The sequence below is a fragment of the Mesorhizobium sp. RCAM 05104 genome (assembly GCF_059683645.1).
Genome location: NZ_CM185033.1, coordinates 1,111,278 through 1,568,894 on the forward strand (window position 1 = coordinate 1,111,278; position 457,617 = coordinate 1,568,894).

At 63.3% G+C, this 457,617-nt stretch carries 412 protein-coding genes, 2 tRNA genes, 10 pseudogenes and 2 riboswitches (2 of these 426 running past the window's edge); of the genes and pseudogenes, 199 read left to right on the top strand and 225 right to left on the bottom strand.

Annotated elements, in window-relative coordinates; genetic code table 11:
- A protein-coding gene (locus AC56QP_RS05900) for a uracil-DNA glycosylase (protein WP_489860539.1) crosses the window boundary here: on the top strand, positions 1-71 show its final stretch. 808 nt of this gene lie to the left of the window's left edge; only the last 71 of its 879 coding nucleotides appear in the window; the start codon falls outside the window, past its left edge; it ends in the stop codon at positions 69-71.
- Between the two features lie 66 nt (positions 72-137).
- Entirely contained in the window at positions 138-947 is an 810-nt protein-coding gene (locus AC56QP_RS05905) for a helix-turn-helix domain-containing protein (protein ID WP_489860538.1), read from the top strand.
- Between the two features lie 539 nt (positions 948-1,486).
- On the opposite strand, the gene AC56QP_RS05910 is transcribed toward AC56QP_RS05905, so the two are convergent.
- Together AC56QP_RS05910 and AC56QP_RS05915 are read right to left on the bottom strand one after the other, a co-directional pair.
- Positions 1,487-2,389 (bottom strand): DMT family transporter, encoded by a 903-nt coding sequence (locus tag AC56QP_RS05910; RefSeq protein WP_489863675.1) that lies wholly within the window; start codon positions 2,387-2,389, stop codon positions 1,487-1,489.
- 71 nt (positions 2,390-2,460) lie between these two features.
- Positions 2,461-4,767 carry a xanthine dehydrogenase family protein molybdopterin-binding subunit gene (locus tag AC56QP_RS05915; protein WP_489860537.1) on the bottom strand — a complete coding sequence of 769 codons (2,307 nt, stop codon included), beginning with the start codon at positions 4,765-4,767 and terminating at the stop codon, positions 2,461-2,463.
- 157 nt (positions 4,768-4,924) lie between these two features.
- On the opposite strand from AC56QP_RS05915, the gene pepN reads away from it, so the two are divergent.
- A complete protein-coding gene (gene pepN / locus AC56QP_RS05920) occupies positions 4,925-7,570 on the top strand; it encodes an aminopeptidase N (RefSeq protein ID WP_489860536.1) in 2,646 nt (881 codons plus the stop codon).
- 192 nt (positions 7,571-7,762) lie between these two features.
- Positions 7,763-10,084, top strand: a complete 2,322-nt coding sequence (locus AC56QP_RS05925) for a PAS domain-containing sensor histidine kinase (RefSeq protein ID WP_489860535.1) — start codon at positions 7,763-7,765, stop codon at positions 10,082-10,084.
- 111 nt (positions 10,085-10,195) lie between these two features.
- On the opposite strand, the gene AC56QP_RS05930 is transcribed toward AC56QP_RS05925, so the two are convergent.
- The 14 genes and pseudogenes from AC56QP_RS05930 to AC56QP_RS05995 form a co-directional block, all read right to left on the bottom strand.
- On the bottom strand, positions 10,196-10,675 hold the full coding sequence (locus AC56QP_RS05930; RefSeq protein ID WP_489860534.1) for an EF-hand domain-containing protein: 480 nt from the start codon (positions 10,673-10,675) through the stop codon (positions 10,196-10,198).
- Positions 10,676-10,813: 138 nt separating this feature from the next.
- On the bottom strand, positions 10,814-13,774 hold the full coding sequence (locus AC56QP_RS05935; protein ID WP_489860533.1) for a bifunctional [glutamine synthetase] adenylyltransferase/[glutamine synthetase]-adenylyl-L-tyrosine phosphorylase: 2,961 nt from the start codon (positions 13,772-13,774) through the stop codon (positions 10,814-10,816).
- Positions 13,774-15,252 (bottom strand): sensor histidine kinase, encoded by a 1,479-nt coding sequence (locus AC56QP_RS05940; RefSeq protein WP_489860532.1) that lies wholly within the window; start codon positions 15,250-15,252, stop codon positions 13,774-13,776. The genes AC56QP_RS05935 and AC56QP_RS05940 overlap by 1 nt, the downstream gene beginning before the upstream one ends.
- Before the next feature lie 7 nt (positions 15,253-15,259).
- Complete coding sequence (locus AC56QP_RS05945) at positions 15,260-15,934, bottom strand: response regulator transcription factor (RefSeq protein WP_167365012.1); 675 nt, start codon at positions 15,932-15,934, stop codon at positions 15,260-15,262.
- Positions 15,935-16,269: 335 nt separating this feature from the next.
- Positions 16,270-17,830, bottom strand: a pseudogene (locus AC56QP_RS05950) (Do family serine endopeptidase).
- A 130-nt stretch (positions 17,831-17,960) separates the two neighbouring features.
- Positions 17,961-18,428 carry a cytochrome c-type biogenesis protein gene (locus AC56QP_RS05955; RefSeq protein ID WP_489860530.1) on the bottom strand — a complete coding sequence of 156 codons (468 nt, stop codon included), beginning with the start codon at positions 18,426-18,428 and terminating at the stop codon, positions 17,961-17,963.
- A complete protein-coding gene (locus AC56QP_RS05960) occupies positions 18,425-20,416 on the bottom strand; it encodes a heme lyase CcmF/NrfE family subunit (RefSeq protein WP_489860529.1) in 1,992 nt (663 codons plus the stop codon). The genes AC56QP_RS05955 and AC56QP_RS05960 overlap by 4 nt, the downstream gene beginning before the upstream one ends.
- Before the next feature lie 75 nt (positions 20,417-20,491).
- Entirely contained in the window at positions 20,492-20,932 is a 441-nt protein-coding gene (ccmE, locus tag AC56QP_RS05965; RefSeq protein WP_489860528.1) for a cytochrome c maturation protein CcmE, read from the bottom strand.
- Positions 20,933-20,937: 5 nt separating this feature from the next.
- A pseudogene (ccmI, locus tag AC56QP_RS05970) lies at positions 20,938-22,076 on the bottom strand (c-type cytochrome biogenesis protein CcmI).
- Positions 22,077-22,203: 127 nt separating this feature from the next.
- Positions 22,204-22,614, bottom strand: coding sequence for an RT0821/Lpp0805 family surface protein (locus AC56QP_RS05975; RefSeq protein ID WP_497109026.1), 411 nt, complete (start codon positions 22,612-22,614; stop codon positions 22,204-22,206).
- Between the two features lie 218 nt (positions 22,615-22,832).
- Entirely contained in the window at positions 22,833-24,266 is a 1,434-nt protein-coding gene (locus tag AC56QP_RS05980; protein ID WP_489860525.1) for an ATP-binding protein, read from the bottom strand.
- A complete protein-coding gene (locus AC56QP_RS05985; protein WP_023812809.1) occupies positions 24,250-24,915 on the bottom strand; it encodes a response regulator transcription factor in 666 nt (221 codons plus the stop codon). The genes AC56QP_RS05980 and AC56QP_RS05985 overlap by 17 nt, the downstream gene beginning before the upstream one ends.
- A gap of 108 nt (positions 24,916-25,023) precedes the next feature.
- Positions 25,024-25,323, bottom strand: a complete 300-nt coding sequence (locus tag AC56QP_RS05990; protein ID WP_269903793.1) for a hypothetical protein — start codon at positions 25,321-25,323, stop codon at positions 25,024-25,026.
- Positions 25,324-25,492: 169 nt separating this feature from the next.
- Positions 25,493-25,900, bottom strand: coding sequence for a DUF3168 domain-containing protein (locus AC56QP_RS05995; RefSeq protein WP_420107491.1), 408 nt, complete (start codon positions 25,898-25,900; stop codon positions 25,493-25,495).
- Positions 25,901-26,200: 300 nt separating this feature from the next.
- On the opposite strand from AC56QP_RS05995, the gene AC56QP_RS06000 reads away from it, so the two are divergent.
- The gene (locus tag AC56QP_RS06000; RefSeq protein ID WP_489860524.1) at positions 26,201-26,989 is read left to right on the top strand and encodes a 2-keto-4-pentenoate hydratase; all 789 of its coding nucleotides are present in this window, start codon (positions 26,201-26,203) and stop codon (positions 26,987-26,989) included.
- A 31-nt stretch (positions 26,990-27,020) separates the two neighbouring features.
- On the opposite strand, the gene AC56QP_RS06005 is transcribed toward AC56QP_RS06000, so the two are convergent.
- From AC56QP_RS06005 to AC56QP_RS06030, 6 genes are all read right to left on the bottom strand, one after another.
- Positions 27,021-27,656 (bottom strand): LysE family translocator, encoded by a 636-nt coding sequence (locus tag AC56QP_RS06005; RefSeq protein WP_489860523.1) that lies wholly within the window; start codon positions 27,654-27,656, stop codon positions 27,021-27,023.
- A 213-nt stretch (positions 27,657-27,869) separates the two neighbouring features.
- A complete protein-coding gene (locus AC56QP_RS06010) occupies positions 27,870-28,676 on the bottom strand; it encodes an ABC transporter permease (RefSeq protein WP_489860522.1) in 807 nt (268 codons plus the stop codon).
- Positions 28,676-29,509, bottom strand: coding sequence for an ABC transporter permease (locus AC56QP_RS06015; protein ID WP_489860521.1), 834 nt, complete (start codon positions 29,507-29,509; stop codon positions 28,676-28,678). The genes AC56QP_RS06010 and AC56QP_RS06015 overlap by 1 nt, the downstream gene beginning before the upstream one ends.
- A gap of 26 nt (positions 29,510-29,535) precedes the next feature.
- Complete coding sequence (locus tag AC56QP_RS06020; protein ID WP_489860520.1) at positions 29,536-30,651, bottom strand: ABC transporter substrate-binding protein; 1,116 nt, start codon at positions 30,649-30,651, stop codon at positions 29,536-29,538.
- A gap of 66 nt (positions 30,652-30,717) precedes the next feature.
- Positions 30,718-31,812, bottom strand: coding sequence for an ABC transporter ATP-binding protein (locus tag AC56QP_RS06025; protein ID WP_489860519.1), 1,095 nt, complete (start codon positions 31,810-31,812; stop codon positions 30,718-30,720).
- Between the two features lie 178 nt (positions 31,813-31,990).
- Complete coding sequence (locus AC56QP_RS06030; protein WP_489860518.1) at positions 31,991-32,887, bottom strand: LysR substrate-binding domain-containing protein; 897 nt, start codon at positions 32,885-32,887, stop codon at positions 31,991-31,993.
- A gap of 75 nt (positions 32,888-32,962) precedes the next feature.
- Here AC56QP_RS06030 and AC56QP_RS06035 point away from each other — a divergent pair, with 75 nt between their 5' ends.
- The 14 genes and pseudogenes from AC56QP_RS06035 (at position 32,963) to AC56QP_RS06100 (ending at position 47,838) form a co-directional block, all read left to right on the top strand.
- Positions 32,963-34,609 (top strand): zinc-binding metallopeptidase family protein, encoded by a 1,647-nt coding sequence (locus tag AC56QP_RS06035; protein ID WP_489860517.1) that lies wholly within the window; start codon positions 32,963-32,965, stop codon positions 34,607-34,609.
- Entirely contained in the window at positions 34,596-35,528 is a 933-nt protein-coding gene (locus AC56QP_RS06040; RefSeq protein WP_292158070.1) for a dimethylarginine dimethylaminohydrolase family protein, read from the top strand. The genes AC56QP_RS06035 and AC56QP_RS06040 overlap by 14 nt, the downstream gene beginning before the upstream one ends.
- A 161-nt stretch (positions 35,529-35,689) precedes the next feature.
- Positions 35,690-36,304, top strand: a complete 615-nt coding sequence (locus AC56QP_RS06045; protein ID WP_091577017.1) for a cupin domain-containing protein — start codon at positions 35,690-35,692, stop codon at positions 36,302-36,304.
- A 141-nt stretch (positions 36,305-36,445) separates the two neighbouring features.
- Positions 36,446-37,387: an ABC transporter substrate-binding protein gene (locus AC56QP_RS06050; protein ID WP_091577015.1), complete on the top strand. Its 942-nt coding sequence runs from the start codon at positions 36,446-36,448 to the stop codon at positions 37,385-37,387.
- Between the two features lie 93 nt (positions 37,388-37,480).
- A pseudogene (locus tag AC56QP_RS06055) lies at positions 37,481-38,274 on the top strand (ATP-binding cassette domain-containing protein).
- Entirely contained in the window at positions 38,271-39,290 is a 1,020-nt protein-coding gene (locus AC56QP_RS06060; protein WP_489860516.1) for an ABC transporter permease, read from the top strand. The pseudogene AC56QP_RS06055 and the gene AC56QP_RS06060 overlap by 4 nt, the downstream one beginning before the upstream one ends.
- Before the next feature lies 1 nt (position 39,291).
- Positions 39,292-40,380: a phosphotriesterase family protein gene (locus AC56QP_RS06065; RefSeq protein WP_489860515.1), complete on the top strand. Its 1,089-nt coding sequence runs from the start codon at positions 39,292-39,294 to the stop codon at positions 40,378-40,380.
- Positions 40,381-40,406: 26 nt separating this feature from the next.
- Positions 40,407-41,177 carry a glutamine amidotransferase gene (locus AC56QP_RS06070; RefSeq protein ID WP_489860514.1) on the top strand — a complete coding sequence of 257 codons (771 nt, stop codon included), beginning with the start codon at positions 40,407-40,409 and terminating at the stop codon, positions 41,175-41,177.
- A 2-nt stretch (positions 41,178-41,179) separates the two neighbouring features.
- Positions 41,180-42,091: a ribokinase gene (locus AC56QP_RS06075; protein ID WP_489860513.1), complete on the top strand. Its 912-nt coding sequence runs from the start codon at positions 41,180-41,182 to the stop codon at positions 42,089-42,091.
- A complete protein-coding gene (locus AC56QP_RS06080; protein WP_489860512.1) occupies positions 42,088-42,936 on the top strand; it encodes a BtpA/SgcQ family protein in 849 nt (282 codons plus the stop codon). The genes AC56QP_RS06075 and AC56QP_RS06080 overlap by 4 nt, the downstream gene beginning before the upstream one ends.
- Positions 42,933-44,177 (top strand): Zn-dependent hydrolase, encoded by a 1,245-nt coding sequence (locus tag AC56QP_RS06085; protein ID WP_489860511.1) that lies wholly within the window; start codon positions 42,933-42,935, stop codon positions 44,175-44,177. The genes AC56QP_RS06080 and AC56QP_RS06085 overlap by 4 nt, the downstream gene beginning before the upstream one ends.
- 251 nt (positions 44,178-44,428) lie before the next feature.
- The gene (locus AC56QP_RS06090; protein WP_489860510.1) at positions 44,429-46,582 is read left to right on the top strand and encodes a transglycosylase domain-containing protein; all 2,154 of its coding nucleotides are present in this window, start codon (positions 44,429-44,431) and stop codon (positions 46,580-46,582) included.
- Positions 46,583-46,691: 109 nt separating this feature from the next.
- Positions 46,692-47,276, top strand: a complete 585-nt coding sequence (locus AC56QP_RS06095) for a DUF1214 domain-containing protein (RefSeq protein ID WP_489860509.1) — start codon at positions 46,692-46,694, stop codon at positions 47,274-47,276.
- Positions 47,269-47,838, top strand: a complete 570-nt coding sequence (locus tag AC56QP_RS06100) for a DUF1254 domain-containing protein (protein ID WP_489860508.1) — start codon at positions 47,269-47,271, stop codon at positions 47,836-47,838. The genes AC56QP_RS06095 and AC56QP_RS06100 overlap by 8 nt, the downstream gene beginning before the upstream one ends.
- A gap of 97 nt (positions 47,839-47,935) precedes the next feature.
- Here AC56QP_RS06100 and AC56QP_RS06105 read toward each other — a convergent pair whose 3' ends face one another.
- Positions 47,936-48,124, bottom strand: coding sequence for a hypothetical protein (locus AC56QP_RS06105; RefSeq protein ID WP_091577000.1), 189 nt, complete (start codon positions 48,122-48,124; stop codon positions 47,936-47,938).
- Between the two features lie 189 nt (positions 48,125-48,313).
- On the opposite strand from AC56QP_RS06105, the gene AC56QP_RS06110 reads away from it, so the two are divergent.
- Positions 48,314-49,339: a hypothetical protein gene (locus AC56QP_RS06110; RefSeq protein WP_489860507.1), complete on the top strand. Its 1,026-nt coding sequence runs from the start codon at positions 48,314-48,316 to the stop codon at positions 49,337-49,339.
- Here the strand turns inward: AC56QP_RS06110 and AC56QP_RS06115 are convergent.
- From AC56QP_RS06115 to AC56QP_RS06125, 3 genes are all read right to left on the bottom strand, one after another.
- Positions 49,317-49,664 (bottom strand): DUF1491 family protein, encoded by a 348-nt coding sequence (locus tag AC56QP_RS06115; RefSeq protein ID WP_489860506.1) that lies wholly within the window; start codon positions 49,662-49,664, stop codon positions 49,317-49,319. The two genes, AC56QP_RS06110 and AC56QP_RS06115, sit on opposite strands and share 23 nt — an antisense overlap.
- A gap of 71 nt (positions 49,665-49,735) precedes the next feature.
- Entirely contained in the window at positions 49,736-50,542 is an 807-nt protein-coding gene (locus tag AC56QP_RS06120; protein ID WP_489860505.1) for a peptidoglycan-binding domain-containing protein, read from the bottom strand.
- A complete protein-coding gene (locus AC56QP_RS06125) occupies positions 50,517-52,250 on the bottom strand; it encodes a PAS domain-containing sensor histidine kinase (protein WP_489860504.1) in 1,734 nt (577 codons plus the stop codon). Before AC56QP_RS06125 ends, AC56QP_RS06120 begins: the two co-directional genes overlap by 26 nt.
- Before the next feature lie 532 nt (positions 52,251-52,782).
- Between AC56QP_RS06125 and AC56QP_RS06130 the strand changes: the two genes are divergently transcribed.
- Both AC56QP_RS06130 and AC56QP_RS06135 read left to right on the top strand, forming a co-directional pair.
- The gene (locus AC56QP_RS06130; RefSeq protein WP_489860503.1) at positions 52,783-53,136 is read left to right on the top strand and encodes a DUF5330 domain-containing protein; all 354 of its coding nucleotides are present in this window, start codon (positions 52,783-52,785) and stop codon (positions 53,134-53,136) included.
- A gap of 100 nt (positions 53,137-53,236) precedes the next feature.
- Entirely contained in the window at positions 53,237-53,665 is a 429-nt protein-coding gene (locus tag AC56QP_RS06135; RefSeq protein WP_489860502.1) for a SufE family protein, read from the top strand.
- Between the two features lie 106 nt (positions 53,666-53,771).
- Here AC56QP_RS06135 and AC56QP_RS06140 read toward each other — a convergent pair whose 3' ends face one another.
- On the bottom strand, positions 53,772-54,197 hold the full coding sequence (locus AC56QP_RS06140; RefSeq protein WP_091576990.1) for a Ros/MucR family transcriptional regulator: 426 nt from the start codon (positions 54,195-54,197) through the stop codon (positions 53,772-53,774).
- Between the two features lie 429 nt (positions 54,198-54,626).
- On the bottom strand, positions 54,627-54,995 hold the full coding sequence (locus tag AC56QP_RS06145; protein ID WP_489863674.1) for an SH3 domain-containing protein: 369 nt from the start codon (positions 54,993-54,995) through the stop codon (positions 54,627-54,629).
- Positions 54,996-55,111: 116 nt separating this feature from the next.
- Between AC56QP_RS06145 and AC56QP_RS06150 the strand changes: the two genes are divergently transcribed.
- Both AC56QP_RS06150 and AC56QP_RS06155 read left to right on the top strand, forming a co-directional pair.
- Positions 55,112-57,238, top strand: coding sequence for a S9 family peptidase (locus tag AC56QP_RS06150; RefSeq protein WP_489860501.1), 2,127 nt, complete (start codon positions 55,112-55,114; stop codon positions 57,236-57,238).
- Between the two features lie 94 nt (positions 57,239-57,332).
- On the top strand, positions 57,333-57,722 hold the full coding sequence (locus AC56QP_RS06155; RefSeq protein WP_091576987.1) for an SET domain-containing protein: 390 nt from the start codon (positions 57,333-57,335) through the stop codon (positions 57,720-57,722).
- Between the two features lie 7 nt (positions 57,723-57,729).
- Here AC56QP_RS06155 and AC56QP_RS06160 read toward each other — a convergent pair whose 3' ends face one another.
- From AC56QP_RS06160 to AC56QP_RS06175, 4 genes are all read right to left on the bottom strand, one after another.
- Positions 57,730-58,680 carry a cytochrome c gene (locus AC56QP_RS06160; RefSeq protein ID WP_489860500.1) on the bottom strand — a complete coding sequence of 317 codons (951 nt, stop codon included), beginning with the start codon at positions 58,678-58,680 and terminating at the stop codon, positions 57,730-57,732.
- A 9-nt stretch (positions 58,681-58,689) separates the two neighbouring features.
- Entirely contained in the window at positions 58,690-59,127 is a 438-nt protein-coding gene (locus AC56QP_RS06165) for a c-type cytochrome (protein ID WP_489860499.1), read from the bottom strand.
- Between the two features lie 158 nt (positions 59,128-59,285).
- Positions 59,286-59,888, bottom strand: coding sequence for a superoxide dismutase (locus tag AC56QP_RS06170; RefSeq protein ID WP_091576982.1), 603 nt, complete (start codon positions 59,886-59,888; stop codon positions 59,286-59,288).
- 175 nt (positions 59,889-60,063) lie between these two features.
- Positions 60,064-60,942 (bottom strand): branched-chain amino acid aminotransferase, encoded by an 879-nt coding sequence (locus tag AC56QP_RS06175; RefSeq protein WP_489860498.1) that lies wholly within the window; start codon positions 60,940-60,942, stop codon positions 60,064-60,066.
- Positions 60,943-61,098: 156 nt separating this feature from the next.
- Here AC56QP_RS06175 and AC56QP_RS06180 point away from each other — a divergent pair, with 156 nt between their 5' ends.
- The 4 genes from AC56QP_RS06180 (at position 61,099) to AC56QP_RS06195 (ending at position 65,300) form a co-directional block, all read left to right on the top strand.
- A complete protein-coding gene (locus AC56QP_RS06180) occupies positions 61,099-61,761 on the top strand; it encodes a haloacid dehalogenase type II (RefSeq protein ID WP_489860497.1) in 663 nt (220 codons plus the stop codon).
- A 174-nt stretch (positions 61,762-61,935) separates the two neighbouring features.
- Complete coding sequence (locus AC56QP_RS06185; protein WP_489860496.1) at positions 61,936-62,760, top strand: L,D-transpeptidase; 825 nt, start codon at positions 61,936-61,938, stop codon at positions 62,758-62,760.
- A 252-nt stretch (positions 62,761-63,012) separates the two neighbouring features.
- Positions 63,013-64,095 carry an alpha/beta fold hydrolase gene (locus AC56QP_RS06190; RefSeq protein WP_489860495.1) on the top strand — a complete coding sequence of 361 codons (1,083 nt, stop codon included), beginning with the start codon at positions 63,013-63,015 and terminating at the stop codon, positions 64,093-64,095.
- A 155-nt stretch (positions 64,096-64,250) separates the two neighbouring features.
- Positions 64,251-65,300: a class I SAM-dependent methyltransferase gene (locus tag AC56QP_RS06195; protein WP_489860494.1), complete on the top strand. Its 1,050-nt coding sequence runs from the start codon at positions 64,251-64,253 to the stop codon at positions 65,298-65,300.
- Between the two features lie 184 nt (positions 65,301-65,484).
- Here AC56QP_RS06195 and AC56QP_RS06200 read toward each other — a convergent pair whose 3' ends face one another.
- Positions 65,485-67,032: a helicase HerA-like C-terminal domain-containing protein gene (locus AC56QP_RS06200; RefSeq protein ID WP_489860493.1), complete on the bottom strand. Its 1,548-nt coding sequence runs from the start codon at positions 67,030-67,032 to the stop codon at positions 65,485-65,487.
- A gap of 319 nt (positions 67,033-67,351) precedes the next feature.
- Between AC56QP_RS06200 and AC56QP_RS06205 the strand changes: the two genes are divergently transcribed.
- From AC56QP_RS06205 to AC56QP_RS06215, 3 genes are all read left to right on the top strand, one after another.
- Positions 67,352-68,794, top strand: coding sequence for a methylmalonyl-CoA mutase family protein (locus tag AC56QP_RS06205; RefSeq protein WP_489860492.1), 1,443 nt, complete (start codon positions 67,352-67,354; stop codon positions 68,792-68,794).
- Positions 68,791-70,911 (top strand): methylmalonyl-CoA mutase, encoded by a 2,121-nt coding sequence (gene scpA / locus AC56QP_RS06210; RefSeq protein WP_489860491.1) that lies wholly within the window; start codon positions 68,791-68,793, stop codon positions 70,909-70,911. The genes AC56QP_RS06205 and scpA overlap by 4 nt, the downstream gene beginning before the upstream one ends.
- A gap of 66 nt (positions 70,912-70,977) precedes the next feature.
- Positions 70,978-71,190, top strand: coding sequence for an AbrB/MazE/SpoVT family DNA-binding domain-containing protein (locus tag AC56QP_RS06215; protein WP_489860490.1), 213 nt, complete (start codon positions 70,978-70,980; stop codon positions 71,188-71,190).
- Positions 71,191-71,204: 14 nt separating this feature from the next.
- Here the strand turns inward: AC56QP_RS06215 and greA are convergent, their stop codons facing one another.
- The gene (gene greA / locus AC56QP_RS06220; RefSeq protein ID WP_091576966.1) at positions 71,205-71,678 is read right to left on the bottom strand and encodes a transcription elongation factor GreA; all 474 of its coding nucleotides are present in this window, start codon (positions 71,676-71,678) and stop codon (positions 71,205-71,207) included.
- Positions 71,679-71,799: 121 nt separating this feature from the next.
- Here greA and AC56QP_RS06225 point away from each other — a divergent pair, with 121 nt between their 5' ends.
- Entirely contained in the window at positions 71,800-73,176 is a 1,377-nt protein-coding gene (locus tag AC56QP_RS06225) for a TIGR03808 family TAT-translocated repetitive protein (protein WP_489860489.1), read from the top strand.
- Positions 73,177-73,188: 12 nt separating this feature from the next.
- Here the strand turns inward: AC56QP_RS06225 and AC56QP_RS06230 are convergent, their stop codons facing one another.
- Both AC56QP_RS06230 and AC56QP_RS06235 read right to left on the bottom strand, forming a co-directional pair.
- Positions 73,189-74,193, bottom strand: coding sequence for an asparaginase (locus tag AC56QP_RS06230; RefSeq protein WP_497100636.1), 1,005 nt, complete (start codon positions 74,191-74,193; stop codon positions 73,189-73,191).
- Positions 74,194-74,218: 25 nt separating this feature from the next.
- Entirely contained in the window at positions 74,219-75,385 is a 1,167-nt protein-coding gene (locus AC56QP_RS06235; protein WP_489860488.1) for an acetyl-CoA acetyltransferase, read from the bottom strand.
- A gap of 199 nt (positions 75,386-75,584) precedes the next feature.
- On the opposite strand from AC56QP_RS06235, the gene betI reads away from it, so the two are divergent.
- The 5 genes and pseudogenes from betI (at position 75,585) to betB (ending at position 81,862) form a co-directional block, all read left to right on the top strand.
- The gene (gene betI, locus AC56QP_RS06240; RefSeq protein ID WP_489860487.1) at positions 75,585-76,175 is read left to right on the top strand and encodes a choline-binding transcriptional repressor BetI; all 591 of its coding nucleotides are present in this window, start codon (positions 75,585-75,587) and stop codon (positions 76,173-76,175) included.
- Positions 76,172-77,700: pseudogene (gene betC, locus AC56QP_RS06245) on the top strand (choline-sulfatase). Before betI ends, betC begins: the two are co-directional and overlap by 4 nt.
- Positions 77,700-78,701 carry a threonine/serine dehydratase family protein gene (locus tag AC56QP_RS06250; RefSeq protein WP_489860486.1) on the top strand — a complete coding sequence of 334 codons (1,002 nt, stop codon included), beginning with the start codon at positions 77,700-77,702 and terminating at the stop codon, positions 78,699-78,701. The pseudogene betC and the gene AC56QP_RS06250 overlap by 1 nt, the downstream one beginning before the upstream one ends.
- The gene (gene betA / locus AC56QP_RS06255; protein ID WP_489860485.1) at positions 78,694-80,346 is read left to right on the top strand and encodes a choline dehydrogenase; all 1,653 of its coding nucleotides are present in this window, start codon (positions 78,694-78,696) and stop codon (positions 80,344-80,346) included. The genes AC56QP_RS06250 and betA overlap by 8 nt, the downstream gene beginning before the upstream one ends.
- A gap of 52 nt (positions 80,347-80,398) precedes the next feature.
- Positions 80,399-81,862, top strand: coding sequence for a betaine-aldehyde dehydrogenase (gene betB, locus AC56QP_RS06260; protein WP_489860484.1), 1,464 nt, complete (start codon positions 80,399-80,401; stop codon positions 81,860-81,862).
- Here the strand turns inward: betB and AC56QP_RS06265 are convergent.
- Together AC56QP_RS06265 and AC56QP_RS06270 are read right to left on the bottom strand one after the other, a co-directional pair.
- Entirely contained in the window at positions 81,856-84,108 is a 2,253-nt protein-coding gene (locus AC56QP_RS06265) for a mannose-1-phosphate guanylyltransferase/mannose-6-phosphate isomerase (protein WP_489860483.1), read from the bottom strand. The genes betB and AC56QP_RS06265 overlap by 7 nt on opposite strands.
- A 53-nt stretch (positions 84,109-84,161) precedes the next feature.
- The gene (locus tag AC56QP_RS06270) at positions 84,162-85,061 is read right to left on the bottom strand and encodes a LysR family transcriptional regulator (RefSeq protein WP_489860482.1); all 900 of its coding nucleotides are present in this window, start codon (positions 85,059-85,061) and stop codon (positions 84,162-84,164) included.
- A gap of 101 nt (positions 85,062-85,162) precedes the next feature.
- Here AC56QP_RS06270 and AC56QP_RS06275 point away from each other — a divergent pair, with 101 nt between their 5' ends.
- Complete coding sequence (locus tag AC56QP_RS06275; protein WP_489860481.1) at positions 85,163-86,056, top strand: NmrA/HSCARG family protein; 894 nt, start codon at positions 85,163-85,165, stop codon at positions 86,054-86,056.
- A 168-nt stretch (positions 86,057-86,224) separates the two neighbouring features.
- On the opposite strand, the gene AC56QP_RS06280 is transcribed toward AC56QP_RS06275, so the two are convergent.
- Positions 86,225-87,745: a phosphomannomutase/phosphoglucomutase gene (locus AC56QP_RS06280; RefSeq protein ID WP_489860480.1), complete on the bottom strand. Its 1,521-nt coding sequence runs from the start codon at positions 87,743-87,745 to the stop codon at positions 86,225-86,227.
- Between the two features lie 196 nt (positions 87,746-87,941).
- Here AC56QP_RS06280 and AC56QP_RS06285 point away from each other — a divergent pair.
- From AC56QP_RS06285 to AC56QP_RS06305, 5 genes are all read left to right on the top strand, one after another.
- Positions 87,942-88,018, top strand: a tRNA-Pro gene (locus AC56QP_RS06285).
- 576 nt (positions 88,019-88,594) lie between these two features.
- Positions 88,595-88,903 (top strand): hypothetical protein, encoded by a 309-nt coding sequence (locus AC56QP_RS06290; RefSeq protein WP_489860479.1) that lies wholly within the window; start codon positions 88,595-88,597, stop codon positions 88,901-88,903.
- A 123-nt stretch (positions 88,904-89,026) separates the two neighbouring features.
- Positions 89,027-89,302, top strand: coding sequence for a hypothetical protein (locus AC56QP_RS06295; protein WP_489860478.1), 276 nt, complete (start codon positions 89,027-89,029; stop codon positions 89,300-89,302).
- A 223-nt stretch (positions 89,303-89,525) separates the two neighbouring features.
- On the top strand, positions 89,526-89,738 hold the full coding sequence (locus tag AC56QP_RS06300; protein WP_489863673.1) for a hypothetical protein: 213 nt from the start codon (positions 89,526-89,528) through the stop codon (positions 89,736-89,738).
- Between the two features lie 513 nt (positions 89,739-90,251).
- Complete coding sequence (locus tag AC56QP_RS06305; protein WP_489863672.1) at positions 90,252-90,596, top strand: hypothetical protein; 345 nt, start codon at positions 90,252-90,254, stop codon at positions 90,594-90,596.
- 26 nt (positions 90,597-90,622) lie between these two features.
- Here AC56QP_RS06305 and AC56QP_RS06310 read toward each other — a convergent pair whose 3' ends face one another.
- From AC56QP_RS06310 to AC56QP_RS06375, 14 genes and pseudogenes are all read right to left on the bottom strand, one after another.
- The gene (locus AC56QP_RS06310; protein WP_489860477.1) at positions 90,623-92,242 is read right to left on the bottom strand and encodes an ABC transporter ATP-binding protein; all 1,620 of its coding nucleotides are present in this window, start codon (positions 92,240-92,242) and stop codon (positions 90,623-90,625) included.
- A 17-nt stretch (positions 92,243-92,259) separates the two neighbouring features.
- Positions 92,260-93,381, bottom strand: coding sequence for an ABC transporter permease (locus tag AC56QP_RS06315; RefSeq protein ID WP_489860476.1), 1,122 nt, complete (start codon positions 93,379-93,381; stop codon positions 92,260-92,262).
- Complete coding sequence (locus AC56QP_RS06320; protein ID WP_256749474.1) at positions 93,374-94,297, bottom strand: ABC transporter permease subunit; 924 nt, start codon at positions 94,295-94,297, stop codon at positions 93,374-93,376. Before AC56QP_RS06320 ends, AC56QP_RS06315 begins: the two co-directional genes overlap by 8 nt.
- Positions 94,298-94,460: 163 nt before the next feature.
- On the bottom strand, positions 94,461-96,053 hold the full coding sequence (locus tag AC56QP_RS06325; RefSeq protein ID WP_489860475.1) for a peptide ABC transporter substrate-binding protein: 1,593 nt from the start codon (positions 96,051-96,053) through the stop codon (positions 94,461-94,463).
- A 625-nt stretch (positions 96,054-96,678) separates the two neighbouring features.
- Positions 96,679-98,304 (bottom strand): beta-galactosidase BglA, encoded by a 1,626-nt coding sequence (bglA, locus tag AC56QP_RS06330; protein ID WP_489860474.1) that lies wholly within the window; start codon positions 98,302-98,304, stop codon positions 96,679-96,681.
- Positions 98,291-100,340 (bottom strand): annotated as a pseudogene (gene glgX, locus AC56QP_RS06335) (glycogen debranching protein GlgX). Before glgX ends, bglA begins: the two are co-directional and overlap by 14 nt.
- A pseudogene (locus tag AC56QP_RS06340) lies at positions 100,340-101,969 on the bottom strand (alpha-D-glucose phosphate-specific phosphoglucomutase). Before AC56QP_RS06340 ends, glgX begins: the two co-directional pseudogenes overlap by 1 nt.
- 3 nt (positions 101,970-101,972) lie before the next feature.
- On the bottom strand, positions 101,973-103,418 hold the full coding sequence (glgA, locus tag AC56QP_RS06345; RefSeq protein WP_489860471.1) for a glycogen synthase GlgA: 1,446 nt from the start codon (positions 103,416-103,418) through the stop codon (positions 101,973-101,975).
- A 26-nt stretch (positions 103,419-103,444) separates the two neighbouring features.
- Entirely contained in the window at positions 103,445-104,710 is a 1,266-nt protein-coding gene (gene glgC, locus AC56QP_RS06350; protein ID WP_091585919.1) for a glucose-1-phosphate adenylyltransferase, read from the bottom strand.
- Positions 104,711-104,725: 15 nt separating this feature from the next.
- Complete coding sequence (gene glgB / locus AC56QP_RS06355; RefSeq protein WP_489860470.1) at positions 104,726-106,945, bottom strand: 1,4-alpha-glucan branching protein GlgB; 2,220 nt, start codon at positions 106,943-106,945, stop codon at positions 104,726-104,728.
- 173 nt (positions 106,946-107,118) lie between these two features.
- Entirely contained in the window at positions 107,119-109,587 is a 2,469-nt protein-coding gene (locus tag AC56QP_RS06360) for a glycogen/starch/alpha-glucan phosphorylase (RefSeq protein ID WP_489860469.1), read from the bottom strand.
- A 132-nt stretch (positions 109,588-109,719) separates the two neighbouring features.
- A complete protein-coding gene (locus tag AC56QP_RS06365) occupies positions 109,720-110,502 on the bottom strand; it encodes an ATP-binding cassette domain-containing protein (protein ID WP_091585956.1) in 783 nt (260 codons plus the stop codon).
- The gene (locus tag AC56QP_RS06370) at positions 110,499-111,560 is read right to left on the bottom strand and encodes an ABC transporter permease (protein WP_256749463.1); all 1,062 of its coding nucleotides are present in this window, start codon (positions 111,558-111,560) and stop codon (positions 110,499-110,501) included. Before AC56QP_RS06370 ends, AC56QP_RS06365 begins: the two co-directional genes overlap by 4 nt.
- Before the next feature lie 161 nt (positions 111,561-111,721).
- Positions 111,722-112,699 carry a sugar ABC transporter substrate-binding protein gene (locus AC56QP_RS06375; RefSeq protein ID WP_489863671.1) on the bottom strand — a complete coding sequence of 326 codons (978 nt, stop codon included), beginning with the start codon at positions 112,697-112,699 and terminating at the stop codon, positions 111,722-111,724.
- Between the two features lie 268 nt (positions 112,700-112,967).
- Here AC56QP_RS06375 and AC56QP_RS06380 point away from each other — a divergent pair, with 268 nt between their 5' ends.
- From AC56QP_RS06380 to AC56QP_RS06395, 4 genes are all read left to right on the top strand, one after another.
- Entirely contained in the window at positions 112,968-114,194 is a 1,227-nt protein-coding gene (locus AC56QP_RS06380; protein ID WP_256749462.1) for an ROK family transcriptional regulator, read from the top strand.
- The gene (locus AC56QP_RS06385) at positions 114,195-114,641 is read left to right on the top strand and encodes an RbsD/FucU family protein (RefSeq protein ID WP_489860468.1); all 447 of its coding nucleotides are present in this window, start codon (positions 114,195-114,197) and stop codon (positions 114,639-114,641) included.
- On the top strand, positions 114,638-115,561 hold the full coding sequence (locus tag AC56QP_RS06390; protein ID WP_489860467.1) for a carbohydrate kinase family protein: 924 nt from the start codon (positions 114,638-114,640) through the stop codon (positions 115,559-115,561). The genes AC56QP_RS06385 and AC56QP_RS06390 overlap by 4 nt, the downstream gene beginning before the upstream one ends.
- Positions 115,562-115,812: 251 nt before the next feature.
- Positions 115,813-116,955, top strand: a complete 1,143-nt coding sequence (locus tag AC56QP_RS06395) for a DegT/DnrJ/EryC1/StrS family aminotransferase (protein WP_489860466.1) — start codon at positions 115,813-115,815, stop codon at positions 116,953-116,955.
- Between the two features lie 14 nt (positions 116,956-116,969).
- Here the strand turns inward: AC56QP_RS06395 and cysQ are convergent, their stop codons facing one another.
- The 3 genes from cysQ to cysD are packed head-to-tail and all read right to left on the bottom strand — an operon-like array spanning position 116,970 to position 120,617.
- On the bottom strand, positions 116,970-117,761 hold the full coding sequence (gene cysQ / locus AC56QP_RS06400; protein WP_489863670.1) for a 3'(2'),5'-bisphosphate nucleotidase CysQ: 792 nt from the start codon (positions 117,759-117,761) through the stop codon (positions 116,970-116,972).
- A 10-nt stretch (positions 117,762-117,771) separates the two neighbouring features.
- On the bottom strand, positions 117,772-119,709 hold the full coding sequence (gene cysN / locus AC56QP_RS06405) for a sulfate adenylyltransferase subunit CysN (RefSeq protein ID WP_489860465.1): 1,938 nt from the start codon (positions 119,707-119,709) through the stop codon (positions 117,772-117,774).
- A gap of 2 nt (positions 119,710-119,711) precedes the next feature.
- Positions 119,712-120,617 carry a sulfate adenylyltransferase subunit CysD gene (gene cysD, locus AC56QP_RS06410; RefSeq protein WP_489863669.1) on the bottom strand — a complete coding sequence of 302 codons (906 nt, stop codon included), beginning with the start codon at positions 120,615-120,617 and terminating at the stop codon, positions 119,712-119,714.
- A 491-nt stretch (positions 120,618-121,108) separates the two neighbouring features.
- Here cysD and AC56QP_RS06415 point away from each other — a divergent pair, with 491 nt between their 5' ends.
- The gene (locus tag AC56QP_RS06415; RefSeq protein WP_489860464.1) at positions 121,109-122,407 is read left to right on the top strand and encodes an O-antigen ligase family protein; all 1,299 of its coding nucleotides are present in this window, start codon (positions 121,109-121,111) and stop codon (positions 122,405-122,407) included.
- 17 nt (positions 122,408-122,424) lie between these two features.
- Positions 122,425-123,372, top strand: a complete 948-nt coding sequence (locus AC56QP_RS06420; protein ID WP_489860463.1) for an NAD-dependent epimerase/dehydratase family protein — start codon at positions 122,425-122,427, stop codon at positions 123,370-123,372.
- 47 nt (positions 123,373-123,419) lie between these two features.
- Here the strand turns inward: AC56QP_RS06420 and AC56QP_RS06425 are convergent, their stop codons facing one another.
- The 4 genes from AC56QP_RS06425 to AC56QP_RS06440 all read right to left on the bottom strand — a co-directional run bounded on the left by AC56QP_RS06425 (position 123,420) and on the right by AC56QP_RS06440 (position 127,081).
- Positions 123,420-123,959 (bottom strand): sugar transferase, encoded by a 540-nt coding sequence (locus tag AC56QP_RS06425; RefSeq protein ID WP_489863668.1) that lies wholly within the window; start codon positions 123,957-123,959, stop codon positions 123,420-123,422.
- A 120-nt stretch (positions 123,960-124,079) separates the two neighbouring features.
- A complete protein-coding gene (locus AC56QP_RS06430) occupies positions 124,080-125,012 on the bottom strand; it encodes a glycosyltransferase family 2 protein (protein WP_489860462.1) in 933 nt (310 codons plus the stop codon).
- Positions 125,013-125,091: 79 nt separating this feature from the next.
- Positions 125,092-125,406: a polysaccharide biosynthesis protein gene (locus AC56QP_RS06435; protein ID WP_497109027.1), complete on the bottom strand. Its 315-nt coding sequence runs from the start codon at positions 125,404-125,406 to the stop codon at positions 125,092-125,094.
- The gene (locus AC56QP_RS06440; protein ID WP_497109028.1) at positions 125,312-127,081 is read right to left on the bottom strand and encodes an SDR family NAD(P)-dependent oxidoreductase; all 1,770 of its coding nucleotides are present in this window, start codon (positions 127,079-127,081) and stop codon (positions 125,312-125,314) included. Before AC56QP_RS06440 ends, AC56QP_RS06435 begins: the two co-directional genes overlap by 95 nt.
- 419 nt (positions 127,082-127,500) lie before the next feature.
- Between AC56QP_RS06440 and AC56QP_RS06445 the strand changes: the two genes are divergently transcribed.
- The 8 genes from AC56QP_RS06445 (at position 127,501) to AC56QP_RS06480 (ending at position 135,079) form a co-directional block, all read left to right on the top strand.
- Positions 127,501-128,292: an ABC transporter permease gene (locus tag AC56QP_RS06445; RefSeq protein WP_489860460.1), complete on the top strand. Its 792-nt coding sequence runs from the start codon at positions 127,501-127,503 to the stop codon at positions 128,290-128,292.
- Positions 128,255-129,040: an ABC transporter ATP-binding protein gene (locus AC56QP_RS06450; RefSeq protein WP_489860459.1), complete on the top strand. Its 786-nt coding sequence runs from the start codon at positions 128,255-128,257 to the stop codon at positions 129,038-129,040. The genes AC56QP_RS06445 and AC56QP_RS06450 overlap by 38 nt, the downstream gene beginning before the upstream one ends.
- 35 nt (positions 129,041-129,075) lie before the next feature.
- Entirely contained in the window at positions 129,076-130,206 is a 1,131-nt protein-coding gene (locus tag AC56QP_RS06455) for a DegT/DnrJ/EryC1/StrS family aminotransferase (RefSeq protein ID WP_489860458.1), read from the top strand.
- Entirely contained in the window at positions 130,191-131,141 is a 951-nt protein-coding gene (locus tag AC56QP_RS06460; protein ID WP_497109029.1) for a glycosyltransferase family 2 protein, read from the top strand. Before AC56QP_RS06455 ends, AC56QP_RS06460 begins: the two co-directional genes overlap by 16 nt.
- Positions 131,138-132,076 (top strand): WxcM-like domain-containing protein, encoded by a 939-nt coding sequence (locus AC56QP_RS06465; RefSeq protein WP_489860456.1) that lies wholly within the window; start codon positions 131,138-131,140, stop codon positions 132,074-132,076. Before AC56QP_RS06460 ends, AC56QP_RS06465 begins: the two co-directional genes overlap by 4 nt.
- A 1-nt stretch (position 132,077) precedes the next feature.
- Positions 132,078-132,458 (top strand): hypothetical protein, encoded by a 381-nt coding sequence (locus AC56QP_RS06470; RefSeq protein ID WP_489860455.1) that lies wholly within the window; start codon positions 132,078-132,080, stop codon positions 132,456-132,458.
- Positions 132,434-133,963: a glucosyltransferase domain-containing protein gene (locus tag AC56QP_RS06475; protein ID WP_497100634.1), complete on the top strand. Its 1,530-nt coding sequence runs from the start codon at positions 132,434-132,436 to the stop codon at positions 133,961-133,963. Before AC56QP_RS06470 ends, AC56QP_RS06475 begins: the two co-directional genes overlap by 25 nt.
- Positions 133,964-134,218: 255 nt before the next feature.
- On the top strand, positions 134,219-135,079 hold the full coding sequence (locus tag AC56QP_RS06480) for a class I SAM-dependent methyltransferase (protein WP_497100633.1): 861 nt from the start codon (positions 134,219-134,221) through the stop codon (positions 135,077-135,079).
- A 65-nt stretch (positions 135,080-135,144) separates the two neighbouring features.
- Here AC56QP_RS06480 and AC56QP_RS06485 read toward each other — a convergent pair whose 3' ends face one another.
- Complete coding sequence (locus tag AC56QP_RS06485) at positions 135,145-136,179, bottom strand: hypothetical protein (protein ID WP_497109030.1); 1,035 nt, start codon at positions 136,177-136,179, stop codon at positions 135,145-135,147.
- Here AC56QP_RS06485 and AC56QP_RS06490 point away from each other — a divergent pair.
- The 3 genes from AC56QP_RS06490 to AC56QP_RS06500 all read left to right on the top strand — a co-directional run bounded on the left by AC56QP_RS06490 (position 136,178) and on the right by AC56QP_RS06500 (position 138,277).
- Positions 136,178-136,549 carry a hypothetical protein gene (locus AC56QP_RS06490; protein WP_489860451.1) on the top strand — a complete coding sequence of 124 codons (372 nt, stop codon included), beginning with the start codon at positions 136,178-136,180 and terminating at the stop codon, positions 136,547-136,549. The two genes, AC56QP_RS06485 and AC56QP_RS06490, sit on opposite strands and share 2 nt — an antisense overlap.
- Positions 136,546-137,352: a class I SAM-dependent methyltransferase gene (locus tag AC56QP_RS06495; RefSeq protein ID WP_489860450.1), complete on the top strand. Its 807-nt coding sequence runs from the start codon at positions 136,546-136,548 to the stop codon at positions 137,350-137,352. The genes AC56QP_RS06490 and AC56QP_RS06495 overlap by 4 nt, the downstream gene beginning before the upstream one ends.
- A gap of 190 nt (positions 137,353-137,542) precedes the next feature.
- The gene (locus tag AC56QP_RS06500) at positions 137,543-138,277 is read left to right on the top strand and encodes a class I SAM-dependent methyltransferase (protein WP_489860449.1); all 735 of its coding nucleotides are present in this window, start codon (positions 137,543-137,545) and stop codon (positions 138,275-138,277) included.
- Between the two features lie 2 nt (positions 138,278-138,279).
- Here the strand turns inward: AC56QP_RS06500 and AC56QP_RS06505 are convergent, their stop codons facing one another.
- The 7 genes from AC56QP_RS06505 to AC56QP_RS06535 form a co-directional block, all read right to left on the bottom strand.
- Positions 138,280-142,947 carry a glycoside hydrolase family 99-like domain-containing protein gene (locus AC56QP_RS06505; protein ID WP_497100631.1) on the bottom strand — a complete coding sequence of 1,556 codons (4,668 nt, stop codon included), beginning with the start codon at positions 142,945-142,947 and terminating at the stop codon, positions 138,280-138,282.
- The gene (gene rfbD / locus AC56QP_RS06510) at positions 142,944-143,852 is read right to left on the bottom strand and encodes a dTDP-4-dehydrorhamnose reductase (protein ID WP_489860447.1); all 909 of its coding nucleotides are present in this window, start codon (positions 143,850-143,852) and stop codon (positions 142,944-142,946) included. The genes AC56QP_RS06505 and rfbD overlap by 4 nt, the downstream gene beginning before the upstream one ends.
- Positions 143,849-144,919 carry a dTDP-glucose 4,6-dehydratase gene (gene rfbB / locus AC56QP_RS06515; protein WP_489860446.1) on the bottom strand — a complete coding sequence of 357 codons (1,071 nt, stop codon included), beginning with the start codon at positions 144,917-144,919 and terminating at the stop codon, positions 143,849-143,851. Before rfbB ends, rfbD begins: the two co-directional genes overlap by 4 nt.
- Positions 144,920-144,953: 34 nt before the next feature.
- Positions 144,954-145,505 carry a dTDP-4-dehydrorhamnose 3,5-epimerase gene (rfbC, locus tag AC56QP_RS06520; protein WP_489860445.1) on the bottom strand — a complete coding sequence of 184 codons (552 nt, stop codon included), beginning with the start codon at positions 145,503-145,505 and terminating at the stop codon, positions 144,954-144,956.
- A gap of 2 nt (positions 145,506-145,507) precedes the next feature.
- On the bottom strand, positions 145,508-146,389 hold the full coding sequence (rfbA, locus tag AC56QP_RS06525) for a glucose-1-phosphate thymidylyltransferase RfbA (RefSeq protein WP_489860444.1): 882 nt from the start codon (positions 146,387-146,389) through the stop codon (positions 145,508-145,510).
- 219 nt (positions 146,390-146,608) lie between these two features.
- Positions 146,609-147,631, bottom strand: a complete 1,023-nt coding sequence (locus AC56QP_RS06530) for an NAD-dependent epimerase (RefSeq protein WP_489860443.1) — start codon at positions 147,629-147,631, stop codon at positions 146,609-146,611.
- Positions 147,632-147,711: 80 nt separating this feature from the next.
- Positions 147,712-148,302 carry a biotin transporter BioY gene (locus AC56QP_RS06535; RefSeq protein ID WP_489860442.1) on the bottom strand — a complete coding sequence of 197 codons (591 nt, stop codon included), beginning with the start codon at positions 148,300-148,302 and terminating at the stop codon, positions 147,712-147,714.
- 118 nt (positions 148,303-148,420) lie between these two features.
- On the opposite strand from AC56QP_RS06535, the gene AC56QP_RS06540 reads away from it, so the two are divergent.
- Positions 148,421-149,329 (top strand): MBL fold metallo-hydrolase, encoded by a 909-nt coding sequence (locus tag AC56QP_RS06540; RefSeq protein ID WP_489860441.1) that lies wholly within the window; start codon positions 148,421-148,423, stop codon positions 149,327-149,329.
- 14 nt (positions 149,330-149,343) lie between these two features.
- Here AC56QP_RS06540 and AC56QP_RS06545 read toward each other — a convergent pair whose 3' ends face one another.
- Together AC56QP_RS06545 and AC56QP_RS06550 are read right to left on the bottom strand one after the other, a co-directional pair.
- Entirely contained in the window at positions 149,344-150,129 is a 786-nt protein-coding gene (locus AC56QP_RS06545) for a DUF1499 domain-containing protein (RefSeq protein WP_489860440.1), read from the bottom strand.
- 180 nt (positions 150,130-150,309) lie between these two features.
- Positions 150,310-151,938 (bottom strand): fatty-acid--CoA ligase, encoded by a 1,629-nt coding sequence (locus AC56QP_RS06550; protein ID WP_489860439.1) that lies wholly within the window; start codon positions 151,936-151,938, stop codon positions 150,310-150,312.
- Between the two features lie 193 nt (positions 151,939-152,131).
- Between AC56QP_RS06550 and AC56QP_RS06555 the strand changes: the two genes are divergently transcribed.
- Positions 152,132-152,488 (top strand): hypothetical protein, encoded by a 357-nt coding sequence (locus AC56QP_RS06555; protein WP_489860438.1) that lies wholly within the window; start codon positions 152,132-152,134, stop codon positions 152,486-152,488.
- A gap of 144 nt (positions 152,489-152,632) precedes the next feature.
- The gene (locus AC56QP_RS06560; RefSeq protein ID WP_489860437.1) at positions 152,633-153,022 is read left to right on the top strand and encodes a DUF427 domain-containing protein; all 390 of its coding nucleotides are present in this window, start codon (positions 152,633-152,635) and stop codon (positions 153,020-153,022) included.
- Between the two features lie 62 nt (positions 153,023-153,084).
- On the opposite strand, the gene AC56QP_RS06565 is transcribed toward AC56QP_RS06560, so the two are convergent.
- From AC56QP_RS06565 to ppdK, 3 genes are all read right to left on the bottom strand, one after another.
- A complete protein-coding gene (locus AC56QP_RS06565; protein WP_489860436.1) occupies positions 153,085-153,825 on the bottom strand; it encodes a polysaccharide deacetylase family protein in 741 nt (246 codons plus the stop codon).
- A gap of 138 nt (positions 153,826-153,963) precedes the next feature.
- Positions 153,964-155,067, bottom strand: coding sequence for a glycosyltransferase family 9 protein (locus AC56QP_RS06570; protein WP_489860435.1), 1,104 nt, complete (start codon positions 155,065-155,067; stop codon positions 153,964-153,966).
- A 125-nt stretch (positions 155,068-155,192) separates the two neighbouring features.
- On the bottom strand, positions 155,193-157,871 hold the full coding sequence (gene ppdK / locus AC56QP_RS06575; protein ID WP_489860434.1) for a pyruvate, phosphate dikinase: 2,679 nt from the start codon (positions 157,869-157,871) through the stop codon (positions 155,193-155,195).
- Positions 157,872-158,096: 225 nt separating this feature from the next.
- Here ppdK and AC56QP_RS06580 point away from each other — a divergent pair, with 225 nt between their 5' ends.
- From AC56QP_RS06580 to AC56QP_RS06590, 3 genes are all read left to right on the top strand, one after another.
- The gene (locus tag AC56QP_RS06580; RefSeq protein ID WP_489860433.1) at positions 158,097-158,441 is read left to right on the top strand and encodes a VOC family protein; all 345 of its coding nucleotides are present in this window, start codon (positions 158,097-158,099) and stop codon (positions 158,439-158,441) included.
- A gap of 127 nt (positions 158,442-158,568) precedes the next feature.
- Positions 158,569-158,643 (top strand) — tRNA-Gln (locus tag AC56QP_RS06585).
- A 758-nt stretch (positions 158,644-159,401) separates the two neighbouring features.
- The gene (locus tag AC56QP_RS06590; protein ID WP_489860432.1) at positions 159,402-159,770 is read left to right on the top strand and encodes a VanZ family protein; all 369 of its coding nucleotides are present in this window, start codon (positions 159,402-159,404) and stop codon (positions 159,768-159,770) included.
- A 52-nt stretch (positions 159,771-159,822) separates the two neighbouring features.
- Here AC56QP_RS06590 and smc read toward each other — a convergent pair whose 3' ends face one another.
- The 3 genes from smc to AC56QP_RS06605 all read right to left on the bottom strand — a co-directional run bounded on the left by smc (position 159,823) and on the right by AC56QP_RS06605 (position 164,785).
- Positions 159,823-163,281: a chromosome segregation protein SMC gene (gene smc / locus AC56QP_RS06595; protein WP_489860431.1), complete on the bottom strand. Its 3,459-nt coding sequence runs from the start codon at positions 163,279-163,281 to the stop codon at positions 159,823-159,825.
- Between the two features lie 117 nt (positions 163,282-163,398).
- A complete protein-coding gene (locus tag AC56QP_RS06600; RefSeq protein WP_256749426.1) occupies positions 163,399-164,142 on the bottom strand; it encodes a DsbA family protein in 744 nt (247 codons plus the stop codon).
- Positions 164,143-164,284: 142 nt separating this feature from the next.
- Positions 164,285-164,785, bottom strand: coding sequence for a DUF721 domain-containing protein (locus AC56QP_RS06605; RefSeq protein WP_489860430.1), 501 nt, complete (start codon positions 164,783-164,785; stop codon positions 164,285-164,287).
- Positions 164,786-164,839: 54 nt separating this feature from the next.
- On the opposite strand from AC56QP_RS06605, the gene mutY reads away from it, so the two are divergent.
- Both mutY and AC56QP_RS06615 read left to right on the top strand, forming a co-directional pair.
- Entirely contained in the window at positions 164,840-165,997 is a 1,158-nt protein-coding gene (gene mutY / locus AC56QP_RS06610; protein ID WP_489860429.1) for an A/G-specific adenine glycosylase, read from the top strand.
- The gene (locus tag AC56QP_RS06615) at positions 165,990-166,601 is read left to right on the top strand and encodes an HAD family hydrolase (RefSeq protein WP_489860428.1); all 612 of its coding nucleotides are present in this window, start codon (positions 165,990-165,992) and stop codon (positions 166,599-166,601) included. The genes mutY and AC56QP_RS06615 overlap by 8 nt, the downstream gene beginning before the upstream one ends.
- A gap of 69 nt (positions 166,602-166,670) precedes the next feature.
- Here AC56QP_RS06615 and AC56QP_RS06620 read toward each other — a convergent pair whose 3' ends face one another.
- Positions 166,671-167,804 (bottom strand): site-specific DNA-methyltransferase, encoded by a 1,134-nt coding sequence (locus AC56QP_RS06620; RefSeq protein ID WP_489860427.1) that lies wholly within the window; start codon positions 167,802-167,804, stop codon positions 166,671-166,673.
- A 163-nt stretch (positions 167,805-167,967) separates the two neighbouring features.
- Here AC56QP_RS06620 and AC56QP_RS06625 point away from each other — a divergent pair, with 163 nt between their 5' ends.
- Entirely contained in the window at positions 167,968-168,657 is a 690-nt protein-coding gene (locus AC56QP_RS06625) for an HAD family hydrolase (protein WP_489860426.1), read from the top strand.
- Between the two features lie 42 nt (positions 168,658-168,699).
- On the opposite strand, the gene AC56QP_RS06630 is transcribed toward AC56QP_RS06625, so the two are convergent.
- Positions 168,700-169,425 carry a hypothetical protein gene (locus AC56QP_RS06630; RefSeq protein ID WP_489860425.1) on the bottom strand — a complete coding sequence of 242 codons (726 nt, stop codon included), beginning with the start codon at positions 169,423-169,425 and terminating at the stop codon, positions 168,700-168,702.
- A 129-nt stretch (positions 169,426-169,554) separates the two neighbouring features.
- Here AC56QP_RS06630 and thrC point away from each other — a divergent pair, with 129 nt between their 5' ends.
- Genes thrC through AC56QP_RS06650 form a run of 4 tightly spaced genes read left to right on the top strand, consistent with a single transcriptional unit; the run spans position 169,555 to position 175,762 of the window.
- Positions 169,555-170,952, top strand: coding sequence for a threonine synthase (gene thrC, locus AC56QP_RS06635; protein ID WP_489860424.1), 1,398 nt, complete (start codon positions 169,555-169,557; stop codon positions 170,950-170,952).
- Between the two features lie 14 nt (positions 170,953-170,966).
- Positions 170,967-172,259 (top strand): M16 family metallopeptidase, encoded by a 1,293-nt coding sequence (locus tag AC56QP_RS06640; protein ID WP_497103954.1) that lies wholly within the window; start codon positions 170,967-170,969, stop codon positions 172,257-172,259.
- Positions 172,260-172,274: 15 nt separating this feature from the next.
- Positions 172,275-172,871, top strand: a complete 597-nt coding sequence (locus tag AC56QP_RS06645) for a GNAT family N-acetyltransferase (RefSeq protein ID WP_497100630.1) — start codon at positions 172,275-172,277, stop codon at positions 172,869-172,871.
- Between the two features lie 2 nt (positions 172,872-172,873).
- Positions 172,874-175,762: an EAL domain-containing protein gene (locus tag AC56QP_RS06650; protein ID WP_489860421.1), complete on the top strand. Its 2,889-nt coding sequence runs from the start codon at positions 172,874-172,876 to the stop codon at positions 175,760-175,762.
- A gap of 20 nt (positions 175,763-175,782) precedes the next feature.
- On the opposite strand, the gene AC56QP_RS06655 is transcribed toward AC56QP_RS06650, so the two are convergent.
- Positions 175,783-176,391 (bottom strand): YqgE/AlgH family protein, encoded by a 609-nt coding sequence (locus AC56QP_RS06655; protein WP_256749819.1) that lies wholly within the window; start codon positions 176,389-176,391, stop codon positions 175,783-175,785.
- Between the two features lie 169 nt (positions 176,392-176,560).
- Between AC56QP_RS06655 and AC56QP_RS06660 the strand changes: the two genes are divergently transcribed.
- The 3 genes from AC56QP_RS06660 to AC56QP_RS06670 all read left to right on the top strand — a co-directional run bounded on the left by AC56QP_RS06660 (position 176,561) and on the right by AC56QP_RS06670 (position 178,505).
- Positions 176,561-177,367, top strand: coding sequence for a protein-disulfide reductase DsbD domain-containing protein (locus AC56QP_RS06660; protein WP_489860420.1), 807 nt, complete (start codon positions 176,561-176,563; stop codon positions 177,365-177,367).
- Between the two features lie 84 nt (positions 177,368-177,451).
- Positions 177,452-177,934, top strand: a complete 483-nt coding sequence (locus AC56QP_RS06665; RefSeq protein WP_489860419.1) for a peroxiredoxin — start codon at positions 177,452-177,454, stop codon at positions 177,932-177,934.
- A gap of 91 nt (positions 177,935-178,025) precedes the next feature.
- Positions 178,026-178,505 (top strand): DUF2938 domain-containing protein, encoded by a 480-nt coding sequence (locus AC56QP_RS06670; protein ID WP_489860418.1) that lies wholly within the window; start codon positions 178,026-178,028, stop codon positions 178,503-178,505.
- A 16-nt stretch (positions 178,506-178,521) separates the two neighbouring features.
- Here AC56QP_RS06670 and rnhA read toward each other — a convergent pair whose 3' ends face one another.
- The 11 genes from rnhA to coxB all read right to left on the bottom strand — a co-directional run bounded on the left by rnhA (position 178,522) and on the right by coxB (position 187,760).
- Entirely contained in the window at positions 178,522-179,052 is a 531-nt protein-coding gene (rnhA, locus tag AC56QP_RS06675) for a ribonuclease HI (RefSeq protein ID WP_489860417.1), read from the bottom strand.
- Positions 179,049-180,011, bottom strand: a complete 963-nt coding sequence (locus AC56QP_RS06680) for a homoserine kinase (RefSeq protein WP_489860416.1) — start codon at positions 180,009-180,011, stop codon at positions 179,049-179,051. The genes rnhA and AC56QP_RS06680 overlap by 4 nt, the downstream gene beginning before the upstream one ends.
- A 5-nt stretch (positions 180,012-180,016) precedes the next feature.
- Positions 180,017-181,027 (bottom strand): 4-hydroxy-3-methylbut-2-enyl diphosphate reductase, encoded by a 1,011-nt coding sequence (gene ispH, locus AC56QP_RS06685; RefSeq protein WP_489860415.1) that lies wholly within the window; start codon positions 181,025-181,027, stop codon positions 180,017-180,019.
- 89 nt (positions 181,028-181,116) lie between these two features.
- Complete coding sequence (locus tag AC56QP_RS06690; protein ID WP_489860414.1) at positions 181,117-181,872, bottom strand: SURF1 family protein; 756 nt, start codon at positions 181,870-181,872, stop codon at positions 181,117-181,119.
- Positions 181,869-182,255 carry a DUF983 domain-containing protein gene (locus AC56QP_RS06695; RefSeq protein ID WP_489860413.1) on the bottom strand — a complete coding sequence of 129 codons (387 nt, stop codon included), beginning with the start codon at positions 182,253-182,255 and terminating at the stop codon, positions 181,869-181,871. Before AC56QP_RS06695 ends, AC56QP_RS06690 begins: the two co-directional genes overlap by 4 nt.
- A 232-nt stretch (positions 182,256-182,487) precedes the next feature.
- Positions 182,488-183,369, bottom strand: a complete 882-nt coding sequence (locus AC56QP_RS06700) for a cytochrome c oxidase subunit 3 (RefSeq protein WP_489860412.1) — start codon at positions 183,367-183,369, stop codon at positions 182,488-182,490.
- A gap of 1 nt (position 183,370) precedes the next feature.
- Positions 183,371-184,003, bottom strand: a complete 633-nt coding sequence (locus AC56QP_RS06705; RefSeq protein WP_489860411.1) for a cytochrome c oxidase assembly protein — start codon at positions 184,001-184,003, stop codon at positions 183,371-183,373.
- Positions 184,003-184,167 (bottom strand): cytochrome c oxidase system small membrane protein, encoded by a 165-nt coding sequence (locus tag AC56QP_RS06710; RefSeq protein ID WP_489860410.1) that lies wholly within the window; start codon positions 184,165-184,167, stop codon positions 184,003-184,005. The genes AC56QP_RS06705 and AC56QP_RS06710 overlap by 1 nt, the downstream gene beginning before the upstream one ends.
- Positions 184,164-185,108: a heme o synthase gene (locus AC56QP_RS06715; protein ID WP_489860409.1), complete on the bottom strand. Its 945-nt coding sequence runs from the start codon at positions 185,106-185,108 to the stop codon at positions 184,164-184,166. Before AC56QP_RS06715 ends, AC56QP_RS06710 begins: the two co-directional genes overlap by 4 nt.
- A 77-nt stretch (positions 185,109-185,185) precedes the next feature.
- Positions 185,186-186,838 (bottom strand): cytochrome c oxidase subunit I, encoded by a 1,653-nt coding sequence (gene ctaD, locus AC56QP_RS06720; protein WP_091576372.1) that lies wholly within the window; start codon positions 186,836-186,838, stop codon positions 185,186-185,188.
- 37 nt (positions 186,839-186,875) lie between these two features.
- Positions 186,876-187,760, bottom strand: a complete 885-nt coding sequence (coxB, locus tag AC56QP_RS06725) for a cytochrome c oxidase subunit II (RefSeq protein ID WP_489860408.1) — start codon at positions 187,758-187,760, stop codon at positions 186,876-186,878.
- Positions 187,761-188,135: 375 nt separating this feature from the next.
- Between coxB and AC56QP_RS06730 the strand changes: the two genes are divergently transcribed.
- Together AC56QP_RS06730 and tldD are read left to right on the top strand one after the other, a co-directional pair.
- Complete coding sequence (locus tag AC56QP_RS06730; RefSeq protein WP_489860407.1) at positions 188,136-188,696, top strand: invasion associated locus B family protein; 561 nt, start codon at positions 188,136-188,138, stop codon at positions 188,694-188,696.
- Between the two features lie 124 nt (positions 188,697-188,820).
- Complete coding sequence (tldD, locus tag AC56QP_RS06735) at positions 188,821-190,233, top strand: metalloprotease TldD (RefSeq protein WP_489860406.1); 1,413 nt, start codon at positions 188,821-188,823, stop codon at positions 190,231-190,233.
- Positions 190,234-190,286: 53 nt separating this feature from the next.
- Here tldD and AC56QP_RS06740 read toward each other — a convergent pair whose 3' ends face one another.
- The gene (locus tag AC56QP_RS06740; RefSeq protein WP_489860405.1) at positions 190,287-191,522 is read right to left on the bottom strand and encodes a class I SAM-dependent RNA methyltransferase; all 1,236 of its coding nucleotides are present in this window, start codon (positions 191,520-191,522) and stop codon (positions 190,287-190,289) included.
- Positions 191,519-192,283: a TlyA family RNA methyltransferase gene (locus AC56QP_RS06745; protein WP_489860404.1), complete on the bottom strand. Its 765-nt coding sequence runs from the start codon at positions 192,281-192,283 to the stop codon at positions 191,519-191,521. The genes AC56QP_RS06740 and AC56QP_RS06745 overlap by 4 nt, the downstream gene beginning before the upstream one ends.
- Before the next feature lie 170 nt (positions 192,284-192,453).
- Here AC56QP_RS06745 and AC56QP_RS06750 point away from each other — a divergent pair, with 170 nt between their 5' ends.
- Positions 192,454-192,855 (top strand): GFA family protein, encoded by a 402-nt coding sequence (locus tag AC56QP_RS06750; protein ID WP_489860403.1) that lies wholly within the window; start codon positions 192,454-192,456, stop codon positions 192,853-192,855.
- Here AC56QP_RS06750 and AC56QP_RS06755 read toward each other — a convergent pair.
- From AC56QP_RS06755 to AC56QP_RS06780, 6 genes are all read right to left on the bottom strand, one after another.
- Positions 192,852-193,145, bottom strand: coding sequence for a hypothetical protein (locus tag AC56QP_RS06755; RefSeq protein WP_489860402.1), 294 nt, complete (start codon positions 193,143-193,145; stop codon positions 192,852-192,854). The two genes, AC56QP_RS06750 and AC56QP_RS06755, sit on opposite strands and share 4 nt — an antisense overlap.
- A gap of 148 nt (positions 193,146-193,293) precedes the next feature.
- The gene (gene dxs, locus AC56QP_RS06760) at positions 193,294-195,228 is read right to left on the bottom strand and encodes a 1-deoxy-D-xylulose-5-phosphate synthase (RefSeq protein ID WP_489860401.1); all 1,935 of its coding nucleotides are present in this window, start codon (positions 195,226-195,228) and stop codon (positions 193,294-193,296) included.
- A gap of 122 nt (positions 195,229-195,350) precedes the next feature.
- Positions 195,351-196,271, bottom strand: coding sequence for a pirin family protein (locus AC56QP_RS06765; RefSeq protein ID WP_497109031.1), 921 nt, complete (start codon positions 196,269-196,271; stop codon positions 195,351-195,353).
- A 40-nt stretch (positions 196,272-196,311) separates the two neighbouring features.
- Positions 196,312-196,578, bottom strand: a complete 267-nt coding sequence (locus AC56QP_RS06770) for a DUF2277 domain-containing protein (RefSeq protein WP_489860399.1) — start codon at positions 196,576-196,578, stop codon at positions 196,312-196,314.
- Positions 196,579-196,689: 111 nt separating this feature from the next.
- Entirely contained in the window at positions 196,690-196,941 is a 252-nt protein-coding gene (locus tag AC56QP_RS06775) for an exodeoxyribonuclease VII small subunit (RefSeq protein WP_013532792.1), read from the bottom strand.
- A gap of 3 nt (positions 196,942-196,944) precedes the next feature.
- Positions 196,945-197,871, bottom strand: a complete 927-nt coding sequence (locus AC56QP_RS06780; protein WP_489860398.1) for a histone deacetylase family protein — start codon at positions 197,869-197,871, stop codon at positions 196,945-196,947.
- Positions 197,872-197,992: 121 nt separating this feature from the next.
- Positions 197,993-198,172, top strand: a riboswitch (cobalamin riboswitch).
- Between the two features lie 60 nt (positions 198,173-198,232).
- Between AC56QP_RS06780 and bluB the strand changes: the two are divergent.
- A pseudogene (bluB, locus tag AC56QP_RS06785) lies at positions 198,233-198,850 on the top strand (5,6-dimethylbenzimidazole synthase); the annotation flags it as partial.
- 122 nt (positions 198,851-198,972) lie between these two features.
- On the opposite strand, the gene AC56QP_RS06790 reads toward bluB, so the two are convergent.
- The 4 genes and pseudogenes from AC56QP_RS06790 to aroC form a co-directional block, all read right to left on the bottom strand.
- Positions 198,973-199,956, bottom strand: a complete 984-nt coding sequence (locus tag AC56QP_RS06790; protein WP_489860397.1) for a hypothetical protein — start codon at positions 199,954-199,956, stop codon at positions 198,973-198,975.
- A gap of 92 nt (positions 199,957-200,048) precedes the next feature.
- Positions 200,049-200,168 (bottom strand): annotated as a pseudogene (locus AC56QP_RS06795) (TetR/AcrR family transcriptional regulator); the annotation flags it as partial.
- 89 nt (positions 200,169-200,257) lie between these two features.
- Positions 200,258-201,357, bottom strand: a pseudogene (gene ribB, locus AC56QP_RS06800) (3,4-dihydroxy-2-butanone-4-phosphate synthase).
- Between the two features lie 79 nt (positions 201,358-201,436).
- A complete protein-coding gene (aroC, locus tag AC56QP_RS06805; protein ID WP_489860396.1) occupies positions 201,437-202,552 on the bottom strand; it encodes a chorismate synthase in 1,116 nt (371 codons plus the stop codon).
- Positions 202,553-202,730: 178 nt separating this feature from the next.
- Here aroC and AC56QP_RS06810 point away from each other — a divergent pair, with 178 nt between their 5' ends.
- Positions 202,731-202,991, top strand: a complete 261-nt coding sequence (locus AC56QP_RS06810; RefSeq protein WP_091576397.1) for a DUF1344 domain-containing protein — start codon at positions 202,731-202,733, stop codon at positions 202,989-202,991.
- Positions 202,992-203,015: 24 nt separating this feature from the next.
- Here the strand turns inward: AC56QP_RS06810 and AC56QP_RS06815 are convergent, their stop codons facing one another.
- The 4 genes from AC56QP_RS06815 to AC56QP_RS06830 form a co-directional block, all read right to left on the bottom strand.
- Entirely contained in the window at positions 203,016-203,603 is a 588-nt protein-coding gene (locus AC56QP_RS06815; RefSeq protein WP_489860395.1) for a histidine phosphatase family protein, read from the bottom strand.
- A gap of 46 nt (positions 203,604-203,649) precedes the next feature.
- Positions 203,650-204,468, bottom strand: a complete 819-nt coding sequence (gene fabI / locus AC56QP_RS06820; RefSeq protein WP_489860394.1) for an enoyl-ACP reductase FabI — start codon at positions 204,466-204,468, stop codon at positions 203,650-203,652.
- Positions 204,469-204,574: 106 nt separating this feature from the next.
- Complete coding sequence (locus AC56QP_RS06825; RefSeq protein ID WP_091576402.1) at positions 204,575-205,504, bottom strand: DnaJ C-terminal domain-containing protein; 930 nt, start codon at positions 205,502-205,504, stop codon at positions 204,575-204,577.
- A 260-nt stretch (positions 205,505-205,764) separates the two neighbouring features.
- The gene (locus tag AC56QP_RS06830) at positions 205,765-206,226 is read right to left on the bottom strand and encodes an RT0821/Lpp0805 family surface protein (protein ID WP_256749391.1); all 462 of its coding nucleotides are present in this window, start codon (positions 206,224-206,226) and stop codon (positions 205,765-205,767) included.
- A 40-nt stretch (positions 206,227-206,266) separates the two neighbouring features.
- On the opposite strand from AC56QP_RS06830, the gene pdxH reads away from it, so the two are divergent.
- Positions 206,267-206,884, top strand: a complete 618-nt coding sequence (pdxH, locus tag AC56QP_RS06835; protein WP_489860393.1) for a pyridoxamine 5'-phosphate oxidase — start codon at positions 206,267-206,269, stop codon at positions 206,882-206,884.
- Positions 206,885-206,893: 9 nt separating this feature from the next.
- Here pdxH and AC56QP_RS06840 read toward each other — a convergent pair whose 3' ends face one another.
- A complete protein-coding gene (locus tag AC56QP_RS06840; protein WP_489860392.1) occupies positions 206,894-207,646 on the bottom strand; it encodes a crotonase/enoyl-CoA hydratase family protein in 753 nt (250 codons plus the stop codon).
- 19 nt (positions 207,647-207,665) lie between these two features.
- Positions 207,666-209,435, bottom strand: a complete 1,770-nt coding sequence (locus tag AC56QP_RS06845) for an acyl-CoA dehydrogenase family protein (protein WP_489860391.1) — start codon at positions 209,433-209,435, stop codon at positions 207,666-207,668.
- A 219-nt stretch (positions 209,436-209,654) separates the two neighbouring features.
- Here AC56QP_RS06845 and AC56QP_RS06850 point away from each other — a divergent pair, with 219 nt between their 5' ends.
- Together AC56QP_RS06850 and AC56QP_RS06855 are read left to right on the top strand one after the other, a co-directional pair.
- Positions 209,655-209,891 (top strand): hypothetical protein, encoded by a 237-nt coding sequence (locus AC56QP_RS06850; protein WP_489860390.1) that lies wholly within the window; start codon positions 209,655-209,657, stop codon positions 209,889-209,891.
- Positions 209,892-209,978: 87 nt separating this feature from the next.
- Positions 209,979-211,142: a glycoside hydrolase family 25 protein gene (locus AC56QP_RS06855; RefSeq protein ID WP_489860389.1), complete on the top strand. Its 1,164-nt coding sequence runs from the start codon at positions 209,979-209,981 to the stop codon at positions 211,140-211,142.
- Positions 211,143-211,164: 22 nt separating this feature from the next.
- On the opposite strand, the gene purD is transcribed toward AC56QP_RS06855, so the two are convergent.
- A complete protein-coding gene (gene purD, locus AC56QP_RS06860; protein ID WP_489860388.1) occupies positions 211,165-212,442 on the bottom strand; it encodes a phosphoribosylamine--glycine ligase in 1,278 nt (425 codons plus the stop codon).
- 157 nt (positions 212,443-212,599) lie between these two features.
- Entirely contained in the window at positions 212,600-213,406 is an 807-nt protein-coding gene (locus tag AC56QP_RS06865) for a phytanoyl-CoA dioxygenase family protein (protein WP_489860387.1), read from the bottom strand.
- A gap of 91 nt (positions 213,407-213,497) precedes the next feature.
- Here AC56QP_RS06865 and AC56QP_RS06870 point away from each other — a divergent pair, with 91 nt between their 5' ends.
- Together AC56QP_RS06870 and ubiA are read left to right on the top strand one after the other, a co-directional pair.
- On the top strand, positions 213,498-214,409 hold the full coding sequence (locus AC56QP_RS06870; RefSeq protein ID WP_489860386.1) for a LysR family transcriptional regulator: 912 nt from the start codon (positions 213,498-213,500) through the stop codon (positions 214,407-214,409).
- Positions 214,410-214,470: 61 nt separating this feature from the next.
- Positions 214,471-215,454 (top strand): 4-hydroxybenzoate octaprenyltransferase, encoded by a 984-nt coding sequence (ubiA, locus tag AC56QP_RS06875; RefSeq protein ID WP_489863666.1) that lies wholly within the window; start codon positions 214,471-214,473, stop codon positions 215,452-215,454.
- A gap of 97 nt (positions 215,455-215,551) precedes the next feature.
- Here ubiA and AC56QP_RS06880 read toward each other — a convergent pair whose 3' ends face one another.
- From AC56QP_RS06880 to AC56QP_RS06890, 3 genes are all read right to left on the bottom strand, one after another.
- Positions 215,552-216,118, bottom strand: coding sequence for a DUF6101 family protein (locus AC56QP_RS06880; protein ID WP_489860385.1), 567 nt, complete (start codon positions 216,116-216,118; stop codon positions 215,552-215,554).
- Positions 216,119-216,303: 185 nt separating this feature from the next.
- The gene (locus tag AC56QP_RS06885) at positions 216,304-217,734 is read right to left on the bottom strand and encodes an FAD-binding oxidoreductase (protein ID WP_489860384.1); all 1,431 of its coding nucleotides are present in this window, start codon (positions 217,732-217,734) and stop codon (positions 216,304-216,306) included.
- Positions 217,735-217,743: 9 nt separating this feature from the next.
- Positions 217,744-218,718: an L-threonylcarbamoyladenylate synthase gene (locus AC56QP_RS06890; protein WP_489860383.1), complete on the bottom strand. Its 975-nt coding sequence runs from the start codon at positions 218,716-218,718 to the stop codon at positions 217,744-217,746.
- 191 nt (positions 218,719-218,909) lie between these two features.
- On the opposite strand from AC56QP_RS06890, the gene AC56QP_RS06895 reads away from it, so the two are divergent.
- A complete protein-coding gene (locus AC56QP_RS06895; RefSeq protein WP_489860382.1) occupies positions 218,910-219,374 on the top strand; it encodes a hypothetical protein in 465 nt (154 codons plus the stop codon).
- 157 nt (positions 219,375-219,531) lie between these two features.
- Entirely contained in the window at positions 219,532-219,921 is a 390-nt protein-coding gene (locus AC56QP_RS06900; RefSeq protein ID WP_489860381.1) for a hypothetical protein, read from the top strand.
- A gap of 172 nt (positions 219,922-220,093) precedes the next feature.
- Here the strand turns inward: AC56QP_RS06900 and AC56QP_RS06905 are convergent, their stop codons facing one another.
- The gene (locus tag AC56QP_RS06905; RefSeq protein ID WP_497100629.1) at positions 220,094-220,504 is read right to left on the bottom strand and encodes a cupin domain-containing protein; all 411 of its coding nucleotides are present in this window, start codon (positions 220,502-220,504) and stop codon (positions 220,094-220,096) included.
- A gap of 101 nt (positions 220,505-220,605) precedes the next feature.
- Between AC56QP_RS06905 and AC56QP_RS06910 the strand changes: the two genes are divergently transcribed.
- Positions 220,606-221,499, top strand: a complete 894-nt coding sequence (locus AC56QP_RS06910) for a LysR family transcriptional regulator (RefSeq protein ID WP_497100628.1) — start codon at positions 220,606-220,608, stop codon at positions 221,497-221,499.
- Positions 221,496-221,648, top strand: coding sequence for a hypothetical protein (locus tag AC56QP_RS06915; protein WP_489860377.1), 153 nt, complete (start codon positions 221,496-221,498; stop codon positions 221,646-221,648). The genes AC56QP_RS06910 and AC56QP_RS06915 overlap by 4 nt, the downstream gene beginning before the upstream one ends.
- Before the next feature lie 102 nt (positions 221,649-221,750).
- Here the strand turns inward: AC56QP_RS06915 and AC56QP_RS06920 are convergent, their stop codons facing one another.
- Positions 221,751-222,065 (bottom strand): ATPase, encoded by a 315-nt coding sequence (locus AC56QP_RS06920; RefSeq protein ID WP_489863665.1) that lies wholly within the window; start codon positions 222,063-222,065, stop codon positions 221,751-221,753.
- 109 nt (positions 222,066-222,174) lie between these two features.
- On the bottom strand, positions 222,175-224,487 hold the full coding sequence (gene glyS / locus AC56QP_RS06925) for a glycine--tRNA ligase subunit beta (RefSeq protein WP_489860376.1): 2,313 nt from the start codon (positions 224,485-224,487) through the stop codon (positions 222,175-222,177).
- Positions 224,488-224,712: 225 nt separating this feature from the next.
- Between glyS and AC56QP_RS06930 the strand changes: the two genes are divergently transcribed.
- Positions 224,713-224,886 (top strand): hypothetical protein, encoded by a 174-nt coding sequence (locus tag AC56QP_RS06930; protein ID WP_489860375.1) that lies wholly within the window; start codon positions 224,713-224,715, stop codon positions 224,884-224,886.
- A 3-nt stretch (positions 224,887-224,889) separates the two neighbouring features.
- Here the strand turns inward: AC56QP_RS06930 and AC56QP_RS06935 are convergent, their stop codons facing one another.
- Positions 224,890-225,870: a glycine--tRNA ligase subunit alpha gene (locus tag AC56QP_RS06935; protein ID WP_489860374.1), complete on the bottom strand. Its 981-nt coding sequence runs from the start codon at positions 225,868-225,870 to the stop codon at positions 224,890-224,892.
- A 235-nt stretch (positions 225,871-226,105) separates the two neighbouring features.
- Between AC56QP_RS06935 and AC56QP_RS06940 the strand changes: the two genes are divergently transcribed.
- Positions 226,106-226,567: a GNAT family N-acetyltransferase gene (locus AC56QP_RS06940; RefSeq protein ID WP_489863664.1), complete on the top strand. Its 462-nt coding sequence runs from the start codon at positions 226,106-226,108 to the stop codon at positions 226,565-226,567.
- Positions 226,568-226,673: 106 nt separating this feature from the next.
- Here the strand turns inward: AC56QP_RS06940 and AC56QP_RS06945 are convergent, their stop codons facing one another.
- The 5 genes from AC56QP_RS06945 to AC56QP_RS06965 all read right to left on the bottom strand — a co-directional run bounded on the left by AC56QP_RS06945 (position 226,674) and on the right by AC56QP_RS06965 (position 231,641).
- On the bottom strand, positions 226,674-228,449 hold the full coding sequence (locus tag AC56QP_RS06945; protein WP_489860373.1) for a tetratricopeptide repeat protein: 1,776 nt from the start codon (positions 228,447-228,449) through the stop codon (positions 226,674-226,676).
- A gap of 237 nt (positions 228,450-228,686) precedes the next feature.
- A complete protein-coding gene (locus tag AC56QP_RS06950) occupies positions 228,687-229,130 on the bottom strand; it encodes a DUF1284 domain-containing protein (RefSeq protein ID WP_489860372.1) in 444 nt (147 codons plus the stop codon).
- A 6-nt stretch (positions 229,131-229,136) separates the two neighbouring features.
- Positions 229,137-229,736, bottom strand: a complete 600-nt coding sequence (locus AC56QP_RS06955; protein ID WP_489860371.1) for a biotin transporter BioY — start codon at positions 229,734-229,736, stop codon at positions 229,137-229,139.
- Positions 229,737-229,842: 106 nt separating this feature from the next.
- On the bottom strand, positions 229,843-230,511 hold the full coding sequence (locus tag AC56QP_RS06960; protein WP_497100627.1) for a GntR family transcriptional regulator: 669 nt from the start codon (positions 230,509-230,511) through the stop codon (positions 229,843-229,845).
- Between the two features lie 113 nt (positions 230,512-230,624).
- Positions 230,625-231,641, bottom strand: a complete 1,017-nt coding sequence (locus tag AC56QP_RS06965) for a polyprenyl synthetase family protein (protein WP_269903636.1) — start codon at positions 231,639-231,641, stop codon at positions 230,625-230,627.
- A 206-nt stretch (positions 231,642-231,847) separates the two neighbouring features.
- Between AC56QP_RS06965 and AC56QP_RS06970 the strand changes: the two genes are divergently transcribed.
- From AC56QP_RS06970 to AC56QP_RS07000, 7 genes are all read left to right on the top strand, one after another.
- The gene (locus tag AC56QP_RS06970; RefSeq protein WP_091576439.1) at positions 231,848-232,072 is read left to right on the top strand and encodes a putative signal transducing protein; all 225 of its coding nucleotides are present in this window, start codon (positions 231,848-231,850) and stop codon (positions 232,070-232,072) included.
- A complete protein-coding gene (locus AC56QP_RS06975; protein WP_489860369.1) occupies positions 232,072-232,872 on the top strand; it encodes a tRNA1(Val) (adenine(37)-N6)-methyltransferase in 801 nt (266 codons plus the stop codon). Before AC56QP_RS06970 ends, AC56QP_RS06975 begins: the two co-directional genes overlap by 1 nt.
- 79 nt (positions 232,873-232,951) lie before the next feature.
- On the top strand, positions 232,952-233,812 hold the full coding sequence (locus tag AC56QP_RS06980; protein ID WP_489860368.1) for a S49 family peptidase: 861 nt from the start codon (positions 232,952-232,954) through the stop codon (positions 233,810-233,812).
- Positions 233,813-233,952: 140 nt separating this feature from the next.
- A complete protein-coding gene (locus tag AC56QP_RS06985; RefSeq protein ID WP_489860367.1) occupies positions 233,953-234,138 on the top strand; it encodes a hypothetical protein in 186 nt (61 codons plus the stop codon).
- 5 nt (positions 234,139-234,143) lie between these two features.
- Positions 234,144-235,064 carry a 4-(cytidine 5'-diphospho)-2-C-methyl-D-erythritol kinase gene (locus tag AC56QP_RS06990; RefSeq protein WP_489863663.1) on the top strand — a complete coding sequence of 307 codons (921 nt, stop codon included), beginning with the start codon at positions 234,144-234,146 and terminating at the stop codon, positions 235,062-235,064.
- Entirely contained in the window at positions 235,051-235,605 is a 555-nt protein-coding gene (moaB, locus tag AC56QP_RS06995) for a molybdenum cofactor biosynthesis protein B (RefSeq protein ID WP_489860366.1), read from the top strand. The genes AC56QP_RS06990 and moaB overlap by 14 nt, the downstream gene beginning before the upstream one ends.
- Before the next feature lie 141 nt (positions 235,606-235,746).
- The gene (locus AC56QP_RS07000) at positions 235,747-236,169 is read left to right on the top strand and encodes a GFA family protein (RefSeq protein ID WP_489860365.1); all 423 of its coding nucleotides are present in this window, start codon (positions 235,747-235,749) and stop codon (positions 236,167-236,169) included.
- 7 nt (positions 236,170-236,176) lie between these two features.
- Here the strand turns inward: AC56QP_RS07000 and AC56QP_RS07005 are convergent, their stop codons facing one another.
- Together AC56QP_RS07005 and AC56QP_RS07010 are read right to left on the bottom strand one after the other, a co-directional pair.
- Complete coding sequence (locus AC56QP_RS07005; RefSeq protein WP_489863662.1) at positions 236,177-237,151, bottom strand: hypothetical protein; 975 nt, start codon at positions 237,149-237,151, stop codon at positions 236,177-236,179.
- A 144-nt stretch (positions 237,152-237,295) separates the two neighbouring features.
- A complete protein-coding gene (locus AC56QP_RS07010; RefSeq protein ID WP_489863661.1) occupies positions 237,296-237,823 on the bottom strand; it encodes a glycosyltransferase in 528 nt (175 codons plus the stop codon).
- A 150-nt stretch (positions 237,824-237,973) separates the two neighbouring features.
- On the opposite strand from AC56QP_RS07010, the gene AC56QP_RS07015 reads away from it, so the two are divergent.
- Entirely contained in the window at positions 237,974-239,128 is a 1,155-nt protein-coding gene (locus tag AC56QP_RS07015) for a PA0069 family radical SAM protein (protein ID WP_489863660.1), read from the top strand.
- A gap of 152 nt (positions 239,129-239,280) precedes the next feature.
- Positions 239,281-239,976, top strand: a complete 696-nt coding sequence (rnhB, locus tag AC56QP_RS07020; protein WP_091576450.1) for a ribonuclease HII — start codon at positions 239,281-239,283, stop codon at positions 239,974-239,976.
- A 123-nt stretch (positions 239,977-240,099) separates the two neighbouring features.
- Here rnhB and AC56QP_RS07025 read toward each other — a convergent pair whose 3' ends face one another.
- The 7 genes from AC56QP_RS07025 to AC56QP_RS07055 all read right to left on the bottom strand — a co-directional run bounded on the left by AC56QP_RS07025 (position 240,100) and on the right by AC56QP_RS07055 (position 245,712).
- Positions 240,100-240,591 (bottom strand): F0F1 ATP synthase subunit B, encoded by a 492-nt coding sequence (locus AC56QP_RS07025; protein ID WP_091576452.1) that lies wholly within the window; start codon positions 240,589-240,591, stop codon positions 240,100-240,102.
- A 10-nt stretch (positions 240,592-240,601) separates the two neighbouring features.
- Positions 240,602-241,201: a F0F1 ATP synthase subunit B gene (locus AC56QP_RS07030; RefSeq protein ID WP_489860364.1), complete on the bottom strand. Its 600-nt coding sequence runs from the start codon at positions 241,199-241,201 to the stop codon at positions 240,602-240,604.
- A 78-nt stretch (positions 241,202-241,279) separates the two neighbouring features.
- The gene (locus tag AC56QP_RS07035) at positions 241,280-241,504 is read right to left on the bottom strand and encodes a F0F1 ATP synthase subunit C (RefSeq protein ID WP_006206606.1); all 225 of its coding nucleotides are present in this window, start codon (positions 241,502-241,504) and stop codon (positions 241,280-241,282) included.
- Between the two features lie 69 nt (positions 241,505-241,573).
- The gene (locus AC56QP_RS07040; RefSeq protein ID WP_091576882.1) at positions 241,574-242,332 is read right to left on the bottom strand and encodes a F0F1 ATP synthase subunit A; all 759 of its coding nucleotides are present in this window, start codon (positions 242,330-242,332) and stop codon (positions 241,574-241,576) included.
- An 85-nt stretch (positions 242,333-242,417) separates the two neighbouring features.
- Entirely contained in the window at positions 242,418-242,825 is a 408-nt protein-coding gene (locus tag AC56QP_RS07045; protein ID WP_256749357.1) for an AtpZ/AtpI family protein, read from the bottom strand.
- A gap of 255 nt (positions 242,826-243,080) precedes the next feature.
- Entirely contained in the window at positions 243,081-244,265 is a 1,185-nt protein-coding gene (locus AC56QP_RS07050) for a cell wall hydrolase (protein ID WP_497109032.1), read from the bottom strand.
- A 148-nt stretch (positions 244,266-244,413) separates the two neighbouring features.
- On the bottom strand, positions 244,414-245,712 hold the full coding sequence (locus tag AC56QP_RS07055; RefSeq protein ID WP_489860363.1) for an MFS transporter: 1,299 nt from the start codon (positions 245,710-245,712) through the stop codon (positions 244,414-244,416).
- A gap of 119 nt (positions 245,713-245,831) precedes the next feature.
- On the opposite strand from AC56QP_RS07055, the gene AC56QP_RS07060 reads away from it, so the two are divergent.
- Positions 245,832-246,752, top strand: a complete 921-nt coding sequence (locus AC56QP_RS07060) for a LysR substrate-binding domain-containing protein (protein WP_489860362.1) — start codon at positions 245,832-245,834, stop codon at positions 246,750-246,752.
- Between the two features lie 18 nt (positions 246,753-246,770).
- Here AC56QP_RS07060 and der read toward each other — a convergent pair whose 3' ends face one another.
- Both der and AC56QP_RS07070 read right to left on the bottom strand, forming a co-directional pair.
- On the bottom strand, positions 246,771-248,210 hold the full coding sequence (gene der / locus AC56QP_RS07065; RefSeq protein ID WP_489860361.1) for a ribosome biogenesis GTPase Der: 1,440 nt from the start codon (positions 248,208-248,210) through the stop codon (positions 246,771-246,773).
- 63 nt (positions 248,211-248,273) lie between these two features.
- Positions 248,274-248,939, bottom strand: a complete 666-nt coding sequence (locus AC56QP_RS07070) for a tetratricopeptide repeat protein (protein WP_489860360.1) — start codon at positions 248,937-248,939, stop codon at positions 248,274-248,276.
- Between the two features lie 198 nt (positions 248,940-249,137).
- On the opposite strand from AC56QP_RS07070, the gene AC56QP_RS07075 reads away from it, so the two are divergent.
- Entirely contained in the window at positions 249,138-250,145 is a 1,008-nt protein-coding gene (locus tag AC56QP_RS07075) for a polysaccharide deacetylase family protein (protein ID WP_489860359.1), read from the top strand.
- Between the two features lie 39 nt (positions 250,146-250,184).
- Here AC56QP_RS07075 and sbmA read toward each other — a convergent pair whose 3' ends face one another.
- From sbmA to AC56QP_RS07090, 3 genes are all read right to left on the bottom strand, one after another.
- Positions 250,185-251,444, bottom strand: coding sequence for a peptide antibiotic transporter SbmA (gene sbmA, locus AC56QP_RS07080; protein WP_497100625.1), 1,260 nt, complete (start codon positions 251,442-251,444; stop codon positions 250,185-250,187).
- A 113-nt stretch (positions 251,445-251,557) separates the two neighbouring features.
- Positions 251,558-252,718: a YbfB/YjiJ family MFS transporter gene (locus AC56QP_RS07085; RefSeq protein ID WP_489860358.1), complete on the bottom strand. Its 1,161-nt coding sequence runs from the start codon at positions 252,716-252,718 to the stop codon at positions 251,558-251,560.
- A 118-nt stretch (positions 252,719-252,836) separates the two neighbouring features.
- The gene (locus AC56QP_RS07090; RefSeq protein ID WP_489860357.1) at positions 252,837-253,055 is read right to left on the bottom strand and encodes a hypothetical protein; all 219 of its coding nucleotides are present in this window, start codon (positions 253,053-253,055) and stop codon (positions 252,837-252,839) included.
- Positions 253,056-253,150: 95 nt separating this feature from the next.
- Here AC56QP_RS07090 and AC56QP_RS07095 point away from each other — a divergent pair, with 95 nt between their 5' ends.
- From AC56QP_RS07095 to AC56QP_RS07105, 3 genes are all read left to right on the top strand, one after another.
- Positions 253,151-254,065, top strand: coding sequence for a LysR substrate-binding domain-containing protein (locus tag AC56QP_RS07095; RefSeq protein WP_489860356.1), 915 nt, complete (start codon positions 253,151-253,153; stop codon positions 254,063-254,065).
- An 84-nt stretch (positions 254,066-254,149) separates the two neighbouring features.
- Positions 254,150-255,406: an aminopeptidase gene (locus AC56QP_RS07100; protein WP_489860355.1), complete on the top strand. Its 1,257-nt coding sequence runs from the start codon at positions 254,150-254,152 to the stop codon at positions 255,404-255,406.
- Positions 255,407-255,431: 25 nt separating this feature from the next.
- A complete protein-coding gene (locus AC56QP_RS07105; protein WP_489860354.1) occupies positions 255,432-255,785 on the top strand; it encodes a DUF488 domain-containing protein in 354 nt (117 codons plus the stop codon).
- A gap of 52 nt (positions 255,786-255,837) precedes the next feature.
- Here AC56QP_RS07105 and AC56QP_RS07110 read toward each other — a convergent pair whose 3' ends face one another.
- Positions 255,838-256,188 carry an ArsC family reductase gene (locus AC56QP_RS07110; protein WP_489860353.1) on the bottom strand — a complete coding sequence of 117 codons (351 nt, stop codon included), beginning with the start codon at positions 256,186-256,188 and terminating at the stop codon, positions 255,838-255,840.
- Positions 256,189-256,354: 166 nt separating this feature from the next.
- Here AC56QP_RS07110 and AC56QP_RS07115 point away from each other — a divergent pair, with 166 nt between their 5' ends.
- Together AC56QP_RS07115 and AC56QP_RS07120 are read left to right on the top strand one after the other, a co-directional pair.
- Positions 256,355-256,711 (top strand): ArsR/SmtB family transcription factor, encoded by a 357-nt coding sequence (locus AC56QP_RS07115; protein WP_489860352.1) that lies wholly within the window; start codon positions 256,355-256,357, stop codon positions 256,709-256,711.
- On the top strand, positions 256,708-257,187 hold the full coding sequence (locus AC56QP_RS07120) for an SRPBCC family protein (RefSeq protein ID WP_489860351.1): 480 nt from the start codon (positions 256,708-256,710) through the stop codon (positions 257,185-257,187). Before AC56QP_RS07115 ends, AC56QP_RS07120 begins: the two co-directional genes overlap by 4 nt.
- A 90-nt stretch (positions 257,188-257,277) precedes the next feature.
- On the opposite strand, the gene AC56QP_RS07125 is transcribed toward AC56QP_RS07120, so the two are convergent.
- The 8 genes from AC56QP_RS07125 to AC56QP_RS07160 all read right to left on the bottom strand — a co-directional run bounded on the left by AC56QP_RS07125 (position 257,278) and on the right by AC56QP_RS07160 (position 264,681).
- On the bottom strand, positions 257,278-257,631 hold the full coding sequence (locus AC56QP_RS07125) for a SnoaL-like domain-containing protein (RefSeq protein WP_489860350.1): 354 nt from the start codon (positions 257,629-257,631) through the stop codon (positions 257,278-257,280).
- 129 nt (positions 257,632-257,760) lie between these two features.
- Entirely contained in the window at positions 257,761-258,399 is a 639-nt protein-coding gene (locus AC56QP_RS07130) for a 2'-5' RNA ligase family protein (RefSeq protein ID WP_489860349.1), read from the bottom strand.
- Positions 258,400-258,617: 218 nt separating this feature from the next.
- The gene (locus AC56QP_RS07135; RefSeq protein ID WP_489860348.1) at positions 258,618-259,703 is read right to left on the bottom strand and encodes an ABC transporter ATP-binding protein; all 1,086 of its coding nucleotides are present in this window, start codon (positions 259,701-259,703) and stop codon (positions 258,618-258,620) included.
- Entirely contained in the window at positions 259,693-260,301 is a 609-nt protein-coding gene (locus tag AC56QP_RS07140) for a cupin domain-containing protein (protein ID WP_489860347.1), read from the bottom strand. Before AC56QP_RS07140 ends, AC56QP_RS07135 begins: the two co-directional genes overlap by 11 nt.
- A 219-nt stretch (positions 260,302-260,520) precedes the next feature.
- Positions 260,521-261,579 (bottom strand): ABC transporter substrate-binding protein, encoded by a 1,059-nt coding sequence (locus AC56QP_RS07145; protein ID WP_489860346.1) that lies wholly within the window; start codon positions 261,577-261,579, stop codon positions 260,521-260,523.
- Positions 261,564-262,433, bottom strand: a complete 870-nt coding sequence (locus AC56QP_RS07150; protein WP_489860345.1) for an ABC transporter permease — start codon at positions 262,431-262,433, stop codon at positions 261,564-261,566. Before AC56QP_RS07150 ends, AC56QP_RS07145 begins: the two co-directional genes overlap by 16 nt.
- Positions 262,430-263,314: an ABC transporter permease gene (locus tag AC56QP_RS07155; RefSeq protein WP_489860344.1), complete on the bottom strand. Its 885-nt coding sequence runs from the start codon at positions 263,312-263,314 to the stop codon at positions 262,430-262,432. The genes AC56QP_RS07150 and AC56QP_RS07155 overlap by 4 nt, the downstream gene beginning before the upstream one ends.
- Before the next feature lie 83 nt (positions 263,315-263,397).
- Positions 263,398-264,681 carry an NAD(P)/FAD-dependent oxidoreductase gene (locus AC56QP_RS07160; protein WP_489860343.1) on the bottom strand — a complete coding sequence of 428 codons (1,284 nt, stop codon included), beginning with the start codon at positions 264,679-264,681 and terminating at the stop codon, positions 263,398-263,400.
- Positions 264,682-264,901: 220 nt separating this feature from the next.
- Here AC56QP_RS07160 and AC56QP_RS07165 point away from each other — a divergent pair, with 220 nt between their 5' ends.
- From AC56QP_RS07165 to AC56QP_RS07195, 7 genes are all read left to right on the top strand, one after another.
- Entirely contained in the window at positions 264,902-266,059 is a 1,158-nt protein-coding gene (locus AC56QP_RS07165) for a fumarylacetoacetate hydrolase family protein (RefSeq protein ID WP_489860342.1), read from the top strand.
- Positions 266,060-266,189: 130 nt separating this feature from the next.
- Complete coding sequence (locus tag AC56QP_RS07170) at positions 266,190-267,728, top strand: sugar ABC transporter ATP-binding protein (RefSeq protein WP_489860341.1); 1,539 nt, start codon at positions 266,190-266,192, stop codon at positions 267,726-267,728.
- The gene (locus tag AC56QP_RS07175; RefSeq protein ID WP_489860340.1) at positions 267,725-268,759 is read left to right on the top strand and encodes an ABC transporter permease; all 1,035 of its coding nucleotides are present in this window, start codon (positions 267,725-267,727) and stop codon (positions 268,757-268,759) included. The genes AC56QP_RS07170 and AC56QP_RS07175 overlap by 4 nt, the downstream gene beginning before the upstream one ends.
- A 239-nt stretch (positions 268,760-268,998) precedes the next feature.
- Entirely contained in the window at positions 268,999-269,934 is a 936-nt protein-coding gene (locus tag AC56QP_RS07180) for a substrate-binding domain-containing protein (protein WP_091576490.1), read from the top strand.
- 120 nt (positions 269,935-270,054) lie between these two features.
- Positions 270,055-271,041, top strand: a complete 987-nt coding sequence (locus AC56QP_RS07185) for an ABC transporter permease (RefSeq protein ID WP_489860339.1) — start codon at positions 270,055-270,057, stop codon at positions 271,039-271,041.
- A 3-nt stretch (positions 271,042-271,044) separates the two neighbouring features.
- Positions 271,045-271,836: an ATP-binding cassette domain-containing protein gene (locus AC56QP_RS07190; RefSeq protein ID WP_489860338.1), complete on the top strand. Its 792-nt coding sequence runs from the start codon at positions 271,045-271,047 to the stop codon at positions 271,834-271,836.
- Between the two features lie 125 nt (positions 271,837-271,961).
- Positions 271,962-272,984: a LacI family DNA-binding transcriptional regulator gene (locus tag AC56QP_RS07195; RefSeq protein WP_489860337.1), complete on the top strand. Its 1,023-nt coding sequence runs from the start codon at positions 271,962-271,964 to the stop codon at positions 272,982-272,984.
- A gap of 339 nt (positions 272,985-273,323) precedes the next feature.
- Here AC56QP_RS07195 and AC56QP_RS07200 read toward each other — a convergent pair whose 3' ends face one another.
- Entirely contained in the window at positions 273,324-273,914 is a 591-nt protein-coding gene (locus AC56QP_RS07200; protein ID WP_489860336.1) for a TetR/AcrR family transcriptional regulator, read from the bottom strand.
- A gap of 245 nt (positions 273,915-274,159) precedes the next feature.
- Here AC56QP_RS07200 and AC56QP_RS07205 point away from each other — a divergent pair, with 245 nt between their 5' ends.
- From AC56QP_RS07205 to AC56QP_RS07215, 3 genes are read left to right on the top strand one after another with little or no spacing between them, the layout of a single operon-like run.
- Complete coding sequence (locus AC56QP_RS07205; protein ID WP_489860335.1) at positions 274,160-274,411, top strand: hypothetical protein; 252 nt, start codon at positions 274,160-274,162, stop codon at positions 274,409-274,411.
- Positions 274,396-277,581, top strand: a complete 3,186-nt coding sequence (locus tag AC56QP_RS07210) for an efflux RND transporter permease subunit (RefSeq protein WP_489860334.1) — start codon at positions 274,396-274,398, stop codon at positions 277,579-277,581. The genes AC56QP_RS07205 and AC56QP_RS07210 overlap by 16 nt, the downstream gene beginning before the upstream one ends.
- Positions 277,582-277,596: 15 nt before the next feature.
- Entirely contained in the window at positions 277,597-278,751 is a 1,155-nt protein-coding gene (locus AC56QP_RS07215; protein WP_489860333.1) for an efflux RND transporter periplasmic adaptor subunit, read from the top strand.
- Positions 278,752-278,815: 64 nt separating this feature from the next.
- Here AC56QP_RS07215 and AC56QP_RS07220 read toward each other — a convergent pair whose 3' ends face one another.
- The gene (locus AC56QP_RS07220) at positions 278,816-279,724 is read right to left on the bottom strand and encodes a LysR substrate-binding domain-containing protein (RefSeq protein WP_489860332.1); all 909 of its coding nucleotides are present in this window, start codon (positions 279,722-279,724) and stop codon (positions 278,816-278,818) included.
- A 103-nt stretch (positions 279,725-279,827) separates the two neighbouring features.
- On the opposite strand from AC56QP_RS07220, the gene AC56QP_RS07225 reads away from it, so the two are divergent.
- The 13 genes from AC56QP_RS07225 (at position 279,828) to AC56QP_RS07285 (ending at position 295,013) form a co-directional block, all read left to right on the top strand.
- Positions 279,828-280,616 carry a HalD/BesD family halogenase gene (locus tag AC56QP_RS07225; RefSeq protein ID WP_489860331.1) on the top strand — a complete coding sequence of 263 codons (789 nt, stop codon included), beginning with the start codon at positions 279,828-279,830 and terminating at the stop codon, positions 280,614-280,616.
- 115 nt (positions 280,617-280,731) lie between these two features.
- A complete protein-coding gene (locus tag AC56QP_RS07230; RefSeq protein WP_497100623.1) occupies positions 280,732-281,424 on the top strand; it encodes a GntR family transcriptional regulator in 693 nt (230 codons plus the stop codon).
- Positions 281,425-281,460: 36 nt separating this feature from the next.
- Positions 281,461-282,567: a mandelate racemase/muconate lactonizing enzyme family protein gene (locus AC56QP_RS07235; protein ID WP_489860330.1), complete on the top strand. Its 1,107-nt coding sequence runs from the start codon at positions 281,461-281,463 to the stop codon at positions 282,565-282,567.
- 1 nt (position 282,568) lies between these two features.
- A complete protein-coding gene (locus AC56QP_RS07240; RefSeq protein WP_489860329.1) occupies positions 282,569-283,753 on the top strand; it encodes a mandelate racemase/muconate lactonizing enzyme family protein in 1,185 nt (394 codons plus the stop codon).
- Between the two features lie 232 nt (positions 283,754-283,985).
- Positions 283,986-285,650, top strand: coding sequence for an ABC transporter substrate-binding protein (locus AC56QP_RS07245; RefSeq protein WP_489860328.1), 1,665 nt, complete (start codon positions 283,986-283,988; stop codon positions 285,648-285,650).
- A gap of 135 nt (positions 285,651-285,785) precedes the next feature.
- Positions 285,786-286,676 (top strand): ABC transporter permease, encoded by an 891-nt coding sequence (locus tag AC56QP_RS07250; RefSeq protein WP_167365002.1) that lies wholly within the window; start codon positions 285,786-285,788, stop codon positions 286,674-286,676.
- Positions 286,673-287,551: an ABC transporter permease gene (locus AC56QP_RS07255; protein WP_489860327.1), complete on the top strand. Its 879-nt coding sequence runs from the start codon at positions 286,673-286,675 to the stop codon at positions 287,549-287,551. The genes AC56QP_RS07250 and AC56QP_RS07255 overlap by 4 nt, the downstream gene beginning before the upstream one ends.
- Positions 287,544-289,574 (top strand): dipeptide ABC transporter ATP-binding protein, encoded by a 2,031-nt coding sequence (locus AC56QP_RS07260; protein WP_489860326.1) that lies wholly within the window; start codon positions 287,544-287,546, stop codon positions 289,572-289,574. The genes AC56QP_RS07255 and AC56QP_RS07260 overlap by 8 nt, the downstream gene beginning before the upstream one ends.
- Positions 289,575-289,693: 119 nt before the next feature.
- Positions 289,694-290,458, top strand: coding sequence for an SDR family oxidoreductase (locus AC56QP_RS07265; protein WP_489860325.1), 765 nt, complete (start codon positions 289,694-289,696; stop codon positions 290,456-290,458).
- A 221-nt stretch (positions 290,459-290,679) separates the two neighbouring features.
- Complete coding sequence (locus AC56QP_RS07270; protein ID WP_489860324.1) at positions 290,680-290,871, top strand: hypothetical protein; 192 nt, start codon at positions 290,680-290,682, stop codon at positions 290,869-290,871.
- 25 nt (positions 290,872-290,896) lie between these two features.
- Entirely contained in the window at positions 290,897-291,871 is a 975-nt protein-coding gene (locus AC56QP_RS07275) for an ABC transporter substrate-binding protein (protein ID WP_489860323.1), read from the top strand.
- 77 nt (positions 291,872-291,948) lie between these two features.
- Entirely contained in the window at positions 291,949-293,034 is a 1,086-nt protein-coding gene (locus tag AC56QP_RS07280; protein ID WP_489860322.1) for a quaternary amine ABC transporter ATP-binding protein, read from the top strand.
- Positions 293,031-295,013, top strand: coding sequence for an ABC transporter permease (locus AC56QP_RS07285; RefSeq protein ID WP_489860321.1), 1,983 nt, complete (start codon positions 293,031-293,033; stop codon positions 295,011-295,013). The genes AC56QP_RS07280 and AC56QP_RS07285 overlap by 4 nt, the downstream gene beginning before the upstream one ends.
- Before the next feature lie 15 nt (positions 295,014-295,028).
- On the opposite strand, the gene AC56QP_RS07290 is transcribed toward AC56QP_RS07285, so the two are convergent.
- Positions 295,029-296,387, bottom strand: a complete 1,359-nt coding sequence (locus AC56QP_RS07290) for a trimethylamine monooxygenase (protein WP_489860320.1) — start codon at positions 296,385-296,387, stop codon at positions 295,029-295,031.
- A gap of 257 nt (positions 296,388-296,644) precedes the next feature.
- On the opposite strand from AC56QP_RS07290, the gene AC56QP_RS07295 reads away from it, so the two are divergent.
- Entirely contained in the window at positions 296,645-297,370 is a 726-nt protein-coding gene (locus AC56QP_RS07295) for a helix-turn-helix domain-containing protein (RefSeq protein WP_256749867.1), read from the top strand.
- Positions 297,371-297,420: 50 nt separating this feature from the next.
- Here AC56QP_RS07295 and AC56QP_RS07300 read toward each other — a convergent pair whose 3' ends face one another.
- From AC56QP_RS07300 to AC56QP_RS07315, 4 genes are read right to left on the bottom strand one after another with little or no spacing between them, the layout of a single operon-like run.
- Positions 297,421-298,461 (bottom strand): heme-dependent oxidative N-demethylase family protein, encoded by a 1,041-nt coding sequence (locus AC56QP_RS07300; protein ID WP_489860319.1) that lies wholly within the window; start codon positions 298,459-298,461, stop codon positions 297,421-297,423.
- Between the two features lie 9 nt (positions 298,462-298,470).
- Entirely contained in the window at positions 298,471-299,436 is a 966-nt protein-coding gene (locus AC56QP_RS07305) for a PDR/VanB family oxidoreductase (protein WP_489860318.1), read from the bottom strand.
- Positions 299,433-300,029, bottom strand: coding sequence for a dimethylamine monooxygenase subunit DmmA family protein (locus tag AC56QP_RS07310; protein WP_489860317.1), 597 nt, complete (start codon positions 300,027-300,029; stop codon positions 299,433-299,435). The genes AC56QP_RS07305 and AC56QP_RS07310 overlap by 4 nt, the downstream gene beginning before the upstream one ends.
- 40 nt (positions 300,030-300,069) lie before the next feature.
- Positions 300,070-301,203, bottom strand: a complete 1,134-nt coding sequence (locus AC56QP_RS07315) for an aminomethyl transferase family protein (protein ID WP_489860316.1) — start codon at positions 301,201-301,203, stop codon at positions 300,070-300,072.
- Between the two features lie 285 nt (positions 301,204-301,488).
- On the opposite strand from AC56QP_RS07315, the gene AC56QP_RS07320 reads away from it, so the two are divergent.
- The 18 genes from AC56QP_RS07320 (at position 301,489) to AC56QP_RS07405 (ending at position 322,743) form a co-directional block, all read left to right on the top strand.
- Entirely contained in the window at positions 301,489-301,776 is a 288-nt protein-coding gene (locus tag AC56QP_RS07320; protein WP_489860315.1) for a hypothetical protein, read from the top strand.
- Positions 301,777-301,788: 12 nt separating this feature from the next.
- Positions 301,789-302,166 carry a hypothetical protein gene (locus tag AC56QP_RS07325; RefSeq protein ID WP_256749873.1) on the top strand — a complete coding sequence of 126 codons (378 nt, stop codon included), beginning with the start codon at positions 301,789-301,791 and terminating at the stop codon, positions 302,164-302,166.
- Between the two features lie 15 nt (positions 302,167-302,181).
- Positions 302,182-302,343 carry a hypothetical protein gene (locus AC56QP_RS07330; RefSeq protein WP_172351483.1) on the top strand — a complete coding sequence of 54 codons (162 nt, stop codon included), beginning with the start codon at positions 302,182-302,184 and terminating at the stop codon, positions 302,341-302,343.
- A 14-nt stretch (positions 302,344-302,357) separates the two neighbouring features.
- Positions 302,358-303,752 (top strand): APC family permease, encoded by a 1,395-nt coding sequence (locus tag AC56QP_RS07335; RefSeq protein ID WP_489860314.1) that lies wholly within the window; start codon positions 302,358-302,360, stop codon positions 303,750-303,752.
- A 45-nt stretch (positions 303,753-303,797) separates the two neighbouring features.
- Positions 303,798-304,487, top strand: coding sequence for a hypothetical protein (locus tag AC56QP_RS07340; protein ID WP_489860313.1), 690 nt, complete (start codon positions 303,798-303,800; stop codon positions 304,485-304,487).
- On the top strand, positions 304,484-304,813 hold the full coding sequence (locus tag AC56QP_RS07345) for a hypothetical protein (protein WP_489860312.1): 330 nt from the start codon (positions 304,484-304,486) through the stop codon (positions 304,811-304,813). Before AC56QP_RS07340 ends, AC56QP_RS07345 begins: the two co-directional genes overlap by 4 nt.
- A gap of 85 nt (positions 304,814-304,898) precedes the next feature.
- The gene (locus AC56QP_RS07350) at positions 304,899-305,795 is read left to right on the top strand and encodes a class II glutamine amidotransferase (RefSeq protein ID WP_489860311.1); all 897 of its coding nucleotides are present in this window, start codon (positions 304,899-304,901) and stop codon (positions 305,793-305,795) included.
- A 4-nt stretch (positions 305,796-305,799) separates the two neighbouring features.
- Entirely contained in the window at positions 305,800-306,525 is a 726-nt protein-coding gene (locus AC56QP_RS07355; protein ID WP_489860310.1) for a GltB/FmdC/FwdC-like GXGXG domain-containing protein, read from the top strand.
- Positions 306,526-306,531: 6 nt separating this feature from the next.
- The gene (locus AC56QP_RS07360; RefSeq protein ID WP_172351489.1) at positions 306,532-307,860 is read left to right on the top strand and encodes an FMN-binding glutamate synthase family protein; all 1,329 of its coding nucleotides are present in this window, start codon (positions 306,532-306,534) and stop codon (positions 307,858-307,860) included.
- A gap of 40 nt (positions 307,861-307,900) precedes the next feature.
- Positions 307,901-309,208: a type III glutamate--ammonia ligase gene (glnT, locus tag AC56QP_RS07365; protein ID WP_091576536.1), complete on the top strand. Its 1,308-nt coding sequence runs from the start codon at positions 307,901-307,903 to the stop codon at positions 309,206-309,208.
- 35 nt (positions 309,209-309,243) lie between these two features.
- Entirely contained in the window at positions 309,244-310,497 is a 1,254-nt protein-coding gene (locus AC56QP_RS07370) for a sarcosine oxidase subunit beta family protein (protein ID WP_489860309.1), read from the top strand.
- 16 nt (positions 310,498-310,513) lie between these two features.
- Entirely contained in the window at positions 310,514-310,789 is a 276-nt protein-coding gene (locus AC56QP_RS07375) for a sarcosine oxidase subunit delta (RefSeq protein WP_489860308.1), read from the top strand.
- Positions 310,789-313,770 (top strand): sarcosine oxidase subunit alpha, encoded by a 2,982-nt coding sequence (locus tag AC56QP_RS07380; RefSeq protein WP_489860307.1) that lies wholly within the window; start codon positions 310,789-310,791, stop codon positions 313,768-313,770. The genes AC56QP_RS07375 and AC56QP_RS07380 overlap by 1 nt, the downstream gene beginning before the upstream one ends.
- Positions 313,763-314,392: a sarcosine oxidase subunit gamma gene (locus tag AC56QP_RS07385; protein WP_489860306.1), complete on the top strand. Its 630-nt coding sequence runs from the start codon at positions 313,763-313,765 to the stop codon at positions 314,390-314,392. Before AC56QP_RS07380 ends, AC56QP_RS07385 begins: the two co-directional genes overlap by 8 nt.
- Positions 314,393-314,519: 127 nt before the next feature.
- Entirely contained in the window at positions 314,520-316,889 is a 2,370-nt protein-coding gene (locus AC56QP_RS07390; protein WP_489860305.1) for a trimethylamine N-oxide demethylase, read from the top strand.
- Positions 316,890-317,141: 252 nt separating this feature from the next.
- Complete coding sequence (locus tag AC56QP_RS07395) at positions 317,142-318,851, top strand: trimethylamine N-oxide permease (RefSeq protein WP_489860304.1); 1,710 nt, start codon at positions 317,142-317,144, stop codon at positions 318,849-318,851.
- 180 nt (positions 318,852-319,031) lie between these two features.
- Positions 319,032-321,134, top strand: a complete 2,103-nt coding sequence (locus AC56QP_RS07400) for an oxidoreductase (protein ID WP_489860303.1) — start codon at positions 319,032-319,034, stop codon at positions 321,132-321,134.
- Positions 321,135-321,204: 70 nt separating this feature from the next.
- Positions 321,205-322,743 (top strand): trimethylamine methyltransferase family protein, encoded by a 1,539-nt coding sequence (locus AC56QP_RS07405; protein ID WP_489860302.1) that lies wholly within the window; start codon positions 321,205-321,207, stop codon positions 322,741-322,743.
- On the opposite strand, the gene AC56QP_RS07410 is transcribed toward AC56QP_RS07405, so the two are convergent.
- The 11 genes from AC56QP_RS07410 to AC56QP_RS07460 form a co-directional block, all read right to left on the bottom strand.
- The gene (locus AC56QP_RS07410; protein WP_489860301.1) at positions 322,740-323,420 is read right to left on the bottom strand and encodes a TetR/AcrR family transcriptional regulator; all 681 of its coding nucleotides are present in this window, start codon (positions 323,418-323,420) and stop codon (positions 322,740-322,742) included. The genes AC56QP_RS07405 and AC56QP_RS07410 overlap by 4 nt on opposite strands.
- Positions 323,421-323,466: 46 nt before the next feature.
- On the bottom strand, positions 323,467-325,014 hold the full coding sequence (locus tag AC56QP_RS07415) for an ABC transporter substrate-binding protein (RefSeq protein ID WP_489860300.1): 1,548 nt from the start codon (positions 325,012-325,014) through the stop codon (positions 323,467-323,469).
- 16 nt (positions 325,015-325,030) lie between these two features.
- Positions 325,031-326,059 (bottom strand): oligopeptide/dipeptide ABC transporter ATP-binding protein, encoded by a 1,029-nt coding sequence (locus AC56QP_RS07420; protein ID WP_489860299.1) that lies wholly within the window; start codon positions 326,057-326,059, stop codon positions 325,031-325,033.
- Positions 326,056-327,021 (bottom strand): ABC transporter ATP-binding protein, encoded by a 966-nt coding sequence (locus AC56QP_RS07425; protein ID WP_489860298.1) that lies wholly within the window; start codon positions 327,019-327,021, stop codon positions 326,056-326,058. The genes AC56QP_RS07420 and AC56QP_RS07425 overlap by 4 nt, the downstream gene beginning before the upstream one ends.
- Entirely contained in the window at positions 327,018-327,905 is an 888-nt protein-coding gene (locus AC56QP_RS07430) for an ABC transporter permease (protein WP_489860297.1), read from the bottom strand. The genes AC56QP_RS07425 and AC56QP_RS07430 overlap by 4 nt, the downstream gene beginning before the upstream one ends.
- Positions 327,889-328,839, bottom strand: coding sequence for an ABC transporter permease (locus AC56QP_RS07435; RefSeq protein ID WP_489860296.1), 951 nt, complete (start codon positions 328,837-328,839; stop codon positions 327,889-327,891). Before AC56QP_RS07435 ends, AC56QP_RS07430 begins: the two co-directional genes overlap by 17 nt.
- A gap of 13 nt (positions 328,840-328,852) precedes the next feature.
- Positions 328,853-330,862, bottom strand: coding sequence for a CocE/NonD family hydrolase (locus tag AC56QP_RS07440; protein WP_489860295.1), 2,010 nt, complete (start codon positions 330,860-330,862; stop codon positions 328,853-328,855).
- A 197-nt stretch (positions 330,863-331,059) separates the two neighbouring features.
- Positions 331,060-334,200 carry an efflux RND transporter permease subunit gene (locus tag AC56QP_RS07445; RefSeq protein ID WP_489860294.1) on the bottom strand — a complete coding sequence of 1,047 codons (3,141 nt, stop codon included), beginning with the start codon at positions 334,198-334,200 and terminating at the stop codon, positions 331,060-331,062.
- Positions 334,201-334,398: 198 nt separating this feature from the next.
- Entirely contained in the window at positions 334,399-335,547 is a 1,149-nt protein-coding gene (locus AC56QP_RS07450) for an efflux RND transporter periplasmic adaptor subunit (RefSeq protein WP_489860293.1), read from the bottom strand.
- Between the two features lie 55 nt (positions 335,548-335,602).
- Positions 335,603-336,211, bottom strand: coding sequence for a TetR/AcrR family transcriptional regulator (locus tag AC56QP_RS07455; protein WP_489860292.1), 609 nt, complete (start codon positions 336,209-336,211; stop codon positions 335,603-335,605).
- 188 nt (positions 336,212-336,399) lie between these two features.
- Positions 336,400-338,040 (bottom strand): acyl-CoA synthetase, encoded by a 1,641-nt coding sequence (locus AC56QP_RS07460; RefSeq protein ID WP_489860291.1) that lies wholly within the window; start codon positions 338,038-338,040, stop codon positions 336,400-336,402.
- A gap of 197 nt (positions 338,041-338,237) precedes the next feature.
- On the opposite strand from AC56QP_RS07460, the gene AC56QP_RS07465 reads away from it, so the two are divergent.
- Both AC56QP_RS07465 and AC56QP_RS07470 read left to right on the top strand, forming a co-directional pair.
- Positions 338,238-339,206 carry a sugar-binding transcriptional regulator gene (locus AC56QP_RS07465; RefSeq protein ID WP_489860290.1) on the top strand — a complete coding sequence of 323 codons (969 nt, stop codon included), beginning with the start codon at positions 338,238-338,240 and terminating at the stop codon, positions 339,204-339,206.
- 82 nt (positions 339,207-339,288) lie between these two features.
- Complete coding sequence (locus AC56QP_RS07470; RefSeq protein ID WP_489860289.1) at positions 339,289-341,343, top strand: bifunctional aldolase/short-chain dehydrogenase; 2,055 nt, start codon at positions 339,289-339,291, stop codon at positions 341,341-341,343.
- A 67-nt stretch (positions 341,344-341,410) separates the two neighbouring features.
- On the opposite strand, the gene AC56QP_RS07475 is transcribed toward AC56QP_RS07470, so the two are convergent.
- The 3 genes from AC56QP_RS07475 to AC56QP_RS07485 form a co-directional block, all read right to left on the bottom strand.
- Entirely contained in the window at positions 341,411-342,463 is a 1,053-nt protein-coding gene (locus AC56QP_RS07475) for a substrate-binding domain-containing protein (RefSeq protein WP_489860288.1), read from the bottom strand.
- A 49-nt stretch (positions 342,464-342,512) separates the two neighbouring features.
- A complete protein-coding gene (locus tag AC56QP_RS07480; protein WP_489860287.1) occupies positions 342,513-343,508 on the bottom strand; it encodes an ABC transporter permease in 996 nt (331 codons plus the stop codon).
- 80 nt (positions 343,509-343,588) lie between these two features.
- Positions 343,589-345,100, bottom strand: coding sequence for a sugar ABC transporter ATP-binding protein (locus AC56QP_RS07485; RefSeq protein WP_489860286.1), 1,512 nt, complete (start codon positions 345,098-345,100; stop codon positions 343,589-343,591).
- Positions 345,101-345,237: 137 nt separating this feature from the next.
- Between AC56QP_RS07485 and mtnK the strand changes: the two genes are divergently transcribed.
- Positions 345,238-346,509, top strand: coding sequence for an S-methyl-5-thioribose kinase (mtnK, locus tag AC56QP_RS07490; RefSeq protein WP_489860285.1), 1,272 nt, complete (start codon positions 345,238-345,240; stop codon positions 346,507-346,509).
- Positions 346,506-347,600: an S-methyl-5-thioribose-1-phosphate isomerase gene (mtnA, locus tag AC56QP_RS07495; protein WP_489860284.1), complete on the top strand. Its 1,095-nt coding sequence runs from the start codon at positions 346,506-346,508 to the stop codon at positions 347,598-347,600. Before mtnK ends, mtnA begins: the two co-directional genes overlap by 4 nt.
- Before the next feature lie 37 nt (positions 347,601-347,637).
- Here the strand turns inward: mtnA and AC56QP_RS07500 are convergent, their stop codons facing one another.
- On the bottom strand, positions 347,638-348,177 hold the full coding sequence (locus tag AC56QP_RS07500) for an Lrp/AsnC family transcriptional regulator (protein ID WP_489860283.1): 540 nt from the start codon (positions 348,175-348,177) through the stop codon (positions 347,638-347,640).
- 48 nt (positions 348,178-348,225) lie between these two features.
- Here AC56QP_RS07500 and AC56QP_RS07505 point away from each other — a divergent pair, with 48 nt between their 5' ends.
- The 4 genes from AC56QP_RS07505 to dhaL all read left to right on the top strand — a co-directional run bounded on the left by AC56QP_RS07505 (position 348,226) and on the right by dhaL (position 352,041).
- On the top strand, positions 348,226-349,401 hold the full coding sequence (locus AC56QP_RS07505) for an MFS transporter (RefSeq protein WP_489860282.1): 1,176 nt from the start codon (positions 348,226-348,228) through the stop codon (positions 349,399-349,401).
- Positions 349,402-349,610: 209 nt separating this feature from the next.
- Positions 349,611-349,757: riboswitch (FMN riboswitch) on the top strand.
- A 76-nt stretch (positions 349,758-349,833) separates the two neighbouring features.
- A complete protein-coding gene (locus AC56QP_RS07510) occupies positions 349,834-350,307 on the top strand; it encodes a 6,7-dimethyl-8-ribityllumazine synthase (RefSeq protein WP_489860281.1) in 474 nt (157 codons plus the stop codon).
- 75 nt (positions 350,308-350,382) lie between these two features.
- Positions 350,383-351,390 carry a dihydroxyacetone kinase subunit DhaK gene (locus tag AC56QP_RS07515; RefSeq protein ID WP_489860280.1) on the top strand — a complete coding sequence of 336 codons (1,008 nt, stop codon included), beginning with the start codon at positions 350,383-350,385 and terminating at the stop codon, positions 351,388-351,390.
- Between the two features lie 15 nt (positions 351,391-351,405).
- Positions 351,406-352,041: a dihydroxyacetone kinase subunit DhaL gene (gene dhaL / locus AC56QP_RS07520; RefSeq protein ID WP_489860279.1), complete on the top strand. Its 636-nt coding sequence runs from the start codon at positions 351,406-351,408 to the stop codon at positions 352,039-352,041.
- Here dhaL and derI read toward each other — a convergent pair.
- The 3 genes from derI to AC56QP_RS07535 are packed head-to-tail and all read right to left on the bottom strand — an operon-like array spanning position 352,038 to position 354,053.
- The gene (gene derI, locus AC56QP_RS07525) at positions 352,038-352,478 is read right to left on the bottom strand and encodes a D-erythrulose-4-phosphate isomerase (RefSeq protein ID WP_489860278.1); all 441 of its coding nucleotides are present in this window, start codon (positions 352,476-352,478) and stop codon (positions 352,038-352,040) included. The genes dhaL and derI overlap by 4 nt on opposite strands.
- Before the next feature lie 39 nt (positions 352,479-352,517).
- Entirely contained in the window at positions 352,518-353,246 is a 729-nt protein-coding gene (locus AC56QP_RS07530; RefSeq protein WP_489863659.1) for a triose-phosphate isomerase, read from the bottom strand.
- Between the two features lie 39 nt (positions 353,247-353,285).
- On the bottom strand, positions 353,286-354,053 hold the full coding sequence (locus tag AC56QP_RS07535) for a DeoR/GlpR family DNA-binding transcription regulator (protein WP_489860277.1): 768 nt from the start codon (positions 354,051-354,053) through the stop codon (positions 353,286-353,288).
- A gap of 271 nt (positions 354,054-354,324) precedes the next feature.
- Here AC56QP_RS07535 and fba point away from each other — a divergent pair, with 271 nt between their 5' ends.
- Positions 354,325-355,389, top strand: coding sequence for a class II fructose-bisphosphate aldolase (fba, locus tag AC56QP_RS07540; RefSeq protein WP_489860276.1), 1,065 nt, complete (start codon positions 354,325-354,327; stop codon positions 355,387-355,389).
- 63 nt (positions 355,390-355,452) lie between these two features.
- Here the strand turns inward: fba and AC56QP_RS07545 are convergent, their stop codons facing one another.
- The 12 genes from AC56QP_RS07545 to ftsZ form a co-directional block, all read right to left on the bottom strand.
- The gene (locus AC56QP_RS07545) at positions 355,453-356,394 is read right to left on the bottom strand and encodes a sugar phosphate isomerase/epimerase family protein (RefSeq protein WP_489860275.1); all 942 of its coding nucleotides are present in this window, start codon (positions 356,392-356,394) and stop codon (positions 355,453-355,455) included.
- Between the two features lie 49 nt (positions 356,395-356,443).
- Positions 356,444-357,529, bottom strand: a complete 1,086-nt coding sequence (locus tag AC56QP_RS07550) for a class II aldolase/adducin family protein (RefSeq protein WP_489860274.1) — start codon at positions 357,527-357,529, stop codon at positions 356,444-356,446.
- Complete coding sequence (locus tag AC56QP_RS07555) at positions 357,499-359,016, bottom strand: glycerol-3-phosphate dehydrogenase (RefSeq protein WP_489860273.1); 1,518 nt, start codon at positions 359,014-359,016, stop codon at positions 357,499-357,501. Before AC56QP_RS07555 ends, AC56QP_RS07550 begins: the two co-directional genes overlap by 31 nt.
- 46 nt (positions 359,017-359,062) lie before the next feature.
- Complete coding sequence (locus AC56QP_RS07560; protein ID WP_489860272.1) at positions 359,063-360,103, bottom strand: 2-hydroxyacid dehydrogenase; 1,041 nt, start codon at positions 360,101-360,103, stop codon at positions 359,063-359,065.
- A gap of 10 nt (positions 360,104-360,113) precedes the next feature.
- Positions 360,114-361,667: an FGGY-family carbohydrate kinase gene (locus AC56QP_RS07565; protein WP_489860271.1), complete on the bottom strand. Its 1,554-nt coding sequence runs from the start codon at positions 361,665-361,667 to the stop codon at positions 360,114-360,116.
- Positions 361,667-362,791 carry an ABC transporter ATP-binding protein gene (locus AC56QP_RS07570; protein WP_489860270.1) on the bottom strand — a complete coding sequence of 375 codons (1,125 nt, stop codon included), beginning with the start codon at positions 362,789-362,791 and terminating at the stop codon, positions 361,667-361,669. The genes AC56QP_RS07565 and AC56QP_RS07570 overlap by 1 nt, the downstream gene beginning before the upstream one ends.
- On the bottom strand, positions 362,788-363,906 hold the full coding sequence (locus tag AC56QP_RS07575) for an ABC transporter ATP-binding protein (RefSeq protein WP_497100621.1): 1,119 nt from the start codon (positions 363,904-363,906) through the stop codon (positions 362,788-362,790). The genes AC56QP_RS07570 and AC56QP_RS07575 overlap by 4 nt, the downstream gene beginning before the upstream one ends.
- 2 nt (positions 363,907-363,908) lie before the next feature.
- Complete coding sequence (locus tag AC56QP_RS07580) at positions 363,909-364,766, bottom strand: carbohydrate ABC transporter permease (protein ID WP_091576604.1); 858 nt, start codon at positions 364,764-364,766, stop codon at positions 363,909-363,911.
- Between the two features lie 9 nt (positions 364,767-364,775).
- The gene (locus AC56QP_RS07585; RefSeq protein ID WP_091576905.1) at positions 364,776-365,699 is read right to left on the bottom strand and encodes a carbohydrate ABC transporter permease; all 924 of its coding nucleotides are present in this window, start codon (positions 365,697-365,699) and stop codon (positions 364,776-364,778) included.
- A 209-nt stretch (positions 365,700-365,908) separates the two neighbouring features.
- A complete protein-coding gene (locus AC56QP_RS07590) occupies positions 365,909-367,354 on the bottom strand; it encodes an ABC transporter substrate-binding protein (protein ID WP_256749922.1) in 1,446 nt (481 codons plus the stop codon).
- A gap of 45 nt (positions 367,355-367,399) precedes the next feature.
- The gene (locus AC56QP_RS07595; protein ID WP_489860269.1) at positions 367,400-368,374 is read right to left on the bottom strand and encodes a sugar-binding transcriptional regulator; all 975 of its coding nucleotides are present in this window, start codon (positions 368,372-368,374) and stop codon (positions 367,400-367,402) included.
- A 486-nt stretch (positions 368,375-368,860) separates the two neighbouring features.
- Entirely contained in the window at positions 368,861-369,898 is a 1,038-nt protein-coding gene (gene ftsZ, locus AC56QP_RS07600) for a cell division protein FtsZ (RefSeq protein ID WP_256749924.1), read from the bottom strand.
- A gap of 543 nt (positions 369,899-370,441) precedes the next feature.
- On the opposite strand from ftsZ, the gene AC56QP_RS07605 reads away from it, so the two are divergent.
- The 4 genes from AC56QP_RS07605 to AC56QP_RS07620 all read left to right on the top strand — a co-directional run bounded on the left by AC56QP_RS07605 (position 370,442) and on the right by AC56QP_RS07620 (position 375,046).
- Positions 370,442-372,508 carry a N,N-dimethylformamidase beta subunit family domain-containing protein gene (locus tag AC56QP_RS07605; RefSeq protein WP_489860268.1) on the top strand — a complete coding sequence of 689 codons (2,067 nt, stop codon included), beginning with the start codon at positions 370,442-370,444 and terminating at the stop codon, positions 372,506-372,508.
- Entirely contained in the window at positions 372,493-372,801 is a 309-nt protein-coding gene (locus AC56QP_RS07610; RefSeq protein ID WP_489860267.1) for a hypothetical protein, read from the top strand. The genes AC56QP_RS07605 and AC56QP_RS07610 overlap by 16 nt, the downstream gene beginning before the upstream one ends.
- Positions 372,774-373,472 (top strand): GntR family transcriptional regulator, encoded by a 699-nt coding sequence (locus AC56QP_RS07615; protein WP_489860266.1) that lies wholly within the window; start codon positions 372,774-372,776, stop codon positions 373,470-373,472. Before AC56QP_RS07610 ends, AC56QP_RS07615 begins: the two co-directional genes overlap by 28 nt.
- Positions 373,473-373,690: 218 nt before the next feature.
- Entirely contained in the window at positions 373,691-375,046 is a 1,356-nt protein-coding gene (locus AC56QP_RS07620; protein ID WP_489860265.1) for a glutamine synthetase family protein, read from the top strand.
- 110 nt (positions 375,047-375,156) lie between these two features.
- Here AC56QP_RS07620 and AC56QP_RS07625 read toward each other — a convergent pair whose 3' ends face one another.
- Both AC56QP_RS07625 and AC56QP_RS07630 read right to left on the bottom strand, forming a co-directional pair.
- Entirely contained in the window at positions 375,157-375,846 is a 690-nt protein-coding gene (locus AC56QP_RS07625; protein WP_497100619.1) for an SDR family NAD(P)-dependent oxidoreductase, read from the bottom strand.
- A gap of 224 nt (positions 375,847-376,070) precedes the next feature.
- Positions 376,071-376,931: a MurR/RpiR family transcriptional regulator gene (locus tag AC56QP_RS07630; RefSeq protein ID WP_489860264.1), complete on the bottom strand. Its 861-nt coding sequence runs from the start codon at positions 376,929-376,931 to the stop codon at positions 376,071-376,073.
- 193 nt (positions 376,932-377,124) lie between these two features.
- Between AC56QP_RS07630 and murA the strand changes: the two genes are divergently transcribed.
- The 9 genes from murA to AC56QP_RS07675 all read left to right on the top strand — a co-directional run bounded on the left by murA (position 377,125) and on the right by AC56QP_RS07675 (position 387,809).
- Positions 377,125-378,381, top strand: coding sequence for a UDP-N-acetylglucosamine 1-carboxyvinyltransferase (gene murA / locus AC56QP_RS07635; RefSeq protein WP_489860263.1), 1,257 nt, complete (start codon positions 377,125-377,127; stop codon positions 378,379-378,381).
- Complete coding sequence (locus tag AC56QP_RS07640) at positions 378,378-379,262, top strand: glucosamine kinase nucleotide-binding domain-containing protein (protein ID WP_489860262.1); 885 nt, start codon at positions 378,378-378,380, stop codon at positions 379,260-379,262. Before murA ends, AC56QP_RS07640 begins: the two co-directional genes overlap by 4 nt.
- 179 nt (positions 379,263-379,441) lie before the next feature.
- A complete protein-coding gene (gene murQ, locus AC56QP_RS07645; RefSeq protein WP_489860261.1) occupies positions 379,442-380,368 on the top strand; it encodes an N-acetylmuramic acid 6-phosphate etherase in 927 nt (308 codons plus the stop codon).
- A gap of 123 nt (positions 380,369-380,491) precedes the next feature.
- Positions 380,492-382,009: an ABC transporter substrate-binding protein gene (locus tag AC56QP_RS07650; protein ID WP_489860260.1), complete on the top strand. Its 1,518-nt coding sequence runs from the start codon at positions 380,492-380,494 to the stop codon at positions 382,007-382,009.
- 34 nt (positions 382,010-382,043) lie between these two features.
- A complete protein-coding gene (locus AC56QP_RS07655; protein WP_489860259.1) occupies positions 382,044-383,003 on the top strand; it encodes an ABC transporter permease in 960 nt (319 codons plus the stop codon).
- On the top strand, positions 383,003-383,842 hold the full coding sequence (locus AC56QP_RS07660) for an ABC transporter permease (protein ID WP_489860258.1): 840 nt from the start codon (positions 383,003-383,005) through the stop codon (positions 383,840-383,842). Before AC56QP_RS07655 ends, AC56QP_RS07660 begins: the two co-directional genes overlap by 1 nt.
- Positions 383,839-385,587, top strand: coding sequence for an ABC transporter ATP-binding protein (locus AC56QP_RS07665; RefSeq protein WP_489860257.1), 1,749 nt, complete (start codon positions 383,839-383,841; stop codon positions 385,585-385,587). The genes AC56QP_RS07660 and AC56QP_RS07665 overlap by 4 nt, the downstream gene beginning before the upstream one ends.
- A gap of 37 nt (positions 385,588-385,624) precedes the next feature.
- Positions 385,625-386,629: a serine hydrolase domain-containing protein gene (locus tag AC56QP_RS07670; protein WP_489860256.1), complete on the top strand. Its 1,005-nt coding sequence runs from the start codon at positions 385,625-385,627 to the stop codon at positions 386,627-386,629.
- Between the two features lie 64 nt (positions 386,630-386,693).
- Positions 386,694-387,809: an anhydro-N-acetylmuramic acid kinase gene (locus AC56QP_RS07675; RefSeq protein ID WP_489860255.1), complete on the top strand. Its 1,116-nt coding sequence runs from the start codon at positions 386,694-386,696 to the stop codon at positions 387,807-387,809.
- 62 nt (positions 387,810-387,871) lie between these two features.
- Here AC56QP_RS07675 and AC56QP_RS07680 read toward each other — a convergent pair whose 3' ends face one another.
- The 3 genes from AC56QP_RS07680 to AC56QP_RS07690 form a co-directional block, all read right to left on the bottom strand.
- Positions 387,872-388,300 carry a GNAT family N-acetyltransferase gene (locus AC56QP_RS07680; protein WP_489860254.1) on the bottom strand — a complete coding sequence of 143 codons (429 nt, stop codon included), beginning with the start codon at positions 388,298-388,300 and terminating at the stop codon, positions 387,872-387,874.
- Positions 388,301-388,367: 67 nt separating this feature from the next.
- The gene (locus AC56QP_RS07685) at positions 388,368-389,759 is read right to left on the bottom strand and encodes a sigma-54-dependent transcriptional regulator (RefSeq protein ID WP_489860253.1); all 1,392 of its coding nucleotides are present in this window, start codon (positions 389,757-389,759) and stop codon (positions 388,368-388,370) included.
- Positions 389,756-391,576 (bottom strand): sensor histidine kinase, encoded by a 1,821-nt coding sequence (locus AC56QP_RS07690; RefSeq protein ID WP_489863658.1) that lies wholly within the window; start codon positions 391,574-391,576, stop codon positions 389,756-389,758. The genes AC56QP_RS07685 and AC56QP_RS07690 overlap by 4 nt, the downstream gene beginning before the upstream one ends.
- A gap of 308 nt (positions 391,577-391,884) precedes the next feature.
- On the opposite strand from AC56QP_RS07690, the gene AC56QP_RS07695 reads away from it, so the two are divergent.
- Positions 391,885-393,213, top strand: coding sequence for a dicarboxylate/amino acid:cation symporter (locus AC56QP_RS07695; RefSeq protein ID WP_489860252.1), 1,329 nt, complete (start codon positions 391,885-391,887; stop codon positions 393,211-393,213).
- Positions 393,214-393,386: 173 nt separating this feature from the next.
- Here the strand turns inward: AC56QP_RS07695 and AC56QP_RS07700 are convergent, their stop codons facing one another.
- From AC56QP_RS07700 to AC56QP_RS07755, 12 genes and pseudogenes are all read right to left on the bottom strand, one after another.
- Entirely contained in the window at positions 393,387-394,409 is a 1,023-nt protein-coding gene (locus tag AC56QP_RS07700; RefSeq protein ID WP_489860251.1) for an ROK family protein, read from the bottom strand.
- Entirely contained in the window at positions 394,406-395,128 is a 723-nt protein-coding gene (locus AC56QP_RS07705) for a ribulose-phosphate 3-epimerase (RefSeq protein WP_489860250.1), read from the bottom strand. The genes AC56QP_RS07700 and AC56QP_RS07705 overlap by 4 nt, the downstream gene beginning before the upstream one ends.
- A complete protein-coding gene (locus AC56QP_RS07710; RefSeq protein WP_489860249.1) occupies positions 395,125-395,958 on the bottom strand; it encodes an alpha/beta fold hydrolase in 834 nt (277 codons plus the stop codon). The genes AC56QP_RS07705 and AC56QP_RS07710 overlap by 4 nt, the downstream gene beginning before the upstream one ends.
- Positions 395,958-396,775, bottom strand: a pseudogene (locus AC56QP_RS07715) (sugar phosphate isomerase/epimerase family protein). Before AC56QP_RS07715 ends, AC56QP_RS07710 begins: the two are co-directional and overlap by 1 nt.
- On the bottom strand, positions 396,775-397,851 hold the full coding sequence (locus tag AC56QP_RS07720) for a Gfo/Idh/MocA family protein (RefSeq protein ID WP_489860248.1): 1,077 nt from the start codon (positions 397,849-397,851) through the stop codon (positions 396,775-396,777). Before AC56QP_RS07720 ends, AC56QP_RS07715 begins: the two are co-directional and overlap by 1 nt.
- An 11-nt stretch (positions 397,852-397,862) precedes the next feature.
- A complete protein-coding gene (locus tag AC56QP_RS07725) occupies positions 397,863-398,684 on the bottom strand; it encodes a sugar phosphate isomerase/epimerase family protein (protein WP_489860247.1) in 822 nt (273 codons plus the stop codon).
- 63 nt (positions 398,685-398,747) lie between these two features.
- The gene (locus AC56QP_RS07730; RefSeq protein WP_489860246.1) at positions 398,748-399,590 is read right to left on the bottom strand and encodes a carbohydrate ABC transporter permease; all 843 of its coding nucleotides are present in this window, start codon (positions 399,588-399,590) and stop codon (positions 398,748-398,750) included.
- Positions 399,591-399,595: 5 nt separating this feature from the next.
- Entirely contained in the window at positions 399,596-400,492 is an 897-nt protein-coding gene (locus tag AC56QP_RS07735) for a carbohydrate ABC transporter permease (protein ID WP_013896871.1), read from the bottom strand.
- Positions 400,493-400,625: 133 nt separating this feature from the next.
- A complete protein-coding gene (locus tag AC56QP_RS07740) occupies positions 400,626-401,873 on the bottom strand; it encodes an ABC transporter substrate-binding protein (RefSeq protein WP_489860245.1) in 1,248 nt (415 codons plus the stop codon).
- A 122-nt stretch (positions 401,874-401,995) separates the two neighbouring features.
- Positions 401,996-403,141, bottom strand: a complete 1,146-nt coding sequence (locus tag AC56QP_RS07745) for an ABC transporter ATP-binding protein (protein WP_489860244.1) — start codon at positions 403,139-403,141, stop codon at positions 401,996-401,998.
- 88 nt (positions 403,142-403,229) lie between these two features.
- Complete coding sequence (locus AC56QP_RS07750) at positions 403,230-404,180, bottom strand: PfkB family carbohydrate kinase (protein ID WP_489860243.1); 951 nt, start codon at positions 404,178-404,180, stop codon at positions 403,230-403,232.
- A 3-nt stretch (positions 404,181-404,183) separates the two neighbouring features.
- A complete protein-coding gene (locus AC56QP_RS07755) occupies positions 404,184-404,984 on the bottom strand; it encodes a beta/alpha barrel domain-containing protein (RefSeq protein WP_489863657.1) in 801 nt (266 codons plus the stop codon).
- Between the two features lie 162 nt (positions 404,985-405,146).
- On the opposite strand from AC56QP_RS07755, the gene AC56QP_RS07760 reads away from it, so the two are divergent.
- The 3 genes from AC56QP_RS07760 to AC56QP_RS07770 all read left to right on the top strand — a co-directional run bounded on the left by AC56QP_RS07760 (position 405,147) and on the right by AC56QP_RS07770 (position 408,304).
- Positions 405,147-405,908 (top strand): DeoR/GlpR family DNA-binding transcription regulator, encoded by a 762-nt coding sequence (locus AC56QP_RS07760; protein ID WP_489860242.1) that lies wholly within the window; start codon positions 405,147-405,149, stop codon positions 405,906-405,908.
- 268 nt (positions 405,909-406,176) lie between these two features.
- On the top strand, positions 406,177-407,325 hold the full coding sequence (locus AC56QP_RS07765; protein WP_489860241.1) for a Gfo/Idh/MocA family protein: 1,149 nt from the start codon (positions 406,177-406,179) through the stop codon (positions 407,323-407,325).
- A 10-nt stretch (positions 407,326-407,335) separates the two neighbouring features.
- Entirely contained in the window at positions 407,336-408,304 is a 969-nt protein-coding gene (locus AC56QP_RS07770) for an alpha/beta hydrolase (RefSeq protein WP_489860240.1), read from the top strand.
- Here AC56QP_RS07770 and AC56QP_RS07775 read toward each other — a convergent pair.
- Complete coding sequence (locus tag AC56QP_RS07775) at positions 408,292-409,326, bottom strand: LacI family DNA-binding transcriptional regulator (RefSeq protein ID WP_489860239.1); 1,035 nt, start codon at positions 409,324-409,326, stop codon at positions 408,292-408,294. The two genes, AC56QP_RS07770 and AC56QP_RS07775, sit on opposite strands and share 13 nt — an antisense overlap.
- Before the next feature lie 270 nt (positions 409,327-409,596).
- Between AC56QP_RS07775 and AC56QP_RS07780 the strand changes: the two genes are divergently transcribed.
- On the top strand, positions 409,597-410,550 hold the full coding sequence (locus tag AC56QP_RS07780; protein ID WP_489860238.1) for a tagatose kinase: 954 nt from the start codon (positions 409,597-409,599) through the stop codon (positions 410,548-410,550).
- Positions 410,547-411,830 (top strand): D-tagatose-bisphosphate aldolase, class II, non-catalytic subunit, encoded by a 1,284-nt coding sequence (locus AC56QP_RS07785; RefSeq protein ID WP_489860237.1) that lies wholly within the window; start codon positions 410,547-410,549, stop codon positions 411,828-411,830. The genes AC56QP_RS07780 and AC56QP_RS07785 overlap by 4 nt, the downstream gene beginning before the upstream one ends.
- 11 nt (positions 411,831-411,841) lie before the next feature.
- On the opposite strand, the gene AC56QP_RS07790 is transcribed toward AC56QP_RS07785, so the two are convergent.
- The 11 genes from AC56QP_RS07790 to AC56QP_RS07840 form a co-directional block, all read right to left on the bottom strand.
- Entirely contained in the window at positions 411,842-413,365 is a 1,524-nt protein-coding gene (locus AC56QP_RS07790) for an SRPBCC family protein (RefSeq protein WP_489860236.1), read from the bottom strand.
- Between the two features lie 9 nt (positions 413,366-413,374).
- On the bottom strand, positions 413,375-413,812 hold the full coding sequence (locus tag AC56QP_RS07795; protein WP_489860235.1) for an SRPBCC family protein: 438 nt from the start codon (positions 413,810-413,812) through the stop codon (positions 413,375-413,377).
- Positions 413,813-414,061: 249 nt separating this feature from the next.
- On the bottom strand, positions 414,062-416,251 hold the full coding sequence (locus AC56QP_RS07800) for a flotillin family protein (protein ID WP_489860234.1): 2,190 nt from the start codon (positions 416,249-416,251) through the stop codon (positions 414,062-414,064).
- An 86-nt stretch (positions 416,252-416,337) separates the two neighbouring features.
- Positions 416,338-418,563 carry an ABC transporter permease gene (locus AC56QP_RS07805; protein ID WP_489860233.1) on the bottom strand — a complete coding sequence of 742 codons (2,226 nt, stop codon included), beginning with the start codon at positions 418,561-418,563 and terminating at the stop codon, positions 416,338-416,340.
- Positions 418,556-419,341 (bottom strand): ABC transporter ATP-binding protein, encoded by a 786-nt coding sequence (locus AC56QP_RS07810; RefSeq protein WP_489860232.1) that lies wholly within the window; start codon positions 419,339-419,341, stop codon positions 418,556-418,558. Before AC56QP_RS07810 ends, AC56QP_RS07805 begins: the two co-directional genes overlap by 8 nt.
- Positions 419,342-419,365: 24 nt before the next feature.
- The gene (locus AC56QP_RS07815; RefSeq protein WP_489860231.1) at positions 419,366-420,613 is read right to left on the bottom strand and encodes an ABC transporter substrate-binding protein; all 1,248 of its coding nucleotides are present in this window, start codon (positions 420,611-420,613) and stop codon (positions 419,366-419,368) included.
- A 51-nt stretch (positions 420,614-420,664) separates the two neighbouring features.
- The gene (locus AC56QP_RS07820) at positions 420,665-421,693 is read right to left on the bottom strand and encodes a branched-chain amino acid ABC transporter permease (RefSeq protein WP_489860230.1); all 1,029 of its coding nucleotides are present in this window, start codon (positions 421,691-421,693) and stop codon (positions 420,665-420,667) included.
- Entirely contained in the window at positions 421,690-422,739 is a 1,050-nt protein-coding gene (locus AC56QP_RS07825) for a branched-chain amino acid ABC transporter permease (RefSeq protein ID WP_489860229.1), read from the bottom strand. The genes AC56QP_RS07820 and AC56QP_RS07825 overlap by 4 nt, the downstream gene beginning before the upstream one ends.
- Positions 422,736-424,064, bottom strand: a complete 1,329-nt coding sequence (locus AC56QP_RS07830) for a metal-dependent hydrolase family protein (RefSeq protein ID WP_489860228.1) — start codon at positions 424,062-424,064, stop codon at positions 422,736-422,738. Before AC56QP_RS07830 ends, AC56QP_RS07825 begins: the two co-directional genes overlap by 4 nt.
- A 52-nt stretch (positions 424,065-424,116) precedes the next feature.
- On the bottom strand, positions 424,117-424,896 hold the full coding sequence (locus tag AC56QP_RS07835; RefSeq protein WP_489860227.1) for an alpha/beta fold hydrolase: 780 nt from the start codon (positions 424,894-424,896) through the stop codon (positions 424,117-424,119).
- Positions 424,893-425,771 (bottom strand): fumarylacetoacetate hydrolase family protein, encoded by an 879-nt coding sequence (locus tag AC56QP_RS07840; protein WP_489860226.1) that lies wholly within the window; start codon positions 425,769-425,771, stop codon positions 424,893-424,895. Before AC56QP_RS07840 ends, AC56QP_RS07835 begins: the two co-directional genes overlap by 4 nt.
- A 205-nt stretch (positions 425,772-425,976) precedes the next feature.
- On the opposite strand from AC56QP_RS07840, the gene AC56QP_RS07845 reads away from it, so the two are divergent.
- Positions 425,977-426,648: a FadR/GntR family transcriptional regulator gene (locus AC56QP_RS07845; RefSeq protein WP_256749967.1), complete on the top strand. Its 672-nt coding sequence runs from the start codon at positions 425,977-425,979 to the stop codon at positions 426,646-426,648.
- 23 nt (positions 426,649-426,671) lie between these two features.
- Here AC56QP_RS07845 and pobA read toward each other — a convergent pair whose 3' ends face one another.
- From pobA to pcaD, 6 genes are read right to left on the bottom strand one after another with little or no spacing between them, the layout of a single operon-like run.
- The gene (gene pobA / locus AC56QP_RS07850) at positions 426,672-427,844 is read right to left on the bottom strand and encodes a 4-hydroxybenzoate 3-monooxygenase (protein ID WP_489860225.1); all 1,173 of its coding nucleotides are present in this window, start codon (positions 427,842-427,844) and stop codon (positions 426,672-426,674) included.
- Positions 427,844-428,896, bottom strand: coding sequence for a 3-carboxy-cis,cis-muconate cycloisomerase (locus AC56QP_RS07855; RefSeq protein WP_489860224.1), 1,053 nt, complete (start codon positions 428,894-428,896; stop codon positions 427,844-427,846). Before AC56QP_RS07855 ends, pobA begins: the two co-directional genes overlap by 1 nt.
- Positions 428,897-428,915: 19 nt before the next feature.
- The gene (pcaG, locus tag AC56QP_RS07860) at positions 428,916-429,530 is read right to left on the bottom strand and encodes a protocatechuate 3,4-dioxygenase subunit alpha (RefSeq protein ID WP_489860223.1); all 615 of its coding nucleotides are present in this window, start codon (positions 429,528-429,530) and stop codon (positions 428,916-428,918) included.
- On the bottom strand, positions 429,530-430,285 hold the full coding sequence (pcaH, locus tag AC56QP_RS07865; protein WP_489860222.1) for a protocatechuate 3,4-dioxygenase subunit beta: 756 nt from the start codon (positions 430,283-430,285) through the stop codon (positions 429,530-429,532). Before pcaH ends, pcaG begins: the two co-directional genes overlap by 1 nt.
- Positions 430,275-430,682, bottom strand: coding sequence for a 4-carboxymuconolactone decarboxylase (gene pcaC, locus AC56QP_RS07870; RefSeq protein WP_489860221.1), 408 nt, complete (start codon positions 430,680-430,682; stop codon positions 430,275-430,277). The genes pcaH and pcaC overlap by 11 nt, the downstream gene beginning before the upstream one ends.
- A complete protein-coding gene (pcaD, locus tag AC56QP_RS07875; RefSeq protein WP_489860220.1) occupies positions 430,675-431,484 on the bottom strand; it encodes a 3-oxoadipate enol-lactonase in 810 nt (269 codons plus the stop codon). Before pcaD ends, pcaC begins: the two co-directional genes overlap by 8 nt.
- Positions 431,485-431,577: 93 nt before the next feature.
- Here pcaD and pcaQ point away from each other — a divergent pair, with 93 nt between their 5' ends.
- From pcaQ to AC56QP_RS07915, 8 genes are all read left to right on the top strand, one after another.
- On the top strand, positions 431,578-432,495 hold the full coding sequence (gene pcaQ / locus AC56QP_RS07880) for a pca operon transcription factor PcaQ (protein ID WP_256749974.1): 918 nt from the start codon (positions 431,578-431,580) through the stop codon (positions 432,493-432,495).
- Positions 432,496-432,637: 142 nt separating this feature from the next.
- The gene (locus tag AC56QP_RS07885) at positions 432,638-433,954 is read left to right on the top strand and encodes an ABC transporter substrate-binding protein (RefSeq protein ID WP_489860219.1); all 1,317 of its coding nucleotides are present in this window, start codon (positions 432,638-432,640) and stop codon (positions 433,952-433,954) included.
- A 21-nt stretch (positions 433,955-433,975) separates the two neighbouring features.
- Positions 433,976-434,719 (top strand): ABC transporter ATP-binding protein, encoded by a 744-nt coding sequence (locus AC56QP_RS07890; RefSeq protein WP_497101062.1) that lies wholly within the window; start codon positions 433,976-433,978, stop codon positions 434,717-434,719.
- Positions 434,716-435,444, top strand: a complete 729-nt coding sequence (locus AC56QP_RS07895; RefSeq protein ID WP_489860218.1) for an ABC transporter ATP-binding protein — start codon at positions 434,716-434,718, stop codon at positions 435,442-435,444. Before AC56QP_RS07890 ends, AC56QP_RS07895 begins: the two co-directional genes overlap by 4 nt.
- Entirely contained in the window at positions 435,441-436,337 is an 897-nt protein-coding gene (locus AC56QP_RS07900; protein ID WP_489860217.1) for a branched-chain amino acid ABC transporter permease, read from the top strand. The genes AC56QP_RS07895 and AC56QP_RS07900 overlap by 4 nt, the downstream gene beginning before the upstream one ends.
- Positions 436,334-437,407, top strand: a complete 1,074-nt coding sequence (locus tag AC56QP_RS07905; RefSeq protein WP_489860216.1) for a branched-chain amino acid ABC transporter permease — start codon at positions 436,334-436,336, stop codon at positions 437,405-437,407. Before AC56QP_RS07900 ends, AC56QP_RS07905 begins: the two co-directional genes overlap by 4 nt.
- Positions 437,408-437,409: 2 nt before the next feature.
- On the top strand, positions 437,410-438,195 hold the full coding sequence (locus AC56QP_RS07910; RefSeq protein ID WP_489863655.1) for a coniferyl-alcohol dehydrogenase: 786 nt from the start codon (positions 437,410-437,412) through the stop codon (positions 438,193-438,195).
- A gap of 33 nt (positions 438,196-438,228) precedes the next feature.
- On the top strand, positions 438,229-439,674 hold the full coding sequence (locus AC56QP_RS07915) for an aldehyde dehydrogenase (RefSeq protein WP_489860215.1): 1,446 nt from the start codon (positions 438,229-438,231) through the stop codon (positions 439,672-439,674).
- 34 nt (positions 439,675-439,708) lie between these two features.
- Here AC56QP_RS07915 and AC56QP_RS07920 read toward each other — a convergent pair whose 3' ends face one another.
- The gene (locus AC56QP_RS07920; RefSeq protein ID WP_497103963.1) at positions 439,709-440,638 is read right to left on the bottom strand and encodes an aldose 1-epimerase; all 930 of its coding nucleotides are present in this window, start codon (positions 440,636-440,638) and stop codon (positions 439,709-439,711) included.
- Between the two features lie 61 nt (positions 440,639-440,699).
- Here AC56QP_RS07920 and AC56QP_RS07925 point away from each other — a divergent pair, with 61 nt between their 5' ends.
- The 8 genes from AC56QP_RS07925 to AC56QP_RS07960 all read left to right on the top strand — a co-directional run bounded on the left by AC56QP_RS07925 (position 440,700) and on the right by AC56QP_RS07960 (position 448,961).
- A complete protein-coding gene (locus tag AC56QP_RS07925; protein WP_489860213.1) occupies positions 440,700-441,491 on the top strand; it encodes a FadR/GntR family transcriptional regulator in 792 nt (263 codons plus the stop codon).
- Positions 441,488-443,215: an IlvD/Edd family dehydratase gene (locus AC56QP_RS07930; protein ID WP_489860212.1), complete on the top strand. Its 1,728-nt coding sequence runs from the start codon at positions 441,488-441,490 to the stop codon at positions 443,213-443,215. Before AC56QP_RS07925 ends, AC56QP_RS07930 begins: the two co-directional genes overlap by 4 nt.
- An 11-nt stretch (positions 443,216-443,226) precedes the next feature.
- Entirely contained in the window at positions 443,227-444,006 is a 780-nt protein-coding gene (locus AC56QP_RS07935) for an SDR family NAD(P)-dependent oxidoreductase (protein WP_489860211.1), read from the top strand.
- Between the two features lie 32 nt (positions 444,007-444,038).
- Positions 444,039-445,037: an AraD1 family protein gene (gene araD1 / locus AC56QP_RS07940; RefSeq protein ID WP_489860210.1), complete on the top strand. Its 999-nt coding sequence runs from the start codon at positions 444,039-444,041 to the stop codon at positions 445,035-445,037.
- Positions 445,038-445,089: 52 nt separating this feature from the next.
- Positions 445,090-446,115 (top strand): ABC transporter substrate-binding protein, encoded by a 1,026-nt coding sequence (locus AC56QP_RS07945; protein WP_489860209.1) that lies wholly within the window; start codon positions 445,090-445,092, stop codon positions 446,113-446,115.
- Positions 446,116-446,191: 76 nt separating this feature from the next.
- Positions 446,192-447,295, top strand: coding sequence for an ABC transporter ATP-binding protein (locus AC56QP_RS07950; RefSeq protein ID WP_489860208.1), 1,104 nt, complete (start codon positions 446,192-446,194; stop codon positions 447,293-447,295).
- Complete coding sequence (locus AC56QP_RS07955; RefSeq protein WP_489860207.1) at positions 447,292-448,164, top strand: ABC transporter permease; 873 nt, start codon at positions 447,292-447,294, stop codon at positions 448,162-448,164. The genes AC56QP_RS07950 and AC56QP_RS07955 overlap by 4 nt, the downstream gene beginning before the upstream one ends.
- Positions 448,161-448,961, top strand: a complete 801-nt coding sequence (locus AC56QP_RS07960) for an ABC transporter permease (protein ID WP_489860206.1) — start codon at positions 448,161-448,163, stop codon at positions 448,959-448,961. The genes AC56QP_RS07955 and AC56QP_RS07960 overlap by 4 nt, the downstream gene beginning before the upstream one ends.
- 15 nt (positions 448,962-448,976) lie before the next feature.
- On the opposite strand, the gene AC56QP_RS07965 is transcribed toward AC56QP_RS07960, so the two are convergent.
- From AC56QP_RS07965 to AC56QP_RS07995, 7 genes are all read right to left on the bottom strand, one after another.
- Positions 448,977-450,380, bottom strand: coding sequence for an FAD-binding oxidoreductase (locus AC56QP_RS07965; protein ID WP_489860205.1), 1,404 nt, complete (start codon positions 450,378-450,380; stop codon positions 448,977-448,979).
- A 144-nt stretch (positions 450,381-450,524) separates the two neighbouring features.
- Complete coding sequence (locus tag AC56QP_RS07970) at positions 450,525-451,784, bottom strand: ABC transporter substrate-binding protein (RefSeq protein WP_489860204.1); 1,260 nt, start codon at positions 451,782-451,784, stop codon at positions 450,525-450,527.
- Between the two features lie 48 nt (positions 451,785-451,832).
- Entirely contained in the window at positions 451,833-452,264 is a 432-nt protein-coding gene (locus tag AC56QP_RS07975; RefSeq protein WP_489860203.1) for a hypothetical protein, read from the bottom strand.
- Positions 452,261-453,316 carry an aldo/keto reductase gene (locus tag AC56QP_RS07980; protein ID WP_489860202.1) on the bottom strand — a complete coding sequence of 352 codons (1,056 nt, stop codon included), beginning with the start codon at positions 453,314-453,316 and terminating at the stop codon, positions 452,261-452,263. The genes AC56QP_RS07975 and AC56QP_RS07980 overlap by 4 nt, the downstream gene beginning before the upstream one ends.
- The gene (locus AC56QP_RS07985) at positions 453,313-453,666 is read right to left on the bottom strand and encodes a TIGR04076 family protein (protein ID WP_489860201.1); all 354 of its coding nucleotides are present in this window, start codon (positions 453,664-453,666) and stop codon (positions 453,313-453,315) included. Before AC56QP_RS07985 ends, AC56QP_RS07980 begins: the two co-directional genes overlap by 4 nt.
- Positions 453,659-454,150 (bottom strand): DUF3830 family protein, encoded by a 492-nt coding sequence (locus AC56QP_RS07990; protein ID WP_489860200.1) that lies wholly within the window; start codon positions 454,148-454,150, stop codon positions 453,659-453,661. The genes AC56QP_RS07985 and AC56QP_RS07990 overlap by 8 nt, the downstream gene beginning before the upstream one ends.
- Positions 454,147-454,881, bottom strand: a complete 735-nt coding sequence (locus AC56QP_RS07995) for a GntR family transcriptional regulator (protein ID WP_489860199.1) — start codon at positions 454,879-454,881, stop codon at positions 454,147-454,149. The genes AC56QP_RS07990 and AC56QP_RS07995 overlap by 4 nt, the downstream gene beginning before the upstream one ends.
- Positions 454,882-455,008: 127 nt before the next feature.
- Between AC56QP_RS07995 and AC56QP_RS08000 the strand changes: the two genes are divergently transcribed.
- The 4 genes in view from AC56QP_RS08000 to AC56QP_RS08015 are tightly spaced (each overlapping or abutting the next) and all read left to right on the top strand, a layout consistent with a single transcriptional unit that may run on beyond the window.
- Positions 455,009-455,809, top strand: coding sequence for an ABC transporter ATP-binding protein (locus AC56QP_RS08000; protein WP_489860198.1), 801 nt, complete (start codon positions 455,009-455,011; stop codon positions 455,807-455,809).
- Positions 455,806-456,555: an ABC transporter ATP-binding protein gene (locus tag AC56QP_RS08005; RefSeq protein WP_489860197.1), complete on the top strand. Its 750-nt coding sequence runs from the start codon at positions 455,806-455,808 to the stop codon at positions 456,553-456,555. Before AC56QP_RS08000 ends, AC56QP_RS08005 begins: the two co-directional genes overlap by 4 nt.
- Positions 456,552-457,460 carry a branched-chain amino acid ABC transporter permease gene (locus tag AC56QP_RS08010; RefSeq protein WP_489860196.1) on the top strand — a complete coding sequence of 303 codons (909 nt, stop codon included), beginning with the start codon at positions 456,552-456,554 and terminating at the stop codon, positions 457,458-457,460. Before AC56QP_RS08005 ends, AC56QP_RS08010 begins: the two co-directional genes overlap by 4 nt.
- Positions 457,457-457,617, top strand: the 5' portion of a protein-coding gene (locus tag AC56QP_RS08015) for a branched-chain amino acid ABC transporter permease (protein ID WP_489863654.1). Its footprint extends 823 nt past the window's final position; the window shows 161 of its 984 coding nt (coding positions 1-161); it begins with the start codon at positions 457,457-457,459; its stop codon lies beyond the right edge, outside the window. Before AC56QP_RS08010 ends, AC56QP_RS08015 begins: the two co-directional genes overlap by 4 nt.

Sequence of the window (457,617 nt, forward strand, 5' to 3'; positions counted from 1 at the left end):
CCCCGGCGCACAAGAAACTGGCGTGGCGGGATTTTCTCGAAGTGAAGGCGAAGCTGCGGGCGCTCGGCTAGTCGCTCACTTGGTGATGACTTCGCAGGTAATTGAAATGCGCCTCTCACCGGCCTAGTCATTCGCTCATGACGACATCCCAAAACTCCGCCGGTAGCCTCATTCGCGAATGGCGCACCCGCCGCCGCATGAGCCAGCTCGGCCTCGCCATGGAAGCCGAGATCTCGCAGCGGCATCTGAGCTTTGTCGAGAGCGGCCGTGCCGCGCCCTCGCGCGACATGGTCCTGCATCTGGCCGAACAGCTGTCGATCCCGCTCAGGCAACGCAACCAGCTGCTGCTGGCGGCAGGCTTTGCGCCGAGCTTCAGCGAACGCCCGCTCACCGACACGACACTGGCGCCGGCTATGGCGGCGGTGGAGATCTTGCTCAAGGGACACGAGCCTTTCCCGGCACTCGCCGTCGACCGGCACTGGAACCTGGTTTCGGCCAATGCCGCCATCGCTCCGTTCCTTGCCGACGTCACGGAGGCTTCGCTGCTGACGCCGCCGGTCAACGTGCTTCGCCTCAGCCTGCACCCCGGCGGCATTGCGCCGCGCATCGTCAATCTCCAGGAATGGCGCACGCACCTGCTCGAACGCCTCAAGCATCAGACTGACGCGAGCGGCGATCCTGTGCTGGTCGAACTGGAGCGCGAGCTGCGCGGCTACCCGTCTGGTCTGAAAGGCAGCCGGCCCATGCCCGTCGAACCGAACGCCATCGTGCATCCGCTGCGCCTCGCCCATGGCGATCAGGTGTTGTCGTTCATCAGCACCATCACCGTGTTCGGCACGCCGCTCGACGTGACATTGTCGGAACTGGCGATCGAATCGTTTTTCCCTGCCGACGAGCAGACGCGGACGGTGCTGGTGCGGCTGGCGAAGGAGCGGGCGCCACGCTGAGCGACCGAGGCGTCAAACTGACGATTTCCGACACAACGAACCTGAAATCTCAGCAACGAATTGATCATCCGGGTAGGTCCGAGAGAGATGATCGAAATTCTCTTGGTCGGTGTATCCGAGCAGTTTTCCCTCCAGCCATTCCAACTGAGGGCACCAAGGGCCGCGATGATGCAGGAGGTCGAGAAGCAGCGAATACGCTTCGACCCTCCCACTCCTCACCTCTGAGGGTGTAAAACCAATAGTCAATGTCCAGTGTCGCACCGCTCCGCAGGGGCATCTGAAAGGTCCGTACGCGCTCCGACAGCGTTCCGTCGGCAACGTGCGGAGCAAAGTCTTGATTGGCTAACGCATCAGATTTCTCAAAGCCGTCCACTCGCTCGTGAGCAAACACAGCCAAAGGCTTGGTTCCAGCGAGCATCATGGGAAGTTCACGGTTCGTGTGGAGGGTGTACGTTCGCTTTCTGTCATTCATTTTAGATTCCTCGTCGACAGAGAGAATTTATCGCGACCCTCGCTGATCGCCAAAGCAAGGGGCCGGATCATCCCTGCGGCAGCGCAGCCTTGCGGGTGCGGGTGCGCTCCAAGCCGAGCCGGCGCTCACGCCAGATGATAAAGATGCCGGCCGCGACGACGATCAGGCCGCCGACAAGCATGTTGAGGGTGGCAATATCCCCAAAGACGAGATAGCCGACGACGACGCCAAGAATCATCGACGTGTATTCGAAGGGCGCCACGACCGAGGCCTCGGCATGGCGATAGGCTGCCGTCATCAGGATCTGGCCGAGGCCACCGCAAAAGCCGGCGGCAACCAGGAGAGCCGCCTGGAGTGGCGTCAGCGCCTGCCAGCCGAACGGCAGCGACAGCAGCGCCATGACGCTCGCCGTCACCGAAAACCACAGCACGATGGTCGCGGTGCGCTCGCTTTGAACGAGGTTGCGCACCAGCAGCATGGCGATGGCCGAGATGGCCGCGGCAAGCAGCGCGGCAATGACGCCGAGCACCTCCTGGTCGCCGAGGGCAGCACCCGAGCGCAGCAGCGTCAGTTCCGGCCACGAGATGATCAGCACGCCGACCAGGCCGACCGCGACCGCGCTCCAGCGATAGACGCGAATGGCCTCGCCGAGAAAGATCGAGCTGAACACCACCACCAGCAGTGGCTGGGCGTAGTTCAGCGTGATCGCTTCCGGCAGTGGCAGCCGTGTCAGCGCGAAGAAGCCGAGCCCCATGGCGCACACGCCAACGACGCCGCGCGCGATGTGATTGAGCGGACGCCTGGTCGAGAAGGCAGTGCCAAGTTTTCCCCTGAAAGCGAGGAAGGCGATGATCGGGAAGATTGCGAAGAAGGAACGGAAGAAGACGATCTGGCCCGCCGGCACGGTACCCGCTGCCTTGATGCAGGTCTGCATGCCGACGAAGACCGCCACCGATACGATCTTGAGCATGATGCCGGTGAGCGTGCTGTGCCCGCCGGCGTGCTCATTAACCCCGACGGTGGGGGTGCCCGGCCCCGCTGTCACGCTCCCGCGGCTTCCCGGATCGTCGCCCAGATGCGCACCGGCGTCGCCGGCATGTCTATGTGCCTGATGCCGTAGGCGCGCCAGAGCGCGTCGGTCACCGCATTGAGCGCGGCCGGCGTTGCCCCGATGGTGCCGGCCTCGCCCGCCCCCTTGATGCCGAGTGCATTGGTGGTCGACGGCACGTTGCGGGTCTCGAAGTGGAAGAACGGGAAATTGTCGGCGCGCGGCATGGCGTAGTCCATGAAGCTCGCCGTCAGCAGTTGCCCGTCCTCGCCATGGACGGTGTCCTCGATCAGCGCCTGGCCGATGCCTTGCACCACGCCGCCATGCACCTGGCCGGCGAGCAGGATCGGATTCACGGTGACGCCAAAATCATCGACGATGGTGTAGCTGACAATCTCGGTCGCGCCGGTTTCGGGATCGATCTCGACCTCGCAGATATGGGTGCCGTTCGGGTAGGTGCACTCGTCCTGCACGAACTCGCCGAACCCCTTCAGATCGTCCGGCGTCTTGGCGGCCTTGGCGATACTTGAAAAATCGATCGTCCGGTCGGTGCCGACGATACGGGCAACGCCGTTCGACAGCTCGATGTCGCCGGCTGAAGCCTCCAGCTCATCGGCGGCGATCCGCTTGATCTTGTTCGCCAAATCCTCGCCGGCACGCGACGCCGAAACACCGCCCAGCGGAATCGAACGCGAGCCGCCGGTGCCGCCGCCGGCCTTCAATTCGTCGGTGTCGCCCTGGCGGACATGGATCTTGTCGATGTCGAGGTTGAGCTTCTCCGACAGGAACTGCGCATAGGCGGTGGCGTGCCCCTGCCCGTTGGTCTGGGTGCCGATCTTCAGCGTCACCGTGCCGTCGCCGTTGAGTTCGACAAAGGCCGGTTCGGAGCCGGGAAAAGCGCAGGCCTCGATATAGGTCGCCATGCCGATGCCGCGGATCTTCCCGCCTGCTTTCGACTGTTCGAGCCGCGCCGGAAATGCCTTCCATCGCGCCTGTTCGATGGCGCGGTTCATGTGCCCTTCGAATTCGCCGGTGTCGTAGAGGCGGCCGGTCTGGGTGCGGTAGGGAAACTGTTCGGGCCGGATGAAATTGCGGCGCCGGATCTCTTCCACAGGCAGGCCCAAATCATGGGCGCAGGCATCGACAAGCTTTTCCAGCAGGAACGCCGCTTCCGGCCGGCCGGCGCCGCGATAGGCATCGACCGGGCAAGTGTTGGTGTAGAGGCCGGTCACCGAGACGTCGAGCGCCTGGATATCATAGACGCCGGTCGACATGGTGACGCCGATATAGGGAATGAACGGACCGTATTGCGAGATATAGGCGCCGATGTTGGCGAGCAGGTCCACCTTCATGCCAAGGAAACGGCCATCCTTGTCCAGCGCCATCTCCGCCTTCACGACATTGTCCCGCCCTTGAGCGTCGGTCAGGAAGTGCTCGGTGCGGTCGCCGGCCCATTTCACCGGCCGGTCAAGCCGCTTTGCCGCCTCAAGCACCAGCGGATACTCACGGTAGACGAAGCTCTTGGGCCCGAAACCACCGCCGACATCCGGCGTGATGACACGTATCTGATCCTTCTTGATCTTGAACAGGCCGGCCAGGATATACTGCATGGAATGCACGCCCTGCGACCCTGTGGTCAGCACGAAACGGTTCTCCCGCACGTTCCACTCGCCGATCGCCGAGCGCGGCTCCATGTAGTTGCAGACCAGCCGGTTGTTGACGAATTCGATGCGGGTGACGTGGGCGGCCTTGGCGAAAGCCGCGTCGGTCTTTTTCTTGTCGCCCATGTGGTAGCTGAAGGCGCGGTTGGAACCGAGTTCCGGCCAGACCAGCGGCGTGCCTTCGGCAAGCGCCGTCGCGGTGCCGGAGGCGGCGTCCTCGGAATCATAGTCGACATCGATCAGCTCGGCGGCATCCTGCGCCAGGGCGCGACTGTCGGCGACGATAAAAGCGACGGCATCGCCAACATAGTTGACGCGGTCGCGGCACAGGATCGGAATGTCGCGGGTCGGCGCCTTGGTGCCATCCGGCTGTGCCTGCATGACGCCGGACTTGAGATCACCGAGATGGGCAAGGTCCTTGCCGGTCAGCACCAGATGCACGCCAGGCGCGGCCTTCGCCGCCTCGGTCGGACCGATGCTGAAGCTTGCCTTGGCAACCGGCGAGCGCAGCACATGGCCGTGCAGGACGCCAGCCGGCTGGATGTCGTCGGTATAGCGCCCCTGCCCCTGGATGAAGGCAGCATCCTCGCGCCGCAGCACGGATGCGCCCATCCCGAATTTCGGCGTGACGACGGTCATGGATGCCTCGCGATGACGACTGGAGAAGGAACGCCTGAAATAGGCGTTGGCTCAGTTTTGTCGAGGGACCGTTTCGTGTAAAGAGCGCGGACTTCAAATTTTTTAGGACCAGCGGCAACAATCCGCCGCCAACGCAATCGACAGGAAAACCCACGGAATGCGCACGGACACCGGCCAGGTCTTCAAGCTCGAAGACTATCGCCCCAACGATTACCTCATTCCGCAAGCGAACCTCACCTTCCGCCTGTCGCCAGAAGCAACGCGCGTCACCGCCGTGCTCACAGTCGAGCGCCGTGACGGCGTATCCGTGTCGGCACCGTTGGTGCTGGACGGCGACGGGCTGACGCTCGAGCGCGTCGAGATCGAGGGCAAGAAAGCGAAGCCGGCGGATCTGCTGGTGAGCCCCGACCAACTGACCATCCTCAAGCCGCCGGCCGCGCGTCGCTTTCAGCTGGTTATCGAGACCGAGCTGGCACCTGACGGCAACGAAGCCCTGATGGGCCTTTATCGCTCCAGCAATGTCTACTGCACGCAATGCGAGGCCGAAGGCTTTCGCCGCATCACCTATTTCCTCGATCGACCCGACATCCTGTCCGTCTACACGGTGCGGATCGAGGCGCTGCGAGACGAGGCGCCGCTGCTCCTGTCCAACGGCAACCCGGTCGACAATGGCGATCTCGGCGATGGCTGGCACTATGCGGTCTGGCACGACCCCTTCCCCAAGCCGTCCTACCTGTTCGCGCTGGTCGCCGGCAATCTCGGCAAGGTCGCCGACAGCTTCGTCACCCTGTCGGGCCGCAAGGTCGAGCTCGGCATCTATGTCGAGCCAGGCAAGGAGAAGCTGGCCGGCTACGCCATGGACGCGCTGAAGCGGTCGATGCGATGGGATGAGGAGGCGTTTGGCCGCGAATACGACCTTGACGTCTTCAACATCGTCGCCGTGTCCGACTTCAACATGGGTGCGATGGAGAACAAGGGCCTCAACATCTTCAACGACAAGTATGTGCTGGCCGACCAGGAGACCGCGACCGATGCCGATTTCGCCAATATCGAGGCGATCATCGCGCATGAATATTTCCACAATTGGACAGGCAACAGAATCACTTGCCGCGACTGGTTCCAGCTTTGCCTGAAGGAAGGGCTGACGGTTTTTCGCGACCACGAATTCTCCGCCGACCAGCGCTCGCGAGCGGTCAAACGCATCGCCGAGGTGCGCACGCTGCGCGCCCACCAGTTTCCCGAGGACCAGGGGCCGCTGGCGCATCCGGTGCGGCCGCGCCGCTATCGCGAGATCAACAATTTCTACACGGCGACGGTCTACGAGAAAGGCTCCGAAGTGGTGCGCATGATCCGCACCATCCTTGGGCCTGACGCCTTTCGCGCCGGTATGGACCTCTATTTCGAGCGGCACGATGGCGAGGCGGCGACGATCGAGGATTTCATCAAGGTGTTCGAGGATGCGTCCGGCCGCGACCTGTCGCAGTTCGCGCTCTGGTATCATCAGGCGGGCACGCCCAACCTGACGGTCAGTTCGACGCACAATCCGGCCGCGCGTGAGTTCACGCTCGAGATCGAGCAGTCGGTGCCGCCGACGCCATCCGAGAGCCGCAAGCGGCTGATGCACATTCCGCTCGCCTTCGGCCTGATCGGTGCCGGCGGCAGGCCGGTCGAGTATAGCAGCGTCGAGGGTGCCAGCGTTGAGGACGGCGTCATCCATGTCCGCAAGCGCCGCCACATGGTGCGTTTCTCGGGCGTGGCCGAACGGCCGGCCGTCTCGCTCAACCGCGGCTTTTCGGCGCCGGTGACGCTTTCCGTCGAGCAGAAGGCCGACGACCAGTTCTTCCTCGCCCGCCATGACAGCGATGCCTTCTCGCGCTGGCAGGCCTTCAACACGCTGCTGACCGATGCGCTGATTGCCGCCTTCCGCCAGATCCTTGGCGGCAAGCAGCCGGTCTTCGCCCAGCGGCTGACCGAACTCGCCGGCAACATCGCCGGCGACGAGACGCTGGAGCCTGCCTACCGGGCGCTGGCGCTGGCGTTGCCAGGTGACGCCGACATCGCCCGCGACATCGGCAAGAATATCGATCCCGACGCCATCCATGCGGCCCGCGAGGCCCTGACGCTCGCGATCGGCAGCGCCAACCGGGACACATTTGCCGGCCTCTACGACCGTCTTGCCGACAAGGCCGCATTCAGCCCTGACGCGGCGAGCGCCGGACGACGCGCTTTGCGCAACATCCTGCTGGACTATCTCTCCTTGCAGCCGGGCGGAGCGGCGCTTGCCATGAGCCACTTCCAATCGGCGACCAACATGACCGACCGCGCCGCCGCACTTACCGTGCTCGCCCATCGCCACCACGGTTCGCCCGAGGCAATCAGGGCACTGGCGGCTTTCGAGACGACATATGGAGCCGACCCGCTGGTCATGGACAAATGGTTCCAGATCCAGGCCAGCGTGCCCGGTCCGCAGGCTGTCGATACAGTGCGCGCCCTGACCGCTCATCAGGCCTTCTCGATGGCCAATCCGAACCGGGTGCGCTCGTTAATCGGCACATTCTCCAGCGCCAACCAGACCGGCTTCCACCGCGCCGACGGCGAGGGCTACAGGTTCTTCTCGCGGACAGTGCTCGAGGTCGAAAAGCGCAACCCGCAAGTGGCGGCAAGGCTGGCGACGGCGCTCAGATCGTGGCGTTCGCTCGAACCTGGCCGGCAGGCCAAGGCCAGGGAAGCGCTGCTTTCGATCGCCGGCACCGAAAACCTGTCGGCGGATTTAAGAGACATTGTCGAGCGCACGCTGGCGTAATCGCCCTTCCCTTCCCCTTTCCGGGGAAGGCAGAGCCGCGAAGCCGGCGAAAGTCCATTATTTTAGTCGATTTTTAATCTTTTTTCGCCGGACCACTGGACAAGGCGAATCACCTTTGATTCTTTACTGACGATTCGGATGTGCGGCGTTTGCCGGATCACCAAGCATAGGCAAATTCGGGGAGTGCCATTTATGGCGAAGGCGGACGCGTGGGGCGCGCCCGGAGGGAAGGCTTTTGCCCGCCGCGAGGCGCGAAGCGACGGCCTTGCCGGGAATACGCGGCTCATCGCCGAACCGGCCTACCGGCGGCTGCTGGCCGCGGAGCCGCTATTGCGCCGATCGATACCGGCTCTCATCATTACATTTCTGATCGTCATCGCGGCGCTGCGGGTGCTATCGCTGATGAACGAGCGCGACGATGTCGAGCGCGATGCCAAGGCAATCCTCACGCTGGCAGCGGGCCAACTGGCGAGTTCACTCGCCACCACTTCGGACACGGTGCCAGGCGCCATCCAGGATCTTCTGGAAACCACCAGCCGTCAGGGTGCGATGGGCCGCAGCCATGTGCTTGTCATCACCGACAGCGCTTTCAAGATCGTCGCGGTGACTCCGCGTTCGATGCCATGGCAAGGCCATTCGCTCGACGGTCTCGTCCAGGGCGGCCAGCCATTGTTCATGTTCGGCGACCGCGCCGGCGTGATGGAGGTCAACATCGGCGGACAGGACTGGTATGCGGCGGTCAGCCTGGCCAATGGGCGAAAAGGCGCGGCGGCGGCCCTGGTTCCGCAGGATGCGGTTTTCGATGCGTGGCGCAAGACCGTCTCGCTGAACGTCACCCTGTTCGTGCTGACGGCCGGCGTGCTGATCATCATCCTCTACGCCTATTTCGGCCAGGCGGCGCGCGCGCAGGCGGCCGATCGTATCTATCTCGAAGCGCATCAGCGCATCGACATGGCGCTGGTTCGCGGCCGCTGCGGCCTGTGGGACTGGGACATGGTGCGCGGCAAGATGTACTGGTCGCGCTCGATGTACGACATGCTCGGCTACGAGCCTTGCGATACGATGCTGTCCTTCGGCGAGGTCGACGAGATCATTCACCCCGAGGATGGCGACCTGTTCCTGTTGGCCAACAGGATCGTCTCCCGCGAGATCGACCATATCGACCAGGTGTTCCGGATGCGGCATGCCGACGGTCAATGGGTATGGATGCGCGCCAGGGCGCAAGTCATCGATCCGGAAGCGCCGGAGATCCAGCTGATCGGCATCGCCGTCGACGTCACCGAGCAGCGCCATCTGGCGCTGCGTTCCGAGGCGGCTGATCTTCGCCTCAGGACGGCGATCGAGAACATCAACGAATCCTTCGTGCTGTGGGATTCGGCCCAGCGCCTGATCATGTGCAATTCCAAATACCAGCAGGACAACGGGCTTTCGGACCGCGATGTGATGCCAGGCGTTGCGCGCGCCGCACTAGAAGAACGCATGCTGGCCTTCGCTTCCGAACGGCGGCTTGCCAACACCAACGGACTGCAAGGTGGCGCTACCTTCGAGCGGCAGCTGGCTGACGGCCGCTGGCTGCAGGTCAACGAACTGCGGACCCGGGACGGCGGTATCGTTTCGGTGGGCTCGGATATCACTCAGATAAAGCTGCATCAGGAGAAACTCGTCGACAGCGAACGTCGGCTGATGGCGACGATCCATGATCTGAGCCTCGCTCGCCGGGCCGAAGAGGAGCGGTCGCGCGAACTGGTCGACCTCAACCGCAAATACATGAAGGAAACCGAACGCGCCGAAGCGGCGAACCGGGCCAAATCCGAGTTCCTGGCCAACATGTCGCATGAATTGCGCACGCCGCTGAACGCCATCATCGGCTTCTCCGAACTGATGGAACAGGGCCTGTTCGGTCCGCTGGGGTCGGAGCGCTACGAGGAATATGCCACCGACATCAACAGCAGCGGCAAATATCTGCTGGGCGTCATCAACGACATTCTCGACATGTCCAAGATCGAGGCCGGCCAGTTCTCGCTGGATCGGGAAGAAATCGATCTCGGTCCGCTGATCAGCGAAACGGTTCGTGTCGTCTCGCTGCAAGCGGCGCAAAAGGCGATCACCGTTGAAACACGCATCGCCGACGCGCTGACGCTGATCGCCGATCGCCGTGCGATCAAGCAGATCGTCATCAACCTCTTGTCCAACGCGGTGAAATTCACCGGTCAGGGCGGGCACATATCGGTCAGGGCTCGCAACACATCCGGCGCACTGGTGCTGACCATCGAGGACAATGGCTGCGGCATCCCGAAGGAAGCGCTCGGCAAGCTCGGACGGCCCTTTGAACAGGTGCAGAACCAGTTTTCCAAGAACCATGCCGGTTCCGGCCTTGGCCTTGCCATCTCGCGCTCGCTGGCCGAGTTGCAAGGCGGCGCGCTGAAGATCCGCTCGACCGAAGGCGCCGGCACGATCGTGTCGGTGCGCATTCCAGTCAAGAAAGCGACGCTCGCGATTAAGGCCGCGGCCTGACGGGTTGCGCCGGTTCGTCGGGGAACGTGTCTCCGGCGGCGCCTGCCGCCGGAATTCCGCGTTTCAGATGTCGGAGCCTCCGGTCAGGCCCTCAGGACGCGGCTTGCTTCCCTACTGCATGTCACCGTCATTGCCGTCGCCATCCGATTTGCGGTGGCGGCCAAAGCGGTCGCCTTTCGGCAGCTCACTCTTTTCGATCTTGCCGTCATTGTTCCTGTCGAGCATGGCAAAGACCTTTTTCTGGCGACTGGTGATGTCGTCGGTGGTCAGCGTGCCGTCGCCCTTGCTGTCGTAACGGGCGATGATGCGCTTGGCCATCCGCTCGAAACGCGCCTTCTCCAGCGCGTCTGCGAGCTGGGCGACGGTCAGCTTGCCGCCATTGTCGGCAACGAGCTTCTTCAGCCGCGCGTCCATGGCGTCGGAAAACTGGTCGAACGTGATGGTGCCGTCCGAATCGCTCATCGCCTTGTTGAGGCGCATCATCATGCCTTCGCGCATTTTTGCGCTGGCGTTGTTTTCGGCATAGGCCGTGGTGCCGACGGCGCCGGCCAAGGCTACGAAGGCAAGGGCAAGTTTGGTCGTCTTTCTCATGGTCTTCTCCTGTTGCATCGTCACCCCCGACGCTGGAGTGGCGGATCTATTGCCGCTCTATCTCCTTGTTTGAGCATCGGACTTTCCCAAAACCGGTTCCCACCGTTGGGTCCGATGCTCTGGCCGGACAACCGTTCGTCACGGTCGTCCGGCACGAAGCAGAAGGTTGAAATCCTTCCTGACCTTCCGCGACGTTTCCTTGAGATGTGCTTCCAGCACACCGAAATCCGGCAGGTCGGCGACCGCCAGAAGCAGATCCGAAAGCCCCGGCGGAACGTCGTCGCGCTCGAAGGCTCCGGTGAGGCACAGCCGGGTCATCTGGGTCAGCCCCAGATAGAGCGCATAGGCATCGGCAAGTTCCTGCCTGACCCCGGCCTCGGCAAAGCCGGGCGCCAGACGGGACAGGATCTCGGCCGTGCCGGTGACGCGCGGCCCGGCTTCGACCTGCGCGGTGATCACCGCCACCTGGGCGATGAATTCGAGATCGATCAGACCGCCGGGTACGAGCTTGATGTCCCAGAGGTCGCGCGGCGGCTTTTCGGCCTCGATCATGGCGCGCATATCCGCGGCCTCGGACATCACCTTTGCAGCGTCGCGCGGTTGGCCAAGCACCGCGGCAACTTCCGCTTCAACCTCGCCGCACAGGCTGGCGTCGCCGGCAATAGCGCGCGCCCGCGACAGCGCCATGTGCTCCCACGTCCAGGCCTCCTGGCGCTGGTACTTCTTGAAGGCGTCGATGTGGGTGGCCACCGGACCCTTGTTGCCCGATGGCCGCAGCCGCAGGTCGAGTTCGTAGAGCACCCCTTCCGCGGTCGGCGCGGACACCGCCGATATCAGCCGCTGCGTCATGCGGGTGTAGTAGTGCGAGGGCGCCAGTGGCTTGTCGCCGTCGGAGTCCTCGGCGTCTGGCTCGTGGTCGTAGAGCAGGATCAGGTCGACATCCGACCCGGCGGTCAGCTCGCGGCTGCCAAGCTTGCCCATGCCGAGCAGCGAAACCACGCCGCCGGCAATCGTGCCATGGCGTACCGCGAATTCGGCCGTCACCGCCTGCAGCGCCGCCCCGATGGTGAGATCGGCCAGGTCGGAAAAGGCGCGGCCGGCCCGGGCCGGATCGATCGAGCCGGCGAGCAGCCTGACGCCGATCAGGAATTTCTGCTCGGAGGCAAATATGCGCAGACGGTCGAGCACATCCTCATAGGCCCTGTCGCCTTCGAGGAAGGCGGAAAGCCGGCCCGACAGATAGGCGCGATCCGGCAATTCTGTCAGCAGGGCGGGGTCGAGCAGGCCATCGAAGACATGCGGCCGGCGCGTGATAATCGCCGCCAGCCGGGGTGCGGCACCCATGATCGTCGCCAAAAGCTTCAACAGGGCCGGATTGGACTGCAGCAGCGAAAAGAGCTGGATGCCGGCGGGCAGGCCGGCAAGGAACTCGTCGAAGCGGAGCAGGGCTTCGTCCGCCCGGCGCGTCTGACCGAAAGAGCGCAGCAGCGCCGGCGTCAACTCAGTCAGTCGCTCGCGTGCCTCCGCCGACTGAGTGACGCGATAGCGGCCGAAATGCCAGCCGCGGATGACGCGGCAGATGTCGCTCGTCCGCTGGAAGCCGAGGCCGTGCAGGGTCTGCAACGTATCGGGATCGTCGACATCGCCGGTGAAGACCAGATTGCCGATGCCCGTCGAAAGCTCGGGCGCGGTTTCAAACAGCGCGGCGTAGTGGCGTTCGACCTGTTGCAGCGAGGCGCGGAACGCCAGGGAAAAGGCGGCCGCATCGGCGAAACCAAGCATGCGGGCGATGCGCTCCAGCCCCTCATCGTCGTCCGGCAGCGTGTGCGTCTGCTCGTCGGCAACCATCTGCACGGCGTGTTCAACACGGCGCAGGAACCAGTACTGACGGGCGAGCGCGTCGCGCGCGTCGGCGGTGATCCAGCCGCGCGCCGCAAGCTGGCCGAGCATCGGCACTGTTTCGCGACCGCGCAGTTCCGGAAAGCGGCCGCCGGCGATGAGCTGCTGTGTCTGGACGAAGAACTCGATCTCGCGAATGCCGCCGCGCCCGAGCTTGACATTATGCCCCTTCACGGCGATCTCGCCATGGCCCTTGTGGGCGTGGATCTGGCGCTTGATCGAGTGGACGTCGGCAATCGCCGCGTAATCCATGTATTTGCGCCAGATATAGGGCTGAAGCTCCTTGAGAAAGGCCGCACCGGCGTCCAGATCGCCGGCCACCGGGCGCGCCTTGATCATCGCGGCGCGCTCCCAGTTCTGGCCGCGCGCCTCGTAGTAGCGCAGCGCCGCTTCAACAGGGATCGCCAGCGGTGTCGAACCGGGATCGGGGCGCAACCTGAGATCGGTTCGGAAGACATAGCCGTGCTCGGTGCGGTCCTGCAGTATGCGCACCAGCCGGCGTGTCAGGCGCGAAAACAGCTCGGTGGCGTCAAGAGGATCGACGATGGCCGGCGCCTCCGGATCGAAGAAAACCACAAGATCGATGTCGGAAGAGAAATTCAGCTCATGCGCGCCAAGCTTGCCCATGCCGAGCAGGATCCAGCCCGATTGCCGCGATGGATTATCGAGATCCGGCAGTTTGAGCTTGCCCTGGCCATGCGCGTCGCGCAGCAGGAAGTCGACGGCGGCACGCGCGCAGGCATCGGCCAGGTCACTCAACCGCCGTACCGTCAGCGCCGTTTCGGCCTCGCCGGCAAGATCGGCCAGCGCGATCAGGAAATGCGCCTCGGCCTTCCACTGACGCAGTTCCATCATCAGGCCGGATTCCGAGACTGCCTCGGCCAAATGCGCGCGATCGATCGCGGCCCCGATCGCCTTCAGCCGAGCCTCGACCGTCTGGTCGAAAAGCCCGTCCAGGATCCGCGGCCGGCGACGCGCCGTATCACGCAGGAACGGCGACAAATCGAAGACAGCTGCCAGGAAGTCCTGGCCCTCCCCCTTGCCGGCCAGGAATTTGGCCAGCCGCGCCAGCCCTTCTTCGCGTGCCGCGCAAGCGATCTCGGCCAGTTCCTGCCGCGCATGGCTTTCGTCCAGGGGAGAAAGCCTTGCCGCCGGCTTCAACAGCCACTCCGCCTCCGCCCGCTTCGCAACCGCGCTCATCAATGATCCTCCCGTGCGGGAAAACTCATGACCACGGATAATCCGGGATTGCCAGGCAAGAGATCAAGCCGGCCATTGTGAAATGTCATCACGGCCTTGGCGAGACTGAGACCGAGACCCGAGCCAGGCTGCGAACGGCTCTTCTCCAGCCGCACGAAACGTTCGGTCACCCGTGCGCGGTCGGCATCGTCCGGGATGCCCTGGCCATTGTCGGTGACGGAAAGCCTGATTTCGCCGCCGGCGCGACCGAGCGCCACGCGAACGGCCGGTTTGGAGGTGGAATCGGTCGAGTATTTGATGGCATTGTCGACGATGTTGGACAGCGCCTGGCCAATCAGCTCGCGATTGCCGTTGACTATGAAGGCGCCGTCCGTCGTGGCTTCGAGCGAAACGTCAGCCTCTTCCGCCACGGGCTCGTAGAGCTCCACGACATCGCGCACCGCCGCCGCCAGATCGACGCGGTTGGTGTTCTCGGAAGAGTAGCCCGCCTCCAGCCGGGAGATCATCAGGATGGCATTGAAGGTCTTTATCAGCTGGTCGGACTCGGCAATCGTGCTTTCCAGCGCCTGGCGGTAGTCGGTGGACTTGTGCTTGCCGGAAAGCGTCGCTTCGGCGCGGTTGCGCAGCCGCGTCAACGGCGTCTTCAAATCATGCGCGATGTTGTCTGAAACCTGCTTCAAGCCTTCATTGAGCGTGGCGATCCTGGCCAGCATGGAATTGAGGTTCTCGGAGAGACGGTCGAACTCATCACCGGCCCCGGTAACCGGCAGCCGGCCCGACAGGTCGCCGCCCATGATGCGGCGGCTTGCTTCCGACACACTATCGATGCGCTTCAGCGCAGCGCGGCCGACAAAGAACCAGATCAGCAGTCCGCCAACCGCCATCATGCCGAGCGCCAACGTCAAGGCGCGGCGAATGACGGCGCGTAGCCGCTCCGGCTCGCCAAGGTCGCGGCCCACCAGCATGATCATCTGGTTCGGCAGGCGAAGCACCAAGGCAATGGCGTTGTGACCCTTTTCGCCTTGTACCTGCGTATCGTTCTGATCGGGTTGCGTGGTGGTGCCCTGTTCAGCAGGCAGATTGCGCAGACGCTCAAGCTCTCCCTCGCCAAAGCGCTGATAGGAGAACGGGCTGCTGGTCCAGCCTTCGTTTTCCAGAACGCCCGGCTCCAGGCTCTGCACGTTGCCGGTCAGGATCTGGCCGTTGGCGTCAGCGATCAGATAGAGGTTGGCGCCAGGCTGGCGGGAACGCTGTTCGACCACGCGCACCAGGATCGGCAATCCGCCGCGCTGATAGGCGCGAGCGAGGCCGAGCACCTCGTCGTTGATGGTCTCCTGCGTCTGCGCGGTCAGCATGCGCGCCGACAGCGATGTCATGTAGAACACAAGCAGAACTGCGCAGAGCGCGAAGAGCAGAAGATAGAGCGCCGAAAGCCGCGCTGCCGTCGTCTTCATGATGGCTGGCACGGAAAGAGCCATGCTGCTGCTAGCCGCTTTTCAGCATATAGCCGGCGCCGCGAACTGTATGCAGGATCGGCTTGTCGAAACCCTTCTCGATCTTGCCGCGCAGCCGCGAGACATGGACGTCGATGACGTTGGTCTGCGGATCGAAATGATAGTCCCAGACATTCTCGAGCAGCATGGTGCGCGTCACCACCTGGCCGGCATGGCGCATCAGATATTCGAGCAGGCGGAATTCGCGCGGCTGCAACGTGATCTCGCGTGCCGCGCGGCGGACCGAATGCGACAGCCTGTCGAGTTCGAGATCGCCGACACGGTAGACGGTTTCGGCTTCCTTGGCGCTGGCACGGCGGTTCAGGACCTCGACGCGGGCCAGAAGCTCGGAGAAAGCGTAGGGCTTGGTCAGATAATCGTCGCCGCCGGCGCGCAGGCCGGTGACCCGGTCATCGACCTCGCCGAGCGCCGACAGGATCAGCACCGGCGTCGTGTTGCCCCTGGACCTCAGACCGGTGATGACCGACAGGCCGTCGCGACGCGGCATCATGCGGTCGATGACCATCACGTCGTAATCGCCGGCATCGGCGAGCGCGAAGCCGGTTTCGCCGTCACCGGCGACATGAGCGGTGTGACCGGCCTCGGTGAAGGCTTTCTGCAAGTAATCCGCGGCCTCGCGATCGTCTTCTATGACGAGAATCTTCATCGGGCTGTTATACGCGATTTCGCTGGAAGGTTGAGTAGCAGGCATCTGCATTGTGGCCTTTGCCAAAGCGCATCGCGATCAAGATGATTGGAAGCCGCGCGCGATAAAAATCCTCGTTCCCGATGTCGTTTCGCCAAGATTGCTGAAACGCGTTTTTGGAAATGTGCGGCAGCGGGCGATGGGAGGCCCGCTGCCGCCGGAGGGGAGCACGATGACTGACTAACGTGCTCGGCTCCATGCTCTCCCGTGCGGCGGCTCGGGGGTGTTTGAAACGGCCGCACTGGAAAAGTCGAACCTGCCGCCTCCGAAACCGGACTCCGGTTCCGGAGCCAGCGTCAGCCCTTGGCGACGGGCAGCGCGACGAAACGGTTGTTGTCGTCGCGGGTGATCTGCATCAGCACTGCCTTGCGGCCGGATTTGACCGCTTCGGTCATGGCCTTGGCGACGTCGTCGGTGCCGTTCACTTCGGTCGAGTTGACGGCGGTGATGATGTCGCCCGGCTGGATGCCGCGATCGGCGGCATCGCTGTCCGGATCGACGTCGGTCACCACAAGACCCTTGCCGTTTTCGGACTTGGTGACGGTCAAACCGAGATCGGCCAGGGTGTCGGGTTTTGCCGGAGCGGCGGGCTGCTGCGGCTGGTCGGCCGAAGCCTGCTTGTCACTCGTGGGCAATGTGCCGAGGTCGACCTTGACCGTCTGGCTCTTGCCGTCACGCCAGACCGTGACATCGACTGATTTGCCCGGCGAGTAAGCACCGATAAGCCGGGCAAGTTCCTTCGGCGAAGCGACGTCCTTGCCGTCGACCTGGGTGATCACGTCACCGGCCGATATGCCCGCCTTCTTGCCGGGGCCGTTGTCCTGGGCGCTGGACACCAGGGCTCCCTTGTCCGACTTCAGGCCAAGCGAGATCGGCGATGTCCGCCGTGACCGGCTGGATTTCCACGCCAAGCCAGCCGCGCTGTACGCTGCCGCTCTTCATCAGGTCCTGCACCACCTGCTTGGCGGTCGAAGCCGGAATGTCGAAGGCGATGCCGACGCTGCCGCCGGAAGGCGAGAAGATCGCGGTGTTGATGCCGACGACCTGACCGTTGAGGTTGAAAGTCGGGCCGCCCGAATTGCCGCGGTTGACCGAGGCGTCGATCTGGAGGAAGTCGTCATAAGGGCCAGCGCCGATGTCGCGGCCGCGGGCCGAGACGATGCCCGCGGTGACGGTGCCGCCGAGGCCGAACGGATTGCCGACGGCCACCACCCAGTCGCCGACGCGAACCTTGGAATCGTCGGCGAAGTCGACATAGGTGAACTTGCCGACACCGTCGACCTTGAGCACGGCGAGGTCGGTGCGCGGGTCGGTGCCTATCAGCTTGGCGTCGAGTTCCTTGCCATCATTCATCACCACGGTGAAGGCCGAGCCTTCCTCGACGACGTGGTTGTTGGTGACGAGATAGCCGTCATCGGAGATGAAGAAGCCGGAACCCTGCGCAACCGGCCGCGGCTGGCCGTTGTTGTGGTCGCGGCGTCCAAACCGGCGGTGACCGTCCTCATTCTGACCGCCCTGGTCGCCAAAGCCGCGGAATTCCTTGAAGAAGCGGCGCAACTGCGGATTGTCGGGCATGTCGTTCATGCCATTCGGATCGTCGGACTGGTCGGAGCCATCGTCCGCCGCCGGGCTGATCTTGGCCTTCACCTTGACGCTGACCACGGCGGGCGAAACGCGCTCGACGACATCGGCGAAGCCCGGCACCTGCGGTGCCTCGACGCGCACGGCATCGGCCAAGACAGGCCCGGTTCCGGTCGTCAGCACGCCGACGCCGATCGCACCGGCAACGGCGATGGACGCGACGGCAGCCATGAGACGCTTGCGGGTGACGGAATATGAATTGGGGGCAATATTCATGGGTCTCGTATCCTCTTCAAATGGACGCGCTTGATCGGCATCCTCGGGAAAGGAGACTTAGAGAGGCGCACATTACAGCGCCATTTCCGACACATGAAACTTTGGTAATGTTCGCGGGTCACCGCAGCCGTCAGTCGCGGCGCAATATGGCGTCCAACGATGCCTGTTCTTCGGCCGACAGGGATTTTGTTGCCAGTGTGCGGCGCGACCGCGCCGTCAGTACGATGAAAAAGCCTCCCACCAGCAGCAGGATGACCGGCGTACCCCACAGCAAGGCATTGCGCGGCTCGAAGCGCGGCTTCAACAGCACGAATTCGCCGTAACGCGACACCACGTAATCCATCACTTGCTGATCGGTATCGCCGGCGACGAGGCGCTGGCGCACTAGGATGCGTAGATCGCGAGCAAGATCGGCGTCGGATTCGTCGATCGACTGGTTCTGGCAAACCATGCAGCGCAGGCCTTCCGAGAGCACTCGCGCCCTCGCCTCGAGCGCCGGATCGGCCAGCATTTCGTCGGGCTTCACCGCCATTGCCGTGCCGGCAAAGAACAGCGCCAGCAGCAGCACAATCGAGGTCAGCGAAAGTCTCGCGTTCATGGCAGACCCGCGGAAGTCACGGCGCTCGCCTGCCTGCGGCGGCGCGATGGGGCGCCGACGCGCAGGCGCCTGTCCATCAGCGACATGGCCGCGCCAGCCATCATCACCAGGCCACCGCCCCAGATCAATGTCACCAGCGGTTTCCACCACAGGCGCACCACGACCGAGCCATCCTTGCCCTCGTCGCCGAGCGAAAGGTAGAGCTGACTGAACCAGAGCGTCTTGATGCCGGACTCGGTCGTCGTCATCTGCCGCACCGGATAGAAACGCTTGGCGGAACTCATTTCGCCGATAGCGCTGCCGCTGACGCCGATAAGCTCGAAGCGACCACGGTCCTCGCTGTAGTTCGGCCCCTGGGCAGGATAAAGCCCGACGAAACGCAGCGTGTGGCCGGACAATTCCACCGTCTCGCCGGCATGCATCGACAATATCTTTTCGGTGCCGAAGCAAAGCGTACCGACGATGCCGAGCGTGGTCAGGCCAAGACCGAGATGAGCCAAGGCAGTGCCGAAGACCGAGCGCGGCAAGCCAAGCAAGCGCCTGACCATGATCCCCGTTGCAACATTGCCAAAGCCGGACTTGACGGCAAGGTCGGTGAGCGCGCCGAGGATCAGCCAGACGGCAAGGCCGACGCCAAGCGCCGCGAACACCGAGGCGCCGTCGATGAACAGAGCGGTGACCAGCGTTACCAGAAGGGCCGCGGCAAAGGCCACCATCAGGCGCTGCGCGGCGGCGAAGACGTCGCCCCGCTTCCAGGCTAGCAGCGGACCGAACGGAACCATCACCAGCAGCGGCACCATCAACGGCCCGAAGGTCAGGTTGAAAAACGGCGCACCGACGGAGATCTTGTCGGCCGAAAAGGCCTCGACGGCCAGCGGATAAAGCGTGCCGACGAGCACGGTCGCGGTGGCCGTGGTCAGAAACAAATTGTTGAGGACAAGCGCGCCTTCGCGCGAAATCGGATGGAACAGGCCGCCGGCCGTCAATCGGGAGGCGCGCAGCGCGAACAACGCCAGCGAGCCGCCAATGAACAGCGTAAGAATGCACAGGATGAAGATGCCGCGCGTCGGATCGGTGGCAAAGGCGTGCACTGAGGTCAACACGCCCGAGCGCACCAGGAAGGTGCCGAGCAGCGACAGTGAAAAGGTGAGGATGGCGAGCAGCAGCGTCCAGATCTTCAGCGCCGAGCGCTTTTCCATGACGATGGCCGAATGGAGCAGCGCCGTGCCCGCCAGCCACGGCATGAAGGAGGCATTCTCGACCGGATCCCAGAACCAGAAACCGCCCCAGCCGAGTTCGTAGTAGGCCCAGTACGATCCCATGGCGATGCCGCCGGTCAGGAACATCCAGGCGACCAGCGTCCACGGCCGCACCCAGCGTGCCCAGGACGCGTCGATGCGCCCCTCGATGAGAGCGGCTACCGAGAAGGAAAAGCAGATCGAGAAGCCGACATAGCCGAGATAGAGCAGCGGCGGGTGAACGGCGAGCCCGAGATCCTGCAGGATGGGGTTGAGATCGCGGCCTTCGATCGGCGCCGGATTGAGCCGCACGAACGGATTGGACGTTGCCAGGATGAACAGGAAGAAGGCAGCGCCGATCGCCCCTTGCACGGCAAGCACATTGGCGCGCAACGTCGCCGGCAGGTTGGACCCGAACGCAGCGACGAGAGCGCCGAAGAAGGTCAGGATCAGCACCCACAGCAGCATCGAGCCTTCGTGGTTGCCCCAGGTTCCGGTGATCTTGTAGATCAGCGGCTGCAGCGAATGCGAGTTTTCCCACACACTCGCCACCGAGAAGTCCGAACTTGCATAGGCGCTCGCCAGCGCCACGAAGGACAGCGCCGTCAGGGCAAAGCCGGTCACCGCGACCGGACCACCGACAGCCATCAGGCGCTGGTTGTTCAAGCGCGCGCCAAACAGCGGCACGATCGTCTGCACCAACGAGAGCGCAAACGCCAGAACCAGGGCGAAATGTCCGGTTTCAACCATCATGGCGTCCAGATTTTTGTTTTGCTGCGGATTCTTGCCGCAGAACCGTGGGGCAATTTTGCCGAACCTGCCTATTCACTTTTTGCTTTCCTCCCACACACCCTTGGCCTTGAGCTTGTCGGCCACGTCCTTGGGCATATAGTTCTCGTCATGCTTGGCCAGCACGCTGTCGGCGACGAAGACACCGTCCGCGTCAAACGAGCCTTCGGTGATCACCCCCTGCCCTTCCCGGAAAAGGTCGGGAAGGATGCCGGTGTAGCTGACCTTGACGTCCTTCTGGTTGTCGGTCACCGAAAAAGCCACCGTGGCGCCCTGGCCGCGCTCGACGGTACCCTTTTCGACGAGGCCGCCCAGCCTGATGCGCTGGCCGGGCTGCAGGCTGGCGGTGGTCAGGTCGGCGGGCATGTAGAAATAGGAGGCCTTCTGGCCGAGCGCGTAGAATGTCAGTCCGGTGGCGGCGCCCAGAAAAGCCAGTCCGCCCGCGATCACCGACAGTCGTTTCTGCTTACGCGTCATTCTGGTTACTCCGTTGCCGTCAGGCCAAGCGAGGCGGCAAAGGCGGTTAATTTCTTCGCTTCGTCACTGTCGGCCCCAAAGACGGCGATGGCGCGACCCAGCGCGTCACGCGCCTGATCGGCCTTGCCCAACACGACATAGGAACGAACGAGCCGCGTCCATCCTTCCGCGTCGCGCGGGTTTTGCCGCAATTTGTCGTCGAGGCCGGCGACCATCGTGTTGATCATGGCTTCCCTGTCGGCGGGAGACATGGCGGAAGCGGCGTCGATATCGCCGGCACCGGGACCGTTCGCGGTGCTCCCGGAAGCGATCTCGGGGCTGCCGGATTTCGCCAGCGCCTGCTCGACCGCGCTGCGCCATGGCGAATCCGGCGGCAGTTTCCCCAGCATGGCCTGCCAGGCCGTGACGGCCTCCTGGCCGCGCCCTTCCTGCGCCAGCGCCACGGCCAGGTAGAAGCTGGCTTTCGCATTGGCCGGATCGAGCTTCAGCGCTGCTTCGAAGGCATCCTGGGCATCGGCCGAGACGATGCCGCCCGCCGCGCTGGCGATCGCCTCGCCAAGACCAGCCTGGCGATCGGCACTGTCACCATCGAGGCGAATGGCGTTGCGATAAGCCGCTGCCGCATCGGAAAAGCGCTGCATGCGCAGATAGACCGGCGCCAGCACGTCCCATCCCCTGCCATCGGAAGGATTGGCGGCGAGATGGGCTTCCGCCCGCGCCACCAGTTCGTCGACCGAACTGTCGGCCGGATCTTGGCCAACCGCTCGCTGAGCGGTTGCGACGGCAGATCAGGCGAGCCGAGCTGGCTGTAGAGGCCCCAGCTGACAATCGGTACCACCAACACGGCCGCGGTTGCCACCAGCCTTGCCGCGACCGATGCTCGCCTGGCGGATGCCTCGCCGGCCACTTCCGCATTGTCGAGGCGAAGGATGCGACGGGCGATCTCCGCGCGCGCCTCGGTCGCCTCCGCCGGCTGGATCAAGCCGCGCGCGGCGTCGCGGTCGAGCTCGGACAACTGATCGCGATAGACTTCCAGATCGTGATCGCCGCTCGACGACGCGCCCTTCGAGCCGCCAGCCAGCGGCAGCAGTACCGCCAGGCTTGCGCCCAGCGTGAGAATTGCGGCTATGACCCAGAACAGCATGGTTCTTCCAATAACGGCAGAGCCCGGCCCTGCCAACTCAGGCGTGCTGCGACGCTTTGACGGCAGGCGCGCCGCATGTCCTTGATCGACATCAATCGGCCGGATCCCAGCTGGACCCAACTGGTTGTCAGGTCAGCGGCGTCCAGCTGCCGTCGGCGTTGCGGCAGGCGGTTCCGCGCGCCGTGACCCCGGCCCCGCCGTTAAACACCGTCTGCGTGTACTGGCGGCAGTCCTGCGACCCGACGCGGTAGGGCTGGGCCGGGACGACCTCGCCATAACGCGAGGCCTGGGCGCCCTTCCACGTCACCTTCTGGCCACTGGTCGTATATTCGAGCGCCTTGTATTCAGCCTCGAGCGCACTGCGCTTCTCGGCATCGCTGAGGCCGGCGCCGATCGACCCGCCGATGAGACCGCCGCCCATCGCGGAAATGATCGTCGTGGTGACCTTGCCACCGCTGGCCGGAGGCGTCGCGGCGAGCGTCGGCGCGATGGTGGGGCCCTTGCCGCTCAGGGTGGTGCAGCCGGAAACGGCCAGCAATGCGGAAACGAGCGCGACGCGAGATCTTCATGCCAACAACCGGTTTTCTTGAGTTGGAGCCTGCCATGGATGAGCCGCGGGCCGCGTCATCGGAGAAGTCGGCGTGGCCATAGTATTGATATTTGTCGGAAATTTGGCCGGAGCCGGTCGCCGCGGAACAATCGACATGCCGCCGAGAGCATGCTCCGCCCGTCGATGTCGATTGACCCTGGAAAGCATCATTGAAGGCTCCGCAACCGCACCACCGCCTTCAATCCGCCCATGCCGGACCGTTCGAGCGCCAGAACGCCTCCATACTCGTTGACGAGGTCGGCGACAATGGCCAGCCCGAGACCTGTTCCGGGCTTCGTCTCGTCCAGGCGCCGTCCACGCTTCAGCGCGTCGCGCGCCTTGTCCTCGGGAATGCCAGGACCGTCGTCCTCGATGCCGATCTCGAACAGGCTGGCCGTATCATCCTTGCCCGTCAAAGGCACGACCGACACCGAGACGGCGCTCCTTGCCCATTTCATGGCGTTTTCAAGGAGATTGCCCAGCAGTTCCTCCAGGTCCTCGCGCTCGCCGGCGAAGACGATCTCGGTGGCCGGCAGCGACAATGACAAGCTCGTCTGCGGGTTGAGCTTCTGCAAAACCCGCACCATGCGCTGCACCAGCGGCGCCACCGGCGTGCGGTAGACGACGCTGTCGCGTTGCGCCGCGACACGGGCGCGCTGCAGATAGTGCTCCACCTGCTTCTGCATGGAGGCGGCCTGCTCGGCAATCAGCTGCCCCTTGGCGCCGCCAAGCGCCCGCCCCTCGTTGAGCAGCACCGCGAGCGGCGTCTTCAGCGAATGGGCGAGATTGCCGACCTGGGTTCGCGACCGCTCGACGATACGCCTGTTGTTTTCGATCAGCGCGTTGGTCTCGTTGGCGAGCGGCTCGATCTCGGCCGGAAAACGGCCATCGAGCCTGTGCGCGGTGCCTTCGCGCACCATGGCGAGGGCATTCCTGACCCTGCGCAGCGGCTGCAGGCCGAGCAGGATGGCGATCGCGTTGATGGCGATCATGCCGACGCCGAACAGGGAGAGATAGGTCAGCAGGCGGCGCTGGAAGGTGGAGATTTCCTGTTCGAGTTCGCTCTGGTTGCCCATGACGCGGAAGCGCGCGGCGCGGTTCTTGGCATCGAGAACGAATTCGCTCTCGAACACTTCGAGTTGCTGGCCGTCGACGTCTTCGGCCGCATAGCTGCGCTGGAAGCTGGAGTTGAAAGGCACCTCGGCGACGCTTGGCGAAGGGATCGTCCTGGTCATCGAAGACGAGTGAAGATCGCCATGCACGCCTTCCGAGGCAGGCTCCACAGACCAGTACCAGCCCGAATTCGGCTCCGAGAACCGGAGGTCGCCGAGGTCGGGCGCGCCGGTCAGCGCTCCCGTGTCGGAAATACCGACGGAGCCGATCAGGTTGAACAGATGCGCCGACAGCAGGCTGTCGAAGCCGCGTTCGCTGGCCTGGCGGTAGAGCGTGGTGATCAGGGTGAAAATGACGACAAGGGTCAGGATCGCCCAGACCGTGGAAAAGGCGATCACACGGAACGTCAGCGAACGCGGCCACAAACGCAGCGAAAGCGGCGTCCTTGCGAGTGGTTTGAGCGGTTCCGAGTTACGCCTCCGGCTCACGCATGCGGTAGCCCATGCCGCGCACGGTTTCGATCATGTCGATGCCCATCTTCTTGCGCAGCCGCCCGACAAACACCTCGATGGTGTTGGAATCGCGGTCGAAATCCTGGTCGTAGAGATGCTCGACCAGTTCGGTCCGCGAGACGACCTCGCCCATGTGGTGCATCAGGTAGGCAAGCAAGCGGAATTCGTGCGACGTCAGCTTCAGCGGCACGCCGTCGACATCGGCCTTCGATGCCTTGGTGTCGAGGCGCAGCGGCCCGCAGGTCAGTTCGGACGAGGCATGGCCGGCGGCGCGCCGGATCAAGGCCCTGAGCCTGGCCAGCACTTCCTCGATGTGGAACGGCTTGGTGACATAGTCATCGGCGCCGGCGTCGATGCCGGAGACCTTGTCGCTCCAGCGGTCACGCGCCGTCAGGATCAGCACCGGCATCTTGCGGCCGCCGCGACGCCAGCGCTCGACCACGCTGATGCCGTCCATTTGCGGCAGGCCGATATCGAGCACGACGGCGTCGTACGGCTCGGTGTCGCCGAGGAAATGGCCTTCCTCGCCGTCGAAGGCACGGTCGACGACATACCCGGCATCGACCAGCGCGTCCGATATCTGACGATTGAGATCCTTATCATCCTCGACGACGAGTACGCGCATGCGGAGTTCGATACCTGTTGAAGAATTGGGACAGACTGAAGAACTTGGCCAGATTGAAGGCTTGGGGCAGATATAGGCCGATTCCGGTGACCTGGGAAACGGCAGGGGTCAGTTCTGCGGAACGACGATTTCGGAGCGGCGCGGACGCTGACCGTCCTTGCCCGGGACGAGCACGACGATGACGCAGACCGGCTGACCGCCCCGGGTCGATTGCGAGGCCTTGGCCAGCGTCCCGCCATTCTGCTCGGCCACCTGCTGGCCAATCGCGTAGCAATCGGACGCCGCCAGCAGGATCGGGCTGGCCTGGTCGGGCGCGATGACCGGTATCGCCAGCGCCTGCGACGCAAACAGGCCGGCAGCACAGAGCGCCAGTGTCGCGGTTCGGAAGTGGGAGCGAAGCGTTTTCATGGTCGGCGTTGTAACGCATCGGTGCTGAACGTGAAATGAACAGTGAACGCCGCCAAGACCATGCCCGCTACCCCCTGAAACACGAGACAACCGATCGGAGATCGCCGCCCACCCGGCGAAATCCTGGAAACATCAGTCTAGACTCCGTTTCGATCATATTGAAAGCGTATCAGGCACTTTCCTGCGTCAACGCACGAAAGCGCAGCAGCCCGTGATGCACCAGCAGGTCCTCGTCGTAACGGGCCTCGGTGAATTCCAGCGACAACCGCGTCTGGCCACGAGGGCCAATCACCAGCGCCGCGTCGGCGAGGCGTGCCTTGATGGCGTCCATAATGGCAAGCGTCTCGGCCTCGCCATGGGCTTTCGACCAGACGTGCAGTGTGATCAACTGATCATCGCGGTTCTCGGCGCCTGTATCCCAGTCAAAGGCGCAGGTCTGGCCGCAAGTCACATACGGAAAGGCGACATTTCCGGTTGGACTTTCCAACAGCCCGGCGCCGCCCAGCAGCGCCGACAGCGATGCGTCGCCTTTCAGTCTCAGAAACAGTGCCTGCTGCAGATCGCCAGGTGCGGTCATCGTCCTTTTCCCCCAACCGTTGCGCTGCCGGCCATTGCTGCCTTGCCAGATATAGCCGTTCGCCACGCAGAGACGATAGCGATTCGTCATCGGCAGCATGAATGCCGATGATCTCGAAAATGCGATCCGACAGAGGGCAGCCCAGGCATGATGCCCGGCAGCGCAAGCGCAAACGTGGACTCTCGATTCCTGGTCACCTATCCTTGCCCCATATGGACGGGGTCCCTGGAACGGTCCTTGCAGGTTTGATCCACGAAGCGACGGCCAGCCGAGCGGCTTCTTTGATTTACGGAGTGGATAATGGCCGATCCAGAGAAGGCCAAGGCCGCGTCCCGGTTGTTGGTAAGCCATTGGGATAACGGCACCCGTCTCGGCGCCATACCGCAGGAGTTGCGGCCACAGACGCGGATCGAAGGTTATATTATCCAGTCGTATGTGATGGATCGCTCGGCGGCTCCGCTTTTCGGCTGGAAGATTGCCGCGACCAGCCTGGCCGGACAAAGGCACATCAACGTCGACGGTCCGATGGCCGGGCGTCTGCTTGCCGAAAAGGCGGTCGAGGTTGGCGCCGCCGTTTCCCTGGCGACGAGCAAGATGCGCGTGGCCGAGATCGAATTCGCTTTCCGCTTCGGCAGCCAACTGCCGCCGCGTTCTGCGCCCTATGAAATCGCCGAGGTGATGGATGCCGTGGCCACCTTGCACCCGGCGATTGAGATTCCGGACTCACGCTATGACGATTTCTGCGCCGTTGGCGCGCCGCAGCTCATAGCCGACAACGCCTGTGCCAATCTGTTTGTCATCGGCGAGGCTGTAGAAGACGATTGGCGCGACGTGGATCTCGCGAAGCACCCGGTGGTCGCCTTCGTTTCCGGAAAGTCGCAGTATCACGGCACCGGGGCAGCTGTATTGGGCGACCCTCGTATTGCGCTCACATGGATCGTCAACGAACTGTCGGGCCTGGGCATAGCGCTCCAGCCGGGACAAGTGGTGATTACAGGCACTTGTGTGACGCCGATAAGCGTCGAGGCCGGCGACGAAGTCACTGGCGATCTAGGCAGGTTTGGCCGCGTCTCGGTGAGATTTGTCTGAATTCGCTCCGTGCTGCCTGACGCAACGCGGTTCAGAAATGGCCAACGGATTGCAGGATCAGAACGCCTGAAAGACCGAGCAAGGCGAAGCCATAGAGCCGGTCGATCCACACTGCGTTCGGGCCGGCCAACAGCTTGACTGCCCGTGAGCCAAGCGTGGCGTAAAGCATCAGGACGAAAACATCCGACACAGCAATAATAACGGCCAGAACCGCGTATTGCATCGCGATTGGCTCGTTCGTGTCGACAAAGGCCGGGAGGATGGCTGGAAAGAGCAGCCATGCCCCGGGATTTGTGATTGCCACCACGAAACAACGCAGGATCAGTGCCCTGGCCGAGTGAACCTTGTCCGGAAAGCCTGGGTCGAGTGCATATCGGGCCGCGGTGGAGGTGCGAAGCGCGCCAACGGCGATGAAAAGCAGATAGAGGGCGCCGACCATCCTGACAGCTGAGAGGTAGAATTCCGAAGCCACCAGAAGCGCTCCGAAGCCGAGCCCCACCACGCAGATAAGGACGAAGTCCGAGAGCACCACGCCGGCCATGCCAAAGAAGGCGTGCCTGACCCCGTAGCGTGACCCGTTGGTAATGGCGAGCACGACATCCGGCCCTGGAACCGCCATCCCGAGCACCGATATCAAGGCAAATGTCACCAGCGGCAGGTTTTCCATGGCGCTGGATAGTGTGCCGGAGGCACACCTTCCGTAACGTCCTTCACATAGCGGTTGGGACTGTCGAGGATTTCCGCATGAACCGAACGCGTTACGGTTGGACGGCTTCGTCTAGAGCGGTTCATCGTTTCACGGAAACGCCGAACCGCTCTAACTCTTTGTTTTGACGCAATTCCGGACGGAAAACCGTTTCACACTTTTCCTGGAATTGCTCTAATGCGCCCCGCGTTGCCTGACGACGATGCTGCGCACGGCAAGCACCAGCACGGTGATGATGATCAGTATCACCGACAGCGCCGCGATCGCCGGATCGATGTTGTCGCGCAGGCCCATCCACATCAGCCTTGGCAGCGTGATGGCATTGACCGAGGTGATGAACAGCGTGACGCCGATCTCTTCCCAGGACAGCACGAAGGACAGCAACGCCGCGGTGATGATGCCGAACTTGATGTTGGGCATGATGATGCGGGTGGCGCGCTCCCAGACCGTTGCGCCGAGGCCGCGCGCGGCGAGGTCGATGCGGCGGTCGAGCTGGCTGAGCGAGACCAGGATCAGAACCGTGGCGAAGGGCACGGTCATCACCGAATGCGCCATGGCGACGCCGAGCCAGGTGTCGTAGCCGAAGAACGAGCTGACGCCTGAGATCGAGGTCAACAGGAAGTAGAGCGTGATCGCCGACACCACCGGCGGCACCACCATCGGCAACAGCACGAAGCCGACAAGGGCCGCCGTGAAGCGCGGCTGGAACATCCATACGCCGAGGCTGAAGCAGAGTGCGAGCACGGTTGAGAAGGCGCTGCTCACGACGCCGATGCGGATCGAGAGCAGGATGGAATCGATCCAGCGCGGATCCTCGATCAGTGCCCGGTAATGGCGCAGCGACAGTTCACCCGATGGCATCGCCAGCATGCGGCTTGGCGTCAGCGACACCGGGATGACGGCGAGCAGCGGCATCAGCAGGAACAATGCCACCAAGGTGGCGATGATCAGCGAGACGGGACCGGGGCGATAGGTCGGCATCAGATCAACTGCTTCGGTCTGACATAGCGGAACAAGATCGCCATCAGCGCGCCGACGAACAGCACCAGCACGACGCTGATCGCCGCCCCCAGACCCCAGTCCGGGCTCTGGAAAATTCTGAGATAGATCAGCTCGGCGATCATCACGCTGCGGCCGCCCCCGAGGATCGCCGGCGTGACGAAGAAGCCAAGCGAGAAGACGAACACGATCATCGCGGCGCCGATGATGCCCGATCGCGTCATCGGCACGAACACCGACCAGAAGGTGCGCATGCGGCTGGAGCCGAGGCCACGCGCGGCCAGAAGCACACGGTCGTCGAGGCTGCGCATGGCCGATGCCAGCGGGAAGACGGCGAACGGAATGAGGAAATGCGTCATGCCGACGATGACGCCGAACTCGTTGCGCACCAGCGCCAGCGGTTCGGAGATGAAGCCGATCGCCTGCAGCCAGGTGTTGATCAGGCCGCGATTGGACAACAGCGCCACCCAGCCGAAGGCGCGCGTCAGCACTGAAATCCAGAATGGCACCAGAATGCAGAACTCGGCGACAAGCCTTTGCGCCGGGGTTCCGCGCACCCAGACGACGGTTATGGCGTAGGCAGCGGCCACCGAAACCAATGTGACGATGGCGGCGATGCGCAGCGTGCGGATGAACACCGACTGCACCAGATCATCGGTCAGCAACGCGTTGTACTGGCCGAGCCCCGGCGTCGGCAGCGTGAAGCTCCACTTGACGACACCGAGGAACGGCCAAGCATAGGCCAGCACGAGAAAGAGGAGCAGCGGCGCCATCAACAGCGCCGCCCCCATCCTGTCGGAGAGATATGCTCTCATCTGGACCCGATTATCCCCGGCCTTGGTCAGGCGGAGATGATCTTGGTGTATTCGTCGAGCGCCGCCCCGTAGTTCTTGGCGTACCAGTCCATGTCGAGCGCGATCTGCTTCTTCATGTTCTCGGGGTCAACCGGGTTGATGCGCTTCTTGTCGGCGGGGATCAGCGCATCGGCGGCTGGGTTGGCCGGGCCCTGGCCGAGCTTGTCGAACATGACCAGCTGTTTCTGCGGGTCCTGGGCGCTGGCGATGAACTTCATCGCCGCGTCCTTGCCGCCCGGATTGCCCTTGAGCACGGCAAGCGCACCGGGCGAGATCAGGCCCTGGTCCCAGATGAACTTGATCTTGCCGCCCGAGTCCTGCTCGATCAGCGAGGCGCGGGTCGACCAGACGATGGCCATCGAGGCTTCGCCATTGAGCAGCACGCTCTGGCTCTCGGCACCGCCGCCCCAATAGGCGACGACATTTTCCTTGAAGGCTGCGATCTTGTCATGCGCGCGCTTGAGATCGAGCGGGTAGAGCGAAGCCGGCGCGATGCCGTCGGCCAGAAGGGCGGCTTCCCAGCTCGACACGCCCCATTTGTAGAGCGAGCGCTTGCCGGGGAATTTCTTCACGTCGAAGAAATCGGCCATCCCGGTCGGGGCGTCCTTGCCGTATTTCTCGGAATCATAGGCGATGACGTAGGAGAAGAAATAGGTCGAGGCGGCATAGTCCCAGCCGAAGCCGGGGCGCATCTTCTTCTTGTCGACGATGTTGTAGTCGATCGGCTCAAGCATGCCTTGCGCACCGAGCGTGATCGCCGAGAACGGATCGACGTCGACGAGATCCCAGGTCGGCGCGCCGCTCTTGAACTGCGCGGCGATGGCGCCTTCGGTCGGACCCGATCCGTCCATCTTGACGGTGATGCCGGTGTCCTTGGTGAAGGCCTGGCCATAGGCGGCGTCATAGGCGGTGATGGCGTCGCCGCCCCAGTTGACCAGCACCAGTTCCTTCGCCGCGGCAAAGGCTCCGGTCGAGCGCAGCAGCATCGGCGTGCCGGCGAGCACGAGTGCCGCCAGCTGCGTGAATTGCCGGCGCGAAATCTCGCCGCGACCTGCCCTGGCGGACAGGCTCTCGATGGCTTGTTTGTTGGTATCGTGTGTCATGTCAGTTCCCCTTGTTGTCGTTGATCGTTCCGGAAGCCTGCGTGGCGGATTGGGTCACGCAGGCGGTCATTGTCCTCCGTCCGGAAGGAGGAAACCCTTTTCCGCCGGCCAGGTCAGCCAGACGGAATTGCCCTTGCTCAGCGCCGCCGCCGCGACCTCGTTCGGCACAGAGACGGTGACCTTCGCGCCCTGGCGCGTCGTCAGGTCGAGCTTGGTGGCCGCGCCCAGATAGGTCGACGCGATGGCGGTCGCGGCAATGCCGTTCTCGCCAACGGCCGCCTCTCGCGCGATCGACATGTGTTCGGGCCGGATCGCCAGGATGGCGTCGCCACGGACTTTCTCGGCCTTGCAGTGCATGTTGACCGCGCGGTCTTCGCAAAGGCCGGTCGAGCCACCGTCGGCGGGCTTGACCCCCTTCAGTGGCAGCATGTTGATCTCGCCGAGGAACTCGGCGACGAAGCGGTTGTCCGGCCGGTCGTAGACCTCGTCGGGCGCGCCGACCTGCAGCAGTTTGCCGTGGTTGAAGATGGCGACGCGCGAGGATAGCGCCAGCGCCTCGCTCTGGTCGTGGGTCACGAAGACGAAGGTGGTGCCGGTCTCCTGGTGCAGGCGCTTCATCTCGGCCTGCATCTGGCCGCGCAGGCCCTTGTCGAGCGCCGAGAACGGCTCGTCGAGCAGGAGCACGCCCGGCTCGAACACCAGCGCCCTGGCAAGCGCCACGCGCTGCTGCTGACCACCGGAGAGTTGCGCCGGCAACTTCTTCTCGTGGCCTACCAGCCCGACGCGCTCGATCATCTCGCCGACACGGCGCTTGATGTCGGCCGCCGATTTCTTGCGTACCTTGAGCGGAAAGGCGATGTTGGCTTCGACGCTCATATGCGGGAACAGCGCATAACCCTGGAACACCATGCCGGCTGCACGCTGTTCGGCCGGACGATCGGTGATGTCGATGCCGTCGCTGAACAGGCGACCGTCGCTCGGCTGCACGAAGCCTGCGAGGATCATCAGGAAGGTGGTCTTGCCCGAGCCGGAGGGCCCGAGCAGGGTCAGGAACTCGCCGCGGCCGATATTGAGCGACAGATTGTCCAGCGCTCGGAACGAGCCGAAGCTCTTGCCGATCCCGATTGCCTTTATCTCTGCGGCCCGGCCGGGTTGCTGCATCCTGCCTCTTCCTCAGTCCCGGGTGAAATCGTAGGCAGGGTGGAGGTTCACCGCAACCGAATAGTTTTCGCCTGATCGGCAAATTTGATTCACGTCTGGCGGTTTTGGGTGCTCCGTTGGAGCGGCTGATTTCCCTTTCGCGGGTGAGATCGGCAGCTTTGGTGTCCCGCAGACTTTCTCAATACGTCGCCAGCCTGTTCTCCAACAGCTTTGCCCTTAGCCAGTCGCTGAAGGCATTGAGCACGGGATGGCTGGCCTTGGCATGCTCGAAGACCAGGAAATAGGAGCGTGGCGAGGGGACCGAAGCTTCAAACGGCTTGACCAGCCGACCCTCGCTCAGCGCGCGGCGACCGGTCAGCTCGTCGCCCATGGCAATACCCTGTCCGGCGACCGCCGCCGAAAAGACGAGGTTCATGTCGGAAAAGAAGATACCGCCTTCGGTATCGGGATTCTCCACCTTTGACAGCGCCAGCCAGCGCGCCCAGTCCTCGGTGTCGCCGAGATGGAGCAGATTGGCGCGCAATACGTCGGCGGGTTTGGAAAATCCACCCACCTTGTTGAGCAGTGTCGGGCTGCAGAGCGGCGTGAAGGAGACTTCGCAGAGCAGCTCCACCGCCCTGTTCGGCCAGTTGCCAACGCCAAAGGCGATGAAGGCGTCGGCCTCCGGATTGCTGACATCGTCGAGGCGGCGAGGCGTCAAGATCGAGAGCGCCACGTCCCGATACATTTGCTGGAACTCACCGATATGGCTGCACAGGAACATCGAGGCGAAGCCCGGTGGGCAGGAAATGGCGAAGGAACCACCGACGCCGGCGCCGCTATTTTGCGCTCCCGCGTCGCCGAGCACGGTAAGCGCCTTCCTGACATCGGCTGCGTAGCGCTGGCCGCGCGGCGTCAGCGCCACCCCTTTTCCAATGCGCTGCAGGAGATCGAAGCCGAGATCGCGCTCCAACAGCCGCAACTGGTGGCTCACCGCGCTACGGGTGAGATGCAGTTCGTCGGCGGCGCGCCAGACGCTGCCATGGCGGGCGAAACTGTCGAGGGCGCGCAGCGCCTGGGTGGAGGGAATTCTCAAGAGGTGAACCGAATTTGCACGAACCGGGAAAACATATCACTTTTTGGCGAAGCGCTTCACTGCTTTCTTTGAGGCATGGACAAACCGGTGACGACATCGGCGCAAGCGACCGCACTTGCCTGCCTCGACGGCATCCAGCCGCTGCTGTCGGCGTGGACGCGCACCATTTTCGATTTCGGCGAGACTGCATGGCGCGAGTATCAATCCGCTGCCTGGTATGTGGAGCGATTGAAGCGCGAAGGCTTTGTCGTCGAGGAAGGCTCCGGCGGCATGCCGACTGCGTTCTGCGCCCACTGGACAAATGGCGCCGGGCCGACCATCGGTATGTATGCCGAATATGACGCGGTGCCCGGCAACTGCCAGGACGCTGCGACCGTGAAGCAGCCTCGGCCCGGCCTTGGTTTTGAAGCGGGCGGCCACACCGATCCGCATTCGGGATTGGGCATGGCGAGCCTCGGCGGCCTGCTCGCCACAAAGGCGGCGATGCAGCGGCATGGCATTGCAGGCACCCTGCGTTTCACCGGCGAGCCGGCCGAGAAGGTACGCGGCTCGAAGCCGATCCATGCCGCCAAGGGCTATTATGACGGCCTTGCCGGCATGATCTCGTTCCACCCTTTCTACATGCTCCCGCTCTGCAACACGGCGCGCTGGGACACGCATTGCGGCGCGGCCTACGCAATGATCTACCGCTTCATCTGCGATGAACCAGAGAGTTGGGCGCGAGCGGCGGGGGACAGCGCGCCGATCCCGCAAGCGCATTCGGCGGTCAGGGCGCCCGGTGCCAACGACGCGCTCATGATGATGTACATGGCCTCCAAGGCGCTGCGCGATTCCATGCTGCCACACCAGGGCGGCTGGTCGATCAGCGAGGCGATCCTGACCGCTGGGCAGGCAACCGCCGACAATCTGCCGGCGGGTCTGGCCGAGATCCAGTACATGATCCGCGTGCCGACGCTCGCCTTGGCCGAACAGGTCACCGCCGTGCTCGATCGCAATGCGCAGGCGGCTGCCGGCATGAGCGGCTGCCGGACCGAGCGGCATTGGGTGTCGAAGTCGCGGCCCGGTCTCGCCAACCACGCCATGGCCGAGATCGCCTATGGAGCGCTAACAACGGTCGGGCCGCCGCATTGGGACGAAGCCGCCAAGGCGATCGCCCGCGAAATCCAGGTCAATGCCGGCGGCACGGCGACCGAAAACCCGTTCATCGACGAGCTGGAGCGGCTGATCGAACCAAAGGAAGCGGAAGCCATCCTGCGCCGCGACCTGCCGCCATCGCAGGTCAATTCGACCTCGGACGACTATACTGATATGAGCTGGCATGCGCCGACGGCGCGTTTCTACGTCGCGCGTCCGGCACTGCGCTCGGCAAGCGGCCTCCCCTATCCGGCCTGGGTGATGAATGCTCTGGGCGGCATTTCGGCAACGATCGATCCGATGGTCCTTTGCGCTGCCAAGACGGTCGCGCTGGCGGCACTTCGCCTGCTCGAGGACAAGGCCGCCCGCGATGCGGCAATGGACGAGTTCGTCACCCGCACCGGCGGCGGTGTCGGCGGCGCGAACTGGATCGCGCCGCTTTGCGACTACGAGCCGCCGATCAACTTCCGCTGGCCGGAATATGTCACCACCGCGCGCGGGCGCGACTGGTGGATCCCCAGCAATCAATCATCAAGCAATCAATCACCCCAAGCCGCGCCACTAGGAGAACCCCATGACCGTTCATGACCGCATTGTCGCAGAACCGTTTTCGCTGCAGCGCCGCAACCCGGCCGGCGGCACCAAGCCGCTGACCGCCTGGGGCTTTGCCAACGAGACCGATGTCTTGACCGACGTGCTGCTCGGCTCGCCCAATTTCCTGCGCCATCTGTCGACCAGTTCGCTGTCGCGCAAGCATCTGCGCGAGGCTCCCTGCAACGTCCAGATCGCGCAGGCGCAGCACAAGGATCTGGTCGCCGCCTACGAGCATTTCGGCGTCAACATCCATTGGCACGAGCCGACGCCGGAACTGCCGATGCAGGTCTACTCGCGCGATTCCAGCGTCATGACGCCGTATGGCGCCATCATCACCGCGATGGCCAACTGGTGGCGGCGCGGCGAGAATTACGCGGCGATCCGCACCTATGAGAAGCTAGGCATCCCGATCTACGACATGGTCACGGCCGGCACCTTCGAGGGCGGCGACTTTAATGTCATCGAGGACGGCGTCGTGCTGATCGGCTGCGGCGGCGCCCGCACCCAGGAAGAAGGCGCCCGGCAGGTGCAGGCCTGGTTCGACAAGGAGGGTTGGGAAACCCGCATCGCCTTCATCGACGAATATTACGTCCATATCGACCTGATGGTGGTGCCGATCGCCGAAAAGCTGACCGCCGTCTGCCTCGCCTGCACCGAGCCCGGCATCGTCGACTGGCTGAAGGGCAAGGGCCATGAGATCATCGATGTGCCGTTCCAGGACACGATGGCGCTCGGCTGCAACTTCATGTCGCTCGGCAAGGACCGGGTGATCGCGCCGACCTCCAGCCAGACGCTGATCGGCCAGCTCAAGGCGCGCGGTTTCGAGGTCGCGGCCGTCGACATGAGCGAAATCTCCAAGACCGGCGGCGGCATCCACTGCATGGCGCAGGCGCTGAAGCGCGAACCGGCCTGAGGGGCTGCCGCTCTCGCGAGTATTGAAAAGGCGGGCGCGGCGCCCCTGACTGGGTCCGTGGTTCCGATCCGACGCGTTGTCCGATTTTCATGAGGATGGACAACGCCCAGGATCGGTTTTACGAGTCAGCCCAGCCAGAGCGGAGATGTTCGCGCCCACCAATGAACAAGATTGATACCCACAACAGCAAGGGCGACGAGCGCTCGACCGCCACCAGCCTCTTGCGGCTCGGCACAAGGTTGAAGCTCTCCCGGCAGACGCGGGGCCTGACCCTGAAGGCGCTCGCCGCCGCCGCCAACTGCTCCGAAAGCCTGCTTTCCAAGGTCGAGAACGGCAAGGTCTCGCCCTCGCTTCCCATGCTTCACCGGCTTGTCGAGGTGCTCGGAACCAATATCGGCTGGATGTTCGAGGAGGCCGATGGCGAGGAAGGCATCGTCTTTCGGGCTGGAGCGCGGCCGCTGATCGCGCTCGATCCGCTTCGGCGCGGCGAAGGCATTTCGCTCGAGCGTGTCATCCCTTATTCGCCGGGCCATCTCCTGCAGTGCAACATCCACCATATCGAGGCGGGCGGTGAAAGCGCTGGCCCGATCCGGCATGCGGGCGAGGAGGTCGGCTATCTCTTGGAAGGCGCCATCGAATTGATGGTCGGTGAAAAGACGTTTCGCCTGTCCGCCGGCGATTCCTTCGTTTTCAACTCCGAACTGCCGCACTGGTACCGCAATGTCGGCGACGAACGCGCCAGCATTTTCTGGGTGAACACGCCGGCGACATTCTGATCAGGCCAGCCCCGTTTCCTCTCTCGTTGACGCTAATTCAAGTCACTTGACAAGAAATCAAGTATCTTGAATTATAACCTTGCGCTCAGCGCCAGGTGAGCCCGATCAAGGGCCTTTTCCGCAAAACCAAGGGGAACCGGAATGCGTCTTACCAAGATCCTTTCAGGCTGCGCCGCAGCCATCGCCATGACCCTCGCGCTCGGCTCTGCCTCGGCCATGGCCGAGACCTACGCGCTGGTCACCATCAACCAGCAGGCACTGTTCTTCAACCAGATCAATGACGGCGCCACCGCCGCGGCAAAGGCTGCCGGCGTCGACCTCGTCATCTTCAACGCCAACAACGTGCCGAGCGCGCAGAACGACGCGATCGAGAACTACATCACCCAGAAGGTCGACGGCATCATTCTCGTCGCCATCGATGTCAACGGCGTGAAGCCGGCGATCACCGCGGCCAAGGCCGCCGGCATTCCGGTCATTGCCATCGATGCGCAGATCCCCAATGGCGACAACGTCGCTTTCGTTGGCGTCGACAACACCAAGGCCGGCGAGGATATCGGCAAGTTCTACGCCGAATACGTCAAGACCAAGATGAACGGAACCGCCAAGATCGGCGTCGTCGGCGCGCTCAATTCGTTCATCCAGAACCAGCGCCTCGACGGCTTCAAGAAGGCCGTTACCGACAGCGGCCAGAAGGTCACTTTCCTCGACACGGTCGATGGTCAGAACGTGCAGGACGTCGCCCTGTCCGCCTCCGAAAACCTGATGACCGCCAATGCCGACATGACGACGCTTTACGCGACCGGCGAGCCGGCCCTGCTCGGCGCGGTTTCCGCCGTTACCAGCCAGGGCCGCACCGGCGACGTCAAGGTGTTCGGGTGGGACCTGACCAAGTCAGCGGTGCAAGGTCTCGAGGAGGGCTGGGTGATCGCCGTCGTCCAGCAGGATCCGGCCGGTGAAGGCAAGGCCGCCATCGAAGCCTTCGGCAAGCTCAAGAAGGGCGAGAAGATCGATCCGATCATCAATGTTCCGATCACCATCGTGACCAAGGAAAATGTCGGCCAGTTCAAGGACATGTTCAAGTAATATCCTCCCCAGACCGCCGGGCCGCGCATAGACCTGATGGGTTGCCGCGCGGCCCGGCGACCGATTGAACATGTCGCCTTGAGAACTGGAACCATGATGAGCGATGGCGAGACCTACCGCGTCAGGATGACCGGTATTTCCAAACGATACGGCCCTATCCAGACGTTGGACGATGTTTCGCTGAACCTGAAGCCCGGCGAGGTGCTTGGCCTGGTCGGCGACAATGGCGCCGGCAAATCCACCCTGAGCAAGGTTCTTTCCGGTGCGGTCATTCCGGATTCCGGCACCATCGAGATCGACGGCAAGGCCGTTTCCTTTTCATCGCCGGCGGATGCCCGCGCCGCACGGGTGGAGATGGTCTACCAGGACCTTTCGCTCTGCGACACGGTGGATGTGGCGGGCAATCTCTTCCTCGGCCGCGAACCGCGCCGCCACGTTCTCGGCGTCCCCTTTCTCGACAACAAGCGCATGCACGACGAGACGCGCAATATGCTCGACCGGCTCGGCATCGTGATCGCCGACACCAGGCTCAAGGTCGAAAACCTCTCCGGCGGCCAGCGCCAGTCGATCGCCATCGGCCGCGCCGCCTCCTTCGATCCGTCGGTGCTGATCATGGACGAACCGACGGCGGCCCTTGCGGTGGCGGAAGTCGAAGCGGTCCTGGAGCTTATCCGCGCCGTCAGCGCCCGTGGCGTCAGCGTCATCCTCATCACCCACCGGCTGCAGGACCTGTTCCTGGTCTGCGACCGCATCCAGGTCATGTACGAAGGCCGCAATGTCGCCGAACGCAGGATCGGCGACACCAGCAGGTCGTCAACCTGATCGTCGGCCGGAAATTCAACGCGCGTTCGGCGCGCGCCAGCCGCGATGAGGGGGTACAGCCATGAACGTCACCTCTCCGTCCGCCGATATTGGCGCATCGCCGTCCAGACGCCCCCGCAAGGGCAGTTGGAAGGATGTGGCGATAGCCAATGGCAGCGTCGTCTCCATTGCGCTGTTCTTCATCGTCGTCTGCGTGGTGTTCTCACTGATCACCGGCTCTTTCCTGACAACACCCAATCTGCTCAACATCGTGCGCCAGTCGGCGCCGCTGCTGATCGTCGCGGCAGCCATGACCTTCGTCATCACCACCGGCGGCATCGATCTCTCGGTCGGTTCCGTGCTGGCGCTGACGGCGACGCTGTCGGCCGTCTTGCTGCAGGCTGGCCTGCCGTGGCCGCTGGTCGTCATCGCCATGCTGGCGCTTGGAGCCGCGATCGGCGCATTGCAAGGCTTCTTTATTGCCTATGAACGGATACCGGCCTTCATCGTCACGCTTGCCGGTCTCTCCGTCATCCGCGGCGTGGCGCTGCTGATCACAGGCGGCTATTCGATCCCCGTGGAGCCGACCAGCTTCTTCGTCAACATCGGCAGGGCGTGGTTCCTCGGGGTGCCGGTACCGGCGCTGCTCGCCCTTGCCGTCCTGATCGTCGCCTATCTCGCTTTCAACCAGACGCCGTTCGGCCGCTATGTGACCGGCATCGGGGCCAATGCCGAGGCCGTGCGCCGCGCCGGTGTCGATACGCGCTTCATGACGCTCTTCGTCTATATCCTGTCGGGCATGGCGGCTGCGTCGGCCGGCATCATTCTCGCGGCCCGGCTCGGTTCCGGCTCATCCAATGCCGGCCAGGGCTTCGAACTCGATGTCATCGCCGCCGTGGTGCTTGGCGGCACCAGCCTGTTCGGCGGGCGCGGCACGATCATCGGCACCGTGCTCGGCGCGTTGACCGTCGCGGTCATCGGCAACGGCCTGATCCTGGCGCATATGTCGCCCTTCCTGACGCCGATCGTCACCGGCACAATCATCCTCGTTGCCATCTGGCTGAATTTCCGCCTGTTCAAGGGCGCTGCGCGGAGCCGCTGACATGGATCATCTGTTCGACGACAAGCCTAGGGAACGGGCGCCGATCGGTGTTCGCTCCGGCACCGTGATGACCGTTACCGGCCCGGTCGCGATCGCCGACATGGGCGTGACGCTGATGCACGAACATATCCTGCTCGATGGCGCGACATCGTGGAAATGCCCCTGTCATCCCGACGAGAGGAGGATCGCCGAGCAGCCGGTCAGCATGGAGATCATCGGCGAGCTGCGGATGAACCCCTACATGAACCGCGACAACGTCTCGCTCGACGACAGCGACCTGGCGCTTTCGGAACTGGCGAAATACCGCGCGCTCGGCGGCCATACCGTGGTCGATGCGACCAATATCGGCATTGGCCGCGATCCGGTGAAGCTGGCGCGCATCGCCCGCGCCTCGGGACTGCGGATCGTCATGGGCACGGGCTTCTATCTGCAGCACACCCACCCTGACTGGCTGAAAGCGATGGACGTCGACGACGTCACCGAATTCCTGGTCAACGATGTCGGCGGCGGGTCGACGCAGCCCGAAATCATGGCCGGTATCATCGGCGAGGTCGGTGTCAGCAAGGATTTCACCGACGAGGAGCGGAAGTCGCTGCGGGCTTCGGCGCGCGCGGCCAAAATCACCGGCGTACCGCTGACCATCCATCTGCCCGGCTGGGAACGGCTGGCGCATGACGTGCTTGACGTGGTGGAGGCGGAACGCGCCGATCTCCGCCATACGGTGCTTTGCCATATGAACCCGAGCCACAACGATCTGGCTTACCAGAGAAGCCTTGCCGAGCGTGGCGCCTTCCTGGAATACGACATGATCGGCATGGATTTCTATTATGCCGACCAGGACGCGCAATCGCCTTCCGACGAGCAGAATGCGCAGGCGATCCGCTCGCTGATCGACATGGGGCTGGTCGACCGGATTCTGCTGTCGCAGGACGTCTTCTTGAAGATCATGCTGACGCGCTTCGGCGGCTTTGGCTACGGCTTCATCCTCAAGCATTTCGTGCCGAGGCTGAAGCGCCATGGTGTCGAGCAGTCGGCAATCGACCGCATGCTCATCGACAATCCAAAGACCGTGTTCGCCGATGGCCTCTGAGCCACAAAAGCAATAAGGGAGTTTACATGTCCAGGAAGAAGGTTCTTCTCGCAGGCGAGTCCTGGGTCTCGACCGCGACCCACATCAAGGGCTTCGACCAGTTTCCGACCGTGACCTATCACACCGGGGCCGATGAACTGCTGGCAGCGCTGAAGGACAGTCTGTTCGACGTCACTTTCATGCCGGCGCATGAGGCGCAGCGGAATTTCCCCCAGACCATGGAGACGCTTTCGGCGTATGACGCCGTCGTGCTTTCCGATCTTGGCGCCAACACGCTGCTGCTTCACCCCGACACCTGGGTCCACTCCAAACCGACGCCGAACCGGCTGCGCCTGTTGCGCGACTATGTCGGCAATGGCGGCGGCCTGTTGATGTTCGGCGGCTATTACAGCTTCCAGGGCATCAATGGCGGCGCACGCTATCACAAGACGCCGGTCGAGGACGTCCTGCCGGTCACGTGCCTGCCGGTGGACGACCGCGTCGAGGTTCCGGAAGGCTATGCGCCGGTCGTTGTCGGTCCACAGAACCATCCAGTCCTCAAGGGCTTGGGCAAGGATTGGCCGATCCTGCTCGGCTTCAACGAGGTCGTCGTCAAGGACGGTGCTGAGGTTCTCGCCACCGTATCCTCCGACTATCGTTCGCTGCCGCTGCTGGTGACCGGCAAATATGGCAAGGGCCGCACTGTCGCCTGGACCTCGGATGTCGGCCCGCACTGGCTGCCGCCGGGCTTCATCGCCTGGAATGGCTACAAGACACTGTTCGAACAGATGCTGGGTTGGGCAACAGCCAGGGATTAGCCATGCGCGTCCATGTTGTCGGCAATGTCTGCGTCGATACGACGTTTCGGCTGGACCGGTTTCCGCAACCAGGCGAAACGCTGAACGCATCGGAACATGCCGACGGACTTGGCGGCAAGGGTGCGAACCAGGCGGCCGCCGCGGGGCGCACCGGAGCCGATGTCCGCTTCCATGCCGCGATCGGCAACGATGCCGCCGGAGCATGGATAAGGGAGCAGCTGAGCCGCGACCTCGACGCCAGCCATCTGACGATGCTGTCGTTGCCCAGCGACCGATCGACGGTCATGGTCGATGCGCGGGGCGAGAACCTCATCGTTACCGGCGCCAGTTGCGCTGCCGCCTTCGATCCGCTGGCAGACGGTGGTTTTGTCCGATCGGTCGAACACGGCGACATCGTGGTGATGCAGGGCAATCTGGATCCGGATGTAACGACAGCTTGCCTGCGGGCGGCACGCGGCGCGGGAGCCATGACGATCTTCAATCCGAGCCCGCTTGCTGCCGGTCGTGTACCCAGTTTGAGCGACGTCAGCCTCGCTATCGTCAATGCGGGCGAAGCCGAGCAACTGACCGGAGCCAGTGATCCTGCCGCGGCAACTCGCGAATTGATCCGTCAAGGTGCCGCCGCCGCGATCGTGACGCTTGGCGCGGGTGGCTGCCTGGTTGCCGATGGCGAAGCACGGATCGACCGGATCGCGGCGCCCAGGGTGTCCGTGCTAGACACCAGCGGCGCCGGCGATGTCTTTTGCGGCTGCCTCGCCGGCTGCCTTGCGGCCGCTATCGACCTCGCCGCGGCGGCGCGGATCGCGGTACGCGCCGCGGCCATCTCGGTCGGACGCGCCGGCACTCTCGAATCCTGCCCCGACAGGCGGGAGATGAAAACGCTCATGGAAACGACGGAAGCGGAAACCGCATGACAAAATCCCCCAAATCCATCGGCTCCAAACAGGTCGCGAACGACGCGCTGCAGTCGATCTTCGGCAGAAGCAAGGTGGTGATCGGCGTCGTTCACCTGGCACCCCTGCCGGGCGCGCCCCGTTACGATGGCGAAGCGGTCGAGGCCATCTACCAGCGCGGCCTCGACGACGCCAAAGCCTATCTCGATGGCGGTTGCGACGGCGTGATCGTCGAAAACCACGGCGACGTGCCGTTCGCCAAGCCGGATGACATCGGCCCCGAAACCTCCGCCTACATGGCGGTCGTCTCCGACCGCATCCGCCGAGAACTCGGCCGGCCGATCGGCATCAACGTGCTTGCCAATGCCTCCATCCCCGCACTGTCGATCGCCAGCGCCTCCGGTGCTTCCTTCGTCCGCGTCAATCAATGGGCCAACGCCTATGTCGCCAATGAGGGCTTTATCGAAGGCGAAGCGGCGCGCGCCATGCGCTTCCGCGCGAAACTTCGGGCCCACGGCATCCGCATCTTTGCCGATGCCCATGTCAAGCATGGCGCCCATGCGATCGTCGGCGACCGGCCGGTCGAGGAACAGGTCAAGGATCTGGTGTTTTTCGATGCCGATGCGGTGATCGCCACAGGCCAGCGCACCGGCCACGCCGCCGACCTCGGCTATATCAGGATGATCAAGGACGCCGCCGGACTTCCGACGCTTGTCGGCAGCGGTGTAACGCCCGACAATGCCAACGACATCCTCGACATTGTCGACGGCGTCATCGTCGCCAGCTCCCTGAAATATGACGGCGTCTGGTGGAACGAGGTCGATCCGCAACGGGTGAAGGCCTTCATACGCGGCCTCAATCGGTGACTTTGGTGCCGGAGATCAATGGCGAGCGGCTGCTTGGACGGCTCGACGCGTTCGCCCGGATCGGTGCGACGCCCGCCGGGGGTGTCAACCGGCAGGCGTTCAGCGTCGAGGATCGCAGCGCCCGGCGCCTGCTGGCGGAATTGGCGCTGGAACGCGGCTTCACGGTTTTTCAGGATGGCATCGCGAACCTCTTCATCCGCCGTGAGGGCTCGGATGCCACGCTGCCGCCGCTTCTGATCGGCAGCCACCTCGACAGCCAGCCGACCGGCGGGCGCTTCGATGGCGCGCTTGGCACGCTTTCCGCCTTCGAGGCGCTTGAGGCGCTGGAGGATGCGAAGGCTGAAACCAAAGCACCGGTCGAGGTCGTTGCCTGGGCCAATGAAGAGGGCAGCCGCTTCGCGCCGGGCGTCATGGGCTCGATGGCCTTCACCGGCGCCGATACCGCCGCATGGAAATCGATTGTCGGCAGCGACGGTGCGTCCCTGGCAACGGAGATCGAGACGACGATCGCCGCCTTGCCGGAGGCGAGCCTTCGTCCGACCGGCATGCCGATATCAGGCTATATCGAGCTGCATATCGAACAGGGACCCTCGCTCGAAAAGGAGCGGATGCCGATCGGTGTCGTGACCGCCGTCCAGGGCACGCGCTGGCTTGAAGTTTCCATTGAGGGCACTGCCGGCCACGCCGGTACGACCGGCCTTGCCTACCGCAGGGATCCGATGGTCGCCGCGATTGCCGCGATACACAGACTGCAGACGACGATCATGCCGCTCGACTCCAGCGCGCGACTGACGGTCGGGCGGATCGCCGCTCAGCCGGGATCGATCAACGCCATACCGCAATCCGTGAGCTTCACGGGAGACCTGCGGCATCCACAGCCGGAGCGGCTCGCTGCCATCGAGGCCGAAGTGCGCGAGGTTTGCGCGGCGGAGGCAGAGGCCCAGCATTGCACGGCAATGATCAAACGATCGTTCGACATGCCCGGGGCGGCATTCTCTCCCGATATGGTCAAAATCATCGAGGACGCCGCCAGATCGCTACGGCTGCCGCACAAGCAGATGATATCGGGCGCCTTCCATGATGCGCTGTTCCTCGCCCGGGTGGCGCCCGCCGCAATGATCTTCGTGCCGTGCCGTGACGGGCTGAGCCACAACGAGGCGGAATATGTGGAACCTGCCGACGCAGTCACCGGCGCGCGGGTTCTGCTGCAGGCGGCCATCGCGGCGGCCTCGCCGCGATGATCATTTAAAGCGCTGCCCCGGACAGGGTGATCGCGCTGACCTCAAGCCGCCAGATCAAGGTGCGTTGTTGTCCAGGCGGCGGCGGTCGCCATAAATGCTTCCCCTGCCCTGCCAGCCAACAAACCTTACAGCTGTGTCCTCGCCGCCCTTGTGGGTGTCCCCAAAATGGATGAATAGTCGAGACGGCGCGCCGCCCTGAAATTGCCGACTTGCGGTTTTCAGGTGAGGCGCCTTGCTCGCCGGGTTTTTGAATGGCCAGTCCTGAACCGCGCAAGAGAAGAGGTCCGATCGCCGCTTGGCTGCTGGCGCTCGACGCATGGATCGATTCCTCGCTCTACGAGATCGGTTTCAAGGCGCGCCAGTTCTGGGAAGCCGCCACGATCTTCTCGCGGCGTTTCCGCGTCTCCGGCTGGCGTCGCGGCATCATCGAATTGTTGAGCGAAGGCTTTACGCTGGGCGCCGGCGGCATTGTGGTCATGTTGGCGCTGGCCATCCCGGCTTTCCAGGACACCGCCGGCGACTGGCGCGCCCAGGGCGACTTCGCCGTCACCTTCCTCGACCGCTACGGCAACGAGATCGGCCAGCGCGGGATCATCCAGCGCGATTCGGTGCCGGTCGACGAGATGCCCGATCACGTCATCAAGGCGGTGCTCGCCACCGAGGATCGCCGCTTCTTCGATCACTACGGCATCGATGTTCTGGGTCTTTCGCGAGCGATATTCGAGAATGTGCGGGCCAACTCGGTTGTCCAGGGCGGTTCGAGCATCACCCAGCAGCTGGCCAAGAACCTGTTCCTCACCAATGAGCGCACGTTCGAGCGCAAGATCAAGGAAGCGTTCCTGTCGCTGTGGCTCGAGGCCAATCTGTCGAAAAAGGAAATCCTGCAGCTCTATCTCGACCGCGCCTATATGGGCGGCGGCACCTTCGGCATCGAAGCGGCCGCCGATTTCTATTTCGGCAAGAGCGTCAAGGACCTGAACCTCGCCGAGGCGGCAATGCTGGCCGGCCTGTTCAAGGCACCGACCAAATATGCTCCCCACATCAACCTTCCGGCCGCGCGTGCGCGCGCCAATGTGGTGCTGTCCAATCTTGTTGATTCCGGCTTCATGACGGAGGGCCAGGTGCTGCAGGCCCGGCTGCATCCCGCCGATGTGGTTGACCGAGGCGAGCAGAAGAGCCCCGACTATTTCCTCGACTGGGCGTTCGACGAGGTCAAGAAGATCGCCAAACCGGGGCAGCATTCGCTCGTTGCCCACACCACCTTCGACGCCAACATCCAGAAGGCGGCGGAAGAATCGGTCGAATTCCACCTGCGCCAGTTCGGCAAGGAGTACAACGTCACCGAGGGCGCGGTCGTCGTCATAGAAACCAACGGCGCGGTCAGGGCCATCGTCGGCGGCCGCGACTACGGCGCCAGCCAGTTCAACCGTGCCACCAAGGCGTTGCGCCAGACCGGCTCGTCGTTCAAACCCTATGTCTATGCAACCGCGATGGAACACGGCTTCACGCCCAACTCCATCATTTCCGGCGGCCCGATCAGCTGGGGCAACTGGTCGCCCCACAATTACAGTGGCGAATCGGCGGGCAACATCACCCTGATCATGGCGATGGCCAAATCGATCAATACCGTGCCGGTGCGGCTGGCCAAGGACCATCTCGGTATCGCGCCGATCAAGGCGATGGCCGAGGCGATGGGCGTGGAGTCGCCGCTCGAGGCACACAAGACGATGGTGCTCGGCACCTCAGGCATGACCGTGATGGACCAGGCAACGGGCTACAGCGTGTTCGCCCAGAACGGTTTCGTCGGCTCGCGGCACGGCATCACGCAGCTCGTCACCCGCACCGGCGACGTGGTCTACGACTTCGCCAAGGATGCGCCGCCGCCGCACCGGGTGCTGTCCGAGCAGGCGCTCAAATCGATGAATACCATGCTCGCCGCGGTGCCGGTGATGGGCACTGCGCGGCGGGCTCAAATTCCCAACATCGTCGTCGCCGGCAAGACCGGCACGACGCAGTCCTACCGCGACGCCTGGTTTGTCGGCTTCACTGGCAACTACACGGCGGCCGTATGGCTGGGAAATGACGATTTCACGCCGACCAAGAACATGACTGGCGGCTCGCTGCCGGCGATGGTGTGGCAGCGCCTGATGGTCTACGCGCACCAGAACATAGACCTCAAGCCGATCCCAGGCATCGACAAACCCTTCGTCGACGAGGAGGTCGCTGCCAAGGCCGAGGAAGCGCAGAAGAAGAGCGACGCGCAGGCGGCGGCCGATGCGGCCGCGGAACGGCCAGCGGTGCTGTCTAGCCGGACCACGCAGACATTGAGGGACATGACCAGGCTGTTCCAGTCGGCACCCATCCTCGGTGTATCGACATCGCCGGAGACGCTGTCGGCGCTGTGATATTGCCCGGCGAGCCTCGGTGGATTTGGGCAAATCCATCGGGCCGCTTGCCACAAGGCCCCGCGCCGCGATATCCCCGGGCGGCAACTTTTCGTGTCCCTGGCCCTTCATGCTCAAGAATGCTTTGCTGACGCTGCTTTCGCTTGCCATAGCCATCGGCGGCGGTGGCGGCAGCGTCTGGTATGCGCTCAAAATCCAGGATGGCGTCGGCGCAATCAGGATCGGCCAGTGGACGGCCTTTCCCGACATCGGCACGCCGTCCGCCGACCCCTATTCGAAGGCTCGCGTGGCGCGTGAAGGGGTCCTTGCGCTCGGCCGCGCCGAAGGGTTGTCCTTCGTCGCCGAGCGCGACGCGAGCGGCGGCGAACTCAAGCGCGAATGCACCTACAAGATCGAGGGCGGATTTCCGACGGCTCGGTTCTGGACGCTCTATGCCGCCGACCAGTCGCTCGGTGTGGTCGAAACCGGCAAACCGCGGCTTGCGGCGCTGCAATCCTATGGGGTGCTGCGCCAACCCGACAATTCGGTGATCATTTCCGCCAGCCATCACCCGATGCCGGGCAACTGGCTGCTGACCGACGGCTTTGGCAGAATGTATTTCGTGCTGACATTCTATGACACGCCGATCGCCAGCAGCACCGGCCTGTCGGACGTTTCGCTGCCGCGTATCGTGAAGGTCGGCTGCGATGCGTAGTTTATATGCCGCCATGCGCAGGCTTCTGCATGCCGTCCTGCTCGGCCTCGTCGGCGCCGGCATCGTGCACATCATCGTGCTGCTGCTGGTGCCTGAATTCTCCGAACGCGACGCCTGGTCGCGGCTGTCGATGGCCTCGGACCTCTACAAGATGACCCGGCTCGATGCCGAAGCCGGTGGCGCGCCGGTGGTGAAATCCGTCGACCCGCTGTTTTATGCCACGGCTTGCCGGTTCGACCTGGGCGAAGGGATGGTCCGCATCAAGGCGCCGGGACACGTCCCGTTCTGGTCGGTGTCGGTCTATGACCGCAGCGGCCACAACATCTATTCCCTCAACGACCACACGGCGACCGGCGGCGTGCTGGATGCCGTCGTGCTGACGCCGGCGCAGATGATCGACGTGCGCAAGGACCTTCCCGAGGACCTGCAGGGAGCGATCTTCGTCGAGGCGCCGATCGAGGAAGGCATCTTCGTCATCCGCGCTTTCGTGCCGGACGACAGCTGGAAGCCGATCGTGTCGCGCTTTTTCGAGCAGAGCTCCTGCGAGTTGCAGGACTTCTAGTGCGTGTCGCCCAAAGGTGGCCCCGTTTTTGGGACCTCACATGCGCGAAACAAACATTTAAAGCGCGACGCCTGAATCCGCTCGAACGCGACGCGCTTTAATGATGCGGGACCGGCTTCGTCCGCGGCGGGCCCGGCTTGTCGGGATCGACCGGCCGCACTTCGCCAGCGTGAGACCGCTCGTAGCGGATGCCGGGAAAGATGATCACTGCCGCCGGCATTTCGGCGGTTTGCTTTATGCGATTGCTTGGTGCCGTTCGCGGCACGAAAGACAGTACCATGCCCATGATTCGCGCATTCCTCTCGGTTTCCCCGGAGCACAACGCAACGCCTCCAAATGTCATTAAGGAGGGCAGAGGGTTAACGGAGCGCTAACGGATCGTCGCTAACTTGATCTTTGTTCTTGGTAAGCGCTCGACCGACATGGTCCCGGTCGAGCATGGCCAGGTCTGTGTCTGTTATCGGGCGTATCCTTCGTGTCATCTTCGGACTTCAGGCAAATCGCGGTACGAACGGAATCGGGAAAGGCCGAAAGGCTGTTTCGCGCCGCGGTGTCGGCGTTCTGCTCGCTCACCCGCCCGTCACGCCGCGAGATCGGCCAGCTCGAGGACCTGACGCTGCCGCTGTTCGACAATGTGTCCGTCGAATCCCGCCGTTACGTCGCAGCCGCCCTTTCCGAATGCGAATATGCCCCCGCCGCGCTGGTGCGTCGTCTCTGCGAGGAACCGGTCGACATTGCCGCCCCCCTGCTCATTCGCTCGCGCGCGGTCAGCGACATCGATCTCATCGCGCTGATCGGTCGGCATGGCCTGCCCCACGCACGCGCCATAGCGCGCCGCAAGGACCTGAATCCGACCATTGCCGATCTGATCAGGGTGCTTGAACGGCCAACCCTGGTGCGGGTGCGGGATCCGGACGCCAACGCCACCAACCAGATCGCGCCGGTGATCCCGGAGGTCGCCTCCGGCACGCGAGAACAGTCGCCCGGCATTGCCGCCGAAAATGCACGGCGCAGGCTGCGGTCCATGATGCGCATTGGCGACGAGGCGGCGGCGCCAAAGGCCGGTCCTTTCACGGGAACGGACACTTATGTGAAATTGCGCGAAACGGCGTTGACGGGAAATGCCGCGTTCTTCCAGACCGCGCTCGCCGACGCGCTCGAAATCGATTTCTCGACCGCGAGATCGCTTACCGCCAACCAGAACTACGCGTCGCTGCTCGCGGCACTGCGCTCGCTCGATCTCAGCGAGGACCGGGCATTTCTGATCACGGTTGCCGTCTATCCCAGCCAGTTCCCACATCCGCAAGCGATCCGCACCTTCCTCGACCGCTACCGCCTGCTGCATCGCGATGCGGCCGTCGACAAGGTGCGGGTCTGGAAGGCCGAAACCCTTTCGAAGGTGGTTCGCGAGGCGGCGCCGGCAAACAACGATACCCGCAAGGCATCGAACAATGACGACGAGGCGGCCTCGTCCGGCCTCAGGGCGTCTTTACGGAAATAAGTTCCTCGACGGGAACGGCACCAGCCTCGATCTCGACCACCCAGATATCGGGGTCGAATTTCTTTTCCTTTTCCAGTCGAGCGTCGAACACGGCCGCATCATCGCCGGTGCCGAGAAGGCTGAAGAAGCGGTCGTCGGGCTTCGCTGAATCGTAACTCGTCTGCGGCGCCGGCCCGAACAGGGCAATGTCTCCCGACCTGCCGCGCGCCAGGACGAAAACAGCGCCGGCTTCGGTTGCGCCGCGTTTGACCACGGCGGCAAATCCGCCGGCGCCGAAAACCCGGCGCAACAGGGCCGAGACCCACAGATCCGATGTGACGCGCATAAGATAACTCCGGAAGGCGTGCGGGCTATCTATCGGTATTTCCGGCGCTCGGCGAGCCGTCGTTTCGGCCGTCAGTTGGTCAGGCCGATCTCGCGCATCTTGACGTAGACGATCTCATCGGGCTCGCCGGTCTGCGGCAGCCCGAACAGCGACTGGAATTCCTTGATCGCCGCCTTGGTGCGGGCGCCGACGACGCCATCCAGTTGCATGTCGTCGTTGCCGAATGCCTTGAGCCCAGCCTGTATCTTGACGATGCGGGGATCGGGTCCCTGCGTCGAGGCATTCGTCTGGGCGGCATTCGCCTGCCCCGACTGCCCGGTATTTGTCTGCAAGGACACTGGAACGGCGGCCGGCGTATCCGGGCGCGGTTGCGGTCTCGGCACGACGGAAGCGGTTTTCGGCGTCGCGCCCAGTTGATCCAGCAGCAGCGCATCGATCTCGCCGGACGCGTTGAGCCCGACCTTTTGCTGATAGGCCTGGATGGCCTTGCGCGTGTTGGGTCCGGAAATGCCGTCGACAGGGCCGGAATAGAAATCGAGATCCTTCAGTATGCCCTGCACCTGCCCGACCACCGGATCAGCCTTGACCGGTGCCGGCGAAGCACCTGGCCGCACGATGTTGAATGTCGTCTCCGGTTCGTCGGCCGCCGCATGCGGAAAACCCTGAATGCTGCGCGTCGCGAAGAACGCGCCGGCATGCGGGAAAGGCTGGTACCACAACGCGTTCGCGGAAACGTAGAACAGCGTCACCAGGAATGCCGTCGACCCGCCCACCAGGACAGGATTGCGCGAAATCATGCCACCAACCGCGACCGCGCCATCCTGAAAGGCGTTGCTGCGGCGCTTGACCGGCTTAGGCTGTTTTGCGGAGCGAGCCATTTCTGTCCTCTTTCCCCATGGCCAACGGCATCGTGAGCACTCCGGCCTTCTCCGCCGTGTGCCCCTTCGGTCCGTTCACCGGCAGGCTGATGGTCACCGTGGTGCCCTCGCCCGGCATGCTCTCGATGGACATCGTGCCGTCGTGCAGCGCCACCAGGCCCTTCACCAACGAAAGGCCCAGACCCGTCCCCTCGAAACGGCGGGTATAGTCGTTCTGGATCTGCATGAAGGGCTTGCCGAGATTGGCGAAATCCTCTTCGGCGATGCCGATGCCGGTATCCCTGACCCAGAAATGCAGGCGCGAGCCGATCCGCTTGGCGCCTATGACGACATCGCCGCCCTCCGGAGTGAACTTGATCGCATTGGAGACGAGATTGATAAGCATCTGCTGCACGGCACGCCGATCAGCATTGATATCGCCCGCATCCGGCGCGATCTGCGCTTGCAGATCGATGTTTTTGGCCTGCGCCTGCAGCCGCATCATGGACTGGCACATGTCGACCGCTTCCGAGAACCGGAACGGCTCCGGCTCGGTCGCGTAGACGCCCGATTCGATCCTGGACACGTCGAGTATCGAGGTCACGACAGCAAGCAGGTGCTGGCCCGAATCCCTCACCAGGCCGACATATTCCTTCTGGCGCGGATCCTTGAAGGTACCGAACATCTCGTGCAGCAGCATATCCGAGAAGCCGATGATGGCATTCAACGGCGTGCGCAATTCATGGCTCACCACCGCCAGGAAACGTCCCTTCGCCACCTCGGCGGACGCGGCCGCCTCATTGGCCGCCGCGAAATCCTCACGCAGCCGGGCGATCTCGTTATTCTCGCGCAGCACAAGCGTGAAGACGTCGACCTCCTCTTCGCCCCGCACCAGCTCAAGCGAGAACGGCCGATAGTTGTCGGCCACCTGGCCGTTGCCATTCTGAGGCAGCCTGATGCGCAATTCGAGCCGGCGGGACAACGCGCCGTCGCGCATGTCGGCCAATGCGCTGAGATAGGAGACGCGATCCGACAGGTGGATGCGGTCGAAGAAGCCATTTCCGGAAAGCAGTTCAGGCGGCAGCTTCAAGAGTGTGCGCGCCTTTGCGGAAGCATCCAGCACCTCGCCGTGACGGGCGACGCGCAGGACCACCGCGTCGATGATGTCTTCGAGCCGGTCGGCCGTGTCCACGAGATCCGCCGCGCCAGCGGTGTCGCGAAGCGCCGAAATGCGCGGGACCAGCGTGAGCGCCCAGGCCAACGGCACCAGCCAGTGCCATGGGGCGATCTGCGCCCCTGCGAACGGGAACACGGCAACGGCCAGAGGTTGAGCCAGAATGGCGACCGTTGCCGACACGGCGCCCCACAGCGCCGCGCGCCGCGAGGCACCGATCCACCAGGCTTCGAACGGCAGCGCCACGACAAGCATGGCGACAGGAGAGCTCAGTCCGCCGGCGGCGGCGATCAGGCTGCCAAGGGCAAGGCCCGCGATCGCCAGGGCGACCTGAGCCGCCACAGCCATCTTGCCGGTCGCCGCCACCAGCAAGGCGATGAACCAGCATAGACCAAAGGCCGCAAAGATGGCGGCTACGGTGACGGCGGCGCCCATGCCCGAAGTGACCAGCGTGACCGCGGCTCCCGCGGCGAAGAAAGGAGCAGCCAGCATGACGCCGATGAAGCGGCGCTGGCGCTCGCGGTCGCTCTGCCCAACGATGGACGGATGGACCATACGTTCGCAACCAGCGGCCATCGCGCCAGGCAATTCAACGTATCTGGCCTTTATTGAACTCAACTCAATGCACTCGCACTCGTCGTGGACAGCTCTGCTTTGCAGATTGTTCTGGTTGGTTCTGAAATTCGCATCCAGCGTTTAAGGAATGGATAAGGCAGGGCCGACCAAGGCCTGGCCTGCGGCAAATATCGGGATGCCGGCGACCGAAAGCCCGGGCAAATGCCGCCATAGTAAACGGAGGGTTATTCAGCGACGCGGCCAGCCCGTCGACGAAAGCTCACGCCGGCACTCCGTCATTTTACGGAAAACCGTTATAAAACAGATGGATAGATGGTTTCTGATAGATGAAGGAGATCATTCGGATCTGAATCAAATCGATTGCAAAACGGATCGTTTCGAATTTGCCTAAAATTTGAGGAAAATTCTCACTTTGCCTGCAAGCCGTCCTTTGCGGCTGTGTGCCAATATCCCGCCTACAAAAGAGGTCATGCCATATGGATGCATGATCCGGTCACGACGAGAGGCAAGCATGTTCTTCCTGATGAGAATGGCTTTCTGGTTTTCGCTGGTGTTGCTGGCGCTGCCACTGAGTGTCGGTTCCGACGAGTCGGGTCACGAGAGCGTTGGGCCGATCCAGGCCTTGTTCGCGGCACGCGAGGCAGTTGGCGACATTGCCGGCATTTGCGAGCGCAAGCCCGATGTCTGTGAAACCGGCAAGTCGGCGATGCACACCATCACCGCCCGCGCCAAGGAAACAGCCAAGATCGCGGCCGCGATGCTGGACGACAAATCCGCCGCAGGTCCTGACACGTCGACGACGACCGGCAGCGTGCCGGAAGAAATCGTCTTGCCCGACACAGTCAACTTGCCGGCGCAGAATTGAGCCGTCTGGACGGCGCACCGCGGGTTGTCTGCCCTCTCGACGCCCGCGGTGTCCTTGTTTTTTCCGTGACGCGGCACTGCTGCGTGACTATATCCAGGTCATGACGACCACGATCCAGACGATCCGCGACGACTTCTCGTTCCTCGATGATTGGGAAGACCGCTATCGCTATGTGATCGAATTGGGCGAGGCGCTGCCGCCGTTTCCGGACGAGGAGCGCAACGCCGCCAACAAGGTGCCTGGCTGCGTCAGCCAGGTCTGGCTGACCACCGAACAGGGGCCGGGAAGCGATCCCGTCATCACCTTCACCGGCGATTCGGATGCCCATATCGTGCGTGGGCTGGTGGCGATCATGCTGGCGCTGTTTTCCGGAAGGACCGCCAGCGAGATAGAGAAAACCGACGCGGAAGCCACATTGAGGGAGCTCGGCCTCGACGAACACCTTTCGCCGCAGCGCGCCAACGGTCTTCGCTCGATGGTCAAGCGCATCAAGCGCGACGCCGAGGCAGCACTCAAGCAGACCGCCTGACCACTCGCCGAGTCCGGCCTCTTCATCCCGTCTTGCCGTCCGCCTTGCAAAAATCAAACGGCGCCCGAAGGCGCCGTTGGGATCGATCCGATATGGCAAGCGGCGATTAGCGCGCCTTGCGCTTGCGGCCGAGACCCATCTTCTTGGCAAGCTGGGACCGGGCTGCGGCGTAGTTGGGAGCAACCATCGGATAGGTCGGATCGAGATTCCACTTTTCGCGATACTGATCGGGCGTCAGGTCATAGTGGGTCATCAGATGGCGCTTCAGTGACTTGAACTTCTTGCCGTCTTCGAGGCAAACGATGTAGTCGTCATGAACCGAGCGCTTCGGGTTGACGGCCGGCTTTTGCTTGTCGGCAGGCGGCTGTTCGGCGGTTCCGCCCACGCGCCCTAGCGCGGCATGGACATCGGCTATCAGGTTCGGCAATTCGCCGACCGGCACGGGATTGTTGCTGACATAGGCAGCCACCACATCGGCGGTCAACTCGATCAGCGCATCGCTGTTTCTGGAAGGTGTTTCGACAATATCCATGGTCTTCAGGCCCCAACAGGAGTTACTTCGGTCCGCGCCCTTTTTTTACAGACAGGGCATAGCACGAATTTTGTGCAGGTAGAATTCCTGCGATTCGTGTCGCGGGCACATCAATGAGCCCGCGGACCAAGTAAGTCAATTCTCCCGTTGCGCTATATTGCACGATGTAGATCAATTGTTCGCGGATCAGCTTCAATCTTTCGTGCACCATGTAATTTCTCGATATTTCCCCTGCCAAACGAGCAACGGCTGACGTTGGGTCAGCTATGCGTTACATTCGCGATAACTCACTAAGCAAGTTTCAATGCTTGATTTTGCTTGGTCATCGCACGGGCAACCTTGGTTGCTCGCATCTCTCGACAAAACCACAGGTTGCCGCATGTCTGCCGCGGGCAAGCAATCAGGCGACATGCCTGCGGGGCCAGTCAATCAATAAGGGGCGATGTACTTGCCATAGGCCCAGCCGGTCACGAAGTCGCCGTTCTTGGCCGGATCATGCCAGACTTCGCACCAGCGATGGCGAACCTTCTGTTCCTGCTGCCGGGCCGGTTGATTGGCGATGTCGAGCAGATTTACCCCACCGGTGCATCGTCCAGTCATCTGCAGAACGGTCCCGTTCGGGTATGCCGCCTGTTTCTGGGATTTCCCCGAGGGATATTTGCGCACATTGAGCGTGTCGCCGAACGGCACATTGGCCACTTGCCAAGCCGCGAATACGGTCGCATGAGACTGACCGACAGAAGCCAGAGCCAGCGAAGCAACGGCGAGAGCCGCAGCAATCCGAGAACAAATCGTCATCATCTCTCCTCCCGGCCCATCTCCCGAAGCCGACACAACCGATAGGCTAGGGCTCTTGAACCCGCGCTGATCGACGTGTTCATTCGCCATTCAAGATACTTCCAAAGCGAGACGCAATGAACAAGACTTCCGCATTTCCGATCGTCAGCCCGCCAGTACCTGAGAAACGGCCGGTGTCCGACACCCACCACGGCATCACGCGAACCGATGACTATGCCTGGCTGCGCGCCGACAACTGGCAGGAGATGTTCCGGGATCCGTCATTGCTCGATGCCGGGATTCGCGCGGAACTCGAGGCCGAAAACGCCTACCAGTCGAAGCTGATGGCCGACACGGTCGAACTGCAAAAGCAGCTTTTCAAGGAGATGAAGGGCCGCATCAAGGAAGACGATTCTTCCGTACCGATGAAGGATGGCCCCTATGCCTACGGTTCATCCTTCAAGCTTGGTGGTGAGCAGCCGCGTTATTTCCGCATGCCGCGCGATGGCGGTGTCGAGCAGATCCTGCTCGACGGCGACGCCGAGGCCGAAGGCAAGGCCTATTTCCGCCTCGGTGGCGTCGATCATTCGGCCGACCATCGCAAACTGCTATGGGCATTCGACGACAAGGGGTCCGAGTTCTACACGCTGCGTGTGCGCGACCTTGCCGCCGGCAAGGAGCTTGCGGACCAGATTCCCGACACTGGCGGCTCCGGTGTCTGGAATGCCGGCAATAACGGCTTCTTCTACACCCGTCTCGATCCCAATCATCGCCCGTCCAAGGTGCTGTTCCATGCGCTTGGAGACAGCCCCGACCGCGACCGGCTGATCTACGAGGAGACCGACCCCGGCTTCTTCATGAATGTCGGCGGCACGCGGTCCAACGAATGGATCATGATCGGCATCAACGATCACGAGACTTCGGAGTATCGTCTGTTGAGCGCCAGCGATCCGTTTGCCGAACCCAAGCTGGTCTCGCCACGCGAGATTGGGCTTCAGTACGATTTGGAAGAAGGCGGTGACATCTTCTTCATCCTGACCAATGCCGACGGCGCCAAGGATTTCAAGATCATGACGGCGCCGGCGAGCGATCCGGTCCGCGCCAACTGGCAGGAGCTGGTGCCGCACGAGCCGGGCAGGCTGATCCTGTCGGTGATCGGCTTCAGGGACCACATGGTGCGGCTCGAACGCAAGGAGGGCCTGCCGCGCATCGTCGTGCACGACCGCAAAAGCGGCGAAGAGCATCATCTGTCGCTCGACGAGGAGGCCTTCTCGCTCGGCCTATCGGGCTCCTATGAGTACGACACCGAGATCATGCGCTTTTCCTACTCGTCGATGACGACGCCGGCGCAGGTGTTCGACTACAATATGCGCACCCGCGAGCGGGTGCTTCTGAAGACCCAGGAAGTGCCCTCCGGCCACGACCCGGACCACTACGTGACGAGGCGGCTAATGGCGCCTGCCGCTGATGGCGAACTGGTGCCGATCTCGCTTTTGCACCACCGCGACACGCCGCTGGATGGATCCGCCCCTTGCCTGCTCTACGGCTACGGCTCCTATGGCATCACCGTGCCGGCCGCGTTCAACACCAACTGGTTCTCGCTGGTCGACCGTGGTTTTGTCTTTGCCATCGCTCACGTCCGCGGCGGCAAGGACAAGGGCTATGGCTGGTACGACGACGGCAAGCGGGAGAACAAGATGAACACGTTCACCGATTTCATCGCCGTCGCGCGCCATCTGGTCCTGGAACGCTACACGTCCCACGACCGCATCATCGCACAAGGCGGTTCGGCCGGCGGCATGCTGATGGGCGCCATCGCCAACATGGCGCCGGAAAGCTTCGGCGGCATTATCGCCGAGGTGCCCTTCGTCGATGTGCTCACCACCATGCTTGACGCCAGCCTTCCGCTGACACCGCCGGAATGGCCGGAATGGGGCAATCCGATCGCGTCTGCCGATGACTACCGGACGATCGCCGCCTATTCGCCCTATGACAATGTCGCAGCGCTCGACTATCCGCCGATCCTGGCGCTGGCCGGCCTCACCGATCCGCGTGTCACCTATTGGGAACCGGCCAAATGGGTGGCGCGGCTGCGCGAGCGCAAAACCGGCAGCAATCCGGTGCTGTTCAAGATCAACATGGATTCCGGCCATGCCGGCGCATCCGGTCGGTTTTCCAGGCTGGAGGAAATCGCCTATACCTATGCCTTCGCGCTGAAGGTTGCCGGCAAGGCGCATCTTGTCGAACACAACCTTTTGAGCTGATTTTCCGCTCGCAATTGCGATAGTCGCGCGCTACCCAAGGCGCGGCTTTTTTCAAAGCCGCGCCGCCCAATCATCAATCTCGTAAGGGTCTGCCATGCTGCTCGTCGACGTCTATCTCGACAAATCGCCCATCCAGGGCATCGGTGTCTTTGCCAAGGCCCACATTCCCAGCGGCGCGCTGATCTGGAAGCTTGATCCCAAATATGACCGGCGTATCAAGGTCGAGACCTACGAGAACGAAACCGGGCCGGTCAAAGCCTATCTCGACCGCTATTCCTATCCCGACCGGCGCGACCCGAACTACATCGTCTTCGAAGCCGACGACGCGCGTTACATGAACCACGACGACGATCCAAATTGCGATGTCTCCTCGCCCGAGGAGACCTATGCGTTGCGTGACATCGCGCCCGGCGAGGAATTGACCTGCGACTACAATCATTTCTTCGAAACCGGCTTCGATTTCCTCGGCGACCGCCACCCGTAATCGAAAATCAGTTCGCCGTCTTCTTGCGAGCCGGGTAGCCGTTGGGATGCGGCGGTATGGCCTTCAGATAGGCGGCGATCGCCGCGCGATCGTCCGGAGTCAGCTCGGCCATGTTCTTTTGTACATCGACCATGGCACCGCTCGCGGAATCGAACTCCGGCGTAAAGCCGGTTTCGAGATAGTTGGCGATGTCGGCTTCAGACCATTTTCCGATGCCGCCCTCGCCCGAGGTGATGTTCGACACGATACCGTTGCCTTCAGCCGCCGCCGCGCCAGCCAGCCACTCGCTTTTCTTGGTGCCGCCGGTGAAGGCGCGCGGCGTGTGGCATTCGCCGCAATGGCCCGGTCCCTCGACCAGGTAGCGGCCAGCCATCACCGGAGCCGGCGTGCCCTCAGGGAAAGCGATCACCGGCTCCTTGCTCAAATAGAGCCGTTTCCACAAGCCGAGACCGCGACGGATGTTGAAGGGAAAACTCAACGAGTGACCTGGCGCCTTGCCGGCAACCGCTGGAAGCGTCTTCAGGAAGGCGTAGAGATCGGCGATGTCGGCGGGCCTCATGCGTGCGTAGGACGGGTAGGGAAACGCCGGGTAGAAATGCTCGCCTGAAGGCGAGACGCCCTTCAGCATGGCATTGGCCAGGTCTTCCACCGACCAGGCGCCGATGCCATCCTTGGCGTCCTGCGAAATGTTGGGCGGCACGAAGGTGCCGAACGGCGTCTTGAGTTCGAGACCGCCGACCAGCTGAAGTCGGGCATCGCCCTGGGAACCAGGCTTGGCATGACATGACGTACAGCCGCCGGCATTGAAAATGCGCTTGCCCCTGGCGGCATCGCCGGGGCCGAGTTGCGCCAGGGTTTCAGCGTCGAGCTTGACCGGCGCCGAGAGCAGCCATCCGGCAACAGCACCGACGCCACCCAGGATGAGGGCGGCGCCGACGAGTTTTTTCAGCAGGGGCATAGCCCGCGATCAGCCTTTTTTGATCCTGTAGGTCTGATGGCAGGTGCCGCAATCGGAGCCGATGGTGTCGAACTGCGTCTTCAAGGCGTCGACATTCGCTGGCGCGGCTGCGACCGCAGCCTTGACGTCAGCGAGATATTTGGCGTGAACCGTCTTGAAGCCTGCCATGTCTTCCCAGATCTTGGGAGCAGCCGTGGTGTCGCCAGCGTCGCTGCCAGCCGGGAAAAGAGCGTCGATATCCAACTTCTCGGCATTCGCCTGAAGCGCCTGCAACGCCGTCAGCACCGCCGCTGCCTCGAAAGGCTCCTGGCCGTTGACCACTTTCGACAATCCGCCGGCAATCTTTCCACGTTCCTTCATCAGAGCCTGCCGATCGAGGATCGGATCGGCAAAAGCCGCTGAACCGACGAGGCCGAGCATAGAGATGGCGATGACAAGCTTTCTCATTCAATTGGCTCCATGATGAAGGGGACGGAACGATAACGGCCAGGACGGCGTGAATATTCCCTGTTGATTGCCGGATTTCGCCGAGCGCGATTTTGCAGCGACCGCCTCGACGCTGGAAAAGAAAAGCCCCGGCATGCCGGGGCTTTTCCGCAAATCGATCAGGCCTTGGCCTTTTCGTAAAGCTCGAGGACATGGTCCCAGTTGATCAGGCTGTCGACGAACGCTTCAAGATATTTCGGGCGGGCGTTGCGATAGTCGATGTAGTAGGAATGCTCCCAGACATCGACGCCGAGGATCGGCGTCGCGCCGTGAACGAGCGGGTTTTCACCATTCGGCGTCTTCGAGATCGCCAGCTTGCCATCCTTGACCGAAACCCACGCCCAGCCTGAACCGAACTGTGTCGTGCCGGCGGCGATGAAGTCGGCCTTGAACTTGTCGTAGCCACCGAGATCGCTGTCGACCGCCTTCTGCAGGGCACCCGGCAATTTGTTGCCGCCACCGCCCTTCTTCATCCACTTCCAGAAATGGATGTGGTTGTAGTGCTGGGCTGCATTGTTGAACAGGCCGGCATTCTTGCCGAACGACTGCTTGACCACCTCTTCGACCGACAGGTCGCCCATGCCAGCCTCGGCGGCCAGCTTGTTGCCGTTGTCGACATAGGCCTTGTGGTGCTTGTCGTGGTGATATTCCAGCGTCTCTTTCGACATGTAAGGCTGCAAGGCCTCGTAGTCGTAAGGCAGAGCGGGCAATTCAAAAGCCATGGATGGTACTCCCTCGTGGAAAAATCCGGTGTCGATACCGGATTAAGATAGGTCTGGATTGAGCTGGAACAACTCCGGAATGAAGCGCCAGTTCCCTTTCTAAGCGGGTTGCGGAAAACTGTCACACGGTTTTCCGCAACGAACCACGCAGCGACGAAAGGCCCAGCCGGACGCGTCAGCCAGTCGGCGTTGAATGCGCCCAGTCCCAATAGAGCTCGCGCGCCTTCTTGGCCACCGGCCCGGGCTGCAGATTACGATCCTCGATACGCGTGATCGGCACCACCTTGGAATGGTTTCCCGTCGAAAAAATCTCGTCCGCTTCGAGGAAATCGCGCACCGACAGCGTCTTTTCAGTGGTCTTGAATCCATACTCGCCAAGCAGTGTCATCGTGCGCGAGCGGGTGATGCCGGACAGGAAGGTGCCGTTCGGTGCCGGCGTGAAGACATGGCTGTCCTTGACCAGGAAGATGTTCGAGGTTCCGGTCTCGGCGACGTTGCCCAGCATGTCGAGCACCAACGCATTGTCAAAGCCGCGCATCTTGGCTTCGAGAATGGCGCGGCCGTTGTTGGGATAGAGGCAGCCGGCCTTGGCGTTGGTCGGCATGGTTTCGATGGTCGGGCGCCGGAACGGCGACACGGTCACCGAAAAGCCGGTGGGTGGGATCATCGGCGATTCATAGAGGCAAAGGCAAAAACGGGTCGACGCGGGATCGGCCGGCACGCCCATGTAGCCGCCATGCTCGGCCCAGTACATCGGCCTGATGTAGACGGCTGTCTTGCCATCGAACTTCTTCAACCCATCCCACGTCAGCCCGACGATCTTGTCGGCGGTCATGGACGGCTTGAGGCCGAGCGCAATCGCCGAAGAATTCACCCTGGCGGCATGGAGATCGAGGTCCGGCGCCACACCCTCGAACCAGCGGCCACCGTCGAAGACGCTGGTGCCAAGCCACATGGCGTGGCTGCGCGGCCCAAGAATGGCGACATTGCCCTCGTACCAATCACCATCGACGAAAGTCCATGTCGCGGATTGTGCCGCTGTCGCCAGTGTCATCGCGTTGTCCCGTCTCAATCGGTCCCGTGTGACAGCCATTGGAAGATGCTTTGGCGGGCGGCGTCAACCGGCATCGAGGAGTTTTGTTGAGGCCAGCGACAGGCGCGGGACAATCAGAGCTTGCACCTCGCCTCGCCTCGCCCCAAAACTGTTGCCATGCAATACGCCACTTATGTTTTCGACGCCTACGGCACGCTGTTCGACGTGCATGCGGCCGTGCGCCGCCATGCCGATCAGATCGGACCAGACGGCCAGTTGCTGTCCGATATCTGGCGCGCCAAGCAGCTCGAATATTCCTGGGTGAGGACGTTGATGGGCGCCTATGCGGATTTCTGGCAATTGACCGAGCAGGCACTCGATTTCGCCTTGCGCAAGGTCCCCTCGGCCGATCCCAGCCTCAAGGCAAGACTGCTGGACGCTTACTGGCGGCTAGATTGCTATCCCGAGGTGCCGGCCGTCCTCAAGGCGCTCAAGGCTTCTGGAGCGAGACTGGCGATCCTCTCGAACGGTTCGCCGGAAATGCTTGAGGCAGCGGTGAAGTCCGCCGCGCTCGATCAGGTCTTGGACGATGTCTATTCCGTCGATGCGGTGCGGCGGTTCAAGACCGACCCCTCGGTCTACGACATGGTCACCACCAGCCAGCGCCTCTACCCCGGCGCGGTTTCCTTCCAGTCCTCCAATCGTTGGGACATCGCGGGCGCCACCAAGTTCGGCTTCCGCACGGTATGGATCAACCGTTCCAACCAACCCGAGGAATACCGGGATTTTCCACCTGCCTTGATCCTACCAACCCTCGAAGCTCTGGTGTCCGGCAGTTAGGTTGCACACCTGTGTCCCTGGCGCCACAGTGGCGGCGCAGTCACAGCTTCGCCTTTCTTTGTCCACCTTCAAGCCAGAATCGGAACCGCCTATCGCGCCGGGTGTTGTAAGGCACCCGCGCGGCAGCCGGCGTATTCACGCTTTGTTGCGATTTGAGACCTAAAGAAGGCAACCATGTCCACAACCGAAATCGAATCCTACCGCCTGAGCCGTCGCGGCTTCCTGAACGCCGCTGCATTGGGCGCCGCTTCGATCGCGGTTTCCGCATGCGCCACCACCGGACCGGGACCAGCCGAGCCGCCGCCGCCAACCTATGTCGAGCCGCCTCTGCCCGACTATGCGACGATGTACGCCGCCGTCAGCGATGGCGGCTTCGACCTTCCGGCGATACCCTTCCAGAAGATCGATCCACAGTACCTGCGTCAGATCGTTCCCGATCCGACGGGGCAGAAGCCAGGCACGCTTATCGTCGACACGACCGGGCACCACCTCTATCTCGTGCGCCCAGGCGGCCAGGCCATCCGCTATGGTGTCGGTCTCGGCCGCGCCGGCTTCGAATGGTCCGGCGACGCCGTGGTCCAGTGGAAGCAGAAATGGCCGAAGTGGACACCCCCGGATGAGATGATCGCTCGGCAGCCGGAACTGAAGCCGTACAGCGCCGACAATGGCGGCATGCCCGGCGGGCTCAAGAACCCTCTCGGCGCGCGCGCGCTCTATCTTTTCCAGGGCAACGTGGACACGCTCTATCGGCTGCATGGCTCGCCGGAATGGAACTCGATTGGCAAATCGGTTTCGTCGGGCTGCGTGCGCCTGATGAACCAGGACATCATCGACCTCTACGACCGCGTGCCTTCCAAGACCCCGGTCATCGTTACCGCCGATATCGGTCAGCCCATGGTGGCAACGGGCAACCGCAAGGCCATCCCGATCGACGCCGGCGTGCCGGAAGGATCGGTGCTTCTCGGGCCGCTGAAAGAGATCACCAACTCGATCTTCTGATCCGGTTGAAGCAGAGCGGCCTCTGCCGCTCCTTCATCGGATTGTCTCGGAAACGGTATCGATTTTGCGTCAGGCGCGCGCCTGCGCATCTGGTTTTGGCGCGCCATGCGGCTGTAATGCCCGGAGCGGTCCCCCAACTGGGCCTGCCATTGCGAGCCGGATCTTGCGAGCCGGATCTAACGGACATCATGAGACCAACCGGCCTCGGAGACCGGTCTGTCGCGTGGCGCCCCACTGCGATATTCTTGGGCGATGAAACTCAGCCAGAGTATCCGGTTCTGCACGTCCGAGGACGGTACCCGCATCGCTGTCGCATCATGCGGGGAGGGAAAGGTGATCGTGCGGGCGGCGCACTGGTTGAGCCATGTCGATTATGACCTCGAAAGTCCGGTTTGGCGGCCGTGGCTCCAGGCCCTTTCGGCCCGCAACCAGTTCGTGCGCTACGATCCACGCGGCTGCGGTTTATCGGATCGCCATGTCGCCGACCTCTCGATCGAAGCGTGGCACGCGGACCTGGACGCCGTGACGGCGACCATCGAGCAGCCAAGCTTCGTTCTGCTGGGTCTTTCGCAAGGCGGCGCTCTCAGCATCGCATATGCACTCCGGCATCCTGAACGGGTGTCGCATCTGGTGCTCCTGAATGCCTATGGTCAGGGTGCGAGAGTTCGAGCGCGGACCGAGGCCGAACGGTTGGAAGCCGAAACACTTGTCAATTTTGTTCGCATTGGCTGGGGACGCGAAAATCCTGCGTTCTGCCGGTTCTTCACCAATCTTTTCATCCCGGACGGGACACCCGAACAGCATCGCTGGTGGGGCGATCTGGAGCGCGTGACGGCAAGCGCTGACGTGGCCGCCCGCCTGCTCTGGCAGATGCAGGGGATCGATGTACTGGACGTCGCGGCAAAACTCCGCGTGCCGACGTTGATCGCGCATAGCCGCGGGGACATGCGCGTGCCGTTCGATGAAGGCTGCAAGCTTGCCGCAGCGATCCCTGGAGCGCGCTTCCTGCCGCTTGAAAGCAAGAATCATGTTCTCCTGCCGACCGAGCCAGCCTGGTCGGTGTTCCAGGACGAACTTGATGATTTCCTGGGACACGCCCGGCCCAGGCAGCCGCGCGCAATCCGCGAGGCCGCTCTGACACCAGCCGAGGCGGCGCTTCTGGATCTGGTCAAGGAGGGGCTCGACAACCGTGCGATCGCGCAACGCCTTTGCAAAAGCGTGAAGACCGTGCGCAACCAGCTGTCGATGATCTTCAGCAAGCTTGGCGTGCATAGCCGATCGCAGGCGATCGTGATGACGCTGTCCGACAGAGTGCGAGCGCCTCGGCCCGATTGACATCATCGCAGGCCACGGATGCGGGACATCTGTCCCTGCTTTTGGCTCGATTTTCTTGCCTGCGCGGGACCGTCGCATCATGCCCATTCCCACCGGGTGTCTCATCCTTGGATTGACGGGACTGCAAGCCGTCCGAAGATCCGGAGGAACCCAACATGACACAACTCAATGAAACCACGCTCAATGAATTGGTAGGCCGCATCCTGGGCGACCTTGGCGGTGCAGTCAGTGTACCGTTGGTCCGAATCGGAGATGCGCTGGGCCTGTACAAGACGCTCAAGGAGATCGGGCCGGCGAAGGCCGACGAACTTGCCGATGCCGCAGGATGCGCGCGCCGCTACGTTCGCGAGTGGCTGGCGGCCCAGACAGCGTCTGGCTACGTGCACCATGAACATGGGCGGTTCTCGCTAACGCCCGAGCAGTCATTCGTATTTGCGGAACCCGACAGCCCGGTCAATCTGATTGGCGGGTTCGATACCGCGGCCGCCATGGTCGAGAACCAGCCAAAGGTGCAATCGGCCTTCAAGACCGGGCGAGGCGTTGCCTGGGGCGATCAAGCGGGTTGTCTGTTCTGCGCGGTGTCACGCCTGTTCCGGCCGGGCTATGTCAATGCCCTGGTGAAAGAATGGCTGCCGGCGCTTGACGGCGTCGTCGCCAAGTTGAAGGCGGGTGCGTCGGTGGCCGACGTCGGGTGTGGGCACGGGGTATCGACGGTCCTGATGGCGCAGGCATTTCCCGACTCCCGATTCATAGGTTACGACTTCCATCCGGCCTCGATTGCCGCCGCGACCGCGCACGCCCGGTCGCACGGGCTAGCGAACCTGCAGTTTGAGGTCGGCCGGGCGCAGGACTTTGGCGTGCGGGACTTCGATCTGGTCACCTGCTTCGATTGCTTGCACGATATGGGCGATCCAAAGGCCGCGGCGGCGCATATCCGCAATTCGCTGAAAGACGGCGGCACCTGGATGGTCGTCGAGCCCATGGCAGGAGACACTCTGGAGGAAAATATCAATCCGGTCGGACGGCTCTACTACTCCGCCTCGACCATGATCTGCGTTCCCACATCGCTGGCACAGGAAACGGGCCTCGCACTTGGCGCGCAAGCGGGGGAGAACCAGCTGGCCGAGGTGATCCGGTCAGGTGGTTTCTCTCGTGTCCGGCGGGCTGCCCAGACCCCACTCAACATGGTGCTGGAAGCGACCTGACGAAGAAAGGGCCGGTTCGGGTGCCTGCCTCGAACCGGCCAGGATTCATGCGAACCAGCTGTCCCAATACCTCAACGGCAGCTATTGGCGCAGAGCGCCTTGCGCAGCCGCCTATCCGGCTGGCGGCACCGCTTCAAGCCACGGCATTTCGCCAAAACGGATGCTCCTGCCTCGGATCCGATGCTCACCGCCCCCTGGAGAGGCTGCCCAGTATCCCGCGCACGATGGCGCGTCCGACCGATGAGCCAACCGAGCGCACCACCGACTTGATCGCCGCCTCGGCCACGGTCTGGCGATTGGACGGCCTTGGCGCCGGCGCGCGCCGGCCACCTGATTGAGGAGCCGGATCGTCGTTGCCGAAGCCGGGAATGGTCCAGCGCGAGCCGCCGCTGCCGGCCTGCTGCGCCTGCTCTTCGGCGTCCTGCGCCTCCTTGGCCTTTCTCTGCAGCATCTCGAAAGCCGATTCGCGATCGACGACCTGGTCGTACTGGCCGGCGACCGGGCTTTCCTGGATCAGCTTGCGACGCTCGTCGGGCGTGATCGGCCCCAGGCGCGAGGACGGCGGACGGATCAGCGTCCGCTGCACCATGGACGGAACGCCCTTGGCCTCCAGTGTCGAGACCAGCGCCTCGCCGGTGGCGAGCTGGGTGATTGCGGTCATGCAGTCGAAATCGGGATTTGGCCGGAACGTCTCGGCCGCTGTCCTCACCGCCTGCTGCTCACGCGGCGTATAGGCGCGCAGCGCGTGCTGTACGCGGTTGCCGAGCTGGCCCAGGACCTTTTCAGGGATATCCAACGGGTTTTGCGTGACGAAATAGACGCCGACGCCTTTCGAGCGGATCAGGCGGACGACCTGTTCGACGCGATCCACCAGCACCTTCGGTGCTTCGTCGAACAGAAGATGCGCCTCATCGAAGAAGAACACCAGCTTCGGCTTGTCGGGGTCGCCGACTTCCGGCAGCACTTCGAACAGCTCCGACATCAGCCACAGAAGGAATGTCGCGTAGAGCCGCGGATTCATCATCAGCTTGTCGGCGGCAAGCACGCTGATGGCACCACGCCCGTCGCGCGTGGTGCGCATGATGTCGGAGATCCGCAGGGCCGGCTCGCCGAAGAAGTGCGCGGCACCCTGCTGCTCGAGGACCAACAGCGTGCGCTGGATGGCCCCCACTGAAGGCTTCGTCACATTGCCGTAGCGCGAACCGATCTCATCGGCGCGCTCGGCTATGTTGGCCAACAGCGCCTGCAGATCCTTCATGTCGAGCAGCAGCATGCCTTCCTCGTCCGCCAGGCGGAAGGCGATGTTCATGATGCCTTCCTGCGCCTCGGTCAGGTTCATCAGGCGCGACAAAAGCAGTGGCCCCATTTCCGAGACGGTGGCGCGGATCGGATGGCCCTGCTCCCCGAACAGGTCCCAGAAGATCACCGGAAATTCCTGAAAGTCATAGGGGTCGAGCTTGATCTGTTCGGCGCGCTTGACCAGGAAATCCTGTGCCGTACCCATCATGGCGATGCCGGACAGGTCGCCCTTGATGTCGGCGCAGAACACTGGCACGCCGGCGTTGGAAAAACCTTCAGCCAGGATTTGCAAGGTAACGGTCTTGCCGGTACCGGTGGCGCCGGTCACGAGGCCGTGGCGGCTCCCGTACTGAAGCAACAGCTGCTCGGCACGCTGGTAGCTGTCGTCCGGCTTGCGGCTGGCGCCGATGAAAATACTGGTGTCGTCAGCCATATGTCCGGTCTCCGCAAAGTGATGTCTTTAAAGCCAGTGGCCTTGCCGCTGGTATAGTGAGGCCGTTGCGCAGCGACAATGCCTTCGTTCAAACCGGGGCCATTCGTCCAAACTGGGGCCAATCGTCGAAATCGGTTTTTTTGGAGCTTGCGGATCTTGCCGGTGTTTGGCAATCGTTCATGGTTCGTGCCCGCGGGTCGACCTATATTCGATGGATCGAATTCAGCCCCTGGAAGGGCATTGGATTGCGATATCGGACCGGGGGCCGTAGACTGAATTGCTCCAGGTTGGTGCGGCCGCACAAAAGCGAGGAAGACGGATGGGCGCCGGAGCCTTGATCCAGAATGTTGAACCCGCGAACGCCGAGCGCCAGCGATGGCTGGCCCTGGCGGAAAAGGCGCTTGCCGGCGCTTCCTTCGAGGAAAAACTGGTTTCGCATACAGACGACAACATCCGCATCGAACCCCTCTACGACCGCGGCATGGCGGCCGAACCGATGGTGCGCACAAACCCTACCTCGCCCTGGATCGTCAGCCAGCGGGTCGACGATCCCGACATTGACCGCGCCAAGGCGCAGGCATTGGAGGATGTGGCGCAGGGGGCCACTGGATTGTCGCTTGTCTTCGAAGGCGCCCCGAATGCATTCGGCTATGGCCTGCCGAGGACAGCGCAGGCACTGGAGACTGTGCTGGACGGAGTGCCGCTCAACCGCGTGCAGGTCCGCATCGACGCCCATCCATGGAGCCGCGCGGTGGCCGACTGGCTGGTGGCATTCCTGAGCAAACGCCGGTCCGATCCGACAAAGCTCAATCTCTCCTTTGGCATCGATCCGGCGGCTATTTTTGCCGGAACCGGTCGGTTGCGCATGTCGATCGAGGCCCTGCAGGCATCGATGCCGCAATCGCTGGCGCATTTCTTCTCGATGGGCGTTCCGGGCGTGCTTCTGGAGGCGGACGGGCGCGTGTTCCACAATGCCGGCGCGACGGAGGCACAAGAACTCGGCATCATGCTCGCTTCCGCGGTGTCCTATCTCAGAATGTTCGAGAAGGCGCGGCAGCCGCTTGTCTATGCCGCGCCCCATATTGGCTTCGCGCTGAGCGTCGACCAGGACCAGTTCCTGTCGATGGCCAAGGTCCGGGCCCTGCGCAGGCTTTGGGCGCGTGTGCAGGAGGCGTGCTCGATCCCGAATTCCACGGCCAACGTCCATGCCGAGACATCGTTTCGCATGATGACGGCGATGGATTGCGAGACGAACATCCTGCGTACCGCCATTGCCGGCTTCGCCGCGGCGGCGGGCGGCGCGGATTCCATCTCCATCCTGCCGCACACGATCGTGCACGGCCTGCCGGCGGGTTTTGCCCGCCGCGTCGCCCGCAACGCGCAACTGATCATGGCCCATGAAAGCCATATCGATCATGTCTCCGATCCTGCCTGTGGTTCCGGTGCGGTCGAAGCGCTGACCGAGGAACTGTGCGAGGTGGCCTGGGTGGAATTGCAGAAGATCGAGGCTGAGGGCGGCGTGTTGTCCAGCCTCCAGGACGGACATATCCAGGCACGCGTTCACGCCGCGGCGGCGCGGCGCAACGCCGCCTACAAGGCAGGCGAGCGGGCCATCATCGGCACCACACTCTATCCCTTGAAAAGCGATCGTCCGGTCGAGACACTGGCGGCGGAACGGCGACCTGCCTTCACCGAAGGCGTTGCCGTCTGCGAGCCCCTGTTTCCCGCCCGCATCGACCAGTCGATCGGAGCCGTCTCTTGATCCCGGATTTCGGCCAGATCGGCTGGGTGCCGCCACGCCGCGTTCCCGTCGAGGTCAAGGGCCAGCGGACGACGCCAGAAGGTCTGGTCGTCAAGCATCTGTACAACCAGGGTGACCTCAAGGGCTTGTCGCATCTTGACACCTATCCGGGCCTGCCGCCCTTCGTGCGAGGCCCTTACCCGACCATGTATGTCCAGCAACCCTGGACGATCCGGCAATATGCCGGCTTCTCGACGGCGGAGGAGTCCAACGCCTTTTACCGGCGCAACCTTGCCGCCGGCCAGAAGGGCCTGTCGGTCGCCTTCGATCTCGCCACGCACCGCGGCTATGACAGCGACCATCCGCGCGTCGCCGGCGATGTCGGCATGGCGGGCGTCGCCATCGATTCTATCCTCGACATGCGGCAACTCTTCGACGAGATTCCGCTCGGCGACATGACGGTGTCGATGACGATGAACGGCGCGGTGCTGCCGATCATGGCGCTCTACATCGTGGCGGCGGAAGAACAGGGCGTTGCGCAGAAGGATCTCGCCGGGACGATTCAGAACGACATTCTGAAGGAGTTCATGGTCCGCAACACCTACATCTACCCGCCGAAACCCTCGATGCGGATCGTTTCGGACATCTTCTCCTACACGTCGAAGAACATGCCGAAGTTCAATTCGATCTCGATCTCGGGCTATCACATGCAGGAGGCCGGTGCGACGGCCGACCTCGAGCTTGCCTATACGATCGCCGACGGCATCGAATATGCCCGCGCCGGCGTTGCGGCGGGCCTCGATATCGACCGCTTCGCGCCGCGCCTGTCCTTCTTCTGGGCGATCGGCATGAACTTCTTCATGGAAGTGGCCAAGCTGAGGGCGGCGCGCCTGTTGTGGGCGACGTTGATGGCGAAGAACTTTTCGCCGAAGGACGAACGCTCGCTGTCGCTGCGCACCCATTGCCAGACCTCGGGCTGGTCGCTGACGGCGCAGGACCCCTACAACAACATCATCCGCACCATGATCGAAGCGATGGCGGCGACGCAGGGCCACACGCAGTCGCTGCACACCAATTCCTTCGACGAGGCGATGGCACTGCCTACCGACCACTCGGCCCGCATCGCCCGCAACACGCAGCTCATCCTGCAGAAGGAATCCGGCACCACGCGCATCATCGATCCCTGGGGCGGCTCTGCCTATCTCGAACGGCTCACGCATGACCTGGCGGCGCGCGCACTTGCCCATATCGAGGAGGTCGAGGCGCTCGGCGGCATGGCCGCCGCGACGGAAAAGGGCATACCGAAGCTGCGCATCGAAGAGGCCGCTGCGCGCACGCAGGCGCGCATCGATTCCGGCGAACAGACGCTGGTCGGCGTCAACGCCCATCGTCCAGGGACCGACATCGAGGTCGACGTGCTGAAGATCGACAATGCCGAAGTCAGGGCGCGGCAACTGTCGAAGCTGCAAAGGCTGAAAGGCACCCGCGATGTCGCCGCCGTCGAAAGCGCGCTCGAGGCGCTGACCCGCGCCGCACAGGGCAATGAAAACCTGCTGGAGTTCGCCATCCGCGCCGCGCGCGCCAATGCCACCGTCGGCGAGATCTCGTTCGCGTTGGAGAAAGCCTTTGGCCGCCACGTTGCAACGGTCCAGACCATTTCCGGCGTCTACCGCAAGGCGCTCGGTGACAATCCAGTGGTCGACCGGCTGCAGGACAAGCTTGAGGCCTTCGCGAAGAAATTCGGCGGCAAGCCGCGCATCCTCGTCGCCAAGATGGGACAGGACGGCCACGACCGTGGACAAAAAGTCATCGCCACGGCTTTCGCCGATCTCGGTTTCGACGTCACTGTCGGCGCGATGTTCCAGACGCCGGAGGAAATCGCGAAACTGGCGATCGAACATGATGTCCATATCGTCGGCGCCTCGTCGCTGGCGGCAGGGCATCTGACGCTGATCCCCGAACTCAGAGACGCGCTGAAAAAGCTTGGACGAAGCGACATGCTGATCGTCGCCGGCGGCGTCATCCCGCCGCAGGATTACGACGCAGTCCTGAAGGCCGGCGCGGCGGAAATCTTCCCGCCGGGCACTGTCATTCCGGAGGCGGCTGATCGGCTGATGGATCGGCTGTTGGCGGGCTGAGCGAACATTGCTGTATTGCCGGAAAAGGTTGTGCCAAACTGACAGACGCAACCAAGGGTAACGACCGTGAAGCTCGAAGACGGATCAGGCGCCGTGATCCTGCCACGGGAAATGCTCTACAGCCCGAACCTGCAAGTGGGCGATCAACTCCGGATTATCGAAACCGATGACGGCGTCATTCTAAGACCGATGGAGAGTGACGACGTCGAGCGGCAGATCCGCGCTGCTCGTGATGTCATGGACAAATATGAGGTCACATTGCAAAGGCTGGCCAAATAGACGACGCCCTGGCGTCAGCCATCCGAGAGCTTGACGATTTCCCATTCCTTGCCGTTGACCGTAACGACCTCGCCGACCTTCTTGCCAAACAGCGCCACGGCCATTGGCGAGACGTGGGAAATCGTGCCCTTGGCCGGATCGGCCTCGTCCTCGCCAACGATTTTCCAGTGCACCTTCTTGCCGTCATCGCCTTCCAGCGTGACACCCATGCCGAAGCGAACAAGGTCGCTGCCCGGCTCCGGCACGGACAGTTCGGCGCTTTCGCGCCGGGCGGTCCAATAGCGCAGGTCGCGCGACACCACCGCGATGCGTTCGCGGTCGGCTTTCCGTTCGGCTTTCGCCAGTATGTCGCGCAAGTCGGCCAGATTTTCCTCGATCATCGCCAGGCCATGCTCCGTCACCAGATTGCGGTGCTGGCTGATCGGCCGCTCGCCGACGCCGGCGATGGCGTTTTCGCTGTCTTCCTCGCGCGTAAAAGCTCTGCTCATTGGTTGAACTTAGGCGCGGAGAGGCTGCTCGACAAGCCATTGTCGTTATCCCCCGAGAGAAGAGACAAAACGTCTGGCACGATTCCTGCGGTGTGGGGGTTGAACACCAGGACCTGTGCCGATGTTGAACAGACGAAAGCTGCTGACCGGAACGGCTGGCTTCGCCGTATTCGGCCTCTCGCTCGGCAAAGCAGCGGCCGCGGGCCTGACCGGCATCGAGAAAGCGTCCATGCGCGGTTCGATCAACGCCACCGAACTTGGCGTGCAGCCGGGCACCTTTGACGATCAGAGCAAGGCCTTCGCCAAGCTGCTGCGCGACGCGAACGACCGCGATATGCCGGTGTTCCTGCCGCCAGGCACTTATGTCGTCTCCAACCTCTCGCTGCCCAGCCGCGTGCGTCTTTCCGGCGTGCCGGGCGCTACGCGGATCGTCTATGGCGGCGACGGGCACCTCTTCATGGCCGAACAGGCCGATCATATCGAACTCGGCGGGCTGGTCTTCGATGGCACGAACCGCTCGATGGGCGACTACGCGCAGGGGCTGCTCGATTTGCGCCGGGTCGCTCACCTCGTCGTCGACAACTGCCAGGTCACCGGCAGCGGCAAGAACGGACTGGCGCTGGAACGCGTGACGGGCCGGGTCGAACGCTCGGACATATCGGGCGCTGCCGATGCCGGCATCTATTCGGTCGAGGCCAGCGGACTGGCGATCACGGGCAACATCGTCACCGACTGCGCCAATGGCGGCATCCTGGTGCATCGCTGGCAGGCGGCGGAAGACGGCACCATGGTCACCGGTAACCGCGTCGAACGCATCCAGGCGCGCAGTGGCGGAACCGGCCAGAACGGCAATGGCATCAACGCGTTCCGGGCCGGAAACGTCATCATCTCCGGCAATGTCGTGTCGGACTGCGCCTTCTCGGCGATCCGCGCCAACAGTGCCAGCAATCTGCAGATATCAGGCAACACCTGCTCGCGTTCGGGCGAGACCGCGGTGTATTCGGAATTCTCGTTCGAGGGCACCGTCATCAGCAACAACATCGTCGACGGCGCCGCCAACGGCATCTCGATCGTCAACTTCAACGAAGGCGGCCGCCTAGGAGTCTGCACGGGCAACATCGTGCGCAATCTGTCGACCAGCGGCCCCTACCCCGCCGACCCGCCCGGGTTTGGCGTCGGCATCAGCGTCGAGGCCGACACGACCGTGTCCAACAATGTCATCGAGAACGCGCCGCTCTATGGCATGCAGATCGGCTGGGGACCGTTCCTGCGCAATGTCGTCGCCACAGGGAACGTCATCCGCAAGGCTGGAACGGGCATTGTCGTGTCCGTCGTAGAGGGCGCCGGCACGGCGGTCATCTCCGACAATGTCATCGACGGCGCGCTGAATGGCGCCGTTGTCGGCCAGCGCTGGGCCGACGCGGCGACAGGCGACCTGACGTCGTCCGACAATACCGGTTATGCGCACCTAACCGTGGAGCGCAATCACGTCAGCTAGGTGCTCATTGCCTCAGGCCAGGGCGGCAGTCGGCCGAAGCGCACCTACTTTGGCGCCGATCCGGCTTTCGATCGGGGCGTTTGCCAATTCGAGCAACTTCGCCGCCAAGGGCCCGTCCGCGTAGAGCAGCTTAGCAAGGACGGCGGCAGCCATGGCCTCGCCGGCACGGCCGGCGCCGTCATCGCATTTGATCGCTATGCCGAGGCCAAGTTCGGGTATGGCGCTACAGTGAACACCTTCGGCGCCGCCTTTCGCGAAAATCCGACCCGGAGCGGCTTCCATCAAAGCGACGTCAGCGCGGCCGGTGCCAGCAACGAAAAATGGTTCTGCCATGCAGGCCGAAAACAGACGCTTGGCGGCCTTGGCCCGCTCAGGCCCAAATCCGTTTGTCGTGGCCATGCGGGCAAAGCCGAGGGCGAAACTCCTGAGCGGCACCGCGTAGGTCGGGATCGAGCAGCCATCGGTCGCTCGCTCATCGGCGCCATGGGCAGCGCCCGTCACCGCTTGCATGGCGTCGCGCACCATCTCCTGCATGCCGTGGCCCGGCTTGACATAGCCACGGTGCGCAATGCCCGTGTGGACGCAGGTGCAGAGGAAGCCGGAATGCTTGCCGGAGCAATTGTTGTGCAACGCGTTCGGCGTTCCGCCGGCGCGGGCAAGTGCGATCTCGGCGTCATGATTGGAGGGCCAATGTGCGCCACATTCGAGCGCTGCCCCATCCAGGCCGGCCCTGGCCAGCATGGATCGCGCCAGTTCGACATGCGCCGGTTCGCCGGAATGAGACGCACAGGCGAGTGCCAGTTCGCGGTTGCCGAAGCCATAGGCATCGGCAGCACCCGATTCGACCAGCGGCAGCGCCTGAATGGCCTTGACCGCCGAGCGCGGAAACACCGGCTTCGATGTGTCGCCGATTTCCCAGACCGGTTTGCCGTCGGCGTCGAACACCGCGACCGCGCCACGATGCGCGCTCTCGACGATCGCGCCGCGCAGGACTTCGATGAGAACCGGATCTGTCATGAACCCTCCCGTAGATGCGGGCGGTTTATCTGATCCGGTCGAGAATGGAAACGTAGTTGGCGACCGCCGCGCCTCCCATGTTGAAGATGCCGCCGAGTTTTGCGCCGGGCACCTGAATGCCACCCGCCTCGCCAACCAGCTGCATCGCGGTCAAGACATGCATGGAGACACCAGTGGCGCCGATCGGATGGCCCTTGGCTTTCAGCCCGCCGGAGGGGTTGACCGGCAGGCGGCCGTCCTTGGCTGTCGTGCCGTCCAGCGCCAGCTTGGCGCCCTCGCCCGGCTTGGCCAGACCCATGGCCTCATATTCGATCAGCTCGGCGATGGTGAAGCAGTCATGCGTTTCGACGAAGGAGAGATCGTCGAGCGTCACGCCGGCGTTCTTCAGCGCACGGTTCCAGGCCTGCTCGCAGCCTTCGAAGGCGAGGATGTCGCGCTTCGACATCGGCAGGAAGTCCTGCACATGCTCGTTGGCACGGAAGGCGACGGCGCGGCGCATCTTCAGCGCCGTCCCGGTATCGGCAAGGATAAGGGCGGCGGCGCCGTCGGAGACCAGCGAGCAGTCGGTGCGCTTGAGCGGACCGGCAACGAACGGGTTCTTCTCGCTCTCCTGACGGCAGAACTCATAGCCGAAATCCTTGCGCATTTGCGCATAGGGATTGTCGACGCCGTTCTTGTGGTTCTTGGCGGCGATCATCGCCAGCGCGTCGGACTGGTCGCCATAGCGCTGGAAATAGGCCTGCGCGATCTTACCAAAGACGCCGGCGAAACCGGCCGGCGTGTCGCCGTCCTCGGGCAGGTAGGAAGCCTTGAGGAGGTTCTTGCCGATCTCGGGACCCGGCGTCGTCGTCATCTGCTCGGCGCCGACCACCAGCACGATGCGGGCGGCGTTGGCATCTATGGCGCGAATGCCTTGCCTGACCGCCGCCGAACCGGTGGCGCAAGCGTTCTCGACGCGCGTCGCCGGCTTGAAGCGCAGCCGGTCGTCAGCCTGGAGGACCAGGCTGGCGGTGAAATCCTGCGCCGAAAAACCGGCGTTGAAGTGGCCAAGCACGATCTCGTCGACCTCGTCCGGACCGATGCCGGCATGGTCGAGGGCGTCCGTTGCCACCTTGACGATCAAGCCCTCCAGCGTCTCGCCTTCGAGCTTGCCGAAGCGCGAATGCGCCCAGCCAACGATGCATGCGGTCATGGCGGTCTCCATCCTTGGCGCCAGCCTGGCATGTGGCTCATGGCGCACTTCGCGTTTATTGTTCAAATATAAACAATCTTGCCCGCTTCGGGAAGAGCCGGAACCGGACAATCGCTTGGTACAGGCCGAGCCACCACCAATTTTTTTGTTGATTGACCCGTCAATAAAAAATAATCCTGCTTCAAAGGACCACAGCGAAATGCCGAAAGTCGGAATGGAACCCCTGCGCCGCAAGGCGCTCATCGACGCGACGATCTCGGCGATCGGCGAGCGCGGCTCGCTCGACGTGACCATGTCCGAGATCGCCGGGCGCGCCGGCGTTTCATCCGCCCTTGCACATCACTATTTCGGCGCCAAGGACGAATTGCTGCTGGCGACAATGCGGCACATCCTGGCCGAGCTGACTGCCGACACGTTGCGCGCCCTCGGTTCGGCCAGCACCTCGCGCGAACGGGTCTCGGCCGTGGTGGCCGTCAATTTCTCCGACATCCAGTTCCAGCCGGAGACCATCGCCGCATGGCTCGCCTTCTATGTCGAGGCGCAAAAGTCTCCCTCGCTGCGACGGCTGCTCAGGGTCTACGCGCGGCGGCTGCATTCGAACCTGATGAGCGGCCTGACCGGCATCTTGCCCAGAGCCGAAGCAGACCGCGTCGCCGAAGCGACAGCGGCAATGATCGACGGGCTCTACATCAGGCGGGCGCTGAAGGATGGCGTGCCCGATGCAGCGACCGCGATCGCGCTGGTCGAGGACTATCTCGAAATCAAACTCGGCGAGCGGCCCAAACAGTGACAACCAAGCGACCCAATTTCCTGATCGTCATGGTCGATCAGCTCAACGGGACTTTTTTCCCGATGGGCCGGCGGAGTTTCTGCACGCGCCGCATCTGAAAGCGCTGGCCGCGCGTTCGGCGCGCTTCAAGAACAACTACACGGCGTCGCCGTTGTGCGCGCCGGGCCGCGCCTCGTTCATGAGCGGCCAGTTGCCGTCGCGCACCGAGGTCTATGACAACGCCGCCGAGTTCGCCTCGTCGATCCCGACCTTTGCCCATCATCTGCGCGCCGACGGCTACCACACCTGCCTGTCGGGCAAGATGCATTTTGTCGGGCCGGACCAATTGCACGGCTTCGAGGAACGGCTGACCACCGACATCTATCCCGCCGATTTCGGCTGGACGCCCGACTACCGCAAACCCGGCGAACGCATCGACTGGTGGTATCACAATCTGGGCTCGGTGACCGGCGCCGGCGTCGCCGAGATCAGCAACCAGATGGAGTATGACGACGAGGTCGCCTTCCACGCGGTGCAAAAACTCTATGATTTCGCCCGCGTCTCGGACGACGCCTCGCACCGGCCCTGGTGCCTGACCGTTTCCTTCACGCATCCGCACGACCCCTATGTGGCGCGGCGGCAGTACTGGGATCTTTACGAGGACTGCCCTGCGCTCGAGCCCGAAGTGGGCTTCATTCCTTACGACAGCCAAGACCCGCATTCGCAGCGGCTCTATCGAGCCAGCGACTATGACAGCTTCGACATCACGGCCGAACAGATCCGTCGTTCGCGGCGTGGCTACTTCGCCAACATCTCCTATCTCGACGACAAGGTCGGTGAATTGCTGTCGGTGCTGGAACGCACCCGCATGCTCGACGGCACCATCATCCTGTTCTGCTCGGATCACGGCGACATGCTCGGCGAGCGTGGCCTGTGGTTCAAGATGTGCTTCTTCGAGGGTTCGGCGCGGGTGCCGCTGATGATCGCCGGCAAGGGTGTGTCGGCTGGCCTGGTCGAGGCGCCGGTCTCCAATCTCGATGTGACGCCAACACTGTGCGATCTCGCCGGCATCGACATGAGCGCAATTACGCCCTGGACCGACGGCCAGTCGCTGCTGCCCCTGCTCGATGGCAAGCAGCGCACCGCACCGGTGCTGATGGAATATGCGGCCGAAGGCTCCAACGCACCCCTCGTGGCGATCCGCGACGGCCGTTACAAATTCGTCCATTGCGAAATCGATCCGCCACAACTCCATGACGTCGATGCCGACCCGCATGAGTTGAGCAATCTCGCCACCGATCCGGCGCATACCGATCTGGTGGCGGCTTTCATGGCAAAGGTCCGGGCGCGCTGGGACATGGCTGGCTTCGACGCCGCCGTTCGCGCCAGCCAAGCCCGGCGCTGGGTGGTCTACCCGGCGTTGCGCAACGGCACGCACTACCCCTGGGAGTTCCAGCCACTGCAGAAAGCCTCGGAACGCTACATGCGCAATCATATGGATCTCAACGTGCTCGAAGAGCAGAAGCGATTTCCGCGAGGCGAATGATGACCGACCTTCTCGTCCCCTCCCTAGACCATCTCAGGCAGGCCTATGCCGTCACCTCCAGGGCGACGCAGATCACGCCGCTGCTGGAATCGGCCGCACTTGCCCGCGAGACCGGTGCGGCCCGCGTCTTCATCAAGCCGGAATCGCTGCAATGGGCCGGATCGTTCAAGGTTCGTGGCGCCTACTGGCGCCTGAAGCAGCTTTCATCTGACGAAGCAAAGAAGGGCGTCGTTGCCTATTCCTCCGGCAATTTTGCGCAAGGGCTGGCGGCTGCAGGCCAGGCGCTTGGCATTCCCGTTACCATCGTCATGCCGATCGACGCACCGGCCGCCAAGCGCGAGGCCACGGCAGGTTATGGCGCCCGCGTCGTACTCACCGACCATGGCGAGCGCGCGCGCGAGGAAGTTGCCGCCGCCAAGGCACGCGAGATCGCGGAGACCGAGGGGCTTGCCTTGCTGCATCCGTTCGACGATCCCGAGATCGTCGCCGGCCAGGCGGGCGCCGGCCTCGAAGCGCTCGACCAGCTTGAAGCCAAGAACGCCAGGGCGGACCTTTTGTTCTGCTCGGTCGGCGGTGGTGGGCTGATCGGCGGCGTTTCGCTCGCCTTCCACTATTTGTCGCCCGCCACTGAAATTATCGGCGTGGAGCCGGAAGGTTTCAATGGCATGGGCTCGTCGCTGGCGCATGGCAGCATCGAGACGATGCCGATCGGCCCGAAGTCGATCTGCGACGGGCTGATGTCGCGACGGCCGGGCGACGCACCGTTCGCCGCGGTCAAGACCGCGGGTGTTCGCGGCATCACCGTCGACGATCAATCGGTGCGGCGCGCCATGCGGATCGCCTTCGAGCGGATGAAGCTGGTACTCGAGCCGTCGGGTGCGGCGTCGCTGGCGGCGCTGCTCGGCGGCAAGGTGGATGTGAAGGGCAAGACCGTCCTTGTCGTGGCAACCGGCGGCAACGTTTCGCTCGCCGATTTTATGGCGCATATGAACCATGCTTGAAGCGGACTTTGTCATTATCGGCTCTGGCTCCGCCGGCTCGGCCATGGCCTACCGCCTGTCGGAAGATGGCAAGCATTCGGTGATCGTCGTCGAATTCGGCGGCTCCGATATCGGGCCGCTGATCCAGATGCCGTCGGCGCTGTCGATCCCGCTCAACATGAGCCTCTACGACTGGGGCTTTGCCAGTGAACCGGAACCGCATCTCGGCGGCCGTGTGCTGGCGACGCCGCGCGGCAAGGTGATCGGCGGCTCATCCTCGATCAACGGCATGGTCTATGTGCGCGGCCACGCCCGTGACTTCGACCATTGGGCCGAAGAGGGTGCGACCGGTTGGGGCTTTGCCGACGTGCTCCCCTATTTCAAGCGCATGGAAGATTCGGACGGCGGCGAGGATGGCTGGCGCGGTCACGGTGGCCCGCTCCACGTGCAGCGCGGTTCGCGGCGCAATCCGCTCTACGGCGCCTTCGTCGAGGCCGGCCGCCAGGCCGGGTTCGAACTGACCGATGACTACAATGGCTCTAAGCAGGAAGGCTTCGGGCCGATGGAGCAAACCATCCGCGGCGGCCGCCGCTGGTCGGCGGCGAGCGCCTATCTGAAGCCGGCGCTCGGGCGCAAGAACGTGAGTCTGGTCAAGGGCTTTGCCCGGAGGGTGATCATCGAGAATCAACGCGCCATCGGCGTCGAGATCGAAGCTCACAAACAGATTCAAGTCGTTAAGGCGCGACGTGAGGTGATCGTCGCGGCGTCGTCGATCAACTCGCCCAAGATCCTGATGCTGTCCGGCATCGGCCCGGCCGAGCATTTGCGCGAAAGCGGCATTGCCGTGGTCGCCGACCGGCCCGGCGTCGGCCGCAACCTGCAGGACCATATGGAGCTCTACATCCAGCAGGAATCGACCCAGGCGATCACGCTGAATTCGGTGCTGAACCCGTTCTCGAAAGCACTCATCGGCGCGCAGTGGCTGTTCTTCAAGTCCGGGCTCGGCGCCACCAACCATTTCGAGGCGGCCGCCTTCGTGCGCTCGCGCGCCGGCGTCGACTACCCAGACATCCAGTACCACTTCATTCCGGCCGCGGTCCGCTATGACGGCAAGGCAGCAGCCAAGTCGCACGGCTTCCAGGCGCATGTCGGACCGATGCGCTCGAAGTCGCGCGGCTCGGTGACGTTGCGCTCGCCGGACCCGAAGTCGAAGCCGATGATCCGTTTCAACTACATGTCGCATCCAGATGACTGGACGGAGTTCCGCCACTGCATCCGGCTGACCCGCGAGATCTTCGGCCAGAAGGCATTCGACGCCTATCGCGGCAAGGAAATCTCGCCGGGCTCGCACGTGCAGTCGGACGACGACCTCGACGTCTTCATTCGCGACCATGCCGAGAGCGCCTACCATCCTTGCGGCACCTGCAAGATGGGCCGCGCCGACGATATGATGAGCGTCGTCGATCCGGAGTGCCGGGTCATCGGTGTTCAGGGATTGCGGGTCGCGGACTCCTCGATCTTCCCGCGCGTCACCAACGGCAACCTCAATGCGCCGTCGATCATGACCGGCGAAAAGGCATCCGACCACATTCTTGGCCGCACGCCGCTGGCGCCCTCCAACCAGGAACCATGGATCAATCCGCGCTGGCAGGCGTCAGACAGATAGAGCATGATCCGGTGGACGTTCCGCCCAAGCGAAGACGATTTGGAGACCTCCCATGCGCGCCCAGCCCACGGCATCGCACTACGTCAATGGACGCTACATCGAGGACGAAGGCGGCGCGCCACTGCCGGTCATCTATCCGGCAACCGGCGAGACCATCGCCATGCTGCGTTCGGCGACGCCAAACGTGCTGGAACTCGCCATCGAAGCCGCGCGGGCGGCACAACCCGCCTGGGCGCGGCTGAAGCCGGTCGAACGCGGGCGCATCCTGCGCCGTGCCGCCGACATATTGCGCGCCCGCAATGCCGACCTTGCGCGGATCGAAACGCTCGACACCGGCAAGGCGATCCAGGAGACGCTGGTGGCTGACGCGCCGTCGGCAGCGGACTGCCTGGAGTATTTCGGCGGCGCGGTCGCCGCCTACAATGGCGAGGCTGTCGATCTGGGCGGGCCCTTCGCCTACACCCGACGCGAAGCGCTCGGCGTCTGCGTCGGTATCGGCGCCTGGAACTACCCGATCCAGATCGCCGGCTGGAAATCAGCCCCGGCGCTCGCCATGGGCAATGCCATGGTGTTCAAGCCATCGGAAAACACACCGCTTTCGGCGCTGGCGCTGGCCGAGATCTACAGTGAAGCCGGCCTGCCCGATGGGCTGTTCAACGTGGTGCAAGGCTATGGCGATGTCGGCGCCGGGCTTGTCGGACACGATGTCGTCGCCAAGGTTTCGGTGACCGGCTCGGTGCCGACCGGCCGCAAGGTGCTGTCGCTTGCCGCCTCGAAGATGAAGCACGCGACGATGGAGCTCGGCGGCAAGTCGCCGCTGATCGTCTTCGACGACGCCGACCTCGAGAACGCCATTGGCGGCGCCATGCTCGGCAATTTCTATTCAACCGGCCAGATCTGCTCCAACGGCACGCGCGTCTTCGTGCAGAGCGGCATCCACGACCGCTTCGTCGACCGTTTGATAGAGCGAACCAAGAAGATCCGCATCGGTGATCCGCTCGACCCCGAAACCCAGATGGGGCCGCTGGCGTCGAAGGCGCAGCACGACAAGGTCGTCGGCTATATCGGGATCGGCAAGCAGGACGGAGCTGTCCTCGCTTGCGGCGGCAACGTGCCTTCGCTGCAGGGTTTCCAGGGCGGCTTCTTCGTCGAGCCGACGGTCTTCACCGGCGTTACCGACACGATGCGCATCGCCCGCGAGGAAATTTTCGGGCCGGTGATGAGCGTGCTGAAATTCGACGGCGAGGACGAGGTGATCGACCGCGCCAACGACACCGAGTTCGGCCTTGCCGCAGGTGTGTTCACGCGCGACCTGTCGCGCGCCCACCGCGTCATCGCCGAGTTGCAGGCAGGCACCTGTTGGATCAACGCCTACAATCTGACGCCGGTGGAAATCCCGTTCGGCGGCTTCAAACAATCGGGCATCGGGCGCGAGAATTCGCTTGCCGCGCTGGCGCTCTATTCGCAGCTGAAGTCGATCTATGTCGAGACAGGGGATGTGGCGGCGCCTTACTGAGCCGGTTTACCCACTTTCTCCGCCGTCCCATCCAGATACTGGGTCAGCGCGCAGACCAAATGATAGAAGATGCTGGCCGGAACATCCGTCGCCAGCGAGCGGCCGCGTTCGTCGATGCGATCAATCCACAGGCCGAGCGGCGCCGGGTCGATGTGCCAGCGAAACAGCCTGCCGACGCGCGCCTCGATTTCCGGTTTGAGATCGGGACCGCCCGAACCATCGAGCGCAATCGCCGCCTTGACCGCTTCGGCCTGCGGCCAGCTGCGTGATATAAGGTCGAGCGGCAGGCCCTGCCTGGAAACGGCACCATAGGCAAGGCCGGTGGCGCGGTTGAGGCCATTGGCGATGGCCGAGGCATAGAGTTTCCTGGCGAAACCGCTCAGTTCGGCCTGGCCGCTGCGCACGGCGAAATCGACCAGCAGCGAGGCCCATTCGAAATGGTGGCCGGGCTCGGTCCAGGTCCCCTTCTCGCCGGCGGCCGGCTTCCATCCGGCATCGAAATACTCGCCGAGCGTCCAGCTTTCCGGGTCGAAGAAATGGCTGCGGAAGAGGTCGATGATGCGCGCCGCACGGCGCAGATGGGCGCGATCGCCGGTCGCCTGATACCAGGCAAGAAAAGCCTCGAGCAGATGCATGTGCGGGTTGGAGCGCCGCTCGCCCTCGCCGTCGGACGTTTCCAGGAAGCCGGTCATGCGATGATCATCGAGATGCGCATCGAGAAAGGCGAACGTCTCTTCGCCGAGGCGCAAGGCATCGGGATTGCCCGACATATGCGCATGCGCCAGCGCCAACAGCACGCAGGAGTGATCGTAGGCATCCTCGGTTGCGTCGGCGACCGAACCGTCGACATTCAGCGTGCGTACCCAGCCGCCATTGTCGGTGCGGCCCTGCCTGGCCATGAACTCGATGCCATGGCTGATCAAGCGATCGGCCGGACCATCCCAGCCGCGCGCCCTGGCGACGGCGAAGGCATAGACCTGTCTCGCCTGTGTGCGCATGCGCTTGGGCCTCATCAGCGGCGAAGCGTCGAGGCCGAGAGCTTCGTGAAAGCCACCATGGCGTTCGTCGACGCCTGATGTCGACCACAGCGGCAAGGTCTCCTGGAACAGCCAGTGATGCACGCGCCGCCGCCAGGCGCCGCTTTCGATGACGCGGTCATGTGCCGGCGTGAACCGGGTTTCCAGCCGGCCCGATTTTTCGAGCTGCTCGACGATCTTCTTGACGTGCTGGCTATGGCTGACCGGTGCGACGAAAGTGGCGTCGGCGGTGGAGACGATGGCGACGTCCTTCATGCCGATCGCCGACAGCAAGCGGCCATCGCTGCGGATGTAGGAGTTCTGACAATCGATGGCGACGACATCGCCGACAATGACATTGCCCTGGTCATCGGCAGGGCCGACATCGAGCAGCGACTGCCAGGAGCCGAGATCGTTCCACCGGAAGCCGGCCGGCACCATGGCGATGTCTTTTGCCCGCTCCATGATGGCGTAGTCGATCGAGTTCGACGGGATGGCGGCGTAGAGTTCCAGTGGCATGTAGAGGCCGGAGAGATCCGATGTCGCCGCCTTGTAAGCGGCTTCGGTCGCCCGCCAGATGTCGGGCTGGAAAGCCGCGAAAGCGTCGCGCATGGCGCCGGCCCGAAACAGAAAAATACCCGTGTTCCAATAGAAGTTTCCGGCCTGGAGATAGCTCCGCGCAGTGGCAAGGTCCGGCTTTTCGACAAAGCGCGAGACGTCGAAGGTGCCGCCGCTTTCGGCTGCGACCTCGATATAGCCATAGCCTGTCTCGGGCTGTGTCGGCTTGATGCCGAAGACCACCAGCCGGCCGGCGCGCGCAGCCTCGGCACCTGCCTCGACGCTCTGCCAGAATTGGCGCGCGGTGGCGATTTCATGATCGGACGGCACCACCAGCACCAGGCTGTCGCCGAATTCGGACAAAGTGCGAAGCGTCGCCAGCGCGACGGCGGCGGCGGTGTTGCGGCCGACCGGTTCAAACAGCGGACCACCGCCGGCGAGATCGAGGCCGGCCAGGTCGGCATGGACCCGGTCGGCATGGCGCTCCGAGGCGATCAGGAAGATCGGCGTTTCGCCTTCAGGCCTCGCCGCCAGCCGACGCAGCGTCTTGGCCAGCATCGAGCCATCGCCGGAAAAATCATGGAACTGCTTGGGATTATCCTCGCGCGACAGCGGCCAAAGCCGCGAGCCGACGCCGCCGCTCATGACAAAACTGACGATCCGCTCGGTCATTCGGGTCTCGCGCTCACAAGGCAATTGGTGGCCGGTTGCTACCACACAAGCCTTTAAGCGGTGTTTATCCCATTGGAAATGCGTTCGGATGCAAGCTCGATGAATGCCTTGACCAGGGGCGAAAGGTGGCGGCTGCTCGGATAGAGAACATGCAGGCCCCCAGCCGGTGTCGTGTAGCTTTTGAGAACGTGCTGCAACTGACCCTTATGGATCAGCCCTTCGGCGATCGCCTGGGGCAATTGGGCGATGCCAAAGCCTGCGAGCGCGGCCGCAACGACCGCCTGCATTTCATTGGCGGCGAAGCGCCCGGCCACGACGACCGTTTCCTGGCCGCCTGGCCCGTCCAGCACCCAATGAGCGCCCGAGGCCGAGGGGCCGGCGATGACGCATTGATGGTGCGTGAGATCCGCCGGGCTTTGCGGCATGCCGTGCCGTGCCAGATAGTCCTGGCTGGCGCAGAGCAGCCTGTGCGTGGAACCGAGCTTGCGGGCGATCAGCGTCGAATCCTCAAGAATCCCGGTCCGGAAAGCGAGGTCTATACCGTCCTCGACCAGATTGAGCCTGTCGTCGGTAAGGCGGAGCTCGACGTTGGTTTTCGGATATGTTGCGAGAAAGCCGACCACGGCGTCGATGAGGAAATGGCCGCCAAAGCCGACCGGGGCCGAAATGCGGATCGTGCCCGATGGCTCCGTCCTCGCCTCCGCGAGGCGCAGATTTGCCTCCTCTATCGTCCGCAGCCCCTGGCTACTCTGCTCATAGTAGAGACGCCCGGCATCCGTCATGCTGAGGCTACGGGTGGTGCGCTGCAACAGCCGAACGCCGACCTCGCGCTCCAGCGCGGCAACGCGGCGGCTGACCGTCGTCTTCGGCATGGCCAGCAGGCGCGCGGCAGCCGTGAAGCTGCCGGCTTCGACGACACGAGCGAACACGACGATATCGTTGAGATCGAGCATTGTATCCGAGATTGGGACTATGTTTCCCAATTATAGGCAATTATGCATCAATGCAGCAAGCCCTAACTTTGCTCCAGCAGAAACAAGAAGGAGCAGACATCATGACCAGCAAACGAAGCATCCTGGTAACTGGTGCTACCGGCCAGCAAGGCGGCGCGGTCGCCCACGCCCTGTTGTCGAGAGGCCATCACGTCAAGGCACTGACGCGCCAGCCAGACAGCGACGGTGCGCGGCGCCTGGCGTCTGCGGGCGCCGACGTCGTGGCCGGCGATCTCGCTGACGCAGCCTCCATCGTGAAGGCCGCAAAAGACGTCGACACCATGTTCCTGATGGGCAACAGCTACGAGGCCGGGCTGGAAGAAGAAACCCGCCAGGGGATCATCGCCGCCGATGCGGCGAAAGCTGCCGGCGTCGGACATCTGATCTATTCATCCGTTGCCGACGCCGACAAGAAGACCGGCATCCCGCATTTCGAAAGCAAACATCTCGTCGAGAAACACGTCGCCGGCCTCGGCATCCCCTACACGATCAGCGCACCGGTCGCCTTCATGGAGAATGTCGTTGCGCCGTGGTCGATCGGCGCGCTCAGACAGGGCACCCATGCCTTCGCGATGCCTCCGAAGCGCGCCCTGCAGCTGGTTGCCCTGGCGGACATCGGCGCCTTTGTTGCCGCCTTGGCCGAGCGGCGTGAACAGGTGTTCGGCAAGCGCTTCGATTTCGCCGGGGACGAATTGTCCGGCGAAGAGCAGGCGAAAATCCTGTCCGAAGCCATCGGCCGCCCGATTGGCTATCAGGAAATCCCGATGGCGGCAGCCCGCCAGCAAAGCGAGGATGCGGCACTGATGTTCGAGTGGTTCGACCGCGTCGGTTACGACGTCGACATCGCCGCCCTGCGCCGAGATTTTCCGGAGGTCCGCTGGCACAGTTTTGCCGACTGGGCGCGAGCATTCGACTGGAGCGCCCTTGAGCGGACAGCTTCGGCGGCTGCCAACTGATGTTGGAGCGGTTCACCGTTTCAAGGAAACGCAGAACCGCTCTATCTCCCTATTTTGACGCAATTCCAGGGGAAAACCGCTACGCACTTTTCCTGGAGTTGCGCTTTATCTCTTGTTTTGACGCAATTCCGGACGGAAAACCGCTACGCACTTGTCCTGGAATTGCTGTTAGAAAGTCTGGTTGTAGGCCCCTACTTCCGGGCTGCGGCGCAGCACGGCGTCGACGGCATCGAACATCTGCCGGCGACGCTCTGATGAAACCGGGCTTTCGACGACCACGACAAGCTCCGGCTTGTTCGACGAGGCGCGCACCAGACCCCAGGTGCCGTCCTCGGCGACGACACGCACGCCGTTGACGGTTATGAGGTCTGATATCTTCTGGCCGGCAAAGCTGACACCATCCCGCTTCATGGCCTGAAAATCGGAAACCACTCGTTCGACCACGCCATACTTCAAATCGTCCGCGCAGTGCGGCGACATGGTCGGCGTGCCGAAAGTCAGCGGCAGCGCACGGTAGAGGTCGGCCATCGAGCTGCCCGGGTTGCGATCCAGCATCTGGCAGATGGCGATGGCGGTGACCAACCCGTCATCGTAGCCGCGCCCGATCGGCGGGTTGAAGAAGAAATGGCCGGACTTCTCGAAGCCGGCGACGGCGCCGAGCTCGGCGACGCGGCGCTTGATGTAGGAGTGGCCGGTCTTCCAATAGTCTGTGACGGCGCCGTTGGCCCGCAGCACGCTGTCGGTGTTGAACAGGCCGGTCGACTTGACGTCGACGACGAAGGTCGAGCCCGGAAGCTGACTGGAGATGTCCCGTGCGAGCATGACGCCGACCTTGTCGGCGAAGATCTCGTTGCCCTCATTGTCGACGACGCCGCAGCGGTCGCCATCGCCATCGAAGCCAAGGCCGACATCGGCCCCGGTCTCCAGCACCTTGTCCCTGATGGCATGCAGCATCTGCATGTCCTCGGGGTTGGGATTGTAGCGGGGAAAAGTGTGGTCGAGTTCGACATCGAGCGGGACCACCTCGCAGCCGATGCGCTCCAGTGCCTGCGGCGCAAAGGCGCCTGCGGTGCCGTTGCCGCAGGCGGCGACCACCTTCAGCTTTCGCGCGATGCGCTTATCCCTGGTCAGATCGTCGAGATAGGTCGCGCGAAAATCGCGGACGAAGTCATACGAGCCGCCACCGGCAAGGTCGAAATCGCCTTCCAGCACGATCGCCTTCAGCGCGCTCATCTCCTCGGGACCGAAGGTCAGCGGCCGCGCCGCGCCCATCTTGACGCCGGTCCAGCCATTCTCGTTGTGCGAGGCAGTGACCATGGCGACCGAAGGCGTGTCGAGGGCGAACTGGGCGAAGTAGGCCATCGGCGACAAAGCCAGCCCGATATCCCTCACCCGCGCACCGGCGGCCATCAGCCCGGAGACCAGCGCCAGCTTGATCGAAAGCGAATAGGAACGGAAATCATGCCCGGTGACGATATCGGGCCCGGCGCCGAGACGGCGAATCAGCGTGCCGAGCCCCATGCCGAGCGCCTGGACGCCGATCAGGTTGAGCTCAGGCGGCTGTGTCGAGCCCGGATGGCCGAACCACCAGCGCGCATCATATTCGCGAAAGCCGGACGCCTTGATCAGCGCCGAGGTTTCGAATTCGAAGCTGTTGGGTCGGGCCTCGCCAACGATCCTGGGGGTCAAGACTGGAAACTCCGAGCAGTTGGAACACGGCTTGTCGAGGCCGTGGCTAGCACACAAGCCTTTAAGCCGTGTTTATCCCTAAGGAAATCCGGGCGGGCGCGACACGCGTGACGAAAGGAGACGAAATGCGACAGAAGTGCTGCCATTGCCGCTTGCAGGAACGAAGTACGGCGGCTATAAGCCCGCGGTCTGGTCACGGAGTGTAGCGCAGCCTGGTAGCGCACCTCGTTCGGGACGAGGGGGTCGCAGGTTCAAATCCTGCCACTCCGACCAGAAAAACAATGTGTTAGCGCATCCCGACTTTGGCGCTCAAACCGATGGTCCCCATAAGAAAATAGGGCGAGATGACTCGCTTCCTGAGGTCTCATCCGTCGTTGTCAGCGCACTATGCCAGTGGGCATATTGAAGACGCTGACGACGTAGACAGCTGCAGCTCCCCGCCATTGTATTGGCCTCGCAGACAGTCCTCACCGTGTCGGCTTCGACTGGTTACATTCTGCCAGCGACGGACATAGCCGGGGTCGCGCTATCTGAGGCCGAAAAAGCTCAATATCGCTATCACGATGACCACTGCTCCAACGAGCCAAATGATGTTGTTCATGATCTATCTCCTGTTGCCTGAGGAAACCCGTGCCTCTGGCGGAGGGCGCGGGCCAACCAGCCTTTGCCAGTTGATCTTCAGCAGACACCAAACCCTGGTGTCGGGTGTACGGGTAGAACTATCAGGTGCATCTAACGTTCCACCGTTTGGCAAGATTGCGAACTTGCCCTGGTGAATTGCATTTATATTAGCAATAACGCATGTTTCGTTTGGCGCCAGTGACAGGATGCCGGCAACCCGGAGCCACAATGCGCAAATTGGTTTTCGCGGCAGCAGTAGCGCTTGCCTGCTACGGCGCTCCATCCCAGGCTGACGACGAGCGGTCATGCGAAATCGTGGCATCGGCCGCGCAGCTCTCCGGGAAGACCAACTGTAGAGAAGGCGATATCGCCACCATCTCCGGAATGAGCACCAAAAACCTGCCGGTGGCAGTGGCCAGATATTGCGATTTCTGGGGGCAGATCGTTGTGCTGCCCGATGTGGGCGTGACCGATGCATCGGGCCACATCGTTCTTTGCAAGTACCATCAGCGAGGGGCAGCCCCTCCTCAGCCATAGGCGTTGCGATCGCACCTCCTTTGCCTTGCCGCAAGTGTTCGGGCCGGCCCTCGGAAGACCGGAACCAAACTGGCCAGTGGCAGTTACCCGACGAAGGGTTAGTTAAGAAATGGAAAAACTGAAATGAAAACAATGATCATGTGCGCTTTGGCGCTTTCCATGGCATTACCGGCCGTAGCTTCGGCATCCCAGGCTGATGTGGTTATCAGGACGCACCATCGACACCACGGCAACGTCAAGATCATCAACGAGGACGGCCAGCGCCTGCACCACCGCCGCCACGGTAGCGTTGCGTTCTACGACCATGGCCGCCGGCATCATCGTCCGGATACCGTCATTGTGACAGGCTCCGTCCACCGTCACCATCATCCCGTGGTGATCGAGAACAACGACTACTGAACCGACCCGGCCCGGCTCTTCGACTGAGGTCGGGCCCATCTTGAGGGTCTCGCTTGTCGCACAGGAGCGGCAGGCGGAGCCGATGTTCGGACCATTGCGTTTCGCGATCAGACCAAGTCCCGCGCCCCGCCGATTGAAGCCTGGTTTGGGAACGATTGTGCTTGCCCCGAGTTCCGTGGTTGGGCGTGAAGACACAATCAGATGAAATGGATGAGCCATGACCATGTCGAACAGTGAGACTCCAAGATCCCACGCCCTGGGAATGCGCGTGGCTGACCTCAAGGCCAAGATGCAGGAAGCCCGGATTACCGTGGGCGAAATGAAGACCTTCCAGAAAGTCGCGGCCATCATGGAGGGCGGTCAGGGACGAATTGGTGGCGACGACCTGATTGCCGTATCCTTCGTTGCCGACACGCTGCTGGACAAGAAGCCCTGAGCGACCACGCCAGCAATTAGCAGACCTTTTTGATTCCCATGCGAAGTGCCCGGGTCGCTGGCGACCCGGTGGCTGCCTCGCGTACAGATTGCCGCTATCGGGCCCTCTGCGTCGGCTGCTCGGATCAGTCACCACGGCTGCCGGATCCGAGCGCCGACCGACATTGCTCAGACAGCGCTCGCACGTAGCGCCCCCACGACTTTCGTCGCCGAGGCAGTTCCAGCGGGACCAGAGCGAACCACTGAACTTACCTGCTCCAAGCCGGAGATCACCAAAACGCGAAAAGCCCGCCCCGACCTCAGCCGAGACGGGCTCTCTCCGTTTTCCAGTGATTGAGTTGAAACACTCGACGGGTACTAACTTCGGGTGACCGAGAACGTTCCTGGACTAGGTAACCCATGAGTGTTCAGGCCGCCATTCCATCGCGATGGCAGACTTTGACGAAAATGGCTGTCGGCTCTAGGTAGTGCGATGGCTATGATGGAGCCAGTGAAACTGGCGAGCCGGGTGGACATGACTCTGATTTCAACGACGGCCTCGCGCCCGGTTCTGGTAGTTGCGCTGCTTCTCGTTGCCGGCTGCTCATCGATCGGCAAAACCGTCGATCCGGCGAAATATGAAAGCATGAACTGCACCGAGCTCAACAGCGCGCTGGGAAGCATTGCCCGCGACATCTCGCAAACCGCAATGACTCGCGGCAAGGTCGCAAACACCAGCGTTCCAAACTGGCTGCTGGGTGGGTCTCGCGTGAAGACTGCCGTAGCAAATCGTGAAACGGCCAGGATCGACAAGCTCAAGCGGCAGCAAGACGCCATTGTCAGCGTGCGCGCACGAAAGTGCGCGAAGTCAACGGACTGAGGCGCTGCCTGGGTGCCTGGCGGCGTTCAGGCACTCAGCCGAAACCGCGTCACATCGATCGCGGCGGCCATCAGCGTCTGGGTGTAAACGTGCTGCGGATTGCTGAAGATAGCCTCGGTCGGCCCCTCCTCGACGATCTTGCCCTGTTTCATGACGATGATGTAGTCGGCCATGGCGCGCACGACCGAAAGATCGTGGCTGATGAACAGATAGGACAGTTCGTGGTCGGTCTGCAGTTTGCGCAGCAATTCGACGATCTGTTTCTGTACCGAGCGGTCAAGCGCCGAGGTCGGCTCGTCCAGCACCACGAGCTTGGGCTTCAGGATCATGGCCCTCGCGATGGCGATGCGCTGCCGTTGCCCGCCGGAAAATTCATGCGGATAGCGGTTGCGCGCGTTGGGATCGAGGCCGACCTCGAGCAAGGCTTCGACCGCGCGTTGATCGCGCTGCTTGCCCGAAAGGTTCGGCTCGTGCACCAGAAGTCCTTCCGTGACGACCTGGCCGACGGTCATGCGTGGCGACAGCGAGCCGAACGGATCCTGGAAGACAAGTTGCATCTCGCGCCGCAGCGGCCGCATCGCCTGCCGGTCGGCAGTGGAAATGTCGCGATCGCCGAAACGGATGAGGCCGTCGCTCGGCAACAGCCGCAGCAGGGCGCGGCCAAGCGTCGATTTGCCGGAGCCCGATTCACCGACAATGCCGATGGTCTGGTTGCGTTGCAGCCGGATCGAGATGTGGTCGACAGCACGCAGCATCAGCGGCTCGCCGGCGAGAAAACCGCCGCCGATCCTGAAGGTTACTTCGACATTCCTGCCTTCGAGCAGCACGGGCGCGTTGGCGGGCGGCGCCGCCTTGCGGCCAGTAGGCTCGGCCGCCAGCAGCATCTTGGTGTAGGCATGCTGGGGGTTGACGAAGATGGCTTCCGCCTCACCCTCCTCGACAACCTCGCCCTGGCGCATGACATAGACCCGGTCGGCGAAGCGGCGAACAATGCCGAGATCGTGCGTGATGAAGACGATCGCCATACCGAGCTTGCGCTGCAATTCGGCCAGAAGCATCAGGATCTGCGCCTGGATGGTCACGTCGAGCGCCGTCGTCGGCTCGTCCGCGATCAATATGTCGGGGTCGTTGGCGAGCGCCATGGCGATCATGACGCGCTGACGCTGGCCGCCGGACATTTCGTGCGGATAGGATTTCATCCGCCGCTCGGGATCCGGAATATGCACAAGTCGCAGCAGCTTTAGCGCCTCCTCATGCGCCTCGGCCGCACCCAGCCCGCGGTGCCGGCGGATCGGTTCGATCAGCTGGTTGCCGATCGAATAGAGCGGGTCGAGCGAGGTCATCGGCTCCTGGAAGATCATGCTGATCTTGGCGCCGCGGACCTTGTTCAACTCGGACTTGCTCAGTGTCAGAAGGTTGCGGCCGCGGTAGTCGACACTGCCGGTGGCTTCGCCATTCGAGGCCAGCAGGCTCATCGCCGCCATCATCGTCTGGCTTTTGCCGGATCCGGATTCGCCGACCACGGCCACCGTCTCGCCCGCGTTGACGTGGATGTTGATGCCCTTCACCGCCTCGACCGCGCCATCGAGCGTGCGGAAGCGGACGCGCAGGTCCCTGACGCTGAGGATCGTTTCAGAAGCAGCCATGTCAGCGATCCCCATCTTTATCGATCTCTCGGGTCGAGTGCGTCGCGCAGGCCGTCGCCGACAAAGTTCAGCGCGAACAGCGTCGAGACGAGGAAGAAGGCGGGAAACAGGAGCAGCCAATTGGCGGTGCCGATGTTCTTGGCGCCGACCGAAATCAGCACGCCCCAGCTGGTCATCGGTTCCTGCACGCCGAGGCCAAGGAACGACAGGAAGCTTTCCAGGATGATGACCTGCGGCACCAGCAGCGTCATGTAGATCACCACCGGGCCGAGCAGGTTGGGGATGACATGGCGGATCAGGATGCCACGCTGGCCGACGCCCATCGCCTCCGCCGCCTGGACATACTCCTGGCGGCGGATCGACAGCGCCTGGCCGCGCACGATACGCGCCATGTCGAGCCACAGCACGGCTCCGACGGCCAGGAACATCAGCACGAAGTTGCGGCCGAAGAACACCACCAGCATGATGACGAAGAAGATGAAGGGCAGCGAATAGAGCACGTCGACGATGCGCATCATCACCTCGTCGACCTTGCCGCCGGCAAAGCCGGCCGCGGCACCATAGAGCACGCCGATCACCACCGCCACGACGCCGGCAAGCAGGCCGATGGCCAGCGATATGCGCCCGGCCATCAGCGTGCGCGACAGGAGATCGCGGCCGGTGTTGTCGGTGCCGAACAGGAAGTACTGCTGCTTGATCGACGCACTCATCGTCACTTCGAGGCCGTCGGGCGACTTGCTCTCGATCTTGGTGTCGTCAAAGGCATCGGAGCGGTCGAGATAACGGATATTGCGGTCGTCGATCGGCTTGGTCGACTTGACGGTAACGAAGACCTGATTGCCTTCCTGATGCCACTCCTTGACGTCGACGCGCATGCGCTTGATCGCCTCGGTGAGCGCCGTCTCGATCATGTCGGGCTTCGGATAGGCCGAAAGGCTCGGCGGCATGCGGACATAGTCGGCATAGATGGTCGTATACTGATGCGGCACGAACCAGGGTCCGAACACGCTGACGATACCGATCAGCGCAAGGTAGTACAGGCTGAACATGGCGGCGCGATTGGCCTTGAGGCGCGCCCAGGCATCGCCCCACAGGGAGCGGCCAACGACGGTGGGAGCTGTGGCTGCGATGTCAGTCATAGCGCACCCTCGGGTCGACGACCGCGTACATGACGTCGACGATCAGGTTGAAGACGATGGTGAAGATGGCGATCACCACCACCGTTCCCATCACCAGCGTGTAGTCGCGGTTGAGCGCGGCATCGACGAAGTAACGACCGACGCCTGGAATGGAGAAGATCGTCTCGACGATGACCGAGCCGGTCAGCAGTGCCGCGGCTGCCGGGCCCGTGAAAGAGACGATCGGGAGGATCGCGCCGCGCAGCGCGTGCTTGACCACCACTGACCAGTCGGAGAGGCCGAGCGCGCGGGCCGTACGGATATGATGGGAGCGCAGCGATTCGATCATCGAGCCGCGCATCAGGCGGGCGACGATGGCGATCTGTGGCAAGGCAAGCGTCAGCACCGGGCCGACCTTGTTGATGAAGGCGCCATCGCCCCAGCCGCCGATCGGCAGCAGCTTCCAGGTCAGCCCGAACAGCAGTTGGATCACCGGCGCGATGACGAAGGTGGGGATGGTGCTGCCGGCGGTTGCCAGCGCAATCACCGTATAGTCGCCAAGCTTGTTCTGGTTGAGCGCGGCAATGGTGCCGAGCACGCTGCCGAGCAGCAGCGCCAGGATCAACGCCGAGGCGCCAAGCTGGACCGAAATGGGCAGGCCCTTGGCAAACAGTTCGGTGACGGTGAAGTCCGGCATGTTGTAGCTCGGGCCGAAATTGCCGCGCAGCAGGTTGCCGAGATAGTGGACAAATTGCAGCCAGAGCGGATCGTTGAGGCCGAACTGGGCTTCGAGATTGGCCCTGATCTCGGGGCTCAGCCCTCGCTCCTGGTTGAATGGCCCTCCTGGCGCGACGCGCATCAGGAAGAACGCCATGGTCACGATGACGAACAGCGTCGGAATGGCGGTCAGAAGCCGCCGGAATACATATCGCAGCATCGGTGCCCCGCTTGATCCGGAGCAACGCGCGTCCATTTGGACACGTGCGCTCCAGCCTTCAATCTTCGCACCGAACTTTCCGAAAATCGATTCCGGTTCCCGGGCCGATGCGATGGCAAACCAGTTCCGCCGCGCACTCAGTGCGCGGCGGCTTGGCCAGGGATCAGTCCTTGCTGACGAAGCGGGACGGATGCACGTCCATCACGTTGTCGACGAAGCCGTGCAGCTTCGAGGAAACGATATCGTGGTAGCTGTAGTAGAGAAGCGGGATCTGGCCGACGTCGTCGACGAGGATGCGCTCGGCCTCGGAGAGTTCCTTCATGCGCTCTTCGGGCTTGCCGCCGGCGGCGGCGGCCTTGTCCATGGCCGCCTCATATTGCGGGCTGTTGTAGTTCGAATAGTTGTTGCCGCTCGCCTTGCGCGAGATGCCGAGGAAGGTCTCCGGATCCTTGTAGTCGGCAATCCAGGCGGCACGCGCCACGTCATAGTCGCCCTTCTGTTCAAGGAAGGAGTAGTGGGTCTTGGTGTCGGTGTTGAGCAGCGTGACTTCGACGCCAAGCGGCTTCAACTGTTCCTGGATGGCGACCGCTGTGTTCTTGTGGTTTTCCGAGGTGTTGTAGCGGATCTCCATCTTCAGCGGGTGCTCGGGCGTGTAGCCAAGTTTCTCGAGGATCTTCTTGGCTGCGTCCTCGCGGTCGATCTGCGGCGTGTCGGCATACTTGGCCATCGCCGGCGTGTAGCCCTCGATGCCGGGAGGCACCATCGAATAGCCGGGCAGCATCGAGTTCTGCCAGACCTTTTCGGCAATGAAATCGCGGTCGATCGCCATCGAGATGGCGTTGCGCAGTTCAGGGTTGTTCCACGGCGCCTTGTCGGTCTTGATCGCATAATAGTAGGTGCCGAGATACGGTCCGACGTGTATCTGATCGCCAAACTTGGTCTTGAGGTCGGCGAGCTGTTCTGTCGGCAGATCGTCGTAGCTGTCGAGTTCGCCAGCCTCGAAGCGCTTCATCGCCGATGAGCGATCTTCGGTCGGAATGTAGTTGACCACATCGAACTTGACGCTCGCGGCGTCCCAGAATTTCGGATTCTTGACCAGCTTCATGTGATCGTTGGGGACCCACTCGGCCAGCGTATAGGCACCGTTCGAAACCAGATTGCCCGGCTTGATCCAGTCGGCGCCGAGCTTTTCGATGGAAGCCTTGCTGACCGGATAGGTCGCCTGGTGGGTCAGCATCTCCAGGAAGTAAGGCGTTGGCGCCTTGAGCGTCACCTCCAGAGTGGTGGCGTCGATCGCCTTGACACCCATGTCCTCCGGCTTGCCCTTCTTGGTGTTGACTTCCTCGGCGTTCTTCACGGGATAGAGCATGGACGCGTATTCGGCGCCGGTCGCCGGATCTTCCAGCCTGTGGAAAGCGTAGACGAAGTCTTCGGCCGTCACCGGGCTGCCATCCGACCAGACGCCGTCCTTGCGCAGCTTGAACGTATAGACGGTGCCGTCATCGGAAACCGTCCAGCTTTCCGCGGCGCCCGGAATGAGGTTTGCCTTCGCATCCTGCATGACCAGTCCCTGGAACAGGTCACGCAAGACATTGGCTTCATACACCGTCGAGGTCTTGTGCGGATCGACCGATTCCGATTCGGCGGCGGTGCCCCTGTTATAGACGCTCTCGGCGAAAGCCGGCGTGTAAAACGCGCCGGCGGCCGCAGCCATGGTTGTGGCGAACACCGTCGCCTTCAGCATGTTTTTCAGCATGAAGTTCTCCCTGTCGGCGCTGCCGTCGGCTCGCCTTTAAGTGTTGACGCCCCGAGACCGATATCTGGCCCCTTTGAGCGCGCCGCCGGTTCCCTTCCGGCGGCTGGTGCCCAGACACTAACGCGGAGATTTATTATTTCAACAGACTCTCTGGTTCACCCAAAGTAAGGCGGCACGAAAGCTGTGCCGCGGCGCCCGAAACACCGCCGAAACCAGAAGCTTGACTTGGTTTCCTCACGTCGACGCCATTTTTCACAGGCCGCATCGGTTTGCCGGAATGTGTCTAAGCGCTCCTGAGCAACCTCAGGTTACATTATGACTACCTTCTGTACGGTTCCCATTCCAGATGCATGGCGACTATGAGTAACATACCAAGCAGACTATCGACAATTCGCCGTAGAATATGGAGATCCCAAGAAGAATCTCGAACTTCAGCGGTCGAATCCGCCTTGCTCTCGCCGCTTTTCATCGCCTTTTGCTCGGAATGGTTGCACACGATACATATTTCGGCGCCACCAATTCGATCCAGCAGATCGCGGCGGACGCGGTCCGGAGGTGCGCGCGTCACCGGCGCGACCTGCGGACGCTCGGTTCTCGTTCAGTTTTAGACGGCCGAGACGCCAGATCAGTCAAGTCGGCCAAGAAAGCAGCCGAGCGCGGGCAACGACAACCCGGCTTCCTCGACGACAACGGCATCGCCGCCAAGCCTCGCTGCGGACCCGATATCCCGCGGCAACGGCCAATTGGCAGGCACCCCGGCGAAATTGAAGACGCAAAGCAGTCTTTCACCGCCACCTTCGCGGATGAAGGCGAGCACGTCCCCCTCCGCGTCGAGAAAGCGGATCGAGCCTGTTATCAATGCCTCATGCTCTCGGCGCAAAGCCAGCGCGGCCCGATAAAACGTGAGCACCGAGGCGATGTCGGCATTCTGGACGTCGACCGCACGGGCGCGATGGCTGGCCGGTACCGGCAGCCATGGCTTGCCGGTAGAGAACCCCGCATTGTCGGCGCCGGCTTCCCAGACCATCGGCGTGCGGCAACCATCCCTGCCCTTGACACCTGGCCAGAAGCGGATGCCGACGGGATCGCGCAAGTCCTCGAAGGCGAGTTCCGCCTCCTCCAGGCCGAGTTCCTCGCCCTCGTAAAGACAGATCGATCCGCGCAGGCAGCACAGCAGCATGATCGAGAATCTTGCGACCGCGTCGGGGTCGCTGTCTGGCCTTGTCCAACGGCTGACATGGCGCACCACGTCGTGGTTGGAGAATGCCCAGCAGACCCAGCCATCGGAAACGGCCGCCTCGAAGGCTTCGACGCAGCCACGCACATGCGCCGCGGAGAACTGTGGGCCAAGCAGATCGAACGTGTAGCACATATGGAGCTTGTCGCCGCCGGACGTGTAGGCGGCGAGCGTCTGCAATGAGCGGCCTTCATCGCCGATCTCACCGACGGCGGCACGGTCCTCGTACTCATCGAGCAGCGCCCGGAAGCGCCGAAGGAACGTCAGGTTCTCCGGCTGCGTCTTGTCGAACAGATGCTCCTGGTAGAGGTAGGTGTTGGTCTCGTTGTTGGTGCCGGCGACGCTCGACGCCAAGGGCGGATTGCTGCGCAGCCAGAGGTCGTGGACATAGTAGTTGACCGTATCGAGGCGGAAGCCGTCGACGCCGCGCTCCAGCCAGAAGCGCACCGTTTTCAGAAGCGCGTCCCGAACCTCCGGATTGTGTAAATTCAAATCCGGCTGAGAGGCGAGAAAATTGTGCATGTAATATTGCCGGCGGGTCGAGTCCCACTCCCAGGCCGGGCCACCGAAGACGGAAAGCCAGTTGTTGGGGGCACCGCCATCCGGCTTCGTATCGGCCCAGACATACCAGTCGGCCTTGGGATTGTCGCGGCTGGCGCGGCTTTCGACAAACCACTCGTGCTTGTCGGATGAATGCGACAGCACCTGGTCGATGATGATCTTCAGGCCGAGGCGGTGCGCCTCGGCGATCATCGCGTCGAAGTCCTCCAATGTGCCGAACATTGGATCGACATCGCAGTAATCCGACACGTCGTAGCCCATGTCGGCCATCGGTGATTTGAAGAAGGGCGACAGCCAGATGGCGTCGACGCCAAGCGAGGCGACATGAGCCAGCCTTGATGTGACGCCGCGCAGATCGCCACTGCCGTCGCCGGTCGTATCCTGGAAGGAGCGCGGATAGATCTGGTAGATGACGCAGCCACGCCACCATTCGGACCTGTCACCTGCCGCCATTGCGTCTCTCCCTCGAGCCAGCCTGTACGGCTGCTCGTTCGATCATGAAGATCACCGTCCGCCCCGATACCGGCCGCGAGATGTCAACCGCCTCGCCTGTTTCGAGGGCTGGTGCCCAGAAAAACCCTTCGCGCCCGGGCAGCGTGAACATGCAGGCCCGGCGATCGCCGTTGATGACCACCGCAAGGCAGCGCGCGTCATCGGCGGTGCCACCCAGGATCATGACCAGACGATGCCTCTGCGGGTCCTGCCAGCTCTGTTCGTCGAGCGGCGCGCCCGTCTCGGTCAGCCATGCGACGTCTGGCGTCCCTGAACCTGCCGGCGGCTGGCCGGTTAGGAAGCGTGTGTCGAAAAGCGCGGGCACCGCGCGCCGCAACGCCGCGAGCAGTGACGTGTAGCGCTCAAGGGCCTGGTCGCGCGCGGCCCAGTCGAGCCAGGTGATCTCATTGTCCTGCGCATAGGCGTTGTTGTTGCCGTGCTGGGTGCGGCCGAATTCGTCACCGGCGGTCAGCATGATGGTGCCGCGCGAGGCAAACAACGTCGCAAGCAGCGCGTGGTGATCGTTCAGGCGGGCCGCCGATACGGCCGGGTCGTCCGTGCCGCCCTCCACGCCATTGTTCCATGACAGGTTCTCATTGTGACCATCGCGGTTCTGCTCGCCATTGGCCTCGTTGTGCTTGCGCTCGTAACGCACGGTGTCGGCCAGCGTCATGCCATCATGGGCGGCGATGAAATTGACGCTGCGGCTGGTGTGTTGGCCTGCCTTGGCAAACACATCGGACGACCCGGCAAGCCGTGTCGCCAATGCGCCGACCATGCCGGCGTCGCCGCGCCAGAAGCGCCTGATTTCGTCGCGGTACTTGTCGTTCCATTCGAGGAAGGGCGGCGGGAAATTGCCGAGTTGATAGCCATCGGGACCGATGTCCCAGGGCTCGGCGATCAACACGCGGTCGGCCAGCAGCGCGTCCTGGCGCATCGCTTTCAACAATGGCGCCTCGGTATCGAATGTTCCCTCCACCCGCCCCAGAATGGGTGCCAGGTCGAAACGGAAGCCATCGACGCCGGCATCACGAACAAAATGGCGAAGCGCGTCGATGATCATTTCCTGAACGACAGGGTGGTCGCAAGCAACCGTATTGCCGGTGCCGGTGTCGTTGGCCAGCCCGCCGTCTGATGTACGCCGGTAATAGGCCTGATTGTCGAAGCCGCGCAGCGACTAGCGTCGGGCCAAGCCTGTCGCTCTCGCCGGTGTGGTTGAAGACGAGATCGAGGATGACGCCGATGCCGGCTTCACGCAGCACGGCGACCGTGTTTCGCAATTCCATGATGCCACCCGGCGCAAGACGTGGATCGAGCGCCATGAAGGTGACGGGATTGTAGCCCCAGGCGTTGCGCAGTCCGAGCGGTGGCAGATGCCGCTCGTCGATCGACGCCGTCACCGGCATCAGTTCGACGGCGCCTACGCCGAGCTTTTTCAGGTGTTCGATAACCGCCGGATGAGCCAGGGCAGCAACCGTCCCGCGCAGCTTTTCCGGAACGTCGGGGTGGCGCATGGTGAAGGCACGCACCGGCACTTCGTAGATCAGGCCGCCGGCCTGGAAGAGCGGCAGCGACGCCTGCACGGGTTTCGGCAAGGCCCCGGCAATCGCCTTCGGCATCAGAGGAGCGGTATCGACCCCTTCGCCCCGGCGGTGGGCCAGCCGCCAATCATGGGCGTAAGGCCTGTCGATCTCGATGGCGTAGGGATCGGTCAGCAATTTGTCGGGGTCGAACCACAGTCCGCGCTCCGGCGCATAGTCGCCGTCGGAGCGAAATCCGTAGCGGGTGCCGGGGCCAAGGCCAGCAACGAACAGCGCATGGACGCCCTCGCCTTCTGGCTGCAGCTCAAGCCGTTCGATTTCCTGACTGCCCTGCTCGTCGAAGATCGAGACCCACAGCCGCCTTGCCGCTTGCGACCACGCGGCGAAGCGGATGCCACCGTCCGAAACAAGTCCGCCAAATCGCCGCCGCTGATTGGCCGCAGTTCTCGGTGGCATCAGGTGATGACGCTCGGCTTGGCGCGGCCGGTATGGCTGCGAGATCCCGGCAATATCATCGGCCGCGACAATCAGATCGGCAAGTGCGGCCTGCGTGTCGAGATCATGCCTCGACTTGTCCGGCTCGTAGCGCTCGATATAGACGCGCAGCGTCGCGCCCGACGTGCCGGTGCCCGATAGCCGGAAGACGACACGCGAACCGCCCTCGAACAGAACCCTGATGCCCTGGTGCTCGCTGGTCGAACCGTCGACCGGGTCGTGATAGGCGAAGTCGTCGGCGCTGGCGATTGTCATGCCGCGCACACTGGTGCCTGGCAACGAGCCGAGCTTGGCGCGCAGTTCGTCGACCAGTGCGTTGGCACGATCGCTCTCGACCTCCTCGTAGTCGTGGCGCGAATAGTAGTTGCGGCCATAGGTCGCCCAGTGCTCGGTGACGATCTGCTTGCAGCTTTCGCCGCGCGCGGCTAGGATGTTGAGCCACAAAAGCACCGCCCACAGGCCGTCCTTTTCACGGACATGGTTGGACCCGGTTCCGGCACTCTCCTCGCCGCAGATCGTCGCCATGCCGGCATCGAGCAGATTGCCGAAGAACTTCCAGCCGGTCGGCGTTTCATAGATGCCGATGCCGAGCTTGTGGGCGACGCGGTCAGCGGCGCCGCTGGTCGGCATCGAGCGGGCGATGCCCTTCAGGCCGTCCTTGTAGCCGGGCGCCAGGCGGGCGTTGGCGGCAAGCATGGCGACCGAATCCGACGGGGTGACGAAAATGCCCTTGCCGATGATCAGGTTGCGGTCGCCGTCGCCATCGGAAGCAGCGCCGAAATCCGGCGCGTCCGGTCCCATCATCTCGTCATAGAGGTGCTTGGCATGGACGAGATTCGGATCCGGGTGATGGCCGCCGAAATCCGGCAGCGGCTTGAAATTGCGGCAGGTCCCGTTGGGCGCGCCAAGCCGGTTTTCCAAGATCTCCTTGGCATAGGGGCCGGTCACCGCGTGCATGGCATCGAAGCGCATGCGGAAGCCCGATTTGAAAAGTTTGCGCAGTGCCTCGAAGTCGAACAGGCTTTCCATCAGCTCGGCGTAGTCGGCGACGGGATCGATGACCTCGACCGTCATGCCGGCGGCCTTGACCGTGCCTATCGTGTCGATGTCGATCGGCTCGATGTCGGCGGTCTTGAAGCTCGAAATCGTCTTGGTTTTTTCGAACATCGCGTCGGTCAGCTTTTCCGGCGCCGGGCCGCCATTGCCAGCATTGTACTTGATGCCGAAATCCTCATGCGGGCCGCCCGGATTGTGGCTGGCCGACAGGATGATGCCGCCGAAGGTCTTGTATTTGCGAATGACATGCGAGGCAGCCGGCGTTGACAATATGCCGCCCTGCCCGACCATCACCTTGCCGAAGCCGTTTGCGGCGGCCATGGCGATCGCCTTCTGGATGACCTCGCGGTTATAGAAGCGGCCATCGCCGCCGATCACCAGGGTCTTGCCCTTGAAGCCGTCCAGCGCGTCGAAGATCGACTGGATGAAGTTCTCGGCATAGTGCTCCTGCTGGAACACCGGCACCTTCTTGCGCAGGCCCGAAGTACCGGGCTTCTGATCGGAATAAGGCTTGGTGGGAACGGTCCGTATCATGCTTCAGGCAACCCTTTTCAAAAGCAGCGAGCGATAGAGTTCAACATATTTTTCCGCGCTCTTGTCCCACGACACATCGGCCTTCATGCCCTGGCGTTGCAACGATTCCCAGACCGCCGGACTGGCATGTGCGTCAACGAGGCGGCGCATGGCGTGCAGCAAGGCGCCGCCATTGTTGGGCGCGAACTGGAAGCCGGTCGCGACGCCGGCCGAGACGGCAGCCTCGTTGGCGTCGATGATGGTATCCGCCAGGCCGCCGGTACGGGCAACCACCGGCACGCAGCCATAGCGCAAGCCGTAAAGCTGCGTCAGCCCGCAGGGCTCGAAGCGCGAGGGAATGACGATGGCGTCGCAGCCGCCTTGCATGATGTGCGAAAGCGCCTCGTCGTAGCCGACGACGACCCCGATGCGGCCACGGTGTCTGGCGGCGGCGGCAAGCAGCGCGCCTTCGAGGCCAGCATCGCCCGAACCCAGGATGGCCAGGCGCGCGCCGGTCGCAACGATGCCATCGATCACCAGCGCCAGTATGTCCATTCCCTTTTGCCAGGTCAGGCGGCTGACGACGCAGACGATAGGGCTGTCGTCGCGATCGAGGCTGAAACGGTCCTCGACGGCGACCCTGTTTGACGCGCGCGCCTTCAGCGTCCTGGCCGTGTAGTTCGACACCAGATGCTTGTCGGTTTCCGGGTTCCAGATGGCGGTATCGATGCCGTTGACGATGCCATAGAGATCGCTGGAGCGCATGTTGATGAGGCCGTCGAGACCCATGCCGAATTCCGGCAAGCGGATTTCCTGCGCGTAGGTTGGGCTGACCGTGGTGATCGCCCAGGCGGCCTGCAGGCCGGCCTTGAGGAACCCGACGCCACCGTAATATTCGACGCCGTCGAGCGCCATTGCAACCGCCGGCAAGCCAAGCTCGCCAAAGATGCTGGCGCCGAACTGGCCCTGGAAGGCGAGGTTGTGGACGGTCATCATTGACGGGACGCCGATCGCCTTGCCGTAGCGCATATAGGCAAGGGTCATCGCCGACTGCCAGTCATGGGCATGGACGATGTCGGGCTGATAGCCCGAAATGGCGCCACCGGCGATGTCACCGCCCACCTGGCTCAGCGCCGCGAAGCGCCGCCAGTTGTCGGGCCAGTCACCACCGCTGGCATCGCCATAGGGACCACCGGGGCGGTCGAACAGATGCGGCGCGTCGAGCACGAACAGGTCAAGCCCGGCAAGCTGGACGGCATGAACGGAAGCCTTGCCGCCCTGCAGCAGGGGATATTGCAGGACCGCCCGCTTTTTCTTGAAGGCGGCCATCACGGTGGGAAAGCCCGGGATGAGCGTGCGCATTGTCACGCCCTTGGCTGCCAGTGCGACAGGCAACGCGCCGGTCACGTCGGCAAGCCCACCGGTCTTGATCAGCGGGAAAATCTCGGGCGTAACCGACAGAACCTGCATGCGCCTACAATCCGATCCTGTCAGTCCTATAGCCCCAGCTTGTCGATCATGTCCTGGGTGACCAGGCAGATGCCTTTCTCGGAGACCCGAAAACGCTTGGCGTCGAGAGCGGGATCTTCGCCCACCACCAGCCCTTCCGGTATCCTAACACCATGGTCGATGACCACGCGCTTCAACTTTGCGTTCCGGCCGACATGAACGTCGGGCAGCATGACGACTTCTTCCAGCGTCGAATAGGAATTGATGCGCGCGCCGGTAAAGATCAGGCTCCTCTTCAGCGAGGCGCCCGAGACGATGCAGTCGCCCGAGACAAGCGAAGAGACCGCCGAGCCGCGGCGGCCATCCTCGTCATGCACGAACTTCGCCGGCGGTTTCAATTCGGCATAGGTCCAGATCGGCCAGTCGCGGTCATAGAGGTCGAGTTCCGGCGTGATGTCGGTCAAGTCGATATTGGCTTCCCAATAGGCATCGACCGTTCCAACATCGCGCCAGTAAGCCTCGTTCTCGGCGGTCGAGCGGACGCAGGATTTGGCGAAGCGGTGCGCGATCGCCTTACCGTGCTGGACGATATAGGGAATGATGTCCTTGCCGAAATCGCGGCTCGAGCCTGGCTCGGCCGCATCGCGGCGCAGCTGCTCCATCAGGAACTTGGTCTTGAACACATAGATGCCCATCGAGGCCAGGGCGAATTCCGGTTTGTCGGGAATGCCGGGCGGATCGGCGGGCTTTTCGACGAAGGCGATGATGTTGTCCTTGCCATCGACATGCATGACGCCAAAGCCGGTGGCTTCCATGCGCGGCACTTCGAGGCAGCCGACGGTGACGTCGGCATTGGCGTCGACGTGCTGGCGAAGCATCATCTCGTAGTCCATCTTGTAGATGTGGTCGCCGGCGAGGATGACCATGTATTCGGGTCCATAGGCCTCGATGATGTCGATGTTCTGATAGACGGCGTCGGCCGTGCCCTCGTACCACTGCGTCTCCGAAACGCGCTGGCTGGCCGGCAGGATGTCGAAGCTCTCGTTTCGCTCGGGCCGCAGGAAGTTCCAGCCACGCTGCAGATGGCGGATCAGCGAATGCGCCTTGTACTGGGTGGCAACGCCAAGGCGCCGGATGCCGGAGTTGAGCGCATTGGAGAGCGCGAAGTCGATGATGCGCGTCTTGCCGCCGAAATAGACGGCTGGCTTGGCGCGCCGGTCTGTCAGCTCCTTGAGGCGGCTGCCACGGCCGCCGGCCAGTACATAGGCCATGGCATCGCGCGCCAGCGGCTGGGTCCGTTTCAAGTCTGCCATTTCTACCCTCCCAAGTTACTCAGTCTCGGCAACGAGCTCGAGCATGATCGTCGACAGCGGTGGCAAAAGCATCGTCGCAGAGATGCTTCCTCCCTCCGCCCGTGCCTCGACCATGCCGCCATTGCCCTTGCCGGAACCACCATATTCCGAAGCGTCGGTGTTGATGATTTCGCGCCATTTCCCGGCCGTCGGCAACGGCACGCGATAATTGTCGCGCGGCACCGGCGTGAAGTTGGAAATGACGGCCACCGGGCTGCCGCCCGGTGCGCTGCGCAGCCAGGCAAAAACCGAATTCTGGCTGTCGTCGACGATCAGCCAGGAAAACCCTTCCGGTTCGCAATCGCGGCCATGCAGCGCCGGGCGCGAACGGTAGAGATAGTTGAGATCGCGCACCGTCTGCCAGACGCCGCGATGCGGGCGAAAATCAAGCAGATTCCAGTCGAGCGCGCGTGCCTCGCTCCATTCGCGGCGCTGCGCGAACTCCTGCCCCATAAACAGCAACTTCTTGCCGGGGTAACCCCACATGAAACCGTAATAGGCGCGCAAGGTCGCAAATTTCTGCCAGTCGTCGCCGGCCATCTTGCCAAGCAGCGTGCCTTTGCCGTGCACGACCTCGTCATGCGAGAGCGGCAGCACGAAATTTTCCGAAAAGGCGTAGGTCAGACCGAAGGTGAGGTCGTTGTGGTGGTGCTTGCGGAAGATCGGCTCCTTGGAGAAGTACTCCAGCGTGTCGTGCATGAAGCCCATGTTCCACTTGAAGCCGAAACCCAGCCCGCCCTCATGCACAGGTGCCGAGACCTTCGGCCATGAGGTCGATTCCTCTGCGATGGTCATGACGCCCGGATGGTGGCCGTAGACCTCCTTGTTCATCTTCTGCAGGAAGCTGACCGCCTCGAGGTTTTCGCGGCCGCCCTTTTCGTTGGGGATCCATTCGCCGGCCTTGCGCGAATAGTCGAGGTAGAGCATCGAGGCGACCGCATCGACGCGCAAACCGTCGACATGATATTTTTCGGCCCAGAACAGTGCGTTGTTGACCAGGAACGCAACCACCTCGCGCCGGCCGAAATTGTAGATCGCGGTGTTCCAGTCGGGATGAAAACCCTGGCGCGGATCGGCATGCTCATAGAGCGCGGTGCCGTCGAAATGGGCCAGGCCGTGCTCGTCGACCGGGAAATGCGCCGGCACCCAGTCGAGAATGACGCCGATGCCGGCGCGGTGAGCGCCGTCGACGAAGCGGGCAAAGCCATCCGGGTCGCCGAAGCGAGCTGATGGCGCGTAGAGGCCGGTGGTCTGGTATCCCCAGGACGGATCATAGGGATGTTCGGAGATCGGCATGAACTCGATGTGGGTGAAGCCAGTCTCGACCGCATAGGGGATCAATCGGTCGGCCAGTTCGTCCCACGACAGGAAGGTGCCGTCGTCGCGAAGCTGCCAGGAGCCGGCATGCACCTCGTAGATCGAGATCGCTTCGCGGCGAGGATCGGCGTTGCGCCAGTAACTGCGATGCGCCTCGTCGCCCCATGGATGCGACGGCGGCACCGCCGTCACCGATGCCGTGGCCGGCCGCAGTTCGGACTTGAAGGCGAACGGATCGGCTTTCAGCGGCAGCCTGACGCCGTCAGGGCCGATGATCTCGTATTTGTAAGGCCGGCCGGCGCCTATGTCGGGAATGAACACCTCCCAGATGCCGGTATCGCGACGGTCGCGCATCGAGTGCCTGCGGCCGTCCCATTCGTTGAAGTCGCCGACCACCGAGACGCGCCTTGCATTGGGCGCCCACACGGCGAAATGCACCCCCGAAGCGCCTTCGTGCTCGATGACATGCGCACCGAGCTTGTCGAACAGCCTCAGATGCGAACCCTCGGCGATGTAGTAGTCGTCCATCGGCCCGAGCACCGGACCGAACGAATAGGGATCCGTCAGCCACCAGTCGCCGCCGGCGTTCCTGGCATGATAGCGCAGCGGTTGACGCTTGCGGATCGATAGCTTGCCTTCGAAGAACCCACGGTCGTCGCGCCGGGAAAGTTCACCTGCGATGGTGCCGGTCAGCGTATAGGCGGTGACGGTCTCCGCATGCGGAACGAAGCAGCGGGCAAACAGGCCCTTGCCGACCTCATGGACGCCAAGGACCGCGAAGGGATCACCGTGCGTGCCGGCAACAATCGCCGCGACATCGCCGGCTGGCGCCAGTCCGTCCGGCCCGCTTGTCGCAGCGGTCGCGCGCGGCTTCTTCATCAGGCAGTGTCCCTCCCCGGGCACCAATCTTGTTCTTGTGCATCCCCAAAACCGCTACGCGCTTTGGGCGACATGCATCTCTTTGTTCTTGTGCATGTCGTTGTCCCAAAACCGCTACACACTTTTGGGCGACATGCACCGGACCACATTGTTCGTGGCCTCATGCAATCACATCAGACAGGCACGTTCCAGATTTCTTTCGCATATTGGCGGATCGTGCGATCGGAGGAGAACCAGCCGACGCGCGCGACGTTGCGGATCGCCTTGGCATACCAGTCCGGGCTGTTGCGCCAGACCGCATCGACTTCGCGTTGGGCAGCGGCATAGGCGTCGAAATCGGCGGCCACCATGAACCAGTCGCTCTCGTAGAGACCGTTGATGAGATCGCGGTAACGTTCCGGATCATCCGGCGAGAAGACGCCTGACGAGACGGCAGCAAGCGCCTGCGACAGCTCCGGTGAAGCCTCGATGACCGAGCGCGGATTGTAGCCATTGTTGCGCCGCTCGGCGACCTCGGCGGTGGTCAGGCCGAAGATGAAGATGTTGTCGTCGCCGACGCACTCCTTGATCTCGACATTGGCACCGTCGAGCGTGCCGATGGTCAACGCGCCATTCAGCGCGAACTTCATGTTGCCGGTGCCGGACGCTTCCATCCCGGCGGTCGAGATCTGCTCGGAAAGATCCGCGGCCGGCATCATGATCTCCGCCAGGCTGACGTTGTAGTTCGGCACGAACACCACCTTCAGCAAACCGCGAACGGCCGGATCGCGGTTGATGACCCTGGCGACATCGTTGGCGAGTTTGATGATCAGCTTGGCGTTGTGGTAGCTGGGCGCCGCCTTGCCGCCGAAGAATTTCACGCGCGGCATCCAGTCGCGCTCGGGGTGCGAGCGGATCTGGTCGTACAGCGCGATCGCCTCGAGGATGTTCAGAAGCTGGCGCTTGTATTCATGGATGCGCTTGATCTGGATGTCGAACAGCGCCGAGGGATCGACCTTGATGCCGAGCCGGTCGGCGACGAGATTGGCCAGGCGCGCCTTGTTGGCGCGCTTGACGGCGGCGAACTTGTCGCGAAAGGCGGCATCGCCGGCGAAGGCATCGAGATCCTTGATGGCGTCGATGTCGTCGAGAAAGCGGTCACCGATCGCCTCGCGGGCGAGCGCCGTCAGGCCGGGGTTACACTGGATCAGCCAGCGCCGCGGCGTGATGCCGTTGGTCTTGTTGTTGATGCGATCGGGATAGAGCTTGTGCAGGTCGGCGAACACCGTCTCCTTCATCAGATCGGTGTGAAGAGCCGAAACACCGTTGATCGAGTGCGAACCGACAAAAGCCAGATTGCCCATGCGCACCCGGCGGTCGCCATTTTCCTGGATCAGCGAGATGCGGCTGATCTGCTCGTCCGAAAACTGGTTGGAGGCACGCGCCTCCAAAAGCACTTCGGCATTGATGGCGTAGACGATCTGCATATGGCGCGGCAGCAACCGCTCGAAAAGCGGCACCGGCCAACTTTCCAGCGCCTCGGGCAGCAGCGTATGGTTGGTGTAGCCGAAAGTGCGCTTGGTGATGCTCCAGGCCTGGTCGAAGTCCATGCCGTGGACATCCATAAGCAGGCGCATCAGTTCGGGAACCGCGATGGCCGGATGGGTGTCGTTGAGGTGGACCGCCGCCTTGTCGGGCAGCGACTGCAGATTGCCGTACTGGCTGACGTGGCGCTGCAGGATGTCCTGCAGCGAGGCGGTGGAGAAGAAGTACTCCTGCCTGAGCCGCAGTTCCTGTCCGGCCTTGTGGGAATCGGCGGGATAGAGGACGCGCGACAAGGCATCGGCCTTGTTGCTTTCGGCAAGCGCGCCGATATGGTCGCCGGCATTGAACTTGTCGAGCAGGATCGGATCGACCGGCATGCCCGACCACAGTCGCAGCGTGTTGACCCGGTTCGCCCGCCAACCGACGACAGGCGTATCATAAGCGACCGCCAGGACATGCTCGGTCGGCTTCCAGACATGGCGCTCGAGCCGGCCGTCCTTCGAGGTGATCGATTCCACCGAACCGCCGAAACCAACCTCGAACGACCGTTCGCGCCGTTCGAATTCCCAGGGATTGCCGTGATCGAGCCAGGTCTCGGGCAGTTCAACTTGCCAGCCGTCGTGAATCTCCTGGCGGAACATGCCGTTGGCATAGCGGATGCCGTAGCCATGCGCGGGAATGTTGACGGTCGCCATGCTTTCCATGAAGCAAGCGGCGAGCCGGCCGAGGCCGCCATTGCCGAGTGCCGCATCCGGCTCAAGTGCAGCAATCAGATCGAGATCGACGCCGAGCGACGACAGCGCGTCGCGCATATTGTCCATCAGGCCGAGATTGGAGAACGCGTCCCGCATCAGGCGGCCGATGAGGAACTCAAGCGACAGATAGTAGACGCGCTTTTCCTGCTGGTCGTAGGCTTCTTTCGTCGCCTGCATCCAGCGATCGACGATGCGGTCGCGAACGACCTTGATCGAGGCGGTGAGCCAGTCGTACTGCGTCGCGACGGTGGTATCCTTGCCGACCCGATATTTGAGGGCCATCAAGACTTCCGTGGCGAGCGTCTTGGGATCGGGGTTTTCGAGTAGTGGCGGGAGGGCTTCGGATGTCATCGCGCGCGTCATGCTACCTCTCGTGCTGTTGCCACGATCATACCGGCTTTCAACAATCCTCCCAGCCCATGCTAGCGCATCTTTCAGTATGTTCAATCGATTTAGGCAACGACGGAGCCAGGCGCCCCTGCGGCAATTTGGCCGTCAGGCGGCCAGTGCCGCCTCCGGTGGTACCTTGGCTCCGGTCATGAAGGCAACGGCATCGGACATCGTATATTGCTTGGGATCGATGACGCAGAGACGACGACCCAGCCGGTGGATGTGAATGCGGTCGGCCACTTCGAAGACATGCGGCATGTTGTGCGAGATGAGCACGATCGGCAGGCCGCGCTTCTTGACGTCGAGGATCAGTTCAAGCACGCGGCGGCTTTCCTTGACGCCAAGGGCGGCAGTCGGTTCGTCCATGATCACCACACGGCTGCCGAAGGCAGCGGCGCGCGCCACCGCCACGCCCTGGCGCTGGCCGCCCGACAGCGTTTCCACCGCCTGGCTGATGTTCTGAATGGTCATCAGGCCCAGTTCGGTAAGCTTGTCGCGGGCGCGCTTTTCCATCGCCGGACGATCGAGCATGCGAAGCCAGTCGCCCAGAAAACCCGGTTTGCGGATCTCGCGACCAAGGAACATGTTGTCGGCGATAGACAGCGCCGGCGACAGTGCGAGGTTCTGGTAGACCGTCTCAATGCCGGCTTCGCGGGCCTCCATCGGCGATCTGAAGGCGACGGGTTTGCCTTCAAGCCGGATCTCGCCTTCGTCGGGCACGGCCGCGCCGGAAATCGCCTTGATGAGCGATGACTTGCCGGCACCATTGTCGCCTATGACGGCAAGGATCTCGCCCGGATAAAGGTCGAAGTCGGCATTGTCGAGAGCGGTGACACGGCCATAGCGCTTGACCAGACCGCGCGCGGTAAGGATGGGTTCCTGGGTCATGCGGAAACCTTTCTGATCCATTGGTCGATCGCCACGGCGCCGATGATCAGCACACCGGTGAGCAGCACTTTCCATTGCGGATCGGCGCCCAGCATGTTGAGACCCATGGAGACGACGCCGACGATCATCGCACCAAACAGCGTGCCCAGGATCGAGCCGCGCCCGCCGAACAGGGAAATACCACCAATCACCGTCGCGGTGATCGCCTGCAGATTGTAGTCGGTGACGGCGGCTGACGGCGAAATCGAGCCGTTGCGGCCGATGGAGACCCAGGCAGCGAAAGCAGCGATCAGCCCGGCAAGGGTGTAGACCGTCATCAACACCTTCTTGGTCTGGATGCCCGATAGCTTCGCCGCCTCCTGATCATCGCCAACGGCGTAGACATGGCGGCCCCATGCCGTGTGGTTGAGCACGTACCACAGGATCAAAACGAGCACGACCGTGGCAATGACCCCGAGCGTCAGCACCGCCGTGCCGATCTTGAAGCTCAGGGCGAACAGATGCAGCAGCGGCGCCTGGGTATCGACGTCGGTGTCGCGGATCGTCTCATTGGCCGAATAGATAAAGTTCGTGGCCATGACGATGTTCCAGGTGCCGAGCGTCACGATGAAGGGCGGCAGCTTCATGTAGGCGACCAGCACCCCGTTGAGCAGCCCGCAGGCCGCGCCGGCGGCAAGCCCGATCGCCACGGCCAACACACTCGGCAGACCGTAGCTGACCGCGCAATTGCCCATGATCACGGCCGAAATCACCATGATCACGCCAATCGACAGGTCGATGCCTGCGGTCAGGATGACCAGCGTCTGCGCGGCTCCGAGGATGCCGACGATGGCGATCTGCTGCAGGATCAGCGTCAGCGTGTAGGACGAAAAGAACCGCCCTCCGATCGTGATGCCGAAGACTATGATCGCCAGAAGCAGCACGATCAGCGGCACCGCGGCTGGCGTTGAATGCAGGAAATGCTGGATGCGCTTGACGGCCGATTTGTGCTCGTCAAAAGCTGCAACACTTGTGTCGCTGCTCGAGAGAACCTTCTCGAATTCCTGAGCTTGAGCCATGTTTCCTCCCCGTAGGGGTGTCAGCCACACGCCGACGCCCGTCCACGCCTTTCCGGTCTGTCGCCGGGATTGTTCGCGGTCACGCGACCCATCGTCCACCCGAAGCGGCCGGGGATCAAGCCCCGACCGCTTCGGTTTTATAGTTGCCGGTCAGACCGGCATCAGCCCCAGCACTTGGCGAGGCCTTCCTTGGTGTCGATGGACTTCACGCCATTGGCCGGTTTGTCGGTCACCAGGTTGACGCCGGTATCGAAGAAGTTCTTGCCTTCGGTCGGCTTCGGCTTGGTTCCATCCTTGGCGAAAGCAGCGATCGCCTCGATGCCGAGGGCCGCCATCTGCAGCGGGTATTGCTGCGACGTCGCGCCGATCACGCCTTCCGTAACCGACTTCACGCCGGGGCAACCGCCGTCGACCGAGACGATCAGCACCTGCTTTTCGAGGCCGACGGCCTTGAGCGCCTGGTAGGCGCCGACAGCGGCTGGCTCGTTGATGGTGTGGATGACGTTGATGGTGTTGTCCTTCTGCAGAAGGTTCTCCATCGCCTTGCGGCCGCCTTCCTCGTTGCCGTTGGTGACGTCGTGGCCGACGATGCGCGGATCGTTCTCGTCGCCGATCTTGTTGGGATCCTTCACATCGATGCCGTAGCCCATCATAAAGCCCTGGTCGCGCAGCACGTCCACGGTCGGCTGCGAGGGGGTCAGGTCGAGGAAGCCGATCTTGGCGTCCTTGGCCTTGTCGCCGAGCGTGGCGGCGGCCCAGGCGCCGATCAGCTTGCCGGCTTCAAGATTGTCGGTGGCGAAGGTCGCATCGGCCGCGTCGATCGGATCGAGCGGCGTGTCGAGCGCGATCACCAGCAGACCGGCATCACGTGCCTTCTTCACCGTAGGCACGATGCCCTTGGTGTCGGATGCGGTGATCAGGATACCCTTGGCGCCGTCGGCGATGCAGCTTTCGATCGCCGCCACCTGGCTCTCGCTGTCGCCGTCGATCTTGCCGGCGTAGGTCTTGAGGTCGACGCCGAGTTCCTTGGCTTTCGCCGTGGCGCCTTCCTTCATCTTGACGAAGAAGGGGTTGGTGTCGGTCTTGGTGATCAGGCAGGCGCCAACACCGGCCGCGGATGCGGACGACGCAAACGCCATCAGACCCAGGGCAGCGGCGGCAAACACGGTCGATTTCAACAGTTTTGTATTGGTCACGATTTTCCTCCCAGTGGAACCATTCTGGACGCCGGCCAACCGGCATCTGCAGCGCATCCAACGAACTTCTCCCAGCGTGGACGCTGTCCCAACAGACACCAGACGGACGCCTCTGTCAATAATTAAATCACTCTTATTTATTATTGACAGCCTTGCTTCGTTCACTCATTCTGGCCCAAAAGCATTGAGGGGAAACGACGGGAGGAACAGGGTGGAGACCGCCATTTCCAGGCACGGTTCGCCCGAAGCGAATGAGAGCCTTATTCACCGCGGCACCAACCAGAGCGGCATGCGCGACCACAACGAGCGGCTGGTGCTCTCGCTGGTGCGGCAGCACGGCAGCCTGGCGAAGTCCGATATCGCGCGCATGACCGGGCTTTCCGCGCAGACGGTCTCGGTCATCATGCGTGAACTGGAGGAGGAAAGCCTTCTCGTTCGTCAGGCGCCGTTGCGCGGCAAGATCGGCCAACCCTCCATCCCCATGGCGCTCAATCCCGATGGCGCCTATTTCATCGGCCTGAAGATCGGCCGCCGCAGCGCTGAACTCGTGCTGATCGATTTCCTTGGCCATGTCCGTTCGATGCTGCAGCATTCGTACCGCTATCCGGCGCCACGCGAGACAGTGGAATTCGTCACCAACGGCATGCGGCAAATGCGCGGCGAGCTGACGCCAGCGCAGGACAAGCGCATCGCCGGCCTGGGGATCGCCATGCCGTTCGAATTGTGGAACTGGGCCGACACGGCCGGCGCTCCGCGCGACGTCATGGACGAATGGCGTCACCGCGACATTCGTGCCGACATCCAGGCGCAATGCGATTTTCCGGTCTACCTGCAGAACGATGCCACTTCGGCCTGCGGCGCCGAGCTCGTCTTCGGCCAGGCCGGCGCGGCGCGTGACTTCGTTTATTTCTACATTGGCGCCTTTGCCGGCGGCGGCATCGTGCTGAATGGCCGGCTGTTCGGCGGCCCGACCGGCAATGCCGGCGCGCTCGGCTCCATGCCGGTGCCCGGGCCGGACGGCAAGCCGACCCAGCTGATCGACGTGGCATCCATCGCCATGCTGGAAAAGGCACTCAATGCGCGTGGCGTCGAGGCCTCGCATCTGTGGACATCGCCGGAAGACTGGGGCGAGATCGGTCCCGAACTCGACGAATGGATCGCCAGCGCTTCGCAGGCGCTTGCCTATGCCATCGTCGCGGCATCCTCGGTCATCGATTTCGAGGCGGCGGTGATCGACGGCTGGATGCCGAAGGCTGTGCGCCGCCGGCTGGTTGACGCCATCATCGCCGCCATCGCCATGATCGACGCTGAAGGCTTGAAACTTCCCGCCGTTCGCGAGGGAACCGTCGGCATCCATGCCCGCGCGCTCGGTGGCGCCAGCCTGCCGCTTTCCGAACGCTTCCTGATCGGTTCGACGACGATTTCCAGGAGTGCCTGAATGCTGATCGGAATCCCGGCGCTGCTCGGTCCGGACCTTCTGGCGACACTGCGCGCCATGGGTCATGGCGATGAGATCGCCCTGGTCGATGGAAATTATCCGGCAGAACACCAGGCAACCCGGCTGGTGCGGGCCGACGGTCACCACCTCATCCCGGTGCTCGACGCTATATTGAGCATCCTGCCGGTGGATGACGCCGTGCCGGAAGCCCTGTTTCGTGCGTCGGTGAAAGGCGATCCTTCGCTCGCCGATCCTGTCCACCGTGAGATTGAGGCGATCTGCGCCAAACGCGCGCCGGGCCGCAAGGTGGTTGCGCTGGCCGGCGCCGACTTCTATGCACGGGTCAAATCGGCGTTTGCCATCGTCGCGACAAGCGAGCCGCGGCTCTACGCCAACATCATCATCCGCAAGGGCGTGATCTATCCGCCGGAGACCAGGAAATCATGATCCTCTGCTGCGGCGAAGCCTTGATCGACATGCTGCCGCGTACAACGACAGAGGGTGAGCCGGCCTTTGCCCCCTATGTCGGTGGCGCGGTCTTCAACACCGCGATAGCGCTCGGCCGGCTGGGCGCGCCGGCAGGTTTCTTTTCGGGCCTGTCGTCGGATCTGTTCGGCGGCCAGCTGCGGGATGCGCTTGGGGCCAGCAAGGTCAGCTCCACCTATGCGCACACCTCGCCCAAGCCAACCACGCTTGCCTTCGTGCGGCTGAACAACGGCCAGGCGACCTACACATTCTACGACGAGAACACAGCCGGACGCATGCTGACCATCGACGACCTGCCGGAACTCGGCGACGAGATCGAAGCCATGCTGTTCGGCGCCATCAGCCTGATCTCCGAGCCCGCCGGTGCTGCCTATGAGGAGTTCATGCGGCGCGAGCATGGCCGGCGCGTCATGATGCTCGACCCCAACATCCGGCCTAACTTCATCCCCGACAAGGCAAAACACCTCAGGCGCATCCGGGCCATGATGGCGATGGCCGACATCGTGAAACTGTCGGACGAGGACCTGGACTGGTTCGGCGAAGCCGGTTCGCACGAGGACGTCGTCCGCAACTGGCTCGACCGCGGCCCGAAGCTGATCGTCGTCACCCATGGCAGCGAAGGCGCCGTCGGCTACACCAGGGATCATGCTGTCACCGTGATGCCGGACAAAGTCGAAGTGGTCGACACGGTCGGCGCCGGCGACACATTCAATGCCGGCATCCTCGCCTCCTTGCATGAGCAGGGCCTGCTGACGAAGGCGGCGATCGCCGGCCTGTCGAAAGATGCCATCCAAGCGGCGCTGGCGCTTGGCGCCAAGGCGGCGGCGGTGACTGTGTCGCGGGCCGGCGCCAATCCGCCCTGGCGTCACGAGATCGCCTGAGCGACGTGCCCAAGATAGATTGAGCCAGTCGATCACTTTATGTTTCGCAGGGCCTGTCCCAGGGACTATAAAGGCGAGATCGCGCCCTACGAAGGCCGGATTTCCGGCATCTCGCGAAGACACGCTGGAAAATACCGGTAACAGGCTGCGACACTTGCGCAATTCGCGGCTTTGCCAGTCCGGCTTTCTCGACAGGCGCAACTCTGGTACCAGCGGGCCATTATCTCTGGCTAAACCGTTTTGAGGCCGACATGCAGTTCATCGATCTTGGCGCCCAGCGCGAACGAATCCGCGATCGGCTGAAGGCCGCGATCGACCGCGTCATCGAAGAGGGCCGCTATATCCTCGGGCCGCAGGTCACCGAATTCGAAAACAAGCTTGCCGCCTATATCGGCACCAAGCATGTCGTGGCCTGCGCCAACGGTACAGATGCGCTTTTGTTGCCTCTGTTTGCGGCCGGCGTCGGTCCGGGCGACGCCGTGTTCGTGCCGAGCTTCACTTTCGCCGCGACCGCCGAAGTGGTGGCGTTGGCCAAGGCAGAACCGGTTTTTGTCGACGTCGATCCGGCGACCTACAATATCGACATTGCCAGCCTCGAGGCTGCCATCGCCATGATCAAGAAGGAAGGCCGGCTGAAGCCGAAGGCGATCATTCCGGTCGACCTGTTCGGCCTCGCCGCCGACTATGACGCGATCATGGCGATCGCCAATCGAGAGAATCTGATGGTGATCGAGGATGCAGCCCAGTCGATGGGCGGCTCGGTCGAGGGCAAGATGTGCGGCTCGTTCGGCGCCGTCGGCTCAACCAGCTTCTACCCGGCAAAACCGCTTGGCTGCTACGGCGATGGCGGCGCGATGTTCACCAATGATGATGCGTTGGCCGAACAACTGCGTTCCTTTGCCTTCCACGGCAAGGGCGAAACGCAATATGACAATGTCCGCGTCGGCATCAATTCCCGGCTCGACACGCTGCAGGCGGCGATCCTGATCGAGAAGCTGGCCATTCTCGAAGACGAGATGGTTGCCCGGCAGATGGTGGCAAACCGCTACGCCGAAGGGCTTGGCGATATCGTCACCGCCGCCCGTAACCTCGGCGGCAGCCGTTCGGCGTGGGCGCAGTACGCGATCGAGACGTCCAAACGCGACGGGCTGAAGGCGCATCTCGGCGAAAAGGGCATTCCATCGGTCATCTACTACGTCAAGCCGCTGCATGCCCAAGTCGCCTATCGCGACTACCCACGCACGCCGACCGGTCTTGCCGTGTCGGAGGAACTGCCGAAGCGGATCCTCTGCCTGCCGATGCATGCCTATCTGAGCGAAACCGACCAGGACCGCATCATCGAGACGATCCGCAACTATATCGGCTCGAATTCAGCGCAAGCCGCAGCCGAGTAACCCGTCGACCGCTCTCAGGCGGGGCTGGCCCCTGCCCTGCCGCTGGCGATGAAATGCGGATTGGCGAAGTCCGCGTCATCGCTTTGCCTGCGCTTGCCATAGACCAGGGGCTGACCGTCCAGCGTGCGCGTCATGCCGCCGGCAGCGCGCAGCACGGCGTCGCCCGCCGCCGTGTCCCATTCCATGGTACGGCCGAAGCGCGGATAGACGTCCGCCTCGGCGCTGGCGAGAAGACAGAATTTCAAGGACGAACCGACCGAGACGATCTCGGCGGCACCGAGGTCGCGAATGTAGGCCTCGGTTTCCGGTGTGTTATGCGAGCGGCTGGCAACGACGGCCAGCGGCGCTGCGGCCGTTCTCACCGAGATCGGCCGGCGGCCGACGATCTGGTAATCGCCATTGATTTCCAGCGATTCCGCCCTGCCCGGCCGGCCGGAAAAGAAGCGGCCAGTGCAAGGCGCAAAGACGACGCCGATTTCCGGCACGCCATGACGAACCAGGGCTATGTTGACGGTGAAATCGGTACGACGGTTGACGAATTCCTTGGTGCCGTCGAGCGGGTCGATCAGAAAGAAGGCCCCGTCCAGGTCAGGTGGCACGACGCCGGCGGACGCTTCTTCCTCGGCCACGCACGGAATGTCGGGAAATGCGGTGCGCAGCCCGGCGAGAATGATCTTCTCGCTCTCGCGGTCCGCCTCGGTCACCGGCGAGGAATCGGATTTACGGTCGACCGCACCGCCTTCGTGGAACACGCGCATCACCTCGCGTCCGGCCGCCAGAGCCAGTCGTTCGAAGATTTCGAGCATCAGCCCGTCGTCAGATGCCGCCGCCGCTGTCGTATTGGTCTTCGGCAATGTCGCGCTCGTTCAGCCAGTGTTCCAGGGTATCTACCATCTCTTCGGCCGATTTGCCGAGCGTCTTCAGATGGATTTCCGGTTTTTCCGGCGCCTCGTAAGGGGAATCCACACCGGTGAAGTTCTTGATCTCGCCGTTCAGCGCACGCGCATAGAGGCCCTTCGGGTCACGCCTGGCGCATTCCTCGAAGGGCGTATCGACAAACACCTCGACGAATTCGCCGTCGGTCATCAATTCGCGCGCCATGCGCCGCTCGGCGCTGAACGGCGAGATGAACGAGACAATGACGATCAGCCCGGCATCGGCCATCAAACGCGCCACCTCGGCGACGCGCCGAATGTTCTCGACGCGATCGGCGTCGGTGAAACCAAGATCGCGATTAAGACCGTGACGGACATTATCGCCGTCGAGGATATAGGTATGGCGGCCAGAGGCGAACAGCTTCTTTTCGAACAGGTTGGCGATGGTCGATTTGCCGGAGCCCGACAGTCCGGTGAACCAGAACACGGCGGGCCGCTGGTTCTTCATGTCGGCACGCACGCGCTTGCCGACATCGAGCGACTGCCAGTGGATGTTCTCGGCCCGGCGCAGCGAGTGCAGGATCATGCCAGCACCGACCGTGGCGTTGCTGATGCGGTCAATCAGGATGAAGGCGCCGGTCGTGCGGTTCTCGGCAAATGAGTCGAAGGCGATCGGCGTCCGCGTCGAGATGTTGCAGATGCCGACTTCGTTCATTTCGAGCGACTTGGCCGCCTCATGGGCAAAGTCGTTGACGTTGATCCGGTATTTCAGGTCGGTGACGGTGGCGCTGGTCTGATCTGTCTCGGTGCGCAGGATGTAGGAACGGCCTGGCAGCAGCGCATGCTCGTCGAACCAGACGATGTTGGCGGCGAACTGGTCGGCGACCTGCGGCCGAGCGGCCGGCGAAACCAGCATGTTGCCGCGTGAAATCTCGACCTCGTCGTCAAGGACGAGCGTGACGGCCTGGCCGGCCGCCGCCTGGGCGAGGTCGCCGCCATACGAGACGATCCGCTTGACGCGCGAGGATTTTCCGGACTTGGCGACAACAACCTCGTCGCCGGGCGCAACCGAGCCGGAGGCGATCGTGCCGGCAAAACCGCGGAAATCGAGATTGGGACGATTGACGTACTGGACCGGGAAACGGAACGGCAGCTCGACCGCGGCTTCGTCGACCGACACGGTTTCAAGATGCTCGATCAGCGTCGGGCCGGAATACCATTCAGTCTTGTCCGATCGGCTGGTGACGTTGTCGCCATAGCGCGCCGACATCGGGATCGGCGCGATGGTCTGGAAGCCGAGATCGCGCGAAAACTGCCCGTAGTCTTCAACGATCCGGTCGAAGATCGCCTGGTCGAACCCGACGAGATCGATCTTGTTGACGGCCAGCACGATGTGGCGGATGCCGAGCAGTGAGGCGATGATCGAATGGCGCCTGGTCTGGCGCAGCACCCCCTGCCGCGCATCTATCAGCACGATCGCCAGGTCGGCGGTCGAGGCACCGGTCGCCATGTTGCGGGTGTATTGTTCGTGGCCGGGCGTGTCGGCAACGATGAATTTGCGCTTCGGCGTGGCGAAGAAGCGGTAGGCGACGTCGATGGTGATGCCTTGCTCGCGCTCGGCCTCGAGGCCGTCGACCAGCAGCGCGAAATCGATGTCGTCGCCGGTGGTGCCATGCTTGCGCGAATCGCGTTCGAGCGCGGCGAGCTGGTCCTCGAAAATCTGCTTGGTGTCCGACAGCAGGCGACCGATCAGCGTCGACTTGCCATCATCGACGGAACCGCAGGTCAGGAAGCGCAGCAGCGACTTCTTCTCCTGCGCCGCCAGATAGTCGCGCACGTCGTCGGTGGGGGCGAGGCTCTTTGCCATGATGTGGCGCATGGTCAGAAATACCCCTCGCGCTTCTTCTTTTCCATCGAGCCGGCTTCATCGCGGTCGATCAGGCGACCCTGCCGTTCCGAAGTGCGCGCGGTCAGCATTTCGCCAACGATGGCCTCCAGCGTGTCGGCATCCGATTCGATCGCGCCGGTCAGCGGATAGCAGCCCAGCGTGCGGAACCGTACCAGCCGGTTCTCCACAACTTCGCCGGGGCGCAGTTTCATGCGCTCGTCATCCCTGAGGATAAGCATGCCGTCGCGCTCCACCACCGGCCGTTCCTTGGCGAAATAAAGCGGCACGATCGGGATGTTTTCCTGCAGAATGTATTGCCAGATATCGAGTTCGGTCCAGTTCGACAGCGGAAACACCCGGATCGATTCCCCTGACGCGATGCGGGTGTTGAATATCTTCCACATTTCCGGCCGCTGGTTCTTCGGATCCCATACATGCTGGGCATTGCGGAAGGAGAAGATGCGCTCCTTGGCGCGCGACTTCTCCTCGTCGCGACGGGCACCGCCAAAGGCGGCGTCGAAACCGTATTTGTCGAGTGCCTGACGCAGGGCCACGGTCTTCATCACATGGGTATGTGTGTTCGAACCGTGATCGAACGGATTGATGTTGTCGCGCACGCCATCCTCGTTGACATGGACTAGGAGGTCGAAGCCGAGTTTCTGCGCCATCTGGTCGCGAAAGGCGATCATCTCGCGGAATTTCCACGTCGTGTCGACATGGAGGAAGGGAAAGGGCGGCTTGGCGGGATAAAACGCCTTCATCGCCAGATGCATCAGCACGGAAGAATCCTTGCCGACCGAGTAGAGCATGACCGGCTTGGCGAAGGCGGCCGCAACCTCGCGGAATATATGGATGGATTCGGCTTCAAGCCGTTGCAGATGCGTAAGCGCTATTGTCATGGACTGTGAGCGTTCTCTCGTGCCTTCCGACAGAAGGACTTGCGTGAAATCATCGAGCTTTTGCGCCCGGTTCATGCTTCGCTTCTGGATAAACATGTTTCAAGCGGGCCTTCTAGCAGATCGCCGCCGCCCAGAACAATGCAAGACGAGCCAGGCGCCGGTCCGTTCGAGAATGAATTTTCCACACTTGGGCCAAAACCCGGAAATTTCTGCTCGCACCGTCAATTGCCGAGAAATGGCGAGAAAAATATTGCTTGAGGGACCCTGGCGGCGCCCCTCCCAGGGCCTTCTCCAATCGCCCGGAGCCAGCTGTCGATTTGCGGTGGCTATCGGCCCTGACGCACTATCGAAAGAGCAGCCCAGCCGCTATACCAGCCTCTGAAAGCGGGCAAGACGCATCATACGGCACGGGCAATTTCGAGGCGGGCATATTTGATTTCGCTCAACAAGATCTGCCGTATGTAGTTTCCAGAGATTAGCGAGCCAGAAAATTGACCCGGCTTTCCTCCATAAGACAGCAATTCACGCCTTCGCGCGTCAATATCTATTTCTCCATTCTTTGCTTCTTTTTCCCACCGGTTCTGGGATCGGTGGTCAGCTTTGTGTTCAATGGCGGTGGCCTGTGGTCCGTCCTGTTGATTGCCTCCAGGAAAAGGCGCTTCAACGTCGACCGACCCATGATCGCGCTGACGGTCGCGATCTATGCCTACTGCGCCGCCAACCTCATCGCCTCCATCGTCAACGACTCGATCGCTCGGGATGCGCCACACCTGATCCCGCTCGTCACGTTCCTGTTTTTTCCAATCTCCTATTCGACCTGGAGCATCACGCGTAAGGCCACGCTTGTCCGCATCATCGTGCTCAGCAGCATGGCCGCCTGTTTTGTCGCGCTGCTGCTGGCGATCTTTCAGCAATATTGGCTAGGGATGAGAGCCGAGGGTGGGGCCGGCAATGCGATCGTGTTCGCTCAAGTCCTCTGCCTTGCCGTGATGATGTGCGTGGCTGGCGCCCTGTCGGGTGTCGAACGATACAGGATCGCCCTAATCTGCGCCGCGCTTGGCGGAGCGGTGGCCATCGTCTATTCCGGTACACGGATTGTCTGGCTGGCGCTGCTGATTTCCGGCATCGCCGTTCTGCTGATCAACCAACAGAGACTAAGAGGGTGGACCCTCGTTCGCCTGCTCCTGCTTCTGGCGGCGGTCGGCATCGTGATCGCGGCTTTCGGCTTCCAGACGATTGCCGAGCGCCTCGACTTTCTGCGCTCCGACTGGGATGCGCTCGGGGCGCACGGCAACTACGACACCTCGATGGGAATACGTATTGCTCTTTGGGAGATCGGCCTGAAGGCATTCCGCGAGATGCCAGTGTTCGGACATGGGGCCGGTGCGACCCAGCTCTTGATAAAGCAAGGCTTCCAGGATCAGTTCGCGCTGTCGCTAGGCTTCAATCATTTCCACAACGGCTTCCTGACCGCCCTGGTGCAGGCAGGAATCCTGGGCGCCGTGACCCTAGCGGCGATTTTTGTCGTTGCCGCCAGAAATACCGCGCTGGTCCTGCGAAACAGCACCGATCCGATCGAGCGCTTCGGCGCCACCATGCTTGTTGTCGTGGTGATCACCTATCTCACGTCCGGAATGACGGGCATCCTGGTTGGTCATGACATTCTGGACTCGGTGCTGATGGTCTTCCTGGTGAGCGGGACATATCTCGCCTCCGGACACCAGGTTTCATTGGTGGAAGCTCTTCCACCAATGACGGAAGACCAAGCTCTTCCGTCAGTCACGCAATAGATGTTCCGGGTAAGGCAATGAAAGTCCTGGTCACAGGCGCGACGGGTTTTATCGGGCGCCTTGTCGTGCGCCACCTTCGCGAGGCCGGGGCCGAGCTTCGCCTTGCCTCCCGCCGCCCGGAGAAACTGGGGGCGGAAAACGACACTGTGCCCATGCCCAATTTCGATGCGCCGGCGTCGGCTTTCCTGGCACTCACCAGGGATGTGACCCATGTCGTCCATTGCGCGGGCCTGAACAATGATCAGGGCAACGCCACCGAAGCCGATTATCGGGCGGCCAATGTGGAATTGAGCGCGCGGCTGGCGCATGCCGCGGCCGCACAGGTGAGCGGACGCTTCATTCAGCTGTCCTCGATCCGGGCCGTGATCGGCGCTCGCGTCAGCGCAACGATCGACGAGAACACGCCCCCTGCCCCGCAATGCGTCTATGGACGCTCGAAACGCGACGGCGAAATCGGGGTTCTCGGCGCCTATGCCTCGCAAGGCCGTTCCGATGCCGCCGTGCTGCGCCTGCCTCCTGTCTATGGAAGCGGCATGAAGGGAAACCTGGCGACGTTGATGCGCCTGGCCGACACCAGCTTGCCGCTGCCGACAGGCGCCTTGACGGGAATCCGCTCGCTGATGTCATCCGAAGCCGCGGCGCGAGCCGTGTCGCACCTTTTGAGCCATTCAGCGTCGCTTCGCCCGGTCTATGTCGGCGCCGATGTTCCGCCGGTCGCGGTCTCAGCCATCATCGGCGCTTTTCGCAGCGGTCTTGGACGGCCTCCGCGCCTGATCGCCGTGCCGGCCGGCCTGATGCGACCGGCCGCGGCCGTGCTTGGCAAGCGGGCGTTCTGGGACAGCATGACCGCGACACAGATATGCGATCCTTCCCTGCTGGTGTCGGAGGGCTGGCTGCCGGAGACCGGCACGCTGGAGCGGCTGGCCGAGATAGCGCGGCTCAGCAAATCTCGAATTCTTGTTTGACCATGATCTTTCCGAGACCGCCTTCAACCTGTGGGGTCATGGTCCGCTCAGCCTCGATAGAGCGTCCTGAACAGGATCCGAAGGTCGAGCCATAATGACGCGCACTTGAGATAGGCGGCATCGGTTTCCGCCAGAAGCGCCGGGCTCGACATGTCTATGCCCCTGATCTGGGCCAGGCCGGTAATGCCCGGAAGTGCCCCCAGGACCCCCAGCCGCCTGCGATATTCGATCACCTCCGTCTGGGTCGGCAGAGAAGGGCGAGGCCCGACCAGGCTCATCTCGCCTCTCAGAACGTTCCAGAACTGCGGCAGCTCATCGAGCTTGAACTTCCGCAAGACCTCGCCAACCGAGGTCACGGCGTTCACGGGCGTCTCATGCGAGGGCAATGATGGCGTCCCGACGTACATCGTCCTCAACTTGTGACAGCGAAACAGCGCGCCGTCGCGACCGACCCGTGTCTGGGAAAAAATCGCCGGACCGGGAGACGATGCCCGAACCGCAAGGACGGCGAGCAGAAAAACAGGAGATGTGACCAGCAACAGCAGGGCCGCACCGACAAGGTCGAAGATTTGCTTGGCTGTCTTCATGAACGGCCGATAGCGCTCCCTGCCAAAGCCATGAGGCAACGCCACGTACGGAGCCCCTCGATCCGGTCGACGTAGCATGAGGTTATCTGTTGACCAAGCGCGCCAGGCATCATTCGTTGCTCAGATACGACCCAGGATGAATGCGAGATAGAGCCCCAGGGTCCCGGCAAAAGTCTGTCGATAGACACCGCTCTTGCGCAAGCCAGCCAAGCGGTGGAAAAGACTGCCCTGCCGTGCGCTGGTGAACAAGTCGAGGCACGTCGCCGCATCCGGGGTAAGGAGGTCGCGATTGACGGCAAGGCCGTCGAGGTTGAGATCGGTCCAGCCGGCAAACTCGCCCCTGAACAGGCGGCCAAGCCGGGAAACTCTTGCCTGCCACGACACGTTGGCGCCAACCAGGTTTGCGGGATGCTGCCGGTAGCGCACCAGCGGCCGCGGATCGTAGCGAACGACGCCGCCGGCGGCGGTCACGATGAGATAGGCCCACCAATCATGGCTGACGAACCCTGTGCGCGCGCAGGCCGTAGCCAGCAGGTCGCGTGCGACCGCGTTCAACAGGATGGTGTTGCCGCCGGCGATGCTTTGCACAAGCGCGTTGCGAAAGGACGGCGGCCGGCGAAACAGCGGCGAATAGCCGACAAGGCTTCCGGTCTCGGTCATGGTTGCTGTCCGCGAGCAGAACATCAGCGGGGTTCTTGCATCGAGCCCCTGCATCCAGCGGACAGCGGTTTCCAGCCTGTCGGGCTCCCAGATATCGTCCTGGTCGCAGAAAGCATAGCAGTCCGCCTCGATGTGTCGATCCAGGATCATCGAGCGGAAATTGGCGGCGAAGCCTTGCCGCGGACCCTCCAGTAGGGTCATTCGCCCCTTGGACCAGCGGGGCCTCCAGGCCTCGATGATGGCGGTCGTGCCATCGACGGAGCCATCGTCCGAGATCCACAGGTCGATGAGAGGGTGCGACTGCGCGAGCAGGGACCGCATTTGCTCGTCAATGAAGGCGGCGCCGTCTTTCGTGCCCATCAGGACTGCAATGCGCGGATCTTCCTTGCTCACCAGCTTCAAATACCCTGCAAATGCCCAGGAATGGCTGGGCCTGTCCGAACCACGATCAAGATCATTCTCTGAATTGGGTCTAGGTCGCCCGCCCGGCCGTTTTCGGGATCACGTCCGGAGGTGCGCTCCCCCTTGCCCTCTTGGCGCGGTCAAGGCCGGCCAGCACGGCAAGCGAGGAAGTCTTGTCCTGGCTCTTCATCGATTGCTGCAGTTCCGTGAGCGCGGCTTGGACATCCGACCATTCCACGACATCGGTGCTCAGGCCGAAAATCTTCGAAATGCCGAGCTCGACCAGCTCCTCATCTTCCCCATGCAGCGTTTCGTGGAGCTTTTCGCCCGGCCTTATGCCGGTGAACCGGATCGGAATGTCCGTGTATGGGTTCTTTCCGGACATGCGAGATCATCGTTTCGGCTACTTCAAGGATCGGCACGGGCTTGCCCATATCGAGCATATAGACGGCACAGTCGTGGCCGCCCTGCCGCGATGCCGCATCGGCCGCCGACATGATGACCAGATCGACGGCTTCGGCCACCGTCATGAAATAGCGTGTCATGCGCCGGTCCGTGATGGTGACGGGGCCCCCGGCCTCGATCTGCGCCTGGAATATGGTCGCCACCGAACCATTGCTGCCGAAGACGTTGCCGAAGCGGACGGCTATGAACTTGGTGGCGGACCGGCGCCCGCCCGGCTCGCTCGCGGGCGCCCCATGCAAGGCGCTGACGATCTGTTCGGCGGCCCGTTTTGTCATGCCAAGCACCGATGTCGGATCCACCGCCTTATCGCTCGACACCATGACGAACTGCGGTACACCGCATTTGGCGGCGACCTCGGCGCAGACGAGCGTGCCGAAAACATTGGTCTGGATCGCCGAATCCCAGTTTTCCTCGAGCAGGGGAACATGCTTGAGCGCCGCGGCATGAAAGATGATGTCCGGCCTGAATTCCGTGACGACGCGCGTTATCTGGCGCCGGTCGGCAACGTCGACGATGCGGACCTTGAGGCGGTCATGGTGCTTCTCGTCAATGTACTGGCTCAACTGGAAGATGCCGAATTCGGAGTTGTCGGCGACCAGCACCGCCTCGGCTCCCAGCTCCAGCGACCGTTTGACCAGCGTTCGGCCGATGGACCCGGCGCCTCCCGTCACCAGGACGCGTTTGCGGCCGACGAAGGCGCCGATACGCTCGATATCGGACGGGACTGTCGGGCGGCGCAGGATGGTTTCCATCTCGACAGCGTCGAGAACGAGCTTGCCCTGCTGTTCCAGTTGCGAAAGACCGGAGAATTGCACCACCGTTATATCGCCGTGCCGGGCGACGCGGACGAGCTCCGTATACTCCTCGATCTCATGCTCGGCACCGCTGCCGAAAATCAGCAGATCCAGGCTTTTGGTGCCGGTTGCATAGTCCTCCAGGACATCGACCAGACGCGGCCGGGTCGCCACCACGGGAACGCCCTGAATACGCGTTCCCAAGGGGGCGCCTTGCTCGGTCGCCATGATGCCGGCGATGGAATAGTCGGCGGGCTCAGCCGTGCGCGTGAAGCGGATGATCAGGTCGGCTTCGCCGAGCCGGCCGACGAACAATGCCCGCTTGGTCCACGAATTGTCGCTCTTGCGGCTCAGTATGCCCCAGCTCGCGCCGTCACGAAGGAAGCGGTAGAACAGCCGCGGCCCCGATATGATGGTGAAGGAGACGAGGAAGAAAACAATGAACTGTCGTTCGTTGAGGCCGGCGACCGGCTGGACGAAACGAACCACCAGCGAAGCCGCGTAAAGAGTGAGCGTCAAAATCGCGCAGCTCTTCAGGATGTTGAAAAAGTCGGGCGTCGAGGCAAAGCGCCAGACCGTGGTGTAGAGACCGCTATACCTGAACAGCAAATGGCTGATGACAACGATGCTCGCCCAGGTGGCCAAACCCTCGTTGGAGAGCGCACCGAACGAAAGATCCGACCGCGAAAGGCTGAGGCTGAGCGCCACCGCGACCAGGACCATGACCACGTCCTGGACCATGATGAAGGCGCGCCGCATCTCCGGCCTGAGTCCGAATACAGCTTCCAGGTAGGAATTCATTGGATGGCACTAGACTCCAGGCTCTCGGACATGGACACCTGAAAAGCGCGAACACGAAACATTCGTGGCCGATCACTCTTTCAAAGTGCCATCCCCGGCCCCCGCCGTGTTGTATCGCATACTGCGGGCTCGAAGTCATAGCCAGATGTTTTTTCCGTAAAGCGTGTGAATAAGAGTAAGATTTACGTCGTGTTGCCGAATGGTTGCTGCCGAGCCCGCGGCCAGCCTTGCGATTTTGCATAATGCCGCAACGTCAGCGTGTATCCAGTTTTGCCGCGGTTGACTCTGCTCTCGACCTCGTTACGACGCAATGCGTTGCCATATGCTCTTCGAAATGGCTATTAGGGAGGGGGCTTGGTGGTTCGCTATGGCCAGCGAAGAGTAATGCGCCGGAACAACAGATTGCGATACCCCAAACGATGATTGCGGCACTAACCGGCGCTTTTGACGACATCTCCAGGGCCATGAGGCTGCACAGGGTCTGGATTGCGCTGGCTCATGAGGACATTGGCGACCAGCACAGACGCACGACTCTCGGACCGCTTTGGCTGCTGGTCAACTACGTTGCGTTCGTAGGCACGTTCGTCTTCGTGTTCCAACCTGCCGGCAAGGATGCCGCGGGTTATGCTGCCTATGTCGCGATCGGCCTTCTGGTATGGTTCTACCTGATGGAGGTCATGTCCCTGAGCGTGTCGCTGTTCCAGCGCGAAGAGAGCTTCATCGAAGGCACGACGCTGCCTTTGTTTGTGTATGTGCTGCGGCTGACATTGCAGTCCGCCATCCGGGCGGGCTATGCGATCACGGGTTGCGTTGTCATTCTGCTCTTGAGCGGCCCCCCTGTCGCTTCGCCGTGGCTGTGGTCGGTTGCAGGACTGCTCCTTATACTGCTGGTCACGCCCGCAATGATTACTGTATTCGCGTTTCTGGGAGCTTTCTTTCCCGACAGCCAGTTCATTGTCGGTAATTTGCTGCGGGTAGGCATGTTCTTCACGCCCGTTTTCTGGGTGTACAAAGGACAGGAAGGCATACAGAAATACGCGTATCACTGGAATCCATTCACGTATTTCCTCGAGATCGTCCGTTTGCCGATATTGAACGGAGAATTGCCAGCTCATGCTTTTGGGGTGACGATCATCATGTCGTTGGCGACATGGATGATTGCATTGCTGCTGCTTGGCCGGTACCGCAAGCAAGTCATCTTCATCATCTGAGTTTTCGATGGTTTCTATCAGACTGGACAACGTTAGCCTTGTTTACAAGCTGCACGAGAAGCTGACGCTTTCCGCGCCGGACCGGCGCGTGGGTGGGCCTGGCGGCAGAATCGAGGGCTCGGGCAGAAAGCAGTTTGTGCAGGCGCTCGACGGCATAAGCTTCGAGTTGAAGGCCGGCGATCGGCTGGGACTGGTTGGCCCGAATGGAGCCGGCAAGACCACCCTGCTCAAGGTGCTCTACGGGATCTACGAACCATCCGGCGGAAGTGTCGCGATAGAAGGCAAGGTCGACGCTCTTTTCAATATCAACATAGGCTTTCGCCGCGAAGCGACCGGGCGCAGGAACATCGTGTTGCGTGGGTTGATCAGCGGATGGACGGAGGCCGAGATCGAAGAGAAGATGGAGGATATCATCGCCTTCAGCGAGCTCGGGGACTTCATCGACCTGCCGTTCAAGGCCTACAGCCAGGGCATGGCGGCGCGATTGGCTTTTTCGGCGGCAACCGCGCTTGACCCCGAGATTCTGCTGATGGACGAGTGGATCGGCGCCGGCGACGCCTCTTTTCAGGCCAAGGCCAAAAGGCGCATGGATGAACTGGCGGAAAAGGCCGGCATCATCGTGCTGGCCAGCCACAGTGAGGCCCTTATCCAAAGCGTCTGCACGAAAAAAATGACGCTCAGGAGCGGTCGGATCGAATCGTTCACGACAGAGCCGGTTAAGCGTGCTGGAAAGCCCGCCAAGCTCTAATCCTTTTCGCGGGTATCGGATAGCGAGACTGACGCATGACGAAACAAGACTCCGTTCCGATGAATGACCTGAAGCGCCTGTATCAGCGCTATCAGGTTGAAATCGAGCGTGAAGTAGCGAGCACGCTGCGGTCCGGATGGTGGCTCAACGGCGCGGCGGGCAAGAGATTTGCGGCAAATTTTTCCAAGTATATAGGTGTTTCGGAATGCGTCCTTGTCGCCAATGGTACCGATGCACTTGAATTTGCCTTGGCCGCTGTCATCGGGCGCAACGGCTCGCGCGGGCGCGAAGTCATCATCGCGGCCAATGCAGGGGGTTATGCCAGCTGCGCCTGCTGGCACAACGACCTCGTTCCGCATTACGTCGACATCGAACCGGCTAGCCAGCTCATGGACATTCAATCCGTGTTGAAAGCAGCCAATGCAGACACCGCCGCGATCGTTGTCACCCACCTTTATGGTGGCGTCGTCGACGTCCGAGCCATGAGGGCCGGACTTGCCGAGGCTGGCCTCTCGCACATTCCAATTGTGGAGGACTGCGCGCAGGCGCACGGGGCAAGGATCGCAAACGAGGTTGCGGGTTCGCTGGGAGATATCTCCACTTTCAGCTTCTATCCAACCAAGAATCTTGGAGCCATGGGTGACGGCGGTGCTGTTCTCACCCCTGACGCGTCAGCCGCCGCGCACATACGGCAGTTGCAGCAATATGGCTGGAGTTCAAAATATCATGTCGGCGTACCCAACGGCCGCAACTCTCGCATGGATGAGGTTCAAGCCGCGATACTGGACGTTTTGCTGGGCGATGTGGATATCCGCAACGGGCAGCGGCGCGCCATCCTCGGCCGGTATAAATCGAGCGCCGGGCGCCGAGCGCAATTCCTGGAAAGTGGCGACGGCGCTGTCGCACACCTCGCCGTCGCGCTCTGCGACGACCGGGATGCATTCCGAGCGTTCATGAAAGAGCGCGGCGTCGACACCGACATTCACTATCCCGTGCTGGACTGCGACCAGATCGGCTGGGCGGATCTGCCGATGAAGGGTACGGAAAATCTCGCCGTTTCAAGAGCCAGCGTCAGCCGTCTATGCTCCGTCCCTTGCTATCCCGACATGACGAGCGACGAAATAGAGCAAGTGTGCCTGGCGCTCCGCGAATGGGAGGCAATGTGACAACACGTTCGATCGTTTTCCCGATCTATCGAAATCAGGCGAACATCCCTTCCCTTCTGCAGGCGGTCGCCAATTTCCATTCCAGATATCGAGGTGACATCGAGTTCGTGTTCGTTGTCGACGGATCGCCGGACGAATCCGGCCCTCTGCTGGTCAAGGAATTGAAGGGCTCTGGCTATGACTACAAGATCATCTTCCATAGCCGGAACTTTGGCTCGTTCACCGCCATTCGAACCGGGCTCGAACATGCCTCAGGTGACCAGGTCGCCGCCATGGCCGCCGACCTGCAGGAACCACCGGAACTGATCGTCGAATTCTTTTCGAAACTGGAAAAGGATGAAGCCGACGTGGTGTTTGGGCAGCGCACCGGGCGTAGCGATCCACCCCTGACCAAATTTCTGTCCAAGGCTTTCTGGGCCGCCTACCGCAGGCTCGTCCTGCCAAGCATGCCGAGCGGCGGCGTGGATATTTTCGCCTGCAACCGTCAGGTGCTGGAGGCGATCCTGTCGATCGAGGAGCCGAACAGCTCGCTTGTGGTGCAACTGTTCTGGGTCGGCTTCAGGCGTGAATTCGTGCCTTACCGCCGTCGCGAACGAGAGCACGGAACAAGCGCCTGGGGCATGGCACGGCGGTTTAGATACATGATGGACAGTATTTTATCGTTCTCTGATTTTCCGATCATGCTCACACTCTGGCTAGGTTTTGCAGGCTGCGTGCTAAGCCTTCTGTTTGCAGTTGTTACCGTGATTGCGCGCCTGCTCGGCAACATCGACCCCGCTGGTTACACGACGCTGGTGCTGCTCATCACCGGCTTCGGGTCGGCCAGCCTCCTGGTTCAGGGCATTCTTGGCTGCTATCTCTGGCGCGCCGTTGAAAACACCAAGTCACGCCCTCTCAGGATCATCAGCCGCGTCGTTGACGGAACAGCCAAATGACCGACAAGCCATTTTTCGTGCATGAACGCGGCATCTGCGAGAGCCCTCAAATCGGCAGCGGGACACGCATCTGGGCGTTCGCCCACGTCCTCCCCGGCGCCGTGATCGGCTCGAACTGCAATATCTGCGATCACGTCTTCATCGAGAACGATGTGGTCGTCGGCAATGATGTGACCATCAAGAGCGGCGTGCAGCTGTGGGATGGCGTACGTCTGGGCAATAGCGTGTTTGTCGGTCCGAACGCGACCTTCACCAACGATCGCTTCCCGCGCTCCAAGGAATATCCCGCAGCGTTCCTGCTGACGACGGTCGAGGACGGCGCGTCGATCGGCGCCAACGCGACAATTCTGCCGGGCGTTGTCATTGGCCGCCATGCGATGATAGGCGCCGGCGCCGTGGTGACCAAGAATGTGCCCGCCAATGCTGTTGTGGTCGGGAATCCCGCCATCATCATCGGCTACCAGACCGGCCCGCGGATCGTGCCGGCCGTCACGCAGACGTTCCCCGGCACGGTCGGCGAAAAAATGTCGCTTGCGGTCGGCGGCAGCGAACTCTGGCGGCTGCCGCATTTTGGCGACCTGCGCGGCGAACTCGCACCGCTGGAGTTCGGTTTGAACCTGCCGTTCAAGCCGGCGCGGTCGTTCCTGGTCTACGGCGTGCCGTCAGACAAGGTCAGGGGCGAGCACGCGCATCGCGAGTGCCACCAATTCCTTATCGCTGCTCACGGCAGTCTCTCGGTTGTCGTGGACGATGGCCATGACAGGAAAGAGGTTTCGTTGACCGAACCGTCGATCGGGCTCTACATACCGCCCGGCATCTGGGGGATTCAGTACAAGTTTCAGCCGGATACGGTGCTCCTGGTCATGGCCTCGCATCCCTACGATGCCGACGACTACATCAGGGACTACACGGATTTCCTGGATACGGTCAGGTAGGATGGCCGCTGATCGAATTGGTGGGGACGCGGCCCGGTTCCTCGTTGCCGGCGGCCTGAACACTGCCCTGACCAGTATCGTCTATTTCGCCGGCCTCACCGTGCTCAGTTCGAGCTTGTCTTACGGCCTCGCCTGGTTGGTAGGCCTCGTATTCGTGATGACGTTTTATCCCGATCGTGTCTTTCCCGGAGGCCGTACAGGCTTCGCGGACCGACTGGCGATCGGCGGTTCAATCGTAGTCGTGTTCGTGATCGGACTTATGATCCTTCGCGTCCTTGAAAGCGCCTTGCAGAACACAGCATTGGCCTTCTTCGTGACCCTTGCCACGACGACCATCCTCAACTTTGTGATTTCTCGATGGATACTCCGCAGACCATGCTGATGCGACCAAACATAGTCCGACAGGCAATCAATCTTTTTGCGATTTTCGTCGCGATGTATTTCTCTGAGCTGGCTTCCTTTTCGCTTTCAGTCGACGAGGAACTAGCCGCGTTCAGAACCGATGCGTCGATTTGGATCATTCAGGGGCGCTGGGGGGCATATCTGATCGAGAGATTTCTCATCCCCCATCCCGTGATGCCTCTGCTGACACCAGCCGTCTTTGGCGCCGGTTGCGTAGCTGCCTATCTCCTCGTCATGGACGCCATCGACAAGCGCGAGCTTTCCATCGCGGAGTATGCATGTTTTGCGATCTTCTGCGGTTTCCCGACCTGGTTCTTCATCGTCGAGTTTTATTCGAACATCGCCGCTGTCGGTATTGGTCTGTTCGCCACCGCGCTCGCGCTTTGGCTGATCGTCAGGAGTGACGTTTCTGTACTCAGCCCGTCCTTCTTGGGTGCAGTAGCCGCTGGCGGTTTCGCGATCTCGATCTATCAGAGTTTCGCGCCGGCAATTCTGGTATTGGGCATCGCGATCTCAATTCTGCAGACAAGGGCTGGCACGGAAAAATCGCTGCCGAAAGGCCTGTTTCGGATCGGTGTTCTGCTGGCCGGCGCCACATTGTTCTACATCATCGGCAACGCCATTTTCAGATCGTTCGTCTCCGGCAGCAACGCCTATTTCGACTCGCTTTCCCAGCCGGGTTTTCTGTTTCAACATCCGGTTATGGTCATTGGACGCGTGTTGGAGGCGATGAGCGGGGCTTACGCTCTGGACCAGGGCACCTATGGCGTTGCGCTGTGGGCAATTCCTCTCTTGCTGATCCTGGGCGGCTGGGTACTTTTCGCGGAATCGCCCCGCACAAGACTGTTGTTGACGGCAGCCGCCTTCGTTTCGTTGCTTGTTCCCTTCGGTCTTCATTTGCTCGCGGCGGGCAGCATGCCTGTCAGAAGTCTCGTTGGGGTTCCGATCGCGGTGTGGCTGTTTGCTTATGTGGCGGTTACGAGCGGGAATTACAGGATTCGTGTCGCCTCGGCTATTTTGCTCGCGGTGGCGCTCTTCCAGATCCAGGTCATCCAGAACTATCGTCAGGCGTCCAGCTATCTGGTCGACAAGCACGATACTCTTCTGGCGGGAGCCCTCTACGAGAGGTTGTCGGCCACGCCCGGTTTCGACGCAAAACGCAGCTACGCCTTGAGCGTGTTCGGTGCGCAGCCATTTGTGACAACCTATCCCAGGCCGCCCGGCTCGACAGTCGGTTATTCGTTCTTCGAATGGGACGGTGGCAATCCCTGGCGTATCGCTTCCTATATGAAACTTCTGGGCTATTCTAATTTGACAGACCCGACCCCGGATCAAGTCGACCAAACGATCGTCCGTCTTTCAACCATGCCGGTGTGGCCCGCTCCCGGCAGCGTAGAAATCAAGGACGACATCGCACTGATAAGGCTCGGCGAGACGCCTAGCTACGCACATCAGCAAGCCCTTGAAAGGATGGCCAAGCGTTGAAGGGCCCCGCAATTGGTCCTGCTCGTGAAAGTCCTGTAGTGTGGTTTGGGACAGCTTCTCCTCGCTGCGGACTTGACATGCGCCCGACTAGTCTAGGTTTGACCCGTATGTCGCCAGCTCTTGAAACGGTGGATCGGCGACCCGTCGAGCCAGTGTTCTGCGGTGATTCCTTTGGTCGTTGATTGGTTGACTACAATCCGACGCGTGCTACACGGTCACGCATACCGAGAAACCTCACGAACAGCACGAGGCCGCATGTTTTCCACTGCCGTTCCACACTTGAATGCTGCGGAACGCGCGGCGGCCAGCGGATGCACGGTTGAAGAGGCACTCGTTTTTCTACGCCGAATGAGCCTGGACGACTTCGGCCTCCTTATGATTTCCTTGCCGAACAAGGACTATCCTGGTTTGTCGCGTCTTCTGCCCGCGATGGCCAGCGACGAGGTGCAGAAGACCTGGACCGGAGCATCCGGTCTCGACCTGTATCGGCAGACGGTATCTTTTGCCCGTCAACTTGAAAACAACTACACCCGGCATGTGAAAAAGCCGCTGGCAGACTCTGACATCCTCGACTTCGGGTGTGGCTACGGGCGTATCTTGCGCATGATGTATTACTATAGCGACCCGTCGCGCATATGGGGCATTGACGCCTGGGAAAAATCTCTCGACCTATGCCAAGAGGCAAGGCTGCCTGGCAAGTTCGCTCAATCGGAGCGGATGCCTTCTGGTCTACCCGTCAATGGTCAAAAATTCGATTTGATCTTCGCCTTCTCGGTATTCACTCATCTCGCGCCCGCAACCGCGAAAACCTGCCTTGCTGCGCTTCGGAACCACATCAAGCCCGGCGGATTGCTCGTCGCCACCATTCGGCCCATCGAATTCTGGCCGTTCATCGATGGAATTCGAAAGACTTCCATCGCTGCGGAGATGGAGTCGAACCACCGCCTTAACGGATTTGCCTATCTTCCTCATGGTGGTGTGGAAGGTGAAACGTATGGCGACATCTCTTGCGAAATCGATTTTTTGAGGGGGAACGGCTGGACAGTTGCAGGACATGACCGATCCATACTCGATCCATTCCAAGTGTCGGTGCTGATGCAGCCGGCTTCCCTATAATGATCACAAACTCAAGCCGTGCTCTGGCTCTCTGTTGCAGGATACACCGAACGCCATCCTAGACGTCACAAGTTCATAGATCTCGATCTTGCCGCCCGTTTCATCTGAATATTGCGGACCCCGTCCAGAATACAGTCATCCGACCGAATAGCGAAACGCTCTAAACCATTGGGACCGATCTGGTTAAGGATAGCCAATCCGCGTGAAGCCATGTCGGCGTCGGTCATCTCGAGATATGATAGCTGGTTTACTTCCGGGCGCCAATGTCGGTCCAAGAAACGTGCCGGCTCAGAGATATCGGAGAATTCTGAGAGAATCTGCAAATTCTCTTTCCGGAAGCGTTCTTCTATACTTTTGGCTGTCAGCAAGTCGAGCAGCGGAGCGTTGTAGCGCTTGTATTCATCAGGCAGCACAGTCAGCAACCATGTTTCGAGCTCTACGTCATGATAGCCCGAGAACAGCTTCTGCGCCTTTTTTGACATCAGATGGAGCAGAGAATAATCAAGCCCCTCGTTTGCCCTCAGCTCTTGAGGGGACACGCGGCTCCCGATCCAATCGAAGAAATCCGAAACGACACCGCCTCCGACAAGAGTCGGGCCCAACGGCCTCAGAACGACCTGGGCTCGTGGCAGTGCGGTTCGCCATGCGTTTAGCGATTCCAGGCAATCTGGAACTCCGGTCTCCAGGCAACGCTCTACGAATGCTCGAAGGCTGGTACCGTCCTTCATGTACCACTGCTTCCACGCGCTCGGTATCCATTGAAACTGCGGGCGCATGTAAAAAACGACGGCCGTATCGATCTTTGAATCAATCCCGGAGAAGATTTTTGACATCCGTGGAGATGAAAGATTCTCTGACGAAAGTATCGTGACCGCCGGTGAAAACTTCTTCACCTCCCGATAGAGCCGCTCGGTCAATACCTCGTTTCTCTCCCAAGCCTGTTCGATCAACCATTGCGGGATTCCGGACCGATTGAACGACAGATCATCACCAATCTTGCGAATTCCATCGCGTTCAAGCGCCTCTGAATTGGTATGCAATGCTTCTTGAATGGCGCTGCTGCCAGTCTTGCCGAAGCCGGCGTGGATAACAAGTTTCATGTTCATCCGCCTCAACTTAAAAGCCCTGCGGCGAAAGCGAAAGCAAAGCTTTCACTACGCATATAAACCGGAGCTTCGCGAAGTCCACGTTCGATCTTTAGATATCCAGAGCATTTTCGGTGAACTTCACAACCGACGCTTCGACGACTGCAAAGCGGACAGCAATCACCCCGTGCGCTCACCGATTGTCGAAACCCTCCAACTTGCGAACAAGACAGAAGATATCGCGATATTTGCCAAGAGATGCATCGGAAATTGCCCTATTATAAGCTGCAAAGAGCCGCTGGGTTGGTCGGCTCTGCTCGGTCATATTGCGCGAAGCAAACGCGCCAGATATGGATGCGACCGCAACTGGGAGCCTGAAATTTGAGAAGACTGTCTAGTTTCATCCGCAGATTTGAAGAGCAGCCGCCGCTATTCGACGAGCTGACGTTCATCCGCAAACGATACAAGAACCTTGAGGTTTCCAAGGTTGTTGCGGAGAACGATCATATGTGGAACACAGGGCCGAAGTGGTATTTCGGCGTTGGCGAAAGCGGCCTCAACGCCTGCATCAACGCATTGTCTCATTCGTATCTGCCGAGCGTCCGACGCATTCTAGATGTACCATGTGGGCACGGAAGGGTTGCTCGCTATCTCCGGGCGGGGTTTCCGAACGCCGAAATGTTCTTTTGCGAGATCGACAAGTCTGGTGCGGACTTCTGTGCAAAAGAGTTCAGCGGCACCGCGATCTATTCTCAGGCTGACCTCACAAGAGTCAATCTTCCGGGCAATCTCGACCTGATCTGGGTCGGCTCACTCTTCACGCACGTCGATGAAGATCGAACACGCCGCTGGCTGCAACACCTGTCTTCGCGTTTGGCCCCGCATGGCGTTCTGGTCGCCACCTTCCATGGCCTTCAGTCAATCACCCAACAGGAAAGGGCTCCAATGATCGCTGGGGCCCAATGGCAGACGATCATGGAGCAGTATGGCAAGACTGGTTATGGCTACGCCCCCTACACGGGAAACGAGTTCGGCGACTATGGCGTTTCTCTGTCGGCCCCATCGAAGGTTCTGGAAATTGCCACCAGCATTCCAGGCGTCCGTGTCGCGTCTTTTTCGGAGCGAGGATGGGCGAACAATCATGATGTTCTGGCCCTGACGAGATACGATAGGACAGCCGGCCTTTAGCTTGTTTCGCAGGCTTGCTTGTAACGGTGAGAAAGGCCCCCGTATGGGCCGTTTCGCCGAGGCAATCGGCGAGGCCCAGGTTATAAGCTATAATGGGCATTCCTGTACCGGGGCAATTGGCGGACCTGAATTGCACGCCACCGGACAAGACAACTTGAGATGACATTCTGTGGCCGAGCGGAGGACTCCAATGCCGATAGGGTTTCAGGCTACTTGCCCGATTTGCGCCGAGCGGAAGACGTTCACATCACCAGACGACTATGACAGCTGCAGAGACTCTCTTGTCGCCGTCAATTGCCCGCTGAACAATTGCGTGACGCGCGAGCGGGCAGCAGCCGATGTGGTATTCTCGCTCTTTCCAAGAGAAGCTTTTAGCACACTCCGCGTCCATGAATCGGCGCCGGGCGGTCGCGGCCTGTCATTGTGGCTTTGGTACAATTCGAAGCAGAAAGTATTTTCCGGTTACTATCCCGGCAGGCCTTTTGGGTCGATGGTCGAGCACATCAGAAACGAAGATCTGGAGAACCAAACGTTCCCTGATTGTAGCTTTGATCTCGTTATCCATCTTGACGTCATGGAGCACCTTTTCGACCCGTTCGCGGCATTGAGTGAGATATTCCGCACTCTCGATCACGGCGGAATTTGCATCTTCACCACGCCAACATACGCCGAGAAAGTGACTTCGGAACAGGTAGCCTTTCGGGAGGCCGATGGCATAAGGATTATCGGCGAACCCGAATATCATGGCAACCCACAGGATCCGACTGGGTCACTGGTCACATGGCGTTACGGCTACGATCTACCCCTGTTGATACAGCGCCGCATCGGCTTCGATGTCGAAGTCCGGAGAATGCAGTCGAAGCGCGTAGCCGTCCTCGGCCCTATGACCGAGGTCTATATTTTGAGGAAGCCAGCAAAGTCTTAAGATTACTTCTGTGCCCGGTGCTTTGCCTCACCGTCCGTAAAATCCTGATGCCACTCGAAGCGTGGCTTGTCGCCTGTCGCGAGGCCGAACTGCTCGTAGAGCCGCTGGGCATATGCGCTTGCAGACTCTTGCGCTGCCGGCCCCAGATGGAAGCGGGCAATCGTTTCGGATTGCACGCGCGCAATCTCCTGCAAATGCCTGGCGTCGAAGTTCCCCATCGTCACACTTGAATGATGCCGGCGATGCGAGTTGAGCGAGCTTGGGTGAAACGCGATCTCGCCCTTCTCCAGCAATCGCAGATACGCGACCCAATCGCCCGCATTCCTGTAGGATGCGATTTCATCAAGACCCTGGCTGAGAGCCTCGTGCAACGGCGCCCGGCGAAACAGAACGCCACTCACGTTTGGAATGGTGTTCTTGAGGTAAAGCGCCTCGGCGATCTCCTGGCGGCCATCCACGACGTAGGGTCTCGTCCAGCGAGAGCGGTCGATATCGGCCACATAGTCCAGATAGTGTTCGGACAAGACGCGGCCGGCGCCGTCTATCTGACGCGACTGGCAATAGCTCATCACCACTTCTTCGCGTTCGAAGGCGGGCAGAAGCTCGGCCAGAAATCCGGGATCAGCAAGGTCGTCGGATTCCGCGATCCAGACGTAGTCGCCTCGCGCCAGTTCGACCCCACGCATCCATTGACGGAAAACGGAGCCCGAATTTTCCACATTTACAACCAATCGGCTCGGAATGTCACACTCGGCCAGAAATTGCTCGATGACTTCGACGCTTTCGTCCGTCGAAGCATCATCGAGCACGATCAACTCATAGGGCCGCACAGTTTGATCGACGATCGAACTCAGGCGCGCGCCCAGATATCGGGCATAATTGTAGCTTGGCACGATGACCGATACCTTCGGCAACGGCCTTCCGGCGTAGGTCAGCAAGTCCTGCAGGTAATGGCCGAAGCTGAATTCCTGGCGGACAATATCACGGCCCACGCCTGCCAGATTTCGAGCATTGTCCGGATCGTCGAGCAGACCGTTGATGGCCTTGGCCATGGCGTTAGTGTCGAATGCAGGCACAAGAATTCCGCAATCACGCTTCAGCAAGTCCTGGAAGCCGCCAGCGCCTTCGAAGGCAACGACCGGGACCGTGGCATCAAGCGCCTCAAGCACAACGGAGGGGAACGGATCTTCGCGCGACGTCAGGGCGTAAACATCCGCCGCGAAATAGTATTCCTGCGGGTTCTCTACCAAGCCCACAAAGACGAAGCGATCCTCGAGCCCTGCTTCCCTAACGCGTTGCATCTGTTTGGCGTGAAAGGCGCGATCGACGTGGCCGACCCAGACCGCAACCACATCCGGATTGGACTTCATCAGAGTGATGCAAACATCAACGAAAAGATCGAGGCCCTTCCGATGATCGGCATAGCCCGCGCACAAGATGATGCTGGCGTTTGTCGATAGTTGCAATTTAGCGCGGACCGCCTCGCGGACCCGTTGACGCTCGTCTGCGTGGTACGGCATGCGCAAATAGAGGCCTTGCGGTCTGACGACTGACTGGCTGACCGGCCGGCCAACAAATTCTTCAAATCCGGCTTTCACGATCTCTGCTGGGAAAACGACAGTGTCGGCGCCCTCGGCAATCGCCTGGGCGGCATCAGCAAGGCCGTAGGACTTTAATATCCCGGGCAGCTCGTGGACGAGGCACACCGTGCGGAACCCCGCCTGTTTCAGCAGCGGGACGAGCTTGCCGGATACGGTGGTGTTCACGACCGCCACTTCCGCGCCGGCGTTCCGGATGGCGGTCAGGCGACACAACACATCGGCGTCATCTCCCTCAGGCACATTGATCCTGTGCACTGTCGCGGTGTCGGCGAAGCGGCCGAGCAGCGGCCCATCGCCCAGCACGACGAGATCGGGCGCGAAACCAAGCTGCGTGAACCCCTTGGCCAAATTGAGCGCCAGCAATTGTGCGCCATGCGGATGGGCGTCGTGGGAAACGATTACGATCCGGGGTTTGCATTTCCCGCTCACCGCCTCCAGAGCGTCGCGGGTCGCTTGCAGGTAGGCGTAGCCGTTTACGGTATCGGGCTCGAGATGAGCGCCTTCCGCCCATTCGTTCCAGGCATTGACGAAGACCAGCCGCTCTGATGGCTCCTTGACATGGGCCAGCGTGTCCTGGATGGCGTTATCCAGCCACCCGCGGTAGAGCGCGGGGGTGTTGTTGATGAACACGGTGCCGCCGCGCTTGCGGCGCGCCGTGTTGTCCCAGCCGGGACAAACCGAGCGGAAGAGCTTGTATTTGCGGGGTGGATAGTTCTCGCTGCGCTGCGGAAAAACCGACCAGTCATAGACGGTGGTGGCAAAATCGTCGTGCAGCGGCGCCACGGTGTGCGTGACGTTTGGCGGCGCCGAATTGTTTGGCGGAAATTCCACAGCGGCATCGAACCCGTAACGGTCGGGAGACACGGCTTCGAAGGATTGGGTGTAAGCGAGGAAAATCTCGCCGATGCCGTTCTCCCGGCACCATGTCCGCCAGCGTTGCGTCGTCTCGGCCGCCGCCGGAAGCAGGCTTGGGCGATAGACAAGCAGCAGCGGCTTGCCGTCGATACGGATGTAACGAGGGTCGCGAAGATAGGCTGCGACCTCGGCGATGAAAGCGAGATCGTCCTGGGGAGAGTGATCCTGGGCGATCAGGATCTCGTGGTCCAGCCCGTCCCAGCGGCGCGACCAGTTCTCGTTGGCCCAGCAGAGGCAGAACGGCATGTCGAGGCTCTTGTCCCCGAGCCAGTTTTCGAGCGGCTTTTCCAACAGCCTCTTGCCGCCGAACCAATAGAAATAGAAGCAGAAGCCTTCCACGCCATAGAGTTTTGCCAGTTCGATCTGGCGGTGCTGCACGGCGGTGTCGCGCAGATCATAGTAGCCGAGGGCATCCGGTTCATGCGGCTGGTGGTGGCCGACAAATTGCGGCTGGGCGGGCCTGACATTGGTCCATTCGGTGAAGCCTTGCCCCCACCATTCATCGTTTTCGGGCGTCGGGTGGAACTGCGGCAGGTAGAACGCAATGACGCGCACCGGCTTTTGGAGCAGCGGCGGTGCTTCGAGACGCGGCACGTAGACGGGTTCGGGCGCAACGGCCGGGCCAGAACTGGCCGGCCGGTACAAGGCCGTCCCGACGTAGCCCATCGGTGCGTCGGGCGCCTCCAGGCTTCGCCAGGCACGATAGGCATTCGTAACGCCAAACAGTGAAGGAAAGGTCGAAAACACCGCGCTTTTCAACTTCCGTTTAACGTCGACAGACAGCGGCAGTTTGTGCCAGCAAGTGTACGCGCCGCGAGCCATGATGTGGCGAGCGGTGATAGGCGCCTTGCCGATCGCGCGGACGCGGCGCGCAATTCCGCGCAATGGCCTGGTCAGTCGCCATGAGGTGCTGGCGTAGACGGCATCGAGAACACCGTGCAACCGGACTTCCTCGAAGCGTGCACTGTCACGATCCGCAAGCAGCGCGTTCCTCGCCGTATGCGCCATCGACAATTTTTCTTGCAAGGCCTGGATCTGTTCGTCTCTCGCGATGGCCTCTGCCCTCATCCGCGTGATCTCTTCGGCCGCGGCGATCGCCTTTGCCCTTATCCGCGCGATCTCGTCTTCGCGAATCCGTATCCGTTCGCGTATTTCGACCATCTCACTGGAGGAGGCGCCGATACGCGCTTCATGGTGTTCCACCGACTCCCTGTTGGCTACAATCTCCTCTTCCATTGTCGTCGACTTTAACGACCATGGATTTGCGGTTTGATCGGTCGCCTTGTTCTCCGTGCCGCCGAGAGGAACCACGCTCCCGTCGGCGAGCGCAATCCGGCCATGCACGCTGCGAGGCCCCAGAACATTTTCCTGAGTTGGCCGCTTCGTCACAACGCTGAGCGAGTTCAGGAACTCGATGGAATGAACCGACGCAAGGGATGCTTCATCGAATGCGATCTTGTTCTGTTCGGCGAAAGTGGTCAAAGCATCGACGCGATGGCGGTCCAGTCCCCAGTGCTCATGGTTGACCACATCGAGCAGGCGCTTGAAGAATGACATTGAGGAAAGAGGATCGTAGAGGCCGCCCTCGAATTCCCCCCAGTAACTGCAATGCAAATCTTCAGCGATGTACATTCCCCCTTCGGAAAGATGAGGGAAATAGCGAGCGAAAGACCGTATTATGTCCGACGACAGGTGCGAGCCATCATCAATTATGATGTCGAATTTTCCAGACTTCGCGAGGATATTTCGCTCTGTCTCATCGGTATTGGCGTCGCCGATGACGACCGCGATCTTCTGATCGTCAAAAACCAGATTGCCGCAAGCCATGTTGATGTCGCAGCCGAGGACGAGCTCCGCATTGGCGAAATATTGTCGCCAGATCTCCAGCGAACCGCCGTTCTGAACTCCGATTTCCAGGATTCGAACCGGCTTGTTCCGATACTCGGAAAAAATGCGGTCATATGTGTCCAGATAGATAGACCATTTGTCCGACACTTTGCCGCTATGCGCGTTGTAGAGGTCACGAAGCGAAGGGGCGCGCTCTCCAGGCCGCGCGGCTTTCGCCTTGGCCGGCTTCTTCGGCGCGGCCTCGCCTGTGGCCCGCCGGCCAGGTTTCGCGTCGCGGATATTCTCGGGTGACGGATGCTTGTTCATGCAGTCGCTGCCTGTCTCGTCCCGCCTATAAGTAGAGCTCGCACCACCGCTTCAGCCGATTGCCGCCAGTGCGGCGCCGTCCATCCGAAGGTGGCGGCAAACTTCGCGCTCGAAAGCCGGGAATTGGCGGGGCGGCGCGCCTTGGTCGGGTAGTCCATCGTGGCAATGTCCCGTACCCGCGCCCAAGGACCATCAAAAGCCTGGCTTGTGTCGAGGATATGACGGGCAAAGCCGCTCCAGTTGGTCTCGCCCGTGCCGACCAGATGATAGACGCCAAAGGCACCGAAGCGCTTGTCGCCACGCAGCATCGCCGCCGCATGCAGGATCGCGTCGGCGATATCAAGCGCCGAGGTGGGATTTCCCCATTGGTCGGCCACCACCGCGATCTCGTCGCGGTCGGCGGCCAACCGCAACATGGTCTTGACGAAATTCCTGCCGAACGGGCTGTAGACCCATGCCGTGCGCAGGATCAGATGGCGCGGGTTGGCTGCCGCCACCGCCTGTTCGCCGGCGAGCTTGGAGGCGCCGTAGACGCAGAGCGGCGCCGTTGCGTCGGTTTCGACATAGGCGCTGTCCTTCGAGCCGTCGAAGACATAGTCGGTCGACAGGTGGATGACGGGAACGCCGAGCCGCGCTGCCGCTTGCGCCACCGTGCCGGCGCCGACGGCGTTGACCGCGAATGCCAGACCGGGTTCATCCTCCGCCTGGTCCACCGCCGTGTAGGCGGCGGCCGACACGACGATATCCGGCTGCGCGGCCGCGATGGTTTCGGTCACGGTGTCGGGTCTTGCCAGGTCGAGCTCCGGGCGGCCAATGGCGACCATCTCCACGCCGGCGTGCCTTTGGCCGGCCTCGAGCAGGCTTGCCGCGACCTGGCCCTCGCGTCCGGTGACAACGAGCCTCACACTCCCTCCTTGCGCGCTTCGCCCAACCGTTCACCGGCGTAGCGCTGTTCGCGGATCGGCCCCCACCACCATTTGTTGTCCAGGAACCAGTCCACGGTTCTCGCCAGGCCGCTGTCGAAATTCTCGCTGGGCGCCCAGCCGAGATCCCGCCCTATCTTCGATGCGTCGATGGCATAGCGGCGGTCATGGCCGGGGCGGTCGGTGACGAACGAAATCAGGTCACGATAGCTCTTGCCGCCGGCCCTGGGACGCCTGGTGTCGAGGAGATCGCAGATCGTCTCGACGACGCTGAGGTTTGTCCGCTCCGAATTGCCGCCGACATTGTAGCTCTCGCCCGGCCTGCCCTTGGTGGCGACGAGTTCCAAGGCCCGCGCGTGGTCCTCGACGAACAGCCAGTCGCGCACATTGGCGCCGGCGCCATAGACCGGCAGTGGCTTTTCATCGAGCGCGTTGAGGATGACGAGCGGGATCAGCTTCTCGGGAAAATGATAGGGGCCGTAATTGTTCGAGCAGTTGGAAAGCACGACCGGCAGGCCATAGGTCTCGTGCCAGGCCCGCACCAGATGGTCCGAGGCCGCCTTCGACGCGGAATAGGGCGACGACGGTGCGTAAGGCGTTTCCTCGACGAACATGCCGCCATCGAAAGGCAGATCGCCGAACACTTCGTCGGTCGAGACGTGATGGAAGCGGAAGCGGCTCTTTCGGTCCTCGGGCAGGCCGCGCCAGTATTCCAGCGCGGCATTGAGGATGCGGTAGGTGCCGACGATGTTGGTCTCGATGAAGGCGCCTGGCCCGTCGATCGAGCGGTCGACATGGCTCTCGGCGGCGAGGTTCATGACGACATCGATATCATCCCGCCGCAGGATATCGAGCACCGCCCGCTCGTCGCAGATATCGGCATGAGCGAAGCGGTAGTTGTGGGCATTCTCGATCGGCCGCAGGGAGGCCAGGTTGCCCGCATAGGTGAGCTTGTCGAGATTGGTCACGCGATAGGCCGGGTTGGCGCACAGATGCCGGCACACCGCCGAACCGATGAAGCCGGCACCGCCTGTCACCAGGAAATTCATGCTGCTGTCCTCACGCACCCTTTGGCAACATCCATCAGGCAAACACCTCGGCGGCGGCAAGCGGCGGCGCCTTGAGATCCTTGTCCGAAAGCTGGAACCCGCCAGCCATCGATGGCCATTCGATGCCGATGGCGGGATCGTCGAAACGGATCGACCGGTCATGCTCGGGCGAATAGGTGTCGGTGACCTTGTACAGGACCTCGGTGTCGGGCACGAGCGTCACGAAGCCGTGCGCGAAGCCCTTTGGCACCAGAATCTGGTTGCCCCTGTCGGCCGACAGTTCGAGGGCGATCCATTTTCCAAAGGTCTTCGAGCCGCGGCGAATGTCGACCGCGACGTCGAGGATGCTGCCACGGATGACGCGCACCAGCTTGTCCTGGGCGCGCGGCGCAAGCTGATAGTGGAGTCCGCGCAAGACGCCGGCGGCGGCGGAATAGGAATGGTTATCCTGCACGAAACGCAAGTCGATGCCGGCCTGCGAAAAACGCTCGGCATTGTAGGTTTCGATAAAGAACCCGCGCGCGTCACCATGCCGTTTCGGAACGATTTCCAGCACTCCTTCGATGCCAAGGGGCCTCACCTCCACGCCTAACCCTCCGAAAGATCGACGACACGCCGGCGCAGATAGGCGGCGTATTCGTTCTTGCCCAGGCGGGTTGCGCGCTGCAGCACCTCGTCGGCCGTCAGCCAGCCCTGTTCGAAGGCGATTTCCTCCGGGCAGGCGACCTTGATGCCCTGGCGGTGCTCGATCGTGCGCACAAAGGAGGAGGCTTCGTGCAGACTGTCATGCGTGCCGGTGTCGAGCCAGGCATAGCCGCGCCCCAGCCGGTGCACATGCAGCAGCCCGCGATCAAGATAGACATTGTTGAGCGCCGTGATCTCCAGCTCGCCGCGCGCCGAGGGCCGGATGGTCGGGGCGATGTCGACGACGTCATTGTCATAGAAATACAGGCCGGTGACAGCCCAGTTGGATTTCGGCTTCTGCGGCTTTTCCTCGATCGTCAACGCGGTTCCGGTCGCCTTGTCGAAGGACACCACGCCGTAGCGTTCGGGATCCTCGACATGGTAGGCGAACACCGAAGCGCCGCTTTCACGCGATGCAGCGGCGCGGCAAAGCTCCGACAGCCCATCGCCGAAATAGATGTTGTCGCCCAGAATCATCGACACGCTGTCCTTGCCGATGAAGTCGCGGCCGATGATGAAGGCTTCGGCAAGACCATTGGGATGCGGTTGCTCGGCATAGGACAGGTCGAGCCCGAACTCCGATCCGTCGCCGAGCAGTTGGTGGAATGTAGGCAGATCACGCGGCGTCGAAATGATCAGAATCTCGCGGATTCCCGCAAGCATCAAAACGCTCAGCGGATAATAGATCATCGGCTTGTCGTATATCGGGAGAATTTGCTTAGAGACTGCTAATGTTAGTGGATAGAGACGCGTTCCACTGCCTCCAGCAAGGACAATTCCTTTCAAGAAGCTCTCCTTGACATGCCGAAGCCCCCCGGCCTTGACTGCCCGTGCTTAGGTTTCATGCAATGGCTTGTCAATCGACGCACTCAACAAACGACCTGACCATGTCCGATAGAAAGCCATCCCAGGCGGCAAGTGTCTATCCAAATACTTGGAGCGCGAACAGACTTCACAGGACTGACACTAACTCAACAGCAATTTCGCGCAAGGACGTGTCCTTCGCTATACCCCATAGTATGCCTGGTACCAGGCGACGAAGCGCTCGACGCCCTCGTGCACCGTCGTGGCCGGGCGGTAGCCGACCGCCTGATCCAGCGCCGACGTGTCGGCGAACGTATCGAGCAGGTCGCCCGCCTGCAGCGGCAACAGCTCGATGATGGCTTTGCGGCCAAGCGCATTTTCCAGCGCCTCGACATAGGCAGTCAGCTTCACCGGATTGTTGTTGCCGATGTTGAAGATGCGCCAGGGGGCGTTGCTCGTCGCCGGATCCGGATGGCTGGAGTCCCAGGCGGGGTTGCGAGCGGCCGGGTTGTCACTGGCCCGGACGACGCCTTCGACGATATCGTCGACATAGGTGAAATCCCGCGTGTGATTGCCGTTGTTGAACAGCTTGATCGGCTCGCCGGCAAGGATGCTCCTGGTAAACAGGAAAAGCGCCATGTCCGGGCGCCCCCAGGGACCATACACGGTAAAGAAGCGAAGCCCGGTCGTCGGCAACCCGAACAGGTGGCTGTAGCTGTGCGCCATCAGCTCGTTGGCGCGCTTGGTCGCGGCGTAGAATTGCAGCGGGTGGTCGGCCGGCCGATGCTCGGAAAACGGCATGTCGGTGTTGGCGCCATAGACGCTCGAAGTGCTGGCATAGGTCAGGTGTGCAACGCCGCTGCCGCGGCAGGCCTCGAGCATGTTCGTGTAGCCGACGATGTTGCTTTCGACGTAGGCATGCGGGTTTTCCAGGCTGTAGCGAATCCCGGCCTGGGCGGCGAGATGGATCACCCGGTCGAATGCGTGGTCGGCAAAACAGCCATCGACCACGCTTTTGTCGGCGAGATTGCCGTGGATGAAATGATAGCCGGCGTTGGTCTTGCGGCTCGCCTCCTCCAAGAGCCGCAGCCTCGCATGCTTGAGCTGCGGATCGTAGTAGCTGTTGATGCTGTCGATACCGACAACCTCGTCACCGCGCTCCAGCAGACGCCTGGCCACATGATAGCCGATAAATCCAGCAGCGCCGGTGACAAGAACTTTCATTGGAAGCATCCGTCCGCGACATTGCCGGGCAACAGCCCCCTGATGTCATATGACACTTGGCTTCCTGCTTCTTGCAGACTTCAGGAGCGCTTCAGCAACGACCACACGGCCGGCACCAGGCTGGCCGCTAGGGCAACCTTGATCAGATCGCCGACGATGAACGGCACGACGCCGAACTGCCACGACTTTTCGGGGCCGATCAGCAGCGCCAGCCAGGCAAAGCCCATTGCCATCATGACGACTTCAGCAACCAGCATCGCGTTGAAAAGCTTGATCGGATGGCGGTCCCAGCCCCGATCGGCGGCCCAGCCGACGATCGCCGCCATGACCACAAAGCCGGCAAGATAGCCGCCGGTCGAGCCGAGCATGTAAGCAACGCCGATGCCCTTTTCCGGGGTGCTCTGGAAGACCGGGAAGCCCATTGCGCCCTCCGCCATATAGAGCAGAAGGGTGGCGACGCCTAGACGCATGCCGAAGGTGGCGGCAATCAGGAGCACAGCCAGCGTCTGCAACGAAATGTCGACCGGTCCGAGCATCACCTTGGTCTTGGCGGACAAGGTCAGCACCAGCGTACCGGCGATCGCGAGGAAAATCTGCGTCGCCAGCCGCGACGTGCCGTTTTCGGGCAAGGCCAGAGACACAAGCGGACGCATCGTTGTTGCAATTGCCATGATATTCCCCATCCGATTGCCGCCATCTTATGTTCGCGGCCTCGCGTTCTCCTATATTGGCTTGCGTGTTATGCGGCAATCGGTTTTGCCGTTTTCCGAAACAAAGCACCGGTCCGCCATGGCTCTCAAATTCGACACCGGCTTCGATCCCGCCTACGGCCAGGGGGTGAGCGTCGCGCCGGACGTCCAACGCATCACGGCCCGAAATCCAAGCCCCTTCACCTTTCACGGTACCAACAGTTACATCGTTGGCCGCGACACGCTGGCGGTGATCGATCCGGGGCCGGATGACGAGACGCATCTGCGGACCCTGCTCGATGTGATCGCAGGCAGGCCGGTCAGCCATATTTTCATCAGCCACACGCATCGCGACCACTCTCCTCTGGCGGCGCGGCTGAAAGAGCGTACCGGCGCCGTCGTGCTGGCAGAGGGCCCGCACCGCTCCGCAAGACCCTTGCATATCGGCGAGACCAACGCGCTCGACGCCAGCGCCGACACCGCTTTCGCTCCCGATATCGCACTTCCCGACGGCGGGCTGGTCGACGGCGATGGCTGGTCGATCAGGACTGTTCTGACCCCGGGCCACACCGTCAATCACGCGGCGTTCGCGCTGGAAGGAACCGGCATCCTGTTTTCGGCCGATCATGTCATGGCGTGGGCGACGTCGATCGTCGCGCCGCCAGACGGGGCGATGGCTGACTACATGGCCTCGCTGGATCGGCTGATCGAGCGCGGCGACCGCCTGCTTTTGCCTGGCCACGGCGGACCGGTGACGGCACCGCGCAGTTTCATGCGCGGATTGAAGACGCATCGCAAGATGCGCGAGCGAGCCATACTGGAGCGGGTCAGAGCCGGCGACCGGACGATTGCGGACATGGTCAAGGCGATCTACAGGGATACCGACCCGCGGCTGCATGGCGCTGCCGGATTGTCGGTGCTTGCCCATCTGGAGGATCTGGTGGCGCGCGGTCAGGTCGTCACAGACGCCGCACCAGCCATCGACGGTATTTTCACGCCTGCGACATAGGCATCTGCCGATGCTTATTCGGCTGGAGCCGCGCCAACCTGGCCGGCGACTTCCTGGTCCAGTTCCGCGAGGAAATCGGTGATGCGCGCGGCATTGTCACCGAGGTCATAGCGACCGTAGCGGGAAGCCGACCGCATGTCGACGATGACGGAATCACCGTCGTCGGTCACGCGGATCGCCACGTCGGCGGGAAGACCGAGGACAAAACCCTTGGCTGTCGCGGCAATCGTCACCTCGCTTTGCCCGCTGACATCGGGATAGGGTTCGGTTAGATCCCAATCGCGCCGATCGAGCACGGTTTCGACGGCATCCACGACAGTCTCGAACGGCAGATTGTAGCTACGCCCGCTGACCAGCGGATAGCTCTCGGTCTGCAGCCGCTGTTCGCCGGGGGTGGACGGGGAGAGCACGTTCATGTCCTTGGTCCGGTCGCTGACGTCGAGCGCCGGCGGATCGTCGAAATCCGTCGAGATATCCCTGAGCGGCGGATAGGTTGTCGCCCAGTAGGCGGCTACGCCATAGGGTGTGAGCACGAGCAGCGCCAGCAGGACGCCGACCGTCAGGTCGCGACCACCGCGGTCGCCGAAATTCCACAACCTCGAAAAGGCAAATCCGGCAAACAGGAGCGCCAGGGCCGCCAGCAGCGCGACGATACCCAGTACCCACAGGAAAACAGGTGTTTCGACGAGATCGAGACGATGGCCGATGAAGACGGTCAGCAGCAACACCGCCGAAAAGGCGGCGGTGCGCCGCGACCATCCGGCCGCCTTCGACGTCTGCCGTTCGGGAATGCTAACCATTGTTTTCCGCGCTGCCCCAACCCGAACGGAGACTTAGCGCATGACCCCGAAAATCGGAATCGATTTTCGGGGTCATGCGCTAGTTAAAAAATGCCACAGCGCCCTTTGCGCGCCCGAAAGGGCGCGCGGCGCCGTAGTGCCTTTCGGCGGCGGCTTGAAGCCGAGACACGCAACATCCAGTCAATCCGTCGGCAAGCGATAATCCTTGAACTGCTGGCGCAACGTGATCTTCTGGATCTTGCCGGTGGCGGTATGCGGTATCTCGCCAACGAAAGCGACATCGTCCGGCATCCACCACTTGGCCACCTTGCCGTCCATGAAATCGAGGATGTCCGCCTTGGTCGGTTCCTTGCCCGGCTTGGCAACGACGACCAGCAATGGCCGCTCGCCCCATTTCGAATGCTGGACGCCGATGGCCGCCGCCTCGGCGACGTCGGGGTGGCCGACAGCCAGATTCTCGAGGTCGATGGTCGAAATCCACTCGCCGCCGGACTTGATGACGTCCTTGGCACGATCGGTGATCTGCATATAGCCGCCGGCATCGATATGAGCGACGTCTCCGGTGTCGAACCAGCCGTCCTCGTCGAACTGCTCCGCGCCCGCGCCGCCATAGTAGGCGCGGGCAACGGCCGGGCCGCGCACTTTCAACCGCCCAAACGTCTTGCCGTCCCAGGGCTGCGCCTTGTTGTCGTCGTCGGTCACCTTCATCTCGACGCCGAATGGCGGGTAGCCCTGTTTCTGCTGAATGTCGAGCCGGGCCTCACCCTGGAGACCCGCATATTCCGGCTTCAAGGTGCACAGCGTGCCGAGTGGCGACATCTCGGTCATACCCCAGGCATGGATGACCTGGACGTCGTAGTTCTGCTGAAACTTCGTCATGATCGCGCGCGGACAGGACGAGCCGCCGATGACGACCCTGTTCAGATAGGGAAGCTTCTTGCCGGTCTCTTCGAGGTATTGCAGCAGCATCATCCATACGGTCGGCACGGCGGCGCTGAAGGTCACCTTCTCGGTGTCGAGCAGTTCATAGATCGAGGCGCCGTCCATCTTGCAGCCAGGCATGACCAGCTTGGCACCGACCATCGGCGCGCTCTGGCCAAGGCCCCAGGCATTGGCATGGAACATCGGCACGACCGGCAGGATCGTATCACGCGACGACAGCCCCATCGCGTCAGGCATGGCGGCGATCATGGCGTGCAGCACGTTCGAACGGTGACTGTAGACGACGCCCTTTGGATCGCCCGTGGTCCCCGACGTGTAGCACATTCCGGCGGCGGTGCCTTCGTCGAAGACCCTCCAGGCGAAGTCGCCATCCGCCTCATTCAGCCAGTCCTCATAGGCGACCACATTCGGCAGTGTGGTCCGCGGCATGTGCGCACTGTCGGTCAGCACGATCACCTGTTTCAGCGACTTGACGGCGCCGGCGATCTTCTCGAGCAGCGGCACGAAGGTCAGGTCGACGAAGATTGCCTTGTCCTCGGCATGGTTCATGATCCAGACGATCTGCTCGGGAAACAGCCGTGGATTGAGCGTGTGATAGATCGCGCCGATGCCCATGATGCCGTACCAGGCCTCGATGTGGCGCGCCGTGTTCCAGGCCAGCGTGGCGATGCGGTCGCCCAAGCGATAGCCGTCGCGTTCCAGCCGCTGGGCGACCTTCAGGGCGCGGCGATGGATGTCCGCATAGCTGGTGCGCACGATCGGCCCCTCGATCGAGCGCGACACGATCTCGCGCACGCCATGCTGCCGCTCGGCATTGTCGATGAGTTTGTGGCACAGCAGCGGCCATTCCTGCATCAATCCCAGCATTCGTTCCTCCCCTACGCTTTTGCGTTTTTGCTTTTCGCTCCATTGTGGAGCGAACCGGCGGTTTGTCCAGTCGCCGGCCCCGGGCAAACGCTGCATTGATCGACAGGACCGGGAAAACCGCCACAATCCGGCCATCGTCGGCGTTAAGGTTCGTTAAAGGGCAAGGGGCGATTGGCGACTGAAAGAGGTTCGCATGGACGCGCAGCTCGACGACAAGACCCTCGAAAGCACGCTTGCCGAAAGTCTGGCTGATCTGGTGCCGGATACAAAGACTGTTTCCGAAGACGAATTTGTTGAAGTTGTCGGCGGCGCGCTCGAAGCGGTCGGCGGCACACTGCTGTTCAAGATGTGCGTCCAGAACGAAGGCGAAGGCCAGCACGTAGCGGCCGCATCCGTCGGCGACGGCGGCAATCGCCAGTTCCTGCTGCTCACCTTGCCGACCGGCGGTGGCTCCTTGAAAGTCGAGACCGCGTCGCGAAGCAGCAACCCGGTGGCCGGTATCGCAGCCGCCTATGCCGGGCTCATGGATGCCTTCAAGACCGCTGCCTGACTCTCAACGGACAGTGCCGTTTAAAGGCACGCGCGGTCGACCCCGGCTCGGCGCAAGCGGCCTTTGCGTGCAGTATGGCGACTGCAGGCCTTGCGTAACGCGCTTGCACGACACACTTTAAAGTCGAGGCAAGGAGACCCCCGCATGGACCAGATCGCCAACCCGGCACCCGGCTTTCAACGCAATCCGGACAAGGTCATTGCCATCGAGCCCTATGTCGGCACCGTCACCGTGCGCTCCGGGGACACGGTCATCGCCTCCTCCACGAAGGCCAAGGTGCTGACCGAGACGCCCTATCCCGCGGTCTTCTACATTCCGTTCGCCGACATCGATTTCAGCAAGCTCCGCGGCACGGAGCATTCCACCCATTGTCCCTACAAGGGCGATGCAAGCTATTGGAGCGTGCTGCCTGCCGGCGAGACCGGCCAGAATGCGATGTGGGCTTACGAGCGGTCATTCGACGAAATGGCTGAAATCCGCGCTCATGGCGCGTTCTACGCCAGCAAGGTCAGCATCGAAGCCAAACCAGGCTGAGCGGACGGCAGCCACTTTTCGGAACCGCGAGGCAACGAAAGCGCTGGTGCACTGGACCGTCGTTAGTCCGTGGTGCCGTGATTGCCGATGCCATCAGCATCGTCGAGCCGCACAAAGGTCAGACCTTTTTCCTTCAGCGCCAGCAGGCCCTGCACCACGCCTTCGCCCGCGGCATGGGTCGGCTGGTTGATGTGGGCGATGATGACGTCACCGTCCTTGGCCGCCGCTATGCGCCTGGTGGTTTCCCTGGCGCCGAGCAGTGAACCACCGTCGCCGTTTATCGAGAAGCCTGCAATCTTGAAGCCAAGCTTGCGGATCATCGCGATCGCCGACGGGCTGTATTCGGCGGTTGCCCCGCGAAACCATTTTGGCGCCGGCTCGCCGGTCCTGGCAAGGGCAGCGGCACCCGACTCGACCTCGGCCAGTACCGCGTCCGGGCTGCCGGCGCTGCGGATGCCGTAGATCTTCTGCGGCGTGTCGACCGCCGGGACATGATGGCCGCCGTGATTTTCCAGTTCGAACAGATCGGGATGCGCCCGCATGATCTCGACGGCGGCGGCGTTTCGCTTCAGCCAGATGCCGGTAACGAAAATGGTGGCGGGAATCTTGTTTTCCACCAGCGCCGAGAGAATCCGGTTGTCGGTCTGTCCGCCGCAGGCATCGAGCGTCAGCGCAACGCGACCCGCCCCGCTTGCATCCGGCTGGATGTGAAGCGTGGGCTCGACCAGCGTCGCGGCGTTGCCGCTGGATACCACCGCCAACGAGATGGCGACCATGCAGAGATGTTTTTGCAGCAGGTGCATCAGTTCCTGACCGGTATTTTCAAATGGGTGTCCCAAGACCCGCATGAAGGCGGAAATCGGGATGGTGCATAGCAGAAAAGCACAAGGCGCGACAATTTGACTGTCTGCTTGGTGTGACGACGCCTGCCACGCATGATCTCAGATGGCGCGCTCCAGCTTCAATTCGGTGCGCGAAAGGAGTTCAAGCACCGCGTCGACGACAGGCTTGACCTCCAGGCGCCACACGCAGCAGGCCTTGCTGGTATCCGGCCACCGGCACAGGTCTTTGGCTACACAATTGCAAGGCATTGGAGGTCGAAGCGCAATGCTGGATACGCCCACCGGACCCCAGCGCGACGGGTCCGTCGAACCGAACAACCCGACAACCGGGGTTCCCACCGCCGCGGCCATGTGCATCGGCCCGCTTTCGTTGCCGAGAAACAGCCTGGCCCGCGCCAGCACCGCCAGCAGCCTTTCAAGCGACAGCTGCCCAACCAGATTGACGACCGATGGCGCTGTCCGGGCGACGATACGTTCGGCAATCCCGTGCTCGTCCGAGCCACCCACCAGGACGACGTCCAGGCCAGTATCGCCAGTGATTTCGACGATCGCCGCGGCAAATCGCTCCGGCTGCCAACGGCGCCCCTCGAAGCTTGCACCGGCATGCACAACCACAAAGGCGTTTGGCCGCAGATGATGCTTGCCCAGGAGTGCCAATGCCTTTGCCGTCTCGACCGGTAGCGGTTGAATGCGCGGAACCGCCACACGAAGACCGATGCCAAGTGCCTGGAGCGGCGAAAGATAGCGAAACAGATAGTGCTCGCCACCAAAGCCATATGGCCTGGCAAAGACATTGGCGGGCTGCCGCTCCAGCAGACGCAAGGGCCTTTCGGGAGGGTTGTAGCCGACGCGGGTCTTGGCGTTGACGAAACCGCTGATGATGCGCGACGTCTTTGAATCGGTCAGGTCGATCGTCAGGTCGAAGCGAAAGCGGCGCAACGCCCGCACCATGGCGTAAAGCTCTTTTAGCCGCTCCAGGGTGGTGCCGCGCATGCGGGCTCTGCTGAATGTGACCACCTCGGAAGCAATGCCATGGGCGATCACGAAGCTCTCGAAGCGGGCCTCGCACAGAAACACGAGCTTGGCGCCGGGGAATTCAAGCCGCAGGTTTTCCGCGAGCGCCGAGGCGAGGACGAGATCTCCCATGAACTTCGTTTGAATGACCAGGATCGAGCGAAACGGCGCGGGTGAAGTCTGCAACATCTGTTTCCGGGAGCAATTGGCAGGACGTCCGCAAATTGGCCGGGAACAATGTCGAGATTGCGCGATACCGTCAGCACGTTCGCGTGAATTATCTTACAAAACGGTAAGCTCGATCTGGATGGGTCCTATGCGCGGCCTGCCTTGGCGACCAGCACCGCCGCCTGCGCTGCCGCCAGCCTGGCGATCGGCACGCGATAGGGCGAGCAGGACACATAGTCGAGGCCGACCTCTTCGCAAAAGCGGATCGAAGCCGGGTCGCCGCCATGTTCGCCGCAGATGCCGAGCTTGATGTCCGGCCGCGTCGCCCTGCCCTTTTCGGCGGCCATGCGCACCAGTTCACCGACGCCGTCGATGTCGAGCGAGACGAACGGATCCTGCTCGATGATGCCCTTCTGCCGATAGGTTTCCAGGAACGAGGCCGCATCGTCGCGCGAGATGCCGAAGGTCGTCTGGGTGAGGTCGTTGGTGCCGAAGGAGAAGAACTCGGCCGTGGCGGCGATGACATGGGCGCGGATCGCCGCGCGCGGCAATTCGATCATCGTCCCGGTCAGATAGTCGATCTTGACGCCGGTCTCCTCCATGACGCTCTTGGCGACGGCATCGATGCGCGCCTTCACATAGTCGAGCTCCTTCACGAGACCGACCAGCGGCACCATGATTTCGGGAACCACCAGCGCACCGGCCTTGCGGCCGGCCTCTACGGCGGCCTCGAAAATGGCGCGCGCCTGCATCTCGGCGATCTCGGGATAGGACACCGCCAACCGGCAGCCGCGATGGCCGAGCATCGGGTTGAACTCATGAAGGGCCTCGGTGCGCTGCCTGAGCTTGTCCGGCGACACATTCATGGCGGTGGCGACTTCGGCAATTTCCTCCTCGGTCTTGGGCAGGAATTCGTGCAGCGGCGGATCGAGCAGGCGGATCGTCACCGGCAGGCCTGCCATGATCTCGAACAGTTCGAGGAAATCCGAACGCTGCATGGGCAGAAGCTTGGCAAGTGCGGTGCGCCGGTCCTTTTCCGTGTCGGCCAGAATCATTTCGCGCATCGCCACGATCCGCTCACCGTCGAAGAACATGTGCTCGGTGCGGCAAAGCCCGATGCCTTCGGCGCCGAAGGAACGCGCCATGCGCGCATCCAGCGGTGTTTCGGCGTTGGTGCGCACCTTCATGCGGCGCACTGCATCCGCCCACTCCATGATGGCGGCGAAATCGCCGGAAAGTTCCGGCTGCAGCATCGGCACGGCGCCCTTCAGCACCTGGCCGTTGCCGCCATCGATGGTGATGATGTCACCCTTGCGAAAGGTCGATCCCATCGCCATCAGCGTGCCGGCCTTGTAGTCGACGCGCAGCGAACCGGCGCCCGACACGCAAGGCTTGCCCATGCCGCGCGCAACGACGGCGGCGTGGCTGGTCATGCCGCCGCGTGTCGTCAGGATGCCTTCCGCCGCATGCATGCCGTGAATATCTTCGGGGCTGGTTTCGATGCGCACCAGGATCGCCTTGCGGCCTTGTGTCTTGAGCTCCTCGGCGTCGCCAGAGGAAAAGACAATCTCGCCGGTGGCGGCACCTGGAGAGGCAGGCAGACCAATGCCGACAACGTCGCGCGCCGCCTTGGGATCGATGGTGGGATGCAGCAATTGGTCGAGCGAGGCCGGATCGATGCGGGCGACAGCTTCCTCCTTCGTGATCAGCTTGTCGCGGGCCATATCGACGGCGATCCTGAGCGCCGCCTTGGCGGTGCGCTTGCCGGACCTCGTCTGCAGCATCCACAACTTGCCGCGCTCGATGGTAAATTCGAGATCCTGCATGTCGCGGTAGTGTTTTTCCAGACTGTCGGAGATTGTGACGAAGGAATGGAAGGCGTCCGGCATCAGCTTCTGCAAGGATGGCTTGTCGGAGCCGGCGGCGATGCGCGCCGCCTCGGTGATGTTCTGCGGCGTGCGGATGCCGGCGACCACGTCCTCGCCCTGCGCGTTCACCAGGAACTCGCCATAGAGCTGCTTTTCGCCGGTCGACGGGTTGCGGGTGAAGGCGACGCCGGTGGCCGAGGTTTCGCCCATATTGCCAAACACCATGGCCTGGACATTGACCGCCGTGCCCCAGCTTTCGGGAATGTCGTGCAGACGCCGGTAGGTGATGGCGCGGTTGTTCATCCAGCTTGAAAACACGGCACCGATGGCGCCCCAGAGCTGTTCATTCGGATCCTGCGGAAACGGCTTGCCCAGTTCTTCCTCGACCTTGGCCTTGTAGAGCGCGATGACGCCTTGCCATTCGAGGGCCGTCAGATCGGTGTCGAGCTCATGGCCGAGCCCGCCCTTCTGGTCTTCGAGGATTTCCTCGAACACTTCGTGGTCGAGGCCCATGACGACATCCGAATACATCTGGATGAAGCGGCGGTAACTGTCATAGGCAAAGCGCGCATCACCGGAATCGGCGGCGAGCGCCTCGACCGTCTCGTCGTTCAGCCCGAGATTGAGCACGGTATCCATCATGCCTGGCATCGAGGCACGGGCACCCGAACGCACCGACACCAGAAGCAGTTTCGACGGGTCGCCGAACCGGCGGCCGGTCAGCCGGCCGATGTGATCGAGCGCCACCGCGACATCCGCTTCCAATCCCGCCGGATAAGTGCGGCCATTGGCATAATAGGCGTTGCAGACCTCGGTGGTGATGGTGAAGCCCGGCGGCACTGGCAGGCCCAGACTGCACATCTCGGCCAGGTTGGCGCCCTTGCCGCCCAGCAGATTCTTGTCGCCGGCACGGCCTTCCGCCGCACCGTCGCCAAAGGTGAAAACCCATTTGGTCATGCTTTGCTCTCCGGTTGCAGGAGATTGGAAAGATTGGCGAAACGGAAAGTCCCGCCGTGTCCGACTTCGGAGCGATATGATGCTGCAGTGCGAAAGGCAAGGCGTCAGGGAGGCCGTCCGCCTGCTACAATCGATTAAGAAAAAGTTGTGTCCGAAGATGCGGCAAAAAGACTTGCCACTCCAGAACCACAGGACTAGAACATAAAGGGAACAAAGAGGTACGCCATGAAACTGTCTGGGAAACTCGACTATCTGGAAATGCCGGCGACCGGCGGAACGCTGGACCGGCTCAAGGCTTTCTACAGTGCCGCCTTTGCCTGGTCTTTCACCGATTATGGGCCGACCTATTCGGCCTTTGCCGAGGGCCTGGATGGGGGCTTCCAGGCCGATGCCGCGGAGGCGCCCGCCAAGCCACTGCCCGTGCTCTATAGCCGGGATCTGGAAGAAACCCTCAATGCCGTCGAAAATGCCGGCGGCACGATCGTCAAGCCGATCTTCGCGTTCCCCGGCGGCCGGCGCTTCCACTTTCTCGATCCGGCCGGGAACGAGATGGCGGTCTGGTCCGAATAGCCCGTTCGCTTGCCATCTGGCGGTGACCGCGTTTAGCTCATTCGGGCGTTCTCATCATCGTTCATAAGCATTGTGCTTTTTGGCTGCTCTGCTAATAACGCGCCGCACAAGCGACTCTGACGGCAATTGGGGCGTCGCCAAGTGGTAAGGCATCGGTTTTTGGTACCGACATTCCCAGGTTCGAATCCTGGCGCCCCAGCCATCATATATTTTCATATTATATAATATAATCAGATACTTACACCGATTTTGATTCTTGATGACCACGGCGGGAGCCACCGTGAGCCGGGTGTCGCTATCGATGTAGTTACCCACGCGGGATTTTCATTTGGCTGGTGTGCCCCCTAGGCATGAGCACTACGCGAAAGCGTGCGGGAAATATTGCATAACAATTTCAGTTATTTAACCAAGTCACCCGATGACTCGGCGCCAGAGAAAAATGGCCGAGCACAACCCTGACGGTTTGACGCTTGTCGTAGACCTGTGAAGAGGACCAGTCCTCACTTCTTAAAATATAGCAGAATCGGAATCCGAACGACAGAAAAGGAGGAAATATTTCCTATTTTCCTGGGTATGTCTTTTGACATAGCGTTTTGACTTGGTTTGAGCTTTTCAATGGAACCGAAGTGGCCCTTCGCGAGTTGATGGCCGACCTGAGAATCCCAAGCCTTAGGTTGTCAAAGAGCCCGCCTTCCTTCCCCCCCTCCCCGGAACGCGGGCTTTTTCGCGTCTGCTTTCCGTCAGAGGTCGTCCAGGATTGATTGCCTGCTCGCGCCAGAGGCCTGCCAGCTGATGCTGGCGTCGTCTCGCAGGGGTCCGTTGCTATTCAAAACATCCGATGCAATCGTGGCGTGACGGCACCGCCCTGCCCCATCGGGTATTCCCGCAAAGGCCCGGTCCGGATCGTCGAGCCGGCTTTGGCTTTCTCGGCGGTCGGGCACAGATTGTTGTTGGAGCAGAATGATATCTTATTCAGCCGCCGGACGGATCGCCTTTGTCGTCATCCTCATTGTCGTTCTTGTGCTTGCGCTGTTGCCGGTACCTCGTCTCGAGGAATTCGGCATCGACGTCGGTTTCCACTACGACAAGCTGAACCATGCCAGCGCATTCGCCGTTCTGACATTCATCGGAAGTATCGGCTGGCCCGAGCGCAAGGCAAGGCTGATCGTCTTCCTTGCCCTGGTTGGAGCCGCGATCGAAATTCTGCAGGGCACGACGCTGATAGAGCGTGATCTTGACGTGTTCGACTGGGTTGCCGATTGCGTCGGCATGGCGTTCGGTCTCGCGGCCGCGATGTGCGCAAACTGGATTTTGCGACGCGGAGACTGAAAGTGGCCAATCGCTCCCGGATCGTCCAAGCGATCCAGGCAGCCCGGATGGTTCAGCTAGCCTCGCGCATCGCCTCGGCGGCCTGCAGATCGACCGACACGAGCTGGCTGACGCCCTGCTCGGCCATGGTCACGCCGAACAGCCGGTTCATGCGCGCCATGGTGATCGGGTTGTGGGTGATGATGACAAAGCGCGTCTCGGTGGTGTTGGCCATCTCGTCCATGAGATTGCAAAAGCGCTCGACATTGTGGTCGTCGAGCGGGGCGTCGACTTCGTCGAGCACGCAGATCGGCGCCGGATTGGTCAGGAACACGGCGAAGATCAGCGACATCGCCGTCAACGCCTGCTCGCCACCGGACAGCAGCGTCATGGTCTGCGGCTTCTTGCCGGGCGGGCGGGCGAGGATTTCGAGCCCGGCCTCGAGCGGATCATCGGACTCGATCAGCTGCAATTCCGCCGTGCCCCCGCCGAACAGATGCGAGAACAGCCGCTGGAAATGGCCGTTGACCACATCGAAGGCGGCGAGAAGCCGCTCGCGGCCTTCACGATTGAGGCTCTGGATTGCCTGCCGCAGCTTGCGGATCGCTTCGATGATGTCCTCGCGCTCGGAGACGATGGTCTCAAGCCGATCGGACAGCTCCTTCTGCTCTTCCTCGGCGCGCAGATTGACCGCGCCAAGCCGCTCGCGCTCGATCTTCAGCCGATCGAGCTGACGCTCGATCTCGGCCATTTCCGGCATCGGGCTGTCGGCTTCAAGTCCGGTGTGGCGGATGACCAGATGCGGCGGCGTGTTCAGCGTTTCCTGGATGCGCGCCTCGACCTCCAGCCGGCGTTCGTCGGCCGCGGTCAGCCGCTCTTCGGCGCGAACGCGCGTCTCGCGCGCCTCGGCCAGCGACTGGATGGCGCCGGTGGCCGCCTTGTCCAATTCGGATTGCCTGTTCTCCGCCTCCTGCAAACGGTCTGCGGCCGCCCTGCGCAAGGTCTCCGCCTCGGTGAGCTGCGACAGCAACGCGCGCCGTTTGGCGTCGATTTCGTCTGGTGCATCGGCCAGTCGCTCGCGCTCGGCCTCGGCCTCGGCCTTGCGTTCACCTAGCGAAGCGATCTGCGTCGAGGCATTTTCGGCGCGCTCCAGCCAGTTGCTGCGCTCGGCGCCAATGGCCTCGAGCCGGCGTATGCGCGCCTCGGCCTCGCGCCGCAAACCCTCGTGCACGGCGCGCGCATCGGCAAGCGTGGCGCGGTCGCGCGCGACATTGGCTGAGGACTGTTCGAGCTGCAATTGCAGGTCGCCCAGATCGGGAGCGCTCTGCAAGAGCATCTCGGCCTCGACGAAAGCCGCCGATGTCTCCTCATGGCTGTCGACGATGCGGGCCCGTGCCTCGTCCAATGCGGCGCGCCGGCTCGACAATTCGCCGCCGGCCTTTTCGGCCTCGGCCAGCGCATTGCGGGCTGCGTCCAGCCGATGCTGGGCGTCACGTCCGGCCTGGCGCGCATTGCGCTCGGCTTCGCTTGCCAGGCGAAGCGTCTGTTCGGCCTGTGCCAGCGCCTCCTCGGCCTGGCGCAGGACGAGCGTCGCCTGCACGGCTTCGGCATCGAGTTCGGCCAGCCGGTTCTTCTGCGCCAGCCGTTGCGCGGCGGCGGTCGGCGCGTCGGCACTGGCGGTGAAGCCATCCCAGCGCCAGAGCGCGCCCTCGCGGCTGACCAGCCGCTGGCCGGGCGCAAGAAGCGCCTGCAGCCGGCGGCCATCACTGTCCGCAACGATACCGATCTGCGCCAGCCGGCGGGCGAGCTGCGCCGGCGCGTGAACCACGCTGGCAAGGCTCGTGACGCCCTCGGGTAAAGCCGCATCGCCGGGATGGATCTGGCTTTCGCCCCAATGCACCGGCGCGCTGCGGTCGAGCGGCACGTCAAGGTCTTCGCCAAGGGCGGCGCCCAGTGCCGTCTCGAAGCCGCGCTCGACGCTGATCTGTTCCAACACGGCCGGGAAGAGGTCGCCGCTGGCGGCGTTGAGGATCTTGGCCAGCGTGCGTGCTTCCGTCTCGATCCGCGCCAGCTCCGCCCTGGCGTCCTGGAGTGGCGGCCGGGCAGCGCTTTCGGTGGCGCGGGCATCGATGACCGACTGTTCGGCCTCCGATATCGCGGCCTCGGATTCTTCCAGCAGCGCGATGGCCTGTTCGACCAGGAGCTGTTTCTCGGCCGGATCCGGCAGTCCGGCCACCTTCGACAGGATGTCCGACAGCTCCCGATCAACCTCGGCGAGCTGGCGCGCGAAGCGGTCGCGGCGCTCGGCGGTGTCGCGCAGCGTCCGTTCGATCTGGTTGCGGGAAGCGGCGGCCTCGGCCCGCTCGGCGGTCAGCGCGGCAAGCCTCGCTTCGCTTGCGGCAAGCGTCGATGCCGCCTGTTCGAACGCGGCCCGGGTGCTTGCCTCGCGCTCGGCGGCACCGGCGTTTTCGGAATTGAGCGCGGCTTCTTCCGTGCGAAGGCGCTCGAGAATATCCGCATTGTCGCGGACCATGCGCTCCTCGCGCGCAATATCGCCGTCGAGTTGCTGCAGCCGACGCTCGAGTTCCGCCTGGCGGGCACGGATGCGGCCGGCTTCCTCCTCGATCTGCGACCTGGCTATCGACAGGCGCTGGAAGGCAGCGGCGGCGGCGGCTTCCGCGTCCCGCAGGTCAGGCAAGCGGTGAGCGCCGATGCCTTGCTCCTTGGCCGCGTTCATCTGAGCGGCGGCGCGATCGCCGACCAGCGCCGTGGCAACCGCCAGCGCCGAGCGTGCTTCGCCTTCCTGCGTCTTGGCCAGCGTCCAGCGCAGATGCAGCAGCGTCGCTTCGGCCTTGCGGATATCGGCCGACAGGTTCTTGAAGCGGGATGCCTGGCGCGCCTGGCGCTTGAGGCTTTCGATCTGGCTTTCCAGTTCGCCGACGACGTCGTCCAGGCGTTCCAGATTCTGTTCGGCCGCCTTCAGCCGCAGTTCTGCTTCGTGACGACGGGTGTGCAGCCCGGAAATGCCGGCCGCCTCTTCGAGCAGCGCGCGGCGCGCCTGCGGCTTTGCCTGGATCAGTTCGCCGATGCGGCCCTGGCCGACCATCGACGGCGAGCGCGCGCCGGTCGACTGGTCGGCGAACAGAAGCTGCACATCCTTGGCGCGCGCTTCCTTGCCGTTGATGCGGTAGAGCGAGCCCGCCTCGCGCTCGATGCGGCGTGACACCTGCAATTCGTCGGCATCGTTGAAGGTGGCGGGCGCCGAGCGGTCGCTGTTGTCGAGGAAAAGCGTGACTTCGGCGGTGTTGCGTGCCGGGCGCGTGCCCGAACCGGAAAAGATGACGTCGTCCATGCCGGACGCGCGCATGTTCTTGTAGGAGCTTTCGCCCATCACCCAGCGCAGCGCCTCGACCAGGTTCGACTTGCCGCAGCCGTTCGGCCCGACAACACCCGTCAGGCCGCGTTCGATGACGAACTCGCCGGGCTCGACGAAGGATTTGAAACCGAGGAGGCGAAGGCGTGAAAACTTCATTCACGCCGCCCTATAGGGGGATTCCGCAAAAATGTTGCACGGTTTTGCGAAAGGTGTCCGCGGCACAACAAGAGGCCGCGCATGCTGAAGCGCTGCCGCTTCGGCGCTGCCCAGGCGTCAGAGCAGAGGGTCGATGATGGCCGACATTTCCTCAATCGACATCGCCCCTTTGTAGGTCTTACCGTTGATGAAGAAGGTCGGAGTTGAGTCGACCTTGAATTCATTGGCGCCGCGCTTCTGGACCGATCTCACATCGTCCAGAAGTTTCTGGTCCGTCAAGCAGGCCTCGAAGGACTCCTGTGTAAAACCGGCGAGCTTCGAGATTTGCAGCAGCGCATCCTTGGTGTTGGCAACGCCAACCCAGTTCGCCTGCTGCCTGAACAGGACATCCACCATCGGGAAATAGTTATCCTTGGCGCAACGCGCCAACATGAAACCGGCCTCGGCGCTCGGATCGAACGGGAATTCGCGCAGGATGTAGCGGGCCTTGCCGGTGTCGATGTACTTTGTCTTCAGATCCGGAAAGGTGGTCTCGGCGAAATGCGCGCAGTGCGGGCAGGTCATCGAGGCGTATTCGACGATGGTGACCTTGGCGTCGTCCTTGCCAAGCTGCTTGTCGGGCAGCGCACCCGGCTTCAGCAATTCCGCCATGTCCACCGTGCCCTGTGCTTCCGGCGCGGTAGCGGCGGCCGGCGTGGCCGGCTTCGCAGGCGCGGCCGGGTCGGCGGGCTTCACGTCCGCGGCCTTGGCTTGCTCGCCGGAATCGCTGCAAGCCGCGAGCAGGGCCAGCGCCGGAATGGCGGCCAGCGAAGACAGAACGTTTCTGCGAGACAAGCTTGCGCCAAACGGGGGACGGTTCATACGAATCACCTGACAAGGGTTGGATTTTGCAATGCAAAAGCACGAAAAGGCGAGAGTTGGCGCGAATTAAGGCATCCCTGTCCCCAATCCAATCGCGAAACCTGACAAGGGCGATCACGAATGCGCGAGATTGGCGACAAATCTATGTCTTCCTTTCCCCAATAATGGTCGCGCCAAGTTTTTCCAGCGAGGCGCGCAGTCCATCATCGTCGATCAGGCCGACAGTGCCCGACAATTTCGTCTTCTCGGCAGCGGTCAGCGGCCTCAAGGTCGGTTTAGGCCGTCCTTTGTCCGCTGTCACCGGCTTCTGCAGGATCCTGATCCGGCTGATGGCGGTGAAGCCGAGAAAGGCGTTGACCCGGTTGATGATCTCGCCGGTCTCGTGCTGCAGGTGGAGTGCGGCCATGCCCTCGCAGGCGATGACCAGCACCGCCGGCTCAAACGGATCGTCTTCATGCATGCGGCGCGGCCACTGGATTTTCTCGGGACGAGAGCGGCTGGCGAGGCGCGGACCGGCGATCTCTTCCCATGACTGGACGAGGCCAATTGAAATGCCGGCCCGCTTGCGCAGCACCGGATCGAGGATTTCGGTTGCAAGATCGCTCACCGGGACGGGATTGCCGTAGGGCTTTCTCCCTGCCATGTACGTCCTCCAGCCACGACCTTCATCAGCATCGCCAAGGCCAATTCCCGATCAATGGCACCAGCAGACCAGACCCGCAAGACCGCATCCAGAGATAGCAACACGGCTGCATCTGGAAGCGGCGATGACATCGCATCCCGCCTGCTCGGCTGGTACGACGTCCATCACCGCGAGCTGCCGTGGCGTATCACGCCGCGCGAACATGCGCGCGGCGTGCGGCCCGACCCCTACCGTATCTGGCTGTCCGAGGTCATGCTGCAGCAGACCACGGTCGAAGCGGTGAAGACTTATTTCCGGGCATTCGTCGAGAAATGGCCTGACGTCGAGGCGCTGGCCGCGGCACCCACCGAGGATGTGATGAAGGCCTGGGCCGGGCTTGGCTATTACTCCCGCGCCCGTAATCTCAAGGCGTGTGCCGATCTGGTGGCCGAGCGCGGCGGCCGGTTTCCCGACACCGAGGCTGGCCTGAGAGACCTGCCCGGCATTGGCGCCTATACGTCGGCGGCCATCACGGCGATCGCCTTCGACCAGCCCGCCGCCGTCGTCGACGGCAATGTCGAACGCGTCATCTCCCGGCTGTTTTCCATCACCACGCCGCTGAGCGAAGCCAAGGCCGAGATACGCGCCCATGTCGAGCGCATGGTGCCGGGTGCGAGGCCGGGCGACTTCGCCCAGGCGATGATGGATCTGGGGGCGACGATCTGCACGCCGCGCCGGCCACGCTGCATGCTGTGCCCGCTGCGCGAAGACTGCAGCGCCACTGTGTCAGGCGATCCCGAGCACTTCCCCGTACGCCTGCCGAAGGCCGACAAGCCGTTGCGGCGCGGCGCCGCCTTCGTCGCCGTGCGCGGCGACGGCGCCATCCTTCTGCGCAAACGGCCGGAAAGAGGTTTGCTCGGCGGCATGACCGAGGTGCCGACGACCGACTGGACGGCGCGGATCGACGGCGCGACCACCGAGGCGGCGGCGCCTTTCCCCGCCAACTGGCGGCCTGCCGGCCAGATTGCCCATGTCTTCACCCATTTCGCGCTTGAGCTCGACGTCTTTCGTGCCGAGGTGAACGGCGCCGCGCCGGCGGGGCATTTCTGGTCGCTGGCCCATGAAATTTCCGGCGAGGCACTGCCCACTGTCATGAAAAAGGCAATCGAGGCTGCGATACCCGGCGCGACGAAAAAACCGTCACCACACAGTGCAAAGAGGCCCCATGACTGAAGTCCGCCACATCGTTTTCGACATCGGCAGAGTGCTGATCCACTACGATCCCAACATTCCGTTCAGCCGGCTGATTCCCGATGAGAAGGAGCGGAAATGGTTCTTCGACAATGTCTGCACGCATGACTGGAACATCGAGCAGGACCGTGGCCGGACCTGGGAAGAGGCGGAGGCGCTGCTGATCGCCGAGCATCCCGATCACGCGGAAAACATTCGCAATTTCCGCCGCTACTGGCACGACATGGTGCCGCATGCCTATGACGACAGCGTCGCCATCATGGTCGGCCTGATCGAGAGCGGTCACGACGTGACCATGCTGACCAACTTCGCCACCGACACGTTGGCCGAGGCGCGCAAGCGCTTCGATTTTCTGGAGCGGCCGCGCGGCGTCACCATCTCCGGCGAGATCGGCATGATCAAGCCGGATCGCGGCATCTATGATCATCACGTCGCCACGTTCGGCCTCGAGCCGTCGGCCACGTTGTTCATCGACGACAGCCAGAAGAATGTCGACGGCGCGAAGGCCGCCGGCTGGCAATCGGTGCTGTTCACCGACGCGGCGACGCTTCAAGCGGACCTTCAGCGCCTCGGAATCAAAGCGTGATTTGAATCGCTTGCAGCGATCCATTGAGAATTTGAATCAACGCAAATTAGCACAGCAAGCGGCAGGGGCTCAGGCCCCTGCCCGCTCCATCCCCAGTCGCGCGATGCGGCGAAGCTCGTCGATCGGGGTCAGGCCGCCGCTGCGCTCATAGTGCCAGAAGGTCCAGCCGTTGCAGGCGTCCAGTCCCTGCACTTCGGCGCCGATCTTGTGGATCGAACCTGCGCTGTCGCCGATCGCCACCGTGCCGTCGGCGCGCACCTTGGCCGCCCAGCGCTTCTTGGCATCGTAAAGCGTCGCGCCGGGCGTCATCAGTCCGGTGTCGATGAGGCTGACGAAGGCAACGCGCGGCTCGGCGCGCTTGCCGGTCAGCACGGTCAGATCAGCGTCGTCCAGCGGCCGCACCGCGTCGATGCGCTCATTGGCGGCGTCGATATAGGCCTGCTCACGCTCGATGCCGACGAAATGGCGGCCGAGGCGCTTGGCCACCGCGCCGGTGGTGCCGGAGCCGAAGAAGGGATCGAGCACGATGTCGCCCGGTTTGGTCGACGCCATCATGATGCGGGCGAGCAGCGCTTCCGGCTTCTGCGTCGGATGCAGCTTGTCGCCATTGTCGTTCTTCAGCCGCTCGCCGCCGGTGCAGATCGGAAACAGCCAGTCTGAGCGCATCTGGATGTCGTCATTCGAGGCCTTCATGGCTTCGTAGTTGAAGGTATAACCCTTGCCCTTCTGGTCGCGCGAGGCCCAGATCATCGTCTCATGGGCGTTCTGGAAACGGCGGCCACGGAAGTTCGGCATCGGATTGGTCTTGCGCCAGACCACGTCGTTGAGGATCCAGAACCCCAGATCCTGCATCTTGGCGCCGACCCGGAAAATGTTGTGGTAGGAGCCGATGACCCAGATGGTGCCGTTGGGCTTCAGCACCCGACGTGCCGCCAGCAGCCAGGCGCGGGTGAAAGCGTCGTATGCCTCGAAGCTTTCGAACTGGTCCCAGTCGTCGTCGACGGCATCGACCTTGGACTGGTCGGGGCGGTGCAGATCGCCGTCGAGTTGCAGATTGTAAGGCGGATCGGCGAAGATGACGTCGATCGACTTTTCCGGCAGCCGGTCGAGCGCGGCGACGCAGTCGCCCTTCAGGATCGTATCCAGCCATTCGGATTGCTGGGGAGCGTGGGAAAGCTCGTCGAGAAGACGCACGGCAGACATTCTGACACCCAAGGCACGCGTTACTGTTTTACTCTCTGTTATGGTTACCGATCAGCGTAAATATTCGGTGAAGACCGCCGAGTTTGCGAAGGCTGACCTGTTGGTGTATGCCGCGCCGCCTGAGGCCTTCCGAGGCCCTTCTCCTCCCACTGTCCGGATCACCATGCCCCAGCCAGACCTTGTCATCTTCGATTGCGACGGCGTTCTCGTCGATTCCGAAATCATCGCCGCGCGTGTCGAGGCCGAGCTGCTGACCTTGGCCGGGTATGAAATTTCGGCCGAGGAAATCGCCGAAACCTATGCGGGCCTGACCTTCAAGGACATCATGATGCGGGTTGAGGGGAAGTCCAGCATCCCGTTCCAAGCCTCGCTCATCGACCGCGCCGAGGATCTGGTCGACCGCAAGTTGCGCAGCGACGTCCGTGCCATCGATGGCGCGCGCGAGGCGGTCGCCGCGGTAACGGCGCCGCGCTGCGTCTGCTCGAATTCACGCGCCGAGCGGATCGAGTTCATGCTGGAGAAAGTGCACCTGCTGCCGTTCTTCGCCGGCCACATCTTCTCGGCGCTGGAGATACCGAGCAAGAAAACCAAGCCCGCTCCGGACGTGTTCCTGTTCGCTGCGGAAAAACTCAACGCGAATCCGGCGAACACCTTTGTCATCGAGGATTCCGTGCACGGCGTCCACGGTGCCAGGACAGCCGGCATGCGCGTGATCGGCTTCACTGGTGCCGGGCACAGCTATCCCGGTCATGCCGACGCGCTGACCGAAGCCGGCGCCGAAACGGTGATCCGCCGCTGGGCGGAGCTGAAAAGCGTCATCGCGGCGCTGTCGGAGTGGTCGGCGGATGCCTGAGAAGCGTGCGTCCGTCCGGACGCACGTTGGGCAGGTAACCTGTTAATTTGTCGCCACTTTCTTCCTGTGGGTCTTCTTCGGCTTGTCGGTCGTCGCCTTGGGTGCGGTCTCATCGTAGCCGGCATAGGCCTGATAATCCTGCGCCGCCGGCTCCGGCACGACGACATTGGAATCGGTGAAGACGAACTGTGTGGCGACCGAAGGGTCGGTCACCTGGACTTGATACTGGTGAAGCTGCGAGTAAAGCACTTCGGTGCCGTGCATCACCGCGGTGCGGATCGGCATGGTGATGGTGCCGGGCGAGAACTTCGGCCCCGGAACGATCCTGCCGGCGACTGCTATCTTCATCGTCAGTTGCCCGTTGGCGCGGCTGCAGTCGCGGGTCACGTCGCTGATCGAGGCCTGATAAATGATCCTCGCCGAATCGTCGGGCGGAGTAGCAGCGGCGGCGTCGGCCGCAGCCTGGGCCGCGGCATCCTGCGCGGGGTCACCGGTCTTCTTGAGCTTGGGCTTGGCCTTCTGGACGTCCTTGCCGTAGGTGTTGAAGAAGGCCGTACCGTCGCGCACCGTCACTCGCGGACAGTAGGCTTGCAACTGGCTGGCCAACACCTTGGGATCCTGGGGCGGCGGTGGCGCCGTCGGGTCCTTCTTGCCAATGCCGAGGTTCAGGATGCCATTGTCGCCCGATTGGCAGCCGGCGGCGGCGAGCATAAAGCCGGTGAGCGCAAGACCCGCCAAAAAGCGACCACTGAATGTACGAAACGCCATGAAACTGCACTTCCCTCTCGCAAAGCTGGTGACGTATATCAACCGCGCGGCAAAAATGCGACTGAGCCAGCGCAGAAATTAACCACCTTGTGGTGAACGGAAAAGCCAAGCGGCAATGGATTGGTGAAGATGCAATATGTGAGTACCCGCGGGGAAGCGCCCGTGCTTGGATTTTCCGACGCCGTGCTGGCTGGCCTGGCGCGCGACGGCGGGCTCTATGTCCCGCGTGAATGGCCGCGGTTCTCCGCCGCCGAAATCCGCGCCATGCGCGGCCTTGCCTATCCCGACCTTGCCATCCGCGTGCTGTCGCCGTTTCTTGGCGACGAAATCCCGGCGCCCGTCTTCGAACGCCTGGTGCGCGAAGCCTATGCCACTTTCCGCCACGAAGCCGTCTGCCCGCTGGTGCAGACCGGCCCCAACACCTTCATCCTGGAACTCTTCCACGGCCCGACGCTCGCCTTCAAGGACGTGGCAATGCAGTTGCTTGCCCGGCTGATAGACCACGTGCTTGCCGAGCGCGACCAGCACGCCACCATCGTCGGCGCCACGTCAGGCGATACCGGCGGGGCGGCTATCGATGCCTTTGCCGGGCGCAGCCGCACCGACATCTTCATCCTTTTCCCACATGGCCGCGTCTCGCCGGTGCAGCAGCGGCAGATGACGACATCGACGGCCGAAAACGTCCATGCGCTGGCGATCGAAGGCAATTTCGACGATTGCCAGGGCCTGCTCAAGGACATGTTCAACGATCACGGCTTTCGCGACCGGGTTGCGCTGTCCGGGGTCAATTCGATCAACTGGGCCCGCATCATGGCCCAGATCGTCTACTATTTCTCGTCGGCGCTGTCGCTCGGCGCGCCGGACAGGCCGGTGTCCTTCACCGTGCCGACCGGCAATTTCGGCGACATCTTCGCCGGCTACGCCGCCAAGAAGATGGGCCTGCCGATCGAACGGCTGGTGATCGCCACCAATGACAACGACATCCTGGCGCGCACCTTCGCGACCGGCGAATACCGCACCAAGGGCGTGTTTGCGACTACGTCGCCGTCGATGGATATCCAGGTGTCGTCGAACTTCGAGCGTTTGCTGTTCGAGGCATCTGGCCGGAACGCCGCGACCGTGCGGCGCTACATGGCCGGGCTCAAACAGTCCGGCGCCTTCACCATCGAAGCGGCGGAAATCGCCAGGATGCGGTCCGAATTCGACGCCGGCCGCGCTGATATGGACGAGGTTGCCGCCACGATCCGCTCGACGCTTGCGGGCAGCAACTATTTGCTCGATCCGCATACCGCGGCAGCCGTGCATGTGGCGGCGGGCAAGGCGGCCGGCGCCGTGCCGATGGTGGTGCTGGGCACCGCCCATCCGGCGAAATTTCCGGCCGCCGTCGAAGCCGCCAGTGGCGTGTCGCCCGCACTGCCCGCATGGCTAGGTGGGTTGATGACCGCGCACGAAAAATACACGGTACTTCCATCCGACCTGAAAATGGTGGAAGATTACGTCGGCCGCCGCGCGCGAGCGGCGCGTTAGGGAGTGCAAGCCATATGGGTGTTGAGGTAAGCCGTCTGTCGAACGGCCTGACAGTCGCCACCGAAACCCTTCAAAGCATCGAATCGGTTGCCCTTGGTGCCTGGGTCAAGTCCGGTGCCCGCAATGAGCGTGACGAAGAGCATGGCATGGCCCATCTGCTCGAGCACATGGCGTTCAAGGGGACGAAGCGGCGAAGCGCCTTCGAAATCGCCTCGGAAATCGAGGATGTCGGCGGCGAGATCAACGCGGCCACCAGTGTCGAGACCACCTCCTATTATGCGCGGGTGCTTTCCGACGACGTGCCGCTGGCTGTCGACATCCTTGCCGACATCCTGCAGGAATCCGAGTTCGACCCGCAGGAACTCGAACGCGAGCAGCATGTGATCCTGCAGGAGATCGGCGCCGCGCACGACACGCCCGACGACATCGTCTTCGACCGTTTCACCGAGACGGCCTTTCGCCATCAGACGATCGGCCGGTCGATCCTGGGCACGCCCGAAACCGTCAAGTCCTTCACCTCGAAGCAGCTGCACGATTTCATTGAACGGCAATATGGCGCCGAACGCATGGTGATCGTCGCCGCCGGCGACATCAAGCACGACAATTTCGTGCGCGAGGTCGAAAAGCACCTCGGCGGCTTCCGCAGCAAGGCCGACAGCACCATCCCGCAATATGCGCAATATGTCGGCGGCGACTTCCGCGAGGATCGCGACCTGATGGACGCGCAGATCGTGCTGGGCTTCGAGGGCCGCGCCTATCACGTGCGCGACTTCTATGCCTCGCAGGTGCTGTCGATGATCCTCGGCGGCGGCATGTCGTCGCGTCTTTTCCAGGAAGTCCGCGAGAAACGCGGCCTGTGCTATTCGGTCTATGCCTTCCACTGGGGCTTTTCCGACACCGGCGTCTTCGGCGTCCATGCCGCGACCGGCCAGAGCGACATCGCCGAACTGGTGCCTGTCATCATCGACGAATTGCAGAAGGCCGGCGAGAACATCCTGCAGGAGGAGCTCGACCGGGCTCGCGCCCAGTATCGCGCCGGGCTGATCATGTCCGCCGAAAGCCCGGCCAGCCGCGCCTCGCAGATCGCACGGCAGCTGCTTCTGTTCGGCCGCCCGATCGGCAAGGAGGAACTGATGGAGCGGCTGTCGGCGCTGACGATCGAACGGCTGACTGATCTGTCGTCGCGGCTGTTCTCGACCAAGCCGACGCTTACCGCGGTCGGGCCTGTGGGCACGCTTGCACCATACGAGGCGATCCTCGATTCGCTTGCGGGCACGCAGACCACGGCCCGCAAGCTCGCCGTCTAAGTCCCTCAAAGCGTCGTGTTCGCACTCCCTTTCTTTCGCCGTGACCTGCCGGCACTGAAGGGCGACCGCGTCACGCTGCGCGTGCCGTACACGAATGACTACCGCGAATGGTCGGTGCTGCGCGGCGAGAGCCGCGCCTTCCTGGAGCCATGGGAGCCGCGCTGGACCCCCGATGAACTCGACCGCACGGCATGGCGGCTGCGCATCAGTCGCTACCGCGAAGACTATGCCCAGGGAACCGCGATCGCCTTCTTCATCTTCGAGAAGAGCAGCGGCAAGCTGGCGGGCGGCATAACGCTCGGCAACATACGCCACGGCGTTTCGCAAAGCGGTCATGTCGGCTACTGGATCGGCGAGCGCTTTGGCGGCCGTGGCCTGATGACCGACGCGGTCAAGGTCGTGGCGCGCTTCGCCTTCGATACGCTGCGGTTGCACCGGATCGAGGCGGCCTGTATTCCCGACAACGCCCGATCGATCCGCGTGCTTGAAAAAGCCGGATTCCGGCGCGAAGGACTTCTGCGATCTTATCTCAGGATCAACGGCGTCTGGCAGGACCACTACCTCTACGCCCGGATCGCGGACGATCCGCCGGGCGCTGGAACGAAGGACTGATTTTGACGAATTTCCTGCGAAACGGGCCGCTGTTCGCCTTTGTCCTCGCGACAATCCTGGCGCTGTGCGCGGCATCGTCGGCTTTCGCCGTCGAGCCGATCAAGATTGCCCGCGACGACGTCGCGCTCGACCTGTCGGGCGCCGTCGAGATCTACCGGAACCAGGGCGAGAATTTCCAGGTGTCGACCGCTCCCGGACCGGACGGCATCGTGCGACGCATCGAGGTCGAGGCCAATGACGCCCGCTCGACCGGCGACTGGGCGGTGTTCGCGCTTGCCAACACCACCGACCAGCAGCTCGACAGGCTGATCGTCGCGCCGCATTTCCGCCTGGTGAATTCCGGCATCTTCTGGCCGGATCTCGGCTCGACCCGCATCGCCGCCATCACGCCGAGCGAAGGCTTCGCGCTTGATCGCCAGACCAGCCCCGACGCCGACGTGTTCCGGGTGACGCTGAACCCCGGCACGGTGATCACCTTCATCGCCGAACTGGCCTCGCCGAAGCTGCCGCAGGTCTATCTGTGGGATCCGGAATCCTACAAGGACTCGGTCAATTCCTACACGCTGTTCCGTGGCATCGTCATCGGCATCGCAGGCCTGCTGGCGCTGTTCCTGACTATCCTTTTCGTGGTCAAGGGGACGTCGATGTTCCCAGCGACCGCGGCGCTTGCCTGGGCGGTGCTTGCCTATATCTGCGTCGATTTCGGCTTCCTCAACAAGATCATAGAGATTTCGCCGGGCAATGAGCAGATGTGGCGAGCGGGAACGGAGGTGGCGCTGGCGGGAACCTTCGTGGTGTTCCTGTTCGCCTATCTCAACCTCAACCGCTGGCACGGCCATTTCAGCTATGGAGCGCTGGTCTGGATCCTCGGCCTGGTGCTGATCGCGGGTGTGGCCATCGTCGATCCGGCGGTCGCCGCCGGCATCGCCCGCATCTCGTTTGCCGCCACCGCGCTGACCGGGCTCGGCCTGATCATCTTCCTCGGCATCCGCGGCTATGATCGCGCCATCATGCTGGTGCCCAGTTGGGTCATGGTGCTGTTGTGGCTATGCGGATCGTGGATGGCGATCACCGGCATGCTCGACAACGATATCGCCCAGCCGGCGCTTGGCGGCGGCCTGATCCTTATCATCCTCTTGATCGGCTTCACCGTCATGCAGCATGCCTTTGCCGGCGGCGCGCTGCATCAAGGCCTGTTCTCCGATCTCGAACGACAGGCGCTGGCCGTCGCCGGATCGGGCGACACGGTGTGGGACTGGGACGTGCTGCGCGACCGCGTCGTCACCAAACCCGATGTCAGCATCCAGCTTGGCCTGGCGCCCAACAGCCTGGGGGGCGCCGCGCGCAACTGGCTGCCGGTGCTGCATGCCGATGACCGCGATACTTTCCGCACGACGCTCGACGTGGTGCTGGAACATCGGCGCGGCCGGGTGTCGCAGAACTTCCGCCTGCGCGGCGCCGACGGCCACTATCACTGGTTTTCGCTGCGCGCGCGGCCGGTCATCGGATCCGACGGCGAGGTCATCCGCTGCGTCGGCACTATGGTCGACGTCACCGAGCAGAAGAAGTCCGAGGAACGGCTGCTGCACGACGCCGTGCACGACAACCTGACCGGCCTGCCGAACCGCGAACTCCTGATGAACCGGCTGGAAGCGATCATCTCGATCGCGCGCACCGAGGAGAAAGTGCGCCCCACCGTCTTCGTCATCGACATCGACCGTTTCAAGCAGGTCAATGACGGGCTCGGCATCTCGGCCGGCGACACCATCCTGCTGACCATTGCGCGCCGCCTGCACCGGTTGCTCAAACCGAAGGATTCGCTGTCGCGCTTTGCCGGCGACCAGTTCGCGCTGATGCTGCTTTCCGAACAGGACCCGGCCCGCATCGCCGCCGTGGCGGACGCCATCAAGCATGCCATCAACAACCCGATCACCTTCGCCAAGCGCGAGATCGTGCTGACCGCGTCGATCGGCCTGATCACCTGGAACTCGCCGCAGATGTCGGCGGAAGACATGGTCAAGGATGCCGAGCTCGCCATGCATCAGGCCAAGCGCTTCGGCGGCGACAGGATCGAGCCGTTCCGGCCGGCCTTCCGCACCGTCGGCACCGATCGGCTGCAGTTCGAATCCGACCTGCGGCGCGCCATCGAACGACGCGAATTCACGCTTGCCTACCAGCCGATCGTGCGGCTGGAGGATGGCAGCGTCGCCGGCTTCGAAGCCTTGCTGCGCTGGGATCATCCGCGCCGCGGCATGATCCCGCCGGCCGATTTCATCCCGGTCGCCGAAAGCTGCGGGCTCATCGTGCAGCTCGGCTTGTTCGCCATGCAGCAGGCGGCCGAGGACCTTGCCGGATGGCAAAAGCAGATCGGCGACGCGCCGCTGTCGGTTTCGGTCAACCTGTCGAGCCGCCAGCTCATCCGCCGCGACCTGGTCAGCGACGTCCGTTCCGTCATCGCGCGGGCCAATCTGAAGCCGCGCTGCTTCCGGCTCGAACTCACTGAATCGCTGGTGATGGACAATCCCGAGCAGACCGCCCATGTGCTGACCAAGCTGAAGCAGCTCGGCATCGGCCTGTCGCTGGACGATTTCGGCACCGGCTATTCCTCACTGGCCTATCTGACCCGCTTCCCCTTCGACACCATCAAGATCGACAAGAGCTTCGTCGACGACAACACGCCCAAACGCGCGGTGTTGCTCAAATCCATGGTCAACATGGCGCATGAGCTTGGCCTGTCAGTGGTCGCCGAGGGCATTTCGGACGAAAGCGACGCGCTGGAGCTGCGCCAGATGGGTTGTGAATATGTGCAGAGCTTCATGTTCGGCGCGCCGATGCCGGGCGACCAGGTGCTGAAGACGCTCAAGGAGCAGTATCCGCTGACGCAAGCCTGAGATCAAAGGCTTGCCTGGGTTCAGGCGTGCCCGGCGGCGAGGCTGAGATGGGCCAGATCGATGCCGATCGAGGCAAGGATCCGGTCGTATTTGCGCTCGATGTCGGTGTCGAACAGAAGCTCGGCGTTGGCCGGGCAGGTCAGCCAGCCATTTTCGGCGATCTCGGTCTCCAGCTGGCCGGCGCCCCAGCCCGAATAGCCGAGCGCCATCAGAGCGTGACGGGGGCCACGGCCAGACGATATGGCACGCAATATATCGACGGTGGCGGTCAGGCAGATGTCGTCCGAAACGGTCAGCGACGATTCCACCCGATAGTCACCCGAATGCAGGACGAAGCCCCGGCTGCGGTCGACGGGCCCACCATTGCGCACGACGAAATCGCGAGCCTGCGCCGGCAGGCGGATCGCCTCCTGCTCGTTCATGATGCCCAGTTGCACGAGCAGGTCCGGAAACAGCATCTGCTGTGTCTGGTTGATGATCAGGCCCATGGCGCCTTCATCGCTGTGCGCGCAGATATAGATGACCGAGCGCGTGAAACGGTCGTCCTTCATGCCAGGCATGGCAATCAGGAACTGGTCATCGAGAAAGCCGCGGCTGGCGGCTGTCTTCTTGTGGCGCAGCAAGTCCATGGCGAGAGGGTAACGCGTTTCCAAAGCGCCGAAAAGATGCGCCGTGCGGGATTCGACCAAAGCCCATGCCGCCGACTCGCGCATTCTTCCGCCCGAGGTCACGCAAATATGATATCGGCGACACCATGAAAACATTGCGCGGCCACGAACGGACGATCAAATCACCGCTATGCAAAGCTTGAAAATCCTGCTGCTCGGCGCCGCGATCGGATCGGCAACCGCTCTTCCCGCCGCTGCCTCCTCATCGACGTGGTACAACAGCGAAGGCGGCAAGGTGCGGCTGGTGACGAGCGGCAAACCCGATGACGCCGGTCGCATCCAGGGCGTTCTCGACATAGCCCTCAAACCCGGCTGGAAGACCTACTGGCGCGACCCGGGCGACGCGGGCGTGCCGCCACAGCTCGACATTTCAGCCAGCACCAACATCGCCGAGGCCAGACTTTCCTTCCCGGCACCGCAGCGTCACGACGACGGCTATGGCAAATGGGCGGGCTACGACTATCCGGTTTCGCTGCCGGTGGTGTTCACGCTGTCGGCGGCGAAGGATCCAGCCGTCATCGACGCCGACATCTTTCTCGGCATTTGTGAAACGATCTGTATCCCAGTGCAGACGCGGCTGACTGTCGACCCCGCTTCAGACCCGGACAATGCCGACGACGCGGCGCTGGTGAGAGCGGGCTTCACAGCGCTGCCGACGCCCGCAAGGCCCGATTTCGGCATCAACGTTCTGCCCGGCGACCACGAAACGCTGATTGTGGAGGCGAGCTTCCCCGGCGATCCGCAAGCAGCGGATTTCTTTGTTGCCGGTGAGCGGGATTACATGTTCGGCTCTCCTGTCCGCAGCGAAAAGGACGGCAAGCTGATTTTCACCGTGCCGATCCTCGACCGTCCTTCGACGACGCCCACCGATGGCGGACTTCACTACACGCTGACGAGTTCGGCCGGCGCGGTCGAAGGGGTTCTGCCTTTCCCTTGATCCAGCCTGCCCAAACGATTGCAGGAAGCCGCTGAGTTCGCTACGCAAGCAAACATCCTTCCCCATCCCCCAAGCGAGGAACTCATGACCATTTCCGTTGGCGACAAGCTGCCCGAGGTAACCTTCAAGACGATGACCGCCGACGGCGCGAAGGCGATCACTTCGGCCGAGATTTTCTCCGGCAAGAAGGTCGTGCTGTTCGGCGTTCCCGGCGCCTTCACGCCGACCTGCAGCAACAACCACCTGCCCGGCTATCTCGAAAACCATGACGCCATCCTGGCGCGCGGCGTCGATACGATCGCCGTCGTTTCGGTCAACGACGTTCACGTCATGGGCGCCTGGGCGCGCTTCACCGGCGGTGAGGGCAAGATTCTCTATCTCGCCGACGGCAGTGGTGATTTCGCCAAGGCGGTCGGCCTCGATAACGACCTTTCCGCGGGCGGCATGGGGCTGCGCTCGAAGCGCTTTTCGATGATCGTCGAGGACGGCAAGGTGACGGCACTCAATGTCGAGACCAAGCCAGGTGTCGACGAGAGCGGCGCGGCTCATATTCTCGGACAGCTCTGAACCTCAGCGACAACGTCGGGCCTGGTACCGTCCAGACCTGACGTTTGCGCTTGCACTCCAGAACTGCCTGCTTTTTGGGGGACCTCGAACGATGTCTGACATCTTCTGGCGCGCGATCGCGATCGGCATCGGCGCCACGGCGCTGATGGATATCTGGGCGATTTTCCTGAACACGGTGTTTGCCCAGCCGCGGCCGAACTGGGGGCCGGTTGGCCGCTGGGTCTGGCATCTGAGGGAAGGCAAGGTCTTTCACGACGATATTGGCGATGCCGCGCCCTACGCGCATGAGACAGCGCTCGGCTGGGCCTTTCACTATTTTGTCGGCATCGTCTACGGCATCATCCTGGTGCTGCTGGCCGGAACGGCCTGGCTGGCGGCGCCGACATTCCTGCCGGCCTTCATCCTCGGCATCGTCACCGTCGGCGCCGGCTGGTTCCTGCTGGCGCCGGGCATGGGCGCTGGCTGGGCGGCATCAAAGCGGCCCAATCCCATGCAAATCAGGGCACTCAACCTCGTTTCGCACACCGTGTTCGCGCTCGGGCTTTACGGCACGGCGCTGCTGGTCCGCTAAAGGCAGACGGATTCGCTCAATAGCTCTGGGTCGAGCGCCGCGCCTTTGCCACCGTCGGCCGCTTTGACTGCTCGGCAGGCTTCAGCGCCACGGCAGGCCTGACCGGGCCTTTCTTAAACGGCGCCATGCCTTCGCGCGCGAGTTCGTCGGCGCGCTCGTTCTCGGTATGGCCGGCATGGCCCTTGACCCAGGTCCAGGTAACCTTGTGGCGCCGGTTGGCTTCATCGAGTGCCTGCCACAGCTCACCGTTCTTGACCGGCTTCTTGTCGGCGGTCTTCCAGCCGTTCTTCTTCCAGCCGTGGATCCACTTGGAAATGCCGTCCATGACATATTTGCTGTCGGTATGAAGGTCGACGGTGCAAGGCTCCTTCAGCGCATTCAGCGCAGAGATGGCGGCGAGAAGTTCCATGCGGTTGTTGGTCGTCTCGGCCTCGCCGCCGGAAAGCTCCTTGGTGGTGCCGTTGAAGCGCAGGATCGCGCCCCAGCCGCCTGGGCCGGGATTGCCCGAACAGGCGCCGTCGGTGAAGATCTCAACCTGTTTGCTCATGCCAATCCATATTCCGAAGGAGATCTGATCGCCCGATGGAACCGCATCCTGCGGATATATTCGGTCGGGTCGCGTTTCATCACCAGCCCGCCGTCGGGAACGGTCAGCCAGTCGTAGAGCCGGGTCAGCATGAAACGCAATGCCGAGCCGCGCGCCAATATCGGCAGCGCCGCCTTCTCCTGGTCGCTCAAGGGACGCACGCTCTGATAGCTGGCAAGCAACGCCCTGCCCTTGGTGAGGTTGAAGGAAAAATCCTTCTCGAAGCACCAGGCGTTGAGGCAGGTGGCGACATCGTAGGCGTAGAGATCGTTGCAGGCGAAATAGAAGTCGATAAGGCCGGAGAGTTTTTCGCCGAGGAAAAAGACGTTGTCCGGGAAAAGATCGGCATGGATGATGCCTTTGGGCAGGTTCTTCGGCCAGTTCCGCTCGAAATCGGCGAAGTCGGCGTCGACCTCGGCCGCCAGGCCTGGCTCAACCTCGTCGGCCCGTTCGTGGGACGCATTCCAAAGCTTGCGCCAGCCGTCGATTGCGAGCGCATTCGGACGGGTCATCGGGAAATCGGCGCCGGCCAGATGCAGGGCCGCCAGCGCCTTGCCGACCTCGGCGCAATGCGCTGATGTCGGCCGCCGCAGCGAAAGCCCTTCCAGGAAGGTGATGATGACGGCTGGCCGGCCGGCAAGCGTGCCGATGACGCTGCCATCATGCGCGGTCACGGGCAGCGGGCAGGACACCCCCTTTTTGGCGAGATGACCCATCAGGCCGAGGAAAAACGGCAGATCCGCCTTCTCGACGCGCTTTTCATAGAGCGTCAGGATGTAGGAGCCGCTTGAGGTGTGCAGGAGGAAGTTCGAGTTCTCGGTGCCTTCTGCGATGCCCTTGTAGGACAGGAGATCGCCGACCGGATAGCGCTTCAGGAATGCGCCGAGTTCGCCTTCCGCAACATCGGTATAGACCGCCATGCGCTTTACGCGGCTCCATTAACGAAGGCCATGTCGGCCCGCGTCAGTTCGACGTCGCGCAATACCCGCATGACCGGAAAATCCTCCGTTTCCGTAGCCGTGATGGCCAGGTCGATCGTGACATCGAAGCGCTGGCGGAACGCGTCGATGATCTCGTCGACGATGATTTCGGGCGCCGACGCACCGGCCGACAGGCCGAGCGTCGAGATGCCGGCGATGTCATTCCACGGAATCTCGGCGGCGCGCTGCACGAGAAGCGACATCGAGGCGCCGGCTCGCTCCGCCACTTCGACAAGACGCCGCGAATTGGATGAATTGGGCGCACCCACGATCAGGTAGAGATCGGCGCCGGCAGCGGTTTCCTTGACCGCTTCCTGGCGGTTGGTGGTGGCGTAGCAGATCGATTCCGCGGCCGGGGCATGCAGGTCTGGAAAGCGATCCCGCAAGGCGCGGATGATGCCGGCGGTGTCCTCTACCGACAGGGTGGTCTGGGTAACGAAGCCGAGCGCGCGCGGATCGGCGGGCGCAAGCTTCGCGGCGTCGGCTTCGGTCTCGACCAGCGTCACCGCTCCCTCCGGCAACTGGCCCATGGTGCCGATCACCTCGGGGTGTCCGGCATGACCGATAAGCAGCACGTGACGGCCAAGCCGCTGGTGGCGCATCGCCTGCTTGTGGACCTTCGACACCAGCGGGCAAGTGGCGTCGAGATAGAAGAGGTTGCGTGCCTGGGCATCGGCCGGCACCGATTTCGGCACGCCATGCGCCGAGAACACGACCGGGCTCTGGCGATGTTCCGCCGGAATCTCGGAGAGCTCTTCGATGAAGACCGCGCCAAGGCTTTGCAGCCCCTCGACGACGTAGCGGTTGTGCACGATCTCGTGGCGCACATAGACCGGCGCACCATATTTCTTCAACGCCAACACGACGATCTGGATGGCACGGTCGACGCCGGCGCAGAAACCGCGCGGCTGGCAGAGCCGTATCGTCAGAGGAGGCTTGGTGGTTGTCTGAAGCATCAAATCCTGGCCGGTTGATCAGAGCCGAAATGAGGTGCGCACCCCCGCCCTGTCAAGGGCGTCGGTAGAAAGGGGGGCGTCGGTCGCGTTCATTCCTCTTTCACGGGTCGGCGAAGCCGCAGGATGAGCACGGCGGCGAGTGCCGCGGCAAGCCCGTACCAGGTCACCGCATATTGCAAATGGCTGTTCGGCAGGTCGATGATGGTGACGCCGCCGACCGGCAGCCCGCCGGGATTGGGCGCCTTGTCGGCGTCGATGAAGATCGGCACCAGCATGGCGCCCGCCGGCAGCCCGGCGCTCGCCGCCATCGCGTCGCGGTCCTTCCAGTAAAAGATGTTCTTCGCCACGTCGTTGTCGGGAAGCATCATCGACGGCTTTGCCGGCAGCGGGTTGCGGGCGAGCCCTGATATCGTCACCTTCCCCGCCACCTGCCCTTGCGAGCGCTTGGCGGCATCTTTCAGGTCGTAAGGCACGAAGCCGCGATTGATCAGGATGAAGCGGCCATCGCCCAGGGCGAGCGGTGTGTAGACGTTGAAGCCGGCTTCACCTTCCCACGTTGCATAGAAATGCCGTTCGCCCGAATGCAGGAAGGTGCCGGTGACGGTCACCGGCGTATAGTCGACGTCCCCGGTGGAGGCGAACTCTTTCTCAACTTCGGCCAGCGGCCGTGGCACCGAATGGGTGCGCTGGTCGATGGTCTGGAGAAGACCTTCCTTCCAGTGCAGTCGCTGCACCTGCCAGGTGCCAAGCGCCAGCAGGATCAGCAGCAGCACCAGGCCGAGGCCTAGCAGCAATGCCGTCCTTGGCCGCGAACGGCCGCCACCTTTGATCGACGCCTCGCTCATTCACCGCGATCCAGCCGGCCCTCGGCCGCCTTGTTGCGATATTGCAGGGTGAGCAACACGCCCTTGATCAGCCGGAGCGCCGTCAGGCACAGCACGATGGCCAGTGGGATCCAGAGCAGAAGATGCAGCCAGAGCGGTGGGCTCAGCGTGACTTCAACCCAGAGCGCCAGGCCGACAATCAGGAAGCCTATGATCAGGATGACGAAGACCGCGGGCCCGTCACCGGCATCGGCGTAGGAATAATCGAGGCCGCAATTGACGCAGCGTTTGCCGACAGTGAGGAAGCCGGAAAACAGTCGCCCCTCGCCGCAGCGTGGGCAACGGCCGTGCAGGCCGGCCGAAATCGGATCGACCGGGGGCCAGATCGCCTTGTCGTCGCTCATTGTCTACCACTCGATCTCGATGGCGTGCCATCGGCCGCCATCGCCCAGTTCTCGTCTATTTCGGAATCCGTAACCGCAATGCAGCCATCGGTCCAGCCGACCAATTGAAGCAGCCAGCCCGCCAGCCGAAACCATTTGGCCGGCCATGGATCGTATCGACCGGCGATCATTGCGCTGAAAAGAAAAAGGCGGCCGCGTCGCCGCGGCCGCCTCCTTGTTCCTCGAACCGGTATCAGTGGCCTTCGATCACCGCGCCGACCGATCCCCAGACGTAGATCGATGCGAACAGGAACAGCCAGACCACGTCGACGAAATGCCAATACCAAGCCGCGGCCTCGAAGCCGAAATGCTGCTTGGGGGTGAAATCGCCCTTTATCGCCCTGATCAGGCAGACCAGCAGGAAGATGGTGCCGATGATGACATGGAAACCATGGAAGCCGGTGGCCATGAAAAAGGTGGCGCCGTAGATGGAATCCTTGAAGGCGAACGGCGCATGCATGTACTCGTAGGCCTGCACCATGGTGAACAGCATGCCGAGGGCAACGGTCAGCACGAGACCGTTGATCAACCCCTTGCGATCGCCATGGATGAGCGAGTGGTGCGCCCAGGTAACCGTAGTGCCCGACAGGAGCAGGATGACGGTGTTGTAGAGCGGCAGGTGGAAAGGATCGAGAACCTCCATGCCCTTCGGCGGCCAGACACCACCGGTGAACGCGGTACGCGCGTAATTCTGAACCTCGCTGGGGAACAGGCTGGCATCGAAAAAAGCCCAGAACCAGGCGACGAAGAACATCACCTCCGAGGCAATGAACATGATCATGCCGTAGCGCAGGTGGAGCGATACCACCCGCGTGTGATGGCCCTCATGCGCTTCCTTGATCGTATCCGACCACCAGGCGAACATGGTGTAGAGGACGATCGCCATGCCGATGAAGAACAGCCACGGATTGGCGATGTTGAAGCCGAAGATCGGGAAGTTGCCCGCCTTGAGATACTGCATCAGGCAGACGCCACCGATCGCGGTCACCAACGCGCCGACGGACCCCAGGAAAGGCCATGGGCTCGGATCTACGAGATGGTAGTCATGGTGTGGTTTTGCGTGCGCGTCTGCCATATCAACCCCCGAGATTTGCTTCGGTATTCGAAATTATCTTGCTGCTGCCTTTGACCGGCACCGATGATGCAACCGGCTTGCTCTTCTCGACCGGGAACATTGTATAGGACAGGGTGATCGTCCTCACGTCCTTCAGTTCCGGCACGTTCACAATATCGGGATCCACATAGAACACGACCGGCATGTCCAGCGTCTGGCCGGGTTTCAGCGTCGTATCGGTGAAGCAGAAGCACTCGACCTTGTTGAAGTAGGGGCCGGCGAGTTCCGGCTGCACATTGAAGGTGGCCCGGCCGGTAACGGGGCGATCGAACTTGTTGATGGCCTGGTACTGCGCCTGCACCGTCTCGCCGATCTTCATCGTCATAGACCGTTGGACCGGCTGGAATTGCCACGGCACGCCGGCGATGTTGGCATCGAAGCGGACGGTGATGTCGCGGTCGAGTACGCGGCCTGCATATTGCCTCTCGGCACGTTGCGTCTTACCGCCATAGCCGGTCGCCTGGCAGAACATCTTGTAGAGCGGCACCGCGGCATAGGCCATGCCGATCATGCCGGTGAAGAAAACAAGGCAGACCGCCGCGACCATGACGTTGCCGTTGTTCCTGCCCGGTCTTTTGGACGTTTCGACGCTCATCACATCGTGCCTAGGTTGTGGCCGAACTTCACGATCGTCGCGATATAGAAAATGACGACCAGCACGGCCAAAGCCAGGCCGATGGCGACGGAACGGTTGCGCCTGGCTTTCCTCTGACGCTCGGTCAATGTGACCAGCTCGAGCTTTTCTTCGATCATGGTCATGCTCCACCCATGGCAAGGGCACGCTCGACGACGCTGTCGGCAAGATAGGCGGCGAAGATGGCGAAGAGATAGAGAAGCGAATAGGCGAACAAGGCCTTGGCCGGCTTCATCACGCGGTCGCCGTCGGCCATCGCCAGCACCTTCCACGCGTACCAGACAAAACCGGCGCCGAGCAGCACGGCGGCCACGCCATAGACGGGCGTGGTGTAGCCAAGCAGCCACGGCAGCACGCCAACCGGGGCCAGCACCAGCGCGTAGGCGAAGATCTGACGGCGGGTTGAAGCCTGGCCGGCGACATTCGGCATCATCGGAATGCCGGCACGTTCGTAATCCTCGGACTTGAACAGCGCCAGCGCCCAGAAATGTGGCGGCGTCCAGAGGAAGATGATCAGGAACAGGATCAGGCTTTCGAGGCTGACCGTTCCGGTCACCGCTGCCCAGCCAATGACCGGCGGAATGGCGCCGGCAGCCCCGCCGATGACGATGTTCTGCGGCGTCCAGCGCTTCAGCCACATCGTGTAGACGACGGCGTAGAAGAAGATGGTGAAGGCCAGCAGCGTCGCCGACAGCCAGTTGACCAGAACGCCCAGCGTCATCACCGACAGCACCGACAGCACCAGGCCGAAGCTCAGCGCCTCGCCGGGCCGAATGCGACCGGCCGGGACCGGACGGCTCGCGGTCCTGGTCATCACCGCATCGATGTCGGCGTCGTACCACATGTTAAGCGCGCCCGACGCCCCGGCGCCGATGGCGATCGACAGGATGGCGATCACCGCCAGCAGCGGGTTGATGGTCACGGGTGCGGCGACCAGGCCGACAAAGGCGGTGAACACCACCAGCGACATGACGCGCGGCTTCAGCAGGGCGAAGAAATCGCCTGCCGTCGCTTCCGACATGCGAAAGCCCGCTTCGTCAATCAATGAGTCGTCGACAAGGGCCATGCGTACTTAAGTCCATCATTCCGTTTGGCCAAAACCGCCGGCGGACCGGCGGTTTCGATTCCGTGCAGGCTGCCGCCTTACTTGATCTTCGGCAGCTGCTCCCACTGGTGGAAAGGCGGCGGCGAAGGCAGCTGCCATTCCAGTGTCGTCGCGCCCTCACCCCACGGATTGGCGCCGGCCACCCGCTTCTTCTGGAAGGCTTCGAACACACCGTAGAGGAAGATCACGACGCCGACGGCCGAGATATACGAACCGTAGGACGACACCATGTTCCAGCCCGCGAATGCGTCCGGATAGTCGATGGTGCGGCGCGGCATGCCGGCGAGGCCGAGGAAGTGCTGCGGGAAGAAGATCAGGTTGACGCCGACGAACGTGACCCAGAAGTGGGTGTTGGCGATAACCGGCGAGTACATGTAGCCGGTCATCTTCGGGAACCAGTAGTACCAGCCGGCGAAGATGGCGAAGACCGCACCCAGGGACAGCACGTAGTGGAAGTGCGCGATCACGAAATAGGTGTCATGCAACGACCGGTCGAGGCCGGCATTGGCCAACTGGACGCCGGTGACGCCACCAATCGTGAACAGGAAGATGAAGCCCAGCGCCCACAGCATCGGCGGCTTGAACGAAATCGACCCGCCCCACATCGTGGCGATCCACGAGAAGATCTTCACGCCCGTCGGCACCGCGATGACCATGGTGGCGAAGACGAAATAGCGCTGCGTGTCGAGCGACAGGCCGGTCGTATACATGTGATGCGCCCAGACGATGAAGCCCACCGCGCCGATCGCCACCATGGCGTAGGCCATGCCCAGATAGCCGAACACCGGTTTTTTCGAGAAGGTCGAGACGATATGGCTGATGATGCCGAAGCCCGGCAGGATCAGGATGTACACTTCCGGATGACCGAAGAACCAGAACAGGTGCTGGAACAGGATCGGGTCGCCGCCGCCGTCCGGTGCGAAGAAGGTCGTTCCGAAGTTACGGTCGGTCAACAGCATGGTGATGCCGCCGGCAAGCACCGGAAGCGACAGCAGCAGCAGGAATGCGGTGACCAGCACCGACCACGCAAACAGCGGCATCTTGTGCAGCGTCATGCCAGGAGCGCGCATGTTAAAGATGGTGGTGATGAAGTTGATGGCGCCGAGGATCGACGACGCGCCGGCAATGTGGATCGACAGGATCGCCAAATCCATCGCCGGTCCAGGCTGGCCCGAGGTCGAAAGCGGCGGATAGAGCGTCCAGCCGCCGCCGACGCCAAAGGCGCCCGGCGCGCTCGGTACGAACATCGAGGTGAGCAGCAGGATGAAGGCTGGCGGCAGCAGCCAGAAGGAAATGTTGTTCATGCGCGGGAACGCCATGTCGGGCGCGCCAATCATGATCGGAACCATCCAGTTGGCGAAACCGCCGATCAGCGCCGGCATGACCATGAAGAAGATCATGATCAGGGCGTGCGCGGTGGCGAAGGCATTGTACATGCTCTTGCCGCCGTCGATCGCGGCATCACCGTTCATGCCGTAGACCATCTGCGCGAGGCCACTGAAGATCTGGATGCCCGGCTCCTGCAGCTCCATGCGGATAGCCACGGACAGGGCGCCGCCGATGATGCCGGCGAAGATCGCGAAGATCAGATAGAGCGTCCCGATGTCCTTGTGGTTGGTCGAATAAACCCAGCGGACCCAGCCGTGATAAGGCTTGTGGTCGTGCCCGTCGTGAGCTGCAGCGTCTGCCATGTTCCGCTCCGTTCCCTGATCTTTTCTGGCCGCGGCGTCAGTTGCCGGCGACCGCTACCTTGTTCTGGCCGTCGACCTCAGCCATCAGCGCCTTGTTGGCGCCGGGCAGATTGGTTTTGGCTGCTTCCAGCCAGCTGTTGAATTGCGCGTCGGACACCACGCGGATGGCGATCGGCATGAAAGCGTGATCCTTGCCGCAGAGCTGCGAGCACTGACCGTAGTAGAGGCCTTCCTTCTCCGCCTTGAACCAGGTCTCGTTGGTGCGACCGGGAACCGCGTCCATCTTGATGCCGAACGACGGCATGGCGAAGGAGTGGATCACATCGGTTGCGGTCACCAGCACGCGGGTCATGGTATTGACCGGCACAACCATCTCGTTGTCGACGGCAAGCAGGCGAGGATAGACCTTGCGATCTTCCTTGCCGGCGGCAGCCCGGTCCGCGTCCTGGAGGACCGCGGAATTGAAGGAGAGCGTGTTCCCGGTCTGGTACTCGTAGTCCCAGTTCCACTGGTTGCCAGTCGCCTTGACCGTCAGCTTGGCTTCTTCCGGAGGCGTGTACTGCGCCGTCAAAAGCTGGAACGAGGGTATGGCGAGGCAGAGCAGGACGACGACCGGACCAACAGTCCAGACCACCTCGATCAGCGTGTTGTGGCTGGTCTTCGATGGGACCGGGTTTGCACTCGCGCGGAATCTCACGATGCAATAAGCGAGAAGCAGCAGCACCAGGACGGTGATCGGGACGATGAACCACATCGTGTAGTTTCCGAACCACTCGATCTGCCGCATGATGTCGGTAGCCGGCGCCTGGAACGTGGTCTGCCATGCCACCGGCTGGTCGGCATGGGCGGGTGGGCCGGCGAAAAACGTGGCGGCGGCCCCAGCACTTGCTAGAAACTTGGCGCTTGCTAGGAATTTTCTCATCGCCCTCATCGTCTCCCAGTTCCTCGCGGTTGCGGTGCGAGAATATCGAACAATGCCGGGACGGGAATCCCGACAGTCTCAAGCTGGTTCAAACCATACTCTTTTTCCCTCCGCAAGAAAGGAGCGGACGAAACCGTGCGGCATTTTTGCGCGCAAGCCGGGATGGGCCCTTGAAGGCAGCAGAGGCGGCCCCGAATCGCGTATGTTCGGCCAATGGCCACATTCTTGCGGGCCCTGCATGGCGGACGTCGCAATTCGGGCGAAATTGGCTAGGAAAAGCGCCGTGTTGGCTTTTTCGGGGCAGACCGGTTGCGGTCTCATCCTTTACTTGGCTTTGGCGCGGCTTAAAGTGCCGTGATTCGCAATGGAGCCGTCATGAACTCTTGGCTTTCGAGACTTGGGCTTTCGAGAACCTTGGCGAAGGTCAGCTTTCTCGCCGCCTTGTCCGGGATCGGCTTGCCTGCAATCGGCTTGTCCGGCATCAGCCAGGCCAATGCCGCGCAGCCGAGCGGCACTGTCCGCTCGACGCATGGCGCGTGGTCGATCATCTGCGACACGCCGGCCGGCGCGACCTCGGAGCAATGCGTGATGATGCAGAACGTCGTCGCCGAGGATCGCCCCGAGATGGGGCTGTCGGTCGTCGTGCTGCGCACCGCCGACAACAAGGCGGAGATCCTGCGCGTGCTGGCACCGCTCGGCGTGCTCTTGCCCAACGGGCTCGGCCTCAATGTCGATGGCAAGGATATCGGCCGCGCCTATTTCGTGCGCTGCTTCCAGGACGGCTGCTACGCCGAGGTCATTCTCGAAAAGCCGCTGCTCGACACGTTGAAGACCGGCACATCGGCCACTTTCATCGTCTTCCAGACCCCGGAAGAAGGCATCGGCATTCCGGTCGACCTCAAGGGTTTCGCCGACGGTTTCGCCGCTCTGCCCTGAGCAGTTCCCTTCCTGAGGGACATGTTTGCACGGACGCGCGTGCACCATCGCTTTGCCGCAGCGCATTGCCGAAACGCCCGGCCGCGCCTACATCGGCAAAAGAAATCTTCTCCAGGGATGCGCCATGAACAGCCTGATAGGCCAATTTGACATTTCCGACGACCGCATCAAGCAGATCGTCGCCGACACCATCAATGGCGCGGACGACGGCGAGCTGTTCCTCGAATACAGCGAGAGCGAGGCGCTGATGTTCGACAATGGCCGGCTGAAGACCGCCAACTTCAACACGGACCAGGGCTTCGGCCTGCGTGCCGTTGCCGGCGAAGCCAGCGGCTATGCCCATTCCAGCGATCTTTCGGAAGCCTCGCTGCTACGCGCGGCCGATGCCGTGTCCACCGTCAAGGACGGCTATTCCGGCACGCTTGCCGCGGCCCCCGCCCGTACCAATCGCCATCTCTATGGAGACGAGAACCCAATCCCCTCGCCTTCCTTCGAGGTCAAGGCGAAGCTGCTGCAGGAAATCGACGCCTGGCTGCGCGCCGAGGACCCGCGCGTTCGCCAGGTTTCGGCATCGCTCGCAGCCTCCTGGCAGCATGTCGAAATCGTGCGCGCCGACGGCCAGGTGGTGCGCGATATCCGCCCGCTGGTCCGAATCAACGTCTCTGTCGTCGTCGGCAATGGCGACCGCCAGGAGAGCGGCTCGTACGGCATGGGCGGACGCAAGGCCTTCGGCGACTTTCTCGTCGAGGACAGCTGGAAGCACGCCGCCAAGGAGGCGCTCAGGCAAGCGCTGGTCAACCTCGAGGCCATTCCGGCGCCAGCCGGGACCTTCGACATCGTGCTGTCGAGTGGATGGCCGGGTGTCATGCTGCACGAGGCTGTCGGCCATGGCCTTGAAGGCGACTTCAACCGCAAGAAGACCTCGGCCTTCGCCGGCCTGCTGGGTCAGCAGGTCGCCGCCAAGGGCGTCAGCGTCGTCGACGACGGCACCATGCCAGAGCGGCGCGGCTCGCTCACCGTCGATGACGAAGGCACGCCTTCGGCCCGCAATGTGCTGATCGACGACGGCAAACTGGTCGGCTATATGCAGGACCGCCAGAACGCCCGGCTGATGGGCATGAAGGCCACCGGCAACGGCCGGCGCGAAGGCTATGCGCACCAACCGATGCCGCGCATGACCAACACCTACATGACGGCGGGCGAAATGGAGCCGGACGAAATCATCGCCTCGGTAAAGAACGGCATCTATGCCGTCTCCTTCGGCGGCGGCCAGGTCGACATCACCTCGGGCAAGTTCGTGTTCGGTTGCACCGAGGCCTACATGATCGAGAACGGCAAGGTGACACAGCCTATCAAGGGCGCCATGCTGATCGGCAACGGGCCGGACGCCATGCACCGCGTTTCGATGGTCGGCAACGACATGAAGCTCGATACCGGCATCGGCATGTGCGGCAAGGCCGGACAGGGCGTACCGGTCGGCGTCGGCCAGCCGCATTTGCGCATGAATCAGATGACGGTGGGCGGCACGCGGGTTTGATCGAGGGCAACCAAGGCTCGCCTCGAACCTTGATTGCCTTGCTTGCTTCGACCTCAGCGACGGCGCTTCGGCTTCTCCAGCAGCGCCACCGCCTCGACGTGGGATGACCACAGGAACTGGTCGATCGGCGTCACGCTTTTCAAGGTGTAGCCGCCGTCGATGAGGATGCGCAAATCCCGCGTCAGCGTCACCGGATTGCAGGACACCGCGGCGACAAGCGGCACGTCGGAACGAGCGATCTGCTTCGACTGGTCCTCGGCGCCGGCGCGCGGTGGGTCGAACACCAGACCGTCGAAGGCGTTCAGTTCCTTGAACGTCAGCGGCCGGCGGAACAGGTCGCGGCGTTCGCCCGTCACCCGCTTGAGGCCAGTCGCGAAGCGCGCCCCCCGGTCGAGCGCTGACAGTGCCGCCGCATCGCCCTCCACCGCATGGACTTCCGACTTCGCCGCAAGCCTGAGCGCAAAGCTGCCGCAACCGGCGAACAGATCGGCGACCTTCTTGGCCCGCGCCAGATGTCCGCCGACGATATCGGCCATCGTCTGTTCGGCGGCCGCCGTCGCCTGCAGGAAGGCGCCCGGCGAAACGGCGACCGCGACGCCGCCGAACATGACTACCGGTTTCTTCGGTTCGATGACGATTTCGTCGTCGATCGAAAGCCGGGCAAATCCCTGAGCCATGACGAAGTTGGAGGCGACCCGACGCTGGTTCTCACCCAGTTTCCCGGACTCATAGACCGCGATGTCAAGGCCCGATCCGGTCACGGTGACCGCCATCCGGAACGATTTGGTGGTGGCGCAAACCAATTCGGCGAGTGCCTTCAACCGATCGAGCGCGGCGACGATCTCCGGCAGCGAGATCGGGCATTCCGATATCGGGATGATTTCCGGCGACAGATGGCGATTGAAGCCGAGCAACAGGCCCGTTTCGGCGCGCCGGGCGGCGAGCACGACACGGCGGCGCGTGTGCGGCGCGCAGGCGACCAACTCGCCAATCTGGCAATCGATGCCCCTCAAGGCGTGCACCACCTTGTCGCGTTTCCATTGGCGATAGGCTTCGGCTTCGAGATGCTGGAGAGCGCAGCCGCCGCACTCGGTGAAATGGCGGCAGGCGGGATCGATGCGCAGCGGCGAGGTCTCCAGCACCGCCATCAGCGTGGCGCGGTCCCTTTCGCGCGCCGCAGTGACGGTTTCGCCGGGCAATGTGAAGGGGATGAACAGATCACCGCTCTCGGTCTCGGCGATGCCGTCGCCCTGGGCGCCAAGTTTCCTGATGGTGAAGCGCGTGGTCATCGATCCTTGATCCCACCGAGCAGGAATTCGCGATTGCCGTCGCCACCTTCGATCGGCGACAGGTGCAGCCCGAGCGAGCGCCAGCCGGGAATGGCGTCAAGCCAATCCTGCAGCAGGCCGGCGACGCGGGAGGCATCGTAGGGATCTTTCAGCAGGCCACCCTTGCCGATCGCTTCGCGACCCGCCTCGAATTGCGGCTTGACCAGAAACACGGCGCCGGTGCCAGCCTTCGCAATGGCAAGCGCCGGCGGCAGCGCCAGCTTCAGCGAAATGAAGCTGACATCGGAGACGATAAAGTCCGGAATACGGCCGGCAAGATCGGCCGCTGTGAGGTCGCGGGCGTTCAGGCCCTCGATGACCGTCACCCGCGGATCGCCGCCGACATCGGGATGCATCTGGCCATGACCGACATCGATCGCGGTGACATGCGCAGCGCCGCGCTCAAGCAGGACCTGGGTGAAGCCGCCGGTCGAAGCGCCGATGTCGAGCGCCTCGCGGCCAGCCGGATCGAGGCCGAAATGGTCGAGCCCGCCGATCAGCTTGAGCGCCGCGCGCGACACGTAACCTTGCGCCGGGTCGTCGATGGCAATCAGGCATTGCGGCAAAACGTTCTGACCGGGCTTGCGGGCAATCACGCCGTCAACCGTGACGGCTCCGCGTTCGACCGCGTCGCGGGCACGCGAGCGGCTGGCAAACAGCCCGCGCTGGACGAGCAGTTCGTCGAGCCGCTGGCGTGTGCTGGCTGGCAGAGGCGAGTTCATCGGCCTTCATGGCGAAAGCCGGCGGCGAAGGCAAGGATATTGGGGCGGGACAAGGAACATCGTCGGAAAGCGGAACGCATCAAGCCGCTCCGCGGCCGTCGAATATCGCATCGGATCCGGCACAATGGTAAGGAGACAGCAGCTTGCTGTCGGAACTCGAAGGAGGGCGGATGCTGACGGGAACCTGCCACTGTGGTGCGGCCCACTGGACCCTGGAGGGCGATCCCGGATCCATCACAGCCTGCAATTGCACGCTCTGCCGTCGCTATGGCGTGCTCTGGGCCTACGACTATGTCGATGAACGCATTCGCGTCGCCGGACCGACGAGCAGCTATACGCGCGCCGGGAAGGATGCGCCTTCGCTCGAGATCCTGTTCTGCCCGACCTGCGCCTGCGTGCTCGCCTGGCGTGGCTTGGGCTCGAGCGCCGGCGGTCGAACGCGAATCGCAGTCAATGTGAGACTTGCGCCACCGGAGGCCGTCGCCGACTTGCCGATCGACCATTTCGATGGCCTCGACACCTACGACGACCTGCCACGCGATGGCCGCTGCGTGCGCGACTTGTGGTTCTAGAAAACGGTTCGCGAAACCTGGCGCTCGACGGCTGGAGACAAACCGTCGTCTCGATCCCCCGAAGCTTGCTCGCGTGGATGCTCGGTCGCAACCGCGGGCGCCGGAACAGGGTCCGGGAGGACCACAAGCTGTGGCACCTGCTTATAGGAAAAGCCGCCGCGAATATCGCCCATCTTGCCGGCGACGATGCCCATGGCAGCCTTTTCAAGGTTGCGATCATAGCTCGTTTCGGCGGCGGCCGGCGCGACAATGACCACCAAGAGGGCCACGCCACACAGAAGCGTTCTCATTGTTCTCATCTCCCTGCCTGATCATGATCTAGCAGGACGCCATTGAAAAACGGCCAAGAGACACGGTAAGCAAAGCGCCAAACGGCAGCGTAAACAATACGTTACGAATTCAAGCCGGCAAATCGATTCAAGCCCTTGAGGTTTTGATTCAGGCGCGTTGCGCGCGAACCGTATGCCCAAGCGCTGCGAATACGGTGCGCACGATGCCGGCGGCGTCGAGACCGGCATCGGCATACATCTTCTCCGGCTTGGCGTGGTCAGTGAACGCGTCGGGCAACACCAGCGGGCGCACCTTCAGGCCACTTTCCAGCAGACCCTCATGGGCGAGGAACTGCAGCACGTGGCTGGCGAAGCCGCCAACGGCGCCCTCCTCGACCGTCACCAGAACTTCGTGCGAGCGGGCCAGCCGCCGGATCAAATCCTCGTCCAGCGGTTTGGCGAAACGGGCATCGGCGACGGTGGTGGAAAGCCCGGCAGCGCCAAGCTCCTCGGCGGCGATCAGGCAATCCTGCAAGCGCGTACCGAAGGACAGAAGCGCGACCTTGGTGCCTTCCCTGACGATACGACCCTTGCCGATTTCGAGAACCGAGCCGCGCTCCGGCATGTCGACACCGACGCCGTTGCCGCGCGGATAGCGGAAGGCGATCGGGCCATCATCATAGCTCGCCGCGGTTCGCACCATGTGGCGCAATTCCGCCTCGTCGGCGGCCGCCATCACCACGAAGCCGGGCAGCGTCGCCAGGAAGGTTGTGTCGAAGGCACCGCAATGGGTGGCGCCATCGGCGCCGACGAAGCCGGCGCGGTCGATGGGGAAGCGCACCGGCAGCTTCTGGATCGCGACGTCGTGCACGACCTGGTCGTAGGCGCGCTGCAGGAAGGTCGAATAGATCGCCGCGAACGGCTTGTAACCTTCCGTGGCGAGGCCGGCGGCGAAGGTCACCGCGTGCTGCTCGGCAATGCCGACATCGAAGGTCCGTGCCGGAAACACCTCGCCGAACAGGTCAAGGCCGGTGCCGCTCGGCATGGCGGCGGTGACGGCAACGATGCGGTCGTCCTCGCGGCCTTCCTGAATCAGGCTTTCGGCGAACACCTTGGTGTAGGCCGGCGCGTTGGCAGGCGCCTTGGCCTGCGCACCGGTGATGACGTCGAACTTGTTGACGCCATGATACTTGTCGGCGGCGGCTTCCGCCGGCGCATAACCCTTGCCCTTCTGGGTGACGACATGGATCAGCACCGGGCCTTTGCCATTGTCGCGGACATTCTTCAGCACCGGGATCAAATGCTCGAGATTGTGACCGTCGATCGGGCCGATGTGGTAGAAGCCGAGCTCCTCAAACAGCGTGCCGCCGGTGACGTAGCCGCGTGCATGCTCGACCGCCCTGGTGATCGCACGGTCGGCGCGTTTGCCGAGATAGGAGGTCAGTTTCTTGCCGAAGTCCCGCAGGCCGATATAGGCCTTGCCCGAGGCCAGACGCGCCAGGTAGGCGCTCATGGCGCCGGTCGGCGGAGCGATCGACATGTCGTTGTCGTTGAGGATGACAATGAGACGGGCATCGAGCGCGCCCGCATTGTTCATCGCCTCATAGGCCATGCCAGCCGACATGGCGCCATCACCGATGACGGCGATGACATTGTTGCGGCCGCCGGATAGGTCGCGGGCGGCGGCCATGCCGAGACCGGCCGATATCGATGTCGACGAATGGGCGGCGCCGAAGGGATCGTACTCGCTCTCGGCGCGGCGGGTGAAGCCGGACAGGCCGCCCTCCTGCCGCAAGGTGCGTATGCGGTCGCGGCGGCCGGTGAGGATCTTGTGCGGATAGGCCTGGTGGCCGACATCCCAGATCAACCGGTCATCCGGGGTGTTGAAGACATAGTGCAGCGCTACCGTCAGCTCGACCACGCCAAGGCCGGCGCCAAGATGGCCGCCGGTGCGGGACACGGCGTCGACCAGTTCGGCGCGCAGCTCGGATGCCAGTTGCGGCAGCTCGCTCTCGGCAAGCGTGCGCAAGTCGGCCGGAATGCGGACCTTGTCGAGAAGCGGCGTATGCAGCGTTGCGTTCACGGGCTCAGGCTCTCTATTCATCGGCGAAATAGGCCGCCGGCCGGCGAATGTAAATGCGTGTCTGTGACGCGCGTCGATCCACGGCTCTAACTGTTGGGCATGATCTCTTCCGAAAACCGGTTCCCACTTTTCGGGATCATACCCTAGCTCTCCGGCAGCGGGATGAACTCTTCCTCATCTCCAGGAACGATATCGAAGCGGCCGGTCTTCCATTCCTGCTTGGCCTGTTCGATGCGCTCCTTGGACGACGAGACGAAATTCCACCAGATGTAACGCTGCGAGCCGAGCGAAGCGCCGCCAAACAGCATGAAATGCGCGCCGCCCTGCGACGACACGACGATTTCGTCACCGGGCCGGAACACCAGCAGGCGTTCCGCTGGAAAAATATCCCCTGAAATCGCGACCTCACCCTCCAACGTGTAGATGGCGCGCTCTTCCGCATCGGCTGGAATTTTCACGCTGGCGCCGGGCGCCAGGCGCAGGTCGGCATAGAGCGTATCGGAATGCGCCCTGACCGGAGACCGCATTCCCTGGAAATCACCGATGACGACGCGGCCGCTGACGCCTTCGGCATCGATCTCGGGAAGAAGCACCGCGCCAGTGTTCTCGAATACCGGTGCCACTTCTTCCTTGCCGTCCGGCAGCGCCAGCCATGTCTGCAGGCCGGAGACCGACATCGGTGCGCCGCGCAATTCCTCGGGCGTGCGCTCGGAATGGACGATGCCGCGGCCGGCGGTCATCAGGTTCACGTCGCCGGGCTGGATGACCATCTCGGTGCCGAGCAGATCGCGATGCCTGATCTTGCCGTCGAACAGATAAGTGACCGTCGACAGTCCGATATGCGGATGCGGGCGGACATCGAGCGCCTGGCCGGCGCGCAGGATGGCCGGGCCCATGCGATCGAAGAAGATGAACGGACCGACCAGTCGCCGCTTGGCGGTCGGCAGGGCGCGGCGCACCTGAAAACCGCCAATGTCCTTGGCGTTCGGAATGACCATCAGCTCGATCTGGTCGCTGGCGAACGCATCGCCGACCTCAGGGTCTTTCCCGGGGAAGAAGCTCACGATATCTCCTTGTCAGCGGTCGACGACCGCATTGGACGCCTCAGGCAAACCGGATCGCCGCCTTGGCCCGTAGTTTGGCCGCAACCTCTTCGCGATTGCGAGGATGCTGATGGGTCTCGAGAGAATCGAGCAGTTCGCGCGCTGACGCGGCAATCGCATCGACAGCGTGGTCGAACGCATGCTGGTTCTGCTTCGAGGGCCGTGTCGTTCCGCTGAGCTTGCGAACGAACTGAAGTGCCGCGTCGCGGATTTCGTCGTTGGTTGCGGGCGGATCAAAGTTGAACAGGGTCTTGATGTTTCTGCACATCGTTTCCGAACCTCCTCTTGTCCTGGAGCCGTTTCAGTCGGGACGAGTTCCATCCTCGATCATGATCGTGTCCAAAAACCGGTGAGGCAAGACCATCGTTCGGGCCGCGCCTCAGTCCGCGTCGAGCGGCTCCGTTCCGACCGGCTTGCCGTCGCGCGACAGCCTTATCTTCTCGACCTTGTCCTCCGCGGCCTTCAGCAACCGGTCGCAATGCGCCTTCAGCGCCTCGCCGCGCTCATAAATCCTGATCGACTGATCGAGCGGCACGTCGCCGCGCTCCAGATCATCGACGATCTTCTCCAACGCGTCGAGTGCCTGTTCGAAGCTCATCGCCTTGACGTCTTCGTTGGTCTCACCAGCCATCATTCATCCTTTCATCAGTCGCCCGACATGGGCGGCGACCGAAAATGCCAGTCCCTGCAGATCGTAACCACCCTCGAGCAGGCTGACGAGCCGGTTGCCGCTGTGGCGCGTGGCGCGCTGCATCAGCTGGCCTGTCGCCCAGTCGAAGTCGTCCTCGGTCAGATTGATCTCGGCCAGCGGATCACGGTGATGCGCGTCGAAACCGGCCGAAATGATGATCAGGTCCGGCGCGAAATCGTCGAGCGCCGGAAGCACGCGCGACAGGAAGGCATCGCGAAACACCTCGCTGCCGGTCCGCGGCGCCAGTGGCGCGTTGATGATGTTGCCGGCACCGGTTTCGTTCTTTGCCCCTGTGCCGGGATAAAGCGGCATCTGGTGCGTCGAACAATAGAGCACGGAGGGATCGTCCCAGAAAATGTCCTGCGTGCCGTTGCCGTGATGCACGTCCCAATCGACGATGGCGACACGCTCGGCGTCGAATTTCTTCTGCGCATAGCGCGCCGCGATCGCCGCGGTGTTGAAGAGGCAGAAACCCATCGCCGTCGTCTTCTCGGCGTGATGGCCTGGCGGCCGGGCGGCGACGAAGGCATTGTCGGCGCGGCCCGTGAAGACGTCGTCGACGGCGGCATTGGCGGCGCCGATCGCCGTGATCGCTGCCTGCCAGCTCTTCGGGCTGGCGGTGGTGTCGGCGTCGATGCGGGCGATACCCTCGTCGGGAATGGCGGCGCGGACACGCGCGACGAAATCAGCGGGATGCGCGTAGAGGATGGTCGCCTCGTCACCTTCCGGCGCCTTGATGCGGTCGAGCGCGGCAAATGCCTCATCGTCCAGCACGCGCTCGATGGCGCGCAAGCGGTCCGGCCGCTCGGGATGGCCGGGGGGCGTGATGTGCTCGAGGAAGATCGGATGGGTGTAGAGACGGGTAACCATCGTCCTAATCTAGTGGCCCGGATCGACAAAGGCCATGAGCAGGCGGCTGATGGCTGGGGAAAATCACGCCTGCGTCCATTGGTGTCGCTGCGGGCATTGGCGTCGCCGGCGCTTCGGCGTAAGGTCGCCGTCACTGCCTGGTGCCCGCCGCAAGCGGGAGAATCGGGAACACGGTTGAACTCCGTGGCGTGCCCAACGCTGTGAGGGGGACCGCGCCGGTAAATGCCACTGTCGATGACGGGAAGGCGCCGGACGCGGGTTGATCCCGAGCCAGAAGACCGGCCTGGCAGGCATCGTCATCCGCATGGTCAGGCGGCTGGCATTGATTGCAATCGCAAGGGGACAAGCGATGCCGGAACACATGACCGCACCTGTTGGCGACGGATTTGATCAGTTGGCGCGCGATGCGGTTTATCGCGCCATGTTCACGCGGCGGGATGTGCGCAGCCATTTCCTTCCCACCGCGCTCGACGATGACGTGCTGGCGCGGCTGCTCCTTGCCGCCCACCATGCGCCGTCGGTCGGCTTCATGCAGCCATGGAATTTCATCGTCATCCGCGACGCCAAACGACGGGAAAAGGTGCGCGACCTGTTCCTGGCGGCGCGCGAGCAGGAGCTGCCGGCCATCGAGGCAGAACGGCAAACGCTGTACCGCAAGCTCAAGCTGGAAGGCATTTGCGAAAGCGCACTCAACATCTGCATCACCTGCGACCGTGAGCGCTCGAAGGATTCACCGCTGGGACGCTGGCACAATCCGGAGATGGATCTCTACAGCACGGTCTGCGCGGTGCAGAATTTCTGGCTGGCGGCGCGCACCGAAGGCGTCGGTGTCGGCTGGGTTAGCATCATCGAGGCGCAGGCGCTGAAAAGCCTGCTGTCCATTCCCGAGCATGTGACGCCTGTTGCCTATCTCTGCGTCGGCCGCGTTTCCGAGTTCGCCCCCAAACCGGACCTCGAAACACATGGCTGGGGCCGCCGGCTGCCGCTGCCGGAGCTGATCATGAGCGAGACGTTTTGCGGGCAAGGCGAAGCGCTGCTCAAATCGACCGTGGCGCGCCTCAACACCGTCGATGCTACGGCGGCGATCGCAAGCCCCGCTGATCAGCGTGTCGCGCCGGCCGCGCCCCAGCGCGAGCCGCCGAAGGAGGCCAGCGCCTTGTCCTTGAGCTCCCTGAACTTCGACGATGCCTCGGCCAGCCGGGCGTCCCAGTCGGGATCGGGCACCTGGCCGGCAATGGTCTTGAAGTAGACTTGCATCAGGCAGGCGATGGCGAAGGGTTCGATGAAGGCCGCCTTGAAGGCCCAGGCGAAGACGATGGCGAGCACGAAGGCCCAGCCGGCGAGCTGCCCAGGCATCATGAAGAGAATGGCGGCGGCAGGGGCCAGCATCAGCAGGAAGATGACGAAGGACACGCCCCACATGATGACCGCCAGCCAGACGGCGTTCTTGACCATGATCTTGCCATTCTGGGCGTAGAGCACGACGCCTTGCCGCGCCGTCTCGAAAGGCGAGGCGGAATTGATGCGGATGTTGTAGCCGAGGATGATCTCGTCAACATAGGTCAGCGACAGGCGGATCACCGTGTTGATGAAGGAGACCAGGCCGTTCAACCCCGGGATCGGCAGGAAGGCGGCGATGCCGCCGAGCAGGCCGGTGATGGCGCGGATGGCGCCCTTGACCAGCTGGTCGACGACGAAAAGGATGTTGGCTTCGGCAAAACGCTGGGTGACGACTTGCCTGGCATAGGCGATCTGGTCCTGGCCGTCGGGAATGTCGCGGCCGTCGATCAGATGGACCATGACGGCGACATGGCCGGCCTTGACGACGTAGAGGATGTATTCGCGGATCCAGTAGACGGCAATCGAAACGACGCCGAAACCGACCACGCCTCCCCACAAGGCAAACGACAACGGCCCGTCAGGATCGGTGGAAATATGGCCGACGCCATAGCCGACGGAGGCGCCGGTGCCGGTCGCCACGATATAGGCCAGCGTGATACCGAAATAGACGATCATGCGAAAGACAATGAAGGGCCAGGTCCGCATCATGATGGACACCGACCTGCCGATATCGAAATCCCACATGCCCGAATCTCCCCTCAGAGATGGTGGGAGAGGATGCGCTCAACCCGGCTATTGTCAATTGCGATAGCTGCGCCAAGCCGTCAATGGCGCCTTCAGTTCGGCCGCGAACCCGGCCTTTTGAGCAGGCCCTCAAGCAACTGTTTGAAGGCCGCTACCGCCATTTTCGACGTCGCTTCAGGTTCTTGCGAATTGGCGATCCGCTGCGAAGCCTGACGGATGCGAAGCGGGTATCATTCCCGCGGAATGATCCGCGAAGCGCCCGGTTTCGAACGGCCGGGCGCTATCCTGTGTCGACTGACCTTCAGAGAATCTCGGTCTTGGCGATGTGGATGCCAAAACCTTCGAGGCCGACATAGTGGCGTTCGCGCGAGGCGATCAGGTTGATCGAGGAAATGCCGAGATCCTTCAGGATCTGCGCTCCGAGCCCGATCTCGCGCCATTCGTTCTCGCGGCGGCGCGCCTCATCATGATCCTCGCGGTCGCCGGAGGCGGGACGCTTGCGTTCCTGATGGGCGACGCCGACCGAGCCCTCACGCAGGTAGACAATGACGCCGCGCCTGCGCTCGCCCATCGTTTTCATGATGCCGTCGAGCCGATGACTGGTGCCGAAGACGTCGGTTACAACATCCTCGGAATGCAGACGCACCGGGACATCCTCACCGTCGCGGATGTCGCCGAAGACGATGGCGACGTGGTGCATGGAATCCCACGGCAGCGTGTAGGTGAAGACCTGCGCCTTGCCACCCGGCGTTTCAATATCCGAACAGGCGACGCGTTCGACCAGCGTTTCCTTGCGCTGCCGGTAGGCGATGAGGTCGGCAACCGAAACCTGCTTGAGACCGTGCTGCTCGGCAAAGGCGGCAACCTGCGGGCCGCGCTTAACCGTGCCGTCGTCGTTCACCAATTCCGAAATCACGCCGACCGGGGGCAGACCGGCGAGCTTGCACAGGTCGACCGCCGCCTCGGTATGGCCCGAGCGCATCAGCACGCCCCCTCGCGCGCGATCAGTGGGAAGATGTGGCCGGGACGGACGAAATCCGAACCGCCAACATTGCCGTTGGCGAGGTTGCGAACGGTCAGCGTACGGTCCTCGGCCGAAATGCCGGTCGTGGTGCCGTGCTTGAAATCGACGCTGACGGTGAAGGCGGTGGTGTGCGCCGAATCATTGTCGGCAACCATCGGCTGCAAGTTGAGGCGCTTGGCCTCCTCGCGCGGCATCGGCGTGCAGACGATGCCGGAGGTGTGGCGGACGATGAACGCCATCTTTTCCGGCGTGCAATGGACGGCGGCGACGATCAGGTCGCCCTCGTTCTCGCGCCCGTCATCGTCCATGACGACAACGATCTCGCCGCGCTCGAAAGCACGCAGGGCTTCGACGATCTTCTTCTGGTCGTAAGGCATGGGCGGCTCGCTTCGCTCGCAGGGAATTAGGCAGTAAGGCAGTAGGGAAAAGAAAAGGCTGTATCGGGCGGCCTACCGCCTATTCCCTACTGCCTATTCCCTTCCCCGTCTGTCCGCGATGACGCAGATAATGATCGGCAATGGCGCACGCAACCATCGCCTCACCGATCGGCACCGCGCGGATGCCGACGCAGGGGTCGTGGCGGCCCTTGGTCATGATCTCGACGTCGTTGCCGTCCTTGTCGATCGACTTTCGCGGCGTCAGGATCGAGGACGTCGGCTTGACGGCGAAACGGGCGATGATCGCCTGGCCGGTCGAGATGCCACCAAGAATGCCGCCGGCATTGTTGGACAGGAACACCGGCTTGCCGTCATTGCCCATGCGCATCTCGTCGGCATTCTGCTCGCCGGTGATGCGGGCGGCTTCGAAGCCATTGCCGATCTCGACACCCTTGACCGCGTTGATCGACATCAGGCCGGATGCGATGTCCTGGTCGAGCTTGGCATAGATCGGCGCGCCGAGGCCTGCCGGAACGCCGTCCGCTACGATCTCTATCACCGCGCCGACCGAGGAGCCGGCCTTGCGGATGCCGTCGAGGTACTGCGTGAAGACGGCAACGGAAGCCGGATCAGGGGTGAAGAACGGATTTTCCGCGTTGCCGACAAAATTCCAGTTCCAGTTGGCGCGGTCGACCGATTTTTCGCCCATCGACACCAGCGCGCCGCGCACCACCATGCCGGGCACCACCTTGCGGGCGAGCGCGCCGGCCGCGACGCGCGCCGCCGTCTCGCGGGCCGAGGAGCGGCCGCCGCCACGATAGTCGCGCACGCCATATTTGACATCATAGGTGTAGTCGGCATGGCCCGGCCGATATTGGCGGGCGATCTCACCATAGTCCTTTGAACGCTGGTCGACATTCTCGATCAGCATCGACACCGGCGTGCCGGTGGTGATCATCGTCTCGCCGTCCTCGTCGAGTATGAAGCCGGACAGCACCTTCACTTCGTCGGGCTCGCGGCGCTGGGTGACGAAGCGTGACTGTCCCGGCCGGCGCTTGTCGAGTTCTGCCTGGATTTCATCGCGCGTAAAGCGGATGCCGGGCGGACAGCCGTCGACGACGCAGCCGAGAGCGGCGCCATGGCTTTCGCCCCAGGTGGTGACGCGGAAAAGATGGCCGAACGTGTTGTGAGACATGAAATGACCCTGCCCGGCATCGGAGCCGGCTCAAGGCAGCCTTCTATTGGCGTTTTTCACAGGGGTCAAACCGTGATCTGGTGGATTTAGTTTTGACACATTCGGTTGGTTTCTGCTCTGCTCCATCCGCCGTTGAACGCCCGCCGCCATGCCGGTGCAATGATAAAGAGGAACGATTATGCGTACCCTGATTGGCGCCGTTGCCGCCACACTGCTGCTTTCCACCGCCGCTTTCGCCGGTCAGACCGAAGGCCTGATCAAGAAAATCGACAAGGACGCGCTGACGCTGACGCTGGATGACGGCAAGTCCTACAAGCTGAACGCCGAGACCGATCTCGATGCGCTGAAGCCGGGCATGGACATCGTCATCGCCTATGATGTGACCAATGGCGAAAACGTGATCACCGACATGGAACTGCCGGACAGCTCGGCCAATTAGAGAATCGGCGCCGCCACCAGGCGGCTAAAGCCACTCCAGGCCCTTGCCTTCGAGTTTGAGCACGCGATCCTGCGGCATGTCCAGGTTCGCTGCCTCGTCCTCGGCTATATCAAGCACGAAGCGAAACAAGGTCCGCATGACGCCGCCATGCGTCACGCAGATCGTCGGGCGTTGGATCGCATCGAACCAGGGCTTCACCCGCACGAGCAGCATCTGGTAGCTCTCGGCGCCTTCGCCCGGCGGCTGAAAGTTCCATTTGTCCAAAGCGCGCGTCCTGCTCGCGCCTGGATACCGCGTCTCGAGTTCGGAAAAGGTAAACCCCTGCCAATCGCCGAAATTGACTTCGACGAGGCGAGGATCGGTCCGATAGGCACGCGGATCGAGCTTCATCGCGGCGCGGATGCGCTCCATCGTTTCGCGCGTGCGCTTCATCGGGCTTGCGACGAAATCGAAATCCCGGGGATTGCCGACGAGTTCGGCAAGCCGATGCCCGTTTCCGGTCGCCTGTTCGCGGCCGAGAGTATTGAGATCGGTGTCGGCCTGCCCCTGAAGCCGGGATTCGGCGTTCCACGCGGTCTGGCCGTGGCGCACGATATAAACCAGCGGGTACATCGGGTCTTCCGGAACGGGATCGGGACTGACGACGATTGGCGGGCTGTTAATCCTTGACCGTCGAAATGTCCGGCGCGTCGACCGCCTTCATGCCGACGACGTGATAGCCCGAATCGACGTGATGCACCTCGCCGGTGACGCCGCGCGACAGATCGGACAGGAAATAGACGGCGGAATCACCGACTTCCTCCTGCGTCACCGTCTGCTTCAGCGGCGAATTGTATTCGTTCCACTTCAGGATGTAGCGGAAATCGCCGATGCCGGACGCGGCAAGCGTCTTGATCGGGCCGGCCGAGATGGCGTTGACACGGATCTTCTTGGTGCCGAGATCGACGGCCAGGTAGCGCACACTGGCCTCGAGCGCAGCCTTGGCGACACCCATGACGTTGTAATGTGGCATCACCTTTTCGGCGCCATAGTAGGTCAGCGTCAACAGCGAGCCGCCATTGGTCATCAGCGCCTCAGCGCGCTTGGCGATGGTGGTGAAGGAATAAACCGAAATGTCCATGGTGCGCAGGAAATTGTCGCGCGTCGTCTCGACATAACGGCCGGTCAGTTCGTCCTTGTCCGAAAAAGCGATGGCATGGACGAGAAAATCAAGCTTGCCCCAGTGCTTGGCGACATTGGCGAAAACCTCGTCCAGGCTCGCCGGATCGGTGACGTCGCAATGGCCGGCGACAAAGGCGCCCAGTTCCGCGGCCAGCGGCTCAACGCGCTTCTTGAACGCCTCGCCCTGATAGGTCAGCGCGATCTCGGCGCCATGGTCGACACAGGCCTTGGCGATGCCATAGGCGATCGATCTGTTGTTGGCGACGCCAAGAATAAGGCCGCGCTTGCCGGCCATAAGGCCCTGTCCACCCGCCATGTGAGCGCTCTCCGCAAGGTTTTCTGCTTTGTGGAGTGCCTATCGCACAGGCACAGGGCCCCATCAAGCGCTCAAACCGGACAGTTCAGGGGACAAGAGCCGACAATCAGCCTTTTTGGCTGCGCAACAGCGCTTCGAGCGCACTGTCGCCGCCCTCTGGCAGCATGATCCGCACATGCGCATAGAGATCGCCATGGCCACCGGCCTTTTCCGGCAGACCCCTGCCCTTCAGCCGCAGGACCTTGTCCGAGCTCGACCAGGCCGGAACGTTGACGGCAAGCTTGCCGGTCGGCGTATCGACCGCCACCTTGGCGCCGAGCACCGCATCCGCCAGCGCTACCGGCAGATCGGCGTGCAGGTCGCGGCCCTCGAGACGATAGCGCGGATGCCGGCGAAAGCGTATCTTGACCAGCGCGTCGCCAGGTTGGCCCGGCCCCTGCTCGCCCTGCCCCTTCAACCGGATGGTCTGGCCATCCTCGACATAGGCCGGCAGCTTGACCGCCACCTTGCGGCCGTCGGGGAACATCGCCGTCACCTTGTCGGCTGTCGCGGCTTCCTCGATGGTGACGTCGAGCGTCACGTTCAGATCGGCGGCGGTCGCCGGCTGGCGGCGGTCGCCCGGGCCTGCGCCGCGCGCGCCGGAAAAGGCGTCGCCGAATATCTGGCTGAAGATGTCGCTGTTGCCGTCGAACGGATCACCGCCCGGACGACCGGAGCGGAATTCGAATCGCGAACCGCCCGCCCCTTGCTGCCGGCGAAACCCGCCGAAGGGATCGCCACCACCGGCCGCGCCCTCAAAGCCCTGGAATCGCGGCTTGCCGTCGGCGTCGATCTCGCCGCGATCGAAAGCGGCGCGATTCTTCTCGTCGCCGACGATCTCATAGGCCTGGTTGGCCGCGGCAAAACGGTCCTTCGCCTTGGGATCATTCGGATTCTGGTCCGGATGATGCTTCTTGGCGAGTTTCCGGTACGCCGATTTTATGTCCTTGGCCGATGCGTTCTTGGCAACGCCCAGCACCTCATAGGGGTCGCGCATGCTTACTGCCCTGGAGAAGGAGTGAGTCTCTGTTGCCCCCTATATGCGCTCGCATAGGAAGAAATTCCAGTGGTGGAACGGCATATCAAAGGCGGAAAATCAGAGCCTGATCCGAAAGTCGGCGGTTGAGGATTGGTGAGGGATTTTTGTCGATCCGGAAGGAGCCGGTCGCAGCCGATATCGGGATATCGGCAAGATTGGCGACGCACCGGGCGGCGAAAAGACCCGCCAAGCCGACCCGATCGTTTTTCGGATCAGGCTCAGAGCGCCTTGAAGTCCTGCATGCGCCAGCCGCCGGCGCCGGCCAGGCAAAGTTCGCCTTCGAACATGGCAACGCCGTCAAAGCTTTCGCGCGAGGCCTTGAAGCGGCGGCAGGTCTGGCCTTTGTCCTTCAATTCGGCCAGCCCGGTGATGGAGCCGCGTGACCCGGTGCCGGCGTTCGCCCATGGCACCGACTGGCCGGCGAGCTGCTCGATGTCGGCGGAAGACACCGCATTGCCGATCGTCGTCTGATCGGAGTCGCGCTCCGAATCGGTCGGCGCGGCCGAAGCCGATGTGCTGCTGGTCAGGATCGAGCGATCGACTTCGGCTTTTTCCAGGCTGAAGCCACCGGCGCCACAGGCTGCAAGCGGCAGGGCGACTGCCACGATCGCGGCTTTCCTGCTGGCCGAAGCGATAACGCTCCATTGCCTGCTGTCAAAAGCTTGCGCGATACGCGACAATCAGCAACCTCCCCGATTTCGTGACAATTTGAGAAAAACTATGAGTGACACAGAGTTAACAAGCAGTGACTTTACCGAGGCGGCCGAGCCGTTTCGCCTCTTTGCCGCATGGCTGGAAGACGCCACGAAGAGCGAAATGAACGACCCCAACGGCGTCGCGCTGGCGACCGTCGATGCCGACGGCATGCCGGATGTGCGAATGGTTCTGCTCAAGGGGTTCGATGAAAGCGGGTTCGTCTTCTACACGAATTTCGAGAGCGCCAAGGGCCGGGAAATTCTTGGCAGCATGAAGGCGGCGATGTGCTTCCACTGGAAATCGCTGCGCCGGCAAGTGCGCATTCGCGGTCCGGTGGAGATCGTCAGCGATGCCGAAGCCGACGCCTACTACGCGACGCGTCCGCGCGGCAGCCGCATCGGCGCCTGGGCCTCGAAACAGTCGCGGCCGCTGGAAAGCCGCTTCGCCTTGGAGAAGGCGGTGGCGGAATACACGGCGCGCTATGCGATCGGCGATATCCCGCGGCCAAAACACTGGTCGGGCTTCCGCATCGTGCCGCAAACGATCGAGTTCTGGCACGACCGTCCGTTCCGGCTGCATGACCGCGTCGTCTTTTCACGCAACGGCAAGGGTGGTTGGGGCAAGACGCGGCTTTACCCCTGAAGGAGAGGCTCAGGCTTTCTTCCTGGTCATGAAAGCGGTCAAGGCAGCGCGCGCCTCGTCTGACTTGAGCCGCTCGCGGAAGTGCTCGCTTTCCTCGCCGATGCGGGCGACAAGGTCGTCGCGCGAACCGCGCATCAGGTCGCGTGCGATCTTCAGCGCTTGCGGTGGCTTGGCGGCGATCTGGCCGGCCGCCGCCAGGACCGAGGCTTCCAGCGCTCCTTCCTCGACCACCTCGTAGATCAGGCCGGCGGCCTTCGCTCGTGCGGCCGAAAAACCCTCGCCGAGGGCGAGCAATGCAAATGCGCCTTGCTGCCCCAGGATGCGCGGCGCCAAAAGGCTCGACCCCGCCTCGGGCACCAGACCGAGGTCGACGAAAGGCGTCCTGAACACGGTGCGCGGCGTGGCGAAGGTCAGGTCGCAATGCAGATTGAGCGTCGTTCCTATGCCGACCGCGATGCCGTCGACGCCGGAGACGATGGGCTTCTCGACCCTGGCCAGCGCCATGAGGAAATCCCACACCTCGGTGCCGCCATCGCCGCCTGTGGCGACGACCATGAAGTCGGCAAGGTCGTTGCCGGACGAAAAGGCGCCGGGCACGCCGAGAAACACGTGGACGCGGATCGCCGGGTCGGCGTCACCCTCGGCAAGAGCCGCAGACATTTTCGCATACATGGCGCGCGTCAGCGCGTTCTTCTTGTCGGGGCGATTCATGCGGATGATCTGGATGGCGCCCTGGCGCTCGACGAGGATATGGTCTGTCACGGTTTCTTCCTTGTGAGCGTCAGGCTGAAATCAGCGTTTTACCGGCAGCGGCCAGGCTTTCGGCGCCGTCGATGACGCGCGCCCTCAACGCGCTGACCTCACCGAGCAGGTTTTCAGCGAAAAAGCGGCAAAGCGGGATACGGCCATGATCGGCAAGCGCCCCCTGCGCCAGATAGGCGCCGCCGGCGGCCAGCGAAATCAGCCTGAGATAGGGCGTCGCACCCGCCAGCGCCTCGTCCAACCGGCCGTCGGCCGTCAGTTTCTGCAGGAAGCGGGTCGCTTGCGTCAGATCGGCGAGCGCCGTGTCGAGAGCATCGGCGGTGCGGCCGAACCCCTGCAGGTTGGAGGTGCGCACCGTTCCGGCCACCGCCGCCAGTTCGTCGATGAAGCCATGCACATGTTCGCTGCCGCCGAGCGGCAGCTTGCGCATCACCAGGTCGATCGCCTGAATGCCGTTGGTGCCCTCGTAGATCGGCGCGATGCGCGCATCGCGATAGAGGGCGGCCGCGCCCGTCTCCTCGATGAAGCCCATGCCGCCATGCACCTGGACGCCGAGCGAAGCGACGTCCACGCCGACATCGGTCGAGAAAGCCTTGGCCAGCGGCGTCAACAGATTGGCACGGTCGCGCCAATGCGCCGCCTCATTACCGGCCGATACGCGCGCCAGGTCGATGGCGTGCGCACAGCAGTAGCTGATGGCGCGCGCGGTCTGCGTCAGCGCCTTCATGGTCAACAGATTGCGCTGCACGTCGGGATGATGGACGATCGGCGCCATGCCGGTGCCAGCGTAGCTCGCCGCCTTGCCCTGCCGGCGGTCATTGGCATAGGCGATCGCCCTCTGGGTCGCGGCTTCCGCGACCGCCACGCCCTGCATGCCGACGCAGAGCCGCGCATTGTTCATCATGGTGAACATACAGGCGAGGCCCTTGTTCTCCTCGCCGATCAGCCAGCCGATGGCGCCGGGTTTGGCGCCCTCGAAACCATCGCCATAGATCATGGTGCAGGTCGGCGAGGCATGGATGCCCAGTTTGTGCTCGAGGCCAGAACAGAAGACATCGTTGCGCGCGCCGAGCGATCCATCGTCGCCGACCAGGAATTTCGGCACCAGGAACAACGATATGCCGCGCGTGCCGGCGGGGGCATCGGGCAGCCGCGCCAGCACCAGATGAATGATGTTGTCGGTGAAGTCGTGCTCGCCATAAGTGATGAAGATCTTCTGGCCGAAGATGCGGTAGGTGCCGTCACCGGCCGGCTCGGCGCGGGCGCGCAGTGCGTTGAGGTCCGAACCGGCTTGCGGCTCGGTCAGGTTCATCGTGCCCATCCACTCGCCCGACACGAGCTTTGCGAGATATTTCGCCTTGAGGTCTTCAGAGGCGTGCTTGTCGAGCGCTTCGACCGCGCCCATGGTCAGCGTCGGGCCGATGCCAAAGGCCATGGCGGCGGAGTTCCACATTTCGAGCGCGGCGACACCGAGCATGGTCGGCAGCGCCTGGCCGCCATACTCTTCGGGCCCGGAGAGCGCGTTCCAGCCGCCATCGATCCAGCGGCGATAGAGGTCCCTCCAGCCGGGCGGCGTGGTGACGGCGGCACCCTTCAGCACCGCACCTTGTTCGTCGCCGATCTTGTAGAGCGGTGCCACCTCCTCGGTGGCGAAACGGCCGGCCTCGCCAAGCACGGCATCGACCAGGTCCTCGCTCAGATCGCCGAACGTGCCGGCATCGAGTGCGGGCTTGAGGCCGGCAACATGCTTGAGGGTGAAAGCGATATCCTCGACCGGTGCCCGATACATGCCGCTCTCTCCTCTTGATGCATCGGCCCGATTGATCCTAGGACCCGCGCTGCCGCAAAACCATCCCGCCTTTGGGCGGTCTCCCATCTTCTTTTTACGTAAACGTCAAATTTTGTCACGCGGATTTTGCAATCGCGCCGGCACGTATTAAATTCAATCATCGTCGGATCAAGTCGACCCGGCGACAGGGAAAAACCAGCGGACCGGACAACCCACCCCATGCTTGCCAGACCCGACGCCTATCGCTGCATCGAATGCAGCCTGCCCTATCGCGCAACAGGGTTCTGGTACCATCAGGGCAAGCTGGAAAACGGCGCCGCCTACTGGTCGGATCGCGGCATATTGTGTTCGCCGCAATGCTCCCTCGCCCACCACCGCAAACGCGCCGCCGAAGGCACGCTGCCGCAGGAGCCGGCACCCGACCCTTTTGAATTTCAGCCGCTCATGCGACGCTGACTTCGCCGGCACCGGCATCGGGAAGCATTTCCTTAACCATAGCGGTTCAGCATTTGCCTTTGATCAACGGGGATTCCCTGTTTGCCAATGCCGGCGCGCCTCCTTCGCCGCACAGCGCTTCTCGCTTTCGCGGCGACGATGGCGCTGTCGACGGCGGCAAAGGCCTCGGATTTCTCCGAGCCTTGGAAGAACGCTGACCGGGCCCTGGTCGTCGATGCCTACGAATACAATTCCATCGACTGGGCCCACCTCGCCACTGACAAGCGGATTGTCGGCTTCATCAACAAGGCATCCGACGGCATGCCGCCGCCCTACTTCTGCTTCGGCAGCGATACCGAGGTGAAACTCTGCAAGGCGCTGTGGAAACGCCATGCGGTGACGCGCGAGCTGTTCCAGACGCGCAGGGTCGTCGCCAAGGCGCTCGGCCTGAAATGGGGCGCCTATCACCTCGCCCGCCCCGGCAATCCGGTCGAGCAGGCAAACAATTTCCTCGATTTCGCCGAGCCGGCGCCGGACGACCTGCTGGCTCTCGACATCGAGGGCAACGATCCCTCGCAGTGGATGTCGCTCGACGATGCCGAGGAGTTCGTCCGCCAGGTGCACAGGCGCATCGGCCGTTTCCCGGTGCTCTACACCAACGGCAAGACGGCCCAGTACATTGCCGACAACAGCTATCGATACCGGCTCCTGTCGCGGCTGCCGCTCTGGTACGCCCGCTACAAGTCCGACATCGACGTGCATTTTCCGATGGGCAACTGGCAAGGCTACGCCCTGTGGCAGTTCTCGGCGCAAGCCAATTGCGGCAGGTTCCGCTGCCCTTACAGGGTCGCCGGCACGCCTAACGACATCGACGTCAACGTCGCGCCGACGGACGCCGCCACGTTGCGTGCGCAATGGCCGTTCGGTGGGCTCATCGATGTGCCGCCTGATTATCTCGCCTCGATACCGTTGCCAGTCTCACGCCAGGCTGGCCTCGCCGGCAACGTCACCATCACCTATGCCTCGGTGGCGGCGCCGCCGACCTTCGAGGAAATGGTCGCGGCGCTCAGTACGCGCTGGGCGAAGTTCCGCGACGGTTTCCGTATGCCTGTCGTGAAGACGGTGCCGCGGCGGCCGAATTTCGGCATTGTCCAATATGTCGCCTGGAAGCGGACCGAGCGGCGTTCACCCGCGCAACTCGACGCCGCCTTCGCCGGGGCGGCCGACCCGGTCAGTACCGCTTCCACCGAACTCGATCGCGGCCAGCGGTAGGCTGCCTTCCCGATACGGAACTTCAGCCTGCCCGCTCGCGCGCCACGGCCTGCCAGCCGATATCGCGGCGGCAGAAGCCGTCCGGCCAGTCGATGCGGTCGAGCGCGGCATAGGCGCGCCTCTGCGCCTCGCCGACCGTGCTCCCGGTCGCCGTGACATTGAGGACGCGGCCACCATTGGCAACCAGCGCGCCGCCATTGATGGCCGTGCCGGCGTGGAATATCTGGACGCCGTCACTTGCCGCGTCTTCGACGCCGCGGATGACGGATCCTTTTTCCGGAGTACCGGGATAGCCCCTGGCCGCCATCACCACGGTGAGCGCGGCTTCGTCGCGCCAGCGCACTGAGGTATGTGCAAGCTGGCCGTCGGTCGCTGCGTTGAGCAGCACCAGCAGATCATCCTTCAGCCGCATCATCAGCACCTGGCATTCCGGGTCGCCGAAACGGGTGTTGTATTCGATCAGCTTCGGCCCATTCTCGGTGATCATCAGCCCGGCGAAGAGAATGCCGGCGAAAGGCGCGCCTGATACAGCCATTCCGCGCATGGTCGGCTCGATGATCTCGCGCATGGTGCGTTCAACCATCTGCGGCGTCATCACCGGGGCCGGCGAGTAGGCGCCCATCCCACCGGTGTTGGGACCAACATCGCCATCACCGACACGCTTGTGGTCCTGCGCGGTGCCGAAGGGCAGCGCCGTGGTGCCGTCGCAGAGGCAGAAGAAACTTGCCTCCTCACCGGTCATGAATTCCTCGATCACCACCTCCGCGCCGGCGGCGCCGAAGGAACCCTCGAAACAGGCATCGAGTGCTGCCTGTGCCTCACTGAGTGTCATGGCGACGGTCACGCCCTTGCCAGCGGCCAGGCCATCGGCCTTGATGACGATCGGCGCACCCGTCTTTTCGACATAGGCCTTGGCGGACGCCAGATCGCCGAAACGGCCATAGGCGGCGGTCGGGATGTTGTATCTGGCGCAGAGGTCCTTGGTGAAACCCTTCGAGCCTTCCAGCTGTGCGGCGGCCTTGGATGGACCAAAGACGCGAATGCCTTGCGCGCGCAGATCGTCGGCAATGCCGGCGACCAGCGGCCCCTCCGGCCCGACCACGACGAGGTCGATTTTCTTGTCCTTGCAGAAGGCGGCAACGGCGGCGTGATCGGCGATGTCCAGCTTCACCAGTTCGGCCTCACCGCCGATGCCGGGATTGCCGGGAGCCGCATAGAGCTTGGTCAGCAGCGGTGAGGCGGCAATCTTCCAGGCAAGCGCATGTTCGCGGCCACCGGAGCCGAGAAGAAGAACGTTCATGGCCACCTCTTGATGCTATCCCTTGGAGAGCACCCGCTATTGCTCTCTGGGCGACGGGTCAAGGCATCCGGGTGTTTTGATCCGAATTGCGCACGGGAACGTTACCTCTGCAGAACACGGGCGCCGGATACCGGCGCCCGTGTTCTGGCAATTCGGTTCAGCCCTGATAGACGACCGGAAACCAGTCCTCGCGCAATTTCTGTCCCGGCCGCATGCCGTGGCCATGATAGGGCGGCGACGTGCGTCCCGGCCGCTCGACATAGCGTGCATCGTCACCGACCCAGCGCAACGACAGCGCTCGGCGCCGCGCCGAGGTCATGTTGCCGCGCGCGCCATGCGCGGTCCGGAAGTCGAACAGGATGGCGTCGCCCGGCTCCATTTCCCACTCAAGCACCTTCAGCGACGGATCCTTGTCCGGGTCGGGCACCGGCAAATAGTCCCCCTCGCCAGCGTAGAAATTGCTGTCGTCGAGCCAGCGCACCGGCAGGATCATCTTGTCCCATTTGTGCGAGCCGGCGATGAGGCGCAGCGTTGCCTCCTTCACCGGGTCGATGGGAATCCAGAAGCTCACCGTCTGCCGGCCGTCGACAAAGTAGTAGGGGATGTCCTGGTGCCAGGGCGTCGGCTTCTGCGTGCCGGGTTCCTTGACCAGCACATGATCATGGAAGAACTGCGCGGTGCGCGATTGCATCACCGCCGCCGCCAACTCGGCGGCCGGCGATTCCCGCACCACCCTGACGAATTCGGGAATGCGCTCCCAGTTGCAGTAGTCGTCGAAGAAACTGCCGCGGCCATTGGCGATATCAGACGCGGTGGCGCTGCGGTTCTGCATGTTGCGTTCGATGCCGGCGGCAATCGTGTCGACCCAATCCTTGAAGGCGCCACGAATGCAAACCGCACCGTCACGCTGGTAGTCGGCAATCGTTTGGGCATCGATCGTCTGGGCGTCGCTTTCGAAAGCCATGGCGTTCTCCTCTTGGGGATGAGCCGGACTATCGCAATCATTCCTCATTCAGTAAAATAATAACTTTCCATCTAGCACATAGGGGATTCCTATGAATGTGACGCTCACGCAGTTGCGTTATCTTGTCGCCGTGGCGCGTCATGGCAGCGTCACGAGCGCGGCAAAGATGCTGAACGTCTCGCAGCCTTCGATTTCGGTGGCGATTGACGCCGTCGAAAAGAACTTCGGCCAAAAGCTGTTCGTCCGCCAGCGGGGAAGCGGCGTGTCGCCAACATCGTTCGGGCGCGCCGTTGTGGCGAAGGCAAGACAGGTCCTCACCGAGGCGGACGAACTCGTCGGCCTGGGCTCAGGCAAATCGGCTGTCGGCGGTGAACTGGTGCTGGGCTGCTTCGAGGATCTGGCACCGTTCTTCGCGCCGGCCCTGATCCGTGCCTTCTCCGAACGCTATCCCGCCGTGAGGGTCGTGGTTCGCGACGAGACGTTCGAGACGCTGGGACGACGGCTCGGCGATGCGGCCATCGATCTCGGCCTCACCTATGATCTCAGCCTGCCGACGCATTTCGCCCGCATCCTGCTGCGCGAACTTCGCCCGCACGCCCTGTTGCCGGGAGGCCATGCCCTGGCGGACCGCCCATCGGTCAGCCTGGCGGACCTGGCCGCCTATCCGCTGATCACCACGGACCAGCCGCACAGCTGGCAGCACATGCTTGATCTGTTCCACAGCCGCGGCCTTTCGCCAGTGGCCGACAGGGCGACGAGCTCGTTCGAACTCCAGCGCAGCATGGTCGCCAACGGCTTTGGCGTTGCCATCAGCTACACCCGCCCGCACGGTGACCGCAGCTATGACGGCCTGCCCCTCGTCTGCAAGCCGCTGTCGGATCCGCTGCCCATGCAGCGGATCCTGCTCACCCATGACACGCATCAGCGTGTATCTAATGCGGCGCTGGCCTTCATTGAGGTGGCGAAGGATTGGTTCGCCACCCACGACATCTTCGCCTCATGATCCGGCTCAGCTGCCCGCCTCGCCGCTTGACGACCTCCAACTCTGCTGCCAATCCAGCATGATGGAACCCATCCAATCGAAAGCGGCCCAGGGCCGTGTCGCCGACGCGCCGAACGGCCACTGGGTCTACCGCGTGCTGCCACGCTCGATATGGCCCTACGCCCAGCTTGCCCGGTGGGACAGGCCGATCGGCTGGCAGTTGCTTTTGTGGCCGTGCTGGTGGTCGGCGGCGCTTGCGGCGAGCGCCTATCCGCGTCCCGGCGACCCGCTGTTCTCGCTGCTGCCGGCGCCATGGTATCTCGCGCTGTTCCTGGTCGGCGCCATCGCCATGCGCGGCGCCGGCTGCACCTACAACGACCTCGTCGACGAGGACATCGACAACAAGGTCGAACGCACGCGGTCGCGGCCGCTGCCATCGGGCAAGGTCACGCGCCGGCGGGCGTGGCTGTTTCTCGTCCTGCAGGCCCTTGTCGGCCTGGCGGTGCTGCTGCAGTTCAACAGCTTCGCCATTCTGCTCGGCATCTGTTCGCTGGCCGTCGTCGCCATCTATCCGTTCATGAAGCGGATAACCAACTGGCCGCAACTGGTTCTCGGCCTTGCCTTTTCCTGGGGTGCGCTGATGGGATGGGCGGTCGAGTTCGGCGATCTCGATGGGCCCGCCATCATGCTCTATATCGGCTCGATCCTGTGGGTGATCGGCTATGACACGATCTATGCGCACCAGGACAAGGAAGACGACGCCATCGTCGGCGTGCGCTCGACGGCACGGCTGTTCGGCGAAAACACCAAGTCGTGGTTGGCAGGGCTTTATGGCGGCGCGCTGATCTGCTTCGCCATCGCCTTCGCGTCGGCGCAGGCTCCTGTTCCGGCTCTGGCCGGGCTGATCGCCGCCGGCGCCCATTTGGGCCGGCAGATCACGGTTCTGGATATCGACAATCCGGACCAATGCCTGCGGCTGTTCAGGTCGAACAACCAGGTCGGTTGGCTGATTTTCCTCGGCCTGATCGGTGGCGCGCTGTGGGTGGCGCTGAAGCCGCTGGTCTAGCGGCCGCCTCCCTCGCCCCGGCCCTACGCAAGCTCAGGGCGTTCGAAGCTCGAAAAGCCAAGCAATTGGCTTTTCGTCCGCTGTCGCGGACCGCTTCTCACTCCCTTGAAATCATCTCCTGGCCGTCGATGACCAGCCTGAGACCGAGATCGCCGGCCCTGCGGCGAGCGAGGAAACGTGGGCGACGCATGGTCGAAACGCGACCCTTGCGGCGATCCTGCGGCGGCAGCGTCTTGATGGCCGCGCCGAGCGATTCCTCCAGTGTGCGGGCGACACCGTCCGATTCGATCAAGAGCATCGGCAGACGGTAGGCATCCGCCCAGGCGCGCCAGTCGGCGGCGACGTCCTCGAGATCGTCGGCAACCAGCAGCGGCACCGACAGCATCGGATCATTGTGCAGAAGTTCCAAAGTCACCGTGACATTGCCGTCCGGATCCTCCATCGCGCGGGCGGCAACGCCGCGGAACGCATTGGCGGGCAGAGCGATGATCGCCGGCACGCCGCTCATCTCGAGTACGCGGCGGATGACGGCGCCACGCTGGTCGATGGTGAAGGTCACGTCGCCGTAGTCGTCGCGCGTGGCATAGCTCACCACCTGCGGCAGGCGGAATGGGTCGAGACGCATGTTGCGTCCCGCCCAGACTGGCTTCAGTCCGGTGTTCATAGAGTGCCTTCCTGTCTGTCTCCTGAGAGCCGGTGTCCGGTTCTCTCCGGGCCGGTTTTTCCAGCCTCGTTTGTGAGGAAACAGTAGCGCGGGCTCCTTACCGTCGCGCTTAAGAAAGTCGGTTAAATTTTGCTGATCTCAGGGATGGTTATCGGAATGCGACCAGGCACAAGATGTTGAAAGGATCAGATAACCTTACCGGGATTCATGATCCCCGCCGGGTCGAAGGCCGCCTTCACCCTGCGCATCAGGTCGATCGCCATCGGCGGCGCGGTGGCAATCAGTTCGTCCCGCTTCAACTGGCCGATGCCGTGCTCGGCCGAGATCGAACCATGCAGGCTGCGCACCACGTCATGCACCGCGTGGTTCATCGCATGATAGAGACCGAGAAACGCTTCGTCGTCGCCGTCAACCGGCCGCGAGATGTTATAGTGGAGATTGCCGTCGCCCATATGGCCAAAGCAGACCACGCGGGCGTTCGCGCTCACCAATGCCACGGCACCGGCGGCCTGTTCGATAAAACGCGGGATCATAGCCACCGGCACGGAAATGTCGTGCTTGATCGAGGCGCCCTCCGGTTTCTGCGCTTCGGGCAGCACCTCGCGGAAATTCCAGAAGGCATCGCCCTGCCCGAGACTTGCAGCGATGACCGCGTCGCCGACGAATCCCTGCTCAAGACCGGCTGAAAGCACGTCCTCGATCAGCGCTCTCGAATCTTCCGATGAACGGCCGGACGAAATCTGCATCAGCACATACCAAGGCCAATCCTCGACCAGCGGCCGCGTCACGCCCTGGGCATGCGCCAGCGTAAAATCGTATGGCCGCTTGCCGATCAATTCGAAAGCGGTGAGTGCGTATCCGGCACGGTCCATCGCCAAGCTGAACAGGGAAAGCGCCGCCTCGGGCGACGACAGGCCGACGAAAGCCACTTCACGTCCCTTCGGCTTCGGGAACAGCTTGAGCACGGCGGCTGTGATGACACCGAGCGTGCCCTCGGCGCCGACGAACAGGTCTTTCAGGTCGTAGCCGGTGTTGTCCTTCTTCAGCTTGCGCAGGTCGTCGAACACCTCGCCGGTCGGCAGCACCACTTCGACGCCAAGGCAGAGTTCGCGCGCATTGCCATAGGCAAGGACGCCGGTGCCCCCGGCATTGGACGAGAGATTGCCACCGATCTGGCAGGAGCCTTGCGCGGCCAGCGACAGCGGAAACAGCCGGTCGGCGGCGTCGGCCGCCTCCTGCAGCGTCTGCAGGATAACGCCGGCCTCGACCGTCACCGTGTTGGACAGCACATCGATCTCGCGGATGCGGTTCAGCCGCGACAGCGACAAGACGATCTCGCGGCCCGATTTGTCCGGCACCTGGGCGCCGACCAGCCCGGTGTTGCCACTCTGCGGCACGACCGGCGTTCCCGTCTCGCTCGCCAGCTTCATGATCTGGCTGACCTCTTCAACGCTGCCCGGCCGCAGCACCAGCGATGTCGCGCCATGCCAGAGCCCGCGCCGCTCGGTGAGGTAAGGCGCGATATCCCGCTCGTCGCGCAATGCATATTTGTCGCCAACGATCGCCGCGAAGCGATCGATGAGAACGGGGTCGAGAGTCGCTGAAATCTCGGTCATGTCGGAAAACTATGTTGTGGGCTGTGTGTTGTCACGTGGGGCGGCCGCGCGCGACAGCCGATCGTTGATCGCCTCGCCAAGACCATCAAAGGGGATAGGCTCGATGGCGATCGTCCGCGCGCCGCTGCGGTCGAGATCCTGCATGTAGGCGAAAAGATTGCTCGCCGCTTCGCGCAAGTCGCCCGATACGGACAGGTTGAGGAACGCGGCGGCGTGTCGCCAGCCTTCGGCTCGCTGGCTGCCGAAGGCGAGCAGGGCTTCGCCCTCGCCGACCGTACCCGCGTTGAGCCGCACTGCGGCACCCGGCGCGTAATGCGAGGCCAGCATGCCGGGCGCCTCGACGCCGACGGCACCGCCACGCAACAGCTTCATGCCGATGACCGCCTCGATCTCGCCGGCGGCGATGCCGCCGGGCCTGAGCAGCCGCAATGCCGCGCCATCTACCTTGACGATGGTCGATTCCAACCCGACCGGCGTCGCGCCGCCATCGACCACCAGCTTGATCCGCGCGCCGAGATCGGCGGCCACCGCCTGCGCCGTCGTCGCGCTGATCCGTCCCGACGAATTGGCGCTGGGTGCCGCAAGCGGGCGACCGAGGCGGGCGATGAGTTCGCCGCCAAAGCCCCTCGGCATGCGCAAGGCAATCGTATCGAGCCCGGCCGTGACCAGCGGATGGATACCGTTGCCAGGCCGCTGCGGCAGCACCAGCGTCAGCGGACCCGGCCAGAATGCCTGCGCCAGCTTCTTCGACAGCGGATCAAACAATGCGATGCGCTCGGCCATCGCCATGTCGGCGACATGGGCGATCAGCGGGTTGAAGCGCGGCCGCCCCTTGGCTTCGAAGATGCGCGCCACAGCGATGCCGTTGGTGGCATCGCCGGCAAGCCCGTAGACGGTCTCCGTCGGGATGGCGACGACATCGCCACCCCTGAGCAGCGCCAGCGCCCGCTCCATCGCCTCGCCGACGGCAAGTATTTCAGCCACTCTCGTCACCTCACAGATGCCGGCTGCGTAGTACGATGGCGGCTGGCGGGCAAGTCGGCAGTTGGGCAAGTCGCTGTTGGAACAGTCGGGCATTGGCGACTTATCAATCCCTAAAATGCAATGTTTCCACGAAAGCCGATATCAAGTCCGACCCGCTATCGTGTGGTTCTGGACAAAGGGGAGCTATCATCGTGTCTGTGCGTATCCTGGGGGCGCTGGGGATCATTCTGGCGGCGGTGACCGGCGGGGCGCAGGCCTCGTCGCTGGTTTTTCCCGGTGTGCCATCCTCGACACCATCCATCATCAAGCTCGGCGTCAAGGCCAGCGATATGCGGTCCGTGGTGGCGCTCGGCGAAGCACAGCCCGACGTCACCTATGAAAAGGTGGCCGCCATCCCGGACAAGCCCGGGACCAGGCGCGGCTCCCAGCAAGGCCCCGTGGTCATCCGTGGTGGCGTCGCCGGTCCTGCCTTCTCGGCACCGGCACCAAGCGCCGCACCGGCCACCGGTACCGCGCCGGCGGCAGGCACCGCGCCGGCAACGGCCACTGCCTCGGCAGCCCCTTCGGGAGACACCGGAAATAAATCCGTCGCAGCCCCGAGCACGCCCGCGCAGGCAGCGACCCAGCCCATACAAGGGCTCGGCAAAGCCAAGTAAGGCGCCTCACCGCGACTTGACTGCGGTCTGACGGTCGGCGCACCATTGCCGGGCAAACCCCGTCCCGGCTGATCTTCACCGCTGGACGCGGTAGCCTGAATTTCGCCAGGCGGCTGTGGCAGACGGGGTTTCATCGTTCAGGGCAAGAGGGGTTGATATGAGCAAATCCAAAACTGTCACCGTGGCCGGGCTTCTGCTGGCATCACTGCTTGGCGCCGGCGCGGCTCATGCGGACGACATGCTGGGATCCTATGTCGCGCGCATTTCCGATCGGGATCATCAAGCGAGTGACGGCTATGCGCTCGACAGCGCCGCGCAAATGGTGCGGCAGGACCGCGCCAACTGGCACAAATTCCATCGCCGCGACCGCGACGACGAGGGTGACGCCTGGTTCAGGACCAATGACCAGCGCGCCGATCTGCAGCGCATGCTGGAGCGCCCCGGCGCGATGAGTTCCTCGACCAAGCGCGCCATCGTCAATGGCGAGCCTCTGATCCAGGTCGACGTCTACGAAAACGGCGTACACGTCAGCATCCTGGAGGACTGACAAGTCAGCATCCGGGAGCACCAAAAGAGGGGGTCGCGCTGATCAGGCTGTGTGAAAGCACAATTGGTTCTTTGCGTCGTCGCCGAAGTCTGCCGAACGGCAAGACCCTCCCCGACTGTCCACCGAGACTAATCGATCGGGGAAGGTCCGTAGTCGAAGCGAAAACTGCCGTTCACTTCACAGGGTCGGCAAATGGTGTGTCGGGGTCGCTCACATAAAAGAGCACCATTCTTGCCGGTACTTTGGGATCGAGATTGCGTCCTGTCATGGTGACGTGTGCCGGTTCAACGAACACTTCGCCGGCGCGCACGTGGACAGGCTCACGGTCGTCGAGTTCCAGAGTGAAGGTGCCTTCGAGCATATAGACCGTAACCGGAAAGCGGTGCGAATGATGTGGCGTGCGATCGCCTGGATCGAGAGTGGCGGACAGAACGCGCACCTCCTGATCTTCTGCGCGCGACATCGTCTGCACCACCTCGCGATGAAGCGGGGTGAGCTTCGCCGCGCCGGTGTCTCGCGCTGATGCGGTGACGCCGACCGAAAGGCCCGCGATCGCCTGACTGATTTCCATTGTCTTGTGCATACGGCTCTCCTCATCGAATGATGGCCGATCCTAGGCCGGGACCGCGACACCGGGCAGCAGCAAGTTTGCCGAACGGCCATGCAATGCTGCATAACGTCCGAATGTTCGATTGGAACGGCCTTCGATATTTTCTTGCAGTTGCGCGGCATGGAAGCACGCTCGCGGCCGCTCGGGCGCTCGGCGTCAATCAGTCGACGGTTCATCGGCGACTGTTGGAGTTGGAGCGCAAGGTCGGTCATGCGTTGGTGCGCCGCCACCCGACAGGTTATCAGCTAACGGAACTCGGCGAAGCGCTGCGCCCGGCTATCGAACGGGTGGACGAGGCCGTCGCTGGAGTCGAGCGCCAGGTCCGTGACCATGGAAACGAGCTGGTCGGCACGATCCGTCTCACCTGCCCCGAGCCTTTGGTATCCCGCATCACGTCATCGCCTTTGCTCGATCTTTTCCACGAGCGCCATCCTAGGCTTAGGGTGGAGTTCGTGATGAGCGACGGTTATCTCGATCTTTCGAAAGGGGAGGCCGACATCGCGCTGCGCTCCGGCGAACCTGCCGACGAAAACCTGGTCGGGCGGAAAATCGGCGATTCGATCTGGGCGGTTTACGCCAGCCAGAGCTACGTCCAGCACAATGGCAGGCCACATCGTGTTGAAGATATCGCCGACCACTCCATCGTGGGATTCGATGGAATGCTCGTGAACCACCGAGCGGCGAAGTGGTTCGCCAGCGTTGCGCCCAACGCAAAGGTCGCAGCTCGCAACAACAGCGTTCTTGGCGTGTTGATGGCCGTGAAATCGGGCGTCGGTGTCGCTCCGCTGCCCACCACGATTGCCGACATGCACGATGACTTGGTGCAGGTCCTTCCTCCGGTACGGGAACTGACGCGCGGCTGGTACCTCCTCACGCATCCGGACCTGCGGACGACACCTCGCATCCGCGCCTTCTTCGATTTCGTTGTCGAGAAGCTGGACCTGGTCCGGCCGATCCTAATGGGATGATCGCCGCGCCCGACCTGAAGCACTGGATAAAATGGATGATGACAGGCTGGTTCCTGACGCGAGGCACCAAGGGAACCAGCACCGAAATGGCACTCTCGGTGCTGGCTTTCAACATGGTCCGGAGCATCAACCTCGGCCAAAGCCGTTGAAAGGTAGATGGGCTATTTCAGCCGCTTCGCCGAGACGAAGCGCCGACGTTCTCGTGGAGCCTGTGATGCGCCGCCCTCTCTCGACTGAACTGGATTGAAATCTCAGGCCGCGACGTCCTTGTCCTCGTCTTCTTCGGACTCGTCTTCTTCGGATTCCTCGTCGTCGTCGCCTTCAGCCTTCACGCTGTCGTCGGCGGCGTCTTCTTCATCTTCCTCGTCTTCGCCCTCGTCGTCACCCGAGAGAGTGGCGGCTTCGGCCTCGTCCTTGTCCGACTCTTCGCCGTCTTCGTCGTCTTCGTCGTCCGACAGGTCGGCGGTTTCGACGGCAGCGGCAAGATCGGTTTCGGAAGCGGTTTCAAGCGCCTCGGCGGGAGCCGGGGTTTCTTCTGTCACTTCGATTTCGTGATCGGAATTCATGGAAGCCTCCGTGGGGTTGGGGAACATGTCCCTTTTGCCACGGAGAGATCATCGCCATATGACTGTAAGCCGGCTCGAACGGCCGGCGGCGAAGAAAATCTTCGTCGCCTCAGCCGGCGATCCTGGAAAAATCCGCCACCTGACCGGTCGCGGCGCGGATGCGGGCAAGCAGCGCCAGGCGGTTGGCGCGCACCGACGAGTCCTCATCATTTACGAGGACATGCTCAAAGAATGAATCAACCGGTTCACGCAATACGCTAAGCGCCAGCAAGGCGCCGGAAAAGTCATCGTTTTGAATCGCTTCGCCGGCTTGCCTCTCAGCCTGATTCACCGCGGCAAACAGCGATTTCTCGGTATCCTGGCGGAACAATGCCGGCTCTACGGTTTCGGCGACCGCCGTTTTCTTCTTCTCCTCGGCGGCCAGGATGTTGGCCGCACGCTTGGTGCCGGCGAGCAGGTTCTTGCCGTCCTCGGTGTCGAGGAAGGAGCCTAGCGCCTCGACGCGGCGGACGATCTGAAGCAAGTCGTCGGAACGCGGCGTGATGACCGCGTCGATGAGATCGTGCCGAGCGCCCTGGTCACGGAGGTAAACTTTAAGGCGGTCGTGGAAGAAGGCGAGGAGATCAGCGGCTATTTGCAAAGCTCTATCTTGGGTGTCCGAGATAATACGTTCAGCCCGGTTTGGAGCCTGTTCTCGTTCAACCATTTCGTTCAAATCACGAACCGTCTCCTCCCCTACCCCAAGATCGGCCAAACGCTGAGCTGCCTCAGTCTGCCGATCCAATTTCCGAAAATGATCACCAACCACGTATCGGGCCATACTGAGCGCGAACACGGTGCGAAGCGTCAGCCTGATGCCGTTCTCGACAACTATCCTCACCACGCCCAGCGCCGCTCTTCTCAACGCATAAGGATCCTTCGACCCTGTCGGCTTTTCATCGATGGCCCAAAAGCCAACCAGCGTATCCAACTTATCTGCGAGCGCGACGGCGATCGAAACCAGATCGCTCGGCACGCGGTCGGAAGGGCCTTGCGGCTTGTAATGTTCTTCAGCGGCGGCGGCGACGGATGGATGCTCGCCCTGAAGGAGCGCGTATTTGCGGCCCATGGCGCCCTGCAGTTCCGGGAACTCGCCGACGACCTCGGTCTGCAGATCGGCCTTGGCGAGAACCGCGGCGCGGCGCGCCAGCGCGGGATCGGCGCCGACGATCGGCGCCAGTTCTTCGGCCAGCCGCTTGATCCGCTCCACCCGCTCGCCCTGCGTGCCGAGCTTGGCATGGAAGGTGACGCCGAGATGGTCGAGGCGGGCCATGCGCTGATCAAGCGGTTTGTTCAGGTCGAGTTCGAACTTTTGCGCTGACGCCCGCAACCGGGCGAGATCAGGCAAATTGCCTTGGTCGGTCGTCCAGAAATAGAGCGCGTCCGACAGGCGAGAGCGAACCACCTTGCCGTTGCCGTGGGCGATCTCCTTGCCGCCATCCTTCGCCTCGATGTTGGCGGTGAGGATGAAGTGGTTGGAAAGCATATCGTCGACGCCCGGCGGCCGTGTCACAAAGCACTTCTGGTTGGCGCGGATGGTCAGCCGGATCACCTCGGCCGGAATGCCCAGGAAAGCCTCCTCGAACTCGCCCATCAGCACGACGGGCCATTCGACCAGCCCGGAGACTTCCTCCAGCAGCCCGTCGTCCTCGACTAGGTCGAGCCCGTTGGCGAAAGCAAGATTGCGGGCGTCGGCAAGGATGATCTCCTTGCGCCGATCGGCGTCGAGCACGACTTTCGCCGCCTCCAGCTTAGAAACATAGTCATCGAAGCGGCGCACGGTGATGGCATCAGGCGCGTGAAAGCGATGGCCGTAGGTGATGTTGCCGGAGCGGATGCCGTCGATCTCGAAATCGACCACCACCGGCTCCTCGGTCTCCGGACCGAAGGTGCACAGGATGGATTGCAGTGGCCGCACCCAGCGCAGCGACCCGGACTTGGCCGAGGCCGGCCCCCAGCGCATCGATTTCGGCCAGGGGAAATTGCGGATGATGCCCGGCACCAGTTCGGCGATGATCTCTTCGGTTGCCCTGCCCGGCTTCGAAATGTGAGCGACATAGAAGTCGCCCTTCTTGGGGTCGGAATGGAGATGCGCCTCGGCGATCGATGCAAGCCCGGCCTTGCGCAGGAACCCCTGGACCGCCTGCTCGGGCGCGGTCGTCGATGGCCCCTTGATCTCCTCGCGGATGTCCTTCGAGCGTGCGGTCAGCCCCCTAATATCGAGCGCCAAACGCCGCGGCGTCCAGTATTCGCGCGCCGCCTCATAGGTCAGCCCTGCCTCGACCAGACCGTCGGTCAGCATCTTCCTCAGGTCACCCGCCGCCTTGCGCTGCATGCGGGCAGGAATTTCCTCGGAGCGAAGTTCTAGAAGCAGGTCAGGCATCGGGGTCAGCTCATGCGGGAGAGTGGTCCGGGCGGGGCATAGCAACTCGGCTGGCCGCTGTCACCCTTTCGGCGCTTCAATCACCGACTTCGGCTGATTTCCGGAAATTTTGGCCTCGCTGTCGGGACGCGGCGATCCGGCCGTCCTTGGATCAAAGATTTCCATGAACCGAACGCAGCGCTGGAGCGACCCACGCTCAGGCAGGGAACTATTGGCTCAACGACCATGAAAACGGCATCCAGACTTCTTCAGATCCTCGCGCTCAGCGCCTGCTTCACCGCGCAGGTCCACGGCGCCTTCTCGATGCCGGGCGTGCGGCAAGCATTGCGGACCATGGCTGGCCCGAGCGGCCAGATCCTGTCGCCGATCAACGCGTCGCTAGAGATGAAGCGCGCCTGAAACTCAGGCGGCCAGTCCGCCGGCCTGTGTCTTCAGAAACGCCTCGCCGCAGGCCTTGGCCAGATTGCGCACCCGCAGGATGTAGCTCTGCCGTTCGGTGACCGAAATCACGCCGCGCGCGTCGAGCAGGTTGAAGACATGGCTGGCCTTGATGCACTGGTCGTAGGCTGGGAAGACCATTCTGTGCATCGGCAGATTGTCGTTCGACGCCGGCGCACCGGCATCGAGCAGCGCCTTGCACTCAGCCTCGGCATCCTCGAAATGCCTGAGCAGCATCGCCGTGTTGGCGTATTCGAAATTGTGACGCGAGTATTCCTGCTCGGCCTGCAGGAAGACATCGCCATAAGTCACCTTGTCGGCGCCCTCGCGGCCGTTGAAGTTGAGGTCGTAGACATTGTCGACGCCCTGCACATACATGGCCAGTCGCTCCAGCCCATAGGTGAGTTCGCCGGCCACCGGCGCGCATTCGATGCCGCAGACCTGCTGGAAATAGGTGAACTGCGACACTTCCATGCCATCGCACCAGCATTCCCAGCCGAGTCCCCAGGCGCCCAGCGTCGGGCTCTCCCAATCGTCCTCGACGAAGCGGATGTCGTGCAGCAGCGGATCGACGCCGATCGCCACCAGCGAGCCGAGATAGAGCTCCTGCAGGTTCGGCGGATTCGGCTTCAGGATGACCTGATACTGGTAATAGTGCTGCAGCCGGTTCGGGTTCTCGCCGTAGCGGCCGTCCTTGGGACGGCGTGAAGGCTGGACGTAGGCAGCGTTCCAGCGCCTGGGTCCAAGCGCCCGCAGCGTCGTCGCCGGATGAAACGTGCCGGCGCCGACCTCCATGTCGTAGGGCTGGAGGATGACGCAGCCATAGGCCGCCCAGTAGTTGTGCAAGGTCAGGATCAGCCCCTGGAACGAGCGGCTGGGGTGCATATGGGCGGGGATTTCAATCGTCACGGTGGCCTCGACAGCAAAGGCTAGAGCCTGTTCCATCCCTTGAGCATGATCCTTTCCGAAAACCGGTACCCACTTTTCGGGATCATGCTCTTGCCGGCACGTCCTAGAGACACGGCGGCGAAGCGTCAAGCAAGGCGCGTCGGCACGGATCGCCGCCAGCGTGCGGGACGATGTTGAAAGCATTGCGAGCGGCTGGCCCATTGCCGGCCATGAGAGCCTGCGGTCTGTTCGGTAGCTGGACCATCCCGTGTCAACGACAACAGGTTCCGCCATGCCCAGCCCGGTCGCCATCCGCCCCGTCACCCGCCAGGACTTCGACCAATGGCTGCCACTATGGGATGGGTACAACGCATTTTACGGCCGCTCGGGTGAGACGGCCCTGGCAAGTGAGATCACCGCGATGACGTGGTCCCGCTTCTTCGATGCCTATGAGCCGGTCCACGCGCTGGTCGCCGACAGCGGGGGACAACTCCTCGGCCTCGTCCACTATCTCTTCCACCGCAGCACCACGGCGATCGCGCCGAACTGCTATCTGCAGGACCTTTTCACCACCCAGGCCTCGCGTGGAAAAGGTATCGGCCGGGCGCTGATAGAGGGCGTCTACGAACGCGCCCAGGCCGCCGGCTCGGGCCGGGTGTACTGGCTGACGCACGAAACAAACCACACGGCGATGAAGCTCTATGACAAGGTCGGCGAACGGTCCGGCTTCGTCGTCTACCGCAAGATGTTCTGAGGCAATTCCGAGCGCATCGGCGCCTGTCTGTGCGCGTCGCCGATTACCATCGATCCAAACGAAAACGGGGCTCCGAAGAGCCCCGTTCGCATTCACAATGCCGGCTTCACCCCTTCGGGGCGGGCACTGGCTCGGGCTTGACCTTCGGGGTTTCCTGCGCCGTGTTGGATTCGATCGCCGGCAAGCCCTTCATCAGCTTCTGCTGCAAGGTGGCCAGCACATCGGGATCCGGCTTCAGGTCGCGCGCCTGGTTCCACTGGAAGGTGGCTTCCAGCTTGCGACCGACGCGCCAGTAGGCATCGCCCAGATGGTCGTTCAGAACCGGATCTTCCGGCTTCAGCGACACGGCGCGTTCCATTTCGCGCACCGCATCATCGAACCTGCCCAGGCGGAAATAGGCCCAACCCAGCGAATCGACGATGTAACCGTCGCTTGGCCTGAGGTCGACGGCCTTCTGGATCATCGCCAGGCCTTCCTTGAGGTTCGTGTTCATGTCGACCCAGGAATAGCCGAGATAGTTCAGCACCTGCGGCTGGTCGGGCTGCAGCTCCAGCGCCTTGCGGAAGTTGGGCTCGGCCTTCGGCCATTCCTTCAGCCGCTCATAGGCGATGCCGCGCTGGTAGAATATATTCCAGTTGGCGGCGGTCGGCGTCTTCAGCACCTCGACGGCCTTGTCATAGAGGTTGGCGGCCGAGCGGAAGTCATCCTTCGAGGAATAGACGCCGCCAAGCGCCAGATAGGCGCGCATGTCGTCGGGGTGGGCGCCAACGAAGGCCTTCAGGTGGGTGATCGCCTCATCGTGACGGTCGAGATCGGCAAGGTTGAGGCCAAGCTGCAGGTCGGAAAGCTCCTTCAGCGGCGAAGAGTCGGGAATGCGCCGGTAGAGCGCGATGGCGCCCTCGCCGTCCTTCAACTGCTCGGAGACGGCAGCGAGCTGCACCAGGGCGGCGTCGCTGTCGGGCTTCAAGGCCAGGGCGTATTGCAGATAAAGACGGACGAACGGCTCGCCGCCGCCGCGGTTGAGCGCGGTGGCGAGATCGAGCAGGATTTCGGAGGCGCCGTCGGAAGGGCCGGTAACCATGGGCGCAATCTTGTCGCCCTTGCTGATCCTGTCGCGCAAGGCGACGATTTCCAGCTTGCCGGGCGAAAACGCCTCGGCCTGGTCGAGCACCGAAACCGCCTTGGCCTTGTCGCCCTTGCGGGCCAGGAACGAGGCATAGGCCTGGGCGTTGCGCATCCAGGTTTCGGGAGCGGCGCCGCCGGCGGTCGTGTCCTGCATTGTCGCGGCATAGATCGCCTCGGCCTTTTCAGGCATGTTCGACGCATCGGCGATGAGCGCGCGGTGGAACGACTTGAACAGGCCGAACCAATCCGGTCCCTGGAGCTTGTCGATCGAAGCCATCGCATCGCTGGCCTGACCGGCGCCTTGTTCGGCCCAGCCGGACATCACCCCGGAGATCAGCCGGTCGAGATCGGATTCCAGCGAAAGCTTGAGCCAGTACTGCGCCTTGGTGAAATCCTTCTTGTGGAAGGAATCGACGGCCAGCGCCAGGCGCGAGAAGCGCTCGACATCGGGAACTTCCTTGAGCTTGTCCGCATAGACCAGGGATTCGTCGAAGCGACCTTGAGCGATCAGCGACAGCATCAGGCTCTGCTGCAGGCTGGTGTCACTCGGGTCGAAGGCCAGGGCCTGCTTGTAGTAGGCTATGGCGCTGTCGAGGTCGTTGTCGCCTTCGGCGATCCGCGCGGCCAGATAGGCCCCCGAGAATGACGTGATCTTGACCGGTTCGGTGGTTTGCTTGGCATGGGCCGGCAGAGTCGAGATCGCCATGCCTGCCACAATTGCCAGCCTTGTCAGCCAGCGCGCACGTCCTTGCTGCATCGTATCCCTTTCAGCCAGGCGTCATCTCCGCGTCAGCGGGATCGACGTAGACTCGATCTTTCCGGGCAAAGCATGGCCTTTTTGGGGTCACGCTTCAATCCGCCTCAAATTCACAATCGGGTCACCCGATTAACAAACCATGGCGGCAAGGGACAGTTTTCCGCTTGGAATTTCCGCCCTGACGCCGGCGGAACCGAATATATCACAGATTCAACCATTGGGATTCCGCTACCACTATCAGCGTTTGCCCGGCACGGCGGACCGCTGCACCTGCGTATCGCGATACCCACCGGCCGCGACCGTGCCGCACAGCTCGTTCCATTCGCAGCCCCCGCAGGCCTTGCGCACCAGGCCCGCCGAAAACGCCTGCCGCATCCGCGCCAGAATCGCCGCATCGAGGTCGAGGCGCCTGCCAACCCGGATTGGCCGCGCCAGCAATTCCTCCACATCCACCGCCGCGAGCCGGTCCCGCTCCACCGCGCTCTCGCCCAGGCAGTGCGGTTCCGGCTCGTCGAGCAACGGCGCGCAGACGTCGTCCGGGCCGGAAACGATCAGGATGTCCTCGCCGCGGCTCAGGCGCTCCGCGATCCCGTCGTAGTTGGCGGTGAAGGCGGGGCTGTATCCCTTGCCCACATAGGTGAGCAGGCAAAGGAGGTGATGGGCGCGCAGCCTTATGGTCATCTGTTCTTACAGCCTGAGATCGCCCGGCTCCGGCTTGTAGCCTGAAAACAGCTTGAGTGTCGCGGCACCGAGCGCCGACTTGAGCAAGCCGCCGACGATGAACGGCAGGAAGCCGAAGGTAATGGCCTTTTCGGCGCCGATCATCACCGCGAGCCATGCCGTGCCCAGAACCAGGCAGGCAAGGTTGCCGAGCAGCATGGCGGCGAAGGCAAGCACCACCCTGTTGCCGTTCCAGCCGCGTTCGGCCAGCCATCCGACAAGCGCGCCGGTGATCGGGAAGGCGAAGAGATAGCCGCCCGTCGGCCCGACGAAATGCGCTACACCGGCCGCGCCTCCGGCCAGGACCGGAAAGCCCACCGCGCCCTCGACCAGCCATGCCGCGATGGTGACCGCGCCAAGCCGCCAGCCATACAGCGCGCCAATGAGCGTCACGGCGAAAGTCTGCATGGTCACCGGGACCGGCACCATCGGCACTTCGATATAGGACGACAACGCCAGGAACAGCGTGCCGAGCACGACGGCTCCGACCTGCCAGCCGAGAGCGCGATCCTGGAGTCTGAGCGGGCTGAAAGAAGGTTTGCGGGAGGTGAATGCGATGTTTGCCATTGGGATTCCTTCGATCGATTGCAAATTATAGATAATTTCTGTTTTCGATCTATTATCGAATCCACAATTCCCTGGAGATAGCAAGCCTTCCCTTTGCAAAGGCCGTCTAGCCCACGATTGCAAAGGCCTCGCGCGTCGCCCCGGAGGCCGTCTTGACCGGCTTGCGGCCAATCCACTGGACATGCCGCCCCAGTGTCACTGCCGCCGATTCGGTGTTTCCCTGCCGCAAGGCGGTCAATATCGCCCGGTGGTCCTGGTCGGTGCGCTTCTCCCACTCCGAGCGCCATGCGGCGAACAGGAAGCGCGCACTCGCGGCGTGCAGATCGTCGATGGTGGCGAGCAGGCGCGGCATGCCGCACGGCGCCAGGATCAACCGGTGAAAGGCGCGGTTGGCTTCTTCCCATGACCGGACATCGCGGGACTTGTCACCGGCCTTGGTCGCTTCCTCGGCCAGATCGAGAATGGCTGGCGTCAGGTGCGGCGCGGCATGGCGTAGCGCCAGCACTTCGAGCGCGGCCCGCATTTCGGCGACCTCCTTGACCTCGCCCAGATTGAAAGCCGCCACGCGCACGCCACGGCGCGGCTCGCTGACGGCCAGCCCTTGCGCTTCGAGACGGCGGAAGGCCTCGCGTACGGGAACATGGCTGGTGTGGAATTCCTCGGCGACATGGTCCTGCCGAAGCCGAGCCCCGGGCTCTATCGCGCCCGAGATGATGCGATCCGCCAGTATCTTGCTGATGCGCACCGCGATGGTGTCGTCTGTGCCCTTTGCCATTTTTTATAGATAATTTGCGGCAAGGCGGCTTGTCGAGACTGTGGGACCGGGATTCGGCGGATTGCGTTCTTGCGCGTCTCGTCTGCCGCGCCGGAGAGGCGCGGCAGCGCTTCTCAGTTCACCCGGCTGATGCAGAAATCGATGACGTCGATCAGCGCCGATTTCTGCGGCGTCGCTTCCAGCGGCGCCAGCGCGTCGCGGGCGATCTCGCCGAAATGGCTGGCGCGCCCGATCGTGTCTGCAATCGCGCCGTGGCGGGTCATCAGCCCGATCGCCTTTTCCAGGCCGGCGTCATCGACGACATTGTCCTCGATGGCGCGCTTCCAGAAGGTGCGCTCGGCCTTGGTGCCGCGCCGATAGGCGAGAATGACCGGCAAGGTCACCTTGCCCTCGCGGAAATCGTCGCCGACATTCTTGCCCAGATCCTTGCTGGTGCCGCCATAGTCCAACGCATCGTCGATCAACTGGAAGGCAAGACCGAGATTCATGCCGTAGGAGCGCAGTGCCGCGCGGTCGTTGCGGGTCGCCTGGGCAATGACGGGGCCGACTTCGGCGGCAGCGGAAAACAGCGCCGCGGTCTTGGCCTTGATGACCGCGAAATGTTCATCCTCGGTGGTCTCGAGGTTCTTGGCGGCGGCAAGCTGCATCACCTCGCCCTCGGCGATGATCGAGGCGGCGCTCGACAGGATGTCGAGCGCTTCGAGCGAGCCGACATCGACCATCATGCGGAAGGCCTGGCCAAGCAGGAAATCCCCGACCAGGACACTCGCCTGGTTGCCCCAGATCATGCGGGCGGTTTTCTTGCCGCGACGCATGCCGCTCTCGTCGACGACATCGTCGTGCAGCAAAGTCGCGGTGTGCATGAATTCGACCGACGTTGCGAGCTTGACGTGGCCCTCGCCCACATAGCCGAACATCTGGGCCGCGGCGAGCGTCAGCATCGGCCGTAGCCGCTTGCCGCCAGACGAGATCAGATGGTTGGCAACCTCCGGGATCATCTCGACATCGGAGCCGGCCTTGGACAGGATCAACTCGTTGACACGCCCCATATCGGCCGCCGTCAGATCGATCAAATCCTTGATGGAGGCGGGCTCCCGCTTCCCGTTTTCGATGTTGAGAACGACACCCACGACAATCACTCCCGTCTTGGTATAACGCGTGCGACGGCACCCTTAATCCCGACAAGACTCTAGGGCGGCAGACACCGACACGGCAAGTGGCGAATTGGCGCGGCGGCAACGATAGCGTGTCAACCGACACCGAAGCGGGAGCTCCGCTTTGCCACGGAAATCCCCTGCCCGTTTACATCAATAGCGCAAGCTGCGAGTTTCATCCGATGATAGAGCTCATCCGCACCAACGACGCCGTCATCATTTCCTTTGTCGAATCGCTGATGCGCGATGCCGGCATCGGTTGCTTCGTCGCCGACCAGAACATGAGCGTGCTCGACGGCTCGCTCGGTATCCTGCCGCGACGCATCATGGTCGACGCGGATCAGGCCGACGCCGCACGGCGCATTCTGACCGACGCCGGCATCGCCAACGAGATTCGCGGAAAATAATGTCCGCCGTACCAGCCGCCCTTGCCCCGGACACGCCGGCCCACACGGTCGACGCGTTCCATCGCGGCCGGTTCTGGCTCGTGCAGCCCAAGCATGGCGGCCATCGCGCCGGCATGGATGCGATGATGCTTGCGGCGTCCGTGCCATCCTCGTTTGGCGGACGTCTCGCCGATTTCGGCGCCGGAGCCGGGGCCGCCGGCCTGGCGGTGCTGTCGCGCTGCCCGACCGCCGAGGCGGTGCTTGTCGAACGCGCGCCGGAAATGGCGGCCTTCGCGGCTGCCACCCTTGCCCACCCCGGCAATGCGCATCTCAGCGATCGCGCGTCCGTGCTCGTCGCCGATGTCACGGTGTCGGGGAAGGCGCGGGCGGCGGCCGGCCTCGCCGACAATGACTTCGACTTCGTCATCATGAACCCGCCCTTCAACGCCGCACGCGACCGCGCCACGCCCGATCGCCTGAGAAAGGAAGCGCATGTCATGGAGGACGGGCTGTTCGAGAGCTGGATCCGAAGTGCCGCGGCGGTGGTCAGGCCGCGCGGCGGGCTTGCCGTCATTGCGCGGCCCGAACAGCTCGGCGCCATTCTCGACGCCCTCGCTGGCCGTTTCGGCGATGCCGAACTGCTCGCCGTGCATCCTCGCCCCGACGCCGCAGCGATCCGCATCGTCGTGCGGGCAATACTCGGAGCGCGTGGAAGACTCGCCATCCGCCCTCCCCTGATGCTTCATGCGCAATCGGGCCACGGCCCTGACGAGCGCAGCGAAATGATTGCCAACGGTCTCGCCTCGCTGTTCGGAGACTGAGCTATTCTTGGCCGCCACATTGCCGTTGGCCGGGGAATCCCTACATGCCTGCAACCCATCGACCGGAGACCGCGCCATCGTGAAACGTCTTTTCAACCGCCTGCTGCCGAAATCCTGGCGCTCCACCGTCGTCACCATTCCGGTCATCCGGCTGCACGGCACGATCATGTCGGGCGGCCAGTTCCGGCAGAACCTGTCGCTGGCCTCCACCGCCGGCCTCATCGAGAAGGCATTTTCCTTCGACGCGCCGGCGGTTGCCGTCTCGATCAACTCGCCGGGAGGTTCGCCGGTGCAGTCGCGGCTGATCTTCAAGCGTATCCGCGACCTGGCGACGGAAAAGAACAAAAAGGTACTGGTCTTCGTCGAGGACGTCGCGGCATCGGGCGGTTACATGATCGCGGCCGCCGGCGACGAGATTTTCGCCGATCCATCGTCGATCGTCGGATCGATCGGCGTGGTCTCGGCCTCGTTCGGTTTCCCGGAACTGATGAAGAAGATCGGTGTCGAGCGCCGTGTCCACACCGCCGGCCAGAACAAGGCCGTGCTCGATCCATTCAAGCCTGAGAAGAAGGAAGACGTCGAGCGCCTGAAGGCGCTGCAGCTCGAGGTGCACGACACGTTCATCGATCTCGTCAAGGAGCGGCGCGGCTCGAAGCTGAAAGACGATCCGGACCTGTTCACCGGCCTGTTCTGGACCGGCAAGAAGGGGCTCGAACTCGGCCTGGTCGATGCGCTCGGCGACATGCGCACGGTGCTGAAAACCCGTTTCGGATCGAAAACCCAGCTCAGGCTGATCACAGCGCCGCGCGGTTTCCTCAGCCGCTTCGGTCTGTTTGGCTCGAGCAAAGGCTTTTCGGCGCCCGATATTGCCGCGGCTGCCGCCAGCGGCGTCATCGATGCGGCGGAAGAGCGCGCGCTGTGGGCTCGCTTCGGGCTTTGAAAACCGGATAAAACCGTCTAGCATGAGTGCTCGAAGTCTTATGCATGTCGTTTTCCCAAAATCGGATCCACTTTTGGGCGACATGCATCAACCGACCCGACCGGCCGCCTTTGCCGGCCCAGCGTGGGAGGAGTTTTGACATGCCGCAGATCATTTTCTTCACCGTCGTTGGCGTCGCCGCCTATTTCGGCTACCGCACCTTCGTGCGGGAAGCCGAACGCGTGACGGCCAAGGTGCGACGAACCGAAAAGCAGGCGGCGAACGGCACGATGGGAACGCTGGTGAAGGATCCGAAGACCGGCGAATACCGGCTGGCCAAGGACTGAGCATCATCCCGCATACATCAGACGCTGCGGACACCGTCATCGGTGCACGCGCCTGGCCTGCGCATGCCAAGATCAATCTTGCCCTGCATGTCACAGGCAGGCGCCCGGACGGTTATCATCTGATCGAGAGCCTGGCGGTGTTCACGCGTTTTGGCGACCGGGTGGAGATCGCGCTCGCCGACAGAGATGATTTCACCGTGTCCGGCCGCTACGCGCCGACGGTTCCTCTCGACGCCAGCAATCTGGTGCTCAAGGCGCGTGATGCCCTGCGCAGGGCGGCCGGGCCGCAGGGAACCCCACCGGTCGCCATCAGGCTCGAAAAGAACCTGCCGGTCGCCTCCGGCGTCGGCGGCGGCTCGAGCGACGCGGCGGCGGTGCTGCGCGGGCTGGCGGAGACCTGGGCCCTCGACATAGAAGGCGCCGAACTGGCGCGGATCGGCCTCTCGCTTGGCGCCGACGTGCCGATGTGCCTGGCGGCAAAGCCGCTGGTCGCGCGCGGCATTGGCGACGAGCTGTCGATGGTGCCGGATTTTTCGACACTGGGGCTGGTGCTGGTCAATCCAGGCACGCCGGTCTCGACGGCCGAAATATTCAACGCGCTGTCTCGGCGCGACAATGAAGGCCTGCCGCCGCTGCCGCGCATCATCGATTTTCACAGCCTGCGCAACTGGCTGGAGGTCACCCGCAACGATCTCGAGCCGGCAGCCCTTGCCATACAGCCCGCCATAGGCAGGGCACTTTCCTGGCTGAACAAGGCTGGATCGGGTTTTTCGCGCATGTCCGGATCGGGCGCGACATGCTTCGGCCTGTTCGAGACCGGCAATGTCGCCAAGCGCGCGGCCGCCGAGATCCGCACCCGCCAGCCCGACTGGTTCGTCGCGGCGACGCGCAGCATTGCATCGGAGGGAGCTGATGGCCAGAATTGACGAGAGCCGTTCCTTCATTCCCGTGCGCATCGCGGTGCTGACCGTTTCGGACACACGCGGCCTTGCCGACGATAAATCCGGCCAGGTGCTGGTCGATCGCATCACTGAAGCCGGCCATAGGCTTGCCGCCCGCGATATCGTCACCGATGACCGCGAAAAAATCCGCGACAAGGTGCTGGGCTGGTCGAAAGACGAGACCATCGATGTCGTGATCACCACCGGCGGCACCGGGTTCACCGGGCGCGACGTGACGCCGGAAGCGCTGGAGCCGATCTTCGAAAAGCGCATGGATGGCTTTTCGGAAGTGTTCCACCGCATCTCCTACGACAAGATCGGCACCTCGACGATCCAGAGCCGGGCCACCGGCGGCGTCGTCAACGCCACCTTCGTCTTTGTGCTGCCGGGCTCGCCCGGCGCCTGCAAGGACGCCTGGGACGGCATCCTGAAAGCGCAACTCGATTACCGGCACATGCCGTGCAACTTCGTCGAGATCATGCCGCGCCTCGACGAGCATCTGCGGCGCGGAAAATCGGCTCCGTAAAAGCCGAGGCAAAGCACCGGTTTCGCGTCGCGTTTGCCAGGCAGAACGCTACCGGCGCCTTCGAAACGCCATTCCGCACCGGACCCTGGAAAAGTATCTTGCCTGAAGGCGATCATCGCCGTTCACGACAAGGCAGATACGATGACCATGCATACTGGCGGATGCCACTGCGGCAACATACGCCTTGGATTTTCAACCGGGCTCGACCCATCACAGATCGAAGTTCGCGCCTGCCAATGCTCGTTCTGCGTCAAACATGGTTCGCGCGCCGTTGCCGACCCGGACGGCAGGCTGATCATCTCGGTCAAGGACGAAATGCGATTGCACCGATACCGGTTTGGGCTGAGGACGGCCGACTATTTGATCTGCCGGGAGTGCGGCGTCTATGTCGCCGCGATCACCGCAGACGCCGACGCCAGAGCGATTGTCATCATCAACGCGCTGGACGACCAAGAACGGTTCAGCCAGCAGCCGATCCCGGTGGATTTCGACACGGAAAGCAAAGCGCAGCGACAAGCCAGGCGCCGCTCGCGCTGGATGCCTGTCGAGATGAGCTTCGAATAGTTCTCGTTCAGCGGATGACAGGTTCCCCATGAAACCGCCGGCGTGACGGCGGCGATACGCCGAAGCCGACTTCCATCATCAGCCGCGGCGTGCGCGCCGGCACTGTGCCCATGTGGAAACCGAACGGATCCTCGACGAAGCCGAGGCCCGCTTCGCCGGTCAGCGTCACCGGGCTCTGCTCGCCATAGACATCCAGAACCTCCTGCGCGGGATGCCCCACCAGCAAGGTGAGCTGATGCTTGAGGGCGCGGCGGTTGTGGCTGCCCCTGACATAGACATGCGGACCGGTGTCGGCGTCGACGGGCTTGAGATAGAAGAAGAATTTCAGCATGCGCCAATCGTCGAGGTCGAAATGGTACTTGCCCAGCGAGGCAAGGTTCTTGTCGGCGTCCGAGGCCTCGCCGGTCGGAAAGCTCCACCAGACGCGCGTCGTGATCAGTTTTGCCTGGCCGCCGAGATAATGCGCGGCGATATCGAGAAGCAGCGGATCGCGCTGGATGGCGAGCGCTGCACCGCAGTCGAGTGTGCGTTCGAAATAATGGCCGCTGAGCAGCGAGCGGCCAAAGCGCTTCTCGGCCTCGGCATGTTCACCCGGCATGAATTCGAGACGGCGATCGAAATTACCGAAACAAGGCGTGCGCTGGGCGAAATCCGCGATCTCCTCGTGAATCGCCGGCGGCAGGACCAGGCCTGAAAACAGCCCGTCGGAGCGCAGCGCTTCGACCACCGCGGCGCGCTCGATGCCGGCGAACATTGTATCCCCGGCATTTTCGGCCGGATGGGCGCGCCTTGCGCCCAGCCAGTGCATCCGGCGCCCAGGCATGGTGCGGGCCAAAACGAACATCGGCAACCAGGCGGGGTTTTCGCGCAGATCCGTCAAATAGGTCGGAATGCGCACGGCGATGCGGCGCAGCAGGCTGCCATTGCGCGCGATTGCCTCGAGACTGGCAGCACCAGATTTGTCTGATGTCGAAAGGTTCATCGGATCCTCGGCTATGAGAGCGGCACTGATACGCATCGGCGCTCGGCCCTCGGCATGACCCAAACCAAATTCACCCGCCTCTACAGGAAGCTAATCCCGCGTCAGATTTTGTGCAATGCACAATGGAGAGAGCAACTGCAAAAATCAGATCGGGGAGCGGTGCTCTTGCTTCGGCGACGCCACCCAGATCTCGGCGTCGAGCCGCTTTGTCGCGCGGCCACGCGCGATGGCCTCGGCGCTGCCGGCATTCTTCGCCGCGGCGGCGGCCTGCTGTTTGCTGATCACCAGTCCCTCGGCCAAAGCGCGATTTCCCGAAAAGACCCTCGCCAGGAACGGCATGCGGCTGGCCCGCACCCGCGAGAACCGCGCCGCCATGGTTTGCCTGGCCGTGTGGGCAACGACCTCGTCGATCCAGCCCTCCACCAGCCGCGCACCGGGCTCCAGCAGCAACAGCCATTCACCCTTGGCTTGCCGGATGCCCGCAACAACACCGCCGCTCGCGACATAGTGGCAGCCGGCATGCTCGGCGACACGATGCGTCTGGTCGGTCGAACCCGTGTCGCAGACGATGACTTCGCGCACCACGCCCTCGACCGCGCCGCCAATCAGCGAGGCGAGCGTGCGGGCGAGAGCCTCCTCGTCATTTCGGGTTTCTATGAGAACGCTGAGCATCATTAGCCGAATAGCGGAAAGCGGCGCAGAGCGCCAGTTCTTGCGCTGCACCATAAAAAGTTCTTGCTTTGTTCTCATCGGCAAAATAGGAATAATTTCATGAACCGAGCGATTCGACACAACATGGACAGTCCCTGGGAGCGGGCGAAAATGGAACAGATCGTGCGCGCCGACATTGCAGCTTTCGGGGCAGGAAGAGCCGAGATGGCCAATGCAATGATCGAGCAGAGCGGCGTGCGTGTCCGTCCGGACCGCAATCGCGGCAGGTCGGCGGGCATCAATCCTTCCGGGCGATTCGAGCCGGTCAGCCGGCATGTCTTCGATGACGGCTGGAATTCGCTGGAGGAACTGCCGCCCTTCAAGACCGAAGTGCAGGTCGAGAAGCCTCGCACCATCATCACCCGCAACGAATCGCCCGACATTTCCTTCGACCGTTCCATCAACCCCTATCGCGGCTGCGAGCACGGCTGCGTCTATTGCTTTGCCCGGCCGACACACAGTTTCATGGGCCTGTCGCCGGGTCTCGATTTCGAATCCAAGTTGTTCGCCAAGCCGGATGCGGCGCGCTTGCTCGACAAGGAGCTGTCGAAGGACGGCTATCAGCCACGCACCATCGCCATCGGCACCAACACCGACCCCTACCAGCCGATCGAGAAGCAATACCGGATCATGCGCGAGATCCTCGAGGTGCTGGAAGCACGCGGCCATCCGGTCGGCATCGTCACCAAGTCCGCCTTGGTGACGCGCGACATCGATATTCTTTCGCGCATGGCCGAGCGCGGGCTGGCCAAGGTGGCGCTGTCGGTGACGACGCTCGACCGCATGCTGGCCAGAACGATGGAGCCACGCGCATCGACGCCGACCAAGCGGCTGGAGGCTATCCGGCAGCTTTCGGATGCCGGCATTCCGGCTTCGGTGATGGTGGCGCCGATCATCCCCGGCCTGACCGACCCCGAGATGGAACGCATCCTCGATTCGGCACGCGCGGCCGGCGCGCGCGAGGCGGGTTATGTCATCCTGCGCCTGCCGCTGGAGGTGAGTCCGATCTTCAAGGACTGGCTGCTGCGCCACTATCCCGACCGCTACCGCCACGTGATGTCGCTGATCCGTTCGATGCGTGATGGCAAGGATTACGATTCGGAATGGGGCAAGCGCATGAAGGGTGCCGGTCCCTACGCCTGGCAGATAGGCCGGCGTTTCGAGATCACCGCCAAGCGGCTCGGCCTCAATGTCGAACGGCGTGCGCTTCGGACCGACCAGTTCGTTTCCGCCGGAAAGGACCAGCTGCAGCTGACGCTGCTTTGAGAGGTCAATTCACTGCGGTGGTTTGATCTGTCGCAGCACAAGAATCCCGTCCGGCCTGCCCCGGCCTGCAGACGGTGCCCTCCCGGTCCGGCGCCCCACCCGACCCGGAGGGACTTGCGGAGAATCGGAGCCGATGCGAACCTCGCCGCAACATGGCTCGCGCGCGTTCCGATTCTCCGCTTCTCTTCGAAATCGTCGAGAAGCCCGATTTCTCCTTCGAGACGAAGGCGATGGCCGACGGTCTGTGGCCGGTGGCCGGGATGGATGAGGCCGGTCGCGGCCCCCTAGCTGGGCCAGTGGTCGCCGCGGCGGTGGTGCTCGACCCCGCCAACATTCCAGACGGGCTCGACGATTCCAAGCGCCTCAGCCACTTGCAGCGCGAGGCGCTGTTCCTGCGAATTCTTGGTTCCGCGCTGGGCGTTTCGATGGCGTCCATCAGCGCCGAGGGCATCGACGGCAGCAACATCCTCAAGGCCAGCCTGGAGGCCATGCGCCGTGCGCTGGTCGGCCTGCCTGTTCAGCCGAAGCTCGCGCTCGCCGACGGGCGCGACGTGCCGCCAGGCCTGCCTTGCGCGGGGCGGGCGCTGATCAAGGGCGACCAGCGGTCGCAATCGATCGCCGCCGCCTCGATCGTCGCCAAGGTGATGCGGGACAGAATGATGTGCGGTTGCGGCAACCATCACGATCGCTACGGGTTCGAGGTCCACATGGGCTACGCCACGGTCCGCCACCGCACGGCGATCGAGGCGCATGGGCCTGTCGCACGGCTGCACCGCGTGTCCTTCGCGCCCTTCAGGCTGGGCGGCGTCGAGGTGGCGGAAGAAGAGAGCCTGGCCGGACTTGATTGAATTAAGGGATTGGCGAAACGGCTGAGCGGGTAATCTCCTTCCTCGACGGGGAGATCATTTCCGCAACAACAAAAAAGCCGCCAGGTTTCCCGGGCGGCTTCGATCCTTGCTTGAACAAGAGGCTCAGTTCAGCTTCGACTTCACATCCGCAAGCGATGCCTTGAAGAGGTCGGCACCGGCCTTGGCGTCGATCTTGCCGGCCAGCAGGGTGCGCGCAGCCTCGACAGCGATGTCGACGGCGCTGGCGCGGACCTCAGCGATCGCGTCACGCTCCGCCTGACCGATCTTCTGCTCGGCAAGGGCTGTACGCCGGGCAACATAATCCTCGGTCTTCTTGTGCGCATCCGCGGCAAGCATGTCGGCTTCGCGCTTGGCAGCCGCGACGATGTCGGCGGCTTCCTGCTCGGCTTCCTTGCGCTTGCGCTGATACTGGCCAAGCAGTTGCTGGGCCTCCTCGCGCAGCCGGCGCGCTTCATCAAGCTCATTGCTGATCCTGGCGGCGCGGGCGTCGAGCGCCTTGGCGATCAGGCCTGGCACCTTGATGTAGACGGCAACGCCCAGGAAGATGACGAGGGCTACCGTTGCCCAAAGCGTTGCGAGAGATGTGGCGTCCATGATGCGCTCCTCACCCGGCCACGGATTTGACCGCGGCCGCGATCTCGGCCTTGCTGGCCTTGCCGCCGACCAGTGCCTCGACGATCGCCGAAGCGGTGTCCTCGGCGATGGTGCCGACTTCCTTCATGGCATTGGCCTTGATGGAAGCGATGCGCGCCTCGGCCTCGCCAAGCTTCTGGTCAAGCGCGGCCTCGACCTTCTTGCGTGCGGTCTCGGCTTCGGCCTTGGCCGCATCGTTGGCCTGCTGGCCGATCGCGTTGGCATTGGTCTTGGCTTCCGCCAGTTCCTGCTCGTAGGCAGCAACAGCGGCGTCGGCCTCGCCCTTCAACCTGGCTGCTTGGTCGAGATCCTGTGTGATGCGATCGTTGCGGACATCGATGATGCCCCCAACACGCGGCATCACCACCCGCTTCAGGAAGAGATAGAACAGCCCGAAAGTGATCGCCAACCACAGAAGCTGCGACGGAAACGTCGCAGGATCGAATGGCGGAAACGTGCCGTGCGCTTCAGCAGGCACGCTGGTGCCGGAATGCGTGTCGCCTTCCGTAGCAGCGTGGCTGGTATCGGCGGCAGGCGCGGACTCTTGCGCGAAGGCAGACGTCACGAACATGGACTATCCCCGAAATTCAGGCCCGCCGCTTTCGCGGCTGGCCTGTCCAATCTTCTCATGGCTTAGCCAAAGAGGGGCTCAGCCGAACAGGGCCAGAAGCGCGATGAGAAGCGAGAAGATGCCCAGAGCTTCGGTCACGGCGAAGCCGAAGATCAGACGGCCGAACTGGCCATCAGCAGCCGACGGGTTGCGCAGAGCGCCCGCGAGGTAGCTGCCGAAGATGTTGCCGAGGCCAATGCCCGCGCCACCCATGCCCAGGCAAGCGATGCCGGCGCCGATGTACTTTGCTGCTTCTGCGTCCATTTGTTCAACTCCTTTGGATCTAAAATTCCGTTGCGATTCCATCCGGCGCCAATGCCGGAAACTCTTGGATTAATGCCCGGGATGCAGGGCGTCGTTGAGATACATGCAGGTCAAGACGGCAAAGACGTAGGCCTGCAAGAAGGCGACCAGCAATTCCAGAGCGGTCAGCGCCACCGCCATTGCCAGCGGCAAGACCGAGCCCGCCACGCCGACCGCGCCCAGCGCGCTCAGGCTGACGACGAACCCCGAGAACACCTTCAGCGTGATGTGGCCGGCGAGCATGTTGGCGAACAAACGAACCGAGAGGCTGACCGGGCGCGACACGAAGGAGATCACCTCGATCAGCACCACCAGCGGCAGCAGGAACACCGGCACGCCATGCGGCACGAACAGTTTCAGGAAACCGAGACCATGCTTCATGAAGCCGTAGACGACCACGGTTCCGATCACCAGGGCGGCGAGGCCGAAGGTGACGATGATATGGCTGGTGACGGTGAAGAAATACGGGAACAGGCCAAGCAGGTTGGCGACCAGCACGAACATGAACAGCGAGAACACGAACGGGAAGAACTTCATGCCTTGCGTGCCGGCGGCATCGCGCAACATGTTGCCGACGAACTCATAGGCCATTTCGGAGATCGACTGAAGCCGGCCGGGAACAAGGCTGCGGCTCGACGTCGTCAGAAACAGAAACGCCGCCGCGACAACCACGGTGGCGACCATGAACAGCGCCGAATTGGTGAACGACAGGTCATAGCCGCCGATCTCGATCGGTATCAGCTTGTTGATATGGAACTGGTGGATCGGATCGACCTTGTCAGCTGCCACGTTCAAACCCCGTCAATGCCGCGTACGGCCAAATTACCATTGCCACACAAAGGGCGGCTATTTCCAAATGACGCCTGAAGGGCGGTCATTTTCCATCGTCCCGGTCAGAACGCGACTTATCGCCCTGTCCGAATTCGGCCACAACGCCCGCGGAACGCATGACATTGAGCACGCCGGCGCCAAAGCCAAGCAGCAGGAACACGATCAGCCCCCATGGCGAGGTCCCCGCCAGACGGTCGATCATCCAGCCGATGCCGGCGCCCACCACCACCCCGGCGATAAATTCGCTGGAGAGTTTGACCGCCTGGCCATAACCGGCCGCACTGCCCGCTTTCGCGTCGTCTTTCCCCTCGAGCCGGTTCGGCAGCCTTGTCGCAAGCGATGCTTCAAGTTCACGCCGGCGGCGCTCAAGATCGTCGTCGCGGATGTCGGGTTCATGCTGCTTGCCGCGGCCGGTTTCTCCGGTTCCGTCTGGCCTGCTTTTATCGGCCATCGCAACCCCCCTGCCCGGTCAGACCGTCACCGTCCGTCCGCTTCTAAAGTCGCCGGCAACATAGTTAGAGGGTTTGCGCCCGTCAAGCCACGGGCAGAAGTTCATCGCCATGTATTTTAGGCAATAAAATCAGATATTTAGAAAGGTGCGACATCGTGCCCGCCGCGATGACGGGGATGCATGGCACGAATCCCCCAGGCAATGGCTCCTTGATCGACCGCGCACCGCGCGAAAAGATCAGCGACTGTTCGGTGCTCAGCTCCAGCCGCCGCCATAGGTCCGGTAGAAGATATGCAGGCCGATCTTTGTCATCTTCTGCATCGTGCGTGCCCAGCCGGGATGGACATATTGGGCGTAGTAGTGGGTCGACGAGCCGACCTCGGGGATGAAGATCTTGCCGGCGGTGACGGCCATGGCGATATCCTGGGCGGTCTTGTAGGCGGCCGGGCTGTCGATGCGCTTCCTCCTGCCGTCGCAAGCGAAGGAGAACTGGCAACGGTTGAACCAGCTGTCGTTCTGGTAGACGACGCCGCAGATCGAATTCGGATAGGCCGGGTTGCGGACGCGATTGAGAATGACCTGGGCAACGGCGGCCTGGCCGCGCACAGATCTGCTCCTCGCCTCGAAATAGATGCCGTTGGCAAGACATGCCTGTTCCGGCTTGGAGAAGACGCTTGCCGGAAGCGGGTTCTGTATCCACGAATGGTCGCCTTTGGCCATCGGCGGAATGAAGCGGCCGTCATTCGGCTTGTCGTCCTGCAGCAGGGCCTCGAAGGGCGACGCCTTGGCATAGTCCGGCTCGGCCTGCGCATAGGCGGTCGCCAGCACATCCGGATGGTCGTTGTTGACCAGGGCTGCAAGCATGGCCGGCACGCCGGGATCCGACTTCTTGTCCTCACGCGCATGGAACGCCGCGGCGATCTGGATTTCCTTGCCTTTGATCTGCGGTTTGGCGAAGGCCATCTTGAGGCCGCTGTCCATGCTGGGGCGCAGCAAGGAGGAGGTGCGCTCGAAGATCGACCCGGCGTTGAAGTTCTTGGGCGGTGCGACGGGAGACATCTGGACGATGCGGCCCTTCTTGTCGGCGCGCACGACGCGGTCCTCGTCGGGAGTCCCACTGACCTTGCCGCCCTTGCCCCGAAACGACACATTGCCGACGCCGGCCAGATGGATACCCGATCCGGAGATGGAGCCGGTGACATCGGAATCGACAAAGGGCATTTCAGCGGAATGGGTCGAGCCGGCAACGGATTTCTCGACATAGGAATTCCAGCGCGTGCTCGACGCTTCAAGGCCGGAAACAAGGCTGGTCATGTCCTGGTAGGCGGCGACGGTCGGAAAGCCGATCCAGATGCCGAGACCGATGACGAGCTGAGGCAGAAAGCCGCGTTTTCTCTCACCGGCGGCGGCGACCAGCCGCTTCAACACACGTCGATGCACGGAACACTCTCCAGGAACGCTACTGACCCCACTGGAGAGCAAAATGATGCATTAACCTTGATGGGACGTTAACGGAATCGATCGGGTTTTCTTAGTCGACTGTAGGTGGTGATTTCGAAGTCGGGCGGTTTTGCGGCTGGCACGTCCCTCAGGCCGGCCGCAGGAAGATCGGCCAGGCGATCAGCGCGCAGATGGCTGCCGACAGCCAGACGCCGGGCCATGAGCAGAAGTGCAGAAGCCCCGGAATGGCCACCGGCACGAGGAAGAACCCGACGAAAACGAAGCTGTTGGCAAGGCTGAGCGCGGTTCCGACATGGCCGGTGCCGGCCAGCGTGGCAAGCTCGGTGTAGGCCACGCCGTGCCAGGAAGAGACCGAGATGCCTGCGACAACCAGGAGCACAGGTAGGATCGCCACCAGGAAGAACGCGCTGCCTGACATGGCGGGAGCGGCCAGAAGCAGCAGCCAAAGCACCACGAAGGCAAGCGCGCTGATCGCACTGCAAGACCGAAGAAACTGGCGGCGGTTGCCATGGCGGTCGGTGAAGCGGCCGCTCCAGACGCGCATGACCATCGCGCCGATCTGCACGGCGGCGAGGCTGGCACTGGTCGCCGCCGTTCCCAGTTCGGCGAAGTCGTGCAGGAATACCGACGCGAAGGTGAGCACCGCCACTTGCGGGAAGCAGAGCAGGCCGATGGCGGTGGCGATGCGCCAGACCTCGATGTTGCGGAGCGGCGCCGGTCCGGCCACAGCCGCCGAGCCGAACTGGCCCTCGCCCTGCATCGGCGGCTCATGCAGCCAGCGCCAGGCGAACAGGGCGGACAGAGCGGATGCTGCCGCCAGGAGCCCGAACACCGCGGAAAAGCCGAAAGCCAGGGCAAGCGATGGCAGAACAAGCGCGCCGAGGCCGCCGCCAAGTGGCACGGCTGTTTGCCGGATGCTCATGGCGAAGCCGCGTTCGCTTTCTCGAAACCAGGCCATGATGGCGCGGCCGCTTGAACCGTTGACGCTGCCCCCCAGCAATCCCGTGAGGAGCAGGCTGGCCGACAGGAGCGTGACGTTGGGAATACTGGTCCTCGTCGGGACGACGAGCATCGCCATGACGAAGAGCCAGGCCGCCGTCGCGCCGAGTCCGATCAGAAGCACACGGCGATCGCCCCAGCGGTCGGTGAGCAGGCCCCAGGGCAGTTCGCTGAGTGCAACGCCCAAGCCGAGGACGCCGAGCGCAATGCCGAGCTCGGCATTGCCCAGGTGATAGCCCTGGCGAAGCACGACCGCCGTTGCCGGTATGCCGGCGAACGTGGCCGAGAAACTGGCGTTCGCGGCGACGCCCATGCCCAGGACCTTCCAGCGATGGCCGGGGCTGAACACCCTTCCGGCGGGGTCGGCAGCCCTGTCTTGCAGGATTTGTCTTGGCTGTTGGTCGGTGCAGTCGACAATGGCGGACATGATTTCATTCCCGTGACGGTCCAGTCCCCTGGACCTTGACGGCATCTCTCTAGCGTCATAATTTCATCCTTAAAATCAGGAAGTTTTTGATTATAGATCCTGAAAAACGGGACATTTCTATGCAACGCGTGACCTTCGACCTCGACGTTCTCCGCAGTTTCGTCACCGGCATGGAGCTGGGCAGCTTTGCCAAGGCCGCCGACCGGCTTGGCCGCTCGACCTCGGCGGTCAGCGCGCAATTGAAGAAGCTGGAAGAGCAGGCAGCGACGCCGATCTTCCGCAAATCGGGGCGCGGCCTGGCCTTGACGGAGGCCGGCGAAACCATGCTCGGCTATGCGCGACGGCTGCTCGAATTGAATGACGAAGCAGCGGCGGCGATCCATGATGTCGAGATGGAAGGCTGGGTGCGGCTCGGCATGCAGGAGGATTTGGGCGAGGCGGTGCTGCCTGACGTGCTCGGCCGCTTTGCCCGGGCCCACCCCAAGGTCAAGATCGAGGCCAGGATCGGGCGCAGCCACGACCTCGCCGAAAGGGTGATGTCAGGCAGCCTGGACATCGCACTTGCCTGGCACAGCGGCCAGACGCTGCCCTACAGCGAGCACATCGCCGATGTTCCAATGCGCTGGATCGGCCCGGCCAAGCGCATCGAGACCAGCCTGCGCGACGGCGACCCACTGCCGCTGGTGGCGTTCGAAGCGCCGTGCCTGTTGCGCACGGTAGCGACGGAAACGCTCGACCGCGCCGGGCTGCCCTGGCGCATGGCCTTCTCCAGCCCGAGCCTTGGCGGCATCTGGGCGGCTGTCGCCGCGGGACTGGGGCTGACTATCCGCACTGACATCGGCCTGCCGGCCAGTGTCAGCGCAATGACGCCTGAGATCGCCGGGCTGCCGGCCCTGCCCAAGATGGCGCTGTACCTGCATCGCCGGGATGCCGAACCCGAGCCGGTGGCTGCCCGTCTCGCCGACATATTGCTGGAGGCGGCGCGGCAGGCATTGCCGGACAATGCGCGGGCCAATGCGGGCTTGCGTGCCGTGGCCTGATCGGACGAGCGTGAAGCCTCAGCCGCGTTTCTTGGCCCTGCCGGCGAACGGATTGTCGGAGGTGCGCAGCGCGATACGGATCGGCACGCCGGGCATGTCGAAGGCCTCGCGCAAGCTGTTGGAGAGATAGCGGACATAGGATTGCGGCATCGCGTCGGGCCGCGAGCACTGGACAACGAAACCCGGCGGCCGCGTCTTGGCCTGGGTGACGTACTTGACCTTCAGCCGGCGGCCGGCGACGGCGGGCGGCGGATGATGCGCCAGGATGCCTTCCAGCCAGCGGTTGAGCTTGCCGGTCGAGACGCGGCTGTTCCACACCTTGTGGGTCCTCAGCACGGTATCCATCAGCTTGTCGAGGCCACGCCCGGTCTCGGCCGAGACGGGCACGGCCTGGAGGCCGCGCACCTGCGGCAGCAGCCGCTCGGTCTTCTCGCGCAGTTCCGCCAGCAACTCCTGCGGGTTGTCGATCAGGTCCCATTTGTTGAAGGCGATCACCGGCGCCCGGCCCTCGCGGATGATCAGGTCGGCGATCTGCAGGTCCTGCTTCTCGAAGGGAATGGTGGCGTCGAGCACGATGATGACGATCTCGGCAAAGCGGATGGCGCGCAAGCCGTCCTGCACCGACATCACTTCCAGCTTTTCGTGAATCCGGGCCTTGCGGCGCATGCCGGCGGTGTCGAACAGTTTCAGGCGGCGGCCGTGCCAGTCCCAATCGACCGAGATCGAATCCCGGGTGATGCCGGCTTCCGGTCCGGTCAGCAACCGCTCCTCGCCGATCAGCGCATTGATGAGCGTCGACTTGCCGGCGTTCGGGCGGCCGACGACCGCGATGCGCATCGGCTTGGTGTCGTCGTAGGTGTGCACATCCTCCGCATCCGGATCGGCGATGTCCTCGCCGATCAGCACCTCACCGGTGGCGATCTCCTCGTCCTCGCCAGCCTCGTCTTCGCCGAAGGCACGCGCCTCGCCGAGCGCGCCGATCACCGCATCGCGCAAATCGGGCATGCCCTGGCCATGCTCGGCCGAGACCGGGATCGGCTCGCCAAGGCCAAGCTCCCAGGCCTCGAGCATGCCGCCCTGGGCGCCCTTCGCCTCGGCCTTGTTGGCGACCAGCACGACCGGCTTGCCGGACTTGCGCACGATCTCGGCGAAGGTCTTGTCATCGGGCATCAGGCCGGATTTGGCATCGACCGTGAAGAAGATCAGGTCGGCCTCGCGGATGGCGATCTCGGTCTGCGCGCGCATCCGACCGGGCAAGGTCGAGGCGCCGGCGTCCTCGAAGCCCGCGGTGTCGATGACGTCGAAATGCAGGTCGTAGAGCTTGGCGGCATGGACACGGCGATCGCGGGTCACACCCGGCGTGTCGTCGACAAGCGCCAGCTTCCTTCCCACCAGACGATTGAAAAGAGTCGATTTGCCGACGTTAGGTCTGCCTATGATGGCGACTTTGAAGGTCATACGGTCCTACAATCATGCATGTCGTTGTCCCAAAACCGCCGCACACTTTTGGGCGACATGCACTTACGACGCATTGCCCGAGCCGCGGATCAGCTCAGACATCAGCGTTGCCCGCTCGCGGGTGTTGCGCGGGGCGCCATCATCGGCGGCGATCTGGTCGAACAGCTTCAGCGCGTCCTGGGTCTTGCCTTCCTTCCAGGCGGCAAGGCCGAGCGCCTCGCGCGCCGTGTGGCGCAGCGTGTTGGTATCCGATGTGAGCGCCTCGACGCGGCTGGAGACGTCGGCGAAGGAGCCATGGTCGACGAGCAGGAGTGCTGCCCGCAGCCGTGCCATGTCGCGGATACCCTGGGGAATGGCGGTGTCGGCGGCGACATCGTCGAAATCCTTGACGGCGGCGGCGACATCGCCCTTGTCCGCCTTGACGGTCGCGGCGCGCATGCGGGCGAGCAGCGGATAGGCGCCGTAGCCATCCTTCTCCAGTTGATCAAGGGCGGTCAGCGCTTCGTCGTTCTTGCCGTCATTGGCAAGCTTCAGCGCCTGCGAGAACGCATCCCCCGAGCGGTTGGCGCGCGTCTCGTCCCAATAGCGATAGCCGACGAAGGCGGCGGTGCCGAGCACCACGAGGATCGCAAGGCCAAGCAAGGCCGGACCAAAACGGTCCCACAGGGCCTGCGCCTGGTCGCGACGCATCTCGTCGTTGACTTCACGGATAAAACTGTCGTCGGACATCAATCAAAACCATTCCTGCCCCGGGCCGGGGCGGTTCATGAGCCCGCGTTTTAGCGAAATTTTGTCGGCATGGAAGGGGTTCGGCAGGAAAATCGGCTTATCGCAAGACAAGTGGCCACAAAAGAACGACCGTACCCACGCCACATTTGCCCGATAGCCGGCTGCCAGACATTTCCCCGAGCCCAGATCAGATTGCCCATGCTTCGTCCGTTCCGCGTTGTTGCGTTCTCCCTGGCTTCGCTCGCCAGCGTCGGCACGGCCTTGGCCGATCCCCCAGCGCCCCCAACGCCAGCGAAGCCTAAGCAGGTTGTCATCATCTCGTTCGACAGCGCCCGCGATATTTCGCAGTGGAAACGCAGCCGGGCGCTGGCGCAGCGTACCGGCGCGCATTTCACCTATTTCCTGTCCTGCGTGTTCCTGCTGTCGCCGGAAACCCGCAACCAGTACACTGCGCCGGGCAAGACATCAGGCAAATCCAACATCGGCGTTGCCGCGTCCAGGCAGGAAGTCGCCGAGCGGCTCGAGCAGATCGGGCTTGCCGCCTCGGAAGGTCACGACATCGCAAGCCATGGCTGCGGCCATTTCGACGGCAAGGACTGGAGCAAGGCCGACTGGCTGAGCGAGTTCGCCTCGTTCGAACACATTCTCGAGAACGCCTACGCGATCAACGGCATCGCGCCCGAACCCAAGGGCTGGCGTGATTTCGCGCGGCATGCGGTGGCCGGCTTTCGCGCGCCATACCTGTCGGCAAACAAGGCGCTCTACGAGGCGCTGCCGGCTGCCGGGTATCAGTTCGACGCCAGTGGCGTCTCGCAGGGCCCTGCCCGGCCGGCGACCGTCGGCGGCATCACCCGCTTTTCCCTGCCGCAGATCCCGGAAGGTCCGAAATCAAGGCCGGTGATCGCCATGGATTACAATCTTTATGTGCGCCATTCCGGCGGCTTCGAGCGGCCAAGCAAGGCGGGCGCGTTCGCGAACCGGACCTATGACGCCTTTCGCGCCGCTTTCGACAAGGAATATGCGGGCAAGCGTATTCCGCTGGAACTCGGCTTCCACTTCACGCTGATGAATGACGGTGCCTATTGGAATGCGCTGGAGCGTTTTGCCGGTGAGGTCTGCGTCAGGGCAGACGTCGAGTGCATAAGCTTTCGCGACTATGTTTCGCGCCAGGATGCTGGCGAGAGACAGGTCTCGGTTGGCGGCTGAGCCGCCAACCCGGTTCGATTTCCAAAACCTCGGTCTTTATCAGGCCGGATCCTCGGCGCTCTGCCTTGCCAGGTAGCGCTGGTCGATATCCGGCAGCGGTTCCCCTTGCAGCGTCGCCTCGAAGGCGCGCAGGCGTTTGTGAACCGACTGAAGTTCGACGATCGTCGACCAGGAGGTAAGCAGAAACTGCAGCGAACCCGTCACCTTGCCGAATGCGTTCGAAATTTGGTTCAGCGCGCCGAACGTGATCTTGTGCGCAACCAGCGACGGACCCAGGATCAGCAGCGAGAAAATGTTGTCCGCCTGCAGGTAGGTGTAACGGACAACGTTGAAATAGATGTAGTGGAAATAGAGCCTGAAATAGTTGTGACGAACATTCGCGAATAGCTCGGCGGTGGTGGCCGGCTGCGCCCTGTCCGCATGATCTTCACCGTAGACCAGTTCCTTGCGATAGGCGGCTTCAACACGCTGGTTGCGGAACTGCAGCCCGGGAAGTTTCAGGCCGGCAATCATCACCGAGATCGTTCCGAACAGACACCAGGCCAGTGCTGCGACAACCAATGGCTGGGGAATCGTGCCGATGATCGGCAGCTCGGTGATATGGGCCTGCAACTGGATCATGACCGGCAGGAATGCGATCAAGGTCATGATCGACTGGACGAAACTTGACCCCAGGTCCTCCATGATCTGCGAAAAGCGCATCGTGTCTTCCTGGATGCGCTGCGAGGCGCCTTCGATATGACGCAGCCTGCCCCAGTTCTCGACGAAGTAATTGTTCATCGCCGTGCGCCAGCGGAAGATCCAGTGGCTGACGATGAAGGCATTGACCACCTGCACGTTCATGCCGATCAGCGCGAGCCACGAAAAGTCGGCCAATCCGATGTAAAACTCTCTGTTGGTAGACTTCCCGGTCCCCGACATCAGCCCCTGTACATAGTCGAAGAAAGGCCCGTACCAGGCGTTGACGGCGACGCTGACCTGCACGTTGAAATAGATAAAGAACAGGATGACCGCCGTCATCAGGATCGACCAGCGCTGCCAAGGATGCGGAGAGTACCAGCTCCAGAACGCATAGAAGACGGCCACGCAAAACACGAAGTAGAGATAGAACCAGAGAAACGGCTTCGATACGAGCACGGCGATGCCGATGATGGGCGGCGCGTCGGCGGCTGCCGGCGGCAGCCCGAACAGGGCGCCCAACTGCTCGCCGCCGAAGAACCAGAACAGGATTGCCGCAAGGCTCCAGATGGCGGCCGAAGAGAAGAACAGCTTCGGCTGCGGGAAGAAGGATACGAACACTGTGGCGGATTCCTCGGTCGGTGCGCAAATCAGCGGGGTTTAGCGGGCATAAGGTCACACATTAGTTGGAAAGCAAATGCCTGCCCGATGCCCTGTGCCGAGCAAAACCACAATCATGGCGATTTTGGCGCAGCCGACCATGTGATGGCGCCGGAAACGACAAGAGCGCCGGCCGCGACAATCGAGGCGAGGAAGAAATCACCTGACGCCTGCGCCAGAAACCCAGCGGCAACCGGACCGATGATCTGGCCAAGTCCGAATGAGGCCGTCATCACGGCAAAGATCCGGCGTGGCGCCAGTGGCGCCAGCTGCCGTGCGGCCTGCAGGCCAAGCGCGGTGATGGCAATGAAGGTGACGCCGAGCAGCAGGCCGCCAAGCAGCGGCCCGGTGCGTCCGCCGATGGCGACGCTAGCCGTGACGCCGACAACTTCGATGAAACATGCCAGCGCATAGGCGACATAGAGTCCGACCCGTGCGGCGATCTTCTGCCAGAGCCAGGTCGAGGGAAATCCGGCAAGGCCGGCGACCATCCACACAACAGCCTCGAAGACGCGGCTGCCGCCGCCTTGCCGGACGATGGCGACCAGGAATGTCGCCGTCACCACATAGCCAAAACCAAACAGGCCGTAGGCGACAATGATCTTCAGCAGCGACCGGTCCTTCGGCAGAGCCGGCTCACGCCCGGCTTCGCCATTGGCGAGGGGGCCCTCATCCACCAGCAGCGCCACGACCACAAAGCCGCAAGCCGAAATCGCCGCCGACCACAGCCAGCCCGCCGCCCAGCCGGCATGTTCGGTGACGAGGACCGCCATCATCGCCGCGGACATCGCAATGCCGAGGCCAACGCCACCAAAATGCCAGGCCTGCAGATCGCCGCGACGGGCAGCCGCGATATGGCTGAAAACGATGCTGGCCATGAACACCATGACAAAGGCGCTGGCCAGACCGGCAAGAAAGCGGATGACGAGAAAGGCGACCATCGCGTCAGTCAGCCCCATCAGGGCGGCCAGGACAGTGCTGGCGCCGAGACCCGCCAGCATCAGCAGACGCTCGCGCCCATGCGCCCAGCCGCCCGCCGCCGCCAGCGCGCCGACGAGATAGCCGAGATAGTTGGCGGAGGCGATCCAGCCGGCATCGGCCGGCGACAGGTGAAGCTCTTCCATCATGCCAGGCAGGATCGGGGTATAGACGAAGCGGCCGATGCCCATGGCGACGGCCAGGGCAATCATGCCGGCGAAAGCGTAGCGTAGCGCTGTCGAGGTGGGCGATATCATTGCAGCGCACAATAAGTGCGCGAGCCGGTGAAACAATCCGCCTTTTGTTGGGCCAGTGCAACCGCGTGGCGGCGCGATCGCCTCGACTTCTGCTTTAGCCGGAACGCTTGGCGTCCGCTCAGCAGCGTCCACCGGCATGCAATGAAGCCGTCTCGTGCACGGTCCGCCGCGCCGTCAGCCTGAACGGCACATCACCAAGTTCGCGCTCCGACATGTTGTTCAGCACGGGGTGCGAAAGCGGATCGATCAGCCATCCCTGCGTCTCGCTTTCACGGCACGGCTCATACGGCGTGTTCGCGGCGAACAAGACCTTCAGCGACGACAACATCCTCAGCATTTCCGGCTCCGTGGGCCTGTCTCCCGCCAATAAGTCTGCCGTTTCGATATGTCTTTCAATTGAGATTTCAGCCGGATCGGTTTAGAAAAACTCAAATGGCCATGCTCAATCGCGTCCATCTCAACGGCCTTCGCGCCGTCGAAACCGTTGCCCGTCTCGGCTCGCTTGCGGCGGCGGCCGGTGAACTCACCGTTTCCGTCAGCGCCGTCAGCCAGCAGATCAGCCGCACCGAAAAGCAGCTCGGCCAGGCGCTGTTCGAGCGGACGGCGAGCGGTCTCGTGCCGACCGAATTCGGCGCCGTCTTCGCGGCCCGCCTTGGCGCGGGGTTTCGCGAGCTTGCCCAGGCCGTGGCACTGGCCGACGAGGCCACGCAATGCACATTGGTGGTTTCAGTGGCACCGGCCTTTGCCTCGAAATGGCTGCTGCCCAGGCTGTCGCGTCACTTCGCGCGGCATCCCAACGTGCTCTTGCGCATCGACGCTTCGGTACGGCTGGCCGATCTCGATCACTCCGACATCGACATCGCCATCCGGCTAGGCGACGGCAAATGGCCGGGCGGGCGGGCGGAACTGCTTCTGGCGCAGGAGGTCTTCCCGGTCTGCGCGCCTGTCATCGCCAAAAAACTGAAATCGGTCGAGGACCTTGCCCAGACCTGCGCGATCACCGACGAGCGGGCGATGATCAACTGGGAAAGCTGGTTCGAGGCGGCCGGTGTTCCACCGGTCACCTTCCTGAAGGGGGCGCGCTTCACCGACCCGATGCTGTGCCTGGAATCGGCGATTGCCGGCCACGGTGTGATGCTCGGCTGGCAATTGCTGACCGCGGATGCGCTGGTCGACGGGCGGCTGGTGGCGCCTTTCGGAATCCGCGCCCAGAGCGGGCTCGGCTACTGGCTGGTCACCTCCGCCACCAGGAGCGAAAGCCGCAAGGTCAGGGATTTCAAGATCTGGGTCCGCGAGGAGATCGAGGCGACGATGGCGCAGTTCAGGTCGGTTGAAAGCGCGGCCTAGGTCTGGACCAGCGCAATCGCGGTGGAAAGGATGCGGACTGCGGTCTATGTAAGACCGGATCAAAACATCACGGCAGGCAGGATCATGACCACACATTCGCGCGGCGTTTCCGCATCGATCGACCCGGTGAAGCTCGACAGGCTGGCGGAGGTCGCCATCAAGGTCGGGCTGCAATTGCAACCCGGACAGGATCTGGTGCTGACATCGTCGATCGCGGCACTGCCGCTGACCAGGCGGATCGTCGAGCATGCCTACAAGGCAGGCGCCGGCCTGGTGACGCCGATCTTCAACGACGATGAGATGACGCTGGCGCGCTACCGCTTCGGCGCCGATGCCAGCTTCGACCGTGCCGCCGGCTGGCTCTATGAAGGCATGGCGAAAGCCTTTTCCAACAATGCGGCGCGGCTTGCCGTACGCGGCGAGGATCCGTCGCTGTTGTCGGCGCAGGACCCGGCGAAAGTGGCTCGCGCCAACAAGGCGAATTCGATGGCCTACCAGCCGGCGCTGGAAAAGATCACCGGCTTCGACATCAACTGGAACATCGTCGCCTACCCGGACCTCGCCTGGGCCAAGCAGGTCTTTCCGGACGATGCCGACGATGTTGCCGTGGCGAAGCTTGCCGATGCCATCTTCGCCGCCTCGCGGGTGGATGTGGAGGACCCGATCGGCAACTGGAAGGCCCACAATGCAGCGCTTCGCGGCCGCACTGAATGGCTCAACGGGCATAATTTCCATGAGCTGCACTTCACCGGACCCGGCACAGACCTGACTGTCGGGCTGGCGGACGGCCATGAATGGATGGGCGGCGCTTCGACTGCCAAGAACGGCATCACCTGCAATCCCAACATCCCGACCGAGGAAGTCTTCACCACGCCGCATGCAAGGCGCGTCGAGGGCAATGTCTCCTCGACCAAGCCGCTGTCCTACCAGGGCACGCTGATCGACGAGATCTCGGTGCGTTTCGAGGAAGGCAGGATCGTCGAGGCCAAGGCTTCGAAAGGCGAGGACGTGCTGAAGAAGGTGCTCGACACCGACGAGGGCGCGCGCCGTCTCGGCGAAGTGGCGCTGGTGCCGCATTCCTCGCCGATCTCGGCGAGTGGCCTGTTGTTCTTCAACACGCTGTTCGACGAGAACGCCGCCTGCCACATCGCGCTTGGCCAGTGCTATTCGAAGTGCTTCGTCAATGGCGCGTCGCTGAGCCAGGATGAGATCGCGGCGCGAGGCGGCAACAAGAGCTTCATCCACATCGACTGGATGATCGGTTCGGACAAGATCGACATCGACGGCGTCCACAAGGACGGTGCCCGCGTGCCTGTCATGCGCAAGGGCGAGTGGGCCTGACGGGATTGCATGAAGGAGGGCATTGATGGCCTTCGGGATCGCGGTCAAGCGCGTCTATGCGGCACCCGAAGAAGCCGATGGCCAGCGAGTGCTGGTCGACCGCGTCTGGCCGCGCGGCGTCAGCAAGGAGCATGCCGCGCTGGAGCTATGGCTGAAGGACGTGGCGCCGAGCGCCGAATTGCGCAAGTGGTTCGGGCACAGGCCCGAACGCTGGGCTGAGTTTCAGAAGCGATATCGTGCCGAACTGGACGGGAATGGCGAGGTGGTGGAACAACTGCGCGCCATGCTCCACGACGGCAAGGTGACGCTGCTCTACGGCGCGCATGACGAAGCGCACAACAATGCGGTGGCGCTGGCGGCGTATCTCAGAGCAGGTTGAGGCGGCTGACGTTTCTGAGGCGCTAAGGAACGCGACGGGGTGAAGGTCTGCTCTATTTCCCCACCGCCTGGTCATAAACATCCGGCTTGAAGCCGACGAGAATACTGTCACCGACCTCCAGCACAGGGCGCTTGATCATCGTCGGCCTTGCCAGCATCAGCGCCTTGGCCTTCTGCTCGTCGAGCGATTGCTTGTCTGCCTCCGGCAGTTCGCGGAATGTGGTGCTGCCCTTGTTGAGCAGTTTTTCCCAGCCGACCTTGCCGACCCAGACATTCAGCTTGCCCGCCTCGATGCCTTCAGCCCGATAGTCATGGAAACGATAGGGCACGTCATGACCCTCCAGCCAGACGCGCGCCTTCTTGATCGTGTCGCAGTTGGTGATGCCGTACATGGTGATCGTCAAAGCGTGCTTTCCTTGGGCCGACAGTCGAATCCGTTTCGCAGCCTAAAACCGCCTTTCCCGCTTTGCCAGCACCCAGGCCCGCATGGTCGCATTTTGGGGATTGCCAATACTAAGGATTTTTCCTAAGTATTTTGTGCCACTTTTGATGGCACCTCAGGATCGACCAATGACAAGCCTTCAGACTGCAAATCCGAGCCCCCCGCCCATCGATGGCATCTTCCGCGCGCTTGCCGATCCGACGCGACGGCGCGTTGTCGAGCGGCTGAACAGGAGCCCGGCTTCGGTCAGCGAACTGGCGCAGCCTTTCGAAATGGCCCTGCCCTCCTTCATCGAACACCTCAAGGTGCTGGAAGGCTGCGGGCTGGTTCGATCGGAAAAGATCGGCCGCACAAGGACCTACCAACTGGCGCCCGAGCCGCTGCGGCTCGCGGAGAACTGGCTGGCGGAACAGCGGACGTTGTGGGAGCGCCGCCTCGACCAGTTCGACGCCTATGTGATGACCCTGAAGGAGAACGAAAAATGAGCTATCCTTTCAAGCCGGATCCCAGACTGGACCTCGTGCTGGAGCGCGTTATCGACGCGCCGCGCGAGCTGCTGTGGCGAGCCTGGACGAAGCCGGAGCATGTCAAGCAATGGTTCACGCCCAGGCCGTGGCTGATCACCGACTGCGAGATCGACCTCAGGCCCGGTGGGCTGTTCCGGACACGTATGCAGTCGCCCGACGGCAAGGAAGTCAACGACCGCCATTGCTGTTATCTGGACATCGTGCCGAACGAGCGGCTGGTGTGGACGGATGCGCTGCTGCCAGGTTACCGGCCGTCGGGCGAGCCCTTCATCACCGCGGTCATTTCCCTCCAGCGGGAAGGCGAGAGCACGCGCTACACCGCCACCGCCATCCACCGCGACGAGGCCACCCGCAAGAACCATGAGGAGATGGGTTTCTTCGATGGCTGGGGCACGGTGGCCGATCAGCTTGCAGCGTATGCGAAAACGATTTGAACGCCACATGGCGGCCAGGACGCCGTCCCGGCCGCCATGCTTGTACCTCGAAGCGAAGAGCAGGCTCCGAAGTCGGAGGTATCTCCTGCCTCAGTAGTAAAAACGCTCTTCGGTAATCTTGCCGTTCTTGACCGTGTAGAGGCCAACCTCGTCCATGGTGACACGCTGGCCGGTGGCCTTGGGCGTTATGTCGAATGTGAAGCGCACCGCGAACTGGTCGCCGTTGACATAGGGTCCCTCGACCGAGCCGCCATGGACCTCGTGGTTTTCGTGCCACCTTTGGCTTTTCTGCCTGAGGGCCTCCTTGCCGTGGCTGACGGCCATCGGTCCCTCCATGGCTTCGTAGCTGGCGATGTCCTCGGCATTGTATTTTTCAGCAGCACCGTTGTGATCATCCTGCTTGAGGAGTTCGGTGAAATCCTTGGCAATTTCCGCGATGGTCATTTGTGTTCCTCCTGTTCGGACGCACTCGAAGTAGGGAAGCGCTTGCCGGCCCGCCATCGTTGGCCCGGTCGATAGCTGACAAGGCGTGTCAGGACGATGGATATAGCGGGGCTGTGTGACGACGATTTCTCACATACCGGCCAGGGAATCGTCCTGGCCGGTCAATTGCCAACGTCCACGCTCCTTGTAGACACCCTTGCCGATAAGACTGTGGATCAGCACAAAATCCCGCACGAACCAGCTGACTGGATCAATCGACCGTTCGCGGATTTTGGGAACACGCGCTTCATCGCGAAGCAGCGTCACATGCGGTTCGATGGATTTTGTGAGAAAGCATTTCAACGGGCTGTCGGAAATCAGCGCAGTGAGGTTGCGCCAGAATTCTTGCAGTGCCGGATTGCTGCCACTGCCACCGCGCAGAACAAGCGAACCGCCGCCAAAAGCCGACAGGCGATCGAACGAAACCTCGAAAGGTTTTGCAACGATCATCGAGCCTATGCGGCAGGCGATTTCGACCAACTCTTGTGGAAATCCGTCATGGTCACCGAGACCGACGAGCGAGATATGGATGTGATCTTCCGGAACAAACCAGCCTTGCAACCCTAACTCCCGATCCAGGTCGACAGCCTTCCGCGCGAGAGGGCCGGCGATAGCGCTCTCGGCAAGGATCGCGAAGAAGATCCGGTCGTCGAAATGTCGCTCGAACTCTTCCCATTGGAAAAAGGTCTGACCGTTCTTGGCGGTCCCGAATGCAGGTTGCCCACTCATAACTGAACTCGACCGGCAAATTGTATCCGGTTGAGAATTATAGAACAAATAGGGAACAAATCAAGCAAAGATGGAACGGACGCCGGGGCTGCGGCATTGGCGGGATGAATCGCCTAGTGGGCGTGTTCGCGGCCGTTGCCAGACTTTGTTTGTAACCACCGAACGGCGCGAACGTGTCCCGCGCGCAGTTGGGCTGCAGCCTTGAGACGCGGATGAGACTAGCTCGGCAGCACGGGGCAGTTGGCGCCACGACGCAGACTGATATGCGCCACGTCGCCGACGCTGAATTGAAACCCCTCGGCCTGGCGGGGGGCGTCGATGACGATCGGGACGCCCTGCCCGAGTTCGGCATGCAGGCGCAAGGTCCGGCCGTGAAAGACGATGCTGTTGACGCGCGCCGGCGCCGTGCCGGCCGTGGCTTCGGTCGTCGCCAGGAGATCCTCCGGCCGCACGCCGATGATGCGCATTGCCCCCGCGCTCGGGGCCTCGCCATTTTCCGGCATGGCTTCCAGCGGCAGAGCGCCGGCGGCGAAGCGCAAGCGATCGCCGTCACGGCCGACAAAGCGCGACTGCAGCAGGTTCATCGTGCCGATGAAGCTGGCGACGAATGTGGTGGCGGGCCGGTCGTAAAGCGTCGCCGGCGGCGCAATCTGCTCGATGCGGCCCTTGTTCATGACGACGATGCGGTCGGAGATCGACAGCGCTTCAGTCTGGTCGTGAGTGACCATGACGAAGGTGGTGCCAAGGCTGGACTGCAGCCGCTTCAGTTCGACCTGCATCTGTTCGCGCAGATGCGCATCGAGCGCCGACAGCGGTTCGTCGAGCAGCAGCACGCGCGGCTCGCAGACGATGGCGCGGGCGAGTGCGACGCGCTGGCGCTGGCCGCCCGAGAGTTCGGACACGCGGGCGCCAAGCTTGTCGGCAAGGCCGACCATGTCGAGGGCTTCGCCGACGCGTTTTGCCTGCTCGGCACCGGACAACTTTCGCAGGGAGAGGCCGAAACCGACATTTTCAGCGACGTTCATGTGCGGAAACAGCGCATAGTCCTGGAACACGGTGTTGACGGGCCGATCGAACGGCCGAAGCGCGGTGATGTCACGGCCGTCGAGCAACACCTTGCCGCTCGACGGGCTTTCGAACCCGGCGATGACCCGCAGGCTGGTTGTCTTGCCGCAGCCGGATGGACCAAGAAGGGTGAGAAACTCGCCACGGACGATGTCGAGATCGACGGCGTCGAGTCCGACGATGCCGCCGGGAAAAACCTTCGAGACCGCTTGCAACCGGACGAGAGGATCAGGCGCCATCGCGAACCTCGGACGGTTTCGTGGTGTTGACCCAGAGGATCTGGCAGCGCTCGGCACCCGGATTGCGGAAGGCATGCAAAAGCGTGCTCTTGAAGGCAAAACTGTCGCCGCTCTTCAGAACGTAGTTTGTGGAATCCACCACCAGTTCGACCTCTCCCGACAGGACGAAGCCGAATTCATGCCCGGCATGCGCATAGGCCTCGGCGGTGCCGCCACTGGCTTCCACCGTCACCAGCATGCCGGTCAACGTTGCACCCGGCGGCGACAGCAGCGCCTTGGCAATACCTTCCGACTTGACGGGAATGGCGCGGCGGCTGTTGGCGCGCACGCAATAGAGATCGCTGACGGCATCGTTGCCGTCGGCGATCAATGCCGACGGCTCGATGTCGAGCGCGGCGGCGAGCGGCCAGATCACCTTGACGCGCAGCGAGGACATGCCACGCTCGATCTGGCTGAGCGCGCCGATCGACACGCCTGCCCTGGCGGCAAGGTCAGCCAGCGACAAGTTGCGCTCGAGCCGCAGAGCCCGCACGCGCCGGCCGACCCGCACGTCGGCATCGTCCTTCGGCCTTTCAGCCGGCTCGTCCAGAACATCCATGCATACGTCCTCGTTTGCCGCACCCGCTGCTCTTCAGAACGCTTGCGCTGCCCCTCACCCTTACCCTCTCCGCGTAAAGGACGGGGAGAGGGGTTCACCAGCGCTGGAGGTTGCCCTTCTCCCCGTCACTATACGGGGGGAAGGTGCCGGCAGGCGGATGAGGGGGCGCACAAACCTTTGGTAGCTAGTCGTCTTCACAACGATTGGGGGGCCGAAGCCTCACCCGCCCGCTTTGACCTTTTCGAACATCTTGGCGAGTTCGTCATTCTGTTTCATCGGTCCGGTGAAGATGGTGGTCTTCAGCATCACTTCCGGATCGGACGGCAGCTGCAATTTCTCCAGATCCTCCTTCGGCACGGTGGCAAAGGCGGAGCTCAGCGAACTGCCATAGCCATAGGCCTCGATCAGGTACTTGCCTGAGTCGGCGTCCAGCCGGCTGTTGATGAAGTCGTAGGCGAGATCGACATTCTTGGCGTCCTTCAGCATGACGAAGCCGCAGGCCCAGGTCAGCATGCCTTCCTTCGGCTTCATGAACTCGACCGGCACGCCCTGCTTCTTCAACGAGGTGGCGGACGCGTTCCAGGTCATGGCCGCGACCAGCTGGCCGCTGGCCAGCGCCTGCTCGACCGAGGTCATGTCGGTGGTGTAGTTGGAGAGCAGCGGCCGCTGCTCGCGCAGCTTTTCGGCCACCTTGTCCATCTCGGCCGGTGTCATGTCGAACGGATTGACGCCGGCGAGCAGCGCCGCGACGATCGGCGTGTCATGCACGGCGTCGATCGTCGCCATGCGACCGGCGTACTGCTTGTCCCACAGGAGGTTCCAGCTCGCTTCCGGGTTCTTCACCAGGTCGGTGCGATAAAGGATCGAGGTGTTGCCCCAGTCCCACGGCACCATCCAGACCTTGCCGTCGCCGGCCTGCAGGTCGGGCAGGTTCTTGAACACCGGGAAGATCGAATCCCAGTTCTTGATGCGCTTGGTGTCGATCGGCTGCAACAGGCCTTCCTTGTTCCAGCGCGCCACCTTGTCGTAGCAGGGATGGGCGATGTCAGGGCGGAAGCCGGCCTTGACCTTGGTGAAGGCGTCATCGTCGTCACCGAAGATTGAGGCCTCGACGCCATCGGGGTGCGCGGCGAGGAAGCTCTTGTTGAAGTCGGGCAGTTCGTAGCCCGACCAGGTGAAATATTGCAGCTTGTCGCCGGCGAAGGCGACGGTCGACGACAGCGCCAATGCCAGGGCGGCCAGACCAGTCCGGGCCGTCTTTATCAGGTCGAATGCCATTGCAGTTCTCCTCTCTCGGTTTGTTTTGGTTGTGGTGGATCCGCGGGTCGAGGCGCTGGCGCGGACAGGCCGCGATGGCGCAGGATTTCGGCGATTGCGGCAATGACGAAGGACACCGCCAGGATCGACGTGCCCAGCGCCATGACCGTCGGCAACGATTTGGGGAAACGCAGCTGGCTCCAGATGTAGAGCGGCAGCGTCGGCTCGGTGCCGGCGAGGAAGAAGACGACGATGAATTCGTCGAACGAGATCAGGAAGGCCAGCATGAAGGCCGAGATGATGGCCGGCAGGCTGAGCGGCAGCATCACGCGCCGGAAGGTCGTCCAGTCGGAGGCACCGAGATCGAGTGCCGCCTCGCGAATGGTTTTCGGGATGGCCGCGAAGCGGCTGCGCATGATCACCACCGTCGTTGGCAGCGCCACCAGAATGTGTCCGAGAACGATGGCAATGCGCGATGGTCCGAGACCAATGAGATTGACGAGGATCAGCAGCGATATGCCGACGATGACGCCCGGGATCAGGATCGGCAGCCGCGCGATGGCACTGATGGTGGCGGCCAGCGGCGAGCGGCCATAGAGGTCCATGTAGGATACGGTGATGCCGCAGATCGTTGCGCCCGTGGCGGCTATGGCACCGATGACGAGACTGTTCAAAAGCGCGCCGGACAGTGCCGAATTGCCGAACAGCGTCGCGTACCATTGCAAGGTAAAGCCTTGCAGCGGAAACGCTGCCTGGATCGAGTTGTTGAAGGAAAACAGCGGGATCAGCAACACCGGCAGATAGAGAAAGACCAGGTAGGCGATGACGTAGACGCCAAGCCAGCGGCCGCCTCTTTCCGTGCGCGCGCCGCTCATGTGCGGCTGCCAAATCTGCGGTCGGTGAAGCGCGCGACCAGCACCACGCAGAGGATGACCAGCATGACGGCGACGGAGAGCGCGGCGCCAAACGGCCAGTCATTGGCCTTGCCGAATTCAGCCTGGATCAACGTACCGATCATCGTGCTGGCCGGGCCGCCGACGAGAGCCGGCGTGACATAATCGCCAACCGTCGGCACGAAGACGACAAGGGCGGCCGCCAGCACGCCCGGCATCGAATTGGGCAGCACGATCCGGCGGAAGGACGTGAAGGGTCTCGCACCGAGATCGGAAGCAGCCTCGATCAGCGATTTCGGGATGGTGTCCAGCGCCACATAGATCGGCAGGATGGCGAACGGCGCATAGGCGTGGGCGAGCGTGACGACGACGGCGGCCGGCGTGTTGAGAAAGGCCAGTGTCGGCTCGGACCAGATGCCACTTTCGATCAGCGCCGAATTCAGCACGCCATTGTAGGCCAGAACGATCTTCCAGGCGAAGACGCGCAGGAGATAGCTGGTCCAGAACGGAAGCGTCACCAGGAACAGCAAGAGGCCGCGCCGCCGTCCGGCGTGGAAGGCGAGATAGTAGGCGACGGGATAGGCGGTGACGACCGTGGCCAGCGTGACCAGAGCGGCAATGACCAGCGAGCGCAGCGTCACCGTCCAGTACAGCGGATCGGACACCACGGTGGCGAAGTTCGCCACCGTGAAACCGGCGCCGAGCAGCGAACCGTCATTGCCGCGGAAGGCGAGGAAAAGCACCAGGCCGAGGGCAAACAGGATCAGCAGGAAGGTGACCAGCGCGCCCGGCAGCAACATGGCAATCCGGAAGCCCGATGAAGACCTGGCCTCTGGCGTTCGTGTTGCAACTAGGGTCGACATCGACCTGCTCATCGAAATTTTGAAATTACCTAAGACTTTTTCATATTCGTGAAACTGTCAAGCGGAATCCCGTTGATGCGCAGTCAACGCTCCAGCGCGTCGAGCAAGCGATACCAGGCGATCGTTGCGGCAACGCCGACCTGCCGGAAAGCATGGAACGGGATCGGCCGGATCGGCGAAAGCGGAAATGGCAATTGCCTGGCATCACCGCTTTGGAGATAGCCCGCGAGGCGTTCGCCAAGTGCCGTCATCAGGCCGACGCCACGGCCCTGGCAGCCGACCACGGCGACGAGGCCCCGCTCTGGCTCGTGGATGTGCGGAAGATGGTCCGGCGTCATCGCCACCCGGCCGAACCAACGCCTTTCTATGGCGAGACCAGACAGTGCCGGATAGAGCCGCAGCAGCGCGCGCTCGAGATGCGCCCAGTCACCGGCGCTCGTCGGCAAGGCCATGCGACCACGCCCGCCGAGCACCAGCCGCCCATCGGCGCTCTTGCGGTAATAGACAAGGATGCGCCTGGAATCCGACACCGCCTGCCCTTCCGGCAGGATCGTGGCTGCCAGGTCAGGCGGTAACGGCGCGGTCGCAATCTGGAAGGAATGCAACGGCACGATCGTCTCGGCGAGGCCGGGGATCAGGCCGTCCGTGTAGGCGTTGGTCGCCAGGACGACCGCCTTGGCCTGCAATTCCGCGCCATTTTCGGTTGAAATGCGCCAGATATCGGCGGCATTGGTGAGCCGTACGACCCTCTGGCGTTCGGCTATGCGCACACCAGCCGCCGCTGTGACCCGGGCAAGTTCCGACGTATAGGCAAGCGGGTCGATCACACCGGCGCGGCGATCGTGCCAGCCGCCGAGATAGCCGCGCGCGCCAGTCATCGAAGCGATCTCCGTCGCGCTCAGAAGCCTGACGTCGGCACCCCGCGCCCGCCATTGCCGGTCGCGGTTTGCCGCTGCTTTCAGTGCAACCTCGGTATGAGCCGCCTGGATCCAGCCCTTTTGAACGAACGGCACCGACAGCTGTTCGTCGCGGATCAGTTCGAACACCGCATCGGCGGTCGAGGCGGCAAAATTGACAAGCGCCTCGCCGCGCTCCTCGCCAAGATGCTCCAGCAGCCATTCCGGATCATATTTCAGGCCGGGAATGACCTGCCCGCCATTGAGCCCCGACGCGCCCTGGCCGATTTCACCGGCCTCCAGCACCTGGACCGACATGCCAAGGCGAGCAGCATGCAGCGCCGTCGACAGCCCCATGATACCACCGCCGACAACCACGACATCGACACGATCACCGCTTGGAAAAAACGACTGAAACTTGGAAGCTGCCTGCGGCTTGCGCCAGATCGGATCAGAGAATGGTGCGGACAAAGGGTCACCTGGATGCGCTGCGTTTCGGTGAAAATCCTAGCCAATATTTCACAGTTTTGAAAGAGCGCTTCGATTTTCGTTTGTGGACTGTCGCCAGCGGATCTTCGCAGAACTGGAATCCGATCGACAGTGACGGGATAGACCTTTGACCGGAATCCGGTGAAAGTGCCGCGCCGATCCGGCCAACTCGCATTGTTGATCATCCAGAGGACCGAACGCCATGACGAACCCGACGCACCTGCCCGCCGAAGGCCTCTTTCTCGGCCGCGCCAGGAGCAGTGATGCCTTGCATCCGCTGGTGGTGACGGTCCGCGATGGCACCGTGTTCGACATCACATCGCGTGCGGCTCCGACCGTGCGTGATGTCTGTGAGATGGCTGATCCCGCCGGTCACGTCCGATCGGCCAAGGGCAAGCCAATCGGGCCACTCGACGCCATCGCCGCCAACAGCTTCCAGGCGGCACGCGATCCGGCAAAGCCGTATCTCTTGTCCCCGGTCGACCTGCAGGCGGTCAAGGCGTCAGGCGTTACCTTCGTCGTCAGCCTGCTGGAACGGGTGATCGAGGAACAGGCGCGCGGTTCGGCGGAAAAGGCCGACGCCATCCGCGCCGACATCGCCGGGCTGATCGGCCATGACCTGTCGAAGCTCAAGCCCGGTTCGCCAGAGGCGATGGAGATCAAGGCCAAGCTCATCGCCCGCGGCGCCTGGTCGCAATATCTGGAAGTCGGCATCGGCCCCGATGCCGAGATCTTCACCAAATGCCAGCCGATGGCCTCGGTCGGCTTCGGTGCCGATGTCGGGCTGCACCCGGTGTCGACCTGGAACAATCCGGAGCCGGAGATCGCCATGATCGCCGCAAGCAGCGGCGGGATCGTCGGCGCCACCATCGGCAACGACGTCAATCTGCGCGACGTCGAAGGGCGTTCGGCGCTGCTGCTCGGCAAGGCCAAGGACAACAATGCCTCGGCGGCGCTGGGTCCGTTCATCCGCCTGTTCGACGACACGTTTTCGATCGATGACGTGAGGCGGGCCGTCGTGCGCCTGAAGGTCGAGGGCGAGGATGGGTTCTCGCTGGAGGGCGCGAGTTCGATGGCCGAGATCAGCCGTTCGCCGGAAGAACTGGTTGCCGCCGCCATGGGCCCGCATCATCAGTATCCGGACGGGCTGGCGCTCTATCTCGGCACCATGTTCGTACCGTCCAAGGATCGCGGCGAGAAGGGCAAGGGCTTCACCCACAAGGTCGGCGACATCGTCACCATCTCGTCGGAGAAATTCGGCGCGCTGGTCAACCGGGTACGGTTGTCGCCCGACTGCCCGCACTGGACCTACGGCGCCAGCCATCTGATGCGCGAGCTGGCGAAGGCAGAGCTCATCTAGGGCCGTCTTCCGAAGGGGCGCCATCAACGCAATTCCGAAGAGGCCGCCATCAACACAATTTTGTGCGCAACCCGGGTGACTGCGGACGCAATCCGCTCCAAGATCGCGGCGCGGTCGGGGGGCCGTCGATATGTCCGATTCGCCGATACTCTTCGTGCGCACCATCGCCAAGCGCTTTGGCGGCACGGTTGTGCTCGAAGACATGAACCTTACGGTCGAGCGCGGCTCGATCCACGCGGTGGTTGGCGAAAGCGGCGCCGGCAAGTCGACGCTGATAAAGGTGCTCGCCGGTATCGTCCGGCCAGACAGCGGCACTATCGAATATGACGGCAAGAAAGTGACAATCGGCAGCCCCGATGCGGCGCGAAAGCAAGGCATTGGCGTGGTCCTCCAGCAGGCCGGCCTGTTCCCGGAGCGCCCGGTGCTCGCCAATCTGTTCGTCAACGGCGAACCGCTGCACAACGGGCTGATCTCCCGGCGCGAAATGGAGGCACGCAGCCGCGACGCGCTTCGCCAGCTTGGTCTCGCCGTCGATGTCCATCGCCCGCTCAGCGATCTGGCACCCGGCGAACGGCAACTCATCGCCATCGCCCGCGCACTCCTGGAAAACCCGAGGCTGCTCATCCTCGACGACCCGGCTTCGGCGCTCGACCGGCGTCAGACCGAGCGGCTGTTCACGGTGTTGCGGGGGTTGAAAGCCAGGGGCATGAGCATGCTCTACGCATCGAACCGGCTGGAGGAGACGCTTGCCATTGCCGACCAGCTGACGGTCATCCGCAACGGCCGCGACGTGCTGTCCAAGGCGCGGCAGTACCTAACGGCGTCCGAGGAAACCATGATCGGCCAGTTGCGCCAGTCCCTGTTTCCACTACCGCCCAGAGCCTTGCCGACACTTGCCGGCACGCTGCGGCCGCAGATCACAATCGCCGGGCTTGGCGGCGGCAGACTGAATGGGATCAGCTTCACGGCCCGCGCCGGCGAGATCGTCGGCCTTGCCGGACTTGCCGGTTCCGGGGCGTCGAACCTGCTTGCCATGTTGTTCGGGCAGCAAAAGGCGCGCGAAGGCAAGGTGCGTTTTCCGGATGGCGACGGCTTGCCGAGGAACCGCACGGAGGCGGCGCGACGCAACATCTGCCTGATTTCAGGCGAGCGCGGCAACGGGTTGATGCCCGGCAAGTCGATCGCCTTCAACCTGTCGAACGTCGTCGTCGGCGCGCGCGACTGGGGTACGCGCTGGTACTCGCCCAGGATGGCACTCGGCCGCGCCGCGCGGCAGATCGAGGCGCTGCGCATCAGGTCGGCACCGGAGATGCCGGCGGGCTCGCTGTCGGCCGGTGGCCAGCAGAAGGTGATCATCGCCAAATGGCTGGAAATCGGCCCGCAAGTGGTGCTGCTCGATGAGCCGGCCCGCGGCATCGATATCGGCAGCAAGCAGGAAATCTACGCGTTGATCCGCCAAATGGCGGCCAGCGGTTGCATCGTGCTGCTGCATTCGAAGGAGCTTTCCGAACTGACGGGGCTCTGCGACCGCATCCTTGCCTTCCGCCAGGGCCAAATCGTTGGCGAGATCGCCGATGCCGCCATGGATGCCGGGACGGTTCTCAAGCTGATCGCGGCGGACGAGCCCGGCAGCGAGCACAGACAGCCCCGTCGGGAGAGCGCTGCATGACCAAGACCGACACCGCGCCACTGCTCGCCGGGTCGGCGAGCCGTCAGCGGGGACGCGGCATTCGACTGCCTGGCGAGACCGGTGCCGTTGTCGCGCTCGCCGTCCTGGTCGGGATACTGGGTTGGCTGAGGCCCTCCTTCCTGGATCCGGCCAATCTTTGGACGTTGCTGGGGCAAGCCGCCCTGCCCGGCCTGCTGGCGGTGGGCATGGTGTTCGTGCTCGCCTTGCGCGAGATCGACATTTCGGCGGGCGCGGTGTTCCATCTTGCGGCGGTTTTGACGGCACTGCTGATGGTCGCCGGTTTTGACCCGTGGCTTTCCGCCCCGGCAGGGATCGTGCTCGGCGCCGGCCTCGGCCTCATCAACGGCCTGTTGGCGATCACGCTACGTCTGCCCGCCCTGGTGGTGACGTTCGGCACCTGGTGGATGATCCAGGGCCTGTCGCTGGTGGTTGGCAAGGGACAGACGATCGCGCCAGCGGGCGCGGACGGCAGCTTCTTCACGACACTGTCCGCCAAGGCCTTCGCGGTGGTGCCGGCGGCGGGTATCGTTTTCATCGTGCTGGCACTGGCGATGCATATCGTGCTGCACCGCACCCGCTTTGGTTATCGGGTCCAGGCCGTCGGCAGCAATCCGCAGGCGGCCGCCTATGCCGGCATCCCCACCGCCAAGGTGCGGCTCCTGACGCTGATGCTGATGGGCGCGATGGCGGGGCTTGCCGGCGTGATCCATGTCGGGGCCTACGGCGCCATTGCCCCCGGTGACGGCAGCGCCTTTGCGCCGCTGGCGATCGCGGCGGCCCTCATCGGCGGCACATCGCTGTCGGGCGGCCATGGCAGTGTCATCGGCGCTGCGATCGGCATCCTGATCGTCCAGGTGATCCTGAGCGCAATGACCTTGCTTGGTGTGGATGCCGCGTGGGGCACTTTCGTCACTGGCGCCCTGACCGTGCTCGCCCTGGCGCTCGACCGGCTGATCAGGCTGTGGCGCAACCGGCGCGTCGAAGGCGGCCAGGACAATCCGTTCGGCTGAGCCTCGACGCCAATCATCCGAGCGTCGGAAAAAATCATCGCAACTGATGCAATCTGATGGGACCGCTGATGGCGCCTGGTCGGACGCCAACTACGACTTGCAGATGGAGGCTTGCCATCCGTCGAAAAAGGGAATGCTCTGACGCGTTCAACTTGGCGTAGGCGAGAGAGACGCGATCCGGTTCTTGCCGGAACAAGAAGTGGATCCGGACTGATCATCTTCAAACGGGAGGAAATCAAATGCTGACACGGCTAAGACTCGTTTTGTATGGCCTGTTGGTGGCGCTGATGGTGGTACCAGCAGCGGCACAGGCCAAGACGTTCTACTGGATTTCGCACGGTGGTCCGGCCGATCCGGTCTGGACCTACTTCCTCGCAGGCGCCAAGCAATGGGCGAAAGACACCGGCAACACCGTCAACACCTCGTTCCACAATGGTGACGTCGCCTCGCAGCAGGAGGCGGTTCGCGCCGCCCTCTCCGCCAAGGCCGACGGCATCGTCACCACCAGCCCCGATCCGGGCAGCCTCGTCGAGATCGTCAAGGAAGCCCGCGCGGCCAACATCCCGATCATCAATTTCAACACGCCCGATCCCAAGGCCAATTTCAACGCCTATGTCGGCGGCGACAACGTCACCTTCGGCAAGCACTGGGCGCAGTATCTGGTCGACAAGGGGCTGGTGAAGAAGGGCGACTTCGTCTGGATGCCGGTTGAAATACCCGGCGCCACCTATGGCGTCCAGGAAGAGGAAGGCATCAAGAGCGTCTTCGGGCCACTGGGCATCACCTATGAGATCACCGAGGCGACGCTCGATCAGGCCGAAGTGATCAACCGCATGGTCGACTACCTCACCGCCAACAAGGCCAAGGTCAAGGCGATCATCGGCCTCGGCGACCTCGTCACCGGCTCGATCAAGCGGGTCTTCGACCAGGTCGGCATCAAGCCGGGCGAAATCCCGGTCGTCGGCTGGGGCAACTCGCTCGACACCACTCAGGAAGTGCTGAACGGCTATGTCAATGCCGGCCAATGGCAGGACCCGCAGGCGACCAGCTACGTTGCGCTTTCACTGGCGAACATGGCGGCAAGCGGCATTCCTCCGGGCTTCAACGTCATCACCGGCGCGCTCTACGAAAAGGACACCGCCGGGGTCTACGACAAGATCCTGTCCGGCAAATAAGCTCCGAGACGCACACAGTCGCGACTGCTCCGGTGGTCGCGACTGACTTTCCATTTTCGCCGAGCTCTTCGCACTCCGATGCGCGAGCCTCAGCCTTTCCACTCATGTCGCGGATACCTCGTGGAAAATCGTTCACTCATCCAACGCCTGATCGCGCGTCCCGAATTCGGCCCCTTCGTGTTGCTGATCCTCGAGATCGCCGTTTTCTGGGGCTTCAACCATGACTTCCTGTCGCCGCAGAACATCTCCAACATACTGGCCTTCACGGTCGAGCTGGGGCTGATCGCGCTGGCGATGACACTGCTGATGACATCGGGCGAATTCGATCTTTCGGTCGGTTCGCTGTTCGGCTTCTCGCCGGTGCTGATGTGGACGCTGTTCAACAGCGGCGTCACCTCGCTGGAAGTCGGCTTTCTCGTCGCGCTGCTGGTCGCCGCCCTGATCGGGCTGGTCAATGGCTGGTTCGTGACGCAGCTCAAGATCCCGTCCTTCCTGGTCACGCTCGGCATGCTGCTGGTGGTGCGCGGCACCGCCCTCTTCGTCACCGACGGTTTTCCGCAACGCACCTGGAGCGCCGAGGGCAGCTGGCTTGCGAACATATTGGTCGGCGACTTCTTCATCGGACCGTTCCGCATCTACATGTCGCTGTTCTGGTTCATCGCCGCGGCCATCGCGCTCGGCTATGTGCTGACACAGAGCCGGACCGGCAACTGGATCCAGGCGGCGGGCGGCAATCCCAATGCGGCGCGCGCCCGCGGCGTCAATGTCAGCGGCGTTAAGATCGGCCTGTTCGTGCTCTCGTCGCTGATGGCCTCGTTCGCCGGCATCATCTCATCGCTGCGCACTTCCGCTGCCAACCCCAACAGCGGCACCGGCTATGAGCTCGAGGTCATCGCCATGGTGGTGATCGGCGGCACGGCGCTGACCGGCGGGCGCGGCACCATCATCGGCACCGTGCTCGGCATCCTGATCCTGCGCGTGATGCGCAACGGCATCGTGCTGATCGGCGTGCCAGGCCTTGCCTACAACATCTTCATCGGCGCGATCATCCTTGGCATGATGGCGCTCCATTCATGGCTGGAACGCCGGCATCAGGCAGGGACTTGAACCATGGCCGAGCCACTGATCCGCATGCAGAACATCCGCAAGTCCTATGGCCGCGTGCAGGCCCTGGAGGATGCCAGCTTCCACGTCAATGAAAGGGAGATCGTCGGACTGCTCGGCGACAACGGCGCCGGCAAGTCGACGCTGATCAAGGTGCTTTCAGGCGCGGTGCCGCTGACCAGCGGCGATATCTTCATCCGCGGCAAGAAGGTGAACCTCCGCAGCACCAGCGATGCCATCGCCCATGGCATCGAGACCATCTACCAGGACTCGGCGCTGGTCACGCAACTGTCGATCGCCCGCAATCTGTTCCTCGGACGTGAACCGATCAAGCCGCCGCGCTTCCTGAACCGGATGGACCAGGAGGCCATGAATACTGTCGCCCGCGACCTGCTCAAGCAGGTCGGCATCTCGAAGAACATCCCGCCGACGACACCGATCGGCTCGCTGTCCGGCGGCGAGCGCCAGGCTGTGGCCATCGCGCGCGCCATGCATTTCGACAGCGACCTCATCATCCTCGACGAGCCAACCAACAATCTCGGCGTCGCCGAGACGCAAGGCGTGCTGAGCTTCGTGCGCAGTGCCCGCGATTCAGGGCATTCCTGCATCTTCATCGCCCACAACATCCACCATGTGTTCCAGGTGGTCGACCGCATCGTCGTCATGCGCAGGGGCAAGGTGGTAGCCGACGACGTCGACCCGAAGAAGACCAGCGTGGCGGAAGTCGAACGGATCATCACAGGCATGTCGGACAAGGAAATCCGCGATGCCATCGCCGACGGCAAGCCATCGCACTGAGCACGGGCGGAAGCCGCCTTGTCAAAGCAGCCGAAATGCGTCCGGTTGATGGGCGGCAATCAGCCGTCACCTCAAATCGCATCGCTTGTCTGGCGCGGTATCGCATCGGCGCATAGGGTTGCGGCATGAAAGCCACCGTCTCGGATATCGCCCGCAGCTGTGGGCTCTCGACCGCAACGGTCGACAGGGTGCTCAACAACCGGGCGGGCGCCAGCGCAGCCAACCGGCAGCGCGTGATGGAGGCAGCCAAGCAGCTCGGTTATCTGCCGGTGGCCGATCAGGTGACGCTTCCCTCGCGGCCGGCCCATCTCGAATTCCTGCTGCCGATCGGAACCAACGCCTTCATGAGCGATCTCGCCGGACATATCGAGGACTACGCCGCGCGCCTGCCGCTGGTCGCTTCCTGCCGGATCCATAACCTTGCCGGGATCTCGCCGAACGCCTTGCAGACCGCCGTTGAAAACCTCTCGCTCAGGGCCAACGGCGTCGGTGTCATCGCCGTCGATCATCCGCGAACCCGCAACATCCTGCGCGACGTCGTCGATGCCGGCATCCGCCTAGTCACACTGGTGTCCGATATTCCGGCGGCACCGCGATCGGCCTATGTCGGCATCGACAACCGGGTGGCGGGACGAACGGCCGCACTGTTGATGGGACGGTTCCTTGGCGGCCGTACCGGTCATCTGGCGATGGTCGTCGGCTCGCGTTCCTATCGCGGCCACGAAGAACGCGAAATGGGTTTCCGCTCGGTGCTCAACGAGGAGTTTCCCAACCTGATGATCAGCAGCGCCGTCGAGATCAACGACGAGCCGGAAGTGAGCTACACCGAGACCATGAAGGCGCTGCACAACGAGCCGGAACTGCTCGGCATCTATTGCGTCGGAGCCGGACGCTCGGGCGTGGCAAAAGCGCTCCGGGAAGCCAAGCCCAACCGCAAACCGGTGTTCATCTGTCACGACCTGACAAGGGAAACGCGGGGCTATCTCGTCGACGACCTGGTCGATGTCGTCATCGACCAGAATGCCAGGCTGATCGCCGAACAATCCGTCATCCGCCTGCTTGGGTCCATTGCCTCATCAGCGCCCTACCTGACGCGTAAATTCATCGAGCCGCGCCTGATCTTCAGGGAAAACGTCCCGGTGCAGTGAGGCGGGGCGGGCAGGCAAAACCGGTTTTCCGGATTTGTATGACAATTGACCCGGCAAATCTGCACAGCTGCTATGCACAATTCATTGTTGCCGAATCATTGGGCAACTCGTAACGTCTGGTTGTCGGCCATCTACTCCTCCCAGATGCGATGCCGACGCTGAATGGGGTGCACCTCCTCCCGCGCCACATTCGAAATCGAGCCCGCTGCCACCTCCTCCCGGCAGCGGGCTTTTTTCGTTCAGCCTGCAGGAATAGCGGTGTAACCGACCCCAAAGCGCGCCAGGCATCGCACTTGATCGCACGATACAACGGCGCGTCATTGATAGCGGCGGCTCACTTCAACCGGCGGCAGTGCCCCGGAAGGAAACGATCAGCCCTTCGGCCATGCGCACGAACTGCGTGCTCGGCCCTTCGGTGCCCACGGTCTGCACACTGACGCGGGCGCCCTCGAACAGCAGCGACAGCGTATCGGCGAGCAGTTCGGCCTGACCAATGCCGGCATCCCGACACAGCGCCACAAGGCGCTCGCGCTGGGCTTCCTTGAGCTCCTTGATCACCAGCCTGGCCGGATGGTCCGGCTCGGTCAGTTCAGCGGCGGCATTGGCCATGTCGCAGCCGCGGCCGTCAGCCTTGAGCATGGCAGCCGCCTTGCGAACCCAGGCATGCAGTTGGGCAAGCTTGTCACCAGGAAATTCGGTCTCGAACGCGTCCCACATACCGCCGGCCTTGGCCGCGTTGGCGCGCAGGCACTCGACGATCAGTTCGTCCTTGGATTCGAAGTGACGATAGAGCGTCATCTTGTTCGTGCCGGCAGCTTCGGTGATGGCGTCGACGCCGACGCCCTTGATGCCATGCTTGTGGAACATGTCACGCGCTGTCTCCAGGATCCGATCCCGGGGACGAGAGCGCTCCACGACGCCGTCTGCCATCATGATCTCCTTTCGTTTCCAAAAAACCCTCGGCCACCTCTTGACTAGGGTGTTACCGGTCTGTAACGTCACGAATGTTACTTACTGGTAACACCTATGTCGCCTTTCGTCAATAACAAGACCGTGAACTGGTCCTGCCAGATAGAGATGGGCGAAAAATTGCAGATCATGCGGCCTCGGCCGGTGAAGAGATGAAAAACGGTTCGCGAGCATGGGCTGCGAATCGACAGACAAGGAGCCGGCCAATGCCACAGCGCCGCGATCTTACCATAGACGAGGCCGTCCGGGATCCGATGATCCGGCTGGTCATGAAAGCAGATGGGGTCGACCCCCGCGCCTTCGAGACGATGCTTCGCTCGCTTGCCAATGAGCAGCGTCGCGAGGTGCCGTTGCTGCGTTCGCGGGAAATCCCCCGTGACGGGCACGGCCAGTTGTCCAGGGTTGCCAGCGCCTTCGGGCGGGCAAGAGCAGCCGGCGAGGCATGTGTGTCGTGGTAAACTTCTTCATCCACCGTCCGATCTTCGCCTCGGCGATCGCCATCATCATGGTGCTCGCCGGGACGATTTGTTATTTCCTGCTGCCGGTCTCGCAGTTTCCGGACATCACGCCGCCCCAGGTCGTGGTCAGCGCCCACTATCCGGGCGCCAGCGCACAAGTGGTGGCTGACACGGTGACGACGCCGCTGGAGCAGCAGATCAACGGCGTGCAGGGCATGACCTACATGTCGTCGTCGAGCTCCAATGACGGCTCCTCGACAATCACCATCACTTTCGATGTCGGCTATTCCCTGAGCACCGCCGCCGTCGACGTCCAGAACCGCGTCTCGCAGGCGGCCTCGTCGCTGCCGGCGATCGTCAACCAGGGTGGTGTGACGATCAAGAAGCAGAATCCGAACTTCGTCCTAATCGTCAACCTGACGTCGCCGGACAATTCCATCGACCCGGTGGCGCTGAGCAACCTTGCCTATCTTCAGGTCGTCGATCCGCTGAAGCGGCTGCCCGGCGTCGGCGACGTGCAGATCTTCGGCGAACGGCGCTATTCGATGCGCATCTGGCTCGACCCCGACAAGCTCGCCAATCTCGGCATTACCGCGGTCGACGTCCAGAACGCCATCGCAGAGCAGAACGTCCAGGTGGCGGCCGGCAAGATCGGCCAGTCGCCAGCTCCCGCCGGCACCGCCTTCGAAATGCAGGTCAATGCCGTCGGCCGCCTGAGCGACCCGAAGGAATTCGGCGATATCGTCGTGCGCGCCAACACCGCCAATGGCTCCCTGGTACGGCTGCGCGACGTCGCCCGCATTGAGCTCGGCGCGTTGCAATATTCGTCGTCGGCCTTCTTCGGCAAGGACCCGACCGTCGTTCTCGCCGTCTACCAGATGCCCGGCTCCAACGCGCTCGATCTGCAGCAGCGCGTCAAGGACAAGATGCAGGAGCTGTCCGGCCGGTTCCCGAAGGGTGTCTCCTATGCGATGCACTATGACACCACGCGCTTCGTCTCGGCGTCGATGCATGACGTGCTGATCACGCTGGGCGAGGCGCTGGTTCTCGTCGTCGCCGTGGTGTTCATCTTCCTGCAGAGCTGGCGCACGACGATCATCCCGACCATCGCCATTCCAGTGTCGCTGGTGGCGACGCTCGTCGTCATGGAGATGCTCGGCTTCTCGCTCAACATGCTCTCCCTGCTCGGCATGGTGCTGGCGATCGGCCTCGTCGTCGACGATGCCATCGTGGTGGTCGAGAATGTCGAACGACAGCTGGAGGCCGGGCTCAAGCCACTCGCGGCAACAAAGGCGGCGATGGCCGAAGTCACCGGTCCGATCATCGCCACCACCGCCGTGCTGATGGCGGTGTTCGTCCCGGTCGCCTTCATTCCCGGCGTCTCCGGGCGGCTCTACAACCAGTTTGCGCTGACGGTGGCGATCTCCGTCGGCATCTCCGCCTTCAACTCGCTGACGCTGAGCCCCGCGCTCAGTGCCGCCTTCCTGCGGCATCGCCAGCCAACGCAGTTCGTCCTGTTCCGCTGGTTCAACACAGGCTTCGACAGGCTGTCGCATGCCTACGCCCATGGCGTGCGCATTCTCATCCGCCTGCGCTGGATCATGCTTGGCCTGTTCGCGGCCGGCCTGGTCGCCACCTACTTCGTCTGGCAGCGCCTGCCCTCGACCTTCCTTCCGGTCGAGGACCAGGGCTACTTCTTCGTCGTCATCCAGTTGCCCGACGGCGCGTCGCTGGAGCGTACCGACGCGGTGGCACAGAAGGCGCGTGACATCCTGCAAGCGACGCCCGGCGTCGACATCGTCGGCTCGATCAGCGGCCTGAACTTCCTGACCAGTGCCGCGCAGTCGAACTCGGCGGTCGAATTCGCCATCCTGAAGCCTTGGGAGGAACGCGGTCCCGACCAGAGCGCATCGAAGCTCGTCGCCGACGTGCGCGGCAAGCTGATGCAGATTCCGGAAGCCTTCGCGCTGAGCTTCGATCCGCCCTCGATCCCAGGTATCGGCACGACAGGCGGCTTCGAATTCGTCGTCGAGGATCTCACTGGTCGCGGCAGTTCGGCACTCAACGACGCGACGCAAGCCGTGATCGCCGAGGCGCGCAAGCAGCCGGAAATCAATCCGCAGCAGCTGTTTTCGCCGTTCTCGACCTCGACGCCGCAGTTCAACTACGACCTCGACCGCAGCAAGGCCAAACTGCTCGGCCTGAACCTGCCCGACGTGTTCAACACGCTGCAGATCTATCTCGGCTCGCTCTACGTGAACGATTTCAACCTGTTCGGCCGCACCTTCCGGGTGACCATCCAGGCCGACAAGGATGCACGTGCGGGCGCCGCCGACATTTCGCGGCTCTATGTGCGCAATGCCTCCGGCGGCATGGTGCCGCTCAGCACGCTGGGCAAGCTGGTGCCCTTCGTCGGCCCGGAAACCGTGCCGCACTACAACAACAACGCCTCGGCCACGATCAATGGCGGTGCCGCACCCGGCTTTTCCTCGGGCCAGGCGGTCGCCGCGATGGAACGGGCCGCCGCCACAGCGCTACCCAGGGATTTCGGTTTCGAATGGACCGGCATCACCTTCCAGGAACTCAAGGCAGGATCGATCGCGTCCGTCGTCTTCGGCCTCGCCATGGTCTTCGTCTTCCTGATCCTGGCGGCGCAGTACGAGAGCTGGGCGATGCCCTTCATGGTGTTGCTGGCGGTGCCGCTGGCCCTGTTCGGTGCCTTCGCGGCGCTATGGGCACGCGGCATGCAGATCGACGTCTATTCGCAGATCGGCTTCGTCATGCTGATTGGCCTGGCGGCCAAGAACGCGATTCTGATCGTCGAGTTCGCAAGACGGCGACGCGAGGAGGGCCTCAGCATCGTCGAGGCGGCGATGGAAGCCGCGCGGCTCAGGCTGCGGCCGATCCTGATGACGGCCTTCGCCTTCATCCTCGGCGTGCTGCCGCTGATGTTCGCCACCGGCGCCGGTGCCGCCAGCCGCCAGTCGATCGGCACCACCGTATTTGGCGGCATGGTCGCGGCGACCATCCTGTCGCTGGTGTTCGTGCCGGTCTTCTACGCGGTCATCGAACAACTGCGGGAACGCCGCGAAAGCGGTGAGCCCGCCTCCAAGCCCACTGAACCGACAGCCGAAACCGCCTTCCCTCCCCTGGCGGAAGCGGCCGAATAAGATTGGAGACTAATCATGCGTAAATGGAAAATCGCTTTGGGAGCGGCTGTCGCGCTGGGTGCCATTTCGGTGGCCAGCGTCCACCTGCTCGACATGGGCAACCTCAGGCTGAGCAGCGGCACGGCCGGAGCGGCGACACCCGCTCCAGCAGCGTTTGTCATGCCGGTGCCGGTGGCGAGCGTCGTCAAGAAGACGATCCCGATCTATCTCGACTATGCCGCCCGGATCGAGCCGATCCGCAGCATCACGCTGCAAGCGCGCGTCCCCGGCTACCTGCAGGAACAGACGGCGCAAGACGGCGCGGATGTGCGGCAGGGCGACCTTCTCTACAAGATCTCGCCTGACGACTTCCAGGCCGCACTCGACCAGGCGAAGGCCCAGGTGCAGCGCGATACGGCCACCCTCGACTATGCGCGTTCCAATCTCGGCCGCGGCACCGAGCTCGCCAAGAGCGGTTACCTGGACAAGGACAGCTTCGACCAGCGCACCAGCACCTTGCGCGAAGCGCAGGCGTCGCTGGCTCTCAACCAGGCGGCTGTGCGCACCGCGGAGCTCAATCTGAGCTACGCTGAAATCCATGCTCCGTTCACCGGGCGCCTGGGCCGCAACCAGGCCTCGGTCGGAACGCTGGTCAGCGTGGCCGGTACCGTGCTCAACACGCTGGTGCAGCTCGACCCGATCTACGTCACCTTCAATCCGAGCGAGACGGATCTGGCCGAGATCGAACAGGCCCGCGCGGCCGGCCCGATCGAGGTCGAGGTCCTGCTCCCGGGTGAGACCGAGACCAGCCAGAAGGGCGAACTCACCTTCATCGACAACACGGTCGACCACTCGACCGGCACGATCACCGCCCGTGCCACCATCGGCAATGCGAAATTCACTCTGATGCCCGGCCAATATGTCCTCGTGCGGCTGCATATCAAACAGCAGCCCGATGCGCTGATGGTGCCGCAGACGGCGCTCGGCTCAAGCCAGCTCGGCAAATATCTCTACGTCGTCGGCAAGGGCAATACGGTCGACCAGCGGCTGGTCTCGCTTGGCCCGACGAGCGGCGATCTGGTGGCCATCCTCAGCGGCGTCTCCGAAGGCGACCAGGTGATAACAGGCAATCTGCAGAAGATCGGACCCGGAATGCCGATCTCGCCACTGCCACAGAAGCCGGCTACCTGACTCCCCCGCAGGCCCGGTTTTTGCGCGGCGCCCCGGCCTTCCCACAGGTCGGGGCGCCATTTTTTCAAGTCGTGGGCGCTGTGTTCACGAGCAGGCCGACCAGAGCGGCCACATCGGCGCGGTCGGCCTTGGCCGGCGGCATGAAGGCGCAATAGGGATGGCCAAGGCGCACCGAGACTGACGACAGCGCGATCAGGCGGCCGGCCTCCAGATCGGCCCGCGCTATCACACGCTGGCCAAGTGCGATACCCAGACCAAGCCTCGCCGAGGCGATCGCCAAGCTGGAAAGGCCAACACGACGCCCGTGCGACGGGTCGGGCGAGCGGCTGCCGCCGGATGCGGCGAACCAATCGGCCCAGGTCGGGTGCGAGGCATAGTTCGGCCCCCAATTGGTGTGGATGAACAGGCTCTCATGCAGATCCGCCAGGTTCGGATCACCGTTGCCGTGCCGGTGCCAGAACTCCGGCGCGCAGACCGGCAGCACGTCGTCATGGACGAGACAAACGAGTTTCAGTCCGGGATAGTGATAGTCGCCATAGCTGATGCGCAGGTCGATGTTCTGGCGCATGAGGTCGACCGGATCATCCTCGACCCGAACATCGATCGCCATCCGCGGAAAAGCATCGAGAAGCACGGCCAGCCTCGGCGCCAGCCACAGTTCGGCCAGCGAAAACGGCACGCTCACCACCAGACGCGTCCTCAAGCCGCCTTCCAGCATGCGCCGGCCGATCGCGGCGATGTCGCCCAGCGCACGCGCGGCCTGTGGGTAGATGGCGTGGCCGGCGTCGGTGAGCGCGATGCGGTTGCCGCTGCGCACGAAAAGCTGCTTGCCGAACCAGGTCTCGAGATTGCGTATCTGTTGGCTGACCGCCGCCGACGAGACGCCGAGCTCGGTCGCCGCCAGGGTGAAGCTGCCGGCGCGGGCGGCGACTTCAAAGGCCTTGATGGCATTCAGCGGAGGCAGCCGTTCCACATCGGGCTCCATAAGTTTTTCTTGCTCAATCCTAATAATTTTCCGCGTTGAGAGAAAGATTTTTTTGCCGTCTCATGTGCTCGGAACCTCGGAGCCCATGACCATGAAAGACATTCTCGATCTCGACCGCTATCCGCTCGACCGCGAAGGCAGCGCCGAATGGCAGCGCCTCGTCAAACAATCCATCGCGGCGCTCGAAGCCGGCGGCATGTACAACCTCGAAGGGTTTCTGCGCCCCGGCGTCGCTGAAAAGGCGGTGCGGGAAATCAAGCCTGTCATGGACGCGCGGTCGCATGTGCACAAGCGGACGCATAACATCTACTTCAAGCCTGATATCCCCGAGCTTGCTCCCGACCACCCGGCCTTGCGCAAGGTCGAGACCATCAGCCACACCGTCTGTGCCGACCAGATCCCCGGCAGTGTCGTGCTCGCCATCTACGAATACGAACCGTTGCAGCGCTTCCTGGCGGCGACAATGGGCAAGACCAGGCTGCATGTCATGCAAGATCCGCTGGCGCGCACCAATGTCATGGCCTATCGGGCCGGCGAAGCGCTCAACTGGCATTTCGACCGTTCGGAATTCACCCCCACCCTTCTGCTGCAGGCGTCGGAACGCGGCGGCGATCTCGAATACCGAACCGACCTCCGTTCGGACGACAATCCCAACTACGACGGCGTCGCCAGACTGCTTGAAGGGCGCGACCCGCAGGCCAGGATCCTGCGTATGAAGCCGGGCACGCTGAACGTCTTTCGCGGCAAGAACACCGCGCACCGCGTCACCACCGTCGAAGGCAATCGCGAGCGCATGATCGCGGTTTTCTCCTACTACGAGAAACCCGGCGTCATGTTCAGCGAAGAGGAGCGTATCGGCTTCTACGGCCGCGCAGCCTGAGGACCGACTGTCGAGGACACATCATGCTTCGAGGCCATCGAAATCCGAAAATAATCTCTTGTTAGATTGTCGACAATCTGCTTGTCTTACTCTCGGTTTCCTGGGGAGTTGCCGAATGGGGAAAGCGGATTTCAGTCCGATCGCGGACACCACGCGCCGCGCCGAAATCGTCGCGCTGCTGCGGCGCGCGATCCTGACAGGACAGTTGGAACCAGGCCAGAAGCTCAACGAGCTGCGGATCTCCGAACAGATGCGAGTCAGCCGCGCGCCGCTCCGCGAGGCGATGCGCGAGCTGGTCCAGGAAGGCATCCTGACCAGCATTCCCTATGCCGGCACTTTCGTCATCAATGTCACCGCCAAGGACATCGATGATGCCTATTCGCTCAACAAGGTGCTGGACGAATTCGCCATCGAGCGGACATGGCCACTGCGTGACCAGCGGTTTTTCGATGAGCTCGACCGGCGCCACGAGACGGTGAAGCAGGCGACCCGCAACCGCGATACCACCCGCCAGATCGAAACGGCGCTGCAGTTGCACGGCCTGATCTACGAATGGGCCGACAATTCAGTGCTGCTGGAAACCTGGCAACGATTGACCAGCCGGTTGCAGATGTATTTCGCGCTGCACCAGCAGGCACGCAAGGAAGCGGTGCCGGCCGAAGACGTTCACGAGACCTATGTGTCGCTGCTCAAGGGCACCGACATGCGCGCCGCCCAGCGCCATGCCCGCGAACACATCGACCTCGATTTCGAAGAGCTCCTCTCTTACGCGCGCGGCCTCGAACAGCGCCCGTCGAAAGGCGCCTGACCAGTTCCCCAGACATCGCAGCCAACGGACAGACACGTGCAGATCGAAACCATAAAAGCCTACCATGTCGTACAGCCCTTCGTGGACGGGCCCTATCGCATGTCGAAGGGGCGCGTTGCCGACGCCTTCGATGCGGTGATCGTGTCCGTTACCTCTGATAGCGGTTTGACGGGCTGGGGCGAGATGGCGCCGCTCGGCAATTTCTATTCGCCTGCCTTCGCCGCTGGCGTCCGCGCAGGCGTGGTGGAGATCGCGCCGCATCTCATCGGCCACGATCCGCGCGGGCTGGCCAGCATCGGACGGCTGATGGACACGGTGTTCAAGGGCCATCCCTACATCAAGTCGGCGCTCGACATGGCCTGCTGGGATCTCGCGGCACGCGCCGCCGACGTACCGCTGGTCACGCTGCTCGGCGGCCAGGAGAGCGAGACCGCGGAGCTCTACAAGGTCGTCACCCATGGCAGCGTCGACGCCATGGCGGCGCTGGCGAAGCGGATCGTCATGGACGGCTTCCACCGGCTGCAGGTCAAGGTCGGTGGCAATGTCCATGACGACATCGAACGCGTCACCGCCGTCGCCGCTTCGGTGCCGAAAGGCACTATCATCTTCTGCGATGCCAATGCCGGCTGGACGCCCTACCAAGCGCGCCAGTTCGCCGACGCGACGCGCGCCATCGACTATACGTTCGAGCAGCCCTGCACGACGATCGAGGAGAACATGTCGGTGCGCCGCATGCTCGACAAGCCGATGGTGCTGGATGAATCCGTCACCTCGCTCGAGGCGATGCTGGAAATCCATCGCTTGGGTGCGGCCGACGGGCTGACGCTGAAGATCTCGCGGCTCGGCGGCGTGACGAAGACGCGGCAGGTCCGCGACCTCGCCGTCGACCTCGGCTTCATGATCACGGTCGAGGACACGGGCGGCGCCGAGATCGACACCGCTGCCATGGCGCATCTGTCGCTGTCGACGCCGGAAGAGCGCCGGCTGCACGCCATCGCCTTCCACGAATGGGTGACGGTGCGCACAGCCTCCAACAAGCCGCCGGTCACCGGCAGCCGCATGGGCATTCCAGACGGGCCGGGCCTTGGCATCGACGTCCTTCCCGGCCTGCTCGGCGCGCCGTTCTTCGAGGTCGGCCGCTGACATGAAGATCCGCCGCATCACGGCAACGCCGATCAACCTGCGCCTCGAGGCGCCTTACGCCTGGGTGTTCGGCGAGCTCGACGGGTTTTCGCCGACCATCGTCGAGGTCGAGACCGAGGATGGACTGATCGGCCTCGGCGAGGCGCCGACGCCGGCGGCGGCCGCGATCATCAATGATGTGCTTGCCCAACGGCTGACCGGTCGTGACGCCTTCGACATCGCCGGCGCCGAGCATGTCTGCCTGCCCTACTGGACCGGTGTGCAATCGATCAACGACCGCAGCCGCATCATGGCCTTCGGCGCCATCGAGATGGCGTTGTGGGATCTGCGCGGCAAGGCATGGAACCAGCCACTCTACCAATTGCTTGGCGGCGCCGTGCGCAAGGACATCCCGTTCACCGACTATTTTTCGCTGCGCGGCGACGGGCCAAATGTGAGGGGCGAGACGACCCCGGAAGAAGTCGCCGACTATTGCGTCGAATTGCACGAGACGCACGGAACGACCTTCTTCGAAGGCAAGTTCTCGACCCAGGATCCGAAGATTTCGCTCAGGATGGTCGAGCTGATCCGCAAGAAGCTCGGCGACGATGCGATGATCCGCATCGATTCCAACCAGGCCTATTCGCTGGCGACGGCGCGGCGACTGGCGCGGCCGCTGGAAGACCTCGGCGTGCGCAACTGGGAGGACCCGGTGGCGACGATCGAGGAGATGCGCGAGTTGCGGCGCCATTGCTCGATCCCGTTCTCGACCCACAACATCGACATCGCGCGCGCCATGGAGATGAAAGTGCCGGATGCCTTCGTCGGCAACCCGACGGCGCATGGCGGCATCGGCCGCCTGCTGCGTTTCGTCGGCGCCTGCGAACACGCAGGCATCGATTTCTGGTGCTACAGCGGCGACAGCGGCATCGGCAGCGCGGCCTACCTGCATCTGTGCGCGGCGCTCGGCTGGATCAGGGAGCCGAACCAGTCGCTGTTTCGCATGCTGCCGATGGATATCACGGAGCAAGGGCCGTTTTCGCCGAAGAACAACATCGTGCGCGTGCCGGAAGGCCCCGGTCTCGGCATCACCTTGTCGCGGGAAAACCTCGCCGCCTGTCACAGAGACTTTACCGAGAAAGGACCGTGCAACAAGTATCATGACCCGGCAAAGCCCGGAACCTATCGCCGCTTGCCGCTGAACTAGATGACGACTGGCGGCCAAGACAACAAGAAGCCAACCGCCGCGACTTCGGCGGGAAGGTTGGCCACGTACAGGTGGAGCAGTGCAGACAAGAATCCAGCGCATCCACGCCAAGGACTGGATGGAACGGACAAAACCGCATGCTACAGTCCCGGTCAACAGGCCTCTGGCGGCGGGAAACGGAGCAATACACGAAATTCGCCAACCATAAGAAATAGGGGAAAGGGTAAAACCCATGAGCAAGAACTATCGCATTCTCGACCTCATCCGGCGCAACCGTTCGCCGCTTGAAAATCACCTCATCGACGGCCTCGTCGACGGCAGGCTCAGCCGCCGCGACTTCGTCCGCCATGGCAGCCTGCTCGGCCTGTCGCTACCGCTGCTGGGCCGTATCGGCATGGCTGCCGGCCTCGGCGGCATGCCGTCGCTGGCGCGCGCCGCGGGCGCATCCGGCGCCACGATCCGCGTCGCCAGCAGTGTGCCGGCGGCAACGATCGACCCGGTCACCATAGCCGATGCCGGCGGCCTGCTGGTCATGCAGCAGGTTGCCGAATTCCTCTGCGTCGATGGACCCGACCTCGTGCTGCAGCCGGCGCTGGCCGAGAGCTGGAAGCCGAACGACAACGGCACGGTGTGGACCTTCAAGCTGCGCAAGGGCGTGAAATTCCACAGCGGCGGCGAGATGAAGGCCGACGATGTCGTGGCCAGCATCGACCGCCTCGCCGACCCCGCCAATTCGTCCAACGCGCTGTCGGTGTTCACCGGCATCCTGCAGAAGGGCGCCACCAAGAAGGTCGACGACTACACGGTGGAGTTCCATCTCGACGCCCCGAACGGCAACTTCCCCTACATGGTGTCGTCCGACAACTACAACGCCGTCATCATCCCGGCGAGCTACAAGGGCGACTACGAAAAAAGCTTCGACGGCACCGGGCCGTTCAAGATCGAGAAGTACACGGCAAAGGTCGGCGCATCCTTCGTCCGCAACGAAGACTACTGGGGGCCGAAGGCACTGCCCGAGCGCACCGAGTTCACCTTCTTCGCCGACACGCAGCCACAGATCCTGGCACTGCAGGGCGGGCAGGTCGACATCATCAACCAGATGCCGGTGCTGGCCGGCGTCGCGCTGCTCAACGATCCGAATGTCGACATCATCAGCCTGAAGTCGGTCGCACACCAGCAACTGCATTTGCGCTGCGATTCCGATCCCTTCAAGGACCCGCGTGTGCGCCGCGCCATCGCGCTCAGCCTCGACCGCGACAAGCTGGTTGCCGGCCTGATGAAAGGCCGGGCTTCACCGGGCAACGACAGCCCCTTCGCACCTGCCTATCCCTCGACCGATACGAGCGTGCCGCAGCGCAAGCAGGATATCGCGCAGGCCAAGCAGCTGATGGAAGCGGCCGGCGCCGGCAAGGGCTTCAAGGTGACGCTGACCACCGAGCGCTACCTCGAAATCCCCGAATACGCCCAGCTCATCCAGAACTGGGTCAAGGAGATCGGCATCGAGCTCGAGCTCAACATCCTCGACCAAGGCGCCTATTACGGAGACGCGGTGTTCGGCAAATCGAACTGGCTGGATTCGGTGATGGGCATCACCGACTATGGTCACCGCGGTGTGCCGAACGTGTTCCTTGCCGCGCCGCTGAAAAGCGATGGCACATGGAACGCGGCGCACTTCAAGAACAAGGACTATGACACACTCGCGACCGGCTACATCGCGGCGCTCGACCTCGAGGCGCAGAAGGCGACGGCAGGCAAGATCCAGAAGCTGCTGCTCGAGGAAACGCCCGTCATCTTCGGCTACTTCTACGACTATCTGACGGCGACGGCGAAAGGTGTCACCGGCGTGCAGCCGACCGCGATGTCGCAGCTGTTCCTCGACAAGGCATCGAAGGCCTGAGCCAGAAGGGAAAGCCAATCCTCTAACAGCCAGCTCCCTCATTGGGGGCTGGCTTCACAAGGAGTATTAGCCATTCTCTCCTTCTTTGTCCGGCGTGTCTCTCTATCGCTCGTCACGCTGTTCCTGCTCAGCATCATGGTGTTCCTGGGCGGCCAGGTGCTGCCCGGCAATGTCGGGCGCGCCATACTGGGCCCGTTCGCCGACCAGCGCGCGGTCGACGCGCTCAATCACACGCTCGGTGTCGATCGTCCGCTGCTTACCCAATATGCGACCTGGATCTGGAACTTCGTCCGGGGCGACATGGGCACGTCCTATATCTTCCGCTCGCCGGTGGCGCCCTTCGTCATCGATGCGCTGGGCAATTCGATGAAGCTGGCGGCGGTCGCCTTCGTGCTGGTGGTGCCGATCGGCATCCTCGGTGGCGTCGTTGCCGCGCTCAATCTCAACCGGCCGCTCGACCGCATCATCAGCCTCGGCGGCTTGTCGGTAACGGTGCTACCGGAGTTCGTCACCGGCATCATCCTGATCCTGATTTTCGGCGTCTGGCTGCGCTGGCTGCCGATATCGGCCGCATGGCCGCGTGATGCCGGCTTCTTCACCCAGCTCTATTACCTGATCCTGCCTTCGCTGCCGCTGTTCCTGGTGCTTTTCGGCTACATCGCCCGCATGGCACGCTCCGGCATGATCGAGGCGCTTGATTCCGACTACACGCGCACAGCCGTGCTCAAGGGCCTGCCATGGCGCACGGTGATCTGGCGGCATGTGCTGCGCAACGCGCTGTTGCCGACCATCACCGTCATCGCGACGCAGACCGGCTATCTCATTGGTGGCCTCGTGGTCATCGAAACGCTGTTCCGTTACCAGGGCATCGGCTCGCTGATCTTCACCGCGGCGCGCGGCAAGGATTTCCCGATGCTGGAATCGGGAATTCTCACCATCGGCATCGTCTATGCCGTGGCGACACTTGCCGCCGACTTTCTCTATTCCGTGCTCAATCCGCGCATCCGGCTGGGGTCGGATCAATGAGCGCCGTCCCTACCAGCTCCCCGACACCCGACGATATGCGCCAGCGTGGCCCGCTGGCGGAGGGGCTGTTTTCGCTGCTGCGCTCCGGCACATTCCTCACCGGTCTTGTCATCGTGGTGTTCTGGGTGGGCTGCGCGGTTTTCGGCGAACATTTCGCGCCGTATGATCCGCTTGCCGACGACATCATCAACGCGCTGGCGCCGCCTTCGTCCGAGCACTGGTTCGGCACCGACCAGATCGGCCGCGACGTCTTCTCGCGCGTCATCGTCGGCTCGCGCGATATCCTGACCGTCGCGCCGCTGGCGACCTTGTTGGCGACGGTGGCCGGCACGGCGCTCGGCCTCGTCACCGGCTATTTTCGCGGCATCGTCGACGATGTCATCAGCCGCATCCTCGAGGCCTTCATGGCGATTCCGGTGGTCATCGTCGCGCTGCTGGCCATCGTCGCGCTCGGCACCTCCAAGACAACCGTCATCGTCGTCATTGGCCTAAGCTTCGCGCCGATCATCGCGCGCACCGTGCGCTCGGCGGTGCTCGCCGAGCGCGAACTCGACTATGTCGCCGCCGCGCAGCTCAGGCACGAAAGCGCTCTGCATACGATGTTCGTCGAGATCCTGCCCAATGTCATCCCGCCGATCCTGGTCGAAACCACCGTGCGGCTCGGCTATGCCATTTTCGCGGTCGCCACGCTCTCCTTCATGGGTTTCGGGATCCAGCCGCCCTCGCCCGACTGGGGGCTCAGCATTTCCAGCAATTACGGCATGATCGGCGGTGGCTTCTGGTGGACGGTGCTGTTCGACGCGCTGGCCATCGCCTCGCTGGTGATCGGTGTCAACCTGGTGGCCGACGGCGTTCACGGAGCGCTCAATGACTAGATCCGCCAAGGCCGAAAACGCGCTCGAACTCACCGATCTGTCGGTTGCCTACCGCGTCGCCGGCCGCAACCGCGCGGTGCTGCGCAACCTCAGCCTCACCATCGGCCAGGGCGAAGCCTATGGGCTGGTCGGCGAATCCGGATGCGGCAAATCCACCGTGGCGCTCACCGTGGTGCGCTATCTGCCGAGGAACGGCTTGATCACCGGAGGCGCGATCTCGCTCGATGGCCAGGACGTCATGAAGCTGGATGCGGAGGCACTGAGGCGAGCGCGGGCCGAAAGCGTTTCCATGGTCTACCAGGATCCGGGCAAGGCGCTGAACCCGTCGATCCGCGTCGGCCGGCAACTGACCGAGATTTTTGAACTCGGCGGCATAACGGGCAAGGTGGCCGAGGATCGCGCGATCGCCATGCTGAACCGCGTGCGCATCTCCGATCCGACAAGCGTCATGCAGCGCTACCCGCACCAGCTCTCCGGCGGCATGCAGCAGCGCGTGGCGATTGCCATGGCGCTCGCCAACGATCCGTCGATGCTGATCCTCGACGAGCCGACCACCGGCCTCGACGCGACGGTGGAGGCCGAGGTGCTCGACCTGATCGCGCAGCTGCGGCAGGAACTGTCGGCCTCGATCCTGTTCATCAGCCACAACCTCGCGGTCGTCTCCAACATGTGCGACCGCGTCGGCGTTCTCTATGCCGGCATGCTGGTGGAGGAAGGGCCGACGGAGGCCGTATTCAACGATCCGCGCCACCCTTACACGGTGGCGTTGCTGCGTTGCCTGCCGCGCGGCGGACAGCGCAAGGACCAGGGTCGCCTCGACACCATCCCCGGCTTCCTGCCCGGCATCGGCGCCGCCATCAAGGGCTGCGCTTTCGCCGACCGCTGCGCGCTCGCCGATGACCGCTGCCGCACCGAATTGCCGCCGCTCTACGATCTCGGCGGCCGGCTGTCGCGCTGTCATTACCACGAGAAGGCGCAGGCGCTGCCGCGCGCAACACCGAGCAATGTCGCGCCTGCACCAAAGGCAGCAGCGGCTCCCGTGCTGCGCGTCGCGGGGTTGAACAAGACCTATGCCAGCCATGGCCACGCACTGCGCGCCGTCAAGGACGTGTCGCTCGATCTGAGGCCCGGCGAAACGCTCGGGCTGGTCGGCGAATCCGGCAGCGGCAAGACGACTTTCGCCAGGCTTCTGCTCGGCCTGGTGCCACCGGACGAAGGCGGCACCATCGAACTGGAGGGCAAGGCGCTGGCGCCGCGGCTGGCAAACCGCAGCGACGACCAGATCAAGGCGATGCAGATCGTCTTCCAGAATCCGGACTCGGCGCTGAACCGCTCGCATTCGATCCGGCACCTGATCAGCCGCGCGCTGAAGCGGCTGGCCGGCTTGAGCGGCAAGGCGCTCGAGGCTCGCCTCAACGACCTCGTCCGCTCTGTGCGGCTGACCGACCGGCATCTCGCCGTCAAGCCACGCCAGCTTTCGGGCGGACTGAAGCAGCGCGTCGCCATCGCGCGCGCCTTCGCCGGTGATCCGCGCATTGTGGTGTGCGATGAGCCGACCTCGGCGCTCGACGTCTCCGTGCAGGCGGCGATCCTCAACCTGCTCGCCGACCTGCAATCGAAGGAAGACGTCAGCTACATCTTCATCTCGCATGATCTTGCCGTCGTGCGATACCTCTCGGACAAGATCGCCGTGCTCTATCTCGGCCGCATCATGGAACTCGGGCCATCGGAAGACGTCTTTTCCGGTCCGCACCATCCCTATACGGAAGCGCTGCTGTCGGCCGTGCCCAAGCTCGACCAGACCGAGACGGCGCGGATTCGTCTCGACGGTGAAATCCCGAGCGCCACCCACCCGCCGTCTGGCTGCGTGTTCCACACACGCTGCCCGCGAAAGATCGGTGCGATCTGCGAGCAGCAGGAGCCGCCACTCAGCGAGGCACAGCCCGGCCATTCGATCCGCTGCCACATCCCGTATGCGGAGTTGGCGAGGCTGCAGAAGGCGGTCGTGACCGAACCGGCATAGCGAGCATCGCCATCGAAGGCTATTTCCGAGCATCAACGGACTATCTGTCCGCTTGCGCGCGGTGCGCTTGATCCAGGCACGGTTCAGCGCATACCCTCCCTAAGCCAAGGGAGGGTGTGATGGATCTTTTCAAGCTGGACGGCGATATCGCGCTGGTCACCGGCGCCGGCAGCGGCATCGGCCAGGCAATCGCGATCGGACTGGCCGAGGCAGGCGCAGACGTCGCCTGTTTCGGCCATGCATCGAAGGGTGGGCTGGACGAAACCGCGCATCGGATCACGGCGCTCGGCCGCAAGGCGCTGGTGCTGACCGGCACGGTGACGTCGCAGAGCGATCTCGCGGCAGCGATCGAGCGCGTCGAGGCCGAACTCGGCGCCCTGACCGTCGCCGTCAACAATGCCGGCATTGCCGGCTCGGAACCCGCCGAGACACTGTCGCTGGAGAAATGGCAGAAGGTGCACGAGGTCAATGTCGCAGGCGTGTTCCTTTCCTGCCAGGCCGAAGCCCGCAAGATGCTGGCGCGACGCAAAGGCTCGATCATCAACATCGCCTCGATGTCGGGGACAATCGTCAATCGCGGGCTGACGCAGGCCCACTACAACTCCTCGAAAGCCGCCGTCATCCACATGTCGAAGAGCCTCGCCATGGAGTGGGCGGATCGCGGGCTGCGCGTCAATGTCGTCAGCCCGGGCTACACGCTGACGCCGATGAACAAGCGGCCGGAGGTGGCGGAAGAGGTGAAGATCTTCAAACGCGACACGCCAATGGGACGCATGGCGGCGCCGGAGGAGATGGTCGGGCCGACGGTGTTCCTGGCCAGCCGTGCATCGAGTTTCGTCACCGGCCTCGACCTGATCGTCGATGGCGGCTACGTCTGCTGGTAGGACGAAACATCGAGCGGCTGAGTGAGACCGAGACTTCGCCTGCAGTCTGAAATTATTCATCTCGCGAGGCGTTAGTCGTTGCGTGCGATGAACCTTGGTATATATAATTTCATCCCAGGAAACGGCTTTCGCAAGATGGGGCTTGCCGAGGCCGATAGCCGAAATGGTGGGACCTTCATGGCTCGCAAATTTCAGAGCGCCGCAGCGCCGGCGATCGATCCATGGATGACTGCTTCGGCAGCAATCCTTCGGCAGCTATGACGCGGCCCTTTCGGCACGACATCACCACCTTCGAATTGAGCACCATCGCGCCTGCACCGGCTTTTAGCCGCGCCATGGCGACAACGGCCTTGCGCAACGACCAGCCTTTCCAACACAATCAAGAAAAGCCGCAAGAAGGGAACGACCGATAATTTCACAGCTTGAAGGAGAACAAGCATGTCATTTCGCAGCTATATCTCGAAACTGTCGATGGGCGCCGTCGCGCTCGCGACGCTCAGCCTGCTGACACCGTCCGCCCAAGCCGCCGCGCCCGAATCCAACGACCCGATCAAGATCGCGCTGTTCGACTGGACCAGCGTCAACCTGAACGCCAAGATCCTCGGCGGCATCCTCGAAAAGCTCGGCTACACGGTAGAATATCCGACCGCCGACTACCTCTCCAGCCTGACCACCGGCCTCACCAATGGCGACCTCGATGTCGGGCTGGAATTCTGGGACACGACGGCCGGCGAAGCCATGAAGGCGTCCGACGCCACCGGCCAGACCGAACGGCTCGGCAAGCTCGGCCCGAAGGCCAAGGAAGAGTGGTGGTTTCCCGAATACATGAAGGAAAAGTGCCCGACCTTGCCGGACTGGCATGCCTTGCTCGACCCAGCATGCGCGGCGTCGTTCTCGACGGCGGAAACCGCGCCGAAGGGGCGCTATCTCGGCGGCCCCGTGACCTGGGAAGGTTTCGACGACGAGCGTGTTGCCGCCTTGAAACTTCCCTTCACCGTCATCCATGCCGGCACCGACGCGGCGATGTTCGCCGAACTGGATTCCGCCTATCAGCGCAAGGCGCCTATCATGCTGTGGATCTATTCGCCGCACTGGGCGCCGGCAAAGTACAAGGGCGAATGGGTGCAATTCCCGGAGTACACGCCCGAGTGCTACAATGACCCGAAATGGGGCACGAACCCTGATGCCAAGTATGACTGTGGCAAGCCGCATGGCGAGATCTGGAAATACTCCTGGTCCGGCATGAAGGACAAATGGCCGGTCGCCTACAAGGTGGCAAAAGCCTTCACGGTCGACACCGACGAGCTCAACAAGATGAGCGGCGAGATCGATCTCGACGGCAAGACACCGGAAGATGTCGCCGCCGCCTGGATCGCCGCCCACGAGGCCGACTGGAAAGCCTGGGCGCAGTAATCGACCCGACTGGAAAAATGAGACCTGGCTGTTGACCAGCCGGGTCTCAATTCCCGGTGCTCCAGAAGGACGATTGGATGACGGATAGGACTGAACCGGGGGCGGACGCAGCGGGCACGCCAAAGGATGCCCGTCCCATAAAACTTGCCTGCCGCAATGTCTGGAAGCTGTTCGGATCGAACGCGGCCAATTTCATCGGCGAGCGCGACGGCAAGGCCAGCATGGCGGATGTCGCTGCTGCTGGACTGGTCGGCGCCGTGCGCGCCGTCGATCTCGAGATCCGCCAAGGCGAGATCTTCATCATCATGGGCCTGTCGGGGTCCGGAAAATCGACGCTGGTGCGTTGCATGTCGCGGCTGGTCGAGCCGACGCATGGCAAGGTCGAATTCGAAGGCAAGGACCTGCTCAAGATTTCCGATGCAGCACTCATCGAACTGCGGCGGCATCGCATGGGCATGGTGTTCCAGAACTTTGCCCTGCTGCCGCATCTCAACGTGTTGGAGAACATCGCCTTCCCGCTGAGCATCCAGGGGCAGGACAGGCCGACACGCGAGGCGCGGGCGCGCGAGGTCATCGATCTCGTCGGCCTGCGCGGCCGCGAGCAGTTCTATCCGCGCGAATTGTCGGGCGGCCAGCAGCAGCGTGTCGGCATCGCCCGCAGCCTCGCCACCAAGCCGGAGATCTGGTTCCTCGACGAGCCGTTCTCGGCGCTCGATCCGCTGATCCGGCGCGAGATGCAGGACGAACTGATGCGACTGCAAACGATGCTGCACAAGACCATCGTCTTCATCACCCATGATTTCGACGAGGCGATCCGGCTGGCCGACCGCATCGCCATCATGAAGGACGGCGAGGTCATCCAGATTGGCACGCCGGAGGAACTGGTGGTCGATCCGGCGACCGACTATGTCGCCGAATTCACCCGCGACGTCGACCGCGCCAAGGTGATCTCGGCGCGCGGCCTGATGCGCGCCTGTGATGGAAGCGAACATGGCGGCACGGTAGCGCCGGATGCAAAGATCGCCAGCTTCTCGGCCAGCATCGTTGCCGCCGGCAAGCCGTTCGCGGTCGTCAACGGCACCGGCAAGCCGATCGGCGAGGTGACGCCGCAAGCGGTGATCGATCTGCTGGCCGGCATCGACCGTTCCGGAGCCGGCGCATGACGGTGACGGCAAGCGCCAGCGAGGCAAGGGGGCGCCCGGTTCAGGTCTGGCTTCTGGTCTGGGCCTTGGCGCTTGCCATCGTGCTTGTCACGTTCCTGCTGCAGGACAGCCTGCCCTGGGCAGTCAACTATCCCGACAGCGCCGTCGTGCCGGTCGCCGACTGGGTCAGCGCACTGATGCGCTGGATCAAGTCGAACCTGTCCTGGCTGACGCGCTCGATCACCGCGGTGCTCGGCGTGCCACTCGACTTCGCGCTCAATCTGTTGGCCAAGAATTTCAAGTTCGGCCATGGCGCCGATACCGTCATCCTGCCTCGGCTGTCCTGGGTCGGTGTGTGCGCTGCCGCCTTCCTCGCCGGGCATGCCGTTGGCGGCCGGAAGCTCGGCATGCTGGTCGGCGGCTGCTTCCTCTACATCGCCCTGTTCGGCCAATGGACCAGCGCCATGCTGACGCTGGCGCTGATTTCCATCGCCGTGCCGTTCTGCATCGTCACCGGGCTGTTCGCCGGTATCTGGGCCTGGCGCAAGCCATGGGCGGAAAGGCTTATCGTCTCTCCAGCGCTTGACCTGATGCAGACGATCCCGACCTTCGCATACCTCATCCCGATGCTGCTGCTGTTCGGCAACAGCCCGGTGTCGGCGATGATCGCGACAGCGATCTTCGCCACGCCGCCGATGGTGCGGGCGACGATGCTGGGGCTGTCGCGCGTCCCTTCGGAAATCGACGACTTCAGCGAGATGGCCGGCTGCACGGCGCGGCAGAAACTGTGGCGGGTGCTGCTGCCCTCGGCGCGCCCGACGCTGATGGTCGGCGTCAACCAGGTGATCATGCTGGCGCTCAACATGGTGATCATCGCCTCGATGATCGGCGCCGGCGGCCTCGGCTACGATGTGCTTTTGGCGCTGCGGGCATTGAAGGTCGGCGAGGCGATGGAGGCCGGGCTCGCCATTGTGGCGCTGGCCATCGCGCTCGACCGGCTGAGCCAGGCCATCGCGCACAACAACGCGAAGGGCCATGTCCATCAAGAGACCAGCCCGGTGTTCTGGCGGCGCTACCCCAATCTGACCCTGGCTATCGCGATCCTTGTCGTGACAACGCTGCTCGGACTGTTCGTACCGGCCTTCGCGGCGGTGCCGAAGGCGATCACCTTCACCACCGCGCCGCTGTGGAAAGCGGCGGTGAACTGGGTGACGATCAATTTCTTCGACATGATCGAGGCCTTCCGCGTGGCGCTGATCCTCAATGTGCTCAATCCAGTGCGTGCCTTCTGCGAAGGGTTCCCATGGCTGGGCGCGGTGTTCCTGCTCGGCCTTGCCGGCTATCAGCTCAGCGGCCTGCGCCTGGCCGCCCTGGTCGCCGTACTGACCGCCTTCTGCGCGGTGACCGGCCTGTGGGAAAAGACCATGGCGACGGTCTATCTCTGCGGCATCTCGGCCTTCATCGCGTGCCTGATCGGCATTCCGATCGGGCTGATGGCCTCGCGCAGTGACCGGTTCGAGAAGATCGTCACCCCTGTTATCGACACGCTGCAGGTGCTGCCGTCGTTCTGCTTCATCATTCCGGTGGTGATGCTGTTCCGCGTCGGCGACGTCACCGCGATGATCGCCACCGTCGCCTTCGCCGTGGTGCCGGCCATCCGCTATACCAATCACGGCATCAGGCAGGTCCCGCCGGCGCTGATCGAGGCGGCCAAGGTTTCGGGCTGCACACCGCGTCAAACCTTCTTCCGTGTGCAATTGCCGCTGGCGCTGCCGGAGATCATGCTGGGCGTCAACCAGACGATCCTGATGGCGCTGGCGATGATCATCATCTGCGCCATGGTCGGCACGCGCGATCTCGGCCAGGAGGTGTTCATCGCGCTGTCCAAGGCTGATTCCGGCCGTGGCATCGTCGCGGGCCTCGCCATCGCCTTCATCGGCATCGTCGCCGACCGGCTGTTCAACGCCTGGACGGCGAAAGCACGGGCAAGATTGGGGTAGTGTGAGACGCGACGGCTATTCCGCCGCCACCCCTTTGACCTCGAGATAGCTCTCCATCGAATCGTCCAGTGCCTGCAGCCACGGCGTATGGTGCAGCGGCGCCATGGTGCCGGTCATCAGCGAGCGGTAGGCATGGTCGCGGAAGCTCATGATGTCTTCGCCCTTGTGGTGCTCCCACTCCATGAAGGTCTGGTTGACCGCCTCGACGTCGAAACCCGGATAGTCGGTCTGCTCCATCAGTTCCTTGGTGTAGTCGCCCTGGAACCAGATCATCTGCTCGGCGTCTTCCAACGTTTCCTCGCGCGCGCGCCACTTGGCGCTGTGCTCGGCCATCGCCTTGGCGGAGGGCAGCTTGATGCGGCCCATGATGACGTCGCGCGCGTACCAGGCCTGCGCGTCGAACATGTTGAAAGTGTAGAACTGGTCCTGCATGCCGATATAGAACAGCTTCGGATTCTTCTCCCAGACGACGCCCTCATAGAGGCCCAGCGGCCACATGCGGTTGGCGGTCTTGAGCTTCAGATCGTCGGTGAGGAAGGGGAAGGAATGCAGATAGCCGGTGCACAGGATAATGGCGTCGACATCCTTGGTGGTACCGTCCTTGAAGTGGGCCGTCTTGCCGACGACCTTTTGCAACAGTGGCACTTCCTTCCAATTCTCCGGCCATTTGAAGCCCATCGGCTTGGAGCGGTAGCTGGAGGTGATCGATTTGGCGCCGTATTTGTAGCATTGCGAACCAATGTCCTCGGCTGAATAGGAGCGGCCGATGATCAATATGTCCTTGCCTTTGAACTCCATGGCGTCGCGGAAGTCATGGCTGTGCAGGATGCGGCCGTTGAAGGTCGAGAAGCCCTCGAAATAGGGCACATTGGGCACCGAGAAATGCCCGGAAGCGACGACGACATTGTCGAACTCTTCCGAATAGGTGACGTCGTTGGTACGGTCATGCGCGGTGACGGTGAATTTCTTCGTCTCGTCTGAAAACGTCACCATGCGCACCGGGCTGTTGAAGCGCACCCATTTGCGCACGCCGGACTTTTCGACGCGGCCCTTGATGTAGTCCCACAGCACGGCGCGCGGCGGATAGGAACCGATCGGCCGGCCGAAATGCTCCTCGAAAGTGTAGTCGGCGAATTCCAGGCATTCCTTTGGCCCGTTCGACCAGAGGTAGCGGTACATCGAGCCGTGCACCGGGTCACCATGCTCGTCGAGGCCGGTGCGCCAGGTGTAGTTCCACAGCCCGCCCCAGTCGGACTGCTTTTCGAAGCAGACGATCTCGGGAATCTCGGCACCCTTGTCCGCCGCCGACTTGAAGGCTCGAAGCTGTGCCAGGCCGGACGGTCCGGCTCCAATGACGGCAACGCGACTTTTCATTGCAGGCCTCCCGGTCTGATTTCCCTAACGAAACAAATTTCACTCACAGGACAGTAATTGGCCCTTGCGTGCTGTCAACAGCCTCAGTGCTGAAACAGCGTTCCGGCAAAGCGGATTTCCCGCAGAAATCGAACGCGACCAAACGCTGGATCACGAGCATGCGCCCCAAACGGCTTGCCGTCGCGGTTGCGCTCCTGTATCGGCACCGAATATGTTCACCTAGGGTGAAATAAATCTTCAAAGTCCGGGGTGGCGACATGGCTAAAAAGACTTCCGATCCCAAGGCTGGCGCCAACCCTGCCGGTGCAAAGGCAAAGCCGCTACCAAAGGTCTCGGCGGACGGCAAAACCATCCGGGCACCACTGACGCAGAACCCGCACGCCATCCGCGACACCCGCGAGAAAGTGCTGGAGGTGGCGATCGGCCGCGAGGTGCGGGCGTTCCGCAAGAAGCTCGGTATCACCGTCGCCGATCTGGCGGTCGCGACCGACATTTCGCTGGGCATGCTGTCGAAGATCGAGAACGGCATCACCTCGCCGTCGCTGACCACCTTGCAGGCGCTGTCGAGGGCGCTCGGCGTCCCGGTCACCGCCTTCTTCCGCCGTTTCGAGGAAGAACGGAGCGCCGTCTTCGTCAAGGCCGGCGAAGGGCTCGATGTCGAGCGTCGCGGCACGCGTGCCGGCCACCAGTACAATCTGCTCGGCCATATCGGTTCGAACACCAGCGGCGTCGTCGTCGAGCCCTATCTGATCACCCTGACCGAGGATTCCGATGTGTTCCCGACCTTCCAGCACGAGGGCATGGAATTCCTCTACATGCTGGAGGGCGAGGTCGTTTACCGGCATGGCAGCAACCTCTACCCGATGAAGCCCGGTGACAGCCTGTTCTTCGATGCCGATGCGCCGCATGGGCCCGAGCAACTGACACGACTGCCGATGCGCTATCTCTCGATCATCTGCTATCCGCAGAACAGCGCGGGCTAAGGTGTGCTGACATTCAGGTGATGCCGGCCTGACCCGAATCTCAGCACACCTTAATCCGGCCCGAAGCCTGCTGATGTCGGGCTGCCGTCGTCGAGCTTGGACAGCCACTCGACCAGCGTCGGCCTATAGCGCGTCAGACCCTTGTAGTTGGCGAGTTCGTCCGGCAGGTCGCGGATGACGCGATGCAGGCGCCTTGCCCATTTCGGCTGCGTCACCAGTTCGTCCATCTTGATCAGGTAGCAGCGGATCGGGAAGACGATGCCATTCGAGCGCGGCAGCCGCCAGAAACTCTGCAGCTCGACGCGCAGATGCACCTTGTCGCCGACGTTCTCCGGTGTCACCGTCGTCCGGTCCGGACCCCATTTGTGATAGTTTTCCGGGCTCGTATCGAGGCGCGGATTGATGGTCATCGTCCAGTTCAGGCGCCGCGCCGGCTTGCCTTGCTGGATGTTGGTGAGGAATTTCAGCGCCCGGGTGAAGATCCCCTTCTCATGCGCCAGCGGCACCGGTGCGTGCCACTCGAAGAAGTTCATGCCGATGTCGAAATCGAGCGACCAGTCGGCCTGGGTGGTGACCATGCCGGCATCCATCCACAGATTGCCGTCGCGCTGGTCGAGGATGCAGAAATCGCCCTGGCTTTGGCGGGTGATATACTCCATCGGCCCGTAAGGCAGCGTCGAGGTGTCACCGAAGGTGAAGGTGTCGTCGATGCCGAGCGGCCGGTTGATCCAGCGCCAGCGGTCGCCGTCGCGGGTCAGCGTGAAATGCTCGGGATAGCCCAGCGCCTGCTGCTCCATCAGCAGCTCCAGCAGGTCCCAGCCGGCCAGCGTCATGTGCGGCAGCGACTGGCAGCGCAACGGGTCCTCGGCCAGCACCAAAGCCCGGTCCTGCATCTCGGCGACATAGTGCTCGTCGACGTCGATCAGGTTTTCCAGCACGCTGCCCTTCGGCCCGACGACATGCGGCTCGATGTTGACCGCATACATGTAGGCGTCTTCGTGGAAGGGGAACGGAAACCGCCTGATATGCTCCGGGCTGTTCTTGAAGGTGAAGTCGTCGCGGAACGTTTCCTTGCGGAAGGTGATGCCCATCATTTCCTCCTACCGCTCCAGCACCAGCGACCGGCCCTCGAAGCGCGACACGCACGGCATGATCTTGCAGCCGGAGCGGTGGTCTTCCTCGCTCAGCCAGTGGTCGTTGTGGATGAACTTGCCATCATAGGAGACGACATTGGTTTCGCACTGGCCGCAGACGCCGCCCCGGCAGAGGTAGGGCGGATCGACACCGGCGGCCTCGATCGCTTCCAGGAGACTCTGCTGTTCATCGACCCTGATGGTCTTGCCGCTGACCGCCAGCGTCACGTCGAACGGCAGCCCAGGCTGCGGTGCCGCGAAATGCTCGAAATGCACGGTCTCCCCCGGCCAGCCCAGCGCGGCCGCCCGGTCGCGCACCCAGCCGATCATGCCTGAGGGGCCGCAGACGTAGAGATGCGTGCCGAGCGGTTGTGTCGACAGCAGCCGGTCGAGCTCGATGCGCTCGTCGCGGTCGTCATGGTAGAGCCTGATACGCCGGTCGTAGCGCTCCCGCAGCACATCGGCATAGGTGCCGAGCGAAGCAGTGCGGCAGGTATAATGCAGTTCGAAGTTGCCGCCTTCCGCCGCCAGTTGCGCGGTCTGCGCCATGAACGGCGTGATGCCGATGCCGCCTGCCAGCATCAGGTGCTTCCTGGCACGCAGGTCGAGCGAGAACAGATTGACCGGATAGCTGATCACCATCTCCAGGCCGGGCCTGACGCTCCTGTGCATGAACAGCGAGCCGCCGCGCCCGACATCGTCGCGGCGCACCGAGATCGTGTATTCTCGCGTGTCGAGCGGCGAGCCCATCAGCGAATAGGGATTGAGCCGGGTGCGCTCGCCGTCGCGCATCTCGACCACGACATGGGCGCCGCCGGAAAAGGTCGGCAACAGCTGCCCGTCGCGCCGGCGGAAATGGAAGCGGGTGACCAGTTCGTTGACCGGGACGACGTCGCTGACGACGACATCGAGCTTGGTGGTGCCGGTGCTCATCGGAAGATCTCCTCCATCGGAGGGATTTCGCTGCGATCCTCGGCGTTGATGCACACACCCTGAAAGGCGGCGATGCGCCTGGAATAGTGATCGCGCACCAGAAGCAGCAGGCCGCAATGCGCGCAGGTTGCCGGCTGCGTCGTCACATTCTCGGTGATGCCCTTGCAGTGGACGCACTGCATGCGGCGCGCCAGCGAGCCGCGATGCTCGGTCTGGATCGAGGTGTGGTCGATGCCGGCTTCGAGTGCCACCTGCATGGCCTGGCCAATCAGGCCTTCGGTGCCGGCAAGATAGAGACGCAAGCCCATGTGCGCGTTGGCCAGCGTTTGCTTCAACCGGGGCAACAGGCTGGCGAAGGACGGCGCCTGATGAAACTGCGCCGGCTTCAGCGCTTCGAGGGCGGCGACATGCTTGCCGTCGGGCCCTGGAATGAAGTCGATTTCGGCGCCGTCGAAAAACCCGGCGGGGACTCTTCCGGCCATGTCCGATATAGCGAGCGCACCCTCGGCATCGGCGATAAAAAGATGGTGCTTGCCGGGTTGCGGAGACAAGGTTCCGTAAACGGGCCGGCTGATGATGCTTTTGGCTGCCATTTAAGTCTTCGTGCCTCGAACCCTCGCTGTCGACTATGCCTCAACCTTTCGCCGTGCGCTTGGTCTTCTTGGGATCATCGAAGGGAAGCGGCTGCGCTGTCGCCTTGATGGCGCCGCTCCTATTGCGGATTTCCAGCTTGGTGTCCTTGACCGCGCAATCGATGTCGAGGCGGGCGATGCCCATCGATTTCTTGACCAGCGGCGAATACATGGCGCAAGTCACCACGCCGACTTGTCTGCCGTCGCGATAGACGGGCGCGCCCTCGTCGGCCGGCTCCTTGCCGTCGAGCAGGACGCCGTAGATCTTGAAGCGCTCCTTGCCTTTGAGGCGATAGTGTTCCTCTGCGCCGCGGAAGCCGGTCTTGCCCGGGCTGACGGTGAAGTCGAGGCCGAGTTCCCACAGCGTGTCGCCGGGGCCTTCATTCTCGAACGGGTACTTCTGCGAATTGTCGTAGGGGTAGAACAAGAGGTAGCTTTCGACGCGCAGCATATCGAGCGTGGTGAAGCGGCACGGAATGATGCCGGCGCTCTTGCCCTCGTCGAGGATCCTGTCCCAGATCGTGCCGGCATCCTGGCCGCGGCAGAAGATCTCGTAGCCGCGTTCGCCGGTGTAGCCGGTGCGCGAGATCATCACGGGCAAGCCGAACAGCTGCGTCTGCATGTGATGGAAATAGTTGAGATCACGAATGCCCGGCACATGCTTGGCCAGATAGTCGACCGATGTCGGCCCCTGCAGCGACAAATCATGCAGATTGTCGTCGAAGCGCAGCGACACGTCGCGGCCCATGGCCGCGCGCTGCAGTTCCTCATGGCCGGTGCCCGAACCGTGCACGACCATCCAGGCGTTCGGGCCGGTGCGGTAGAGGATGCAGTCGTCGGTGAATTTTCCCGCCTCGTTCAGCATGCAGGCATAGGCCGACTTGCCCGGATAGATCTTCTCCACGTCGCGCGTGGTGGCAAGGTCGATGAGGTGCGAGGCATGCGGCCCGGTGATGTGGACCTTCTTCAGGCCCGACACATCCATCAGCCCGGCCTTGGTGCGGATGGCGATGTATTCCTCGTCGGCATCCTTGTCATAGGTCCAGGCGGTTCCCATGCCGCTCCAGTCTTCGAGCTTCGAACCAAGCGCGCGATGGCGATCCGCCAGGGTCGAAAATCTCCAGGATGCCGTCATCCGCCAGTCCTCCGTCCGAAAATCCTGCTGTTCCCTGCTCCTTTGCACACAGGCCGGAGCTTTGGTCGAATATTGATCGTAAACGCGGGAGGCCTGCAATCCCCTGCAAGCAAATAATTTCATTGTCAGGCAAAATCGACCGCCGAACCAAACGGTTAACTCAACGTAAATTCGCCTTGACAATTGCAGAATTCGGTCTGAATTTATGAAAAAAATTTCACTCTCTTGAAAGAGGGCGGCGGACGGTGGATTCGGAACCGGGCGTCGGCAAAAAGGGGAAAACCGATGTCAGACCTGCAGCAGCGTATCGAGGCGCTATACCGTTCCGACCTGCGCGGATCCGCGCTGCTGATCATCTGCCTGTGGGCGACGATCCTCTTCGTCCTGCTGATGACCTGGCCACACATACCCGATGCCGGGATCAAGCTCGTGGTGGCAATCGCCGCCGCCGCGGTGCTGATCTTCAACACGGCCGCCATCCTGGCGATGGTCAAGCACTACAAGGAAGACAAGGACTTCATCTACGGACTCGACATCAAGAACGCCGACGCCTTCCGCAACCGCAAGTCCTGAGGGGTAGAAAGCATGTCCCGCTACACGCCGCCGGAGCAGAGCAAGGCCGGGCAGATCTTCGATATCGTCGTCGTGGTGGTCGCCATATTCGTGGCGCTGTGGCTGCCGCTGAAGCTGGGTCTCGCCGGAGCTGCGAAGTCCATCGATGTACTCGACGCAAAGACCTGGGAAGCGCTTGGCCAGAACCCGACCATGGCCTCGATCTGGGAAAGGCTCGGCTACACGCCGGAAACGGCGCACGACATCATCCAGAACCGTTTCCATTACGTGATCGACTGGCCGACGCTGATCATCATGGCCGCGGTGCTGATCGGCTATTTCGTGTTCCTGTTCCGCGCATCCGACCGCGAATATCGCGACGTCATCAATGAAAAGTTCGACGACAAGTAATCCGGGGGACGCATCATGTGGGTGGCACTCTCTTACGCATCTTGGGGCATATCGATCGTGCTCGCTCTGTGGATGCTCTACGACTGGTTCAAGGTGGATACCACCTACACCGAGGATGTCCTGACTTCCTCACGCGAAGGCGAGCTTGAAGCCGTTTCCGAAAAACACCGGATCTGAGTGGGGATTGAACAATGACGATCACGCTTGAACCGGCAATCCACGGAGACAGGGTTTCACTGCTGCGCGTGCTTGGCCCAGCCCATGTCTGGGCGCTCGGCGTCGGCATCGTTCTGGTCGGCGAATTCACCGGCTGGAATTTTGCCGCCGACAAGGGCGGCGCGCTGGCGGCGCTGATCGTCTGCTGGATCGTCGGGCTGCTCTATACCTCGGTCGCCATGATCGATTCCGAGGTGACATCGACCGTCGCCGCCGCCGGCGGCCAATACGCGCAGGCCAAGCACATCGTCGGCCCGCTGATGGCTTTCAACGTCGCGCTGTTCCTGGTCTTCGCCTACACGATGCTGGAAGTGTCCGATGCCATCCTGCTCGGCGACACCATCGTCGCCAAGGCCGGCGTCGAAGGGCTTACGCATAATTCCTTCATCGCCGCCACCATCGTGGTGCTGGCGTGGCTCAACTATCGCGGCGTGCTGATGACGCTCAACGTCAACTTCGTCATCACGGCGATCGCCTATATCTCGATCGTCATCCTGTTCTTCTCGGTCAGCCCATGGACGCAGGGCGCCGTGCTGAAGCTCAATGAGTTGGTCACTCCCGAAAACGCCCTGCCCTATGGCTGGATCGGCGTCATCGCCGCCTTCCAGTTCGGCATCTGGTTTTATCTCGGCATCGAAGGCACAACGCAGGCGGCCGAGGAAGTGCGCTCGCCGGCCCGCTCCCTGCCCTACGGCACCATGGCTGGCATGATCACGCTTTTGATCGCCGCCGCCATGACCTGGTATGTCTGCGCCTCGCTGATGCCGTGGGAATATCTCGGCATCACCTACTATCCGCTGTGGGACGCCGGCAAGCTGACCGGCAGCCCGCTGCTCGAGAACCTTTTGTTCATCGCGACGCTGCTGGCGGCACTTGCATCGGCCAATGGCTGCATCAACGACGCGGCACGGGCCTGGTTCTCGCTCGGCCGCGACCGCTATCTGCCGAGCTGGTTTTCGGCCGTGCACCCAAAATATCGCACGCCCTATCGCTCGATCCTGTTCCTTTTGCCGATCGCGCTTGCCTTCGCCTTCATCGCCGACCTCAACCAGGCGATCACCTTCTCGATCCTGTCGGGAGTGCTGCAATATACGTTCATGAGCATCAACATCCTCATGTTCAGGAAGAAGTGGCCGCTCGGCTCGATCCGCCGCGGCTACACGCACCCCTTCCATCCGCTGCCGGCGATCGTCCTGTTCTGCCTGTGCGTGGTGACCTTCTTCGCGATCTTCCTCGGCTTCGGTTCGCAGCTGATCGCGATGGTCGCCTTCTACTTCCTGATCTCGCTGTGGTTCCATTTCTACCGCTACAAATTCGTGCGGCGTGGCGACCAGTTCACCATGCCGTGGCCGAAGCCGCAGGGCTATTGATGGGAGAAGGCCCGTCCGGATACCGGGCGGGCCTGGCATGACAAAATGTCCGAGGTGACGTCAGCACTGCTTGCCGGAGCAATTGTCCTGGCTCTCGTCCTTCACCTTGCCTGGCTGGCGCGCACCAGCCGCAACAGGGCGGCAGTGGCGCTCGCCGTCGAGCAAGCCAACATCCGCACCGTCATTGCCGACGCAGCCGACGTCTCTGACGGCACCGCCGGTGTCCTTACCTGGGAAGGATCTTGGAACGGCCAGCGCGTCCAGATACGCACCATCGTCGACACGCTGGCGACGAGAAAACTTCCGGCGCGCTGGCTGAGCGTCTCGATCACCGAAAAGGTGGCGGTGCCAGGCACGTTCGACATGATGATGAGGCCGGGGTCGCCAACGACCTTCTCCAATTTCGATCATCTCGATCATACGCTGCCGAAGAGTTCGGCATTGCCGGCCGAGGCCTTGGTGCGGACGGATCGCAAAGGCGTCCGCTTCCCGCAGGAGATCATCGCCGATCACCTGGGGATCTTTTCCGAAGGGCGCGCCAAGGAACTGCTGATCACTCCGAACGGAGTGCGCGTCGTCTGGCTGCTGGCAGAGGCGGAACGCGCACGCTACGGCGTCTTCCGGCAAGCCGAATTTGGCGACGCCACGCTGGATCCGGCGCTGATCGAGAGACTGCTGGAATCAGCGTCGACGCTTCGCGACGCCATCAACAGAAACGAACGGCAAGCCGCATGACCAATTCAACCGCCGCACCCGCGCCTCCAAACCCCTATCTGGTACTCGGCGCGGCAATCGTCCTGCCGGCTAGCGGACACGTCATTCTCGGCGTGCCGGTGCGTGGCTTGCAGTTTCTTTTCTTCATGGTGATCCTGGCATGGGTGACGGCCAAGATCGCCCCGCCTGACGCCAGCTTCGTCGGCCGCCATGCGGGTGGCTTCCTGATCTATGCGCTGTCGGTCCTCGATGCCTACAAATTGGCACGCATCCGCCATGCCCAATGGGTTCACAAGGCCCGCCAGGGCAGCGATAGTGGGCATGGCGGCATTGCGCCGCATACGTAACTAGAGGAAAATTTTTTTCATACGATTGAATTTATGGGACTCATTCGATACATCATCTTCTAGCTACAAACGCCGGGAGGCTGACATGTGTGGAATCGTCGGACTTTTTTTGAAGGACAAGTCGCTTGAGCCCCAGCTCGGCTCGATGCTGTCGCAGATGCTGATCTCGCTCAGCGATCGCGGTCCGGACAGCGCCGGCATCGCCATCTACGGCGCGCCTTCCAAGAATGAGGCCAAGATCACCATCCAGTCGGCCAAGCCGGAGCGCGATTTCCGCGGACTCGACACCGAACTCGCCAAGGCCATCGGAACGCCGGTGAGCATCGTGGTGAAATCGACCCATGCCGTGGTCAGGACCACGCCCGCCAAGATCGACGAAGCGCGCGAGGCCATCCAGGCACTGCGCCCCGACATCCGCATCATGGGCGCCGGCGACGTTGTCGAAATCTACAAGGAAGTCGGTCTGCCGGAGGCGGTGGTCGACCGTTTCGACGTCCGCAGCATGACTGGCACGCATGGCATCGGCCATACCCGCATGGCGACGGAATCGGCGGTGACGACGATGGGCGCGCATCCGTTCTCGACCGGCGCCGACCAGTGCCTGGTGCACAACGGCTCACTGTCGAACCACAACAATGTCCGCCGCGAACTGGTTCGCGAAGGCATGAAATTCGAGACCGAGAACGACACCGAAGTCGCGGCTGCCTATCTCTCCTCGCAGATGGCGCACGGCAAGAATCTCGGCGAGGCGCTGGAAGGCACCCTCTCCGACCTCGACGGCTTCTTCACCTTCGTCGTCGGCACCAAGAACGGCTTCGGCGTCGTGCGCGATCCGATCGCCTGCAAGCCCGCAGTCATGGCCGAGACCGACCAGTATGTCGCCTTCGGCTCGGAGTATCGCGCGCTGACCAAACTGCCCGGCATAGACAATGCGAGGGTCTGGGAACCGGAGCCCGCAACCGTCTATTTCTGGGAGCATTGAGTTCATGCCGGCAACCTCCAAGGCAACGCGCGACCAAAGCCACGCGCGCGTCTTCGACCTCGACGTCATGTCGCTGCGCGAGCTCAACCAGGCGCTGCACAATCTGACGCCCGGCTCGAATGAAACGGCATGGGAAGTGCTGAACCCGAAGGGCAATCATTCGGTCGCCGTCGGCGTCGATCAGCCTGTTACCATCGATGTGCGCGGCAGCGTCGGCTATTACTGTGGCGGCATGAATGACGGCGCCACGATCACAGTACACGGCTCGGCGGGACCCGGCGTCGGCGAGAACATGATGTCGGGCTCGATCATCATCAAGGGCGACGCCAGCCAGTATGCCGGCGCCACCGGCAAGGGTGGCCTGCTGGTCATCGAAGGCAACGCGTCGTCACGCTGCGGCATCTCGATGAAGGGCATCGACATCGTCGTGCGCGGCAATATCGGCCACATGTCGGCCTTCATGGCACAGTCCGGCAATCTGGTGGTGTTGGGCGACGCCGGCGATGCGCTGGGCGATTCCATCTACGAGGCGCGGCTTTTCGTGCGCGGCAATGTCGACAGCCTTGGCGCCGACTGCATCGCCAAGGAGATGCGGCCCGAACATCTGGAATTGCTGCAAGGCCTGCTCGACCGCGCCGGCGTGACTGGCATCAAGCCGACGGAATTCAAGCGTTACGGCTCGGCGCGCACGCTCTACAATTTCAATATCGACAACGCCGACGCGTATTGAGGCAGCATGACCTACAAGAATCCGCCGACGACGCCGCGCAAATCCGCGACCTTCGACGACTACACGCTTTCCGAAATCCGCCGCGCCGCGGCGACCGGCATCTATGACATCCGTGGCGGTGGCGCCAAACGCAAGCTACCGCATTTCGACGACCTCCTGTTCCTCGGCGCCTCGATCTCGCGCTATCCGCTCGAAGGCTATCGCGAGCGCTGCGACACCAGTGTCGTGCTGGGCTCCCGCCATGCCAAGAAGCCGATCGAACTGAAGATCCCGATCACCATAGCCGGGATGAGCTTTGGTTCGTTGTCCGGCCCGGCGAAAGAAGCCCTCGGCCGAGGCGCGACGCTGGCCGGCACTTCGACCACCACGGGCGATGGCGGCATGACCGAGGAAGAGCGCGGCCATTCCAAGACGCTGGTCTATCAGTACCTGCCATCCCGCTATGGCATGAACCCGCGCGACCTGCGCCGGGCGGATGCCATCGAGGTCGTTGTCGGCCAGGGCGCCAAGCCCGGTGGCGGCGGCATGCTGCTCGGCCAGAAGATCTCCGACCGCGTGGCCGAAATGCGCACGCTGCCGAAAGGCATCGACCAGCGCTCGGCCTCTCGCCACCCCGACTGGACCGGTCCCGACGATCTCGAGATCAAGATCCTCGAACTGCGCGAAATCACCGACTGGGAAAAGCCAATCTACGTCAAGGTCGGCGGCGCGCGCCCCTACTACGATACAGCGCTCGCGGTGAAGGCCGGCGCCGATGTCGTCGTCGTCGACGGCATGCAGGGCGGCACGGCCGCCACGCAGGAAGTGTTCATCGAGAATGTCGGCCAGCCGACACTCGCCTGTATCAGGCCGGCGGTGCAGGCGCTGCAGGATCTCGGCATGCACCGCAAGGTGCAGTTGATCGTCTCCGGCGGCATCCGCAACGGCGCAGATGTCGCCAAGGCGCTGGCGCTCGGCGTCGATGCCGTGTCGATCGGCACAGCCGCCCTTGTCGCGCTCGGAGACAACGATCCTCGCTGGGAGGCCGAATACAACGAACTCGGCACCACGGCCGGCGCCTATGACGACTGGCACGAGGGACGCGACCCGGCGGGCATCACAACGCAGGACCCGGAACTGATGAAGCGGGTCGACCCGGTGGCCGCCGGACGCCGGCTGGCGAACTACCTCAAGGTGATGACGCTCGAGGCGCAGACCATTGCCCGCGCCTGCGGCAAGAACAGCCTGCACAATCTCGAACCCGAGGACCTCGTCGCCCTGACGATCGAGGCCGCCGCCATGGCCGGCGTGCCGCTGGCCGGCACCAACTGGATACCGGGGAAAAACGGCTTCTAAGACATCAGATCACCAAAAATACCATAAGCGAGGAATTATAATGGGGAACGATCTCGCCGCATTCGCCAAAGAGAACGGCGTCAAGTATTTCATGATTTCCTACACCGACCTGTTCGGTGGCCAGCGTGCCAAGCTGGTGCCGGCGCAGGCGATCGCCGACATGCAGAAGGATGGCGCCGGCTTTGCCGGTTTCGCTACCTGGCTGGATCTCACGCCGGCACACCCGGATATGCTGGCGGTGCCGGACCCGGCTTCGGTCATTCAGCTGCCATGGAAGCCCGATGTCGCCTGGGTCGCCGCCAACTGCATCATGGACGACAAGGAGGTCGATCAGGCGCCGCGCAACACACTGAAGCGGCTCATCGCCGAGGCGGCGAGTGACGGCATGCATGTGAAGACCGGCGTCGAGGCCGAATTCTTCCTGATCTCGCCCGACGGCAAGACGATCTCCGACGAGTACGATACCGCGTCGAAGCCTTGCTATGACCAGCAAGCGGTGATGCGCCGCTATGACGTCATCGCCGAGATCTGCGACCACATGCTGGCGCTCGGCTGGGGCGCCTACCAGAACGACCACGAGGATGCCAACGGTCAGTTCGAGATGAACTGGGCCTTCGACGATGCGCTCGCCACTGCCGACAAGCACTCCTTCTTCAAGTTCATGGTCAAGTCGATCGCGGAGAAGCATGGCCTGCGCGCCACCTTCATGCCAAAACCCTTCCAAGGCCTGACCGGCAATGGCTGCCATGCCCACATCTCGGTCTGGGACAAGGCCGGCAAGACCAATGTCTTCGCTGACAATTCGATGGAGCTCGGCCTCTCCGCAAAGGGCAAGAACTTCCTCGGTGGCATCATGAAGCATGCCTCGGCCCTGGCCGCGATCACCAACCCGACGGTCAACTCCTACAAGCGCATCAACGCGCCGCGCACCATCTCGGGCGCGACCTGGGCGCCGAACACGGTGACCTGGACCGGCAACAACCGCACCCACATGGTGCGCGTGCCCGGCCCCGGCCGTTTCGAACTGCGCCTGCCCGACGGCGCCGCCAACCCCTATCTGCTGCAGGCGGTCATCATCGCCGCCGGCCTCGACGGCATCCGCTCGAAGGCCGACCCTGGCAAGCGTTACGACATCGACATGTACCAGCACGGTCATACCGTGAAGGGCGCGCCGAAGCTGCCGCTCAACCTGCTCGACGCCTTGCGCGAGTTCGACAAGGACAAATCGCTCAAGGCGGCGCTGGGTGAGGAATTCTCGTCGGCCTACCTAAAGCTGAAGCACCAGGAATGGAATTCCTATGCTTCGCACTTCACGCAATGGGAGCGCGACCACACGCTGGATATCTGACTGCCCAGCGGTGCGAGCGACCTCGGAATGAACGTATGAAATACTCGATCTTCTCGCTCGCTCGCGCCGCGCTTTCCGGTCACAAGAACTGGCAACGCACCTGGCGCGATGCCACGCCGAAGGACCACTATGACGTGGTGATCATCGGTGGTGGCGGCCATGGCCTGGCAACCGCCTGGTTCCTGGCCAGCGAGTACGGCATCAAGAATGTCGCCGTGCTGGAAAAAGGCTGGATCGGCTCCGGCAATGCCGGCCGCAACACCACCATCATCCGCTCCAATTACGGCCTGCCCGGCAACACCGGCTTCTACGAATTGTCGATGAAGCTGTGGGAGCGGATGGAGCAGGATCTCAACTACAACGCGATGGTCAGCCAGCGCGGCGTCGTCAACCTCTACCATTCCGACGCGCAGCGCGACGCCTATGCGCGGCGCGGCAACACGATGCGCATCAATGGCATCGACGCCGAACTGCTCGACCTCGCCGCGGTCAAGAAGATGATGCCGTTCCTGAACTTCGACAATGCGCGCTTTCCCGTGCAGGGCGGGCTGTTGCAGCGGCGCGGCGGCACAGCACGACACGACGCCGTGGTCTGGGGCTATGCCCATGCGGCGAGTGCCCTCGGCGTCGACATCATCCAGAACTGCGAGGTGACGGGCTTCGTGCGCGACGCCAATGGCAAGGTGACCGGGGTCGAGACTTCGCGCGGCAAGATCGGCGCCGGCAAGGTCGGCATGGCGGTTGCCGGCTCATCGTCCCGGGTCGCGGCGATGGCGGGCCTGCGCCTGCCGATCGAAAGCCATGTGCTGCAAGCCTTCGTCTCCGAGGCCATCAAGCCGCTGCTGCCCAACGTCATGACCTTCGGTGCCGGCCATTTCTATGTCAGCCAGTCGGACAAGGGCGGGCTGGTCTTCGGCGGCGACATCGATGGCTACAATTCCTACGCCCAGCGCGGCAACATGCCTGTGATGGAGGACGTCTGCGAAGGCGGCATGGCGCTGATGCCGATGATCGGCCGCATACGTCTGCTGCGCCAGTGGGGCGGCATCATGGACATGTCGATGGACGGCTCGCCGATCATCGACAAGAGCCCGGTGGACGGCCTCTACCTCAATGCCGGCTGGTGCTATGGCGGCTTCAAGGCGACGCCGGGATCGGGCTTCGTCTTTGCCCATCTGCTGGCCCGCGACACGCCGCACGAAGAGGCCGCAAGGTTCCGCCTCGACCGCTTCCGGCGCGGTGCGATGATCGACGAAAAGGGCCAGGGCGCCCAACCGAACCTGCACTGAGGACGGTCAAGAAACCATGCGTATTGTCTGTCCCTTCTGCGGCGAACGCGAACTCGGCGAGTTCACCTATCTCGGCGACGCCAAGCCGGTGCGGCCAGTGCCCGGCGCTTCGGAAGACGAGGTGTTCGACTATGTCTATCTGCGCGACAATGTTGCCGGTGAAACGAGCGAATACTGGTACCACGGCGGCGGCTGCCGGGCGTGGCTTAAGGTCGCCCGCAACACGCTGACGCATGAGATTTCTTCGGTCGAGCCGGCAGCGGGCGCCGGTGCCGCCAAGGTTGGCGCGTGATGGCCGGCGCGCAGACACACCGGCTGGACAAGGGCGGTCTTATCGACCGCTCGGCGTCGCTGAACTTCCGCTTCGACGGCAAGACTTTTTCCGGATTCCAGGGCGACACGCTCGCCTCCGCACTGATCGCCAATGGCGTCAAGCTGGTCGGCCGTTCGTTCAAATATCATCGCCCGCGCGGCATCCTGACCGCAGGCTCGGAAGAGCCCAACGCGCTGGTCGAATTGCGCACGGGCGCCAGGCGCGAGCCGAACACCAAGGCAACGACCGCCGAACTCTATGAAGGGCTCGAGGCCGCCAGCCAGAACCGCTGGCCGTCGCTGCGCCACGATGTGATGTCGGTGAACCAGCTGTTCGCGCCGATCTTCGTCGCCGGCTTCTACTACAAGACCTTCATGTGGCCGGCGAAATTCTGGGAAGCGATCTACGAGCCGGCGATCCGCCGCGCCGCCGGCCTTGGCCGCGCCGCCGGCGTTGCCGATCCCGACCACTACGACAAGGCCTGGGCGCATTGCGATGTGCTGATCGCCGGCTCCGGCCCGGCCGGTCTGGCGGCAGCACTCGCCGCCGGTCGCAGCGGCGCCCGCGTTGTCCTGTGCGAAGAGGATTTCACGCCCGGTGGCCGCCTGCTGTCGGACGGCGGCACGATCGACGGCGTTGCGGCAGCCGAGTGGCTGTCGCGGACGCTGAGCGAACTCGCGGCGATGCCCGATGTCCGCATCATGACCCGCACGACGCTGTTCGGCGTCTATGATGGCGGCACCTATGGCGCGATCGAACGGGTCAACGACCATTTGCCCTTACCGCCCGAGCACCAGGTGCGCCAGCGGCTGTGGCGAATCGTGGCCAAACGCTGCGTGGTCGCCGCCGGCGCCCTTGAGCGGCCGATCGTCTTTGCCGGCAACGACACGCCCGGCGTGATGATGGCTTCGGCGATGCGGACCTATATCGCCCGATACGCCGCAACGCCGGCAAAACGCATCGCACTGTTCACCAACAATGAGGATGGCTGGCGCACGGTCGAGACAGCCCTCGATGCCGGGTTGCAGATCGCGGCAGTGATCGATGCGCGCTCGGACGTGTCGGCCGCCCATCGCTCGCTGGCCTCCAAGAACGGTTTTACTGTGCTGCATGGCTCCGTCAGTGGCGTCGATGGTGGCAAGGATGGCATCAGGAAAATTGCCGTCTCGCTCGCCGGCGGCGCACGCGCTGAAGTCGAGGCCGACGGGCTTGCCGTCTCCGGCGGCTGGAACCCTGCAGTCGGGCTGACCTCCCATCATCGCGGCCGGCCGAAATGGCGCGACGACATCGCGGCCTTCGTGCCGGATGGCGCGCCTCCCGGCATGGTTGCCGCCGGCGCGGCCAATGGCGCCTTCGGGCTCGACGCCTGCCTGAGCCAGGGATTTGCGGCGGGTGCCGCCGCAGCGCATGATGCTGGGCACAGCGGCAAGGCGGGTACAGCGCCGATCGCCGACAACGAAGCGTTCTCGCTCACCCCGCTCTGGCACGTCGCCGGCAAGGGCAAGGCCTTTGTCGACTACCAGCACGATGTGACGGCGTCCGACATCGAACTGGCGCAGCGCGAAGGCTTTGAATCGGTCGAGCACCTGAAGCGCTATACGACGCTGGGTATGGCGACCGACCAGGGCAAGACCTCCAACGTCGCCGGCCTCGCCATCATGGCGGCGGTGAGCGGCCGGTCAATTCCCGAGACCGGCACGACGATCTACCGGCCGCCCTATGTGCCGGTCGCCATCGGCGCCTTCGCCGGCCATCATCGCGACGAGACTTTCCATGCGACGCGGCTGACGCCGTCGCATCACTGGGCCGTGGAACAAGGCGCTGTCTTCGTCGACACCGGCCTGTGGAAGCGCGCGCAATGGTATCCCCGCGCCGGCGAGAAGGACTGGCTGGAATCGGTGACCCGCGAGGTACAGGCGGTGCGCGGCGGTGTCGGCTTCTGCGACGTCTCGACCCTCGGCAAGATCGACGTGCACGGCGCGGATGCCGGCGCCTTCCTCGATCGCGTCTACATCAACACCTTCTCCAATCTTGCCGTGGGCAAGGCCCGCTACGGGCTGATGCTGCGCGAGGACGGCATCGTCTATGACGACGGCACGACGTCGCGGCTGGCCGAGGACCATTATTTCCTGACCACCACCACCGCCAAGGCCGGACTGGTGATGCAGCATCTCGAATTCTGCCGGCAGGTGCTGTTTCCGGAACTCGACGTGCAGTTGACCTCGGTCTCAGACCAGTGGGCGCAATTCTCGATCGCCGGACCGAAGACCCGCGACCTACTGAAAGAAATCGTCGATCCGGCCGAAGACCTTTCCAATGAAGGCTTTCCGTTCATGGGCGCCCGCGAAGTGGCGTTGCGCGGCGGCATCAAGGCAAGGCTGTTCCGCATCTCGTTCTCAGGTGAGATGGCGTTCGAGATTTCCGTGCCGGCACGCTTCGGCGATGCCATGGCACGCAATTTGATGCTGGCGGGCGCGCCATGCGGCGTGACGCCTTACGGCACCGAGGCGCTTGGCGTCATGCGGGTCGAAAAGGGTCACGTCGCCGGCCCAGAGCTGAGCGGAACGACAACGGCGGCCGATCTGGGGCTGGGCAAGATGATGTCGACCAAGAAGGACTATATCGGCCGCGTCATGGCGGGGCGCGAAGCACTGGTCGCGCCGGATCGTCAGGTCGTCGTCGGCATCAAGCCCACGGATAAGGCACGACGTCTGCGTTCGGGCGCGCACATCATCCCGAAGGGACAGACACCCGGCCCGGGCAACGACCAGGGCTACGTCACCTCGGTGTGTTTCTCGCCGACGCTCGACCAGTGGATCGGGCTCGGCCTCGTCGAGCGCGGGCGCGAGCGCATCGGTGAAGTCGTCCATGCGCATGACCCGCTGCGCGGCGAAGACTATGATGTCGAACTGTGCAATCCCGTCTTCTACGATCCGGATGGAGGGCGCCAGCGTGGCTGAGTTTTCCTGGGCTCCGCGCAGTCCGCTCGGGCATGCGCTTGTCACCGGCACGCATGGTGCACGCGATATCGAGGCCGGCGTCTCGCTGACCGAGATCCGCGATTTCGACCTGATCCAAGTGATGGCGCGGCGCGGCCAGGCGGCTGAACTGGCAAAGGCGGCAATGGCCCGCTTCGGCGTGGCGGCGCCAGATGCGCCCAAGGCGGTGCAGACCTCGGACGCCACGCTTATCTGGTCGGGGCCGGATCAGTTTTTCGTGCTGTCGAAGGGCGGCAAACACACAATGCAAACGCTGGCGCCGGCCTTGTCCGGCCCCGCCTCGCTGTCGGACCAGTCGCATGCCCGTGCTCTGATCGGCATTTCCGGATCGAAGGCGCGCATCATGCTGGCCAAGCTGTCGTCGATCGACCTGCACCCGGGAGTATTCCCCATCGGCTCGGCTGCTGCGACATCGATGGATCACACCAGCGTCACGCTCTGGCGCGGCGGCGACCGGCCGGATGGGCAGGCGGTGTTCAACCTTCTGGTGTTTGCGACCTTCGCCGAAGGCCTGTGGCACACGATGCTTGATGCTGCCGCTGAATACGGCGTCGACATCCGCCACTCCGAGGAACTGGCCTAGTTTTCAGCCCTGCTGGCGATGGGTAGCCGCCACGTCCGCCTTGCCAAATACGGCCTTGCTGCCTATTCTTGCTGCTAAAATAATTTCACATACAGGCAAACTTGTTTCTCGAACCGCAAGGGCTGAGATGAGCCAGTCTCCCTACCCTGCAATCGCAGCCGGACCGCCCAAGCCGAGTCTTATCCTGAGGCCCGGCCAGATCGCGCTGCCGCCGGGCATGGAGCGTTATACGATCCAGGGTAACGGCGCGGTTCTCATCGAGGTCGAAGCCGGCGACACAATCACCGTGCGCAATGTCGAGGGTGGGCAGGCCTGCGAACTGCTGGCCTGGGACAAGACCGGAGCGACCGATACCGGCATTTTTGGTGAGACATCGAACAGCAATGCCGCCGGCATCAAGGCGCTCCTCGCCGAGGGCGATGACAGTCTCGCCGCACTTCGGCGTGGGCTCGCGCGCCGTCAGGTGCAGATCGACCAAGCCAGGGCGTTGCGTGTGTTTGGCGCCACCACACCCGCCGGCACCGAGCAGGGTTTCACTGCCCTGCGCGACGGCTCGATGGTCATCGCCGCCCCCGGTGGGCCGATGCTGGTTGACGCCCACGACACGGCGACACCGCTCACGGTTATCGTCCGGCGGGCCACCATCCGTCCGGCGGCGAAATCGCAGCTGGCCGACCCGCTCGCCGATCCGGTGCTCGATTTGCGCGTCCACTCGGCGACGGCGGAATCCTATTTCGTCAAAGCCGGGGACTATCTGCAGATCATCGATGTCGACGGGCGCCAGTGCACCGACTTCCAGTGCTTTTCGGCGCGCAAGCTGGACAAAGGCCTCGACCATCCTCTCGACGTGACCACGACGCGTACGCTGATGGGATCGAGCTACCCGATGCCCGGCCTGCACTCGAAGTACTACGACCAGGACATGGAGCCGCTGGTCGAGGTGGTGCAGGACACGTGCGGCCGGCATGACGCCTTTGCGCTCGCTTGCGCGGCCAAATATTACGACGACATCGGCTATCCCGGCCACACCAACTGCTCGGAGAACTTTAATCGCGCGTTGTCGGGCAAGGGCGTCAATCCGCGCGCCGGCTGGATGGCGATCAACTTCTTCTTCAACACGGCAATCGACGCGCATGGCGTCATGGTGTCCGACGAGCCGTGGTCACGGCCGGGCGACTATGTGCTGCTGCGCGCTCTCACCGACATCGTCTGCGTTTCCTCCGCCTGCCCCGACGACACGACGCCGGCCAATGGCTGGAACCTGACCGACATCCATGTGCGGACCTATTCCGGCCAGCACAAATTCTCGCGAGCGATCGCCAGACGCATGACGCCCGATTCGGAACCCAAAATGACCCGCGAGACATCATTTCATTCGAGCTTTGCCAAGCACACCCGCAACTTCGTCGAGTACCGGGGCTACTGGCTGGCCAATTCCTTCGCCAAGCAAGGTCCGATCGACGAATACTGGGCCTGCCGGCAGGACGCCGTGATCATGGACCTGTCGCCGCTGCGCAAATTCGAGGTCACCGGCCCCGATTCCGAGGCCTTGCTGCAATACACGCTGACCCGCGACGTCAAGAAGCTCGGCGTCGGCCAGGTCGTCTATTCGGCGATGTGCTACGAGCACGGCGGCATGATCGACGACGGCACGCTGCTGCGGCTCGGCAAGGACAATTTCCGCTGGGTCGGCGGCGACGATCTGTCCGGCGAATGGCTGCGCGAGACGGCGGCGAAGCTCGGCCTCAACGTGCTGGTGCGTTCGTCGACCGACCAGATGCACAATGTCGCCGTGCAGGGGCCGAAGAGCCGCGACATTCTCAGGCAGGTGATCTGGACCTCGCCGCTGCAGCCGTCGATCGAGGAACTCGAGTGGTTTCGTTTTGCTGTCGCGCGCATTGGCGGCGGCAACGGTATTCCCATCGTTGTCTCGCGCACCGGCTATACGGGCGAGCTCGGCTATGAGATCTGGTGCCATCCGCGTGACGCAGAGAAAGTGTTCGACGCGATCTGGGAGGCGGGCCAGCCGCATGGGCTGAAGCCGATGGGGCTGCAGGCGCTCGACATGGTGCGCATCGAGGCCGGGCTGATCTTCGCGGGCTACGAGTTCTCCGACCAGACCGATCCCTTCGAGGCCGGCATCGGCTTCACCGTGCCGCTGAAGACCAAGACCGATGACTTCATCGGCCGCGAGGCGCTGATCCGGCGCAAGGAGAACCCGCAAACAAAGCTGGTCGGCCTCGACATCGACGCCAATGTCACCGTGGGCCATGGCGATTGCGTCCATGTCGGTCGCGCGCAGATTGGCGTGGTTACCTCCAGCATGCGCTCTCCCCTGTTGAACAAGAACATCGCGCTGGCGAGGCTCGATGTCACCCATGCCGCTGTTGGCACCGAGGTCGAAATCGGCAAGCTCGACGGCCACAGCAAACGGCTGCCGGCCCGCGTCGTCGCTTTCGCGCATTACGACCCTCAGAAGACCAGACCGCGCTCCTGACGGCCGCTTTCGCGACGCACAGACCAGCCGGTCGATGGTGTCGCCGGACGCGTGAGCCCGCACGCTCGCAAGCGTTATGTGCACGGCGCCACAAAACGCTTGACGTGAAAGCGCGCCGGATCAATCTTCACTCTTAAGAAAAAAATACGACTGAGTGGAAACACAGCAGTCGTGCCATCACATGCCGGGGACAAGCTTCGCGAAGCCGAGGCACCGCCGGTGGGGAACAGCAAAAAAGGGGAATTCACACATATGAGCACGATAAGCACGGCCCTGGAGCAGCCTGCCGAAAGCAAGCTGCTGAGGCATATCGACTGGCGCGGCGCTTTCTGGGTGGCAAGCGGCGTTCCGGCGCTGGTCCTGTTCTCGATCGGCGGCATTGCCGGCACGACCGGAACATTGGCCTTCCTGATCTGGACGGCGTCCATGATCATGGGCTTCCTGCAATCCTTCACCTATGCCGAAATCGCCGGCCTGTTCCCGAACAAGTCCGGTGGTGCCTCGATCTACGGCGCCACCGCCTGGCTGCGTTATTCGAAGTTCATCGCGCCGCTATCGGTGTGGTGCAACTGGTTCGCCTGGTCACCGGTGCTGTCGCTCGGCTGCTCGATCGCCGCCGCCTATATCCTCAACGCGCTGGCGCCGGTGCCGCTGTTCACCGATGCCTCGCCGGATGTCGTCGCCTATATCGCGGCGCATGCCGGAACGAGTGCAGCAGACGCCGTCACGGCGGTGACCGCGGCCGCCACGCCGGCAATCCGCAACTGGACGCTATACAGCCACACGCTGGGTCCGGTTTCCTTTACGCTGAACGCAACCTTCTTCATCGGCGCGGTGCTGATGCTGATCATCTTCTCGATCCAGCATCGCGGCATCCTGGGCACGGCCAATGTGCAGAAATATATCGGCCTGCTGGTCATCATCCCGATGCTGATCGTCGGCGTCGTGCCGATCGTCACCGGCCAGATCAACTGGGCGAATTTTTCGCCGCTGGTGCCGCTGGCAGCCGCCTATGCGCCCGAGCCCGGCGCTTGGAATATCGCCGGCTGGACCCTCGTGCTTGGCGGCATGTTCATCGCCGCGTGGTCGACCTACGGCTTCGAGACCGCCGTCTGCTACACCTCGGAGTTCAAGAACCCCGGTACCGACACGTTCAAGGCCATCTTCTATTCCGGCCTGTTGTGCATGCTGCTGTTCATCCTGGTGCCCTTCACCTTCCAGGGCGTGCTGGGGCTGAACGGCATGCTGGCAACACCGATCGTCGATGGCTCCGGCGTTGCCGACGCGCTGGCCGGCATGGTCGGTGGCGGAGCGCTGATTCACAGCTTGCTGGTGATGCTGATGATCCTGGCGCTGGTGCTGTGCATCATGACGGCGATGGCGGGTTCTTCGCGCACACTCTATCAGGGCTCCGTCGACGGCTGGCTGCCGCGCTATCTCAGCCACGTCAACGAACATGGCGCGCCGACCAGTGCCATGTGGACCGACCTCGTCTTCAACCTGATCGTGCTGGCCATCGCCTCGGCCGATGCCACGAGCTTCTTCTTCATCCTCGCCGTGTCGAACTGCGGCTACATCATCTTCAACTTCCTCAACCTCAACGCCGGCTGGATCCATCGCATCGACAACGGCCATATCGCGCGGCCATGGAAGGCACCGAGTTGGCTGCTCGGCGTCGGCGCCATCTTCGCTTACGTCAATGCGATCTTCATGGGCGCCGGTGCCAAGGTCTGGAACCCGATGGCACTGTGGGCCGGGCTGATCACGGCTGCCCTGATCATCCCGGTGTTCTGCTACCGGCACTACATCCAGGATGGCGGCAAGTTCCCCGACCATATGATGGCGGACCTCGGCATGACGGGTGCCGACCTCTCGGTCAAAAAGGCGGGAATGCTGCCCTATCTGACGCTGGTCGCCGGTGTCGTGGTGATGCTGCTCGCCAACTGGTTTTTCGTCATCTGACCAGGGCCTTTGACCGGGCGCCGATCAGCGCCCGGTCCGCATCCTCCCTATGATCACAATCCATCCCAGCGAAAGCCGGGATGGATTTTTTGTTGTTTGCCTCCCTGCCCATTGCGCGGCGCCCGGCGTGCGAATATGCTTGTTGTACGATCGTTCAACAAGCATATTCGAGAAGCCTCGATGCCGTGCAATCCCCGCTATGAAATCCTGTTCGAGCCGATGCGGATCGGGCCCGTCACCGCGCCGAACCGCTTCTATCAAGTGCCGCATGCCAGCGGCATGACCAACGCGCTGCCGCGGGTGCGCGCCGCCTTTCGCGAGGCCAAGGCCGAGGGCGGATGGGGCGTGATCTGCACCGGGGCCTGTTCGATCGACCCGAGTTCTGACGACGCACCGTTGCCTTTCGCCACGATGTGGGACGACAACGATATCCGCGCGCATGCGCTGATGACGGAGGCGGTGCACCGCCATGGCGCCCTTGCCGGCGTGGAACTGTGGCACGGCGGCGCATCGGTCATGAACAGGACAAGCCGCCTGCCGCCGCTGTCACCGTCGGGAATTCCGTGGATGGCCACGCATGTCGGCTTCATGGGCAATTTGCGGCCGAAGACGATGGACAAGGCCGATATCAAGGAAGTGTTGCGATGCCAGGCCGAAGCGGCGCGCAAGGCGCGCAGGGCCGGCTTCGACATTGTCTATGTCTACGCCGGCATGGGCTATCTCGGCTACGAGTTCCTGCTGCCGGAATACAACCACCGCACCGACCAATATGGCGGACCGATCGAGAACCGGGTGCGCTTCGTGCGCGAGATGATCGAGGTCACCAAGGACGCTGTCGGCAAGGATTGCGGCGTCGCCTTGCGGGTAAGCCTCGAGGAATTGCGCGGCAGGCCCGGCCGCAACCAGCCCTCCGAGGCGCACGAGCTGGTCGAGTTGCTCGCCGACCTGCCCGACCTGTTCGACGTGAAGATGGATTCCAGTCCGACCGACTGTTCGGCGTCGCGCTTCACTGGGGAAGGCAGCCACGAGCCGGTGATCGATTTCGTCAAGTCGCTGACGAAGAAGCCGGTGGTCGGCGTCGGCCGCTTCACCTCGCCCGACACCATGGTCTCGCAGATCAGGCGCGGCGTGCTGGACTTCATCGGCGGCGCGCGCCCCTCGATCGCCGACCCCTTCCTGCCGAACAAGATCCGTGAGGGCCGCGAGGCCGAGATCCGCGAATGCATCGGCTGCAACATCTGCATTTCGAGCTGGCATGACGGCGTGCCGGTGCGCTGCACCCAGAACCCGACCGCCGGCGAAGAGTGGCGGCGCGGCTGGCACCCCGAACGGGTCGAGCGCGCCGATAGGCCTGAGCGGATCCTGATTGTCGGCGGCGGACCGGCCGGGCTCGAATGCGCGCTCACGCTCGGCCGTCGCGGCCATGAGGTAATGCTCGCCGACGGCAGCCGGTCCTTCGGCGGGCGGCTGACCTTCGAGAAGACCTTGCCCGGCCTCTCGGCCTGGAACCGCGTCGTCGACTACCGGCTCGGGCGCCTCGACGAGATGAGCAACGTCTCGCTCTATCCCGAGAGTCCCATGGGCGCGGACGAGATCATTGCCGTGGCACCGGACCGCGTGGTGCTGGCGACCGGCGCACGCTGGACCGATATGCTCTACTCCTCGCTGGAGATACCGGTCGGCCGGCTCGACCGTCCCGATGTGCTGACCCCGGACGACATTGCCGGCGGGCGGCTTCCTAAGGGACCCACTTTGGTTTTCGATTTCGATAATTACTACATGGGCGGCGTTCTCACCGAACATCTGGCCGCGCAGGGCATCCCGGTCAGCTACGCGACCCCGGCGGGCCAGGCGTCCGCATGGACGATCATGACCAACGAGTTGCCGCTGGTGCATCGCGCGCTGGCGCGGCGCAAGGTGCCGGTGGCCACACTGCATATCCTGAAGTCCTTTGACGGCGAGACGGCAATACTGGCGCATCTGTTCACCGGTGAGGAAACCCGCGTGGCCTGCCGCTCGGTGGTGATCGTCGGGCTGAGACTGCCGCGCAATGAGCTGTTCGAGACGCTGACCGAACGGGCGGATGAGCTTGCGGCCGCCGGCATCCGCAATGTCGATCGCATCGGCGACGCGCTGGCGCCAGGGGCCATTGCGCACGCAGTGCACAGCGGCCACAAGCTCGCTCAGGAGATCGGTGCAAAGATCCGCTGGCAGCCCTACCGCCGCGACACGCCGATCGTCGACGCGGTGGCGGATTTCGACATGCGCACAGCAGCCGAATAGCGCAGTTCCAGGAAAAGTGTGAAGCGGTTTTCCGTTCGAAATTGCGTCAAACAAGGAGGTCTAGAGAGCCATGGAGCGCATCACGGCACGTCGCAGACCCGGCCGCCCGCAGCGCGAGATCGGCGGCATCGAGCAGCGGCCATGGAAACAGCTGACACGGCCCTATGCGCCGATCGAGATCCTGTCGGCCGACCAGGTGCAGACGATCCACGAAATGGGGCTCACCATTCTCGAAGAGATCGGCATGCGGGTGCTGCAGCCGCAGGCGCGCCAGTTCTATCGCGCGGCCGGCTGCGACGTCGACGAAGGTCAGATGCGTGTGCGCTTCGACCGCGCCATGGTCATGGAGCGCGTCGCCTTGGCGCCGTCATCCTTCGAACTGCGCGCCCGCAATCCGCGGAAGAACGTCAAGGTCGGCGGACGGCACTGCATCTTGTCGTCGGTGGGCGGACCAGCCTATGTCATGGACAATGATCGCGGTCGCCGTCCCGGCACTTATGCCGAGATGTGCGACTACTTGAAACTCATCCAGTCGTTCAACGTGCTGCACCAGGAAGGCGGCGGGCCCTTCGAGCCGCTCGACCTGCATCAGAACACGCGCCATCTCGACCTCTACTATGCCGAGATCACGCTGCTCGACAAGAACTGGCAACCGCAAACCCTTGGTCAGGGTCGCGCCATCGACGCGTTGGAAATGGTGGCGATTTCGCTCGGCACGACGCGCGAAAACCTCGCGCGGGAAATGCCGGTGTTCACCGGCATCATCAACACCAATTCGCCGCTGCAGCTCGACGAGCCGATGGCCGAAGGCCTGATCGCATTGGCCGAGCATGGCCAGGTCAATGTCATCACGCCGTTCACGCTGGCCGGAGCGATGAGCCCGGTGACGCTGGCCGGCGCGCTGTCACAGCAGCATGCCGAGGCGCTGGCCGGCATCGTGCTGACCCAGATCGTGCGTCCGGGCGTGCCGGTGATGTATGGCGGCTTTACCTCCAATGTCGACATGAAGACCGGCGCGCCGGCCTTCGGCACGCCCGAATACACGCAGGCCGCGCAGATCACCGGGCAGCTCTGCCGGCTGATCGGCGTGCCGTTCCGCTCCAGCAATGTCACCGCCGCCAACTCGGTCGACGCGCAGGCCGCCTATGAAAGCGCCATGTCGCTGTGGGGCTGCCTGATGGGCGGCGCCAATCTGGTGCTGCACGCCGCCGGCTGGCTCGGCGGCGGGCTGACGGCGTCGTTCGAGAAACTGGTTATCGATGCCGAGATGCTGCAGATGATGTGCGCCTATTTCGAACCGCCGGTGGTCGATATCGACACGCTGGCACTGGACGCCGTGCGCGAGGTCGGTCCAGCCGGACACTTCTTCGGCGCGGCGCACACGATGCAGCGCTACGAGCGCGCCTTCTATTCGCCGCTGGTGTCCAACTGGGACAACTACGACACATGGATGGAGCGCGGCCAGGTCACGGCGCGCGAGCGGGCCAACGTCATCTGGAAGCGCATGGTCGCCGAATACGAACAGCCGCCGATCGATCCCGGCATCGACGAGGCGTTGCGCGACTATATGGAACGCCGCAAGCGTGAAGGCGGCTCACCGCTGAACTAGGCCCCCCGCAAAGGCCCGACCTGCGCCTCCAGCATTTCAAAGCCGGCGGCCTCGGCGGCCTGCGGCGTCACCACGCTTTCGTCGAGACACCATTCGAGCCAGAGCCCGTCGACCAGGGCGATGAAATTGCGCGCCAGTGCCGGCGCATCGACATCCCTGCCGCGCGGCTTTGCGACCGCCGCGATGTCCTCGGCGAGTTCCGCCCGATAGGCGTCGTAGAGTTCGCGATGCGCTGCCTTGAGACGCGGGTTGACGGCAATTTCGCCCCACAGCGACAGCCAGATCAGCAGGTTGTCACGGCTGAAATAATCGGGCGAGAAATTGGAGTGCACCAGGGCGGCGAGCGCTGCCTGCGGCGACCAGTCCGAAGTCTCGGCGCGGCGTCGCTTGGCTTCGGCGATCTGGTTGTTGACGCTGGCATAGAGCGAGGATTTGTAGACCTCGACCAGCAGCCCGTCGCGGCCTTCGAAATAGTGGTTGATGAGGCCACGCGAGACACCAGCCTCCTTGCAGATGCGATCGACGGTGAAGGCGCCGATGCCGCCGACCGACAGGCATCGCGTCGCCGCCTCGATCAGCATGGACCGGCGCACATCAGCCTGTTCGCGGCTGAAGCGCGGCGGCGACTTCTTGGCGCCGCGCTTCTTTGTGGCAGTTGCTGGTTGGGCTTCCGTCATGGACCCCAGCTAATCGATTGCGGCCGAACTGTCCACTTGCCGCCGGTCACACACTCTTCTTGAACAGCACCGGATTGGGGTGGCCATCGGGATAGATGACCGGCTCGAAATCCGTCTTGTGGATGACGACCAGCGGCTGGTGGCAGATGAAGACGAACCCGCCGGACTGCTCCATCAGATCCTCCATCCGGTTGGACAGCGCGATGCGCTTCGCCGGATCGCTTTCCGCCACCAACTGCTGATAGCTGGTCTCGAATTCAGCACTGTCGAAGCCGGACCAATTGTAGGCGCCGATCTGGTCGGGGCGGAACCAGACCAGGTTTTCGGACGGGTCGACGCCACCGGCGAAATCCATCAGCGCCAGATCGATGTTCTTGTAGCCGTCGCCTTGCGTCTTGTCGCCGACGCCCCAGAATGCGGCTTCGTCGTAAGGCTGGATCTCGACCTTGATGCCGGCCTGTTCGAGACTGGCCTGGATGATCTGCGCCGTCGCCGTGCGGATGGAATCGTTCATCACCGTCAGGGTCAGCGACAGACCGCTGACACCGGCTTCGGTGAGCAGTGCGGCGGACTTTTCATAGTCCGGTGCCGCGATCAGGTTGCTGGCGCGCGCGAATTTGGTGCCAGGCTGCACGACGCCGGTGGAGCGCTTGGTGAGATCGTCATAGACGCCGGTGAGGATCTGCCCGACATCGACACCGTATTGCACGGCCTGCCGCACCTTGAGGTCCTTGAGGCGTGGGCTCAGCATGTTGATGGTCAGCCAGACATAGCGAGTCGACTGCGCCTCGATCACCTTGGTGTTGGCGGGTGGGTTGGCCTTGACCGCCTTGGTCGCCGAAATGGCGATCTTTGTGTAGTCGAAGGCATCGGCTTCATAGGCAAGCTGCGCCGCCTGGTCGTCAGCGACGATGTAGATTTCGACCTTGCCGAAATCCGGCTTCGGGCCCGGCCAGTCAGGATTGGCGGTGAGCGTCACCTTCTGCTTTTGCTGCCAGTCGGAGAAGAGATAGGGGCCGCAGGTTGCCGGTGGCTCGGTGGTGAACTTTCCGCCGGCCTTTTCGGTGCCGGCGTGGCTGATGATGTGGCCGCCATAGTAAGGCAGGCTGGTGACGAAGATCGGCTGGTACGGGTCCTTGAGATGGATGATGCCCGATCTGGCATCGACCACTTCGACGCGGTCAAGTTTTTCGAACTGATAGGCCCAGGGCGACGACAGCTTCGGATCGGCGATGCGCTCGTAGGAGAATTTCACGTCCTCGGCGGTGACGGGACCAAAGCCCTTCGACCATTTCAGCCCGTCGATCAGCGTGAAGGCAATCGTCTTCGGATCCTTCAGCTCAAGCGTCTGCGCCCCCCACAGCGACCATGGCGAACCTTCCCGGAGATCACCGAGACGGTTCAGCGACACATAGATGCCGCGCATGATGACGTCCTCGATGCCGCCGATCATGAAGGCGGGGTCAAGCGTCTGCAAATCGCCTTCCATGCGGATGCGCAACGTGTCGCCATCGGCCGACCAGGCGAAACCCGGCTTCATCGCCAGGCCGGCGCCCAGCGCGCCAGCCACTTTCAGGAATGCACGTCTGTCCATGTTCCATCGTGTCATGTCAGTTTCCCCTTTGGTTTGCGGAAGCGCGTGAGAAGGCTTCCCGTTCTTGCCCGCCGGTCTCCAGCGGGAAATGGCAGCGCACCATCCGGTCGGCGCCCATCGGTCGATAGGCCGGTGCCTCGGTCTTGCAACGATCGCGCGCGATCGGGCAGCGCGTATGGAATTCGCAGCCCGAAGGCCGCCGGAAAACGCTCGGGATTTCGCCGGTGACGGCAGGATTTTGGCTGCGCCGGCGCGGGTCGGGCACCGGTTCGGACTGGATCAGCGTCGCGGTGTAGGGATGCATGGGCGCGGAGAACACATCCCGCGTCGGTCCGGTCTCGACAAGCCGGCCGAGATACATGATGGCCAGCCGGTCGCTGACATGGCGGATCATTGCCAGATTGTGGGTGACGATCATGGCGGCGAAACCGAGTTCACGTTTCAACTCGCCGATCAGGTTGAGCACGTCGCCCTGCACCGAGACATCGAGGCCGGCGGTCGGCTCATCGGCGAGCAGCAGATGCGGTTTCATCGCCAGCGCCCGGGCGACGCCGACGCGGCGCGCCTGCCCGCCGGACAGCTCATGCGGAAAGCGGTCGACGAACGAGGCCGGCAGCCCGACCAGCGCCAGCAGCGCCTTGGCGGGGGCGCGCCGGTCCGGCATCGGGATACCCTGGATGATCTGCGGCTCGGTCAGCAGTGTGCCGATACGCAGGCGTGGGCTGAGCGACGCCACCGGATCCTGGAACATCATCGCCGAGCGCCGGCGCATGGCGCGGAAGTCGGCTGGCGTTTGCACGTCCCTGCCCTCGAAGGTGATGCGGCCGGCAGCCGCGCGCACCAGCCCGAGAATGGTGCGGGCAAGCGTCGTCTTGCCGGAACCGGACTCGCCGACCAGACCCAGTGTCTCGCCGGGCATCAGCGACAACGTCACGCCGTCGATGACATTGAAGCTCGGCAACGGGAACGGGTTGATCAGGCGGCTGAGCAACCCGTTGCGGACGAAAGTCACCGACAGGTCCTCGACAGCGAGCAGCGGGGTCATGGCGTCACCGCATGGCAGCGCGCGACATGGGAGGCGGAGAGCTTCACCAGCGGCGGCGCGACGCTGCCGCATGGCGCAAAGGCACGGTCGCAGCGGGGTGCATAGACGCACCCGGATGGCGGCTGGGTGAGGTTAGGCGGCGTGCCGGGGATGGTTGGCAGCCGCTCCAGCCTTTCATGGAAGCGGGCCGGATCGCAGGCGAGCAGTGCCTGCGTGTAGGGATGCCTTGCATCGTGGAAGATCGCGTCGACCTCGCCGCCCTCGACCACCTCGCCGGCATACATGACATAGACCCGGTCGCAGAGCTCGGCGATGACGCCGAGATGGTGCGAGACGACGATGATGATGCCGTTATATTCGCGCCTCAGTTCGCGCAGCAGATGGATGATCTGCGCCTCCATGGTGACATCGAGGGCGGTCGTCGGCTCGTCGGCAATGAGCAGGCCGGGATCAGTCAGCAAGGCGGCGGCAATGGCCACGCGCTGGCGCATGCCGCCGGAGAGCTCGTGCGGATAGCAGTCCATCCGCCGTTCCGCATCCGCGATGCCGACGCGGCCAAGCATGGCGGCGATGCGGGATCGCTTTTGCGCGCGACCGAGATCCTTGCGGTGGTGCTGGAAGTCAACAAGCTGGTCACCTATGGTCAGCACCGGGTTGAACGCCGTCATCGGATCCTGGCTGACCAGCGCGATCTCGTCGCCGCGCAGCAGGCGTTGGCGATGGGCGTCAAGCTTTGCCAGGTCGACGCCGTTGTAGCTGATCGACCCATCGATGCGGGCATTGGCCGGCAACAGGTTTGCCAAAGCGGTGACCAGCGTTGACTTGCCACAGCCGCTCTCGCCGACGATGCCGATCACCTCGCCGGGATGCGCCTCGATATCGACATGGCGCAACGCGTGCACCGCGCCATGCGCCGTCTCGTAGCGGACGCTGAGATCGCTGGCGGCGAGCGAACCGCTCATGCCGGCCTCCGCACTTGCAGGCGCGGGTCGAGATAGTCGCGCAGGCCCTCGCCGAGGAAGGTGAAGCCGAGCGTTGCCAGCACCAGCGGCAGCCCGCCGAAGATGACCATGAACGGTGCCGAGCGGATGCTGGTGTAGCCGTCATAGAGGATAGAGCCCCAGGACGGCGTCGGCGGCCGCACGCCAAGGCCGAGGAAGCTCAAGCCCGCCTCCACCATGATGACGACCGGGATGTCCATCGACAGCAGGATGATCAGCGGGCCGACGACGTTGGGCAGAAGGTGGATGAAGATGATGCGCGCCGGGCTGGCGTCGAGCAGGCGCTCGGCAAGGATGTAGTCGCTGTTCTTCAGCGCCAGCGTCTGCGCTCGGATCAGCCTGGCATAGCTCGGAAAGGACGTCGCCGCGATGACGATGATCAGCGTGCCGGTGCCGGCCCCGAGCACGGTGATGATGGCGAGCGCGAACATGATCATCGGCAGAGAATTCAGACTGTCGAAACTCAGCACCAGGATGGCGTCGAGCCAGCGCGGCCCGTAGCCGGCGATCAGCCCGAGCATCAGGCCGATGGCGCCGGCTATGGCCACTGACACCATGGCGATGGTGAGTGCCGTACGCGCGCCATAGATGACGCGTGACAGGAGATCGCGGCCGAGGTGATCGGTGCCGAACCAGTGTTCGACCGACGGCGGCTGCAGCTTGTGCAGCACGTCGATCTTGACCGGCGAATAGGGCGCCAGCCATGGCGCGAAGACGGCGGTGATGAGGAAACCGGCGACCAGGACCAGGGCCACGCCGGTGAACGGATCGGCCAGCAGCGCGCGCAGCAGTGGCAACCGTTGTCGGTCCGGAACGGACAGCGAGGCGTCAGCCACGGAAGACATCGCGCACCCTCGGGTCGAGCCGCGCGATCAGGAGATCGGCGGCGATGGTGATGGAGACGTAGATGGCGGTCATGATCAGCACCGTGCCCATCACGACCGGATAGTTGCGGGTGTTGACGGCGTCGGTGATCAGCTTGCCGATGCCGGGCCGGGCGAACACCGCCTCGACGAAGACGGCGCTGGACAGGATGCTGCCGAGACCGACGGCGACCAGCGAGATGGTCGGGATGATGGCGATGCGCAACGCGTATTTGGAAACGATCTTCCACTCCGGCAGGCCGAAGGAGCGCGCGGTGCGAATGTGCGGTTCGCCCATCACCTCCATCATCGAGGCGCGCACCATGCGGGCAATGTAGCCGATCCAGCCGAGCGCGATGGCCGCCGCCGGCATGACCAGCGCCTTGGCCTGGCTGACGATGTCGCCGGCCTCGCCGGCGCCGATGGCCGGCAGCCAGCGCAGCGTGACGGCAAAGAGCAGCAGTGAATAAATGGCGACGACGAAGGATGGCACGGCGATGACGCCGACCGAAAGCACGCCGATGACGGCATCGGCAAGCGTGCCGCGCCGCATCACCGACAGGCAGCCGAGCGGAACGCCGATGAGAAGCGCGACCGCCAGCGCGGTCAGGCCGAGGATCAGCGTGTTCGGCAGCGCCTCCATGACGAGCGTGGAGACGGGCCGGTTCGACCAGACGTCGTAGCCGAGATTACCGGTCAGTGCGTTGCGGAAGAATTCGACGATCTGCCACCAGACCGGCTGGTCGAGCCCCATGCGCTCGATCAGCAGCCGCTTCAGTTCCGGCGTGGCGCGCGGACCGAGCGCCACGGTTGCCGGATCGCCGGGCACGAGGAAGACGGCCGCATACATGGCGACCATGACGAGGACGAGGATCAGGAGGCCGAGACCGATGCGCTTCACTGCATATGCAAGCATGGTCTCCCTCTCTTCAGGCGAAATCGCGCCTGATGCGCCGCGTTGCCGAGGCGCTGTGGACGAGCCTGCCCCGTTCTCGGGCCTCGAGCCGCCAACTCAGGTTGAAATGCGTTTCATCCGATGTCAGCTCGGTGACCGCCATGGCCTCGGTATCGGCATCGCCGCTGGCAATCGCCCAGCGGTATTCGGTGACGAGCCTGGCGGACAGCGGATCGTCGGCGCGAATGCTCATCGTGTCGCTGTTGGCCGAGGAGACGGTGATGGCGCGATCGTCGTAGCGCCTGCGGCCATGGTCGGAACTCAGCGCGATGGTCTGCATGCCGCTGCCGACATCGTCGGTGACGATGCGGCGATCGAAACCGTCATCCAGGGTCGTTGTCGGCACCGGCGGCGCGGTTTCGGCAGGCTCGAAGCGGACGTCGCGATCGCGCGGCGACGGCGGGCGCACGGGAAGCATCACCGTGCTGTCACCGCTGGCAACCGACAGCGTTGACAGTTTCGGCTGCGGCCACAGGATCGGCCAGTGCTGGTTGGCCAGCGCCAGCCGGATGCGATGGCCCTTCGGCACGGTACGGGCGAGATCGTTGAGCTTCAGCCGCACGCGGAACGGCGTTCCGACCGGACAGGGCGTCGGGTGCTCATGGCTGTCGCGGTGGCTGAGGTTGAGCACGCCATAGGTCATCAGCGCCGAAGTGCCATCGGGATAGACGTCGCAGAGGCGGGCGGCAAGATTGACATATGGTTGGTCGACGGCAACGACCAGATCCAGTTCGGGCGCGCCGAGCAAGGTCAGGTCGCCGTCAAGCGGCAAAGTATCGAAGCAGAGCGCCAGGCCGTCCTCGCGGCGCTGGTCGATGGCCATGTCCGGGCAGGAGCCGCCATAGCCGCCCCAGCGGCCACAGTCACGGCCGGCGCTGGCCGGCGAGCATACCGAAAGCGTGGCACCCGGCGCGGCTTCGCCGCTCAATCCGGCGGCATTCAGGTGGAAGGCGCGGCGTTCGATGCGCGGCGACGGCCAGTGGTCCTCGGCGGCCCAGCTGCCGGCATGATCGGGGAGATAAAAAGGCTGCGGTCGTTCCTCACCGGTGATCCAGACGCGGTACAGCGGCTCACCCATGATGCCGGTGTCTTCGCCGCACAGCCAATGGCGCCACCAGCGCAGCGCCTCCTGCAGATAGCCGATCAGCGGCCCCGGCGCACCGCGACAGGGATAGGCATGCGACCACGGCCCGACGATGCCAAGCTTGGGTCCGGGCAGATGTTCGAGTAGGCGCGGCACGAAATTGGAATAGCTGTCTTCCCAGCCGCAGACGGCCATGACCGCGCATTCAACCGCCGCATGGTCTTCGCAAACAGAACCCTGCCGCCAGTAGTCGTCACGGCGCTGGTGCGCGAGCCAGATTTCCGACAGCGAGCTTGTCGCCTCAAGACGGCCGAGCCACATGGCGCGCCAGGCGTCGCCGACGATCTGCGGATCGGGAGCCATCGCCTTCTTCACCAGCATGAAGTTCGACCACATCTCCTGCTCGGTGAGCAGCGCGCCGCCCATATAGTGAATGTCGTCGGCGTAGCGGTCGTCGGTGGCGCAATTGGTGATGATGGCCTTCAAGGCCGGCGGCCGGCGCGCCGCAACCTGTAGCGCGTTGAAGCCGCCCCAGGAAATGCCGGTCATGCCGACATTGCCGTTGCACCAGGATTGCGCGGCCAAATGGGCAATGATCTCGCAGGCGTCTTGCTGCTCGCGGGGCAAGTACTCGTCGGCCAGATCGCCATCGGAATCGCCTGAGCCGCGAATGTCTATGCGGGCGCAGGCAATGCCGTGACCGGCGAGCCAGGGATGGATGTCGATGTCACGCACCACGGTGCCATCGCGGCGGCGATAGGGCACCATTTCGACGACGACAGGCACCCTGGCGTCAGTGAGCGGGCGCCACAAAGTGGCGGCGATGCGGGTGCCGTCAGCCAGCGTGATCCAGAGCGGATCGACGGTTTCGACGGCAAAGGGGAACTCGGTTCGTACCACGGCAGGTACTCGTTAAATCGCCTTGTTGAACGTTCGTACAACAAGGCGATTTAACGCGCAATCCCGCTTCGCGCTTTTTGGCGCCGAATACCGCTTGCAGCCAGCGTCGGTCGGTCGGGCCGGTGAGAGACCGGGTCATGAATCAGTGGAAAAGACCCAAGTTTGCGGGCCGGACGGCATCGTCCGACCCGCGCTATTTATTCGGCGGCCAACGCCAGTTGCGGCCGTTCGGCAGGCAACTCTGGTTCAGGCGTCTGTTCGGCATCCACCGCCTTCTTGGGCTCCCGCCCAAAGAACAGGGCGTAGCCAGCCGGCAGCACCAGGATGGTCAGCACGGTGGCAACGAGGATGCCGCCCATCATGGCATAGGCGAGCGGACCCCAAAAGACAGCGCGCGAAATCGGGATCAGCGCCAGCACCGCCGTCATCGCCGTCAGCACGATCGGCCGGAAACGGCGGACGGCCGAGCCGATGATCGCTTCGGATCGTTCCATGCCTCTGGCGATGTCCTGGTCGATCTGGTCGACCAGGATGATCGAATTGCGCATGATGATGCCCAGCAGCGCGATGACGCCGAGAATGGCGACGAAGCCGAACGGCGCGCCACTGATCAGCAGTGCGGCGGCCGCACCGATGATGCCGAGCGGACCGGTGGCCAGCACCAGCATCGCCTTGCCGAAATTCTGCAGCTGTATCATCAGGAGCACGACGATGATGGCGAGCATGACCGGCGCCTTGGCTGCGATCGACGCCTGGCTTTCCGCCGAATCCTCGGCTCCGCCCTGGATCTCGATCTTGTAGCCGGGCGCCAGGCCATCGCGCAGGCCCTGCATGTCCTTGTACATCTTGGTGACGACGTCGTTCGACTGCACGCCGTCGGGCAGCGTCGCCCGCACACTGATGGTCGGCAAGCGGTCACGGCGCCATTCAATGCCTTGCTCCAGCACCGGCACCACCTTGGCCACCTGCGACAGCGGCACGAAGCCGCCGAAATCGGTCGGGATATAGACGGAGTCGACCGAGGACAGGAGGCTGCGGCTGGCATCCGGCTCGCGGGCAACGATGGAGACCGTCTCCTCGCCGTCACGGAAGTCGTCGAGCGGCGCGCCCGACATTGCTGTCTGCAGCATCTGGCGGATGCGCTGCGAGGTGACGCCGAGCGCACGGGCGCGATCCTGGTCGATGACCAGCTTCATCGCCGGAACCGGCTCCAGCCAGTCGTCATGCACGGCGCCGAGCAGCGGATCCTCGCGGAACTTCGCCTTCACCTGATCGGCGATGCGGCGTACCTCCTGGCGATCCGGACCCATGACGCGCATCTGCACCGGCCAGCCGGTCGGCGGCCCGAGGAACAGGCGGTCGACCTTGGCGCGGATCGAGGGGAAATCCTCGGCCAGGACGGCGCGCAGCTTGACGATCAGCCTTTCGCGCGCCGGCTCGTCATTGGCCATGACCAGCATCTGGGCAAAGTTCGGATTGCGCAGCTGCTGATCGAGCGGCAGGAAGAAGCGCGGCGCGCCTTCGCCGATATAGGTGGCGATGAAGCGCTTGTCCTTGTCGTCCATCATCTTGGCCTCAAGCGCCTTGGCCTGCACCTCGACCTCCTTGATGCTGGTGCCTTCCGGCAGCCAGAGATCGACGAGGATTTCAGGCCGCGACGATTGCGGGAAGAAGTTCTGCGGAATGAACTGGAACGCCCACAGGCTGGTGCCGAAGGTCACCAGCGTCATCACCAGAACGATGATGCGATGGCGCACCGCCCAGCCGACCGTGGCGCGAAGCCTGCGATAGAAGCGCGTGTCGAAGACGTCATGGTGGCTGCCGGCATGCTTGCGCTGCTTGAGGATCATGTTGCCGAGCCATGGCGTGAAATAGACCGCCACGAACCAGGACACGACCAGCGCGATGCCGACGACGTAGAACAAGGTGCGCACATATTCGCCGGCCGTCGAAGCGGCGAAGCCGACAGGGATGAAGCCGGCGGTGGTGATCAGCGTGCCGGTCAGCATCGGGAAGGCGGTCGAGGAATAGGCAAAGCTTGCCGCCTCGATCTTGACCAGCCCTTCCTCGAGTTTGCGCTCCATCATCTCGACGACGATCATGGCGTCGTCGACAAGCAGGCCGAGCGCAATGATCAATGCGCCGAGCGAGATACGCTGCAGGTCGATGCCGAGCTCGTACATGATGGCGAAGGTGGCGGCCAGAACCAGCGGAATGGCGATGGCGATGACCAGGCCCGAGCGCCAGCCGATCGACAGGAACGAAACGACAAGCACGATCAGCAGCGCCTCGCCGAGCGCATGCATGAATTCGGCCACCGCATCCGTGACAACTCCCGGCTGGTCGGAAATCTGGTCGACCGAAACGCCATAGGGCAACGTCTCTTCGAAGCGCTTGTAGGTCGCCTCGACGTCCTTGCCGACATCGGTGACCTTGAAGCCCTTGGCCATGACGACACCAAGCTGCACGCTGTCATGACCGTTGAAGCGGTATTTGCGCTGGAAGGGATCTTCCAGCCCTGAGGTCACGGTGGCGATATCGCCCAGCCGGGTGACCTGACCGCCGGCGCGCAAGCGCAGATTGCGGATGTCCTCGACCTTGCTGACGTCGCCCTCGACCGAGATGCGCACCGAGTTGATGCCGGTATCGACGGAGCCGGCCGGGTCGACATTGTTCTGTCCCTTGATCGCGTTCTGCAGATCGACAAGCGTCAGGCCGCGTTCGGCGAGCGCCTTGGACGAAACGTCGATGTAGAGCTTTTCCGGCTGGTCGCCGATGATCACTGCCTTCTCGACGCCTGGCGTCGTCAGCAGCATGTCACGCGCCTGGATGGCGAATTTCTTCAACTCGGGATAGCTGAAGCCGTCACCGCTGATCGAATGCAGGGTGATGAAGGTGTCGCCGAACTCATCGTTGAAATAGGGGCCGAGCAGGCCTTGCGGCAGATCGCCAGCGATATCGCCGACCTTCTTGCGCACCTGGTAGAAGGCATCCTTCACCTCTTCGGCGTTGGTGTCGCCCTTGATCTGAACCGTGATGATGGCGCTGCCGGCGCGGGTGAAGGAGCGCACGAAGTCGAGATGCGGCGTCTCCTGCAACTTGCGTTCGATCTTGTTGACGACCTGATCTTCCATCTCCTGGATCGAGGAGCCCGGCCAGATCGCCTGGACGACCATCACCCGGAAGGTGAAGTCGGGATCTTCCTTCTGGCCCATGCGCATAAGGCCGAGCGCGCCAGAAATGATGATCAGGCCAAACAGGAACCGCGCAATGGCGGGATGGCCTATCGCCCAGCGTGACAGGTTGAAGGGCCGCTTCTCGTCCGTAGAATTGGTCATGATGGTGGTCCATCTGTTTAGCAACAAGGTCGAGGTTCTGTAGTGGCTTCCGGGCGGCAAGGCTCTCCGAGCGGAGAAACACTCATCGCGGTGGGACGCGAAAATCGATGTGGGGGTTACATCAACCGAGCGTCTCGGATCGGGCGCCTGCCGCCCGGAAACCAGCGGCTGCGGGAACGCGCAGCCGGTTGTCTGTCGTCAGCGCAACTGCTTGGTGTCGCCGCCATCGCCTGCCGCGGAGGCGGACTGCAGCACCGTGTCGGCAGCGAGTTTCACTTTCAGGTTCTCGGTCATGAACTGCGTGCCGGCCGCGACCACGACATCACCAGGCTTCAGACCTTCGGCGACACGCACGCCATCGGCGGCGAACTTGGCGACCTTGACCGGGCGGGCATGAACAGTGTCGGCGCCACGATCGACGGTCCAGACGATCGACTGGCTGCCTTGCTCGGCCAGAGCGCTCAGCGGGATCGACACGAGTTGCCGCTCATTGGCCGCCGAGGCTTCAATGTTGGCGGTCATGCCGAGAAGCACGCGTGGGTCGTTGGGCAGGCTGACGCGGACGGCAAAGGTGCGCGACTGCGGGTCGGCGCTGCCGGCGACTTCGCGAACCTTGCCATCAAGCGCCAGCGCGTCATCGGACCAGAAACCAGCCTTGACGACCTTGCCGGGCTTGAATTCGGCGATTTCCATTTCCGGCACGGCGATCAGCACTTCCTTTTCGCCGTCGACGGCGACGGTGACCACCGGCGTGCCGGAGCCAACCACCTGGCCGACATCGGCGTTGACGGCAGTGACGATGCCGTCCCTGTCGGCCTTGAGTTCGGTGTAACCGACCTGGTTCTTGGCCTGGTCAAGCGAGGAGCGGGCGGAATCGCGGGTGGCGACGGCCTGATCATAGGTCAGCGTTGCCTGTTCAAGCTGCGATTTCGGCGCAAAGTTCTTGGCAAACAGCTGCTCGGCGCGCTTGCGCGCAAACTCGACGGTCTCGACCTGCCGCTCGGCGGCATCAAGCGCCGCCTGCGCACTCTTGACCGAAAGGTCGTAGTCGGAAGCATCGACGCGAGCGAGCACATCGCCGGGCGCCACATGCTGACCGATGTCGACAAGACGCTCGGTGATCTTGCCGTTGACCCGGAAAGCCAGAGCGCTTTCGGTGCGGGCCCGCACCGAGCCGGAATAGGAGAGCGTGCGGGTGTCATGCGCCTGGGCGATTTCGACGACCTTGACCGGGCGGATGATGTCCTTGACTTCGGCTTTTTCCTGCGAGCAGCCGGCAAGCCCGAGCGCCGCGACGATCAGTCCGGCAACTGGCAGCTTGCGAAGGATGGAAGTGGGCAAAGACATCTTGGTACTCCTGACTGGAGATGAACGGTTCGACACCGGCACCCGCGTGCGGCGGCTATTTCTTCAAGGCCTTGATCGCATAATCGATGAGGTCGTCGGGCATCGCCCGGTTGGTCTTGGCGAGGCACTGCGCCACCATCTGCGGATGGCACAGGATAACCGTGGCGGCGCCGAAGCAGCGTGACGCGATCGCCGGATCCTGTTCCCTGAACTCACCGGCCTCGATGCCATCGCGGATAACCTCCGCGAACAGGTCGTGGATGCTGTCGACGTGCTTGTCGATGACGCCCCAGTCCCGCTCGAGCGCGACGATGACCATCTCGTGGACCTTCTGCTCGTCAAGCATGACCTCCAGCGTCATTTTGTACTGCGCATGCACGTAGCGGCGCAGCCGCTCCTCGGCGCTAATCGGCAGGCGGGAAATCTCGTAGGCCATCTTGTAGCTGGCGCCGAGCATCCGGCCGCAGACGGCCTGGTGGATTTCGACCTTGGAGGCGAAGAAACGGTAGATGTTGGCCGGCGACATGCCAAGTTCGCGCGCGATGTCGGCGACATTGGTCTTGCCGTAGCCATAGTGCCGGAACAGGCGTTCGGCGCAGTCGAGTATGCGCGTCACATTTTCCTGTCGGGCGGCGTCGGCGACTATGGTGGCGGCTTCGGACATGGCCTTCTGCTTATTTACGAGTGACGAATTTCAATTTTCGTCACTCGTAAATCGAAACAGGCGCCCTGTCAATGCGATTTCGCCGTACCTGTACGATTGGTGACAGCTGGTGACATCCAACAGACGTCACGGAGCGGCCCGAGGATGCGAGCCGCTGAAAATATTCTTGAAAGAAGCTGTCGGAGCCGTCAGGCGACCTTGGCCATTTCCCGCAGCCGGAACTTCTGGATTTTGCCGGTCGAGGTCTTCGGGATTTCAGCGAAGATCACCGCCTTTGGCACCTTGAAGCGAGCGAGCAGCGCACGACAGTGCTCGATGATCTCGGCCTCGGTCGCGGTCTTGCCGGGCTTCAGTTCGACATAGGCTATGGGCACCTCGCCCCATTTGTCATCGGGCCTGGCGACGACGCCACAAGAGGCAACGGAAGGGTGCTTGTAGAGCGCGTCCTCGACCTCGATCGACGAAATGTTCTCGCCTCCGGAAATGATGATGTCCTTGGAGCGGTCCTTGAGCTGGATGTAGCCGTCGGGATGCATGACGCCGAGATCGCCGGAGTGGAACCAGCCGCCGGCAAAGGCTTCGTCGCTCGCCTTGCGGTTCTTCAGGTAGCCCTTCATGACGATGTTGCCGCGGAACATGACCTCGCCAATGGTCTCGCCATCCGCCGGCGTTACCTGCATCGTCTCGGGGTCCATGACGGTCAGGCCCTCGAGAGCGGCGTAGCGCACGCCCTGTCGTGCTTTCTTGGCGCTGCGCTCTCCCTTTTCGAGATCGTCCCAGGCGTCATGCCATTCGTTGACCACCGCCGGGCCATAGGTCTCGGTCAGCCCGTAGAGGTGGGTGACGGCAAAGCCGGCATCGGCCATGCCGGACAGCACGGCTTCCGGCGGCGGTGCCGCGGCCGTGTTGAAGGTGACGGTCTGCGGAAACTCGCGCTTGTCTTCGTCCTTCGCATTGATCAGCACCGACATGACGACCGGTGCGCCGCACAGATGCGTGACGCCGTGATCGGCGATGGCGTCGTAGATCGGCTTCGGCCGCACCCAGCGCAGGCAGACATGAGTGCCGGCCTGAATGGCGAGCGTCCATGGAAAGCACCAGCCATTGCAATGGAACATCGGCAGCGTCCACAGATAGACCGCATGCTTGGCCATGCCGGCATGGATGGTGTTGGTGTAGGCCATCAGGGCCGCGCCGCGATGGTGGTAGACGACGCCCTTCGGATTGCCTGTGGTACCGGAGGTGTAGTTGAGCGAAATGGCGTCCCATTCATCGTCGGGCATCGACCATGCAAAGTCCTCGTCGCCTTCAGCGACAAACGCCTCATAGTCGAATGTGCCGATGCGCTGGCCCTTCGGATAGGGCGCGTCGGCGGCGTATTCGGGGTCGTCATAGTCGATGACCAGCGGCTTGACCTTGGCCAGATCCAGCGCTTGTCCGACGATACCAGAAAACTCGCGGTCGACGATCAGCACCTTGGTTTCGGCGTGGTCGAGCTGGAAGGCGATGACCGCTGCGTCGAGGCGGGTGTTGAGCGAATGGAGCACCGCCTTGGTCATTGGCACGCCGAAATGCGCCTCCAGCATCGGCGGCGTGTTGGACAACATGACGCTGACCGTATCGCCCTTGCCGATGCCGCGCTTCGATAGCGCCGAGGCAAGCTTCAGCGACCGGCGCCAGAACGTGCGATAGTCCATGCGCTGGCGGCCATGGATGATGGCGATATGGTCCGGATAGGTCTTTGCCGCGCGCTCCAGGTAGGTGAGCGGCGTCAGCGGCTGGTGATTGGCCGCGTTCTTGTCGAGATCCTGCTCATAAGGCTTGCCCATCCCGCCTCCCCTTAGCTTCCTGGTCGGAGACTTCTAATCACAGGCTCCGGGCCACGTCACCATCCTTGTAGGCGAAGCCTGTCACACACCACGGCCAGCTTCGCCTTGATCCCGATCAACAAGAGAAAGACGTTTACACTCTCGCGCAAGTTTGACTTTTGTCGAAGGCCGTGAATAATGTCAGCGGAGGAGATGGCATGGCGATCCGACCAGCAGAGCAGCTGATTCACAAGGCCGCGTGGCTGTATTACGCGCATGGCCTGCGGCAGGATCAGGTTGCGAGCCAGCTTAACATCTCCCGTGCCTCGGTCGCCATGTATCTGCGCAAGGCGCGCGAGACTGGCATCGTCAACATCTCGACCTCGACCCAGCTTTTCACCGACGATGTGCTGGCGCGCAAGCTCGAGGATGCGTTGAAGCTCGATGTCGTCTGGATCGCGCCCGAGAACGACCACATCGCCGACCCCTCGACGGAAATCGCCGTGCTGGCGGCGAGCGTGTTTCTCGAACTGGTCAAGAAGGGCGACCGCATCGGCGTTGCCTGGGGCCGCACCGTCTACACGATCGCCGACATCATGTCCTATGCCGATCTGCAGGACGTCACGGTGGTGCAGCTCTGCGGCAATCTCGGAGCGCCCTATTCCTACCGGCCCGACCAGTGCACGATGGAGATCGCGCGGCGGCTCAATGCCAAGGGCCTCAATTTCTACGCGCCGCTGGTGCTGTCGACGGAGGAGCTGGCGCGCGCGCTGCGCGCCGAGCCGGTGATCCGTGAGCAATTGTCGGGGATTGGCGAATGCGATCTGGCGCTGTACTCGGTCGGGGCGGTCGATGCCGACAGCCATCTGGTCAAATGCGGCGCGCTCACTCCTGACGAAATGGCTACGCTACGCAAGCAAGGTGCCGCCGGTGTCATTGCCGGACAGATCATCGACGCCGACGGCAAGGTGCTCGATTGCAGCTACAACCGCCGGGTGATCTCGGCCGAGCTCTCCTCGCTGCGCGCCATCGACCGGCGCCTGATGGTCGTGCAGGAGGACAGCAAGTTCGAACCGCTTCTCGCGGCGATCGCAGGCGGACTTTGCACGCATCTGGTGGTCGGCGCACGCATGGCGCAGCGGCTGCTGGATCATGCCGGAGCCGCGGCCAGCGAAAAGGCATCCTAGCAAGACCACCCTCGCCGCGCTGTCATCAAGGCGTCGCGGCTTTCCTGTTCACCAGCAAGAAGACGGAATCGGACGAAGCGAAATGAAGAACCTTTGGAATGACGGCGACGCGGAAAAGATGGTTGCCGACTATGCCGGGAAAGGCGTTGGCGGCGACCTGGCGCTGCGCGTCTACACGACGCGCCTGCTGGGCGGCGAGCCGCGACTCGTGCTGCATGGCGGCGGCAACACCTCCTGCAAGACCAAGGCAACCGACCTCCTCGGCGATGAATGGGATGTGTTGTGCGTCAAGGGCAGCGGCTGGGACATGGCCGTCATCGAGCCGCAGGGGCTGCCGGCGGTGAAGATGGGCGCGCTGCTCAAGGCGCGCAAGCTCAACAAGCTCTCCGACGAGGACATGGTCGCCCTGCAGCGGGCGAACCTCATCGACCCATCCTCGCCCAATCCCTCGGTCGAGACGCTGCTGCATGCCTTCCTGCCGCACAAATTCGTCGACCACACCCATTCGACCGCCATCCTCGCCATCGTCGACCAGGAAGACAGCAAGCCGCTGGTGAAGACGGTGTTCGGCGACAAGATGGGTTACGTGCCCTACATCATGCCCGGCTTCGACCTCGCCAAGGCGGCGGCCGACGTCTTCGACGCCGACCCGACGGTCGAGGGCCTGATCCTGGACAAGCATGGCATCTTCACGTTCGGCGACGATGCCAGGCAAGCCTATGACCGGATGATCCACTATGTGAATGTCGCCGAGGACTATGTCGCCAAGCACGCCAAGCCGAAGGCGGCAAAGGCGACGCTGCCGGCAAAGCTCGCCACACCGGCAGCCATCGCGCCGATGCTGCGCGGCGCTGTCGCGGTGGCGCGTGGCGAAGGCCGCTTCGACCGCATGATCAGCGACTTCCGCACCTCGGACGCCATCGTCGATTTCATCAACTCGGCCGCGATCGCCGATTATGCCCGACGCGGCGTGTCGACGCCCGACCTGTCGATCCGCATCAAGACCGGACCGATGGCGGTGCCGGCGCCCGATGCCGACAAGATCGGCGACTACAAGGCCGTGATCAAGAGCCATGTTGACGCCTTCGCCAAGGACTATCGCGTTTATTTCGAAACCAACGATGCGCTCGACGACGTCAAGCGCACCATGCTCGACCCGATGCCGCGGCTGACGCTGGTGCCGGGGCTCGGCATGTTCGGCCACGGCCGCACGCTGAAGGATGCGAAGATCGCTTCCGATGTCGGCGAGATGTGGATCGAGGCGGTGCGCGGCGCCGAGGCCGTCGGCCGGTTCCATCCGCTGTCCAAGGCTGACCTCTTCCCGCTCGAATACTGGTCGCTGGAGCAGGCGAAGCTTGCCTCCAACAAGCCGAAGCCGCTGACCGGCCAGGTGGTGCTGATCACCGGCGGCGCCGGCGCGATCGGCGCGGCGACGGCCAAGCTGTTCGCCGACAATGGCGCCCATGCCGTCGTCGTCGATCTCGATGCCGAAAAGGCCGCTGACGCTGCAAAGAAGGCCGGCAACAACTCGATCGGCGTCGCTGCCGACATTACCGATCCCGCACAGGTGCGAGCCGCCTTCGACAGGGCGGTTGCCGTGTTCGGTGGCGTCGACATCCTGGTGTCCAATGCCGGGGCTGCCTGGGAGGGCCGGATCGGTGAGCTCGACGACGCGCTTCTGCGCAAGAGCTTCGAGCTCAACTTCTTCGCCCACCAGTCGGTGGCGCAGAATGCCGTGCGCATCATGCTCGAACAGGGAACCGGCGGCGTGCTTTTGTTCAACACCTCCAAGCAGGCGGTCAACCCTGGCCCCAAGTTCGGCGCCTACGGCGTGCCGAAGGCGGCGACGCTGTTCTTGTCCCGGCAATACGCGCTCGACTATGGCGCCCACGGCATCCGTTCGAACGCCGTCAACGCCGATCGCATCCGCTCGGGGCTTTTGACCGACGCCATGATCGCCAGCCGTTCGGGCGCGCGCGGCGTGTCGGAGAAGGACTACATGTCCGGCAATCTGCTTGGCCAGGAAGTGACGGCGCAGGACGTGGCGCAGGCCTTCCTGCATCATGCGCTGGCCGAACGGACCACCGCCGATGTGACGACGGTCGACGGCGGCAACATCGCGGCGGCGCTGCGGTAGGCATTTCCAACCAACAACAAAAAGGGCGGCTCGCGGGCCGCCCTTTTCGTTTGTGCGATGACGATACTTACTTCGCGTTCGGGTTCGGCATCCAAGCCGGCATGGCGACATCGGCATGGGCGAACTGCGGCAGCTTGGCCGACAGGTCCTCCATGTTCTTGATGTCCTTGTCGATCAGCTCCTTCTGGGTGATCAGCGTCGGCGGCACGATGACGTTGTGGCCGGGGTCTTCACCGGCGAGCAGTTGCGCCAGCGCGCGCACCGAGACCTGGCCGACCACGGCCGGGTTGGTGGCGGCGGTCGCTGCCCAGGCGCTGTCGGGCTCGCGCATCGCGGCAATGTCGGACGTCGAAATATCGGCCGAATAGATCTTGATGCCCTTGTTCAGGCCGGCTTCGTCGACGGCGATCTTCACGCCCTTGGCAAATTCGTCATAGGGGGCGAACATCACCTTGATGTCGGGGTGGGCCGACAGCACCGAACGTGCCTGGTTGGCGACGGAGTTAGCGATCGGATTGTCGAGCGTGCCGAACATCGCGACTTCCTTGATGCCCGAGTATTTCTTTTTCACATCGACCCAGGTCTCGTTGCGGCGGTCGAGCGGCGCGATGCCGGCAACATAGACATAGCCGGCGTTCCAGCTGTCGCCATTGTCCTTGACCGCCTGTTCGAGCGCCAGGCGCGCAAGGTCGCGGTCGGACTGCTCGATCTGCGGGATCTTGGGGTTTTCGACATTGACGTCGAAAGCAACCACCTTGATGCCGGCATCGACCGCGCGCTGGGCGGCGTCCTTCATCGATTCCGTCAGGCCGTGCTGGATGATGATGCCCTGCACGCCGAGTGCGATGGCCTGATCGACCATGTCGGATTGAAGGGCGGCATCCTGGCGGCTGTCGAGGACGCGCAGATCAATACCGAGCGCTTTCGACTGTGCCTCGACGCCCGAAAGATAGGCCTGGAAGAAATCACCGGTCGACAGATAGCGCACCAGCGCGATCTTGACGCCGGGCTTGTCGAACGGCGCCGGCTTGTCCGCCGCCAGTGCCGGGAACTGCATCAGCATGGTTGCGCCGGCCAGCCCGAGCGCGACCTTCCCTAGAAGTCTTCTTGTGATGTTCACCTTGTTTTCCTCCACTCTTGTTGAACCAAAAATCCTGCCCAGTCGAAAGCTATCCCCTGCCCCTGCCGGAAAGTGCAAAGGTGAAGACAAGGGCGACGACCAGAACCACGCCCTTGACGAAATCCTGCGTGTAGTAAGGCGCGTTCATCATGGTCAGGCCTTGCAGCAAGATGCCGACGAACAGCGCGCCGACGGCGGTGCCGAAGGCGTTCGGCTTGGCGACGCCGAGCACCGCGTAGCCGATGAGCGCCGCCGCGACAGCGTCGAGCAGCAGATTATTACCCGAGGCGATATCGCCGCGTCCAAGTCGGGCAGCGAGCAAAATACCGCCGATCGAGGCAAAAACTCCTGAAATGACGTAGGCCCAGATCTTGTATGCCTTGACAGGCGCGCCGGCGAGTTCGGCGGCGCGCTCATTGCTGCCGACCGCGTACATCATCCGTCCGAAGCGGGTGTATTCGAGGAAGAACCAGATCAGCACGGCGAGCACGAGCAGCACCACGACCGAAACCGGAATGAGATTCGGGATGAAGAAATCGAAGCGGTGGCGGCCGAGCGCCAGGAAGGCGTCGCCGAACTTGCCGTTGGCGACCGAACCATCGGGCATCGTCATGCCGGTGGCGATCGAGCGGCCTTCGGTGGGGATACGCTGCAGGCCGACGAGCAGGAACATCATGCCGAGCGTCGCCAGGAGATCGGGCACGCGCATGTAGACGATCAACCAGCCGTTGATCAGGCCAACGACGGCGCCGATCAGCAGGCAGACGACGACCGCGACGACCGCGTTCTGCTCCAGCACCACCATCACATAGGCCGCAGCCATCATGGCGGAGGTGGCGACCGAGCCGATCGAGAGATCAAAGCCGCCAACGACCAGAGTGGCGGTGACGCCGAGCGCCAGCACGCCGGTGATGGCGACCGACTGGAAGATGAAGACGGCACTTTGCGGCGAGACGAAACCGTCGGCGGCGATCGCGAAATAGGCGACCAGCCCGAACAGCAGGACGATGAACCCATAGCGGATGGCGTGGTCGCGCAGCGTCATTCAGCGCCCCCGCGCGCCGCTGCCGTTCTTACCCAACTCATAGTCTCTCCATTCCAATTCCCCTTTACCCGCCGCCACGCTCAGGCCGCGTTGTGCAAAGGCCCGCCGGCCACCTCGGCCAGCAGGCGATCGAGATCGACTTCGGCGTTGCGATGTTCACCGACGATGGTCTGCTCCGACATCACCAGGATGCGGTCGGCCGTCTCCAGCGCCTCATCGAGTTCGGTGACGAACAGCAGCGTCGCGCGGCCATTGGCACTGGCCCTCAGCTTGGCGGCGATATCGCGCCTGGCCGAGATGTCGACGCCCTGAAACGGCTCGTCGAGGATGAACAGCGTTGCGTCCTGCGCCATCCAGCGAGCGACCATCACCTTCTGCTGGTTGCCGCCCGAGAGGGACGCCAGGTCATCTTTCTCGGAGCGACAGACGATGCCGAGTTCCTCGATCTGCCGGCGCGCGGTGGCGCGCTCGAGACGGCGCTTGAGCACGCCCAGATTCGACATCCGCTTGAGGAACGGCAGGCTGACATTGCGCTCGATGTTGAAGCCCCCGACGATGCCGCTGGTGGCGCGATCCTTGGCGACGAGGAACACGCCGGCGGCGATCGCTTCGCCCGCCGATCCCGGCGCATAAGGCCTGCCGTTCATCGTCATGGTGCCGGCGAGCGGCCGGCGCACGCCAAACAGCGTCTCGGCCAGCGCCGTCTTGCCGACGCCGACGAGGCCGGTGATGGCGACGACCTCGCCATCGCCGAGCGTCAGCGAGATCGGCCTGGCGCCCGGCGCGATGCGCAGGCCGTCGATGGTCAGGATCGCCTTGACTGAGTTCCTGGCAACGATCTGGTCGAGATGGATCTTGCGGCCGAGCATGGCGTTGACCGCGCCTTCATAGTCGAGCGGTTTCCTGTCGAAAACGCCTGAGATGACCCCGTCGCGCATCGAGACGATGCGGTCGGCAAGCCGCCGGATGTCAGACATGCGATGCGAGATGTAGAGGATCGCCACGCCTTGTTCGCGCAACCTGTCGATCAGCGCAAACAGCCGGTCGGCCTCGGCGCTGGACAGTGATGACGTCGGCTCGTCGAGAATGAGCACTTTCGGCTGGTGTGCCAAAGCACGCGCGATCGCCACCATCTGGCGATCGGCCAGCGAAAGGTCGTTGACGCGGGCCTTGAGATCGATGGCCAGACCCATGCGGTCGGCGACCGCCTTGGCCTCGCGGCGCACCCGGGCTGGATTGAACAAGAACGGGGCGCCGCTGCCGCTCAGCCGGTCCAGGGTCAGGTTGGTGGCGACATCGAGATCGGCGACGACCCCGTCATTGATGTTCTGGTGAACGGTGACGACGCCGGCGCGGATCGCCTCTGCCGGCGTGTTCGGCGCGAAGTCCTGGCCGGCGAGGCTCATCGTGCCGCCGCCGCGCTCATAGACGCCGCTGATGATCTTGACGAGGGTGGATTTGCCAGCGCCGTTGGCGCCCATCAGCACCGTCACTTCACCGGCATGAAGCTCCAGCGAGACGCCGCCAAGCACCTCGTTCTGGCCAAAGGATTTCCTCAGTCCCTCTACGCGGAACACGGCACTGCCGACCATGCGTTCCTCCCTGACCATGACGCTATGGTCTATGTCGGCAATTGTCAACACGATTGACAATTGCCAGACAGCTTCCTAGCTTGGCCCAGCCGCTAAGGCTCCCCTATGATCGGAGCGCATAGGCGGGAGGGAGAAGAATGACCGGGAAATTGCCGTTCGAAGCACTGTCGGTGGAGACGCTTTCAACGCGCCTCGGCACGAACGAGGCGCTATGCGCGAAGATCGGCAAGGACACGACACGCTGGAAAGTCCGCGAGGTCGGTGACGGCAATCTGAACCTGGTGTTCATCGTCGAGGGTGCCAGCGGTGCCGCCGTGGTCAAGCAGGCCCTGCCCTATGTCCGCCTGGTCGGCGACAGCTGGCCATTGCCGCTGAAGCGCTCCTTCTTCGAATATCACGCGCTGACCCGGCAGGAGGCGCGTGCGCCGGGCTCGGTGCCGGCGATCTATCATTTCGATGAAGGCCAGGCGCTGATCATCATGGAGTATCTGTCGCCGCACATCATCCTGCGGCGGGCGCTGATCGAAGGCCGGCGGCTGCCAAATATCGCCAGGGATATCGGCCTGTTCATGGCCCGCACCCTGTTTCGCGGCTCCGACCTCTCCATGGTGACCAAGGACCGCAAGGCCGATCTGGCGCTGTTCGCGGACAATGTCGAACTCTGCGACATCACCGAGAACTTGGTGTTCTCAGACCCGTATTTCGATGCCAGGATGAACCGGCATACCAGCCCGCAACTCGACGGCCTCGTTGCCGAACTGCGCGCCGACCGAGATCTCAAGGTCGAGGCGCAGCGGCTGAAGCATATCTTCGCCGCCAATGCCGAGACACTGCTGCATGGCGATCTGCATTCCGGCTCGATCATGGTCACCGACACAGAGACGCGGATGATCGATCCGGAGTTCGCCTTCTACGGACCGATGGCGTTCGATGTCGGCATGCTGCTCGCCAATTTCTGGATGTCCTTCTTCTCGCAGCGCGGCCATGAACAGACGGGCAAGCGCGATGCGATGCGCGCCTATCTGCTCGACGTTATCGTCGAGACATGGGCGGTCTTTCGCGCTGAGTTCTCGCATCTGTGGCGCACCGAGCGCACCGGCATGCTCTACCAGAAGAGCCTGTTCGAGGATCAGGGCGACAGGCTGGGCGCCGAGCAGGCGCTCGACCACGTGCTGCATCAGGTCTGGACCGATCTGCTCGGCTTTGCCGGCATCGAGGTTCACCGGCGCATCCTCGGCCTCGCCCACAATGCCGATTTCGAGACCATTGCCGACGAGGACCTGCGCGCCACATGTGAGGCGAAGGCGCTGAAATTCGGCCGTCACATCGCCGTCAACCGGCGCCAGATTCACAGCATCGACGAGGTCAACACCCTGGCCACGCTGATCGAACGGGAGAACAGCATTTGAACGTCGGCGACCGCCACTATCGTACCATCTGGCTGAGCGACGACGGGCGTTCGGTGGAGATCATCGACCAGCGCTGGCTGCCGCATGATTTCCGCATCGAGAGGATCGGCACCGTCGCCGGCATCGCCACCGCCATCCGCGACATGTGGGTGCGCGGCGCGCCGCTGATCGGCGTCACCGCTGCCTATGGCGTCGCCATGCAGATGGCGGATGATCCGTCGGACGCCGCACTTGATGCCGTCTGGGAGACATTGCACGAAACCCGACCGACCGCGATCAACCTGCGCTGGGCGCTGGATGAGATGCGGGGGGTCCTGCGGCCGCTGCCAACAGAACAACGCGCCGCAGCCGCCTATCGGCGCGCCAGTGAGATCGCCGATGAGGATGTCGGCCTCAACCGCGCCATCGGCGCCAACGGCCTCGCCATCATCAAGGACATCGCGGCGCGCAAGCAGAAGGGCGAGCCTGTCAACATCCTGACCCATTGCAATGCCGGCTGGCTGGCCACCGTCGATTATGGCACTGCAACGGCGCCGATCTACCTGGCAACCGAAGCCGGCATTCCGGTCCACGTCTATGTCGACGAGACGCGGCCGCGCAACCAGGGCGCCCAGCTGACCGCCTGGGAGATGGCCGGCCACGGCGTGCCGCACACGCTGATCGTCGACAATGCCGGCGGCCACCTGATGCAGCGCGGCGAGATCGACATGGTCATTGTCGGCACCGACCGAACCACCGCCGATGGCGATGTCTGCAACAAGATCGGCACCTATCTGAAGGCGCTGGCCGCCGCCGACAATGACGTGCCATTCTATGTCGCCTTGCCGTCGCCGACCATCGACTGGACGGTGCATGACGGACTGGCCGAGATCCCGATCGAGCAGCGCTCGGCTGACGAGGTCTCGCTGGTGTGGGGCAAGACCGCCAAGGGCGAGATCGCCCAGGTGCGGATATCGCCCGAGGCAACGCCCGCGGCAAACCCGGCCTTCGACGTGACCCCGGCGCGGCTGGTGACTGGACTGATCACCGAACGCGGCGTCGCCAAGGCCTCGCGCGAGGGCCTGAAGGCGATGTTCCCGGAGCGGGCGTAGCGGGCTGGCACCACCAGCGCTGGCTCCGTACCGCCCTTTAGTACAGAGGCTCGGCCATGTGCTTGGGCGTCGGCCAGTTGGCGGTGACGCCGGGCTGCACCGGCCGCTCGAGATAGGTCGACAGAACCACATAGCTGCGCGTCGAGGTGACCCCCGGCGTCTCGTAGAGGCGCGCCAGGAGCCCTTCGAGCGCTCTTGTGTCCTCGGTGCGGACCTTCAGCAACATGCAGGTGTCACCCGCGACGGTGTGGATCTCCTCGACCTCGGGGTACTCCGAGACCGCCATCAGTTCCGGTGTCTTTCCCCAGCCTCTGGTGTCGATATGGACAAAGGCGAGCAACGGCTTCTTCACCGCCTTGGGATCGATGATGACGGCGGTGTTTCGGATGGCGCCGCTGCGTCGAAGGCGCTTGACGCGCTCATGGGCGGCTGGCGGTGAAAGGCCAACACGATCGCCAAGTTCGGCATAGCTGACCGTCGCATCGTCGACCAGAACGCCTAATATCTTTCGGTCGATCGCGTCGACGTCGCGGGCCGCCGGCTTGTTCCGCGGAATGTCATCTGTTTCTTCATCCATATCGGGATTCCTGGTTGCCGCAGAATTCAATGCGGTCATTATGGTCATATGTCGAACAGTGATCAAGCAGCAACGTTGGCCGCGAACGTCAGGGCGCCCATCCCGGCCCTCGCCTATCTGCTGACCGGATGCATCGCCGTGATCGGCTCGAACTCCCTCGTCCTTGGCCCGATAGCGCCAGCCGTGGCCTCGTCGTTCGCGACAAGCGTGCCGGCCGTCATGATCGCGTCCGCCGTGTTCGGCCTCGGGACCTCCGCGAGCGCCCTGTTCCTGGCGCGCTACATCGACCGGATCGGCGCACGCCGGATGCTGCAGGGCGCCTTGCTGCTGCTGGCGATCGCACTCGTCGCAAGTGCCGCGGCGCCGACGGTGACGATGCTTGTCGCGGCGCAACTGCTCGCCGGCATCGCCGCCGGTATTGCCATGCCGGCGATCTATGCGAGTTCGGCGGCGATCGCCCCGCCTGGACGCGAAAGCGGCACCATCGGCGTCGTTTTGACCGGCTGGACCTTGAGCATGGTCGCCGGTGTTTCGCTGTCGGCCGTGCTTGCCGATCTCGTGCATTGGCGTGCGGTTTTCGCGGCCGTGGCGCTCCTCGCGACGCTTGCATTGGCCGGTCTCACGCTGTCGTCACTGAGCGACGTCAGGAAAAGCGGCCCCGCACCGACGCCGCTGGCCGCGCTCGGCATTCCCGGCATCGTGCCGCTGCTCATCGCCTGTGCCGCCTTCATGACCGCCTTCTATGGTGTCTATGGCTATCTCGGCGATCACCTTCACAGTGGATTGGGGAGGCCAGTGAGCGCCAACGGGTGGGCGGCGCTCGCCTATGGCGTCGGCTTCGGCACGGCTGCTCTCCTCGACGGCGTGATCGATCGGCTGGGCGCGCGGCGCGTCATGCCGTTCGCCTATCTTCTGGTCGCCGTCGTCTATGTCGCGCTCGCCGCGACCAGCGACAGCTTCGGCACGACCATAGCCATGGTGGCGGTCTGGGGCCTCGCCAACCATTTCGGACTGAACGTCCTGGTGATGCGCCTGTCGGCACTCGACTCGTCGCGACGCGGCACGATCATGGGCCTGAACAGCGCGGTGACCTATCTGGCGGTCTTTGTCGGCACCACCGCCTTCGGACCGCTCTATTCGACCTTCGGTTTTGCGACCTGCGCGGCGGTTGCGGCATTGCTGATGCTGGTTGCCGCTTCGGCGGCGGCATGGCGCCCGCGTTAAGGTATGTTGATATTCAGGTGACGCCGGCCTGCAAACGGCAGTTTCCTGCGCTTCCGGTGCTCACGTACCTTAAGTACGCTCCGCTCCGGTTCTCGGAACCCACCGTTTTCGACTCGGCCTGACCTGAATCTCGACACACCTTGGTCGTGATCGGCATCAGCCTTTCGTCCGGTTGACAGCGGCGCCCTGCCCTTCCATACAAACGGCGTTAAAGTTCTCAGGGCGGGGTGAAAGTCCCCACCGGCGGTAAGGGTCTCGACCCAAGCCCGCGAGCGCTTTCCGACAAATTCGGAAAGGTCAGCAGATCCGGTGTGATTCCGGAGCCGACGGTATAGTCCGGATGGAAGAGAACGAACGAAAGACGGCCCGCCTTGGTGGGCCGGATTTTGTATCGTGCGTCCTGATTCTGGTTCGAAACGGAAGGATGGACCCATGAATCAGCATTCCCATAAAGACTATGAAACGACCCGCATCGCCGTCATTCGCGCGCGCTGGCATGCCGATATCGTCGACCAGTGCGTGCAAGCCTTCGAGGCGGAGCTTTCCGCGCTTGGCGACGGGCGCTTCACCGTCGATGTCTTCGATGTGCCGGGCGCCTACGAGATCCCGCTGCACGCCAAGACCTTGGCGCAGACCGGCCGCTATGCCGCAATTCTGGGTGCGGCCTTTGTCGTCAACGGCGGCATCTACCGGCATGAGTTCGTCGCCAGCGCGGTGATCGACGGCATGATGAACGTGCAGCTGTCGACGGGCGTGCCGGTGCTTTCGGCGGTGCTCACGCCGCATAATTACCACGACAGCGCGGAGCATCACCGCTTCTTCTTCGAGCACTTCATCGTCAAGGGCAAGGAAGCTGCCAATGCCTGTGTGCAGATCCTGGCCGCGCGGGAACACCTTGTGGCCTGAAATACACTTCGCCGGGTGGAAATCCCGGTAACAGCCTGTAGTATCTCGGAAAATGCCGAAATCGGGAGGATGCCGGTGCAGACCAAGAAGATCATCAATGACGGCAACCGCGCCGTCGACGAGATGCTCGAAGGGATCCTCGCCGCGCATCCCCGCCATCTCAAAAGCACGGACGGCAGCCCGCGCTCGATCATAGCCCGCGACGGCCCGCGGCCCGGCAAGGTCGGGCTGGTCATCGGCGGCGGCTCGGGCCATGAGCCGACCTTCCTCGGCTTTGTCGGCAAGGGACTGGCGGACGCGGCGGCCATCGGCAATGTCTTCGCCTCGCCGCCGCCAGATCCGATCCTCGAATGCGCCAAGGCGGTCAGCGGTGGCGCCGGCGTGCTGTTCATGTACGGCAACTATGCCGGCGACGTGATGAACTTCGACATGGCGGCCGAGATGGCCGCGATGGACGACATCGAGGTGCGCACGGTGCTGACCACCGACGACGTCGCCTCGGCACCGCGCGACCAGCGGCACAAGCGCCGCGGCGTCGCCGGCAATTTCTTCATCTTCAAGGCGGCGGGTGCCGCCTGCGACCGGATGCTCTCCTTCGACGAATGCGAGCGTATCGCGCGCAAGGCCAACGACCACACCTTCACCATGGGCGTGGCGCTGTCGCCCTGCTCGCTGCCGCAGACGCGGCGGCCGAATTTCGAGATCGGTGCCGACGAAATGGAGATCGGCATGGGCATCCATGGCGAACCCGGCATCGCGCGCGGCAAGCTCGGTACCGCCGACGCCATCACCGACGAGATGCTGGACAAGATTTTCGCCGAGATGGCGCCTTCGCGTGGCGACAAGGTCGCGGTGCTGGTCAACTCGCTCGGCTCGACGCCGCTGATGGAGCTCTACATCATGAACCGCCGGGTCAAGCAGAGGCTCGACGCGATCGGCGTTTCCATCCACGCGACCTGGATCGGCAATTACTGCACGTCGCTGGAAATGGCCGGTGCCTCGGTGACACTGATGCATCTCGACGACGAGCTGCAGACCATGCTCGACCACCCCTGCGACTGCGCCATGTTCCGTGCTGGCTGATGAAAGAGCGATCCCGTGACCATCGACGCCGCTGACCTGAAAAGAATGTTCGACGCCATTGCTGTGGCGATAGAGGCCGACAAGGACCGGCTCTGCCAACTCGACGGCGTCATTGGCGACGCCGACCACGGCATAGCGATGGCGCTCGGCTTCGACGCGGTGCGCGATGCAATGGCATCGCTTGACCTTGCGACGACCGAGCCGACGGCGCTGCTCAACACGGCGGCGAAATCTTTCCTCAATGCCGTCGGCGCCTCGTCAGGACCGCTCTACGCGACGGCCTTCATGCGAGCGGCTTCCACCGTCAAGGGCAAGACGACGCTTGCGGATGCGGACTTCAACGCCCTGTTCCAGGCCATGGCACAAGGCATCAAGGATCGCGGCAAGGCGGAACCTGGCGAAAAGACGATGGTCGATGCCTGGCAGCCGGCGGCCGAAGCGGCGGCCGCGGCCAATGCAGCCGGCAAGACGCTGTCCGAAAGTCTCGAAGCAGCACTCGCCGCGGCCGAACGCGGCGCGGAGGCGACCAAGGACATGATCGCGCAGAAGGGCCGCTCGTCGCGGCTCGGCGAACGGTCGCTCGGCCACATCGATCCTGGCGCGGCGTCGGCCGTGACGGTCATCGCGGCGATACGCAGGAGCTTGAGCTAGCGCTTTGCCGCATCCAGCCTGTCGATGGCCTGAACATTGCCGGCCGATGGCCCCTTCTCGTCGAACTCGGAAGCAAGCCACGTATCGACGATCGCCTTGGCCAGTTCCGGCCCGATGACGCGGGCGCCCATGGTGATGATCTGGGCGTTGTTGGATTTCGCCGCGCGCTCGGCCGAATAGGTGTCGTGGGTGAGCGCGGCGCGAATGCCGGGAACCTTGTTGGCCGAGATGGAAACACCGATTCCGGTGCCGCAGAACAGGATGCCGCGATCGTTCTTGCCCTCGACGATCGTCTGGGCGAGATTCTGCGACAGGTCGGCATAGTAGCCGGCCTGGCTCAGATCGCTGACGGTGATGCCGGGCTTGGTGGCGAGATGCGCGGCGATGACATCGAGCAGCGGTTTGCCGGCGCTGTCGGCTCCAATGGCTATTTTCATGGTCGTGTCCTTCCTTGACTGAATGATATCTCGATTGGTTCAGATCGCCGCCGAGGCGCGCTTGAGTATGTCGATGTAGCCTTCCGCCTGCCAGGCGGAGCGGCCGATGAACAAGCCGTCGACATTGGGCTGCCCGATCAGCTCGGCGGCATTGCCGGGATTGACGCTGCCGCCATAGAGTACCGGCGGCACGGACGGCAGCAGATCGCCTGCAATGGTCTTGATCAACGCCTGCTGTTTATCGGCATAGTCGGAGCTGGCCGGAATGCCCTTGTCGCCGATCGCCCAGACCGGCTCGTAGGCTAACAGGAGCTTCGCGCCCTTCGCCTCGCCTTCGAGGAATTGCAGCGCACCCCGCACCTGCGCCGTCAGCACCGCATCGGCCTGCCCACTCTCGCGTTCCGCCAATGTCTCACCGACGCAGACGAGCGGCACCAGCCCGTGCTTCACCGCCGCGGCGGTCTTGAGGCCGACGGTATGGTCGGTCTCGCCAAAGTGCTCGCGCCGTTCGCTGTGGCCGAGCTCGACCATATCGAGGCCGCAGTCCCTCAGCATCACCGGCGAGATTTCGCCGGTCCAGGCGCCGGCATCGGCCCAGTGCATGTTTTGGGCGCCGACCTTGATCCGCGTCCGCGACAGCGCCTGCCTGACTTCGCGGACCGCCGTGAAGGGCGGGATGACGAAAGGCTGGATGCGATCGTCGAAACCGGGGATGAACCCGGCCAATATCTCGGCGAACGCCAGCGCCTCGGCAAGCGTCTTGTTCATCTTCCAACTTGTGCCAACCCAGTAAACCACGCGTACTCCCTAGTGTTTGTCGACCAATGTCAGCGAGACGCCTGCGGCATCCAGCGCCTCGCGCAGTCCGGGCTCGAGCTCACGACCGGTGAAGACCGCGTCGAACGCCTTGAGGCCAGTGAGGAAATGCAGGGCCGTGCGGCCGAACTTGCCGTGATCGACCAGCAGATATTTGCGGGCAGCGGCGGCCATCATCAGGCGCTTGGTCTGGACCACTTCCTGGTCCTGGTGGAAGGCGGAAGCGCCGTGGATGGCGGATGACGACAGGAAGGCGACATCGGCGCGCAGCGATTTCAGCGTGTCCTCGGCAAGCAGGCCGAAGAAGCCGTGGAATTTCTTGCTGTAGAGGCCGCCAAGCGCGATGAGGGTGATCCCGCCGACGCCAGACAGTTCCTCGATGACGGCCAGATTGTTGGTGATCACGGTCAGCGGGCGCAAATCCGAGAGACGGCCGGCAATGCCACCCGCCGTCGAGCCATCATCGATGATCACCGTCTGGCCGGGTTCGATCATCGCCACCGCTGCTGCCGCCAGGCGTTGCTTTTCCTCGGTCGCCTGCTTCTGCCGGTAGCGGAAATCGCTTTCGAACAGGCCGCTGGGCTGGATCGAGGCACCGCCGCGCACCTTGCGCAGGAAGCCGCTCTCCTCAAGCTCGTCGAGGTCGCGGTGCACGGTCATCCTCGACACGCCGAAGCGCGATGCAAGGTCGTCGACGCTCGCTGTTCCGGCGTCCATCAGAAAATCCATGATGCCTTGCCGGCGGCTGTCGCTCTTCATTCCTTGGCTTCCTCGCGCGGGCCGGGCAAGGCCTCGCGTGGCCTGCAATATAACACCAAACGGCTCATTCACATCAAAGAATTTGTGATAATGCGTTATTCACTTGGGATATTCGTTTCGTTTTCATGGCGGCGCTGTAACAAGAATTGCTATCGGGGCGCCCTCTGACGGTTGCGGTTGTCCGGAAATCCGGCCAGAAGCATCGGTGGGCTGAACGATGCGCGGACAGTCCGCAACCACAGGCTTGAAACCAGATACGGGAGACTAATCGTTGGCTCGCATCACACTGAGACAATTGCTCGATCACGCCGCCGAATACGGCTATGGCGTGCCCGCCTTCAACATGAACAACATGGAACAGGGCCTTGCCATCATGGAGGCGGCGGAGGAGACCAAATCGCCTGTCATCCTGCAGGCGAGCCGCGGCGCGCGCGCCTATGCCAATGACGTGGTGCTGGCCAAGCTGATCGACGCGCTGGTCGAAATCCATCCCGATATCCCGGTCTGCATGCATCTCGACCATGGCAACAACGAAGCCACCTGCGTCACCGCGATCCAGCACGGCTTCACCTCTGTCATGATGGACGGATCGCTCAAGGAAGACGGCAAGACGCCGGCGGACTATTCCTACAATTCCGGCATCACCAAGCGCGTCGTCGACATGGCGCATTGGGGCGGCGTGTCGGTGGAAGGCGAGATCGGCGTGCTCGGTTCGCTCGAAATGGGCGGCGGCGAGCAGGAAGACGGCCACGGCGTCGAAGGCGCCGTCAGCCACGACCAGTTGCTGACCGATCCCGTTCAGGCCGAACAGTTCGTGCGCGATACGCATGTCGATGCGCTGGCGGTGGCCATGGGCACCAGCCACGGTGCCTACAAGTTCTCGCGCAAGCCGGACGGCGCGGTACTGGCGATGAATGTCATCGAAGAGATCCACCGCCGCCTGCCGAACATGCATCTGGTCATGCACGGCTCGTCCTCGGTGCCTGAGGATCTGCAGGAGATCATCAACAAATATGGCGGCCAGATGAAGCCGACCTGGGGCGTGCCGGTGGAAGAGATCCAGCGCGGCATCAAGCATGGCGTGCGCAAGATCAACATCGACACCGACAACCGCATGGCGCTGACCGGCGCGATCCGCAAGGTGCTGACCGAGAACCCGAGCGAGTTCGACCCGCGCAAGTACCTCACGCCGGCCATGGCGGCGATGCGGAAGCTGTGCAAGGAACGCTTCGAGCAGTTCGGCACCGCCGGCAACGCGCCGAAGATCAAGCCGCTGCCGGTCTCGGAGATGGCCAAGCGCTACAAGTCGGGCAGTCTCGATCCGAAATTCGGCTGAGTTCCGCCGGCTCGAAATCCGGCCGTGTTCCACGGGCAGGAGCCGCATCGGCTCCTGCCCGTTTTACTTTGTCCGCAGCGATAGGTTCGACCTGCCGGTTTCGATGAAGGGCGCCCAGTAGTCGACCGACTCGCGGATCATGGCGACGACCTGATGGTCGACCGGCTCGCGCTCGCGAAACGACAGTTCGAGGCAGATCTCGTTATCGGTGCCGCCGCCGCGCCGCACCGTCTCGAGAAACTTTTCCGGCGTTATGCGGCCATCCCTGTTGTGGGCGGCAATGAACGGCCAATGGCCGCCCTTGTTCATCGACGACTGCTTGATATGGATGATCGGCGACCGCCTGGGAAAGGCTTCGGCCCAGGCATAGGGGTCGATGTCATCCGGGTTGCTGGAGGTCACGTCGCCATGATCGATGTCGACCATCATCTCCAGCGGGATCGCCATCCCCGCCGCGTCGATCGCATTCTGCAGCGCCCGGCAGTTTTCGATGGTGTGGCCGAATTCGCGGCCGACCGACATCGGCTCCCAGAACAGGTAGGTCAGGCCGGCCGCGCTGGCGTGGGCGGCGACCTCGCGCCAGCATTCCAGCGCGATGTCGAACAGCCGTGCGCGGCGCTCAGGGTCGTCATAGTCCCGGTGGGTGAAGATGGCGAATTGCGTGCCCATGCCGCTGGCGCCGAGTTCGGCCGAGATGCCGGCAAAGGTCTTGAACCAGTCGACATAGTAGCGGCGCACGTCGGCGTCGGGATGGCCGAAATGGTTGAGCCGGCCATAGGGGCCGGTCATGCCCGAGGTGACGCGTACGCCGGTACGATCCAGCGCGCCGCGGAACAGGCGCACGAACTTCGAGATCGTCGCCGCCGGCCAACCGGGATTGATGAACTCATGGGTAAGCTGCACGTCCCTGATGCCGATATCATAGGCTATGGTGTCGATCAGATCGTCCGGCTCGGCAAAGCGGTTGACCAGCGGATTGGTGTTGAGGGAGAGCGTAAACGCCAAGACCGCTCCCCTTCTCAACACTGCCGTGGGATCGAGGCGACGAATGCCGTCATTGCAGCGTCACCCCGGTGCGGTTGAGTTCCTGGCGATATTTTTCGGCGTCCCAGTTCAGGAGCTCGGCATTGTCCTTCGGGCTCAGATAATTGAGGCGCACCGAGCCATCGACGCGCGCTGCGACATCGGCCAGGCATCGCGCCATTGCTTCGGCACCGGCATTGGCGTCGCGGCGCATCAGGATGCCCTTGCCTGGAAACAGAATGGACGTGGGAGCGACGGCGCTCCGGGCGACGACGGCCGCTGCATTCTCGTCCGGACCGGCGATCGTCGATCCGACCCCAAGGAAGATCACATGATCCGGGTAGAGGCTGCCCGAAGCGGCGATCCGGCAACTGGCGAGATCGGTCGCAACGCTATGCGCCGCAATCGAGGCGGGAAGCCGGTAGTCGCTGCCGATGGCAAGCCTGAGCAGCGCGTCGATGTCGGGCGCCGAGGCCGGCCGTGGCGCGCGGGCGAGCAATCCGGTGACCCGCTGCAGCAGCAAAGCTGCTTCGCCAACCGTGTCCGCCGCGACCACCAGCCCGTGATTGCCGAGCACGAGTACGTTGGTCGCGGGCTTCAGGCGCTCCGCTATGGCCTGCGCCAGCGGCAGGCCCGGCCTTCGATAAGGCACGAATGCCCAATCAAGACCGCGCAGGCGCTCTTCCAGCAAGGCCTCCGCATTGGCCTGGACGGCGATCGAGATCGTCTCGACACAATGGACATGGACAACGATCTTCTGCCGCATGAGCGCATGCACCGTCGTCTCGATGGAAGGCCGCAGCCGCCGGGGATTGAGTTCCTCCAGCGTGAACAGCCCGGCCTTCTCGGCGGCGTCGCTGCGATGCGCCAAAGCGTCGAGCAGCGGCTCCAGCGCGACCGGCACCATGATGTCGCCGGTCAACGCGTTCATCAGCCAGGTGCCGGAAGCCTTGATCCACAATACGCCATCCTGCTTGATGGAGGTGTTGCCGCCGGCGCCCTGGACCAGCAACGGATCGGCGCCGATGCTGGCGGAAAAGGAGCGCAACATCCGGAATTCCGTGGAGCCGGAATCGAAGCCCGCCATCAGCCCGCCCTCGCCAGCCGGCTTGCGCACCAGTCCTCGAAAGCCGACCTTTCGTCAGTGGAAAGATGCAGGCCGTGCTTGGTGCGCCGTTCGAGAATATCGGCTGATGTCATCGCCCATTCCTGTTCGAACAGGTAGCTCGCCTCGCGCTCGAAGAAATCCGTGCCGAAGCGTCGCCCCAGTTCGGCGAGCGATCTGGCGTTGCCGACCACAAGACGTGTCCTGGTCCCGTAAAGCCGCCCGTAGTGATCGATCAGCGATGCCGGCATCCATGGATACTCGCGCCCGAGGTCGCCGAGAAACCGGTCGAAATCGGCGTTGGCGATGTCGCCGCCAGGCAGATGCGCCTTCGCTGTCCAGGGCTTGCCCATCCGGGGAAAGAACGGAGCGACCCTGTCCAGCGCATGCTCGGCCAGTTTGCGAAAGGTGGTGATCTTGCCCCCGAACACGGAGAGCAGCGGCGCCGCTCCAGATGGCGCGTCGAGCTCGAAGATGTAGTCGCGGGTCACCGCGCTCGGGTTGTCGGCATTGTCGTCATAGAGCGGCCTGACGCCGGAAAAGCTGTAGACGACATCGTCCCGCACGAGCCCGCGCTTGAAGTAGCGGTTGACCACCTTGATCAGGTAATCGATCTCGCTCACGTCCGCCGCGACGTCTTCGGGCCTGCCATCATAGGGAATGTCGGTGGTGCCGATCAGCGCCAGATCGTTCTGGTAGGGATTGATGAAGATGACACGCTTGTCACTGTTCTGGACGAGATAGGCATGGCGGCCTTCCCAGAATTTGGGCACGACGATATGGCTGCCCTTAACCAGTCTGACGTTGCGCTTGGAGTTCTGGCCCGCCACGCGATTGATGATGTCGTTGACCCAGGGACCGGCTGCATTGACCAGGGCGCGTGCCCGCACCGTCGTCCTGACGCCGGTGCGGATGTCGTGCGTTTCGACTGACCACAGGCCATTTTCGCGGCGGGCCGCGGTGCAGGCGGTTCGGGTGAATATGCTGGCGCCACGCTCGCGCGCATCAAGTGCGTTGATCAGCACAAGGCGGGCATCGTCGACCCAGCAGTCGGAATATTCGAAACCGCGCTTGAAGGCGTCCTTGATCGGCGCGCCCTCGGGCGCGGTGTGCAGGTTCAGGGTGCGGGTCGGCGGCAGCCGCTTGCGGCCGCCGAGATGGTCGTAGAGGAACAGGCCGAGCCGGACCAGCCATGCCGGCCGGTCATCCGGGCTGTGCGGCAGCACGAAGCGCATTGGCCAGATGATGTGCGGCGCCGATTCCAGCAGCACCTCGCGCTCAATCAACGCCTCGCGCACCAGGCGGAATTCGTAATATTCGAGATAGCGCAGGCCACCATGGACGAGCTTGCCCGATCTCGAACTGGTGCCTTCGGCCAGATCGTCCTTTTCGCACAGGATGACGGAAAGCCCGCGCCCGGCGGCATCGCGTGCGATGCCCGCACCGTTGATGCCGCCACCGACGACAAAGAGGTCGACGATTTCAGAGCCGCCGTTCATCCCGCCGTGGCCTCGATGCCGAATTTGTGGGTCATGGCCGCCGCCTTCAGCACGGATTGACCGGAGGCAGGCCGGCGATATAGCGGCGCACCTCTTCGGCGGCCTGCTCGGCGGCATAGGTCACGGTGCGCACCGAGGCGCCGGCTATATGCGGCGTCAACGTCACGTTGGGAAGCTGCAGCAAGGGCCATTCGGCGGGCACGGGCTCGACCGCGAAGGTCTCCAGCATGGCGCTGGCGATCTGCCCCGAAACAAGCGCCTCGTAGAGCGCGTCATAGTCGACCAGCGGTCCCCGCGCCGTGTTGATGAGAATAGCCCCCGGCTTCATCCGCGCGATGGTGTCCTTGCCGATCATGCCGCGTGTCTCCTCGGTCACCCGGGGATGCAGCGTGACCACATCGGAACGGGACAGGAGATCGTCCAGCGCGACCAGCTCGACGCCGGCATTGCGGTCGTCGGCGCTCAACTGCACATAGGGGTCGCAAACGAGGACGTGGCAGCCGAAGGCGCGCAGCAGACGGACCACTTTCGTGCCGATATTGCCATAGCCGATGACGCCGACGGTCATTTCGTTGAGTTCGCGGCCGGTGCGGTCGGCACGGTAGAGATCGCCGCGCCATTCTCCCTTGCGCAAGGCCTCGTGGCCGACCCGGATCAGCCGCGTCTCGGCAAGGATGGCGCCGATGGTGAACTCGGCCACGGCAGTCGCGTTGCGGCCAGGCACATTGACCACGGTGATGCCGTGGGTCCTGGCAGCGCCCATGTCGATGTTGATCGGGCCGCCGCGCGATACCGCGACCAGCTTGAGCGCCGGCAGGCGCCGCATCATGCCGTCCGATAGCGGAGCAAGCTGGGTGACGAGGATTTCGGCATCGCCGATGAAATCGACGATCTCGTCGGGATGGCCGAAATACTCCTTGATCTTGTCGAGGCCGAGCGCCGCATTGCCGAATTCCATCGGCTCGTCGGGCCATGCCGTCTGCAGCGTGCGGATGTCTAGGCCGCCGCTCGCGGCCTTCTCGATTTCGGCGCGAAACACATCCGGAAGCATGAAATGGTCGCCAATGATCGCTATTTTCCTGGGCATACTCGACTTCTCAATTTGCCTTCGCTGCAGCCATGGCGCGCCAGACCGGCCGCAGCGCCTCGTGCGCCAACATGTAGGATGGGGTCATCTTGTCGTAGATCGCGGCGAGGCTCCGGTCGCTTGGCTCCGCCTCGCCCAGCAGGGGCGTCACCCATTCGCCGACGCAATCATCCATCGATGCGTATTGGCCGACGCAGACCGCGGCGATCATCGCCGCTCCCGCGGCACCGGCCTCCTCGCGCTCGCTCGTGCGAATGTCGGCGCCGACCGCGGCACCAAGGATCTTGCGCAGCGCCGGGCTCCGGGCGGCGCCGCCAGTCAGGCGAACTTCACGCGGCAGCGGCCCCATGGCCGCGTAGCAATCGCGCGCCGCGAAGGCCAGCCCCTCGAAGACGGCGCGGACGAGGTCGGCATAGCCGTGCCGTGAGGAAATGCCGACGAACCCCGCCCTGGCATTCGCATCGACGAACGGACCGCGCTCGCCGGCCTCCGACACGTAGGGCTGATAGAGCAGCGAAGCCGGCTGCGAGGCCGCGATCCAGGTGTCGACCAGCGCGATCATCTCGCCATTGCTGCGGGTGATGCCTTGCGAGGCGAGAATTCCGGAGGCCAGCCCAAGCACCCAGTCGATGTTGAGCGTTGCCGCCATGTTCGACTGCATCTGCGCGAACACGCCAGGCGCCGGCATCGCCATCGTGTAGCCGGTTGCCGCCTGGTTGAGCTGCACGTCGTCCGGGGTTTCGGCCAGCCGCATATGCATGCCGGTGGAGCCGATGATCGAGCAGCCGGGCTTGCGCTTGCGGTCCAGCAGGCCGGCGCCGAGCGCGGTGCAGACGACGTCGACATAGCCCAGCACCACCGGAGTGCCGGCGAGCATCCCGGTGGCGTCGGCCGCTGCTTGCGACAGGCCGGTGCTATGCCTGGTGCCGTCGACGATCGGCGGCAGCAGATGCCTGAGATCGGCGACATCAAGTACGTCGAGCACGTCGTCGCAATAGTCGCGGGTGTGGAAATCGCCGAAGGTGAAGGTTCCCTCCGACGGATCGGTTGCGCGTTCGCCGGTCAGTTTGAAATAGAGCCAGTCCTTGCAATGGAAGGCCGTCGCGGCCTTGGCCAACATCGCAGGCATGTTGCGCTTCATGAACACAAACTGCGAGCCCTGCTGGCAGGCGGCAAGCCCGGTGCCGGTCCTTTCGAAGCGGAGCCGGTCCTCCGGCCGCGCGCGGATTTCCTCGACGACAGCAGCGGCGCGCGCGTCGAGCCAGAGCCAGCCCTTGGCGACCGGTTCACCCTTGCCGTCGATCAGCCAGGTGCCGTCGCCTTGCCCGGTGACCGCGATCGCGACGGTTCGGTTGGCGAGATCGGGCACCTTGTCGGCGAGCTGGCGCAAGGTCGCGGCGGCATCGCTCCATGTGCGCGCCAAATCCTGTTCGGCGCCACCGCCCGGCAGCGTCTCATAGTGGTTCGGCAGCGAGGCGGCGGCAATCTGCCGGCCAGCGGTGTCGAAGGCGATGGACTTGATGACCGAGGTGCCGGCGTCGAGGCCGATCAGGACATCCCGCATCACGCAAGCTCCATGCCGTGCGAGATAGCCTTGCCGCTCGCCTGGTCGAAGACGTGCAGGTTCTTCGGATCGATGCTGACATTGATGGGCGCACCCAGGTCCAGGCGGGTGCGGTCATGTTCGACCAGAACCAGCGAGCCGCCGGCAAAGTCCGCCGCTATGTGGGTCTGGTCGCCGAGCCACTGATTGGCCGAGACCCTGGCCGGAACACCCTCCTTCGAGCGCCGCACGGCGTAGGGCCTGATGCCGATGACGACCCGTTCGCGGCTGAGCAGCTGGTCGCGAACCGGAGCGCTGAAAGCGTCCTTGTCGTAGTCGAGCGACAGTCCATCCGGCAGCCGCAGGTTGATGCGTCCGGCGGTCGCGCCGACATAGGCCTCGAAAACGTTCATCGGCGGCTCACCGACAAAGGTGCCGGTGAACAGGTTCGCCGGGCGCTCCTTGATCCTGTCTGATGTGTCGAACTGCTGCAGCACGCCGCCCTCCATCACCGCGATGCGGTCGGCAAGCGCGTTGGCCTCGGTCTGGTCGTGGGTGACCAGGATCGCGGTCAGGCCGCGCTCCTTGATGAAGTGCTTGATGCGGCCGCGCAACACAGCGCGCAGCTGCGGTTCGAGCTGCCCCATCGGCTCGTCCAGCAGGTGCAGATCCGCCTCCCGGATCAGCGCCCGGCCGAGGCTGGCGCGCTGCTGCTGGCCGCCGGAGATGGAGCTGGGATAGCGCTCCAGTATGTCCTCGATCTCGAGCAGTTTGGCGATGCTGGCGACCTTGGCGTCGACCTCGCTCTTTGGCAACCTTGCCGCCTTGAGCGCGAACGCCATGTTCTCGCGCACGGTCAACGGCGGATAGAGCGAATAGCCCTCGAACGCCATCGCCACGTTGCGCCTGACCGGCGACAAGGTGTGAACCTGGCGGCCGCCGACCGAGATCGCGCCGCGCGAGACCTCCTCGAAGCCCGCGATCATGCGCAGCGTCGAGGTCTTGCCGCAGCCCGACGAGCCGAGCAGCGCCACGATCTCGCCCTTGCCGATTTCCATCGTCAGGTTCTTGACGGCGTGAACGCCCCTGTCGATCGGGCCGTAGAACTTGTCGACGCCGGTTATGGTGAGTGCGCTCGGGCTCATGCCGCTTCTCCGTTGCGCAAAATGACGACGTTCTTGGAACCGATGCGCTCGCCGCTCGCGTGGTCGAACAGCAAGGCGCTCTTGCCGTCGACGGAGATGTGGGCCTTGCCCTCGCTGCGGCCCGGCGTTCCGGCCGGGCGCGAGACCAGGATTTCACGGCCGCGCACCGTGCGCACAAGCGTGACGATCTTTTCGTTGAGCGGCGTCTCGGCCTCGACCGTCACGGGAATGGCGCCGGGCGCACCCTCCTCGACGAAGCTCAACGCTTCCGGCCGCAGGCCGATCACACAGTCGCGGCCGACCGCCGTCTCGTAGGCACCGGCCAGATGGACCTGGACGTTGGACAGGCCGACATAAATCCCCCTGGTATCCCGCGCGGGCTTGACGTCGAGCAGGTTGATGGTGGGATCGCCGAACAGCCGCGCGATCTCGATATTGGCAGGCTCGCGGTAGATCTGCTCGGGCGTGCCGAGCTGCCTGATGACGCCTTGCGACATCACCGCGATGCGGTCGCCGAGCGCCATGGCTTCCTTGTAGTCCTGGGTGACGTAGACGACGGTGGCGCCGCGATCGGCGAGCAGCCTCGGCAGTTCGAGGCGCATCTCGAAGCGCAGCTTGGCGTCGACATTGCGCAAGGGATCGTCGAGCAGGAGAAGCGGCGGCGAGCCGACCAGCGCGCGGGCAAGTGCCGTGCGCTGCTTCTGGCCGTTGGAAAGCGCGCGCGGCTTGTGGCTGAGCACATGGGCGATCTTCAACAGCTTGGCGACGCTCTCGACGCCGGCCTTGATCACGCTTTGCGATGATCGCTTGGCTTCCAGCGGCGTCGCGATGTTGTCGAACGCGGTCATATGCGGGAACAAAGCGAAATTCTGGAAGGCCATGCCGATGCCGCGGAATTCCGCGTCGACATCGGTCATGTCGTCACCGCCGATGAATATCTTGCCTTCATCCGGATCGATGACCCCGGCGACAAGCCGCAGCAGCACGGTCTTGCCGGCACCGGAGGGGCCGAACAGGACAAGGGTCTCGCCGTCGGCGACGGTCAGGGACAGATTGTCGAGAACGGTCTGGCTCTTGTAGCGCTTGACGACGTTTCTGAGTTCGAGGCTGGCCATTTCTATCCTTTCACCGCGCCGAGCGACAGACCTTCGACGAGATAGCGCTGCGCATAAAGGGCGAGCGCCAGCGTCGGCGTGATCGACAACACGATGGCCGCCGAAATCTGGCCATACTGGATGCCCGAGGAGGTGATGAAAGCCAGCGCTCCGACCGTCACTGGCTGCTTGTCGGCCGAGGCCAACACCAGCGCGAAGACGAAGTTGTTCCAGGCAAAGATGAAGGCGAGCAGGCCGGCGGCGGCGATGCCCGGGCCGGCAAGCGGCAGCGCGATCTTGCGGAAGGTGGCGAACCAGGAATGGCCGCCGATACGATAGGCATATTCGATGTCGGCCGGAATGTCCTCGAAATAGCCGCGCACGATCCACAGGATCAGCGGCAGGCAGATCAGCTGGTAGACCCAGATCAGCCCGATATAGGTGTTGGCCAATCCAAGCTTCTGGAAATAGAGGGTGAGCGGCAGGAGCACCAGCAGCGCCGGCGCGAACTTGAACGACAGCAGCGTGAAGGCGATATCCTCCGAACCGCGGAACTTGTGCCGCGCGAAGGCGTAGGCCGCCGGGACGCCGAGCAGCAGGGAGACGGCAACCGAGGTGACCGACAGGAACACCGAATTCCACAGGTTGCGCATGAAGGCGATGTCGAGCGTGCCGGCCGCCGTCACCAGCTTGCCGGTAATGAGCGCGGTATAGTTGGCCAGCGTCGGCTCGAAGATCAACTGCGGCGGAATGCGCAGGATGGTCTCGTTGGTCTGGAACGACATCATGAAGATCCAGGCGATCGGGAACATGAAGAAGACCACGACCAGGGTCAGTGCCACGCCGCGCAGGATGCGTTCGAGCAAGGAAGTGTGTTCCATGTCCGCCTCCTATGCCTGGCCGCGGGCGCGTTCGCGCAGCCGCAGCCAGTTCTTGATGAAGATGTTGGAGAGGAAATAGGTGATCGCCCACAGGATGATCATCAGCGCCGCCGAGCGGCCGACATTGGTCGACTGGAAGAAGTTGAGATAGGCCTCGACCTGGAACACGGTCAGCGTATCGCCAGGCCCCCCTTGAGTCATCGCGTAGATGATGTCGAACTGCTGGATGGAGTCGAGCAGGCGGAACAGCGTCGCCGTCAGTATGTAGGGCGTCAGCATCGGCAAGGTGATGCGGAAGAACACGAAGCTTCTCGGCACGCCATCGAGTGCCGCGGCCTCGAAAGGCTGCGTCGGCAGGCTGCGCAGGCCGGCCAACAAGAGGATCATGATGAAGGGCGTGTAGACCCAGATGTCGACGAGCACGACGGTGAAGAGAGCCGTCGACGGCGACGAGGCCCAGCGGAAATCCTGCAGCCCGATCAGGCTGGCGAGATAGCTCAGCACGCCGAAGCCGGGATTGGTCATCAGCTTCCACATCAGCGCGGCCAGCGCCGGCGCCGTCATCAGCGGCATCAACAGCATGATCGAGATGAAATTGTTCAGCGTCGAGCGCTTCTGCAGCAGCATGGCGATGGCGAGACCGAGAAGCAGCTCCAGCACGACCGTGGTTCCCGCATAGAGCAGCGAGACCTTGAGCGTGTTCCAGAACTTCGGGTCGGTGAAGAAGGAGATGTAGTTGTCTCCCCAGTTGAACTGCCGCGCCCAGGGCTGGCTCAGACGGTAGCGCTGGAACGAATAGACGACCGAGGTCAGGAACGGGATGAGGATGCCGATGCAGACCAGCAAGGCCGGCAGGCTGAGCACGTAGGGCAAGACCCTCTTGCTGATCCTGAAGCCGGACGGCCCGGCCCTTTGTGTTGTTGCGGCAGTCATCCGCTGCTCCATGATCCTGTTGCTTCGCCCGGCCGGCCGCCCAAGGGAGCCAGGCGGCCGGTGGGCGAATTGGCGGCGCTTTTTTCGAGCATCGGTTTTTCCCAAAACCGGATTCCACTTTTGGGTCCGATGCTCCAGGCGCCGCGTCGCAGACGTGAAAGTCGGGTCGGGACTGGCCGGCCTCGGCGAGCCAGTCCCTGGGCCTTGGCCTAGCCGAGGCCGGCTTCCTTGAGCTGGCCGTCGATGCTCTCGGCCAGCTTGTCGAGGCCCTCGTCGACCGGCACTTCCTTGGCCACCATCTTCTGCAGCGTCGCCGCCCATTCGGTGGTGAGATCGAAGAACAGCGGCTGCGCCGTGAACTTGATGCTGGCGCCCGGCGCCGAGGCGTCGAACATCTCGACATAGCCCGGATAGCTCTTGTTCAGCTTGTCGCGGAACATCTCGTCCTTCCAGACCGACTGGCGGACCGGATTGACGAAGTCCATCTTGGTGGCGCCGAACAGCCCGTGCTCCGGACCGGAGGCCCATTGCATGAAGTACCAGGTTGCGTCCTTGTCCTTCGAGAAGTTGGACATTGCCAGCGACCAGATCCAGATGTTGGGCGTCGCCGCCTTGGCTGCCGGATTGGCCTTGAAGCTTGCAAAGGCGAGCTTGCCCGCCATCTTGTTGTCGCCGCCATTCATGAAGTAGCCGAGGATATCGGCGTCGAAGATCATCGCCGAGGCGCCGGCGCCGAGATCGGTGCCGACCTGATACCAGGTGTAGGTCGACCAGTCCTTGGGGCCGCTCTCCTGGATCATCTGAACCCACTGCTTGTGGAAAGCCTTGGACTCGGCGGTGTTCATCGCGGCCGACAATTTGCCGTCAGCCGAGACATTGAGGTCCTTCTGGTCAAAATTGGCGTAGGCCGACAGGAAGCCGGGATGGATCGTCGCCCAGGAGCGCGAGCCACGCACGCCGATGCCGTAGACGCCGCCACCGACATCCTTGGTGAGCTTGGCCGCCGCGGCAACCATCTCGTCCATGTTGCCGGGAATGGTGACGCCGGCCTTGTCGAACATGGCCTTGTTGTAGGTGATGTTGTTCTGTTCGAAGCCCCACGGAATGCACCACTGCTTGGCGTCGTCCGAACCCAGCGCGCCGCCCGGCTTGCCATTCCAGGCGCAGGAATTCTTGACGCCGGGCAGGAAGTCGTCCCAGGCATAGTTCGGGTTGGTCTTGGCCGGGTCCTTGATCCATTCGTTGAGGTCGGTGATCCAGCCGGCCGGACCATAGGTCCAGGTCATGTAGGCGCCAGTCATGAAGGCATCATATTCGGGCGAGCTCGCCGACAGCGCGGCGGTGACCTTGTCGAAATAGACGTCTTCCGGGAACACGTCATAGACGACGTTCATGCCGGTCAGCTGCTTGAAGTTCTCGAGATCGGCGATCATCGCGTCGGCGTAAGGATGCTTGTTGAGCAAGAGCTTGATGGTCTTGCCCTTGTGCGCCTTCCAGTCGAAGTCCGCGGCAAGCGCTCGGGTCTGGCCCAGATTGAGCAGCGTGCCGGCGGTACCCGCGGCAAGGCCCATCGCACCCAGTCCCTTGATCAGCCCGCGACGGTCGACTTGTCCGCGCAGGAAGGCGTCAATGAGGTCTTTCTCTTTCTCATGCATTTCGTCTTCTCCTCCACAGGGTAGTTTCAACTGAACGGTTGCCGGCTACCCGACCGGCGTCTCTCCCACGAGCGATCGCGCCGTCCGCTCGTCGGTTATCAGGCCCCTGAGATAGCGGCCCTCCAGCACCGACTTGATGGCACGAACCTTCACCTTGCCGCCGGCGACGGCGACAATCCGGCGATTGCTGATATCCTCCCTGGCCAGCGCCAGCGCCCGGTTGGAAACGGTCGTCGCCACCGCGTTGCCGGCGCCATCGAAGAAATGGCCGAGCAATTCGCCGACGCCGCCGTTGCGGCGGATCTCCTCCATCTCGCCCTTTTCGATCATGCCGGTGGCGACGAGCGACGCCTCGCGTTCGGCGGTGCCGATGCCGGCAAGCAGCAGGTCGGCCGATTTGGCGAGATCGAAGACCTCGCTGATGCCCTTCTGCCCGAGCAGCACGAGCCGATCCTCCGCCGTGTTGGCGAACATCGGCACCGGCATGACGTAGGCTTCGGCGCCTGTGCGTTCGGCGAGGCGGTGGATGACATCATGCGGGTTGGCCGAGAATTTCCGCGTCAGGCCGCCGAGCAGCGAGACGAAGCGGATCTTGTCGGTCGAGGTGCGCGGCAGATATTCCACGCAAGCGGCCAGCGTGCGGCCATGGCCGACGCCGATCAGTGCCTCCTCGCCGCGTTCGATCTCGCGCTTGAGAAATTGCGCGCCGGCAATGCCGAGCGCCTTGAGCGGCAGATCTTCCGAATCGAAATCGGGAACCACCTCGCAATAGTCGAGGCCGTAGCGACGGGACAGTTCGTCCTCGAGCTCGACGCATTCCGACACTTCGCCGTCGATATAGACCTTCACCAGCCCTTCCTGGTTGGCCTTGGTGATCAGGCGATGGGCCTTGAGGCTGGTCAGGCCAAGCCGCTTGGCAACCTCGGACTGGGTCAGGCCGCCGGCGTAATGAAGCCATGCGGCACGCGCCGCCATGCTGGTTTCATCGTCGCGCAAGAGCCCGTTGCCGAATCCGACCATTTCCGCCCTTTGATATTTTTATCAGCTTGTGCAAAATTTTTCACAAGACACCCCCAGAGTCAAGCGCCCAGCCATGCGAGAGGCTTGAAACAGCCTCCGGGCTGTTCAACGACAGTCGTGGGTGGGGAGCGAAGGGCAGCCGGTCGTATGCGCAGCGCCAGTCAGGAATGACGGCGGGCAGCCAGAAGAGAGAAGGCGCTTATACTTCGCGCAGGAAAGCGCACGGGCGCAGCTATGCAGATCCAGGCTGCGGCTCGGGCGGAGATCCGATTGCCGCATGGTCGTTGCACGATAAGGCTGACTGCGTTGTCAAAGGTCAGGGGCCAAGCTGTTCAGCACGCAAATCGCGATGACGCCGCTGCGAAGACGGGCCGCGTTTTGCCACCGTTGATGCGGCGCCCCCCTCACCCCTCGCCCCTCGCCCGGGACGCTACGGGCAATGCCCGGAGGCAGAGCTTTGCCGGACGGCGTCCGATCGAATGCGCCCTACTGCAGTATCCGCGACGGCGCCTGGCCTGAACGGTCGCCCGTGAACTCGGCATTGGCGTCCCCCGCCTCAAACGGGCGATCGAGCCCGGTCGCCACGACCGACACCCTGAACTTGCCTTCCAAATTCTTGTCGAAGATGGCGCCGACGATGATGTCGGCATCCTCGTAGACCTCTTCGCGTATGCGGGTGGCGGCTTCATCGACCTCGAACAGGGTCATGTCGCGGCCGCCCGATATCGAGACCAGAACGCCCTTTGCACCCTTCATCGAAGCCTCATCCAGAAGCGGATTGGCGATTGCCGCTTCCGCTGCCTTGATGGCCCGGCTCTCGCCGGACGCCTCGCCCGTACCCATCATGGCGCGGCCCATGCCCCGCATCACCGATTTCACGTCGGCGAAGTCGAGATTGATCAGGCCTTCCTTGACGATCAGGTCGGTAATGCAGCCGACACCGGAATAAAGCACCCGGTCGGCGATGACGAAAGCGTCGGCAAAGGTGGTCTTGGCATCGGCGATCCTGAACAGGTTCTGGTTCGGGATGACGATTACGGTGTCGGCGCTCTCGCGAAGCCGCGCGATGCCTTCCTCGGCCATCTGCATGCGCCGCTTGCCCTCGAACGCGAATGGCTTGGTGACGACACCCACGGTCAGGATGCCGGCCTTGCGCGCCGCATGCGCGATGATCGGAGCGGCTCCGGTTCCCGTGCCGCCGCCCATGCCGGCGGTGACGAAACACATATGCGTGCCCTGGAGATGGTCCATGATCTCGTCGAGCGATTCCTCGGCGGCGGCGCGGCCGATCTCGGGAAGCGATCCGGCACCCAGCCCCTCGGTGACATGAGCACCAAGCTGGATCAGCCTCGTTGCCTTCGACATCGCAAGCGCCTGGGCGTCGGTGTTGGCGGCGATGAACTCGGTGCCCTGAAGCTGCTCCGCGATCATGTTGTTGACGGCATTCCCACCTCCGCCGCCAACGCCGATCACGGTGATCTTGGGTCTCATCTCGGAGATCTCGGGCTTCTTGAACTCGGCCATGCCGCTTTCTCCTTTGCCAATTGCGCGCTTCACGACCACCCGCAGACTGCCTTGGGGGGTATTGCAATCGAGCGGTATGAGGCGAATCAGTCCGCTCGGATGGGTGCCCCAAAAAGCCAGAGAGCGGCCGCGCGTGCAAGTGCGGCAAAAGTCAAGATTTGTGATGACGGGATCGACCTCGTGCCGCGAGACCGTCCGCCCCCGGCGATCCTGCGATCAGGCGCCGCTTCCGGACGACCCGGCGCCCCCGGAACCTGACTGGGTTGCCCGCTCCAGGATCGGCATCGGCGACCGCAGGCAGGGTTTCGGGCGCGAACCAATGGGCACGCAGCAACGACACGATCGCCGGCTCACGCGAGCGCAGGCATTCCTCGGCGCGAGACCCTCAAAAAACGGACTTTGTCAGCAATCATGCCGCGATGGGGGTATACCCTCAGGAAACGATGCCCGTAGTGTGATTCAAAAAGGGGGTACGAGAGAATTGTCGAATTTGCCATCCAACGGATTGCAGCGACCGGAATCGCGGTGCGGACTTTTGCCGAGATGAGACATCCCGTCGATCACGGCGCCATGGCCGTTTCAGGTTACACGGTTCCCTGGCACGCAGCGGCCGGAACGCCTGTCGCCCTTCATGTCTCGTCGTCGCGGCAAGTGCGCGATGTGCGGATCGTACGCCTCGACACGCCCGCGGCTGAATTCATGGATTGGCCCATTGAACCGACCGGGGATGCCGCGTGCCACCGCGACTTCGACCAAGGATCGTGCCTGAAGATCGCGGCGTCGGAACTTGCCAAGGGCGCGGAGATCCGCGGCGTCGCCTTTGAAGTGTATCTGACCCGCAATGACGGCGTCCGGGTGCTGTTTGAGAGCGGTCCGTTGCGGCTACAGCTGCAGGACGGGAAGCTGACTTTCATCCATCATGGGGAGGCGCATCAGACGGGCGGTACCGTGCCGGCAAACACCTGGCTGGCGGTCGAGATTTCATCCGGTGACAGTGGGACAGTCCTTCGGATCAACTCGGACGACCTGTTGGCTCCGTTTCGCCTGCATCATCAATTCAATCTGCCCTGGCAGCCTCCGTCGGACGACACGTTCTTCGGCGCGAGCGCGGCGAACGATGTCAGGTCGCTCAACTCCAAATTCTCGGCAATCGTGTTGCAAACCACGAGCGGACGCATTGGCTGGACGTTCCCCACCCTGCTGCCAAGCGGCCCGATCGCCTCGACAGGCGGAGATCGTTTCCTCTGGCTAGAAGCGGTCAACCAACCGACGTTCTGCATGACCTCACGCCGCTGGGACGGATCGAGTTTCGATCCAAGGCTGGTGCCGTCGCACTACGACGCCGTGCATTGCCACGACGACGACATGGGATCGTTGCAGTGGCCAGCCTCATACCAATTGCATGTCCCCGCCGGGGCGGCCGCCGGCGTCTACGCCTTCGAGGTTGGCCATGACGGCGGATCGGAGCGCATCGTCTTCTTCATCACCTCGTCCCTCCGGTGTTCACCGCTGTTGTTCCTGGTGCCGACGGCCACCTATCTCGCTTACGCGGATGAATTCCTGCCCGCGCATCTGTACGAATGGATGTGCGAGGATCGAGGCCATCACTTTGCGATCGATAACAACCTGAAGTCGCTCTACGACTACCACAGCGACCTCAGCGGCGTGTCGATCTGCTCCTACCGGAAGCCGAAGGCGACGCTGCGCGACGACTACAATTACCCGCTGTGTGGTTGCCCGCACAATCTGCCGGTCGACCTGCACTTGCTGCGCTTCTGCCACAGCAACGGCATCGCCTTCGATCTCATGACCGACCGCGACCTGCATGAGCGGGGTCTCGCCGGCCTGCAGGGGTATCGGGCCGTCGTCACCGGCAGCCACCCGGAATACATGTCGATCGAAATGGAACATGCCCTGCGCCAGTTCGCGGCAGCAGGCGGCAGCATCGCCTATCTCGGCGGCAATGGTTTTGCCGGCAAGGTCGCGTTCCAGGATGATCTCATGGAACTGCGCCGTTCGCCGCTCGAAGCGGCGCGCACCTGGGATGGGCCGATCGCCGAACAATCGCTGTCGATCACCAACCAGCCGGGTGGCCATCTTCGCGCCAGCGGGCGCGGCGAATTCTCGCTGACCGGCGTCGCCATCTCGCTGATGGGCTTCGACGGCGCCCGCCCCTTCACGCGCACACCGCAAAGCCATGAACCTTCGGCAGCATGGCTGTTCGACGGCGTCGCCGACGACACCTTCGGCAATGAAGGCATCGTGCTCGGCGGCGCGGCCGGCTATGAGGTCGATGCCACCGATCCACATCTTGGCACGTCCCCCGATACCGCAGTCATTGCGCGTGCAACCGGCTTCCCGGACAGCTTCGACCATGACGCGACGCGCTGGTATGAGGGCGGCGCCAGCGAGCGCGCCGCGCGCCGTTGCGCGGAGATGACGCTGCGCCATCTCTCGTCAGGAGGCTTGATCTTCTGCGCGAGTTCGGTCGCCTGGTGCGGCGCATTGCCGACGGGAAGTGCCATGAACGACGTCGGCAGGATCACGATGAATTTGCTGACGCACCTGGCGGCGGCAAGGAGCCGGCCGGCCGGATGCAGCAGCTCTTGATGCATATCTGGCAGCAGCATCGCTTGACCGTGATCCTCGTCACCCACGATGCCGAGGAAGCCGTCTGTCTGTCCGATCGCATCTTTGTCATGGGCCTCAACCCGGGACGCACCAAGGAGTGCATGCCGGTGCCTTGCGGCGCTGCGATCGATGCGTCTATCATGCCGACCCAAAAGTCGCTGACAACGGCCCACACACGGCGTTCAGCCGGCATAACAATTACTAGCGGCGAATGTCGTCAGCTGCGTAGATTAGCGACCCGCCAATGGCCGAGAGAACACAATTCGGGTTGACCGCCGTCGACACCGTCCCCTTGCATGAGAAAGTCTATCTGGAACTCGTGCGGGCGCTGATGTCCGGCCAGTTCGTACCTGGCCAGAAGCTGACCTCACGCAAGCTTGCCAAGGAACTCGGCACCAGCGACATGCCGGTGCGCAGCGCCTTCATGCGGCTTCAGGCATTGCGCGCGCTCAGCCCGATGCCCAACGGCAGCGTGGAGGTGCCGGTGATCTCGGCCGAACGGTTTTCGCAGTTGACCGCCGTGCGGACGATCCTCGAAGGCTCGGCAACCGAGCTGGCGACAAAACTCATCAACGGCAACAATCTGCGGACGATCCGACGCCACGGCACCGAACTGACCCTGGCAGCCCGCAAGGGCAATATCGACGACTATCTCAGGAAAAACTACGACTTCAAATTCTCGATCTATCGCCATTGCGGCAACGAGCAGATGATCTTCCTGATCGAGACCGTATGGATGCAGGTGGGCCCATTTCTGCGGAACCTCGCCATGGGGTTCGAGGACGACCTCGCCTCCATCCTCGACATCGACTATCACGAGGAAGCCGTCGCGGCGATCGAGGCTCAGGACGGGGAGCGGGCCCGCGCAGCCATCGTGCGCGACATCGACGAAGGCGCCACACATATCCTGCGGCAGGCCAGATTTCCGGGAACAAGAACCTAGAAATGCCACTTGGCTTTCCATTCTCTTGCCTCTATGTTGCGATCGCAGATCGCACAATTGGTTTTGGAGATGCCTCCCGACATCCCGGCTAGTGAATTGAAAAAATAAGGAAAACCCTCTGGTAGCAGCCAGGGTTCGTTTTCAAAAAACTCACAAGCTATTTTTGCCAGGGACGTGCGGCCGATCAGGCTGCGGCACCAAAAACCAGAGGTTGGAAATTGAGCGATGCAATTGCGGACGTTCTGAACTGGCTTGAAAGCAGAAGCGATATCCAGAGCCTGAGGGCGGCGGTGTGCGACCTCAACGGCGTCATGCGCGGCAAGCGCATCCCGGTCGAGCAAGCACGCAAGGCGCTGGAAGGCAAGCTGCGCATGCCCTATTCGCTGATCGGGCTCGACATCTGGGGCGAGGACATCGAAGGCAACACGCTGGTTTTTTCGACCGGCGATGCCGACGGACTTTGCCAATGGACCGGACGCGGCATTCTCCCGGTCGAATGGACGGCGCATCCGACGGCGCTTGTCCCACTCTGGCTCGCCGATGAAACCGGCGCCCCCTATCTCGGTGATCCCCGGCGGGCGCTGGCCCGCATCCTCGACCGCTACAAGGCGTTGGGCCTGACCCCGGTCGCAGCAACCGAACTTGAATTCTATCTGGTCGATCCGCAGTCGCAGCGGCCGGTCGGGCCCGTCTCGCCGGTAACCGGGCGTCGTCTCGATTCCGATGCGGCGTTGTCCATCGACGAGATCGACGATTTCGAATCCTTCATCCATGACGTCTACGAAGCCTGCCGGGCACAAGGCATTCCCGTCGACACCGCCATCGCCGAAAATGGCGTCGGCCAGTTCGAGATCAATTTGAACCACGTCGCGGACGCCCTGCGGGCGGCCGACGATGCCGTCCTGTTCAAGCGCACGGTCAAGGGCATCGCCCGCAAGCACGGCTTCGCCGCCTGTTTCATGGCCAAGCCCTATGGCGACCGCGCCGGTAATGGCTTTCACGTCCATTTCAGCCTGGTCGACGGCGAAGGTCGCAACGTCTTCGACGACGGCACCGATCAGGGCTCGGAGATCATGCGCCATGCGGTGGGCGGCCTGCTTGCGGCAATGGCCGAGAGCACGCTGGTGTTCGCACCGCATTTCAATTCATACCGCAGGCTTCGTCCAAGGTCCTACGCGCCGACCGCGGTCGCCTGGGGCTATGAGAACCGCATGGTCGCGATCCGCATTCCCGGCGGCCCGACCGGCGCACGCCGCATCGAGCATCGTGTGTCGGGGGCGGACGCCAATCCCTACCTCGTGCTTGCGGCCATATTGGGCGCCGCACTGATCGGCATTGAAAGACAGATGTCGCCGGGCGATCCGGCCAGCAGCGATGGCCAAGGGCTCGTGCCGGCCAAGCTGCCGCCGGACTGGGCGTCCGCAATCGCCGCCTTCGAGAGCGGGCCGCATGTGGCGGAGATCTTCCCGGCGATCCTGCGCGACTCCTTCATCGCCTGCAAACGCCAGGAACTGAATACGTTCGCACTCAATGTCAGCGATTTCGAAATCGAGACCTATCTCGAAAGCGTCTAGCCCCGACTGACCGGTGCGGTGACGAGCCCGGCCCTGGTCCAAAACTGCGACGCGTTTCCGCCATCACCGCGTCGCCGTTACTGCCCGCTAGACGACAATCAGCTGGATTGTCAGAACGCCTCGACCCATGGCCTGAGTTCGACTTCGAAGCTCCAAGCGCTCCGGTGCTGACGATGGGCCGCGAGATAGGCCTCGGCGATCGCGTCCGGCGACAGGCGGCGGTCCGGCCGGTCGGGATCGGCTGCCTGTCCGGGCGGCTCGATCTGGCCGTCGATGATGAAATGCGCGACATGGATGTTTTGGGGACCCAGTTCGCGGGCCATGGATTGCGCCAGTCCGCGCAGGCCGAATTTCGGCATGGCAAAGCCGGCCGAGCCGGAATATCCCTTGAGGCTGGCGGTGGCACCGGTGAACAGGATCGATCCCGAGCCGCGCGCCAGCAGCCGCCGCGCCGCCTGCTGGCCGACCAGGAAGCCGCCATAAGCGCCGACCAGCAGCGCCTGCCTGACCGCATCGGGATCGAGCTCGGCGATCGGGCCGCGCGTGCGCCCGCTGGCGTTGAACACCGCAAGCGCCAGCGGACCGGCCTTGTCGGCGGTCTCGAACAGATTTGCGACGGAGGCTGGATCGGCGACGTCCGTCTCGACGGCCAGCGCGCCGGTCTCGTCGACCAGGGGGGCGAGTTTTTGGACATTGCGGGCGGCCAGGACCACACGAAAACCATCCTTGGCGAGAAGGCGTGCCAACGAGGCGCTAAGGCCCTGCCCCGCGCCTGCTATCACCGCGACGTCGGATGCCATGATATCTTCCTCCTTGAGAACGAACGCGCTGCGTTTCGCAGCGTCGCGCCTTCGGCGACGAGAGGCAAGAAGAGCCTTGCTGGAATTTTGGCGCCTGGCGGATGCGGATGCCGAAAGCTGCACGTGCAAGCTCGCGGACGACCAGCCGACCTACGACGTCGGCGGGACAGAAGCGGTGGGAAGGATCGCCGCAGATGGGGTTGGCCCCCGTTGCCCTAGCCATCCTACGAGGCGCGATCCGCCTTCAGCACCGAGACCGCCGCCTCGCTGTTGTGGACATACTCGTTGGCGTCCGGCTGCCTCTGCACCAGCAGGATGAACAAGAGGTCGGTCAGCGTCAGCTGCGCGTCGCGCGCGGTGATGGAGGAAGAGCGCGCGCGCTCCTCGTCGGCGACGGTGTAGAGGCGGATGTCGGCGACGCGGCTCAGTGGATTGTCATGCAGGCCGGTGACGGCGATCACCGTCGTGCCGCGCTTGCGGGCAAGTTCGGCGATGCGCAAGGTTTCGATGCTGGCGCCGGAATAGGAGAGTGCGAACAGCACGTCGCCGGGCCCGAGCGTCGAGACATTGGCCATCTGGATGTGGCTGTCGCTGTCATGCAGCACGTTGCGGCCGAGCTTCATCAGCTTGTAGGAGAAGTCTCGCGCCACCAGCGAGGAGGCGCCGACACCGACCAGATGGATGCGGCGCGCGCCATCCAGCAGCTCCAGCGTCCTGGAGATGATGCGCTCGCTGTTGGCGGCCACCGTCTGCTGCATCGACAGAAGCTTGCTGCCGATCAGCTTCTTCAGGATGACCTGATAGTTGTCGCCGACCTCGATGGAGCCGTGGATGACGCCGGCCGGAACCTGCCATTCCTGCGCCTTGGCCTCGCTGACCGCGAGCTTGAGCTCCTGATAGCTGGCATAGCCGAGCTTCTGGCTGAACTTGACGACGCTCGACTGGCTGCGTCCGATCTCGGCCGCGAGAGCTGCCGTCGACAGCCGCAGCATCTGGTCGGGATTGTCGACGATGTATTGGCCGATCTCGCGATCGCCGGGCGCCATGCCGTCGAGCTTCGCATTGATCCTGTTCAAGACGGACACGGGAATCCCTCGCGCTTTCAGGCCCGGAAGCAGCAGACGACCAGCCTGGCCAAGGAATAAATTATTCCAATTTCGATTGACAGCCAAGAACGCAGAATTAATTCTCGACCGGGACCGGGCCACCAACCGGGATTCGGAGCATTCTCTCCGGAGCGAGACGCCGGCCCAGCTCTCATCACCAAGGTTTCAGCCCATGGACAGATTGCGGATCGTCGGCGGACAAAGGCTGGAAGGCGCGGTGACGATATCCGGCGCCAAGAACGCCGCGCTGCCGCAGATAGCGGCGGCGCTGCTCAGCCCCTACCCGCTCGAACTGACCAACCTGCCTGACGTGACGGACGTCGAAAACATGCTCGGCGTGATGCGGCTTCATGGCGCCGAGGTGACACGGTCGGCTCATGCCGCGACGATCGACACCAGCGCCGCCGTTTCCAAGGAGACGTCCTACGACACGGTCAGGAAGATGCGGGCGACGGTGCTCGTCCTGGCGCCGCTGCTCGCCCGTTTCGGTCAGGCGCGGGTCTCGCTGCCGGGCGGCTGCGCGATCGGCGCACGGCCGGTCGACATGCATGTGGCGGCGCTCGCGGCACTGGGCGCCAGGATCGCCATCGAGAACGGCTCGATCGTCGCCTCGGCGCCGAACGGACTGACCGGCACGCGCATCATCTTGAGCTCGCCGTCGGTCGGGGCAACGGAAACCGCGATGATGGCGGCGGCCACGGCAAGGGGCGAAACCGAAATCCTGAACGCGGCGCGCGAGCCCGAAGTGGCGGACCTCGCCGCTTGCCTCAACGCCATGGGCGCGCATATCGAGGGCGCCGGCACGCACCGCATCCTGATTGCCGGCAGGACGAATTGGCATGCGGCCAGGCATGACATCATTCCGGACCGGATCGAGGCCGGCACCTATGCCATCGCCGCGGCGATCACCGGTGGCCAGTTGGAGCTGACCCATGCCCGGCTCGAACACATGGCATCGGTGGTGCAGCTTCTTGAGGCCACCGGCGTCAGCGTCTGGCCCGGCGACCGCGGGCTCATCGTGTCGCGCGACCGGCCGCTCAGGGCCGTCGACGTCACGACGGAACCCTACCCGGGTTTTCCGACCGACCTCCAGGCGCAGTTCATGGCGCTGATGTGTTGTGCCGAGGGCGCATCGCTGTTGCGTGAAACCATCTTCGAGAACCGGTTCATGCATGTTCCCGAACTGATGCGGCTCGGCGCCAACATCAAGTTGCAAGGCACCATGGCGCTGGTGCGCGGCGGCGAAAGGTTGCATGGCGCCCAAGTGATGGCCACCGATCTGCGCGCTTCGGTATCGCTGGTGCTGGCGGCGCTGGTGTCCGAAGGCGAGACCATCATCAACCGCGTCTATCATCTCGACCGCGGCTATGAGCAACTGGACCGCAAGCTCCGACTGTGCGGCGCCGACATCGAGCGGCTGAGCGCATGAGCGGCGGCGCGGATCACTATTTTCTCGGTGTCGACGGCGGCGGCACCGGCTGCCGGGCCCGCATCGAGGATGCGGACGGAACCGTGCTGGGACAAGGCCTGTCGGGTCCGGCAACGACCCGGCTCGGCATCGACGCGGCCTGGGCCTCCATTGCGAAAGCTTTCGGCACGGCGATCGAGGAGGCAGGCTTTGGACCGGTGCAGAGCGCCAGGATCAGCGCCGGCATCGGTCTTGCCGGCATCGGCCGCAAGGGCGCGCTGGAGGCGTTGCGGGCGATCGCGCACCCGTTTGCCAGCATCGATTTCGTCAGCGACGGCGTCGGCGCCTGCCTTGGCGCGCATTCCGGCCAGGACGGCGCCATCGTCATTGCCGGTACCGGCTCGATCGGCCTGGGCTTCGTCGAGGGACGCGACCTGCGCGTCGGCGGCTACGGCTTTCCGATCTCCGACGAGGGCAGCGGCGCCGATCTTGGACTGAAGGCCGTGCAACTGGCGTTGCGCGCCCATGACGGCCGGCACGAGCCGACCGCGCTGCTGGCGGAGGTGATGCAGCGCTTCGAAAGCGACCCGATGGAAGCCGTCGCCTGGATGGACCGAGCCAGCGCCACCGACTATGCGGCCCTGGCGCCGATGGTGATGCGCCATGCCGACCAGGGCGATCCTGTCGGACGGCGCATCGTGCAAAGCGCGGCCGAGCAGATCGATACGCTGGTGAGGGTGCTGTTCGAAAAAGGCGCTCCGCGCGTGACCCTGCTGGGCGGATTGTCCAGCCCGCTCGAACCCTGGCTCTCTCCCGATGTCCGCCGCCGCCTGAAGCCCGCCGACGGCGACGCCGTGTCGGGAGCGATCATCCTTGCCAAGAAATCCCTGGTCGGGCGATAGCGCCTTGCCGTCACTAGGAATAGTATATTCCATATTCCTGTTGACGATACGAATATTCAATTCTAAAAAGTTAACAAAAGAAAACAGGGCGGCAAGCATGGACCCACGGTCCGTGCGCAGCGGTGCCGGGACGAGCCATGCCCGCCGCCGGCTATGCCGCATGATTTTGAAAGCAAGCGATGACCGAGCAAGGGTTGATGTCTGAGCTGGACCGGCTGGTTTCCGAGGGCCGGAACCCAAGGACGATGGACATCGACCTGCTGCCGACCATCGACGTCCTGCGCAAGATCAATGACGAGGACAGAGCCGTCCCGACGGCTGTCGAGAAGGTTCTACCCGACATCGCTGCCGCGGTGGACCTTATCGTGCTTGCCTTCCAGAAAGGTGCGCGGCTTGTCTATATGGGCGCCGGCACCAGCGGCCGGCTTGGGGTGCTCGACGCTTCGGAATGCCCGCCCACCTTCGGCGTGCCGGAAGGCATGGTCGTCGGCCTGATCGCCGGTGGTCCCGACGCCCTGGTGCGGTCGACGGAAGGTGCCGAGGATGATCCGAAAAGGGGCGCCAAGGCATTGCAGGAGATCGGGCTCACCGCCGACGACGTCGTGGTCGGCATCGCGGTCAGCGGGCGAACGCCTTACGTCATCGGCGGATTGAATTATGCCAGGCAGGTGGGCGCAACGACGGTCGCCCTGTCCTGCAATCCGGCGTCGACCATTGCCGGTATCGCCGACATAGCCATCTCGCCGGTTGTCGGCCCGGAAGTGCTCACCGGCTCGACCCGGCTGAAGTCGGGAACCGCGCAGAAGCTGGTGCTCAACATGCTGACCACCGCCAGCATGATCCGCATCGGCAAGAGCTACCAGAACCTGATGGTGGATCTTAACCCGTCGAACAAGAAGCTGGTGGCCCGGGCGATCCGGATCGTCATGCAGACGACCGGCTGCGCGGCACAACAGGCAAAACAGGTGCTCGCCCAGACCGGCAATGACGTGAAACTGGCGATCCTGGTGACGATCACCGGCATGGGCGTCGAGGAGGCGCGCGCGGCTCTCGGCAAGGCCGGAGGCTTCCTGCGAAAGGCAATCAGCGACGTGACGGCGGCATGAGCCGCTTGGGACAAGACGGCGTCAAGCCGCATAGACTGGGCCGATACTCCAAAGCATCTGTGTCTTGGAAGCGGTCCGTGGAAACTGCAAGGCATCAAGTTCAAATCATAATGGGAGACGAAAATGGTAAGGCACCTCACAAGAACACTCCTGTCAGGCATCACGCTGGCGGCGATGCTCGGCATCGCGACGGTTTCGACGCAGGCGGCAACGCTGCACATGGCCTGGTCGCAGGACGCCACAGGACTTGACCCGCACAAGCAGACGGCGTTTTCGTCGCTGCGGCTGCTGGAACTGATCTATGAGCCGCTGGTGCGGGTCGACGCCAGCCTGCAGATCATCCCCGCCATCGCAACATCCTGGGAATTTTCGAAGGACGGCAAGGAGCTTACCTTCAAGCTCGATCCCAAGGCGAAATTCCAGGACGGCACGGCTGTAACCTCGGCCGACGTCAAGGCATCGTTCGAGCGCATTCTCGACGAGAAGACAGGCGCGGCCGCCCGCGCCAACTTCCTGTCGATCGCCAGCATCGACACGCCGGATGCGGCGACCGTCGTGTTTCATCTGTCGCAGCCCGACGTGCCGATCCTGACGGCGATGAGCGACGTCAATGCGGCCATCGTTCCGGCAAGCGAAATCAAGGCCGGTTCGATCGGCACCAAGGCGGTCGGCTCGGGTCCGTTCAAGCTCGACAAATGGGACCCCAACGCCAAGGAAGTCCTGAGCGCCAACAAGGATTGGGCCGGCGGCGCGACCGGCGTCGACGGCATCGAGATCAGCGTGCTGCCGGACGAAGCGGCGATCCTGGCGGCCATGCGCACCAAGCAGATCGATTTCGCGCTGCTCAACGACCCGCTCGTCGCCACGCTGGTGCCGAAGGAGGCCAGCCTGCAGCTGAACCGCGTGCCGGTCCTGTCCTATCACGTGCTGCAGCTCAATCCGTCGCGCAAGCCGATGACCGAGCTCAAGGTGCGCCAGGCGATCTCTTGCGCCATCGACCGGCAAGAGGTGCTAGACACCGCTTCGCTCGGCGAAGGCAAGGTCACCGGACCGCTGACCATTCCGGCTATGGCGACCGATCCGAGCCAGCTGTTCTGCTACAAGCGCGATGTCGACAAGGCCAAGAAGCTGATGGCCGAGGCCGGCTTTGCCGACGGCTTTTCGGCGACCGTGATCGGCGCCACCGGCGAGCCGCCGACGGCGGCGGCGGAAGCCCAGGTCATCCAGTCGCAGCTGGCTGAAATCGGCGTCAAGCTGGACATCAAGATGATGGAGCTCAACGTCTATGTCGACGCCTGGCTGAAGGGCGATTTCGACATGGCGATCGCCTTGAATGGCGGCCGGGCCGACCCCTACACCATGTACAACCGCTACTGGACTAAGGCGGGCAATCTGCAGAAGGTGGCGAATTACATCGACGACACGCTCGACAGCCTGATGCAGAAGGGCCGCGCCGAGACCGACCCGGCGAAACGCAAGGTGATCTTCGCCGAGTTCGAGAAACACCTCGCCGAGGTGTCACCTTGGGTCTGGCTCTATACATCCTACAGCTATACGGCCCAGCAGAAGAACATCGCGGGATTCGTGCCGACGCCGACCGGCACGCTGTTCAGCCTGAGCAAGGTTACCATTCAGCAGTAGCCGCCGCTGGCATTGGACGAGAGGACTTCTTCGCGTGAACTATCTGATGCGACGACTGGCGGCGTTTCCTCTCGTCCTGCTTGGCGTGTCCATCCTGGTCTTCGTTGCGATCCGGATGGTGCCGGGCGATTCGATCACGGCGATGCTGGGCACCGAGGCCGGGCTGCTGACACCAGCACAACGTGACTCGCTTGCCGCCTATTTCGGCATCGACCAGCCCTGGTTCGTCCAGTACTGGCGCTGGATAGGCGGCATCCTGCACGGCAACCTCGGCATTTCCGTCACCTATGGCAGGCCGGTGCTCGACGTCATCCTCGAGCACTTCCCACTGACGCTCGAGCTGGCGGTGCTGTCGATGATCATCGCGCTCATCGTCGGCTTGCCGGCCGGGATCTTTGCCGCCACGCACAATGAGAAACCGTCCGACCTCGGCGTGCGCATCGTCGCCATGATCGGCCAGTCGACGCCGAGCTTCGTGCTTGGCCTGCTGATCATCTACACTCTGTCGGCCGGCTTCGGCGTGCTGCCGGCGATGGGCGAGTTCGCGCCGCTCTGGCAAGATCCCTTGCGCAATCTCAGCCAGCTGATCCTGCCTGCCATCACGCTCGGCTTTGCCTTCGCGGCTTCGGTCACCCGCATATCGCGCTCAGCCATGCTCGATGTGTTGAGCGACGACTATGTCCGCACCGCGCGCAGCAAGGGCGCCTCCGCGCGCAGCGTCATCTGGCGGCATGCCCTGCCCAATGCGCTGATCCCGGTCGTGACACTCAGCGGCATCGAATTCGGCTACCTGCTGGGTGGCGCCGTCATCGTCGAGCAGATCTACGCGCTGCCCGGCCTCGGCCGCATGGTGCTGGACGCGATCCAGCAGCGCGACTACGCGCTGGTGCAGGGAAGCGTGCTGTTCATCGCCCTCAACTTCATGATCGTCAATCTCCTGGTCGACCTCGCCTATGTCGCGCTGGATCCGCGCATCCGGCTGGGAGAGCAATGATGCGCATCCTGCGCGCCATCTTCGGACATGGCAGCGGCCGCATCGGCGGCGTCATCGTCGGCGTCTATCTGCTGATCGCCATCCTCGGCATGCTGGGACTGACGCCGCACAATCCCATCACGCAATACCGGGTCGACCGGCTGCATGCGCCCAACGGCGCCTACTGGATGGGCACGGACCTGTTCGGCCGCGACGTGGCCAGCCGGCTGATGGCGGGCGTCGGCCAGTCGTTCACGGTTGCCTTCTTCTCGGTGGCCTTCGCGACCCTCGCCGGCACCGTGCTCGGGCTGGCCGCCGCCTGGCTCGGGCGCCGCTGGGACGGCGTCCTGATGCGGCTCATGGATGTACTGCTGGCCTTCCCGGCAATCCTTCTGGCACTGCTCATCGTCACCGTTGCCGGGCCGGGCACGTGGACCAGCGTCGTCGCCATCGGCATCGTCTACACGCCGATCTTCACCCGCGTGGTGCGCGGCCCTGCCCTTTCGCTCAAGGCGCGCGAATTCGTCGACGCCGCGCGCACCTTCGGCAGCAGTTCGAGCTACATCGTGACGCGGCACCTGCTGCTCAACCTGGTGGCGCCATTGACCGTACAGGTGACGCTGGCGCTGGCCTGGGCGCTGCTGACGGAAGCGGGCCTGAGTTTCCTGGGGCTGGGCACGCAGCCGCCCGCCGCCTCGCTCGGCCTGATGCTGAGCGACAGCCGCAACCTGATGGAGACAGCACCCTGGCTGATGATCTTTCCGGGCCTGGCGATCATGATCAGCATTCTCGGCTTCAACCTGCTGGGTGACGCCTTGCGCGATATCCTCGACCCGAAGATGCGGAGGGCACCGGCATGATCCCGCTGCTCTCCGTCCGCGACCTGCGCGTCGGCTTCGGCCGCGATCCGCAAGCCAATGAGGTGGTGCGCGGCGTCAGCTTCGATCTGGCCGACGGCGAAACGCTGGCGATCGTCGGCGAAAGCGGTTCCGGCAAGTCAGTCACCGCGCTGTCGATCAATCGTCTCATCGATTTCGGCGGCGGCCGCATCACCGGCGGCGCGATGAAGCTGAAACGGGCCGATGGCGGCATCTTCGACCTGATGACCGCCACCGAGCCACAACTGACCGGCATTCGCGGCGCCGAGATCGGCATGATCTTCCAGGAGCCGATGACCTCGCTCAATCCGGTGCTGACCATCGGCACGCAGATCGAGGAATCGTTCCGGCTGCACCGCGGCCTGACCGGCAGGCAGGCCACGGCGGCGGCGAAGGATGCGCTCGACCGCGTGCGCATTCCCGATGCCGCGCGGCGGCTGAAATACACGCCCAACCAGCTGTCAGGCGGCATGCTGCAGCGGGTGATGATCGCCATTGCGCTCGCCTGCAATCCGCGCCTGCTCATCGCCGACGAGCCGACGACGGCGCTCGACGTGACGGTGCAGGCGCAGATCATGGCGCTGCTTGCCGAGTTGAAGCGGGAAACCGGCATGTCGATGATCTTCATTACGCACGATATCGGCCTGGTTGCCGGTATCGCCGACAAGGTGATGGTGATGCAGAGCGGAAAGGCTGTCGAACAGGGCGAGTTGAATCAGATCCTCGACAATCCGCAGCATCCCTACACGCAGCACCTGCTGCATGCCGTGCCGCATTTCGCCAGCGGCCGCGCGACGCGCGTCGACGGACGGCGCGACAAGGGCGCAAGCACGGAACCAGCCTTGAAAGTCGATGGCCTGGTGGTGCGGTTTCCGCTCAAGAGCAGTTTCTTCAGCCGCGCCACGGGCGCGGTGCATGCCGTCGACGGCGTCGACTTCGACCTGATGCCAGGCGAGACGCTGGCCATCGTCGGTGAGAGCGGCTCGGGCAAATCGACCACCGCGCGCGCGGTGCTGGGGCTGGTGCGATCGACGCGCGGCAGCTTCACGGTCGGTGCGCGAAAGGCTTCGGCGGCGCAAAGCGCCCTGCCCGTTCAGATGGTGTTCCAGAACCCCTACGCCTCGCTCAACCCGAGGCTCACCATCGAAAGCATTCTGGCTGAGCCGGTGATCGCCACCGGCGGCCGCGTGGATGCCGGAACACGGGCGAGAATGGCGAGCCTGCTCGAACGCGTCGGCCTGCCAAGAAACAGCCTGGAACGCTACCCGCACGAATTCTCGGGCGGCCAGCGGCAAAGGCTGTGCATCGCGCGGGCGCTGATGCTCAACCCATCCGTCGTTGTTCTCGATGAAGCGGTTTCGGCGCTCGATGTGTCGGTGCAGGCCAAGGTGCTGGAGCTGCTGGTCGACCTGCAGCGCGAGTTCGGGCTGGCCTATCTCTTCATCTCGCACGATATGGCTGTCGTCGAGCGGATCGCCCACCGGATCGCCGTCATCTATGCCGGCCAGATCGTCGAAATCGGCGACGCGACCTCGGTGCTGTCGAAGCCGAAGCATTCCTATACGAAAAAACTCATTGCAGCCGTTCCGACCATCGACCGTCGTCATGAGCATTTCGAGCTCGACACGCGCCAGGTTCCCTCGCTTGTACGCCCGCAGGGATTTGAGCCGGCTGCGGCCAGATGGGAGCAGTTTGGGCCGGACCATCGAGCGAGGGTGGAGGCGTGATGCTTGTCATCAGGGCATTTCCAGACGGAGGCGGGCATTGAGCAACCTCGCTCCGCTCCTCGATCGCGCGTTCCAACCGCTAGCAGCGGCGGTTGCCTCGGCGCGCATTCCCGGCGGCGTGCTCGGCATTGTGAACAAAAAGGGCGAACGCATCGTCAGGTCGATCGGCTCGGCCCAGCTGGTGCCGAAGTCGCGACCGATGCAGGACGAGACGTGGTTCGACCTGGCGTCGCTGACCAAGGTCATCTTCACGACGCCGCGCATCCTGGCACTGGCCGAAGACGGCGTCATCGATCTCGACGCGCCCCTGATCTCGGTGCTGCCGGACCTTCGCCAGTATGATGCGGAGGCCTGGGAGCGGAAGGTGACGTTCCGCCAGTGCCTCGGCCACCAGACACCGTTTCCGGCCGTCGAGCCCATCTACACCTACGGGCGCGATCCCGAGCTGCTGCGCGCCTTCATCCTGCAGCGCGAATGGCGGGCACGGGAACCAGTCTACTCCGACATCAACTTCATACTGCTCGGCTTTGCACTTGAGCGGCTGTCCGCAAAGACCATCAGGGACATGGATCCCGGCCCTGGCTTTGCTTTCTCGGCGGAGCCGGATGCGTCGGCCGCCACCGAGGACTGCACCTGGCGCCACCGCGTGCTGTCCGGCGAGGTCCACGACGACAATTGCTCGGCGCTGCAAGGCTCGGGGCACGCCGGCCTGTTTGGAACGGCCGCTTCCGTACTCGATTTCGCGCAAGGGCTGCTGGATGGCACGGGTGCATCCGAGCGTTCGATCGCACTGATGCGGACCCCCTTGTCCGCCACCCGCACCCATGGCTGGGAGCGTCCCTATGACGGCTGGTCCGGCGGGTCCTTGTGCAGTCCGGGAACCATCGGCCATACCGGCTTTACCGGCAGCGGACTGTGGATCGACTTCGACAGAGGCAGGGCATGGACCTTGCTCACCAACCGGATCCATCCGACACGTCATTTCGACAGCGGAATCATTTCGCTTCGGCAGGCGGTCGGCGATCTCGTCAACGGAGCATGATCCCCAAAGGTGGACCGGGTTTTGGGATAGGATCGCGCTCAAGGCAAAGAGGCAGAGCTCAACAATGAAACCAATCTGGGCCGTCGGCCTGATGACCGGCACCGTGCTTGATGGCAACATCGATGTCGCGCTGATCAAGACGGATGGCGAGCGGATCGACGATTTCGGCACCTACCGGCTGATGCCCTACCCGCAATCGATCCGCTCGCTGCTGGAAGAGACGCTGAAGGAGGCAAGGGCCTGGAATTTTGTCGGGCCGGAGCCGGTGATCTTCCGCAAGGCTGAGGACGCCCTGACGCGTGCCCAGTCAGCGGCGGTCAAGGAACTCGTCGAAGGCTACGGGATGACGATGGCCGATATCGGCGTCGTCGGCTTTCACGGCCAGACCGTGCTGCATCGTGCGCCACAGGTCGGCCGGCTTGGCCAGACCCGGCAGCTCGGCGACGGCGAGCTGATGCATGCGATCCTCGGCACCAAGGTCGCCTACGATTTCCGCTCGGCCGACATGCGCGCCGGCGGGCAAGGCGCGCCATTGGCGGCCGCCTATCACACCGCGCTGATGCGCAGTGCCGGCGCCAGTGGCGAGGTGGCCGTTCTCAATCTCGGCGGCGTCGCCAACATCACCTGGTGGGATGGCGCCGACAATGTCATCGCCTTCGACACCGGCCCTGCCAATGCGCCGCTCAACGATTTCATCAAATCGAGAGGGCTCGGCGAAATGGACCGCGACGGCGCGCTTGGCCGCGCGGGAACGGTCGACGAGGCAAGGCTCGCCAAGCTGCTGCAGCACCCCTATCTGACCAAGCCCTATCCCAAATCGCTGGACCGTTTCGATTTCGGCGCCGCCATGGCGGACGGTTTGAACGCCGAGGATGGCGCTGCCTTGTTGACCGCCTTCACCGCAGCCGCTGTCGGCAAGGCACTCGACCTTCTGCCGCGTAGGCCCAGGAAACTGGTGGTCAGCGGTGGCGGGCGCCACAACCCGACGATGATGGCGATGCTGGCCAGCCGCGCCGGTGTCGAGGTGGTGCAGGCCGAGACCCTTGGCTGGAGCGGCGACGCGGTGGAGGCGGAGTGCTTTGCCTTCCTCGCGGTTCGCGTGCTGCGCGGCCTGCCTATCAGCTTCCCGAGCACGACCGGCGCGCCGCAGCCTATGCGCGGCGGAAAGCTCGCCGGATAGACTCTTGTCTTGACGCAATTTCCAAGGGGAAGCGCCTCACACTTTTGCTGGAATTGCCCTGATCAAGCCGGCGACAGTTTCTTCTGCAGGAAGATGCGGCTGCGGCCGATGGGGAAATCGGCAAGCGTTCCGAAGGTCTGATAACCCTGGCGCTGGTAGACCTTGGCCGCGTTTGGATTGAAGGTGTCGATCCAGGCGCTTTGGCAGCCGCGCGCCATGGCTTCCTGTTCGGCCGCGTCCAGCATCCTGCCGGCCATATGTTGGCCGCGCAGCCTTTCATCGACCCACAGCCATTGCACGTAAAGCCAGCCCCAGGCGGTGTAGCCGGAGATGCCCGCGACGACCGCGCCGTCGTCGTCGCGCACGAACACCGCCAGGGCCTTCCGCTCGGAAGCGCCAACATCGCCGTCGTTGAACGCCGTCAGGCGCTCGCCGAGAAAGGCGAGTTCTTCCGGCAAGGGATCGGCGGTCGTTTCAAGTGTCGTGTTCATGGTTCTTTCCGACATGCGCTCAGGATACGAATGCAGCGTTACGAAGGGCGGCGCACTCGCGCAACTTCTATATCTGGCCCCGAACAGGTTGGGCATCCGCATCGCCGCCATTGCGAAAGTCGGATGCGGTAATGCCGTAGCGCTTGAGCTTGTCGTAGAACGTCTTGCGCGGCACGCCGAGCGCGTCGATGGCGCCGCGCACATCGCCGCCATGATCGCGCAACGCGTCGCGGATGAGTTGCGCCTCGTAGTGGCCAACCCGTTCGGGCAGTGTCGCCTCGGGCTTTGGCAAACGCGCGGGAGCCACTTTCGTCTCGTCGTCCGGGCCGAGACCGAGCGCGACGCGATCGGCGAAATGCGCGAGCTCGCGCACATTGCCCGGCCAGGCATGCGACTGGAGATGGTCGCTCACCGCCACGTTCACCTTGGCGACAGGCCGGCCGAAACGCTCCGCCGCCTTGCCGAGGAAATGCCCGAACAGCATCGGGATGTCGCCGCGCCGCTCGCGCAAGGGCGGGATGCGCAGCGTCACCACGTTGAGGCGAAAATAGAGATCCTCGCGAAAATCGCCGCGCTGGTCCGGCTGGCCGAGATCCACCTTCGTCGCCGCGACCACCCTGAGGTCGATGCGCCGGATCTCGTTCGAGCCAAGCGGCGTGAGGCTGCGCGTCTCGAGCACCCGCAGCAGCTTGACCTGGAGGGCCGGCGGCATGGATTCGATCTCGTCGAGGAAGAGCGTGCCGCCGCTGGCATGCTCTATGCGGCCGATGCGGCGCCGCTGCGCGCCGGTGAAGGCGCCTGCCTCGTGGCCGAACAGCTCGCTTTCGATGACGGTCTCCGGCAGCGCGCCGCAATTCAGCGCCACGAAGGGTTTCGCGCGCCTCCGCCCCCATCTGTGCAGGAGGTCCGCCACCACTTCCTTGCCGGTTCCCGTCTCCCCTTCTACCAGCACGTCGACATCCATGTCGGCGATCTGGCGCAAGGTCTCGCGCAGCCGTCGGATGGCGGGCGCTTCGCCGATCAGCGGCAGGCCGTCGGCGGCTAGCGCCGCGGCCTCGCGCAGCCGCCGGTTCTCCATCACCAGCCGCCGCTTCTCGCTCGCCCGTTTCAATGCCTCGACAAGGCGATCGCTGGCATAGGGCTTCGGGATGAAATCGTAGACGCCGTCCTTGAGCGCGGCCACGGCAAGATCGACATCGCCATGCCCGGTGACCAAGATCACCGGTATGTCGGGGTCGATCGCCTTGACGCGATCGAACAGCTGCAGCCCGTTCATGCCAGGCATGCGGATGTCGCTGACGACCACGCCCTCGAAATTCCTGTCGATGATGGCGAGCGCGCCCTCGGCTGCGTCGAGCGCGCTCACGCTGAAGCCGGCAAGCTCGAGCAATTGCGTGGTGGCGTGAAGCAGGTCCGCATCGTCGTCGACGAGCGCCACCAACCCTGATCCCTGCGTCATTCAATTCGCCTCAAATCGATGGTGAAGGACGCGCCACTGACGACGTCGGGATCGAGCCGCAGCGTGCCGCCCAGTTCCTGGGCGATCTCCTGCGAGATCACCAGCCCGAGGCCAAGCCCCTTCTCCTTGGTGGTCTGGAACGGCATGAACAAATTGCCGGCCGCTTGCGGACCGAGGCCGGGGCCATTGTCCCGCACCGAAATCAGCACCCGGTCGTCGCGCTCGGCAATTTCGATCTCGATGCGAGGATGGGGCTGGTCCTTCATGGCGTCCAGCGCATTCTGCAACAGGTTGACGAGGATCTGCTCGAGCCGGATGCGGCTCGCCATGACTGTCGGCGACGCGTTGCCGCGCGGCTTGACGATGGTCACGCCGGAATCGCGGATGCGGCCGGACAGAAGCGACAGCGCGCCGTCGATCGCCTCGCGCACTGGCAGTGGCGAGGCGGCAACGCCGGGCCGGCGGGCGAAGGTGCGCAAGGTGCTGGTGATCGCGCCGATGCGTTCGGTCATCGAAACGATCGATGTCAGATTGCCGCTGACTGGTTCGGTCCTGCCGTCGGCGAGAAAGCGGCCGGCATTCTCGGCATAGGTGCGGATCGCGGCGACCGGCTGGTTGATCTCATGCGCCACGCCTGCCGCGATCTGCCCGAGAATGGAAAGCCGGTTGGCCTGGGCGAGATCGTCACGTAGCCGGCGGACCTTGGCTTCGGCATTCTCACGCTCGGCGATTTCGCCGGCAAGGGCGGTATTGGAGCGCGTCAGCTCGGCCGTTCGCGTGCTGACCCGGCTCTCCAGTTCGACATTCATGCGCGCCAGCGCCTCCTGCCTCAGCCGGCGCGCGCGCTGGCGTCGGGTGAGCACGAAGGCCAGCAAGCCGGTGAGCAACAACCCGAGCAGCGTGGTCAGGCGCGCCGTGTTGGCGGCGGACGACAGAGCAGTGTCGGCGGGCGTCAGCAGCCAGAGACGCCAGCCGGGAACCGCACCTGGCAGATCCTGCACCACTTCGACGAACTGGCGCGACTTGCCGAGGCCGTCGATGATGGCCAGACCGTCCCCGGCACCGCGTCGTATCGGCAAGGGTTCGAAGGCGGCGTCCGTCAGCTGCAGTTGCTCATGGGCGGCGGCGGCATCCTGGGCGGAGAGCGGCGCCAGCGCATGAAACCGCCATTCGGGTTCACTGGTAGCCAGCACGACGCCGCGTTCGTCGGTGACGAAAACGAGGAAGCCGCTGGAGCGCCAATTGGCTTCGACGCCGTCGAGTTCGACCTTCAGCACCGCAACGCCCAGCGGTTTGCCGTTGTCGTCGACGCGGCTCGAAAGATAGAGTCCCGGCCGGCCGCTGATCGTGCCGAGGCCATACTGACTGGCAGAGCCTTTCGCCATCGCCTCATTGAAGTAATGGCGAAAATTGTAGTCGATGCCGACAAAGCTCGTCGGCTCGCCGGCATTGCTGGCGGCGATTGCGATGCCGGCCGTGTCGATGACATAGATGGCGGACGCCGATGCATCGCCGGCAATCGCCCTGAGCTTGTCGTTGAGGGCCGCTTCCTGCATCTTTCCGGCCCGGCGTAGCGCCCCGCGCACCGCATCGTCGCGGGCCAGCACCAAGGGAACCAGGCGCTGCTTTTCGATTTCGCCGGTCAGCGTTCCCGCCGCCAGCGGCAAGGCGGCAAGCGCCCCGTCGCGCAGATTGTCGGCCGCCTGGCTGGAGGCGATGCGCCCGGCAATGGCGATCGCGCCCGCCAGAACCGCGAGGGCGATGAGGGCGACAAGCCAGCGGCCATCGCGCAGCCGGGCCGCCGCCTCGCGCAGCAGATCCCGGCCGGCAATCCCTATTGACCTGCTATCGGTTCCTGCTTGTGGCGTCTGCCTCTTCCTTTTTCTCGCGGCCTTGCAGCCACTCTAATGCGAAATTCCGCCCAGGCAAACGCTGCGTGTGCGGAAATCCGCACAGATAACCGCCGAAGGATGCTGGACAACGCCCGGAATCCGGGGATTCCGGCCTTTCCCCAATCTGGCACAGCGCTTGCAAAAGTTCCTGCAGCGGCGTGCGACCGGAGCGCCGCGACGGGAGAAGTCACGCAGGGCGGTGCATTTCCGCCCCATCCGGCAGGGAGAGTTCGATGCACATCGCAGACCAATCAGGCGCGCCTTCCGCGCAGCGCAAGCCTTTCTATGCCCAACTCTACGTGCAGGTGCTCGTCGCGATCACCGTCGGTATCCTGCTCGGCCACTATTATCCGTCGATCGGCGAAAGCATGAAGCCGCTCGGCGACGCCTTTATCAAGCTGGTCAAGATGATCATCGCCCCGGTCATCTTCCTGACCGTAGCGACAGGCATCGCCGGCATGAGCGACCTGCAGAAGGTCGGCCGTGTCGCCGGCAAGGCGATGCTCTATTTCCTCACCTTCTCCACGCTCGCCCTCATCATCGGCCTCGTCGTGGCCAATGTCGTGCAGCCGGGCGCCGGCTTCAACATCGACCCGGCGACGCTCGATGCGTCCACCGTCAGCACCTACGCCGCCAAGGCGCACGACCAGTCGGTCACCGGCTTCCTGATGAACATCATCCCGACGACCATCGTCGGCGCCTTCGCCGATGGCGACATCCTGCAGGTTCTGTTCTTCTCGGTGCTGTTCGGCATTGCGCTGGCGCTGGTCGGCGACAGGGGCACGCCCGTCCTCAATTTCCTGCAGGCGCTGATGGCGCCGATGTTCAAGCTGGTCAGCGTGCTTATGAAGGCCGCGCCCATCGGCGCCTTCGGCGCCATGGCCTTCACCATCGGCAAATACGGTATCGGCTCGGTCATCAACCTCGCGATGCTGGTCGGCACCTTCTACGTGACGTCGCTGCTGTTCGTGTTCGTCGTGCTCGGCGCCGTCTGCCGCTACAACGGGTTCTCCATCCTGGCGCTGATCCGTTACATCAAGGAGGAGTTGCTGCTGGTGCTGGGCACCTCCTCGTCGGAAGCCGCCCTGCCCTCGCTGATGGAAAAGATGGAGAAGGCCGGCGCCAAGCGCTCGGTGGTCGGACTGGTGATTCCGACCGGCTATTCCTTCAACCTCGACGGCACCAACATCTACATGACGCTGGCGGCGCTGTTCATCGCGCAGGCGACGAACATCCATCTGTCGATCGGTGACCAGATCCTGCTGCTGCTGGTTGCCATGCTTTCCTCGAAGGGCGCCGCCGGTATCACCGGGGCCGGATTCATCACCCTTGCCGCCACGCTTTCGGTCGTTCCATCGGTGCCGGTCGCCGGCATGGCGCTGATCCTCGGCGTCGACCGCTTCATGTCGGAGTGCCGGGCGCTGACCAATTTCGTCGGCAACGCCGTCGCCACGCTGGTCGTCGCCCGCTGGGAAGGCGAACTCGACGAGGCCAAGCTGGCCAGCGCTCTGGCGGGCACGGCGGACGACAGCCTGCCGGCGGACGTCGTTCCCGCCGAGTAATCGGCGCGCTTTGATGCCAATCAACGGCCGGAGGCCTACAGCCTCCGGCCGTTGCCGTACAAAGATCGTAGTGATGTCAGACGGTACCGGTCTTGCTGAGCGACGCCAGCGCCTTGACACCTTTGATCACCTCCACGCCGCCGTAGGACTTGCGCACACCGCGCATCTTGAGCTCAGCCATTGAAGTCCCTCCTTGCGTCAGGATACGTGCTTGGGCCGACAGGCATGCGTGTCGCCAAAGTGCCGACGTCGTCGAACAGGACGAGGCTGGCGGCGCCGACGAGCCCGGCGTGGCGGCCGAGCTGCGCCTGGACGACCGGCACGTCGCGATAGGCGCGCATGGCCCGCTGCTTGATTGTCGCCTCGATGACAGGCAGCATAAGGTCGAGCCCATTGGCGATGCCGCCGCCAACGACCAGCACATCGGGCGAATAGAGATGCAGCAGATTGGTGAAGCCGACGCCCAGCCAGCGCGCTTCCTCCTCAAGCAGGGCCAAAGCGAGGTGGTCCTGTAGCCGTGCCGCGTCGACCACGTGACGACCTGTCACTTCCGCGTTCGCCGACAGGCGCCGCAAAGTCGAGCCGTCACCAGCGGCCGTGGCGGCGGTCGCGCGACGGCCAAGTGCTGTTCCCGAGGCGATGGCCTCGAAGCAGCCGACGACGCCGCACACGCAACGCTCGCCTTCATTGGTGATGGTCATATGGCCGATCTCGGCGGCAAGGCCGCGGCGACCGTGCAGGATGCGCCCATCGACGACGACGCCGCCGCCAATGCCGGTGGAAACCGTGACGAAGACCAGCGAGCGCGCACCGTGGCCAGCACCGAAACGCCATTCGCCGAGCGCGGCGGCGTTGGCGTCGTTCTCCAGCCGCACCGGCAGACCGAGCCGCCGTTCGAGGATATCGGCAAGCGGCACATCCAGCCAGCCGGCGAGCGTCGGCGGCCCGACCGCGATGCCGGCGAGCGGATCGAGTGGTCCCGGCGCACCGACGCCGACGCCGACAACGGCGAGCCCCGGTGCCTCGGCATGAACGGTCGCGGCCAACGCCTCGATCTGGCCGATCACCACGTCGGGGCCGGCCTGCGCCTGCGTCGGCACCGCCGCGAATGCCAGGATCTTGCCGTCGCGGTCGACCAGGGCGGCGCGAAGCTCGGTGCCGCCAAGATCGATCGCGAGGGCAGCTTCAGTGCTCATGCCGCTACCTTCAGTCCGTGCAGCCAGCCGATGCGGCCGGCCAGATCCTTGTCGCCAAAGGCGAGCGAACCGAGAACCACCGTCTCGGCGCCGGCGGCACGCAGCAACGGCACGGTCTCGTGGCGGATACCGCCGTCGGCAGCCAGAACCACGGCCGCCTCGCGGCCGGCTTTTCTCAGGATGGCGCGGGCGGCGCCAAGCCTGTCACAAGCTTTTTCCGACAGGCTCTGGCCCTTGACGCCGATTGCCGTGCCGAGAAGCGTGACGAAAGCGACCTCGGAGACGAAAGGCGTCACCTCTTCCACCGGCGTCTCCAGCCTCAGCACGACACCGGCTTCGGCGCCGAGCTCGCGGGCCAGCCGAACGGCGCGCAATCCCGCCTCGCCATTCTCGGCATGGACGCTGATCATGTCGGCGCCGGCCTCGATGAACTGGCGCGTCTGCGCCTCGACTATGTCGGCATCGACCATCAGGTGGACATGAATCGGTTTCGCCGTGAGCTTCGCGATGCGGGCGACGAGGTCGGGGAAGAACAGGAAGGATGGGGCAAAATGCCCATCCGCCACATCGATGTGATGAAGGTCGACATAGGGCTCGATGCGCTTCAGGTCGCTCTCGAAATTGACGAGGTCGGCGGACCACAGCGAGAATTCAGCGATCATGCGATCGCGCGGCAATGCGGCGATGGCGGCCGGGCCTGAGAGTGGTTTCGAGATCATGGCTGGTCCTGTTTGTTGAAACGATCGTCGAGGAAGCGGGTGATGGCGGCGCGGACCTCCGTGAAATGGCGATCCTTGTCGGTGGCCTTCGGCGTCACCTCGACAAAGGCGGCGTTGGGAATGGCGTCTGCGAGGCTGCGAGCGATCGCCAGCGGATGAACGAGGTCAATGCCGCTGCCGATGACCAGCGTGGGGATTGCGAGGCCGGAAGCAGCCGCCCGCGTGACGCCAGGCCCATCGTCTGCGATCGCCTGCATGACCTCGGCGAAAACTGTCGCATTTTCACGCGCGAAGAAGCCGAGCAAGGACACGAGATTGTCCGGTGCTCCAGCGCGAAAGCGGGCGGCGGTGGCGGATGCCGCGAAGGCGTCGCGCGCTTCATCCAGCGGACGGCTGCGGATAAGCTCCGCCACTTCCGTGTAAGGGCGCATATTCAGCGGCGCTGCGTCGAAGGCCCAGGCAGGGCGCACGAGTACCAGGCCAATGACGCGTTCCGGGTAACGGCTCGCCAGGTTCAGCGCGATTGCCGCGCCCATCGAGATGCCGCCGGCGACAAAACGGTCGAGGCCGGCCGCATCGGCGGCGGCCAGAACGTCGTCGGCAAACATGGCGATCGAAAAAGGGCGACGGCCGCCGGAGCCGGAGCCGCCTTGCGCGCGGCATTCGACGGTGAGCCGCCGGCGTGACGGGCTGTCGGGAAAGTTCTGCGCCACCTGCGCTGCATCGCCGCCGAGACCATGCTGGAAGACGACGGGAAGCCTGCCCTGTACCGTATCGAAGACACGAAGTGCTGCATCGTCGCGAAGCATGATCGCCGGCGCGGTACCCATCAGAGGAGCCTCCGCAGGAAGGCGGCAACAGCGGGGGCTTCGTCGGTGGACAGCCCGTGGGTGACAAGCGCCCCCCGAAGTCCACGGCCTTCAGCCGCGCGACGAAATCCGGAAAATCGACGATGCCTTGTCCTGATGTGGCAAAGCGGCCGTCGCCGTGACGGTCCTTGGCATGGGCCATGGCGATGTGGCCGGCCGCCTTGTCGATCGCAGCGGCGACGACGGCGCGCGCCTCGTCCGGCGTCGCGTGCTCGAACAGGTTTGCCGGGTCGAGCACGATCTTCAGATGCTTTGATCCCATCTCGCGGATCAGCTTTGTCGCATCCTTCGCCGAGGTGACGATGTTGGCCTGCTCGGGCTCGATGCCGAGATCGACGCCGGCGGCTTCGGCCAGCGTCAGCGCCTTCTGCATCTCGGCGGCCATGTCGGACCATGCTGCCGGTGTGGCGTTGTCCGGATGGTACGCCCATTGATCGGCGGCATTGCGCGAGCCGGTGCAGAGCGTGACCAGCGGAATGTCGAGGGCGGCCGCGGTCTCGATTACGACCGCAAGACGTCGAAGACCGTCGTCACGGACGGCCTTGTCGGGATGCGCCATGTTGTAGGTGCCCGATAGCGCGGCGAGGGAAACACCGGTCGACCGTGCGGCTGTGCGGATCGCCGCGACGGCATCCGCCGACACTGCGTCCGGCATCGATGGCAGGCCGGCGCAAGCGAGATTGAACTGCGTCGTCTCATAACCCGCTTGTCGCACCGCCATCAGCACCGCGGCCGGTTCGGTACCAGGAAAGGTCTTGGCGAAAATGCCGAGACGCATCAGACCGCCCCCGAAACCGAGGCGAGCTCGACCCGCTCGCTGGTCTCCACAGACCGGGCAATCGCGACCATGGCGCGGATCGACGCGATGCCGTCCTCGACATTTGCGCCGCGCATCGGCGCGCCGTCCAGCACGGTTTGGGCAAGCCCCTCCAGCTGCCGGCGGAAGAAATGGCCATCGGCGCCGAGTGGCTTGTGGGCCGTGGCGGTCTTCTCGTGAAAGATCTCGACCTCGCTGGCGCGGAAATACCAGGGGTTGAAGGTCTTGGCGATGATGGAACCGTTTTCGCCATAGAGCTGAAAGCCCTCGTGCCAGTCCATCCGCACGGCCACCGTCAGATCGAGATGGCCGAGCGCGCCGCTGGCGAATTCGGTTTCGACGAACCAGCAATAGGCGCCGAAGCGTTCGTTGAGGCGGGCGCGCACGGCGACGATATCACCGCACAGGAAGCGTGCCGTGTCGACGAGATGCGAGCCGTGGGCCAGCATGAAGTATTGCCTGAGATCAGCCTTGGGATTGCCCGCCGGCTTCCGCGCGAGCTTGCTGGTGACGGGCAGCGGCTGCACGGCATCGGTGTTGGTGTAGCGGTGGGTGGAATCGCAGTACCATGCCTTCAGCGCCAGGACGTCGCCCATCTCGTCGCGGACAAAGTCGCGCGCGGCCTCCAGCGCCGGATCGAAGCGCTTCATGTGCCCGACCTGCAGGACCTTGCCGGAACGCCTGACCGCCTCCGCCAGCGCCTCGCCTTCCTCCACCGAGGTGCCGATCGGCTTTTCGCACAGCACATGCTTGCCGGCGTCGAGCGCCCTGATCGACATCGGCACGTGATAGGCGTCCGACGTGGCGACGATCACCGCCTCCAGTTCGGGATCGGCGAGCATCGCGTCATAGTCGGCATACATCTTTTGCGGCTCGTAGGTGGCGCCCATGCGGGCGAGCAAATCGGGCGCCGCGTCGCAGATGGCGTAGAGATCGGCATTGGCGGCCTTCGTGCAGGATTGCAGATGCGCGAACTGCGCGATGGGGCCGCAGCCGAGCACACCGACCCTGAGGCGTCTGTCTTGTTTCTTGATCATCGTCTCGTTCTTCAGGCGCCGTAGCTGCGCATCGTCTGGCGGTTTGTCTTCACCGCGCCGGCGGGGTCGGCGGCGGCCGTGTCGGATTCCTCTTCGAGCACCAGCCAGCCGTTGAAGCGCGGCGCGGTGTTTGCGATCTCGATGACCTCTGGGGTGTCGCAGACGCCTTGGCCCAGCATCGCCCAGGTGCCGTTGGCATCGACGTCCTTCAAATGGATGTAGCGAATGCGGTCGCGATAGGTGCGCAGCGTGTCGGCCATGTCCTTGTGGCCGCGCAGGATATGGCCGGTGTCCGGCACCCAACCGACCAGATCGGGGTCGAGCAAGGCAAAAATCCTGTCATAGTCGGCGCGGTCGAACAACAGCGTGTTGTGGTGCGAGCTCGGATGCACCGCCACCTGGACGCCGGCCTTGCGCCCGAGTTCGCCGGCCCTGTTGTAAATCTCCGCAGCGATGGCGAACTTGCCGTCGCGCGGCCCGTCGGAGACCACCGTCGCCGAGCCCATCGACACCAGCGCACCCGGAAAGGCGGCGGCGAAATCGATCCAGCGTTTCGCGGTCTCGAGGTCGGCACCGACCTGCTCCTTCAGCGTGAAGCCGCTCTTCGAGCCGAAGGCGAAGGAGACGAGCGTCAGCCCGGATGCCTTCAGCGCGGTCGCGAACTCCGCCGGCTTATCGGCATAACGGCCGATCATGGTGTCGGTGATCTCGATGCCGGAATAGCCGCCATCGGCGATCGCCTTCAACAGATCATCGGGGCCGCCGGCAAAACGGTCTCCCAGCATTTCCCAGGTGAAGGTCTGGCAGCCGACTTTGAGGTCTTTCACGTTCATCCTTTCAATCCTTGATACCGCTTATTGCTTGATGCCATTCTGCGTCGCCCTGGGAAGGACATCCTACTTGACCGAGCCGGCGGTCATGCCGGCGAGGAAGTACCTCTGGGCAACGAGGTAGATGAGCAAGAGCGGTAGCGAGCCGAGCACGCTCATCGCCATCATCTGGTTCCATTCGAAGGCGTGCTGCCCCATCAACAGCTGGATGCCGATCGGGACGGTGCGCATGGACGTTGACTTCGTCAGCGTCAGCGCAAAAAGAAATTCGTTCCAGCACAACAGGAAGGTGTAGACCGACGTCGCCACGATACCGGGCAGTGAAATCGGGACGACAACCCGCCAAAGCGCTGTCCAACTGGTGCCGCCATCTACAAGCACGGCTTCATCGAGATCGCGGGGCAAGGTGTTCAGATATCCCGTCATCAGCAGGATCGCATACGGCAGTGTAAACACCAGGTAAGTCAGGATCAGTGCGACGTAGGTATCGAAGATACCGTATGAGACGACAAGCCCGAAGAAGGGGATCAAAAGTGTGATCGGCGGAATCGTCTGCGTGCTGATGATGAGTGTGTTCAGGCTGCCCTTGCCGCGGAAGTTGAAGCGGCTGAACCCGTAGGCCGACAGCAAGGCGATCAGCACCGTTAGCACGGTCACAGCTCCCGCCACGAAATAGCTGTTGAAGAAGAAGCGCAGCTTTACCGGGTCGCCAAGGATGGCTGCATACGCTTCCAGCGTGAAGGCCTTCGGCAGGATGGTTGGTGGTAGGGCAAAGATTTCGGTGTTCGATTTGAACGAACTGCTCAGCATCCAGTAGATCGGGAAGGCCGCGAAGAACAGTCCAACCGCAAGAGCAACATGCAGCGCGACGGTGATCAGCTTGTCTTTGCCAGAGTTTCGTTTCCTCATGGTGACTACCGAGCCTTTTGATAACGGATGTAGAACAGCGTCAGGCCGAGGGAGATCAGCAGGATGACCACGGCGCTCGCCGACGCCTGTGACAGGTTGTAGCTCGAAAACGCCAGCTTGTAGGTGTAGGTGCTGAGGACCTCGGTCGAGTAGATCGGGCCGCCGCCCGTCGTTATCCAGATCAACGGGAAGACCTGCATGGTCCAGATGAAGTCGAGCAGCGAGATGCTGATGATGATCGGCATCAGCTGCGGGATGGTGATGAAAATCAGCTTCTGGTAGGCTTTTGCTCCGTCGATATCGGCGGCCTCGTAGAAATCCTTGGGAATGCCCTGCAAACCCGCGAGCAGGCTGACCATGAAGAGCGGATAGCCCGCCCAGATGTTGGCGAAGGTGACGGCGTGCAGCGCAGTCTCGGGCGAGGAAAACCACTCGACCTTGGAACCGATGATGCCCAATTGCATGAGAATGCTATTCACGACGCCGTTCGGCTCGAGCAGGAGGCGCCAGATCACGGCGATGATCACCGCGGTGAACAGCCAGGGCAGTATGTAGAGCACGCGCAGAATATTGCGCAGTGTCGGATTGATGCGGTCGCTGTTCAGCATGAGCGCGAACACCATGCCGATGGTCATGTGGAAAATGACGCTCATGCATGTGAAGTAGAGCGTGTGCCACAGTGAAGCCCAGAAGACCGGGTCGTCGAAGATCGCCTGGTAATGTTTCAGCCCGGCAAAGGATGGGTCACGACGCAGCACCGCGCTGTTCTGGAACGAGTAGGCAATCACCGTCACCATCGGCAGCAGCATCAGAAGCCCGATTATGAGCAGCGATGGCGACAGATAGAGATAGGGTGCGACCGCTCGTTTCAGCTTGTGGTGGGAGCGCTTTTGCCGGGTCATGTGCCAACCTTGGGATACGCCTTCATGAGAAGGTAAGCTTCAAAAACAGGTCCATCTCAAATTGCCGATCCGTTGTTGCCGGGTGGCCTGCCCGAAGTCAGGCCACCCGGTCGAAGAAACGGGAACAGGCCGATCAGAATTTCGCCATCCAGCCCTTCTGAGCGGCGGCGGCGGCTTGTTCCGGAGACTGCTCGCCGGCGAGCATCTTCTGGGCTTGCACGTCGAACTGGGTCATCAGGTCTTCAGCCACCGGCAGGCCCGTGAACTCATTGGCGAGATAACCGGTCTTGAAGATTTCAAAAGCCTTGGCGAAAGCCTTGTCCGAGGTCACGAAATCGGGCTTGGCGTTGACGTTACCCGGGAAGGCGTTTGCAAGCGACACGAGCTTGGCGTTCACCTTTTCACTCATCAGATATTGGACGAGTTTCCAGGCCTCCTCCTGATGTTTCGAGGCAGCGGAGATGCCGATGCCCCAGGAGGCATAGGGAAGGCCGCGCTTGCCAGTATAGTTTTCCACGACCGGGACCGGGATGAGGTCGAAGTTCAGCTTGGGATTGCGCTTGCGGATGAGGTTCACATGCGCGAGAGAGTCGATCATCATCCCGACGCGGTCGTTGACGAATTCCTCGACCTTTTCCTGCTCGGTCTTGGTGGCGATGCCGGGCGAGATGGTGCCGGCGTCGTTGAGTGATTTGACGAAGGTGAGCATATCCACCACCGGTTTGCCCTCAAGGTCCGGCTTGCCGTTCGCCATCATCGACTGCCCCGAAGCCCAAACCCACGACATCATGTCGTTCTGGACGCCGGATGGTGTTTGCAGCGACAGGGGCAGCACCCAGCCATACTGGTTCTTGTCGGCGTGCGTCATCTTCTTGGCGGCTTCGAGAAACTCCGCACGGGTCGACGGCAGTTTGGTTACGCCAGCCTGGGCGGCGAGGTCCAAATTCACGAAGACCGGATAGACGAAGGAAGCGACGGGAAACATCACCGCCTTGCCGTCTACCTTGATGATGTCCGCGACTTGGGCTTTGTCGAACTTGCTCGCATCCATCATCGGGTTCATGTCGGCGAGCGCACCCTGCGCATTCAGATTGTTCACCCAGGCGCCGTCGAGCCCGACGACGTCGCTGAGCGTTCCGGTTGCAGCACCAACCGAGATCTGGTCTCGCGTGGTCGCATAGGGGCCGCTGACCAGCGTCACCTTGATGCCGGGATTCGCGGCCTCGAAATCGTCCATGATTTTCCGCAAGGAGCCAGCGGGCAGTTCAGGCTCCCACCATTGGGTGAATTCCAGCGTGGTGTCCGCCATAGCCGCGGTTGCGCCAAGCAACCATGCTGCCGCGGCTATTTTCAGCATCGCGGGCTTTATCCGAAACGTCATTTCTTCTCCTCCTTCTTTGGGATCGACCGCACAATGCAGCCGATCGTCTGCTTCATTCAGAAGTCTTCTTACGAGTACTTCGTAGGCGCCTCGCCCTCGCCTGCGGGCTCTGCCACAATTCTTCAGATCGCCAGATGCGTCTCGGGATCGAAGAAATGGAGCTTGGTATCATCCAGGGCCAACCGGATTTCCGAACCGGAGCGGACTGTGCTGTCCGGTTCGAATCTCGCCACCGCATTCGACGTCAGGCCGAAATCCTGCACCGCGTCGGGGTCGCCGGAGTCCACCCTGACCGCGTCGATGTTCAGATGGACGATATGTTCCGACCCGAGTTCTTCGATCGAGGTCACCTTTGCCGGTATCGTCTGATACTTGCGGCCGGATTCGAGGCTGCTGTCATAGAGATCCTCCGGTCGTATCCCGAACACGACCTTGCGCTCCGCATACGACTTCAAACCCGGCCTGCGCACGAAAGCTGCATCCTGCAGCCGAATCGCAAAGGCGCCGGACATCAGTTCGCCGCCCGTCATGGTCGCCTCGAAAAGGTTCATCGAGGGAGAACCGATAAAGCCGGCAACGAAGGCGTTCACCGGCGATTCGTAGAGCCTCTTGGGTGTGTCGACCTGCTGCAGCACGCCGCCCTTCAGCACGGCGACCCTGTCCCCCATCGTCATCGCTTCGGTCTGGTCGTGGGTCACGTAAATGGTCGTCACGCCGAGCTGCTTTTGCAGGCGGGTGATTTCGGCGCGCATCTGCACGCGCAGTTTCGCGTCCAGATTGGAAAGGGGTTCGTCCATGAGAAAGGCTGCCGGCTCGCGCACCATGGCGCGGCCCATGGCAACCCTTTGACGCTGTCCGCCGGAAAGGTTGGCGGGTTTGCTGTCCAGCAGAGACGTCAGTTGAAGGGTCTTGGCGATCTCGTCGACGCGCTTCTTGCGTTCGGCCTTCGGCTTGCCTGCCAGCCGCATCGAAAAGCCGATGTTTTCGAACACCGTCATATGCGGGTAGAGGGCGTAGCTCTGGAAGACCATCGCGATGTCGCGGTCCTTGGGCGGCATGTCGACGACGTCGGTACCGCCGATCCGAAGGCTGCCACTGGTGACGTCCTCCAATCCCGCGATCATCCGCAACGCGGTCGATTTGCCACAGCCGGACGGCCCGACGAGAATCAAGAACTCGCCATCCTCGACCGACAGGTTCAATTGGTCGATTGCGTGAAAATTGTTCCCGTATGTCTTGCAGATATTTTCAAGAACGACTTCCGCCATATTCCTCCCTCCACAAGTATAAGCCACTGATTTTTATGATTATCCTGGGCTTATCTTCACCTGCGAAATACTTCCTCGGATAGTTCGACTATGTTCCGGTATCGAGTTGCGCATATTTCAGTTCGACTGCCGACGGCGCGTTCGTCGACGCCAGGAGTTCCGTTACCTGGTCGTCGGTCGGAAGCGCCTCGCGCCCGCCACGCCCCGTTATCGAAAGGGCCGCCGCCGCGGCAGCGAATGCCACCCGGCCGGCGGTGTCGGCACCGCGCGTCAATGCATGGGCATAGGCGCCATGAAAGCAGTCACCGGCACCGGTCGAGTCGACGACGACAACCCGGTGTGGAGGCAGGTGCCAGAGCCCTTTCTCATCGCGTCCGCGATAGTACACGCCCCTGCCACCATCGGTCAGAACCACGGCGGACCGCGACGGCAACCACAATGCATCGAGCATCTCGGCGGGCGATCGGCACCCCGTGGCAGTCCGCGCAAAGCCGAGTGGAAGAATGAGATGGTCGCAGAGCGCGATCAGCCGCTCCGTGGCCGGGCCGCCGCTCCATTCGATATCGCCGAGGATCGCAAGGCCGAGATCGCGAGCCCGAGCCACGACATCCAGCGACCGGATCGCATAGCTATCGACGATCAGGACGGTCGCGCGGCTGAGAACCTCGTCCGGAAAGTCCGGCGCGGTGCCCAGCATCGCTTCGTCGTCATACGCGATGAACCGCTCCCCATCCGAACCGACGGTGATCCGCGAGCGCACCGGGCGCGCGTCGGCGTGGCGCGGCGCGAACGCGGTTTCAACACCGCTCTCAATGAGATCACACAGCACGGCGTCGTCGGCGGCACTGCCCAGCCATCCGACGAACCCGGCGCTTCCGCCGAGCCGTGCGACGGTGGCAAGCGCCGTCGCGACATTTCCCCCGAACGCCCGGGCACTTTCAAGAACCTTCCCTTTGCCTGCCGACAACGGCTGATCGACATAGACGATGTCGTCGATCGCAATAGCTCCGAAGCCGAGGATTGAAGGGACGGTGGGCATCGATCAGGCACCCGCCTTCGCCAGGGCGTCTTGCGCCGAAAGGCCGTCATGGATGACGCCCCGAAAGGCAATCGCTGCCTTTTCCGGATCGCCATGCCCCCAGAGATTGCGGCCCACCACGGCACCGCGCGCGCCGGCCCGGATGGCGTCCGCCGTCTGCTGAAGCGCGCCGAGCAGCGTATCCGTCTTCGGACCACCCGCGATCACGACCGGCACCGGGCAGGTCCGAACGGTCTCTCGGAACGACTCGAAATCGCCCGTGTAGCCGATCTTGATCACGTCGACGCCGGACTCGTAGCCGATGCGCGCCGCATAGGCGATCTCGTCGGGGGTGAAGACGATTTTTGCCCCGTCGGCGAAATCGCGAGGGTAGATATGCGCCACCACCGGCATGCCGTAACGGGCCGCCGCATTCACCGAATCGGTCAGCCAGCGTATGTATTTGCCCTCGGTCGCGCCGCGCACCGGAATGGCCACGGCCAACGCATCGGCGCCAGCGCGCACCGCATCCTCGGGCGTTGCAATCAGTTCACTGATGCGATCGTCTGGGGTGAAGCAGCCGGCCTGGATCACCAGGGACGCCTTGCCCGCGTATTGCGGCCACAGATGGCGTGCGGTGCCAGGCTGGATGCTGACGTAATCGGGTTTGCCCACCATGACGCGTGCAAGCGCGCCCGGCAGGTCGGCAAGACCTCCTTTGCGCACGTCGCCATAGCCGACAAAGTGATCGACCGCGCCGCCAAAAAGATTCCCCGATGGATGTGAGAAGAGGCGCGCCAGGCGCACCTTGGTTCCGAGGCTCATGAGTCCAAAACTCTCCAATCGATTGATTTCAAAATCCCGGACCCAGTGTTTGCGAAAGAAAGGATAAATGCAATCTTTCGAAAGCTTTCGAATTCCCGTATTTTTGGTAGAGTGAACCGAGGCCAGGGCGATCGCTTGGCGCATGGAGGCAAGGACAGGGAAATGTTGTCAGAGCAGAGACGCCAATCGATCCTGGGTGAAGTGCAACGCAGCGGACAGGTTCGCATCAAGGACCTGTCAGACGATTTTGGCGTGTCGGAAGTCACGGTGCGCTCCGACCTCGAGATACTGGACCGCAAGGGACTGCTGACCAAGACCCGTGGAGGGGCGGTGACCCGGACCACGGATTCGACCACGGCCGCGTTCGCCCGGCGGATGCAAACGAACCTCGATGCAAAGAAACGCATCGCCCGGGCAGCGATAGAACTGTTCGAGGACAACCAGTCGGTCATCTTCGACGGCGGCTCGACATTGATGCAGGTTGCCATGCTGTTACCGCCGCTCAGCAATGTCGTGGTCGCGGCCACGGCGATGAATATCGTGCAGCATCTGATGCATCGGCCCGGGCTCGACGTTCACATGATCGGTGGCCGGGTCTATCCAGACACGGTGAGCACGCTGATCACCGATGCCGACACGGCTCTCGGCGGTTTGGTAGCGCATCAGGTCTTTGTTGGAGCGCATGCGATTGACTCATCCCTGGATGTGGTCGACGTGAACGAAGACATGGCGCGAACGAAGCGAAACCTCGTGCGCATGGCCCGGCGCGTTGTCCTCCTTGCGGATTCGAGCAAATGGGGCGTCAGCGGGACCTCCAAGGCATTTTCGCTGTCGAGCGTCGATGTCGTGATCACCGACGATGGCCTGTCCGGCCCGATACGCGGCCAGCTTGATAGGACCGGGGTCAAGGTGATCTATGCCTGACCCCGTCGAGATCCCTGGCCGCGACGGCAATATTCAATGCGCGCATGACCCATGGGATTCGCATCGGCGCCCGGCCGTTTTTCAGGTCTGTCATTTTCTCCTCCCAGGGCTGGCAGCCTCCCGATAACGCGCCAGCATTTTCGCATGTTGTATAAAAATTTTACGCGCGTCAATATTTAAAATGTTGTATAGCGCTTTTCGAAGGCGATCCGTTGCCGCCGCAATGGATTCGGCAGACCATGACCGCGTTGGGGAGGTACGATCAAAAATGCACGGAAGATCAAAGACGAAGCTCGGGATCGGCGTCATCGGATGCGGCAATATCTCGATGACTTATCTGCGCAATGCCGCGCTCTTCGGCGGGATCGAGTTGCGCGCCTGCGCTGATATCTCGGCCGACATGGCGGCGGTGCGGGCGAAGGAATATGGCATCCAGGCGCTCGGCGTCGATGCGCTGCTGGCCGACCCCGAGATCGATCTTGTCCTCAACCTGACCATTCCGGCGGCGCATTTCGACATTTCGTTTTCGGCGCTTTCGGCAGGCAAGCACGTCTTCACCGAAAAGCCGTTGGCAACTTCGGCCAGCGACGGGCGCCGCCTGGTGGCGGAGGCGGCAAAGCGCGGCCTGCTGCTCGGCTCGGCCCCCGACACCTTCCTTGGCGCCGCCGGACGCCGTGCGCGCCGGCTCATGGACGACGGCGCCATCGGCCGCCCGGTCACCGGCACGGCCTTCATGATGGGCCGCGGCATGGAGCACTGGCACCCCAACCCGCAGTTCTACTACCAGCCGGGCGGCGGACCGGTGTTCGACATGGGCCCTTACTATCTGACCATGCTGGTCAACCTGCTCGGTCCGGTCGAGCGGGTCATGGCGATGGCGACGCGCGGCCAGGAGGAACGGCTGATCACCGCCGAGGGGCCATTCAAGAACACCACATTCAAGGTCGGCACGCCGACCAACGTCTTGTCACTGCTTGAATTCCGTTGCGGCGCGACCGTCACCTTCGGCGCCTCCTGGGATGTCTTTCGCCACTCCAACCACCCGATCGAGCTGCACGGCACGGAAGGCTCGCTGCGGCTGCCCGACCCCGACACATTCGGCGGCACTGTCTCGCTCTCCGAACGCGGCGCCGAGTGGAAGGATTTCGCCAGCGAAGGCGAACTCTATGGCGCCCGCAACTGGCCTTATGCGGCGCCCGATCGCGCCAACTACCGCATGCTCGGCGTCGCCGATCTGGTGCGCTCGCTCCAAACCGGCAACACGCCCCGCGCCTCTGGCAATCTGGCGCTGCACGTGCTGGAAATCATTGAGGCTATCCTGCGTTCCGGTGAAACACAGGGTTCGGTCGCCATCGCGGGCGATGTCATCCAGCCGGCCCTGCTGACCGAGGACGAGGCAAGCAGCCTGCTGGCCTGAGGATATGACGATGACACTCGACCCGGATGCGCTGCGCGTCCTCGAAATCGGCCGTGCGGCCGGCGGTGAGCCATTCGAGAACGGTAGCGTGGCGGCGGCGCGCGCCGCCTACAACGCTTCGTTCCCGACGCTGCAGGGCGAGCACGAGTCGGTCGCAACGACCTTGGAGCAGCAGATCGACGGGCCGAGCGGTCCTGTCACGATCCGCATCCATCGCGGCATCGACGCGCCACAAAGCGGGGCGCCGGCGCTGCTCTATCTGCATGGCGGCGGCTGGGTCATCGGCAATCTCGATTCGCATGACGAGATCTGCCGGTGGCTGGCCAATCTCGGCGGCGCCGTTGTTGTCTGTCCCGATTATCGCCTGGCGCCGGAACACAAATTTCCCGCCGGGCTAGAGGATGCCCGGGCAACGCTCCGCTTCATGGCGGAGAACGCCGCCGAACTCGGCGTTGACCGGACACGCATCGGCGTTGCCGGCGACAGCGCCGGCGGCAATCTCGCCGCCGTGCTGGCGCTGCTGGCTCGCTACGGGCTGGCGCCGTCGCTTGCCGCGCAGATCCTGATCTATCCCAACACCGATGCGCGGCAGACGGCCGACAGTTACCGGCGTTTCGGCGACGGCTTCGGGCTTACGGCCGCCACCATGGCATGGTTTCGCGACCACTATGTACGAACGCCCGACGACATCATGGACTGGCGCGTCTCGCCATTGCTGGCGCCTGATCTCGCCGGCGTCGCCCCGGCTTTCGTGGCGCTTGCCGGCTGCGACATCCTTGCCGACGAAGGGGCAGCCTATGGCAAGCGTCTGCAGGCCGCAGGCGTTCCGGTGATCCTGCGGCAATGGCCGGGCCAGATCCATGGCTTCGTCTCGATGGGACGCCATATCCCCGCCGCGCGGCAAGTGGTGGCCGAAGGCGTGGCTGCCTGGCGCCGATTCGAACGGGATTCGCTGGCGTCGGCTGCTCAAGCCGACTGACGCATCACCAGGGTGGCATCGAGCTTGACCGTGCGTTCGATGCCTTGCCTTGGCAGGTTGGCTTCGTCCAGAAGCGCCAGCAGTATCTCGACGCTACGGCCAGCCATGGCGGCGAAATCCTGCGCCATGGTGGTCAGCGCCGGACAGGTGTAGCGGCTCAACGGATGATCGTCATGCGCGGCAACGCGCAGATCGCAGTCGGGCCTGCGGCCGATCTTCAGGCCGCGCGAGAACGCAGCCGACATCACGCCGAAGGCCAGGCGATCGTTGGCGCACAGTATGGTGCGGCCAGGCAAGGTGCCGGTCTCCAGCATCGTTTCCATCTGCTCGTAGCCGACGCGTTCGAAGTCCCAGGTGTAATCGCGCGCCGCCTCGATGACGACTGGCTCGAACCCGGCCGTCTCCATCGCGATGATGTAGCTTTCCTGCCGTTCGCCGGAGTTGTGGTTGACATGTGGAATGTCGAGATAGGCCGGCGGCTCGCCCGACCGGCACAGATAGTCGACGATGGTCGACACGCTCTGCCGGTTGTCGTTGCCGACAAATGGCGTATCGCCCTCGATATAGGTGTCGAAATAGACGATCGGAATGTCCTGTCCGAGCTTGTCGAAAACGCTGCGGTCGGAGGCCAGGCCCAGCGGCGCGATGATCGCGCCGGCGACCTTCAGTGACAACAGCGTCCTGACCGATTCCGCTTCCAACTTCGGCGAGCCGTGCGAGGAGATGACGATCGGCCAATAGCCTTCGTCGCGGCAGCGAAATTCGATGCGGCTGACCATCTCGGCATAGAACGGATCGGTGATCGTCGGCACGACGATGCCGATGTTGCGGGTGCGCTTGCGGTTGAGGTTGCGGGCGAAAAGGTTCGGCTGGTAGTCCGAGGAACGCAGGGCGGCTTCGATGCGTGCCCGCGTCGCCGGCTTCACGCTCGCCGGATCGTCAAAATACTTCGACAGCGTCGGGCGGGACACGCCACATGCCTGGGCGAAGTCATCCATCGTGCGGTGCGTCTTCTCCGCCATTCGATCTTTCAGGTCCTCTTGCCACAATCGCCGACCGGGACGATCCGGCCGTCACCAGTCATGCGGCCGTTGCCCGGAAGCGGCAATGCTTGACCGAACTTATTCAGTCAAATTTTCACGTTTCCCAATACAGCGTAAAAACATTACGTGCGTCAAATTATTTATTGACGCTCTAAAACTGACGACATAGGCTTCGAGAAAGCGACAAGACGCAACATGACGCTTCGCATCCGGCCGCGAGCCCGATGCCATCCGGCGAATGGTGAGGACATGAAGAAACTGGTTTGCGCCGGCGAGATCCTGGTCGAGATCATGGCCGAGCGGATCGGCCAGAGTTTCCTTGCTCCCGGGCCACTCGTCGGCCCGTTTCCATCCGGCGCACCGGCCATTTTCATCGACCAGGCAGCGCGGCTTGGCCAGCCGGCTGGCCTGATCGCCGCGGTCGGCGATGACGATTTCGGCCATTTGAACATCGAGCGCCTGCGCGCCGACGGCGCCGACATCTCGGCCATCAAGGTGCATCGCGGCGCCGCCACGGGAACCGCCTTCGTTACCTACGAGACGGATGGAAGCCGGCATTTCGTCTACAATATCAAGCAAAGCGCTGCCGGCTTGATCGAGATCGGCACCGAGGCGCGCGCGCTGCTGGCCGGCGCCGACCATTTTCACATCATGGGCACCTCGCTGTTCTCGCCGGAAACGATCGCGGTGGCGCGCACCGGGATCGAAGCCGTCAAGGCGCGCGGCGGCACGGTCTCCTTCGACCCCAACATCCGCAAGGAAATGCTCGATTTGCCGGGCCTGCGCGAAGCCTTGCATTTCGTGCTCTCCAAGACGGATCTGTTCCTGCCGAGCGGGCCGGAACTGTTCATCTTCGCCAGGGCGACCGACGAGGAAGGCGCGGTGCGCGAAATGCTGGAACGCGGCATCTCGACGGTGGTCATCAAGAAGGGGGCGCAAGGCGCCGTTCACTACGACCAGGCCGGACGCACCGCGTCGCCCGGATTCGTCGTCGACGAAATCGACCCGACCGGCGCCGGCGACTGTTTTGCCGCCGCCTTTGTCTCCTTCTGGCTGCGCGGGGCGACGCCAGAGAAGGCGCTTAGAATCGCCAATGGCTGCGGCGCACTGGCGGTCACGAAGAAGGGGCCGATGGAGGGCATAGCCTCCCTTGCCGCCGTCGAGGCCTTCATCGAGACGGCCGAGACCGGAGAGACGGCGTGAGCCAGGCGACGGACAGGCTGGCTGCGATCGCGACGCGACGCGCGGCCGGCGAGCGCAGCGGCATCGCGTCGATCTGCTCGGCCCATCCGCTCGTCATCGAGGCGGCGCTACGCCACGGCAAGGCGCGCGACGCCGACGTGCTGATCGAGGCCACCTGCAACCAGGTCAACCACGAGGGCGGCTATACCGGCATGACTCCCGGGGACTTCCGTCGCTTCGTCGAGGCGATCGCCGGCAAGGTCGCCTTTCCCCTGGACAGGCTCGTGCTTGGCGGCGACCATCTCGGGCCCAATCCCTGGAAGCACCTGCCCGCGCCGGAGGCCATGCAGAAGGCCGCGGGCATGGTCGAGGCCTATGCGGAAGCCGGCTTCACCAAGATCCATCTCGACGCCAGCATGGGCTGCGCCGGCGAGGGTGCCGCACCGCCCGACGCGACGATTGCCGCGCGCGCGGCCGAACTGGCCGCGGTGGCCGAGGCCGCGACCGAACGAGCGGGCGGCGCCAAACCTGTCTACGTCATCGGCACGGAAGTGCCGGTGCCTGGCGGTGCCTTCGAGGCGCTGGACCATCTGGCGGTGACGACGCCGGAGGCGGCCCTGGAGACGGTACGCATCCACCGGCAGGCTTTCAGCCGCCGTGGCCTCGACCAGGCTTTTGCGCGCGCGATCGGCGTCGTCGTGCAGCCGGGCGTCGAATTCGGCAATGCCGAGGTGATCGCCTACCGGCCGGAACGCGCCGGCGCCCTGGCCGGAACGCTGCGGGACCTGCCGCAATTCGTCTTCGAGGCTCACTCGACGGACTACCAGCCGGTCGCGGCGCTGACCGCGCTGGTCGACAATGGCTTTGCCATCCTCAAGGTCGGGCCATGGCTGACCTTCGCCCTGCGCGAGGCGCTCTATGGTCTGAGCCACATCGCCGATATCCTCGCTCCCGATGCGGCGCGCGAAGGCCTGCCGGCGGCCATGGAGCGCGCCATGCAGGCAGCGCCCGCCAACTGGAAGAATTATTACCACGGCTCCGAGGCCGAGCAGCGGATAGAACGCCATTTCTCCTACAGCGACCGCATCCGCTACTACTGGCCGGCACCGGTGGCGCGGCAAGCCACGGACGCGCTGATGCAGGCGCTCGGCGACCGCGACATCCCCCCACCCCTCATCAGCCAGTACCTTGGCCATCTCGACGGCGCGGTGGCGAACGGGTCCGTCGCGCCAAGGGCCAGGGACCTGCTGATCCGCAGCGTGACACAGGTTCTCGATATCTACGCCAGCGCAACCGGCTGACCCGCCGATCACTACCCCGGCAGCAGAACCAAGGCCCCCGTCGTGCGGCGGGATTCCAGATCGCGGTGCGCGTCGGCGGCGTTGGCAAGATCGTACCGCGTCGGCGCCTCGACCCTGACGACGCCTTGGCGAAGGGCCTGGAAAAACCTGGCGACATGCGGCGCGAGCTTCTCCGGCGTGTCGGTATAGTGGGCGTAGTTGGGCCGCGAGATGGTGAGCGACCTGGAGGCGAAGCGGCCGATATCCCAATTGCCGACCGGCCCCGAAGCCTGGCCGAAACTGACGAGATGGCCACGCACGGCGAGGGCCGCGAGCGAACCGGCGAAGGTGTCCTTGCCGACCGCGTCATAAGCGACATTGGCGCCCATGCCTGCGGTCAGCCGCATGACGGCCTCGGCGAAATTCTCGCGGGAGTAGACGATGACATGGTGCGCGCCGAGACGCTCGACGATCCGCGCCTTGTCATCGCTCGACACCGTGGCAATCACCGTCGCGCCGAGGTGGCGGGCCCATTGCACCAGCAACTGGCCGATGCCGCCGGCCGCCGCATGGACGAGGACGATGTCGCCGCGCTTCACGACATGGACATCGTGCAGCAGGAAACTCGCCGCAACGCCCTTGAGCAGGCCGGCAGCGGCAATTTCATCTGGAATATCGTCCGAGAGATGAACCAGCAGCTCGGGCGCCATGTTGCGCCGCTCCGCATACGCGCCAACCGGTGGGCAGGCATAGGCGACGCGATCGCCGACCGAAAAGCCCGACACCGCCGAGCCAACCGCCTCGATGACGCCTGCGGCCTCCATGCCCGGCACGCCAGGCGGCTGCAACAGGTCGAAAAAGCCGGTGCGGCAATAGACGTCGATGAAGTTGACGCCGATCACCGTATGACGGATCCGCACCTCGTTCAGCCCCAGTGGCGGCAATCCGATTTCTTTCAGCTGCAACTCCTCCGGTCCGCCATAACGCTCGACCAGGATTGCCTTGGTCGTCGCGGCCTGACCCGGAGCAATCGTTGACACCGCGCGTGGCACGCTTGCGGATGGCATCGGGGCTGCAGCCGCCCGCGATTGTCTCGCGTCGATCGGCGCGCCCACGCTTCCGCGTCGCAAGAGATTGCGCACGGCCGTGAAGCCGGCCTGATAGATGCCTTCGGTGACAAGCTTGACCAGTTCGTCGCGGCGATGCGCCGGCGGGTGGAATTCGGAACGCCATTCCCAAAAGGTCGCGTTGCCATCGGTCACCGGCTTCAGCCGCACCGAGGCGACATAGCCCATCAGCGGCAGCGGCGCTTCGAGCAGGCAATAGCTCAACCGATGATCCTTGTCCGACAGCGCCAACAGTTGCTCGCGCAACTCACCACCGTCGGCGAGCCGGAAATGGCGCACCGCGCCGACCGCATCGACAGGTTCGCCGCCTTCGATTTCACTAAACGAGATCGCCGGGTGCCAGCGGTCATGACCGTTGAAATCACGCAGGATCGCCCAGACCTCGTCGATCGGCGCATCGATGATCGTGCTCTGGCGAACCTGGACCATCGGGCCGCGTCAGCGCCCGAACCGGTGTTTCAACGCGGTCAAGGCGGTCTGGAACACGGCATTGCCGATCTGATGCATCAGGGCAGCTTCGCGGTCGGCGGCGCAGTCGAACTCGGCCTGCCATTCGGCGAGCGTCAAATTGCCGTCGGTGATCGGTGTCAGCGACAGGGTGGCGACATAATTCTCCACCGCCATCGGGCTTTCGAGAATCGCGTAGCTGCAGGATAGATCATAGTCGGACAGCGCCAGCAGCCTTTCACGTATCCGCCCGCCGTCCTTCAGCGTGAAACTTCTGATGCAACCGATCTGGTCGGCCTGCGCGTTCTGCTCGATGCGGCTCTCGGCGACGAAAGGCGCCCAGCCCGGCAAACCATTGAAGTTGCGCACGAGCTTCCAGACTTCCGCCGCCGGCGCGGGAATGACCGAGGACACATAGACCCTGGTCATGCTTGAAAGCCGGCTATAGGCATGGAAGTCCGCGCATGCATTGTCTCGCGCCGCGCCAGCTCGCCCCCCACTCCGTCGAGCTTCGGTCGACACCTCTCCCCCGATCGACGGGGGAGAGGTGGCGCTGCGAAGCAGCGACGGAATGGGGGAACCACTTGGCAATCATCGCAAACCGACGCAGCACGGCAATCAGACGCAAGACATCGTCCCGCACGGCCCAACGAAGCGCAAGGAAACACCGCCCTCACCTCAGTGATCGCGGTCGTCATCATCGTCCTTGGCGGGCTTGCCCTTGCCCTTCTTGTCGCGGGTCAGGCTGGAGATATCCTTGGCATCGCGCAGCACGTCGGTCATGCGGCCCAGCGAGCCGCCTTCGATGCCGATCTCCTTCATCAGATTGTCGATCATCGGCGCCTGCACGCGGTAACGCAGCGCCGAGTCGATCACCTCGTCGGTGACGTTGCGGTTGCCGCCGGTGCCACCGTTGATGCCGTCGACATGCAGGATCTTGATGCCCTCGATCTTCTCCATCGGCTTGACGCTCTCGCGGATGATGCCTTCCATGTGGTCGAGCAGCTTGCCGCGCAAGCGGCCGGCCCGCGCGCCTTCCGAAAGGATGTTCTCGGCCTCGTTGAGCTGACGATGACCGGCGGCGTCGACTTCGTAGCGCTGGGCGGCGGCAAGGGCGTGGATCTTCTCCGACTCGGCCGAGGCGACGGCGGCGATCTTCTGCGCTTCGGCAAGGCTCTTTGCCGCCTTCATCTCGGCATCCGCGGCAGAGACTATGCGCAAGGCGTCACGTTCGGCTTCGCGTTGCGCGCCGATCAGGTCGGTCAGCTTGCGGCGCTCGGCGATCTCGCGCTCGCGGGCGGTGAAGGCCTGTTCCTCGGCCTGGATGGCCTTGGCACGGACGGCTTCGGAAGCGGCTATGGCCGAGGACCGCTCCTGCGTCTTCTTGGCGATGTCGATTGCCTTCTGGATTTCGGCGATCTCGATCTTCTGGTCGCGGTCGACGCCAAGCTGCCTGATATCGCGATCCTTGATCAGCCGGGCCTCCTCGATGCCGCGCTCGGTGGTGATGCGGGCACGCTCGACCTCTTCGCCGGCCGAGATCTCGGCTTCCTCGAAAGCCTGACGCTTGGCGATCTGCAGCGCTTCGAGGTGACGCTCCCTTGCGATCCTGACCTCGTCGATGGCGCGATCCTGCGCGATCCGCGCCGTCTCGGTTGCCTGGTTCTCGACGATCTCGGCGCGGCGCTTTTCCGCCTCGGCCTTCGTCACTTCCAGCGCCTTTTCAGCCAGCGCGATCTGACGCTCCAGTTCCGCGACCTCGAGCAGTTTCCTGCGCTCGATCTCGAGCTGGCTCTGCGTGCCCTCCCGCTCGATGCGGGCCTTTTCCAGCGACAGTTCAAGCGCAATCTGCTCGCGCTCGGTCAGTTCACGCATCTTCATCTCGGTCTCGTCGAGCGAACGGCGCCGTGCAATCTCGCGACGCTGCGTGTCTTCCTCGCTCTTGATGCGCTCCTCGGTGATGTTTCGCTCCTGGTTGAGGCGCGACTTCTCGACGGCTTCGCGCGACGAAAGCTGCGCCTGCTCGGATTCCTGGTCGCGCAGCGCGCGCTCGATGGCGAGCTCCGAACGTTGCGCGGCACGGCGGATTTCGACCTCGCGTTCCTGTTCGAGGCGGGCATATTCGCTGTCGCGGTCGATCTCCAGCACCTTGCGCTGGGTGTCGAGGTTCTGGTTGCGGATATCGACCAGCGTGCGCTGCTCGATCTCGTTGCGCATCCGGCGGCGGGTCTCGATCGATTCCGTCAGCTGCGTCAGGCCCTCGGCGTCGAAGGCGTTGGACGGGTCGAAATATTCGAGGCTGGTCTGGTCGAGATCGACGATGGCGACGCTTTCCAGCTCGAGCCCGTTGGCGGCGAGCGATTCCGAAGCGAGGCTGCGCACCTTGGCGGCGTAGTCGCCGCGCAGTTCGTGCATCTCCTCGAGCGTCATCTGGGCCGCGACCGTGCGCAGGGCGCCGGCGAACTTGCCTTCCAGCAATTCGCGCAGGCTGTCGGGCTGCAGCGTGCGGCGGCCAAGCGTCTGCGCGGCGGCGGCCACCAGGTCACGGCTGGCGCCGACGCGGACGAAGAACTCGGCGATCAGGTCGACGCGCATGCGGTTTTTGGTGATCAGCGCAAAACCATCCTCGCGGCGCACCTCGATGCGCAACACATTCATGTTGACCGGGGTGATCTCGTGCAGCACCGGAATGACGAAGGCGCCGCCATTCACCACCACCTTCTCGCCCATGAAGCCGGTGCGCACGAACGCCGTCTCCTTGGTCGAGCGGCGATAGAGCCAGCGCAAGATGTAGACGGCGATCACCACGACGATCGCGGCAATGATCAGCCACAACAGGAAAGCGCCAAAGGTTTGCGCGTCCATCATCTATCCTCCCCAAGACAATACGGTCGGCACGGGGCGACCGGCGATACTCTCAAACATCCACCCGCACGGTGGCGAAGTCCAATTCTTCATGCCCGCCTCTGCAGCTTCGGCGTAATCGCGTGGAACGCGTTGATCGCCGCGTCGACGAAAGGCGTTTCGTTGATGTTTGCCCGCACCCGCTCGACATGGCGCAACGGGGTCTGGCGAACGGTTTTCTCGATCGCCTCGAACAGGGCGTTGTCGGCTTCCGGATCGTGAAAGGCTTGACCGGGCGCATCGAGCATCGACACGCCGCCTTCCGGCAGCAGGAACCGCACCGGGCCGTTCATGGCGTTGAGCCGCGCGCCGATCCATTCGCCGAAGGCGCGGTTCTCGTCGCGCGTGGTGCGCATCAGGGTGACGTTCGGATTGTGGATGACGAATTTGCGGCTGCGGAATTTCTCCGGCACGCTGTCGCGCGGGCCGAAATTGACCATGTCGAGCGCGCCGGTAGAGCCCACATAAGGCAATCCGGTGCGGATCGCCGCGCCGAAACGATCCTCGGTCGCCGGGAAGACGCCGCCGACGATCATGTCGGCCACTTCGGTGGTGGTCAGGTCGAGGAAGGCCGACAGCAGGCGAGAGTCGCCGAGATTTTCCATGGCCCGTCCACCGATGCCGGTGGCATGGAAGACAAGGCAGTCATAGTCGGCTTCGAGACGTCTGGTCACCGCCTGCACCGCCGGTGTGGTGACGCCGAACATGGTGATGCCGACAGCCGGCCGCGCCAGTTTGCGCCTGGCCTCCCACGCCTCGGCATTGGGCAGTTGCGCGACCATGCCGGCCATGGCGTGCGCGGCGTTGGACAGCACCTGTTCGGTGATCGAGTTCAGCCCCTGCACATCGGCGACCGAATGGAACATCATGATGTCGGCGCCGCCGACATATTTGGCGACATCGCCGGCCGCCACCGTCGACACCATCAGTTTGGGTATGCCGACAGGCAGCACGCGCATGCCCGCCGTTGCCAGCGTGGTGCCACCGGAGCCACCGGCCGATATGACGCCGCCGATACGCGGCTCGCGCTCGATCCAGCGCGCGAAGGCTTCCGCCATGGCACTGACCGAGCCGCCGCGATCATCGGTGAAGACGGCTGACGAACCCCGCGCGTGCATGCCGGCCACCTGCATGGCGGGCACGTCGGCGCTGGTCGGTTTTCCCGATGTCGAGAGATCAACGGTGCGCACCGGGATGCCGAGCGACTTCAGCCGGTCGGCGACGAAGCGCAGTTCCTTGCCCTTGGTGTCGAAGGTGCCGGCGACCAGCACGGTCCGGCCGATACGCTCGGCGAAGGGGATGGCGAAGACCTTCTTCAGATCGTCCTGAGGTGCTGCCTTGTCGACCGCCGCCTGCCGCATTTCCGTGACCGGCACGTTCCAGCGGTTGGGCAGGTCGGTGACCGGACGATAGACGCCATTGCGCGGCATCGGTTCGGCCGAGCCGGCGGCGGTGCGGTCGACGCGATAGACTTCCGCCAGTTGTTCCTTTGCTTGTGCGGCTTCCGCCGGCGTGACGGGCGCTTCCTCGGCATGGCGTCCAACGCCAAGCAGCCGCTGCTGCAACTCGCGGTCGGAGGCGAGTGCCTTTGCATCCATCAGCCGGTTGATGCGGCCATTGACCATGATGGCGACCTGGTTCGACACCGCGGTCGCCACGCCGATATTCTGCTCGATGACCAGCACCGCCATCTCGCCCTCGGCGGCGAGGTTGACCAGCATCTGCTCGACCTGGTCGACGATGATCGGCGCCAGGCCTTCGGTCGGCTCGTCCATGACCAGCAGCTTCGGATCGCTGAGCAGCGCGCGCGAAATCGCCAGCATCTGCTGTTCGCCGCCCGACAGCTGCGAGCCGCCATTGGTGCGGCGTTCAGCCAGGCGCGGAAAGGTCTGGTAGACGCGCTCGGCGGTCCAGCTGGCATCGCGCCGGTTGCCGGCGGCAAGGCGCAGATGTTCATCGACCGTCAGGCTCGGCCAGACGCGACGCCCTTGCGGCACATAGCCGACGCCGAGACGGTGAATCTCGTGCGGCTCGAGCGCGGTAATCTCGCGGCCATCGACGCGGATCGACCCGGAGCGCGCGCGCTTCAGGCCGACGATGGTATTGCAGAGCGTCGACTTGCCCATGCCGTTGCGGCCGACCACCGACAGCACGCCGCTTTCCAGGGTCAGCGAAACGCCTTGCAGCGCATGGCTTTCGCCATAGAAAACCTGCAGGTCGTCTATGCGGAGGATGGCCTTGGTTGGCTTGCCGGAGGAGGTCTGGCGCTCAGCCATGCTTGCCCCCGAGATAGATCTCCTGGACCTCGGGATCGGCCTCGATCTCCTGCGGCGTGCCTTCCTTGAACAGGCGGCCATTGTGCATCATCGAGACATATTCCGACACACGCAGCGCGACATCGAGATCGTGCTCGATGATGATGTAGCCGATGTGTTTCGGCAGCGCGTTGAGAATGGCGACGAGGTCGCGGCGCTCGGCCGGCGAAAGGCCGGCCGCCGGCTCGTCGAACAGGATGAAGCGCGGCGCGCCGGCGAGCGCCAGCGCGATCTCCAGCTGGCGCTGCTGGCCGTGGCTCAGCGTTGCCACCAGCGTGTCGCGATAGGCTTCGAGATGCACGGCGTTGAGGATCGATTCCGCCTGCACCATGTTGACGTCGCTGGCCGCCGGGCGCAGCAGCGAAAACCGCCGGCGCGAGACACCCCGGCAGGCGAGAAAGATGGAGTCGAGGACCGACAGGCCCTTGAACAGTTGCGAAATCTGATAGGTACGCCGCAGGCCGCGCCGGATGCGTTCATGCGGCGGCAGGTCGGTGATGTCCTCGCCGAAGAAGCGGATGCGCCCTGATGTCGGCAGGAAGTCGCCGGTGACGGCATTGAACAGGGTCGTCTTGCCGGCGCCGTTGGAGCCGAGGACCGCGCGCCGTTCGCCGGCCGCGATCCTCATATTGATGCCCGAGAGCGCCACCAGCGCCCCGAAATGCCGCGCCACGCCATCGAGCTCCAGCGCATAGGCGCCGGTGCTCTGGAGACGGTTTGCTGCGAAGCTTTCGGTCACTGGCGGCTACACTCGATGTCGCTGTTACGGGCAGCTCGGATTGTCGCGGTTGACCGCGCCAAGCTTCATGAACTCGTCTTCGGGAATGCCGAGCGTCTGGTTGACCTGCGGCACCACCTTGACCAGCTTGTTCATGAGATTGCCGTCGGCGCCTTCGGTGACCTCGGTCAGGAAGATGTCGGCGATCGCGTTGCGGTTCTTGTCGAGCGACACCTTGCCGGTCGGCGTGTCGAAGGACAGCTTCGACAGCGCATCGCGCAGCTTCTTGCCGCCGTCGGAGACATCGCCGCCGACCTGGTCGAGACCGAGCAGCGTCGCCTTCATGTCGACATAGTAGCCATGGGCGAAGAGTGACGGCGAGGGAAAGGCGCCCGGCTGCTTCTTGTAGGCCTCGACGAAGGCCTTCCATGCCGGCGCGTCATTGGTGTCGGCGGTCGGCCCGGCCGAGGGCGTGCCCTTCAGCACGTCGCGCAGCTTGCCTTTCGAGGTCAGCACCGTCTGGTCGACGGTGATCGAGCCGCCGATCAGTGGTGCGGAACCGCCGCCCTGCTGGTACTGGGTCAGGAAATTGACCGCATCAGCGCCGCCGAGCGCGACGTAGATCGCGTCAACGTCTTCGGGAATAGCAGCGATGACCGAAGAAAAGTCCTTGTTGCCGATCGGCACCCAGGATTTCGACGGCACATGGCCGCCCGCCTTGCAGAACTCGGCCATGAAGCCGAACACCTGCGTGTAGGGGAAGGAATAGTCCTCGGCGACGGTGGCGACCTTCTTGTAGCCCTTGTCCTTGAAGGCATAGGTGCCGAGGCCGGCCATCCACTGGGCGCCGTCGGTCGAGAAGCGGAAGAAGTTTTCCGCCGGGTCGCGCAGCGTGGTGTCCTGTGCGGCCGAGGTGCCGTTGATGAAGGTCACGCTTGGCTGCGTCTTGGCGTAGTCCTTGACGGCCAGGCCTTCGTCGCCCGAAAGCGGACCGACCAGCACCTTGACGCCGTCCTGCTCGACCAGCTTGCGCGCGGCGCGCACGGCGCTGTCGGGCGAGGCGTCGGACGAGCCCTTGACGATTTCGATCTTCTTGCCGGCGACGGTGCCGTTCATCTCGGCGACAGCGGTCATCGCACCGCGCTCGCCGTCCTCGCCCAGCACCGTGAACGGTCCCTCGAAGGTGGCGAGCAGGCCGATCTTGATAGTGTCGTCGGCAGCCAGCGCCATCGAAGGCGTGGTCAGCCCGGTGAACACCGCCAGGGCCAGCAATGTACGTCTATGCATCCTCATGACTTTCCTCCCGTTGATTTCGTTTTGCAGTGGTTCATTCCATCCCGGCCGCTACGAGCCGGGACGCAAGGACTCCTGGGCAAGATGTGGCTTGATCCTCCCCCACAACCCAAGAATTCCATCCGGTGAGACGAAAACGATCACCAGAAACACCAGCCCGATCAGCGTGTTGAAGCGCTCGGCGCCGACGATGTCGATGGCGAAGGTCTGCATCAGGATAACGACGACCGCGCCGAGAAACGGCCCGATCGGATGGCGAAGGCCGCCGATGACGGCGATGATCAGCACATCGATCGCCGCATCGACGCCGATGGTGCCGGGCGAGACACGGCCGTTGAACCAGACCAGCAGCACGCCCGCCAATCCGGCGATGACGCCGGCCAACAGCCAGGCGAAGACCTTGTGCGCGGTGACGTGGTAGCCGAGCGCACGCATGCGGCGCGGATTGTCGCGGATCGCCTGCAAGGTCATGCCGAAGGTCGAGCGCGAGCCGTAGAGCACCGCCGCGTAGGACAGCACCGCCAGGCCGAGGCAGAGATAATAGAAAGGCTTCGGGTCACGCCAGCTGATGCCCCAGAAGGCCGGGGCGCGGATGCCGGCATAGCCGGAATGGCCGTTGAAGATGGCGTAGTTCTGCTGGGCGAAATAGTAGGTCGCGGTGGCGATCGCCAACGTGATCATGATCGTGTAGATGCCCTCGGTGCGCACCGAGATCCAGCCGATCAGCGCCGACGCCAGTGCCGCCGCGAGAACCGCGAACGGCACCGCGAGCCACCACGGCCAGCCGAAGCCGAGGATGTTGGAATTGTTGTTGCCGAGGATGGCGATGGCATAAGCGGCGATGCCGGCGACCGTGATCTGCGCCAGGCTGACCATGCCGCCATAGCCGGCGAGCAGCATCAGCGACAGGCCCATCATGCCGAAGATCAGCGAGTAGCCGCCGATCTGCGTCAGGAAGAAATCCGACGCCACCAGCGGATAGAGCACCAGCACCACGGCAAGGATGATGTGGCCGGCGCCCAGCCTCTCCAGCCAGTTCTGCCGCGGTGTCGTGCCGTTCGTGGCGATGGCCAGGCTCATCGGGCTTTCCCCATGATGCCTTGTGGCCGGACCGCCAGCGTCACCACCATGATGACGAAGGTCAGCACGATACCGTAGGTCGGGAAATAGACGAGGCCGATCTGTTCGGCGAGGCCGATCAGCAGCGCGCCGATGGCGGCACCCGTGATCGAGCCCATGCCGCCGACGATGACCACGACCAGCGACGCCAGGAGGTAGCGGACATCCTCGCCGGGCGCGACGGACAGCGCCGAACCGCCGACGACACCGGCAAAGCCGGCGAGCCCGGCACCAACCGCAAAGACGATGGCAAACACCGCGTGCACGTTGACGCCGGAAGCCTGCAGCATGGCACGATCGTCGACGCCGGCACGGATCATCATGCCGACGCGGGTCCGGTGCAGCATCAGCCAAAGCCCGACGCCGATGACGATCGCCGCCGCCAGCACGACCACGCGGTAGAGCGGATAGGTGAGGAAGACCGAGGCGCCGTTGGAGCGCACCGCGGTGATGATTGGCAAGGTCAAGGCGCCGTCGAGCCATTCCGGTGTCGCGATCTGATAGGTGCCGCCCGCCCAGACCGCCAGCATCAGGTCGGCGGCGACGATCGAGATGCCGATGCTGACCAGGGTCTGGCGCAGGTCATCGCCTTCGAGGCGACGGAAAACGAAGACCTGCATGACGACGCCGACGATGGCCAGCACGGCGAAGCCGGCAGCGACGCCGAGCAGCCAGTAGCCGGTGCGGCTGGTGACCTCGTAGCCGATATAAGCGCCGAGCAGATAGAGCGAGCCATGCGCCAGATTGACGTTGCGCATCAGGCCGAAGATCAGCGTGAAGCCACTCGCAACCAGGAAATACAGGCCGGCCAGCGTGATGCCGTTGAGGATGGCGCTGACGAACGCCTTCTTCGAGATCAGGATCGCGTTCAGCCAATCCGGCCAGACGGCAAAGACCAGCCATGCGATGACGGCGGCGGCAAGCAGGCCGACGAGGCCCCAGGCCTGCCGGCGTGTCATGCCGCCGCCCGAAAGCGACGGCGAGGATGGCTGGTCGAGCAGGCTCATGCAGTCAGCCGCCGACGCTGTTCGTTCATGCGCGGCGCCTTGTGGAACTTGCCGTCCTTCATGATGGCGAGGATGCGGTTCTTGTCCTGCAGGATGCGCACGTCGGAAATCGGATCGCCGTCGATCAGCAGGATATCGGCGAGGTAGCCTTCCTTGATCAGGCCGAGTTCGTCGCCCATGTTCATGATCTGGCCGCCATATTTGGTGCCGGCCTGGATGGCTTCCATCGGCGAGAAGCCGAGCATTTCGACGAAGGTCTGGATGTCCTTGGCGTTGGTGCCTTGCGGCGTCCAGGCAAAGCCGTAGTCGCCGCCGATGCAGACGCGAATGCCGCGCCGGTGCATCTTCTTCATCGTCTCGATACACATTTCGAGCTCGCGCTCATATTCGAGCGACAGCGGCGAACCCGGCTTGATGCCCCATTGCTCGGCATGGCGCGCGGTGTTGATCAGCCAGGCGATGCCAGGCGCGACGAAGTGCTTGTCCTTGACCGCCTCGAGCATGTCGAGCGCTTCCTCGTCGGCGAAGGAGGCGTGGTAGATGTTCTGGATGCCGTGGCGTATGCACTGCTTGACCGAACCGGACGAGCGCGCATGCGCCGACAGCACCTTGTTGCGGCAGCGCGCCTCGGAAGCCGCCATCGCGACCTCCTCCTCCGACATCGGTGTTTCCTCGGCGCCCATGCCGGTGATGCTCTCGCCCGACAGGTTAAGCTTGATGGAATCGACGCCGTATTTGATCAGCTGGCGCACGGTGCGGCGGATTTCCTCGGGGCCGGAAACGACGATGCCGAGGTTCAGCCCTTCATGCGGAATGTGCGAAGGCGCGGAATCGCCGAGACCGCCGACCGTGGTGATTTCCGGACCGGCGGCCAGGTAGCGCGGTCCCGGAAACCGCCCCTGGTTGATGAACTTCTTGGCGACGACGTCGAGACGCGGCTTGGCGGCCGCCGCCCCCCGGCCGGCGGTGAAGCCGGCGTCGAGCACTAGCTTGGCCATCTCCATGGTGACCAGCATGTGCTCCTCGATCTCCATCATCTGGATGGGGTCGATGCCGGGTGCGTTGTTCCACGACAGATGCAGATGCGCGTCGATCATGCCGGGCATCAGCGTCGCGCCCATGCCGTCGATGACGGTTGCGCCACCACTGTAGGAAGATGAAGAGGACGAGCCGAAGCGCGACGAGCCCTTGGTGATCTGCTTGATGCGGTTTCCCTGCACCAGCACCTCACCGGTATATGGATATTCACCTGTCGCCTCGAGCACGCGCACATTGGTGAACAGCGTGCTGCTCGAGCCGTTCCCGTTCCAGCTGTCGTCTGCCATCACAAGCCTCCCAACTTGCCGAGCGCGTAGTTCTACGCCCGATCAGAATTCCTCACCTATCAACCCGTCTCAAAAAATCGGCGAGCTTCTGGTTGCTCTCGCGCGGGCTTTCCACCGTGGCCCAGTGCCCGCACCGATCCAGAGACGAGAATATGGCTCCCTTGATCTTGTCGGCAAGCGCCTGCCCGACACCAGCCGGATTGACCGTGTCGGCGTCGCCGGTGACAAGCAAGGTCGGCGCGGAAATCCGCCGCGCGTCGACCGCGGTCGCCTTGGCCAGCGCCTCACAGGTGCGGGCATAGGATTCCGGATCCTGGCGGGTGATCGATTCACGCACGAAGGCGACGGCGGCGGGCGAGGTTTCCCTGGTGTGCGCCGAGATCGCATTGGCGACGATCTGGTCGGCGATATCGGCAATGCCGCCCGAGCGCGCCAGCCGGGCGCGATTGGCAAGTCCTTGCCTGGTCGCTTCCGCCGGTTCCGCCAGCGCGCCGAACAGCGCCAGCGACGCAACCAGCGAGGGCTGCGTCGCGGCAATCTGCTGGCAGATGATAGTGCCCATCGAATGGCCGACGAAATGCGCCGTAGTGACGCCCATGCCGGCCATGGCGCGGATCACCGCCTCGCTCATCAATTCGATGGTCAGCGGCTCGATCGGGCGCGGCGAGCGGCCGGAGCCCGGCAGGTCGAGCCGGATGACGCGATAGCTGGAAAGTGCCGCCATCTGCGGCTGGAACATGTTGGATGTGCCGCCAAGACCGTGGATCATCACCACGGCCGCACCCTCGCCGACAACTTCAGCAACGACCTGGCCAACCGTCACGGTCGTCATTGCGCATACTCCGCGAAGCGGTTTTCCAGCGTGCCGATGCCGTCGATCTCGATGCGCACGACGTCACCGGCCTTGAGATATTTCGGCGGATCAAAGCCGATGCCAACGCCGACCGGCGTGCCGGTGGCGATGATGTCGCCGGGCTTCAGCGTGATGCCTTGCGAGAGCGTCGCGATGATGGTCGGGATGTCGAAGATGAGCAGCGATATGCGTGAATCCTGGCGCAGATCCTCATTGACGAAACAGCGGATGCCGGCCGTCGCCAGATCCAACTCATCCTTCGTCACCGCCCAGGGGCCCATCGGACAGAACGTGTCCTGCGACTTGCCGATCAGCCACTGGCTGTATTTGCCTTGCAGGTCGCGGGCGGTGACATCGTTGACGATCGTGTAGCCCCAGACGTGGTCGAGTGCGTTTTCCCTGGAGATGCCGCGCCCGCCCTTGCCGATGATGACGGCAAGCTCCGCCTCGTAGTCGATGGCCGTCGAGACCGAGGAATCGATCAGCACGCTGGCATGGTTGGCGACGACCGATTCAGGCACCTTGGAAAAGATAATCGGATGTTTTGGGATCGCGCCGGCGCCGGCGCTGGAATCGAAGCCGCTGCGAGCAAACTCGTGCGCGTGCTCGTGATAGTTCTTGCCGACGCAGAAGATGTTGCGGCGCGGCTGCGGGATCGGCGCCTCGATTTCCACCTGCGCCAGCGGGATCGGTGACAGGGTGCGCGGCACCCCAGCGCCGTTGCGCTCGATCAATGCCAGAATGCCGGCCTTGGCCTGATCGACGGCAAAATCGAAAGGAGCGATGGTCTGGGCATCGAGATCGACGATACCCACGCGACGTTCGCCGGCGATCGAAAATGTCGCGACCCGCATTCGATTCCTCCCTGAACCTTTTATGAACCAATACTGGCTCTTTCACTACACGCTATCGCCGATTGGTTCACGCTTCAAGAGGGTTTCGGCTCACAATTCAACAAAACATGCGCATCTGGGCCTGTTTTTTGCTCAAACACTGGACCAACCGGCAATCGCTTGATAATAATGGTTCAACATTGGATCAGATAAAAGTTCTCACCGAATGCCGAAGCTCGTCGCCAACGATATCGCCACAATGCTCAAGAAGCGGATTTCCTCCGGCGAATGGCTCGAGGACGGCCGCATGCCGCCCGAGCGCGACCTCGCGGTCGAATTCGGCGTCGCGCGCAATACCGTGCGCCGTGCCGTCGGCTTCCTTGAGAACGACGGAACTGTGGTCCGGCATGTCGGGCGGGGCACCTTCCTGACCGCGACCAACCCGACGTCGATCACATCGATGGTCACGCGGATGGAGGGCACCAGCCCCGCCGACATGATGGAGATCAGGCAGCTGCTCGAACCGGCGGCGGCGGCCTTTGCCGCGACCAATGCCAGCGCGACCGAACTGAACGCGGTTCGCGAAGCGCACCAGACCGCATGCGACGCCAAGGACATGCCGGATTTCGAGCATTGGGACGCCGAATTCCATCACCGCGTGTTCGCATGCTGCCGCAATGACTTCCTGAAAGAAATCCACAATCTCATGCGCGCCATTCGCAACCAGTCGCCCTGGTTCGAAATGAAGAAGCGCTCGTTCTCGGAGGAACGTCGCCAGGCCTACTGCGACGAGCACCAGGCGATCCTGGATTGCCTGTTTCACCGCGATCCGGAAGGCGCGAAAAACGCGATGCTGGCGCATCTGAGAACCGTCGAACGCAATCTCCTGGGTCGATAGACCCGCGTAGCGTTTGCCGCCCGTCAGTAAGGCAAGCCGACATAGTTCTCGGCAAGCGCCGTCGATGCCGCCTTGGAATGCACGAGATAGTCGAGTTCGGCCTCCTGGATGCGTTGGCCGAATTCGCCAGTGTCGGGAAAGCGGTGCAACATCGTCGTCATCCACCAGGAAAAGCGCACCGCCTTCCAGACCCGCGCCAGCGCCTTTTGCGAATAGGCATCGATGCCGGCTTGCGATTTCTCGGCATAGAAGTCGCGCAAGCCAGCAAAGAGATACCGCACGTCGCTGGCGGCAAGGTTGAGGCCCTTGGCCCCTGTCGGCGGCACGATGTGGGCGGCGTCGCCGACCAGGAAAAGCCGGCCGAAACGCATCGGCTCGGCAACGAACGAGCGCAGCGGCGCGATCGACTTCTCGAAGGATGGCCCGGTGACGACACTTGCCGCTGTCCGTTCCGGCAAGCGGCGGCGCAACTCGTCCCAGAAACGGTCGTCCGACCATGCCTCGACGCGGTCGCCCTCGGGACACTGCACATAGTAGCGGCTGCGGTGCGGCGAGCGCATCGAGCACAGCGCAAAACCCCTCTCATGATTGGCGTAGACCAGTTCATGATCGGCCGGCGGCACTTCGGCCAGCACGCCGAGCCAGCCGAACGGATACTGCCGCTCGAAGGTTTTTAGTGCGCCCTCGGGCACCGATTTGCGGCTGACGCCGTGATAGCCGTCGCAGCCGGCGATGAAGTCGCAGTCGATGCGATGGCTGATGCCCTCCTTGTCATAGGTGGCGAAAGGCGCCTCGCCGTTGAAATCGTGCAGTGTGACGTTTGCCGCCTCGTAGACCGTGGTCAGTCCCGCCGCATCGCGCTTGTCCATCAGATCATGCGTCACTTCGGTCTGGCCATAGACGGTGACATGCCTGCCGCCGGTCAGCGCTGCCAGATCGATGCGATGCAAACGGTCATCGAAGGCAAGTGAGATGCCCGAATGGGGAAGCCCCTCGGCATGCAGCCTGGTGGCAGCGCCGGCCTCTTCCAGCAACTCGACCGTACCCTGTTCGAGCACGCCGGCGCGCACGCGGCCAAGCACGTGATCGCGGCTGGCGCGTTCCAGAATGACCGTCTCGACGCCTATGCCGTGGAGCAATTGTCCGAGCAGCAGGCCGGACGGTCCGGAGCCGACGATGACGACCTGAGTGCGCATCAGTGCCCGAGACTTTCGATCTGCCCGGCCAGCTCGGCGGCAAGGCGCAGCGACGCGGCGGTGGCGACAGCCATCTGCGGCAGCAACAGCCACTCCAGCGTCCATGCGGCGCCGGAGCGCTCCTGCTCATGCACGAGCGCCTGATGCATGCCGGAAAGCTGCGTGGCGTTGAAGCGGGCAAGCGCCACCAGGGCCTCCGCCTTCACCGGGTTCTGCTTGTGCGGCATGGCCGACGAACCGCCGCCGCCCGAGAGTTCGATTTCGGTTCCGCCCAGCGCCATCAGGGCGATATCCTGGCCGAACTTGCCGAGGCTGCCGGTCACCAGTGACAGCCAGCCGCTGAAATCGGCGAGCGCATCGCGCTGGCTCTGCCATTGCGGCGCATCGGCAAGGCCGAGCCTGGCGGCAAGGGCCGCGCGCACCGCCAGCCCCTTGTCGCCGAGCTTTTCGAGCGTACCGGCGGCACCGCCGAACTGCACGACCAGCAGGCACCTCGACTGTTTCGGCAAACTTTCCTGGTGCCGTTGCAGCGGCGCCCGCCACGCACGTACGCGATCCGCCACTTTGATCGGGATCGCAGGTTGCATGCGCGTCACCCCGGCCAGCGCCCTGCCCCCGAAGCGCTCATCGAGCGAAGTGAGCCGTATGATGGTCTCGGTCAGCAGCAGGCCGAGATGCTCGACGACGGATTTCAGCCGAAGCATCAGGCCAGTGTCGATGACATCCTGGCTGGTCGCGCCGAAATGCACTTTCTGGCCATGCGGCTCGCCGACCGCCATCCTGATCTGGCGCACGAGTTCCGGCACCATGATCCCGTCCCTGGCAACCGCGACCCGCAGCAAGGCGGTGTCCGGCCGGAACGAGGACAGGCCCGAGACGATCGCTGCCGCCGCATCCTTGGCGATGATGCCGTTTTCGGCCTGCGCTTGCGCCAGCGCGCTTTCGAATGCCAGCGCCGCCTCGATTTCGGCTTCGACAGAAAAATGCCGGCGCGCCTCCTCGTCGCCGAGAAGAGCGGAGAGCAGCGGATGGTCGAAGGGCGATACGGTCATGTCCTGCTCCTCCTGGCCATCAGCTGTCGAAGAAGACCGTTTCCTTCTCCCCCTGGAGATGGACATCGAAGACGTAGGTGTCGCCCTTGCGCTCGGCGATCAGGGTCGGCACGCGAACGCGGTGCTCGATGCGCGCCAGGATCGGATCCTCGGCATTGGCCTTTTCCTCGTCGGAAAAATAGAGCCGCGTGTGCAGGCCGAGATTGATGCCGCGGGCGACGATCCAGAGCGTGATATGCGGCGCCATCAGGCGGCCATCCCTGAACGGCACCCGGCCCGGCTTGATCGTCTCGAATGCGCACAGGCCGGTTTCCATGTCAGTCGGGCAACGACCCCAGCCGAGGAAATTCGGATCGGCGGCACCGCGCATTTCCGTCGGCGAATTGTAGAGCCCGTCCGCATCCGCCTGCCAGATCTCGATCAGAGCGTCCTTGAGCGTCGTGCCGGTACCGTCGAGCACCCGGATGCGCAGGCCGATGCGTTCGCCTTTGGTCTTCTCGTTGACCATGGTCGCACCGAGGTCAGTCGCGTAGACACCGCCGATGCCGCAAAAATTGGGCGTCAGCCCGATATGGACGTAGGGTCCGGCGGTCTGCGAAGGACTTTCCTTCAGCCGGTCGAGCGACTGGACCATCAATTGCCCTCCAGCCTGTTTTCGAACAGCGATGAGCGGCGCCCGCGCAGCACGATGTCGAACTTGTAGGCGCGCGCGTCGAAGGGGATCGTCGCTTGCATGTCGAGGGCGGCGATCAGCGTCTCAACGGCGGCCTTGTCGGGGATGCCGCGCGCGATCGGGCAGTGCCAGATCAACGGGTCACCCTCGAAATACATCTGCGTGATCAGCCGCTGCGCGAAGCCATGGCCGAAGACCGAGAAATGGATGTGCGAAGGCCGCCAGTCATTCGGCCCGTTCGGCCAGGGATAGGGACCGGGCTTGACGGTGCGAAAGGCATAGCCGCCATCCTCGCCGGTGATGGCACGACCACAGCCGCCGAAATTCGGGTCGAGCGGCGCCAGATAGCCGTCCTTCTTGTGGCGGTAGCGGCCGCCGGCATTGGCCTGCCAGAATTCGAGCAGCACGCCGGGCACGCCAACGCCGCATTCGTCGAGCACGCGGCCATGGACGATGATGCGCTCGCCGAGCGCGCTCTCGCCGGGCCTGGCGAAATTGTGGATCAGGTCGGCGTCGAGTTCGCCCAGCATGGCGTGACCGAAGACCGGGCCTGCAATCTCCGACAGCGTGTTGTCGAAGGCGAGCAGCGCCTTCTGCGGCGAGCGCAGGACGGATGTCTTGTAATTCGGCGTCAACGCCGGCGGATGCCATGTCCGGTCGCGCTGGAAAAAGGCGCCGGTCTCAGGCCTCCGGTTCGAGCCGGATTCAGCGGGCATTCTTGGCTCCGTCCATTTCCGAAAACACGTCCTTGGCGATCTTGAAGGCACGGTTGGCGGCCGGCACGCCGGCATAGATGGCGACATGCAGGAACGCCTCGCAGATATCGTCGCGCGTGGCACCGGTGTTGGCGGTGGCGCGCACATGCATGGCGACCTCCTCATCATGGCCGAGCGCGGCCAGCAGCGCCAGCGTGACGATCGAACGCTCGCGCCTGGTGAAGCCGGGCCGGGCCCACACGGTTCCCCAGGCGGCCTCGGTGATCAGCTCCTGGAACGGTTGATCGAAATCGGTGGCGGCAACTTCGGCCCGGTCGACATGGCGGTCGCCGAGGACGGACCGCCGCACCGCGAGGCCGGCGCGATATCTGGCTGCGTTGCCGGGGACTTCATCCATGGGTTTCTGCTCCAGAGGGAAGCGATGCGATAAACTCGCGGATCAGGGCAACCAGCGCTTGAGGCTGTTCGACACACGGAATGTGCCCGGCGTCGCGGATGATCTCGAAGCGCGCGCCGGGAATGAGAGCGGCCAGCGAGCGGACGAGATCGGGAGGCGTCGAGCCGTCCTGATCACCAACGACGCAAAGCGTCGGCACCGCGATGCGGCGCACCGCGTCGGTGAAATCCGCGTCGCGAACCGCTGCGCAAGTGCCAATGTAACCGGCAAGCGCTTGCCGGGTCATCATGTTCCAATAGCCGTCCAGCTCTGGCAAGCGTGCCGCGTGGAAGGCAGGGGTGAACCACACTTTGAGCACGCTATCGGCAATGGCCTGGATGCCCTTGCTTTCGACCGTCGCGATGCGTGTGTTCCAGCTGTCCGTGGTGCCGATCTTGTGTGCCGTGTCGCAGAGGATCAGCGCCTCAACGTCTTCGGGGCGCCTGGCATAGAACCCCTGCGCAATCAGACCGCCGACCGACAGGCCGCACAACACCACCTTACCGAGACCGCAGTGATCGATGAGGCCGCAGAGGTCGTCGACATGATCGTCGATCGACCTGATATCGCCGATGTCGGAGAGCCCGTGGCCGCGCTTGTCGTAGACCAGCAAGGGCATTTCACCGTCAAGCGCGGAGACGACGTCGTCCCAGATCCGGAAGTCGGTGCCGAGCGAATTGATGAACACGATCGGGCGTGCCTTGCTGTTCGCTTCGATGCGACGATGGTGCAGCGTGATGCCGCCGATGGTGACGAATGGCACGATTTCGGTCCTCCATCTCCACATTGCACAAGGCATTTGGTTCGGTAAAATGATATTTTGCGCCATTTCATTAACTTGAGGGTTATCGAATTCATGTCCGAAGGCCGCATCCGCTTCCGTCACCTGCAGGCATTCCTTGAGGTTGCGCGGCAGGGAAGCGTGGCGAGAGCGGCCGACTTCCTGCATGTCAGCCCGCCGGCGGTGACCAAGACGTTGCGCGAACTGGAAGAGGCGCTCGGCGTGGCGGTCGTCGAACGCGATGGCCGCGGCATCCGGCTGACGCGCATCGGCGAGATCTTCCTTCGCCATGCCGGCACGGCCATCACGGCGCTGAAGCAAGGCGTCGATTCCGTCAGGCAGGATGGCGCGGTCAACCGGCACCCGATCCGCATCGGCGCGTTGCCGACGGTTTCGGCGCGCGTGATGCCGCTCGCCATGAGCCTGTTCCTCAAGGAGAGCACCGGCGCTGCGATCAAGATCGTCACCGGCGAGAATGCGGTGCTGCTCGAGCAGTTGCGTGTCGGAGCGCTCGATCTCGTTGTCGGACGGCTGGCGGCGCCGGAGAACATGACCGGCTTCTTCTTCGAGCACCTCTATTCCGAACAGGTGCTGTTCGTGGTGCGCGCGGGCCATCCGCTGCTCGAAGCCGGACAGGACGTGTTCGCGCGGCTCGACGAATTCCCGGCGCTGATGCCGACGCGGGAATCGGTCATCCGCCCCTTCGTCGACCGGCTGTTCATCACCAACGGCATGACGGCGCCGGCAACCGAGATCGAAACCGTCTCGGACTCCTTCGGCCGCGCCTTCCTGCGGCAAAGCAATGCCGTCTGGATCATTTCGGCGGGCGTCGTTGCCAATGAGCTCGGCAGCGGCGCCTTCGTCGCCCTGCCAGTCAACACAGAGGAAACCAAGGGACCGGTCGGCCTGACAATGCGGACCGACACGGCGCCCTCGCCGGCTTTCTCCATCCTGCTGCAGACCATCCGCGAAGCGGCAAGGCAAGGCGGCTGACGCGTCGATACATCCGAACAAGCTGTTGTCGCGACCTGAGATTTCCTAACCCATGGGTTAATGAAACACCGCAAAATATCATTTTACCGAACCAAATGCGTGGTGCACTGTGCTGATGGAGGAGCCACAGAGGGAGGAACACATGACTCACGCACTCGGCAGCAGATCCACGATTCCGGGCATTTCGCGACGCCAGTTCATTGCTACCTCGATCGCCGGCGGCACGGCGCTGGCACTTGGCGGCCGCAACGCCTTTGCCCAGGCAGGCAACACCCTCAAGGTCGGCTTCGTCAGCCCCCGCACCGGGCCGCTGGCCGGCTTCGGCCAGACCGACGGCTACGTGCTCGACTTGGCCCGCAAGGCGCTGGCCGGCGGCCTCGACATCGACGGCAAGAAATACAGCGTCGAAATCCTCGACCAGGATACGCAATCGGATCCGTCCCGCGCGGGCCAGTTGGCCAAGGACCTGATCAACAACCAGGCGATCGACCTGATGCTGGCGGTCTCGACGCCCGAGGTGATCAATCCGGTTGCCGACGCCTGCGAAGCCGCCGGCGTGCCTTGCCTCTCCACGGTGATGCCGTGGGAAGCCTGGTATTTCGGCCGTGGCGCCAAGCCCGGCGCGCCCTCGCCATTCAAATGGACCTATCATTTCGGCTTCGGTGTCGGCGAGTTCTTCAAGACCTATATCTCGCAATGGAACCTGATCGAGACCAACAAGAAGGTCGGCGTCATGTATCCGAACGATGCCGACGGCAACGCGATCCGCGCCAATCTGGCGCCGCTGCTGGCCAAGCAAGGTTTCACCATCGTCGATCCCGGCGCCTATGAAACCGGCACCACCGACTATTCCTCGCAGATCGCGCTGTTCAAGCAGGAAGGCGTCGAGATCTTCAACTCCTTCCCGATCCCGCCGGATTTCGCCGCCTTCTGGCGCCAGGCGGCGCAACAGGGCCTGATCAAGCAGATCAAGATCTGCCAGGTCGCCAAGACCGGTCTGTTCCCTTCGGACATCGAGGCGCTCGGCGATCTCGGCATGAAGATTTCGAGCGCCGCCTACTGGCACAAGGCCTTCCCCTACAAGTCGCCACTGACGGGCGTTTCGGGGACCGAACTGGCCGACGGCTATGAGGCGGCGAGCGGCAAGCAGTGGACGCAGCAGCTCGGCGCCTCGATGTCGTTGCTCGACGCCGGCTTCGAAGCGCTGAAGGCAAGCACCGACGCCAAGGACAAGGCGGCGGTGGCGAAGGCGCTGAGCACGCTCAAGACCGAGACGATGATCGGCAAGGTCGACTTCACCAGCGGCCCAGTGGCCAATGTCTCGCCCGGTCCAATCATCGGCACGCAGTGGGTGGCCGCCAAGGAAGGCAGCAAATTCCCGCTCGACTATGTGGTGACCGAGAACGCCACCGACCCCAAGGTGCCCGTCGAAGCAAAGCTTCTGCCTTACAACGGTTGATGGACCGCTGACGAGGATCGCCTGGTGACCCATCCGCAACAACAGGCGATCCTCGCTGCCGCCGGTATCCACAAGCGCTTCGGTGCGCTTGTGGTGCTGGACGCCGTCGACTTCACCATGGAAGCCAACGAGGCGGTCGGCATTGTCGGCCCGAACGGCGCCGGCAAGACCACGCTGCTCAGCGTGCTTTCAGGCGCCTTTCCGCCGAGTTTGGGCACGGTGAGCTTCAAGGGCGGTGACGTGACGACCCTGACGGCGACGCAGCGCTGCCGGCTCGGCCTGGTGCGTACGCACCAGGTCCCGAAACCGTTCAGCGGCATGACCACTTTCGAGAACGTCTTCGTCGCCGCGTCGCATGGCGCCGGCCTCGGCCGCGACGAGGCCTATGAGGAGGCGCTCGGCTCGCTGAAACTGTGCGGCATGCTCAGCGTCGCCAACCGGCGCGCCGAGACGCTCGGGCTGCTCGACCGCAAGCGGCTGGAACTGGCCCGGGCGCTCGCCGCGAGGCCGACGCTGCTTCTCCTGGACGAGATCGGCGGCGGCTTGACCGATGGCGAAGCCGGCGAGCTTGTCGACACGATCAAGGAATTGCGCCGGCGCAAGATCGGCATCGTCTGGATTGAACACATCGTCCACATTCTGCTGCAGGTGGCCGAGCGGCTGATCTGCATGGACGCCGGCAGGATCATCGCCAACGGCGACCCACAAACGGTGATGGCCGATCCGCAAGTGATCCACGCCTATCTCGGCGGAGGCCCGAAATGAGCCTGCTTTCGGTCGAAAACCTGGTCGTCCGGCACGGCCTGCTGCAGGCGGTGCGCGGCGTCAGCTTCACAATCGAACTCGGTGAGACGCTGGCGCTGGTCGGCGCCAACGGCGCCGGCAAGACGACGCTGCTCCGGGCGATCGCCGGCGCGCATCAGCCGGCGGCCGGCCGTGTGCTAATGGACGGGGCCGATCTCACCGGCGTGCCATCGCACAAACGCGTCGGCATGGGCATCGCGCTGGTGCCGGAGGGGCGAAAGCTGTTCGTCCAGATGACGGTCGAGGAAAACCTTCTGCTCGGCAGGACCGCCGGCCGGCCGGGCGACTGGAACGTCGACAAGGTACTCGAGATGTTCCCCAATCTGAAGCCGCGCCGCCATGCCAGGACGGGTCACCTGTCTGGCGGCGAACAGCAGGCGACGGCGATCGGCCGGGCGCTGATGAGCAATCCGGACGTGCTGCTGCTCGACGAGGTTTCGCTTGGCCTGTCGCCGCTGATCGTCGACCGTGTCTATGCCGCGCTGCAGGGCCTGATCAGCTCGGGTACGACGATCATCCTGGTCGAGCAGGACCTCAACCGGGCGCTCGCGGTCTCCGACAGGGTCATCTGCATGCTCGAAGGGCGCGTCGCGCTTGAAGGATCGACCAGGGATATCTCGCGCGAGGATGTGACCAAGGCCTATTTTGGCCTGCACAGGAAAAGCCCCGGGAGCGTTCCCGCATGAGCAACCAGATCATCCAGGGCATCCTGCTTGGCGGCTACTATGCGCTGATCGCTTGCGGCCTGTCCTTCATGTTTTCGGTGATGCGCATCATCAACCTCGCCCATGGCAGCCTGGCCGTGTTCGCCGCCTATGCGCTGTGGCTGCTGGCCTCGCGGTTCCATGTCTCGCCGTTTGTCGGCCTGCTCATCGTGCTGCCATTGATGGCGGCGATCGGCTGGACGCTGCAGCGCTTCCTGCTTGAACGTAGCGCGCGCGGCGGTGCACTGCTGCCGATCCTGACCACGTTCGGCCTCGCCATCGTCATCGACAATCTGCTGTTCGAGCAGTTTGGCGCCGACACCCGCTCGCTGGCGCCCTATATTGGCAGCCTCTCCTATGATTCCTGGGAGTGGCCGGGCAGCATCTATGTCGGCAAGCTCGCCGTGATCATGTTCGCCACCGCCGTGGTCCTGCTTGGCGGGCTGCAGCTTTTCCTGACCCGCACCAGGCTCGGGCGCTCGATCCGCGCCACTTCGGAGGACCCTGATACAGCCGGCCTGGTCGGCGTCGACGCGCGCCGCGCAAACGCCATCGCCGCGGCAATAGCCATGGTGACGGTCGGGCTTGCCGGCGCCTTCCTCGGCATGCGCGCCACCTTCGATCCCTATGCCGGCGCGCCACAATTGCTGTTCGCCTTCGAAGCCGCGGTGATCGGTGGCGCCGGTTCGCTGTGGGGAACGCTGATCGGCGGCATCGTGCTGGCGCTTGCGCAGACGCTCGGTGCACAGGTGCATCCGCAAGGTTTCCTGATCGGTGGCCATGCCGTGTTCCTTGTCGTGCTGTTCGTGCGGCTTTCGACATCCGGCCTTGGCCTGCGCGGCCTGCTGCGCCTGCCCTCCCGGAGCGCGTCATGAGCGTTGCCACGACCTCGCCTGTCATCGAGCGCGGCACGGCGACGTCGCGGATCGCCGCGATTGCGGTCGCCGTCATCATCGCGCTGCTGGCAATCGCGCCGCAGTTCCTGTCGGCCGGCGCGGTCGACCGGATGACCGCGCTGTTCATCTATGTGATCCTGGCGGCGATGTGGAACGCGCTGGCCGGCTTTGGCGGGCTGGTGTCCGTCGGCCAGCAGGTTTTCTTCGGGCTCGGCGCCTACTTCGCCATCCGGCTGGCCGATGCCGGCCTCAACCCCTTCGCCTCGCTTTTCGTTTCGGCGATCGTCGTCGGCGTGGTGTCGGTACCGCTGTCGCTGTTCATGCTGCGGCTGAGAAACGGCGAATTCGCCATCGGCATGTGGGTGATCGCGGCATTGACGCATCTGCTGGTCAATCTCGACCGGCTGGTGCAGGGCGAAACCGGCACCTCGCTGATCTCGCTCAACGTCTACGATGCCGGCACCAGACGGATGACGATCTACTGGCTGGCGCTGGCGTCGATGACCGCCCTGCTCGCCATGCTGTTCGGCCTGCTGCGCGGCAGCACCGGTGCAGCGATCCGCGCGATCCGCGACAATGAGGATGCCGCCGCGTCGGTCGGGGTACGCGTCACCGGCACCAAGCGGCTGCTGTTCGTGCTTGCCGCCTTCGGCATCGGCATCGCCGGCGCGCTGTGGCTGGCGACCTCCATCACCTTCCAGCCGAAAACCTATTTCAACGTCCAGTGGACCGCCTACATGATCTTCATGGTGCTGGTCGGCGGCATCGGCACCTTCGAAGGCGCCATTCTAGGCGCGCTGGTGTTCTTCCTCATCGAGACATGGTTCGGCGGCACCGGCGTCTGGTACCTGATCGGGCTTGGGGCCACCGCCGTGCTGTTCTCGCTTTTCCTGCCGCGCGGCCTGTGGGGGACGGTCGAGGAGCGTTTTGGCCTGCGCCTGCTGCCGGTCGGCTATCGTGTCAGGCTGCCGGGCAATCCGACAGCTCCGGCCGACGATGGCACCGCGCCCTCGCCGCGGCAAACCACACAGCATCAGGAGAAGGCATGACCATGCTTTTCGGCAAGACGATCCTCATCACCGGTGTCGCCTCCGGCATCGGCGCCCGCACGGCGGAACTCGCCGGCCAGCTCGGCGCCGACGTGATCGGTGTCGACGTCCGTGAACCGGCCGGACCGGTTGGCAGCTTCGTCAAGGCCGACATCTCGTCGAAGGCCGGTGTCGACGATCTCGTCGCGAGCCTGCCGCAACGCATCGACGCGCTCTGCAATGTCGCCGGCCTCTCCGGCAACACCGGGGCGGCGTCGACGCTGGCGGTCAATTTCTTCGGGCTGCGGGCGCTGTCGGAAGGCCTGGCGCCAAAGCTTCGCGAAGGCGGCGCCATCGTCAATGTCGCCTCGATCGCCGGCTATGGCTGGCGCGCCAATCTCAATCGCGCCGCTTCCATGGCCGGCATCGAGGGTTTCCCTGATATCGCCAAGGTGGTCGCTGACCACGCAGTCAAGAACGAGGAAGGCTATCCGGTCTCGAAGGAACTGCTGCTGCTTTGGACTTTCCGTGCCGCGCATCAGGACCTGTTCAAGAGCCGTGGCATCCGCGTCAATGCGGTCAGCCCGGGGCCGGTCGAAACGCCGATCCTGAAACAGTTCCGCAGCGTGCTCGGCGATGCCCGCGTCGACAGCGACATTGCCAGGGTCGGGCGCGCCGGCACATCGGGCGACGTCGCGCCGGTGGTGCTGTTCCTGTGCTCGGACGGCGCGCGCTGGGTCAATGGCGCAAACGTGCCGGTCGATGGCGGCCTCGAGGCCTCGATCAACGCCGAAGTGCTCGGCTTCTAATCACGAAGCTCCACCGGAGCGAGGGAGACAATTATGGATATCGGACTTCTGATCGACGGCGATAAAAGGGATGCGTCCGGTTCGGCCTCCTACGAACGGATGGACCCATTCACCGGCAGGCTGGCGACACGCGCCGCGGCGGCCAGCGTCGCCGACGCCAACGCCGCGGTCGACGCCGCGGCGGTCGCCTTTACGGCCTGGTCGAAAACCGGGCCCGGCGAGCGCCGTGCCTTGCTGTCCAAGGCCGCTGACGTGATGGCCTCGAAGGTCGGCGAGTTCACCAGGCTGATGATGGAAGAGACCGGGGCTACCGGCCCCTGGGCCGGCTTCAACGTCATGCTGGCGGCCAACATGCTGCGCGAGGCGGCGGCGATGACGACGCAGATCTCGGGCGAGATCATTCCCTCCGACAAGCCGGGGACACTGGCCATGGCAATCCGCCAGCCGGCAGGCGTGTGCCTCGGTATCGCGCCATGGAACGCGCCCGTCATTCTCGGCACCCGCGCCGTCGCGATGCCGATCGCCTGCGGCAACACCGTCGTGCTCAAAGCATCCGAGATGTGCCCCGGCACACACCGGCTGATCGGCCAGGTGCTCGTCGAGGCCGGACTGCCCAAGGGCGTGATCAATGTCGTCACCAACGATCCAAAGGACGCCGCCGGTATCGTCGAGGCGCTGGTCGCGCATCCCTCGGTCAAGCGCGTCAACTTCACCGGCTCGACCAAGGTCGGCAGGATCATCGCCGAACTCGCCGGACGGCACCTGAAGCCAGCATTGCTGGAACTCGGCGGCAAGGCGCCATTGCTGGTGCTGGATGATGCCGACATCGACGCGGCGGTGAATGCCGCGACCTTCGGCGCCTTCATGCATCAAGGCCAGATCTGCATGTCGACCGAGCGCCTGATCGTCGATGAAAAGATCGCCGACGAATTCGTTTCCAAGCTGGCTGCGCGCGCCTCAAAACTGCCGGCAGGCGACCCGCGCGGCCATGTCGTGCTGGGCTCGCTGATCAGCAGCCAGGCCGCCGACAAGATGGAGGAACTCATCACCGATGCTGTCAGCAAGGGCGCGAAGCTTGTCGCGGGCGGCAAGCGCAGCGGCACCGTCGTCGAAGCGACATTGCTCGACCACGTCACTTCGGCGATGCGTGTCTACGCCGAAGAGTCCTTCGGGCCGGTCAAGCCGGTGATCCGGGTGAAGGGCGAGGATGAAGCCGTTCGGGTCGCCAACGACACCGAGTACGGCCTGTCGTCAGCCGTGTTCAGCCGCGACATCAAGCGCGCCATGGCGGTGGCCGCGCGCATCGAGGCCGGCATCTGCCACATCAACGGCCCGACCGTCGGCGACGAGGCACAGATGCCGTTCGGTGGCGTCAAGGGTTCGGGCTACGGCCGCTTCGGCGGCAAGGCGTCGATCGCCGAATTCACCGACCTGCGCTGGGTGACGATCGAGGATCCGGGCCAGCATTACCCGTTCTGACCAGGCCTGGCATTGGACGGTTCGCCACGGGCGATCAGATTGCCTGTGAAGGCGTGAAGCGAACACTTGCCGATCGCATCTGCCCAGGCGCGAGCACGATGCCGCCGGTGTTGATGCCAGCGTCATCCGTTCGGTTGAACGCATCGGTGATGTTGCTGACCGGCTCGGCACAAAAGAATGGCTCGCCGGGCGGCGTGTAGAGCACGAGGAAATCGAGCGGCGCCTCGGCCTCGATGTCCAGCTGCCGTCCATGCTCAGGCCAACTGATCAGGGCGCGACCCGTCCATCCGGTGAAGACCGTGTCGAAATCCACCTCTGAGACGTCGAAGCCGGTGGTCGGATCGGCTCCCGCCGGCGGTGGCACGTGGCGGGTTGGCAAGACCTCCGCGTCGGTCTCCCACATGCCGGATACCCGCGCCTGGACATGCGTCCACGGCGTCGACGGGAAATAGGGGTGGAGCCCGAAGCCGGCTGGCATCGGCGTGTCCGACAGGTTGCGCACCGAAATGGCAATCACCAGCCTGCCATCGATCAGCGAGATCACTTGCCGGGCTTCATAGCTCCACGGCCAGGAATCGGCGATGTGGTGATAGTGCAGGACGATGGTGCCGGCTTCGCACCGCATGACTGTCCATGGCCTGCGCCAGCCGTGGCCATGCTCATGGTGCGGATCCTCCGGCCGGCTGGGCAACTCGACGGTGCGGCCCGCGAATTCGAAGCGGCCGCCCCTTATGCGATTGGAATAGGGGACGAGCGGGAAGCAGGCCATCGCGCCTGCATCGCGACGACCGATCGCCGCCTGATCGGCCGGGCGTAGCCAATCGACGGCGGACCCGTTCTGCCACCAGCGATACGACGCCACGGCGCCGCCGGCAGCCGGAGCAACGTCAACAGTCGCGATGCCGTCGCTGATTGAGATCAGCTCTGGATGCTGCTCGGCAACGGCAGCGGAATTCTTTGTCACCGGCATTCCCCTATCCCTTGACTTCAATCGCGGTGCCTTTAAGACATATCATATGAATAGTATGAAGAATAAGAAATCTTTCAGCACGGCGCGTACCTCGCGCGTCGCCGTCGCGGTGTCCAGCGGCTCCACCGCGCTGCACGCAACGGTCGTCGAGCAGATCGGTTTGCGCATCGTGCAAGGTGATTTCCTGCCCGGCGAAGCACTGCCCAACGCCGACGATTCCAGCGAGATGCTGGGGGTCAGCCGCACTGTGCTGCGCGAGGCGATCAAGGTGCTGGCGGGTAAGGGGCTCGTCGAATCGCGGCCGAAGACCGGCACACGGGTGCGTCCCCGCTCCGACTGGAATTTCCTCGACCCGGACGTCCTGTCGTGGCGCTACGCCAGCGGTGTCAGCGCCGACGATGTCAGGGCGCTGTTCGAGCTGCGGCGGGCCATCGAGCCGATGTCGGCAGCACTTGCCGCGCAGCGCGCCACACCGGCGCAGATTGCCGAGATCAATGCCGCGTTGGCCGAAATGGAAGCGGTGAGCGACGACGGTGACCGCTTCGCCAAGCCCGACCTGCTGTTCCACCAGACCATCCTGCGCATGACCGGAAACGAGCTGATCGGCTCGTTGGCGGCGCTGGTCGAAACCGCATTGGTGATGAGCTTTCGCCTCTCCAACGACAACCCGGAAGGGCAGCGCCACTCTTTGCCGCTGCACCGGGAAGTGGCCGAGAAGATTGCCGCCGGCGACGCCACCGGCGCGCAAAAGGCACTGCTGGTGCTCATCGACAATGCCGAGGAAGACGTGCGCCGCAGCGTCGAGAACCGCAACAAGCGTCGCCAGGATCGGGAACAGACATCGTGACGGACAAGAAACGCAAGCTGCGTTCCCAGGCGTGGTTCGGCGGTGAAGGCAAGAATGCCTTCATGCACCGCAGCTGGATGAAGAACCAGGGCATTCCCGCCGACGCTTTCGACGGCCGCCCGGTGATCGGCATCTGCAACACCTGGTCGGAACTGACCCCGTGCAATGCCCATCTGCGCGCGCTGGCCGATCACGTCAAGCGTGGCGTCTATGAAGCCGGCGGCCTGCCGCTGGAGTTTCCGGTGATGTCGCTGGGCGAGAGCAACATGCGCCCCACCGCCATGCTGTTTCGCAACCTGGTCAGCATGGATGTCGAGGAGTCCATCCGCGGCAATCCCATCGACGGCGTCATCCTGCTGGTCGGCTGCGACAAGACCACGCCGGCGCTGCTGATGGGCGCTGCGTCGTGCAATCTGCCGACCATCGCCGTGTCGGGTGGGCCGATGCTCAACGGCAAGTTCCGCGGCAAGGATATCGGTTCGGGCACGCATGTCTGGAAATTCGCCGAGGAGGTGAAGGCCGGCCGCATGCCGATCGCCGATTTCCTTGCGGCCGAGCAGGGCCAGAGCCGATCGGCGGGCAGTTGCATGACAATGGGGACGGCCTCGACCATGGCCAGCATGGTGGAAGCGCTCGGCATCGGCATGCCGGACAATGCCGCGATCCCGGCGGTGGATTCGCGCCGTGGCGTGCTCGCCCAGATGGCCGGGCGCCAGATCGTCGAGCTGGTCCACAGGGAGGTGACGATTGCGCAGATCCTCACCAGGCAAGCGTTCGAGAACGCCATTCGCGTCAACGGCGCAATCGGCGGCTCGACCAATGCGGTGCTGCATCTCATCGCCATCGCCAACCGGCTCGGTGTCGATCTCAGCCTCGAGGACTGGGACCGCCTTGGCCGCGACGTTCCAACCATTGTCGACCTGATGCCGTCGGGGCGGTTCCTGATGGAAGATTTCTACTATGCCGGGGGGCTAGCTGCGGTCATGGCGTCGCTTGATGAAGTGGGGCTTCTTCATCGCGACGTCATGACCGTCAGCGACAAGACGATCGGTGAATTGATCGACGGCGCGCCCAACTACAACAGCGAGGTCATCCGGCCGCTGAGCCATCCGCTGACCAAGGAAGGCGGCATCTCGATCCTGCGCGGCAATCTGGCGCCCGACGGGGCGGTCATCAAACCGTCGGCGGCGACGCCCGAGCTGATGCAGCATCGCGGCAAGGCGGTGGTGTTCGAAAACATCGAGCACTACTACGCCCGCATCGACGATCCGGAACTGGATATCGACGCCTCCTCGGTGATGGTGCTCAAGAACTGCGGACCGCGCGGCTACCCGGGGATGGCTGAGGTCGGCAACATGCCGCTGCCGGCGAAGCTGCTCAAGCAGGGCGTCTCGGACATGGTGCGCATCTCGGACGCACGCATGAGCGGCACCGCCTACGGCACCGTCGTGCTGCACGTGGCGCCTGAGGCCGCGGCAGGTGGCGCGCTGGCCCTGGTGCGCGACGGCGATCTCATCGAGCTGGATGTCGCCGGCCGCCGCCTGGAGCTTTTGGTGTCGGACGAGGAGCTGGCGATCCGCCGGCGCGACTGGCAGCCGCCGACGCCGCCCGAGGGCGGCTACCAGAGCCTCTATGTCGAGCGCGTGCTGCAGGCCGACAAGGGCTGCGATTTCGACTTTCTCGTCGGCCGGCGCGACGCCGGCATCCCCCGGCATTCCCACTAGAGAGGCGCGCGATGACGAATGAAATCGGCAGCTACGCGACCTACCCAAGCCTCAAGGGCCGCAGCGTCTTCATAACCGGCGGCGGCAGCGGCATCGGCGAAAGCCTGGTGCGCCATTTCTGCGCGCAAGGCAGCCGTGTCGCGTTCGTCGACCTGGCGGAGGAACCTTCACGGCGCCTGGTCGACGCGATCGCGGCCGACGGGGATGCCGCGCCGCTGTTCATTCCCTGCGACCTGCGCAATGTCGAAGAGCTGCAGGCAGCCACGGCGCAGGCAATGCGGCACAACGGTCCGATCCAGGTGCTGTGCAACAATGCCGGCAATGACGACCGCCACCAGACCAAGGACGTGACGGTCGCCTACTGGGACGACCGCATGGCGGTCAATCTGCGCCACCAGTTCTTCGCGGCGCAGGCGGTGCGCCCGCAGATGAGCGGGCTGGGCGGCGGCTCGATCATCAATTTCGGCTCCATCACCTGGATGGTCGGCGATCCCGATTGCCCAGCCTATGTCACAGCGAAAGCCGCCGTTTACGGCATGACGCGGGCGCTGGCGCGCGAGCTCGGCCCCGAGCGCATTCGCGTCAACTGCATGGTGCCGGGCTGGGTGATGACCGAGCGCCAGATGCGGCTGTGGCTGAACCCTGCTGGTGAGCGTCAGATCGAGGAGAGGCAGTGCCTGCCAGACCGGCTGCAGCCCGCCGATATCGCGCGCATGGCGCTGTTCCTCGCCGCCGACGACAGCCGCATGTGCACAAGCCAGCAGTTCATCGTCGATGCGGGCTGGGTGTGACCCACACGGTCTCAAGGGAAGAAGGGTATTTCATGCGTCTTGTTCAGTACAGAATGCCAGATGGCAGCAGGCGGGTCGGCCATGTCTCCGATGACGGCAATCACCTGCACCCGCTCGAAAAGACCAGCAGCGTGCTGGAACTGGCAGAGGCGGCAATCGCCGAGGGCGCGTCGATCGCATCGCTGGTGGAGAAGCGGACAGGCGTCGCAACGATCGACTATGACGAGCTGTTGCGCGATGGCCGCGTGCTGGCCCCTGTCGACCATCCGGAACCGGCGCGCTTCCTGGTCACCGGCACGGGCCTGACCCATACCGGAAGCGCCGCCGCGCGCGACAAGATGCATGTGCTGACCCACGGCGAGGATGCCGAGGAATCGGATTCGCTGAAGATCTTCCGCATGGGCTTGGAGGGCGGCAAGCCCGCCGCCGGGCAGATCGGCATCCAGCCCGAATGGTTCTTCAAGGGCGTCGGCACCTGCGTCGTGCCGCCCGGCGCGCCACTGCCGATGCCGGCCTTCGCGCGCGCCGGCGCCGAAGAGGCCGAGATCGTCGGGCTCTATCTCAACGGGCCGGACGGCCGCCCCTACCGCATCGGCTATGCGCTCGGCAACGAATATTCCGACCATGTGACCGAAGCCGAGAACTACCTCTATCTCGCCCATTCCAAGCTCCGCTCCTGCTCGATCGGCCCGGAGCTGCTGATCGGCGACCTGCCCGACGAAGTGCGCGGCCATTCCCGCATCCTGCGCGACGGCGCCGTCATCTGGGAGCAGGAGTTCCTGTCGGGCGAAGCGCACATGTCGCATTCGATCGCCAATCTCGAACACTTCCATTTCCGCTACCCGATGCACCGCAGGGCGGGCGACCTGCACGCCTATTTCTTCGGCGCGGCGGTGATGAGCTATGCCTCCGGCGTCAAGACGGCCTCCGGCGACGAGTATGAAATCCAGGCACAGACATTCGGCAAGCCACTGCGCAACCGGATGGTTTCGGTGCCGGACGAGGGACTGGTCGCTGTCACGCAGCTGTGACGGCGAGGGTCCGGAAATAGCGGTCCACCAGAACGACAATGGGAGATTGAAAATGGGACTGAAGAAACTGTTTCTAAGAATGGCGACAATCGGCCTCGGTATCGGCCTGATGACATCGGCGGCCTTGGCCGCGAACCTGCGGGTTCTGGCCTGGGACGGCTACGCCGACCCGGACTGGGTGAAGGATTTCACGGCGGCGACAGGCATCGGCGTCGATGTCGTCTTCATCGGCAGCGATGACGAGATCTGGGCCAAGATCAAGGGCAGCGAAGGGCAGGACTTCGACGTCTTCGCCGTCAACACCGCCCAGTTGCAGCGCTACATCAAGGCCGATCTGGTATCGCCGATCGACATCACCAAGCTGGCCAACCAGAAGGAAGTGCTGCCGCGCTTCCGCGATCTGTCTCAGGTCAGCGGCGACACCAAGGACGGCAAGGTCTACGGCATTCCGTTCTGCTTCGACTCCATCGGCCTGATCTACGACACCGACAAGGTCAAGCCGGCGCCGACGTCGATGTCGGTCCTGTGGGACCCTGCCTACAAGGGTAAGGTGCTGGCCTATGACAATGGCGAGCACAATTTCTCGTTCACCGCGCTGACGCTCGGCTACAAGGATCCGTTCAATCTCAACGAAGAGCAGATGGCGGCGGTCAAGGCCAAGCTGGTCGAACTCAAGCGCAACGTGCTGAGCTTCTACACCACCGCCGACGAGGCGCAGCAGATCTATCAGAACAATGACGTTGCCCTGATCTGGGCCAATTACGGCCAGCAGCAGGTCAAGGCGCTGCAGAAGATCGGCGCCCATGTCGCCTACGTCAATCCGAGCGAGGGCGCGCTTGCCTGGCTCGACAACTGGGTCATTTCCAAGGGCGTTCGCGACAATGCGGCCGCCGAGAAATGGATCGACTTCATGCTGACGAAGAAGGTCAGCGGCGAGCTCTCCGAGCGTACCGGCTTCGGCAACACCGTGGTCGAGTCGAGCAGCGCCGGCGGCAATGACAAGCTGGTCTGGCTCAACAATGTCGAGGACCCGCTCAAGCGCTCGGATCTGTGGAACGAGATCAAGGCGACGCCCTGATCCTTTCCGCACCTGACTTCGAAGGACCCGGCGGTCCGGACGTTCCGGACCGCCGCAGCGTATGCGAGAATAGCTTATGAACCAGAACGCCGACCTGCTGACGCTGCGGTCCGTCTCGAAATCCTACGGCACGGTTCCCGTGCTGCACGACATCGACCTGTCGATCCGGGACGGTGAGTTCCTGACCGTTCTCGGGCCATCCGGCTCCGGCAAGACCACGGTGCTGCGGCTGATCGGCGGGCTGGAACCGCTGACCGCTGGTGAGATCCGGCTCGACGGCCAGGACATCAGCCGCATGCCGATCAATAAGCGGCCGTTCAACACCGTGTTCCAGGACTATGCGCTGTTCCCGCACCTCACCGTTTCCGGCAATGTCGGCTATGGGCTTTCGGTCCGCCACGTGCCGCGCAAGGAGATCGTGCGCCGCGTCGCGGAGGCCCTGGAACTTGTCCAGCTTGGGCGTTTTGCCGATCGCTTTCCAGCACAGCTCTCCGGCGGCCAGCGCCAGCGCGTCGCACTGGCCCGTGCGCTGATCTGCCAGCCGCGCCTGATCCTGCTCGACGAACCGCTGGCGGCGCTCGACCTTGAACTGCGCCGGCAGATGCAGGAGTTCCTGAAATCCATCCAGCGCGAAATCAAGACCACCTTCCTGTTCGTCACCCATGACCAGGAAGAAGCCATCGGCATGGCCGATCGGATCTGCGTGATGGAAGCCGGGCATATCCGCCAGCTCGGCACGCCGCACGACCTCTATTACAAGCCGAATTGCGAATTCGTCGCGCGCTTCTTCGGCGAGAACAATCTGGTGGCCGGAAAGCTTGGACCCGTCCAGGGCGAGCTGCGATCGATCGAGACGGCGCTCGGGCGCCTCATCTGCTCGATCAGTGGCCAGCCGCATTTGAACGCCGCACCGGATGGCGCCAGCGCCTACGCTGCGTTCCGCCCCGAGGCCCTGCACCTCGCCGATACACAGGACGCCGACAACCGCTTTTCCGGCACGATCGCCGATCTGGCCTTTGCCGGCTCATCGACCATCGCCACCATCGCGGCTGGCACCGACAATGCCGCGCAACGCCTGCGGCTGCGCGTGCCAAGCCGGGTCGACGGCAGCGCGCTGAAATCCGGCGAGACGGTATCGCTTTCGTTTGCGCCGCATGAAGGCCATCTGGTGCTGGCATGAGCGAAGCCGGTTCGATGCAGCCCGCGGAAAGACGGCTGTCGCTGTTGGTGACGGTGCTGGCCTTCGCCTTGCCGGTGCTCTTCGTCCTGGTGCCGCTGGCGATATTCCTCGGCTACAGCTTCTTCAGCGTCGACCAGGGCACGATCGTTTACGGGCTGTCACTGGGCAACTATGTCCGCTTCTTCACCGATCCGATCTTTCTGCCGGTGTTCTGGAACACAATCGTGCTGTGTATATCGGTGGCCATTATCTGCATCCTGCTCGCCTATCCCGCCGCCTATTTCCTGACGACGCTGGAGGGGCGCTGGCGTTACGCCTTGCTGATGCTGCTGCTGGTGCCGTTGCTGATGAGCTACGTCATCAAGATCTATGCGATCCGCAGCATCCTTGGCCTCAACGGCTTCCTCAACAAGGCGCTGGTGGCGGTCGGCATCCTGCAGCAGCCGTCGACGCTTTTCGTGTTCAACATGAATGCCATCCTGCTGACGCTGACGTTGCTGCTGATCCCCTTCGCCATCCTGCCGATCTTCCTGTCGCTGGAGCGTATCCCGCGGGTGCTGCTGCGCGCCTCCGACGATCTGGGGGCGAACGGATTGCAGACGTTCCTGCGCATCACCTTGCCGCTCAGCCTGCCCGGCGTCGCCTCGGCGGCGAGCTTCGTCTTCGTGCTGGCGATCGGCGATTTCCTGACGCCGCAAATGGTCGGCGGGATCAGCGGCTTCACTTTCGGCCGCATCCTCTACAGCCAGTTCGGCACGGCCTACAACTGGCCGTTCGGCGCGGCGCTGTCGGTGGCGCTGGCGGTCGTGGTGATCGCCGCCATTCTCATTGGCGAACGCTTCGGGCGCAATCGGGGGACGTCGATATGAGCGCCCTGCCCCGGCTGTCCACCGTCCTTCTGGCAGCGATCACGACACTGGTTGCGGTGCTGCTCTACAGCCCGCTGTTCGTGCCGATCGTGTCGTCGTTCTTCACCATTTCGCATGGCGATGTCGACTGGTCGTCACCGACACTGTCGACCTATGTGGCGTTGGCCGAGAACCATGACATCCTGGCCGCCTTGCGCACCACACTGATCGTCGGTGTCTGCACCGTCGTCCTGTCGGTGGTGAGCGGGACGCTGCTGGCGCTCTACTATCACGGACGCCGTTCCGGGCGTTCAGCGCTGCAGTTCATCATCTTCCTGCCGTTCCTGATGCCACCGATCATCAGCGGCCTGGCGCTGCTGATCTTCTTCCGCGAGATCCACCTCGAACGCTCGCTGCTGACGGTCATCATCGGACACACGGTCTTCGTGCTGGCGATCGTCTACCGCACGGTGCTGACGCGGTTGCAGTCGATGAGCCGCACGCTGGTCGAAGCATCCTACGATCTTGGCGCCACCGGCTGGCAGACGTTCTGGCGCATCATCCTGCCAAACCTGTCGAGCGCGATGGTCGGCGGGGCTATCCTGGCTTTTGCCCTGTCGTTCGACGAGACGATGATCACCATCCTGGTCACAGGCACGCAAAGCACGTTGCCGGTCAGGCTGTGGGCGATGATGCGGCTTGGCTTTTCACCCGACATCAATGCGCTGGTGGCGCTGATCCTGATGTTCACCGTGCTGCTCTGCGTGCTTGCCGCCCGTTTTCTTATTCCCAGGCAAGTCGCGACGGAACGGACCTGAGTTACCGGGCAACTGTCATCGAGGCAAGGCAGACGGGTTGAGGTCGAAGACCCGCCCGGGATTGAGGATGTTCTTCGGGTCGAGAGCCGCCTTCAGCCGCCGCATCGTGGCGATCTCGGCGTCGCTGCGGACCAGATGCAGCCACTTCTTCTTGTCGAGGCCGATGCCATGTTCGGCCGAAACGCCACCTCCGGCCGCCGCCACGCCGCGATAGACGCTATCGTATGCCGCCGCCGGATCCATCGTACGGACCTGATAGTGCAGATTGCCGTCGCCGAGATGGCCGAACACATAGATGTCGGCGCCGGGGTCGAAGGCGTGGATGGCAGCGTCCGCTTCCCGCAGGAAGGCGTCCATGCGCGCCAGCGGGACGCTGATATCGACGCTGACCAAGTCTTTTATCGAAAACAGAACGCGATTGGCATCCTCGCGCACATCCCAGAGCGCCCGGAATTCGCGCGGCGACTGCGAGACGACCACATCGTCGATCACGCCATCCTCGACCGCCTGCATCAACACCTCGGCGAAGCGCTCGCCGTCGCGTTCCGGCTCGCTGCCCTGGATCTCGGCCAGCACATAGACAGGCGAGCCCGGCGGCAGCGGCGCCGGCATGGCCATGCTGGCGACCATGACGTCATAGAGCGGTGCGAAGTTGACCTCGTAGGCGGACAGGAGCGGGCCGAGCTTTTGCCGGAGCAGCCCAAGCAGGGCGATCGCCGCATCGAGCGAAGAGAGTGCGCAGAAGGCGTTCACCTCCGAGGCCGGCTTGGGATGCAGCCTGAGCGCGGCGCGTGTGACGACGCCGAGGGTTCCTTCCGCGCCGATGAAGAGCTGGCTGAGGTCGTATCCGGAATTGTCCTTGGGCAGGCCCTTGAGCGAGGTCAGCACGCTGCCATCGGCAAGCACCGCCTCCAACCCCAGCACCTGCGCCCGGTACATGCCGTAACGCAGCACGCGAATGCCGCCGGCATTGGTGGCGACATTGCCGCCAATCGTTGCCGAGCCACGGGCACCAATATCGACGCCGAACATCAGCCCGACGCCGTCGGCCGCCTCCTGCACCGCCTGCAGTGTCGCGCCCGCTTGCGCGACGATGCTGGCCGCCTGGCGATCCGGAGCGACAAGGCCGGTCATGCGCTCCAGCGACAGCACGATCTCACCCGGCTGCACGCGCGCGGCGCCGGCCAGCCCGGTACGTCCGCCCTGCACGACAACTGGCTGGCCGAAATGGTTGCACGCGGCCAGCGCAGCCGCGACACAATCGGTGTCGCGCGGGCGCAGCACCGCTTCCGGGAGCACGCCAAGCCTGCCCTCCGGATCGTCGCGATAGCGTTGGTCGACGTCGGAGCCGGCGAGCACGCCGCCCGCGCCCAACCGATTACCGAGAGCAGAGAGAAGCTGTTGGGTTTCAGGCGACATCGGCCAATCCTATTCATGATCGACTGCCGGTCAAACCCAGCCCGTGCAGGCCTGTCCGCACGGCCGCCCGGGACAATGCCGAGAGGCCAACCGTCCGGCATCGATCACGATGGTATCGGATCGATGCCGGACAACAGGATCGTCTTACTGAAGCTTGGCCTGCAGTGCGTTGACGTCGTCGGTGGTCATTTCGCCGTCGGTCGTCACCTTGCCGTCGACAATCTTCCACAGCCGGAACGGGCCGGTGATGTCGCCATACTTGTCGAAAGCGACCGGGCCGATGACACCTTCATAGCGGATCGCCTTGCCGTCCTTGATCAGGCCGAGCGCCTTGGCGAATTCGTCCTTGCCGGCAAAGATAGGCGTGCCGGCCGGGTCTACCGCCTTGTACATCGCATCCTTGATCTTGGCCGGATCCTCGGAGCCGGCGATGGCGATAGCGAGGCCGACGATGGCGCCGGCGTCATAGGAACGGTCGGCGGCTGGATTGGACGGCTCGATGCCGGAAAATTCCTTGTAGTTCTTCATGAAGTAGTCGGTCGACGCGGTCGGGCTGGTGCCCGACGACGTGCCATAGGCATCCTTCAGATAGTCGGCGCCGACCGACTCGATGAAGTCCGGGCTGTTCATGCCGTCATTGAGCAGGAATTTCTGCACGCCGCCTTGCGAAATCCAGGTGCGGGCAACGGTTGCGCCGTCGACCGGCGTGCTGACGAGATAGAGCCCGTCCGGTTCGCCGGCCATCGCCGCCGTGACTTCCGAGGCATAGCTCGACTGCTTTTCGTTGTATGGCGTGTCGGAGACGATGGTGCCGCCGAGCGCTTTGTAGGCGCGCGAGAATTCGGCCACCATGTTGACGCCGAAGTCGTTGTTGACGTGGATGATCGACAGCTTCTTGAAGCCCTTGTCGATGGCGTATTTGGCGGCGGCGACGCCCTGCAGCGCGTCCGACGTAATGGTGCGGAAGAAGATGCCGTTGGTCTTGCCGTCGCGACCGAGCGCCGTCAGCGTCGGCGATGACGAGGCCGGAGACACCTGGACGATCTTGGCCGGCGCGGTGACCGAAGTCAGGATCGGGATCGACACCGAGGAGATGATGCCGCCGATGATGACCGGCACCTTCTTGACCTGAACCAGCTGGGTCGCCGCGTCGACGGCGATGTTGCCCTGGCTCTGGCTGTCGCGCGTGTCGGTGGCCAGATCGCAGCCGCGCACGCCGCCAGCGGCGTTGATGTCACGGAAGGCCATTTCGACCGACTTGGCGCCGGCCTGGCCGTACTCGCCGGCCGGACCGGTCAGTTCCATGACGAGGCCGACGGTGATCTTGCAATCGGCGGCCTGCGCCGCGCCGGCGATCGTCACGAGCGCGAGCGCGGTGGTGAGTTGGAGTATCGTCTTTGTCATTGTTGTTCCCCTTTCGTTACTCGACTGTATTTGATCTCTGGAGCCTGTTCAGCTTTCCGGCACCTGCAGCCAGGTTTCATGCAGATGCCGCCATTGGACGCCGTTGGGCGCCGATGAACTGGTTGTGAAGACAGCGCTGGACTGGCGACGGCTGCGCTTGCGGCCGCGCAGCTGCGCCTCGACGTAGAAGAGGATGACCGTGTCGGCGTCCTGCCAGCCGGGCCGGATATCCTCGATCGAAATGGTGAAGCCGTCTTCGCAAGAGGCGCGGCTTGAGCGGACATGATCGACGACCGCGTCGCGATCGAGGACCTTGCCGTCCGGCGCGACCATGCCGAAGCCGTCGCCCATGGCACGCTCGAAACGGCTGAAATCCACCTTGTCGGCACGCTCCGCGACGAACCAGTCGACGAAGAAGCGATGCAGGTCGATGACCTCGGCGCTGGCCCTGGAAAACAGCGTCTTGTTGATGGCGCTCATGTCCGGCCCGCGTTCAGATTGTAGTGCATGATCGAGCCATGGCGGCCATGGCGGTCGCGCTCCAGCGTGTAGACATCGCCCAGGGGGCCCTGTCTTTGCGCGATGACGGCAGCGATCCCCGCCATGTCCTCGGCGTCGAGCGCAACGTCCATGATTCTGGCATTGGCCAGAGCATGTGCCTGGTTGCGGGCACCGACGATGACGGCCGCCACTTGGGGCTGCTGCAGCACCCAAGCGCTGGCGATGGTGGCGACGTCGGCGCCGTGGCGATCGCCGACAGTCTTCAGCGCCCGAAGCAGCTGCTGGAACAGCTCCCAGCCGCCAAAATCATCGATGATCAGCTTGTATTTGACCAGCGAACGGTTTTCGAGCGGCGTGGCGGGCTCGGCCACGCCAAGCCATTTGTCGCTGAGGAAGCCACCGGCGACGGAGCCGTAGCAGAGGAAGCTGACGCCGTTTTTCGCGGCGAGGCCCGCCAGGCTGTTCGCTGGCCGCTGGTCGAGCACGGAATATTGCAGCTGCTGGCTGACCAGCGGAATGCCGGCGGCTAGGATTTCGGCCAGCCGCGGCGTGTCGAAATTGGTGGTGCCGAGATTGCGCACCTTGCCTTCCAGCCGAAGCTCGTTGAGCCAGCCCATCGCCTCGACATAGCCAGCTATCGCATAGTCCCACCAGTGGAACTGCACGAGATCGAGCCGCTCGGTCTTCAGCCTGCGCAGCGACTGATCGACGATGCCCCTGATGTAATCGCGGCTGATGGTGGCCAGCCGTTCGAGGTCGGGCACCAGCTTGGTGTGCACCTTCATCCTGGCGGCGACGTCGAGGCCGCGCTCGCTGGCCAGCCGCAGGCGCGCGGCACCGATCAGTTCCTCGACGCCGGTGTAGATGTCGGCACAATCATAGGTCCAGATGCCGGCATCGAAAGTGGCGATCAGGTCGGTGACCGCTTGGCTGCGATCGATGGCGCCGTGGCCGCCGGCCAACTGCCAGCCACCGCGAATGACGCGCGAGATCGTGTAGCCGGGGCCGAGTTCGAAGGTCTTGGCACTCATCTCTGGTCATTCTCCTTCGGCAGCGGCACGGCCGTGGTTGCGGCATGGCTGAACCGCCGCTTACCGGTCCTGACGATCCTCAGCCGGCTGGCGCAGTTGGGATCGGGACAAGCGATCTCGGCGTCCGAAGTCATCCAGTCATTGGCGTGGGTCGGGCGCTGCTTGGCCGCCAGCAGCGGCAACACGGCGGCGAGCGAATAGATCGAAAAACCCTGGCCTGCCGGCATCGACAGCATCTCGCCCTTGAGCTCGAAATAGTCGCCGGCCCTGGCCCCGCAATAGATCGGCTTACCCTCGGGGATGACCGCCTCGACGCGAAGGTCGAAGAGCTCGAAACTGTCGTCAGCCATTTGAGGCCTCCACCAGGCTGAAGGTGATGTCGCAGGCGCCGTTGCGCCGGATCGCGCCGCAGGCGGCGGCGAACTGATCGCGGTCTTCGGCAAGCACCTGCGCCACCACGCTGCCGGCGAGCCAGCCGATCGGGAACAACAGCCGCGCGCCCTGCCCGTAGAACAGGCCGATGTCGAAGATCGCGTTGGGGTTGCCACCCCACATGCGTGGCGGCACATAGGACAAGACAATGTCACCGGGCTGCGGCGTCAGTGTCGCGTTCTCCGCCGGCAAGGGCCTGGCATAGGCCTGCCCCTCAAGATCGGCTGATGGAACCGGGCAGGAGATTTCGGGGCCCGTCCACATCGCATGAATGCCCGGTACGACGCGCGGTGTGCCGAGATACGCCTGGAGGAAGGCGGCGTTCTCCGGCGCCTTTTCGGGCAGCAGCAGCGCCGTCACGGAAAGCTTCGAGCGCGGCTCGGTGATGCTGATGGCGGTCATGTCTGGTCTTTCGCGGCGGCGGACTGCAATTTGCTGCGCAGGAAGGTAAAGGGCCGACTGATGTCGGCGACCAGCGCTTCCCGCGCCGCCCGCGCATCCTGCGTGGACAGGGCCGTCACGATGCGGCGGTGATACTGGGCGGTGTCGACCTCGCCGGCTTCCGAGAAGGCGTAGATGGCGACACGAATGCAAGGTCCCGATTGCAGCCACAGGCTCTCGATCATCGGGATCAGCACGGCCGAGCCGCAGGAGCGGTAGATCTCGAAATGAAAGCTCTGGTTGAGCGTCACCTCACGATCGACGTCCTTCTTGTGTTTCAGCGCCCGCATCTCGTCCCATTCGCCCAGAATGGTCTCGATGGTGGCGATCTGGCGTGGACCCATGCGGGCGGCGGCAAGCGCGATGGCCTCGCCCTCGATCAGGATGCGGGCCCGCAAGAGATCATCGAGACGCTCCAGCGTGATCGGCGGTACCCGCACCGAACGGTTGGGCAGCGCCTCCAGCGCCTTTTCGGTGATCAGCCGGCCAAGCGCCTCGCGCACCGGCATGGTCGAGGTGACCAGTGCGTCGGCGAGGCCACGGATGGTCAGCACCTGGCTTGGTTCGAACAGGCCGCCGATCAAGGCGCGGCGCAGTTCGGAATAGACGCGATCCTGCACGGTCTCGCGGCCGACCGGCGCAAGCTGGGCAGCGATCACCTCGTTGTTCTTTTCGATGGCAGCCTTTTGCATGGAATTCCGTTCTTGGCCGGTTTTCGGCTTGCGGACGAAATTAAAGCCGAATAGCGTGATCAAAGCAAGTGTGATCACAAATCAAAAATCAGGAGGCGGCGATGATCGTCTTCGGCCAGAGGGTTTGATGAACGAGGCAGCCAAACGGCAAAGGAAGGAAAAACGCGCCCCGGTTCTGGCGGCAAGGAATGTCGTCAGGCGTTTCGGCGGTCTCATCGCCGTCAACGATGTCTCGTTTGATGTCAGGGCGGGAGAAATCCTTGGCCTCATCGGACCTAACGGCGCCGGCAAGACGACGATGTTCGACCTGCTCGCCGGCAGCATCTTGCCAAGCAGCGGCGAGATCTTCCTCAACGGTGCGCGCGTCTCGGGGGAAGCCGCGCATCTGCGCATCGGTCGTGGCCTCGGCCGCACTTTCCAGATCCCTCGCCCGCTGCCCAACCTGACGCTGATCGAAAACATCATGCTGGCGGCACAGGGCCAGGCCGGCGAAAAATTGCTCGCCAACTTCGTCACGCCGTGGCGGGTGGCGGCGCAGGAAAGAGCGGCCAGGGCAAAGGCGCTCGAACTGCTGGAACTCGTCACCCTCACCCACCTCGCGCATGAACCGGCGCGCGTGCTTTCCGGCGGCCAGCGCAAGCTGCTCGAACTCGCCCGCGTGATGATGGCCGACCCGGCGATCATCCTGCTCGACGAACCGGCGGCCGGCGTCAACGCGACGCTGCTCGAAGTCATCATCGACCGCATCCGCGACATCAACGCGCGCGGCATCACCTTCCTGCTGATCGAGCACAATATCGACATGGTGACGCGGCTCTGCCATCGCGTCCTCGTCATGGCGAGCGGCCAGTTGCTCAGCGAAGGCACGGCGGAAGAGGTCGCGCGCGACCCACGCGTCATCGAGGCCTATCTCGGAGGCACCGCATGAGCGAAACCGTCCTTGATGTCCGCGACCTCGAAGCCGGTTACGAACCCGGCGTGCCGATCGTGCGCGGCGCGTCGATCACCGTCAACAAGGGCGAGATCGTCGTTGTCCTTGGCCCCAACGGCGCCGGCAAGTCGAGCTTCATCAAGGCGATCGCCGGCCTCGTCCCCATCACCGGCGGCACGGTGTTTCTGGACGGCAAGGACATCACCGCCGCACCGGCCCACACCATGGTACGGCTTGGCCTCGCCTTCGTGCCGCAGACCGAAAATATCTTTCCGCTGATGTCGGTCGAGGACAATCTCAGGGTCGCCTGCGGTATCCTCGAGCGGCGCGAGATCCCTGGCCGCCTCGAGGAAATGTATGCGGCCTTCCCCGACCTCGTCCGCCAGCGCCATACCGCCGCCGGCAACCTGTCGGGCGGACAGCGGCAGATGCTCGCCGTCGCGCGGGCGCTGATCGTCCATCCCAAGGTGCTGGTGCTCGACGAACCGTCGGCCGGCCTGTCGCCGAAATTCGTGGCGATGGTGTTCGAGATGCTGGCCGGCATCCGCAAGTCCGGCGTCACCATCCTGCTGGTCGAACAGAACGCCAAGGCAGCACTTGCCATCGGCGACCGCGCCTATGTGCTGGTCGAAGGCAAGGACCGGCACGAAGGCATTGCCTCCGAACTGTGGAACGATCCCGTCGTCGCCGAACTCTACCTCGGCCAGCGCCCGCTGCACGCCGAGAAAGGAGGCGCGGCATGAGCCTGCAATTTGTCGTCGACGGGTTGCTGACCGGCTCGATGATCGGCTTGGGCGCGATCGGCGTGACGCTCACCTATTCGATCCTGCGCTTCTCGAACTTCGCCCATGGCGACTTCATGGCCTGGGGCACCTATGCGACGCTCGCCGTCGTCAGCGCCATCGGCGCGACATTCGGCAAGGTGGCGCCGATCGCGCCACTGTCCTTCGGCTGGCCGCTGCTTGTCGCACTGGCCGTCGGAATGGCATTCACCGCACTCCTGGCGCTGCTGCTCGACAGAGTGCTGTTCGCGCGGCTGCGCTCACAAGGCCAGGCCATCATCGTGGTGATGGCGAGCTTCGGCGCTTCGATGGCGCTCCGGAGCCTGCTCGAATTCACCTTCTCCTCGCGCCCGACCTATTTCAGCCGGGCGATCCAGATCGCCATGCCGGTCGGCTTCGGCATCCGCATCACGCCCGACCAGATCGCGCTTTTGCTGCTGACCGCCGTGCTCGTGCTCGGCGTGCATCTGTTGATGACACGCACACAGACCGGCCGCTCGATGCAGGCCTTGAGCCAGAACGCGGCACTTGCCCGCATCGTCGGCATCGACGTCGCCAGCGTGGTGCGCGTCACCTGGATCATCGGCGGGGCGCTGGCCTGCGTGGCCGGCGTGATGATCGGCATTCTGGTACAGATCCGCCCCTTCATGGGCTTCGACATGCTGCTGCCGATGTTCGCCGCAGCCATCCTCGGTGGCATCGGCAGCATCCCCGGCGCCGTTCTCGGCGGCCTGATCATCGGGCTCGCCGAAGCCGGAGCGGTGCAATTGATCGGCGCCGAATGGCGCGCCGCCGTCTCCTTCATCATCCTGATGGCGGTGCTGTTCGTGCGGCCGATCGGCCTTTTTGGTGTGAGGGAACGCTGATGGATCTGCTCGGCTATGGTGCCTTCTTCCTGACCACCGCGCTGATCTTTTCGCTGGTCACGCTGGGGCTCAATCTGCAGTGGGGCCTGACCGGCCTGTTCAATGTCGGCCTCGCCGGCTTCGTCGCCATCGGTGCCTACACCTCGGCCTTGCTGAC

What these genes read in the sequence shown, in the direction of transcription:
- AC56QP_RS05905 (WP_489860538.1), top strand. Translation starts at nt 138, where the DNA reads ATGACGACATCCCAAAACTCCGCCGGTAGCCTCATTCGCGAATGGCGC.
- AC56QP_RS05910 (WP_489863675.1), bottom strand. Translation starts at nt 2,389, where the DNA reads ATGCTCAAGATCGTATCGGTGGCGGTCTTCGTCGGCATGCAGACCTGC.
- AC56QP_RS05915 (WP_489860537.1), bottom strand. Translation starts at nt 4,767, where the DNA reads ATGACCGTCGTCACGCCGAAATTCGGGATGGGCGCATCCGTGCTGCGG.
- pepN (WP_489860536.1), top strand. Translation starts at nt 4,925, where the DNA reads ATGCGCACGGACACCGGCCAGGTCTTCAAGCTCGAAGACTATCGCCCC.
- AC56QP_RS05925 (WP_489860535.1), top strand. Translation starts at nt 7,763, where the DNA reads ATGGCGAAGGCGGACGCGTGGGGCGCGCCCGGAGGGAAGGCTTTTGCC.
- AC56QP_RS05930 (WP_489860534.1), bottom strand. Translation starts at nt 10,675, where the DNA reads ATGAGAAAGACGACCAAACTTGCCCTTGCCTTCGTAGCCTTGGCCGGC.
- AC56QP_RS05935 (WP_489860533.1), bottom strand. Translation starts at nt 13,774, where the DNA reads ATGAGCGCGGTTGCGAAGCGGGCGGAGGCGGAGTGGCTGTTGAAGCCG.
- AC56QP_RS05940 (WP_489860532.1), bottom strand. Translation starts at nt 15,252, where the DNA reads ATGGCTCTTTCCGTGCCAGCCATCATGAAGACGACGGCAGCGCGGCTT.
- AC56QP_RS05945 (WP_167365012.1), bottom strand. Translation starts at nt 15,934, where the DNA reads ATGAAGATTCTCGTCATAGAAGACGATCGCGAGGCCGCGGATTACTTG.
- AC56QP_RS05955 (WP_489860530.1), bottom strand. Translation starts at nt 18,428, where the DNA reads ATGAACGCGAGACTTTCGCTGACCTCGATTGTGCTGCTGCTGGCGCTG.
- AC56QP_RS05960 (WP_489860529.1), bottom strand. Translation starts at nt 20,416, where the DNA reads ATGGTTGAAACCGGACATTTCGCCCTGGTTCTGGCGTTTGCGCTCTCG.
- ccmE (WP_489860528.1), bottom strand. Translation starts at nt 20,932, where the DNA reads ATGACGCGTAAGCAGAAACGACTGTCGGTGATCGCGGGCGGACTGGCT.
- AC56QP_RS05985 (WP_023812809.1), bottom strand. Translation starts at nt 24,915, where the DNA reads ATGCGCGTACTCGTCGTCGAGGATGATAAGGATCTCAATCGTCAGATA.
- AC56QP_RS05990 (WP_269903793.1), bottom strand. Translation starts at nt 25,323, where the DNA reads ATGAAAACGCTTCGCTCCCACTTCCGAACCGCGACACTGGCGCTCTGT.
- AC56QP_RS05995 (WP_420107491.1), bottom strand. Translation starts at nt 25,900, where the DNA reads ATGACCGCACCTGGCGATCTGCAGCAGGCACTGTTTCTGAGACTGAAA.
- AC56QP_RS06000 (WP_489860524.1), top strand. Translation starts at nt 26,201, where the DNA reads ATGGCCGATCCAGAGAAGGCCAAGGCCGCGTCCCGGTTGTTGGTAAGC.
- AC56QP_RS06005 (WP_489860523.1), bottom strand. Translation starts at nt 27,656, where the DNA reads ATGGAAAACCTGCCGCTGGTGACATTTGCCTTGATATCGGTGCTCGGG.
- AC56QP_RS06010 (WP_489860522.1), bottom strand. Translation starts at nt 28,676, where the DNA reads ATGCCGACCTATCGCCCCGGTCCCGTCTCGCTGATCATCGCCACCTTG.
- AC56QP_RS06015 (WP_489860521.1), bottom strand. Translation starts at nt 29,509, where the DNA reads ATGAGAGCATATCTCTCCGACAGGATGGGGGCGGCGCTGTTGATGGCG.
- AC56QP_RS06020 (WP_489860520.1), bottom strand. Translation starts at nt 30,651, where the DNA reads ATGACACACGATACCAACAAACAAGCCATCGAGAGCCTGTCCGCCAGG.
- AC56QP_RS06025 (WP_489860519.1), bottom strand. Translation starts at nt 31,812, where the DNA reads ATGCAGCAACCCGGCCGGGCCGCAGAGATAAAGGCAATCGGGATCGGC.
- AC56QP_RS06035 (WP_489860517.1), top strand. Translation starts at nt 32,963, where the DNA reads ATGGACAAACCGGTGACGACATCGGCGCAAGCGACCGCACTTGCCTGC.
- AC56QP_RS06040 (WP_292158070.1), top strand. Translation starts at nt 34,596, where the DNA reads ATGACCGTTCATGACCGCATTGTCGCAGAACCGTTTTCGCTGCAGCGC.
- AC56QP_RS06045 (WP_091577017.1), top strand. Translation starts at nt 35,690, where the DNA reads ATGAACAAGATTGATACCCACAACAGCAAGGGCGACGAGCGCTCGACC.
- AC56QP_RS06050 (WP_091577015.1), top strand. Translation starts at nt 36,446, where the DNA reads ATGCGTCTTACCAAGATCCTTTCAGGCTGCGCCGCAGCCATCGCCATG.
- AC56QP_RS06060 (WP_489860516.1), top strand. Translation starts at nt 38,271, where the DNA reads ATGAACGTCACCTCTCCGTCCGCCGATATTGGCGCATCGCCGTCCAGA.
- AC56QP_RS06065 (WP_489860515.1), top strand. Translation starts at nt 39,292, where the DNA reads ATGGATCATCTGTTCGACGACAAGCCTAGGGAACGGGCGCCGATCGGT.
- AC56QP_RS06070 (WP_489860514.1), top strand. Translation starts at nt 40,407, where the DNA reads ATGTCCAGGAAGAAGGTTCTTCTCGCAGGCGAGTCCTGGGTCTCGACC.
- AC56QP_RS06075 (WP_489860513.1), top strand. Translation starts at nt 41,180, where the DNA reads ATGCGCGTCCATGTTGTCGGCAATGTCTGCGTCGATACGACGTTTCGG.
- AC56QP_RS06080 (WP_489860512.1), top strand. Translation starts at nt 42,088, where the DNA reads ATGACAAAATCCCCCAAATCCATCGGCTCCAAACAGGTCGCGAACGAC.
- AC56QP_RS06090 (WP_489860510.1), top strand. Translation starts at nt 44,429, where the DNA reads ATGGCCAGTCCTGAACCGCGCAAGAGAAGAGGTCCGATCGCCGCTTGG.
- AC56QP_RS06095 (WP_489860509.1), top strand. Translation starts at nt 46,692, where the DNA reads ATGCTCAAGAATGCTTTGCTGACGCTGCTTTCGCTTGCCATAGCCATC.
- AC56QP_RS06100 (WP_489860508.1), top strand. Translation starts at nt 47,269, where the DNA reads ATGCGTAGTTTATATGCCGCCATGCGCAGGCTTCTGCATGCCGTCCTG.
- AC56QP_RS06105 (WP_091577000.1), bottom strand. Translation starts at nt 48,124, where the DNA reads ATGGGCATGGTACTGTCTTTCGTGCCGCGAACGGCACCAAGCAATCGC.
- AC56QP_RS06115 (WP_489860506.1), bottom strand. Translation starts at nt 49,664, where the DNA reads ATGCGCGTCACATCGGATCTGTGGGTCTCGGCCCTGTTGCGCCGGGTT.
- AC56QP_RS06120 (WP_489860505.1), bottom strand. Translation starts at nt 50,542, where the DNA reads ATGGCTCGCTCCGCAAAACAGCCTAAGCCGGTCAAGCGCCGCAGCAAC.
- AC56QP_RS06125 (WP_489860504.1), bottom strand. Translation starts at nt 52,250, where the DNA reads ATGGTCCATCCGTCCATCGTTGGGCAGAGCGACCGCGAGCGCCAGCGC.
- AC56QP_RS06130 (WP_489860503.1), top strand. Translation starts at nt 52,783, where the DNA reads ATGTTCTTCCTGATGAGAATGGCTTTCTGGTTTTCGCTGGTGTTGCTG.
- AC56QP_RS06135 (WP_489860502.1), top strand. Translation starts at nt 53,237, where the DNA reads ATGACGACCACGATCCAGACGATCCGCGACGACTTCTCGTTCCTCGAT.
- AC56QP_RS06140 (WP_091576990.1), bottom strand. Translation starts at nt 54,197, where the DNA reads ATGGATATTGTCGAAACACCTTCCAGAAACAGCGATGCGCTGATCGAG.
- AC56QP_RS06145 (WP_489863674.1), bottom strand. Translation starts at nt 54,995, where the DNA reads ATGACGATTTGTTCTCGGATTGCTGCGGCTCTCGCCGTTGCTTCGCTG.
- AC56QP_RS06150 (WP_489860501.1), top strand. Translation starts at nt 55,112, where the DNA reads ATGAACAAGACTTCCGCATTTCCGATCGTCAGCCCGCCAGTACCTGAG.
- AC56QP_RS06155 (WP_091576987.1), top strand. Translation starts at nt 57,333, where the DNA reads ATGCTGCTCGTCGACGTCTATCTCGACAAATCGCCCATCCAGGGCATC.
- AC56QP_RS06160 (WP_489860500.1), bottom strand. Translation starts at nt 58,680, where the DNA reads ATGCCCCTGCTGAAAAAACTCGTCGGCGCCGCCCTCATCCTGGGTGGC.
- AC56QP_RS06165 (WP_489860499.1), bottom strand. Translation starts at nt 59,127, where the DNA reads ATGAGAAAGCTTGTCATCGCCATCTCTATGCTCGGCCTCGTCGGTTCA.
- AC56QP_RS06170 (WP_091576982.1), bottom strand. Translation starts at nt 59,888, where the DNA reads ATGGCTTTTGAATTGCCCGCTCTGCCTTACGACTACGAGGCCTTGCAG.
- AC56QP_RS06175 (WP_489860498.1), bottom strand. Translation starts at nt 60,942, where the DNA reads ATGACACTGGCGACAGCGGCACAATCCGCGACATGGACTTTCGTCGAT.
- AC56QP_RS06180 (WP_489860497.1), top strand. Translation starts at nt 61,099, where the DNA reads ATGCAATACGCCACTTATGTTTTCGACGCCTACGGCACGCTGTTCGAC.
- AC56QP_RS06185 (WP_489860496.1), top strand. Translation starts at nt 61,936, where the DNA reads ATGTCCACAACCGAAATCGAATCCTACCGCCTGAGCCGTCGCGGCTTC.
- AC56QP_RS06190 (WP_489860495.1), top strand. Translation starts at nt 63,013, where the DNA reads ATGAAACTCAGCCAGAGTATCCGGTTCTGCACGTCCGAGGACGGTACC.
- AC56QP_RS06195 (WP_489860494.1), top strand. Translation starts at nt 64,251, where the DNA reads ATGACACAACTCAATGAAACCACGCTCAATGAATTGGTAGGCCGCATC.
- AC56QP_RS06200 (WP_489860493.1), bottom strand. Translation starts at nt 67,032, where the DNA reads ATGGCTGACGACACCAGTATTTTCATCGGCGCCAGCCGCAAGCCGGAC.
- AC56QP_RS06205 (WP_489860492.1), top strand. Translation starts at nt 67,352, where the DNA reads ATGGGCGCCGGAGCCTTGATCCAGAATGTTGAACCCGCGAACGCCGAG.
- greA (WP_091576966.1), bottom strand. Translation starts at nt 71,678, where the DNA reads ATGAGCAGAGCTTTTACGCGCGAGGAAGACAGCGAAAACGCCATCGCC.
- AC56QP_RS06225 (WP_489860489.1), top strand. Translation starts at nt 71,800, where the DNA reads ATGTTGAACAGACGAAAGCTGCTGACCGGAACGGCTGGCTTCGCCGTA.
- AC56QP_RS06230 (WP_497100636.1), bottom strand. Translation starts at nt 74,193, where the DNA reads ATGACAGATCCGGTTCTCATCGAAGTCCTGCGCGGCGCGATCGTCGAG.
- AC56QP_RS06235 (WP_489860488.1), bottom strand. Translation starts at nt 75,385, where the DNA reads ATGACCGCATGCATCGTTGGCTGGGCGCATTCGCGCTTCGGCAAGCTC.
- betI (WP_489860487.1), top strand. Translation starts at nt 75,585, where the DNA reads ATGCCGAAAGTCGGAATGGAACCCCTGCGCCGCAAGGCGCTCATCGAC.
- AC56QP_RS06250 (WP_489860486.1), top strand. Translation starts at nt 77,700, where the DNA reads ATGACCGACCTTCTCGTCCCCTCCCTAGACCATCTCAGGCAGGCCTAT.
- betA (WP_489860485.1), top strand. Translation starts at nt 78,694, where the DNA reads ATGCTTGAAGCGGACTTTGTCATTATCGGCTCTGGCTCCGCCGGCTCG.
- betB (WP_489860484.1), top strand. Translation starts at nt 80,399, where the DNA reads ATGCGCGCCCAGCCCACGGCATCGCACTACGTCAATGGACGCTACATC.
- AC56QP_RS06265 (WP_489860483.1), bottom strand. Translation starts at nt 84,108, where the DNA reads ATGACCGAGCGGATCGTCAGTTTTGTCATGAGCGGCGGCGTCGGCTCG.
- AC56QP_RS06270 (WP_489860482.1), bottom strand. Translation starts at nt 85,061, where the DNA reads ATGCTCGATCTCAACGATATCGTCGTGTTCGCTCGTGTCGTCGAAGCC.
- AC56QP_RS06275 (WP_489860481.1), top strand. Translation starts at nt 85,163, where the DNA reads ATGACCAGCAAACGAAGCATCCTGGTAACTGGTGCTACCGGCCAGCAA.
- AC56QP_RS06290 (WP_489860479.1), top strand. Translation starts at nt 88,595, where the DNA reads ATGCGCAAATTGGTTTTCGCGGCAGCAGTAGCGCTTGCCTGCTACGGC.
- AC56QP_RS06295 (WP_489860478.1), top strand. Translation starts at nt 89,027, where the DNA reads ATGAAAACAATGATCATGTGCGCTTTGGCGCTTTCCATGGCATTACCG.
- AC56QP_RS06300 (WP_489863673.1), top strand. Translation starts at nt 89,526, where the DNA reads ATGTCGAACAGTGAGACTCCAAGATCCCACGCCCTGGGAATGCGCGTG.
- AC56QP_RS06305 (WP_489863672.1), top strand. Translation starts at nt 90,252, where the DNA reads ATGACTCTGATTTCAACGACGGCCTCGCGCCCGGTTCTGGTAGTTGCG.
- AC56QP_RS06310 (WP_489860477.1), bottom strand. Translation starts at nt 92,242, where the DNA reads ATGGCTGCTTCTGAAACGATCCTCAGCGTCAGGGACCTGCGCGTCCGC.
- AC56QP_RS06315 (WP_489860476.1), bottom strand. Translation starts at nt 93,381, where the DNA reads ATGACTGACATCGCAGCCACAGCTCCCACCGTCGTTGGCCGCTCCCTG.
- AC56QP_RS06320 (WP_256749474.1), bottom strand. Translation starts at nt 94,297, where the DNA reads ATGCTGCGATATGTATTCCGGCGGCTTCTGACCGCCATTCCGACGCTG.
- AC56QP_RS06325 (WP_489860475.1), bottom strand. Translation starts at nt 96,053, where the DNA reads ATGCTGAAAAACATGCTGAAGGCGACGGTGTTCGCCACAACCATGGCT.
- bglA (WP_489860474.1), bottom strand. Translation starts at nt 98,304, where the DNA reads ATGGCGGCAGGTGACAGGTCCGAATGGTGGCGTGGCTGCGTCATCTAC.
- glgA (WP_489860471.1), bottom strand. Translation starts at nt 103,418, where the DNA reads ATGCAGGTTCTGTCGGTTACGCCCGAGATTTTCCCGCTGATCAAGACC.
- glgC (WP_091585919.1), bottom strand. Translation starts at nt 104,710, where the DNA reads ATGGCAGACTTGAAACGGACCCAGCCGCTGGCGCGCGATGCCATGGCC.
- glgB (WP_489860470.1), bottom strand. Translation starts at nt 106,945, where the DNA reads ATGAAGAAGCCGCGCGCGACCGCTGCGACAAGCGGGCCGGACGGACTG.
- AC56QP_RS06360 (WP_489860469.1), bottom strand. Translation starts at nt 109,587, where the DNA reads ATGACGCGCGCGATGACATCCGAAGCCCTCCCGCCACTACTCGAAAAC.
- AC56QP_RS06365 (WP_091585956.1), bottom strand. Translation starts at nt 110,502, where the DNA reads ATGACCCAGGAACCCATCCTTACCGCGCGCGGTCTGGTCAAGCGCTAT.
- AC56QP_RS06370 (WP_256749463.1), bottom strand. Translation starts at nt 111,560, where the DNA reads ATGGCTCAAGCTCAGGAATTCGAGAAGGTTCTCTCGAGCAGCGACACA.
- AC56QP_RS06375 (WP_489863671.1), bottom strand. Translation starts at nt 112,699, where the DNA reads ATGGCGTTTGCGTCGTCCGCATCCGCGGCCGGTGTTGGCGCCTGCCTG.
- AC56QP_RS06385 (WP_489860468.1), top strand. Translation starts at nt 114,195, where the DNA reads ATGCTGATCGGAATCCCGGCGCTGCTCGGTCCGGACCTTCTGGCGACA.
- AC56QP_RS06390 (WP_489860467.1), top strand. Translation starts at nt 114,638, where the DNA reads ATGATCCTCTGCTGCGGCGAAGCCTTGATCGACATGCTGCCGCGTACA.
- AC56QP_RS06395 (WP_489860466.1), top strand. Translation starts at nt 115,813, where the DNA reads ATGCAGTTCATCGATCTTGGCGCCCAGCGCGAACGAATCCGCGATCGG.
- cysQ (WP_489863670.1), bottom strand. Translation starts at nt 117,761, where the DNA reads ATGCTCGAAATCTTCGAACGACTGGCTCTGGCGGCCGGACGCGAGGTG.
- cysN (WP_489860465.1), bottom strand. Translation starts at nt 119,709, where the DNA reads ATGCGCCACATCATGGCAAAGAGCCTCGCCCCCACCGACGACGTGCGC.
- cysD (WP_489863669.1), bottom strand. Translation starts at nt 120,617, where the DNA reads ATGACAATAGCGCTTACGCATCTGCAACGGCTTGAAGCCGAATCCATC.
- AC56QP_RS06420 (WP_489860463.1), top strand. Translation starts at nt 122,425, where the DNA reads ATGAAAGTCCTGGTCACAGGCGCGACGGGTTTTATCGGGCGCCTTGTC.
- AC56QP_RS06425 (WP_489863668.1), bottom strand. Translation starts at nt 123,959, where the DNA reads ATGAAGACAGCCAAGCAAATCTTCGACCTTGTCGGTGCGGCCCTGCTG.
- AC56QP_RS06435 (WP_497109027.1), bottom strand. Translation starts at nt 125,406, where the DNA reads ATGTCCGGAAAGAACCCATACACGGACATTCCGATCCGGTTCACCGGC.
- AC56QP_RS06440 (WP_497109028.1), bottom strand. Translation starts at nt 127,081, where the DNA reads ATGAATTCCTACCTGGAAGCTGTATTCGGACTCAGGCCGGAGATGCGG.
- AC56QP_RS06445 (WP_489860460.1), top strand. Translation starts at nt 127,501, where the DNA reads ATGATTGCGGCACTAACCGGCGCTTTTGACGACATCTCCAGGGCCATG.
- AC56QP_RS06455 (WP_489860458.1), top strand. Translation starts at nt 129,076, where the DNA reads ATGACGAAACAAGACTCCGTTCCGATGAATGACCTGAAGCGCCTGTAT.
- AC56QP_RS06460 (WP_497109029.1), top strand. Translation starts at nt 130,191, where the DNA reads ATGGGAGGCAATGTGACAACACGTTCGATCGTTTTCCCGATCTATCGA.
- AC56QP_RS06465 (WP_489860456.1), top strand. Translation starts at nt 131,138, where the DNA reads ATGACCGACAAGCCATTTTTCGTGCATGAACGCGGCATCTGCGAGAGC.
- AC56QP_RS06470 (WP_489860455.1), top strand. Translation starts at nt 132,078, where the DNA reads ATGGCCGCTGATCGAATTGGTGGGGACGCGGCCCGGTTCCTCGTTGCC.
- AC56QP_RS06475 (WP_497100634.1), top strand. Translation starts at nt 132,434, where the DNA reads ATGGATACTCCGCAGACCATGCTGATGCGACCAAACATAGTCCGACAG.
- AC56QP_RS06480 (WP_497100633.1), top strand. Translation starts at nt 134,219, where the DNA reads ATGTTTTCCACTGCCGTTCCACACTTGAATGCTGCGGAACGCGCGGCG.
- AC56QP_RS06490 (WP_489860451.1), top strand. Translation starts at nt 136,178, where the DNA reads ATGTTCATCCGCCTCAACTTAAAAGCCCTGCGGCGAAAGCGAAAGCAA.
- AC56QP_RS06485 (WP_497109030.1), bottom strand. Translation starts at nt 136,179, where the DNA reads ATGAAACTTGTTATCCACGCCGGCTTCGGCAAGACTGGCAGCAGCGCC.
- AC56QP_RS06500 (WP_489860449.1), top strand. Translation starts at nt 137,543, where the DNA reads ATGCCGATAGGGTTTCAGGCTACTTGCCCGATTTGCGCCGAGCGGAAG.
- AC56QP_RS06505 (WP_497100631.1), bottom strand. Translation starts at nt 142,947, where the DNA reads ATGAACAAGCATCCGTCACCCGAGAATATCCGCGACGCGAAACCTGGC.
- rfbB (WP_489860446.1), bottom strand. Translation starts at nt 144,919, where the DNA reads ATGAATTTCCTGGTGACAGGCGGTGCCGGCTTCATCGGTTCGGCGGTG.
- AC56QP_RS06530 (WP_489860443.1), bottom strand. Translation starts at nt 147,631, where the DNA reads ATGAAAGTTCTTGTCACCGGCGCTGCTGGATTTATCGGCTATCATGTG.
- AC56QP_RS06535 (WP_489860442.1), bottom strand. Translation starts at nt 148,302, where the DNA reads ATGGCAATTGCAACAACGATGCGTCCGCTTGTGTCTCTGGCCTTGCCC.
- AC56QP_RS06540 (WP_489860441.1), top strand. Translation starts at nt 148,421, where the DNA reads ATGGCTCTCAAATTCGACACCGGCTTCGATCCCGCCTACGGCCAGGGG.
- AC56QP_RS06545 (WP_489860440.1), bottom strand. Translation starts at nt 150,129, where the DNA reads ATGGTTAGCATTCCCGAACGGCAGACGTCGAAGGCGGCCGGATGGTCG.
- AC56QP_RS06550 (WP_489860439.1), bottom strand. Translation starts at nt 151,938, where the DNA reads ATGCTGGGATTGATGCAGGAATGGCCGCTGCTGTGCCACAAACTCATC.
- AC56QP_RS06555 (WP_489860438.1), top strand. Translation starts at nt 152,132, where the DNA reads ATGGACGCGCAGCTCGACGACAAGACCCTCGAAAGCACGCTTGCCGAA.
- AC56QP_RS06560 (WP_489860437.1), top strand. Translation starts at nt 152,633, where the DNA reads ATGGACCAGATCGCCAACCCGGCACCCGGCTTTCAACGCAATCCGGAC.
- AC56QP_RS06565 (WP_489860436.1), bottom strand. Translation starts at nt 153,825, where the DNA reads ATGCACCTGCTGCAAAAACATCTCTGCATGGTCGCCATCTCGTTGGCG.
- AC56QP_RS06570 (WP_489860435.1), bottom strand. Translation starts at nt 155,067, where the DNA reads ATGTTGCAGACTTCACCCGCGCCGTTTCGCTCGATCCTGGTCATTCAA.
- ppdK (WP_489860434.1), bottom strand. Translation starts at nt 157,871, where the DNA reads ATGACCAAATGGGTTTTCACCTTTGGCGACGGTGCGGCGGAAGGCCGT.
- AC56QP_RS06580 (WP_489860433.1), top strand. Translation starts at nt 158,097, where the DNA reads ATGAAACTGTCTGGGAAACTCGACTATCTGGAAATGCCGGCGACCGGC.
- AC56QP_RS06590 (WP_489860432.1), top strand. Translation starts at nt 159,402, where the DNA reads ATGATATCTTATTCAGCCGCCGGACGGATCGCCTTTGTCGTCATCCTC.
- smc (WP_489860431.1), bottom strand. Translation starts at nt 163,281, where the DNA reads ATGAAGTTTTCACGCCTTCGCCTCCTCGGTTTCAAATCCTTCGTCGAG.
- AC56QP_RS06600 (WP_256749426.1), bottom strand. Translation starts at nt 164,142, where the DNA reads ATGAACCGTCCCCCGTTTGGCGCAAGCTTGTCTCGCAGAAACGTTCTG.
- AC56QP_RS06605 (WP_489860430.1), bottom strand. Translation starts at nt 164,785, where the DNA reads ATGGCAGGGAGAAAGCCCTACGGCAATCCCGTCCCGGTGAGCGATCTT.
- mutY (WP_489860429.1), top strand. Translation starts at nt 164,840, where the DNA reads ATGGCACCAGCAGACCAGACCCGCAAGACCGCATCCAGAGATAGCAAC.
- AC56QP_RS06615 (WP_489860428.1), top strand. Translation starts at nt 165,990, where the DNA reads ATGACTGAAGTCCGCCACATCGTTTTCGACATCGGCAGAGTGCTGATC.
- AC56QP_RS06620 (WP_489860427.1), bottom strand. Translation starts at nt 167,804, where the DNA reads ATGTCTGCCGTGCGTCTTCTCGACGAGCTTTCCCACGCTCCCCAGCAA.
- AC56QP_RS06625 (WP_489860426.1), top strand. Translation starts at nt 167,968, where the DNA reads ATGCCCCAGCCAGACCTTGTCATCTTCGATTGCGACGGCGTTCTCGTC.
- AC56QP_RS06630 (WP_489860425.1), bottom strand. Translation starts at nt 169,425, where the DNA reads ATGGCGTTTCGTACATTCAGTGGTCGCTTTTTGGCGGGTCTTGCGCTC.
- thrC (WP_489860424.1), top strand. Translation starts at nt 169,555, where the DNA reads ATGCAATATGTGAGTACCCGCGGGGAAGCGCCCGTGCTTGGATTTTCC.
- AC56QP_RS06640 (WP_497103954.1), top strand. Translation starts at nt 170,967, where the DNA reads ATGGGTGTTGAGGTAAGCCGTCTGTCGAACGGCCTGACAGTCGCCACC.
- AC56QP_RS06655 (WP_256749819.1), bottom strand. Translation starts at nt 176,391, where the DNA reads ATGGACTTGCTGCGCCACAAGAAGACAGCCGCCAGCCGCGGCTTTCTC.
- AC56QP_RS06660 (WP_489860420.1), top strand. Translation starts at nt 176,561, where the DNA reads ATGCAAAGCTTGAAAATCCTGCTGCTCGGCGCCGCGATCGGATCGGCA.
- AC56QP_RS06665 (WP_489860419.1), top strand. Translation starts at nt 177,452, where the DNA reads ATGACCATTTCCGTTGGCGACAAGCTGCCCGAGGTAACCTTCAAGACG.
- AC56QP_RS06670 (WP_489860418.1), top strand. Translation starts at nt 178,026, where the DNA reads ATGTCTGACATCTTCTGGCGCGCGATCGCGATCGGCATCGGCGCCACG.
- rnhA (WP_489860417.1), bottom strand. Translation starts at nt 179,052, where the DNA reads ATGAGCAAACAGGTTGAGATCTTCACCGACGGCGCCTGTTCGGGCAAT.
- AC56QP_RS06680 (WP_489860416.1), bottom strand. Translation starts at nt 180,011, where the DNA reads ATGGCGGTCTATACCGATGTTGCGGAAGGCGAACTCGGCGCATTCCTG.
- ispH (WP_489860415.1), bottom strand. Translation starts at nt 181,027, where the DNA reads ATGCTTCAGACAACCACCAAGCCTCCTCTGACGATACGGCTCTGCCAG.
- AC56QP_RS06690 (WP_489860414.1), bottom strand. Translation starts at nt 181,872, where the DNA reads ATGAGCGAGGCGTCGATCAAAGGTGGCGGCCGTTCGCGGCCAAGGACG.
- AC56QP_RS06695 (WP_489860413.1), bottom strand. Translation starts at nt 182,255, where the DNA reads ATGAGCGACGACAAGGCGATCTGGCCCCCGGTCGATCCGATTTCGGCC.
- AC56QP_RS06700 (WP_489860412.1), bottom strand. Translation starts at nt 183,369, where the DNA reads ATGGCAGACGCGCACGCAAAACCACACCATGACTACCATCTCGTAGAT.
- AC56QP_RS06705 (WP_489860411.1), bottom strand. Translation starts at nt 184,003, where the DNA reads ATGAGCGTCGAAACGTCCAAAAGACCGGGCAGGAACAACGGCAACGTC.
- AC56QP_RS06710 (WP_489860410.1), bottom strand. Translation starts at nt 184,167, where the DNA reads ATGACCATGATCGAAGAAAAGCTCGAGCTGGTCACATTGACCGAGCGT.
- AC56QP_RS06715 (WP_489860409.1), bottom strand. Translation starts at nt 185,108, where the DNA reads ATGGCCCTTGTCGACGACTCATTGATTGACGAAGCGGGCTTTCGCATG.
- ctaD (WP_091576372.1), bottom strand. Translation starts at nt 186,838, where the DNA reads ATGGCAGACGCTGCAGCTCACGACGGGCACGACCACAAGCCTTATCAC.
- coxB (WP_489860408.1), bottom strand. Translation starts at nt 187,760, where the DNA reads ATGAGAAAATTCCTAGCAAGCGCCAAGTTTCTAGCAAGTGCTGGGGCC.
- AC56QP_RS06730 (WP_489860407.1), top strand. Translation starts at nt 188,136, where the DNA reads ATGAACTCTTGGCTTTCGAGACTTGGGCTTTCGAGAACCTTGGCGAAG.
- tldD (WP_489860406.1), top strand. Translation starts at nt 188,821, where the DNA reads ATGAACAGCCTGATAGGCCAATTTGACATTTCCGACGACCGCATCAAG.
- AC56QP_RS06740 (WP_489860405.1), bottom strand. Translation starts at nt 191,522, where the DNA reads ATGACCACGCGCTTCACCATCAGGAAACTTGGCGCCCAGGGCGACGGC.
- AC56QP_RS06745 (WP_489860404.1), bottom strand. Translation starts at nt 192,283, where the DNA reads ATGAACTCGCCTCTGCCAGCCAGCACACGCCAGCGGCTCGACGAACTG.
- AC56QP_RS06750 (WP_489860403.1), top strand. Translation starts at nt 192,454, where the DNA reads ATGCTGACGGGAACCTGCCACTGTGGTGCGGCCCACTGGACCCTGGAG.
- AC56QP_RS06755 (WP_489860402.1), bottom strand. Translation starts at nt 193,145, where the DNA reads ATGAGAACGCTTCTGTGTGGCGTGGCCCTCTTGGTGGTCATTGTCGCG.
- dxs (WP_489860401.1), bottom strand. Translation starts at nt 195,228, where the DNA reads ATGAATAGAGAGCCTGAGCCCGTGAACGCAACGCTGCATACGCCGCTT.
- AC56QP_RS06770 (WP_489860399.1), bottom strand. Translation starts at nt 196,578, where the DNA reads ATGTGCAGAAACATCAAGACCCTGTTCAACTTTGATCCGCCCGCAACC.
- AC56QP_RS06775 (WP_013532792.1), bottom strand. Translation starts at nt 196,941, where the DNA reads ATGGCTGGTGAGACCAACGAAGACGTCAAGGCGATGAGCTTCGAACAG.
- AC56QP_RS06780 (WP_489860398.1), bottom strand. Translation starts at nt 197,871, where the DNA reads ATGGTTACCCGTCTCTACACCCATCCGATCTTCCTCGAGCACATCACG.
- AC56QP_RS06790 (WP_489860397.1), bottom strand. Translation starts at nt 199,956, where the DNA reads ATGTGGGATTTCGATATCGGCAGGTCGGTGTCCATCATGATGCGGACC.
- aroC (WP_489860396.1), bottom strand. Translation starts at nt 202,552, where the DNA reads ATGTCTCACAACACGTTCGGCCATCTTTTCCGCGTCACCACCTGGGGC.
- AC56QP_RS06810 (WP_091576397.1), top strand. Translation starts at nt 202,731, where the DNA reads ATGCGTACCCTGATTGGCGCCGTTGCCGCCACACTGCTGCTTTCCACC.
- AC56QP_RS06815 (WP_489860395.1), bottom strand. Translation starts at nt 203,603, where the DNA reads ATGTACCCGCTGGTTTATATCGTGCGCCACGGCCAGACCGCGTGGAAC.
- fabI (WP_489860394.1), bottom strand. Translation starts at nt 204,468, where the DNA reads ATGGCGGGTGGACAGGGCCTTATGGCCGGCAAGCGCGGCCTTATTCTT.
- AC56QP_RS06825 (WP_091576402.1), bottom strand. Translation starts at nt 205,504, where the DNA reads ATGCGCGACCCCTATGAGGTGCTGGGCGTTGCCAAGAACGCATCGGCC.
- pdxH (WP_489860393.1), top strand. Translation starts at nt 206,267, where the DNA reads ATGAGTGACACAGAGTTAACAAGCAGTGACTTTACCGAGGCGGCCGAG.
- AC56QP_RS06845 (WP_489860391.1), bottom strand. Translation starts at nt 209,435, where the DNA reads ATGTATCGGGCACCGGTCGAGGATATCGCTTTCACCCTCAAGCATGTT.
- AC56QP_RS06850 (WP_489860390.1), top strand. Translation starts at nt 209,655, where the DNA reads ATGCTTGCCAGACCCGACGCCTATCGCTGCATCGAATGCAGCCTGCCC.
- AC56QP_RS06855 (WP_489860389.1), top strand. Translation starts at nt 209,979, where the DNA reads ATGCCGGCGCGCCTCCTTCGCCGCACAGCGCTTCTCGCTTTCGCGGCG.
- purD (WP_489860388.1), bottom strand. Translation starts at nt 212,442, where the DNA reads ATGAACGTTCTTCTTCTCGGCTCCGGTGGCCGCGAACATGCGCTTGCC.
- AC56QP_RS06865 (WP_489860387.1), bottom strand. Translation starts at nt 213,406, where the DNA reads ATGGCTTTCGAAAGCGACGCCCAGACGATCGATGCCCAAACGATTGCC.
- AC56QP_RS06870 (WP_489860386.1), top strand. Translation starts at nt 213,498, where the DNA reads ATGAATGTGACGCTCACGCAGTTGCGTTATCTTGTCGCCGTGGCGCGT.
- ubiA (WP_489863666.1), top strand. Translation starts at nt 214,471, where the DNA reads ATGGAACCCATCCAATCGAAAGCGGCCCAGGGCCGTGTCGCCGACGCG.
- AC56QP_RS06880 (WP_489860385.1), bottom strand. Translation starts at nt 216,118, where the DNA reads ATGAACACCGGACTGAAGCCAGTCTGGGCGGGACGCAACATGCGTCTC.
- AC56QP_RS06885 (WP_489860384.1), bottom strand. Translation starts at nt 217,734, where the DNA reads ATGACCGAGATTTCAGCGACTCTCGACCCCGTTCTCATCGATCGCTTC.
- AC56QP_RS06900 (WP_489860381.1), top strand. Translation starts at nt 219,532, where the DNA reads ATGAGCAAATCCAAAACTGTCACCGTGGCCGGGCTTCTGCTGGCATCA.
- AC56QP_RS06905 (WP_497100629.1), bottom strand. Translation starts at nt 220,504, where the DNA reads ATGCACAAGACAATGGAAATCAGTCAGGCGATCGCGGGCCTTTCGGTC.
- AC56QP_RS06910 (WP_497100628.1), top strand. Translation starts at nt 220,606, where the DNA reads ATGTTCGATTGGAACGGCCTTCGATATTTTCTTGCAGTTGCGCGGCAT.
- AC56QP_RS06915 (WP_489860377.1), top strand. Translation starts at nt 221,496, where the DNA reads ATGATCGCCGCGCCCGACCTGAAGCACTGGATAAAATGGATGATGACA.
- AC56QP_RS06920 (WP_489863665.1), bottom strand. Translation starts at nt 222,065, where the DNA reads ATGAATTCCGATCACGAAATCGAAGTGACAGAAGAAACCCCGGCTCCC.
- glyS (WP_489860376.1), bottom strand. Translation starts at nt 224,487, where the DNA reads ATGCCTGACCTGCTTCTAGAACTTCGCTCCGAGGAAATTCCTGCCCGC.
- AC56QP_RS06930 (WP_489860375.1), top strand. Translation starts at nt 224,713, where the DNA reads ATGAAAACGGCATCCAGACTTCTTCAGATCCTCGCGCTCAGCGCCTGC.
- AC56QP_RS06935 (WP_489860374.1), bottom strand. Translation starts at nt 225,870, where the DNA reads ATGGAACAGGCTCTAGCCTTTGCTGTCGAGGCCACCGTGACGATTGAA.
- AC56QP_RS06940 (WP_489863664.1), top strand. Translation starts at nt 226,106, where the DNA reads ATGCCCAGCCCGGTCGCCATCCGCCCCGTCACCCGCCAGGACTTCGAC.
- AC56QP_RS06945 (WP_489860373.1), bottom strand. Translation starts at nt 228,449, where the DNA reads ATGCAGCAAGGACGTGCGCGCTGGCTGACAAGGCTGGCAATTGTGGCA.
- AC56QP_RS06950 (WP_489860372.1), bottom strand. Translation starts at nt 229,130, where the DNA reads ATGACCATAAGGCTGCGCGCCCATCACCTCCTTTGCCTGCTCACCTAT.
- AC56QP_RS06955 (WP_489860371.1), bottom strand. Translation starts at nt 229,736, where the DNA reads ATGGCAAACATCGCATTCACCTCCCGCAAACCTTCTTTCAGCCCGCTC.
- AC56QP_RS06960 (WP_497100627.1), bottom strand. Translation starts at nt 230,511, where the DNA reads ATGGCAAAGGGCACAGACGACACCATCGCGGTGCGCATCAGCAAGATA.
- AC56QP_RS06970 (WP_091576439.1), top strand. Translation starts at nt 231,848, where the DNA reads ATGATAGAGCTCATCCGCACCAACGACGCCGTCATCATTTCCTTTGTC.
- AC56QP_RS06975 (WP_489860369.1), top strand. Translation starts at nt 232,072, where the DNA reads ATGTCCGCCGTACCAGCCGCCCTTGCCCCGGACACGCCGGCCCACACG.
- AC56QP_RS06985 (WP_489860367.1), top strand. Translation starts at nt 233,953, where the DNA reads ATGCCGCAGATCATTTTCTTCACCGTCGTTGGCGTCGCCGCCTATTTC.
- moaB (WP_489860366.1), top strand. Translation starts at nt 235,051, where the DNA reads ATGGCCAGAATTGACGAGAGCCGTTCCTTCATTCCCGTGCGCATCGCG.
- AC56QP_RS07000 (WP_489860365.1), top strand. Translation starts at nt 235,747, where the DNA reads ATGACCATGCATACTGGCGGATGCCACTGCGGCAACATACGCCTTGGA.
- AC56QP_RS07005 (WP_489863662.1), bottom strand. Translation starts at nt 237,151, where the DNA reads ATGAACCTTTCGACATCAGACAAATCTGGTGCTGCCAGTCTCGAGGCA.
- AC56QP_RS07010 (WP_489863661.1), bottom strand. Translation starts at nt 237,823, where the DNA reads ATGCTCAGCGTTCTCATAGAAACCCGAAATGACGAGGAGGCTCTCGCC.
- AC56QP_RS07015 (WP_489863660.1), top strand. Translation starts at nt 237,974, where the DNA reads ATGGAACAGATCGTGCGCGCCGACATTGCAGCTTTCGGGGCAGGAAGA.
- rnhB (WP_091576450.1), top strand. Translation starts at nt 239,281, where the DNA reads ATGGCTCGCGCGCGTTCCGATTCTCCGCTTCTCTTCGAAATCGTCGAG.
- AC56QP_RS07025 (WP_091576452.1), bottom strand. Translation starts at nt 240,591, where the DNA reads ATGGACGCCACATCTCTCGCAACGCTTTGGGCAACGGTAGCCCTCGTC.
- AC56QP_RS07030 (WP_489860364.1), bottom strand. Translation starts at nt 241,201, where the DNA reads ATGTTCGTGACGTCTGCCTTCGCGCAAGAGTCCGCGCCTGCCGCCGAT.
- AC56QP_RS07035 (WP_006206606.1), bottom strand. Translation starts at nt 241,504, where the DNA reads ATGGACGCAGAAGCAGCAAAGTACATCGGCGCCGGCATCGCTTGCCTG.
- AC56QP_RS07045 (WP_256749357.1), bottom strand. Translation starts at nt 242,825, where the DNA reads ATGGCCGATAAAAGCAGGCCAGACGGAACCGGAGAAACCGGCCGCGGC.
- AC56QP_RS07055 (WP_489860363.1), bottom strand. Translation starts at nt 245,712, where the DNA reads ATGTCCGCCATTGTCGACTGCACCGACCAACAGCCAAGACAAATCCTG.
- AC56QP_RS07060 (WP_489860362.1), top strand. Translation starts at nt 245,832, where the DNA reads ATGCAACGCGTGACCTTCGACCTCGACGTTCTCCGCAGTTTCGTCACC.
- der (WP_489860361.1), bottom strand. Translation starts at nt 248,210, where the DNA reads ATGACCTTCAAAGTCGCCATCATAGGCAGACCTAACGTCGGCAAATCG.
- AC56QP_RS07070 (WP_489860360.1), bottom strand. Translation starts at nt 248,939, where the DNA reads ATGTCCGACGACAGTTTTATCCGTGAAGTCAACGACGAGATGCGTCGC.
- AC56QP_RS07075 (WP_489860359.1), top strand. Translation starts at nt 249,138, where the DNA reads ATGCTTCGTCCGTTCCGCGTTGTTGCGTTCTCCCTGGCTTCGCTCGCC.
- AC56QP_RS07085 (WP_489860358.1), bottom strand. Translation starts at nt 252,718, where the DNA reads ATGATATCGCCCACCTCGACAGCGCTACGCTACGCTTTCGCCGGCATG.
- AC56QP_RS07090 (WP_489860357.1), bottom strand. Translation starts at nt 253,055, where the DNA reads ATGCTGAGGATGTTGTCGTCGCTGAAGGTCTTGTTCGCCGCGAACACG.
- AC56QP_RS07095 (WP_489860356.1), top strand. Translation starts at nt 253,151, where the DNA reads ATGGCCATGCTCAATCGCGTCCATCTCAACGGCCTTCGCGCCGTCGAA.
- AC56QP_RS07100 (WP_489860355.1), top strand. Translation starts at nt 254,150, where the DNA reads ATGACCACACATTCGCGCGGCGTTTCCGCATCGATCGACCCGGTGAAG.
- AC56QP_RS07105 (WP_489860354.1), top strand. Translation starts at nt 255,432, where the DNA reads ATGGCCTTCGGGATCGCGGTCAAGCGCGTCTATGCGGCACCCGAAGAA.
- AC56QP_RS07115 (WP_489860352.1), top strand. Translation starts at nt 256,355, where the DNA reads ATGACAAGCCTTCAGACTGCAAATCCGAGCCCCCCGCCCATCGATGGC.
- AC56QP_RS07120 (WP_489860351.1), top strand. Translation starts at nt 256,708, where the DNA reads ATGAGCTATCCTTTCAAGCCGGATCCCAGACTGGACCTCGTGCTGGAG.
- AC56QP_RS07125 (WP_489860350.1), bottom strand. Translation starts at nt 257,631, where the DNA reads ATGACCATCGCGGAAATTGCCAAGGATTTCACCGAACTCCTCAAGCAG.
- AC56QP_RS07130 (WP_489860349.1), bottom strand. Translation starts at nt 258,399, where the DNA reads ATGAGTGGGCAACCTGCATTCGGGACCGCCAAGAACGGTCAGACCTTT.
- AC56QP_RS07135 (WP_489860348.1), bottom strand. Translation starts at nt 259,703, where the DNA reads ATGGCGCCTGATCCTCTCGTCCGGTTGCAAGCGGTCTCGAAGGTTTTT.
- AC56QP_RS07140 (WP_489860347.1), bottom strand. Translation starts at nt 260,301, where the DNA reads ATGGATGTTCTGGACGAGCCGGCTGAAAGGCCGAAGGACGATGCCGAC.
- AC56QP_RS07145 (WP_489860346.1), bottom strand. Translation starts at nt 261,579, where the DNA reads ATGGCATTCGACCTGATAAAGACGGCCCGGACTGGTCTGGCCGCCCTG.
- AC56QP_RS07150 (WP_489860345.1), bottom strand. Translation starts at nt 262,433, where the DNA reads ATGAGCGGCGCGCGCACGGAAAGAGGCGGCCGCTGGCTTGGCGTCTAC.
- AC56QP_RS07155 (WP_489860344.1), bottom strand. Translation starts at nt 263,314, where the DNA reads ATGTCGACCCTAGTTGCAACACGAACGCCAGAGGCCAGGTCTTCATCG.
- AC56QP_RS07165 (WP_489860342.1), top strand. Translation starts at nt 264,902, where the DNA reads ATGACGAACCCGACGCACCTGCCCGCCGAAGGCCTCTTTCTCGGCCGC.
- AC56QP_RS07170 (WP_489860341.1), top strand. Translation starts at nt 266,190, where the DNA reads ATGTCCGATTCGCCGATACTCTTCGTGCGCACCATCGCCAAGCGCTTT.
- AC56QP_RS07175 (WP_489860340.1), top strand. Translation starts at nt 267,725, where the DNA reads ATGACCAAGACCGACACCGCGCCACTGCTCGCCGGGTCGGCGAGCCGT.
- AC56QP_RS07180 (WP_091576490.1), top strand. Translation starts at nt 268,999, where the DNA reads ATGCTGACACGGCTAAGACTCGTTTTGTATGGCCTGTTGGTGGCGCTG.
- AC56QP_RS07190 (WP_489860338.1), top strand. Translation starts at nt 271,045, where the DNA reads ATGGCCGAGCCACTGATCCGCATGCAGAACATCCGCAAGTCCTATGGC.
- AC56QP_RS07195 (WP_489860337.1), top strand. Translation starts at nt 271,962, where the DNA reads ATGAAAGCCACCGTCTCGGATATCGCCCGCAGCTGTGGGCTCTCGACC.
- AC56QP_RS07200 (WP_489860336.1), bottom strand. Translation starts at nt 273,914, where the DNA reads ATGGCAGACGGCGTCGTGGAGCGCTCTCGTCCCCGGGATCGGATCCTG.
- AC56QP_RS07205 (WP_489860335.1), top strand. Translation starts at nt 274,160, where the DNA reads ATGCCACAGCGCCGCGATCTTACCATAGACGAGGCCGTCCGGGATCCG.
- AC56QP_RS07210 (WP_489860334.1), top strand. Translation starts at nt 274,396, where the DNA reads ATGTGTGTCGTGGTAAACTTCTTCATCCACCGTCCGATCTTCGCCTCG.
- AC56QP_RS07215 (WP_489860333.1), top strand. Translation starts at nt 277,597, where the DNA reads ATGCGTAAATGGAAAATCGCTTTGGGAGCGGCTGTCGCGCTGGGTGCC.
- AC56QP_RS07225 (WP_489860331.1), top strand. Translation starts at nt 279,828, where the DNA reads ATGAAAGACATTCTCGATCTCGACCGCTATCCGCTCGACCGCGAAGGC.
- AC56QP_RS07230 (WP_497100623.1), top strand. Translation starts at nt 280,732, where the DNA reads ATGGGGAAAGCGGATTTCAGTCCGATCGCGGACACCACGCGCCGCGCC.
- AC56QP_RS07240 (WP_489860329.1), top strand. Translation starts at nt 282,569, where the DNA reads ATGAAGATCCGCCGCATCACGGCAACGCCGATCAACCTGCGCCTCGAG.
- AC56QP_RS07245 (WP_489860328.1), top strand. Translation starts at nt 283,986, where the DNA reads ATGAGCAAGAACTATCGCATTCTCGACCTCATCCGGCGCAACCGTTCG.
- AC56QP_RS07250 (WP_167365002.1), top strand. Translation starts at nt 285,786, where the DNA reads ATGGTGTTCCTGGGCGGCCAGGTGCTGCCCGGCAATGTCGGGCGCGCC.
- AC56QP_RS07255 (WP_489860327.1), top strand. Translation starts at nt 286,673, where the DNA reads ATGAGCGCCGTCCCTACCAGCTCCCCGACACCCGACGATATGCGCCAG.
- AC56QP_RS07260 (WP_489860326.1), top strand. Translation starts at nt 287,544, where the DNA reads ATGACTAGATCCGCCAAGGCCGAAAACGCGCTCGAACTCACCGATCTG.
- AC56QP_RS07265 (WP_489860325.1), top strand. Translation starts at nt 289,694, where the DNA reads ATGGATCTTTTCAAGCTGGACGGCGATATCGCGCTGGTCACCGGCGCC.
- AC56QP_RS07270 (WP_489860324.1), top strand. Translation starts at nt 290,680, where the DNA reads ATGGATGACTGCTTCGGCAGCAATCCTTCGGCAGCTATGACGCGGCCC.
- AC56QP_RS07275 (WP_489860323.1), top strand. Translation starts at nt 290,897, where the DNA reads ATGTCATTTCGCAGCTATATCTCGAAACTGTCGATGGGCGCCGTCGCG.
- AC56QP_RS07280 (WP_489860322.1), top strand. Translation starts at nt 291,949, where the DNA reads ATGACGGATAGGACTGAACCGGGGGCGGACGCAGCGGGCACGCCAAAG.
- AC56QP_RS07285 (WP_489860321.1), top strand. Translation starts at nt 293,031, where the DNA reads ATGACGGTGACGGCAAGCGCCAGCGAGGCAAGGGGGCGCCCGGTTCAG.
- AC56QP_RS07290 (WP_489860320.1), bottom strand. Translation starts at nt 296,387, where the DNA reads ATGAAAAGTCGCGTTGCCGTCATTGGAGCCGGACCGTCCGGCCTGGCA.
- AC56QP_RS07295 (WP_256749867.1), top strand. Translation starts at nt 296,645, where the DNA reads ATGGCTAAAAAGACTTCCGATCCCAAGGCTGGCGCCAACCCTGCCGGT.
- AC56QP_RS07300 (WP_489860319.1), bottom strand. Translation starts at nt 298,461, where the DNA reads ATGGGCATCACCTTCCGCAAGGAAACGTTCCGCGACGACTTCACCTTC.
- AC56QP_RS07305 (WP_489860318.1), bottom strand. Translation starts at nt 299,436, where the DNA reads ATGAGCACCGGCACCACCAAGCTCGATGTCGTCGTCAGCGACGTCGTC.
- AC56QP_RS07310 (WP_489860317.1), bottom strand. Translation starts at nt 300,029, where the DNA reads ATGGCAGCCAAAAGCATCATCAGCCGGCCCGTTTACGGAACCTTGTCT.
- AC56QP_RS07315 (WP_489860316.1), bottom strand. Translation starts at nt 301,203, where the DNA reads ATGACGGCATCCTGGAGATTTTCGACCCTGGCGGATCGCCATCGCGCG.
- AC56QP_RS07320 (WP_489860315.1), top strand. Translation starts at nt 301,489, where the DNA reads ATGTCAGACCTGCAGCAGCGTATCGAGGCGCTATACCGTTCCGACCTG.
- AC56QP_RS07325 (WP_256749873.1), top strand. Translation starts at nt 301,789, where the DNA reads ATGTCCCGCTACACGCCGCCGGAGCAGAGCAAGGCCGGGCAGATCTTC.
- AC56QP_RS07330 (WP_172351483.1), top strand. Translation starts at nt 302,182, where the DNA reads ATGTGGGTGGCACTCTCTTACGCATCTTGGGGCATATCGATCGTGCTC.
- AC56QP_RS07335 (WP_489860314.1), top strand. Translation starts at nt 302,358, where the DNA reads ATGACGATCACGCTTGAACCGGCAATCCACGGAGACAGGGTTTCACTG.
- AC56QP_RS07340 (WP_489860313.1), top strand. Translation starts at nt 303,798, where the DNA reads ATGTCCGAGGTGACGTCAGCACTGCTTGCCGGAGCAATTGTCCTGGCT.
- AC56QP_RS07345 (WP_489860312.1), top strand. Translation starts at nt 304,484, where the DNA reads ATGACCAATTCAACCGCCGCACCCGCGCCTCCAAACCCCTATCTGGTA.
- AC56QP_RS07350 (WP_489860311.1), top strand. Translation starts at nt 304,899, where the DNA reads ATGTGTGGAATCGTCGGACTTTTTTTGAAGGACAAGTCGCTTGAGCCC.
- AC56QP_RS07355 (WP_489860310.1), top strand. Translation starts at nt 305,800, where the DNA reads ATGCCGGCAACCTCCAAGGCAACGCGCGACCAAAGCCACGCGCGCGTC.
- AC56QP_RS07360 (WP_172351489.1), top strand. Translation starts at nt 306,532, where the DNA reads ATGACCTACAAGAATCCGCCGACGACGCCGCGCAAATCCGCGACCTTC.
- glnT (WP_091576536.1), top strand. Translation starts at nt 307,901, where the DNA reads ATGGGGAACGATCTCGCCGCATTCGCCAAAGAGAACGGCGTCAAGTAT.
- AC56QP_RS07370 (WP_489860309.1), top strand. Translation starts at nt 309,244, where the DNA reads ATGAAATACTCGATCTTCTCGCTCGCTCGCGCCGCGCTTTCCGGTCAC.
- AC56QP_RS07375 (WP_489860308.1), top strand. Translation starts at nt 310,514, where the DNA reads ATGCGTATTGTCTGTCCCTTCTGCGGCGAACGCGAACTCGGCGAGTTC.
- AC56QP_RS07380 (WP_489860307.1), top strand. Translation starts at nt 310,789, where the DNA reads ATGGCCGGCGCGCAGACACACCGGCTGGACAAGGGCGGTCTTATCGAC.
- AC56QP_RS07390 (WP_489860305.1), top strand. Translation starts at nt 314,520, where the DNA reads ATGAGCCAGTCTCCCTACCCTGCAATCGCAGCCGGACCGCCCAAGCCG.
- AC56QP_RS07395 (WP_489860304.1), top strand. Translation starts at nt 317,142, where the DNA reads ATGAGCACGATAAGCACGGCCCTGGAGCAGCCTGCCGAAAGCAAGCTG.
- AC56QP_RS07400 (WP_489860303.1), top strand. Translation starts at nt 319,032, where the DNA reads ATGCCGTGCAATCCCCGCTATGAAATCCTGTTCGAGCCGATGCGGATC.
- AC56QP_RS07405 (WP_489860302.1), top strand. Translation starts at nt 321,205, where the DNA reads ATGGAGCGCATCACGGCACGTCGCAGACCCGGCCGCCCGCAGCGCGAG.
- AC56QP_RS07410 (WP_489860301.1), bottom strand. Translation starts at nt 323,420, where the DNA reads ATGACGGAAGCCCAACCAGCAACTGCCACAAAGAAGCGCGGCGCCAAG.
- AC56QP_RS07415 (WP_489860300.1), bottom strand. Translation starts at nt 325,014, where the DNA reads ATGGACAGACGTGCATTCCTGAAAGTGGCTGGCGCGCTGGGCGCCGGC.
- AC56QP_RS07420 (WP_489860299.1), bottom strand. Translation starts at nt 326,059, where the DNA reads ATGACCCCGCTGCTCGCTGTCGAGGACCTGTCGGTGACTTTCGTCCGC.
- AC56QP_RS07425 (WP_489860298.1), bottom strand. Translation starts at nt 327,021, where the DNA reads ATGAGCGGTTCGCTCGCCGCCAGCGATCTCAGCGTCCGCTACGAGACG.
- AC56QP_RS07430 (WP_489860297.1), bottom strand. Translation starts at nt 327,905, where the DNA reads ATGTCTTCCGTGGCTGACGCCTCGCTGTCCGTTCCGGACCGACAACGG.
- AC56QP_RS07435 (WP_489860296.1), bottom strand. Translation starts at nt 328,839, where the DNA reads ATGCTTGCATATGCAGTGAAGCGCATCGGTCTCGGCCTCCTGATCCTC.
- AC56QP_RS07445 (WP_489860294.1), bottom strand. Translation starts at nt 334,200, where the DNA reads ATGACCAATTCTACGGACGAGAAGCGGCCCTTCAACCTGTCACGCTGG.
- AC56QP_RS07450 (WP_489860293.1), bottom strand. Translation starts at nt 335,547, where the DNA reads ATGTCTTTGCCCACTTCCATCCTTCGCAAGCTGCCAGTTGCCGGACTG.
- AC56QP_RS07455 (WP_489860292.1), bottom strand. Translation starts at nt 336,211, where the DNA reads ATGTCCGAAGCCGCCACCATAGTCGCCGACGCCGCCCGACAGGAAAAT.
- AC56QP_RS07460 (WP_489860291.1), bottom strand. Translation starts at nt 338,040, where the DNA reads ATGGGCAAGCCTTATGAGCAGGATCTCGACAAGAACGCGGCCAATCAC.
- AC56QP_RS07465 (WP_489860290.1), top strand. Translation starts at nt 338,238, where the DNA reads ATGGCGATCCGACCAGCAGAGCAGCTGATTCACAAGGCCGCGTGGCTG.
- AC56QP_RS07470 (WP_489860289.1), top strand. Translation starts at nt 339,289, where the DNA reads ATGAAGAACCTTTGGAATGACGGCGACGCGGAAAAGATGGTTGCCGAC.
- AC56QP_RS07480 (WP_489860287.1), bottom strand. Translation starts at nt 343,508, where the DNA reads ATGACGCTGCGCGACCACGCCATCCGCTATGGGTTCATCGTCCTGCTG.
- AC56QP_RS07485 (WP_489860286.1), bottom strand. Translation starts at nt 345,100, where the DNA reads ATGGTCGGCAGTGCCGTGTTCCGCGTAGAGGGACTGAGGAAATCCTTT.
- mtnK (WP_489860285.1), top strand. Translation starts at nt 345,238, where the DNA reads ATGACCGGGAAATTGCCGTTCGAAGCACTGTCGGTGGAGACGCTTTCA.
- AC56QP_RS07500 (WP_489860283.1), bottom strand. Translation starts at nt 348,177, where the DNA reads ATGGATGAAGAAACAGATGACATTCCGCGGAACAAGCCGGCGGCCCGC.
- AC56QP_RS07505 (WP_489860282.1), top strand. Translation starts at nt 348,226, where the DNA reads ATGTCGAACAGTGATCAAGCAGCAACGTTGGCCGCGAACGTCAGGGCG.
- AC56QP_RS07510 (WP_489860281.1), top strand. Translation starts at nt 349,834, where the DNA reads ATGAATCAGCATTCCCATAAAGACTATGAAACGACCCGCATCGCCGTC.
- derI (WP_489860278.1), bottom strand. Translation starts at nt 352,478, where the DNA reads ATGAAAATAGCCATTGGAGCCGACAGCGCCGGCAAACCGCTGCTCGAT.
- AC56QP_RS07530 (WP_489863659.1), bottom strand. Translation starts at nt 353,246, where the DNA reads ATGAACAAGACGCTTGCCGAGGCGCTGGCGTTCGCCGAGATATTGGCC.
- AC56QP_RS07535 (WP_489860277.1), bottom strand. Translation starts at nt 354,053, where the DNA reads ATGAAGAGCGACAGCCGCCGGCAAGGCATCATGGATTTTCTGATGGAC.
- AC56QP_RS07555 (WP_489860273.1), bottom strand. Translation starts at nt 359,016, where the DNA reads ATGAACGGCGGCTCTGAAATCGTCGACCTCTTTGTCGTCGGTGGCGGC.
- AC56QP_RS07560 (WP_489860272.1), bottom strand. Translation starts at nt 360,103, where the DNA reads ATGCCCAGGAAAATAGCGATCATTGGCGACCATTTCATGCTTCCGGAT.
- AC56QP_RS07565 (WP_489860271.1), bottom strand. Translation starts at nt 361,667, where the DNA reads ATGCGGGATGTCCTGATCGGCCTCGACGCCGGCACCTCGGTCATCAAG.
- AC56QP_RS07570 (WP_489860270.1), bottom strand. Translation starts at nt 362,791, where the DNA reads ATGAGCCCGAGCGCACTCACCATAACCGGCGTCGACAAGTTCTACGGC.
- AC56QP_RS07575 (WP_497100621.1), bottom strand. Translation starts at nt 363,906, where the DNA reads ATGGCCAGCCTCGAACTCAGAAACGTCGTCAAGCGCTACAAGAGCCAG.
- AC56QP_RS07580 (WP_091576604.1), bottom strand. Translation starts at nt 364,766, where the DNA reads ATGGAACACACTTCCTTGCTCGAACGCATCCTGCGCGGCGTGGCACTG.
- AC56QP_RS07585 (WP_091576905.1), bottom strand. Translation starts at nt 365,699, where the DNA reads ATGACTGCCGCAACAACACAAAGGGCCGGGCCGTCCGGCTTCAGGATC.
- AC56QP_RS07590 (WP_256749922.1), bottom strand. Translation starts at nt 367,354, where the DNA reads ATGCATGAGAAAGAGAAAGACCTCATTGACGCCTTCCTGCGCGGACAA.
- AC56QP_RS07595 (WP_489860269.1), bottom strand. Translation starts at nt 368,374, where the DNA reads ATGGTCGGATTCGGCAACGGGCTCTTGCGCGACGATGAAACCAGCATG.
- ftsZ (WP_256749924.1), bottom strand. Translation starts at nt 369,898, where the DNA reads ATGGCCGAGTTCAAGAAGCCCGAGATCTCCGAGATGAGACCCAAGATC.
- AC56QP_RS07605 (WP_489860268.1), top strand. Translation starts at nt 370,442, where the DNA reads ATGAGACATCCCGTCGATCACGGCGCCATGGCCGTTTCAGGTTACACG.
- AC56QP_RS07610 (WP_489860267.1), top strand. Translation starts at nt 372,493, where the DNA reads ATGCAGCAGCTCTTGATGCATATCTGGCAGCAGCATCGCTTGACCGTG.
- AC56QP_RS07615 (WP_489860266.1), top strand. Translation starts at nt 372,774, where the DNA reads ATGGCCGAGAGAACACAATTCGGGTTGACCGCCGTCGACACCGTCCCC.
- AC56QP_RS07625 (WP_497100619.1), bottom strand. Translation starts at nt 375,846, where the DNA reads ATGGCATCCGACGTCGCGGTGATAGCAGGCGCGGGGCAGGGCCTTAGC.
- murA (WP_489860263.1), top strand. Translation starts at nt 377,125, where the DNA reads ATGGACAGATTGCGGATCGTCGGCGGACAAAGGCTGGAAGGCGCGGTG.
- AC56QP_RS07640 (WP_489860262.1), top strand. Translation starts at nt 378,378, where the DNA reads ATGAGCGGCGGCGCGGATCACTATTTTCTCGGTGTCGACGGCGGCGGC.
- murQ (WP_489860261.1), top strand. Translation starts at nt 379,442, where the DNA reads ATGACCGAGCAAGGGTTGATGTCTGAGCTGGACCGGCTGGTTTCCGAG.
- AC56QP_RS07650 (WP_489860260.1), top strand. Translation starts at nt 380,492, where the DNA reads ATGGTAAGGCACCTCACAAGAACACTCCTGTCAGGCATCACGCTGGCG.
- AC56QP_RS07660 (WP_489860258.1), top strand. Translation starts at nt 383,003, where the DNA reads ATGCGCATCCTGCGCGCCATCTTCGGACATGGCAGCGGCCGCATCGGC.
- AC56QP_RS07665 (WP_489860257.1), top strand. Translation starts at nt 383,839, where the DNA reads ATGATCCCGCTGCTCTCCGTCCGCGACCTGCGCGTCGGCTTCGGCCGC.
- AC56QP_RS07675 (WP_489860255.1), top strand. Translation starts at nt 386,694, where the DNA reads ATGAAACCAATCTGGGCCGTCGGCCTGATGACCGGCACCGTGCTTGAT.
- AC56QP_RS07680 (WP_489860254.1), bottom strand. Translation starts at nt 388,300, where the DNA reads ATGAACACGACACTTGAAACGACCGCCGATCCCTTGCCGGAAGAACTC.
- AC56QP_RS07685 (WP_489860253.1), bottom strand. Translation starts at nt 389,759, where the DNA reads ATGACGCAGGGATCAGGGTTGGTGGCGCTCGTCGACGACGATGCGGAC.
- AC56QP_RS07695 (WP_489860252.1), top strand. Translation starts at nt 391,885, where the DNA reads ATGCACATCGCAGACCAATCAGGCGCGCCTTCCGCGCAGCGCAAGCCT.
- AC56QP_RS07700 (WP_489860251.1), bottom strand. Translation starts at nt 394,409, where the DNA reads ATGAGCACTGAAGCTGCCCTCGCGATCGATCTTGGCGGCACCGAGCTT.
- AC56QP_RS07705 (WP_489860250.1), bottom strand. Translation starts at nt 395,128, where the DNA reads ATGATCTCGAAACCACTCTCAGGCCCGGCCGCCATCGCCGCATTGCCG.
- AC56QP_RS07710 (WP_489860249.1), bottom strand. Translation starts at nt 395,958, where the DNA reads ATGGGTACCGCGCCGGCGATCATGCTTCGCGACGATGCAGCACTTCGT.
- AC56QP_RS07720 (WP_489860248.1), bottom strand. Translation starts at nt 397,851, where the DNA reads ATGATCAAGAAACAAGACAGACGCCTCAGGGTCGGTGTGCTCGGCTGC.
- AC56QP_RS07725 (WP_489860247.1), bottom strand. Translation starts at nt 398,684, where the DNA reads ATGAACGTGAAAGACCTCAAAGTCGGCTGCCAGACCTTCACCTGGGAA.
- AC56QP_RS07730 (WP_489860246.1), bottom strand. Translation starts at nt 399,590, where the DNA reads ATGAGGAAACGAAACTCTGGCAAAGACAAGCTGATCACCGTCGCGCTG.
- AC56QP_RS07735 (WP_013896871.1), bottom strand. Translation starts at nt 400,492, where the DNA reads ATGACCCGGCAAAAGCGCTCCCACCACAAGCTGAAACGAGCGGTCGCA.
- AC56QP_RS07740 (WP_489860245.1), bottom strand. Translation starts at nt 401,873, where the DNA reads ATGACGTTTCGGATAAAGCCCGCGATGCTGAAAATAGCCGCGGCAGCA.
- AC56QP_RS07745 (WP_489860244.1), bottom strand. Translation starts at nt 403,141, where the DNA reads ATGGCGGAAGTCGTTCTTGAAAATATCTGCAAGACATACGGGAACAAT.
- AC56QP_RS07750 (WP_489860243.1), bottom strand. Translation starts at nt 404,180, where the DNA reads ATGCCCACCGTCCCTTCAATCCTCGGCTTCGGAGCTATTGCGATCGAC.
- AC56QP_RS07755 (WP_489863657.1), bottom strand. Translation starts at nt 404,984, where the DNA reads ATGAGCCTCGGAACCAAGGTGCGCCTGGCGCGCCTCTTCTCACATCCA.
- AC56QP_RS07760 (WP_489860242.1), top strand. Translation starts at nt 405,147, where the DNA reads ATGTTGTCAGAGCAGAGACGCCAATCGATCCTGGGTGAAGTGCAACGC.
- AC56QP_RS07765 (WP_489860241.1), top strand. Translation starts at nt 406,177, where the DNA reads ATGCACGGAAGATCAAAGACGAAGCTCGGGATCGGCGTCATCGGATGC.
- AC56QP_RS07770 (WP_489860240.1), top strand. Translation starts at nt 407,336, where the DNA reads ATGACACTCGACCCGGATGCGCTGCGCGTCCTCGAAATCGGCCGTGCG.
- AC56QP_RS07775 (WP_489860239.1), bottom strand. Translation starts at nt 409,326, where the DNA reads ATGGCGGAGAAGACGCACCGCACGATGGATGACTTCGCCCAGGCATGT.
- AC56QP_RS07780 (WP_489860238.1), top strand. Translation starts at nt 409,597, where the DNA reads ATGAAGAAACTGGTTTGCGCCGGCGAGATCCTGGTCGAGATCATGGCC.
- AC56QP_RS07790 (WP_489860236.1), bottom strand. Translation starts at nt 413,365, where the DNA reads ATGGTCCAGGTTCGCCAGAGCACGATCATCGATGCGCCGATCGACGAG.
- AC56QP_RS07795 (WP_489860235.1), bottom strand. Translation starts at nt 413,812, where the DNA reads ATGACCAGGGTCTATGTGTCCTCGGTCATTCCCGCGCCGGCGGCGGAA.
- AC56QP_RS07800 (WP_489860234.1), bottom strand. Translation starts at nt 416,251, where the DNA reads ATGATGGACGCGCAAACCTTTGGCGCTTTCCTGTTGTGGCTGATCATT.
- AC56QP_RS07805 (WP_489860233.1), bottom strand. Translation starts at nt 418,563, where the DNA reads ATGGCTGAGCGCCAGACCTCCTCCGGCAAGCCAACCAAGGCCATCCTC.
- AC56QP_RS07815 (WP_489860231.1), bottom strand. Translation starts at nt 420,613, where the DNA reads ATGAGGATGCATAGACGTACATTGCTGGCCCTGGCGGTGTTCACCGGG.
- AC56QP_RS07820 (WP_489860230.1), bottom strand. Translation starts at nt 421,693, where the DNA reads ATGAGCCTGGCCATCGCCACGAACGGCACGACACCGCGGCAGAACTGG.
- AC56QP_RS07825 (WP_489860229.1), bottom strand. Translation starts at nt 422,739, where the DNA reads ATGAGCCTGCTCGACCAGCCATCCTCGCCGTCGCTTTCGGGCGGCGGC.
- AC56QP_RS07830 (WP_489860228.1), bottom strand. Translation starts at nt 424,064, where the DNA reads ATGGCAGACGACAGCTGGAACGGGAACGGCTCGAGCAGCACGCTGTTC.
- AC56QP_RS07835 (WP_489860227.1), bottom strand. Translation starts at nt 424,896, where the DNA reads ATGACGACCGTGACGGTTGGCCAGGTCGTTGCTGAAGTTGTCGGCGAG.
- AC56QP_RS07840 (WP_489860226.1), bottom strand. Translation starts at nt 425,771, where the DNA reads ATGCGGGTCGCGACATTTTCGATCGCCGGCGAACGTCGCGTGGGTATC.
- AC56QP_RS07845 (WP_256749967.1), top strand. Translation starts at nt 425,977, where the DNA reads ATGCCGAAGCTCGTCGCCAACGATATCGCCACAATGCTCAAGAAGCGG.
- pobA (WP_489860225.1), bottom strand. Translation starts at nt 427,844, where the DNA reads ATGCGCACTCAGGTCGTCATCGTCGGCTCCGGACCGTCCGGCCTGCTG.
- AC56QP_RS07855 (WP_489860224.1), bottom strand. Translation starts at nt 428,896, where the DNA reads ATGACCGTATCGCCCTTCGACCATCCGCTGCTCTCCGCTCTTCTCGGC.
- pcaG (WP_489860223.1), bottom strand. Translation starts at nt 429,530, where the DNA reads ATGGTCCAGTCGCTCGACCGGCTGAAGGAAAGTCCTTCGCAGACCGCC.
- pcaH (WP_489860222.1), bottom strand. Translation starts at nt 430,285, where the DNA reads ATGCCCGCTGAATCCGGCTCGAACCGGAGGCCTGAGACCGGCGCCTTT.
- pcaC (WP_489860221.1), bottom strand. Translation starts at nt 430,682, where the DNA reads ATGGATGAAGTCCCCGGCAACGCAGCCAGATATCGCGCCGGCCTCGCG.
- pcaQ (WP_256749974.1), top strand. Translation starts at nt 431,578, where the DNA reads ATGTCCGAAGGCCGCATCCGCTTCCGTCACCTGCAGGCATTCCTTGAG.
- AC56QP_RS07885 (WP_489860219.1), top strand. Translation starts at nt 432,638, where the DNA reads ATGACTCACGCACTCGGCAGCAGATCCACGATTCCGGGCATTTCGCGA.
- AC56QP_RS07895 (WP_489860218.1), top strand. Translation starts at nt 434,716, where the DNA reads ATGAGCCTGCTTTCGGTCGAAAACCTGGTCGTCCGGCACGGCCTGCTG.
- AC56QP_RS07900 (WP_489860217.1), top strand. Translation starts at nt 435,441, where the DNA reads ATGAGCAACCAGATCATCCAGGGCATCCTGCTTGGCGGCTACTATGCG.
- AC56QP_RS07905 (WP_489860216.1), top strand. Translation starts at nt 436,334, where the DNA reads ATGAGCGTTGCCACGACCTCGCCTGTCATCGAGCGCGGCACGGCGACG.
- AC56QP_RS07910 (WP_489863655.1), top strand. Translation starts at nt 437,410, where the DNA reads ATGCTTTTCGGCAAGACGATCCTCATCACCGGTGTCGCCTCCGGCATC.
- AC56QP_RS07915 (WP_489860215.1), top strand. Translation starts at nt 438,229, where the DNA reads ATGGATATCGGACTTCTGATCGACGGCGATAAAAGGGATGCGTCCGGT.
- AC56QP_RS07925 (WP_489860213.1), top strand. Translation starts at nt 440,700, where the DNA reads ATGAAGAATAAGAAATCTTTCAGCACGGCGCGTACCTCGCGCGTCGCC.
- AC56QP_RS07935 (WP_489860211.1), top strand. Translation starts at nt 443,227, where the DNA reads ATGACGAATGAAATCGGCAGCTACGCGACCTACCCAAGCCTCAAGGGC.
- araD1 (WP_489860210.1), top strand. Translation starts at nt 444,039, where the DNA reads ATGCGTCTTGTTCAGTACAGAATGCCAGATGGCAGCAGGCGGGTCGGC.
- AC56QP_RS07945 (WP_489860209.1), top strand. Translation starts at nt 445,090, where the DNA reads ATGGGACTGAAGAAACTGTTTCTAAGAATGGCGACAATCGGCCTCGGT.
- AC56QP_RS07950 (WP_489860208.1), top strand. Translation starts at nt 446,192, where the DNA reads ATGAACCAGAACGCCGACCTGCTGACGCTGCGGTCCGTCTCGAAATCC.
- AC56QP_RS07955 (WP_489860207.1), top strand. Translation starts at nt 447,292, where the DNA reads ATGAGCGAAGCCGGTTCGATGCAGCCCGCGGAAAGACGGCTGTCGCTG.
- AC56QP_RS07960 (WP_489860206.1), top strand. Translation starts at nt 448,161, where the DNA reads ATGAGCGCCCTGCCCCGGCTGTCCACCGTCCTTCTGGCAGCGATCACG.
- AC56QP_RS07965 (WP_489860205.1), bottom strand. Translation starts at nt 450,380, where the DNA reads ATGTCGCCTGAAACCCAACAGCTTCTCTCTGCTCTCGGTAATCGGTTG.
- AC56QP_RS07970 (WP_489860204.1), bottom strand. Translation starts at nt 451,784, where the DNA reads ATGACAAAGACGATACTCCAACTCACCACCGCGCTCGCGCTCGTGACG.
- AC56QP_RS07975 (WP_489860203.1), bottom strand. Translation starts at nt 452,264, where the DNA reads ATGAGCGCCATCAACAAGACGCTGTTTTCCAGGGCCAGCGCCGAGGTC.
- AC56QP_RS07980 (WP_489860202.1), bottom strand. Translation starts at nt 453,316, where the DNA reads ATGAGTGCCAAGACCTTCGAACTCGGCCCCGGCTACACGATCTCGCGC.
- AC56QP_RS07985 (WP_489860201.1), bottom strand. Translation starts at nt 453,666, where the DNA reads ATGGCTGACGACAGTTTCGAGCTCTTCGACCTTCGCGTCGAGGCGGTC.
- AC56QP_RS07990 (WP_489860200.1), bottom strand. Translation starts at nt 454,150, where the DNA reads ATGACCGCCATCAGCATCACCGAGCCGCGCTCGAAGCTTTCCGTGACG.
- AC56QP_RS07995 (WP_489860199.1), bottom strand. Translation starts at nt 454,881, where the DNA reads ATGCAAAAGGCTGCCATCGAAAAGAACAACGAGGTGATCGCTGCCCAG.
- AC56QP_RS08000 (WP_489860198.1), top strand. Translation starts at nt 455,009, where the DNA reads ATGAACGAGGCAGCCAAACGGCAAAGGAAGGAAAAACGCGCCCCGGTT.
- AC56QP_RS08005 (WP_489860197.1), top strand. Translation starts at nt 455,806, where the DNA reads ATGAGCGAAACCGTCCTTGATGTCCGCGACCTCGAAGCCGGTTACGAA.
- AC56QP_RS08010 (WP_489860196.1), top strand. Translation starts at nt 456,552, where the DNA reads ATGAGCCTGCAATTTGTCGTCGACGGGTTGCTGACCGGCTCGATGATC.